Source organism: Streptomyces sp. V4I23, assembly GCF_030817975.1.
Classification (GTDB): domain Bacteria; phylum Actinomycetota; class Actinomycetes; order Streptomycetales; family Streptomycetaceae; genus Streptomyces.
The window spans coordinates 1-453,165 of record NZ_JAUSZW010000004.1; the positions used below are offsets into that span (position 1 = coordinate 1).

397 protein-coding genes, 26 pseudogenes and 1 riboswitch (1 of these 424 only partly in view) are annotated in these 453,165 nt (G+C 71.1%); of the genes and pseudogenes, 204 read left to right on the forward strand and 219 right to left on the reverse strand.

What is annotated here, in order from left to right; all coding sequences use genetic code 11:
- Positions 1–362: 362 nt before the first annotated feature.
- From QFZ82_RS02220 to QFZ82_RS02265, 7 genes are all read left to right on the forward strand, one after another.
- Positions 363–1,199, forward strand: a complete 837-nt coding sequence (locus QFZ82_RS02220) for an EamA family transporter (protein ID WP_307717594.1) — start codon at positions 363–365, stop codon at positions 1,197–1,199.
- A 1,221-nt stretch (positions 1,200–2,420) separates the two neighbouring features.
- Positions 2,421–3,074, forward strand: coding sequence for an ATP-binding protein (locus tag QFZ82_RS02230; RefSeq protein WP_307711482.1), 654 nt, complete (start codon positions 2,421–2,423; stop codon positions 3,072–3,074).
- 31 nt (positions 3,075–3,105) lie between these two features.
- Positions 3,106–4,377: an MFS transporter gene (locus QFZ82_RS02235; RefSeq protein ID WP_307711483.1), complete on the forward strand. Its 1,272-nt coding sequence runs from the start codon at positions 3,106–3,108 to the stop codon at positions 4,375–4,377.
- A gap of 404 nt (positions 4,378–4,781) precedes the next feature.
- Positions 4,782–7,013: a nitrate- and nitrite sensing domain-containing protein gene (locus tag QFZ82_RS02240; protein ID WP_307711484.1), complete on the forward strand. Its 2,232-nt coding sequence runs from the start codon at positions 4,782–4,784 to the stop codon at positions 7,011–7,013.
- The gene (locus QFZ82_RS02245) at positions 7,013–8,281 is read left to right on the forward strand and encodes an ABC transporter substrate-binding protein (protein ID WP_307711485.1); all 1,269 of its coding nucleotides are present in this window, start codon (positions 7,013–7,015) and stop codon (positions 8,279–8,281) included. Before QFZ82_RS02240 ends, QFZ82_RS02245 begins: the two co-directional genes overlap by 1 nt.
- A 1,034-nt stretch (positions 8,282–9,315) precedes the next feature.
- Entirely contained in the window at positions 9,316–9,636 is a 321-nt protein-coding gene (locus QFZ82_RS02260) for a transposase (protein ID WP_307711246.1), read from the forward strand.
- Positions 9,633–10,376: a hypothetical protein gene (locus tag QFZ82_RS02265; protein ID WP_307711486.1), complete on the forward strand. Its 744-nt coding sequence runs from the start codon at positions 9,633–9,635 to the stop codon at positions 10,374–10,376. The genes QFZ82_RS02260 and QFZ82_RS02265 overlap by 4 nt, the downstream gene beginning before the upstream one ends.
- A gap of 76 nt (positions 10,377–10,452) precedes the next feature.
- Here QFZ82_RS02265 and QFZ82_RS02270 read toward each other — a convergent pair whose 3' ends face one another.
- The gene (locus QFZ82_RS02270) at positions 10,453–11,181 is read right to left on the reverse strand and encodes a heparin lyase I family protein (protein ID WP_307711487.1); all 729 of its coding nucleotides are present in this window, start codon (positions 11,179–11,181) and stop codon (positions 10,453–10,455) included.
- A gap of 197 nt (positions 11,182–11,378) precedes the next feature.
- Positions 11,379–13,703: a Tat pathway signal sequence domain protein gene (locus QFZ82_RS02275; protein ID WP_307711488.1), complete on the reverse strand. Its 2,325-nt coding sequence runs from the start codon at positions 13,701–13,703 to the stop codon at positions 11,379–11,381.
- A 497-nt stretch (positions 13,704–14,200) separates the two neighbouring features.
- On the opposite strand from QFZ82_RS02275, the gene QFZ82_RS02280 reads away from it, so the two are divergent.
- Complete coding sequence (locus QFZ82_RS02280; protein WP_307711489.1) at positions 14,201–14,545, forward strand: transposase; 345 nt, start codon at positions 14,201–14,203, stop codon at positions 14,543–14,545.
- Complete coding sequence (locus tag QFZ82_RS02285; RefSeq protein ID WP_307711490.1) at positions 14,467–15,117, forward strand: IS5 family transposase; 651 nt, start codon at positions 14,467–14,469, stop codon at positions 15,115–15,117. Before QFZ82_RS02280 ends, QFZ82_RS02285 begins: the two co-directional genes overlap by 79 nt.
- On the opposite strand, the gene QFZ82_RS02290 is transcribed toward QFZ82_RS02285, so the two are convergent.
- Both QFZ82_RS02290 and QFZ82_RS02295 read right to left on the reverse strand, forming a co-directional pair.
- A complete protein-coding gene (locus QFZ82_RS02290) occupies positions 15,074–15,607 on the reverse strand; it encodes a hypothetical protein (protein ID WP_307711491.1) in 534 nt (177 codons plus the stop codon). The two genes, QFZ82_RS02285 and QFZ82_RS02290, sit on opposite strands and share 44 nt — an antisense overlap.
- Positions 15,608–16,146: 539 nt before the next feature.
- The gene (locus QFZ82_RS02295; RefSeq protein WP_307711492.1) at positions 16,147–16,278 is read right to left on the reverse strand and encodes a hypothetical protein; all 132 of its coding nucleotides are present in this window, start codon (positions 16,276–16,278) and stop codon (positions 16,147–16,149) included.
- Between the two features lie 687 nt (positions 16,279–16,965).
- On the opposite strand from QFZ82_RS02295, the gene QFZ82_RS02300 reads away from it, so the two are divergent.
- The 5 genes and pseudogenes from QFZ82_RS02300 (at position 16,966) to istB (ending at position 19,693) form a co-directional block, all read left to right on the forward strand.
- Complete coding sequence (locus QFZ82_RS02300) at positions 16,966–17,142, forward strand: hypothetical protein (RefSeq protein ID WP_307711493.1); 177 nt, start codon at positions 16,966–16,968, stop codon at positions 17,140–17,142.
- 18 nt (positions 17,143–17,160) lie between these two features.
- Entirely contained in the window at positions 17,161–17,352 is a 192-nt protein-coding gene (locus QFZ82_RS02305; protein WP_307711494.1) for a DUF4236 domain-containing protein, read from the forward strand.
- A gap of 16 nt (positions 17,353–17,368) precedes the next feature.
- On the forward strand, positions 17,369–18,394 hold the full coding sequence (gene istA / locus QFZ82_RS02310; protein ID WP_307711495.1) for an IS21 family transposase: 1,026 nt from the start codon (positions 17,369–17,371) through the stop codon (positions 18,392–18,394).
- Between the two features lie 179 nt (positions 18,395–18,573).
- Complete coding sequence (locus QFZ82_RS02315; RefSeq protein ID WP_307711496.1) at positions 18,574–18,903, forward strand: hypothetical protein; 330 nt, start codon at positions 18,574–18,576, stop codon at positions 18,901–18,903.
- A pseudogene (gene istB / locus QFZ82_RS02320) lies at positions 18,900–19,693 on the forward strand (IS21-like element helper ATPase IstB). Before QFZ82_RS02315 ends, istB begins: the two are co-directional and overlap by 4 nt.
- A 358-nt stretch (positions 19,694–20,051) precedes the next feature.
- On the opposite strand, the pseudogene QFZ82_RS02325 reads toward istB, so the two are convergent.
- The 5 genes and pseudogenes from QFZ82_RS02325 to QFZ82_RS02345 all read right to left on the reverse strand — a co-directional run bounded on the left by QFZ82_RS02325 (position 20,052) and on the right by QFZ82_RS02345 (position 23,019).
- Positions 20,052–20,788 (reverse strand): annotated as a pseudogene (locus QFZ82_RS02325) (dienelactone hydrolase family protein).
- 170 nt (positions 20,789–20,958) lie between these two features.
- Positions 20,959–21,342, reverse strand: coding sequence for a GNAT family N-acetyltransferase (locus QFZ82_RS02330; protein WP_307711498.1), 384 nt, complete (start codon positions 21,340–21,342; stop codon positions 20,959–20,961).
- Between the two features lie 275 nt (positions 21,343–21,617).
- Positions 21,618–22,028: a RidA family protein gene (locus QFZ82_RS02335; RefSeq protein ID WP_307711499.1), complete on the reverse strand. Its 411-nt coding sequence runs from the start codon at positions 22,026–22,028 to the stop codon at positions 21,618–21,620.
- Positions 22,029–22,117: 89 nt separating this feature from the next.
- On the reverse strand, positions 22,118–22,795 hold the full coding sequence (locus tag QFZ82_RS02340) for a restriction endonuclease (protein ID WP_307711500.1): 678 nt from the start codon (positions 22,793–22,795) through the stop codon (positions 22,118–22,120).
- Between the two features lie 26 nt (positions 22,796–22,821).
- A complete protein-coding gene (locus tag QFZ82_RS02345; RefSeq protein ID WP_307711501.1) occupies positions 22,822–23,019 on the reverse strand; it encodes a hypothetical protein in 198 nt (65 codons plus the stop codon).
- 350 nt (positions 23,020–23,369) lie between these two features.
- On the opposite strand from QFZ82_RS02345, the gene QFZ82_RS02350 reads away from it, so the two are divergent.
- From QFZ82_RS02350 to QFZ82_RS02365, 4 genes are all read left to right on the forward strand, one after another.
- Positions 23,370–23,633 (forward strand): hypothetical protein, encoded by a 264-nt coding sequence (locus tag QFZ82_RS02350; protein ID WP_307711502.1) that lies wholly within the window; start codon positions 23,370–23,372, stop codon positions 23,631–23,633.
- 379 nt (positions 23,634–24,012) lie between these two features.
- Positions 24,013–24,165: a hypothetical protein gene (locus QFZ82_RS02355; protein WP_307711503.1), complete on the forward strand. Its 153-nt coding sequence runs from the start codon at positions 24,013–24,015 to the stop codon at positions 24,163–24,165.
- Between the two features lie 198 nt (positions 24,166–24,363).
- Positions 24,364–25,071 (forward strand): response regulator transcription factor, encoded by a 708-nt coding sequence (locus tag QFZ82_RS02360; RefSeq protein WP_307711504.1) that lies wholly within the window; start codon positions 24,364–24,366, stop codon positions 25,069–25,071.
- A 202-nt stretch (positions 25,072–25,273) separates the two neighbouring features.
- Positions 25,274–25,624: a DoxX family protein gene (locus QFZ82_RS02365; protein WP_307711505.1), complete on the forward strand. Its 351-nt coding sequence runs from the start codon at positions 25,274–25,276 to the stop codon at positions 25,622–25,624.
- Here QFZ82_RS02365 and QFZ82_RS02370 read toward each other — a convergent pair whose 3' ends face one another.
- Both QFZ82_RS02370 and QFZ82_RS02375 read right to left on the reverse strand, forming a co-directional pair.
- A complete protein-coding gene (locus QFZ82_RS02370; protein WP_307711506.1) occupies positions 25,625–27,802 on the reverse strand; it encodes an MMPL family transporter in 2,178 nt (725 codons plus the stop codon).
- Positions 27,803–27,851: 49 nt separating this feature from the next.
- Positions 27,852–29,489, reverse strand: coding sequence for an acyl-CoA dehydrogenase family protein (locus QFZ82_RS02375; RefSeq protein ID WP_307711507.1), 1,638 nt, complete (start codon positions 29,487–29,489; stop codon positions 27,852–27,854).
- A 373-nt stretch (positions 29,490–29,862) separates the two neighbouring features.
- On the opposite strand from QFZ82_RS02375, the pseudogene QFZ82_RS02380 reads away from it, so the two are divergent.
- Positions 29,863–30,661, forward strand: a pseudogene (locus tag QFZ82_RS02380) (IS5 family transposase).
- 175 nt (positions 30,662–30,836) lie between these two features.
- Here the strand turns inward: QFZ82_RS02380 and QFZ82_RS02385 are convergent.
- Entirely contained in the window at positions 30,837–32,243 is a 1,407-nt protein-coding gene (locus QFZ82_RS02385) for an IS1380 family transposase (protein WP_307711508.1), read from the reverse strand.
- 1,510 nt (positions 32,244–33,753) lie between these two features.
- On the opposite strand from QFZ82_RS02385, the gene QFZ82_RS02390 reads away from it, so the two are divergent.
- Positions 33,754–34,986 carry a cytochrome P450 gene (locus QFZ82_RS02390; protein WP_307711509.1) on the forward strand — a complete coding sequence of 411 codons (1,233 nt, stop codon included), beginning with the start codon at positions 33,754–33,756 and terminating at the stop codon, positions 34,984–34,986.
- Between the two features lie 401 nt (positions 34,987–35,387).
- Here QFZ82_RS02390 and QFZ82_RS02395 read toward each other — a convergent pair.
- The 3 genes and pseudogenes from QFZ82_RS02395 to QFZ82_RS02405 all read right to left on the reverse strand — a co-directional run bounded on the left by QFZ82_RS02395 (position 35,388) and on the right by QFZ82_RS02405 (position 37,791).
- Positions 35,388–36,634: pseudogene (locus tag QFZ82_RS02395) on the reverse strand (IS256 family transposase).
- 45 nt (positions 36,635–36,679) lie between these two features.
- Positions 36,680–37,135, reverse strand: a complete 456-nt coding sequence (locus QFZ82_RS02400) for a DUF6196 family protein (RefSeq protein WP_307711510.1) — start codon at positions 37,133–37,135, stop codon at positions 36,680–36,682.
- Positions 37,136–37,248: 113 nt separating this feature from the next.
- The gene (locus QFZ82_RS02405; protein WP_307711511.1) at positions 37,249–37,791 is read right to left on the reverse strand and encodes a TetR/AcrR family transcriptional regulator; all 543 of its coding nucleotides are present in this window, start codon (positions 37,789–37,791) and stop codon (positions 37,249–37,251) included.
- Positions 37,792–37,881: 90 nt separating this feature from the next.
- On the opposite strand from QFZ82_RS02405, the gene QFZ82_RS02410 reads away from it, so the two are divergent.
- A complete protein-coding gene (locus QFZ82_RS02410) occupies positions 37,882–38,403 on the forward strand; it encodes a carboxymuconolactone decarboxylase family protein (RefSeq protein ID WP_307711512.1) in 522 nt (173 codons plus the stop codon).
- Positions 38,400–38,600, forward strand: coding sequence for a hypothetical protein (locus QFZ82_RS02415; RefSeq protein ID WP_307711513.1), 201 nt, complete (start codon positions 38,400–38,402; stop codon positions 38,598–38,600). The genes QFZ82_RS02410 and QFZ82_RS02415 overlap by 4 nt, the downstream gene beginning before the upstream one ends.
- Before the next feature lie 401 nt (positions 38,601–39,001).
- On the opposite strand, the gene QFZ82_RS02420 is transcribed toward QFZ82_RS02415, so the two are convergent.
- Positions 39,002–39,175, reverse strand: coding sequence for a hypothetical protein (locus tag QFZ82_RS02420; protein ID WP_307711514.1), 174 nt, complete (start codon positions 39,173–39,175; stop codon positions 39,002–39,004).
- A 477-nt stretch (positions 39,176–39,652) separates the two neighbouring features.
- Between QFZ82_RS02420 and QFZ82_RS02425 the strand changes: the two genes are divergently transcribed.
- The 3 genes from QFZ82_RS02425 (at position 39,653) to QFZ82_RS02435 (ending at position 42,106) form a co-directional block, all read left to right on the forward strand.
- Positions 39,653–40,087 carry a subtilase-type protease inhibitor gene (locus QFZ82_RS02425; RefSeq protein ID WP_307711515.1) on the forward strand — a complete coding sequence of 145 codons (435 nt, stop codon included), beginning with the start codon at positions 39,653–39,655 and terminating at the stop codon, positions 40,085–40,087.
- 378 nt (positions 40,088–40,465) lie between these two features.
- A complete protein-coding gene (locus QFZ82_RS02430; protein WP_307711516.1) occupies positions 40,466–41,464 on the forward strand; it encodes an inorganic phosphate transporter in 999 nt (332 codons plus the stop codon).
- Between the two features lie 18 nt (positions 41,465–41,482).
- The gene (locus QFZ82_RS02435) at positions 41,483–42,106 is read left to right on the forward strand and encodes a hypothetical protein (RefSeq protein ID WP_307711517.1); all 624 of its coding nucleotides are present in this window, start codon (positions 41,483–41,485) and stop codon (positions 42,104–42,106) included.
- An 875-nt stretch (positions 42,107–42,981) separates the two neighbouring features.
- On the opposite strand, the gene QFZ82_RS02440 is transcribed toward QFZ82_RS02435, so the two are convergent.
- Positions 42,982–43,146 (reverse strand): hypothetical protein, encoded by a 165-nt coding sequence (locus QFZ82_RS02440; protein ID WP_307717982.1) that lies wholly within the window; start codon positions 43,144–43,146, stop codon positions 42,982–42,984.
- Between QFZ82_RS02440 and QFZ82_RS02445 the strand changes: the two are divergent.
- Positions 43,129–43,237, forward strand: a pseudogene (locus QFZ82_RS02445) (transposase); the annotation flags it as partial. The gene QFZ82_RS02440 and the pseudogene QFZ82_RS02445 sit on opposite strands and share 18 nt — an antisense overlap.
- On the opposite strand, the gene QFZ82_RS02450 reads toward QFZ82_RS02445, so the two are convergent.
- The gene (locus QFZ82_RS02450) at positions 43,235–43,561 is read right to left on the reverse strand and encodes a hypothetical protein (RefSeq protein ID WP_307711518.1); all 327 of its coding nucleotides are present in this window, start codon (positions 43,559–43,561) and stop codon (positions 43,235–43,237) included. The pseudogene QFZ82_RS02445 and the gene QFZ82_RS02450 sit on opposite strands and share 3 nt — an antisense overlap.
- Positions 43,562–43,891: 330 nt before the next feature.
- Between QFZ82_RS02450 and QFZ82_RS02455 the strand changes: the two genes are divergently transcribed.
- The 4 genes from QFZ82_RS02455 (at position 43,892) to QFZ82_RS02470 (ending at position 48,657) form a co-directional block, all read left to right on the forward strand.
- Positions 43,892–44,611, forward strand: a complete 720-nt coding sequence (locus QFZ82_RS02455) for a hypothetical protein (RefSeq protein ID WP_307717595.1) — start codon at positions 43,892–43,894, stop codon at positions 44,609–44,611.
- On the forward strand, positions 44,608–45,345 hold the full coding sequence (gene cseB, locus QFZ82_RS02460) for a two-component system response regulator CseB (protein WP_307711519.1): 738 nt from the start codon (positions 44,608–44,610) through the stop codon (positions 45,343–45,345). The genes QFZ82_RS02455 and cseB overlap by 4 nt, the downstream gene beginning before the upstream one ends.
- A 1-nt stretch (position 45,346) precedes the next feature.
- Positions 45,347–46,648 (forward strand): HAMP domain-containing sensor histidine kinase, encoded by a 1,302-nt coding sequence (locus tag QFZ82_RS02465; RefSeq protein ID WP_307711520.1) that lies wholly within the window; start codon positions 45,347–45,349, stop codon positions 46,646–46,648.
- Between the two features lie 92 nt (positions 46,649–46,740).
- Complete coding sequence (locus QFZ82_RS02470; RefSeq protein ID WP_307711521.1) at positions 46,741–48,657, forward strand: transglycosylase domain-containing protein; 1,917 nt, start codon at positions 46,741–46,743, stop codon at positions 48,655–48,657.
- Positions 48,658–49,052: 395 nt separating this feature from the next.
- On the opposite strand, the gene QFZ82_RS02475 is transcribed toward QFZ82_RS02470, so the two are convergent.
- The 4 genes from QFZ82_RS02475 to QFZ82_RS02490 form a co-directional block, all read right to left on the reverse strand.
- A complete protein-coding gene (locus QFZ82_RS02475) occupies positions 49,053–49,982 on the reverse strand; it encodes a TauD/TfdA family dioxygenase (protein ID WP_307711522.1) in 930 nt (309 codons plus the stop codon).
- Between the two features lie 37 nt (positions 49,983–50,019).
- Positions 50,020–50,847: an ABC transporter ATP-binding protein gene (locus QFZ82_RS02480; protein ID WP_307711523.1), complete on the reverse strand. Its 828-nt coding sequence runs from the start codon at positions 50,845–50,847 to the stop codon at positions 50,020–50,022.
- Complete coding sequence (locus tag QFZ82_RS02485) at positions 50,831–51,880, reverse strand: ABC transporter substrate-binding protein (RefSeq protein ID WP_307711524.1); 1,050 nt, start codon at positions 51,878–51,880, stop codon at positions 50,831–50,833. Before QFZ82_RS02485 ends, QFZ82_RS02480 begins: the two co-directional genes overlap by 17 nt.
- Positions 51,881–51,947: 67 nt before the next feature.
- Positions 51,948–52,772, reverse strand: coding sequence for an ABC transporter permease (locus QFZ82_RS02490; RefSeq protein ID WP_373429224.1), 825 nt, complete (start codon positions 52,770–52,772; stop codon positions 51,948–51,950).
- A 779-nt stretch (positions 52,773–53,551) separates the two neighbouring features.
- Here QFZ82_RS02490 and QFZ82_RS39645 point away from each other — a divergent pair.
- Positions 53,552–53,722: a DUF6233 domain-containing protein gene (locus QFZ82_RS39645; RefSeq protein WP_373429390.1), complete on the forward strand. Its 171-nt coding sequence runs from the start codon at positions 53,552–53,554 to the stop codon at positions 53,720–53,722.
- Between the two features lie 74 nt (positions 53,723–53,796).
- Here QFZ82_RS39645 and QFZ82_RS02495 read toward each other — a convergent pair whose 3' ends face one another.
- From QFZ82_RS02495 to QFZ82_RS02515, 5 genes and pseudogenes are all read right to left on the reverse strand, one after another.
- On the reverse strand, positions 53,797–56,955 hold the full coding sequence (locus QFZ82_RS02495) for an amidohydrolase family protein (RefSeq protein ID WP_307711525.1): 3,159 nt from the start codon (positions 56,953–56,955) through the stop codon (positions 53,797–53,799).
- A gap of 516 nt (positions 56,956–57,471) precedes the next feature.
- Positions 57,472–57,684, reverse strand: a pseudogene (locus QFZ82_RS02500) (adenylate kinase family protein); the annotation flags it as partial.
- A 219-nt stretch (positions 57,685–57,903) separates the two neighbouring features.
- Positions 57,904–58,767 (reverse strand): 3-hydroxybutyryl-CoA dehydrogenase, encoded by an 864-nt coding sequence (locus tag QFZ82_RS02505; protein WP_307711526.1) that lies wholly within the window; start codon positions 58,765–58,767, stop codon positions 57,904–57,906.
- Positions 58,768–58,823: 56 nt separating this feature from the next.
- A complete protein-coding gene (locus tag QFZ82_RS02510; RefSeq protein ID WP_307711527.1) occupies positions 58,824–59,279 on the reverse strand; it encodes a Zn-ribbon domain-containing OB-fold protein in 456 nt (151 codons plus the stop codon).
- A 185-nt stretch (positions 59,280–59,464) separates the two neighbouring features.
- Positions 59,465–60,196: a TetR family transcriptional regulator gene (locus tag QFZ82_RS02515; protein ID WP_307711528.1), complete on the reverse strand. Its 732-nt coding sequence runs from the start codon at positions 60,194–60,196 to the stop codon at positions 59,465–59,467.
- Between the two features lie 195 nt (positions 60,197–60,391).
- On the opposite strand from QFZ82_RS02515, the gene QFZ82_RS02520 reads away from it, so the two are divergent.
- The 5 genes from QFZ82_RS02520 to QFZ82_RS02540 all read left to right on the forward strand — a co-directional run bounded on the left by QFZ82_RS02520 (position 60,392) and on the right by QFZ82_RS02540 (position 66,421).
- Positions 60,392–61,543, forward strand: a complete 1,152-nt coding sequence (locus tag QFZ82_RS02520) for an acyl-CoA dehydrogenase family protein (RefSeq protein WP_307711529.1) — start codon at positions 60,392–60,394, stop codon at positions 61,541–61,543.
- 76 nt (positions 61,544–61,619) lie between these two features.
- On the forward strand, positions 61,620–62,405 hold the full coding sequence (locus QFZ82_RS02525; RefSeq protein ID WP_307711530.1) for an electron transfer flavoprotein subunit beta/FixA family protein: 786 nt from the start codon (positions 61,620–61,622) through the stop codon (positions 62,403–62,405).
- Positions 62,406–62,489: 84 nt separating this feature from the next.
- A complete protein-coding gene (locus QFZ82_RS02530; RefSeq protein WP_307711531.1) occupies positions 62,490–63,452 on the forward strand; it encodes an electron transfer flavoprotein subunit alpha/FixB family protein in 963 nt (320 codons plus the stop codon).
- A 13-nt stretch (positions 63,453–63,465) separates the two neighbouring features.
- Positions 63,466–64,746, forward strand: a complete 1,281-nt coding sequence (locus tag QFZ82_RS02535; RefSeq protein ID WP_307711532.1) for a CdaR family transcriptional regulator — start codon at positions 63,466–63,468, stop codon at positions 64,744–64,746.
- 97 nt (positions 64,747–64,843) lie between these two features.
- A complete protein-coding gene (locus QFZ82_RS02540) occupies positions 64,844–66,421 on the forward strand; it encodes a long-chain fatty acid--CoA ligase (RefSeq protein WP_307711533.1) in 1,578 nt (525 codons plus the stop codon).
- A 28-nt stretch (positions 66,422–66,449) separates the two neighbouring features.
- Here QFZ82_RS02540 and QFZ82_RS02545 read toward each other — a convergent pair.
- Positions 66,450–66,704: pseudogene (locus QFZ82_RS02545) on the reverse strand (transposase); the annotation flags it as partial.
- 266 nt (positions 66,705–66,970) lie between these two features.
- Between QFZ82_RS02545 and QFZ82_RS02550 the strand changes: the two are divergent.
- Positions 66,971–67,066 (forward strand): annotated as a pseudogene (locus QFZ82_RS02550) (alpha/beta hydrolase); the annotation flags it as partial.
- A gap of 264 nt (positions 67,067–67,330) precedes the next feature.
- On the opposite strand, the gene QFZ82_RS02555 reads toward QFZ82_RS02550, so the two are convergent.
- The 4 genes from QFZ82_RS02555 to QFZ82_RS02570 all read right to left on the reverse strand — a co-directional run bounded on the left by QFZ82_RS02555 (position 67,331) and on the right by QFZ82_RS02570 (position 69,440).
- The gene (locus tag QFZ82_RS02555; protein ID WP_307711534.1) at positions 67,331–67,735 is read right to left on the reverse strand and encodes a four-helix bundle copper-binding protein; all 405 of its coding nucleotides are present in this window, start codon (positions 67,733–67,735) and stop codon (positions 67,331–67,333) included.
- 255 nt (positions 67,736–67,990) lie between these two features.
- A complete protein-coding gene (locus QFZ82_RS02560; RefSeq protein WP_307711535.1) occupies positions 67,991–68,575 on the reverse strand; it encodes a DUF488 family protein in 585 nt (194 codons plus the stop codon).
- 63 nt (positions 68,576–68,638) lie between these two features.
- Positions 68,639–69,298, reverse strand: a complete 660-nt coding sequence (gene folE, locus QFZ82_RS02565; RefSeq protein WP_307711536.1) for a GTP cyclohydrolase I FolE — start codon at positions 69,296–69,298, stop codon at positions 68,639–68,641.
- 1 nt (position 69,299) lies between these two features.
- On the reverse strand, positions 69,300–69,440 hold the full coding sequence (locus tag QFZ82_RS02570; protein ID WP_307711537.1) for a hypothetical protein: 141 nt from the start codon (positions 69,438–69,440) through the stop codon (positions 69,300–69,302).
- Between the two features lie 123 nt (positions 69,441–69,563).
- On the opposite strand from QFZ82_RS02570, the gene QFZ82_RS02575 reads away from it, so the two are divergent.
- The 3 genes from QFZ82_RS02575 (at position 69,564) to QFZ82_RS02585 (ending at position 72,979) form a co-directional block, all read left to right on the forward strand.
- A complete protein-coding gene (locus QFZ82_RS02575; RefSeq protein ID WP_307711538.1) occupies positions 69,564–70,373 on the forward strand; it encodes a metalloregulator ArsR/SmtB family transcription factor in 810 nt (269 codons plus the stop codon).
- Positions 70,374–70,408: 35 nt separating this feature from the next.
- The gene (gene tal, locus QFZ82_RS02580; RefSeq protein WP_307711539.1) at positions 70,409–71,536 is read left to right on the forward strand and encodes a transaldolase; all 1,128 of its coding nucleotides are present in this window, start codon (positions 70,409–70,411) and stop codon (positions 71,534–71,536) included.
- Positions 71,537–71,728: 192 nt separating this feature from the next.
- The gene (locus tag QFZ82_RS02585; protein WP_307711540.1) at positions 71,729–72,979 is read left to right on the forward strand and encodes an NAD(P)/FAD-dependent oxidoreductase; all 1,251 of its coding nucleotides are present in this window, start codon (positions 71,729–71,731) and stop codon (positions 72,977–72,979) included.
- A gap of 643 nt (positions 72,980–73,622) precedes the next feature.
- Here the strand turns inward: QFZ82_RS02585 and QFZ82_RS02590 are convergent.
- Positions 73,623–74,216: a DUF4291 domain-containing protein gene (locus QFZ82_RS02590; protein ID WP_307711541.1), complete on the reverse strand. Its 594-nt coding sequence runs from the start codon at positions 74,214–74,216 to the stop codon at positions 73,623–73,625.
- 186 nt (positions 74,217–74,402) lie between these two features.
- Here QFZ82_RS02590 and QFZ82_RS02595 point away from each other — a divergent pair, with 186 nt between their 5' ends.
- Entirely contained in the window at positions 74,403–74,843 is a 441-nt protein-coding gene (locus tag QFZ82_RS02595) for a DUF6086 family protein (RefSeq protein WP_307711542.1), read from the forward strand.
- 295 nt (positions 74,844–75,138) lie between these two features.
- On the opposite strand, the gene QFZ82_RS02600 is transcribed toward QFZ82_RS02595, so the two are convergent.
- Positions 75,139–76,134: a hypothetical protein gene (locus tag QFZ82_RS02600; protein WP_307711543.1), complete on the reverse strand. Its 996-nt coding sequence runs from the start codon at positions 76,132–76,134 to the stop codon at positions 75,139–75,141.
- A gap of 619 nt (positions 76,135–76,753) precedes the next feature.
- Between QFZ82_RS02600 and QFZ82_RS02605 the strand changes: the two genes are divergently transcribed.
- Complete coding sequence (locus QFZ82_RS02605) at positions 76,754–77,524, forward strand: hypothetical protein (protein ID WP_307711544.1); 771 nt, start codon at positions 76,754–76,756, stop codon at positions 77,522–77,524.
- 329 nt (positions 77,525–77,853) lie between these two features.
- Here the strand turns inward: QFZ82_RS02605 and QFZ82_RS02610 are convergent, their stop codons facing one another.
- The gene (locus tag QFZ82_RS02610) at positions 77,854–78,354 is read right to left on the reverse strand and encodes a hypothetical protein (protein WP_307711545.1); all 501 of its coding nucleotides are present in this window, start codon (positions 78,352–78,354) and stop codon (positions 77,854–77,856) included.
- A gap of 378 nt (positions 78,355–78,732) precedes the next feature.
- Complete coding sequence (locus QFZ82_RS02615) at positions 78,733–79,158, reverse strand: DUF4259 domain-containing protein (protein ID WP_307717597.1); 426 nt, start codon at positions 79,156–79,158, stop codon at positions 78,733–78,735.
- A 212-nt stretch (positions 79,159–79,370) separates the two neighbouring features.
- Here QFZ82_RS02615 and QFZ82_RS02620 point away from each other — a divergent pair.
- From QFZ82_RS02620 to QFZ82_RS02635, 4 genes and pseudogenes are all read left to right on the forward strand, one after another.
- Positions 79,371–80,557, forward strand: a pseudogene (locus QFZ82_RS02620) (NAD(P)/FAD-dependent oxidoreductase).
- Between the two features lie 107 nt (positions 80,558–80,664).
- Positions 80,665–81,024 (forward strand): hypothetical protein, encoded by a 360-nt coding sequence (locus tag QFZ82_RS02625; protein WP_307717598.1) that lies wholly within the window; start codon positions 80,665–80,667, stop codon positions 81,022–81,024.
- Between the two features lie 85 nt (positions 81,025–81,109).
- Positions 81,110–81,250 (forward strand): hypothetical protein, encoded by a 141-nt coding sequence (locus tag QFZ82_RS02630; RefSeq protein ID WP_307711546.1) that lies wholly within the window; start codon positions 81,110–81,112, stop codon positions 81,248–81,250.
- Positions 81,251–81,606: 356 nt separating this feature from the next.
- On the forward strand, positions 81,607–81,858 hold the full coding sequence (locus tag QFZ82_RS02635; protein ID WP_307711547.1) for a DUF6223 family protein: 252 nt from the start codon (positions 81,607–81,609) through the stop codon (positions 81,856–81,858).
- Between the two features lie 106 nt (positions 81,859–81,964).
- On the opposite strand, the gene QFZ82_RS02640 is transcribed toward QFZ82_RS02635, so the two are convergent.
- Both QFZ82_RS02640 and QFZ82_RS02645 read right to left on the reverse strand, forming a co-directional pair.
- Positions 81,965–82,315, reverse strand: a complete 351-nt coding sequence (locus QFZ82_RS02640) for a PRC-barrel domain containing protein (RefSeq protein WP_307711548.1) — start codon at positions 82,313–82,315, stop codon at positions 81,965–81,967.
- Between the two features lie 80 nt (positions 82,316–82,395).
- Positions 82,396–82,566 (reverse strand): hydrophobic protein, encoded by a 171-nt coding sequence (locus QFZ82_RS02645; RefSeq protein ID WP_307711549.1) that lies wholly within the window; start codon positions 82,564–82,566, stop codon positions 82,396–82,398.
- 1,270 nt (positions 82,567–83,836) lie between these two features.
- Here QFZ82_RS02645 and QFZ82_RS02655 point away from each other — a divergent pair.
- The 4 genes and pseudogenes from QFZ82_RS02655 to QFZ82_RS02670 all read left to right on the forward strand — a co-directional run bounded on the left by QFZ82_RS02655 (position 83,837) and on the right by QFZ82_RS02670 (position 85,794).
- Positions 83,837–84,292 carry a potassium channel family protein gene (locus tag QFZ82_RS02655; protein WP_307711550.1) on the forward strand — a complete coding sequence of 152 codons (456 nt, stop codon included), beginning with the start codon at positions 83,837–83,839 and terminating at the stop codon, positions 84,290–84,292.
- 192 nt (positions 84,293–84,484) lie between these two features.
- Entirely contained in the window at positions 84,485–84,925 is a 441-nt protein-coding gene (locus tag QFZ82_RS02660) for an Rrf2 family transcriptional regulator (protein WP_307711551.1), read from the forward strand.
- 85 nt (positions 84,926–85,010) lie between these two features.
- Positions 85,011–85,247, forward strand: a pseudogene (locus QFZ82_RS02665) (hemin transporter); the annotation flags it as partial.
- A 118-nt stretch (positions 85,248–85,365) separates the two neighbouring features.
- The gene (locus tag QFZ82_RS02670) at positions 85,366–85,794 is read left to right on the forward strand and encodes a hypothetical protein (RefSeq protein WP_307711552.1); all 429 of its coding nucleotides are present in this window, start codon (positions 85,366–85,368) and stop codon (positions 85,792–85,794) included.
- A gap of 48 nt (positions 85,795–85,842) precedes the next feature.
- Here the strand turns inward: QFZ82_RS02670 and QFZ82_RS02675 are convergent.
- The 6 genes and pseudogenes from QFZ82_RS02675 to QFZ82_RS02700 form a co-directional block, all read right to left on the reverse strand.
- Positions 85,843–85,968 (reverse strand): annotated as a pseudogene (locus QFZ82_RS02675) (protein phosphatase); the annotation flags it as partial.
- A 23-nt stretch (positions 85,969–85,991) separates the two neighbouring features.
- Positions 85,992–86,639 (reverse strand): TMEM175 family protein, encoded by a 648-nt coding sequence (locus QFZ82_RS02680; protein ID WP_307711553.1) that lies wholly within the window; start codon positions 86,637–86,639, stop codon positions 85,992–85,994.
- 201 nt (positions 86,640–86,840) lie between these two features.
- Positions 86,841–87,044 carry a cold-shock protein gene (locus tag QFZ82_RS02685; RefSeq protein ID WP_100105551.1) on the reverse strand — a complete coding sequence of 68 codons (204 nt, stop codon included), beginning with the start codon at positions 87,042–87,044 and terminating at the stop codon, positions 86,841–86,843.
- A 475-nt stretch (positions 87,045–87,519) separates the two neighbouring features.
- Positions 87,520–89,547: a CocE/NonD family hydrolase gene (locus tag QFZ82_RS02690; protein ID WP_307711554.1), complete on the reverse strand. Its 2,028-nt coding sequence runs from the start codon at positions 89,545–89,547 to the stop codon at positions 87,520–87,522.
- A gap of 87 nt (positions 89,548–89,634) precedes the next feature.
- Complete coding sequence (locus tag QFZ82_RS02695) at positions 89,635–90,942, reverse strand: ATP-grasp domain-containing protein (RefSeq protein ID WP_307711555.1); 1,308 nt, start codon at positions 90,940–90,942, stop codon at positions 89,635–89,637.
- Between the two features lie 87 nt (positions 90,943–91,029).
- A complete protein-coding gene (locus tag QFZ82_RS02700) occupies positions 91,030–91,257 on the reverse strand; it encodes a DUF5133 domain-containing protein (RefSeq protein WP_307711556.1) in 228 nt (75 codons plus the stop codon).
- Between the two features lie 211 nt (positions 91,258–91,468).
- On the opposite strand from QFZ82_RS02700, the gene QFZ82_RS02705 reads away from it, so the two are divergent.
- Positions 91,469–91,849, forward strand: a complete 381-nt coding sequence (locus QFZ82_RS02705) for a hypothetical protein (protein WP_307717599.1) — start codon at positions 91,469–91,471, stop codon at positions 91,847–91,849.
- An 81-nt stretch (positions 91,850–91,930) separates the two neighbouring features.
- Here the strand turns inward: QFZ82_RS02705 and QFZ82_RS02710 are convergent.
- From QFZ82_RS02710 to QFZ82_RS02720, 3 genes and pseudogenes are all read right to left on the reverse strand, one after another.
- Positions 91,931–92,103 (reverse strand): annotated as a pseudogene (locus tag QFZ82_RS02710) (IS5/IS1182 family transposase); the annotation flags it as partial.
- Between the two features lie 7 nt (positions 92,104–92,110).
- Entirely contained in the window at positions 92,111–92,797 is a 687-nt protein-coding gene (locus QFZ82_RS02715) for an HAD-IA family hydrolase (RefSeq protein ID WP_307711557.1), read from the reverse strand.
- A gap of 49 nt (positions 92,798–92,846) precedes the next feature.
- Positions 92,847–94,631, reverse strand: a complete 1,785-nt coding sequence (locus QFZ82_RS02720) for a sigma-54-dependent Fis family transcriptional regulator (protein ID WP_307711558.1) — start codon at positions 94,629–94,631, stop codon at positions 92,847–92,849.
- A gap of 178 nt (positions 94,632–94,809) precedes the next feature.
- Here QFZ82_RS02720 and QFZ82_RS02725 point away from each other — a divergent pair, with 178 nt between their 5' ends.
- From QFZ82_RS02725 to QFZ82_RS02750, 6 genes are all read left to right on the forward strand, one after another.
- On the forward strand, positions 94,810–95,835 hold the full coding sequence (locus tag QFZ82_RS02725) for an NAD(P)-dependent alcohol dehydrogenase (RefSeq protein ID WP_307711559.1): 1,026 nt from the start codon (positions 94,810–94,812) through the stop codon (positions 95,833–95,835).
- Between the two features lie 18 nt (positions 95,836–95,853).
- Positions 95,854–97,449 (forward strand): extracellular solute-binding protein, encoded by a 1,596-nt coding sequence (locus QFZ82_RS02730; protein WP_307711560.1) that lies wholly within the window; start codon positions 95,854–95,856, stop codon positions 97,447–97,449.
- Between the two features lie 80 nt (positions 97,450–97,529).
- On the forward strand, positions 97,530–98,408 hold the full coding sequence (locus tag QFZ82_RS02735; protein ID WP_307711561.1) for a carbohydrate ABC transporter permease: 879 nt from the start codon (positions 97,530–97,532) through the stop codon (positions 98,406–98,408).
- A complete protein-coding gene (locus QFZ82_RS02740) occupies positions 98,405–99,250 on the forward strand; it encodes a carbohydrate ABC transporter permease (protein WP_307711562.1) in 846 nt (281 codons plus the stop codon). Before QFZ82_RS02735 ends, QFZ82_RS02740 begins: the two co-directional genes overlap by 4 nt.
- Complete coding sequence (locus QFZ82_RS02745) at positions 99,247–100,350, forward strand: ABC transporter ATP-binding protein (protein ID WP_307711563.1); 1,104 nt, start codon at positions 99,247–99,249, stop codon at positions 100,348–100,350. Before QFZ82_RS02740 ends, QFZ82_RS02745 begins: the two co-directional genes overlap by 4 nt.
- Before the next feature lies 1 nt (position 100,351).
- A complete protein-coding gene (locus QFZ82_RS02750) occupies positions 100,352–101,431 on the forward strand; it encodes an ABC transporter ATP-binding protein (protein ID WP_307711564.1) in 1,080 nt (359 codons plus the stop codon).
- 163 nt (positions 101,432–101,594) lie between these two features.
- Here the strand turns inward: QFZ82_RS02750 and QFZ82_RS02755 are convergent, their stop codons facing one another.
- On the reverse strand, positions 101,595–102,158 hold the full coding sequence (locus QFZ82_RS02755; protein ID WP_307711565.1) for a hemerythrin domain-containing protein: 564 nt from the start codon (positions 102,156–102,158) through the stop codon (positions 101,595–101,597).
- A gap of 330 nt (positions 102,159–102,488) precedes the next feature.
- On the opposite strand from QFZ82_RS02755, the gene QFZ82_RS02760 reads away from it, so the two are divergent.
- The gene (locus QFZ82_RS02760; protein ID WP_307717600.1) at positions 102,489–102,695 is read left to right on the forward strand and encodes a DUF2180 family protein; all 207 of its coding nucleotides are present in this window, start codon (positions 102,489–102,491) and stop codon (positions 102,693–102,695) included.
- A 304-nt stretch (positions 102,696–102,999) separates the two neighbouring features.
- Here the strand turns inward: QFZ82_RS02760 and QFZ82_RS02765 are convergent, their stop codons facing one another.
- On the reverse strand, positions 103,000–103,473 hold the full coding sequence (locus tag QFZ82_RS02765; RefSeq protein ID WP_307711566.1) for a DUF4142 domain-containing protein: 474 nt from the start codon (positions 103,471–103,473) through the stop codon (positions 103,000–103,002).
- A 525-nt stretch (positions 103,474–103,998) separates the two neighbouring features.
- Between QFZ82_RS02765 and QFZ82_RS02770 the strand changes: the two genes are divergently transcribed.
- The 5 genes from QFZ82_RS02770 (at position 103,999) to QFZ82_RS02790 (ending at position 108,309) form a co-directional block, all read left to right on the forward strand.
- A complete protein-coding gene (locus QFZ82_RS02770; protein ID WP_307711567.1) occupies positions 103,999–104,637 on the forward strand; it encodes a hypothetical protein in 639 nt (212 codons plus the stop codon).
- A 102-nt stretch (positions 104,638–104,739) separates the two neighbouring features.
- Complete coding sequence (locus QFZ82_RS02775; protein WP_307711568.1) at positions 104,740–104,967, forward strand: ferredoxin; 228 nt, start codon at positions 104,740–104,742, stop codon at positions 104,965–104,967.
- Positions 104,957–106,348 (forward strand): NAD(P)/FAD-dependent oxidoreductase, encoded by a 1,392-nt coding sequence (locus QFZ82_RS02780; protein ID WP_307711569.1) that lies wholly within the window; start codon positions 104,957–104,959, stop codon positions 106,346–106,348. The genes QFZ82_RS02775 and QFZ82_RS02780 overlap by 11 nt, the downstream gene beginning before the upstream one ends.
- Before the next feature lie 24 nt (positions 106,349–106,372).
- The gene (locus QFZ82_RS02785) at positions 106,373–107,611 is read left to right on the forward strand and encodes a cytochrome P450 (protein ID WP_307711570.1); all 1,239 of its coding nucleotides are present in this window, start codon (positions 106,373–106,375) and stop codon (positions 107,609–107,611) included.
- A gap of 137 nt (positions 107,612–107,748) precedes the next feature.
- Positions 107,749–108,309 carry a hypothetical protein gene (locus QFZ82_RS02790; RefSeq protein ID WP_307711571.1) on the forward strand — a complete coding sequence of 187 codons (561 nt, stop codon included), beginning with the start codon at positions 107,749–107,751 and terminating at the stop codon, positions 108,307–108,309.
- Positions 108,310–108,401: 92 nt separating this feature from the next.
- Here the strand turns inward: QFZ82_RS02790 and QFZ82_RS02795 are convergent, their stop codons facing one another.
- Positions 108,402–109,142: an SDR family oxidoreductase gene (locus QFZ82_RS02795; protein WP_307711572.1), complete on the reverse strand. Its 741-nt coding sequence runs from the start codon at positions 109,140–109,142 to the stop codon at positions 108,402–108,404.
- A 106-nt stretch (positions 109,143–109,248) separates the two neighbouring features.
- Between QFZ82_RS02795 and QFZ82_RS02800 the strand changes: the two genes are divergently transcribed.
- The 8 genes from QFZ82_RS02800 to QFZ82_RS02835 all read left to right on the forward strand — a co-directional run bounded on the left by QFZ82_RS02800 (position 109,249) and on the right by QFZ82_RS02835 (position 120,415).
- Positions 109,249–109,752 carry an Rrf2 family transcriptional regulator gene (locus tag QFZ82_RS02800; protein ID WP_307711573.1) on the forward strand — a complete coding sequence of 168 codons (504 nt, stop codon included), beginning with the start codon at positions 109,249–109,251 and terminating at the stop codon, positions 109,750–109,752.
- A 114-nt stretch (positions 109,753–109,866) separates the two neighbouring features.
- Entirely contained in the window at positions 109,867–113,430 is a 3,564-nt protein-coding gene (gene putP / locus QFZ82_RS02805) for a sodium/proline symporter PutP (RefSeq protein WP_307711574.1), read from the forward strand.
- A 406-nt stretch (positions 113,431–113,836) separates the two neighbouring features.
- A complete protein-coding gene (locus QFZ82_RS02810; RefSeq protein ID WP_307711575.1) occupies positions 113,837–114,907 on the forward strand; it encodes an ABC transporter substrate-binding protein in 1,071 nt (356 codons plus the stop codon).
- Positions 114,904–115,797, forward strand: coding sequence for an ABC transporter permease (locus QFZ82_RS02815; RefSeq protein WP_307711576.1), 894 nt, complete (start codon positions 114,904–114,906; stop codon positions 115,795–115,797). Before QFZ82_RS02810 ends, QFZ82_RS02815 begins: the two co-directional genes overlap by 4 nt.
- Positions 115,773–116,555, forward strand: a complete 783-nt coding sequence (locus tag QFZ82_RS02820; RefSeq protein ID WP_307711577.1) for an ABC transporter ATP-binding protein — start codon at positions 115,773–115,775, stop codon at positions 116,553–116,555. The genes QFZ82_RS02815 and QFZ82_RS02820 overlap by 25 nt, the downstream gene beginning before the upstream one ends.
- Positions 116,552–117,928: an LLM class flavin-dependent oxidoreductase gene (locus tag QFZ82_RS02825; RefSeq protein ID WP_307711578.1), complete on the forward strand. Its 1,377-nt coding sequence runs from the start codon at positions 116,552–116,554 to the stop codon at positions 117,926–117,928. The genes QFZ82_RS02820 and QFZ82_RS02825 overlap by 4 nt, the downstream gene beginning before the upstream one ends.
- The gene (locus QFZ82_RS02830) at positions 117,925–119,184 is read left to right on the forward strand and encodes a vanadium-dependent haloperoxidase (RefSeq protein WP_307711579.1); all 1,260 of its coding nucleotides are present in this window, start codon (positions 117,925–117,927) and stop codon (positions 119,182–119,184) included. The genes QFZ82_RS02825 and QFZ82_RS02830 overlap by 4 nt, the downstream gene beginning before the upstream one ends.
- Before the next feature lie 85 nt (positions 119,185–119,269).
- Entirely contained in the window at positions 119,270–120,415 is a 1,146-nt protein-coding gene (locus QFZ82_RS02835; protein WP_307711580.1) for an LLM class flavin-dependent oxidoreductase, read from the forward strand.
- An 86-nt stretch (positions 120,416–120,501) separates the two neighbouring features.
- Here the strand turns inward: QFZ82_RS02835 and QFZ82_RS02840 are convergent, their stop codons facing one another.
- On the reverse strand, positions 120,502–121,311 hold the full coding sequence (locus tag QFZ82_RS02840) for a CAP domain-containing protein (protein WP_307711581.1): 810 nt from the start codon (positions 121,309–121,311) through the stop codon (positions 120,502–120,504).
- 506 nt (positions 121,312–121,817) lie between these two features.
- Between QFZ82_RS02840 and QFZ82_RS02845 the strand changes: the two are divergent.
- Both QFZ82_RS02845 and QFZ82_RS02850 read left to right on the forward strand, forming a co-directional pair.
- Positions 121,818–122,035, forward strand: a pseudogene (locus QFZ82_RS02845) (SDR family NAD(P)-dependent oxidoreductase); the annotation flags it as partial.
- A 315-nt stretch (positions 122,036–122,350) separates the two neighbouring features.
- A complete protein-coding gene (locus QFZ82_RS02850; RefSeq protein WP_307711582.1) occupies positions 122,351–123,118 on the forward strand; it encodes a cyclopropane-fatty-acyl-phospholipid synthase family protein in 768 nt (255 codons plus the stop codon).
- Between the two features lie 350 nt (positions 123,119–123,468).
- On the opposite strand, the gene QFZ82_RS02855 is transcribed toward QFZ82_RS02850, so the two are convergent.
- Positions 123,469–123,846: a DUF6463 family protein gene (locus tag QFZ82_RS02855; RefSeq protein ID WP_307711583.1), complete on the reverse strand. Its 378-nt coding sequence runs from the start codon at positions 123,844–123,846 to the stop codon at positions 123,469–123,471.
- A 55-nt stretch (positions 123,847–123,901) separates the two neighbouring features.
- Here QFZ82_RS02855 and QFZ82_RS02860 point away from each other — a divergent pair, with 55 nt between their 5' ends.
- From QFZ82_RS02860 to QFZ82_RS02880, 5 genes are all read left to right on the forward strand, one after another.
- Complete coding sequence (locus QFZ82_RS02860; RefSeq protein WP_307711584.1) at positions 123,902–124,483, forward strand: TetR/AcrR family transcriptional regulator; 582 nt, start codon at positions 123,902–123,904, stop codon at positions 124,481–124,483.
- A gap of 220 nt (positions 124,484–124,703) precedes the next feature.
- On the forward strand, positions 124,704–125,423 hold the full coding sequence (locus QFZ82_RS02865) for a maleylpyruvate isomerase family mycothiol-dependent enzyme (protein WP_307711585.1): 720 nt from the start codon (positions 124,704–124,706) through the stop codon (positions 125,421–125,423).
- Positions 125,424–125,532: 109 nt separating this feature from the next.
- Complete coding sequence (locus QFZ82_RS02870; protein ID WP_307711586.1) at positions 125,533–125,676, forward strand: hypothetical protein; 144 nt, start codon at positions 125,533–125,535, stop codon at positions 125,674–125,676.
- Between the two features lie 278 nt (positions 125,677–125,954).
- Complete coding sequence (locus QFZ82_RS02875) at positions 125,955–126,551, forward strand: hypothetical protein (RefSeq protein WP_307711587.1); 597 nt, start codon at positions 125,955–125,957, stop codon at positions 126,549–126,551.
- A 345-nt stretch (positions 126,552–126,896) separates the two neighbouring features.
- Positions 126,897–127,787, forward strand: coding sequence for a Ku protein (locus tag QFZ82_RS02880; RefSeq protein WP_307711588.1), 891 nt, complete (start codon positions 126,897–126,899; stop codon positions 127,785–127,787).
- Positions 127,788–127,993: 206 nt separating this feature from the next.
- Here the strand turns inward: QFZ82_RS02880 and QFZ82_RS02885 are convergent, their stop codons facing one another.
- Positions 127,994–128,593, reverse strand: coding sequence for a TetR/AcrR family transcriptional regulator (locus tag QFZ82_RS02885; RefSeq protein ID WP_307711589.1), 600 nt, complete (start codon positions 128,591–128,593; stop codon positions 127,994–127,996).
- 73 nt (positions 128,594–128,666) lie between these two features.
- Between QFZ82_RS02885 and QFZ82_RS02890 the strand changes: the two genes are divergently transcribed.
- Together QFZ82_RS02890 and QFZ82_RS02895 are read left to right on the forward strand one after the other, a co-directional pair.
- The gene (locus QFZ82_RS02890) at positions 128,667–129,497 is read left to right on the forward strand and encodes a bifunctional 2-polyprenyl-6-hydroxyphenol methylase/3-demethylubiquinol 3-O-methyltransferase UbiG (RefSeq protein WP_307711590.1); all 831 of its coding nucleotides are present in this window, start codon (positions 128,667–128,669) and stop codon (positions 129,495–129,497) included.
- A gap of 212 nt (positions 129,498–129,709) precedes the next feature.
- Positions 129,710–130,801: an ABC transporter substrate-binding protein gene (locus tag QFZ82_RS02895; RefSeq protein WP_307711591.1), complete on the forward strand. Its 1,092-nt coding sequence runs from the start codon at positions 129,710–129,712 to the stop codon at positions 130,799–130,801.
- Between the two features lie 233 nt (positions 130,802–131,034).
- Here QFZ82_RS02895 and QFZ82_RS02900 read toward each other — a convergent pair.
- Positions 131,035–131,937 (reverse strand): annotated as a pseudogene (locus QFZ82_RS02900) (IS982 family transposase).
- A gap of 85 nt (positions 131,938–132,022) precedes the next feature.
- On the opposite strand from QFZ82_RS02900, the gene QFZ82_RS02905 reads away from it, so the two are divergent.
- Complete coding sequence (locus QFZ82_RS02905; RefSeq protein WP_307711592.1) at positions 132,023–132,826, forward strand: HEAT repeat domain-containing protein; 804 nt, start codon at positions 132,023–132,025, stop codon at positions 132,824–132,826.
- On the opposite strand, the gene QFZ82_RS02910 is transcribed toward QFZ82_RS02905, so the two are convergent.
- Entirely contained in the window at positions 132,744–133,682 is a 939-nt protein-coding gene (locus QFZ82_RS02910) for a TetR/AcrR family transcriptional regulator (protein WP_307711593.1), read from the reverse strand. The genes QFZ82_RS02905 and QFZ82_RS02910 overlap by 83 nt on opposite strands.
- Before the next feature lie 811 nt (positions 133,683–134,493).
- Here QFZ82_RS02910 and QFZ82_RS02915 point away from each other — a divergent pair.
- The 3 genes and pseudogenes from QFZ82_RS02915 to QFZ82_RS02925 all read left to right on the forward strand — a co-directional run bounded on the left by QFZ82_RS02915 (position 134,494) and on the right by QFZ82_RS02925 (position 138,656).
- Positions 134,494–136,785 (forward strand): FdhF/YdeP family oxidoreductase, encoded by a 2,292-nt coding sequence (locus tag QFZ82_RS02915; RefSeq protein WP_307711594.1) that lies wholly within the window; start codon positions 134,494–134,496, stop codon positions 136,783–136,785.
- 51 nt (positions 136,786–136,836) lie between these two features.
- Positions 136,837–137,674, forward strand: a pseudogene (fdhD, locus tag QFZ82_RS02920) (formate dehydrogenase accessory sulfurtransferase FdhD).
- 52 nt (positions 137,675–137,726) lie between these two features.
- Positions 137,727–138,656 carry a LysR family transcriptional regulator gene (locus QFZ82_RS02925; RefSeq protein ID WP_307711595.1) on the forward strand — a complete coding sequence of 310 codons (930 nt, stop codon included), beginning with the start codon at positions 137,727–137,729 and terminating at the stop codon, positions 138,654–138,656.
- 93 nt (positions 138,657–138,749) lie between these two features.
- Here QFZ82_RS02925 and QFZ82_RS02930 read toward each other — a convergent pair whose 3' ends face one another.
- Both QFZ82_RS02930 and QFZ82_RS02935 read right to left on the reverse strand, forming a co-directional pair.
- Entirely contained in the window at positions 138,750–139,148 is a 399-nt protein-coding gene (locus QFZ82_RS02930; protein WP_307711596.1) for an STAS domain-containing protein, read from the reverse strand.
- Positions 139,088–139,936, reverse strand: a complete 849-nt coding sequence (locus QFZ82_RS02935) for an FAD/NAD(P)-binding oxidoreductase (protein WP_307711597.1) — start codon at positions 139,934–139,936, stop codon at positions 139,088–139,090. Before QFZ82_RS02935 ends, QFZ82_RS02930 begins: the two co-directional genes overlap by 61 nt.
- A gap of 10 nt (positions 139,937–139,946) precedes the next feature.
- Between QFZ82_RS02935 and QFZ82_RS02940 the strand changes: the two genes are divergently transcribed.
- Entirely contained in the window at positions 139,947–140,141 is a 195-nt protein-coding gene (locus QFZ82_RS02940; protein ID WP_307711598.1) for a hypothetical protein, read from the forward strand.
- Between the two features lie 318 nt (positions 140,142–140,459).
- Here QFZ82_RS02940 and QFZ82_RS02945 read toward each other — a convergent pair whose 3' ends face one another.
- A complete protein-coding gene (locus tag QFZ82_RS02945; RefSeq protein WP_307711599.1) occupies positions 140,460–141,332 on the reverse strand; it encodes a TetR family transcriptional regulator C-terminal domain-containing protein in 873 nt (290 codons plus the stop codon).
- Positions 141,333–141,375: 43 nt separating this feature from the next.
- The gene (locus QFZ82_RS02950; RefSeq protein WP_307711600.1) at positions 141,376–142,755 is read right to left on the reverse strand and encodes an NAD(P)/FAD-dependent oxidoreductase; all 1,380 of its coding nucleotides are present in this window, start codon (positions 142,753–142,755) and stop codon (positions 141,376–141,378) included.
- A gap of 278 nt (positions 142,756–143,033) precedes the next feature.
- On the opposite strand from QFZ82_RS02950, the gene QFZ82_RS02955 reads away from it, so the two are divergent.
- Positions 143,034–144,593: an APC family permease gene (locus QFZ82_RS02955; protein ID WP_307711601.1), complete on the forward strand. Its 1,560-nt coding sequence runs from the start codon at positions 143,034–143,036 to the stop codon at positions 144,591–144,593.
- Between the two features lie 61 nt (positions 144,594–144,654).
- On the opposite strand, the gene QFZ82_RS02960 is transcribed toward QFZ82_RS02955, so the two are convergent.
- From QFZ82_RS02960 to QFZ82_RS03010, 11 genes and pseudogenes are all read right to left on the reverse strand, one after another.
- Positions 144,655–145,233 (reverse strand): O-methyltransferase, encoded by a 579-nt coding sequence (locus QFZ82_RS02960; RefSeq protein WP_373429225.1) that lies wholly within the window; start codon positions 145,231–145,233, stop codon positions 144,655–144,657.
- Positions 145,234–145,337: 104 nt separating this feature from the next.
- Positions 145,338–146,135 carry a glucose 1-dehydrogenase gene (locus tag QFZ82_RS02965; RefSeq protein WP_307711603.1) on the reverse strand — a complete coding sequence of 266 codons (798 nt, stop codon included), beginning with the start codon at positions 146,133–146,135 and terminating at the stop codon, positions 145,338–145,340.
- Positions 146,132–148,261 carry an acetate--CoA ligase family protein gene (locus QFZ82_RS02970; protein ID WP_307711604.1) on the reverse strand — a complete coding sequence of 710 codons (2,130 nt, stop codon included), beginning with the start codon at positions 148,259–148,261 and terminating at the stop codon, positions 146,132–146,134. Before QFZ82_RS02970 ends, QFZ82_RS02965 begins: the two co-directional genes overlap by 4 nt.
- Positions 148,258–149,439 carry a glutamate dehydrogenase gene (locus tag QFZ82_RS02975; protein ID WP_307711605.1) on the reverse strand — a complete coding sequence of 394 codons (1,182 nt, stop codon included), beginning with the start codon at positions 149,437–149,439 and terminating at the stop codon, positions 148,258–148,260. The genes QFZ82_RS02970 and QFZ82_RS02975 overlap by 4 nt, the downstream gene beginning before the upstream one ends.
- Positions 149,436–151,037, reverse strand: coding sequence for a thiamine pyrophosphate-binding protein (locus tag QFZ82_RS02980; RefSeq protein ID WP_307711606.1), 1,602 nt, complete (start codon positions 151,035–151,037; stop codon positions 149,436–149,438). The genes QFZ82_RS02975 and QFZ82_RS02980 overlap by 4 nt, the downstream gene beginning before the upstream one ends.
- The gene (locus QFZ82_RS02985) at positions 151,037–152,194 is read right to left on the reverse strand and encodes an acyl-CoA dehydrogenase family protein (RefSeq protein WP_307711607.1); all 1,158 of its coding nucleotides are present in this window, start codon (positions 152,192–152,194) and stop codon (positions 151,037–151,039) included. Before QFZ82_RS02985 ends, QFZ82_RS02980 begins: the two co-directional genes overlap by 1 nt.
- A 222-nt stretch (positions 152,195–152,416) precedes the next feature.
- Positions 152,417–153,607, reverse strand: coding sequence for an MFS transporter (locus tag QFZ82_RS02990; RefSeq protein ID WP_307711608.1), 1,191 nt, complete (start codon positions 153,605–153,607; stop codon positions 152,417–152,419).
- 88 nt (positions 153,608–153,695) lie between these two features.
- On the reverse strand, positions 153,696–155,393 hold the full coding sequence (locus QFZ82_RS02995) for a multicopper oxidase family protein (protein ID WP_307711609.1): 1,698 nt from the start codon (positions 155,391–155,393) through the stop codon (positions 153,696–153,698).
- Between the two features lie 280 nt (positions 155,394–155,673).
- Positions 155,674–156,315, reverse strand: coding sequence for a hypothetical protein (locus QFZ82_RS03000; RefSeq protein ID WP_307711610.1), 642 nt, complete (start codon positions 156,313–156,315; stop codon positions 155,674–155,676).
- Positions 156,312–156,662 (reverse strand): hypothetical protein, encoded by a 351-nt coding sequence (locus QFZ82_RS03005; protein ID WP_307711611.1) that lies wholly within the window; start codon positions 156,660–156,662, stop codon positions 156,312–156,314. Before QFZ82_RS03005 ends, QFZ82_RS03000 begins: the two co-directional genes overlap by 4 nt.
- A gap of 66 nt (positions 156,663–156,728) precedes the next feature.
- A pseudogene (locus tag QFZ82_RS03010) lies at positions 156,729–157,932 on the reverse strand (RNA-guided endonuclease InsQ/TnpB family protein).
- Positions 157,933–158,157: 225 nt separating this feature from the next.
- Between QFZ82_RS03010 and QFZ82_RS03015 the strand changes: the two are divergent.
- The 3 genes from QFZ82_RS03015 (at position 158,158) to QFZ82_RS03025 (ending at position 163,659) form a co-directional block, all read left to right on the forward strand.
- Positions 158,158–161,541 carry a CHAT domain-containing protein gene (locus QFZ82_RS03015; protein ID WP_307711612.1) on the forward strand — a complete coding sequence of 1,128 codons (3,384 nt, stop codon included), beginning with the start codon at positions 158,158–158,160 and terminating at the stop codon, positions 161,539–161,541.
- Between the two features lie 126 nt (positions 161,542–161,667).
- Positions 161,668–162,474 carry an alpha/beta fold hydrolase gene (locus tag QFZ82_RS03020; RefSeq protein ID WP_307711613.1) on the forward strand — a complete coding sequence of 269 codons (807 nt, stop codon included), beginning with the start codon at positions 161,668–161,670 and terminating at the stop codon, positions 162,472–162,474.
- Positions 162,475–162,768: 294 nt separating this feature from the next.
- Positions 162,769–163,659, forward strand: a complete 891-nt coding sequence (locus QFZ82_RS03025) for a DMT family transporter (protein WP_307717601.1) — start codon at positions 162,769–162,771, stop codon at positions 163,657–163,659.
- Between the two features lie 7 nt (positions 163,660–163,666).
- Here QFZ82_RS03025 and QFZ82_RS03030 read toward each other — a convergent pair whose 3' ends face one another.
- From QFZ82_RS03030 to QFZ82_RS03040, 3 genes are all read right to left on the reverse strand, one after another.
- A complete protein-coding gene (locus tag QFZ82_RS03030; RefSeq protein ID WP_307711614.1) occupies positions 163,667–164,785 on the reverse strand; it encodes an AI-2E family transporter in 1,119 nt (372 codons plus the stop codon).
- A 197-nt stretch (positions 164,786–164,982) separates the two neighbouring features.
- Complete coding sequence (locus tag QFZ82_RS03035; RefSeq protein ID WP_307711615.1) at positions 164,983–166,392, reverse strand: FAD-dependent oxidoreductase; 1,410 nt, start codon at positions 166,390–166,392, stop codon at positions 164,983–164,985.
- A gap of 36 nt (positions 166,393–166,428) precedes the next feature.
- Positions 166,429–167,601, reverse strand: coding sequence for a polysaccharide pyruvyl transferase family protein (locus QFZ82_RS03040; RefSeq protein ID WP_307717602.1), 1,173 nt, complete (start codon positions 167,599–167,601; stop codon positions 166,429–166,431).
- Positions 167,602–167,890: 289 nt separating this feature from the next.
- Between QFZ82_RS03040 and QFZ82_RS03045 the strand changes: the two genes are divergently transcribed.
- A complete protein-coding gene (locus tag QFZ82_RS03045) occupies positions 167,891–168,490 on the forward strand; it encodes an Hsp20/alpha crystallin family protein (protein WP_307711616.1) in 600 nt (199 codons plus the stop codon).
- A gap of 97 nt (positions 168,491–168,587) precedes the next feature.
- On the opposite strand, the gene QFZ82_RS03050 is transcribed toward QFZ82_RS03045, so the two are convergent.
- The 5 genes and pseudogenes from QFZ82_RS03050 to QFZ82_RS03065 form a co-directional block, all read right to left on the reverse strand.
- Positions 168,588–168,920: a hypothetical protein gene (locus QFZ82_RS03050; RefSeq protein ID WP_307711617.1), complete on the reverse strand. Its 333-nt coding sequence runs from the start codon at positions 168,918–168,920 to the stop codon at positions 168,588–168,590.
- A gap of 170 nt (positions 168,921–169,090) precedes the next feature.
- Positions 169,091–170,206 (reverse strand): AI-2E family transporter, encoded by a 1,116-nt coding sequence (locus QFZ82_RS03055; protein WP_307711618.1) that lies wholly within the window; start codon positions 170,204–170,206, stop codon positions 169,091–169,093.
- 106 nt (positions 170,207–170,312) lie between these two features.
- On the reverse strand, positions 170,313–172,082 hold the full coding sequence (locus QFZ82_RS03060; RefSeq protein WP_373429391.1) for a hypothetical protein: 1,770 nt from the start codon (positions 172,080–172,082) through the stop codon (positions 170,313–170,315).
- Between the two features lie 85 nt (positions 172,083–172,167).
- Positions 172,168–172,422 (reverse strand): annotated as a pseudogene (locus QFZ82_RS39650) (hypothetical protein); the annotation flags it as partial.
- Between the two features lie 319 nt (positions 172,423–172,741).
- Positions 172,742–173,116, reverse strand: a complete 375-nt coding sequence (locus QFZ82_RS03065; RefSeq protein ID WP_307711620.1) for a CU044_2847 family protein — start codon at positions 173,114–173,116, stop codon at positions 172,742–172,744.
- A gap of 417 nt (positions 173,117–173,533) precedes the next feature.
- Between QFZ82_RS03065 and QFZ82_RS03070 the strand changes: the two genes are divergently transcribed.
- Positions 173,534–174,715, forward strand: coding sequence for a hypothetical protein (locus QFZ82_RS03070; RefSeq protein ID WP_307711621.1), 1,182 nt, complete (start codon positions 173,534–173,536; stop codon positions 174,713–174,715).
- Positions 174,716–174,850: 135 nt separating this feature from the next.
- Here the strand turns inward: QFZ82_RS03070 and QFZ82_RS03075 are convergent, their stop codons facing one another.
- From QFZ82_RS03075 to QFZ82_RS03085, 3 genes are all read right to left on the reverse strand, one after another.
- On the reverse strand, positions 174,851–175,051 hold the full coding sequence (locus QFZ82_RS03075) for a hypothetical protein (protein WP_307711622.1): 201 nt from the start codon (positions 175,049–175,051) through the stop codon (positions 174,851–174,853).
- Positions 175,052–175,233: 182 nt separating this feature from the next.
- Complete coding sequence (locus QFZ82_RS03080) at positions 175,234–175,545, reverse strand: DUF4873 domain-containing protein (RefSeq protein ID WP_307711623.1); 312 nt, start codon at positions 175,543–175,545, stop codon at positions 175,234–175,236.
- A 193-nt stretch (positions 175,546–175,738) separates the two neighbouring features.
- Complete coding sequence (locus tag QFZ82_RS03085; RefSeq protein ID WP_307711624.1) at positions 175,739–180,313, reverse strand: HAD-IC family P-type ATPase; 4,575 nt, start codon at positions 180,311–180,313, stop codon at positions 175,739–175,741.
- A gap of 142 nt (positions 180,314–180,455) precedes the next feature.
- Here QFZ82_RS03085 and QFZ82_RS03090 point away from each other — a divergent pair, with 142 nt between their 5' ends.
- Both QFZ82_RS03090 and QFZ82_RS03095 read left to right on the forward strand, forming a co-directional pair.
- Positions 180,456–180,851 carry a hypothetical protein gene (locus QFZ82_RS03090; protein WP_307711625.1) on the forward strand — a complete coding sequence of 132 codons (396 nt, stop codon included), beginning with the start codon at positions 180,456–180,458 and terminating at the stop codon, positions 180,849–180,851.
- A 169-nt stretch (positions 180,852–181,020) separates the two neighbouring features.
- The gene (locus tag QFZ82_RS03095; RefSeq protein ID WP_307711626.1) at positions 181,021–181,254 is read left to right on the forward strand and encodes a hypothetical protein; all 234 of its coding nucleotides are present in this window, start codon (positions 181,021–181,023) and stop codon (positions 181,252–181,254) included.
- 142 nt (positions 181,255–181,396) lie between these two features.
- Here the strand turns inward: QFZ82_RS03095 and QFZ82_RS03100 are convergent, their stop codons facing one another.
- The 10 genes from QFZ82_RS03100 to mftA all read right to left on the reverse strand — a co-directional run bounded on the left by QFZ82_RS03100 (position 181,397) and on the right by mftA (position 190,812).
- Positions 181,397–181,948 (reverse strand): adenylate kinase, encoded by a 552-nt coding sequence (locus QFZ82_RS03100; RefSeq protein ID WP_307711627.1) that lies wholly within the window; start codon positions 181,946–181,948, stop codon positions 181,397–181,399.
- A 125-nt stretch (positions 181,949–182,073) separates the two neighbouring features.
- A complete protein-coding gene (locus QFZ82_RS03105; RefSeq protein WP_307711628.1) occupies positions 182,074–182,748 on the reverse strand; it encodes an SDR family oxidoreductase in 675 nt (224 codons plus the stop codon).
- A gap of 27 nt (positions 182,749–182,775) precedes the next feature.
- The gene (acs, locus tag QFZ82_RS03110) at positions 182,776–184,737 is read right to left on the reverse strand and encodes an acetate--CoA ligase (protein WP_307711629.1); all 1,962 of its coding nucleotides are present in this window, start codon (positions 184,735–184,737) and stop codon (positions 182,776–182,778) included.
- A 123-nt stretch (positions 184,738–184,860) separates the two neighbouring features.
- On the reverse strand, positions 184,861–186,348 hold the full coding sequence (gene mftF, locus QFZ82_RS03115; RefSeq protein WP_307711630.1) for a mycofactocin biosynthesis glycosyltransferase MftF: 1,488 nt from the start codon (positions 186,346–186,348) through the stop codon (positions 184,861–184,863).
- Positions 186,345–187,130 carry a mycofactocin-coupled SDR family oxidoreductase gene (locus QFZ82_RS03120; RefSeq protein ID WP_307711631.1) on the reverse strand — a complete coding sequence of 262 codons (786 nt, stop codon included), beginning with the start codon at positions 187,128–187,130 and terminating at the stop codon, positions 186,345–186,347. The genes mftF and QFZ82_RS03120 overlap by 4 nt, the downstream gene beginning before the upstream one ends.
- The gene (gene mftE, locus QFZ82_RS03125; RefSeq protein ID WP_307711632.1) at positions 187,127–187,882 is read right to left on the reverse strand and encodes a mycofactocin biosynthesis peptidyl-dipeptidase MftE; all 756 of its coding nucleotides are present in this window, start codon (positions 187,880–187,882) and stop codon (positions 187,127–187,129) included. Before mftE ends, QFZ82_RS03120 begins: the two co-directional genes overlap by 4 nt.
- 36 nt (positions 187,883–187,918) lie before the next feature.
- Positions 187,919–189,091: a pre-mycofactocin synthase MftD gene (gene mftD, locus QFZ82_RS03130; RefSeq protein WP_307711633.1), complete on the reverse strand. Its 1,173-nt coding sequence runs from the start codon at positions 189,089–189,091 to the stop codon at positions 187,919–187,921.
- 70 nt (positions 189,092–189,161) lie between these two features.
- Positions 189,162–190,376 carry a mycofactocin radical SAM maturase gene (gene mftC / locus QFZ82_RS03135; RefSeq protein ID WP_307711634.1) on the reverse strand — a complete coding sequence of 405 codons (1,215 nt, stop codon included), beginning with the start codon at positions 190,374–190,376 and terminating at the stop codon, positions 189,162–189,164.
- Positions 190,376–190,687, reverse strand: a complete 312-nt coding sequence (gene mftB / locus QFZ82_RS03140; protein ID WP_307711635.1) for a mycofactocin biosynthesis chaperone MftB — start codon at positions 190,685–190,687, stop codon at positions 190,376–190,378. Before mftB ends, mftC begins: the two co-directional genes overlap by 1 nt.
- Before the next feature lie 11 nt (positions 190,688–190,698).
- Complete coding sequence (gene mftA / locus QFZ82_RS03145; protein ID WP_307711636.1) at positions 190,699–190,812, reverse strand: mycofactocin precursor MftA; 114 nt, start codon at positions 190,810–190,812, stop codon at positions 190,699–190,701.
- Positions 190,813–191,195: 383 nt separating this feature from the next.
- On the opposite strand from mftA, the gene mdo reads away from it, so the two are divergent.
- From mdo to mftM, 4 genes are all read left to right on the forward strand, one after another.
- Positions 191,196–192,488, forward strand: coding sequence for an NDMA-dependent methanol dehydrogenase (gene mdo, locus QFZ82_RS03150; RefSeq protein ID WP_307711637.1), 1,293 nt, complete (start codon positions 191,196–191,198; stop codon positions 192,486–192,488).
- A 77-nt stretch (positions 192,489–192,565) separates the two neighbouring features.
- Positions 192,566–193,753, forward strand: coding sequence for a MoxR family ATPase (locus tag QFZ82_RS03155; protein ID WP_307711638.1), 1,188 nt, complete (start codon positions 192,566–192,568; stop codon positions 193,751–193,753).
- 14 nt (positions 193,754–193,767) lie between these two features.
- Positions 193,768–195,297, forward strand: a complete 1,530-nt coding sequence (locus tag QFZ82_RS03160; RefSeq protein WP_307711639.1) for a VWA domain-containing protein — start codon at positions 193,768–193,770, stop codon at positions 195,295–195,297.
- Between the two features lie 34 nt (positions 195,298–195,331).
- On the forward strand, positions 195,332–196,258 hold the full coding sequence (mftM, locus tag QFZ82_RS03165) for a mycofactocin oligosaccharide methyltransferase MftM (RefSeq protein ID WP_307711640.1): 927 nt from the start codon (positions 195,332–195,334) through the stop codon (positions 196,256–196,258).
- Between the two features lie 224 nt (positions 196,259–196,482).
- Here mftM and QFZ82_RS03170 read toward each other — a convergent pair whose 3' ends face one another.
- From QFZ82_RS03170 to QFZ82_RS03180, 3 genes are read right to left on the reverse strand one after another with little or no spacing between them, the layout of a single operon-like run.
- Positions 196,483–197,148: a response regulator transcription factor gene (locus QFZ82_RS03170; RefSeq protein WP_307711641.1), complete on the reverse strand. Its 666-nt coding sequence runs from the start codon at positions 197,146–197,148 to the stop codon at positions 196,483–196,485.
- Entirely contained in the window at positions 197,138–198,514 is a 1,377-nt protein-coding gene (locus tag QFZ82_RS03175) for a sensor histidine kinase (protein WP_307711642.1), read from the reverse strand. Before QFZ82_RS03175 ends, QFZ82_RS03170 begins: the two co-directional genes overlap by 11 nt.
- A 9-nt stretch (positions 198,515–198,523) precedes the next feature.
- Positions 198,524–199,795 (reverse strand): iron-containing alcohol dehydrogenase, encoded by a 1,272-nt coding sequence (locus QFZ82_RS03180; protein WP_307711643.1) that lies wholly within the window; start codon positions 199,793–199,795, stop codon positions 198,524–198,526.
- A 222-nt stretch (positions 199,796–200,017) separates the two neighbouring features.
- Between QFZ82_RS03180 and QFZ82_RS03185 the strand changes: the two genes are divergently transcribed.
- Entirely contained in the window at positions 200,018–201,256 is a 1,239-nt protein-coding gene (locus QFZ82_RS03185; protein ID WP_307711644.1) for a helix-turn-helix domain-containing protein, read from the forward strand.
- A gap of 124 nt (positions 201,257–201,380) precedes the next feature.
- Complete coding sequence (gene adh / locus QFZ82_RS03190) at positions 201,381–202,898, forward strand: aldehyde dehydrogenase (protein ID WP_307711645.1); 1,518 nt, start codon at positions 201,381–201,383, stop codon at positions 202,896–202,898.
- Between the two features lie 104 nt (positions 202,899–203,002).
- Here adh and QFZ82_RS03195 read toward each other — a convergent pair whose 3' ends face one another.
- Positions 203,003–203,356, reverse strand: coding sequence for an MmcQ/YjbR family DNA-binding protein (locus QFZ82_RS03195; protein ID WP_307711646.1), 354 nt, complete (start codon positions 203,354–203,356; stop codon positions 203,003–203,005).
- Between the two features lie 109 nt (positions 203,357–203,465).
- Here QFZ82_RS03195 and QFZ82_RS03200 point away from each other — a divergent pair, with 109 nt between their 5' ends.
- Together QFZ82_RS03200 and QFZ82_RS03205 are read left to right on the forward strand one after the other, a co-directional pair.
- The gene (locus QFZ82_RS03200; protein ID WP_307711647.1) at positions 203,466–205,553 is read left to right on the forward strand and encodes a DUF4139 domain-containing protein; all 2,088 of its coding nucleotides are present in this window, start codon (positions 203,466–203,468) and stop codon (positions 205,551–205,553) included.
- Positions 205,554–205,561: 8 nt separating this feature from the next.
- Entirely contained in the window at positions 205,562–207,124 is a 1,563-nt protein-coding gene (locus QFZ82_RS03205) for a mucoidy inhibitor MuiA family protein (protein ID WP_307711648.1), read from the forward strand.
- 188 nt (positions 207,125–207,312) lie between these two features.
- Here the strand turns inward: QFZ82_RS03205 and QFZ82_RS03210 are convergent, their stop codons facing one another.
- The 4 genes from QFZ82_RS03210 to QFZ82_RS03225 all read right to left on the reverse strand — a co-directional run bounded on the left by QFZ82_RS03210 (position 207,313) and on the right by QFZ82_RS03225 (position 211,754).
- On the reverse strand, positions 207,313–208,911 hold the full coding sequence (locus QFZ82_RS03210) for a cation acetate symporter (protein WP_307711649.1): 1,599 nt from the start codon (positions 208,909–208,911) through the stop codon (positions 207,313–207,315).
- Positions 208,908–209,327, reverse strand: coding sequence for a DUF485 domain-containing protein (locus QFZ82_RS03215; protein ID WP_307711650.1), 420 nt, complete (start codon positions 209,325–209,327; stop codon positions 208,908–208,910). The genes QFZ82_RS03210 and QFZ82_RS03215 overlap by 4 nt, the downstream gene beginning before the upstream one ends.
- Positions 209,328–209,690: 363 nt before the next feature.
- Complete coding sequence (locus QFZ82_RS03220; RefSeq protein ID WP_307711651.1) at positions 209,691–210,341, reverse strand: TetR/AcrR family transcriptional regulator; 651 nt, start codon at positions 210,339–210,341, stop codon at positions 209,691–209,693.
- 114 nt (positions 210,342–210,455) lie between these two features.
- Positions 210,456–211,754 carry a CdaR family transcriptional regulator gene (locus QFZ82_RS03225; RefSeq protein WP_307711652.1) on the reverse strand — a complete coding sequence of 433 codons (1,299 nt, stop codon included), beginning with the start codon at positions 211,752–211,754 and terminating at the stop codon, positions 210,456–210,458.
- Positions 211,755–212,090: 336 nt separating this feature from the next.
- On the opposite strand from QFZ82_RS03225, the gene QFZ82_RS03230 reads away from it, so the two are divergent.
- From QFZ82_RS03230 to QFZ82_RS03245, 4 genes are all read left to right on the forward strand, one after another.
- Positions 212,091–213,371 carry an ABC transporter substrate-binding protein gene (locus QFZ82_RS03230; RefSeq protein WP_307711653.1) on the forward strand — a complete coding sequence of 427 codons (1,281 nt, stop codon included), beginning with the start codon at positions 212,091–212,093 and terminating at the stop codon, positions 213,369–213,371.
- A 160-nt stretch (positions 213,372–213,531) separates the two neighbouring features.
- Positions 213,532–214,140, forward strand: a complete 609-nt coding sequence (locus tag QFZ82_RS03235) for a carboxymuconolactone decarboxylase family protein (protein WP_307711654.1) — start codon at positions 213,532–213,534, stop codon at positions 214,138–214,140.
- Entirely contained in the window at positions 214,133–214,936 is an 804-nt protein-coding gene (locus QFZ82_RS03240) for an SDR family NAD(P)-dependent oxidoreductase (protein ID WP_307711655.1), read from the forward strand. The genes QFZ82_RS03235 and QFZ82_RS03240 overlap by 8 nt, the downstream gene beginning before the upstream one ends.
- Before the next feature lie 364 nt (positions 214,937–215,300).
- The gene (locus tag QFZ82_RS03245; protein ID WP_307717603.1) at positions 215,301–215,807 is read left to right on the forward strand and encodes an ATP-binding protein; all 507 of its coding nucleotides are present in this window, start codon (positions 215,301–215,303) and stop codon (positions 215,805–215,807) included.
- 72 nt (positions 215,808–215,879) lie between these two features.
- Here QFZ82_RS03245 and QFZ82_RS03250 read toward each other — a convergent pair whose 3' ends face one another.
- Positions 215,880–216,215: a hypothetical protein gene (locus tag QFZ82_RS03250; protein WP_307711656.1), complete on the reverse strand. Its 336-nt coding sequence runs from the start codon at positions 216,213–216,215 to the stop codon at positions 215,880–215,882.
- Between the two features lie 264 nt (positions 216,216–216,479).
- A complete protein-coding gene (locus tag QFZ82_RS03255) occupies positions 216,480–217,283 on the reverse strand; it encodes a DMT family transporter (RefSeq protein ID WP_373429392.1) in 804 nt (267 codons plus the stop codon).
- Positions 217,284–217,465: 182 nt separating this feature from the next.
- On the opposite strand from QFZ82_RS03255, the gene QFZ82_RS03260 reads away from it, so the two are divergent.
- Positions 217,466–218,320, forward strand: a complete 855-nt coding sequence (locus tag QFZ82_RS03260; protein ID WP_307711658.1) for a LysR family transcriptional regulator — start codon at positions 217,466–217,468, stop codon at positions 218,318–218,320.
- A gap of 195 nt (positions 218,321–218,515) precedes the next feature.
- Here the strand turns inward: QFZ82_RS03260 and QFZ82_RS03265 are convergent, their stop codons facing one another.
- The 5 genes from QFZ82_RS03265 to QFZ82_RS03285 all read right to left on the reverse strand — a co-directional run bounded on the left by QFZ82_RS03265 (position 218,516) and on the right by QFZ82_RS03285 (position 223,790).
- Positions 218,516–219,508, reverse strand: coding sequence for a nitronate monooxygenase family protein (locus QFZ82_RS03265; RefSeq protein WP_307711659.1), 993 nt, complete (start codon positions 219,506–219,508; stop codon positions 218,516–218,518).
- Positions 219,509–219,521: 13 nt separating this feature from the next.
- Positions 219,522–219,986: a MaoC family dehydratase gene (locus QFZ82_RS03270; protein WP_307711660.1), complete on the reverse strand. Its 465-nt coding sequence runs from the start codon at positions 219,984–219,986 to the stop codon at positions 219,522–219,524.
- A 60-nt stretch (positions 219,987–220,046) separates the two neighbouring features.
- Positions 220,047–221,357: an MFS transporter gene (locus QFZ82_RS03275; protein WP_307711661.1), complete on the reverse strand. Its 1,311-nt coding sequence runs from the start codon at positions 221,355–221,357 to the stop codon at positions 220,047–220,049.
- Between the two features lie 201 nt (positions 221,358–221,558).
- The gene (locus QFZ82_RS03280; protein ID WP_307711662.1) at positions 221,559–222,782 is read right to left on the reverse strand and encodes an acetyl-CoA C-acetyltransferase; all 1,224 of its coding nucleotides are present in this window, start codon (positions 222,780–222,782) and stop codon (positions 221,559–221,561) included.
- A 102-nt stretch (positions 222,783–222,884) separates the two neighbouring features.
- The gene (locus tag QFZ82_RS03285; protein ID WP_307711663.1) at positions 222,885–223,790 is read right to left on the reverse strand and encodes a LysR substrate-binding domain-containing protein; all 906 of its coding nucleotides are present in this window, start codon (positions 223,788–223,790) and stop codon (positions 222,885–222,887) included.
- A gap of 152 nt (positions 223,791–223,942) precedes the next feature.
- Between QFZ82_RS03285 and QFZ82_RS03290 the strand changes: the two genes are divergently transcribed.
- Genes QFZ82_RS03290 through QFZ82_RS03305 form a run of 4 tightly spaced genes read left to right on the forward strand, consistent with a single transcriptional unit; the run spans position 223,943 to position 228,551 of the window.
- The gene (locus tag QFZ82_RS03290; RefSeq protein ID WP_307717604.1) at positions 223,943–224,860 is read left to right on the forward strand and encodes a CoA transferase subunit A; all 918 of its coding nucleotides are present in this window, start codon (positions 223,943–223,945) and stop codon (positions 224,858–224,860) included.
- A gap of 56 nt (positions 224,861–224,916) precedes the next feature.
- Entirely contained in the window at positions 224,917–225,810 is an 894-nt protein-coding gene (locus tag QFZ82_RS03295; protein WP_307711664.1) for a CoA-transferase subunit beta, read from the forward strand.
- A 40-nt stretch (positions 225,811–225,850) separates the two neighbouring features.
- A complete protein-coding gene (locus QFZ82_RS03300; protein WP_307711665.1) occupies positions 225,851–227,350 on the forward strand; it encodes a 3-hydroxyacyl-CoA dehydrogenase in 1,500 nt (499 codons plus the stop codon).
- Between the two features lie 13 nt (positions 227,351–227,363).
- A complete protein-coding gene (locus QFZ82_RS03305) occupies positions 227,364–228,551 on the forward strand; it encodes an acyl-CoA dehydrogenase family protein (RefSeq protein ID WP_307711666.1) in 1,188 nt (395 codons plus the stop codon).
- Positions 228,552–228,656: 105 nt separating this feature from the next.
- Here QFZ82_RS03305 and QFZ82_RS03310 read toward each other — a convergent pair whose 3' ends face one another.
- On the reverse strand, positions 228,657–230,288 hold the full coding sequence (locus QFZ82_RS03310) for an FAD-dependent monooxygenase (RefSeq protein WP_307711667.1): 1,632 nt from the start codon (positions 230,286–230,288) through the stop codon (positions 228,657–228,659).
- Positions 230,289–230,625: 337 nt separating this feature from the next.
- Between QFZ82_RS03310 and QFZ82_RS03315 the strand changes: the two genes are divergently transcribed.
- Positions 230,626–231,849, forward strand: a complete 1,224-nt coding sequence (locus QFZ82_RS03315; protein WP_307717605.1) for a serine hydrolase — start codon at positions 230,626–230,628, stop codon at positions 231,847–231,849.
- A gap of 161 nt (positions 231,850–232,010) precedes the next feature.
- Complete coding sequence (locus QFZ82_RS03320; protein ID WP_307711668.1) at positions 232,011–232,274, forward strand: hypothetical protein; 264 nt, start codon at positions 232,011–232,013, stop codon at positions 232,272–232,274.
- Positions 232,275–232,335: 61 nt separating this feature from the next.
- On the opposite strand, the gene QFZ82_RS03325 is transcribed toward QFZ82_RS03320, so the two are convergent.
- Positions 232,336–232,935: a dihydrofolate reductase family protein gene (locus QFZ82_RS03325; RefSeq protein WP_307711669.1), complete on the reverse strand. Its 600-nt coding sequence runs from the start codon at positions 232,933–232,935 to the stop codon at positions 232,336–232,338.
- Between the two features lie 359 nt (positions 232,936–233,294).
- Between QFZ82_RS03325 and QFZ82_RS03330 the strand changes: the two genes are divergently transcribed.
- Positions 233,295–233,462 carry a hypothetical protein gene (locus QFZ82_RS03330; RefSeq protein WP_307711670.1) on the forward strand — a complete coding sequence of 56 codons (168 nt, stop codon included), beginning with the start codon at positions 233,295–233,297 and terminating at the stop codon, positions 233,460–233,462.
- A 189-nt stretch (positions 233,463–233,651) separates the two neighbouring features.
- On the opposite strand, the gene QFZ82_RS03335 is transcribed toward QFZ82_RS03330, so the two are convergent.
- Positions 233,652–234,143: a lamin tail domain-containing protein gene (locus QFZ82_RS03335; protein ID WP_307711671.1), complete on the reverse strand. Its 492-nt coding sequence runs from the start codon at positions 234,141–234,143 to the stop codon at positions 233,652–233,654.
- 369 nt (positions 234,144–234,512) lie between these two features.
- Between QFZ82_RS03335 and QFZ82_RS03340 the strand changes: the two genes are divergently transcribed.
- Positions 234,513–235,076 carry a hemerythrin domain-containing protein gene (locus QFZ82_RS03340; RefSeq protein ID WP_307711672.1) on the forward strand — a complete coding sequence of 188 codons (564 nt, stop codon included), beginning with the start codon at positions 234,513–234,515 and terminating at the stop codon, positions 235,074–235,076.
- 35 nt (positions 235,077–235,111) lie between these two features.
- Here QFZ82_RS03340 and QFZ82_RS03345 read toward each other — a convergent pair whose 3' ends face one another.
- From QFZ82_RS03345 to QFZ82_RS03355, 4 genes and pseudogenes are all read right to left on the reverse strand, one after another.
- On the reverse strand, positions 235,112–236,233 hold the full coding sequence (locus QFZ82_RS03345) for a M20 family metallopeptidase (protein ID WP_373429393.1): 1,122 nt from the start codon (positions 236,231–236,233) through the stop codon (positions 235,112–235,114).
- 67 nt (positions 236,234–236,300) lie between these two features.
- Positions 236,301–236,486, reverse strand: a pseudogene (locus QFZ82_RS39655) (RICIN domain-containing protein); the annotation flags it as partial.
- Positions 236,487–236,536: 50 nt separating this feature from the next.
- Positions 236,537–237,076: a MarR family winged helix-turn-helix transcriptional regulator gene (locus tag QFZ82_RS03350; RefSeq protein WP_307711674.1), complete on the reverse strand. Its 540-nt coding sequence runs from the start codon at positions 237,074–237,076 to the stop codon at positions 236,537–236,539.
- Positions 237,077–237,247: 171 nt separating this feature from the next.
- Positions 237,248–238,612, reverse strand: a complete 1,365-nt coding sequence (locus QFZ82_RS03355) for an MFS transporter (protein ID WP_307711675.1) — start codon at positions 238,610–238,612, stop codon at positions 237,248–237,250.
- Between the two features lie 303 nt (positions 238,613–238,915).
- Between QFZ82_RS03355 and QFZ82_RS03360 the strand changes: the two genes are divergently transcribed.
- Genes QFZ82_RS03360 through QFZ82_RS03410 form a run of 11 tightly spaced genes read left to right on the forward strand, consistent with a single transcriptional unit; the run spans position 238,916 to position 248,962 of the window.
- Positions 238,916–240,400, forward strand: a complete 1,485-nt coding sequence (locus QFZ82_RS03360) for an aldehyde dehydrogenase family protein (protein ID WP_307711676.1) — start codon at positions 238,916–238,918, stop codon at positions 240,398–240,400.
- A gap of 29 nt (positions 240,401–240,429) precedes the next feature.
- Positions 240,430–241,392, forward strand: a complete 963-nt coding sequence (locus QFZ82_RS03365; RefSeq protein ID WP_307711677.1) for a VOC family protein — start codon at positions 240,430–240,432, stop codon at positions 241,390–241,392.
- Entirely contained in the window at positions 241,389–242,186 is a 798-nt protein-coding gene (locus QFZ82_RS03370; protein WP_307711678.1) for an aspartate dehydrogenase domain-containing protein, read from the forward strand. Before QFZ82_RS03365 ends, QFZ82_RS03370 begins: the two co-directional genes overlap by 4 nt.
- Entirely contained in the window at positions 242,183–242,971 is a 789-nt protein-coding gene (locus QFZ82_RS03375; protein ID WP_307711679.1) for an alpha/beta fold hydrolase, read from the forward strand. Before QFZ82_RS03370 ends, QFZ82_RS03375 begins: the two co-directional genes overlap by 4 nt.
- Before the next feature lie 15 nt (positions 242,972–242,986).
- Positions 242,987–243,508, forward strand: coding sequence for a cupin domain-containing protein (locus tag QFZ82_RS03380; RefSeq protein WP_307711680.1), 522 nt, complete (start codon positions 242,987–242,989; stop codon positions 243,506–243,508).
- Entirely contained in the window at positions 243,501–244,256 is a 756-nt protein-coding gene (locus tag QFZ82_RS03385; RefSeq protein ID WP_307711681.1) for an SDR family oxidoreductase, read from the forward strand. Before QFZ82_RS03380 ends, QFZ82_RS03385 begins: the two co-directional genes overlap by 8 nt.
- 18 nt (positions 244,257–244,274) lie before the next feature.
- A complete protein-coding gene (locus QFZ82_RS03390) occupies positions 244,275–245,063 on the forward strand; it encodes an SDR family oxidoreductase (protein WP_307711682.1) in 789 nt (262 codons plus the stop codon).
- Between the two features lie 9 nt (positions 245,064–245,072).
- Positions 245,073–246,698 carry a thiamine pyrophosphate-binding protein gene (locus tag QFZ82_RS03395; protein WP_307711683.1) on the forward strand — a complete coding sequence of 542 codons (1,626 nt, stop codon included), beginning with the start codon at positions 245,073–245,075 and terminating at the stop codon, positions 246,696–246,698.
- Between the two features lie 35 nt (positions 246,699–246,733).
- Positions 246,734–247,669, forward strand: coding sequence for a PDR/VanB family oxidoreductase (locus QFZ82_RS03400; protein WP_307711684.1), 936 nt, complete (start codon positions 246,734–246,736; stop codon positions 247,667–247,669).
- Positions 247,670–247,718: 49 nt separating this feature from the next.
- Positions 247,719–247,943 (forward strand): recombinase-like helix-turn-helix domain-containing protein, encoded by a 225-nt coding sequence (locus QFZ82_RS03405; RefSeq protein WP_307711685.1) that lies wholly within the window; start codon positions 247,719–247,721, stop codon positions 247,941–247,943.
- A gap of 2 nt (positions 247,944–247,945) precedes the next feature.
- Entirely contained in the window at positions 247,946–248,962 is a 1,017-nt protein-coding gene (locus tag QFZ82_RS03410) for an aromatic ring-hydroxylating dioxygenase subunit alpha (RefSeq protein ID WP_307711686.1), read from the forward strand.
- A gap of 238 nt (positions 248,963–249,200) precedes the next feature.
- On the opposite strand, the gene QFZ82_RS03415 is transcribed toward QFZ82_RS03410, so the two are convergent.
- Positions 249,201–250,226: a zinc-binding dehydrogenase gene (locus tag QFZ82_RS03415; protein WP_307711687.1), complete on the reverse strand. Its 1,026-nt coding sequence runs from the start codon at positions 250,224–250,226 to the stop codon at positions 249,201–249,203.
- A gap of 136 nt (positions 250,227–250,362) precedes the next feature.
- On the opposite strand from QFZ82_RS03415, the gene QFZ82_RS03420 reads away from it, so the two are divergent.
- Complete coding sequence (locus QFZ82_RS03420; protein ID WP_307711688.1) at positions 250,363–250,845, forward strand: MarR family winged helix-turn-helix transcriptional regulator; 483 nt, start codon at positions 250,363–250,365, stop codon at positions 250,843–250,845.
- A gap of 275 nt (positions 250,846–251,120) precedes the next feature.
- Here the strand turns inward: QFZ82_RS03420 and QFZ82_RS03425 are convergent.
- Positions 251,121–251,677 (reverse strand): annotated as a pseudogene (locus QFZ82_RS03425) (DUF3291 domain-containing protein).
- A 380-nt stretch (positions 251,678–252,057) separates the two neighbouring features.
- Between QFZ82_RS03425 and QFZ82_RS03430 the strand changes: the two are divergent.
- Complete coding sequence (locus QFZ82_RS03430; protein ID WP_307717983.1) at positions 252,058–252,228, forward strand: hypothetical protein; 171 nt, start codon at positions 252,058–252,060, stop codon at positions 252,226–252,228.
- On the opposite strand, the pseudogene QFZ82_RS03435 reads toward QFZ82_RS03430, so the two are convergent.
- The 5 genes and pseudogenes from QFZ82_RS03435 to QFZ82_RS03460 all read right to left on the reverse strand — a co-directional run bounded on the left by QFZ82_RS03435 (position 252,179) and on the right by QFZ82_RS03460 (position 256,194).
- Positions 252,179–252,594, reverse strand: a pseudogene (locus tag QFZ82_RS03435) (gas vesicle protein K). The gene QFZ82_RS03430 and the pseudogene QFZ82_RS03435 sit on opposite strands and share 50 nt — an antisense overlap.
- Positions 252,584–252,823 carry a gas vesicle protein gene (locus QFZ82_RS03440; RefSeq protein ID WP_307711690.1) on the reverse strand — a complete coding sequence of 80 codons (240 nt, stop codon included), beginning with the start codon at positions 252,821–252,823 and terminating at the stop codon, positions 252,584–252,586. Before QFZ82_RS03440 ends, QFZ82_RS03435 begins: the two are co-directional and overlap by 11 nt.
- Before the next feature lie 411 nt (positions 252,824–253,234).
- Positions 253,235–254,239 (reverse strand): ABC transporter substrate-binding protein, encoded by a 1,005-nt coding sequence (locus tag QFZ82_RS03450; protein WP_307711691.1) that lies wholly within the window; start codon positions 254,237–254,239, stop codon positions 253,235–253,237.
- A gap of 51 nt (positions 254,240–254,290) precedes the next feature.
- Complete coding sequence (locus QFZ82_RS03455; RefSeq protein ID WP_307711692.1) at positions 254,291–255,118, reverse strand: ABC transporter ATP-binding protein; 828 nt, start codon at positions 255,116–255,118, stop codon at positions 254,291–254,293.
- Positions 255,118–256,194 carry a FecCD family ABC transporter permease gene (locus QFZ82_RS03460; RefSeq protein ID WP_373429394.1) on the reverse strand — a complete coding sequence of 359 codons (1,077 nt, stop codon included), beginning with the start codon at positions 256,192–256,194 and terminating at the stop codon, positions 255,118–255,120. The genes QFZ82_RS03455 and QFZ82_RS03460 overlap by 1 nt, the downstream gene beginning before the upstream one ends.
- A 132-nt stretch (positions 256,195–256,326) precedes the next feature.
- Positions 256,327–256,411: riboswitch (cobalamin riboswitch) on the reverse strand.
- Positions 256,412–256,707: 296 nt separating this feature from the next.
- On the opposite strand from QFZ82_RS03460, the gene QFZ82_RS03465 reads away from it, so the two are divergent.
- Positions 256,708–257,079: a hypothetical protein gene (locus QFZ82_RS03465; protein WP_307711693.1), complete on the forward strand. Its 372-nt coding sequence runs from the start codon at positions 256,708–256,710 to the stop codon at positions 257,077–257,079.
- 50 nt (positions 257,080–257,129) lie between these two features.
- On the opposite strand, the gene QFZ82_RS03470 is transcribed toward QFZ82_RS03465, so the two are convergent.
- Entirely contained in the window at positions 257,130–257,468 is a 339-nt protein-coding gene (locus tag QFZ82_RS03470; protein ID WP_307711694.1) for a hypothetical protein, read from the reverse strand.
- A gap of 285 nt (positions 257,469–257,753) precedes the next feature.
- Here QFZ82_RS03470 and QFZ82_RS03475 point away from each other — a divergent pair, with 285 nt between their 5' ends.
- On the forward strand, positions 257,754–258,647 hold the full coding sequence (locus QFZ82_RS03475) for an oxygenase MpaB family protein (protein WP_307711695.1): 894 nt from the start codon (positions 257,754–257,756) through the stop codon (positions 258,645–258,647).
- 22 nt (positions 258,648–258,669) lie between these two features.
- Here QFZ82_RS03475 and QFZ82_RS03480 read toward each other — a convergent pair whose 3' ends face one another.
- The gene (locus QFZ82_RS03480; protein ID WP_307711696.1) at positions 258,670–259,299 is read right to left on the reverse strand and encodes a hypothetical protein; all 630 of its coding nucleotides are present in this window, start codon (positions 259,297–259,299) and stop codon (positions 258,670–258,672) included.
- A 113-nt stretch (positions 259,300–259,412) separates the two neighbouring features.
- Between QFZ82_RS03480 and QFZ82_RS03485 the strand changes: the two genes are divergently transcribed.
- The 3 genes from QFZ82_RS03485 to QFZ82_RS03495 all read left to right on the forward strand — a co-directional run bounded on the left by QFZ82_RS03485 (position 259,413) and on the right by QFZ82_RS03495 (position 262,654).
- On the forward strand, positions 259,413–260,690 hold the full coding sequence (locus QFZ82_RS03485; protein WP_307711697.1) for a cytochrome P450: 1,278 nt from the start codon (positions 259,413–259,415) through the stop codon (positions 260,688–260,690).
- A 257-nt stretch (positions 260,691–260,947) separates the two neighbouring features.
- Entirely contained in the window at positions 260,948–261,877 is a 930-nt protein-coding gene (gene bla, locus QFZ82_RS03490; protein ID WP_307711698.1) for a class A beta-lactamase, read from the forward strand.
- Positions 261,878–262,087: 210 nt separating this feature from the next.
- Positions 262,088–262,654 (forward strand): hypothetical protein, encoded by a 567-nt coding sequence (locus QFZ82_RS03495; RefSeq protein WP_307711699.1) that lies wholly within the window; start codon positions 262,088–262,090, stop codon positions 262,652–262,654.
- Between the two features lie 32 nt (positions 262,655–262,686).
- Here QFZ82_RS03495 and QFZ82_RS03500 read toward each other — a convergent pair whose 3' ends face one another.
- Positions 262,687–263,172, reverse strand: coding sequence for a hypothetical protein (locus QFZ82_RS03500; RefSeq protein WP_307711700.1), 486 nt, complete (start codon positions 263,170–263,172; stop codon positions 262,687–262,689).
- A 445-nt stretch (positions 263,173–263,617) separates the two neighbouring features.
- On the opposite strand from QFZ82_RS03500, the gene QFZ82_RS03505 reads away from it, so the two are divergent.
- A complete protein-coding gene (locus QFZ82_RS03505; protein WP_307711701.1) occupies positions 263,618–263,818 on the forward strand; it encodes a hypothetical protein in 201 nt (66 codons plus the stop codon).
- Between the two features lie 15 nt (positions 263,819–263,833).
- On the opposite strand, the gene QFZ82_RS03510 is transcribed toward QFZ82_RS03505, so the two are convergent.
- The 6 genes and pseudogenes from QFZ82_RS03510 to QFZ82_RS03535 form a co-directional block, all read right to left on the reverse strand.
- Positions 263,834–264,475: an alpha/beta hydrolase gene (locus QFZ82_RS03510; protein ID WP_307711702.1), complete on the reverse strand. Its 642-nt coding sequence runs from the start codon at positions 264,473–264,475 to the stop codon at positions 263,834–263,836.
- Between the two features lie 214 nt (positions 264,476–264,689).
- Positions 264,690–264,773, reverse strand: a pseudogene (locus QFZ82_RS03515) (SGNH/GDSL hydrolase family protein); the annotation flags it as partial.
- A gap of 30 nt (positions 264,774–264,803) precedes the next feature.
- Positions 264,804–265,466, reverse strand: a complete 663-nt coding sequence (locus QFZ82_RS03520; protein ID WP_307711703.1) for a bifunctional 2-polyprenyl-6-hydroxyphenol methylase/3-demethylubiquinol 3-O-methyltransferase UbiG — start codon at positions 265,464–265,466, stop codon at positions 264,804–264,806.
- A 20-nt stretch (positions 265,467–265,486) separates the two neighbouring features.
- Entirely contained in the window at positions 265,487–266,557 is a 1,071-nt protein-coding gene (locus tag QFZ82_RS03525) for an NAD(P)/FAD-dependent oxidoreductase (RefSeq protein WP_307711704.1), read from the reverse strand.
- A 133-nt stretch (positions 266,558–266,690) separates the two neighbouring features.
- Positions 266,691–267,581, reverse strand: coding sequence for an SDR family oxidoreductase (locus QFZ82_RS03530; protein WP_307711705.1), 891 nt, complete (start codon positions 267,579–267,581; stop codon positions 266,691–266,693).
- Between the two features lie 113 nt (positions 267,582–267,694).
- Positions 267,695–267,910 (reverse strand): hypothetical protein, encoded by a 216-nt coding sequence (locus tag QFZ82_RS03535; protein WP_307711706.1) that lies wholly within the window; start codon positions 267,908–267,910, stop codon positions 267,695–267,697.
- A gap of 131 nt (positions 267,911–268,041) precedes the next feature.
- Between QFZ82_RS03535 and QFZ82_RS03540 the strand changes: the two genes are divergently transcribed.
- Positions 268,042–268,509: a PPOX class F420-dependent oxidoreductase gene (locus QFZ82_RS03540; protein WP_307711707.1), complete on the forward strand. Its 468-nt coding sequence runs from the start codon at positions 268,042–268,044 to the stop codon at positions 268,507–268,509.
- Positions 268,510–268,747: 238 nt separating this feature from the next.
- Here the strand turns inward: QFZ82_RS03540 and QFZ82_RS03545 are convergent, their stop codons facing one another.
- A complete protein-coding gene (locus tag QFZ82_RS03545; RefSeq protein ID WP_307711708.1) occupies positions 268,748–269,368 on the reverse strand; it encodes an L-threonylcarbamoyladenylate synthase in 621 nt (206 codons plus the stop codon).
- 322 nt (positions 269,369–269,690) lie between these two features.
- On the opposite strand from QFZ82_RS03545, the gene QFZ82_RS03550 reads away from it, so the two are divergent.
- On the forward strand, positions 269,691–270,074 hold the full coding sequence (locus tag QFZ82_RS03550) for a VOC family protein (RefSeq protein WP_307711709.1): 384 nt from the start codon (positions 269,691–269,693) through the stop codon (positions 270,072–270,074).
- 48 nt (positions 270,075–270,122) lie between these two features.
- Here QFZ82_RS03550 and fusA read toward each other — a convergent pair whose 3' ends face one another.
- On the reverse strand, positions 270,123–272,216 hold the full coding sequence (gene fusA, locus QFZ82_RS03555) for an elongation factor G (RefSeq protein ID WP_307711710.1): 2,094 nt from the start codon (positions 272,214–272,216) through the stop codon (positions 270,123–270,125).
- A gap of 468 nt (positions 272,217–272,684) precedes the next feature.
- Entirely contained in the window at positions 272,685–274,388 is a 1,704-nt protein-coding gene (locus tag QFZ82_RS03560) for a lysyl oxidase family protein (RefSeq protein ID WP_307711711.1), read from the reverse strand.
- A 225-nt stretch (positions 274,389–274,613) separates the two neighbouring features.
- Here QFZ82_RS03560 and QFZ82_RS03565 point away from each other — a divergent pair, with 225 nt between their 5' ends.
- The 3 genes from QFZ82_RS03565 (at position 274,614) to QFZ82_RS03575 (ending at position 276,922) form a co-directional block, all read left to right on the forward strand.
- A complete protein-coding gene (locus QFZ82_RS03565) occupies positions 274,614–275,342 on the forward strand; it encodes a class I SAM-dependent methyltransferase (protein WP_307711712.1) in 729 nt (242 codons plus the stop codon).
- A 180-nt stretch (positions 275,343–275,522) separates the two neighbouring features.
- On the forward strand, positions 275,523–276,116 hold the full coding sequence (locus QFZ82_RS03570; RefSeq protein ID WP_307711713.1) for an NAD(P)H-dependent oxidoreductase: 594 nt from the start codon (positions 275,523–275,525) through the stop codon (positions 276,114–276,116).
- Between the two features lie 251 nt (positions 276,117–276,367).
- A complete protein-coding gene (locus QFZ82_RS03575) occupies positions 276,368–276,922 on the forward strand; it encodes an MMPL family transporter (protein ID WP_307711714.1) in 555 nt (184 codons plus the stop codon).
- Here QFZ82_RS03575 and QFZ82_RS03580 read toward each other — a convergent pair.
- A complete protein-coding gene (locus QFZ82_RS03580; protein WP_307711715.1) occupies positions 276,870–279,098 on the reverse strand; it encodes a catalase in 2,229 nt (742 codons plus the stop codon). The two genes, QFZ82_RS03575 and QFZ82_RS03580, sit on opposite strands and share 53 nt — an antisense overlap.
- A 268-nt stretch (positions 279,099–279,366) precedes the next feature.
- On the opposite strand from QFZ82_RS03580, the gene QFZ82_RS03585 reads away from it, so the two are divergent.
- The gene (locus QFZ82_RS03585; protein ID WP_307711716.1) at positions 279,367–279,723 is read left to right on the forward strand and encodes a hypothetical protein; all 357 of its coding nucleotides are present in this window, start codon (positions 279,367–279,369) and stop codon (positions 279,721–279,723) included.
- Between the two features lie 31 nt (positions 279,724–279,754).
- Here the strand turns inward: QFZ82_RS03585 and QFZ82_RS03590 are convergent, their stop codons facing one another.
- From QFZ82_RS03590 to QFZ82_RS03620, 7 genes are all read right to left on the reverse strand, one after another.
- Positions 279,755–280,351 (reverse strand): ATP/GTP-binding protein, encoded by a 597-nt coding sequence (locus QFZ82_RS03590; protein ID WP_307711717.1) that lies wholly within the window; start codon positions 280,349–280,351, stop codon positions 279,755–279,757.
- Positions 280,332–280,706 carry a DUF742 domain-containing protein gene (locus QFZ82_RS03595; RefSeq protein WP_307711718.1) on the reverse strand — a complete coding sequence of 125 codons (375 nt, stop codon included), beginning with the start codon at positions 280,704–280,706 and terminating at the stop codon, positions 280,332–280,334. The genes QFZ82_RS03590 and QFZ82_RS03595 overlap by 20 nt, the downstream gene beginning before the upstream one ends.
- A complete protein-coding gene (locus QFZ82_RS03600; protein ID WP_177153562.1) occupies positions 280,699–281,130 on the reverse strand; it encodes a roadblock/LC7 domain-containing protein in 432 nt (143 codons plus the stop codon). The genes QFZ82_RS03595 and QFZ82_RS03600 overlap by 8 nt, the downstream gene beginning before the upstream one ends.
- Before the next feature lie 20 nt (positions 281,131–281,150).
- Entirely contained in the window at positions 281,151–283,769 is a 2,619-nt protein-coding gene (locus tag QFZ82_RS03605; protein ID WP_307711719.1) for a nitrate- and nitrite sensing domain-containing protein, read from the reverse strand.
- Positions 283,770–283,959: 190 nt separating this feature from the next.
- Entirely contained in the window at positions 283,960–285,144 is a 1,185-nt protein-coding gene (locus QFZ82_RS03610) for an NAD(P)/FAD-dependent oxidoreductase (RefSeq protein WP_307711720.1), read from the reverse strand.
- A 136-nt stretch (positions 285,145–285,280) separates the two neighbouring features.
- A complete protein-coding gene (locus tag QFZ82_RS03615; protein ID WP_307711721.1) occupies positions 285,281–286,855 on the reverse strand; it encodes an amino acid adenylation domain-containing protein in 1,575 nt (524 codons plus the stop codon).
- Entirely contained in the window at positions 286,852–288,810 is a 1,959-nt protein-coding gene (locus tag QFZ82_RS03620) for a beta-ketoacyl synthase N-terminal-like domain-containing protein (protein ID WP_307711722.1), read from the reverse strand. The genes QFZ82_RS03615 and QFZ82_RS03620 overlap by 4 nt, the downstream gene beginning before the upstream one ends.
- Before the next feature lie 659 nt (positions 288,811–289,469).
- On the opposite strand from QFZ82_RS03620, the gene QFZ82_RS03625 reads away from it, so the two are divergent.
- Positions 289,470–290,516: a GAF domain-containing protein gene (locus QFZ82_RS03625; RefSeq protein ID WP_307711723.1), complete on the forward strand. Its 1,047-nt coding sequence runs from the start codon at positions 289,470–289,472 to the stop codon at positions 290,514–290,516.
- A gap of 79 nt (positions 290,517–290,595) precedes the next feature.
- On the opposite strand, the gene QFZ82_RS03630 is transcribed toward QFZ82_RS03625, so the two are convergent.
- Positions 290,596–291,342, reverse strand: coding sequence for a helix-turn-helix transcriptional regulator (locus QFZ82_RS03630; protein ID WP_307711724.1), 747 nt, complete (start codon positions 291,340–291,342; stop codon positions 290,596–290,598).
- Between the two features lie 53 nt (positions 291,343–291,395).
- Here QFZ82_RS03630 and QFZ82_RS03635 point away from each other — a divergent pair, with 53 nt between their 5' ends.
- Positions 291,396–292,592 (forward strand): MFS transporter, encoded by a 1,197-nt coding sequence (locus QFZ82_RS03635; protein WP_307711725.1) that lies wholly within the window; start codon positions 291,396–291,398, stop codon positions 292,590–292,592.
- Between the two features lie 476 nt (positions 292,593–293,068).
- On the opposite strand, the gene QFZ82_RS03640 is transcribed toward QFZ82_RS03635, so the two are convergent.
- Positions 293,069–293,521, reverse strand: coding sequence for a YbhB/YbcL family Raf kinase inhibitor-like protein (locus tag QFZ82_RS03640; protein WP_307711726.1), 453 nt, complete (start codon positions 293,519–293,521; stop codon positions 293,069–293,071).
- A 292-nt stretch (positions 293,522–293,813) separates the two neighbouring features.
- On the opposite strand from QFZ82_RS03640, the gene QFZ82_RS03645 reads away from it, so the two are divergent.
- Both QFZ82_RS03645 and QFZ82_RS03650 read left to right on the forward strand, forming a co-directional pair.
- Positions 293,814–294,104, forward strand: a complete 291-nt coding sequence (locus tag QFZ82_RS03645; protein ID WP_307711727.1) for a hypothetical protein — start codon at positions 293,814–293,816, stop codon at positions 294,102–294,104.
- A 206-nt stretch (positions 294,105–294,310) separates the two neighbouring features.
- Positions 294,311–294,874 (forward strand): hemerythrin domain-containing protein, encoded by a 564-nt coding sequence (locus tag QFZ82_RS03650; RefSeq protein WP_307711728.1) that lies wholly within the window; start codon positions 294,311–294,313, stop codon positions 294,872–294,874.
- Between the two features lie 52 nt (positions 294,875–294,926).
- On the opposite strand, the gene QFZ82_RS03655 is transcribed toward QFZ82_RS03650, so the two are convergent.
- The 3 genes from QFZ82_RS03655 to QFZ82_RS03665 form a co-directional block, all read right to left on the reverse strand.
- Complete coding sequence (locus QFZ82_RS03655) at positions 294,927–295,076, reverse strand: hypothetical protein (protein ID WP_307711729.1); 150 nt, start codon at positions 295,074–295,076, stop codon at positions 294,927–294,929.
- A gap of 49 nt (positions 295,077–295,125) precedes the next feature.
- Positions 295,126–295,464, reverse strand: coding sequence for a DUF3140 domain-containing protein (locus tag QFZ82_RS03660; RefSeq protein WP_307711730.1), 339 nt, complete (start codon positions 295,462–295,464; stop codon positions 295,126–295,128).
- Between the two features lie 93 nt (positions 295,465–295,557).
- The gene (locus tag QFZ82_RS03665) at positions 295,558–296,535 is read right to left on the reverse strand and encodes a glycosyltransferase family 2 protein (RefSeq protein ID WP_307711731.1); all 978 of its coding nucleotides are present in this window, start codon (positions 296,533–296,535) and stop codon (positions 295,558–295,560) included.
- A gap of 92 nt (positions 296,536–296,627) precedes the next feature.
- On the opposite strand from QFZ82_RS03665, the gene QFZ82_RS03670 reads away from it, so the two are divergent.
- Both QFZ82_RS03670 and QFZ82_RS03675 read left to right on the forward strand, forming a co-directional pair.
- Positions 296,628–297,077, forward strand: coding sequence for a DUF6098 family protein (locus QFZ82_RS03670; RefSeq protein WP_307711732.1), 450 nt, complete (start codon positions 296,628–296,630; stop codon positions 297,075–297,077).
- 64 nt (positions 297,078–297,141) lie between these two features.
- Positions 297,142–297,333, forward strand: coding sequence for a DUF2795 domain-containing protein (locus tag QFZ82_RS03675; RefSeq protein WP_307711733.1), 192 nt, complete (start codon positions 297,142–297,144; stop codon positions 297,331–297,333).
- A 35-nt stretch (positions 297,334–297,368) separates the two neighbouring features.
- Here QFZ82_RS03675 and QFZ82_RS03680 read toward each other — a convergent pair whose 3' ends face one another.
- Positions 297,369–297,911 (reverse strand): hypothetical protein, encoded by a 543-nt coding sequence (locus QFZ82_RS03680; protein ID WP_307711734.1) that lies wholly within the window; start codon positions 297,909–297,911, stop codon positions 297,369–297,371.
- Between the two features lie 144 nt (positions 297,912–298,055).
- On the opposite strand from QFZ82_RS03680, the gene QFZ82_RS03685 reads away from it, so the two are divergent.
- Positions 298,056–298,619 carry a hemerythrin domain-containing protein gene (locus QFZ82_RS03685; RefSeq protein ID WP_307711735.1) on the forward strand — a complete coding sequence of 188 codons (564 nt, stop codon included), beginning with the start codon at positions 298,056–298,058 and terminating at the stop codon, positions 298,617–298,619.
- A gap of 211 nt (positions 298,620–298,830) precedes the next feature.
- On the opposite strand, the gene QFZ82_RS03690 is transcribed toward QFZ82_RS03685, so the two are convergent.
- Positions 298,831–299,724, reverse strand: coding sequence for an SDR family oxidoreductase (locus QFZ82_RS03690; RefSeq protein WP_307711736.1), 894 nt, complete (start codon positions 299,722–299,724; stop codon positions 298,831–298,833).
- 194 nt (positions 299,725–299,918) lie between these two features.
- Here QFZ82_RS03690 and QFZ82_RS03695 point away from each other — a divergent pair, with 194 nt between their 5' ends.
- From QFZ82_RS03695 to QFZ82_RS03705, 3 genes are all read left to right on the forward strand, one after another.
- Positions 299,919–300,368 (forward strand): SRPBCC family protein, encoded by a 450-nt coding sequence (locus QFZ82_RS03695; RefSeq protein WP_307711737.1) that lies wholly within the window; start codon positions 299,919–299,921, stop codon positions 300,366–300,368.
- Positions 300,369–300,434: 66 nt separating this feature from the next.
- The gene (locus tag QFZ82_RS03700) at positions 300,435–302,051 is read left to right on the forward strand and encodes an NAD(P)/FAD-dependent oxidoreductase (protein WP_307711738.1); all 1,617 of its coding nucleotides are present in this window, start codon (positions 300,435–300,437) and stop codon (positions 302,049–302,051) included.
- Between the two features lie 136 nt (positions 302,052–302,187).
- Positions 302,188–304,017 carry a thiamine pyrophosphate-requiring protein gene (locus QFZ82_RS03705; protein WP_307711739.1) on the forward strand — a complete coding sequence of 610 codons (1,830 nt, stop codon included), beginning with the start codon at positions 302,188–302,190 and terminating at the stop codon, positions 304,015–304,017.
- 129 nt (positions 304,018–304,146) lie between these two features.
- Here QFZ82_RS03705 and QFZ82_RS03710 read toward each other — a convergent pair whose 3' ends face one another.
- From QFZ82_RS03710 to dnaK, 3 genes are all read right to left on the reverse strand, one after another.
- On the reverse strand, positions 304,147–304,347 hold the full coding sequence (locus QFZ82_RS03710) for a hypothetical protein (protein WP_177153541.1): 201 nt from the start codon (positions 304,345–304,347) through the stop codon (positions 304,147–304,149).
- An 80-nt stretch (positions 304,348–304,427) separates the two neighbouring features.
- Entirely contained in the window at positions 304,428–304,934 is a 507-nt protein-coding gene (grpE, locus tag QFZ82_RS03715) for a nucleotide exchange factor GrpE (RefSeq protein WP_307711740.1), read from the reverse strand.
- On the reverse strand, positions 304,931–306,805 hold the full coding sequence (dnaK, locus tag QFZ82_RS03720; RefSeq protein WP_307711741.1) for a molecular chaperone DnaK: 1,875 nt from the start codon (positions 306,803–306,805) through the stop codon (positions 304,931–304,933). The genes grpE and dnaK overlap by 4 nt, the downstream gene beginning before the upstream one ends.
- 196 nt (positions 306,806–307,001) lie before the next feature.
- On the opposite strand from dnaK, the gene QFZ82_RS03725 reads away from it, so the two are divergent.
- Positions 307,002–307,436, forward strand: coding sequence for a CBS domain-containing protein (locus tag QFZ82_RS03725; RefSeq protein ID WP_307711742.1), 435 nt, complete (start codon positions 307,002–307,004; stop codon positions 307,434–307,436).
- On the opposite strand, the gene QFZ82_RS03730 is transcribed toward QFZ82_RS03725, so the two are convergent.
- Positions 307,421–308,686, reverse strand: a complete 1,266-nt coding sequence (locus QFZ82_RS03730) for a hypothetical protein (protein WP_307711743.1) — start codon at positions 308,684–308,686, stop codon at positions 307,421–307,423. The genes QFZ82_RS03725 and QFZ82_RS03730 overlap by 16 nt on opposite strands.
- Before the next feature lie 516 nt (positions 308,687–309,202).
- On the opposite strand from QFZ82_RS03730, the gene QFZ82_RS03735 reads away from it, so the two are divergent.
- Positions 309,203–310,045 (forward strand): hypothetical protein, encoded by an 843-nt coding sequence (locus QFZ82_RS03735; protein WP_307711744.1) that lies wholly within the window; start codon positions 309,203–309,205, stop codon positions 310,043–310,045.
- A gap of 63 nt (positions 310,046–310,108) precedes the next feature.
- On the opposite strand, the gene QFZ82_RS03740 is transcribed toward QFZ82_RS03735, so the two are convergent.
- Both QFZ82_RS03740 and QFZ82_RS03745 read right to left on the reverse strand, forming a co-directional pair.
- The gene (locus tag QFZ82_RS03740; protein WP_307711745.1) at positions 310,109–310,951 is read right to left on the reverse strand and encodes an SMP-30/gluconolactonase/LRE family protein; all 843 of its coding nucleotides are present in this window, start codon (positions 310,949–310,951) and stop codon (positions 310,109–310,111) included.
- Complete coding sequence (locus QFZ82_RS03745) at positions 310,948–311,718, reverse strand: IclR family transcriptional regulator (RefSeq protein ID WP_307711746.1); 771 nt, start codon at positions 311,716–311,718, stop codon at positions 310,948–310,950. The genes QFZ82_RS03740 and QFZ82_RS03745 overlap by 4 nt, the downstream gene beginning before the upstream one ends.
- A gap of 202 nt (positions 311,719–311,920) precedes the next feature.
- Here QFZ82_RS03745 and QFZ82_RS03750 point away from each other — a divergent pair, with 202 nt between their 5' ends.
- The 9 genes and pseudogenes from QFZ82_RS03750 to QFZ82_RS03790 all read left to right on the forward strand — a co-directional run.
- Complete coding sequence (locus QFZ82_RS03750; RefSeq protein ID WP_307711747.1) at positions 311,921–313,075, forward strand: mandelate racemase/muconate lactonizing enzyme family protein; 1,155 nt, start codon at positions 311,921–311,923, stop codon at positions 313,073–313,075.
- Complete coding sequence (locus QFZ82_RS03755; RefSeq protein WP_307711748.1) at positions 313,072–314,082, forward strand: zinc-binding dehydrogenase; 1,011 nt, start codon at positions 313,072–313,074, stop codon at positions 314,080–314,082. The genes QFZ82_RS03750 and QFZ82_RS03755 overlap by 4 nt, the downstream gene beginning before the upstream one ends.
- Positions 314,083–314,302: 220 nt before the next feature.
- Positions 314,303–315,271 carry a hypothetical protein gene (locus QFZ82_RS03760; protein WP_307711749.1) on the forward strand — a complete coding sequence of 323 codons (969 nt, stop codon included), beginning with the start codon at positions 314,303–314,305 and terminating at the stop codon, positions 315,269–315,271.
- A gap of 4 nt (positions 315,272–315,275) precedes the next feature.
- Positions 315,276–316,418 (forward strand): multiple monosaccharide ABC transporter substrate-binding protein, encoded by a 1,143-nt coding sequence (gene chvE, locus QFZ82_RS03765; protein ID WP_307711750.1) that lies wholly within the window; start codon positions 315,276–315,278, stop codon positions 316,416–316,418.
- A 17-nt stretch (positions 316,419–316,435) separates the two neighbouring features.
- Positions 316,436–317,971, forward strand: coding sequence for a multiple monosaccharide ABC transporter ATP-binding protein (gene mmsA / locus QFZ82_RS03770; protein WP_307717607.1), 1,536 nt, complete (start codon positions 316,436–316,438; stop codon positions 317,969–317,971).
- A 9-nt stretch (positions 317,972–317,980) separates the two neighbouring features.
- Positions 317,981–319,210: a multiple monosaccharide ABC transporter permease gene (gene mmsB, locus QFZ82_RS03775; RefSeq protein WP_307711751.1), complete on the forward strand. Its 1,230-nt coding sequence runs from the start codon at positions 317,981–317,983 to the stop codon at positions 319,208–319,210.
- Positions 319,211–319,242: 32 nt separating this feature from the next.
- On the forward strand, positions 319,243–320,514 hold the full coding sequence (locus QFZ82_RS03780) for an MFS transporter (protein ID WP_307711752.1): 1,272 nt from the start codon (positions 319,243–319,245) through the stop codon (positions 320,512–320,514).
- A 58-nt stretch (positions 320,515–320,572) separates the two neighbouring features.
- The gene (locus tag QFZ82_RS03785) at positions 320,573–321,169 is read left to right on the forward strand and encodes a family 16 glycosylhydrolase (protein ID WP_307711753.1); all 597 of its coding nucleotides are present in this window, start codon (positions 320,573–320,575) and stop codon (positions 321,167–321,169) included.
- 342 nt (positions 321,170–321,511) lie between these two features.
- Positions 321,512–321,889, forward strand: a pseudogene (locus QFZ82_RS03790) (RNA polymerase sigma factor); the annotation flags it as partial.
- Positions 321,890–322,101: 212 nt separating this feature from the next.
- Here QFZ82_RS03790 and QFZ82_RS03795 read toward each other — a convergent pair.
- The 13 genes and pseudogenes from QFZ82_RS03795 to QFZ82_RS03855 form a co-directional block, all read right to left on the reverse strand.
- Positions 322,102–322,244 (reverse strand): annotated as a pseudogene (locus QFZ82_RS03795) (GntR family transcriptional regulator); the annotation flags it as partial.
- A gap of 72 nt (positions 322,245–322,316) precedes the next feature.
- Positions 322,317–322,991: a dipeptide/oligopeptide/nickel ABC transporter ATP-binding protein gene (locus QFZ82_RS03800; protein ID WP_307717608.1), complete on the reverse strand. Its 675-nt coding sequence runs from the start codon at positions 322,989–322,991 to the stop codon at positions 322,317–322,319.
- A gap of 2 nt (positions 322,992–322,993) precedes the next feature.
- On the reverse strand, positions 322,994–323,932 hold the full coding sequence (locus QFZ82_RS03805) for an ABC transporter ATP-binding protein (RefSeq protein ID WP_307711754.1): 939 nt from the start codon (positions 323,930–323,932) through the stop codon (positions 322,994–322,996).
- Positions 323,922–325,652, reverse strand: a complete 1,731-nt coding sequence (locus QFZ82_RS03810; protein ID WP_307711755.1) for an ABC transporter permease subunit — start codon at positions 325,650–325,652, stop codon at positions 323,922–323,924. The genes QFZ82_RS03805 and QFZ82_RS03810 overlap by 11 nt, the downstream gene beginning before the upstream one ends.
- The gene (locus QFZ82_RS03815; RefSeq protein ID WP_307711756.1) at positions 325,649–327,127 is read right to left on the reverse strand and encodes an ABC transporter substrate-binding protein; all 1,479 of its coding nucleotides are present in this window, start codon (positions 327,125–327,127) and stop codon (positions 325,649–325,651) included. The genes QFZ82_RS03810 and QFZ82_RS03815 overlap by 4 nt, the downstream gene beginning before the upstream one ends.
- 184 nt (positions 327,128–327,311) lie before the next feature.
- A complete protein-coding gene (locus QFZ82_RS03820) occupies positions 327,312–328,646 on the reverse strand; it encodes an MFS transporter (RefSeq protein ID WP_307711757.1) in 1,335 nt (444 codons plus the stop codon).
- 3 nt (positions 328,647–328,649) lie between these two features.
- The gene (locus tag QFZ82_RS03825; protein WP_307711758.1) at positions 328,650–330,347 is read right to left on the reverse strand and encodes an amidohydrolase; all 1,698 of its coding nucleotides are present in this window, start codon (positions 330,345–330,347) and stop codon (positions 328,650–328,652) included.
- A 19-nt stretch (positions 330,348–330,366) separates the two neighbouring features.
- Positions 330,367–332,055: an urease subunit alpha gene (locus tag QFZ82_RS03830; RefSeq protein WP_307711759.1), complete on the reverse strand. Its 1,689-nt coding sequence runs from the start codon at positions 332,053–332,055 to the stop codon at positions 330,367–330,369.
- Positions 332,052–332,630 (reverse strand): urease subunit gamma, encoded by a 579-nt coding sequence (ureA, locus tag QFZ82_RS03835; RefSeq protein WP_307711760.1) that lies wholly within the window; start codon positions 332,628–332,630, stop codon positions 332,052–332,054. Before ureA ends, QFZ82_RS03830 begins: the two co-directional genes overlap by 4 nt.
- Positions 332,631–333,094: 464 nt before the next feature.
- Entirely contained in the window at positions 333,095–333,391 is a 297-nt protein-coding gene (locus QFZ82_RS03840) for a hypothetical protein (RefSeq protein WP_307711761.1), read from the reverse strand.
- A 358-nt stretch (positions 333,392–333,749) separates the two neighbouring features.
- On the reverse strand, positions 333,750–334,964 hold the full coding sequence (locus tag QFZ82_RS03845; RefSeq protein ID WP_307711762.1) for a CdaR family transcriptional regulator: 1,215 nt from the start codon (positions 334,962–334,964) through the stop codon (positions 333,750–333,752).
- Between the two features lie 38 nt (positions 334,965–335,002).
- Positions 335,003–336,808, reverse strand: coding sequence for a gamma-glutamyltransferase family protein (locus tag QFZ82_RS03850; RefSeq protein ID WP_307711763.1), 1,806 nt, complete (start codon positions 336,806–336,808; stop codon positions 335,003–335,005).
- A gap of 126 nt (positions 336,809–336,934) precedes the next feature.
- Positions 336,935–337,660, reverse strand: coding sequence for a GntR family transcriptional regulator (locus tag QFZ82_RS03855; protein WP_307711764.1), 726 nt, complete (start codon positions 337,658–337,660; stop codon positions 336,935–336,937).
- A gap of 65 nt (positions 337,661–337,725) precedes the next feature.
- Between QFZ82_RS03855 and QFZ82_RS03860 the strand changes: the two genes are divergently transcribed.
- On the forward strand, positions 337,726–338,148 hold the full coding sequence (locus tag QFZ82_RS03860) for a VOC family protein (RefSeq protein WP_307711765.1): 423 nt from the start codon (positions 337,726–337,728) through the stop codon (positions 338,146–338,148).
- Positions 338,145–338,897 carry an SDR family NAD(P)-dependent oxidoreductase gene (locus tag QFZ82_RS03865; RefSeq protein ID WP_373429226.1) on the forward strand — a complete coding sequence of 251 codons (753 nt, stop codon included), beginning with the start codon at positions 338,145–338,147 and terminating at the stop codon, positions 338,895–338,897. Before QFZ82_RS03860 ends, QFZ82_RS03865 begins: the two co-directional genes overlap by 4 nt.
- Before the next feature lie 158 nt (positions 338,898–339,055).
- Here QFZ82_RS03865 and QFZ82_RS03870 read toward each other — a convergent pair whose 3' ends face one another.
- Entirely contained in the window at positions 339,056–339,418 is a 363-nt protein-coding gene (locus QFZ82_RS03870; RefSeq protein WP_307711766.1) for a hypothetical protein, read from the reverse strand.
- A 262-nt stretch (positions 339,419–339,680) separates the two neighbouring features.
- Between QFZ82_RS03870 and QFZ82_RS03875 the strand changes: the two genes are divergently transcribed.
- The 3 genes from QFZ82_RS03875 to QFZ82_RS03885 all read left to right on the forward strand — a co-directional run bounded on the left by QFZ82_RS03875 (position 339,681) and on the right by QFZ82_RS03885 (position 341,456).
- Positions 339,681–339,839: a hypothetical protein gene (locus QFZ82_RS03875; RefSeq protein ID WP_307711767.1), complete on the forward strand. Its 159-nt coding sequence runs from the start codon at positions 339,681–339,683 to the stop codon at positions 339,837–339,839.
- Between the two features lie 269 nt (positions 339,840–340,108).
- Positions 340,109–340,897, forward strand: a complete 789-nt coding sequence (locus tag QFZ82_RS03880) for a hypothetical protein (RefSeq protein ID WP_307711768.1) — start codon at positions 340,109–340,111, stop codon at positions 340,895–340,897.
- Positions 340,898–341,051: 154 nt separating this feature from the next.
- Positions 341,052–341,456, forward strand: a complete 405-nt coding sequence (locus tag QFZ82_RS03885; RefSeq protein WP_307711769.1) for a ChaB family protein — start codon at positions 341,052–341,054, stop codon at positions 341,454–341,456.
- A gap of 39 nt (positions 341,457–341,495) precedes the next feature.
- On the opposite strand, the gene QFZ82_RS03890 is transcribed toward QFZ82_RS03885, so the two are convergent.
- Genes QFZ82_RS03890 through QFZ82_RS03900 form a run of 3 tightly spaced genes read right to left on the reverse strand, consistent with a single transcriptional unit; the run spans position 341,496 to position 343,908 of the window.
- A complete protein-coding gene (locus tag QFZ82_RS03890; protein WP_373429227.1) occupies positions 341,496–342,251 on the reverse strand; it encodes a polysaccharide deacetylase family protein in 756 nt (251 codons plus the stop codon).
- On the reverse strand, positions 342,245–343,123 hold the full coding sequence (locus QFZ82_RS03895) for a DMT family transporter (protein WP_307711770.1): 879 nt from the start codon (positions 343,121–343,123) through the stop codon (positions 342,245–342,247). The genes QFZ82_RS03890 and QFZ82_RS03895 overlap by 7 nt, the downstream gene beginning before the upstream one ends.
- The gene (locus tag QFZ82_RS03900; RefSeq protein WP_307711771.1) at positions 343,120–343,908 is read right to left on the reverse strand and encodes an SDR family oxidoreductase; all 789 of its coding nucleotides are present in this window, start codon (positions 343,906–343,908) and stop codon (positions 343,120–343,122) included. Before QFZ82_RS03900 ends, QFZ82_RS03895 begins: the two co-directional genes overlap by 4 nt.
- A gap of 242 nt (positions 343,909–344,150) precedes the next feature.
- Here QFZ82_RS03900 and QFZ82_RS03905 point away from each other — a divergent pair, with 242 nt between their 5' ends.
- Positions 344,151–345,263 (forward strand): galactosyldiacylglycerol synthase, encoded by a 1,113-nt coding sequence (locus tag QFZ82_RS03905; protein ID WP_307711772.1) that lies wholly within the window; start codon positions 344,151–344,153, stop codon positions 345,261–345,263.
- A 98-nt stretch (positions 345,264–345,361) separates the two neighbouring features.
- On the opposite strand, the gene QFZ82_RS03910 is transcribed toward QFZ82_RS03905, so the two are convergent.
- Both QFZ82_RS03910 and QFZ82_RS03915 read right to left on the reverse strand, forming a co-directional pair.
- A complete protein-coding gene (locus QFZ82_RS03910; RefSeq protein ID WP_307711773.1) occupies positions 345,362–345,778 on the reverse strand; it encodes a DUF2795 domain-containing protein in 417 nt (138 codons plus the stop codon).
- Positions 345,779–345,898: 120 nt separating this feature from the next.
- Entirely contained in the window at positions 345,899–346,645 is a 747-nt protein-coding gene (locus tag QFZ82_RS03915) for an SDR family oxidoreductase (RefSeq protein ID WP_307711774.1), read from the reverse strand.
- 518 nt (positions 346,646–347,163) lie between these two features.
- Here QFZ82_RS03915 and QFZ82_RS03920 point away from each other — a divergent pair.
- Positions 347,164–348,444 (forward strand): MFS transporter, encoded by a 1,281-nt coding sequence (locus tag QFZ82_RS03920; protein WP_373429395.1) that lies wholly within the window; start codon positions 347,164–347,166, stop codon positions 348,442–348,444.
- Between the two features lie 56 nt (positions 348,445–348,500).
- Here the strand turns inward: QFZ82_RS03920 and QFZ82_RS03925 are convergent, their stop codons facing one another.
- The 11 genes from QFZ82_RS03925 to QFZ82_RS03975 all read right to left on the reverse strand — a co-directional run bounded on the left by QFZ82_RS03925 (position 348,501) and on the right by QFZ82_RS03975 (position 361,535).
- Complete coding sequence (locus QFZ82_RS03925; RefSeq protein WP_307711776.1) at positions 348,501–349,580, reverse strand: glycosyltransferase family 9 protein; 1,080 nt, start codon at positions 349,578–349,580, stop codon at positions 348,501–348,503.
- A gap of 54 nt (positions 349,581–349,634) precedes the next feature.
- On the reverse strand, positions 349,635–351,038 hold the full coding sequence (gene rfaE2 / locus QFZ82_RS03930; protein WP_307711777.1) for a D-glycero-beta-D-manno-heptose 1-phosphate adenylyltransferase: 1,404 nt from the start codon (positions 351,036–351,038) through the stop codon (positions 349,635–349,637).
- Positions 351,035–351,667 (reverse strand): SIS domain-containing protein, encoded by a 633-nt coding sequence (locus tag QFZ82_RS03935; protein WP_307711778.1) that lies wholly within the window; start codon positions 351,665–351,667, stop codon positions 351,035–351,037. Before QFZ82_RS03935 ends, rfaE2 begins: the two co-directional genes overlap by 4 nt.
- Before the next feature lie 115 nt (positions 351,668–351,782).
- Entirely contained in the window at positions 351,783–353,027 is a 1,245-nt protein-coding gene (locus QFZ82_RS03940; RefSeq protein WP_307711779.1) for a glycosyltransferase, read from the reverse strand.
- Entirely contained in the window at positions 353,024–353,989 is a 966-nt protein-coding gene (locus tag QFZ82_RS03945) for a glycosyltransferase (RefSeq protein ID WP_307711780.1), read from the reverse strand. Before QFZ82_RS03945 ends, QFZ82_RS03940 begins: the two co-directional genes overlap by 4 nt.
- Complete coding sequence (locus QFZ82_RS03950; RefSeq protein ID WP_307711781.1) at positions 353,986–355,071, reverse strand: glycosyltransferase family 9 protein; 1,086 nt, start codon at positions 355,069–355,071, stop codon at positions 353,986–353,988. Before QFZ82_RS03950 ends, QFZ82_RS03945 begins: the two co-directional genes overlap by 4 nt.
- Complete coding sequence (locus QFZ82_RS03955) at positions 355,068–355,721, reverse strand: HAD family hydrolase (protein WP_307711782.1); 654 nt, start codon at positions 355,719–355,721, stop codon at positions 355,068–355,070. The genes QFZ82_RS03950 and QFZ82_RS03955 overlap by 4 nt, the downstream gene beginning before the upstream one ends.
- The gene (locus QFZ82_RS03960) at positions 355,718–356,791 is read right to left on the reverse strand and encodes a glycosyltransferase family 2 protein (RefSeq protein ID WP_307711783.1); all 1,074 of its coding nucleotides are present in this window, start codon (positions 356,789–356,791) and stop codon (positions 355,718–355,720) included. Before QFZ82_RS03960 ends, QFZ82_RS03955 begins: the two co-directional genes overlap by 4 nt.
- Positions 356,788–358,452, reverse strand: a complete 1,665-nt coding sequence (locus QFZ82_RS03965; protein ID WP_307711784.1) for a carbamoyltransferase C-terminal domain-containing protein — start codon at positions 358,450–358,452, stop codon at positions 356,788–356,790. The genes QFZ82_RS03960 and QFZ82_RS03965 overlap by 4 nt, the downstream gene beginning before the upstream one ends.
- Before the next feature lie 72 nt (positions 358,453–358,524).
- Positions 358,525–359,487: a UDP-glucuronic acid decarboxylase family protein gene (locus tag QFZ82_RS03970; RefSeq protein ID WP_307711785.1), complete on the reverse strand. Its 963-nt coding sequence runs from the start codon at positions 359,485–359,487 to the stop codon at positions 358,525–358,527.
- Positions 359,488–360,062: 575 nt separating this feature from the next.
- The gene (locus QFZ82_RS03975) at positions 360,063–361,535 is read right to left on the reverse strand and encodes an NAD-binding protein (protein WP_307711786.1); all 1,473 of its coding nucleotides are present in this window, start codon (positions 361,533–361,535) and stop codon (positions 360,063–360,065) included.
- A gap of 506 nt (positions 361,536–362,041) precedes the next feature.
- Here QFZ82_RS03975 and QFZ82_RS03980 point away from each other — a divergent pair.
- Positions 362,042–363,472 carry an amino acid permease gene (locus QFZ82_RS03980; RefSeq protein ID WP_307711787.1) on the forward strand — a complete coding sequence of 477 codons (1,431 nt, stop codon included), beginning with the start codon at positions 362,042–362,044 and terminating at the stop codon, positions 363,470–363,472.
- A gap of 61 nt (positions 363,473–363,533) precedes the next feature.
- Here the strand turns inward: QFZ82_RS03980 and QFZ82_RS03985 are convergent, their stop codons facing one another.
- Both QFZ82_RS03985 and QFZ82_RS03990 read right to left on the reverse strand, forming a co-directional pair.
- On the reverse strand, positions 363,534–365,279 hold the full coding sequence (locus QFZ82_RS03985; RefSeq protein ID WP_307711788.1) for a hypothetical protein: 1,746 nt from the start codon (positions 365,277–365,279) through the stop codon (positions 363,534–363,536).
- A 254-nt stretch (positions 365,280–365,533) separates the two neighbouring features.
- Positions 365,534–366,457 carry a DMT family transporter gene (locus QFZ82_RS03990; protein ID WP_307711789.1) on the reverse strand — a complete coding sequence of 308 codons (924 nt, stop codon included), beginning with the start codon at positions 366,455–366,457 and terminating at the stop codon, positions 365,534–365,536.
- 83 nt (positions 366,458–366,540) lie between these two features.
- Here QFZ82_RS03990 and QFZ82_RS03995 point away from each other — a divergent pair, with 83 nt between their 5' ends.
- On the forward strand, positions 366,541–367,464 hold the full coding sequence (locus tag QFZ82_RS03995; protein WP_307711790.1) for a LysR family transcriptional regulator: 924 nt from the start codon (positions 366,541–366,543) through the stop codon (positions 367,462–367,464).
- Positions 367,465–367,546: 82 nt separating this feature from the next.
- Positions 367,547–368,557: an NAD-dependent epimerase/dehydratase family protein gene (locus tag QFZ82_RS04000; protein WP_307711791.1), complete on the forward strand. Its 1,011-nt coding sequence runs from the start codon at positions 367,547–367,549 to the stop codon at positions 368,555–368,557.
- Between the two features lie 56 nt (positions 368,558–368,613).
- On the opposite strand, the pseudogene QFZ82_RS04005 reads toward QFZ82_RS04000, so the two are convergent.
- Positions 368,614–369,249, reverse strand: a pseudogene (locus tag QFZ82_RS04005) (phosphoribosyltransferase); the annotation flags it as partial.
- 127 nt (positions 369,250–369,376) lie between these two features.
- On the opposite strand from QFZ82_RS04005, the gene QFZ82_RS04010 reads away from it, so the two are divergent.
- Together QFZ82_RS04010 and QFZ82_RS04015 are read left to right on the forward strand one after the other, a co-directional pair.
- Positions 369,377–370,489 (forward strand): CapA family protein, encoded by a 1,113-nt coding sequence (locus QFZ82_RS04010; protein WP_307711792.1) that lies wholly within the window; start codon positions 369,377–369,379, stop codon positions 370,487–370,489.
- Between the two features lie 148 nt (positions 370,490–370,637).
- The gene (locus QFZ82_RS04015; RefSeq protein WP_307711793.1) at positions 370,638–371,501 is read left to right on the forward strand and encodes a class II glutamine amidotransferase; all 864 of its coding nucleotides are present in this window, start codon (positions 370,638–370,640) and stop codon (positions 371,499–371,501) included.
- A gap of 12 nt (positions 371,502–371,513) precedes the next feature.
- On the opposite strand, the gene QFZ82_RS04020 is transcribed toward QFZ82_RS04015, so the two are convergent.
- Positions 371,514–372,605 carry a glutamate--cysteine ligase gene (locus QFZ82_RS04020; protein WP_307711794.1) on the reverse strand — a complete coding sequence of 364 codons (1,092 nt, stop codon included), beginning with the start codon at positions 372,603–372,605 and terminating at the stop codon, positions 371,514–371,516.
- Between the two features lie 470 nt (positions 372,606–373,075).
- The gene (locus QFZ82_RS04025) at positions 373,076–373,441 is read right to left on the reverse strand and encodes a hypothetical protein (protein WP_307711795.1); all 366 of its coding nucleotides are present in this window, start codon (positions 373,439–373,441) and stop codon (positions 373,076–373,078) included.
- Between the two features lie 184 nt (positions 373,442–373,625).
- Here QFZ82_RS04025 and QFZ82_RS04030 point away from each other — a divergent pair, with 184 nt between their 5' ends.
- Positions 373,626–373,928 carry a DUF3040 domain-containing protein gene (locus QFZ82_RS04030; RefSeq protein ID WP_307711796.1) on the forward strand — a complete coding sequence of 101 codons (303 nt, stop codon included), beginning with the start codon at positions 373,626–373,628 and terminating at the stop codon, positions 373,926–373,928.
- A 67-nt stretch (positions 373,929–373,995) separates the two neighbouring features.
- On the opposite strand, the gene QFZ82_RS04035 is transcribed toward QFZ82_RS04030, so the two are convergent.
- A complete protein-coding gene (locus QFZ82_RS04035; protein WP_307711797.1) occupies positions 373,996–374,595 on the reverse strand; it encodes a TetR/AcrR family transcriptional regulator in 600 nt (199 codons plus the stop codon).
- A 120-nt stretch (positions 374,596–374,715) separates the two neighbouring features.
- Between QFZ82_RS04035 and QFZ82_RS04040 the strand changes: the two genes are divergently transcribed.
- From QFZ82_RS04040 to QFZ82_RS04050, 3 genes are all read left to right on the forward strand, one after another.
- Positions 374,716–375,363, forward strand: coding sequence for a peroxiredoxin-like family protein (locus tag QFZ82_RS04040; protein ID WP_307711798.1), 648 nt, complete (start codon positions 374,716–374,718; stop codon positions 375,361–375,363).
- A 180-nt stretch (positions 375,364–375,543) separates the two neighbouring features.
- Positions 375,544–376,917 carry a TrkH family potassium uptake protein gene (locus tag QFZ82_RS04045; RefSeq protein WP_307711799.1) on the forward strand — a complete coding sequence of 458 codons (1,374 nt, stop codon included), beginning with the start codon at positions 375,544–375,546 and terminating at the stop codon, positions 376,915–376,917.
- A complete protein-coding gene (locus QFZ82_RS04050) occupies positions 376,910–377,629 on the forward strand; it encodes a TrkA family potassium uptake protein (RefSeq protein ID WP_307711800.1) in 720 nt (239 codons plus the stop codon). Before QFZ82_RS04045 ends, QFZ82_RS04050 begins: the two co-directional genes overlap by 8 nt.
- A gap of 108 nt (positions 377,630–377,737) precedes the next feature.
- Here the strand turns inward: QFZ82_RS04050 and QFZ82_RS04055 are convergent, their stop codons facing one another.
- Together QFZ82_RS04055 and QFZ82_RS04060 are read right to left on the reverse strand one after the other, a co-directional pair.
- Positions 377,738–378,127 carry a DUF2267 domain-containing protein gene (locus tag QFZ82_RS04055; RefSeq protein WP_307717611.1) on the reverse strand — a complete coding sequence of 130 codons (390 nt, stop codon included), beginning with the start codon at positions 378,125–378,127 and terminating at the stop codon, positions 377,738–377,740.
- A 112-nt stretch (positions 378,128–378,239) separates the two neighbouring features.
- Positions 378,240–378,674, reverse strand: coding sequence for an Hsp20/alpha crystallin family protein (locus QFZ82_RS04060; RefSeq protein ID WP_307711801.1), 435 nt, complete (start codon positions 378,672–378,674; stop codon positions 378,240–378,242).
- Between the two features lie 127 nt (positions 378,675–378,801).
- On the opposite strand from QFZ82_RS04060, the gene QFZ82_RS04065 reads away from it, so the two are divergent.
- Complete coding sequence (locus tag QFZ82_RS04065; RefSeq protein WP_307711802.1) at positions 378,802–379,470, forward strand: type III effector protein; 669 nt, start codon at positions 378,802–378,804, stop codon at positions 379,468–379,470.
- A gap of 188 nt (positions 379,471–379,658) precedes the next feature.
- Here QFZ82_RS04065 and QFZ82_RS04070 read toward each other — a convergent pair whose 3' ends face one another.
- Positions 379,659–380,327, reverse strand: coding sequence for a dienelactone hydrolase family protein (locus QFZ82_RS04070; RefSeq protein WP_307711803.1), 669 nt, complete (start codon positions 380,325–380,327; stop codon positions 379,659–379,661).
- Positions 380,328–380,508: 181 nt separating this feature from the next.
- Between QFZ82_RS04070 and QFZ82_RS04075 the strand changes: the two genes are divergently transcribed.
- Positions 380,509–380,793, forward strand: a complete 285-nt coding sequence (locus QFZ82_RS04075) for a hypothetical protein (protein ID WP_307711804.1) — start codon at positions 380,509–380,511, stop codon at positions 380,791–380,793.
- A gap of 6 nt (positions 380,794–380,799) precedes the next feature.
- On the opposite strand, the gene QFZ82_RS04080 is transcribed toward QFZ82_RS04075, so the two are convergent.
- The 5 genes from QFZ82_RS04080 to QFZ82_RS04100 all read right to left on the reverse strand — a co-directional run bounded on the left by QFZ82_RS04080 (position 380,800) and on the right by QFZ82_RS04100 (position 388,887).
- Entirely contained in the window at positions 380,800–382,719 is a 1,920-nt protein-coding gene (locus tag QFZ82_RS04080; RefSeq protein ID WP_307711805.1) for a DUF2264 domain-containing protein, read from the reverse strand.
- A gap of 29 nt (positions 382,720–382,748) precedes the next feature.
- A complete protein-coding gene (locus QFZ82_RS04085) occupies positions 382,749–385,175 on the reverse strand; it encodes a polysaccharide lyase 8 family protein (RefSeq protein WP_307711806.1) in 2,427 nt (808 codons plus the stop codon).
- Between the two features lie 38 nt (positions 385,176–385,213).
- Positions 385,214–386,554, reverse strand: coding sequence for a M60 family metallopeptidase (locus QFZ82_RS04090; protein WP_307711807.1), 1,341 nt, complete (start codon positions 386,552–386,554; stop codon positions 385,214–385,216).
- 189 nt (positions 386,555–386,743) lie between these two features.
- Positions 386,744–387,838 carry a LacI family DNA-binding transcriptional regulator gene (locus QFZ82_RS04095; protein ID WP_307717612.1) on the reverse strand — a complete coding sequence of 365 codons (1,095 nt, stop codon included), beginning with the start codon at positions 387,836–387,838 and terminating at the stop codon, positions 386,744–386,746.
- Positions 387,839–387,900: 62 nt separating this feature from the next.
- Positions 387,901–388,887: a hydroxyacid dehydrogenase gene (locus QFZ82_RS04100; RefSeq protein WP_307711808.1), complete on the reverse strand. Its 987-nt coding sequence runs from the start codon at positions 388,885–388,887 to the stop codon at positions 387,901–387,903.
- Between the two features lie 340 nt (positions 388,888–389,227).
- Between QFZ82_RS04100 and QFZ82_RS04105 the strand changes: the two genes are divergently transcribed.
- From QFZ82_RS04105 to QFZ82_RS04115, 3 genes are all read left to right on the forward strand, one after another.
- Complete coding sequence (locus QFZ82_RS04105) at positions 389,228–390,226, forward strand: sugar ABC transporter permease (protein ID WP_307711809.1); 999 nt, start codon at positions 389,228–389,230, stop codon at positions 390,224–390,226.
- Between the two features lie 145 nt (positions 390,227–390,371).
- Positions 390,372–391,232, forward strand: a complete 861-nt coding sequence (locus tag QFZ82_RS04110) for a carbohydrate ABC transporter permease (RefSeq protein ID WP_307711810.1) — start codon at positions 390,372–390,374, stop codon at positions 391,230–391,232.
- 69 nt (positions 391,233–391,301) lie between these two features.
- Complete coding sequence (locus QFZ82_RS04115) at positions 391,302–392,990, forward strand: extracellular solute-binding protein (protein WP_307711811.1); 1,689 nt, start codon at positions 391,302–391,304, stop codon at positions 392,988–392,990.
- Between the two features lie 98 nt (positions 392,991–393,088).
- On the opposite strand, the gene QFZ82_RS04120 is transcribed toward QFZ82_RS04115, so the two are convergent.
- The gene (locus QFZ82_RS04120; protein ID WP_307711812.1) at positions 393,089–394,249 is read right to left on the reverse strand and encodes a transposase; all 1,161 of its coding nucleotides are present in this window, start codon (positions 394,247–394,249) and stop codon (positions 393,089–393,091) included.
- A 143-nt stretch (positions 394,250–394,392) separates the two neighbouring features.
- Between QFZ82_RS04120 and QFZ82_RS04125 the strand changes: the two genes are divergently transcribed.
- The 5 genes from QFZ82_RS04125 to QFZ82_RS04145 are packed head-to-tail and all read left to right on the forward strand — an operon-like array spanning position 394,393 to position 401,358.
- Positions 394,393–395,868, forward strand: coding sequence for a M1 family metallopeptidase (locus tag QFZ82_RS04125; protein ID WP_307711813.1), 1,476 nt, complete (start codon positions 394,393–394,395; stop codon positions 395,866–395,868).
- A complete protein-coding gene (locus QFZ82_RS04130; RefSeq protein ID WP_307711814.1) occupies positions 395,865–398,075 on the forward strand; it encodes a right-handed parallel beta-helix repeat-containing protein in 2,211 nt (736 codons plus the stop codon). Before QFZ82_RS04125 ends, QFZ82_RS04130 begins: the two co-directional genes overlap by 4 nt.
- A gap of 18 nt (positions 398,076–398,093) precedes the next feature.
- Complete coding sequence (locus QFZ82_RS04135) at positions 398,094–399,281, forward strand: Gfo/Idh/MocA family protein (protein WP_307711815.1); 1,188 nt, start codon at positions 398,094–398,096, stop codon at positions 399,279–399,281.
- Positions 399,278–399,601, forward strand: a complete 324-nt coding sequence (locus tag QFZ82_RS39660) for a cupin domain-containing protein (RefSeq protein WP_373429396.1) — start codon at positions 399,278–399,280, stop codon at positions 399,599–399,601. The genes QFZ82_RS04135 and QFZ82_RS39660 overlap by 4 nt, the downstream gene beginning before the upstream one ends.
- A gap of 11 nt (positions 399,602–399,612) precedes the next feature.
- The gene (locus QFZ82_RS04145) at positions 399,613–401,358 is read left to right on the forward strand and encodes a S8 family serine peptidase (protein WP_307711816.1); all 1,746 of its coding nucleotides are present in this window, start codon (positions 399,613–399,615) and stop codon (positions 401,356–401,358) included.
- A 58-nt stretch (positions 401,359–401,416) separates the two neighbouring features.
- On the opposite strand, the gene QFZ82_RS04150 is transcribed toward QFZ82_RS04145, so the two are convergent.
- On the reverse strand, positions 401,417–402,292 hold the full coding sequence (locus QFZ82_RS04150) for a S1 family peptidase (protein WP_307711817.1): 876 nt from the start codon (positions 402,290–402,292) through the stop codon (positions 401,417–401,419).
- Between the two features lie 223 nt (positions 402,293–402,515).
- Between QFZ82_RS04150 and QFZ82_RS04155 the strand changes: the two genes are divergently transcribed.
- Positions 402,516–403,439, forward strand: coding sequence for an NADP-dependent oxidoreductase (locus QFZ82_RS04155; protein WP_307711818.1), 924 nt, complete (start codon positions 402,516–402,518; stop codon positions 403,437–403,439).
- An 89-nt stretch (positions 403,440–403,528) separates the two neighbouring features.
- On the opposite strand, the gene QFZ82_RS04160 is transcribed toward QFZ82_RS04155, so the two are convergent.
- On the reverse strand, positions 403,529–403,732 hold the full coding sequence (locus QFZ82_RS04160; protein WP_307711819.1) for a cold-shock protein: 204 nt from the start codon (positions 403,730–403,732) through the stop codon (positions 403,529–403,531).
- A 488-nt stretch (positions 403,733–404,220) separates the two neighbouring features.
- Between QFZ82_RS04160 and QFZ82_RS04165 the strand changes: the two genes are divergently transcribed.
- The 4 genes from QFZ82_RS04165 to QFZ82_RS04180 are packed head-to-tail and all read left to right on the forward strand — an operon-like array spanning position 404,221 to position 409,968.
- On the forward strand, positions 404,221–405,369 hold the full coding sequence (locus QFZ82_RS04165; RefSeq protein WP_307717613.1) for an aromatic ring-hydroxylating dioxygenase subunit alpha: 1,149 nt from the start codon (positions 404,221–404,223) through the stop codon (positions 405,367–405,369).
- Positions 405,362–406,834 carry an aldehyde dehydrogenase family protein gene (locus QFZ82_RS04170; RefSeq protein ID WP_307711820.1) on the forward strand — a complete coding sequence of 491 codons (1,473 nt, stop codon included), beginning with the start codon at positions 405,362–405,364 and terminating at the stop codon, positions 406,832–406,834. Before QFZ82_RS04165 ends, QFZ82_RS04170 begins: the two co-directional genes overlap by 8 nt.
- 30 nt (positions 406,835–406,864) lie before the next feature.
- The gene (locus QFZ82_RS04175; protein ID WP_307711821.1) at positions 406,865–408,424 is read left to right on the forward strand and encodes an APC family permease; all 1,560 of its coding nucleotides are present in this window, start codon (positions 406,865–406,867) and stop codon (positions 408,422–408,424) included.
- Positions 408,421–409,968 carry a GMC family oxidoreductase gene (locus QFZ82_RS04180; RefSeq protein WP_307711822.1) on the forward strand — a complete coding sequence of 516 codons (1,548 nt, stop codon included), beginning with the start codon at positions 408,421–408,423 and terminating at the stop codon, positions 409,966–409,968. Before QFZ82_RS04175 ends, QFZ82_RS04180 begins: the two co-directional genes overlap by 4 nt.
- A gap of 71 nt (positions 409,969–410,039) precedes the next feature.
- Here the strand turns inward: QFZ82_RS04180 and QFZ82_RS04185 are convergent, their stop codons facing one another.
- The 7 genes and pseudogenes from QFZ82_RS04185 to QFZ82_RS04215 all read right to left on the reverse strand — a co-directional run bounded on the left by QFZ82_RS04185 (position 410,040) and on the right by QFZ82_RS04215 (position 416,057).
- On the reverse strand, positions 410,040–410,948 hold the full coding sequence (locus QFZ82_RS04185; protein WP_307717614.1) for an aldo/keto reductase family oxidoreductase: 909 nt from the start codon (positions 410,946–410,948) through the stop codon (positions 410,040–410,042).
- A gap of 78 nt (positions 410,949–411,026) precedes the next feature.
- Positions 411,027–411,128: a hypothetical protein gene (locus tag QFZ82_RS04190; RefSeq protein WP_307711823.1), complete on the reverse strand. Its 102-nt coding sequence runs from the start codon at positions 411,126–411,128 to the stop codon at positions 411,027–411,029.
- A 23-nt stretch (positions 411,129–411,151) separates the two neighbouring features.
- Positions 411,152–411,694, reverse strand: a pseudogene (locus QFZ82_RS04195) (amidohydrolase family protein); the annotation flags it as partial.
- A gap of 49 nt (positions 411,695–411,743) precedes the next feature.
- Positions 411,744–412,089 (reverse strand): annotated as a pseudogene (locus QFZ82_RS04200) (amino acid permease); the annotation flags it as partial.
- Positions 412,090–412,282: 193 nt separating this feature from the next.
- Positions 412,283–412,795 (reverse strand): GNAT family N-acetyltransferase, encoded by a 513-nt coding sequence (locus QFZ82_RS04205; RefSeq protein WP_307711824.1) that lies wholly within the window; start codon positions 412,793–412,795, stop codon positions 412,283–412,285.
- A 219-nt stretch (positions 412,796–413,014) separates the two neighbouring features.
- Positions 413,015–414,598, reverse strand: a complete 1,584-nt coding sequence (locus QFZ82_RS04210; RefSeq protein WP_307711825.1) for an amidohydrolase — start codon at positions 414,596–414,598, stop codon at positions 413,015–413,017.
- 13 nt (positions 414,599–414,611) lie between these two features.
- Complete coding sequence (locus QFZ82_RS04215) at positions 414,612–416,057, reverse strand: APC family permease (RefSeq protein ID WP_307711826.1); 1,446 nt, start codon at positions 416,055–416,057, stop codon at positions 414,612–414,614.
- A gap of 124 nt (positions 416,058–416,181) precedes the next feature.
- Between QFZ82_RS04215 and QFZ82_RS04220 the strand changes: the two genes are divergently transcribed.
- Both QFZ82_RS04220 and QFZ82_RS04225 read left to right on the forward strand, forming a co-directional pair.
- Positions 416,182–416,814: a TetR/AcrR family transcriptional regulator gene (locus QFZ82_RS04220; RefSeq protein ID WP_307711827.1), complete on the forward strand. Its 633-nt coding sequence runs from the start codon at positions 416,182–416,184 to the stop codon at positions 416,812–416,814.
- Between the two features lie 95 nt (positions 416,815–416,909).
- Positions 416,910–417,065, forward strand: a complete 156-nt coding sequence (locus QFZ82_RS04225; protein WP_177151518.1) for a DUF6131 family protein — start codon at positions 416,910–416,912, stop codon at positions 417,063–417,065.
- 160 nt (positions 417,066–417,225) lie between these two features.
- Here QFZ82_RS04225 and QFZ82_RS04230 read toward each other — a convergent pair whose 3' ends face one another.
- On the reverse strand, positions 417,226–417,876 hold the full coding sequence (locus QFZ82_RS04230; protein ID WP_307711828.1) for a TetR/AcrR family transcriptional regulator: 651 nt from the start codon (positions 417,874–417,876) through the stop codon (positions 417,226–417,228).
- Positions 417,877–418,007: 131 nt separating this feature from the next.
- Between QFZ82_RS04230 and QFZ82_RS04235 the strand changes: the two genes are divergently transcribed.
- The 4 genes from QFZ82_RS04235 (at position 418,008) to QFZ82_RS04250 (ending at position 422,807) form a co-directional block, all read left to right on the forward strand.
- The gene (locus QFZ82_RS04235; protein ID WP_307711829.1) at positions 418,008–418,886 is read left to right on the forward strand and encodes a metal-dependent hydrolase; all 879 of its coding nucleotides are present in this window, start codon (positions 418,008–418,010) and stop codon (positions 418,884–418,886) included.
- Between the two features lie 128 nt (positions 418,887–419,014).
- Complete coding sequence (locus QFZ82_RS04240; protein ID WP_307711830.1) at positions 419,015–420,109, forward strand: PDR/VanB family oxidoreductase; 1,095 nt, start codon at positions 419,015–419,017, stop codon at positions 420,107–420,109.
- 56 nt (positions 420,110–420,165) lie between these two features.
- Positions 420,166–421,035, forward strand: coding sequence for a M24 family metallopeptidase (locus QFZ82_RS04245; RefSeq protein WP_307711831.1), 870 nt, complete (start codon positions 420,166–420,168; stop codon positions 421,033–421,035).
- The gene (locus QFZ82_RS04250) at positions 421,035–422,807 is read left to right on the forward strand and encodes an SDR family oxidoreductase (protein WP_307711832.1); all 1,773 of its coding nucleotides are present in this window, start codon (positions 421,035–421,037) and stop codon (positions 422,805–422,807) included. The genes QFZ82_RS04245 and QFZ82_RS04250 overlap by 1 nt, the downstream gene beginning before the upstream one ends.
- A gap of 18 nt (positions 422,808–422,825) precedes the next feature.
- On the opposite strand, the gene QFZ82_RS04255 is transcribed toward QFZ82_RS04250, so the two are convergent.
- The 5 genes from QFZ82_RS04255 to QFZ82_RS04275 form a co-directional block, all read right to left on the reverse strand.
- Positions 422,826–424,841 (reverse strand): glycoside hydrolase family 5 protein, encoded by a 2,016-nt coding sequence (locus QFZ82_RS04255; RefSeq protein ID WP_373429228.1) that lies wholly within the window; start codon positions 424,839–424,841, stop codon positions 422,826–422,828.
- Positions 424,842–425,117: 276 nt separating this feature from the next.
- Complete coding sequence (locus tag QFZ82_RS04260; RefSeq protein ID WP_307711833.1) at positions 425,118–427,457, reverse strand: glycoside hydrolase family 95-like protein; 2,340 nt, start codon at positions 427,455–427,457, stop codon at positions 425,118–425,120.
- 407 nt (positions 427,458–427,864) lie between these two features.
- The gene (locus tag QFZ82_RS04265; RefSeq protein ID WP_307711834.1) at positions 427,865–428,875 is read right to left on the reverse strand and encodes an MASE1 domain-containing protein; all 1,011 of its coding nucleotides are present in this window, start codon (positions 428,873–428,875) and stop codon (positions 427,865–427,867) included.
- Positions 428,876–428,957: 82 nt separating this feature from the next.
- On the reverse strand, positions 428,958–429,803 hold the full coding sequence (locus QFZ82_RS04270; RefSeq protein ID WP_307711835.1) for a PP2C family protein-serine/threonine phosphatase: 846 nt from the start codon (positions 429,801–429,803) through the stop codon (positions 428,958–428,960).
- Positions 429,804–430,162: 359 nt separating this feature from the next.
- A complete protein-coding gene (locus QFZ82_RS04275; RefSeq protein ID WP_307711836.1) occupies positions 430,163–430,681 on the reverse strand; it encodes a GNAT family N-acetyltransferase in 519 nt (172 codons plus the stop codon).
- Between the two features lie 92 nt (positions 430,682–430,773).
- Here QFZ82_RS04275 and QFZ82_RS04280 point away from each other — a divergent pair, with 92 nt between their 5' ends.
- From QFZ82_RS04280 to QFZ82_RS04295, 4 genes are all read left to right on the forward strand, one after another.
- A complete protein-coding gene (locus QFZ82_RS04280; protein WP_307711837.1) occupies positions 430,774–431,409 on the forward strand; it encodes a cupin domain-containing protein in 636 nt (211 codons plus the stop codon).
- 638 nt (positions 431,410–432,047) lie between these two features.
- Positions 432,048–433,478 (forward strand): NAD(P)/FAD-dependent oxidoreductase, encoded by a 1,431-nt coding sequence (locus tag QFZ82_RS04285; RefSeq protein WP_307711838.1) that lies wholly within the window; start codon positions 432,048–432,050, stop codon positions 433,476–433,478.
- A gap of 213 nt (positions 433,479–433,691) precedes the next feature.
- Entirely contained in the window at positions 433,692–434,537 is an 846-nt protein-coding gene (locus QFZ82_RS04290; RefSeq protein WP_307711839.1) for a class I SAM-dependent methyltransferase, read from the forward strand.
- Positions 434,538–434,686: 149 nt separating this feature from the next.
- The gene (locus QFZ82_RS04295; RefSeq protein WP_307711840.1) at positions 434,687–435,316 is read left to right on the forward strand and encodes a DNA polymerase ligase N-terminal domain-containing protein; all 630 of its coding nucleotides are present in this window, start codon (positions 434,687–434,689) and stop codon (positions 435,314–435,316) included.
- 81 nt (positions 435,317–435,397) lie between these two features.
- On the opposite strand, the gene QFZ82_RS04300 is transcribed toward QFZ82_RS04295, so the two are convergent.
- Positions 435,398–435,574, reverse strand: a complete 177-nt coding sequence (locus tag QFZ82_RS04300) for a hypothetical protein (protein ID WP_307711841.1) — start codon at positions 435,572–435,574, stop codon at positions 435,398–435,400.
- Positions 435,575–435,791: 217 nt separating this feature from the next.
- Positions 435,792–437,153, reverse strand: coding sequence for an NAD(P)/FAD-dependent oxidoreductase (locus QFZ82_RS04305; protein ID WP_307711842.1), 1,362 nt, complete (start codon positions 437,151–437,153; stop codon positions 435,792–435,794).
- 262 nt (positions 437,154–437,415) lie between these two features.
- On the opposite strand from QFZ82_RS04305, the gene QFZ82_RS04310 reads away from it, so the two are divergent.
- On the forward strand, positions 437,416–438,678 hold the full coding sequence (locus QFZ82_RS04310; RefSeq protein ID WP_307711843.1) for a sodium:proton antiporter: 1,263 nt from the start codon (positions 437,416–437,418) through the stop codon (positions 438,676–438,678).
- Positions 438,679–438,749: 71 nt separating this feature from the next.
- Complete coding sequence (locus QFZ82_RS04315; RefSeq protein ID WP_307711844.1) at positions 438,750–439,892, forward strand: YbdK family carboxylate-amine ligase; 1,143 nt, start codon at positions 438,750–438,752, stop codon at positions 439,890–439,892.
- Here the strand turns inward: QFZ82_RS04315 and QFZ82_RS04320 are convergent.
- Entirely contained in the window at positions 439,879–440,658 is a 780-nt protein-coding gene (locus QFZ82_RS04320; RefSeq protein ID WP_307711845.1) for a 2OG-Fe dioxygenase family protein, read from the reverse strand. The two genes, QFZ82_RS04315 and QFZ82_RS04320, sit on opposite strands and share 14 nt — an antisense overlap.
- 317 nt (positions 440,659–440,975) lie before the next feature.
- Here QFZ82_RS04320 and QFZ82_RS04325 point away from each other — a divergent pair, with 317 nt between their 5' ends.
- Entirely contained in the window at positions 440,976–442,250 is a 1,275-nt protein-coding gene (locus tag QFZ82_RS04325; protein ID WP_307711846.1) for an MFS transporter, read from the forward strand.
- Positions 442,251–442,431: 181 nt separating this feature from the next.
- Here the strand turns inward: QFZ82_RS04325 and QFZ82_RS04330 are convergent, their stop codons facing one another.
- The 3 genes from QFZ82_RS04330 to QFZ82_RS04340 all read right to left on the reverse strand — a co-directional run.
- Positions 442,432–443,691, reverse strand: a complete 1,260-nt coding sequence (locus QFZ82_RS04330) for a PP2C family protein-serine/threonine phosphatase (RefSeq protein ID WP_307711847.1) — start codon at positions 443,689–443,691, stop codon at positions 442,432–442,434.
- Positions 443,692–443,900: 209 nt separating this feature from the next.
- Entirely contained in the window at positions 443,901–444,167 is a 267-nt protein-coding gene (locus QFZ82_RS04335; RefSeq protein WP_307711848.1) for a hypothetical protein, read from the reverse strand.
- Positions 444,168–453,165, reverse strand: partial view of a DNRLRE domain-containing protein gene (locus tag QFZ82_RS04340; protein WP_307711849.1) — the 3' portion only. The gene runs 77 nt beyond the window's last position; only the last 8,998 of its 9,075 coding nucleotides appear in the window; its start codon lies beyond the right edge, outside the window; its stop codon occupies positions 444,168–444,170.

Consider the following 453,165-nt stretch of genomic DNA (forward strand, 5'->3'; position numbering starts at 1 on the left):
GATACTTCAATGGGTTTCGCGATTGTCGTGTGCGCCGGATCAGCGAGACCCCGCACATTCGGATGACTCGGCCCCGCGGCCGAGGCCTGTCCCTTCTCACGCAATCGGGCCAGGGCGGCATCGAGGGTGAAAGCCGCACCTACCGAAAGATCTGGCCACCGCTGCGGGATTCGGGCACGGTTCGCAGGGCCCTGGGCCGGCCGGTTGTCCAGGTATGCCGATGAGCGTTCAGGGGCTGGGCTGCGGGTACGGCGTGACTTCACGCCGAGTAAAGTATCGTTTAACGATCCCTCAATCGTTCTCGGGAGGTCCTCGTCAGCACCGACCAGACACGTCGCGCAGGCATCGCAGCGCTCACCGCGCTGGCCCCAGCGGCTTGGGGCACCACCTACATCGTGACCACTGAGCTTCTTCCGCCAGGACGCCCCATGCTCGCAGCTACCTTGCGCGCGCTGCCTGCCGGTGTGCTGGTTGTCCTGATCGCCCGAAGCTGGCTCCATGGAGCATGGTGGTGGCGCAGCGCCCTGCTTGGCATGCTCAACTTCACCGCGTACTTCCCGCTGCTGTTCTTCAGCGCCTATCGGCTTCCCGGCGGGGTCGCCGCCACCGTCAACTCCCTTCAGCCGCTGCTCGTGGCGGGGTGGTCGGCGGCTCTGCTGGACATCCACCCGAGCGCTCGGCGCCTGGCTGCGGGCCTGCTGGGAGTAGTGGGCGTGGCGCTGCTGGTATTGACCTCACAGGCGCGGCTGGATGCACTCGGGTTGAGCGCCATGCTCGTCGCCACTGTTGCGATGGCGCTCGCTGTCGTCCTCGCCAAGCGATGGGGGCGCCCGCCGGGCACCTCTTGGGTGGCCTTCACCGGGTGGCAGCTGGCGATGGGAGGGCTGGCACTGGTGCCGGTGACGCTGTTCCTCGAGGGTCTGCCGCCCCGGCTGACCCTCTCACACATGGCAGGATTCACGTATCTCGGGACGATCGGCACAGCGGTCGCCTACGCACTATGGTTCCGCGGCATCGAGCGCCTCAGCGCCGCCTCGGTCTCCTTCCTAGGGCTGACGAGCCCCGTCGTGGCCACGCTTGCAGGGCTTACGCTGCTCGACCAGACACTCAGCGAGTGGCAAACAGCGGGGCTGCTGCTGGTGACTGTCAGCATCGCCTGGGGACAGGACCGCCGCCGAGCCCTCCGCTCAGGCGGCTGAGGCCGGCCGCAGGTGCGGGGTGGTCGGAAGCAACCGTCATCGGGGCTGCCTCGCGAGTCGTTTCGGCAAGTGGCGGATCGCATCTGGAACTACAGATCAAGCGGGGTTGCGATATATCACCCGGCGCCCGACCCCGATCTGTCCGGCGCCAGGATGGGCGGACCGAGCGGCGACTGTACGTGGACATCGTGGCCAGGCCGCATGCCCGGGTCGGCATGCTCATGGCCGCCGACGACGAACTGGATGTAACACCAGAACCTTCACTTCTCTGTCAGGCCCGTCGGGCGCATTCGGCCGGGCCTACGCCGAAACGTTCGATGTACGCCCGTGGCGTGATCACGAACTTGGGGCGGAATCAGCACGAGACGCGGTCCCTCGGCGGTTCACCGGTTTCCTCCCATGCCTGAAGCGGCACCCGACCGTCAGCCCCTGCTCGGCTACCACCACCTGCGCCACTACGTCGGCAACGCCAAGCAGGCGGCCCACTACTACCGCACCGCCTTCGGCTTCACCCCGATCGCCTACTCCGGCCCGGAGACCGGTAACCGCGAGAGCGCCTCCTGGGTACTGGCCCAGGGGACGTACGCCTCGTGCTCACCGCCGGGCTGCTGCCGGGGCACAGGTCACCGACGAGGAGCACCAGCACGGCGACGGGGTGAGCAACATATCGCCACCAGGGGCATGGGTGCCGGTGGTGAATCGAGGCACAGCACACCCGACTGCCGTGATGGGCATCTCCAGGTGTTCCAGTTATCCGAACCGGCAGGTCCGATTCAAAGGGAGCCATCGGTCTCGGCGATCGCCAAGATTCCCATCAGCAGATGGCTCCTCCTCGCGCCCAAACCACCGATCAGGATCAGCGGGGATCAGCGCGACGCCGGCGGCGGCCGTTACGGGTGGCCCGGCTGGTCGGCTCGCCGCCTACGACCGCCGCCCTGCGCGTCTGCCGCGCGTCCTCAAGGCCACCGCCCTACGGGTGCATGCCGTGGAGCTGCAGGTCATTTGCACGAAAGAGGTTGACAGTCAGAGCATTGAGTGGATTAATCCAGGAAAGGATTGTAGGACAATCCTCGATGGGCGAACCGCGAGCGATTTCGCGGCTGGACCGATGCCGCAGTGACCAGCCATCATCCAGCCGCTCCGAGCACTCCTGCATGGCAGGCAGCTGCCTGCGGCGGGTCGTGCCACCACAGACCGCGCACACCCCCTAGTGAGCACGCAATGCCTCCTTTCATCTCCGCCCACCAGCAGCCGGACTCCACAGATGGCGAAAATGCGGACGAGGCGACCTGGGTCCTTGCCTCAACAACCGCCTCGCCCTGCTCGGCCCGCCAGCAGGTCGCTGCCCGACTGCGGACATGGGGACTTGCGCATCTCGTCGTCGATGCCCAGCTGATCGTCTCCGAGCTGCTGACCAACGCGGTCTGCCACGGCTCGGAGCGCGATCCGGTATGGCACACCGTTCGGCGCATTCACACGGAGGCCGGGCATGCAATCCGCCTTGAGGTCGGCGACTACGGCCAGGGATGGAGCGGTGCTGCCAGCTCGCTCGACCGCGGCGACGACAACAGCTGCGGCGGCCGGGGCCTGCACCTGGTCGAGGCACTTTCCTCGAGCTGGGGCGCTTGGCGCCTGCCCCACGGAAATGTGGTGTGGGCGGTGCTACCGGTCGACGCCTGCTCGGTCGGACCGGCTGAGCCCTCCGGTTCGACCGAGATGAAACCGAGTCGTAGAAGAAACTTACCCGACCTTGAAGGATCGTTCAACGATCCCTATGTTATCTCCACCCGTAACGTCGAGCCGCCTGGTTCGGCCTTGTCGGCTCTCGTCAAGGCAGGAAGCCCGGACGACCGGCAAACACGAAGAACGACTTGACGCAATCCCTTCCTTCACCCGTGAGGTCACCGTGACATCCACACCCACTAGCCCACCGACGACAGTGGCGGGCGAGGTAACCGGTCCGTTCGCTTGGTTCCGGTCGATGTCCCCGCAGGGCCGTCGCGCCTTCAAGGGGGCGTTCGGCGGCTACGCCCTCGACTCCTACGACTTCCTCGTGCTCCCGATGGGCATGGTGGCCATCGCGGCCTACTTCAGCCTCAGCACGGCACAGACCGGCCTTCTGACCACGGTCACCCTGCTGGCGTCCGCGGTCGGCGGCGTCCTCGCTGGTGTCCTGATCGACAGGGTCGGCCGGGTCAAGACCCTCATGATCACCGTGGGCACCTACGCTCTGTTCACCGTGCTCTGCGGCTTCGCCACCAACTACCCGATGCTGCTGGCGTTCCGAACCCTGCAGGGAGTCGGCTTCGGCGGTGAGTGGGCAGCCGGAGCGATCCTGGTCGCCGAGTACGCAAAGCCGCGCTACCGTGGCCGCGTCCTGGCCTGGGTGCAGAGCTCCTGGGCGGTGGGCTGGGCGCTGGCGGTCATCGTCGGCACCACGCTGACCAGCCATCTCGACCAGGACCTGGTCTGGCGGGTGCTGTTCTGGACCGGAGCCCTGCCGGCGCTGCTGCTGGTGTACGTGCGCCGCAACGTCGAGGACGCCCCCGAGGTGACCGAGCGGCTCGCGAAGAAGGAGGCGCGCGTTCCGCTGTCGTCGATCTTCCGGGGCGGTCTGGCCCGCAGGACGCTGTTCGCGACGCTGCTGTCCACCGGCGTGATGGGCGGCTACTACACCTTCGCCACCTGGCTGCCCGCCTATCTCAAGACCGAGCGCGGACTGACGGTCGTCGGCACCGGCGGCTACCTGTTCGTCCTGATCACCGGCGCCTTCTGCGGTTACATCACCGCCGGCCACCTCATCGACCGCCTCGGACGCAAGAAGTCCTTCGCGCTCTTCGCGTTGCTCAGCGCAGGCCTGCTCATGACCTACGTCAACATCCCCGCAGGCTCGAACAGCCTGCTGCTGTACCTCGGATTCCCCCTGGGCTTCTGTGCCTCCGCCATCTTCTCCGGATTCGGCTCCTACCTCGCCGAGCTCTACCCCCACGCAGTTCGCGGCACAGGCCAGAGCTTCACCTACAACGTCGGACGCGCGCTCGGGGCGGTCTTCCCCACTGCCGTCGGCTTCTCCTCCGCCGGCGTCGGCGGAGCCCTGATCTACGGTGCCATCGGCTACGCACTCGCCCTGATCGCCCTGCTCGGCCTCCCGGAGACCCGCGGCTCTGAGCTCAACTGAGTTTACAAGCAGCAGCGAACTCACTGCCTGGCAGTTCCGGTCGGTGGTGGCTGTCTAGCCACCACCGACCGGACGTACAGCGCTGCAGCCGGTTTGTTGCCGAGGACAACCGACGAAGCGGCCTGATGTGCCGGGTGGCCCTCGGCACGTGGCCCGAAGGACGCCCATGCAACACAGCACGGCCATATCCCTGCCTCTCGCTCGAGCGAGAGGCAGGGCGCACCTCAGGGCACCCCTCGTCGGAATGCCGGGACAGGCAACGATCGACGACCCCGCAGCTCCTCGGTGCGTCTCCTGGCAGACGGGCCGGCGGCATCACATGAGAGGTTCGATCCCCTTTGCGCGCGAGAGTCAGCCGACCCGCCAGAGCACGGCCCCGGCACCGTTACCGGCCCGACTTCACCGTGGTGCGTCACCTCACCCGGCCCAAGAACTGGCCCGTACGGGACAAGCTGATGGCCGCGGTGCTGATTCCCGGGCTGTTGGCCGGTGCCCTGGCGGCTGTCAGCCTCTCCCGCACCGTCAGCGACGTGGGCGACTACGGGCAGTTCTCCGCCCTCGCTCGTCTCCAGCAACCGGCCCTCCGTCTGGTCAGCGCCCTACAGGACGAGCGCGACGCCACAGCCGGGTTCATCGCCGGCCCCCGAAAGGGCGCCGAGAGCACTCCCCTCAAGGAACGGACGGAAGTTGACACCGCAGCCGCGCTCTACCGACAGGCAGTCGCCGGCATCGACACCTCCGACGATGCCCGGCTCGATGCGGTGCTTGACGCCACGGCGAAGGAACTGCGCAGTCTTCCGGCGCTGCGGGCGTCCGCGGATGAAGCGGTCTTGACGCAGGGCTCTATCCTCGCGAACTACACCACGGTTATCGGCAGGTTCATGGACCTGGAATCGGTGCTGGCCGCACACAAGGGCGACAGCAACGCCGCGCGCCAAGCGCGGGCTCTGCATGCGCTTTCTCGCGCGGTGGAGAACACCAGCCGGGTGCGAGCCCACCTCACCGGTGTTCTGACCACGGGCACGTTCCTCGTCGGCCAGTTCCCGGACTTCGCGGGCGCGGTCGCACGCCAGCAGGAGTCCGTCGACGACTTCCTGGCCACGGCCGACACGGCACAGCAGACCTTGTACGCGGACACCGTCAAGGGCGCACCCGTCAGCGCCTCCCAAGCCTTCCAGGAACGTGTCGCCGAGCAGGCGCAGGCACCCCGCCTCGACGTCGACCCGGCGACATGGAAGAAGGTGTCCACCGAGAAGATCACGCTCATGCGCACGGTGGAGGCACAGATCCTCGACGACCTCATCGCCCTCAGCGACCAGGCACACGCCTCACGGCAGAGCGCAGCGCTGTGGGGAGCAGCAGGCCTGCTCGCCGTATTCCTGGCGACGGGCGGGGTGGTCACCGTCGTCGTACGGTCCATGACCCGCCCACTGAAAACCCTGCGCATCTCGGCGCTTCAGGTCGCCAATGAACACCTGCCCGAGGCGCTCACGCGGCTGCGGCAGGCCGACATCGACGACTTGGCCGACTACCGGGCCACACCCACCGCCGTGGCGTCCCATGACGAGATCGGTGAGGTCGCCGAGGCATTCGACGCCGTGCAGAATGCCGCCGTCGCTCTGGTGAGGGACCAGGCCGCGCTCCGTGCCCACATCAACGGCATGTTCATCCACCTCTCCCGCCGCAATCAGCAGCTGGTGACCAAACTGCTCTCGGAGATCGGTGACATGGAGCAAAACGAGCACGACCCGGATCACTTGGCGCGGCTCTTCCGGCTGGATCACCTGGCCACGCAGATGCTGCGCACGGACGAAAGCCTCCTGGTGCTCGCCGGCTCCGACACCGGGCGCGGATGGGATCAGCCGATGCCCCTGTCGGAGATCCTGCTGGCCGCGAGCGCTGAGGTGGAGCAGTACACCCGCATCGACTGTCTCCCGGTGGGCGAGGTCTCCGTCGTGGCGGACGCCGTCACCGACCTGGTGCACCTGCTGGCCGAGCTGATGGAGAACGCCACGGTCTTCTCCAGTGCCCGCTCCCGCGTGATCGTGACCTGCCGGCTGGCTCCCGGCCGCCGCACCGACCTGGTGATCGCCATCGAGGACCAGGGCAGTGGCATGACGCGCGAGCACCTGGCGGCTGTGAACCACCGCCTGGGCTCGACCGTGTCCCTCGACCCCGCAGCGGGGCAGTCCATGGGGCTGTTCGTCGTCGGCCGCCTCGCGGCCAAGCACGGCATCGGCGTAAGCCTTATCCCCTCTCCGCAGCAGGGGATCACGGCCCTGGTACGCATCCCCCCGGTGCTGCTGGCGGGCGCACACGCCGTCCCGCCGGCCGTGCCCGAAGCCTCCGCGGCAGACGAGGCCACAGCCCACCCCCGTCTGCCACGGGCAGCGATTTCGCTGCCCGGGGCCGCATCCCTCCTCCATGGGGAGGCTGTGGTCACCCACGACGAGGCAGCCAGCGGCGGCGAGCCGGCCTTCCAGTCCTCACAGGAATGGCTGGCCCATCGCCGCTTCGCCGAGGGCCTGCACGCCGGTGGCCGGTCATCGCCCGCCCCGCTCCCCAGCCACCGCACCGGCGACGTATCCGGCAGCGACACTCCCGGCACCCCGCCGAGCGCAGAAGGGGAATCGTGATGGGAAGACCGGCCACCACCACCGCCATACTGCTGTGTACCGCCCTGCTCGGCTCTGCCTGCACCAGCGAGCCGTCCGTACCGGCGTCCCACGACCCGGTGCACATCGGCTTCCTCGCTCCACTGTCCGGCCCCGCCGCCTCAGTGGGCACCGACATCAAGCGGGGCGCAGAACTCGCTGTGGACATCGTCAACGGCCATCACCCGTCGATCCCCTTGCCGCTGGGGCCCGGATCGGGTCTTACCCGCCTGCACCACGCCAAGATCAAACTGATGGCAGCCGACACCAGCGGCCCGCTCGCGCGTGGCGCCGACCACATCACGCGGCTGGTGAGCACCAAGAATGTGGTCGCCGTGGCCGGCGGATATGAATCAGTCGTCACCAAGGCCGCCAGCGCACGTGCCGAGGAGCTGGAGATTCCCTACGTGAACGGGAACTCCTCGGCATCATCGCTGACCGAGCGCGGACTGGACTGGTTCTTCCGCACCGGTCCCTCCGACCTGAGCTACGGCCGCGTGGTGTTCTCCCTGCTCAAAGAACGCCAGAGCAAGGGAACCGCCGTCAAACGCATCGCGGTCCTGCACACCGACGACCAGTACGGCAATGACGGCTCGGCCATGATCAAACGCCTTGCCAGCCACATCGACGGCCAAGTCGTCGCCGACATCAAGGTCAGAGCCCAATCCACCGACCTGTCCTCCCACGCCCAGGCCGTGATCGCCTCCGAACCCGATGTCGTCCTCACCCTGCTCTACACTGCCCCCGCCCTCGCACTGGATGCCTCTTTCGACCGTCTCACCTACCGGCCCCCCGCACTCATCGCCTTCGGAGCGGGCTATACGGATCCGGTTTTCCTCAAGAAGAGCGAGCGTGCAGAGGGAGTCTGCAGCCGCTTCGCCTGGTCTTCCGACCTGGCCCAGCGCAACCCCACGGCCAAAGCCGTCGCAGACCTCTACCAGCAGACCTACAAAGCTCCCATGAACGACGACGCCGCCCGCGCGTTCACCGCCGTCATGACCGTCGCCCAGGCGATCAACGAGGCCCGCTCCCCCACACCGACTGACATCCGCTCAGCACTGGTGAACATCGACATTCCGGGCCGGGACACGATCATGCCGTGGGACGGCGTGAAGTTCGACGACAACCACCAGAACACCGGAGCCCGGGGCGTCATTGAGCAGATCCAGGATGGGCGGTACCGCCTCGTCTATCCCTTCGATGTCGCCCGCGCACAGCTGCAATGGCCCATGAGCGACAGCGGTGGATGACAGGAAAGAACCCGCCGCCTCCTGCAAGAGCGCGTCAATGGCGGAGCCTCTGGCGCCGGAGCGGGCTATGGGAGTTGTTCAAGCGGGTGGAAGCAGCAGCTCCGGTGTACGGCTCGTGTTCGCGGCCACGACAGGCTCTACGCGGCGGCGGCTGCCGCCGGCCTTCGGTCCGTCCGGGCCGACCGCACACCGGCGTTTCACCGAGTGGAGCCGGATCTGGGCCAGGCTGCACCGCCTCATCCCTTGTCGAACTCGGCTTGCGTAGAGAGTGGGAGTGGTCGTGTGCAATCGACTCCGTAAGCGTGCGGGCAGCGAAAGGAGGGACCGACGGCGCCAGATCCCGTAGAGCGCAGACAAGAAGGGCTCGAAGAGGGCACGATCCCCCCGTCGGCAGCACGCGGGGCCAACTCTGGGCATGCCGCGTCGAACGTCACTGGGCCGGCGTGTCGTCCCACTGATCCAGCAAGCTGGACTCGAATGCCTCATTGGCGATGTCGACCTCGCCGCCGTGACGTGCCTGCTCGTCCAGATCACCTTGCCGTGCGGGGGATAGCGGGTTTCCCAGCGCTGTGCGAACTGGGCAACGAGGAACAGGCCGCGGCCGCCCTCGTCGGTGGCCTTGGCGCGGTGCAGATGGGGGGAGGTGCTGGAGCCGTCGGCGACGGCTGCGGTCGCTGAGGAGGCGCAGGGTGATGGGCTCGCTGCCGTAGCGGATGGCGTTGGTGACCAGCTCGCTGAGGATCAGCTTGGGTGAAGGCGATACGTCCAGCCCCAGTCCGCCAGCTGCCGGGACACCTCGGTACGGATGGGCGTCAGCGGGCACGTCCCATGTGGCGACTCGTGCGAGGGGTTGTGGCACACATTCCGTGAGGGCGATCAACGGCTCCGGAATTCGTCACCAGTCGTGGGGGCGACGGCGTTCAACCAGCCCGGCCCTCGGTGTCCGAGTACGCGTCTTCATTCATGCTGGTGTCGCGCGTCAGACTTTCTGGCACAGGGGTTTGTTGAGCCCTGACGAGCTGAAGGAGAGCCTGATGAGCCGTCCGCCGCAGTTCCCGGTGGAGGACAAGATACGGATCGTGCTGTCGGTCCTGGCTGGTGAGATGACCGTCGCTGAGGCGGCCCGCCGGAACAAGACGTCGCAGACGTCGGTGGCCAAGTGGCGGGACCAGTTCCTGGAGTCCGGGAAGGCCGGCCTCACGGCCGGAACATCGAAGCAGGCCTCCAGCCGGGAGGCGATGCTCGAGGAGCAGATCGAGGACCTCAAGGCCGCGCTTGGTGAGGCCCATGTCGAGCTGCGGGTGTGGAAGAAGTCCGCTGAGGGCCGCCTGGCCCCTTCGAGGACCTCGAGGTGATCCGCACCCAAGCGGCGATGCCGACCTCGAGGTTCTGCGAGCTTGCCGGCATCCCGCGCCGCACCCACACCCGCTGGCAGGCCCGCGCCCGCCGTGGCCAGAGTGTGGTCAAGGGTCCGTGGCCGGCGCCGGTGGTCGACCAGCTCGAGCCGATCGCCGCGAAGTACGCCGCGGACTGGCCGGCCTGGAGCCACCGCAAGATCCACTGGATGATGCGAGCCGACGGCCACGACGTGTCTGCATCCTCCATCGAACCGGCTCTGCGCAGAAGGGATTTACTCCAGCCGGTCGACTACCAGGGCATACGCCGCGAGCCGGCCAAGGCCCGCAAGGCCGCCTTCGCCCAGCCGCCGACGAGCCCGAACGAAGTACGGCAACTGGACTTCTCCGAATACGAGACGTCCGGAGGCGGGATCTGGCGGCTGGCCGGGGTGACGGACTACTTCACCAAGTACGAGCACGGCTGGCACATCAGCCCCTCGTGCACCGGCGCCGACGCGATCGAGGCGGTGAAGCTCGCGATCGCGGAGGCCGAACGTCTGGGCGGACGTCCGCTGGCCGAGCTGCTGCCCGCCGATCCCGACACCGGCAAAAACCGGCGCATCAAGCTGGTCACCGACAACGGCGGAGCCTTCAAGGGCGCCGCGTTCGCCCGCTTCATCGCTACCCGCCCCGAGTTGCTGCACATCCGCACCCAGGCCAAGAGCCCCGGCCAGCTAAATCACCGGTATTGTGCCTAGGTCGCACGCTGCGACAACCGGCTGCGCGTCGCCTGACGGGACCAAACCTCAGCCTGTCCCGGTTCGCCGCCGCGCGTCAGTCCACGTCACTATAGGCTGTGCCGACCTTCAAGCTGTCGATGCGGTTGATGATCTCGTCGGTCGTATTGTCACGGTCGTATACGCCCCACTTGGGTTCGTTGGCGCTGTCCCAGGTACGACCGACGTACCGCTGCGAGCCGTTGCTGAACTTCTGCTTGACGCCGTCGAACCACAGCTCTACCCAGCCTCCGGTCGTCGAGGTGGAGGTGTGGATCCCCAATACGAAGCGGTTCCAGTTGAAGGCCGCGACGGGGGCGGACCAGATCCCTGTCCACACCCCGCCCGGGGCGACGTAGGTGAGCCGGATCCGCCCGTCTGAGATCGTCATGAGCAGCGGGTAGTTCTGGTCGGCGCTGGGATACGACTTCCACTGGAAGACCACGAAGTCACCGCCTCCGGGGAGGCTGACCTTGTCTAGCTTGCTTTCCCAGCCCAGGTAATACGTGGAGTTGTTCTGGAACGTGTAGCGTGCCCCGCCGACCTTGATGCCGCGCGACTCGCACCGCCACTCGGTCGTGCCCTTGGTGTAGCGGAACACCGTGCCGTGACCATCGGTCTGAGCGGCGGTCGCGAGGTGCCCGGGCGAAGGGCACTCGACCGTAGGGAAGACACCGGTCCCCTGCGAGGCGTCGCCATCCCAGATCACCGCAGCACTGGCGGGCGAGGCAACGACGCAGGACCAGGCAAGCGCGATCGAAGGAAGAGCCAGAAATCGTCTGCGCATGGCTATTGCCTTTCATGTGAGGGAGGGCGGCGCAAAACAGAAGGTGACCGACGCACGGTCATCATCCCCATGCCCACGACGGTCGAGGTCACCAGGATGATGACCCACTACATGACGTTCATGGTGGGGAAGGCTGACCGCCCGAGACTTCGCCGGACGGTCAACCAGGCCCTATCCCGCCTACCGTTCCGGGACGGTCATTTGGCGGGCATACCCCACCTGGGCGCGGGGGCGTTCGGCCCGACCGGGCGGATACTCAGGTCCGGCCGGTCGCCCTGCGCCGTGATCAGCACCGAGCCGCCCTTCGGGATGGCCACCCGGATCGCCCCGTCAGTGGCCTCCTCGTATGCCAGTGACGTGCCCGATGCGTCCCGGACGTCGATGGGTCCGGTGATGCCGTGGCGTACAACGCAGGGCGCGCCGGCCTCGCTGACCAGCCGCACCCACCGGGTCCGGCCAGCCTCGCGGACCGCGCTCAGCAGGAACGCCCCCTGGGTGCGGAAGTCGTGGACGACGAGATCGCGCCATGCGCCGGGCAGCGCAGGGAAGACGCGGATGACGTCGCCCCAGGACTGGCACACCATGTCGTGCAGGGACTGGGCTGCGGACAGCGGGGTCTCGATGACCGGGCCGGCCTCCTTGTACATGGTGTTGGCCTGGATGTAACGGCCCATCAGCTGTCCGAGGTATCGCAGTGCGTCCTCGCCCTTGCCCAGGAGCGCCGATATCGAGGCGGCACCAGTGAACGTGTAGCCCTGGAGGGCGCCTGTGAAGCTCACCCAGTGTGCGAGGGACTTCTCTATTAGGGCCCGCTCGTCCGGGGTGTGGCCGGTGAGTTCGTACAGCGGGTAGACGGCGAGCAGGTGCGAGTAGTGGCGGTGGGACTTGGCGTAGGGGATGTCCGCGCCGATCATGAAACCGTTGGTGTCGGTCGGATACGGTGCGCGCCGGGCGAGCACCTCGCGCCAGCGCGGCGCCAGTTCATCGTTGATGCCGAGGAGTTCGGCGGACTCCAGGAGCGTGCGGCAGCCCCAGGTCAGCAGCATGAGGTCGTAGTTGCAGTCGCGGCTGTTGCCGCCGTACTCGGGTGAATACGTGGCGGGGAGATGGAGTTTGCCGTCGGAGCCCGGCTGCAGGAAGTGCAGGTAGTAGTTGATCGCCTTGCGCAACAGGGGGAACAGGACGTCACGCAGGATCGACTCGTCCATGGTGTGGCGATAGCTGAGCCAGACATTGTGCAGGGCCCAGGTCAGGTTGCCGACCTCGGGCGTCGGCCGGGACTGGCCCGGGACGCCCACGCCGTAGTCGAAGCCGGACACGATGTCGACGAGCTTCATGTCGGTCGCGCGCGGGATACCGAGCGAGTCGCCCCGGTACTGCGGTGCCACGGCCTTGGCGAGGTTGTCCCGGAACTCGCTCAACGCCCGGGTCACCGCATCGAGTTCAAGATGGTTGGAGCCGTGGATCAGCCAGTACTCCAGCTGGGCGTTGAGGTTCCACCAGGTGTTTGGCCAGGGGGTGGGCTCCAGCCAGGGGCCGCTCGTCGCCATCACCGGCGCGTCGCGGCGGGCCGCCGAAGCGGTCTTGTACAGCTGGATCCAGTAGAAGCGCTGGAACCGTGCGTCCGGCAGTGAAAGGAAGCTCTTGCGGTAGAAGCGATGCCACCAGGCGCGATGCGGGGCGGCCAGGGCGTTGTAGGGGATTTCCGAGTCGACGCGGACCTCCTTCAGCGCGCGGTCCAGGGCCGTCGTTTCCGGGTGGGAGTGCGCCACACTGACGTACAGGGTGCGGCCGGCGCCGCGCGTGCGGTCCCGCCATGCGGTGACGTGCTGCCCGCCTGCGAGCAGCGGTTGCACGGCTGCCATCACGCCGTCGTGGTCGGCCACCTCCGCGGGAGGGTTGCCGCGGTAGCCTGCCGGCGGCGTCACGTACGCGGTCCGCGGACTGATCGCGTCTGCGGGGTGGAACACCCAGCGGAAGTCGCGCTCGCCTGCGCTCGGCATCACCTCCACGGCCAACACGGACCGTGTGGCGTGCACGAAGGCACGGATCGTGAGCGTGCCCCGGTCGGTAGTGATCGTGCCTGTCAGCTCCGCGTCCTGCAGCCCGAGGCGCCAGTCCAGGCCAGTGATCGTGCCGACCGGCTCCAGCGTGAAGTGGCCGATGAGTAGTCGCGCCAGGCCGAACAGCGAACCGAACTCGGGACGGTGGTCCTGCACCTCGGAATGCTGCACGTTGAAACGCACGGCCCGAGTCTCGGCGCCCGGTTCGGCGTAGATGCCGGATCCGAGAAAGCCGTTGCCCAGGTACGGGCCCTCGTACCAGGTGCGTGGCATCCGCTGCCAGACCATGTCGGCGTCGTCGAGTACGTCCTTCCAGGCGTCGGGCGACGCCGTGACCTCGACCGGCTCCTCGTCCGCGGCCCTTGCCACAGCTGAAGCGGGCAGTCCTCCGATCATCAAGGCGCCCCCGAGGGCGGAGCCGGTCGCAAGGAGGGTTCTTCTGGACGGGCTGGTGGACATCAAGGCCTCCCGGCGACGTAAAACGGTAGACAGATCGGAGCTATCCTGCCGAGCAAGGTAGGGATGGCGGGTCCGCGCCGTCAATAGAGCGAGAAAGATCCTATGTATCAACAGATAACTGGCTGCGCGTCAGCAAACCAAACTGGACCGAGGCGCGAAGACTCAGCCGCTCAGCCCCTGAGAACCCTCGTTGATGTGGAGATGAGGTCGTTGCCTAGCCGGCGCGCTGTCCTCAAATGGGTTGGGGGCAGGACTGGTTCATGCGGATCCGGGCCTCCAGCAGCTGATCTGCAAGCAGGCCAAGGAGAGCCGTGCAAGTGGTCACCTCGGCGGCCTGTTTTGCTTCGCCTCTTGACTAAGTAGCTGTTGTCTTTCCGATCTTGAGAGATGCGTCGAACGGGAGTCTCGATTGAGTGGTCGCGGGGCGCTGGACGCATATGGACAGGGCCTCCTGAACAGCTCGTTGGTGTCGAATCACCGAGCAGCAGGAGGCCCTGGTGCAGCAGTCTTCCGTGCCGATGGCCGGGCAGTCCAGCTCGGTCACCGGGGAGTGTGACTGCCTGGCTCACCGGTTCGGAAACGCCGCCGACAATGGGACGCGGCGGCCGCGTTACCCGACGGACATGACGGACGCGGAGTGGGCGGCCGTCCGGCCGCTGCTGCCGGTTCCGGGCTGGCTGCGCGGCCGGGGCGGGCAGCCAGAGGCGTACTGCCACCGGGCGATACTCGATGCGATCCGCTACCTGGTCGACAACGGCATCAAGTGGCGGGCGATGCCGGCCGGCTTCCCCCGTGGGACCGCGTTTACGCCTTCTTCCGCCGGTGGCGCGACCACGGCCTGATCAAGGAGTTCCACGACCGGCTACGCGGTCAGGTCCGCGAAAGGCTGGGGCGGGACACGGAGCCGACGGCTGGGGTGATCGACTCGCAGTCGGTCAAGGCGGACGCCGTCGTCGGCTCCGACAGCCGCGGCTTTGACGGCGGCAAGCTGATCAACGGGCGCAAGCGGCACGTCGTGGTCGACACCCTCGGCCTGCTGCTCGCGGTGATAGTCACAGCCGCGGACACCGGCGACCGCGCGGCCGCCCAGGTCTTGCTGCGACAAGTCGCTGACACGCATCACCTGCTGGCCCTGGTCTGGGCTGACGGCGGCTGCACCGGCAGCCTCGTCGAGTACTGCCTCGCCGCGCTCGTCCTCGTCCTGGCGATCGTCAAACGCAGCGACGACCAGAAGGGGTTCGTGGTGCTGCCCAAGCGGTGGATCGTCGAGCGGTTCTTCGCCCACCTGATGCGCACCCGCCGCCTGGCACGCGACTACGAGCGCCGCACTACCAGCGCCGAAGCGATGATCTACTGGTCGATGACCCTGCTCATGACCCGCCGCCTGGCCCGGCCACGCCCGCCGCAAGAGTGAAGCGGCCCGGCTGCTGCTCGGCCAGCCAGCCGCGGGCCACCAGTCGTTTCGCCTTCGACCGCAGCGCCTCCACCCGCGCCGGCACGACGTCCATACCGAACGCGGCGGCCATCTCCTGGCAGGTCAGCGGCCCTTGACCGAGCCGGGACCGGTCCGCGAGCACCGTGAGGATGCGCTGGTAGTCCACCGACAGCACCGACCAGGCCAGCCGCTCACGCCACATGGGCACCTGCGACTTCGGCTTCGCCGCATCCCGGGGCGCCGACTGCGCGTCCGCATCCCGGTCCGGGGCGGTCTCCGTGTCGGCGGTGTTTCCGCCGTCCGGAGCCAGCACCACATCGACCCGCCCGCGGGCGATAACCCACTCCTGCCATTCGTGCTCGGCCGCGGCCAGCTCGGCCTGAATACGGTCGGCCTCCTCCCGCAGCCCGTCAACTCGACGGCGAGCGGCGAGCTCGTGCTGTTCCAGCAGTCCGACAACCGACGGCATCCACAACCTCCCAAGGAGCAACGACACGACAGGCCACAACTCCCAAGAAATCACCGATCCTATGCCTGACCTGCGAAAACACCGTCCTCAGGTTCGGTACGACAACAGCTACTCACCCACAACAGGTAGCTGGTCTGTTCCCATACGTTACGCAACGATCCCCCAAGGGCCCAGTCTGTTTGGGCAGTTCAGAAACAGAAGGCGGGTGAGAAACCACCACACCACACGTCGGCTGGGCCGAGTTCGACGGCGGTCTTCTGTGTGATCAGCAGGTGGGGGTTGGTACCACCTGCGCCGACGCCGCACCGAGGAGCCTGGGTGCTGGTCAAGCGCCTCTTCGAGGAGATCCGGGCGCTCGGCTACCCCAGCAGCCTCAATCTCCTGCACGTAACCTCAACCAGGGACGCCACGAGAGCGACCGGATCATGCCCTGCCCGCGGCGCCTCACATCCTGGATCATGACTCGGCCCGGGAATTTGTCCGACGAGCGGCGCGAGCATCTGGGTGAGCTTCTCGCAGCCTGCCCCGAGATGACCGACTTAGCCCGACTCGTACACGACTTCGCCCAGCTCATGTGCGAGCGCCGCGGGGGCGACCTCGACGCTTGGATCGCCGACGTCCGCAAGGCCCAGCAACCCGAGCTGGTCCCTTTCCTCACCAGCCTTGAACACCGACGTCCTCGTCGGCACCATCGCCGACCGCTACGACGCCGGTGTCAGCCTCGCCGACCCGCTCCGACTCGGATGGGACGAGCACGGCCAGCCCGTCGATCCGCATCCTCGGTCGGCACACACTGATCGCCGGATCGTCCGACTGGGGCAAGTGCGGCATCGTCAAGGGCTAACCCGACGCCCCGACGTCGACATCTACGGCATCGACATGAAGCCCGGCTCCGTGGAGCTCGGCCCGTGGGAGCCGCTGATGAAGCGCGTAGTCAAGGGGGCTGCAGAGGCACTCGACCTCCTCGACTTCATCCGTGCCGATTGCGACCGCCGCGGCAAGATTCTCGCCGACCTGCCCGCGGAAACTACGCCAACCTGTTTTCCACCCGCACCGGTGAAGCAGGCCACGCCCCGTTCATCTTGGGGCAGGGATGCCAGAACCGCGGATGGCGACCCGAAGAGCTCGACATCCCTGGCAGTTCCTCATCGCAAACCCGCCCGATTTCGCCGAACGCAAGGAGTGCCGGGCCGGGTACGTCACCGACGCCGACATTGCCGCCGGCGTCGGCCACCTCCACGCCCTCCACCAGGCCGCCCCGCCAGCCCGACTCTGTTCCAGCCGCCCGCCACCAAACCCCCCGCCCCCGAGCCCCCTCTACCACCCCGACGGGACCCGCGTTGGCCGAGACGAATGGCTTGACCTTCCGCGAATTCCAGCCCCTGGGATCCGCGACCAAGAACGAACTCACCGAGGGCAGCCCCCTCGCCTCCCGCGACACCGTCCGCCGAGCCCTCGCCATATGGGAGAAGCGCGGCGTCCAGTCCCGCCGCGAAGGCCGCGCCAGCGGCTACTACCTACCCGACCACACCTGACCAGAAGGAGAACCGCCCGTGCCCCTGACCTTCCGCAAGAGTTTCCGGATCTTCCCCGGCGTCCGCCTCAACATCAACCGCCGTTCCTGGTCCGTCACCCTGGGCGCCAGCCGTGGCCCCCAGCACACCATCAGCAGCAACGGGCAGCGCACCACCTCGATGGACCTGCCCGGCCCCTTCGGCTACCGCAGCCGGTCCCGACGCCGCTGATACGCACCCCACGACGGTGGCCGCCCGCCCGGCTGGGGTCGGTCTGGCCGGAGCCCGGAAACAGCTGCCGCCGCGGCCAACTGCGCTGGATCCGTACAAGCCGGTGATCGACGAGATGCTGCGGACGGACCTCGACGCACCGCGCAAACAGCGGCATACGATCACAAGGATCTTCCACCGGCTCATCGAGGAGCACGGCGCCGATGTGTCCTACCAGATGGTCCGCCGCTATGTCTCCGACCGGAAGCCGGAGATCCTCGCGTCCTCGGGCAAGGCCCCGGTGGAAGCGTTCGTGCCGCAGACCCACCTTCCGGGCCACGAGGCGGAGGTCGACTTCGGCGACGTGACCGTGCGCCTGGCCGGCGAGCTGGTGACCTGCTATCTGTTCTCGCTCCGCATGTCCTACTCGGGCAAAGCTGTCCACCGGGTCTTCGCCTCCTGCGGCCAGGAAGCCTTCTTCGAAGGACACGTGCACGCACTTCGCACGCTGGGCGGTGTCCCGAGAAGCAAGATCCGCTACGACAACCTGAAGTCGGCCGTCGCCCAGGTGCTGGGACTGAACCGGGCCCGGGTGGAAACCGACCGGTGGATCGTCTTCCGCTCGCACTTCAACATCGAGAGCTTCTACTGCCGCCCGGGCATCGAAGGCGCCCACGAGAAGGGCGGCGTCGAAGGGATGATCGGCTACTTCCGCCGCAACCACTTCACACCAGTCCCGGAAGTCGACTCCCTCGCCGAACTGAACGAGATGGTCGACCAGTGGGACCTGCACGACGGGCATCGCCGGATCGGCTCACGGCCGCGGACCGTCGACGAGTACTTTGCCGTCGAGCAGCCTCTATTGATGCCGCTGCCGCGAGAGCCGTTCGAGACCGGCCGGCTGTTCACGCCACGGGTCGACCGCTACAGCCAGATCGCCGTCCGGACCAACCGCTACTCGGTCCCCACCCGTCTGATCGGCAAGCGGGTGCGAGTCGTCCTGCACGCCTCTCACCTGGTGGTTTACGACAGAAACGTCGAGGTGGCCGCCACGAGAGGCTGATCGCGAAGGGCAGCTGCCGCCTGGACCACTACCTCGAAGCCCTGATCCGCAAGCCCGGTGCCTTCCCCGGTGCCACGGCACTGGAACAGGCCCGGTCAGCGGGCAAGTTCACCCCGGTCCACGACGCCTGGTGGGCACAGGCCCGCAAGGTTCACGGCGAGCGGGACGGCACCCGGGCGTTGATCGAGGTCCTGCTGCTGAACCGGCACCTCGCCCACGAGCACGTGGTCGCTGGCCTGGCCACCGCGCTGCGGGCCGGAGCCCTGACCGCCGACGCGGTCGCCCTGGAGGCCCGCAAAGCCGCCCAGACGGAGGACGAGCCAACTATCGGCGCATCCATCCCGGCGCTTCCTGGGCAGACGCCGGCCACCGTCACGTCACTGCACGAGTGGCGCCTCGCGCACCTCCCACCGGACACCAGACCACTGCCGTCGGTGACCCCCTATGACCAACTGCTCCGACGCCGCCGCACCAGCGGCAGCGAACACCGTGAGGGAGAAGCTCAGTGACCCTGCCCCGCCAGCGAGGCTTGACCGAGCAGGCCGCCGACGCCGCGATCGACACCGCCTGCCGCCTGCTGCGGCTGCCCTCGATCCGCAACGAGTTCAACGACATCGCCGACCGGGCGGTCAAGGACCAGATGACCTACCGCGGCTTCCTCGCGGAACTGCTGATGACCGAGTGCGACGACCGGGCACGCCGCCGTTCGGAACGACGGATCAAAGCAGCGGGCTTCCCACGGGAGAAGTCACTTCGGGCCTTCGACTTCGACGCCAACCCGAACATCGACGCGGCCACCGTCCACACCCTCGCCAGCTGCGAATGGATCAAGAAGAGCCAGCCGCTCTGCCTGATCGGCGACTCCGGAACCGGCAAGTCCCACATGCTTATCGCCCTGGGCACCGAGGCCGCCATGAAGGGCTACCGCGTCCGCTACACGCTGGCCACGAAGCTGGTCAACGAGCTGGTCGAGGCCGCCGACGAGAAGCAGCTCAACAAGACCATCGCCAGCTACGGCCGTGTCGATCTCCTCTGCATCGACGAACTCGGCTACATGGAACTCGACCGCCACGGCGCCGAGCTGCTGTTCCAGGTGCTGACCGAGCGGGCGGAGAAGAACAGCGTCGCCATGGCCTCCAACGAGTCCTTCGGCGGCTGACCAAGAACTTCACCGATCCCCGCCTCTGCGCGGCCATCGTCGACCGTCTCACCTTCAACGGCACGATCATCGAGACCGGCACCGACTCCTACCGCCTCGCCAGCACCCGGGCCCGAGCCGCAGAGCACACCGCCAGCTGAATATCTTCCCTCCCGGCCTCCGGACACATCCCCAGGGCCGGGAGGCCCAAGGTGGGGTTCAGCCGAGGTACGCGTCAAGGGGCATGAGTAGATCTTGATGCGGCTTTACGCGTGGTCAGCACAGTGACGCCGCAGTAAATGCGTACATCTCGCCGTGGAAGCCGGAACGGTCCGCCGCAGGTCGCGACGATCACGGCCAGGGCTCCGTCGCAGTAAATCCGGCATTTACTGCGGCAGTTGTGAATACGTCTCCGCGATCGCACAACCGTCCGAATGCGGTTCTGCTGTGAGGGCTTGAGGGGAGGAGACTGTCAGTGCGCGACGCTGACCAGTCCTGGCGCCAGCATGTTTGCCTGGGTCATGCCCCCAGGTCCTCCGTCACGACAGGCACTCGGCGAGCAGGTCGACGACGTCGCGCCAGGCTCGCTGCGCGTGCTGTGGGTGGTAGCCGACACCGGGGACCACGGGGTGGTCGACCGGCGGGTGGTGGAAGGCGTGCAAGGCGCCGCCATAGACCGCGAGGCGCCAGTCGACGCCCGCGGCCTGCATCTCAGCGGTGAACGCGTTTCGTTGCGCGGGCGGCATGATCGGGTCTTCCGATCCGACCCCGGCCCACACCGGGCAGCGGATGCGCGCTGCCTCGCCCGGTCGGCCCGTGGTAGTTGCGTTGACTGTCCCGATCGCGCGCAGGTTGACGCCGCCTCGCCCGAGTTCCAGCGCGATGGCGCCCCCGGTGCCGTAGCCGATGGCGGCGATCCGGTCGGGGTCGGTCCGGGGCTCGGTGCGCAACTCGTCGAGTGCCGCGTGGCCGATGCGCCGCATCCGGTCGGGATCAGCGAGCAGTGGCATGCAACGGGCCAGCATCTCCTCGGGGTCACCCAAATAGCGCCCGCCGTGAAGGTCGAAGGCCAGCGCTACATATCCCAGCTCGGCGAGAGCATCGGCCCGGCGGCGCTCGACGTCGCTGAGCCCCATGCCCTCTGGTCCGAGCAGCACTGCGGGCCGGCGGTCGACACCGGCCGGGAGCGCGAGGTGCCCGATCATCGTCAAACCGTCGGCCGGGTACTCGACCGTACGCGTCGTAATCGTCGTCATGAGACTGGACTGTAGTGATCGTCGAGCCCGGTCCGGCCGCTGTTCTGCCGCTGGCAGAACAGCGTAGGTGTCCCGCTGAAATACGGGACGGGCCCGGCGCTCAGGGCTTCAAGATCATCCCGTTGTCCCTTTGGCGCGTATCTCGGTCACACCCCAAGGTCACAAGGCGATCAGCCCTGCGCCGTCTCTCTAAAGCCGCAGGCATCGAAGTAGAACGATCGCAAGTGCCCTTCGAAGTCGACATGCATCCACTCACACCCTGCAGCACGGCATCCCTCAGCAGCCGCCTTGACCAGCGCGGCTCCCACCCCGTTCGAACGATTGCGCTGAGCTACGACCGTGTCCAGGACGAACGCATGGACGCCGCCGTCCCAGGCGACGTCAACGAAGCCGACCAAACGATCATCCTCCCAGGCGCAGACCCAGCCGAGGCTGTGACGTTGAAGCCTTTCACGCCAGTCCGTCTGCCCGACCGGATGATCGAACCCTTCGGCATGCAGCTTATTGAGAGCTGAGTTGTCGACGTCGCCTCGCCACTCATACGTGATCGTCATGATCCGAACCTAGCGACCACACGGAGTCGGACTGCAGGGCGGGCCGACTCACCTACTCTCGGCTGCCGTCAAAACTGCTGAACAACGAACGCGCCGAAGATCGGTAAGTGCTGCTCAAACTCATCGACAACTGCTGTCGCAACTAACGAACGAAGCCAGCCGGCGGTGGGGCGGCCAGGTCCGCTCAGTCTTGCGGGTTCGCGCGAGCGCGGCTGGGGCGAGCGGTGGTGGCTGTAGTGCCAGTGACGCTGTTCGACGCCTCGGGATGAGAAAACTCAGTCAGGCAGCGCCACAGTGAGATCCACCTCGATGAGCTGTCCTGAGAAGCCCAACTGCGCGACGCCCAAGAGCGTGCTTGCGGTGGTGAACGCCGGAGCGAGAGCAGAGCCGGTGAGCCGGCCCCATGCGGCTCCCAGAACATCTCTGTCGTCGCTCCGCACGTAGATCACCGACCGCACCACGTGCTGCGGCTGGGCGCTCACCGCTGTGAGAGCAGCAAGCGCGTTCACGACAACCTGGTCGACTTGCGCCTCAAGGGAACCGGAACCGACGAGGGCACCGCTCCGATCAAGCGGGCACTGACCTGCCAGATAGGCCGTACGGCCGGCCTCCACCACGGTGATGTGGTGGTAGCCAGGCGTCCCATGCAACTGTTCGGGATTGATCCGGGTGATCTTCACAGTCATGTCCGTGAGTCTGACCAGCGCACAGTGCGCACGCACCGCAATTTGTCCCGCCGAACAGCACTCGGGAGACCTGAGGTTGGAGAACAATCTCAGGAGATGCGGGAGCGCAGGCGGGGTGGGCGGCGGGGAACGGCACTCCTCTGCGGGCGGCGGGGCAGCCGCAGCAGGTCGTGGAGCGGCGTGCCTGCTGCGGCCCAGGCCTGGAGCCGGTCGCGGTCGATCCAGTACACGTGATGGCGGTCGCCCCATGTCCTGGCATCCCGGGTGAAGGTGCCGTTGGTCACGACAACGGCGGCATCGGCGCGGTGGACGGGGCCGGCCGTGCCGTTGACCTCGTACATGACGTGTGAGCCGACCTTGCCTGCGACTTTGGTGTGCTTGGCCTGGATGACGATCTTTCCGTGCCGGTGGTGCCGGCCGATGACGTCCGCAGCCTGGTCTCCTTGCCGTCCGACCCGGTCGGCGGTCCAGCCGTCGCGGACCAGGAGGTCGGCGAGAACGAACTCGAATTCCTGGTCGTTCATGGCGTCGATACTGCTGAGTGTGATCTGCAGGCGGGAGAGGCTTGCGGTGCGGACACGGGCGGCCCGCGATGCACGCACGAGGCGCCAGACGGAGTAGAGCATCGCGGCCGCTGCGAGCGCGGCCGGCACCGGCCAGACGCGCATCGCGGCGTGCCCTGCGACCACTACTGCTCTGACCAGGGCAGTCGCCACAGCGAGGGCGACGATTCCGGCTGCTGCCCACTCCCCCGCGCCGCGGGGCATACGCGGCCGTATCCGTCTGCGGGCCATCAGCGCTGCGCCGGTGCAGAGACGGCGGGAGCGGGCTCGGGCACCTTCTGGGAGGTGTCGCCGAAGCCGATGACCTGTCCCCATAACCAGACGCCGGCGACGAGGGCAGCAATCGTCCAGCCGCTCATCTTCTTCCGGCCCGGGCGCGGGTTGCGCCTGCGGTGGGCGCGGACGGTGTGGAAGCCTTCCGGTGGCATAGGTGTCTCCCTCCCCAGGCACGGCTGCCGGTCGCGGCCGTGCTCTCTTCCATGGGTGTAGCAGCGGGCACCGACAGAACCGGGGGAACGATCACCGCCCCTGAGCTGTCCAGAGCGCGAAGTGGACACCAGGCTCACCGGCGTTCGATTCCCGCCCTCGATACCACCCTGACCTGGAGGGAAGTAGAAAGCGATGCGGCACTGCCGCCGCCGGGACACGGTGGGTGTAGGCGGTGAAGGCCGTAGCCGCCTGGTCGCCCCGCGTTCGTCTGCCCGCCCCAAATGGCGAGAAGACGCAGCCGTGTTCGACTCCCGCTGACGGAAACACCGGCCCTCGCCTGATCGAGACCATGCACGAGGTGACCGAGCAGCTGGCGCGGGAGTCCGGCGGGCGGCTTGGGCGGGCGCTCGATCTGGTCGAGGAACTGGTCCACCGACGGTATGAGAAGGAGCTCGCCGATCCGGCAGAGCAGAAGCGTCTGCTGCTGCCTCTGTCCACGTTCTACAAGCGGATGGACGAGCTGCGCCTGTCCGACATCCTGCGCGGGACGACGAGGCAGCGGGCGTCGCAGGCGAGCAAGCCCCGTAGCCGTACAAGAACTCGTCGGCGCTGAAGCCGGGTGAGCTGATGCAGATGGACACCGCTCCCCTGCGGACTGCAGCCCTGGGCGAGGACGGCGAGGTCATGTCGGCGGAGCTGACCACTCTGATCGATGTCGCGTGCCGCAGCGTCCCCGCGCTGATGATCGTTTCCGCTGCCACGGGCAACGGTCTGGTCGGGCAGCGGATCGGCGGCCGCGCAACACGGACCTTCGACCTGGTCCTGACCTGCGCAGTGCTATGCGCCGCTGCCGACCGTGTCCGGCTGGGACGCGCTGACCGCAGCGTCGGCGTCCGCGCTGCCGTTCGGGAAGCTACGCGAGTCCGATCCCAGGCCTGGGAACACGCTCTCCTGGCTCGACCTTCGTCTTGCCGGCTCCGGGGCAGGCACGGATGAACAGCGACGCAGGGGCATGGATGGCTTCCGGGCTCGGCGGTCAGCTGATCACCGAGTTCGTTGATTTCGTTTACCACATTCGGGTCTCCGGCGAACGGCGTCTTCTGGCCGTTCTGAAGGTCAAATCCCCAGCTCAGCGGCCGTACTGAGATTTCCATCACCACACACGCGTGAGTTAACACCGTGCACACACCGCCTGATTATCATGCGCTCATACGCAGAGGCTGTGCTTCGTTTCCTCACGGCCGAGGGCCGGGGAGCGAGGCCGGGCCTGTGATCCGGAACTGACGGGCGACACACCGCGTCGGCATCGACCGAGGAATTCTTCATCCTCGGTCGATGCGAGGATGAAAGGAACGGGGGGGATTTTGTTGGGGGAGGACCGCACGCGCCCGGTCTCGGCCACCGTTGAAGCAATCGTCTACGACCCGAACCAGCTCAGCCTCATGGGGCTGACCGGAATTCTTCAGGGTGCCGCGATTCGTGTACTGGGCCGTTTCTCCGACACGGAGAGCTTCACGGAGGCGGCCGCCAGTTCTTCGGCGGACGTGCTCCTTGTATGTATCGACAACCTGCCGGCTCCGGAGATCAGGAAGATCATCGGTGGCCTGGTCGCGGAGTACGGCAGTCGGCCGCCCTACATGGCGGCGATGTCCATGTCGGCAACGGGAGCGGCACACTTCGAGGCGCTCAAGGCCGGAGCCCGCGGGGTGATTCTCAAGAGTCACCCGACGAGCCGGCTGCTGAACGCGATCACGACGGTGGCGGATGGCGGAATCGTGTTACCGGCCGCCATGGCGCACGTACTGATAGAGCACTACATCCCGGACAGGGCGAACTCGTTCGGCGATGCGGAGAGCGGGGACATCAGCCTCACGTCACGGCAGCGGGACGTGCTGGCGCTGGTGGCCCGGGGGTTGTCGAACTCCGAGATCGCCGATTCGCTGAGCGTGAGCCGGTCGACGGTGAAGAGCCACATCTCCGCCATGCTCCGCAGCCTTGAGCTGCGCGACCGGACACAACTCGTCGTCTACGCCCACCGCAGCATCGCGTAGTCGCGCAGTCGGAGCGGTTCCAAGACGAAGCAAAGGCGAAGACGAAGGCGAGAAAGGCTGCCCCCGGTACCGCATGCGCGGTACCGGGGGCCGTCCGTCGGGCGAGAGGCCGTCAGGCGCGGGATACGCCGCGGCATATGATGCTCCGGACGACGCGCCCGAAGGACAAAGGTCGAAGGACGCCGACGCCTGGGGGGCGCCGATGAACACCGTTCTGACCGTGCTCTCGTTACTCCTTGGCCTCTTGTTCCTCGTGACCGGCGGCATCAAGGTGCTGAAGGTGCCGCAGTCACTGCGGATCCGCGACCATCTCGGCGTCCCGCCCGCGCTGTGGCTGGTGATCGGCGCCCTGGAGGCGGTGGGCGGTGCCGGGCTCCTGGTCGGTATCGCGGTTCCCGTGCTCGGCCTCGCCGCCTCCGTCGGCCTGACGGGACTGATGACCGGCGCCATCGCCTCCCGGTTGCGGGTCCGCGACCCGTTGTCGATGGTCCTTCTCGACGTCGTGGTCCTCGCGCTCGTCGCGGTGGCCGTGGGCCTGCACGCGACAGTCTGACTACACGAGAGCCTGAGTCCGCTCCTCCTTCTCCCCCACCGGGGCCTCCCCCGCGCTCTCCCTGATGCCGTACTTGGCGTAGAACCGGCGGAGCGGCCCCGGCGCCCACCAGTTGGCGCTGCCGAGGATCTTCATGGTGGCCGGTACCAGCACCATCCGGACCAGTGTGGCGTCCACGAAGATGGCGACGGTCATGCCGATGCCGATCAGCTTCAGGAAGCTGACTCCCCCTGTGGTGAACGTCGCCACCACGACGATCAGCAGGAGCGCGGCCGCGGTGATGATCCCGCCGGTGCGCTGCAGCCCGACGACGACGGATCTGGTGTTGTCCCCGCTCAGGTCCCACTCCTCGCGGACCCGGGAGAGCAGGAACACCTCGTAGTCGGTGGCCAGTCCGAAGAGCAGAACCAGGATGAGGACGAGGTTGCTGGCCTCCACCGGTCGTTGGGTGAAGTCCAGGATTCCCGCCAGATGGCCGTCCTGGAAGGCCCACACCACCGCGCCGAAGGCCGCCCCGATCGACACCAGGTTCATCAGCACCGCCTTGATCGGCATCAGCAGCGAACCGAAGGCGAAGAACAGCATCACCAGGGTCACGCCGACCACGACCAGCGCCAGCCAGGGCAGTCCGTCGGCGATGGCGTCCATCTGGTCGTTGACCTGGGCCGCCAGGCCCGTCACGTGCAGGGTGCTGCCGTCGGGCGGGGTCAGCCGGCTCAGGTCCTCGGCCAGTTCCCGGGTGCCGGGGCCCTGTTCTCCACTCGAGGACTTCACCTGGAGCAGGGTCGCGTCGGCGTTCGCGGCGACCGGTGTCACCGACACCACGTGGTCCATGCCCTCGACGGTGGTGCTGACGGTCTGCGCCGCGGCCTTGCCGCCCCCGTCGACCATCAGGAGGAGCGTTCCGTCGGCACCGCCGGGGAACTCCTCCTTCAGGCGCTCGGAGACGACGCGGCTCTGCGTTCCCTCCGGCAGCACCCGCTCGTCCACGGTCTCGAACGTGGCGTGGGCGAACGGGACAGCCGCCACGATCAGCACCGCCAGGACGCCGACCAGGTACACGACCGGCCTGCGCATCACGGCGGATCCGATACGGGCCCAGAATCCGAGCTCGTCGCCGCCCGCGACGTCCTGGTTCCGCCGTCGGCCGAGCCGGCCGGGCAACTTCAGGGCGTCGACCCGCTTCCCGAGAACGGCCAGGACGGCGGGCAGCACGATCAGCGCACTGATGATCGCGACGCCGATCGCCGCGCCCCCGCCCAGGGCGATGCCGTGCAGGAAGGGCAACGGGATGATCAGCAGGCCGGCCAGTGCCAGCAGGACCGTCGAGCCGGAGACGACGACGGTCCGCCCCGCGGTGGACATGGTGCGGACTATCGCGGTCCGCTCGTCCGCTCCCGCCCGCATCTCCTCGCGGAACCTGCTGACGATGAACAGCGAGTAGTCGATCGCGAGGCCGAGCCCGATAATGGTGATCACGTTGATGGCGAACACCGACACGTCGAGCACGTAGGTCAGCAGCCTGGTGATGACGAAGCCGCCGAGGACCGCCAGCACGCCGACCACCATCGGCATGCAGGCGGCGACGACACCACCGAAGATGATCAGCATGAGCACCGTGAGGATCGGTGTGGCGATGATCTCGGCGGTGAGGATGCCCTCTTCGGTCTTCTTGTTGAACTCGGCGAGCGCCGCCTCCCGGCCGCCCACGAGCGTTGTCGTCTCCGGGACGGCGAGGATTTCCCTGAGTTCTTCGTACTGTTCGTTGCGGGTCTTCTCGTCGGTACCGGTCAGGCTGATCGTGGCGAAGGTGGACCGGCTGTCCTCCGACACGAAATCCGGTGCCTTGGTGGTGAAGAAGGAGCGCACATCGGCGACTTCGGGCCGCTCGTCCAACGCGGACAGCGCGTCGGAGACCGGTTCGGTGAATTCGGGGTCGTCCATGGTGTGCCGGTCGGACGAGTAGAGCACCACCACGTCGGCGTTCTGCCGGCCGAATTCCTGCTCGATACGGTGATCGGCCTTGGCGCTCGGGCCGTTGTCGGGGTAGAAGCCGCCGTCACTCAGCGAATCGGTGACGCGGGTGCCCCATATCGCACCGAAGGCGACGACCCCGATGGCCAGGGCGATCACCACCCAGCGCATGCGGACGACAAGGCCGCCCAGCCGTGCGAACATCAAACGGTCCCTTTCGAATGGGGAACTGGCACGTTTTTCCTGCGGTGGTTCAGGACCGGGTGAGGAGTTCGTCGAGTTTCCGGTCCTCGCCGGCCAGGCTCTGCTGGACGTCCCCGATGGACGTCTCGTATTCGGCGATGCGCTCGGAGAGGAAGTCCGCGTCGAAGACCCCGTACTGCCGCTTCTTGTCGTTGGCCGTGTGCATCCGGTCGGCGAGCTGCCGCTCCGCCCAGAACGCGGTGTACTGGTCGAGCTGCGTACCGGTGCGCTTCGCCGTGTACTCCGTCATCGCGGCGAGAATTCCCCAGCAGGCGAGTTCGCCCGTGATGTTGGCCAGGATGTGCTTGTTCCGGTACGCGGTCTGCGTTCCCCTGTCGGATTCCGGGAGACTGGCCATCAGGTCGCCGTAGGTCTTGCCGAGCAGTTCCAGGGTCGACCGGGCGCCGTACCGGTTGCCGATCAGTTCGGCCAGCTGCTGCGGGTCCTTGGCGATCACCGATCCCATGTACACGGTGAGGGTCTCGGTGGCGCCCTCGAAAATGCGCAGCAGCCGGATGTCCCGGAAGAGCTTCCCGACGATGTTCGTGTCCAGGTAACCGCGGGCGCCGAGGAGCTGGACGGCCCAGTCAGCGACGCGGAACGCCAGCTCGGTGGAGAGGATCTTGCAGGCCGAGTAGAGCTCCGCCGACACCTCGCGCCCGGCGTCCAGGTCGTCCGCGACCTGCTGGACGAGGATCTCCACCGCGCGGGTGGCCGCCATGCACTCGCTCAGGATCTGCTGGGCCCGCCCGTTGTCGAGCAGCTTGCCCGTGGCCACGCTCCTGCGCGCCGCGAACCGGGCGGTGAGCTGGAGGCACCGCTTCATCACGCCGATGCACGCGCCGCCCAGCATGCCGCGCCCGCCGTAGAACGCGCTCTGCGCGACCGCCATCCCCTCGCCCTCGGCGCCCAGCAGCGCGTCGGAGGAAACCCGGAGATTGTTGATGTCGATCCGGTTCTGCGGAAAGCCCCGCATTCCGAGGGTCACGGCCTCAAGTCCGGGAACGAAACCGGCGCTGCGGCCTTCCACGAGAAAGGCCGAAAGTCCCTTGGGGCGGCCTTTCTCGTCCGTCGTCTTCGTGAGGAGATTCACGTAACCGGCCCACGCGCCGAGGCTGATCCAGCACTTGGTGCCGTTCACCACATAACCGCCGGGCACCGAGGTCGCGGTCGTGGCGATTCCCTGCACATTCGACCCGATGTCGGGTTCGCTGACCGCGAGCGTGGCGAGGCTGGTGCCCCGCGCTATCTGCGGCAGGACTTCGGCCTTCACCCGCTCGTCGGCGAACGTGCGGATCGGCGTCACACCGATCGCGTTGTGCACGCCGACGATCAGCGCCAGATTGGTGTCCATGACCGCCGCCTGGGCGATCACCCGGTAGGTGTCGGCGTGGGAGAGTTCCTGGCCACCGTACTTCTGCTGGACCTGAAGCCCGAACAGGCCGGCCTTGCCCAGATCCAGAATCGCCCCCGGCGTCACGCTGCGCCGGTCATCCATGATCGACGAGTTGACGCGCTCGTCGGTGTACTGCCGGAGGAACGAGATCAGCTCGTCCGCTCGGGCCGCACTGCCGGAATAAGAACTTCCGGTGGCGGAGTCGGACACGTCCTGGGAAAAGGACGCGGGCAGCACCTGGTCAATGGTCATTCTTTCCCCCGTGTTCACGCTGTGCTCGGATTCGATGAGTGTCCGCCGTTGTTCGGCGCGTCGAACCTAACAAGCCGGCGGGAAAGAACTCTTCCACCACCGGATCGAATTCCGCCTCATCCCTCCGCCGAGGACGTCGTCCCCGGGACTACCGGACCTCATCCGCAAGAACAGGACCTGCTTTCGAAAGTGCGCATCCCGATCGGAAGCGGTTCCACAGCGCCGCGCGTGAGCGGTTCAGTGCCTGACGAGTTGCAGGCCGGGGGTGGAGTCCCAGCCGGTGAGCTGCAGGATTCCGATGGTACGACTTGGCCATGACTGCTAAGACGTCATCTCATTTGGCTGGTTCGGTAGTCTGCCGGTCGTGGTGGGGATCGTTGAGCGGCTGGTACCGGACGAGTTGTGGGAGTTGTTCCAGCGGGTGGTCCCGGAGGCTCCTTCGCGACCTCAGGGTGGTGGCCGACGTCGGCATGGTGACCGGGAGGTGCTGGCTGCGATCGTGTTCGTGGCCACGTCAGGCTGCACCTGGCAGCAGTTGCCCACGGCTTCGTTCGGGCCGTCAGGGGCGACAGTTCACCGGCGATTTGCCGAGTGGACGAAAGCCAGGGTGTGGGCCAAGCTCCACCGGCTGGTCCTCGATGAGCTCGGCTCCCGCGGCGAGCTGGACTGGTCCCGCTGCGCGATCGACTCGGTGAACATGCGGGCCATGAAAAGGGGGGCCTGACAGGTCCGAATCTGTCGACCGGGGCAAGTACGGGTCGAAGATCCACTTGATCACCGAGCGGACCGGTCTGCCTCTATCCGTCGGAATCTCGGGGGCGAACCTGCACGACAGCCAGGCATTGATCCCTCTGGTGAAGGGCATACCGCCGATCCGCTCCCGCCGAGGAAGCCGACGACGCAGGCCGGGAAAGCTCCACGCCGACAAGGGATACGACTACTCCCACCTGCGGCGATGGTTACGCGGGCGCGGTATCAGGCACCGCATCGCCCGCAAGGGGGTCGAGACGTCGCAGCGGCTGGGCCGCCACCGCTGGACCATCAAGCGCACCATGGCCTGGCTCGCCGGCTGTCGCCGCCTCCACCGACGCTACGAGCGCAAGGCCGAGCACTTCCTCGCCTTCACCAGCATCGCCTGCACACTCATCTGCTACCGCAGACTCGCCAAATGAGATGACGTCTGAGAAACACGCGCTAACCTCGCCGTTTCGGTTGGGGCGATGAGGCGTCGTTGAGGGGTAACTGGCGGGTGGCCGACGCGATTTCGGTGTTCGGACATGGCGGAGTCCCGGCGCGGTGGTCGGGTTCTCCGGGGTCCTTGGGGTCGTGGGCGGGCAGGGTTGCCGGTCAGTCGGCGGGACGGGGCAGTGCTGCGAGGCGATGGAAGGCCGTGGCCAGTTCGTGTCTCCAGGGCCAGGTCGCTGATATCCGCAAGCGCAGGCGTCGGCCGCCGCGGGTGAGACGGGCGGCGACGTGCAACAGCCGGTAGCGGAGCTTCTTCGGTTCGGCAGTGGCCAGCTCCCCGTCCAGCAGCAGGACACGGGTCCAGGCCAGCAGATCGATCGCCGCGAGGCTGAGTTCGAGCCAGACGGCATTGACACCAAAGTCGCGGGAGGGGAAGCGGCCGAAGCCGGTGGTCTTGCCGCACCGGATGTGGTCCTCGACGCATGCATGCCCGCGGTGACGGACCTCCAGGAACTGGGCCGAGCCGCCACCGGGGTAAGGGGTGTCGGTGAGGAACACCTGATGTCGCAGGCCCTCGTCCTGGTCGAACAGGGACAGCTGGGCGCCGGGGTGCGGCCGCTCCCGGCGCACGATGATGCGGGTGCCGCCCGGGTAGCCGTCCAGGTCGACCATCCCGGTCAGCTCGGCGACCTCGGCGCCATCACGCAGCGTCCCGTCCTGGTCCAGGGCGGGATGCCAGAGTCGGTCGGGCACGGCCCGGATGGCGCGGCGGACCGGCTCGGTGATGGCGTATCCGACCGAGAAGAAGGTACGGATTCCTCGTTTCCGCACGTCGCGGACGTGGGCGAGGAAGGCTTTCGCGGATCCGGCGCTGTCGGCGCGGACGAGGAGGTCGGTGCCGTGCCGGTGGGCGTCGGGGATCTGGGCGAGTGCCTGGTCGAGCACCGCGATGTGGTCGCTCGCGGTGTTGGCGCCGGAGTTCCCGGGCCGCAGCCGCCCCGACACCGCCTCGCCGGTGTTCGCCAGGAAACACAGCAGCGGATGGAAGCCGAAGCCGCCCTTATAGGTCGGGGCGGCCTGCTCCTTTTCCGAGTGGGAGGCGACCAGCGTGGCGTCGAGGTCCAGGACCAGGCCGGGGAGTTCTCGTCCGCCGGCCCGGGCAGCGGGTATGCCCTCGCCGGTCTCGGCGGCCTGCATCCAGGCGACTTCCCGGGCTGACGCGCGGGCCGCTCGCAGCGAAGCGAGTGCCGCCTCGTCGGTGTCGGCGAGCAACCGCCAAGCCGTGGGCGTGGAGGCGACCGGGCCGAAGACCTGGCCCTGGTCCCGCAGCACCGCCAGATCCGCGATCGACTCACCGCCGTCCGCGAGCATCACCGCGAGATCGGTGGCGACCCGGCCCGGATCATGCCCGGTCCCGCGCGGCCGAAGCGGCCGGAGAGCGGCGGAGTACGCGGCCGTCAGCCCGGTGGCATCAGCGAGATCCGCCAGCAACCGTGCCCCGGCATGCCCGACCACCCCCGAACCATCGGCACTGACCTGAACCTTGGGACGCAACCCGATAGCCTGCACGTAGAAAGTGCCCTCCGCCTGGACTGACAGAACCCCTCAGCAAGGTTCATCGTCCCAGGTCAGGAAGGCACTTTCGCGTTTCTGCCCCAAAGCCAGCCGTACCCAAGCGAAACGGCAAGGTTAACCTCGCAGGGATCCGTTGGAACAACGACACGCTGTGGCCCACCCCTGAATGGGCAGCTCACATGCGAAGAGCATCGGTGGAGATCCCCTCTGGATCCTGGGTCTTCGTCGTCCTTCCTGAAGAAGGCCACGACTTCGCCCATCGCGGCTCCTTGGCACCAACCTCATGAGACGGAACACTTAGCGCGCTCCCGTGGCCACGGGCGCGCGTGCCATGGAAGACACCCAGATGCCCGAGCCGCTGCGGCAGGCGGTTCACCAGCTCACCTCCGATGTGGTCACGAATTGCCAGGAGGCTGTGCGGTCCCGCTTCCCGACATCCGAGGCCCCGGCTGAGCGCCAAGAGTACGAAGAGGGACCGACAGTCGAGTGTTCGTCTACTCCGGGCCAGGATCGCCCAGCGGGCTACGGTGCCCGCAGTCCCAGCACCTCACAGTCTCCGGAAGGTTCTCGAATCGCGTGCCGGAGACGCCGAAGGAGCCGTCGATGCGGAAGCCTCCGCAGCCCTGGCACGGCGTGGCCTGGAAAGGCTTGTCGCAGCGGAAGCAGTCACCTTCCGCGCTGTCCTGGTCGGGGCGGGTAACTCGAGTGTCTGCGCTGCCACATCGCACGCAGAACGCTTCTTGGGTCTTCATGGTCTTGGTGTACATCAAATCGGCAGCAACGTTCCCCCTGCTCCGATCCGGCGACGTCGCCACCAGTCACCGTCGCGCGTGACGCGGAGACCGCAGGGTCGGGTGACTCCATAGAGCCGGGGGCCCCTGGGTGTCATTGCTGATCCCCCGCGGCTCGTGGCGTTTATGGGAAGGGCTACTGCACCAGCGCGGCGAGGGCCTGGTCGGCCATCTGTACTCCCCTCGTGGCCGCGATGGTGGTGCCGGCCTCGAGGAGCTTGTCCTTGAGCTGGGTGGCGAACTGGCGCAGGCGGGGGGAAGCTCACCGCAGACGGTTTCAGCCAGCCTGCACGCAGGCCGGACCACGGTGCGTGACGCTCTCGGCACCCTCCTCTAGACTGACCCGCCGCTGGCGAACCACTGCATCACCTGTCCCCTACCCCGCGGACATCGATGCCGTCCTGTTCCCGACGCAACAGCCCGTCGTCATTTCCGTGGCAGCCTGCAACAACGACCCCCAAGTGACCGAAGGCCGGGGCGGGATCGCGGGGCACCCGCGCCCCCTGGCCTGGAGCATCGGCCCCACACCTGCCCGGCCCGCTCCGACACCTGCCTCGTCGCCGAGACCGCGATCAGCTACCTGCTCGATGCCATGTCCGGAACAGTCCTCGCCGCCCCCGCCGCTGAGCCGCGGCTGGCAGCCCGGTCCCTTCCACCGCGACTTGGAAGCCCTCCCCGTCCAATTGCCGACTGACCCGCTGAAGGAGAACGCAGTGTCTCAGCAGTCGATACTCGTCCTGGACCCCACCGGCTCCGACCACCATGCGGAGCACCAGGCCCTGCGCACCCGCGGTCCGGCCACCCGCGTGGACATCCTCGGTGTGACCGCGTGGTCCGTCACCGATCCCTCTCTCCTCAAGGAACTCCTCACCAGCCCGCAGGTCTCCAAGGACGCCCGCGCCCACTGGCCGGCTTTCGCCGAGACCGTCTCCACCTGGCCCCTCGCCCTTTGGATAGCCGTGAACAACATGTTCACCGCCTACGGCGGCGACCACCGAAGGCTCCGCCGTATGGTTGCGCCGGCGTTCAGCGCCCGCCGCATCCAGGCCATGCGGTCCGCAGTCGAGAAGGTCATCACCGCACTCCTCGACGACCTCGACTCCAAGCCGGCCGGTGAAGCGGTCGACCTGCGCAAACACCTCGCCTACCCGTTGCCGATCGAGGTGATCGGCCAGCTCATGGGCGTCCCCGATGAACAGCGCGACGGCTTCCGCGCCGAAGTCGACGGCGTCTTCGACACCACCCTCACCACCGAACAGGCCACCGCGAACACAGCTGCCCTGTACGAGGCCCTCAACCAGTTGATCGCGGTCAAACGGGCCGAGCCCGGCGACGACATGACCTCCCTCCTCATCGCCTCCCGCGACAGCGAAGGCGACGGCAGCGCACTCACGGACAACGAGTTGCGCGACACGCTCCTGCTCATGATCTCCGCCGGATACGAGACCACCGTCAACGTGATCGACCAGGCCGTCACCGCCCTGCTGACCAACCCCGAGCAGCTCGCCCACCTCCAGTCCGGTCGCGCCGACTGGAGCAGCGTCGTCGAGGAGACTTTGCGCCACGAGCCCGCGGTTAAGCACCTGCCCCTGCGCTACGCCCTCACGGACATCCCCTTGCCGGACGGGCAGACGATCGCACAGGGCGAGGCGATCCTCGCCTCCTATGCCGCCGCCAACCGCCACCCCGACTGGCACGGGGATTCCGCCGACTGCTTCGACCTCACCCGACCGACGAAGGAGCACCTGGCCTTCGGACACGGCGTGCACTTCTGCCTCGGCGCCCCGCTCGCCCGCCTCGAAGTCGCTACCGCCCTTCAGCAGCTCTTCGAGCGCTTTCCCGAGATCGAACTCGCCGTGCCCGCCGAGGAGCTGAAGCCGCTGCCGTCCCTGATCAGCAACGGGCACCAGGCCCTGCCCGTACGCCTGCGAGCGGCTGCCCGCTGATCCCCGAACCCATCAGGAAAGCCGTCATGACCACCACTGCCTCCCCTTTCACACCACTCAGCCCGGCCGAGCGGCGCTGCCCCGGGCCTGGAAGTGGAGGCGGGTGGCATCGCCGGAGCGAGCCGCCGCCCGCTCCGGCTCGGCCTCGGGGTGATGTCCGGGAACAGGATGAGATCCTGTACGACGTACGACGCCCAGGGACCCGGTCAACGGCGCTTCAGCTGTCGTGCAGGTCCTCCACTGACAGCTGCGCAAGCCAGTCGGCACGGACCCGCTGCGCACCTGGCTTCAACCGCCGGGACCAACACAGCTCCCGTCCCCGGGCTGTGCCCGGGGCCATTGTCTGAATGCTCGTCAGTAGGCTCTGTAAAGTTACCGGTGGTTCTGGAGTTGTCAGGGGTTCAGCGTCGGGCGGCGGAGAGCCGGCCGTCGAAGGTGATCTCGAAGGCGTTGAGTGCGGCCTTCCATCGCTGTGACCAGCGTTTGCGTCCCTGCCCGGTCGGGTCCAGGCTCATGACGGCCATGTAGACACACTTGATCGCTGCCTGCTCGTTCGGGAAGTGTCCGCGGGAGCGGACGGCCTTGCGGATGCGCGCGTTGACCGACTCGATGGAGTTCGTGGTGCACACAACTCGCCTTATTTCGGTGTCGAATTGGAGGAAGGGCACGAACTCGGCCCAGGCGTTCTCCCACAACCTCACGATCGCGGGGTACTTCTTGCCCCACGTCTCGCAGAACTCCAGGAACCGTTCCTCCGCGACGTCCTGGGTGGGCGCCGTGCAGACGGGCTTGAGCGCCTTGGAGATCTTGTCCCAGTCCTGGCGGGCCGCGTAGCGAAACGATGCCCGCAGCAGGTGGACCACACAGGTTTGAGTGATCGCCTGGGGCCAGACCGTCCCGATCGCGTCGGGAAGTCCCTTGAGTCCGTCGCAGACGACCATGCAGACGTCGTCGACGCCCCTGTTCTTGATCTCGGTGAGGACCTGGAGCCAGTACTTCGCGCCCTCGCCGCCGTCGCCGGCCCACAGTCCGAGAATCTCGCGGGTGCCCTCGACGGTGACCGCGAGCACGACGTAGATCGGCCTGTTGGCGACCTGACCGTCCCTCAGCTTCACGTGCACACAGTCGATGAACAAGACCGGGTAAACCGAGTCGAGAGGCCTGTTCTGCCATTCGTTCATGCCGTCGATCACTTTGCCGGTGATCGTGGAGATGGTGGTCTTGGAGACCTCGGCGCCGTAGACCTCCGCGAGGTGGGCGGAGATCTCCCCGTGGGTCAGCCCGCGGGCGGACAGCGAGAGCACCATCTCGTCGACGCCGGTCAGCCGACGCTGCCGCTTCTTGACGATCTACGGCTCGAAGGAGCCCTCACGGTCCCGGGAACCTCGAGTACGACCGGTCCGACCTCGGTCACCACGGTCTTGGACCGGGTGCCGTTACGGGTGTTGCCGCAGGCGGTCTTCTCGTGCTTCTCGTGCCCGAGGTGGTCGGTGATCTCGCCTTCGAGAGCGGACTCGAGGATCCTCTTCGTCAGTTGCTGCAGCAGCCCGCCCTCGCCCGTCAGCTTGATCCCGTCGGCCTTCGCCTGGTCCACCAGCTGGCCGATCAGCCGGTCGTCCAAAGCGTCCGGCACCCCGGCGGGCTCCACTTCCTCGATGGCCTCAGCCGAGACGATCACGCCTGTCATCAGGTGTTACTTCCTGTTCGAAGATCCACCGTTGACCGTACAGACCAGACTCCGCACGTGCGCCACGGCCTCGTCCAGAAGTCGTGCGGGGACGAGCCAGTAGTCGTAGATGCCGCCCTGCGCGGAGTTGTAGCCGCAGAGCACGGCCACGCCTGTGCCGAGGTGGTCCTTGAGCTCGCTGGCCAGCCAGCCCACGAAGCCGCTGTTGTCCGCTGCGGCCGGGAAGTGAAAGGAGAAGACGCCGAAGATCTCCGCCTCGTCACCCCACGCCGGCTCGAGGACCGACCAGCTCTCCTCGTCGCGTACCAGAGCAAGCGCGTCGGCGGACGGCTGCGGCATTGGCCTTGCGGGATGCTCGTGGTAGGCCCAATGCCCGGGCAGTACTGTGAAAACGGCCCCTGCAAGCACGCGGCGCAGCCGCGTGCGGGTTTCCTGTGGTGTTTCGTGACTGATGCTGACCATGTGCCGTTCCTCTTTCGGTTCGGGGCGTTCGTTCGTCCATTCCGCAGGATTCCCCCCTTGGGCGTGCGGCGGTCGACGGCGCCGTTGATCCCTGGGGGCGCCTTGCCGGGACGTCAGGTGCCGAGCATGGCTGCCGCCATGGCGCGTGCTTCATGGGCGGGGGCGGTCGTGCGTTCCCGCAGCGCGGTGACGATCGCCCCGTCCATCAGCAGAACGAACTGCCGTGCCAGTTCTTCGGCTTCGACGTGGCCGCTGTCCGCGAGCAGGCCGGCGACATAGGCCGTGACGCTCTCCTTGTGCTCGGCCGCGACCCGGTATGCAGGACTGCCGGTGTCGGCGGTCTCCGCCATGGTGTTGATGAAGGCGCAGCCGCGGAAGTCGGCGCGGGAGAATCGCTCGGCCAGAGCGTGGAACACGTCCAGCGGCTCGCCGCCCAGCGCTGCCACCCGTTCGGCCAGCCAGGCGCGCCAGGCCTGGTCCCGCCGCCGCAGGACCGCCACGACAAGGTCGTCCTTGCTCGCGAAGTGGCGGTAGAAGGAGGCCCGGCCCACGCCGGACTCGGCCAGGATGCGCTCCACTCCGACCGCCCGGATGCCTTCGGCGTAGAAGAGTTCCTCGGCGGTGTCAAGAAGGCGTTCGCGCGCTCTGGTGGCCATGAACTCACCTTATCCCGGCCTTGACGGGAAATGGAACCGATCGGTACCGTCACTGCAAGACGGAACCGATCAGTACCATCTGGAGCCATCGTGCCACGCATCCCCCAGCTCGCCGAGGACGCCTCGGAGCTGCTCGACAAGACCCGCCGCCAGTTGGGTCGCGTGCCCAACCTCTACGCGGCGCTCGCCAACGGCCCGGCCGCCCTCGCCGGCTATCTGGCCATGCGCGAGCACCTCACCCGAGGCGTCCTGTCGGCCCGACTCCGAGAGCAGCTCGCACTGCTGGTCGCACAGGAGAACCACTGCACCTACTGCGTCAGCGCCCACACCCTGCGGGGCAGCAGACTCGGCCTGACCGACGAGGAGCTGGCCCGCACCCGGCAGGCGTCCGACGACTCCGACCCGCACGCCGATGCCGTACTGCGTCTGGCCCGCGACATCATGGACACCCAGGGCCGGGTCGACGACGGGGTGCTGGCCGACGCCCGCCAAGCCGGGGTGACCGACGCCGAACTGGCCGAAATCGTCGCCCATGTCGCGCTCAACACGCTGTCGAACTACTTCAACCACCTGGCTCAGCCCGACCTCGACTTCCCGGAGGTCGCCGCATGACACGCGACTGGCGTACCGGCTCCATCGAACTCATGGACGGCTACACGCTCAGCGGCGCCGACGGCCGTCGCATCAACCGCGCCGACGACGTCCGTTTCGCGATCGAGGGCGGCTTCGTCAACATCCGGCTCCCACAAGTCCCGCACATCCAGGTCGTCTCCGCACCAGCCGTGCGCCTGATCAGCTGCACCCCGTAGAGATCAGGCAGGACGACGTCGGAGGCCGGTTCCGCAGAGCAACGGGCCTCTACGGCCGGGCCCGGACGGTGAAGCAGCGGGCGCCGGCCGGGCGCGACGCAGGCATCGCCCCGTCGATCCACACCCACATCGCCAACCGCGACCGCCACCGAACGCAGGAGCACCGACCGGCCGAGCCGGTACGCACCATCAGCGAAATCGACGCCTGAACGATCTCTTCCCGCAGCTACGCCCCCACCCCGCCGGTTACGGTGCCGGACGGGTGCCTGATGATCCGGGCCAGGGGCTGTGAGCACCGGGAAACCCTTCCTCATGCGAAAGGTGAGCCACGACCCGTCGCCTAGTGACCACCGAAGGGCCGCCAGGGACGGCCGGCCAGGTGGGGACCCTCTGCCGCTTGCTCAGCAGCGGTTCACTTCGGGGACGACCGGCGGCAGTGCCCAGGGTTCCACCGTCCCGTCGCAGTACTCGGCGAGGCACTGAACTGCGCCGCCGCTGTAGTGCCACCACACTCCGCCACGGGAAGCGACGGTAACGATCCAGTCCTGCGGGGTGTCTCCGGTGGTGCTCCACATGAACTTGTCGCTCTCGTCCGACTCTGCCCAGGGCAGCAGACCGCCAAGTGCGGGATGGGCTCGCAGCTGATGTGGGGTTCCAGCCAGGCGCCGGCAAGTACGTCGAGACTGTGGCGGATGCCGCTAACTGATCGTTTCAGAATGAGGGGCGTAGGGCATGACGTCACTCTTGGCCGTCGGGCAGCGGCCGGCAGGGGCGAAGGGGGACTTTTCGGCCGAGGTGAGGCAGCCGGTGCGCGAGCATGTGCCCCTTGCGCTGCTGGTGAGAAGAACGGGGCGGCAACGCGTCAGGCGGGTGGTGCAGTTGTGGCCCCGTGGATCGAGGGAGCTGCTGTGCTGGTGAGCTGCAACGATGCGCGAATCAGACAGGGCTTACCCACAGCGCGCGTCCGAAATAGTGGTCTACCGTGTGCTTTTGACTCATGCGTGCGCAACGCTGCTCGTATCGGCAGACGCCTTCGAGCAAAGGAGTGCTCCATGCGACACCGCGCAGGAAAGGCCATGGCAGCCGCAGGGCTGGTGGCGTGCTCGACCGTCCTTCTTGCGGGCCCGGCCCACGCCGAGTCGGCACGACCGAGCAGCTTGTACGCTCCCTCGGCGATGGTGCTGGCCGTCGGGCAGGGAGAGAACGCGGCGGCAGCGACGATGCAGCGGGCGGTGACGCTGCAGTGCAGTCCGGCACCCGGCGGGGACCACCCCGACGCACGTGGCGCCTGTGCCGAGCTGCGCAGCGTCGACGGCCGGCCGGCTCTGCTCATCGAGGACAGCAACCAGCGCCTGTGTCCGCAGATCTACGACCCGGTGACCGTCACGGTCGACGGCGTGTGGGAGGGCCGCCGCCTCTCCTACGAGGAGACCTTCGCCAACCGCTGTCTGATGGAAGGAAAGGTGCCGCAGCTCTTGCAGTTCTGAGGCGGTCACCTGCCCAGGCCCGGTCTCCACGAACGTGGAGACCGGGCCGCTGTTGTCCAACCGTCGTGGTCCCGGTGGTGCTCACGCACCGAGCCGCCGCCGTGGCGTTCCTGGGGCAGCCGCTCCATCATGTGGAGGAAAGCCTGGTCGACCTCGCCGATCTCATGGGTGTTCGGCACCCTCACGGCGTTGAAGCACAGCTCCGCGGTGTCGGTCGGTCCGGCGCACGTGGTGTCCGGGTCGTCGAAGCCGCTGATGTGCGTGTCGCGTGTCCGTGCCCGGCTCCCGGGGGTTTTTCACGGCAGGATGGAGACAGGGCGAGGGCGCCTGCGGCCGTCCGGTGCTGTGACCGTTTGCGTGGCGAAAGGTGATCCGGCCATGGAGCTCACTCTGGTCGTGCTGATCATCATTGTGGGACTGACGTTCGACTTCACCAACGGCTTCCACGACGCCGCGAACGCGATCGCCACCTCCATCTCCACCCGGGCCCTCACGCCCCGCATCGCCCTGGCCATGGCAGCCGTGATGAACTTCCTCGGCGCTTTCCTGGGCACCGAGGTCGCCAAGACCGTCGGCAGCGGCATCATCGGTGCGCCTAAGGAACTGTCGGGCCTGCTGCTGGTGATGTGCGCGCTCATCGGCGCGATCGGCTGGAACATCTTCACCTGGTGGCGGGGCCTGCCGACCTCGTCCTCCCACGCCCTGATCGGCGGACTGGTCGGTGCCGCCCTCGCCGCCTCCGCCACCGTGCACTGGACCGGCATTGTGGACAAGGTCCTGCTGCCCATGCTGCTGTCCCCGCTGGTCGGCGTGGCCCTCGGCTACACACTGCACACGATTATTCTGTGGGCGTTCCGCCGCTCCGCCCCGCGCCCCGTCACCCGCCGCTTCCGTATGGCGCAGACCATCTCAGCCGCCGCCATGGGCCTCGGACACGGGTTGCAGGACGCGCAGAAGACCATGGGCGTCATCGTCCTCGCGATGGTCACGGCGGGATGGCAGGACGACTACTCCGTACCCCTTTGGGTGATCGCGGCCGTGGCCGCGGCGATGGCCGCCGGCACCTACAGCGGCGGACGTCGCATCATCACCACCCTCGGCCGGCGCATCGTCCACCTCGACCCGCCGCGCGGCTTCGCCGCCGAGACCGCCGCCACGGCCGTCCTCTACACCACCGCGTTCGTCTTCAAGGCCCCGATCTCCACCACCCAGACGATCACCGCGGCCATCCTGGGCGCCGGCGCGACCCGGCGCATCAAGGCCGTGCGCTGGCAGGTGGCCCGTTCCATCGGCACCGCGTGGGTCCTCACCTTCCCCGGAGCCGGGCTGCCCGCCGCCGCCCTCTACCTGATCCTGGATGCCATCACTGGCCTGTAACCTCAGCGGAGGCCCACGATGCCCACCCCACCCACACCCAAGTCGGGCAGGCCACCACGCGCGGGACTCCCCGACGGCCTCCCCGTGCCAGGCCGCTTCACCCATCTGCACCCCGACGACGGCGCCTGCCTGATGGAGGCGGCCTCCCTGCTGGCCACCGGCCGCTTCACCGACCGCCCGCCCGGCACCCATCCGGTACTCGCCGCGCTCGCCCGTGCGGTCAACGACGCCGTCGACGACACCACCCGCCACACCCTGTGGCCGCTGGCCGCCGATCTCGCCGACGCGGACCCCGCCGACCGCTCCTACGGTCCCCTGCTGGTGGGCACGGTCGTGGACGCCGCCCGCCGCGTGCGGCCCGGCTCTCGGCACCTTGAACGCCGCAGCGCGGCCTGCCACGCCCGGGCCCACCGGCTCGCCCGAGCCCGTACCACGACGACTCTCGCCCGCATCGCCGACATGCTGTGGTGGCACGGCCCCGGCCACCACCACCTCGAACACGCCCTCCGAGTCCTGCTCACCGCCCCCGACGCCGAACAGCGCCTGTCCCGGCTCCTCCATCGGGCCGTGACCGAGGCCCGGGTCCGGAGCACCAGGGAACAGGCACCGACCCGCGCGGAGACCTCCTCGCGGCGCGGATGAATCCCGGCCTGCGAAGCCGGGCCGGCTGACCAGAATCGGGACTGCAAACCGTGCGGTGTAACTCCTGATCAAGGAAGATGCATCGATGCCGAGCGGAACGTGACTGAGCGCAGTTCAAGCCCGTGCTGGAGAAGATCCGCGTCTCGCGGATCGGGCCGGACAGGCACCGCAGGAAACCGGACGGCCCGGCAGCGGATGAGGCCTACAGCAACGGGCCTTGCGGCGAGTACCTGCGGCGCCGGGGCGCCCGGCACACGATCCCGGAGGAGACCGACAGCCAGGCCGCCCGCCTACGCAAGGGCTCGTGCGGCGGACGGCAGCTCTCGCGGCGACGAGCCGGTCGGGCGCGCCCGGCGACGAGGCGAGTCGCGGCTTGCCGTACCAGACGGGGTTGTCGTCGAGGCTGACGGTCGGGGTCGCCTCGGCGATGGCGACCGACCCTTGCCAGCGTCGAAGACGGTGGCCTGGTAGCCGAAGAACAGCCGGCCGCCGACGACGGCGAGGCTCTCCGGTTCGGTGTCGGCCCGGTTGGGATGCGCCGCGTCTCGTCAAGGTCGCGGTGTCGATGACGGAGATCGCGTCAGCGTCCGGGAGCGCCACGTACAGGGTGGACGCGTCGGCCGACTCGGCCATGCCCCGCGCCCCGTCGAGACCCTCCCACCTTCTTCACGACCTGCCCGTCGTGGTCGGTGGGCCAGCACTGCGTCGTCGCCAGGGGGCTGAGGGCCAGCGGTGTCGCCGGGGAGCGGCTCACCGACGTCCGGGTCGACGGAGACGACGACCAGAGCGCGGTCCAGGGCGTGAATCCCGGACTGTTTCTCCAGCTGCTTCGCGGCGGAGTCGGAGAAGGTGATACGGGCGCGCCGCGGGGCTCATCAGGCAACGGCCGGGCGCTGAGCGGCGAGACGGGTGAGGTGGGCCTCGCGCAGTTCCTCCCACGGCGTGCACTGCTCGGAGTCGGGCAGGCCGTTGGTGGCGATGTCCTCAAGGACGGCGGCGAACCGGTCGGCGACGGCAGCACCTTCCCGACCGCCGACCACCTCGCCGCCTACGCGGGTCTCGCCCCGGCGGCCCGGAGCTCGGGCTCACCGATCCGTGGCGAATACCCCCCGGAGAGGGAACAAGCAGCTAGCGGCTCAGGCCAGGTCGGGGCGGATCCGCCCGGGGGTGGCGCGCAGGCCGGTCAGGGGCCGGGGCGCTGCCCTCGTCGATCTCGCGGTGCCGGCCGTCCCGCCGGACGGGCAGCAGCACCACGGCGAGCGCCGTCGCCGAGCGACGCAGCAGCGCGGCAGCGAGCAGGGCGGAGACGGCAAGACCGCGCCACGGCAGGAACGATTCCAGCAGACTGCCCAGCCGCCGACCCGAGTTGGGGAGGGCTGAGGGGAATGCGAGCAGGAACGCGACGGCTGCGGCGCATGCCGCGATGACGCGGCCGCGCTGCCGTCGGGAGCGCACCGCGCGGTCCTCGTGGCAGCCCTGCTGCGACTCCGGTTCGCAGACGCGGCAGGAGACCGGTCCCGCGGGCCACGTCGTCCATCCGCAACAGCCTGCGCGGGGACTTCGCCCGCGGTTCGTCCCGCCCGTTCACGCCGCCCCCGTCGTCGTACTCCCCCCTCCCGGATATGGCCGGCCCGCTGTGACAGCGGTTCGGCCGGCGAGGGCCGGTGCACGCGCGCACCGTCGACTTGGACGTCGGTGAAGCCGCCGGTCCGGCACGAGGGTTGCCGGGGTCACTCCCGAACCACCGTTCGGGAGCGGGGAACGCACGGTTAGGCTGTGGCGCCTATGCTCCGCTTCCACCGCACCGGTCTCCCCCGCACCGGCCACGCCGCAGCCGTCGTTCTGGCCGCCGTCACGGCCGCGGCGGCGCTGGTGTCCTGCACATCGCACGCGGGAGTGCGGGACGGCGGCCCCGCGCCGACGCTGTCGCCGCCGGTGCGCGCTTCGCCGCTGTGGCCGCAGTACGAGCCGCCCGTGCCGCCGTCGGCGGGTGAGCCCAGTCCCACGTACCGGCAGTACGAGGCCGTGCCCTCGGTCGCCGTGCCCGCTGACGGTCTCCGCGCGGTGTCGGTGCCAGATCTGCTGGACAAGGACCCCAACGTTCCGAATCTGGTCAGGGCCGCGCTGACGGACTGCCCCGGAGCACAGTGCGGGCTGCGCAAGCCGGTGTTCCGCGAGCTGACCGGTGACGGACAGGACGAGCTGGTGGTCGCTTTCGACGAGCCCAATGCCTCGTTGACACTCGTTCAGGTCTACCGGGCGTCGGGCGGCACGGTGCGCCCGATATTGATCGCCTGGGGCCAGCTCGGGATCACCGGCGAGACGTTCGGCCACGATCTGGTGATCACCTCCACCGGCCGGGACGGCCGGTTCACCACGCGCTACCGCTGGAACGGCACGGTGATGGCGGCCGTCGCACCGAACGACGATCCGGCCGGTCCCACGGCAGGGCCCGGTGCGGATTCCGGGCACAGCACAGCTCCAAAGACAAGGACGCCCCGATGACACACCACCGGCTCTCCGCGCCCGGCGCGCCGGCCGAGGCCAGACTGCTGCTCGTCGAGGACGACGAGGTGATCCGCAACACCGTCCGCATGCTGCTCGAACGTTACGGGTTCACCGTGGCGACCGCCGCCGACGGACTGACCGGGCTGGAGATCTTCCGCGAGACCGATCCGGATCTGCTGCTCCTCGATGTCATGCTGCCCGATCTGGACGGCATCGGACTGTGCCGCCGGGTCCGGGAGTTCAGCCTCGCCCCGATCTTGATGATGTCCGCGCGCGGCGACACTCTCGACGTGGTGTCCGGCCTCGAGGCGGGTGCCGACGACTACGTGGTCAAACCGTGCGAGAGCGCTGTCCTCGTCGCCCGGATCCGTTCGCTGCTGCGTCGTGCCTCCTTCTCGCCGGACACGTTCGCCGGGCGGGACGGCACGGCCGGGGACACCGACGGCACCACGGTGACCTTCGGCGATCTGACGATCGACACCCGGGGCATGGAGGTACGGCGTGACGGGCGGACGCTGGCACTGACGCCGACCGAGCTGCGGATGCTGCTCGAGTTCGCCGCCAGTCCCGGTGTGGTACTGGAGCGCCGTACGCTGCTCAGCCGGGTGTGGGACCACGCCTGGCACGGCGACACCCGCGTCGTCGACCTCCATGTGCAGCGGCTGCGGGCCAAGATAGGCGCCGAACGGATCGAGACGGTCCGCGGCTTCGGCTACAAGCTCCGGCGCTGATATGGCTCTGCGCTGGCGGATCGCCGCCCTGGTCGCCGTGGCGATCTGCGCCGTGGCGACCGCCGTCGGTGTGCTGGTGCACCATGCGTCGCGCGACCGGGAGCTGTCGCAGGCGCGGGACGCGGCTCGCACCACGCTCGACCGGGCCGCCGTCATCTACGCCCGCACCGGTTCGGTGCAGGGTTCGGGCGCGGAACTGGACGCGCGAGGGCTGCCCCGCTCCCTGGGCGCGCTGGTCGCACGGGGACACCAGGGCACCGAGTTCACCACGGGCGCGCGCGGTCCGGCGATGTGGGCGGCCCGGCCTGCGGGTGGTCAGGTCCTGTCCGTACGCGTCGACCTGGGCGTGACGATGCGGGATCTCGCCGCACTGGACACGAACATCGTCGTGGCGGGCGTGCTCACCACCGCTGTCGTTCTGCCGCTGGGTGTGCTCAGCGCGGGGCGGATGAGTCGCCGGCTCCGTACGGCGGCGGGTACGGCGCGCCGCATCGCCGACGGCGACCTCGACGCCAGGATCTCCGCGGCGCCGCGCCCGCAGGACGAGATCGCCGAGATCTCAGCGGCCGTGGACACGATGGCCGCGGCGCTCCAGCAGCGGCTGCGGGGAGAACAGCGTTTCACCGCGGACGTGGCGCATGAACTGCGCACGCCGCTCATGGGGTTGGTGACCGCGGCCGAGCTGCTGCCCGAAGGGGAGGCTGCCGGGTATGTGCGCGACCGGGTTCGCGTGCTGGGCTCGTTGGTGGAGGACCTGCTGGAGATATCCCGGCTGGACGCGGGCGCCGAGCGGGCGGATCCGTCCCGCTGCCCGGTCGGTCCGGCGGTGGCGCAGGCGGTGGCCCGGACGGGGCTGGCGGCGACGACCGTCGTCGAGGAGGCGGGGTCCGGTGACGGATCGCAGAGCCATGAGGAGTCCGCGGGCGGGGCGGACGACGACGCTGCTGTCGTGTGGACGGATCCGCGCCGGCTGGAGCGCATCGTCGCCAATCTCGTCGTCAATGCACACCGTCACGGGCGTGCGCCGGTCACCGTCACCGTGGCACGGAATCCGCGGGACGCCTCGGTGACCGTCTGCGTACGCGACCGGGGCGACGGCTTCCCGCAGTCCCTGCTCACGGACGGTCCGCAGCGGTTCCGCACAGGTGCGCGGGAGCGAGGGACCGGGCACGGCCTCGGTCTGACGATCTCCCAGGGCCAGGCCCAGGTGATCGGCGCCGTGCTGTCGTTCGCCAACTGCCCCGGCGGCGGGGCGGTCGCCACACTGCGGCTGCCCGACCGCCCGGCGCCGATACACGACTGATACGGACGGGATGCACGCCCGACGCACAGCCGAGGCCCGGCCGATGCAGGCCTTCCGCCCGACGAAGATCTTGGGCACAGAGGATGGCGCCCATGCGTATCAGGCGGAACCCGTACCGAACCGTGGAGCAGCAATTCCTGGTCCTCGGCAACGACGTTGCGGAGACCGGCGCGCCGCCGGACGGCCCGAGAACGGCTCCGGCGGCCCGGCGGGGCACCTTCCGCCGCGGCGGTACGCGCCCCCGGCCGAGGGCGGGGGCGCGTACGGGGATACGCCGGCTGTTCACCTGGCGACGCCTGCTCGCGGGGGTGGTGACCGTGGGCGCTCTGCTCGTCGGCGGGTTCACGGTGCTGTACTTCGCTATCGACATCCCGAGGGCCAACGATCTGGCGAAGGCCCAGAGCAACGTCTATCTCTACAGCGACGGCACGCGGCTCACGCGTACCGGCGACATCAACCGCGAGTCCGTGCCGATCGACCGGGTGCCGAAGGATGTGCAGCGTGCGTTCGTCGCCGCCGAGAACAGGGACTTCTACAGCGACTCCGGCGTCTCGCTCAGCGGCACCGCACGCGGCATCCTCAACACCGTGGCGGGGCGCGGCAAACAGGGCGGTTCGACGATCACCCAGCAGTATGTGAAGAACTACTACCTGAGCCAGGACCAGACCATCACGCGCAAGGTGAAGGAACTGGTCATCTCCCTGAAGGTCGACCGGCAGACCTCCAAGGACGACATACTCGCCGGCTATCTCAACACCAGTTACTACGGGCGGCTGGCGTACGGAGTGCAGGCCGCGTCACGGGCCTACTACGGCAAGGAGTCCGACGACCTCACCGTCGAGCAGGGGGCGTATCTGGCGGCGCTGCTGCAGGCCCCGAGCCAGTACGACTGGGCCGTAGCCACGCCCGGCGGCAGGCGGCTGGTGGTGGCGCGCTGGAACTACGTCCTGGACAACATGGTGGAGGAAGGCTGGCTGGACCCGGCCCGCCGGCAGAGCATGCGCTTTCCCGTGCCCCTGGACCCGAAGCCGGTACAGGGGCTCGCGGGCCAGAACGGCTATCTGGTCGACGCGGCACGGCGGGAGCTGATGGCCTCGGGCATCAGCGAGCAGGATCTGGCGGGCGGAGGCTGGCGGATCACCCTCAACATCGACCCGGCCCGGCAGCGGGCTCTGGAGAACGCCGTCGCCGCCGGGCTGGACGGCGGCCCGGGTGCCGACGGCTCGGCGTCCGGAGCGGCAGACGGCTCCGACCGGCAGGCGGGGGCGGTGTCGGTGGACCCCAGGAGCGGGCACATCGTGGCCCTATACGGGGGCAGGGACTATCTGAAGCACTACCTCAACAATTCGCTCCGCTCCGACTACCAGGCCGGACCGACGTTCGCCCCGGTCGCCCTGGCGGCCGCCGCCGAGGCCAAGTGGGAGAACAGAGGTCTCGCGGACCCGGCGCAGATCCGCCGGACCGCGACGGACCTGGGCATAAGTCCGCAGGCGAGCGGTTTCGCCGCACCCGGCGCTACGACACTCGGGCTGATGGGCGTCAGCCCACTGGAGATGGCGGGTGTTTACGCCACGCTCTCCCACGACGGGAAGAAGGTCACGCCCTCGATCGTGAAGGCGGCGGAGCGGGCGGGTGAAGCGACACAGCTGCCGCCCTCGGTCGGCGGGCAGGTGGTGCGCCCCGAGACCGCGGGCACAGTCACCGCGTCGTACGGAGAGAAGTCGTCGCTCGGCAACGGCCGGTTCTCCGTCGTGAGCCCCGCACCGGGCGCCCGGCCGGCGCAGACCGTGACCGTCGGCGGTCCCTCGGACGACAGGAAGGCCGACTGGTTCGTGGGCGGCTCCCCCGAACTCGTCACCTCGCTCGCGCTGTTCGGTGAAGACGCGACGTCGCAGAAGCAGGTGACGCTGGACGGCGCCGGTGACGGTGCCGCGGCAAGGATCTGGTCGATGTACACGGCGGGCTCTGCCGACGGCCTGCCCCGTCCCCTGCCGGACACGCTCCCGTAGGGGGCTGTCCGGTGACCGCCGGGCTCTTCCAGGCCGGGCAGACGAGAAACGCCGCCACCAGGATCACCGCTGTCCGTCGCATGACTCCTCCTCTGTCCTCCCGTCCGGCAGGGTAGAGCCACGCACGGACACGGTGGGGGTCGTTGTCGGGGCCGAACGCAAGGGTGACGTGCATACGCCGGTCCTCATCGGTGCAGAGGCCGCAGTCGGCGATGTGAGGCCAACGGCCTCCAGCGCGGCGACGACGGCCAGGAGGTAGGGGGCCGTGCGTGTCCTGTACGTCCGGGTGACTGGCGCCGGCAGGGCGGCAGCCTGTGCCGGTCCAGATGGCGTCGGCCCGGTCCTCGAGCTGTCCGATTCCCGGCAGGAAATTGTGGTGGCCGATCAGCCGATCGTCAGGCGGGCGCGGAGCCGGCCGCGTTGTGGTCCAGCACGGTCTCGCGTGAACGGGCGGGCCCCCATGGCTCGTCGCCGCGCAGGGTGACGCGGTGCATGATCCGCCGGAAGTCGCCGTAGTCGCGGTTGGCGTAGTGGGCCGTGGACCGGTTGTCCCACAGAGCGACATCGCCCTCGCGCCAGCGGTGCCGCACCAGGTGCTCGGGCTTGGTGATGTGTGCGTAGAACACGTCGAGGATGTGTCTGCTCTCGGCGGCGGAGACGCCGACGATGTGGGAGGTGAAGCCCGGGTTCACGAACAGGGACCTGCGTCCGGTCTCGGGGTGCACCCGAACGACGGGGTGTTCCACCGGTTCGAGGGCGTTGTAGCGTTCGCCGTCCCACTCGTTGCCGACCCCACCGCGCTGCTGGGCGAGGTAGTAGCCGAACTCGCGGGTCCCGTCGTGCACCGCGATCAACTGGTCGGCGAGCTGCTTGAACGGCTCGGACAGCGACTCGTAGGCCAGCTCCAGGTCCGCCCAGTTCGTGTCGCCCCCGGCCGCCGGGACCTGTACGGCCCGCAGGATCGAGCCCAGCGGCGGCCGCCTGACGAAGGTCACGTCGGTGTGCCAGACATCGGCGAATCCGTTGTCGGCGGCGTCGAGTGCGTAGATTTCCGGGTGCGCTTCGTCGACACCCGGTACGACCGGATGGGAGGCGGTCAGCTCGCCGAGGCGCCGGCCGAGCGCGACCTGGATGTCGGGATCGAGCCGCTGGTCGGCCAGGAAGAGCACCTTGTGCTCGACCAGTGCCGCGCGCAGCGCGCGCAGTTGCTCGTCGGTGGCCGATGCCAGATCGAGGCCGTGGACGTCGGCGCCGATGCGCGGGCCGAGCGGTTCGATGCCCGGCAGCGCCTTCTTGGAGGCGACCGATGTGTCGAGGACTGTCATCGCCGTATGCCTTTCGAGGGATGTTGTGTGGGGTGCGTCAGGTCGTGGGCTGCGCGGCGGCCGCTCGGACGGCGTGGCCGATCCGCTTGCGGCAGGCGGCGTACTCGGGCAGGCCCCTGAGCTCATCGGGGTCGCGACCGGCGCGCGGCAGGTCGATGGGCAGGTCGAGGACGATGCGGCCCGGCCGGGCACTGAGAACGACCGTGCGGCTGGCGAGGAAGACCGCCTCGTCCACACTGTGCGTGACGAGGACGACGGTGGTGCCGGTACCTGCGGTCACCTGCCGCAGATCTTCCTGCAGTCGCTCGCGGGTCAGCGAGTCGAGGGCGGCAAAGGGCTCGTCGAGCAGCAGCAGCGGGGTGTCGACGGCGAGCGCCCGGGCGATGGCCACCCGCTGTTGCTGCCCGCCGGAGATCTCCCAGGTGCGCCGGTCGCCGGTCTGTGCCAAGCCGACGCGCTGGAGCAGCGCCTCCGCCCGGTCCCGGTGCTCGGCCCGCGGGACGCCCGCGTAGCGCAGGGCCGACTCGACGTTGCCTCGCACCGTGCGCCACGGGAACAGCCGCGGCTGCTGGAAGACAACTCCAGCCTGCCGCCCCGGCCTCGGGGGCTGCCCGGCGACCGTGATCGTGCCGTCCGTCGGCTGCTCGAAGCCGGCGATCAGGCGCAGCAGCGTGCTCTTCCCGCAGCCCGACGGTCCGACCAGGACGAGGAACCCCCCGTCCGGGATCCGCAGGGTCAGCGGCCCGAGGGCCGGCACACCGGCCGCGCCACCGTAGGTGTGGATGACGTTGTGGACCGCCACGTGCGCCGGTTCGGACGGAGCCGGCGGCCGGGCGCCGGGCGCGGTGTCAGGAACCGACGGCATCGCTCAACCCCTCCGCGTACACGGCCTTCTCCAGCGTGGCCGGCTCCGGGACAGCGCCGATCTGCTTCTGGGAGTGCAGGAACTCCGCGGCGTCGTGGAGGTTTCCGGCCAGTTCTCCGACATTGCCGGGGGTGCCGATCCACCGAGGACCGGCGAGCTCTGCGGGGCGCAGGAACTCGCCCTGCGCGAGCTGCTCGGCGGCCTGCGCCTTCGGTATGCCCAGCTGGCGGCCCACCGCGGCGGCGGCTTCGTCGGGCCGCTCGGTGATGAGGTCCAGGGCACGCGCCTGCGCCTTGCGCCAGGCGGCGAGGACGTCGGGATGCTTGTCGATGAAGGCGTTGGACGCCACCCCGAGGTCGAGGGTGGGCTTGCCCGCCTTGGCCAGCTCGCGGCTGGTGGTCAGGGTGGTCCCGCTCTTTTGAAGGTCCTTGAGGGTGGGCAGCCAGATGTACGCCCCGTCGATGTCGCCCCGCGTCCAGGCGGCGAGGATGTCCTGCGGCTCGAGATCGACGATGTCGACCTCCCCCGGGTTCAGGCCGGCCCGCTTCAGGGCGGCGAGCAGGCTGTAGTGGGACGTGGAGCCGAAGGGAGTGGCGATCTTCTTGCCGGCGAGGTCCTTCACCGAGGTGATCCTGGTGTCCTTGCGGACGACCAGGGCTTCGTTGTCGCCGGCGACGTCGAGCACCCAGGTCACCTTGTAGGGGATGTTCAGCGGGGCGGACAGACCCCGGGCCACCGGGCTGGAGCCGATCGCGGCGATGTCCACGCTCTCGGCGAGGAAGGCGGTGTTGATGCTCGCGCCGGAGTCGAACTTGGTCCAGTCGATGCGGTACCCCGGCAGCGCCTTCTCCAGCCAGCGCTGGTCCTTGACGATCAGATCGCCGCTGGGGAACGCCTGGTAGGCGATGCGGACGGTGTCCTTGCCGCCGCCCGAGGCGTCGTCACCGGCGGTCGAGCCACCGCCGCACGCGGTGGTCAGCCAGGTCAGTGAGAGAAGGGCGGCAAGCGCGACGGTCTGTCGTGCACGTGACATCCGGGACATGGATCTTCCTTGTCTTCACAGGGGTATCGGGGATGGAGGGAAATTCAGTGACGGTGCGTCAGGCGCGTCCGCGCCAGGGGACGAGGCGGCGCTCCGCCGTGCGCAGCAGGCCGTCGATGAGCAGCCCGGACAGGCCGATGGCGAACAGGCCCAGGATCACCACGTCGCTCTGGTTGTAGCGCTGCGCGTCGCGGACCATGCCGCCGATGCCGGGGAGGCCGTTGATGGTCTCGGCGGCGACGACCGAGGAGTACGCGATACCGACCGCGAGCCGCACACCGGTCAGGACCTCGGGCAACGCCGCCGGCAAGGTCACGGCCCACGTCACCTGCGCCCGCCGCGCGCCGAGCGCCTGCGCGGCCTCCACCAGCGCGGCCGGAGCCCCTGCCACGGCGGTGGCGGTGGCCACCGCCACCGGAGGCAGGGCGGCGAGCGCGAGCAGCCAGATCTTCGGCTGCTCCTCGAAGCCGAACCAGATGACGAGCAGGCTGTAGTAGGCGAGCGGGGGCAGCGTCCGCACGAAGGTCACCCAGGGCTCGACCACCACGCGCAGCCAGGTCACGGTACCCAGCAGCAGGCCGAGCCCGAGCCCCGCCGAGACGCCGATGAGCGAACCGACCAGGATGCGCCGCAGGCTGACGCCCAGATGCTCGATCAGGTAATGGCCCTGGTAACCGCGTACGCCGTCGTGGGTCGTGGAGGTCTCCACCAGCGCGCGCGCCACGTCCGCGGGTGGCGGCACGAGCGCACGCGGCCAGTTCCCCACCGCGACCGCCAGTTGCCACAGCGCGAAAAGCACCAGCAGGGCGATCAGCCGGACGCCTGCGCGCCGCAGTCGCGCCCGCAGCGTCCGGGTGCGTCCGCGGGCCGGGGGGCGGCCCACGGGGGCATCGGACCGGGCGGGGGCGTCAGGGTGGTCGGGCTCCGGCGCTGCGTCTTCGGTGCCCGCGGGCGCGGAGTCCGCGGTCGGGCCGGGCGGGGTGGCGGAGGGTGGGGAGGATGACGTGGCGGGCATGCGAAATCTCCGGGAGGATCACGTAGCGGGCGCACGAACGGCGCCTGGCCTGCGGCGGAGGGACGGCTGTGAACGCGGCCGACGGCGGCACAGGCCGTGCGGGGGCGCGCGGAAAGGGGTGCGGGGCGGCCGGGTGAGCACGGCGCGAAACCTGTCGTGAATCGACAAGGGGCCACGTTCGCCGTGGCCGGATTCACCTGTCAGGCCCTGGTGGGGCGTGGATCAGCGTTTGGGGCGATCGAGCGGTGACCAGGGGGCGGCGGCGCCGGCAGCCCTATCGACAGAACCCGTCGAACGCGTGCATGCGGCGTCCTGGCCAGAAGGCCTCGAGGAGGGTTGCCGCGATCATCATGGGAGAGATCATGACCGTCACCCCGGCGTGGCGCAAACCATGTTCACCATGTGGATGTCCCGATGGCCGCAAGGACACGAGGACGTGTCCGGCCGGTCGCGCGACTGTTCTGGCCCGGCTCCTCCGTCGCGGCGTGCCGAGTGCCCTTGCCGCGCGACGATGCACAAGACCGTCGATCTGAGTGTTGACGGTCTGATGATCCCCCACCGGGTACGGGAGCGGATCACCGCTGTCGAGCAGCGGAAGGTCGAACAGCAGCGCGCCGCCGCTCACTCCCCCGGACTGAGTCCTCGAGATCGGCATCGGCCGCGATCACCTGCCCGTGTACGTGCACGTCGGCGGCTGCCACATGACAGGCGGGCGCAGCAAATGCGTGCCGCGGCAGACAACGGGGCGGGCCCTTGCCGAGGGTGGGGAGGAGGCCTGCCCGCCCTGCCGTTGCCGCAGGAGCGGCGGCGGGCGGTGACCGCCCGGCCGGACCGTGGTCCGGCCGGGCGGCGCGGCCGGCACCGAGTTTGGCGCCGGCCGGTGGCCGAGATCTCACCCGCTGCAGCAGGCGTGCCGTGCCTCCTCGACGTACTCGTGCCCGTGCCACCAGAAGGGGCGGTTGGCCGGGTGGTCGGGGACGGGAGCCAGCACGGCGTTGGCCCTCCGCTTCCCTGAGGCGGCATCAGACGTGCGGTCGAACGGCCGCATCAGCGAGTCGACGGTGTGCGCGACCCCCGACACCAGCACCTGTTCGACGTTGGCGGCGTCCTTGATGTCGGCGAAGGGATCCCCGTTGATCACGGCGAGGTCGGCGTACATCCCGGGTTCGATCCTGCCCAGGTCCTCGCCCAGGGTTCTCCCCGCCAGGCTGGTCGCGGTCACCAGCGCTTCGTACGAGGTGAAACCGTAGGCGACCATTGCCCGCAGGTTCATGTGCAGGCTGACCGCTGCGTGGTCGATCGGCGCGTCGGTGCCGAGGACGATCCGGCCGCCTCTCCGGAAGATCTGCAGCGCCTGCCGGACCTGTGCCCGGAGGTTCTCGCGGCGCGCCGTCTGGTCGGTCCCGACGGCGGCATCCGCGGCGGCCCGCAGCGCAGACATCCGCCACGGCGGATTGAGTGTCTGCACGCGGTGGTCCTCGACCAGGGACCTGTCCTCCCGGTACAGGGTCGTCGAGCCGAAGAGGGTCGGTGTCCGGGCCATGTCCGAGGCCACGAACAGGTCCGTGACGTCGCCGTACGCCGTGCCGAGCGGCGTCACGGTGCGCGAGTAGCCGAATCGGTTCGTGGCGCCCGTGTGTTCCATCGCGTCGCCGCCGAAAGCGGCGGCGGGATAGTGGTAGTGCGAGGTGACCGGGATCCCGATGCCGTGCGCGAAGGCGGCGACCTGTTTGTGCCACACCACCGGCAGGCGGACGTAGCACTTCACGAGGTCGTACTCGAGGCTCTTCGCGCGTTCCAGCTCGAGCTTCAGCTGTGCGTCGGTGAAGGTGGGGCGCATGAAGTTGTAGTAGATCCGGGGGCCGTCGACGGCCTCGCCCGTCGCGAAGTACCTCGGTGCGATCCGGGCGCCGGACCGGGTGGACTCGCGCTCCTCGACCATGTGGTAGGCGGGGCTTCCCGGAGACCTCGTGGTCGTCACCCCGAGCGAGAGCCAGAGCCGGCCCTGCCGGTCGCCGTAGGCGTAGCCCTGCATCTCCCGGTGGTGGTGCATGTCGATGAGCCCGGGCATCACCAGCCGCTCACGCGCGTCGACGAGTCGGCCCGCCCGGCCCGCGGCGTGCGGTTCGACCGCCGTGATCCTGTGCCCTTCGACGACGATGTCCACGTCGCGCCGGATCTCCTCGCGGACGCCGTCCCACATCCGGCCCGCGTGGATCACGGTGCGCGCGGGCGGTACGACGTTGGTCCAGGTGAGCGGTACGGCCACGGTGCGCGGAGGTCCGCCGTTCGCCGGCACGAGGCGCAGCCGGCCGTTGTTGAGGTAGAGGAGCTGCTTCGAGTCTGCGCTCCATGACGGGGCGTCGCTCACCTCGTCGGTGATCTGCCGGGGTTCGCCGGTGGGCGTTCCGTCCTCGGTGACGTCCACGGTGTACAGGACGCTCGCGACGGCGAAGGCCATCCGGGTCCCGTCGGGTGACCAGACCGGTCCGTCGTCCCCCCGTGTCTGGATCGAGCGGCCGGGCACGGCCTCGACGTATCTGCCCTGCCCCGTGGTCCGGTTGACCAGGAGGATCTGGCTGAGTCCTTCGCGGAATCTCGCCGAGTACGGCTTCACCGCGGCGAGGGCGATCGTTTCGCCGTCGGGCGACCAGGTCGGCCTGCCCGGCTCGAAGGTCGCGGTGAAGATCTGCCGTACGTCGCCGCTCGCCACGTCGACGGTCCACAGGGCGCCGTCCTGGTCCAGGAAGGCGATCTCCTTCCCGCTGGGCGACCAGGCCGGTGACAGCGCTGCCCTGGTTCCGAGGTCGGTCAGTTGCCGGTCCTGCCCCGATTCCAAGTCCCTGATCCAGATGTCGAGCGTCCCGCCCCGGTCGGTCGAGTAGGCCAGGCGCCTGCCGTCGGGCGACCATGCGGGATCGCACTTCCACCAGTGGTCCTTGGTGAGGGCCTGCGGCGCACGGCCGATCCTCATGACGTAGATGTCGTTGAGCGCGCGGAACGCGACGCGCTCACCGTCGGGCGAGAGCACCGGGCTTCCGATCCCGCGCACCGGCTGAGGCCGCGTGCTTTCGAAGTCCGTCCGGCGTCTGGCGTACTGCGCCGCTCTGGTGGTGACGGCGGCCGAGAAGCCGACGGTCTTCGTGCCCGGGGCGGTGAGCGACCGCACGTGGATCTCGCCGTTCGCGGTGTAGAGGAAACGCTCGTGGTCGAGCCACGAGACGCGGAAGGGGAATGTCTCCTCGTCGTCCACGAGCGGGCCCTTCGACATCATGAGGTCGCACCGGCCGTCGTGCGTCAGATGGTGGACCACGTCGGCCCCGTCGGGGGTCCACTCCGGCTGGTGGATCACCTGGCCGGCGGGCACGGTGAGGCGGGTGCTGCGCGCTCCGGTCGCGCGGTCCACGACGTCGATGCGCGTGTTGCCCACCACGAAGGCCACCTGGCCGCCGTCCGGGGACCACGCCGGCTCGTACTCCTCGCCCGGGCCGTCGACGAGCACGTCGACGCGTCCGCTGCCGACCTCGTACTCATGGATCGCGTAGCTGCCCGTCGCGTCGCCCGAGAACAGGATCGTGCGCCCGTCCGGCGACCAGCGCGGCTCCCGGTGGTCGAAGGGGCCCGTGGTCAGCTGCCGCAGCCTGCTGCCGTCGCGCCGTACCGTCCAGAGGTTGAAGACGCCGTCGCGGTAGGACTGGAAGACCAACTGGCTGCTGTCCGGGGACCAGTCGGGCTGAGCGATGTCGAACAGGTCACTGGTCAGCCGCCGCGCCTGTCCGCCCGAGGCCGGCAGCACCCACAGCACGCCCAGCAGGTCCATGGCGATCCACCGGCCGTCCGGAGAGAGCCGCGCCCCGAACGTGGTACCCGCACCCAGCCGCAGCTCGCCGCCGCTGCCGGTCCGGGGAACAGCCGCGCCGGCGCTCCGGCCGGCGAACGACGTCATCACCGCGGCGGCCCCGGCGCCTGCCAGGAATCTGCGGCGGGTGACCGGGGCCGGCCGCCGGCCGGCCTCGGCATCAACCGGTGATTTCGCGGAATTCGCTTCCACAGCACATCCCTTCAGCTCACACGGCAGGACGCCCGGCAGTGCGACGCCCGTTGCATGAGTTGCCTGCCGCGCCCCGATGGTTTACCCGGGCAGCGGCTGCCGCTGCCGAGCGCCACGTGGCACTGCCGGCGGTCGACGAGGCGACCGAGTGCGCCGACGGTGTCGGCTCGCGCGACAGGCCGGATCAGGCAGAGTGGCGGCCAACTCCGGGGCCCGGCTCGTGCGACGAGGTCAAGAGGCCGCCCGTCGGGCGTTCGCCACGTCCAGCGCCGTCCAGGCCATCGCCGTGGCACCGTCCAGAAGTGTGCCCGGTGCCGATGCGTGGGCCCGGCCCCGGTGGCTCACACCGGAAGCCGGGCGGTCGCACACGTCCTGCCTGCCCGATTACCGGGTCGCTGTGTGCCGTACGCGTCGATGACGGTCTGGGTGGGCTGCGCGTCGCGGCGCACGGCGGCGTTGCCGATCCGGTTCGACCGGGCTCGACGAGGCGGTCGGCCGTCATGCCGTCGTGACCTCGCGGTCGGCCGTCACGGCCGTCGTGACCTCATCGGGTACCAGGTCGCCGGAGTCCATGTACTGCTCGGCCTGGCGGCCCAGGGCGGTGTCCGCGCCGACGTGGGCACGGAACAGATCACCGGTGGAGATCGCCGGAACGGACAGGCGCTCGGCGAGGAAGCGGGCCTGCGTGCCCTTGCCCGCTCCGGGCGGGCCTATGAGGACGATGCGCACAGGGCCGGTCTCCCAGTTGTGTCCGGGCCGGGGTGCGGCGGCTCGGGGACCGCGCCCACGTCAGCCGGACACGCTCAGTCATCACCGCAGGCAGCGGGCAGCTGCCGGACGATCAGAGGCCGTATGAAATCCAATGCCCACCCCCGGAGTTCCACCTCATCGCACTCGCTCGCTCCCCGAAGCTGCAGTGACCGCACAGCCTCTCCCGGGCAGAGGGTGTCAGCCGTCGTAGATGTAGAAACCCCGGCCGGTCTTGCGGCCGAGCGTGCCCGCGGCGACCATGCGGCGCAGCAGCGGAGGCGGTGCGTACAGCGGCTCCTTGAATTCCTCGTACATCGACTCCGCAACGGACTGGGCGGTGTCCAGGCCGATGAGATCGAGCAGACGCAGGGGGCCCATGGGGTGGGCGCAGCCGAGGACCATGCCGCTGTCGATGTCCTCGGCGGAGGCAGTGCCGGACTCGAGCATCCGGACGGCGGAGATCAGATAGGGAACCAGGAGCGCGTTGACGACGAAGCCGGAGCGGTCGCGGGCACGGATCGCGGTCTTGCCCAGCCGGGTGGTGACGAAGGCGGTGGCGCGTTCGACGACGTCGTCGGAGGTGAGCTGGGTGGGAATGATCTCGACGAGCTTCTGCACCGGGACCGGGTTGAAGAAGTGGACGCCGACGACGTGGTCCGGGCGCTCGGTGAGCGCCGCGAGTTCCATGATGGGGATGGACGAGGTGTTGGAGGCGATGATCGCCTCCGGGGACTCGAGGACCTTGTCGAGGGTGGTGAGGGTGGCGGTCTTCACCTCGAGCTGTTCGGCCACGGCCTCGATGACCAGGCGGCGGTCGGTGAAGTCGCCGAGGTCACTGGTGAAGGTGAGCCGGGACAGTGCGGTGTCCCGGTCGTCCTCGGAGAGCTTGCCGCTGCGGACGCCACGGTCGAGCGAGGCGGTGACGCGGGCCTTGCCGGCTGCTGCCGCCTCGGCGTTGATCTCGCCGACGAGGACGTCGAGACCCGCACGGGCGCAGACCTCGGCGATTCCCGAGCCCATCAGGCCACAGCCGACGACCCCTACTTTGCTGATCTCACCCATCGCGTGGGCAGTCCTCTCTCGGAAGCTCGGCGGCCGAAAGCCGTAGGCCACGGTGCCTATCGGCCATTGGCGCGCGAGAAGTCACAAGGCTGGAAGGCGAGTTCCTGCGGGTGGGAGGCGTCCACCGTCAGGCGCACCAGCGTTCCGACGCGTACGTTCTCCGGTGGTACACCGATGATCCTCGAGCGCAGCCGGAATCCCTCGCTCATCTCGATGATGGCGAGCGCGCGCGGGGCGCCGGTGCTTCGGCCGACGACGGTGATGTGCCGGACGACGCCCATGCCGCCACTGGGCTCCCAGGGCATATCGGTGGAGGCGCAGATGGGGCACAGCAGGCGTCGGAAGACTGCGGTACGGCACCAGCTGCAACGCTGGAAGTACAGCTCTCCGTCCCGCAGCCCGTCCGGGTGCTCCTGGACGGGGTGGTCCGAGTCCGTGGGCGGGACGGCGCTCGCAACGCCATCCCGTTCGACGGGGTCGCTGTCGGTGGTCTCGATCGCTGCATGGAACACGATGTCATCTCCCTGCACGCAGCCGGAGGAGTGCGAAGCGTTCCGTGGGAGGTGAGGGTTCACCTCTTCACGGCTGTGGCGCGCCGGCATCGCCATGGCGGCCGTGCGCTACCGAAAGAGTATGACACTGAGTGCCACCTGTAAAGGCACTGAGTTCCCTGATGGGGGATGGATGGGCTCCGGGGTCAGCTCCCGTCGAGGGTGGCCTCGATCTCGCGGACCACGCGCCACATCGGCGTCCGGCGCTTGGCGATCAGGACCACGACATCGTCCGGCTCTCGCGTGCCCACGCCGGGGGCTTCCCCTTCCAGGCCCCAGGAGTTCTGTACGTACTCGAGGGCGTGGTCCATGCGGGCCGCGACGTCCCCCTGGCCACCGGAGCGGAGCCAGGACCGGAGCGCGTTGTTGTGAGCCGCCACCACCGAGGCCGCGATCACATCGGCGCGCAGGGTTCCGTCGGACCAGCCGACGTAGCGTCGGCGCAGGTAGTCGGCGAGCGTGCGCTCGTAGCGCCAGACCACGGACAGCTCGTGGTTGCGCAGTCCCGGAACGCTCTTGGTCAGACGGTATCGCTGCACCGAGAAGGAGGGGTTGGCGGCGTACATCCGCAGCACCAGGCGAGCGGCGTCGCAGACCCGTGCCACGGGCTCCTCCTCGCCGTTGTCCTGCTGCAGGAACGCCGTCATCTCGGCGAGACAGCGCTCGTGGTCGGGGAAGACCACGTCCTCCTTGGAGGGGAAGTAACGGAAGAAGGACCGCCTTCCCACCCCGGCGAGCCGGACGATGTCATCGATCGTGGTCTGCTCGAACCCGCGCTCCAGGAACAGCTCGAAGGCCGCCGCGATCAGGGCGTCCCGCATCGAAGGCTTGGCAGAGCCGTTGCCGGCGTCGCCGCCGCGTCCCCGTCCCTCACTCATGCGAGGAACATAACACCGGCCCGAGTCGTGTCCGGCGGGGGCGAGCCCCGCTGTGCGCGGGCGGCAAGGACGAGGACTGGATTCATGGCACTGAGTGTGCATACTGGAGGGTACTGAGTGCCATCATCGCCATCTCGTACGTCACTTCGCGCTCCGGGCCGGGGACCGGCCGGAGCAGACTGGGGTATCCCTGCCATGAGCCAGGACTTCGATCTGTACCGCCCGTCCGAAGAGCACGACATGCTCCGCGAAACGGTCCGCTCCCTCGCCGAGGCGAAGATCGAGCCGTTCGCCGCCGCGGTCGACGAGGAGGCGCGCTTCCCGCAGGAGGCGCTCGACGCGCTCGTCGCCTCCGACCTGCACGCCGTGCACGTGCCGGAGACGTACGGCGGCGCGGGTGCCGACGCGCTCGCCACGGTCATCGTGATCGAGGAGGTCGCCCGGGCCTGCGCGTCCTCGTCCCTGATTCCCGCGGTGAACAAGCTGGGCTCGCTGCCGGTGATCCTCTCCGGCTCCGAGGAGCTGAAGAAGAAGTACCTGGGCCCGCTCGCCAAGGGCGACGCGATGTTCTCCTACTGCCTCTCCGAGCCGGACGCGGGCTCGGACGCGGCCGGCATGAAGACCAAGGCGGTGCGCGACGGCGACTTCTACGTCCTGAGCGGCGTGAAGCGCTGGATCACCAACGCCGGTGTCTCCGAGTACTACACGGTCATGGCCGTCACGGACCCTTCGATGCGTTCCAAGGGCATCTCCGCCTTCGTCGTCGAGAAGTCCGACCCGGGCGTCTCCTTCGGCGCGCCGGAGAAGAAGCTCGGCATCAAGGGCTCGCCGACGCGCGAGGTCTACCTCGACAACGTCCGCATTCCCGCGGACCGCATGATCGGCGCGGAGGGCACGGGCTTCGCGACGGCGATGAAGACCCTGGACCACACCCGCATCACGATCGCGGCGCAGGCTCTCGGCATCGCGCAGGGCGCGCTCGACTACGCCAAGGGCTACGTCAAGGAGCGCAAGCAGTTCAGCAAGCCGATCGCGGACTTCCAGGGCATCCAGTTCATGCTCGCGGACATGGCGATGAAGATCGAGGCCGCCCGTCAGCTGACCTACGCGGCCGCCGCCAAGTCCGAGCGCGGCGACGCCGATCTGACCTTCCAGGGCGCGGCGGCGAAGTGCTTCGCCTCCGACGTGGCGATGGAGGTCACCACGGACGCGGTCCAGCTGCTCGGCGGCTACGGCTACACCCGTGACTACCCCGTCGAGCGCATGATGCGCGACGCCAAGATCACGCAGATCTACGAGGGCACGAACCAGGTCCAGCGCATCGTCATGGCCAGGAACCTCCCGTAGGACTCCAGAACCGGCTGCGCGGTGCGGCCTCCTGCACCGGCGTGGAGAAGAACCGATCACTGCGAAGGGACACCCAGTGAGCTTGAGGATCGTTGTCTGTGTGAAGTACGTGCCCGACGCCACCGGCGACCGGCACTTCGCCGATGACCTGACCGTCGACCGCGACGACGTCGACGGCCTGCTGTCGGAGCTGGATGAGTACGCGGTGGAGCAGGCGCTGCAGATCGCGGAAGAGGCCGACGACGCCGAGGTCACCGTGCTGACCGTCGGTCCGGAGGACGCCAAGGACGCGCTGCGCAAGGCGCTGTCCATGGGCGCCGACAAGGCGATCCACGTCGAGGACGACGATCTGCACGGCACCGACGTGATGGGCACCTCGCTGGTGCTGGCCAAGGCGATCGAGAAGGCCGGCTACGACCTGGTCATCGCCGGTATGGCCTCCACCGACGGCACGATGGGTGTCGTTCCGGCGCTGCTGGCCGAGCGTCTGGGCGTCCCGCAGGTGACTCTGCTCTCCGAGGTCTCGGTGGAGGACGGCACTGTGAAGGGCCGTCGTGACGGCGACACCGCCTCCGAGCAGCTGGAGGCGTCGCTGCCGGCCGTCGTGTCGGTGACGGACCAGTCGGGCGAGGCGCGTTACCCGTCCTTCAAGGGCATCATGGCCGCGAAGAAGAAGCCGGTGGAGTCCTGGGACCTGGAGGACCTGGAGATCGACGCCGACGAGGTCGGTCTCGAGGGTGCCTGGACCAAGGTCGACTCGGCCGCGGAGCGTCCGGCCCGTACCGCGGGCACGATCGTCAAGGACGAGGGCGAGGGCGGCAAGCAGCTCGCGGCCTTCCTCGCGGAGCGCAAATTCGTATGAACAGCCTCGCGAGCCAGAAGTTCATCTAAGGCTTCGGCCACCACCCCCCCCTTCATACTTCGCAAGCAGGAGAGAAGAAGTCCCATGGCTGAAGTTCTCGTCTACGTCGACCACGTGGACGGTGCCGTCCGCAAGCCCACCCTGGAGCTGCTGACCCTGGCCCGCCGTATCGGTGAGCCCGTCGCCGTCGCGCTCGGCTCCGGTGCCGAGAACACCGCCGCCGCGCTCGCCGAGCACGGCGCGGTGAAGGTGCTGACCGCCGACGCTCCCGAGTTCACCGAGTACCTCGTGGTGCCGAAGGTGGACGCGCTGCAGGCCGCGTACGAGGCCGTTTCCCCGGCCGCCGTGCTGGTCCCCTCCTCCGCCGAGGGCAAGGAGATCGCGGCCCGTCTCGCGGTCCGGATCGGGTCGGGCATCATCACCGACGCCGTCGACCTGGAGGCCGGCGCCGAGGGCCCGGTCGCGACCCAGTCGGCGTTCGCCGCCTCCTTCACCACCAAGTCCCGTGTCTCGAAGGGCACGCCGGTCATCACGGTCAAGCCCAACAGCGCGGCCGTGGAGGCCGCCCCGGCCGCCGGCACCGTCGAGGCTCTGTCGGTGTCGTTCTCCGAGAAGGCGACCGGCACCCAGGTCACCGCGCGCACCCCGCGTGAGTCGACCGGCCGCCCGGAGCTGACCGAGGCCGCGATCGTGGTCTCCGGTGGCCGTGGTGTCAACGGCGCGGAGAACTTCGCGATCATCGAGGCGCTGGCCGACTCGCTCGGCGCGGCCGTCGGCGCCTCGCGTGCCGCGGTCGACGCCGGCTGGTACCCGCACACCAACCAGGTCGGCCAGACCGGCAAGTCGGTGTCCCCGCAGCTGTACATCGCCTCCGGCATCTCCGGCGCGATCCAGCACCGCGCCGGCATGCAGACCTCGAAGACCATCGTGGCCATCAACAAGGACGCCGAGGCCCCGATCTTCGACCTGGTCGACTACGGCGTGGTCGGCGACCTGTTCGACGTCGTCCCGCAGCTCACCGACGAGGTCAAGTCCCGCAAGGGCTGAGTCGATCACCGCCATGGGAACACAGCACACAAGCGCCGGGAAGGACGGCGTCGATCCTGGCGTGCTGCAGGTCGTCGACGCGGTCGAGGCATCGTTCGACCGCGTCGTCACCACCGCCGTGGACGCGATCCGGGCGCAGGTGCCCGCGTACGGAGCGAGTCCGGACGAGCGGCTCCAGGGCGATCTGACCGCGCACGTGCGGGTCGTCTTCCGAGTGCTGCTGACCAGCTTCCGGGAGGGCCGGCCCGCGCGGCGCGGAGATTTCCCGATCACCGCGGTCCAGGCGATGCGCCGCGTCGACCAGGGCGTTTCGCTGTCGGACTTCCTTCAGGCCTTCCGTATCGGGCAGCTCACGCTGTGGGAGAGTGTGCTCGAGGTGGCTCAGGGCGAGCCGCGGACCCGCCGGGCCGCGCTGTCGCTCGTGGGGCACCTCATGCATGTGATCGAGGTGGGCAGCTCGGCTGCCGCGGAGGCGTATCTGGACGCCCAGCAGCATCGGCTCGCCGAGAGCGACCGGGTCCGCCGCGATCTGCTCGAGGACCTCCTCGCCCGCCGCGACCTCTCCCAGGGGCCGAAGCAGGCGATGCTGCGCGCGGCAGGGCTCGAGCCGGGGGCGCGGCTGGTCGTGGCGTCGGCCACGTCGGTCGTGCCGCTGGCCGACGACCGTACGCTGCGCGACGCGGTAGCCGCCATGCGCAGACATGTGTCCGCCGGTGCGCAGGGCCTCCTGGTCGTGCGGCAGGACGAGATCGTCGGCCTCGCGCCGGTGCCGCCCGGCGGGGCGCGGGCGATCGTACACAACCTCGAGCGCGTCATCGCGGAGCTCGACCGCGATGGAGTCCGGCTGGCGCTGGGGATCAGCACGGTTCACACCGGGCCTGTCGAGGTGCCCGAGGCCTATGCCGAGGCCTGCGTCGCCCGGGACGGGCTCGGCGGGGAACCGGGGGTACTCGCGCTGGCCCTGCTGTCGAGCTTCGACTATCTGGTGCTGCGCGACGACGAGACCGTGCGACGGCTGATCCGTCCGGAGGTGCGGCGGTTCGTCGAGGACGACCTCGCGCGGGGCGGCGTACTGATCTCGACGCTGCTCGAGTACACCGCCAGCGATCTCAACGCCAAGACCGCGGCTCATCGACTCCACATGCACGTGAACACCGCGTATTACCGGCTGGAGCGGATCGCCGAACGCACCGGGTGCGACCTTCGGCGTTTCTCCGATGTCCTGGAGCTGGTGATCGCCGTGCGGCTGCTGGGCGTTCACGGCTCCGCAACACCGCTGTCGCAAACTTTGTGAGCCGTCCACGACCCACCTTGTGGTCCAGCCACTAACGGTGATCGCGACCGAGCCGTCACGGTAGGGGCGTTCCCCGAACGCTCACCCGGAGGTCCGGATGCTCAACCTCGCCGTTCTGCTCGAAGACACAGCGCGAGAGGTCCCCGACCGGGTCGCGGTGGTACAGGCCGAGGCACGTCTGTCCTACGCCGAGATCGACGCGGCCGCGAACCAGGTGGCGGGCGGTCTCGTGGCCCGCGGTATCGGGCCGGGAGACCGGGTCGCGCTGAGCTGCCCGAACCTGCCGTACTTCCCGATCGTCTACTACGGGATCCTCAAGGCGGGCGCCACGGTCGTACCCCTGAACATCCTGCTGACCGAACGCGAGATCGCCTGCCATCTCGAGGACTCCGGGGCGAAGGCGTACTTCTGCTTCGAGGGCAGCGACGAACTGCCGATGGGCGGAGCCGGTTTCGCGGCGTTCGAGTCGACTCCGGGATGCGAGCACTTCATCATGATCACCGCGGATCCGACCAGCCGGTCGCCCATCTCCTCGGTGGATTCTCTCGCCGAGTTCCAGCACGGCCGGCCCACGCAATTCGACACGGTGCCGACCAGCGAGACCGACACCGCCGTCGTGCTCTACACGAGCGGCACCACCGGCAGGCCCAAGGGCGCGGAGCTGACCCACAGCAACATGGCGCACAACGCGCTTCTGGCGAACCGGCTGTGCGGCATGAACGAGCGGGACGTCCATCTGATCACCCTGCCGCTCTTCCACTCCTTCGGTCAGACCATGCAGATGAACGCCGGCTTCGCGAGCGGGGCCACGGCGGTGCTGCTGCCGCGGTTCGACGCCGGGCGGGCACTGGAGCTCATGGAGCGCGAGGAGGTCACCTTCTTCGCGGGTGTGCCCACGATGTACTGGGGGCTGTTGAACTGCGAGTCGGCGGACCGGTTCGACGTGAAGCGGATCACGAGCAGTCTGCGGGTGTGCGTCTCCGCCGGTTCGGCACTGCCTCTCGAAGTGCTGAGGGCGTTCGAGGAACGGTTCGGCGTGCCGATCCTCGAGGGATACGGCCTGTCCGAGACGAGTCCGATTGCCACGTTCAACCGCGTCGACCGTGCACGCCGCCCCGGCTCCATCGGGCTGCCGGTGTGGGGCGTCGAGGTGAAGGTCGTCCGTCCGGACGGGTCGGAAGCCGATGCTGAGGAGCCGGGAGAGATCTGCGTCCGCGGCCACAACGTGATGAAGGGATATCTGGGCCGCCCGCAGGCGACCGCCGAGGCGATCGACAAGCAGGGCTGGTTCCGCACCGGCGACATCGGCAAGCGGGACCGGGACGGCTACCTGTTCATCGTGGACCGCAAGAAGGACCTCATCATCCGCGGTGGGTTCAACGTCTACCCGCGCGAGCTCGAAGAGGTCCTGATGACCCACCCCGATGTGAGCCTCGTCGCCGTCGCGGGTGTCCCGCACGAGAGCCACGGCGAGGAGGTCAAGGCCTTCGTCATCCGGCGCCCCGGCGCGACCACCGACGAGGACGAGCTGATCGCGTGGTGCAAGAGGAACATGGCGGGATACAAGTACCCGCGCATCGTGGAGTTCCGCGACTCCATGCCCATGACCAGCACCGGGAAGATCCTCAAGCGTGAGCTGGTCGGGCAGACGGGAGGCGTCGGCACGTCTGACTGAAGACCGCTCCCTTGCCGAACCCGAAGGCGATGTAGACGACCTGCTGGCCGTGCGCGATCAACAGGGCCAGCAGCAGAGCGGAAGCGCGTCCGGAGATGTCCACCGCCCACCGCACTTCTTCCGCACGCTCCCGGGCCGTCTCGATGAGCGTGAGGATCTGCGCTTCGTCGTTGATCACCTTCGTCGAGAACAGCGACTCGCCGTCGGCGCCGGCCGCCACCGCCCAGTGATGCCCTTTGCCGGCGTCGACGCCGACCCATATCCGTGCGTGAGGCGCGCTCAAGCCCGTCCGCTCCGTTCGCTCGCCACCAGTGCCGTCCTGGCCCGAGGAACACTCCGCAGCGGGTCCTTAACCAGCGATGCTTCGCAGCTCTCAATCAGCAGTCGGAGCGTCCCGAAGGACCGGGCGTCCAGTCTCCTGGAGCCATCGCGGGCAACCACAGCATCAGCCACACCCGGTCCTGCCGGACCGCCTCACATTCTTAAGGACCCAGCATGTGGACGCCTACGTCGACTACTACGGGCTCAGCCGGCAGGACGCCGATGACGGTGGAGGACTTCAAGGCCGCCGTCTCCTGCCTCACCACCCGGCCCGAGGTCGACGCCGACCGGGTCGGCCTGCTGGGCGTGTGCGCCTCCGGCGGCTAAATGACGGACACCTCACGGCCGCCGGGATCACGCGGCGGCCGAGAGCGCGGACGATTTCCCGTGGCAGGGGCCTGGCTCGGGGTGGTTCCCTCTGCCCAAGAGCCGTGCCCCCACTCGTGGCTCTGGTCGCGTGCCTCGCGCTCGTGATGGCCCTCTTCCTGTGCGCTGCGGGGGCCTACCTCGTCTGGCAGCGCCAGGCCGCGCACTGCCCCCCGAAGAGCGGGCCGCCGGATCCCACGCCAGCGGCCCATGGATCCCTGCTCAGCCCAGTGCTCGGAGCAGTTCGTTGCATGCCTGTTCACAGGAGCGGCACGCTTCGGCGCACATGCGGCAGTGCTCCATGTCGGAATGGCGGCCGCATTCGTCGGCGCACGCCTTGCAGGCGGTGGCGCACGCCTGCAGGATCGCGCGGGTGATGTTGGCGTCGTAGCCGGTGTGGCGGGACAGGACGGACGCGGTGGTGTTGCAGATGTCGGCGCAGTCCATGTCGGTGCGGATGCACTTGGTGAGGTCGCCCACCATGCCCTCCGACAGGCAGGCGTCCGCACACGCGGTACACGCCTGCGCACAGGCGATGCATTCCTCGATGCAGCGGGTCAGCTTCCCGCGGTCGACGTCGCCGAGGTCGGCCGGGTAGGTGGCGAGCATGTCCTTGACCGTGGTCATTACTGGTTGCCTCCCTTCGCTGACGGAGGCCAGGCGGGCCGGGGCGGCCGCACGTTCGACCCCCGACGCCTGGCGTGTAGCCATCTGCCGGGCATCGCAAACGCACCCGGGGCGCCCCCGTCGGTACGGGGCGCCCCGGGCGCTTGTGGTTCGGGTCAGGGTAGGCGTGGACGCCCGCGTGGCCCTTGCCGCGGCCGGTGATCCACTTGTTGACCGGCGTGGTGATCGCACGGGGGCGCGGGCCATCAATTGCTGTCACGGCGGCCGGGAGCAGGCGTCGTCGTACACAAGAAGGCCGTCGCCACGCAGGCGCACGCCTGGCGTCGGATTGTGCACGGTGAGGCGTCCATCGTGCATCAGGTGGTGGACGAGCACCCCGCGGGCCAGGGCGGCGAAGTCGGCGATCAGGCGCCGGTGGCATCGCCACCACACCGCCTCGCTGCACATCACCGTGGTGCGCTCCTCACCCGCTTGGCGCACGAGGGCGTCCATGGCGGAGATGAACTCCGGGCTGCGTGTATGAGCGGCGTAACCACGGAAGGACTCGTTGCGCCATACCGTGTCCGGAGAGTCCGGCGGCGGTTTGCGGAAACCGCCCAGGCGCGGCTCCCACCGGTAGGCGATGTGCACTTCGGGCATCCACCGGGCCAGCCGTTGCCGTGACAGGTCCGGGTCACGGCGACTGCCGGGAGCGGTCCTGACGTCCACGACGGCGGTGACGCCGGCTTCTCGGAGGAGCTCTGCCAGCGAGGCCCGGTCCGCGGTGCTGTGGCCGAAGGTGATCAGCTCGAGCCGGGGCATCGTGAACCCGTCTGCAGGGTCGGTCCGATCGAGATCCATACAGCGAGTTCAGCAGCTTCCGGCCGGCACGGCGCCGTCCCATGCCGTCCCGCTTGGCTGTGGTCAGTGGGGCAAGCCGGTCAAGGCCAGGAACTCGCTGCGGGATCGTGCATCGCTGCGCAGTACGCCGAGGAGCGCGGAGGTCATCGTCGTCGTCCCGGTGGCCTGGACGCCGCGCAGCGTCATACAGGTGTGTTCGGCCTGGATGACGACGCCGACGCCTTTCGGCTCCAGGTGAGCCTGGAGCCAGTCGGCGACCTGCTTGGTGAGCCGCTCCTGCACCTGAGGACGGCAGGCAAAGTGCTCCAGGACGCGGGCGAGTTTGGACAGGCCCAGGATCCGGTGCCCGGGCAGGTAGCCGATGTGGGCCGTCCCGACGAACGGCAGAAGATGATGCTCACAGACGCTCCGGAGCGGGATGCTCCGGACGAGGACCAGTTCGTCGTAGCCCTCGTCGTTGGGGAAGGTGGTCAGGTCGAACGGGCGAGGGCTGAACAGTTCGGCGTAGGCGCGGGCCATGCGTCCCGGGGTGCCGCGCAGGCTCTCCGAATCGGTGTCGATACCCAGCGCCTGGAGGAACTGCCCCGCTGCGAGTTCGGCGGCCGTCAGATCCACTCCGTCCACGTCGTGGACCACACGCAGCGCAGCAGGCGCCGAAATCGGTTCAGGGGCGGGGCTGCGGCCGGGGGCTATGTGCACGGCGGAGCGGAGGTCCTGGGTCATGTCACTCACCCATCCCGAGAGCACTGCCCGCCCGCCCACCGACGGGCGCGGCGACCGGGTTCGGATCGAACGGCTGCCCGTAGGGGTCCGCGAGGGTGGCGCTGACCGGCTGTTTCCCTTGCTTGTGCAGTTCATCGGGCATGGCGTCCTCCTTCATAGTTTCACCAATCAGTATTGGACTTATTCACGAGGGTGGTCAAGGTTCCAGCGAAGAAACCGAGATCGGTTTAGTTCCGCCCGCACAGATTGGAGTTATCGTGAAGGTATGACCTCAGGCCTGACTCCCGCTTCGCCCCGTCCCCGCACCGCGGCGGGCGTGGAAGCGGTCTCGGTGCTCGCGGATGATGTGCGCCGCACCTTGTACAACTTCACCCGGCTCGCGCACCGGCCCGTGACGCGGGAGGAGGCAGCCTCGAATGCCGGCATCTCCGCCAAGCTGGCCGCCTTCCACCTGGACAAGCTCGTCGCGGCCGGGCTGCTGAACTCCCGCTACGACAATCCGGGAGGCGCCCGCAGGGTCGGCCGCAAGCCCAAGGTGTACGAGCCGGCCGAGACCGACATCCGTATCAGCATCCCCGAGCGTCGGCCCGACGTCCTGGCCGAGATCCTCGTCGACGCGGTCCTCGAACAGGAGCAGGGCGAGGATGCACTGTCATCCGCGCTGCGCACGGCCCGCCGCCGGGGCGAGGAACTGGGAGCGGCGACACGCGCCAGCAGCCGTCCCGGCCGTCTGGGGCCCGAGCGTTCTCTCACGCTTTCCGAGTCCGTCCTGGAGGAGTACGGCTTCGAGCCCGACCGGCAGGCCCCGACCGAGGTGCGGTTGCTGAACTGCCCCTTCCACCCACTGGCCGCCCGGTCGCCTGAGCTGGTGTGCGGGATCAACCACGCCTTCCTCGGCGGCTTCCTCACCGGCCTGAAGGCAGCTGGGATCGACGCGGTCCTCGCCCCTCACCCGGGACGGTGTTGTGTGGAACTGCGCGCTGCGGCCGGCGGTGCGAGCATGCCCGGCCCTGCCACTGGACGGTGTGTGAAGGAGGTCTGCGCCCGGCCCACGGAGGATCCGGGCGCACCGTAGACGGCATCCCGCGAGACGACGCATGGGAGAAGATCATGAGTGAGAACCTGGACCGGCTGGCCGCCGAAGGCGTAGCGGTCTGGCTCGATGATCTGAGCCGGGAGCGGCTTGCCGGTGGCGGGCTGGCCGACCTGGTGCGTGTCCAGCGGCGTGTCCAGCGGGTGGTGGGTATCACCAGCAATCCGACGATCTTCGCCAAGGCGATCCGCTCGGGTGCCCGCTACGACGCACAGGTCGGTGATCTTGCCCGGCGCGGGGTGCGGGTGGAGGAGGCGGTCAGGCTGCTGACGGCGTTCGACGTGCGCTGGGCCTGCGACGTACTGCGACCGGTGTACGAGGCCAGTGACGGGGTGGACGGACGGGTGTCGCTCGAGGTGGACCCGCGCGTCGCTCATGACACGGCGGCGACGATCGCCGAGGCACGGGCCCTGTGGTGGCTGGTGGACCGGCCGAACCTGTTCGTGAAGATCCCCGCCACCGAGCCCAGCCTGGCAGCGATCAGTACCGCGCTCGGCGAGGGCGTCAGCATCAACGTGACGCTGATCTTCTCCCTTGACCGCTACGACCAGGTGCTTCGCGCTTTCCTTGACGGCATGGGCAAGGCCCATGCAGCGGGGCATGATCTGGCATCCATCGCGTCGGTGGCCTCCTTCTTCGTCAGCCGGGTGGACACCGAGGTCGACAGCCGGCTGGACAAGATCGGCACGCCGGAGGCGCTGGCTTTGCGCGGACGGGCCGCGATCGCCAACGCGCGCCTGGCCTACCAGCGCTTCGAGCAGGCCACCGCATCCCAGGAGTGGCAAGCGCTGGCCACGGCCGGGATGCGCCCCCAGCGCCCGCTGTGGGCCTCCACCGGGGTGAAGGATCCCGCCTATGAGGACACCCGCTACGTCGATGAACTGGTGGCGCCCGGGGTGGTCAACACCATGCCGGAGCAGACCCTGCGCGCCGTCGCGGACCACGGCCGCATCCGGGGCGACACCATTCACGGCACCTATGCGGCATCCCAGCAGGTACTCGACGACTTGGAGGCTGTCGGAGTGTCCTACGACGACGTGGTGCGTGTGCTGGAGGACGAGGGCATCGCCGAGTTCACCGCCTCCGGCAACGAGCTGTTCGAGCAACTGGAGGCCGAACTGCACCCCAGGCGCACCGCCGCCTGATGCAGCCGCCCGCCGACGAACCGTCCCAGCGCCACGGTCTCCGGCCACGACCGAGCGGCGGACACACCGGGGAACAAATGAACCGCTGACAGCGCAGGGCTGTCGACGACGATGGCCTGGCCACGTACGACGTCAGCAGGGAGCGGATCGCCATCCGCCTGCGGGCCGAGCCGACGCAGCAGAGGAGAGAGCATGGCCGCGAACACAGCATTCGTCATCGTCGGAGCCAGCCTGGCCGGTGCGAAGGCAGCACAGACCCTCCGGGAAGAGAGCTTCGACGGCCCCGTAGTGCTGCTCGGAGAGGAAAGCGAGCACCCCTACGAACGCCCGCCGCTGTCGAAAGGCTATCTGCTGGGCAAGGACGAGCGTGACACCGTCTATGTCCATCCTCCCCAGTGGTATGCCGAGCACGACGTCGACCTGCGCCTGGGCGCCACGGTCACGGCGATCGCCCCGGACCGGCACGAGGTGACGCTCGCTGACGGCAGTCGCATCGGTTACGAGAAGCTGCTCCTGACCACCGGCTCCTCGCCGCGTCGCCTGACCGTGCCCGGAGCCGACCTCGACGGAGTGCTCTATCTGCGCCGGCTCGCCGACAGCGACCGCATCAAGGAATCCTTTGAGTCCGCATCCCGCATCGCGGTGATCGGTGCCGGCTGGATCGGTCTGGAGACAGCGGCTGCCGCCCGCGCGGCCGGCGTGGAGGTCACCGTGCTGCAGAGGTCGGAGCTGCCGCTGCTGCGCGTGCTGGGCCGCGAGGTATCCCAGATCTTCGCCGACCTGCACAACGATCATGGGGTGGACCTGCGCTTCGGTGTCCAGGTCGCCGAGATCACCGGTGCCGGCGGCCGGGCGAACGGCGTGCTGCTGGCCGACGGCAGCCGCATCACTGCCGACGCGGTCATCGTCGGGGTCGGCATCACCCCCAACACCCAGCTCGCCGACGCTGCCGGCCTGGAGGTCGACAACGGCATCCGCGTTGACGCCCGCCTGCGCACCTCGCACCCCGACATCTACGCCGCCGGGGACGTCGCCAACGCCTTCCACCCACTGCTCGGCCAGCACATCCGTGTCGAGCACTGGGCCAACGCCGTCAACCAGCCGCAAGCCGCGGCCAAGGCGATGCTCGGCCAGGACGTGGCATACGACCGCGTTCCGTACTTCTTCACCGACCAGTACGACCTGGGCATGGAGTACACCGGCTACGTCGAACCCGGCGGCTACGACCAGGTGGTCTTCCGCGGCCGGAGGGACACCCGCGAGTTCATCGCCTTCTGGCTCGCCGAGGGCCGTGTCCTGGCCGGAATGAACGTCAACGTCTGGGACGTCACTGACCCGATCCGGGCCCTTGTGACCTCCGGGCGCCCGGTCGACGCGACGAGGCTCGCCGACTCCGATGTCCCGCTGAGCGACCTTCTCGACCGCCCCGACTCGGCTGGGTGACCGCCGGGAGAAGGCATGCAGGCGACAGCCACGCCTCCCGCCTGCGGCCACACCTGTTCGCCGCCGTGATCGATCCCGTCCGCGGCGGCCCCTTCTCCAGCCCGACGCGCCGTACACCGCAAGCCGCCGCTATCTGCCCGGCACCAATTGCTGGAGACGCCTCTTCAACCGCATTTTCGGTGAGCTCTACCACCGCCTACAGAAACGCGAACTTTTCGAAGAACACACCACGTTCCCAGCACCGCCTGAGCTCGCAGTCCGCGCGGCTTGACCGGCAGCAACTCGCCCATCCAGCCTGGCAGTTGGGGGTCCTCGCGCCCGGCCTCGGCGATCGACACCAGAGCCGCCCACGACGCATCCGCGATGGCCCGGGGCGACCCGTTGCAAACTCGGCATACAGACGACGGCCCAGGTGGAGCGTGACTTGGCACAGGGCTCCGTTGCCCTCCGCCACGCGCGCCACAGCGGACCCCGGGACGTGAGGCGGCTCTCCGCTGAGGCGGATGGTCGCAGCCGCGGCTCCGCATGTCCGTCCGTGGATGACGAGAAGCCGACTGCGGCAGCTCCCGCAGGTCGGGGATGTGATTGTAGAGGGTGCCCGGGCCCGCCCCGAGAAGCTTGGATCTCAAATTGGCACCCCTGCTCATCGGTGAAGGTGCGCCAGGAGTCCGTCGCGCACGGGATAGGGGTGTTCTGGGGGGAGGAGTCGCCGGGCAGCATCCAGATCACCCCCCTGCATGTGAGCGTGGATCTTCTGCGCGAGGGCGGTGATGTCGGTGATGGAGGCCGTCCACTCATCCGCGTAGCGATGTGCGGCTTCACCTGCGAGGCCGAGCTGCAGCGAGCGGTAGGGAAGCGGCTGCAAGTGCAGATCGCGCTCGGGGTCCCATTGAACGCGGGCCGGGGCCCGCTTCAACTGACGCTTCCAGGTCGCCCGGTCTGGGTGCAGCCCAGGCTCGTAGTGGGCCAGACAGGCATGCTCCAGCGCCCATTCGAAGCCTTCGCGCGTCATCTCGACGGCAAGGACGGTTTCCTGGCCTTCCTTGGCGCCCCAGCCGCAGCGATACATCATCCAGAGGAACGACGGCTTGATCCACGTCATCCGGTCCCGCTTCCAGGCCGCTGGAAAGCGGCCCTCTCGGGCCGCGGGTAGGCCGACCTCGGGTGTGTACGCCTGGTAGACGGTGATGGTGGAGGCCGTATGGATCGCGCGGATCTGGTACTTGAGTTCTGCCACGGTGACCAGCGTGGGGGTGCGGCTTGCTGCGTGCCATCGAATTACCGGGGCACTCGACCGGCCGGTCCTTCGCTAGCAGATGAGTGTGGCGTCGGCACTGCTTAGCCGCAGCCCTCATCTGTCATCGGCGTCTGGCCAGGACGTAACACCGACGACAGCGACGATCCGCCTGGATAAGGTGCCACGATGAGCCAGTACTTCGACCTCGGCGACGAGACCCTGTGGAACCCCTCCAATGGAGCTTCCCGTATGTTCCAGCGCCAAGTAGCGGTCTTCGAGTCGGAGCTGGAACTTCCCTCGGGCATCGGGCCGATGGAGAACGACGAGTGCCAGATCCACCCGGCAACCTTCAAGACCTTCGTCAACGCCCTGCTGGCACAGCACCGAAGAACGAGCCACGCCATCATCCTCGCGCTCTCCGAAGACTTCGTCGCCATAGTTCTTGTTCTTGCAGAGCGCGCCGGGATCGGAGTGGACTGGGCGGAGCTCGGAGCCACCCCGGAAGCCCAGCTCGAAGACGTGCAGGTTTCCGCCGTCACAGGTATGTCGACCCCGGCGGAAGGCGGAGCCTGGGGTGCGGGCCTGCGCGACAAAGCACGGGAGCTGGGGCAGCGTATGCCCCGCTGACCGGAGCAACCGCGTAAACGACGAACCGAGCACACCCCTCGCCCCTGCAGCCCGCCACAAGGAGCGGCTTCTGACCTTGAGTTCAACCTTCAGATGGCTCGGCGTTCCAGCGAAACCACGCCCGGCCCTGGTGTATGTCCAGGAGAAACCCGTCAACGGGCCCTGAGGGTGACAGCAGGGTCAGCGCGTCCTCGATACGGTCGTACGCGTCGTCGAACTCCTCCGCCCTCCACGATCTCGTGTACCTCGTCGATCCACGGCATGCCCTGTCGAGAGTCCGGATGGTGTGGGACGGTCAGGACGACGAGTGGTTCGGTGACTGCGACGAGTCGCGGATACCCGCCCCGTCGCCAAGGCCCTGCTCCGCGCAGCGCCGCACGTACAACGTGGTCAGCGCGGTGTGGGTGAACGGCAGCGTCAGCAGCGCGCACAGCGGCAACGCGACGGCTGAGGGCGCCAGTTGGGCCGCCGTAAATGCGAGGTAGGTGTTGCCCGAGCTGACCGACATCGCAAGGGCGTGCGCCGCACCGTCCGCCGGCTCCATCGTGTACCGCAAAGCCACGTACGCGCCGACCGTCAACGCCGCGAGCGCGGTGACGCAGACGGTGGTGCGCCACCACGCGCCGCGTACCAGCGTCCAGGAGCGGTGCAACGCGGCAGTTGTGCCCAGGCCATCGAGGGCCGCGGCGGCCGGGGCGAGGGCGAAGCCGACGCGCAGCGCCACTACGGCGGGCACCAGCAGCGCGAGCAGGACGTACCCCAGTACCGGCTCAGCCGCGGGCAGCGCCACGTCGGCCAGCGACCACAACAGCACCCCCGTGAGGGCCGGCCCGCCCAGCAGCACCCCGCGGCAGGCCTGAACCGCCGCGGCCCGTCCCGCCTGCCGCCGCGCTCGCCGCCACAGCTCACCCACCTCGACGGGCTGGACATGAGTGACAGCCAGGGAGTGCGCCGTGTGCAGCACGCCGAACGCGAACGCGGCAAGGCCCAGCAGTACGAGCAGGGCGCCGGCCGCGACCAGCAGCAGCACCTCGGTGTCCGGCACGTACGAGTCCTCCTGCCGCCTGGCCAGCTCGGCGCCCCGCTGCATCTCGACGAACGCGGGCCAGGCAGCGGCGAAGGCCAGCAGCAGCACGCCGGTACCGGCCAGCGTGGCCCAGGCGGTGCCGCGGAGCGTCAACCTGTAGGCCGGGCCGCAACGTTGGGCGAAGGTGCGCAGTACCCCAGGGGCTCCGGGGTCGGGTGGTGGGGCTTCCCCGCTGTCAGCCGGTTCCCCCGTGGTCGCCGTCATCTGGGTGCCTCCCTGGCGTCTCTGGTGCGGGCGGCCACTATCCCGCAAACGGCCGCTCACCTCAAAGGCTCGGTCGGCACAGGGAGGCCCCACGCTCCCTCGTGAGGACGGCGGGGGCAGCGGCGTCACCCCACCTGCCGCCGAGCCTGTGGGTCCGGCGCGCCGGAGTTCCGGTGGTGACAGCCGGGCGGTCTCCCCTCGGCCGAGTGGCCTTTCGGGCATGGGATGCCTGAGTCCGCCGATCTCCCGCACCCAGGAATCGGCACGCTCGGTGGTGTCGCCGGTGTGGAGAGAGACGTCGAAGGCTGGAGCGCGTCACGTAGCTCACGTTTCAGTCGCCGTTTGAGCAACCGGCGCGCGGTGATCCGTTGAACCCGGTAACCGGCGACCCACCGTTGAGCCGGCGAGTGAGCGAGGTTCGCACATGCCCAGGCCCCTTCCGCACAGCGCCCTGCGCCGCCACGTGACCGCCGGCCGCCTCCCAGCAGGCCGACCCGGCCGAGCTCCCTCTCAGCAACTCGCGCACTGATCGGTCGATCCCATGGACTACTGCGTTCCTTGCCGCCGCCCTCTCAACGACACCGTGACGTGCCCGGAGTGCGGGGCGTACGACTATGGCATGACACTGCCGGGTGCGTCGGGCGACGGCGCTCCGGCGGTCGACACCGCGGCGATGGAGGCCCTCTTCAGCGCCGGACCGGACCCCGTCGAAACACCCTCGCCTTCCCCGTCGATCCCCACCCCCCGAAAACGGCCCGCCGAGGACGCGACCGCCTCGGCCCCGACTCCCTCGGCCGAGGGGCCCGAGGCCCGGCGTCGTCACGGCGCGCCGCGCTGGAAGAAGTACGGCGTCCGGACCCTCGCCGCGGCCGCGTTCACCGTGCTGGGCGGCTTCGCCGCCGGCGCGGTGCTTCCCGAGCCGACGGCCGGGCCCCAATCCGCGGACCTCCCCGACGCACCCCCGGGCCCGGAACAGGCATCCGAGGCGCCCCAGGGGCGCGCCGCCGCACCGCCGCGGGCCTCGCGCCCACCGGAACGTGCGGCCACGCGCCCTGCCAGAGGAGCCGGCCGGGACCGCGACAGCGAGGTGATCCGACCCCCGCGTGCGACGGCCACGCAGCCGGAATCACCAACTCCCCCGGCTGCTCCCACCGTCACCGCTTCGCCGTCCGCGAAGCCCACTCCGGCCCCCCGCCCGCCCAGCGGCCGCCCCAGCCCCTCGCCCACCCCGACGGCACCGTCCCCCCCGGCCCCGGCTCCCACACCGAGTCCGAGCCCGAGCGGCAGTACCGGCACCCCGCCCACGGCCGGCCCCACGCCGAGCCCCACGGTCAGGCCGCTGGCCGATGCACTGCGTGGTGGTACGGGGCTGCTGCTGCCGGGGCGCTAACGGAGGACGGGCCGTGACCAGGGTGATCGAGTGCATTCGCGTCATGGGTGCTCACCCACCATCACGCTGTCAAGCGTCTTGCAAGTTACCAGGGGCCGCGCACTACCAGTTCGAGGGGGATCCGTACCGCGACGACTTCTCCGTCCGCTACTTCGACTCGGGCGAGAATCGAGAATCAAGAAGCCGGGCGGCGTCTCGGCGCCTGGTACGACAATGACCGGATCCTGAGCCATGACCCGTTCATAGTCGTCATCGGCGACTGACCGGCACACCTGGTCCGAGATGACCGTCGTGCGGGGCCGGTCCACCAGACCGGCCCCGCGTTTCTTTCACTCAGTCTCTTCACTGACGGCTGTGCGCCAGATCTGGACCAGGCAGTATTGATCTGCGCCATTCAGTTTCTCCTCATGACCCGACGGCATGGGCAAGGGTTCCCGGCGTCCCGCCAACGGAGAGGTGAAAGACCCACCTGCACGATTGAATATCCACTGCCATCGCATCCGGTACAAGCCGGCCGAGGGCAGGATCAGAGGGACTTCGTTCTGCCCTCCATCGATGGTTTCCAGCGCGAGGTCGCCTCCGGGAAGCTCCACCTCCACGTCCTCCGCACCGGACCACTGAGCATCGCTTGCCGGAGGGACGGTTGACCAACTCTCCAACCGTACAGACGCCCGGATCACTTGGGGCGGCACCTGTAGATAGACCATGCCAGGGGCGGAAAGGAGCCAATTCGTGCGATCTGCATGTGGTGCATACGTATCGACACTCGTGTCAACCAGCCCAAAGGTGCGATAACTTGGAGAGACCACGGTCTCGAAAACATCCAGCATCCTACTCAAGGGCACCTCGCACTTCCTCAGTTGAGTCGCAGCAGCATAATGCCCTCGGATTGGTCGACGGCCTTGTTGCTTGGTGGCGAGCGGGATGAGAGGCGGTCGCCGACCGCGTCGAGAACGATGCCGTCGACGCCGCCCAGCGGCGGTAGAGGGTGCCGAGGTGGACGCCGGAGCGAGGCGGCGTTGTCGGGCCGGTGGTCGCCCCCGACAACCCGGCCCCGACCGTCACCCGAAGCCGCCTCGGGCGCCTCACGCGCCAGGGCTTCCTCATCCAACCCGGACTCGGCATCCACCCCGCGCGAGCCCGAGCTGCGAGCCGCAGGACGAAGGCAGCGTTGGTGCCCGAATCCGCGCGGGGAGGAGGAGAACGCCTCAGCTCAGGCGGAGTTGTTCGCCCGGCACCTGTGGCGCGAGTGTGGTGCGGAGCCGGGTGATGGTTGCCTGCCAAGGGCCGCCGTCCGATTCGGCCCAGAGCTCCGGCAGTTCGGACGGCTCGGCCATGACGCGGTCGAGGGCCTGGAGGGCGAGGGCGCGCAAACCGGTGAGATCAGGGAGGGGTTCGTCCGGTCCGTAGTGGGGACCGGCGGGCTCGCCGCCGGGGCATTGCGAGGCGACCAAGGCGGCCGCGGCGACGGCTTCCTCGGACACATGCGCGTCAAGGTATTCGGTGGTGTCGGCCGCGCGGATGAGCGTGGCGCGGACCATGCCCTCGCGTGCGTCCGCAGCGGCCTCGTCGAGGTCGCCGCACCAGTCTGCCGCAGTGTCGTTGTCGAAGGGGCCGACGTCCCAGGTGCCCATGTGTCTCTCCCCATGGTGGTGGTGTCCGGGGATCATGGCAGGTGCCACTGACATGGCCCCGGACTCCTCTCTCTGCCCCCATCCGCAAAGTGGCGGTCATGGCGAGGACTTCGCGTACCGAGCCCGCCTTGTGGAGTGATCTGCGTCACATGCTGTCACGGCGATCAATCGCGCGGTGTCTTGAGGCCGAACCCCTTGAGACGGAGGAGACCATGGCTGGGAACACCGATGTGGTGGTGATCGGCGGCGGCTACGCCGGCGTCATGGCGGCCAATCGCCTGATGAAGCGAGGCGACGTGACCGTGACACTCGTCAACCCGCGCCCGACCTTCGTCCCGCGACTCCGCCTGCATCAGCTGGTGGGCGGGTCCCACGACGCGGTCGTCGACTACCGCGAGATCCTGGCCGCGAGCGTCCGGCTGGTCGTCGACACCGTGACCCGGATCGACGGCGCCCAGCGCAGTGTGACGCTGGCGAGCGGCGGCACGGTCGGCTATGACTACCTGATCTACGCGGCGGGCAGTGGCAGCGCCGACCCGCGCGTTCCCGGGGCGGCCGAATTCGCCCACCCGGTCGCCACCCTGGAGGCCGCGCAGCGGCTGCGGTCGGTCCTCGACGCCGCGCCCGCGTCGGCTGCGGTGACGGTCGTCGGAGCCGGTCCGACCGGCATCGAGACCGCCGCCGAACTGGCCGAGCAGGGCCGCGGGGTGACTGCGGAGACGTACTCGGCCCGTACCTGCACCCTCAGGCCCGACGCACGGCTGCCAGGCGACTCGCCCGGCTCGGGGTGACCGTGCTCGACGGCCCCGACGCGTTGGTCACGGCGGTGACGCGCCACGCCGTGCGCCTCGGTGACGGCCGCGAGCTGCCGAGCGAAGTCACCGTCTGGACCGCCGGGTTCGGCGTGCCGGATCTGGCCACGCGTAGTGGGCTGAGCACCGACGCGGTGGGGCGCCTGCTCACGGACGAGACGCTGACCAGCGTCGACGACGAGCGCATCGTTGCGGCCGGGGACTCGGCGGCACCGTCGGACCTACCGTTCCGGATGAGCGCCTACGCCGCCGGCTGCCTGGGCGCACACGCGGCCGACACGGTGCTCGGCCGCATCGCGGGTGAGCAACCCGCGCCCATCAGCCTGTCGTTCCCCGCTATGTGCGTCAGCCTGGGGCGCCGCGCCGCCGTCCAGCTCGCGCGCAAGGACGACACCGCGATGCGGCTCTACGTCGGCGGCCGTGCGGGCGCGAAGCTGAAGGAGCTCTCCTGCCGGTTCAGCGTCAAGCATCTGGTGGAGGAGGCACGCAAGCCCGGTTCGCACACCTGGCCCCAGGGCGACCACCGCCGGCAACTGCTGCAGGCCAAGCGCGCCCGGGCATCGGCCACCGCTGGGCGGGAAGCCTGACCAGGCATTCGAGGGAGAGAGACCGAGAGATGACCGACCACACCACCGACCTGGCGACCGAAGCGTTCGTCGCCCACCGCAACCTGTTCTTCACCGTCGCCTACGAGATGCTCGGATCGGCGGCCGACGCCTTGACCCTCTTCTTCCAAGCGGTCACCGCCGGCATGCTGCTGACCTCGTCCCGCGGCCATCTGATGCACGACGTCGGATCGAAGGTGATGTACGCAGCCGCCATGCTGTACGTGCTCGCCGCGGTCCTGGCCTGGCGTCCGGGCGGCGGATCACCCCGCCCCATCCTGTACGCCACCGGCTTCCTCGGCCTCGCGTCGGTCCAGGTCGTTCTGGGCATCGCGCACATGCCCTCCCTCCATGTCCCCGTGGGCGTCCTGATGTTCGGCCTCAGCCTCCTGACACTTGGCCAGATGCTGTCCGCCCACCCGCAGGTGCCCTCCAGCGCCCGGTCATAGCCGCCACCGACCCCGGGTCGTGCCGCGCACCGGCCCGGTCCCCCGCACGACGTCAAGCACGCAAAGGCTCCAACCGAGGACGGGCATGGATACTCAGACCCCGCCACAGCACGTTCCGGGATATGTCCAGAACGCCGCCGAGAAGCGTCAGCAGCCCGGAATCGTCGCTCTGGACGCGGCGGGCAGCAGCCTCTCGCACTGGCCGTTGATCACCACCGCGCGGTGATCTGTCTTGCCGATGTCCGCCCCGGCCCGGATCTCGGGCACGCGGTCGAGTCGTCGCGGGGCCCTGGGCGACCAATCCCCTTGAGCCGTCTCGCGGTCTCACGCATGTCAGTCATACCCGCACCCCGGGTCCGCCGATCCCACAAATAACCAGTTCGGACCCACAGTTGAAAGGTAGGGCACCGCATGTCTGTCCGATCTGTGCTTGCCGTGGCCGGAGCCGCCCTGATCGGAGGTGTCGGCTTGCCACACCGGCGGCCGCGCACGCCTCGGCCCAGTCGGCCGCCGCCGGCATTTACACCCTGAGCGCCGGGCGGCTGGGGGCCATCGTGGCCGCGCTGCTGGCGCTGACCCGGCGTGGTCATCGGTGGGCTGGCTCTGGCCCGCTCCTCCGGTCGTATCGATACCGGTCCCGGGCGACGCGGAGCGATCGTGGCTCTGATGGCGGGACTGATCGGCACGGCCCTCGGTGGGCTGGTGGTGGCGACCGCCTCCGGTGGTCTCGGCACCGGCAATGGGCTGGGTGGGGGGATCGTGGCCCTGGTGGTGGGGCTGATCGGCACGGCCCTAGGTTGGCTGACTCTGACCCGTTCCCGCCGCACCGACTGACCGGCTCACCGCAGCGGATGGGCTCGCGCTTCGGACAAAAGCCGGACACAAGGCGGGGGCGGGCCGGGAACGATTACCGGTCCGCCCCCGCCTCGGGGATCGGATGTCAGCCCATGAAGCCGCCGTAGTAGCCGCCGAGCTGGTCCCGGTATCCCGGGTCGTCGGCGTGCGAATCGTTCTCGAACTCGGGCGCGTTCTTGATCTCGTCCTTCGTGCGGGAGACATGAACGGTCTCCGCGGCGATGTCGATGCTCGAAACGACTCCGGCGGGCAGCAGGACATGCTTGCCGAAGATCCACGGGCCGGTGTCGACGACGATGTGCGCGGAGCCCACCTCGTCGGAGTGCTTGTCGACCCTCCCGATGCTGCCGTCGGTGGCCTCGACCTTGAAGCCGACCAGGCCGGCGCCGGTCGTGCGGCCGGAAGCGGGGGTGTAGGCCCAGAGGTTGGGGTCCATGAGAGTCCTCTCAACTTGGATCGTGCGGCATCGGTTGCTCGGCAACGGCCAAGGGCCGCCTGCATACGAGGGCCGGATTCCTACCAGCGGTACCAGCGGCCCCGTCGGCCGCCTGAAGCCGCGGGCCGGACCACGAATCCCAGCAACCACACCACCAGCACGATGACGGCGATCCACCAGAGTGCCTTGAGGGCGAAACCGGCACCGAAGAGAATGAGGGCAAGCAATAGGACGAGAAGCAGGGGAACCATTTCTCATCACCTCCGAAATCCCGTATGCCCCGCACCTGAACCGGCATGCGCGCAATGCGGCTCGTTTCTCGGAGCCCTTCCCGGGTATACGCGCCGCCGCAAAAACAGTGCCGCCGACCACTTCGCAGTGGTCGGCGGCACATGGCACGCGTCATCGCTTGAAGGCGTCCTCCACCTTTTACGCGCTCCGCCCTTCGTCTTTTCCTTGGCCTCGCGCATATCACCCTGCGCCTGATCCGTTCGCCCCTCTGCAGTCAGAAGCTCATTGCCCACGGCGCGACCTGCGCCTTCTCCGCATTGCCCCGCTCCTTTCGCTTCCGCTTATGAGATTCACCTTTCGCAGAGGTCTTGTGTCGCCGTTGCCCATAACGTCGCGACACAACCGGAAATGCGGCGAGTAAGACGTCAGTACGGTGCATACGAAAGGGATCAGTCCGTCCTGCGGATCCATGCCGGCAGAACCACCCAGCAGCCACGAACCAGCTCAGGATGCCGAACGCCTCGTCCTTTCCCCGGCCCGCCCTGCGGAGCCGCGACTCGTCGTGTTCGCACGCGCCTGCGTCACCGCCGACTCGAGCCCGCTCGGGTGCGGAGGGTGTGTACGAGCCGACGGACGACGGCCACGGTGGAGACGCCGTGAGGGCCTCTGCCGAGGCGGGAGTCCACGGGCGGCCGGCGACGGGCGTTCCTGTGCCGCCGCAGTTCACGGACGATGGTGTTCAGCTTGGAAGACATCCAGGATCTCCCTCTGCGTTTCGGTGTTTCGGGGCAGACACCCCGCTCTCCGATTGCCCCGTGGGGACCGCGACATGCCCGACGCCTGCCCTCGCCGGGTTCCGCGACGACGGACCGCCATGGCCCGGCGCGTCGGGCCGAGCGCGCCCGAACAGCGCATCGCCCCGCCGGAGCCGTCGGCGCGTGTCCTACGCCGAGGAGGAGCTGCGCGTCTCGGCGCAGCCCGCGTAGCCCCGTTGCGCAGCCCCGCTGCGGGCATCCCGGGTCAGGCCGCCGCCACCTTGGCGCGGTCCCGCTGCCGCAACTCAACATGTCGCCGTAGAAGCAGTTGGCACAACTCGTAGAAGACCTGATGCCCCGTCGACCTCCGCCCTCAGCCGCCGCGGGGTGAGGACCCGGGCCACCGATCAAGGGAAAGGAACACATCATGCACCGGGCCGTCGCAGCGGGTTCTCGACGGCGACCCGAACGACCCGCTCCGCATGCCGGGGGCACCTGCCCGCGTGGACACTGGGCTCGGGCGAAAGGAGTGATCATGCTTCCCGGATTCCTCACCAGGGCGGTCGGCGTGCTGCTCGGCCGGGAAGGACGGTCACTGCACCTGAAGGCGGCGGGCGGCGCGACAGTCGCCCTCGTGCTGGTGATGCTCGGCGGTTCCTGGGCCGTCGTGGCCGCCGAGGAGGGGGCGCGTGGCGCGAACCTGACGTCGTATCCGAGGGCGCTGTGGTGGTCGATCGAGACGGCGACCACCGTGGGCTACGGGGACTTCTACCCGATCACGCCATGGGGCAGGGTCGTCGGCTCGGTCGTCATGGTCGTCGGAATCACGACGTACGGCATGGTCACGGCCGCACTGGCGACGTGGTTCGTCGGGCGGGAGGAACGACGGCTCAGTCGCGCGCACCATCTGCGCGACGACGCCCTCCAAGCCCTGCACGAACGCTTCGACCGGCTCGAACGCCTGCTGACCGGCGAACGGGACGGCGACTGAGGACCGGCGAAACTCGTTTGCCTGCCGGCCCCGAGGAGTCGCCGTCTGCCCCTCATCATTCGCTGTACCCGATCTGCCGGCCGGCCGGCGGGGCGGCCCTCTGCCGCAAGCCGCCGGGCCGTGACGCACTCCACACGGTCACGGACGCCACTCAAACAGGAACCTCGTATTCGTATTACTAGCGTCCTGGCTGTGCGACTGACCAAGTTCACCGACCTGGCGCTGCGATCCGTCATGCGTCTGGCGGTCTGCGCCGATGACGAGGTGCTCACCACCCGCGAGGTGGCCGAAGCCATGGACGTGCGGTACACCCACGCGGCGAAGACGGTCACGCGCCTGCAGCACCTCGGTGTGGTGGAGGCCCGGCGCGGCCGCGGCGGAGGGCTCGCTCTGACCGGCCTCGGCCGGCGCGCCTCGGTGGGCTGGCTGGTACGGCAGCTCGAGGGCGAGGTCGAGGTCGTCTCCTGCGACGACCCTCCGTGTCCCCTGCGCGGAGCCTGCCGGCTGCGGAGTGCACTGCGCGAAGCCCAGGAGGCGTTCTACGCCACCCTCGACCCGCTGACCGTGGCCGACCTCGTCGCCTCGCCCACGGGGCCGGTGCTGATAGGCCTGGTCGGCCCGCCACCGCGGTAGCCCGGTCCCTCGCATGCACCTGCGCATCACGGCACGGGCTCGCGCGCATCAAAATACGAAGATCATCTACCTATTAGGAGTCGCAGTGCTCTCCGAGCAGTCCGCCCTGGTCGTCCGGGCTACTCTTCCGGCGGTCGGAGCCGCCATCGGGAACATCACCGAGTTGTTCTACCGGAAGCTGTTCGATGCCCATCCCGAGCTGCTGCGCGACGTGTTCAACCGCGGCAACCAGGCCAACGGGGAGCAGCAGAGGGCGCTGGCCGGCTCCATCGCGGCGTTCGCGGGCCTGTTGCTGGAGAAGCCGGACGCCCGCCCCGACGCGTGGCCAGTAGGAGCGGGGCCCGCACGAGCGGACGCGACGGGCGCGGGCTCCTGACGAGGACCGTCCCTGGGAGACCGGCTCGCACGCTCAAGGGACGTCACAGAGAGAGGTGCACCGTATGCATGCCACTTCCGCGGCCGTGGCCGCCGCGGTTGTCTTCGTCTGGCTCGGGATGGTGCTGGCCATCTCCTTCCTGGAGGCACCACTGAAGTTCCGGGCCCCAGGCGTGGACGTACGGATCGGCCTCGGCATCGGCCGTCTTGTCTTCCGCGCGCTCAACCGCGTCGAGGCCGTACTGGCCGTTGTCGTGATCGCTGCGGTCGCCGTCGGCGATCCGCCGGCGGCCGTAGGGGTCCTGACGGCCGTCGCCACCGCACTGCTGGTGATCCAGCTTGTCGGCGTCCGGCCCGTCCTCAACCGCCGGTCCGACCGGGTGCTGTCCGGGGAGGACGTTCCCCGCTCGCGAGCACACCTGCTCTACGTGGTCTATGAGGTGGCCAAGGCCCTCACCCTGCTCGCGCTGGGCACTACCACGCTGATGGCCTGAACATCACCACTGCTCCGCCCCGCTGGGCCCTACCAGCGAGGGCACGCCTGGTCCGAGGACAGGGGTGTTGACCGCAGACCACCACCGCTCCTCGAAGCTGCCCGGCCGGCCCATGAGGGGCATGTCGTACTTCTGCAGCGCCATCGCGTCGGGCTCCCCAGTGGCCAGGACCCGGTGCGGACGTTCGCCGAGAGTTCCTAGGCGGGAGAGGGACCGGTGTCGGATCGCCGGGAGAGCCGGATACGCAACGGGACAGCGACCAGCCACGAGAGCTGCGCCAGCACGGGTGAGGCAAGGGTGAGCGGCATCGAGGCCGCGAAGACGACCACCACGACCAGGCCCTGCTGGACGGACCGGGTCAGACTCTCGCGCGGGATGCCCGGTTTCACCAGGGCCGGCCGGTGGACGAGCCGTAGCGACATCGCGGTCATCAGGCTCGAGGCGGCAGCGATCGCTCCCGCGTAGATCATCGTCGCCGGAGCTGTGTCCCCGTACTCGCTGATCAGACGCGTCGGGAACGGCAGCCCTGCGATCACGGCCAGGAGCGCCAGATAGAGATACAACAGCCACGCGTCGAGCCAGGCGATCGCTGTGAACAGGGCATGCTGAGCCAGCCACAGCATCCCGATGACGGCAAAGCTGAGGACATACGCGCCCACGTCGGGCAGTGCGTCGCGGAGCGCGTCGCCGATGTCCGAGGCGGCCAGCCCGTCCGGCACACCGACGTCGAGGATGAGCAGCGTGATCGCGATGGCGAAGACCGCGTCCCCGAACGCCAGAAGCTGCTCGGGCCCCATGGCCGGCCTGCCGCGTTCGGCTCCCGGCCCACGTCTCACTGCGCTCACACCCGGACGCTACCCCGGGGGTGCCTGCGGCGACACGCGGTGTTGGGCCGGGTGCCGGACAACCTCGTTCTCCGGAGCCTGCCGACCCGGCCGTCTCCCTGCCGCGCACGGCGGCCGCTGGTGCCATCCGCCGCTCCCCTCGAGAGGCGAGACGCCGACGCCCGCCCCGGCAGACCGGGACGGGCGTCACACCGAGGTGGCTCAGGCGGGGGTGATGTTCTCCGCCTGCGGGCCCTTCTGGCCCTGGACGACGTCGAAGTTCACCTTCTGGCCTTCCTGGAGCTCACGGAAGCCCGAGCTGGCGATGTTCGAGTAGTGGGCGAAGACGTCCGGGCCCCCGCCGTCCTGCTCGATGAAGCCGAAGCCCTTTTCTGAGTTGAACCACTTGACTGTTCCGCTGGCCATTTGCCCTCCAAGGGGACTGGAAATCGGTTCCCGCACCGCGCGGGAGCCGGAGGTGATCGCCCTGGTCCTCAGAGGCTTTGAACAGCAAATCGCCCGTGAACTCGCGCTCACGGGCGACCGGTACTTCGGAACCATGACAGCTGGCACTGACGCTACACGGTCCGTCACCTCTTCACCACAAAAACCACCGCGCAAGGGGTAGGACGGGTGATGCGCCCAGCTCCGTCCCCCGGTGGTGGGGCACTGTGGAGGCCGCCTGTCCGGTGCCTCGGATCCACAACGCTGCGCGGACCAACGCCGTTGACGCGGTACCGCCGTTGGTCGTGCCGGGCTCCGGATCGTCCAAGGCGGAGCTGCCGGCAGGTGCTGCTGCGGACCGCACTCGCGGCGACTGCCTGTGATGAACCGGCCGGCCTCCCAGCGCAGCGGGTCCGGGACCGCACGGCGAGCGCCGGCTGGTACCACCCCGCAGCCCTTACAAGTGGTCGCGGGGCAGTGTCTCGTTCCATGTACGGGAGAAGACCCGGCGGTCGTTCTCGAAGCCGTCCAAAGTGGCGTCGACGAAGAACTCGGTCTCGCTGGACCTCAGCATGGTGCGCGTCTCCACCCGCACGTCCCAGTCGTCCCGACGGAATCGCATGGTCCAGGTCGCTTCTCCGCTGACCGAGGTGAAGTCGTCGGCGACCGCGCTGTACTTCTCGTAGGCCCGCAGGCCGACGTCGAGGCCGATGTCGTCGTAGCGCACCATGCCGCGATCCTTGACGATCTCGAGCTCGGAGTTGTAGCCGACCAGGTCTCGTTTGACCTCCCAGCGTTGTTCCGGAGGGGTCAGCTGGGTGGTGGCGAGGGGTGCTGTGCCCTCGGGCTCGCCGAACGGACGCTGGGGAAGGTGGTCGGGCTCACCCGCTGGGCGCAGCGGCAGCGTCAGGCTGCTCATGCCCTCATACACGCTCAACAGCACTGGTCGGGGCGGGGGCCAGGCGAGCGGCCAGTAGGAGGTGGACAGCGACAGCCGGATGCGGTGCCTGGGCGGGAAGGCCTGGGCCACGCCGTTGAGGTGGACGGTCGCCCGGTAGCGCGTGCCGGGTTTCAGCGGCTCCGGCGTTCCCGTCTCATTTCGGTGGGTGAGATTGAGCAGGCCGTACGTGACGCGGGTGGCGCTGCCGTCGGGAGCCACGTCGGACAGCCGGGCGGCGACCATGGCGACCGGTTCGCTCACCGAGAGGTCCAGTTCGACGCTGGGAGAGCCGAGGATCTCGACAGGCTCGACGAGTTGGTCCGTCTCGAAGACCAATGAGCCGCCGTCCTCCTCCCGCTGGTCGTAGGGCAGGTCGGGTGGCGCGTTGTACGAGGCCCATTTGCCGGCGAACTGTCCGACGGACAGGGGCGACTGCACGGTCAGGACATCCTTGCTCGACGTCGTCTCACCGGGGGTGCCGATGCGATGCCGGCTGAGGGGGTGGGCGGTCGGCACGACATGCGGTGAAGGCCAGTCCGGTTCGCCCACCCAGCGACCGGGCCGTTCCTCGTAGCGGGTGGAGGGCGGCACGCTGTCCTGCATCCACGTCTGCAGCATGGGCCCTTCCATGATCCCGTTGTCGACGCCCTTGAGCCAGTGGTCCCACCATGCGACGACCTCTTGCAGATAACCGATGGCGGGGCCCGGTTCGCCGAGGTGGGGGTACTTGTGCGACCACGGGCCGATCAGGCCCTTGCGCGGTACGTCCAGGTTCCCCAGCAGACGGGTCACCGCGTTGGAGTAGCCGTCCGCCCAGCCGCTGGAGGCGAGGACGGGGCAGCGCACGTCCTGGTAGTTCTCGCAGACCGAGGCATGCTGCCAGTAAGCGTCGCGGCGCTGGTGACGCAGCCACTGCAGCACCCACGGTCGGGTGTTCTCCAGGCGTTCGTGCCACATCTCCCGCCAGCGCGCGCCCACGACGGAGGGGTCCGGCGGGCAGGTGGCGTAGGCGAACATGGTGCCGGCTTCGGCCAGGTTGTCCGACAGCAGGGCACCGCCCATGTAGTGCATGTCGTCGGCGTACCGGTCGTCGGTGAAGGAGGCGATGACGATGGCTCGCAGGCTCGGCGGTTGCCGTGCGGCGACCTGAAGGGCGGCGAACGCGCCCCAGGAGATGCCCATCATGCCGGTGTTGCCGTCGCACCAGGGCTGTTCGGCCAGCCAGGCCAAGGTGTCCTCTGCGTCGCTCTGTTCCTGCTCCAGGTACTCGTCCGCCAGCACACCCTCCGACTCGCCGGTGCCACGCAGATCAACGCGGACGCAGGCGTAGCCGTGACCGGCGATGTAGGGATGATGGATGGAGTCGCGTACCGAGGAGAGGTCGCGTTTGCGGTACGGGATGTACTCCAGCACGGCCGGTACGGGTTCCGCGTCCGAGGAGACGGGACGCCAGATCCGGGCCGACAGGCAGACGCCGTCGGACATGGGGACGGCGATGTGTTCCTCTTCCGTTGTCGCGTAGGGCAGGTTGCTCACACAGCGCATACGGCCGGCTCTCTCCTTGTCTTTGCTCGGGCTGGGCGGCTGCCCCGGATCCTGTTCGGCACACCGGCCGGACGGGGCCGTCCTGCCTCAGGTGCTCCTCTCGTCCCGGCCTCCCAAGGTGGGCCGGTTGAAGGTGAGGTCCAAGGCGGCCACGCAGCGGTCGTACTTCTCGCGCAGATCCTCTTCGCTGTCCCCTCCGGTGAAGACGTGGGCCAGCTCAAAGCTGTAGCTGTCCTGCTCCGGCATCTGCGACAGCCGCTGGCCCTCCTCGGGCACCATGTCGACCCGCACACCGGGGATCTCCCGCTCGATGCGCCTCAGGTCCTCATCGGAAGGCACATCGTGCACCACACCGTCGGCGAACCAGCGGTAGTACCACTTGGCGGCAGTCTTGTAGCGACCGGCGCCCTTGGGCAGGCTCGGGTCCTTGCCGAGAGCGAGGCTGATCATGCAGTGGTGGTTGGGCACGCCATCGACGAACTCGAACAGTTCGGCGTGCGACTGGGAGTGCCGGGGGTTGATCTCCAGCAGGTTGATCGCGTCGGTCCGGGGATCGTAGAAGTACTCGATGCTGAACGTCGCCGAGTCCATCCCTATCCGGCGTATCACGCGCTCGGAGACGTCGTGCAGGCGCCGCACCACGGGCTCGGGGAGCGTGGAGGGGTACTGGTGGCGCAGAAAGGACGAGCTGTCGGGATAGTTGATGGAGTCCAGTGCACCGTAGACGGTGACCTCGCCGTGGTGGACGTACCCCTCGACGGCGACCTGGATGCCGGACAGCGCTTCCTCCGCCAGACACACCTGGCCTCCGATGCCCTCCATCTCCGGCGGCAGGTCCAGCTGGTCGAGGATGTACTGGAACGGGCGGCCGACGCGGCCGACCCCCTCGCGGATCTCCTCCACCGCCGCGCGGAACTCCTCCTCGTTCTTCACGCCGAAGGCCAGCTCCGACGAGTACGACAGCGCGGGCTTGAGCCACATCGGGAAACGGACGCCCTCGGGCGGGCGCGGGTCCCTGGCCTCCAGATCGACCCGGCCGAAGCGTGGGTGCTCCTCCACGACCTTCTGCTGCTCCAGGCGGCTCCAGTACTTGTGCTCGCACTTGACGACCGATTCCAGAGAGGTGCTGCGCGTGCCGTATCGCTCACTCAGGATGGGCACGAGTGTGCTCACCGGGAAGTCCCAGTAACCGACGATCGCGTCGATGCTTCCGTCGAACGCGTTCAATATGCCCTCGGCCTTCTCCAGAAGCCCGGGCACGGACACCTCGCCGACCTGCAGCTCCTGCGTGGTCAAGAGCGGATGGAAGCGGTACTCGCGAGCATTCGGCACGTTCAGAAGGGTGTGCAGGTTGGCGTCGTCCAGACCGATCACGAAGATGTTCTTCTTGTTCACCGGATCTCCTCGGGCATGTGGTGTCTCTTGTCCGGGACCTTTCGATCCTCGCCACGCGAGTGGCCGGCCCGGCTCAACAGGGCACGGTCAGGAGCCGAGCACGGAGTCGTCCTCGGGGCGGGCCCCGGGGAGCCGGTGGCGGGCTGCGACGAGAGCGGAGGCCACGTCGCTCGTGCCGGTCGAGACGCACAGCGTGTAGGCCAGATCGTCCATGCGCTGTCGCGCCTGCGACGACCCCTTCTCAGCGCGCAGCACACGCAGCGCGTCGTACTGTTCGAGCAGATTGCGCAGGACGACAGGGTGAGCCATCAGCATGGGGAGAGCCTCCTTCAGGCAAGGCCGCTGCGGATCGGGGGTTGGCTCGCGCCTACCCCCCGCCTCGCACGACATGCCGTCCCGATCAGCCGTTGGACGGCTCTGGACCACCTCTTCTCCTACAACCGCCACCCGCACCGCTCGGCCGGTCTCCGGCTCCGCAGTAGCAGCCAGGGACTGTCTCTCAGCCGTCCATGAGATCGTCGTGCACATGACCGAGTGCTGGGTGATCGATGACGGCAGCAGCACCGTGCCTGTGTCGTCCGAGGCGGTGCTGGAGACCCTCAGGGTGAGGATCGACAGTGGGCGGCTCGAGACGTGGCTGACCAGTTCGTCCGGACGATCGTTGGCCTTCGTGACGAATACCGAGCGCGCGATGGTGGTGCTGCTCGAAGAGGAGGGCGATCCCGGCGAGCATGCCGTGGACCCGGGAACCGACGGATCGAGCGAGGGGTTCGTCCTCTCCAACGGTCAGCACGACGAATACCCGGACGAAGACACCGTGCCCATCGGTGAGGCGTTCAGGATCGTGGAGCACATCGTCAGCACGGGATCATGGCCCGCGAACGCCCGCTGGGTGGTCGATCGTTGAGACAGCGGCCTATCGCCGGGCCCAGATGAGGATGGCGCGAGGTGCAGTGCGGCCTGGTAGGCGATGGCTAGCTTGTGCTTACGCCGTGACCAGCAGTGTCCTGTCTGTCAGCGGCAGGCTCCACGGCCTGCCACGGCGGGCGGCGTCTACCTCCTCGCGACGCAGCGCCGTCACCAGTTTCATGAACTGGCGCGGGCTCAGACCGGAGAACGGGACATCCGAGACGGCTCCGACGCCGTGATCACACCAGCCACATCAAGATCATTCCACTGCGGCTGATCCCTCCAGCCCGTGAGGGCGGTGTCCGGACACGAAGGCAAGGACGTCGCCGACCGCTTCGTTCAGGCTGCCGAAGTGACGATGCACGCCGTCCACCGCCGCAGGGGCGTTGACACCCCACACCGTCATCCCGGCACGCAGCCCGGACTCCACCCCTGAAGGGGCGTCCTCGATGACCAGACAGTCCTCCGGTTCGGCACCAAGTCGCGCGGCTGCCTGCAGATACGGCACAGGCGACGGTTTGCCTTCCTCCACGGCGGCCGCATCCACGAGGACCTCCGGGACCGGCAGGCCCGTCCGTGCGAAACGTCCACGCACCCGGTGCTCATAGTTCGAAGTCACCAGTGCCCAGGACCCGGGCTCCAGTGCACTCAGCAACTCCGAGGCGCCGCCGAAGGCCGTATAGGCGCCGGAGCGGACGTCCTCGTCCTCCAGCTCGTGCAGTGCGGCAAGGCACTCCCCGGGGTCCTGGTCCGGAGCAACCTGCGCGAAGGTCTCCATCGGCCTCGTCCGCAGCGCCACTCGATACACCTCATCGGGGTCCAGTCCGTATCGCTCTGCCCACGCCCGCCAAACCAGGCGCTGATTGTCCACGGCGTCGATCAACGTGCCATCGACATCGAACAGGACATATCTCATCGCACCGGACTGGCCGGGTTCACTGATCACGCTTCGATCATGCCATCAGGTCCTGAGCAGGCAGTTTGCGGGACGAGCCTTAGGTGAGGCTCGACGGGACGATCCCGTAACGGCGCATCTTGCGGTACATGGTGGCGCGGGAGATGCCGAGGTCCTGTGCGGTGCGTTGGACGTTGGAGTTGCGCTCCATCAGGCCCCGCAGAATGGCATCACGTTCCAGCGCTTCGATGGTGGTCAGGACCTTGTGGGACGACACCCGGCATTCCGGCGGGAGATCGTCCACGTGGATCGTCCCGGCCAGCGGGCGCCGTGCGAGGCCGCGGATCACCGACTCCAGTTGCCGAACATTTTCCGGCCAGGCGCAGCGCTCCAGCATCGCCAATGCATCCGGGGAGCAGCTGCTCTCTCCGCCTGGCCGATATTTGAGCAGGAAGAACCGAACCAGGTGCTCGATGTCGCCATAGCGATGACGCAGCGGCGGCACCTCCACCAAGGCGCCGCACAGACGGTCGAGCTCGTCGTCGGGTGTGACCATGGACGGTTGGCTGGTCATGATCAGCTGCCCGTGGGCGGTCCCGTCGGGGTGAGCCAGCAGGCTTGTCAGCTGTCGGCGCAGCTGGTCGCCCAGCAGGTGGACGTCGCGCAGTACGACCACCGTCGACGGCCTGGCCCGCAGCTCGCGGACATCGCGCAGCCAGTGCTCGGTGGCGTGCGGCGACTCCGACAGCGGCGCTTCCACCATCTCGAGCCGGCGCCCGGCACTGTGGGTTCGGTGGACGGCATGGACCAGCGTCCGCTTGCCGGCACCGGCCTCGCCCACGAGATGAAGCCAGGATCCGGCGACGAACGCCGCCTCGGTTTCGGCGACCGCGCGCAGCCACTGCGGGGAGGAGCCCACCAATCCCAGGCCCGATCGTCCGGGGCCGGTGGAAAGTACCGGTCCGTGCTGGGGGCGCCCGATGACCCGGACCCGGAAGATGGCGCCCGCGTCGCTGTCCTCGCGCCGGCTTCGGCTGACCCGCAGCTCGGCGACTCGTCCGGAGGGGAGGGCGATACTCCGTGTCCCTTCGAACCGGGCATCGGCGGCGATCTCCTGTGCGTGGTCGAGCAGCGCGTAGTGATCCGGCCCTGTCACGGCGGATCTCAACTGCTCGTTCATCATGACGACTTCAGGGTTGAGGGCCAGGACAGGTCCCGGGCGCACCGAGGAGCAGGCGTCCATGTAGTCCTGGAACAGGGCCCGTTCCCGTCGCGAGCTGATTGCGGCGATCTCACCTTCGATCTGGCCCGCGACGGAGCGGGCCAGGGCCATGAGCATCCCGGCGGAGCCCTGACGGAGCGTGGTCAGGTTGAAGGCTCCCAGCAGCGTGCGCCGGACAGGATGCAGGATCGGCACGGCCGCGCAGTGGAAGTCGCGCAGCTCCTCGACGTAGTGCTGGCTTCCGGCGATCATGACCGGACGGCCGCTGGCCAACGCGGTCCCGATGCCGTTGGTGCCCACATAGCGCTCGGCGAACACGTGGCCCGGGGCCAGCTGCACTCGGTTGAGCCGCGTCGTCAGACCCTCGTGGGAGAGTTTTCGGGACAGCACCACGCCGTCGCGGTCCGTGATCATCGTGGACACCGGGTCGTCGGCGAGCTGCTCGTGCAGCCTGTTCACGATCGGCAGCGCCGCCCTGGCGAGCGGGCTGTCCAGATTGGGATTCTCGAGGTACGGAGCGTTGATGCGGCTCGACTTCACCTCGTACTCGATCGAGCGCTGCCACGAAGCGACCACGAGCGGGCGGGCGCTCGGGTCCTTGGTGACTTCCAGATACAGCTCTCTGGCCGCTGTCAGCGAGCTGCCGGGCTGCCGTCGGGGCATTTAACACTTCCGTATCACGCGCGTCATCCCTCGATGGACTGATTGGAACAGCTCGATGACGCCGCGCCTATGGCGTGTATCACATTGAGACATCCGCAGGCCCTTTCTGAGACATCGGCCTGCGAGCAGCGGCCTGTGTAATCGGCGCACCGTCCACCGCCGATTCGCAGGGAGCGCCATGAAAGCCGTGCAGGTCATCGAGTACGACGAGCCGCCAGTCCTCGTGGATGTGCCGGACCCGCAGATCACCGGTCCGCTGGATGTGATCGTGAAGGTGGGAGGTGCGGGAGTCTGCCGCACCGATCTCCACATTCTCGAAGGACAGTGGGCCGCCAAGAGCGGAGTCGCCCTCCCCTACACCATCGGCCATGAGAACGCCGGCTGGGTGCAGGAGGTGGGGCAGGCCGTCACCAACGTCAGGGTCGGCGACCCGGTCATCCTGCACCCGCTCGTGACCTGCGGTCTGTGCCGGGCCTGCCGGGCCGGCGACGACGTGCACTGCATGAGCTCGGCGTTCCCGGGGATCGACGCCGACGGGGGCTACGCCGAGTACCTGAAGACCACCGCCCGCTCGGTCGTGGCGCTCGACCCGTCCCTCGAGCCGGCCTCGGTGGCCGCTCTGGCCGATGCCGGGCTCACGGCCTACCACGCTGTCGCCAAGGCGGCCCGGACCCTGCGACCGGGTGACCGGGCCGTGGTGATCGGCGCCGGGGGTCTCGGACACATCGGTATTCAAGTGCTCCGGGCTCTCTCTCCGGTCGAGATCATCGTGATCGACCGGAGCGCGGAGGCCCTCGCCCTCGCCAAGGAGCTCGGGGCCGAACACACGCTGGTCGCCGACGGCAGTGAGACCGAGCGCGTGCGGGAACTCACCGGAGGGCACGGGGCCGAGGCGGTTCTGGACTTCGTCGGCGAGGGGGGTGCCGTCGAGACGGGCGTGGCCTGCCTGCGCCGTAACGGCAACTACTACGTGATCGGCTATGGCGGCCGGCTCGACGTTCCGACGATCGACGTGATCTCCACCGAGATCAACTTCATCGGCAACCTCGTGGGCTCCTACAACGACCTGTCCGAGCTGATGGTGCTGGCAGCCCAGGGCAGGGTCGGCCTGCACACCCAGCGGTACCCCCTGGCGTCCTTCCAGGACGCCCTCGACGACCTGTCCGCCGGTGCCGTACGCGGCAGAGCGATCTTGATTCCCTGACGTCGAAGGAGCACTCCCATGCGCAAGAGTTCGTACAAGGGCGTGGTCGCCGCCGCGATCGCCGTGGCCCTCTCCGCGACTGCCTGCACCGGCCAGGGCCCGGTGGAGAACAAGCCCGACAAGCCCGCGATGTTCGAGCCGGGCTCGGAGATCAGCTACAAGGCGTACAGCAAGGCGTACCCGGCGACGAAGGTCAAGGACGTCCCGGGACCGTGCAGCTATGAGTCCATCAGCCGTAAGGACTACTCCGGACAGACGCTGAAGATCATCAGCCACGCCGTCCCCGTCATCGGCGAGCCGACCCAGCTGCACGCCCGGCAGTTCGAGGAGATCACCGGGGCGAAGGTGCAGGTGGTCAACGTCCCCTTCGGGGAACTGCACCAGAAGATCCTCACGCCCCTGCAAGCGGGCCAGCCGGCGTACGACGTCATGTTCTACCCCTCCTTGTGGATCGGTGACATGGCCCCCTATCTGGCCCCGGTGCCGAAGAAGTATCTGGACACTCCCGGCATGAAGGACGTCACCAAGGCCTACATGGACGTGGCGACCTGGGACGGGAAGGTCGTGCAGTACCCGGTCGACGGTGACAGGCACTATCTCAAGGTCCGGACGGACGTCCTCGAGGACCCGAAGCGGCAGGCGGCGTACAAGGCGGCCACGGGCAAGGACCTCCGGACTCCCAGGACGTGGGCCGAATACCAGGAGGTCGCCGAGTTCTTCAGCGGCAAGGACGTCGACGGTGACGGCAAGCCGAACTTCGGCAGTGCCGAGGTGACCAAGCGTGACGACCTGACATTCTCGGCGTTCATCAGCCGCGCGGCGCCGTACGTGAAGCACCCGGACGTCGAAGGCGGCCTCTTCTTCGACCTCGAGACCATGAAGCCGCTGATCAACACGCCCGGTTTCGTACGCGCCCTCGAGGACATGGTGAAGGCCAAGTCGACCTGGGCACCGGGCGGCGCCAACTTCGGTCTGGGGGACGAGATCCTGTCCTTCGGCGGTGGCCAGAGCGTGATGTCCTATTCGTGGGACGACGCCTTCATCCAGGGCCAGCAGCCGGATGGCAAGATCCGCAACAAGATCAAGGCGGCGGAGTTGCCGGGCTCCGAGGAGGTCTACAACCGCACCACGAAGAGGTGGGACAAGAAGCCCAACCAGGCTCCCTACTTCACCTGGGGCTGGACCTCGGCGGTGGCCAAGGGCGCGCGCAACCAGGACATGGCCTTCGACTATCTGTGCTTCTTCAGCAACGAGGCCAACACCGCTCTCGACCTGACCATCGGTCGTTTCGGTGTCAACCCCTACCGCAACGCGCACTTCAGCGCGGAATTCTGGGAGCAGCAGGGCTGGGACAAGGACGTCGCCGCGTCGTACGTCGAGACCCTCTCCGGCATGGAGTCGAGCGTCAACCGCGTCTTCGACCTGCGCGTACCGGGTGTCAACGGGTACATGTCCGCACTGGCCGACGGCGTCGCCGCGGCTCTCGCGGGACAGAAGTCCCCGCAGCGCGCGCTGGACGACGTGGCCGCGGAGTGGGACACCATCACCGGCCAGATCGGCAAGGACAAGGTCCAGAGCGCCTATCGACACGTGGTCGCACTCGAGGACAACTGACCTGATCGCAGGACGCCCCGGGTGGCCGGCCGAGCCGGTCGGCCACCCGGGGGCGCCCGCCCACTTCCGCAAGGACAACCATGGAAGCTCTGCGCCGGCACAAGAGCATGTTCCTCCTCCCAGGACTGCTCACGCTCGCACTCATCATCATCTTTCCGCTTCTGTTCACCATTCGTGTCAGCTTTTCCGGCTGGAACGTGAGCAACCCCCAGTTGGACTTCATCGGAGGTGCCAACTACGCCACGATGCTGCAGGACAGCCGATTCTGGGCCTCGATCATGCGCCTGGGCCTGCTGGCGGGCGGCACAGTCCTGATCCAGTACGTGATCGGATTCGGGATGGCCCTGCTCGTCTGGCGTGAGACACGCGGCCGTCGTCTGTGGCGGGTGCTGTTCCTCGTCCCCATGATGACCACTCCCGTGGTGATGGCCGCCATCTGGCAAATGATCTTCCACGAGTCGCTGGGGCCGGTGAACGATCTGCTCGGGATGCTCGGCCTGACCGAGGTTCCCTGGCTCACCGAGTCCGGTCCGGCGCTGGTCGCGCTGATGACCGTCGAGGTCTGGCAGTGGACGCCGTTCATGTTCCTGCTGCTGCTGGCCGGCCTGTTGAGCCTTCCCAAGGAACCGTTCATGGCCGCGGCCATCGACGGGGCGGACGCTTGGCGCACCTTCCGGAAGGTGACCTTCCCGCTCATGGCGCCGGTGTCGGTCGCGGCAATCATCATCCGGCTGATCGAGGCGTCCAAGCTCTCCGACAGCGTCTACGTGCTGACCTCCGGGGGACCGGGCTCCGCCACGGAGACGCCGGGCTACTACCTCTACATCCAGGGGCTCAGGGATCAGCAGACCGGGTACAGCGGGGCGATGTCCCTGACCTATCTGGTCCTGATGATCGTCACGCTCACGGTTGTCGCCGCCCTGCTCGCCAGGGCCTTCAAGCTGAAGGGGGACTCATGAGGTCGCGCCTTTATCCCGTATTCAAATACACCGTGATCGCCCTGTGGGCATGCTTCGTCGCAGGACCGTTCTTCTGGGCCATGACGACCAGTTTCAAGGACGTCAACGGCGTCCAGAGGGGCGCCACCTACCTGCCATGGCTGCAGTACGAACCCACCGTCACCGGGTGGCGCAACATCTTCGGCGGAGCCGGAGGTGTCGATGTGATGCAGCCCTTCGTCAACAGCGCCATCGTCACCGTCGCCGCCTCGGCCATCAGCCTCGTCCTCGGGTCCCTGGCCGCCTACGCGTTGTCCCGGTACCGCTTCAAGTTCGGCTTCATCAAGAACAGCGACATCGTCTTCTTCTTCGTGTCGCAGCGGATCATGCCGCCGGTCGTCCTGGTGATCCCGTTCTTCTACCTGCTCCAGTGGACGGGCCTGCTGGACACCATCCTCGGACTGGTCATCGTGACGGTCGCCCTGCTGCTGCCGATCGCGGTCTGGGTGATGGTCGACTTCTTCAACGGCATTCCGCGTGAGATCGACGAGATGGCCATGCTCGACGGCTGCGGCCCGTTCCAGACCTTCGTGCGTGCGATCCTGCCGAATTCCCTGCCCGGGCTGACCGTGGCCGCGATGTTCTGTGTCGTGTTCGGCTGGAACGACTTCTTCTTCGCCTTCCGGCTGACCTTCACCGAGGTCCAGACCCTGCCCCAGGCGGTCGTCGCCCTCAATTCGTCCATCCCGCCCTGGTGGACCCTGTCCGCCGCCGCCCTCTTCGGTGTGACGCCACTGGTTCTTCTCGCGCTCCGGGTCGAGCGCTATCTGTCAAAAGGCAACCTCTCGGGAGCGGTCCGATGAAGCTGAGTGCCACTGATCTGAGCGCCACCGATCTGTGCCTGACCGTCGACGGCGTCGATCATCTCAAGGAGGTGACCGCGGTCTTTCTGCCGGGACGGCTCCACACCGTCATCGGCCGGACGATGGCGGGAAAGACCACACTGCTGCGGGCACTGGCCGGTCTGCAGACGGTCGACTCCGGCTCCCTGACCAGGGAGGGAGCCGACTTCCTGAAGACGCCGGTCTGGCAGCGCGACACCGCCATGGTCTACCAGCAGTTCATCAACTACCCGCATCTCAACGTGTTCGACAACGTCGCCTTCCCGCTCAAACGGGCGGGACTGTCACGAGACGAGATCCGGCGGCGTGTCGGGGAGAGCCTGGCACGTGTCGGCCTTGCCGACTTCGAGCGGCGCAAGCCGTCTCAGCTCTCCGGCGGCCAGCAGCAGCGAGTTGCGCTGGCCCGGGCCCTCGCTCGATCCACGGGCATCCTCCTGCTCGACGAGCCGCTGGCCAATCTGGACTACAAGTTGCGTGAACAGTTGCGAGACGAGTTCAAGACCCTCTTCTCCGACCAGGGCGACACCATAGTGATCTACACGACCACCGAGCCCGCCGAGGCGATGATGCTCGGAGACGTGGTGCTGGTCATGCACGAGGGACGGATCCTCCAGATCGGTCCTCCGCAGGAGGTCTTCGAGCGCCCGGCGACGACCACGGTGGCGTCCATCATCAACGACCCGCCCATGAACATCTTCACAGGCCGCATCGAGAGCGGTCAGGTCACGGTGGCCGGCTTCCAGGCCACGCACGCGTCCGCACATCTCGCCGATCTTCCCGACGGCGCCTACCAGTTCGGCCTGCGCGCGACGGACGTCGGCCTGGCGTCCGCCGGCGTCGAGGGCGAGGTCACCTTCGTCGAGATCTCCGGGTCGGAGACGTTTGTCCATGCGGCCGTCGGCGAGACCCCGTTCGTCATACAGATCGAGGGCATCCATGACGTCGCTCTCGGTGACCTGGTGAAACTGCGACTCCGTCCCGAGCGTTTGTTCGCCTTCGACGAGGAAGGGACGCTCGTGCGGACGCCTTCATACGATCTCGCTTCAGTGGAAGGGCGCTGATATGACGCAGCTGGACATCATCGACGTCGGGCACAGCTACGCGCACGGAGTCGAAGAGGAGCAGTGGGCTCTCAAGCCACTCGCGCTGACCTTCGAGGCCGGCAAGACCTACGCACTGGTCGGGCCGTCGGGCTGCGGCAAGACCACGTTGCTGAACATCCTGTCCGGGCTGGTCAGGCCGACACAGGGCCAAGTCCTCTTCGACGGCGCGGACGTCACTGCTCTGCCGACCAAGGCGCGCAACATCGCCCAGGTGTTCCAGTTTCCCGTCATCTACCAGTCGATGACGGTGTACGAGAACCTCGCCTTCCCCCTGCAGTGCCGCCGGTGGGACAAGGCGCGGATCGATGCCAAGGTCCATCAGGTCGCCGAGGCACTGGACCTTGATGACCGGCTCAGGCAGCCCGCCCGCCGGCTCACCGCCGACGACAAGCAGCTCATCTCGCTCGGCCGTGGTCTTGTCCGCGATGACGTGGCCGCCGTCCTGATGGACGAACCGCTGACCGTCATCGATCCACAGCTGAAGCACTCGCTGCGGCGCAAGATCCGTGAGATCACGGAGCAGTTCCGGCCCACCGTCATCTACGTCACCCACGACCAGTACGAAGCGATGAGCATTGCGCAGGAAGTGCTGGTCATGAAGGACGGCCGGGCCATGCAGCAGGGCACTCCAGAGCAGCTTTTCGAGGCCCCTTCGTCAACGTACGTCGGGTACTTCATCGGATCACCGGCAATGAACTTCTTGGCCGTGGACCGGGCACACGGGAACGTCACCCTTGCGGGCCGGGCCCTGGCCATGGCGTGGGACATTCCGGAGGGCACCACCGAGGGCCAGGTGGGAATCCGGCCCGAGTACGTCAAAGTCGTCACGGAACCGGGGCCCAATACGTTTCCCGCCCGGCTTCGGGGCGTCCGGGACCACGGGCCGCAGCGCGTGCTCGAGATGGAGGTGGCCGGCCAGCTCATCCGGGCGAAGGTGCCGCGGGAGGAAGGCATTCCAGCGATGGAGGAGGTCCTGGTGCATCTGCCCCGCGCCAAGGTCCTCCCCTACGCGGACGGTCGCCTGGTACTCCAGTCGTAGATCCTGCCGTTCCCGACGGCAGGTCAGTCGCTGCCGGGGAGGAAGAGCGCCCGCGCCCTCGACGGCTCCCACACCAGCGTGTACACGCGTAAGCGCAGGCGCGCCCCTGGCGCCGCCGCCGGCCCTGTCCGCGACCAGCGGCTCCAGGGCGTGCGCGCACTCGTCATTCCTCCCTACGGTGTCCGCTGAGTGCATCCCGAATCCGGTCAACCATCCCCACGCCGGGCGCCAGTAGTTTGGCGACCGGCGGTTTCGTGGGCATGGAGGGATGGGGTCGAGTGGGCGCTGTCTCCTTGGACCGGCGAACGAACTCTCCCAGCTCATCCAACTTCTGCGGTGCACAGGAGGCTGCCAGCTTCGGGAAAAGGCGACTCTCCTCATCACGTACGTGCGAGGCCACCTCCAGCCTGAGCTTCGCGACCAGATCGTTGAACCGCGGATCATCCGCGTCGAGATCCTCGAGGTCCTTGAGCAGCCGCTCGACGTTGGCGTGATCGGCCAATTCCTTGTCCGCCAGCATCGCACCCTCCTCGACGTACTCGCGCACCGCCGGGTACAGGTGCATCTCCTCGGCGACCGAGTGCCGCACGAGCTCCCTCGTCAGCTCGTCCGCCAGCTCCCGCCTCCGCCGGTCCCCCATCGGCTGCGCTTCGATCTGCTGGAAGATCTGCTCCACCTCGCGATGGTCGGCCTCCAGCTCAGCAATCACATTCCCGCCGCGATCCATGACAGCCCCTTCACCATTCCTCGCCCCGCAGTACGGCAGAGCGCTGGACCACGGGAGCTAGCCGGCAACCAGGCATACACCAGAGCCGGGACCCGTCAGCTGCCGACAGACCAAGCGCTCACCTCTCTGGCTCAGCGCCGGCTGATCCGTCACCCGGCCGGAGGGCGGCACCGCCGTGGAGATCGACATTGCGGGAGGGCGGGGGCCAGGGCGACCGGGAGCTGTCTTAAATGAGTCCACCCGGAATGGGTAAAAACAGGACAGGGTCAACGAATGGCCGCCGAAGTCCGGGAAGGGCGAACCAATGGCGGCAAAGGGATGTGGTCAGCAATGGACTGCTACGAGTGCCACTCTCTCGACCGTTCCACCACAGCAGTGGCGGTGTGCCGCGAATGCGGAGTGGCCCTGTGTTCCAGCCACCTGCACGTGGAGACGCATGGGATGTACCGAGAGGCGGGAATGGGGAAATCCACCAGCGACATTCCCGCCCGACGCGTCGTATGCCCCGCTTGCCGTCGGGCGGAACGCAGCATCTGAGAACCGCGGACCGCTGCCTGGAACCGGCGAAACCTGCCCAGCCCGGCCCCGTCGCCAGGCTCGGGACACCTTCCGGCCGCGTGGCGTGCGGTGGCTTCGGCAGGCCGGCGCGGTTCTGGCGAGGAGGGCTCCGGACAATGGGCCGGGGTGCCGTGTCGAGCTGCGTCACCGTGCCAGTGCCGGGCTCCCGGGCAAGGGCCGGCCGTATGCCGGGCCCTCCTCGCCGGTCAGAATTGCACAGTGCAAAGGTGTGCGCCAGGGGTGTGGAGGCCCCTCTGTGCGTCCGTCGGCCCTTCCCCGTCGCCTATGCGGGCGTGACGGCGGCTTCCACTTCCTGGAAGGTGGCGCTGTCGACGAGCCCCGTGTCCTCCAGCACCTCCATGTGGTCCAGTACGGTCTGGTTGGCCTGGCGCGCATGACGGCGGATGAGGTCGTTCTGGGTGGCGGCCCTTACTTCCCCGATGGTGGCGAAGATCTTGCCGTGCGAAGCGCGCAGCAAGTTGGCGAAGAGGCGGTCGAACTCGGCTCCGCGGGCGTTCTCCAGGCGCCGGACGAAGTCCTGCTGTTCCTCTGTGGCCTGGTTCGGCAGCGAGACGCCGAGGATCCTGGCGTCCTCGCGCACGAGCTGGTCGAGCTTGCTGTGGCCGTCGATCAGGTGCAGCCCGGCACGCTTCACCGCTTCGCTGTCGGCGTGGGTCTGCGCCAGTCGGCCGGCGGGGATCTCCCACAGGCCCGCTTGGCGGACCTTGACGAGGAAGGTCTTGTCCACTTCGGTCACGGGCTGGGGACCTGCGTGCGCCGGCGCCTGTGAGCGGGTGGTGGCCGAGTGGCCGCCGTGTTGCGCGGTCCCGTCCGCCGAGCCGGCGGACGCTTCGCCGCCGGCACCCTGTACGAGAATCAGCAAGGTGGCAGCGACGGCGCAGACCGCGACGGCGACCGCGACCATTCGTAGCGAAGCCCTGGTGTGTGCTGCCCGTCGGTTCGGACGCATGGTGCCTCCTGGATCGGCATGGAGAATTCTTCGTTTCCTGTCGTCCGGGAGCTGTTCGGCGGCTGGCACGGCGCGCAGCAGGAGATACGGCTGTGACCGCTGAGGTGTTCAACCGGCTTGCTGCTCGATGCCGCCGTCCAGCCGTACGAACGGACTGATTCCGTACCACTCGGCCATAGGGCCGAAGCCGGAAGCCACGGCCCACACCGGCGACCGGGGGTCGTAGCTCGGCCTTCCGGGCGGCCCCGGTGGCACGAATCCGCGGATCGCTGCTCTCTGGACGAAGGAAGTGCGGACAGAAAGCGAGGGACCATGGTCCACAAGCACGAGCGCCTCGGGACACCACGGGCCGCCGGGATCGCCGGGGTCGTGTTCGCGATCCTGATGGCCGCGGCGATCGTCCTGGTACGCATCGCCCTGCCCGGGGGAGCAGACGGGGACGACATCACCGTCGATGCCGGGCAGCGCAGTGCTGTGCAGACAGCGCTGGCGCTGCTCCCGTTCGCCGGCATCGCTTTCCTGTGGTTCATGGGAGCCCTGCGCGAGCAGGCGGGTGACGAAGAGGACCGGTTCGTGTCCACCGTGTTCCTGGGCAGCGGCCTCGTCTTCGTCGCCACTCTGTTCGCCAGTGCCGCGGCGGCTGGGACCGTGCTGGACGAGAGTCAGCAGCACTCGCCGTTCGGCCGCCACTTCGCCTACACCCTGCTGACCACGTACGCCATGCGGATGGCGGCCGTGTTCATCTTCACGACCTCGGCCATCGGCCGCCGCCTCGGCGTCTTCCCCCGCCCGCTCGTCGTCATCGGCTACCTCGCGGGCCTGACGCTGCTCGTGTTGGGAGCGGACCTGCCCTGGACCGAACTGGTCTTCCCGGCCTGGGCGCTGATCGTCGGCCTGTACATCCTGTCGGGCCGGCGCCCCGCCGGCCCCCGGCCCGCCGCCCCGGCCTGACCGGCCACAGCACTCACCCGAACGGTCCGCCCTCGTCGCTGTATCCCCTCCGGCCGCAGAGGGTGGTCGCAGGGGGCCGGACGATCGGAGAGGACCGTTCCCTTGGTAAGGCTTGTCGTCGACCTGAATCACTGTCAGGGGTACGCGCAGTGCGCGTTTCTCGCCCCCGACGTCTTCGCGATGCACGGCGAGGAGGGGTTGCTGTACACCCCGGAAACCGACGAGGCACAGCGCGGGAAACTGGCGCAGGCCGCCGCGGCATGCCCCGTCCAGGCCATCCTCGTCGACGCGGTGGACGCACCGGCCGAGGCGGTGTCCGGTGAACGCTGACGGATGGCTCGAAAGGCTCAAACGCGAGGGCCGTATCGTCGTCGTCGGCGCCTCGCTGGCGGGCCTGCGCGCAGCGGAGACCCTCCGCGACAAGGGCTTCGCCGGTTCCCTGACGATGATCGGCGACGAGCCGTACGAGCCGTACGACCGGCCCCCGCTGTCCAAGCAGGTGCTGCTGGGCATGTCCACCGCGGACCGCACCGCACTGCCCAGGCGCCGTGCACTCGACGCGACCTGGCGGCTCGGCGTCCCCGCCACCGGCCTGGACATGGCCGCCAAGCGGGTGCGGCTTGCCGACGGCGACGAGGTGCCGTACGACCGGCTGCTGATCGCCACCGGCGTGCGGGCACGACCGTGGCCGCGCGAGGCCGAGGCGGAACTCGACGGCGTCTTCGTGCTGCGGACCCGCGTCGACGCCGCCGCGCTCGCACGGCGGCTCGCCGAGGGCCCCAAGCGGGTCTTCGTCATCGGCGCCGGGTTCACCGGCTCGGAGATCGCCTCCGCCTGCCGCGAACGCGGCGTCGCCGTCACCGTCGCCGAACGTGGCGCGGCGCCCCTGGTCGGCGCGCTCGGCGGGGTGGTCGGCGCGGTTGCCGCCGACCTCCAGCGCGAGCACGGCGTCGACCTGCGCTGCGGGGTCATGGTGACCGCGTTGGAGGGCGACGCCTCGGGACGCGTGCGCGCCGCGCACCTGTCCGACGGAACCACCGTCGAGACCGACGTGGTGGTCGTCTCGCTCGGCGCCACCCGCAACACCGAGTGGCTCGCCGGGTCCGGACTCGGCGCCGGGCCCCGCGGCATCGCCTGCGACGCCGGCTGCCGCGCTTTCGACATCCGCGGCATCGTGACCGACGACATCTTCGTCGCCGGCGACGTCGCCCGCTCCCCGCACGCCCTGTTCGGCTACCAGTTCCTGTCGCTGGAGCACTGGGGCAACGCCGTCTCGCAGGCAAGGACCGCGGCACACAACATGCTCAGCGAGAGCGCCGACCGCATCCCCCACATGTGGGTACCGGCCTTCTGGTCCTCACAGTTCGGCGTGAACATCAAGTCCGTCGGTGTGCCGTCGCTCGGAACCGAGATCGTCATCTCCCAGGGCACGCTCGACGATCACCGGTTCATCGGCGTCTACGGATACCAGGGACGCGTCATCGGCGCGGTCGCCTTCGACCATGCCCGGTGGCTGCCGTTCTACCAGGAACAGATCGAGAAAACCGCACCGTTCCCGCCGCCGTTCCCCACGGTCGACCGGCGCGCGGACGGACAGCGGCCGATGGACGCCGACTTCCCCGACCCGTCGATCCCCACCCACGGCCCCACTGTGACCCTCAGCGGATACTCACCGGCCGACCGCTGGATGACGTTCACCCCCGCACACTGACCCGCACGGCCACGAGGACCCGCCATGACGCCATCCCTGCTGCACCAGATCCTGGACTACGCCAACCGCGCCGATCCGTACCCGATCTACGAGGAGCTGCGCAAGACGCCGGTCCACCAGGAAGCGGACGGGCCGTACGTCGTCAGCACCTACTACGAGATCCGCAGCCTCCTGCACGACCCTCGCATCAGCTCCGACGCCCGCAATCTGGCCTCGACCGCCCACGACCCGCTGGCCGAGTCTGCCCAGGAGGAGGAGAGCGCCCTGCCCCCGGGCTTCCTGCGGCTCGACCCGCCGGAGCACGACCGGCTGCGTCGCATGACCAACCGGCCCTTCGGCCCTCCGCATTCCCCCCGCCGGGTCGACGGGATGCGCCAAGAACTCCACGACATCGTCTCCGGCCTCATCGACGGCATCGGCGACACCGGCCGGATCGACCTGGTCGACCAGTTCTCCTACCCCTTCCCCGTGACGGTGATCTGCCGGCTGCTCGGGGTGCCGCGCGAGGACGAGGCACGCTTCCACACCTGGGCGGACACCATCGCCGCCAGCCTGGATCCCGATCCTGACGCGGACCCCACGGAGCGGGGCAAAGTCTCGCACGACGCCCGTATGCAACTGGGCATGTACCTGGCCGGGCTGATCGAGGAGCGCCGCAAGAACCCCAAGGACGACATGCTCTCCGAGCTGGCCACGGCCAAAGGCCAGGACGGCCCGATGACCACGATGGAGCTGCTCAGCACGGCCGCGCTGTTGCTGATCGCGGGACACGAGACCACGGTCAACCTCATCACCAACGGAATGCTGACCCTGCTGCGCAACCCCGACGTCCTGCAACGGCTGCGGACCGAACCCCGACTCGCCGTGCCCATCGTCGAGGAACTGCTCCGCTTCGAACCGCCGGTACAACTGGTGCCGCAGCGCACGACCGTCGCGGACATCGAGATCCACGGCACCACCATCCCCAAAGGCGCCTCCCTCTGGCTGGTCCTGGCAGCCGGCAACCGCGACCCCCGGCGCTTCGAGAACCCCGACCGCTTCGACCCGGACCGCCAGGACATCCAGCACCTCGGCCTGGGCAGCGGCATCCACAGCTGCTTCGGCGCACCACTCGCCCGGCTCGAAGCCCAACTAGCCCTGTCAGAACTGGCCCGCAGACTCGAGAACCCACGCCTGCTGGAGGACCCACCCTCCTACCGGCAGAACGCCGTACTCCGCGGGCCACGACACCTGCCCATCGCCTGCGACGGAATCCGTCCCTGACTGCACGACAGCGAGAGGCAGCCCCGGCAACCTGACCTGGTTGCCGGGGCTTCTTGCCGTCGTCGGCGGTGCTGTCGGCTCGTTGGCTGGGGTCGGGCGAGGCAATCCGTCCTCCGGCCGTCTGAGAGGCTGTGGCCATGGCAGAAGAGATCCCCCTCTGGCGTCGGCCCACGCACGGTGGTTGGCGCATCGATGTCGACGAGGCGCGCACCCGCGCCGACGTGATCGACCCCTCTGGACAGGTCCGGGCGTCCGTCGCCATCGAGCCTGTGCCGCACTTCACCGGCTGGTTCGCCAAGCGGCAGAACGCGGTCACCAGCCGCGCGTTCGAGGCCAAAGGTCCGTCCCTGCCTGCCCGGACATCCACCCCGATCACACTGCGTCCGCACGACGAGCGGGCGTTCGTCAGCGACGGCACCGCCAGCGGTCGCCGTCGGGAGAAAGCCGGCCGTGCCCTTGTCCACGGCCGGAGTTACGCGTTCCTTCACACCGGCGGGCAGAGTGCCGACGCATTGCGGGACGGCACCCGAATCGCCTCGTTCGTCAAGCACGGCTTCCGCCCCCAGGACGGCCACGTCAGCCGCGACGACCACCATGTCCTGGACGAGACCGACGAACTGGTCATGACGCTCTTCGAGAAGCTCCTGAGGCCCGGACGCCCCGGTGCCGTCTCCGACATCCTCACCGACCTCACCTGAGCCTGCCGGCGTCGTCCGCGAACTCAGGCGCTCGGCAGCCGTCCCGACTACCCCCGCCCTGTGCCCTGTCCGACGACGGCAGGTCGCGCAGGTCAGCGAGGGATGCTGAGCCAGTCCTTGTAGTGGGTGGGGGTCAAGCGCGCGTCGGGACCCGCGATGAGAACGTCACCGTCGACGGCAGCGAACATGCCCGCTTGTTCGTCGGTGACGACGGTGCGGTTGTCCTGCCGGGTCGACAGTGTGAGGCGGCCGAGCTCGTCCAGGGGGAAGACATCGGGGCCGGCGACGTCCAGCGTGCCCTGGAGCGGCGAGGCGGTGGCGACGTCGGCGAGGGCGTCGACGACGTCGGCTGCCGCGATGGGCTGGACGCGTGTGGAGGGCAGCCGGACGGTGCGCTCGTCGGCGGTCCAGGACAGGACCGCGTCCATGAACTCGAAGAACTGTGTGGCGCGCACGATCGAGTACGCGGTGGGCCCGTGCCGCAGCAGGTCCTCCTGGAGCGTCTTCGCCCGGTAATAGTCCAGCTGCGGCACCTCGTCGACGCCCACGATGGAAAGGATGACCTGATGGCGAACGCCCGCGCGTTCGCCCGCGGCCAGCAGGTGCCCCATGGTGGTGCGGAAGAAGCCCGGGGAGGCTTCGTCGAACGTGGGTGAGTTCGTCACATTGACGACCGTGTCCGCACCTTCGAGCGCCTGGTCGAGCCCCGCGCCGGTGAGCAGGTCGACTCCGGTCGACAGGGACGAGGCGACCACCTCGTGTCCGGCCTCGCGGAGTCCGGAGACGAGCTGGGAACCGATCAGTCCGGTGCCACCGATGACCGTGATCTTCATGATCGTGTCCTTCCGTGAACCGAGAGCGACTGCCGTCGCAAACTCGGATATCTAATGTCCGAGATAATACTCGGATAGCCTGTGTCCGAGTCAACCGGGAGGGTGCATGAAACTGTCCGGCGGCGTGGAGTGGGCGCTGCACTGCTGCGTGGTGCTGACGGCGGCAACCGAGCCGGTCCCGGCTGCCCGGCTGGCGCAGCTGCACGACGTCTCGCCCAGCTACCTCGCCAAGCAGATGCAGGCCCTGTCGCGGGCGGGCCTCGTGAAGTCCGTCCAGGGCAAGACCGGTGGATACGTACTGACCAGGGCTGCCACAGAGATCACGGTCCTGGACGTGGTGCAGGCGGTCGACGGGGCGAACCCGGCGTTCGTGTGCACCGAGATTCGCCAGCGGGGTCCACTCGGGACGCCGCCCCAGGACTGCACGAGGCCGTGCCCCATCGCCCGCGCGATGGCTGCCGCCGATGCCGCCTGGCGAGCGTCGCTGCAGGGTGTCTCGATCGCCGATCTTGTCGGCTCGGTGGAGCAGGACAGCGGGCCGCAGGCTCTGCCGACCATCGGCGCGTGGCTCGACTCGGCGAACGGCTCCGACGGCCGTGAGAACTCCTGACAGATCATTTCGTCGGGAGTTCTCAGACCCGTAGTCGGTACATTTGTGCCAGGGCGAGCTGCAGCTGAGCCGACGTTGTTGCCTGTGCTCATCCGCCTCCCGAGCGAGGAAGACATGTCCGACCTGAGCGCGCCGGTTCTGGCCACGTTCATCGTCTACGTGGTGGCCGTGATCGCGGTGGGAATCTGGGCTTACACCCGGACTCGTACCTTCGCCGACTTCGCCCTGGGCGGACGCAGGCTCAGCGCGCCGGTCGCGGCGCTGTCCGCCGGCGCGAGCGACATGTCCGGCTGGCTGTTCCTGGCCCTTCCCGGGGCCGTCTACGCCGCAGGCATCGGCGCGAGCTGGATCGCCGTAGGTCTGGCCGCCGGCACCTATCTGAACTGGCTGCTCGTCGCGCCGAGGCTGCGTACCTACACCGAGCGGGCCGGTAACGCCGTCAGCCTGTCGGCCTACCTGGAGGAGCGTTTCGAGGACCGCACCCGGATGCTCCGGATGGTCTCGGCCGCCGTCACCGTCGTGTTCTTCACCGTCTACGTCGCCAGCGGTCTGGTGGCCGGGGGGCTGCTGTTCGAGCAGGTATTCGGCGTCGCCTTCGAACTCGGGGCGGTGTTGACCGCTCTGGTGATCGTGACCTATGCGTGTCTCGGCGGCTTCCTCGCCGTCAGTCTGACGCACGTCATGCAGGGCACTCTGATGTTCCTCGCCCTGCTGGTACTCCCCCTGGTCGGTATCGCGGCGCTCGGGGGCTTCGGCTCCCTGGCGGACTCCCTCGACAGCAAGACACCTACCCTGCTGGACGTCGGGGCCGAGGCCAAGTTCGTCGACGGCCGGTGGACGGCGGGCGGGTCGCTCGGCGCCGTGGCGATCGTCTCGCTCCTCGCCTGGGGCCTCGGCTACTTCGGTCAGCCGCACATCCTGGCCCGCTTCATGGGCATCCGCAGCCCGCGCGCTGTCCCGGCGGCCCGGCGCATCGGAACGGTCTGGGTGCTGGTCGTGCTCACCGGCGCCACTCTCGTCGGCCTCGTGGGAATCGCGCAGCCCGACACCCCCCTGGACAACCCGGAAACCGTCTTCATCGTCCTGAGCGAGACCCTGTTCAATCCCTGGATCGCCGGGCTGATGCTGGTCGCGGTACTGGCCGCGATCATGTCGACCGCGGACAGCCAGCTCCTGGTGTCCTCCGTCGCCCTCACGGAGGACTTCTACCGGGCGTTCCTCCGACGGCGCGCCTCGGACAGGACGCTGGTGTGGGTCGGTCGCGGTGCCGTGGTGGTGGTGATCACGGTCGCCTGCCTGGTCGCGCTGGGGGGCGGCGGCGTACTGAACATCGTCGCCTACGCCTGGGCGGGCTTCGGCGCGGCCTTCGGACCGGTCGTCCTCCTGTCGCTGTACTGGCCGCGTATGACCTGGGCGGGGGCCATGGCCGGAATCGTGTCGGGCGCGGCCACGGTGCTCCTGTGGGACAGGATCAATCCGCTGCTCGGGCCGCTCGAGTCGGGCATCTACGAGATGGTTCCGGGCGTGCTGGTCGCCACGGCCGCCGCGCTGGTCTTCGGCAGGTTCGTCGGCCGGCCACCGCAACGTGCTTTCTGGCGGATGCCAGGAGGCGGGGTCAGCCAGCTGCTGCTCGTGCCGTTCCTGTCCGACGCGCCGGTCGGTGTGGCCGTCCTGGACACCGATCTGCGCTACGTCTGGGTGAACAAGGTGCTGGGGCGGCTGATGCCATCGGAACGACGACTGGGGCGCCAGGTGAAGGAGGTACTGCCGAGGCCCACGGCGGAGGCGTTCGAGGAGAGAATGCGGACCGTCCTGCGGACCGGGGCTCCGGTGATGGACCACGAGTTCAGCGGCTTCGGCTATGGCGAGCCCTACCGGGAGCGGGCGTACTCGGCCTCGTTCTTCGGCATGAAGGACCGCCGCGGCCGGCAGGTGGGCGTCTGGTACATGATCATCGACGTCACCGAGCGCCGACGGGCACAGGAGCGCCTCGCCCTCCTGAACGACGCCAGTGCTCGTATCGGCAGCACGCTGGATGTGCAGCTGACCGCGCAGGAACTGGCCGACAACGCCGTGCCCTCCGTCGCCGACTTCGTCGCCGTCGACCTGCTGGAGTCGGTCATCAGGGGCGAGGAGCCCGCTCCCGGGCCGGTCGACCTCGGACCCGTCATCCGCCGCGCGGGGCAGAGGTCGGTCCGCGAGGGGAGCCCGGAGGCGCGACTGGCCGTGGGGGATGTGGTCCAGCGCGCGCCGTCCTCGCCCGTCGCCCGCTGCCTGCTGGAGAGCAGGACCCTGGTGGAGGACCTGGAACACTCCCCCGAGGCGTGGGTGGCCATGGACCCGTCGCTGGGCCCCGCCATCCGGCGGTTCGACCTCCGCTCGGTGATGGTGGTGCCGGTGCGGGCCCGCGGCGTCACCCTGGGCACGGCGACGTTCGTCCGGTCCGGGCGCCCGTGGCCCTTCGAGGAGGACGACGTACGTCTCGCCGAGGAACTCGTCTCCCGTGCCGCTGTGTCCATCGACAACGCGCGCCGCTTCACCCGCGAGCGGACCGCGGCCCGGTCGATGCAGCAATACCTGCTGCCGCAGGAGCTGACCGGAGGATCCGCCCTGGAGGTGGCATCGTGGTACTGCCCGGCGGATGCTCCGACCGGCGTGGGCGGTGACTGGTTCGACGTGATTCCCCTCTCGGGGGCCCGGGTCGCGTTGGTCGTCGGGGACGTGGTCGGGCACGGCATCCATTCCGCGGCGACCATGGGGCGGCTCCGCACGGCGGTGCGCACGCTGGCCAATCTGGACCTTCCCCCCGACGAACTGCTGGCCCACCTGGACGACCTGGTCATCGGCCTCATCGAGTCGCGCGGCGGCGGTGAGCGGACATCGGCCGAGAACGAGAGCGTGGGCACCGCGATGATGGGGGCCACCTGCCTGTACGCCGTGTACGACCCGGTCACCGGGCTGTGCACACTGGCCCGGGCCGGTCACCTCCCGCCTGTGATCGTCGGACCCGACGGCGCCGTCGACTTCCTGGATCTGCCCGCCGGACCGCCGCTCGGCCTCGGCTCCCTGCCCTTCGAGTCGGGGGAGCTGGAACTGGCCGAGGGCAGCCTCATCGGGCTGTACACCGACGGCCTCATCCGGGCTCCGGACCGGGACATCGACGTCGGGCTCTCCAAGCTGAGCGGCACACTCGCGGTGCCCGGCCCGTCTCTGCAGGAGACAGGCAACAATGTGGTCGACGCGCTGCTGGCCGTTCCGCCGCGCGACGATGCCGCCCTGCTCCTTGCCCGGACCCGCCTGCTGGGCTCGGACCGGGTCGCGTCCTGGGACCTGCCCTCGGACCCCGCCGCCGTCGCCCACGCCCGCAGTATCGCCGGACGGCAACTGTCGGCATGGGGCCTGGACGATCTGACGTTCACCACGGAGCTGATCGTCAGCGAGCTGGTCACCAACGCCATCCGTCATGCGAGGGGCCCGATCGTTCTGCGGCTGATCCGGGACCGTGCCCTGATCTGCGAAGTGTCCGACACGAGCAGCACCTCGCCTCGCCTGCGCCACGCCCGGACCACGGACGAGGGAGGACGGGGCCTGTTGATCGTCGCGCAGCTCGCCCGCCGGTGGGGCACGCGCTACACCAAGACGGGAAAGATCATCTGGACGGAACAGGTGATCCCCTGATCCGCCACCCGCCGTCGGCGCCGTCTCCTGCAGAGCGACGATGCGGGGACGGCCAAGAAGAGCTCCCCCTGGCCCGGACCGCGTTGTAACGCGCACATGGCCCGCCTACGACAGTGTCATTGCAGCGGGGACCGAACGAACCGATGCTTCTTGACCGGGTTTCGGCCCGTGGCTAGGTTCGCCGGTATGCGGATTTCCCAGCGGTTTCGGAAGAGGCGGGCCATCGATCTGATGCGCGTCGCCACCGCGGTGTGTAGCTGATCCCACCGCGGTGTGCGGCTGACCCCACCGACGCTGTCCGACTGCTTCGGCTTCCCCCTTTCCCCTTTCGCCACGTTCCGGGCTCATCCCCCGCCCTGGTGGCTTCTCACGCTCTGTGAAGGCATGAATGTCCCCTCGCTTGCGCATGCCCAAATCCCTACCGGCCGCCCTCACGGCCACGCTCTCGGCTGCCCTTCTGCTGACCTCCTGCGCGGGCACCACACAGTCCACGGCAGTCGGTAAAGACGTCTCCGAGGAGAAGATCCCGGCCGCGGTCTCCCCCGACACCACCCTGACCGTCGGCGCACCGCAGCTCAGGGTCGCGCTGGAGCTGTCGGGTCAGATCGACAAGCTTCCCTTCAAGGTCGAGTGGGCCAACATCAGCGGCGGACCGAAGTGCTCCGAGGCCTTCCGTGCCGGCGCTCTCGACCTCTGCGCGGCCGCGGAGATCCCGTCGATCAACGCTCACTGGACGGGCCTCGACACCAAGCTCGTGGCGGCGAGGTTCCGCAAGGAGCCGCTCCAGCACCCGGTCTACGAGCTGGGCATCGCTCCCGGGGCGGGCATCAGGACGCTTGCGGACCTGCGCGGCAAGAAGATCGCCTACAGCCCGGGCCAGGCGCAGGGCGCGCTCGTGCTGAGGATCCTGGAACGGGCCGGTCTCACGCAGAAGGACGTCCAGCTCGTCGAGCTGGCCAGTACCGATGACGTCTATCCCACGGCACTCGGCAATCGCCAGGTGGATGCCGCTCCCATCGGAGACGTCAACGTCAAGCGCTATCTGACCAAATACGGCAGCGCCGGCGGAACGACCGTCAAGCACGGCCTGCGGGACGACCCCGAGCACCTGTGGGCGCTCACCGACACCGTCAGCGACGCGCAGAAGTCCTCCGCCGTCAGGGAACTCGTCGCGTTCTGGGCGCGGGCCCAGATCTGGATCGACAAGCACCCGAAGGAATGGGTCGAAGGCTATTACGTCAAGGACCAGGGACTGAGCCGCGAGGACGGCGAGTATCTCGTCGAGCGGATCGGCCACCCCGACATTCCGGCGGACTGGACCGGCGCCATCCGGCGTCAGCAGCAGACCATCGATCTGCTGGCGAAGAAACAGCACCGTGAGGCCTTCAAGGCGGACATCCTCTTCGACCGGCGATACGAATCCGTGGCCGCCGCCGCCATCGCCGATGACAGGAACGGCGAAGGGACGACACCATGAGTGCCACGGTCTTCGACAAGCAGCCGGCCCCGGCGACGAACGACGAGCAGCCGCCCCCGGCTGCGCAGCCCGCAACGTCCGCCACCCTCCAGCGCCCTTCGCGCCACCGCAGCCGGGGGCGGCTCGGCCCGGGCCGCCCCGTGCCGTACGGCTGGGCCGCCGGCCCGCTGCTGCTGCTCGCAACCTGGGCGGCAGGCTCCGCCGCAGGCCTCATCGACGCCCGCAGCCTGCCCGCACCGTGGACCATCGCGGCCTCGGCAGGTGACCTCATCGCCGACGGCAGGCTGCAGTCCCACCTCACGACCTCCGCCCGACGCGCCCTGCTGGGCCTGGTGTTCGGCGTGGCCGGTGGGCTGCTGCTCGCGGTCGTCTCCGGGCTCAGCAGGCTGGGCGAGGCGTTGATCGACGGACCGGTGCAGATCAAGCGGGCGGTCCCGTCACTCGCGTTGATCCCCCTGCTGATCCTGTGGTTCGGCATCGGCGAGACGATGAAGGTCGTCACGATCGCGCTCGGCGTCTTCGTGCCGGTCTACATCCACACCCACAACGGACTGCGCACCATCGACAACCGCTATGCCGAGCTGGCCGAGACCGTGCGGCTCGGCAGGCTGCGGTTCGTCCGCCACGTCGTACTGCCCGGCGCCCTTCCCGGCTTCCTGCTGGGGATGCGCTTCGCGGTGACCGCCGCGTGGCTCGCGCTGGTCGTCGTCGAACAGGTCAACGCGACGAGCGGCATCGGCTACATGATGGAGCTCGCGCGGACGTACGGACAGACCGACGTCATCATCGTCGGCCTCGTCGTGTACGGACTCCTCGGGCTCGTCTCCGATGCCCTGGTACGGCTCGTGGAGAGGAGGACGCTGTCATGGCGGCGCACACTGGCGGACTGACCGCCGTCGAGGGACAGGCGACCGGCCGCGCGACTGACCGCACGGCGGTCCGGATCGGCGATCTCGTACGCTCCTTCGGTGAACGCAGGGTCCTGGACGGGCTCGAACTGAGCATCGCCCCAGGTGAGTTCGTCGCCCTGCTCGGGCGCAGCGGCTCCGGCAAGAGCACGCTGCTGCGAGCGCTGGCCCGGCTCGACCACGAGGTGGAGGGGAGCGGCGAACTCGTCGCGCCCGACCAGGTCTCCGTCGTCTTCCAGGATGCCCGGCTGCTGCCCTGGAAACGCGTGCTCGACAATGTCGTCCTGGGGCTGACCGGACCGGACGCCCAAGAGCGCGGCAGGGCCGCCCTCGCCGAAGTCGGTCTCAAGGGGCGCGAACGGGCCTGGCCCGTCGAACTGTCCGGAGGGGAGCAGCAGCGCGTCTCGCTCGCGCGCTCCCTCGTACGCGAACCGCACCTGCTGCTCGCCGACGAACCGTTCGGCGCACTGGACGCCCTCACCCGGATCAGGATGCACGTACTGCTGCGCCGGCTGTGCGCACTGCACCGGCCCGCCGTGCTCCTGGTCACCCATGACGTCGACGAGGCGATCGTCCTCGCGGACCGGGTGGTGGTGCTGGACCGGGGCCGGATCGCGGCGGACCTTCCCGTGGAGCTCCCGGCACCGCGCCGCCACGGCAGCCCCGAGTACGCGGCCCTGCGGGACCGCCTGCTCGCTCGGCTGGGAGTGGACCTCGTGGAGGAGGGCAGCCCGGCATGACCGCGCGACGGCAACTGCACCTGAATCTGTTCGTCTATCCGGGCGGCCACCACGAGGCCGCCTGGCGCTACCACGGCACCGACCCGAGCCGTATCCTGGACATCAGCTTCTACCAGGATCTCGCCCGCACGGCCGAACAGGCCGCCTTCGACGCCGTCTTCTTCGCGGACGGCCCTTCCCTCGCCGACAACGTCCGCTACGCCAGCCGCTTCCGGCTGGAGCCGTTCACCTGGCTGTCCGCCATCGCCGCGGCCACCGAACGGATCGGGCTGATCGCCACGGCGTCCACCACCTACACCGAGCCGTACAACCTGGCGCGCCTCTTCGCGTCACTGGATCATCTCAGCCGGGGCCGGGCCGGCTGGAACATCGTCACGACGGGCGCACCGCAGGCAGCGCAGAACTTCGGCCTCGACGAGCACCCGGTGCACGCCGAACGCTACGACCGGGCGCGCGAGTTCGTCGACGTCGTGACAGAGCTGTGGGACAGCTGGGAGGACGAGGCACTGGTCGCCGACCAGAAGACGGGCGTCTTCGCCGACACCGACCGGATCCACGCCATCGACCACGAGGGCCGTCATCTCAAGGTGCGCGGGCCGCTCAACACACCTCGCACGCCCCAGGGCCGCCCGGTCTACGTCCAGGCCGGTTCCTCACGGGACGGCCGCGCGTTCGCGGCCCGCTACGCCGAGGCCGTGTTCACCGCGCACCAGACGCTCCACAGCGGCCAGGAGTTCTACGCCGACATCAAGGCGCGGGCCGCGGCGCTCGGCCGAGACCCGGGCCAAGTCCTCGTCCTGCCGGGCATCAGTCCGTTCATCGGCTCGACCGAGGCGGAAGCACGCGCGCTGCAGGAGGAGTTCGACGAACTCACTCAGCCCGAGTACTCCCTCCAGCTCCTGCACCGCCTCCTGGGCATCGAGCTCGGTGCCGACCAGCTCGACGGCCCGGTACCGCGCGAGCTGATCGAGACCCGGGGCGAGCGCGGCAACGGCAGCCGCTTCCAGCTGGTTCTCGACATCATCGACCGCGAACAGCCCACCGTACGCCAGCTGTTGCACCGCCTTGCCGGCGCCCGCGGCCACCGCGTGGTCGCGGGTACACCGGAGCGGATCGCCGACGAGATCCAGGAGTGGTTCGAACACGGGGCGGCTGACGGGTTCAACATCATGCCGCCCTGGCTGCCGGGCGGATTCGACCTCTTCGCCGAGCACGTGGTGCCGATCCTGCGCGAGCGCGGCCTGTTCCGCACCGGGTACCAGGGCGCCACGCTGCGCGATCACTACGGACTGCCGCGGCCGACCGGCAGCCACACCTCACCGACGCCACCGAGCACCGCGGCCACACCGGTCAGACCTAAGGAGAACGCGTGAATTCGTCCGGATTCCGTCCCGCCCTCGTCGCCCTGGGCGCGGTGGCCCTGCTGACCGCGTCCGTTGCCGTTCCGCAGGCCGCCGCGGTCCCGCAGTCCGCCGCGGCCGGCCGTACCTCCACGGCGCTCACCTGGTACGACGCCACGGCCGAGACCATCGCGTCAGCCGGGGCGCCCACCCAGATCACCAACAGCCGTACCTGGGCCATCGGCTGGCTCGCGGCCGCCCGAGCCACCCGCGGCGTGCCCGCGGACGCCGAGCGCGGCGCGTACCAGGAGGCCGCCCTCGCCGGTGCCGTGCACCGTGCGCTGGTGACGCTGGTCCCGAGCCGTACGGAGCAGCTGGACGCGACGTTCAGAAAGACCCTCGACGCGATTCCCGACGGCCCGGCGCAGGAGCGCGGGGTCGCGGCCGGAGTGCGGCAGGCGGACCTCGTCCTCCGGTGGAGGGAGAGCGACGGACTCGACCCGGCATCGGTCAACACGCCCTATGCCGTACCCCCTGCGGCGCCCGGCGTGTGGCAGCCGACGCCACCCGCGTACGCACCGGCGACACAGTACGGCAACCGGCTCGCCAAGCCGTTCCTGCTCACGGCACAGAACCAGTTCCGGCTCGGCCCGCCGCCGGCCCTGGAATCCCGGCGCTACGCCGCCGATCTCGCGGAGGTGCGGGCGTACGGCGCGGCGGACAGCACGGTGCGCGGCGCCCACCGGACCGAGACGGCCGCCTTCTGGCTCGGCTCCTCGCTCACCCTCTACACCGAGCCGCTGCGCGTCGCTCTCTCCCGATCGAACGAGGGAGCCGCTGGGCAGGCGCGGCTGGTCGCGCTCTTCCACGTCGCGCTGGTCGACACGCAGATCGCCACCTCCGACAGCAAGTACGCCTACGAGCGGTGGCGTCCCGTCACCGCGATCCGTACCGGCGCCATCGCTCCCGACCCAGGATGGACGCCGCTGCACACCACCCCCGCACACCCGGACTACCCGAGCGGCCACACCACGTACTCGGGCGCCTCGGAGACCGTGCTGTCGGCGCTCGTCGGGCCGCGTACCGCCCCGTTCCCCCTGACCAGCCCCACCGCACCCGGTGTGACCCGGACGTACACCGCCTGGAAGCAGCTCTCGGACGAGAACGTCGACGCCCGGGTCTTCTCCGGCATCCACACGCGGTCGGCCGACGAGGCCGGGATCACGCTCGGCTCGAACGTGGCCCGGTACGTCCTGGCGAACGCGGGACGACTCCTCGCCTCACCCTGACAGGCCATTCGGCCGCTACGTCCCGGCAGCACCCGAACGCCCCGGCCCGGCGTGCTCTGACGAACCCCCTGATCGGAGACCCTGCGTGTCCCTCACCTTCCACTGGTTCCTCCCCACCAGCGGTGACAGCCGCCACGTCGTCGGCGGCGGCCACGGCACCCCTGCCTCGGAGTCAGGACGCGACCGGCCGCCGACGGTCGCCTACCTGAGCCAGATCGCCCGCGCCGCCGAGGACCTCGGCTTCGTCGGAGCGCTCACCCCCACCGGCGCCTGGTGCGAGGACGCCTGGCTGACCACGGCGATGGTCAGCCAGTACACGGAACGGCTCAGATTCCTGGTCGCCTTCCGCCCCGGCTTCGTCTCGCCGACGCTCGCCGCGCAGATGGCGTCGACCTTCCAGCGGCACACCGGCGGCCGGCTCCTGCTCAACGTCGTCACCGGCGGGGAGAGCCACGAGCAGCGCGCCTACGGCGACTTCCTCGACAAGGACGCACGCTATCGCCGGACCGGCGAATTCCTGGAGATCGTACGGGAGTTGTGGGAGGGCAAGGCCGTCGATCTGCACGGCGAGCACCTCCGGGTCGAGGACGCCAGGCTGGCCCGGCTGCCCGACCCGGTACCGGAGGTCTACTTCGGCGGCTCCTCGCCTGCCGCCGGCGAGGTCGCAGCGCGCCACGCGGACGTCTACCTGACCTGGGGCGAGCCGCCCGCCCAGGTCGCTGAGAAGATCTCCTGGATCCGGGGGCTGGCCGCGAAGCACGGCCGCACCCTTCGCTTCGGGATCCGGCTCCACGTCATCACCCGTGACACGGCCGAGCAGGCCTGGGCGGAGGCGGGCCGGCTCCTCGACGGCTTCGGCCACGAGGCCGTCGAGGCCGTCCAGGCGGGCCTCGCCCGCAGCGAGTCCGAGGGCCAGCAGCGCATGCTCGCTCTGCACGGTGGCAACCGTGACCGCCTGGAGATCCACCCCAATCTGTGGGCCGGCATCGGTCTGGTGCGCGGCGGCGCAGGCACCGCGCTGGTCGGCAGCCACGACGAGGTCGCAGAGCGGATCAAGGAGTATCACGCCCTCGGCATCGAGGAGTTCGTCCTCTCCGGATACCCGCACCTGGAGGAGGCGTACTGGTTCGGCGAGGGCGTGCTGCCGATACTTCGGGCGCAGGGCCTGTGGACCCATCCGTTGTGGACCCCGGCATCCACCACGCCGTGTGACACGAAGGCGGGCGGCTGACCGCCGGCCGTAGAGGCGACGAGGCCCCCGCCGTGTGATCACGGCAGGGGCCTCCTGCTTGTCGCTCCAGCCTTTCGCAGCGCCGCCTATCGGGCCGTGCCGAAGTCCTGCGTCCAGTAATCGCCGGGCTGTGCGAGGCCGACGCCGATCTCCTTGAACGCGCAGTTGAGGATGTTCTCCCTGTGGCCGGGGCTGGACATCCAGCCCGCCATGACGCTCTCGGGGGTCTCGTAACCGTAGGCGACGTTCTCGCCGTACGTGCTCCAGCTGTAACCGGCGCGCGTGATCCGGTCACCCGCGTTCGAGCCGTCGGAGCCCGTGTGGGACATGTTCCGGTGAGCCGCCATGTCCTCGCTGTGATCCTGCGCGGCCTTGCTCAGCTTCGCGTTCAACGTCACCGGGGAGCATCCGGCCTTGCTGCGCTCGCTGTTGACGAGTTCCACGACGCGGGCGACATCGCCGGACGCCGGTGCCGCGGTGGACGGCGCGGCCGGCTTGGGCTCGGCCGGCTGCGTCGTGGTCGGCTTGGCCGCAGCCGGCTTCGACGCGACGGGCTTGGGTGCGGCCGGCTTGGGCGCCGCCGCCTTTGTCGCGGTGGGCTTGGGCGCCGCCGCCTTCGACGCTGCCGACTTCGGGGGGCCGGGCGTCGCGGTGGGGATCTGCGACTCGTGCGGGCTCGGCTTCCTGTCCCACTTGTTCCCGTCCCACCACAGCTCGGACTCGTTCCCGTGCCACGCCTGCTCGGAACGTGCATTCTCCCACTGGTAGGACCGTCTGTTCTCGGTCCCCTCCGGGTCCATGCAGGCCATGGCGACAGAGGGCACACCCACGGCCGCCATGGCGACGGCAGCGATGGCTATCTTCCGGTGGTGCGTCGTTCTGCGGTGCTTGCTCATGTGTGACCTCACTCGTCATCGCGGAGCGCCACCGACAGGGGTTTGCCGGCCCGTTCTGTGTGTGACCTGCGGGGACGCCTTTGCGGGCAGCCATTGTTAGAACCACTGCGCGCTGAGGGCAACGCGCGCCTTCTACTACCGCGGCTAGTAGGAACGGGGGGCCCTTGCCATGTGCACAGGGGCGTGCTGGCCCCCATACGGAGCCTTCCGATCCTTTTGACACCCCATCAAAAGACCCTCTCTGGTCGAGAGGCGGGCGGATGCGCCGAGACGACCGAAGGCGGCCGAGCACCGCCGGGGGCATGTCCGTACCGAGATGGACAAATAACCTTATGTCGACAAGGGGCGATCTACTATCGGCCCTCCTGTCGCCCGAAACGGCTGTGACGGATGTCACGGAACCATCGCTTCCGTTTCATTGCCGGGCCTCGCCGCCGAGATCGATCCCCGCCGCGCCCGGTCAGATGGCTCGGTCACCCGGACGGCACTGATCACCGGAGCGAACAGCGGACAAGGGTCTCGGCTTCCAGACCGCCCACCGCCTCATCGCCGCGGGGCACACCGCCTGCATCGGAAGCCGAGACGCCGCACGCGGAGGCCGGGCCGCCGAGCAGCTGGTCGCACGGCTGGTCCGGCCCACACCAGGGACGACGCGTCCGTCGCCGCCGCGATCAAGGTCATCGAGGCCGACGGCGGCCTGGACGTAGTGATCAACAACGCGGGACGCCGATGAGGCTTTCGTCCCCGCCCGAAGGACGCGACAGCCGACCCGCCGACGCAGCCGACAGCCGACCTGCGGGCGGGCCGCAGGCCGGCTGACCGGAGCTGCTCCGGGGACGGCCTTTCCAGAGGAACGCCCAGTCGGTCGACTCTCGGATCTCCTCCGGGAGGCCGTCGAGGGCGGCGAGGGCGGCCAGGCGTTCGAGAGCGGCGCGGCTCTCCGGCAGTTCCCGCGTGCTGCGCTACGAAGGGCTCGGTCCTCGCAGCCCCAACGCAAACTCGATGTTCATGACAGGCTCGCCGACACTAGCGTCGCCTCATGGATGAAACCGGTCTTCCGCCGCGCCTGACACGGCTCGCTTTCCACGGTCCCCTGTCCGAGGCCCGAGCCGCACGGATCGTCGGCAGACTTGCCCGAGCCGCCCCCGCGACGGTTCTGGACATCGGTTGTGGATGGGGGGAGCTGATGCTCCGCATCCTCGAAGCGGTGCCGGCTGCAACCGGACTCGGGATCGACCTCAACGAAGAGGACACCGCTCGGGGGCGCGAGAACGCCGAGGCCCGCGCGCTGGCCGAACGCGTGGAGTTCGTCCGGGAGTCTGCTGCCGAGGGAAGGGCACGTGGGCCCGCCGATCTCGTCCTGTGTCTGGGAGCCAGTCACGCGCTCAGCGACGCACGCCCACCGCAGCACACTGTCGACGCACTTCAGGCACTGCGACGGATGGTCGCGCCCGGAGGGCGTGTACTCCTCGGCGAGACCTTCTGGCAGCGCCCCCCAACCTCCGCCGAGCTGGCAGCGATGTGGCCGGGCGCCCGCGCCGGCGAACTCCATGACCTGGCCGGGCTCGTCGATCTCGCCGTGTCCGCCGGGTTCCGGCCTGCCTGGGTCGAGACGGCCGGCAGCGAGGAGTGGGAGGAGTTCGAATCGGGCTACCACGCCGACGTGGAGGAGTGGCTGGCCGCCCACCGGGACCACCCACTGGCGAAGGAGACGCGCGAGCGTGTCGACCGGCACCGGACGAGCTGGCTGAGAGGCTACCGAGAAGCGCTCGGGCTGGCCTACCTCACACTGATTCCCGTGGACTGAACGACGCCTCGGTGAGTTGCGGGGCCGTTCGGCCGCGTGTCGCGGTCAGGACACGTCGCCTCGGACCATGTCGCCGAGGAGACCGTCCGTGTACGTGACGTACTTGGGCGTGAAGCCGCCCTTGCCGGTGATGACGCCGGTCATGTTCTCGCCGGGCGCGAGGTCGGCGGCGATGCTCCAGGTTAAAGGTGCTGGTCATGCCGCGGACGTCGAAGGTCGAGCTGTAGGCGGCGATCCGGCGTGAGCATCGCAACGGCATGCCGATGCGGGAGCTGAGCGCAAGCACGGGCCAGGAGCGACGGGCCCGTCCTGATCGCCTCGACATGCCCAGCCGACTTTGCCATTGACTCTCACTCAGCAGTGCGCCGGGCCGCTCGGATCAGCAGCACCGCGGGGACAAGGCCGAGCAGCAGCGGAGTCGGTTCCAGAATCGCCGCCCCCACCAGGCACCACGTGGCAAGACCCCAGCCAATGGACTGCGGCACCACGACGCCCCGGCGGGCGAGTTGGCTGATGAGCAGACCGAGCAGCAGCAGGGGAACGGCGAAGCTCGCGACCACGATCCAGAACGCCCCGTTGGCCCCGCTCGGATGCACGAACTCGTCGCGAGGCAGCCCCCAGAGCGCACCGCTGAACCATTCGTCGAGGTACTCCCCGTTCTGCGCGCCTAGTGCGATCAGGTGTCCGACGCCCATCACGACCAGGATGCGACCTGCCCAGAGACTCATGGCTCCCCTTACGGTACTCATAGTTTCGGAACTATGAGTACCGTATCATCTCGGCATGGGACGACCAAGAGACAGCCGGGTGGACGAGGCGATCCTCACCGCCACCCGCGAACTGCTTGCACACAGCGGATACGCCGGCCTGACGATGGACGCCGTGGCGGAGCGCGCGGGCATCGGGAAATCGGCCATCTACCGGCGCTACGCGACCAAGCAGGACATGGTGTTCGCGGCCGCGATTCACGTCCCGGACCTGCCCGCGTCGCCGGACACAGGCACCCTGGAGGGCGACCTGGCCGTCCTCGTCCAGGAGATCGTCGACCACCTGACCGCACCGGCTGCCACCAGTGCGGTCCTGGGGCTGCTCGCCGACATCGGCACCTCGCCCGACCTCGCAGTCCACTTCCACCAGACGTTCGTCGTCCGCGAGCAGGCCGGCATCCGCGGACTCCTGGAACGGGCAGTCGCCCGCGGCGAGCTCCGCACGCTTCCTGACGTCTCCCTCGTCCACGCCCTGGTGACCGGCCCGGTCTTCACCACGCTGTACCTCCAGCACCGCACCCCGGACGGCCTGGCCGCACAGCTGGGCCGGCTCATCGCCGCCGCGCTGACCACCGAGCCGGCTCCCCCACGCCCGTAACCGGCCACCGACGAAGGCGCCGTCTCTGCCTCGTGTGCAGAACGGGGAGCAGGAGGGGTCGCGGTTGATGGCGCGGGCGGAACCGTGCCGTACACCGCGGCGGAGTGCGGCCCTGAGCGCCGAGATGGCGGGGCAGATACGGGTCTGAGGGATCATGAAGTTGCGACGCCCGTGACCCTCTGGGGTCTCACGTGGGAGGGGTGGCCGGTCCACAGTGAAGATGTCCATGAACCCTGTTTCACCGTGGACCGATGAGTTCGGCACAGGTGGTTCGTCTTACCTGGCGACGATCGTCGACCGTACGAGCGACATGGAGTTGACCTTGACGAACGACGCCGACCTGCAACCTGCTGTAGCCGCCGAGTTCGTGGCCCTCGCCGACCTGCTCGGCTCCGCCTCTGATGCGCAGTGGGATACGCCGTCCCTGTGTGAGGGCTGGCGGGTTCGCGAAGTGATCGCGCACCTGACCATGGCGGCCCGGTACTCCGAAGAGGAGTTCATGGCCGAGTTGCGCCACTGCGACTTCGACTTCAGCCGCTTGTCGAACCAGATCGCCGGCCGGGACGCCGAACTGCCGACGGACCAGCTCGTTGCCAACCTACGCGCCGACGTGATGCACCACTGGACGCCGCCGGGGGGTGGGTACCACGGCGCGCTCAATCATGTGGTGATCCACGGCCTCGACGTGACCGTGCCGCTCGGGGTGCCACGCCGCTCACCCGACGAGACCATCCGGGTCGTCCTCGACGACCTTGCCGAGGGCGCCGGGCACACACACTTCGGCATCAACATCGAGGGACGCAGTTTCCAGGCCACCGACCTCGACTGGTCGTATGGATCGGGCCCGGCACTGCACGGCACCGCTGAAGATCTGGCACTCATGCTCTGCGGTCGGACCATCCCGGATGGACGGCTGGAGGGCACACCGCTTTACAGATAGGCGCGGTGGAGAGCCTCGGCAACAGAACGGGCACAGGTCCGGTGATCATGGAGTTGCGACGCTCTGTGATCAGGCGGCCGTGAGCGCGTGTGGCGGCCGGCCCGCCGCAGTGGCAGTCGCGGAACTGACCGACGGCCAGGGTGCCGATCTGGCGCTCGACCCCGTAGGCGGACCACGTCTGGGCGAGCTGCTGCACGCACTGCGCCGTCACGGCACCCTCGTCTCGCTCGGCTTCATCGGGGCCGACGCCTGACCTCGCCTTGCGGACGTATCACTCCCGTCCGTGGCACCACCCTCCGGAACGACAACCACAACTCGTCCGGCACCATCCTGGCCCTGGCTTCCTGAGGCTCCACCGCCGCTTCGAACGCAAGCCGAACGCTTCCTCGCCTTCGTCGGCATAGCCGCAGCACTGATCGGCTGCCGCCGACTCGGCGGATGGGCCAGTCGGTTGGGGAGCAGGAGTCCACCAATCCCTGGTTGTGTCGGTGGCAGCACGTAGTGTGCGCAGCGTCTTCAAGGAGGGGTCCTGTGGGATTTTCGGGTCAGTTGGTCTTTGCTCGTAGCGAGCGTCCGCTGCTGGAAGCGCCCGTGTTCGGCAGCATCGATCAAGAGCTGAAGAGCACCGTGCATGCGTGGTGGCCGCGGCCGGACGGCTGGCAAACCCTTCAGCTGGATCAAGGCCTCTGGGAGGACGACTACCTGTCCGCTCTGGTCGAATGGACCGGTGCACCAGCCTGCGTCGCCGACGTCTCCGACAGCGACATTGCCCTCGTGACCGGGCTGGGCACCAACGGGCAGCGTTGGCAGGCATGGCTCAACCTGGACAACGCTGCGGCCCTCCTCGTCGAGGAGCCCGAGGACCTGGACGACGTGAGCCTGTGGGTATCCACCCCTGAGTTCGAGGATGCCGTGAGACGCAAGCGCGCGGAGCTCGATGCGGAGGTGCCGGCCGACGCTGAAGGCGCTCTCATCTGGGTCTCAGCGGCTGGCGTCCAAGCCGCAGCGCAGCAGCCCCGAATCGAGGAGCTGCTGCGCTCGCGGGAGACCTTCGCGGAGGACCTGTTCAGCACCCTGCTGGACGAATTGGGTTTCCCCAAAGCCACCCAGCCCTCTTGGCAGCCATAAAAGACGACGTCCGAAGGCCATCGTCAACGAGATGCGGGCTCGCGAAACGCGGACCCGGCGCCACACGCCGTCCGGCTGACTGCACGCCCTGTGGAGCCGGGCGGGCGTGATGCCATCCGGGGCGGGCCCGGGGAGCTGGACGTGGTGCAGTGCGCGGGCGGGGAGCAGCGGGGATCATTCGGTCGGCGCAGCGAACCCGGCAGTCATCACTCGAACGGCCGAGGGGCATGACCGGCGATTCTCGCTCTTGTGTCGGATCGGCCGTTGTCAGGACAGCGTGATGGAGAAAATGACGCGAGAATTGAGAACCTACACGTGCTCGGGGATGTCACGGAGGTTCTCGTCATGCCCCGCCCCATCTGGTCCGGTGCTGTGAGCTTCGGGCTCGTGACCATCCCGATCAAGGTGGTGCCCGCCACCGAGAGCCACAACATCTCCCTCCGGCAGATCCATCTCGAGGACGGCGGCCGGATCCGGTACCGCAAGATCTGCGAGCTCGAGGACAAGCAGGTCAGCGACGCCGAGATCATCAAGGGCTACGAGGTCGACAAGGACACCGTCGTCGCCGTCACCGACGAGGACCTGGCGGACATGCCGCTGCCCACCGCGAAGTCGATCGAGATCGCCGCGTTCGTCCCCGCGCAGTCCATCGATCCTGTCCGTATCGGCGACAGCTACTACCTCGAGCCGGCCGGGCAGGTCGCCGCCAAGCCCTACAAGCTGCTCCGCCAGGCCCTGGAACGCTCCAGCAAGGTCGCGGTCGCGCACTTCGCGCTGCGCGGCCGCGAGCGGCTCGGGCTCCTGCGCGTGAAGGGCGAGGCGATCGTTCTCCACTCGATGCACTGGCCCGATGAGATCCGTTCCCCCGAGTCCCTCGCGCCGCCGCCCGTGGAGCTGGGTGACTCGGAGATCGACGGAGCCGTGGAGCTCATGGACGCCTTGACCGAGGACCACATGCCCGACCTCACCGACCACTACCGCGAGGCACTCGAAGAGGTCATCGCCGCGAAGGCGGAAGGCAAGGCACCGCCGGCCCCGGAGGAGCCGCAGCCGGCCGGGCAGGTCGTCGACCTCATGGCCGCGCTCAACGCCTCCGTGAAAGCGGCCAAGGAGTCCCGCGGAGAGGAGCACGCGACGGTGCACGAGATGCCGAAGAAGAAGGCGGCGGCGAAGAAAGCGCCCGCCAAGAAGACGGCCGCGAAGAAGACCTCCGGGCGCAAGCCCAGAGCGTCCTAAGGCCGTTTCTGACAAGATCATTGCGGCGGCGGCCTCCGACTGGACGCGCTGGGGATCCCACCAACCGTGCCTTCCGTCCGGCCACGTGGCCGCTGAGGCGCACTCATGACGCGGGCCCGTCGCGATCAGTACCTCCAGCAGGTCCAACGCTTCGTCCACGGCCCGGGTCGTCAGGTGGACGGTGGTGGCAGCAGCGTCGCGGGACGTCATCGCGGCGGTTCTTGCACAACGCCGGCGATGACCGCAGTCACGACCTTGCGGATGGCTCCAGCCTCCGGCGGGGTGCCTTTCCGGTCGGCGAAGAGCATGTGTCCGGTCCCGACCAGCGTGGGTGCGAGGGTGTCGATGTCGGCATCCGTCGCGATGCGGCCCAGTTCGCGCTCGGCAGTGAGGTAAGAGGCGATCATGGCCGCAGCTTCCGTCAGTACCGGGATGCCGGTCGGCGTTGTCCGGCGGAGCCGGGCGCGCAGGCCATCCCGGGAGGTGACAAGGCCGACGATCGCCACGGCGACCGCCCCGAACAGGTCCGTCAGGGCGCCGGTGAGGTTGTCGGCGACGGTGGCGGTCCCGGCGGCGTTGCGCAGGGCGGCGGCTTGGTTGTCGATCCGGGCGATGCGGTCCAGCACGAGTTCGGCGAGGAAGGCGTCGAAGTCGGCGAAGTGCCGGTGCAGGACGCCCTTGGCGCAGCCTGCCTCAGTCGTGACCGCCCGGCTGGTCAGCGCGCTCGGCCCGTCCCGGAGCAGGACACGCTCGGCGGCAGCGAACAGTTGCTCGCGCACCTCACGGATGGCTACCCCCGTCGGCACTGTGCGTCTCCTCCTTCTTTCGCTCGGCCCGTCCCGATTGACGAGTGGGCGCACGCCCACTCATAGTGGGCACATGCCCACTATACCTCCGGAGCGAGCGCCTTCTTCCGAATACGGGCCCCATCAACGCCGACAGGTAGCGGAGTCGTTCGGCTCAGACGCCACACGCTACGACCGCGCCCGGCCCCGCTATCCACAAGGCCTGGTGGACCGGATCGTCGCCGCCAGCCCCGGCCCCGGGGTCCTCGACGTCGGCTGTGGCACCGGCATCGCCGCCAGACAGTTCCAGGCGGCCGGCTGCAGGGTGCTCGGGGTGGAGCCAGACGCGCGGATGGCTGACGTGGCGCGGCAACTCGGGGGCGAGGTCGACGTAGCGACGTTCGAGGACTGGGACCCGGCCGGCCGGGAATTCGATGCGGTCGTCGCCGCCCAGGCCTGGCACTGGATCGACCCGGTCACGGGAATGGCCAAGGCCGCGCAGGTGCTGCGCCCTGGCGGTCGGCTGGCGGCGTTCTGGAACGTTTTCCGGTTTCCGCCCGACGTGGCGGAAGTCGTCGTTGCGGTCTGCCAGCGGGTGTTGCCTGACGCGCCGTTCGACTTCCAGGCGATGACGAAGGGGTCCCTGGACGGGTACCAGGTGCTGCTCGCCAAGACCGCCGACGGGATCCGAGAGGTGGGCGGGTTCGGCGAACCGGAGCAGTTGCGGTTCGACTGGGAGTGGACTTACACCCGGCACGCATGGCTGGACCAGATGCCCACCTTGGGCGCCTTCACCCGGCTCGCGCCGGACAAGTTGGCGGAGGTGTTGGAGGGCGTCGGCGCCGCCATCGACGCGATAGGCGGCAGCTTCACGATGCGTTACGCCACGGTGGCCGTCACCGCGGCGCGAACCGGTGCCGCCTGACCCGGCTCCACGGCCTGTCACTGCTCGCCACATGGTGTCCATCAGCACCTGTCCTGCCGAAGTCGAGGACCGCAACGTGCACGGCCGCTGGGAGGGCTTTGTGAAGCCTGGCAGCTCAGCGAACAGATAATCGGTTGCCTGTTGGCGATGGTGGTGGATGCAATGTCCGGCATGGTCACCCAGATGCGCCTGCCACGGCGAGATGAGATGAGATGAACGCGTACCACGCAGACGGATCATCCGTCCAGATCGGCGCTCTCGTTCCGCTGACTCGGCCTGGCTGGGTCGAGGCAGGCCAACACTTGCTTGCCGGACTCGAGTTGGCCGTTCGCGAAGTCAACGACGCCGGGGGGATCGCCGGAAGACCACTCGAACTGGTGGTCCGCGACACCGCGGCTGATCCGCAGAGGGCCGCGGCAGCCGTAGACGAATTGGCTCGCCTGGGCGTGGCTGCCTTGGCGGGGGAGTATCACAGCGTCGTCGCTCGCGCCGCTGCCGCCAGGGCCGATGTCCTCGGCCTGCCGTTCCTCTGCTCGTCAGCGGTGATCGACGCGCTCACCGAAAAGCCGACGGAATGGGTCGCGCGCCTCGCCCCGGCGCAGTCCCAGGGATGGCAGATCTACGCAGACTTCCTCCTCAGCGCGGGCCACAGTCGAATCGCCGTAGCAGTCGAGCCGAGTGTCTACTGGGCATCTGGGATCCGCATTCTGCGGGGCTATCTCGCTCCACGCGGCGGCACCGTCATCGAACTCGACATGCGGGCGCTCGCCCCCACGGCGGTGTGCGACGAACTCGTCGACAATCGCGCAACAGCCCTCCTTCTTCTGGTCGGCCACCCGGAGCCGGCAGTGTCGATCGTCAAGTCCGTCCGCCGCGACGAGCGCCTCGCCGAGATCATGACGGGTGCTCCGGCCGGGCAGCCGGAGTTCGCCGAATGGGCGACGTTGCTGGGCGACGACTGCGCCGCGATCCCGTTCTTGCGCTACCTGCCCGAGCGCCTCAGCCCACTCGGTGCACGCGTCGAGTCGGCCCTCCGCGAGCGGCTGGGCGAAGCGCCCTCCTTCGTCGCCTTCGAGGGCTACGACACGGTCGCCGTTCTCGCCGATGTGCTGCGCTCTCACGGCGCGGACCGGGCGCGTACCGCCGAATCCTGGCCGCGCGTTGCAGTCGAAGGCACCCGCGGGCAGATCCAGTTCTCCCGCACGCCAGGCATCGGCGTTTGGCAATGGGATCGGGCGCCAATCCAAGTCGTTGATCGAGATCCGGCAGAACCCGATCGCTTTCGGATCCTTCACGCCGGCTGAGAGAGCACGGAGGTCCGACTGCCCAGATCTGTCCGAACTCGAGGCTGTCGCGGGCCCGGGGCAGCCCAGAGAACGCTGGCAGTCGGACTGGCATCGAGATCAATCTCAGCGCCGACCACGGTTCCATCTCGGATGATGTGCTGTGCGGGGATCGACCCGTGAGTTCGTGCCGACTCACGGCGAGTCATCCTCAACTCGGGGGCGTCGTCGCCTCGATGATCGATTCCAAGGGGTCAGTGGTCATAAGCGGTCAGTGAGCGCAGGACGGGCTGTCCTGTGTGGTCGTTGTGCCAGATCGCGGCGGTTATCGCGAGGATTCGTTGCATGACGCGGGCGACGACACCGCCGGGCGTGCGTCCTCGGTGCTGTTCGAGATCGAGCTGTCCCTTGAAGGTCTCGTTGACCGACTCGATGATCTGTCGCAAGGGCTTGAACAGGGGCGCTCCAGGCCGTTCCGGCTCGCCTTGCGGGCTGGCCGCAGGAGCCGGATGTCCTGCTCGGCCAGTTCGTGTTCGAAGCCCCGGCGAAGTAGTTCTTGTCGCCGATCAGCGTCTGGGCAGGACGTGCGGCGACCAGGCCGGGTTCGGCCGCGAGGAGGTGCAGCAGGGTCTCGCGTTCGTCGGCCCCTTGGCCCCGGTCAGGGCGAAGGCGACGGGCAGGCCCTGGAGGGTGCACACCAGGTGCAGGCGCAGGCCCCAGAAGAAGCGGCTGTGGCTGGCGCAGTACCCGTACTCGGCCCGTCCGGCCAGGTCGGACCGTTTGACGGTCTCGCGGGAGCGGCCGCATTCCACTGGCGTGGAGTCCACGATCCACACGTCGTCGCCCCATACGGAGGTGTCGGTGGCGAGCAGCCGGGTGACTCGCCGGAGCAGGTTGGCGGCCTTGCGCAGCCGCTTGTTGTCACCGGGCTGCTTGGGCAGGTACGGAAAGAGATGCCTCAGGTGGGAACGGGCGTGGCGAAGCCACCTGGCCTCGGAGGCGAAGCCGAGCATGGCCTGCATCATCGCCAGTGTGACCAGCTCGGCGTCGGTGAGCTGCGGGGCGATCCCCACGGCCGGCCGCCATGGCGCCAGATGCGGAGAGGCCTTCAGCAGGTCGTCGGTCTTCACGTAGAGTGCGATCGCGAGGGTGTCCAACTCCGTCTTCGTACACCGACGTTGGACGCCCTCGTCCCATACGCACAGCCGATGTCTTGGAATCGGTCACCTAATATCCCATGTCATGGCGATGTTCGTGCACTTGACCTCAGCGGCGAACGCGCCGCGCATCCGGCGGTCTGGGATCCGGGCAGCCAGCCACGGACAGGGCAGCGCGCGCGGGGTCTGCTGCTTCCCGGTGCTGCCGTCGTACACCCTCACCCACCAATGGCTGCGCGAGTTGGCCCGTTTCGGCAGTCGGGGCGGGCTTGTGGCAGTCCACGTGCGGCTCGACGACGCCCAGGACGTGCTCGTCGGACGCTATACCGACCGGGCGCGGGACGCTCAGGCCACCGTTTCTGCGTCAGAGGCAGTGCGGCGGATCGCGGCACTGGAGGACCCGCGCGGGTGGGAGGTGTTCATACCCCGGGCGATCCGGCCGCGTGAAGTGCACCGGCTCCGCACCGCGCCGCAGGTGGCGGGCTGGCGGTACCTGCCGGACGCACACGGTGTGCGCCCCTGCACCTGTTTCGGGTGCCGCGTGCGCGGCGGGTACGGGGCACGACGCCTGCGCGAGCGGTTGCCGCATCCGCTGGATGGTCCGCCGCCACCCGCCAGGGTGCTGCTCGCCCGGGTCGCAGCAGCCGGTGACCCCGGGGACCCAGCCGCGCTGCGGGAGGCACTGCACTGGTTCGGAATGCGTCGGCGGGGCCCGCTCGCCCAGTTGAGCCGCCTCGCCACCCACCCCGACCCCGGGGTGCGGGAGGAGCTGGTGTGGGCGGTCGCCCGTTGGTCCACCCCTGGGGTCACCGAACTGCTGGACGGCCTCGCCGATGACCCGCACTCGGACGTCCGGGAGGCAGTGGAGGCAGCCCGCGACCCGCAATGACCACCGACCCCTTGGAATCGATCATCTCGTGGAGATGCTCCTCAACCGGACCCAGGTAGCACCTGCCTGCCGACCACGAGGGCAGCCGGAATACGCCGGAAACGTGCCGTAGCCCCAGCAGAACGGTGAGGCGGCCCTGGTCAGTTCGAACGCTGGGCGACGAGTAGGCCCAAGCCGTCCAGGATGCGCTGCAGGCCGAACTCCAGTGCCTGGTCCTGCCCGCCGTGCTGGGTCGCCGAGGCCGGCGCGGCGGTGAGGGCGGGTAGTCCTCGCCGTGCGCCTGCATCAGCTCCCCGAGCGTGACGCTGAACTGCGCTTCGGGGCTGCCCGCCGGACCCGCCGCGCGGGCCTGTTGGGCGATCCCCCGCACATGGCCGGCCAGCAGGACGACCGCGTCCATCCGCTCGGCATCCGTGAGGCCAGTGCCGTCCAGTGCGGCGAGGGCCTGCTCCATCCAGGCAAGCTCCCTGGGCCCCATGACCCTCGGGCCGACGGTTGCGTCCAGCAGCCATGGGTGCCGGTGGAAGACGGTGACCAGCCGGCGGGCCCAGTCGCTGAGTTGCTCCCGCCAGTCGGGGCGCGGCCCGTTCGGCAGTGGGGCCTCGCCGATTGCGGTCTCCACCATCAACGCGACCAGCTCGGCCTTTCCGGGCACGTACCGGTAGAGCGCCATCTTGGTGACGTCGAGCAGCCCGGCAACCCGTTGCATGGACACGGCGGGCAGCCCCTCCGCGTCGGCAATCCCGCTACCGGCCCGCGCGATGCGGTCCAGGCTGAGCGCCGGCTTGGGTCCCCGCGAGGGTTTCGGGTGCGGACCCCAGAGCAGCCGTGCTGTCTGGCTCCGCTGGTCGCTCATCTCTCCGCTCCCGTCTCCGGTCTTGCAAGCCATTTTCGGACGCTGAGGCGCAGGCTCTGATCGACGCCTTCAACAGCAACGCCAAATCCGGCTGCAAGGAGATCTACGAGGTCATCCAGTGGCGCTACGCGCTCACCTTCACCCTGACCGTCGAACGGTCGCACAGGGGTGGCGGGGAGATGCCGCTGTTACCGCGAACGCCGCCCCGCGAGGCGACTCCGCAGGTGCGGTCGCGCCGTTCCGAAATACCAGAAGCCGGATTCGGCACCGTTTCGCCGGACTACTGGACTGCTCCTTCCGAATTTCTCGCCCGTCGATCACCATCTCCGAATTTCCCGCGAAATCCGGAGAGGCACTCCCGATTGCATGATCGGCCGCTGTTATCCGGCCGCGCGGAGGCCGGCGGGGACTTCGCGGACGGTGCGCTCCGGTGCGGACACGCAGTCTGCCGATCCCTGTGCCGCCCTGGTCGCGTGGCGCTGTGCCGAGCGTGCCGCGTCCCTGCTTCGTCGCCTTCGCCGCCGCCGGGGCGGATGAGGAGCCGTGAAGTGATAAGCGATGCCTATCGGATCATCGAAAGGCCCTCTTTGACTTTTCACCGGGATCGGCGGAAGCTGCTCCGGCAGCGGGAATCGGCTATTCGCGGACGACACAAGAAAATATTCGGCGCACGTCGCCGGCTCGTAAAAAGGGGAATCGGGCCGCCGCTTTCCGTCCAGACCCCGAGTGACGCGCGGCGGAGAGTCACGGCAGTCACTCGCCGGCCGGACCCGCCCGCATCGGCGCACGGCAGAAAGAGGCAGACCAGATCATGAGCAGCATCGAGGACCCGAGCGACCACCTGTCGGTCACCGCGCCCAAGACCTGGGCGACGGGTCTGCCCGCGGTGACGCACGCGCTGGAGTACTCCCTGAGCCAGACGTCCCCGCGGCGCACCGCGCTGACGCTGCTGAACATCAACCAGGCCAGGGGCATCGACTGCCCGGGCTGCGCATGGCCCGAGCCCGCGCCGGGCAAGCGGCACATGAACGAGTACTGCGAGAACGGCGCCAAGCACATCAACGACGAGGCCACCTCACGGCGCGTCACCCGGGACTTCTTCCGCGAGCACTCCGTCGCCGAGCTGGACGGCAGGTCCGACTACTGGCTCAACCAGCAGGGCCGGCTCACCGAGCCGATGGTCAAGTGGCCCGGCGCGACCCACTACGCGCCGATCGGCTGGGACGAGGCGCTCGGCCTGCTCGCCCAGGAGCTCAAGGGGCTGGACTCCCCCGACGAGGCCCTCTTCTACGTGTCCGGCCGGCTGAGCAACGAGGCCGCCTTCCTTCTCCAGCTCTTCGCCCGCGCGTTCGGCACCAACAACCTGCCGGACTGCTCCAACATGTGCCACGAGTCCAGTGGCTCCGCCCTGCACGAGACCCTGGGCATCGGCAAGGGCAGCGTCTCGCTGGACGACATCCACAACGCCGACCTGATCTTCGTCGTCGGGCAGAACCCCGGCACCAACCACCCTCGGATGCTGTCGGCGCTGGAAGAGACCAAGCGCAACGGCGGGCACGTCATCGCGGTCAACACCCTGCCCGAGGCCGGACTGATGCGCTTCAAGCATCCGCAGAAGGCCCGCGGGATCCTCGGCCGCGGCACGCCGCTGGCCGACCAGTTCCTCCACATACGCGCGGGCGGCGACCTCGCCCTGTTCCAGGCCCTGAACCGGCTGCTGCTGGAGGCCGAGGACGCCGCGCCGGGTACCGTGCTCGACCACGTTTTCATCGACGGTTGCACCACTGGCTTCGAGGCGTTCGCCGCCCAGACCGGCAAGACGTCCTGGGACGACGTGCTGGCCGCCACCGGGCTGTCCCGCGAGGAGATCGAGCGCGTTCACGCTCAGGTCCTGAAGAGCGAGAAGATCATCGTGTGCTGGGCCATGGGGCTGACCCAGCACAAGCACGGGGTGCCCACCATCCGTGAGGTCGTCAACTTCCTGATGCTGCGCGGCAACATCGGAAAGCCCGGCGCAGGCGTGTGTCCGGTGCGCGGCCACAGCAACGTGCAGGGCGACCGCACCATGGGGGTGTGGGAGCGGATGCCGCAGGAGTTCCTCGACTCCCTGGAGCGCGAGTTCGGCTTCACCCCGCCCACGCCTCACGGCCTGGACGTGGTGAACGGAATCCGGGCCATGCACCAAGGCCGCGCCAAGGTCTTCCTCGGCGTCGCCGGCAACTTCGTACGGGCCACTCCCGACAGCGCGGTCACCGAGGAGGCGATGCGCACGTGCCGGCTCACCGCGCACATCTCCACCAAGCTCAACCGCTCCCACACGGTCTGCGGTGACACCGCGCTGATCCTGCCCACGCTGGGACGCAGCGACAAGGACTTCCGAAACGGCGTCGAGCAGTTCGTCACCGTCGAGGACTCCATGAGCGAAGTCCACGCCTCCCGGGGGAAGTTGCCGCCCGCATCCCCCGACCTGCTGAGCGAGGTCGCCATCATCAGCAGGCTGGCCCGCAGGACTCTCGGGAACACTCCGCCCCTCCCCTGGGAGGACTTCGAGGCGGACTACGGCACCATCCGTGACCGGATCTCCCGTGTCGTACCGGGCTTCGAGGACTTCAACGCCCGGGTGGCCCGGCCCGGCGGCTTCAGGCTGCCCAATCCGGTGAACGAAAGGGTCTTCCCCACCCCGAGCGGCAAGGCCGTCTTCTCCTGCAACGAGTTCACGATGCCGCATGTCCCCGAGGGACATCTGCTGCTGCAGACCCTTCGCTCGCACGACCAGTGGAACACCGTCTGGTACGCCCCGAACGACCGCTACCGCGGCATCCACAACGCCCGCCGGGTCGTACTCGTCAACCCCGACGACCTGGAGGCCCTCGGCATCGCCGACCGCGACATGGTCGATCTGGTGAGCGTCTGGCACGACGGGAGGGAACGCCGCGCGGAGAACTTCCGGGTCGTCGCCTTCCCCGCCAGTCGCGGCTCCGCCGCGGCCTACTACCCCGAGACCAACGTCCTGGTCCCGCTGGACAGCGTCGCCGACATCAGCAACTGCCCCACCTCCAAGGGCGTCCTGGTCCGCCTGGATACCGCCCGCAGCGCCGAATGAGCCGAGCGGCACAACACCGTCGGAGCACGGCTCCGGGAAGAGGAGTGAACGATGGGGCGAGTGACCGTACGACGGCGGGTCCTGCGTATCCGGGAGGGGGCGGCCACGCATCGCCCTGACACGCTGGCCGCCGAGGAGCCGATGGAGATCCGTGTCGGCGGGCGCCCGCTCACCGTGACCATGCGCACCCCGGGCGACGACTTCGACCTCGCGGCCGGGTTCCTGGTGAGCGAAGGTGTGGTGCACGCCGGCGGCGACGTGGCCGGGATCCGCTACTGCGCGGGCGCCACGGCCGACGGCGGCAACACCTACAACGTGGTGGACGTGGCCCTGGCCCGTGGCGTGTGCCCCGCCCGACGCGTCGCTGGAGCGGCATTTCTACACCACGTCCTCGTGCGGGCTGTGCGGCAAGGCCGGCCTGGACGCGGTGCGCACCCAGGCTGCGTGGTCCGTTGCCGGAGACCCGCTGCGCATCGGACCGGAGGTGCTGACGGCCCTCCCCGACCGCCTGCGGGCCGCCCAGCGGGTGTTCGACAGCACTGGTGGTCTGCACGCCGCCGGTCTCTTCTCCGCCGACGGGGAGCTGCTGTGCCTGCGGGAGGACGTCGGCCGGCACAACGCCGTGGACAAGGTCGTCGGCCACGCCTTGCGGTCGGGACTGCTGCCCCTGCGCGAGACGGTGCTGATGGTGAGCGGCCGGGCCTCGTTCGAGCTGGTGCAGAAGGCGGTGATGGCCGGAATCCCCGTCCTGGCGGCCGTCTCCGCGCCGTCCTCGCTCGCAGTGGACCTGGCCGAGGAGAGCGGGCTGACCCTGGTCGGTTTCCTGCGCGGCGCCTCGATGAACGTCTACACCGGCGAGGAGCGCCTGCAACCACTGCCCGTGGGCTGACAACCGCCCAGCCCGACTGGCGTTCCGTCGAGCGGTCCGGTACACCCGTGGAGTGCTGTTCCGTCAACTCGAGTATCTGGTGGCTCTCTCCCGGGAGCGCCACTTCGCCCGTGCCGCCCAGGCCTGCTACGTCTCGCAGCCGGCTCTCTCCGAGGCGATCCGGAAGCTGGAGGAGGAGCTGGACGTACCGCTGGTCCGGCGCGGCCGCAAGTACGAGGGCCTCACGCCCGAGGGCGAACGCATCGTGGTGTGGGCGCAGCGGATCCTGGCCGACCGCGACGCCCTGAAGAACGAGGTCGGCGCCCTGCGCACGGGACTGAGCGGCAGGATGCGGATCGGCTCGGTCCCGACCGCGTCCGGCGCCGTGTCCCTGCTGACGGCCCCGTTCTGCGCGGCGCACCCCCTGGTCACCGTGGAGCTCATGGCGGACCTCCAGTCGGAGGACGTTCTGCGGCAACTGCAGAATTTCGAGATCGACGCCGGAATCACCTATCTGCACAAGGGCCTTTCGGAGGGTTTCCAGGCGGTTCCGCTGTACGAGGAGCGGTATGTGCTGCTGACCGACGCCGCCGACAGCCTCGCCCATCGGACGACGGCGACCTGGGCGGAGGCGTCGCGGCTGCCGCTGTGTCTGCTGACCGGGGCCATGCAGGGGCGCCGGGTGCTGGACGAGGTGTTCGCCGAGGCGGGGCTGCGCCCGTCCCCCCGGGTCGAGACCGATTCCGTGGCAACCCTCTTCGCCCATGTCAGAACGGGCCGGTGGGCGAGCATCGTGCCGCACGCCTGGCTGCATGTCTTCGGCGTGCCGCACGGCATGCGGGCGGTGCCGATGGTCGAGCCCGCCCGGTCGGTGCCGGTCGGGCTGGTGATCACTGCCAGGGAGCCGGGATCGGTCATGGCCCGCGCGCTGACGGACATCGCCCGGCACACCGATGTCGCCGCCGCGCTGGAACGCCTTCCCGGGGATCCCGGACCCCAGTGAGACCGACGGGCCTGGCGGCGCTGGGTGATGCTGCCCATGCCGTACCCGTTGCCGCCGAGATGCCCCGTGCGGCCGGAGCATCTGTCGCCGCCGTCACGGCCCTTGATCAGTACCGTCGCCCGGCCCCCGGCGCTCGCCACCCGGGTCGGAAGCGGGCCTTCGGACCGGCTGCACGGGTTCGATGGTGAACGCCCCGCCGCTGCCGGACAGCCGCAGGATGCGGGCCAGGGAGCACGGCACGGCCCGCAGGCACAGATCCACGTCGTGGGCGCGGGCGGCGCGGGCGCCCGCCAGGAGCGCGCTCACTCCCGTGCAGTCGCAGAAATGCACCTTCCCCAGATCCACGACGATGTGCTGGTACTCGGCGACGGCGGCGCGGAGCGCTTGCCGGACGCCCGGGGCGGTGACCACGTCGAGCTCCCCGGCCATGGTCATCCGGCAGCTGTCAGGTCCCGTGGCCGTGAGTTCGACCTGCATCGTGACGTCGTACACCAGCGCCTCCTCACCGGCCGGCGCCCATTCGCAAGAATCGTGTGTCCTACCAGGAAACTCCCGAACCACCGGGCTTGTCTACGCCCTGCCCGGCCGGACGCTCTCCAGAGGCAACGGGGGTGCCCCCTGCGGGCGGGGTGCCGGGGTGACACGATCGCCGACTGCGAAGACGCGGTCGGCCGGACCCCGAGGACGACCGGGTCGAGCTCGTCGACCGGGATGTGGCCCTGAGCGAGGACGGCACCGGCGGTCCCCTCGATCAGTACCGGTTCCTCGGTCGGAGTGTGCTGGAGGTAGACGGTGTCGCTGTCCGCTCCGTAGAGCCCCACGTTGGGAACGATCTCGATCCGGGCCCGGACGGCCTGGGCCGGCATCGCGGCGCGCACGTACTGCTGGAGGTGCTCGCCGGCCGCGAAGCCCGTCACGCAGAGCGTCACCTTCCGGCGCATGGCGGCGAGTTGGAGGGCGACGCCCAGGCCGATCCAGCCACCGCGCCAGTCCGCCACCACGATGCGTCCACGCGGTACGTCGCCGCCGCGGATCACCGACCAGGCGTCCAGCACGACCGGGTCGTCCATCAGCTCCAGCCGAGGACGGCGAGGCCGGGCTCCGGTCGCGAGGACCACGGCGTCCGGTGCCGAGGCGGCGAGTGCCGGGCCGTCGACCCGGGAGCCCGTCAGGATGCGGGCTCCCGCGCGTCGCGCCTCGCCCTTTCTGGAATCCGAGGACGGCAGCGCACCGGTGGCCTGGGCGCCCTCGGCCACACCGAGCGAGCGCTTCCACGTCATGCCGCGCGCCATGACCGAGTCGGAGATCCGTGAGGTCGTGGACGGCTACGGCCGGGCGGCCCGCCGACTGCGCGAGGCCGGACTCGACGGAGTGGAGGTCGTCGCCAGCCACGGCTACCTGCCGGCGCAGTTCCTCAGCCCGCATGTCAACGTCCGCACCGACGGCTGGGGCGGCGACCGGAAACGCCGGCTGAGGTTCCTGTAGCCGGGCGTAGCCGGGGACGCACTCGTCCTCCGTGGCCATCAGCACATGGGTGGCGTAGCGGGCGGACTCGTGCACGCCGGAGACCTGGCGCCCAGCTCGACGCCGAAGGACTGCTCGACTACGTCTCGGTGTGCGCGGGCAGCTCGTCCAGCCTGTCCGGGGCCCAGCACATCGCCCCGCCCATGGCCCGGCCCCACCGATGAGCTGATCGCTTACCACGAGGCCCGCGCCGCGGGCGGCGCCGGCCTGACGTCCTCTCTGCGTCCGGGGCGCGTACGGCGAGGGCGGCGTACGCGGAGGGGGTGAGCGGCGGCGCGGTCAGCGAAGGGTGATGTGCGGTTCGAACGCGTCCAGCAGCAGCTCGCGCATCCGTGTCACGGACATCTCCCCGGTCCCTGCCAGCACTTGGATGGCCAGGCCGTCGACCAGGCCGGTGAACCGGCTCGTCAGCGCCTCCGCGTCGGCGTCCGTGCCCATGCCCTCGTCCCGGCAGGCGATCACCAGGTCGAGCACCGTCTGCTGCCAGCGTGCGTAGATGTCGCGCTGTCCTTGGCGCAGGGCGGGGTCGACGATCGCCTCGTTCCACGACTGCACCCACACCGACCATTCGTCGCGGTCCTCGTCACCCGTGATCAGCTGGACCTCGATCAGCCGGCGCAGCTTCTCGGTCGCGCTGTCCGCGTCCCGGAACTCGGCTTCGAGGCGCCGGTGGAAACGTTCGGCGCAGTGGAGCAGAGCGGCTCGCAGCGCGTCGCCCTTCGCCGGGAAGTGATAGTGCACCGTGCCGGTACTGGTCCCGCACGCGCGGGCGATGTCGGCGACCCGCACCCGGTGAAATCCGCGACGGGCGATGAGTCGTGCGGTCGCCTCGAGGATCTGGGTCCTGCGGACCTCCGCGTCCACGGCGTCCGCACGGCGGCGCGTGTCCGGTGCCGCGGTGTTCTCCGGCGGGGCGGGCGGCCGTCCCTGCCCGGTCCGCAGATACCGCAGTGACACCTTCCCCTCCCGGGCGATGGCGGCGAGTTCGCGGTCCCCGAGACGGCGGTTGCCGTGCAGGGCCTTGGACAGCGCGGTGGGGTCCATGCCGATGCGGTCGGCGAACTCGCGCTGGCTGACCGGTGCCGACCGCACCACCAGGCGCGCCCGCTCGGCCACTGTCCGGGCGTCGTCCGCCTGCCGCAACGATGTCATCGTGTCCGTCCGTCCGTCCTGTCCGTCGTCCGTGGGAGCGCCGTCACCGCAGGGAGGCGAGGACGTCGGCGGCGGCCCGGTACCCCGACGACACGGCGCCGTCGATGTACCCGTTCCACTCCGTCGCGGTCTCCGTTCCCGCCCAGTGCAGGGTCCCGGTGGGCTCCCGCCAGCCGCGTTCGCCGTATCGGCTCCAGCCGCCGGGGGTCGTGTACGCCTCGTATCCGCCCCGGGCGAAGGGATCTTGTGTCCAGATCTTCTCGGTGCAGTCGCGCGGGCGCCCCGCCCTCGTTCCGGCCACGGCGGCGAAGCTCTCCAGTACGGCGGCCCGGCGGCGGCCCTCGTCCAGGGCGCTGTATCGGTCCAGGCGGTCGCCGTACACGAATCCGACGAGGATTCCGCACGAGCGGTCTTCGGGGGAGTTGTCGAAAACGACGCCGACGGGCCCGTTGTCGTACAGGGTCGCCACGCCGGACAGCCCGGACTTCCGCCAGAACGGAGTGTCGTAGACGGCATGGATCTTGGCGACGCGCCCCATCGGGCTGTGCGACAGCCAGCCGTCCCGGCTGTCGGGGAGCGGTGGGGTGAAGCGTATGGCGCGTACGGCGTGCGGGGGCAGTGCCACGATCGCCCGGCGTGCCCGGAGCAGGACGGACCGCGTGCGGACGCGGACGCCTGCCGTGTCGTACTCGATCGCATGCACCTGCTCGCCGAGGCGGACGCGTTCCCCGAGCAGGGCCGCGACGGCGCGGGCCGGGCCGGCCGCGCCCGTGGTGAAGCGGCTGTCCTGGGCACAGCCGCGGGTCTCCATCAGCTGTTCGAAGCCGCCGGCCGCGGCGATGCAGAACAGCACGTGGAAGAGGGAGATCTCGTGCGGTTCCGCGCACCACAGACCTTCAACGGCGAGGGCCAGCCGGCGCCGGGCATCGGTGTCGTCGGTCTGTGAGCGGAAGAAGGAGTGTGCCGTCCGGGCGTCCCACTCCGCGAAGCGGGCGGTGCGCCACGGCCGCTCGGTGTCCACCGTGCGGGCGAGTTCGTCCAGGATCTGCGTGACACGGACGTACTCGAGGATGCCGGGCCCGTCGGTGGGGGCCGCACCGGTGTAGGGGATCCTGCTGCCGTCGTGCCACACCTCGATGTGACTGCCCGTCTCCCAGGTGGGAAACGTCCGGCACCCGAAGCGTGAGGCGAGTTCGAGGAGGCGCGTCTGCGTGGGGCCGACCCACTGGCCGCCGTGATCGAGCGTCACGCCGTCCGTGCGGGTCTCGGTCAGTACCCGCCCGCCGACATGATCGGCCGCCTCGACCAGGGTGAAGTCGGCGTCGCTGTCCTGGAGTCGGAGCCCCGCGGCGAGGCCGGCGTACCCTCCGCCCACCACGACGACCTCGGATTCGATCAGATGCTGTGCGCTCTGTCTCTCCATGCCCCGAGAGGATGCGGCAACGCTGACGGGTCCGTCAATGGTTGCGGTCGAGCGCGCGGACTGCACGTGCCGACGCACGGTTCACGCAGCGCGGTCGGCGGCCCTTGCCTGTCCGGCCGGCCCCCACCGGCGTCGGGAATCCGGCGACGGCTTAACCCTGCACGGCTCTTGACAGTCCCGTGTGGCCGGGCTCACAGTGCAGGCTACTGACTGGCTGTTCAGTCAGTAGATGTGCCGCGCCTGTACGAGACCCCCGTGCCGCCGTAGGAGTCCGCCCAGTGACCCAAGCACCCGCCACCTCCAGCAGGGCCGAAGGGCCCGCCCCCGAAACCCCCGACCTCTCCGAGGGCTGGGGCGAACAACGCAGCCGCCTGCGCAAGGAACTTCGCCGTTTCGACGTCCTGCTGTTCCTCATATGCACCCTCGTCGGACTCGACACGATCGGGTCGGTCGCAGCGCAGGGTCCGCAGGGACTGACCTGGATGGCCATCCTCGCGTTGTTCTTCTTCCTCCCCTACGGGCTCCTCGTCGCCGAGCTCGGCTCCGCCTTCCCCGTCCAGGGCGGACCGTACGTCTGGACCCGGCTCGCCTTCGGACGGCTCACCGCGGGCCTCAACCAGATCCTCTACTGGATCTCCAACCCGGTGTGGGTGGGCGGCAGTCTGTGCATCATCGCCCTCACCACCTGGGAGGAGTTCTTCACCCCGCTCCCCGGGCTGTGGAAGTACGCCGCCGGGCTGGTCTTCATCTGGGGTGGCGCGCTCGCCGTCGTCCAGTCCGTCCGGGTCGGCAAGTGGGTCCCGATCGCCGGAGCTTTCGCACGCATCGTGCTGCTCGGCTTCTTCCTCGTCTCGGTCGTCGTCTTCGCCGTCCAGAACGGTGTGCACGCCCTGCCCGCAAGCGAGTTCACACCGACCTACGTCGGCTTCGTGGCGCTCGTCCCCGTCCTGATCTTCAACTACGTCGGCTTCGAACTGCCCAGCTCCGCCGCCGAGGAGATGCGCAACCCGCGGCGCGACATCCCGCTCGCCATCCTCCGCTCCGGCTTCGCCGCGCTGCTGCTCTACGGCGGCCCGATCCTCGGCATCCTCTTCGTCCTGCCCAGCGACAGGATCGGCAGCCTCGGCGGCTTCATCGACGCCTGCAAGGCCGTCTTCACCGTCTACGGCGGCTCCATCGCCGCCGACGGCACGGTCACCCTCACCGGTGCCGGCGCGGTCTTCGGCGGCATCGCCGCCGCGGGCCTCATCATCGGCCTGCTCACCTCCGGCGTCACCTGGGCGATGGGTGCGCACCGCGCCCAGGCCGTCGCCTGCGCGGACGGCGCCGGACCCGCCTGGCTCGGCACGATCTCCGAGAAGCACGGCACCCCGGTACGGGTGAACCTGCTGTCCGCGGTCCTGGCGTCCGTGCTTCTCGTGGTCGCCCTCAACCTCACCGAAGGCGACGGCGAGAAGTACTTCGCCGCGGGGCTCGGCCTGACGATCTGCACGACCTTCATCTCGTACGTCATCACCTTCCCCAGCCTGGTGGTGCTCCGCCGCAAGTACCCCGACACGCCGCGCCCGTACTCCGTGCCGGGCGGACGCGTCGGAGCCTGGACGGTCACCGCCCTCGCGACCGGCCTGGTCGCCTTCACGGTGGTGGTGCTGATCTGGCCGGGCTTCGGGGTGGGCTGGTTCGGCACGGAGGGCTCCGCCGCCGACTCGCTGCCCGAGGCCTTCGCCGGCCAGCGCCTCGCGTACACACTGAGCCAGGTCGTGCCCCTTCTTGTCATCGCGGTCATCGGCCTCGTCTTCTACTCGCTGGGGGCGAAGACGCGGCGTACCAAGAGCTGAGCATCCGGCGGGAGTTCTCCCGCACGACGACGGAGGGGGCGGCCCGAGGCCGCCCCCTCCGTCACCTTCCCGGCTGGAGGCGGCGTGCCGCAACAACCACTGAACTGGCTGGTGTCGTGAGTACTTCCGTGGCGTCCAGGGCTGGGTGAGTGAGGTAGAACAGGCGGAGCTCATCAACTTCGCCGCCGAAACGAGGCGGCCAGTCGGGCGATGGGGTGAAGTCGTCCAGGATGAGCAGGCCACCGGGAGCAAGCAGCTCGACCACCCGCTCGGGGTCGTCACGCTTGCCTCCACCGTCGCAGAAGAAGACATCGAAAGGGGCGTGCTGCTCAAGCAGCCGCCAGTCCCCGGTGAGGACGCTGACGCGGTCGTCGTCCGCGAAGACACCAGCCGCTCGACGGGCCAGCTCCTCGTCACGCTCAACGGTGACCAGGCGGGCACCGGCGCCGAGCCCACTGTGCAGCCAGGCGGTACCCACGCCCGAGCCGGTGCCGCTCTCCGCGATGACTCCGTGGGGTTTCGCAGCAGCGGCCAGGCTGAGGACTCTGCCCACCTCAGGGATGCAGCTCTTCTTGAAACCCGACTCGGAGGCGACACGCTCCGCGGCCACCACACGAGGCGGAACCTTACGCTCTGCCATGATCACGAACCCCCTTCATCGTGGACATGACGCTATCCGCCGGCAGAGGTCTCCGCACGGAGCTTCGCCTGTCCGGACCCGGCAGAACCTTTCCGGTCGAAGCATCAGGCGCCCGTGCGTCCGTACACCTGCTTGCCCAGCCACTGGCCGCCGTCCACCGTCAGGCACTCGCCCGTCAGGTACGACGCCCCCTCGCCCAGCAGGAACAGCGACGCGTCCGCGATCTCCGCGGGGTCGGCGAACCGGCCCGCCGGAACCGTGGCCAGGACCTCCTCGCGCGCCTCGGGGGTGGCCCACAGGGCCGCGCCGGCGCCTGCCGTCTCCGTCGGACCCGGGGCTATGCAGTTCAGCCGGATGCCCAGCGGGGCGAGTTCCACCGCGAGGGTCCGGGTCATGGCCAGGACACCGGCCTTCGCGGCGGCCGAGTGGACGGTCCCCGGGTGTCCGTGCCAGGCGTAGGCGGCGATCACCGACAGGACGGATCCGCCCGTGGCCTGCTCGCGCAGCCTGCGGGCGACCGCCCGGGTGCAGTAGTACGAGCCGTTGAGGACGATGTCCACGACCGCCCGCCAGCCGCCCGGGGAGAGGTCGATGCCCGGCACGACGAAGTTGCCGGCCGCATTGTTGACCAGGCCGTCCAGCCGGCCGAAGCGTTCCGCCGCCGCGGTCACCAGCGCGTCCACGGCCTCGGGGTCCCGTACGTCCGTCGGCACCGCGAGGGCCTCGCCTCCGGCCTTCTCCACCAGGGCGACCGTCTCCTCCAGCCGCTCCGGGGTACGGCCCGCGACGGCGACCCGCGCGCCCTCAGCGCTCAGAGCGAGCGCGATCGCGCGGCCGATGCCGCTGCCGCCGCCGGTCACGATGTAGGTACGGTCCGCGAAGCGGCCGGATTCCGAGGTCATGTCAACACTCCATGGGCGTCGAGGGCGACCGCGCCGCCCGGGTGGACGAGCAGCGGATTGACCTCGAGTTCGGTGAGCTCGGGGTGCTCGGCCGCGGCCAGCGCCAGTGCGCACAGCGCGTCCGCGGCGGCGTCGAGATCGACAGCGGGGGCTCCGCGCCAGCCGGTGAGCAGGGGTGTGTGGCGCAGCGAGAGCAGCAGGTCGCGGGCCCGTCGGGGAGTGAGGGGGGCGAGGGCGAGCGCGGTGTCGGCGAGCAGTTCGGCGGTGAGCCCGCCGAGACCGACCATGGCGACGGGCCCGAACGCCGGGTCGCGCCGGACCCCCGCGATGAGTTCGACGGAGTGCTCGTGGACGACCATCTCCTCGATCGCGTACCGAGTGGCGCCCGTGGAGCCAATCATCCGGGCGAAGGCGGTGCGCAGCGCGGTCTCGTCGGCGATGCCCAGGGCCACCCCGCCCGCCTCGGTCTTGTGGGCCAGGCCCATCGCCTTGAGGGCGAGCGGGTATCCGGTGCGGCGGGCGGCGGTGGCCGCCTCGTCGGCGGTGGTGACGAACTGCGCGGCGGGGAAGGCGAGTCCGCGGGATCGAAGGAGCGTGCGGACGGTCTCGTAGTCCCCGTCGGGGAGGGGGTCCGGGGCGGGGGCCGGCAGCCGGGGTGGCGGCGCCTGCTGTGTCGTCCGGTCCTGCCGTGCCGCTTGGGCCAGGGCGGTCGCGGCCTGCTCGATGCGCTCGTAGACCGGTACGCCGTGCTCCCGGAGCACCGTCAGGGCCGGGGTGTCGCTGGCCATGGTGTGGACGACGAGCAGCCGGCCGGACTGTCGTGCGGCCTCCCCCAGCTCCCGGGCGACCTCGCACTCCTGCGCGGCCTGGTCCGGGTTGGCGGTGGCGTAGTCGCCGAAGTAGCCGGTGAGGACGGTGGCGTCGGTGTCCCCCCCGTCGAGCAGCGCCCGTGTGATGCGGGCGTAGTTGCGGAGGTCGGCCTCCCCGGCGCCCGCGAGGTCGACGGGGTTGGCGCATCCGCTCCGGCCGGGGAGGTGCCGGGCGACGGCGGCGCGGGTGGCTTCGCCCAGTACGGGGACGTGGAGCCCGCGGGCGGCCAGCGCGTCGGCGGCGAGCGCGCCCTGGCCCCCGCTGTCGCCGACGACGGCGACGCGCAGGGCTCGTCGTCCGCGGGCCTGCGAAGGGGCTCCGTCGGCCGGGGCCGGTGACGACGGCCCGCCGGCCCCTGTGTCACGGACGGCGCGCGTCCGGGCGCGCCCGATGCGACGGCCCGCCGCGGTCAGGAGCACCGCCGTGTCCGCGAGTTCGCCCGCCGACTCCAGCAGCAGCGCTCCCGTGTCGCGGCACACCGCCTCCACCACCGCCCGGGAGCTCACCAGCGCTCCCGTGTGGGAGGCCGCCGCGCGTCCGGATGCCTCGCTGCGGCCGAGCGACAGCAGCAGGACGGGTTTCCCTGCCGTGTGGGCGGTGGCCAGGGTGCGGGCCAGGCGGCGCCCGTCGCGGAAGTCCTCCACGTATGCGGCGACGACCCGTGTCGCGTCGTGCGCGATCAGTGCGTCCAGCGCGTCCGCCGCGTCGATGTCGCGCTGGTTGCCGAGCGAGACGAAACGGGAGAAGCCCTGTCCGGCGCGTGCGAGGAGTCGGCCGATCTCGAGTGCGAGGTTGCCGCTCTGGGACACGAGCCCCACCGCGCCCGCCGGGAACTCGCCCCAGCTGAGCCTGAGTTGGGTGGTGGTGTCGACGACGCCCATGCAGTTCGGGCCGAGCAGCCGCCCGCCGTGGGCGGTGACGAGGGCGGCGAGTCGTTCCTCGTCGGGGCCTGCCCCGCCGGACGTGATCACGGTGAAGCACCGCGCGCCCGCCATGAGTCCCTCGACGACCACGGGCCGCACCTGCTGCGGCGGCACGGCCACCACGACCTGCTCGGGGACGGTCGGCAGGCAGTCGAGGTCGGGCAGGAAGGGCACGCCGTCGAGCACGCCGCCCCGCTGGTTGACCAGGTAGACGGTGCGCCGGGAACGTCCGGCGAGGGCGCCGGACGCCAGCCAGTAGCCCCATTTGGCAGGGTTGGCGGAGGCTCCGACGACGGCGACGGAGCGCGGGTCGAAGAGGGCGTCCAGGCTCATGCGTACCAGCCGAGGCGTTCGGCGATGACGGGCAGCCGGTCCGCCACGACCTCGTGTGCCGCGGCGCGCGGGCTGGTCCCGTCCCGCTCGGCCCGCGTCAGCACCTGCTCGACCAGGGCGCGCATGGAGCGCCGGATGTGGGCGAACGCCTCGTCCGCGTCGGCGCCGATGTCACCGAAGAGCGTCCACCACCACCAGGCGTTGGTGGCGGAGTTGACGACCACGTCGGGCAGGACGGTGATCCCGCGCGCCGACAGCAGGTCCTCGGCGTCCGGCAGCACCGGCATGTTGGCGGCCTCGACGATCCAGCGGGCTGTGATCCGCGCCTGGTTGGCCGTGTCGACCGCGTACGAGACGGCTGCCGGGACCAGCACCTCGGCGTCCGCGGACAGCCAGGCGTCGCCGGGCAGTTCGGCGTCGCCCGGTCTCAGGGCGGTGCGGTCCACGGTCCCGTACGGGTCGCGCGCGGCCAGCAGCGCCTCCACGTCCAGGCCCTCGGGGTTGGCGATCGTTCCCTTGACGTCCGCCACGGCGACCACCTTCAGTCCGGCCCGTGCCAGGAAGCGGGCGGTCGCCCCGCCCATCGTCCCGAAGCCCTGGACGGAGACGCGGGTGCCCTCGTGGGAGACACCGGCCCGGTCCAGCGCCGTCAGCACCGACTCGGCGACCCCGCAGCCGCCCGCCAGCTCGTCGAGCCCGATGCCGTCCACCTCCACGGCGAAGGCGTCCGCGAGCCGGCGCCGTGCCGCGGCCTCGTCGTCGAGCAGCGGGTAGACGGCCTGGACGGAGGAGACCAGTCCGGCCTCGGCCGCCGCCCTGTCGACGGTGTCCTGGGTGAGGCCGAGGTCCTCGCCGGTGGTCCAGAAGCGCTCGATGTACGGGCGCATCGCCCGCAGATAGCGCACCAGCACCCCGTACGCCTCGGGGTCGCGCGGGTCGCAGTCGATGCCGCCCTTGGCCCCGCCGAGCGGGATGTACCGGTTCCGGGGGTCGTAGTGGAGGGCCTCCTTCATCGTCATGCCCCGGGCCAGCCCGGTGACCTCGTCGAGGGTGCAGCCCTCGCGCATGCGCAGTCCGCCGCTGGACACGCCGCGTACGAGCCGGTCGATCACCAGATGGCCCTGGCGGCCGGTGACATGGTCCGTCCAGGTGAGGGAGATGAGAGGGCTGGTCGTCATCGGGGGGTCTCCTCGGGAACGGTGACGATGGTGGGTCCAGGGGTGTCCAGCGCGTCGGCCAGGGCGCCGGCGAGCTCCTCCGGCGAGCGGACCGCCGTGCCGTGTCCGCCGTAGGCGCGGGCGAGCGCGGGGAGGTCGACGGGCGGCAGGTCGACTGCCGTGGGGCTGTCCCCGCGGGCCGCCATCTCCTCGCGGATCTCGCCGTAGCCGCCGTTGTCGAAGACCACGACGGGGAGCGGCCGTCCGAGCTGGGCGGCGGTGGCGAGCTCCTGCACGGAGAACTGCAGACCGCCGTCGCCGCTCAGCGCGACGACCTGCCGCTCGGGGCATGCGGTCTTCGCGCCGATCGCGGCGGGCAGGGCGTAGCCGAGGGCGCCGAAACCGGTGGGGTGCAGATAGCGGCCTTGGGGGCCGATGGGGAGATGGGGCAGGGCGCCGTAGTAGCAGCACTGGGCGCTGTCGGAGGTGATGACGGCGTCCTCGGCGAGGACGCGGCGCATGGCCCGGAGGTACGGCGTCCAGCGTGCGTCCCGGGTGCGGGTCTCGTCGTCGCGCGCGGCGCGCAGCGCGGTGAGGCCGACGGGTTCGGCGCCCTGTCGCGGTTCTCGCTCGCGGTATGCGGCGAGCAGTGCGTTCAGCAGGGGGCGCGCATCGCCCACGAGGGCCACGTCCGCCGGGAGCCCCGCGTACATCTGGGCGGGGTCCACGTCGACGCGGATCAGGGTGCCCGTCAGGGCCGGCAGCGGGCCCCAGACGTCGGACTCGGCCAGTTCCGTGCCGACGGCGAGGACCACGTCACGGTCCGCGAGCCACTTCTGCACGGCCGGACTGTGCAGCGACACGCCCAGCGACAGCGGGTGGCGTTCGTCCACCACGCCCTTGCCGTTGGCGGTGGTCACCACCGGCGCCCCCAGTTCCTCGGCGATGGCCAGGCAGGTGGCGGCCGCCGCCCTTGCTCCTCCGCCGAGGACCAGCACCGGGCGGCGCGCCCCGCGCAGGGCTTCCGCCGCCTCCCCCACCGCCGTCTCGACCGGCGCCGGTGGCGCGACGGGCGGCGCGAGCCGTGTCACGCCCACCGGCTGCGCGGTCTCCAGCAGGTCCAGCGGCACCTCGATGTGCGCCGGGCGTGGCCGCTCCCCGCGGAACAGCGTGAAGGCACGGGCCACCGCCGCACCGATCTCGTCGGCGGACGCCACCCGGTGGCTGAAGGCCGCGACGCCCCGCAATGCCTGCGTCTGGCTGCGCATTTCGTGCAGGAGGCCGGTGGACTGCCGAGGGTGCCGCAGCGGCATGCCGGGCGAGACGACGAGCAGCGGCACGCTGTCGGAGTAGGCCTGGCCCACCGCCGCCGCGATGTTCAGGAGTGCGGGCCCGGTGGTGGTGATCGCGGTACCGGGCCGGCCGCTCACCCGGGCGTACGCGTCGGCCGCGTACCCCGCGCCCTGCTCGTGGCGGGTGTTCACATGCCCGATGCCGTACGGCTGGAGGTGCCGGTAGAGCTCCAGGTTGTGGGTGCCGGGGATGCCGAAGGTCTGGGTGACGCCGTGTGCGGCCAGGGCGCGGGCGAGGGCCTCGCCGCCGGTGAGGGCCGGGGTCATCACAGGCCCCTCGAGATCACGAGCCGCATGATGTCCGAGGTGCCCTCCTCGATCTCCTCCAGCTTGGCGTCCCGCATCCACTGCTCCACCGGGTACTCGCGCGAGTAGCCCCAGCCTCCCAGCGTCTGCACCGCCGCCCAGGTGCAGTACGCGGCCGTCTCCGAGGCCGTCAGCTTGGCCATGGCGGCCTCGGTCGTCGCGGTCAGACCGGCGTCGAGGCGCTTGGCCGCGCGCCAGGTCATCAGCCGGGCCTGCTCGATGCGTGTCCGCATGTCGGCGAGCCGGAACGCCACCGCCTGGTGCTCGACGATCGGCTTGCCGAACTGCTGCCGGGTACGGGCGTAGTCGCGGGCGTACTCGTACGCGGCCCTGGCCACGCCGGTCGCCGCCGCGCCCAGCACGGCGCGCGAGATGTCGAAGGTGCGCATGAGCCCGTGGAAGCCCTGCCCCTCCCTGCCGAGGCGGTTCTCCTCGGGCACGAAGGCGTCGGCGAAGAAGATCTCCCGGCAGACGATGGCGCGCTGGCCCATCTTCCGCATCGGCTCGCCGAAGGTGACCCCGGTCGTGTCCTTGCCGAGGAGGAATGCGGTGACGCCCCGGGAGCGCTGTGCCGGGTCCGTCTTGGCGAAGACGACGTACTGCTCGGCCTCCCCTGCGTTGGAGATCCACGCCTTCTGGCCGTTGAGCCGGTAACCCCCGTCCGTGCGGGTCGCTGTTGTCACGATCGACGCGGCGTCGGAGCCCGCGCCGGGCTCGGTGGTGGCCAGGGCGGTCATCGGGGTGTCGGGGCCGGCCAGCGGGGTGAGCCAGGTGCGCTTCTGCTCCTCGGTGCCGAGTGCGAGCAGCGGGTCGGCGAAGAAACCGTTGGAGCAGAGCAGATTGCCGATGCCGAGGTCGCCGACGCACAGCTCCTCCTGCACCAGGCACTGGGTGAAGACGTCCGTGAATCCGCCGCCTCCGTACTCCTCGGGAAGCATGAAGCCGGTGATGCCGACCTTCGCGGCCTTGTGCCACAGGTCCCAGGGCGTCTCGACATCGGCCTCGTCCACGGAGCGGGCCCGCGGGCGGATCTCCTCGCGGGCGAAGGCACGGGTGAGCTCGACGATGCCACGCTGCTCGGGGGTGAACGGAACCAGCTCGGTGGGGAGGTCGGACATGGTGCCTCCAGGTGCGCAGCGACAGATACTGACTGAACCATCAGTCAGTATCTGGATGCCTGTACGGCGCTGTCAACGCACGGGTGCCATGCCCTTCGGGGACTTCGCCGGCACCGCGCCGAACGGCGAGACCGCCGTGGACGCCGACCCCGGCGTGTCCACACCGAGGTCAGGGCGACGCCGTTCGCGCCCGGACCAGGACGGGCGCCTCGTCCGGCGTGCTCACGTTCGCGCCCGTACCGGACGCCGCAGCAGGTAGGCGGCCGCGGCCGTCACCAGGGCGGCCATGCAGGCGATGAAGACGAGTCCCGCACCTTCCAGGCCGATCGGACCCACCAGTACCCCGACACCGATCACCGGCACCGAGATACCCGCGTAAGCCACCACGAACAGTGTCGAGACCACAGACGCGCGACGGTCCGGGGGTGACGCCTCGGCCACCGCGGACAGCGCCCCACGAAAGGCCAGCCCCTGCCCGACGCCACCGACGAGCGCGCTCAGCACCACCAACAGCAGCAGGTCCCAGCGCAACGCTCCCGCCAGCAGCGCCAGCCCGGCGAAGAGCCCTGCGCAGCCCAGCGGCAGCGATCGCGCCACGCCGACCCGGCCGACCGCCAGTTGCCCCGCGGTCGATGCGAAGAAGGCGAGCGCGACGACCAGCCCGCTCACGGCGTGGTCGTGCACGTCCAGGGACTGCGCGAGGAACGCCGGGCTCACCGACGTGAACACCCCGAACAGCGCGAAGCCCACGAACGAGGTGGTCGCCGCCGGCCCGAACACCGCCCGCACCTGCGGGGGCAGGCCGGGCCGCTGCGGCCGTACGGTGGCCGGCGGCCGCCGTACGGCCACGGTCTCCGGCAGCCTGAGCAGGACGGCGGCCGCCCCGGCCACCAGTGCGAGGTGTACGGCGAACGGCAGGTACAGGGGCCACGAGGCGTGCTGCCCGAGCACTCCGGCGAGCAGTGGGCCGCATCCCAGCCCGCCCATGTTGGCGGCGGTCGCCACGAACGTGGCCCGGGAAGCGCCGCCCGCGGGCGCCAGCTCCAGCACGTACACCGTGGCGGCACCGGTGAACAGACCGGCGGACAGACCCGACAACAACCGCCCCGCATACAGCCAGCCCAGCCCGGTGGCACACAGGAAGCAGACGGCGCTCGCCGCCGCGCATCCCAGGCCGGCCAGCAGGACCGGCCGCCTGCCCACGGCGTCCGAGGCGTTGCCCGCCAGCAGCAGCGCACCGATGACCCCGAAGGCGTACACGGCGTACACGACGGTCACGGTCAGCTCGTCGAACCCGAACTTCGCCTGGTAGAGGGAGTAGAGCGGGGTCGGCAGCGTGGTGCCGGCCATGCACACCGCGAACACCGCGCCGCCGAGCAGGCATTGACGCCACCCACCGCGATCACCTTGCATGCCGCCGACGGTAACCCGTGAACCGCCCGGGCAGGGGCGCGGCGTGCCCGACGCGCCCCTGCCGCGTTCCAGGCCGTCGGCGCAGGGATCAGGGGTCGTAGGAGATGGTGGTCATCATCCCGGACTCCGAGTGGTAGAGGTTGTGGCAGTGGAGCATCCACTGGCCGGGGTTGTCGGCGTCGAAGTCGAGGACGAGCTTGTTGTGGGGCAGGACGGTGGCGGTGTCCTTGCGGGCGCCGTGGGAGTCGATGCCGGCGAGGGCGTAGGTGTGGCCGTGGAGATGGACCGGGTGCCACATGTCGGTCGCGTTGATGACCACGAGCCGTACGCGTTCGCCGTGTTCGACACGGTGGACGCTGTCGGGTGTGTAGGGGCGGTGGTCGGTCCCCCAGTCGTAGTCCTTCACGTCGCCGGTGAAGGTGACTCTGACGATGCGGTCGGGCCTGCGCCGGTCGAGTGCAACGGATTCGTGGGGCTTGAGCCGGCGCGCCGAGGGAAGGACGGCTCGCCTCAGCTCGGCGGGGCGGGCGTCGGGGCCGGGCAGCGCGCCGCCGCCTGTGCGCAGGACGGCCATGGCGGCGCCGTTCTTGCCCTCGGCCAGTGCGGTGAGCGGGAAGACGCCGTCCTTCGCGGTGATCAGCACGTCGTACCGTTCGCCCATGCCGACGAGCAGGGCGTCGGTCCGGTGGTGGCGTACGGGGAAGCCGTCGCTGTGGGTGATCGTCATCCGGTGGCCGCCGAGTGCTACGCGAAACGGTGTCTCGGCACCCGCGTTGATCAGGCGCAGCCGGATCCGGTCGCCGGGCCTGGCCCTGAACTGGGTCGGGTCGTCGGGCGTGCGTCCGTTGATCAGATAGTGCGGGTAGGCGACATCGCCCGCGTGGCCGCCGAGCAGGGGGCTGTGGGCGCCCGTCATCAGCCGGTTGGGGCGTCTCGTCGCCCTCGGTGAGGGCGACGCGTCGTGCTGCTCCGGCCCGTGGGCCCCGGGCGGCCCGTACCCGGCCGCGACTCCTCCGGAGGGTTTCGGCCGCACGGGCCGGTCACCGCGGTCGTGCCCGCGGTGTGCGGAGCCGTGGCCCATGGCGGGCTTGCCCTTGCGGAGCTGGTCGAAGACGTCCTCGGAGGTGGAGCCGTCGACCCCGTCCAGCCAGTCGTCCAACAGGACGATCCATTCCGCGTCGTACTCGAGGGGCTCGTTGGGATCGTCCACGATCAGCGGCGCGTACATGCCGCGGTCGACCTGGAGGCCCAGGTGCGGATGGAACCAGTACGTCCCGGGGTGCGGTGTCCGGAAGCGGTAGGTGAACTCTCCGCCCGCTCTGATGGGCGGCTGTGTCACGTCGGGCACGCCGTCCATGTCGTTGCGCAGGGCGATGCCGTGCCAGTGCACCGTGGTGGGTTCGGGCAGATGGTTGGCGAGCGTCAGCTCGAGCATGTCGCCGGCGGTGATCCGCACCTCCTCTCCGGGCAGTTCGCCATTGTAGACGGAGGTCCTGACGGTGCGTCCGCCGCCGATCTCGACCGTGTCCGGCGTGGCCGTGAACGTGCGATGGCGGAGTTTCCCTTCGGGACTGGGTGTCCAGGTGGGCGGGACCTTCTTGCCGTCCCCCGGAACGGAACCTCCGGCGCCTGGACCGGGGGCTTCCTTTCCGGCACCGCCTGCGGGGCCGGCCTGGCCGCCCGAGCAGGCGGCGAGCAGTGCGGATCCGGCTGCCGCGATCCCGGCGCCGAGAACGGCACGCCGCGTGCGAGGGGTTGGACGGGTGTGATCCTGCTGCCTGTACATGGTCCTCCGGTCGGTCTGCACCTTGCACATACCGCCCCGACGAGGGGCGCGCCGCAGGGCGGGGCCTGACGCGGCACGAACCAGCATGGAGCACGACGACCGGAAAATTGCTTATGTAGCTGCCTGTCGCGTATGTCGACACCGAGGCGCCTCACCCGCTGTCCGTCCGGCGATGTGCGGGACAGACCCACAGCGGTGACGCCGGCGAGAGTCCTCCGGCAGCCCTCCCCCGTGCGAACGAGTGGGGTGGCGGAGGAGCGCGTCTGCAAGGTTCCCCGCCTCATGGGCAGGTGAGGGTCACCGACATGTTCCGGACCGCCGTGAGCGCGACGACGGTGGGACGGGCCTGGCCCTTGACCGCGATGCGCAGCCGGCCACCGTCCGCCGACAGCAGGGTGCCGCACGTGGTCTCCTGGCCGTGGGTCACCTTCACCGAACCACGCTGTGCGGTGGGCGCCCACCATGTGAGTGCCATGCCGGTGAACAGCAGCGCCAGGGCCACGGCGACGGTCCTCCGCGCAAGGGTGAGCCTGCGGGCGGACCGCTTCGCGGTGGCGACCTCGAAGCCGTCGAGGGATCCGTGGTCGCGGTGGATGTCGGCCAGGGTGACCGCCAGCGGCCGGGTCCCGGCCTGAGCGGCCAGAGCATGCCACAGGCCGACCACGGCCAGCGCCAGCCCGCCGCCGACGAGCAGGGTGACCGCCGCCCGCCAGCCCGTCGTCATGTCGGCGGTGGTGGCCGGGCCCTTGACCACGATGGCCGCGCCGAGAAGCGTGATGAAGGCCGCCAGCCCGTTGCGCCAGGCCTCGGCCGCCGCGCGTACGCCGGGCAGCGACGAACGCACCAGCTCCCGGAAGCGGTCGCGTTCGGCGAGGTCCGTGGCCGAAGGAGGGCGCTGCGGCAGGCGGGGCCTGAGCGTCATTCGGTGACCAGCTCGATCCGGAAGCTGGCGCCGCAGCCCGCGGTCCCCTCCGGCGCGTCGTCGTGCGCCGAGCCGCAGCCGCAGGTGACGTCGAGGACGACCGCCGCCGGGACGACGCCCCCGCGCTCCTGCCGGTCGGGCCCGCAGAGCCCGGCCAGCGCGACCAGGACCTGACGGTCGGTGAAGTGGTGCCCGCACCGCGGACAGGGTCCGCTCACCACGTATCCGGGGACGCCGCCCGCACTGTGCCGGGACACCGTCAGCTGCTGCGACTCCAGGAGCCGGAAGGCGCGCTCGGTCCACTCGAAGTCTGCCGTGGCGAGATAGGGGGACGCTGCGTCGGACATGACCACACTCTATTGAAACCTCCCCTCCCTGAAGGAAGGGGATTCCTGGCTCACTTCGCCTGGCACCTAGCAGGTGGGAGGGCTTACAAGATCAGCACTAGCCGGGTTGAGACCAGCCCGGACGAGCATCACGCGGGCGGAGTTCTTGTCTCGTGGCGAGACGGCTCCGCACGCGGTGCACGTATACGTTCTTTCGGAGAGGGGGAGTGCGTGCTTGGCTCTCGCTCCGCACTGCGCGCAGTCCATCGTGGTGTGCGCGGGGTGTACGAGGTGCACGGTCCGGCCGTGCTTACGGGCCATCTCGGCCAACGCCGTTTTCGTGGCGCCGATCGCGGCATCGGCCGCCTTGCGCGCCATGGTGGTCTTCGCGAGGAACTTCGGCCGGAAGTCCTCCACCGCGATCACGGCGAAGTCGCGGACGACGGTCTTGGCCCATCTGCGGCCGGTGTCCTGCCGCTGCCGGGCGATCTTCCGGTGGGCCTTTGCAGCCGCCTGCCGGGCCTTGCGGTAGCCGTTCGTGTCGGGCCGGTTCCTCGGCGTTGCGCGCCGGGCCATCATCCGCTGGTACCGCGCCAGCTTCGCGGCGGCCGTCTTGCCGTGCTGGGCGTGCGGCAGGTCGTGGGTGTCGGAGGTGGTAGTGGCGGTCTCCTTCACACCCCAGTCGATGCCTATCGCCCGGCCCGTGGGGGGCAGCGGCTCGGCCTCGGTGGCGACGACGAACGAGGCGTACCAGTGTCCGAGGCTGTCCCGGTAGACGCGCACACTGGTGGGCGGGGACGGCAAGTCGCGAGACCACACCACGGTCAGGACGATCCCGCCCGCCAGGTGCAGACGGCCGTCCTTGATGCGGAATCCGCGCTGCGTGTAGTTCAGCGACGGCGCGGCCTCGCGCTTCCGCTTGATCCGGGGCATCCGAGCCCGCTGCCGCATCGGCAGCTGCGCCTTGATGTCCTTGAGCGCCTTCGCGCGGGACTTGGCGAAATCCCGGATGATCTGCTGCTGCGGCACCGAAGCACCTTCCCGCAGCCAGGGCATGCCCTGCCGGGACTCGGTCAGCATCTTGTCGAGCTGTGCCGGACCGCACGTCGTGCTGCCCGGTGGCCTTGTTGTAGGCGTGTACGCGGCGGGACACGGCCACGCACTCGTTCCACACCCAGCGACAGCGCGCCCACTCGGCTTCAAGTCCGGCCTTCGCGGTCTGCGACACGCGCAACCGGTAGGTGTACCGGGCGTGCCCGGCCCCCGTCTCGGCTGTCGCTGCGGTCGGCATGATCCGAACCTAACAGCCCCTACTGACAACGGAAGAAAGTGCACGTCAGAACAGATGCTCAGAGAACTCCGCCGCTTCGCGGCTCCGGTCCAAGAACCCATTCCTCCCCGCCCGAAGGGCTGAGCCTTTTGGGAGAAACCCGGTGGGAGGGGGCCCGCCCTGGAATGCTGATCGCGTTGTCTCCCGGGGGAGTTGGGCCCGTATGGGGGCCGGGGGGAGGGCCTGATGGATGTGGACGACGGGGCGGCCGGACGGCGGTCGGCAGTGCGGGGAGCGGAGCTGGACCGCCAGGGCCGTACGGCGGAGGCCCGGCAGGCGTTCCTCGAGGCGACGGCATACGGCGACGCCAACGGCCCGTACAGCCTGGGGCTGTTGGCGGAACGGGCCGGTCGCATCGACGAGGCACGCGACTGGTACGCCCGCGCGCACGACGCCGGGCATCCGGAGGCGGCCAACAATCTCGGCGTCCTGCTGTACAACGCGGGCGACCCGGCGGCCGAGCGCTGGTTCGCGACCGCCGCGGCGGCGGGACACGAGCAGGCGGCCGCCAACCTGAAACGGCTCCGCTTCCGGCCGGGCGCGGACGGCCCCGTCGAGAACCCCGTGGTGCTGCGAGCGCTCGCCGTCGCGGCGTTCCGGGCGTTCGAGCTGACCGGTGACGACGCCGCTCTCGTACGGACGGTGAACGTCCACCGGGACGCCGTCCGGGCGGCGCCTCCAGGGCATCCGCTGCGTGGAACGCTCCAGGGCGAGCTACGGGACCTGCTCGCACACCGGTACGACCTGCGGGGGCACATGGCCGACCTCGAGGAGGCGGCGGCGGTCGCGGTGACCGTGTGGTCGGACCTCGAGCCCGACCACCCCGGCCGCTGCGGCGCGGCCCGCCCGGCTGTCGCCCTGCTGCGCCGCCGCTTCGAGGTCACCGGCGAGGCGGCGTGGGCGAAGGAGGCCGTCGGCATCGGACGGGAGACGCTGGAGCGCCCCGGCGCCGGGGCCGGGGCACGCGAACGGGCGGAGCTCGAATCGGCACTGTGCGCCGTTCTGTCGACCCTGGCCCACTTCCGCGCGGTCACGGAGACCGGAGCGGACTCGGAGACGGAGAACGGGGCGGAGTGGGGCGCGGGCCGGATCCTGGACGAGGCGGTCGCTTGGGGACGCGCGGCGGTCGAGCGGTTCCCTGACGTCGTCGGGCGGATCAACTGCGGAATGGCCCTTCTGGTGCGCGGCGGACGCCGCGGGAGCGTGGAGGACCTGGACGCCGCCGTCGTCCTGCTGCGCACCGCGTACGCCGAGGCCGACGAGCCGCGGCACCGGATCGCCGCGGCCACGAACCTCGCCACCGCACTGCACAGCCGCGCCGACCTGACCGGTCGCGGCGCCGACGCGCGGGCGGCCCGGGAAGCGGCACGAGCAGCGCGGCAGGCACAGGAGGAGCAGCAGACGCAAGCGCCCCGCGTCGCAGGCCGGGCGGAGGCGCTGGTGCAGTCCGCGTACACGGTGGAGGGGGACGGCACGTCGGCCGCCGTCCGGCGTGCGCTCTCCGCCCTGCCCGAGGGCCACACCGCGCAGTCGGTGCTTCTGCTGCGCCTGGCCGCCGCCCTGCTGGAGGACGAGGACCGGGACGGCGCCGTGCAGGCGGCTCGGCAGGCGGTGGCCGCCGCCGAGGGCACCGGTCCGGTGGTGGAGGCGCAGCGCATGCTCGGCCGGCTGCTCCTCGGTACGGAGGAGGACGACGACCGCCGGGACGCGGCCGTGGCGGAGGCGGTGGAGGCGTTCACCGCGGCGGCCGCCCTCTGCGACGAGTCGGCCATGGTCTACGCCGAGGTCATGACGGGACTGGCGGGCGCGCTGATCGCCCGGTGTCTCTTGGCGGAGGCCGCGCGGGACGGCGCGCAGGACAGCGCACAAGGGGAGGCGAAAGGAGGCCAAAAGGGTGCCGCGCCCGACCGCGTGGCCGCGCTCGCGGCGGTCCGGGCCGCTGCGGGAGCGCCGGGGTCGCCGGTCCGGGACCGTCTCGTCGCCGCCCGCATCTGGGCGGGCGTCGCGTGGGAGGGCGGGGACGTCGCCGACGCGCTGGCAGGGGCGCGGGCCGGTGTGGCGCTGCTCCAGGAGTTCGGCTGGGCGGGCCTCGACCGCGAGGACCAGCAGCAGGGTCTGCGCGACGGGGCAGCCCTGCCCCGGGACGCGGCCGCCATCGCGATCGCGGCCGGCCGGCCCGAGGTGGCGGTGGAACTGCTGGAGCAGGGACGTTCGGTCATATGGCGGGGCACCTTGCACCTGCGCGCGGATCTCGACCGGCTCGCCGCTCGGGACACGGCTCTGGCGGCCGGGCTGGCAGAGGTCCGTGACGCCCTGATGGACGGCGGCCACCGGGACGCCGAGGAACGCATGCGGCTGGTGCTGCGCTGGCGGCGGCTGGTGGACCGCGTGCGTGGCCTGCCGGGGTTCGAGCGCTTCCTCGCCCCGCCGCGGTTCGCCGAACTCGCCGCCGCGGCCGCGGGTGGTCCGGTGGTCGTCGTCAACATCAGCGCGATCCGCTGCGACGCGATCGTCGTGCTCCCCGGCGGCAGGGTGGAGGTGGTGCCGCTCACCGGGATCGACCTGGCGGAGACGGACCGTGTCGCCAACACCTACCTCGCCCACCTCTCCAAGGCGGCCTCCTCGGGCGGACTGGCCCGGGAACGCGCGCGGCACACGGTGCACAACACCCTGGAGTGGCTGTGGGAACGGATCGCCCGTCCGGTGCTCGACCGGTTGGGCCTGCCGTACAAGACGACGTCGCCGCCGCGCCTGTGGTGGTGCCCGACGGCCTCTTTGGTGGTCCTGCCACTGCACGCGGCCGGAAAGTACCCCCGTTCGCTCCACGACCGGAACGAACCGGCCGGCCTGCCGTACGCCGTCGTGTCGTCGTACACGAGCACACTGTCCGCCCTCGCCGAAGCCGCCGGCAGCCGCCCCGCCCCCGACGCGGGCAGCAGACCCTGGAAGGGCCGGTGGCGGGCGGGCGCACGACGTTCCCGCGCCGCTGGGCTGCTCGCCGTCGGCCTGTCCGACACCCGCCGGGGTCACACCGTCCTGCCCGCCGTGGCCGAGGAGTTGCGGGCGGTGCGGGAGGCGGCCGACCGGCGGGTGAAGGTGCTGAGCGGCGACGCCGCCACGGTACGGGCCGTGCGCGCACAGCTGCCCCGCCACGCGTGGGCCCACTTCGCCTGTCACGGGACACTGGACATGACGGCCCCCACCACCTCCGGGCTCTGCCTGCGCGACGGGGACATGAACGTGACCGACTTCTCCGAGCTGCGCCTGGACGGCGCCGAGTTGGCGTTTGTGTCCGCCTGCCACACGCGCCTGGGCAGCAGCCTGCTGCCGGACGAGGCGATCCACACCGCCGCCGCGCTGCGCACCTCGGGGTTCCGGCACGTGGTGGCCGCGCTCTGGTCGGTCCCGGACCGCGTGGCACCGGTCGTCGCGGCGGCGTTCTACCGGCACCTGGCCGACACGGACGCCGCGGGTGCGGCGGTGGCCCTGCACCGGGCGGTCGCCGTCCTGCGCGAAGCCCACCCGACCGACCCGGCCCTCTGGGCACCGTTCGTCCACGACGGCCCCTGACGCGGGTACGCCCGGCGCCTCCGCGTGACAGCAGGCGGGCCGGGGTGAGGCACGCGCGCCCCGTACGCCTGTGGTCCGCACGTCGACTCGGTGGCGTGCGCACGGGGGTCAGGTCAGGCTGGTGGCATGGGCGGGCACACGACGAGGGAGGGCCGCTTCGGGCATCGCCGGGCCGAGCTGGTCTACGACGATGCCGGTGAGGGCCCTCTCGCCGTGTACGCGCACGGCGGTTTCGTGAGTCAGGCGGCCGAGGACCGGATGGGCCTCTTCGACTGGGCGCCGGTCGTGAAGGCGGGGCATCGTCTGGTCCGCTACGACGCCCGGGGGCACGGTCGGTCGACCGGCGATCCCGTGGACTCCGACTACACCTATCGGTCGCTCGCCGACGATCTGCTGGCCCTGCTCGACCACCTGGACGCCTCGGAGCCTGCCGTCGCCATGGGGGCGTCGATGGGATGCGGCACCGTGCTGCACGCCGCCGTGCGTGCGCCCGGCCGGTTCTCCCGGCTGGTTCTGCTCATCCCGCCGACTGCCTGGACGACGCGCACGGCGCACGCGCGGGCGAATCGGAGATCCGCGGACGCTGTCGAACGGGAGGGACGGGACGCATGGCTCGCCGCCAGGGCACAGCAACCTCGCCCGGCCGTCGTGGCCGATGTTCCGGAGCTCCCTCCGACGCCCGCCGACCGGCTGCTGCCCGCCATCCTGCGCGGCCTGGCAGCGTCCGATCTGCCCTCCCCCACGGAAGTCGCCACGCTGCGTCAGCCGGTCCTGGTCCTCGGCTGGGCGGATGACCCGGGGCACCCCCTGCCCACCGCGGAAATCCTGGCGCATGTCCTGCCGCGCGCCGAACTCCACGTTTCCCGGACACGCGCCGACATCCGCACGTGGGGAAGCCGCATCGCCGAGTACCTGAGCCGGCCTCTGCCGTAGCCGACCGGAGGGTGCAGCAGCCGCCTGCTCTGTTCGGGCCGAGGAACCCATGGCATCAGACGCGCAACGCGGCCTCGCCGAGGGGCAGCCGAACGGGATCACACTGGGCTCCCCGGAGATTCCCGGACGGCTGGATCAGGGGCGGCGGCCACGGGGGTGCCGCGGCCCGGCTCGGATCGCGGGCGCGGCCCGACGGTGCGCACCATGGCAGGAAGCGGGCCGGGTCCGCGAGGCCGACGGCGTACCGCGGTCACCGCAGCCCCGCCCTCCCGTCGTCTGCCGGAGGCCGACCACGTGCACACCCTGCTGCCGGTGCTCTTCGCGCTCGCCGCGGCGCTCAGCAACGCGTTCGCCACCGTGCTGCAGCGCAAGGCGGCTCTCGACGTCCCGCGTTCGCAGGGCTTCCGGGCCGGTCTCCTGCTGGATCTGCTGCACCGGCCCGTCTGGCTGGCCGGCATGGCCGCCGTCGTCGTCGCGGGCGTCTGCCAGGCGGTGGCGCTGGGGACCGGGCCGCTGACGATCGTTCAGCCGCTCTTCGTCCTCGAACTGCCGCTCGCCCTGATCCTGGCGACCCGGCTGCTGCACGGAAGCCTGCCGCGCGCCGGCTGGGTGGCGCTGGCCGCTGTCGTCGTGGGTCTCGGCATCGCTCTCGGTGCCGCGTCGCCGTCGGGCAACCGCACCGATGTGCCGGCGGAGCGCTGGGTCGTCGCACTGCCGGTGTGCGCCGCGGTGGTCCTCGCGCTCGCCGCAGCGGCCCTGCGCCGGCCGGAGGGCCGGGCCCGCGCGGCCTGTCTCGGCACGGCCACCGCCATCAGTTACGCCGTCACCGCGGCCCTGATGAAGGAGGCGGTGCACATCCTGGACGACCACGGCCTCGGCGCCTTCCTCACGGCCTGGCAGACCTACGCCTTCGCGGCCACCGGCGCGGCCGCGATCTTCCTGCTGGAGCACGCGATGCAGGCGGGCCCGCTGGTCGCCTCCCAGCCCGCGCTCACCCTCGGCGACGCTGCCGTGAGCCTGTGTCTCGGCATCCTCCTCTTCGAGGAACACGTCCGCACCGGCTGGTGGATGCTGCCGGAGGCGGCGGGGGTCGCGCTGGTGGTGGCCGGTGTCCTGGCCCTGGCCAGGATGCCGCTGGCCAGGGCCTTGGCCGCCTCCGACGAGCGGGGTGCGGCGGTGCCCTGAGCGCCGGTCAGCCGTTCCCGCCGGACAGGCGCGCGGTCCGGAGCGCCTGACGGACCGACCAGACCACGGCCACCAGGGGCACCGCGGCGACCGCGCCCACCACACCAGCGGCGACAGCTCCGCCGACGACCGACAGCGCGACGACCAGGGGATGCAGCCGGACGGCCCAGCTCATCACGATCGGGTGCAGCAGATGCCCCTCGATCTGGGCGATGACGACGATCAGGGCGACGACCACGGCCGCGACCAGCGGGCCCTTGGCCGCGAGCGCGACCACCGCGGCGACGGCGAGGGCGATGGGCGAACCGACGAGGGGGATGAACGCGGCGAAGAACTCCAGCAGGGCCAGCGGCAGCGCGAGCGGCACCCCGAGCGCGAAGAGGGCGATCCCCACCAGGATCGCGTTGGTGGCCGCCACCAGCAGGATGCCGTGGGTGTATCCGGTGAACGTCCGCCAGGCGGCCCGGCCCGCCACCATCGCGTGATCCCGGGCGGCGGCCGGCAACTGGTCGCAGAACCACCCCCACTGGCGGTCGCCGGAGTGGATGAAGAAGACGGAGCAGAACAGCGCGAGGGCCAGCACGGTCAGCACCTCGACCAGCCGTCCGGCGCCGCTCAGCGCTTCGCTGACGACGGTGGACCGGTGGCTGGACAGCAGCTGGCCGATGCGGGACTGGATGTCGCCGAGGGCCTCAGGGGCGACGCGGAACGGGGGCCGCTCCAGCCAGTTCTCGATCCTCTCGATGCCGTCGCGGAACTCCCGTACGAGCGTGGTCCGCTCCCCCGAGACCACCTCGCCGACCAGCGCCAGCACACCCAGCACGAGCAGGATGCTGCCCAGCACCGAGCCGGCGACGGCGAGCGGACGCGGCAGGAGGCGTGCGGCCAGATCGGCCACCGGCCGGAGCACAGCGGTGAGGACGAGCCCCAGGAACACGGCCGCGGCGATCTCGTGGAACCGCCCCAGCAGCGCGAAGACACCGTAGACGGCGGCGGCCACCACGAGGATCCGCCAGGCGTACGCGGCGGCCGTCCGCAGCGCGTCCGGCACGCGTGACGTCTGTGCGGCGGGCGGCGCACCGGAAGGGCGCTCCTGGGGGTCCGACGACCTGGGGGCCATGCACATGCGCGTACCACCGGACGCGTCGCGCCCCACGTGTTCGGTGCGTGGTTCGCCCGAAGGCACCCGGCAAACGGGGCCTGCGCCGGGCCGGCCGGGCCGGGCATCAGCAGCAGGCCGTCCGCTCGGCCTGCGCCGGGGCATGCTCCGAAGAAGAAGGTCCGCGTGACGTGGACCGGATCACGGGCTGTGCCCGTCGGGCATCACGACAGGCTGGCGCCTTGGGAGCGGAGCTCTGCCTGGACCGCGTCCGCCGGGACGTCCCGGGGGCGCTTTCCCTGGGCTGCCGCGAGGGCCGCGCAGACACCCGCGGCCTGCCCGGTGGCCATGGAGATCGGCATGACCCTGTAGGAGGAGTGGGCCACGTGGTCGCCGGAGATGCAGCGGCCCGCGACCAGGACCCGGTCCACATCCGTGGGGAAGAGACAGCGCAGGGGGATGTCGTAGGACTGACCGCGCGGGAGTCGTTTGAGCGTGGTACCGCGACCGCTCGGGTTGTGGATGTCCACCGGATAGGCCCCGCGAGCGATGACGTCGTCGAACTTGCGGGCGTTCAGAACGTCTTCGCCCGTCAGCTGGTACGCGCCCTGGATCCGGCGCGTCTCGCGGACACCGACCTGGACGCCGCTCTGCACGACGTACGAGTCGGCGAAGCCCGGCACGCGACTGCGCAGGAAGCGGGCGATCTGCGCCATCTGCCGGTGGGCGGCGAACTCGGCACGGGTCAGGTCCCAGACACTGGTGCCGAGCACCTCGGTGACGCGGGTCGAGTTGACCGCCACCTCGCCGGTGTTGGGTGTGGCGAAGAACAGCATGTCCTCGCGCGGCAGGTCGAGTTCCCCGGCATCGGTGGCTTCGCGGACCAGGTCCCACAGCCCGTGCACGCCCTTCCACTGATCCGGGTGGGTCCGGGCGTAAGCGGCGAATTCCTCGTGGTCGAAGCGGACCATGCGGAACATCAGCGTCATCGGCTGCGTCCAGCCGTCCTCGGGCCGGCCGATCTCGTACGCGGCCCCGGCCGAAGCGGCGATGTCGCCGTCGCCGGTGCAATCGACGATCACGTCCGCGTCGATGACGATCGGCCCCGACTTGGTCTCGAACACCGCCCGCGCGCGGTCCGGCATGGCCACGACACCGGAGGCGAACGCGTGGAGCAGCGTGCGGACCTCGTGTTGCTCCAGAAGGTCGTACACCACGAGTTTGAACAGTTCCGCGTCGAAGGGCACGGTGTAACCGGTCTCCAGGGAGGGGCGGATCGCCGCCTGCGCGCGCACCAACTGCTCGAGCAGCACCCAGAGCACGCCGCCGACGACCGGCTCGCCCTCCCCGTGGTCGGGCGGCAGCAGACGTGCCGAGTCGCCGCTGACCGCCTGCTTGACCTCGTTGTGGAAACTCATCAGCGGCATCACCAGCGCCGCGGTGGCGTTCCCGCCGAGGAATCCGTACCGCTCGACAAGGGTGACCTGGGCGCCCGCGTTGGAGGCGCCGAGAGCTGCGCCGATACCGGCGGGGCCGCCGCCGATCACCAGTACCTGGGTGGAGCCGGCGTGCAGCGCCTGACGCGGGGGCAGCTCCACGTGCCGGGGCACGCGGGGCGGCATCAGGTAGGACACGGTTCCTCCGTGGGGATCAGGGGATCGTGGTGCGGGTCAGCCGGTCCGGAAGGCGGCTGCCGGTTCGGCCTGGTAGGCGAGCGGCCGGGGAGCGGCCTGGTCGAGATAGGCGAGGAGCCGGTCGGCGGTCTCGGCCGCCCGCGACTTCATCTCTTTCGTCCGGGTGGCGGTGTGTGCCACGCGGGCGGGCCGCTCGTCCCACAGACGGTCCACTTCCGCGAGGAGGGGGCCCGCGGCCTCTCTGACCACTCCCCGCAGGGCGGGGGCGCCGATCTGCTGGGCGAAGTCGAACACCTTCCCTGCGTAGGGCAGGGGAAGCAGCGGGATCCCGGCGAGCGCGGCGAAGATCAGGAAGTGCAGTCTCATGCCGATGGCGAGGTCCAGCTGCTTCACGATGTCGAGAACCTGCTGCGGCCGGTAGGTCCCGTGCAGCACCTGACAGCGTTCGGCATGGGTCATGTGGGAGATCACGCCGTGCGCGTGCCGGATGTCGTCACGTTCCATCGGAACGAAGACGACGTGGCCGTCCAGCCGGTGGACGAGGAAGTCGGCCACGTTCCCGAGGAGCTGGTGATAGCCCTCTTCGTCGAGGTGCTCGGCCGCGCGGCCGGGCTCACGCACACTCATCCCCACGAGATGCCCACGGCGCGGCACCGCCTCCGCCCGGAGCAGCTCCTCGCCGCTGTCACCGGGTTCCAGCAGGAGTGCCGGGTCGGCGGTGACGGAGATGGGCCGGGTCAGCCCGGCCTCCTCCAGCACCAGCTTGGACTCCTCGTCGCGGACCGTCACCTCGGCCGCGTCGGCGAGTGTCGCGCGGACCCACGCGCAGTCGGACTCGTCGGTGAGGGGACCGGCTCCGATGGCATAGGTGAAGACGGGAACGCCGAGATCCTGCGCGGTGCGGACCAGCCGCAGATAGCGGCGCGCCTCGGTGTTGTACAGGATCCCGCCGCCGCCGAGCACGAGCACATCGAGCCGGCGCAGGTGCTCGGAGATGCGCTCCCGGCACACGCCTTCCCAGCCCACGACCTCGACGTCCGGGTAGGTGCTGCGGCTCTGGTCCGGATTGCGGGAGAACACGACGAGGTGTGCGTCCGGACGGCCCGCCCGGATGCGATCCAGCATGGCGGTGAGGATCGCCTCGTCGCCCACGTTTCGCCCCCCGTAGGATCCCAGCACTCCTACGGTCACGCTGCTCAGGTCTCCCATGATCGGCCCCTCGCGAGTCTCACCGGAGATGTTCTTCGCGGCCCAGGCGGTGGACGCCCGGCTTCCTGCCCGCAGTGCCGGGGTGCTCACCTGGCACCGAGCCGGTGCCCCTTCCCGGGCCTTTGCCATCCTGTACCCATTTGCGCACTCCCGCACCAGTTCACGCGACGCCTTGGAGGACCGAGCCGCCAGGCCGGCCGTGGTGCGCAGCACCCGGGCGGTCGTTTAGCCCCCTGGCTGCCGGTTACCCGCTTGGCGCACGAGATCGCATCGCACGTGGGAGGCGGCCATGACCCTTCCGATACGACACGGAGGCGGCTCCCCGGAGCTGCACCGGGCATGGGACCCGTTCAGCGAGTTCGAGGACATGTGGAGCCGGATGGGGCGGCTCCTGGAACAGGCCGCAGCACCGGCCGCGACGAGCAGCGTGTGGATGCCGACGGCCGAGGAGGAGGAAGAGGAGAACGCGTACGTCGTGCGGGCGGAGCTGCCCGGCGTTCCCGCGGAGAGTATCGACATCGAGGTCGAGGGCGACGAGCTCTCGATCACCGGAGAGCTGAGCGAGGAACGGCGCGGCAGGGTGCTGAGCCGGCGGACCGGTAGGTTCTCCTACCGCACGAGCGTGCCGGCGGGGACGGACAGTGACAGGATCGCGGCCGACCTGACCGACGGCGTCCTCACCGTCCGGATCCCGAAAGCGCAGACGGAACACGAGAGGCGCCGGAAGATCGAGATCGGCGGCCGGCACGGCACCGGCGACACCGCCCGGGCCGGCGGGCCCGCGCAGCCGAGCCAGACCCCGGAGCAGCCCGGCCGGACCCCGCCGCCGACGAGCCTGCCGAGCCGGGAGGGCTTCGGAACCGACGAGATGGGAGGAATCCCGGAGTAAGGAGATCCGGTCGACCTCCACCCGCGGCGAACGCCGGGCGCCCACGCGTGTAACGGGCACCGCGTTCTCCGCTGCGACGTGGGTTGCTGCCCGCGGTTCACGGGCTTCGGGTGATCCATCGCTGGAGTGCGGTGTGGGTGGTGTCGTCCAGTGTGCTCAGCGCCTCGATGGCGGCGAGATCACCCGGCCGCGGCGCGATGCCCGCCGTGGTGAGCGCGGCGTGCAGGTCCAGACGCCGCCGGTCGGCCGGCTTGAGCGGCATGGCCCGCTCCCGACCGCGGTCGGGAGCGGGCCACAGGAGGTCACCGGGCTCCAGAAGACCGAGGGTGGTCGCCTCCGGACCTTCGTCGGCGACCGCGCCGGGAAACCGGTAGGGGTCGAAGACGGGCCCTGCGCCCGGGGTCGTGGTGAAAGCATGCCAACCGGTCATGAGTGCCTCCTCAGTTGTCGAGCGACTGGATACGAGGAGCGCAGACAGGACCGGGGCAGTTGCAGTGGGCGCCGTCGAACCACCCGGATGACCCCTATGACATCTCGTCACACAACCGATGAACACCTTGAAACAACGGGCCCTGCCTCACCAGGTCTCGATCGGGGCGGCTACGACAGGACGGCGGCCCCTGCGGCCGGCTCGTCCGTCTCCGGCTCCTGCAACGGGTCGCCGAGCTGCTCGCGCAGGTAGTTCCAGACCACCGCGATCAGCGCGGCGACCGGTACCGCGAGCAGGCTGCCCACGACTCCGGCCAGGCTGCCTCCCAACGTCACCGCCAGCAGGATCACCGCCGCGTGCAGACCGAGCCCGCGACTTTGGATCATGGGCTGGAACACGTTGCCCTCCAGCTGCTGCACCACGACGATGACGGCCAGCACGATCAACGCGTCTGTCAGGCCGTTCGAGACCAACGCGATGAGCACCGCGACCAGGCCGGCGAACAGGGCGCCCACGATCGGCACGAACGCCGATACGAACGTCAGCACCGCCAGCGGGAGCACCAGGGGTACTCCCAGAATCCACAGGCCGATGCCGATGAGGACGGCGTCGAGCAGGCCGACGAACGCCTGGGAACGCACGAACGCGCCCAGGGTCTCCCAGCCGCGCGCGGCCACGGTCGGGACGTCGGTGGCGAGCCGGCCGGGGAGCTGACGGGTGAGCCACGGCAGGAACCGCGGTCCGTCCTTGAGGAAGAAGAACATCAGGAAGAGCGCGAGGACGGCGGTGACCACACCGTTGAACACGGTGCTCACTCCTGTGGCGACAGCGGTGACCATGCTGCCGACGCTGTCCTGGACGCGGGCGATCGCGCTGTCGAGGGCACGGGTGATCTGGTCGTCGCCGACGTTCAGCGGCGGTCCGGCGGCCCACTCGCGCAGCTTCTGGATGCCTTCGACCACGCCGTCGGTCAGCTCCCCGGACTGGGACGCCACCGGCACCGCGATCAGCGCCACGATGCCCGCGGCGAACAGAAGGAACAGCACCGTCACCACCGACGCGGCCAGGGCGGGGTGCCATCCGCACCGGCGCAGGAACCGAGCCAGGGGCCACGTCAGTGTGGTGAGGAACAGGCCCACGATGAGCGGCCAGACGACCGGCCACATCTGGCCCAGCAGCCAGAGGACCGCCGCGGCCATCACGAGGATCATCAGCAACTCACCGGAGACACGCGCCGAAGTACGGAGCGCGGCGCGGGTTCTCGTCGAACTCAGCGGGGCAGACATGAAGGTCACCTTATGGGTACTCCCGTCGCACCCCATGCACCGGTGACCTCAGCGAGCAGTGAGCCCGCGCCCGAGGCGGCAAGGCCTCGGGTCGAGGTACGCGCCGTCAGGCCGGGCAGATCCGGTCCGGCAGCCCGGTGGGCATGCCGCGGCGCTCGTCCTCGCCGAGGTCACGGCCGACGGTGCGGCACAGGTGGCGTTTCCAGAGTTCGGGGTCCAGGCGGATCAGGTCCAGGCGTCCGCTGCCGCCGTTTCCCCTGAAGCCGCTCGCGGACAGGGCCCGCAGCAGGGTCCTCCCGTCCTTGGCGGCCGCCATGAAGTACTGGTTCGTCTCGAAGTCGTAGGACTCGAAGTGGCCGGGGTCCGATGCCTGTTGGAAGCGCACGGAGCTGCCGTTGGCCAGGTAGAACTCGCCGTCCCTCCCGGTGAAGTCGAAGGTGAACCCGTCGCCGGTGAACAGATCGTTCGCTCCCAGCGGCCCCAGGGGGCCGATCATTCTCCTCGGCCGTTGCCCGGCCTTCGCCGACCACAGCTCCAGCATGCCGCCCGGAGTCTTCGCCGCGGCGTACCGTCCGCTGCTGTCGAGAAGGGCCCGCTCGACGTCCGGGCCGAGAGACGCGCAGGGCCTCCGCCGTCCGTCCCGGCTGACCAGCGGATGGAAGGCCATCTCGGCGAGGCCCAGGTGGTGTCGCAGCACCCCTCCCCCGGCTCGGCGCACGAACAGTGTGGCGCGCCCGTTGCCCGAGGTCACCAGCGTCACCGTGCCGTCCACGCTGGTCACCGCGTCCTCGATCTGTCCCTCGGTCCCGCTCAGCACCCGCGCGGCGTCCTTGAACTGGTCGTACCTGCGCAGCATCGCGTTGCGGGCCTCGTCCGTCGGCGCGATCCGATAGGCGGCCATGGCGATCAGCGCCGCCTGCCCCGGATCCTGCTTCGCCACCTCGGCCGAGAAGCCGGCCAGCAGGCGTGACCTCCCCTCCGCCTCCCGCTGTGCGCTGATGCGCGACTGGTGGACGAGGAACGTACCGAGCGCGGCGATCAGCGCGAGCACCACAGCCACCGCGGTCCACGCGGCGCGCATCCGGATCCGTCGTGCCCGGCGGCGCTGTCGCGCGAGGCGGAGAAAGTCCCTGTCCTCGTCGTCGAGTTCCTCTTCCCGGCCGGCCAGTCGCCCTTCGACAGCGGCGAGTTGGAGGGGGCCGGGTAGCAGGCCCGGTGCCCTGTTCCCCTTCGTCCACCGCTCGCGCTCATGGGACAGCTCCGCCCGCCCCGCCAGAAATTCGCTGTCGGCCCGTACCTGTTCCTGGAGGGCGGGCCAGACCGAGACCAGCGCCTCGTGGGCGAGCTCGACGGTCTCCGGCTCCCCTAGCCCGCCGTGCGTCACGAGCAGCCGCCGCTCGGACTCGGCCAGCCATTGCGCGACTCGCCACCCCTCCTCGCCGGCCTCCTGCCGGGTGAGCCTGCGGCGCAGCGGGGCGGGGCTGCCGGGCAGTACCCGGACGAGCCCTGTGAGCAGCCGCCGCGCCCCGGCTTCATGGTGCTGCTCGACGCCGGGCTCCTGCGGCCGCCCGATGACGAAGGCCTCGTACATCCCGGTGGCGAGCGCGACCAGCGGCGAGCCGACGGCCGCGGCGTTGACCACCAGGACGTCGTACGTGTCCGCGCGCATCCGCGGCACCACACCGGCGAGGGCGAGCGACGACTTTCCCGACCCCGAGGGCCCGCACACGGCGACGGCCGCGTGACGGGCCAGAGAGCCGGCCGCCTTCTCGACGTCGTCGTCGCGGCCGAAGTAGACGTGCGTCTGGCTTTCCTGGAAGGTTTCCAGACCGGGGAAGGGCGAGGCGGGCGTCAGGACGGAGTCCAGCCCGGGTATGTCCCGGAACCACGGAGTCCGTGCGGATCGCGAACGCCTGCTGGGCCCGGCGCCCGGACTGGGCCACCGAGACGATGCCGACCACCGCGCGGTGCCGGGGGTCCCAGACCGGACTGCCGCTGAAGCCCTCCTCCACGTACGCGGTCAGGTCGTCCGTCCGGGAGAACTGCCGTCTGCCTTCGCCTGTGGGGCCGCTGAGCTTCGCCTTGACCCAGATTCCGCCCGGCGCGGTGCCGGTGAACCCCACGACGCCGACCTCGTCGTCCCAGGCGGTCCCGGGCTCGACCATCGGCAGCGGACGGGCGCCGTGGGTGGCGGCCGGCAGGCGCAGAAGCGCCACGTCCCCCGTCCCGTTCCGCCACGCAGTGCTCCACCCCGAGCGGTCCGGTTCGGCCCCGCCACGCGCGGGTCCAGCGGCAGGTCCAGCGTGACCGGGGTCCCGGCCTCCACCTCTTGCGCATCGGACGCGCCCAAGGCGTACGCCACCACATGGGCGCAGGTCAGGACCACATCGGGTGCGACGAGGAAGCCGGCGCCGATGGGCTCGGCGTCCTCCCCTTTGATCCGGACGACCGATAAGACCAGTGCCTCATCGGGCCTCTGCGGCTCAGCCCCGGTCACCTGGCCTCCGCTTCACCACAAGCCCCCGACGGCCCCGTTCAGCCGGGCTGGACACTGTCGCCCGTTGAGTCGGGCCGGTCACTCCTGTTCCATGTGAGCCTCACGGAGAAGTTGGCCGCGGTCGCCGTCGAGGCGATGACGACGCCCGCCTCTGCCGACAGGGAGACCCCGAACTCCAGGGCGATCTCGTCCGGCGCGTGCGCAAGGCCGCGGAACCGCCCCACGAAGCTGTCCGCCACGGGACGTACCGCGTCCAGCATCTGCCCAAGGGTCTGCTCGGCCCGTGCAACGGCCCGGCCGCCACGCCCGACGCGCACGAGCGATTCGTCCACCTCGCGGATCTGGACCCGTACGACGTCCTCGCTGCCGTCACCCAAGGGGACCTCGACGGTGCGTACGTTCCTTTCGCTCATCGGAGCGCCGTGCCGGTGGCGGTGACCTGAACGTGGGTCCCGCCGGCGTCAACGCCGCGGTTCGACCGGCGCCACGGAAGGCGGGCCGGAACAACAGTGGTGCTCACCTTGGAGCTCCTCCCTCATCCGGGTGACGAGCTCCGCGGGCTGGTGGGAACGAGGCGGACGCTCGCGGGAGATCATAGCGATGCGAACGCACCCTGGACGCAGGCGAGTTGGCGAAAACCGGTCTAGCCGTACGCGCCGGCCCGGACACCGGCCCCGCCTCCCGGACCCTGTCCGCGCGGTGATCCACGTGCCCGCCCGTCCCCACATTCACCCAGGACATTTCCGGCCCGGTCCCCCCTCGCCGTATCCTCCGCCGGGCATGCGGGACCATACTGGAGCCCGTCCTCGACCGCCCCACAGATCGCCTCCATGCCAAAGACCAGTAACTCCGTGACCGCCGCCCCCGACACGACGTGGCTGGGACACGGACGCCACCTCGGGCCCTCGCCCGAGCAGGACGTCCGGCGCAACCTCATCGCGCTCAAGGCCGCTGGGGTCATCGACGATTTCCTCGACCTCGCTCCCGTCGACGCCTTCGCAGGCGGTCCGAGCGGCCTCCCTCCCGCGCTCGACACCGCCGACAGCGCCGCCGCGCCCGATTCCTCCGTACGCCGCCTCTTCGAGGCCCGCTGGCGCGTGGACGGTGAGGTCACCGTGCGTGCCCAGCTGACGACCTTCGACTCCCCGGGGCGTCCGCGTGACGGTCAGGCCGTCGCCTGGGCGCTGGCCGCGGAGGCGGAGCGGACCTGGGACCAGCGGTGGCCGTCCCCCGCCGCCATGTTCTGGCCCGACGACGACCGCATCGCCTGGGACCACGACGCCGTACCCGGCCCCCGCCTGCGAACCACCAATCCGCTGCCGAACGACGACAAGGAGATGCGCCGTCTCCTCAAGGACTGCGCCCGCAACAGCTGGAACATCCATGTCGTCGTCCACGAGGCGATGACCCCCGACGCGCGCGGCCGTCTGCCCCTCACGCCCTGCCTGCCGCCGAGCCTGCGCCATCGGGTCGTGGAGCACCGGGCCGCGCCGGACCAGTTCCAGATCGTCAACTGGGCGGTGAAGGACCTGGGGGTACGGGTACCTCGGGGCGGTGCGGCGGTCCTGCCCACGGCATCGACGAGCCCGGAGTTCGACGCCGAACGCTTCGCCGTCCGCAGTGTCTTCCTGGACGGCTCGGAGCCGACGGAACTCCTCGAGAGGATCACGGCCTTCGCCGGTCTGCCGCGGATCCTGACCGCCGGTGCGGAGCAGGCTCTCGACAGTCTTCGCCGCCGCTGGCATCTGCTCACCGTGGAGGAGGAGCTGGCCTACACCCGCGAACTCGTCACCAAGTACGCCGAGGCACTCGACGCCATGACCGCGTCCCGCGACCTGTACCGGGAGGCAGCCGAACTGGCCCGGGCGGCGCTGGTGGAGGCGACCGGATCGGAAAGCCTGCCGCTTCCGCGCTCCCCCGCGACCCGCAAGCCCGAGAATTCCCCGCGGAGCGTACTGACCAAGGCTCTGGGACGCTTCAAGGACGCATCAAGGCAGCACCCTCAGAAGTGACGGCCCCGTCGCGGCCGGGCGTTCGGCGCCGGGGGTGCCAGACGCGCCGCCGGCGTGTCGTGGCCGGGCTCCGCCGACGTTCTGAGCCGTCGCTCTCCGGGGTGCGCGCCTGGAGGCCGGCCCCATGGGTGCGGGTCAGTCCTCCTCGTCCTTCTCCCGTCCCTTCAGGGGTTCGCCCGCGCCGGTGCCATGGGGGTCGTATCCCTCGGTGGCGCTTGCCGTGCCGGGCACGGTGCGTTGTCCGGCCTGCTGTTCGCGCCCCGAATGGGCGCCGGGACCGCGGTCGGCCCGATCGCCGTGGCGGGCCTTTCGCGGGTTCTCGTGCTTCTTCGTCATGGTCGTTCGTCCTTGTCGTGAAGACCGGCTCCGTGGGAGACCGGTCCGGCTCGATGAACGCCCCGCCGGTCGTGCGCGGCCGCTGACGCCGGCGAGCACGCCGAGGCCGGCACCCACCGCCCGCCGGTGCGCCGGCCGGGCGGACGGTGATCCGACAGGCGTTCCGGGGCGGTGCCGCCCCATCAGAACGGCGGATCGCCGCTGCCCTCGATCACCAGGAGGCCGGCGTCGAAGCTGCGGCGGCTCACGACGAAATCACCGACACGGCCGTCGGGCATCCGCAGGTGGCGCTCTGCCGCGTGCATCACCATGTCGGCAACCTCTTCGTCCCTGACCTCGAGCTTGCCGTTCCAATCGGCCGCGCCCTCGACCCACGCCTCGGTCGGGCCGAACGCCGCCACGTGCCGCTGCTCGACCCACGAACGCAGGTCGGCTTTCGCCGGAATCTCGGTGCCGTCCGCGATCACCGTGGCGTCGCCTCGGTAGACGTCCATACGCCCAGTGTGCGCCGCCTCGCGCCGCCACGCCTCACGCAGCCCTGGGAACCCACGCCGGAGCAGGGGGCTGCACCCCGGGATCGCCCCGACCACGATCCGTTGCCCTGCACGACCGTACGCACCAACCGGCATGGTGCGTAGCCGACTTGACCCGCCGAAGACGTCGTCGTGGCCGGACCCCCCGCAACGTTCAGCGGGCGCCCGGTCGCGGTGCCGGCCTCGGGGGCCGGACACGAGGCCGCCCGTCGGCTGTCCGCCGCGGGTCCCGTCCCGCCTCCTCGCCCGGCGGCTGCGTGGCCGGGGAGGCGGGCCGGTCGGTCTCCGTCCCCTGCTCGGCTGCCGCCTGCTCGGTCATCGACGAGATGAGCGGGGACAGGACCATGCCGAGGAGGGAGGCCGCGGTGATCGCGCCGAGGGCGATACCCCAGGCGACGGGGCCGAGAGGTGTGCAGCCGAAGAAATGGCTGACGCCGGGAGTCTGGATGATGGCGACGAGCACGGCCGCGGAACCGAGCCCCGCCGCCAGGACGTTGCGGTCGGTGCCGCCGGTGACGAGGGTCTGGGCGAGCTGGGTGCCGACGACAGCGGCGAGAGCGACGGTGCCGGCTCGCCGTGCGCGGCCGGTCAGGCGCGCGGCACCCCAGGCCAGGGCCGCACCGGTCGCGGTGACGGCGCCGCGCAGCAGCATTTCGTGGGTGAGCGCGGTGCCGAGGGAGCGGTGCGGGCCCTCTTTGAGGAGCCGTTCGCCGGCTTGGCCGGCTGGTTCGCGTACGGCGATGGCGAGGGAGGGGGCCAGATCGGTGAGGAGGTTGACCAGCATGATCTGGCGGGCGTTGAGGGGGGTGGTGCCGGTGAGGGCGGAGATGAGGACGCTGAACGTGACTTCTCCGAGGTTCCCTCCGATGAGGATGCCGAGCGCGGCGCGGACGGAGGCCCACATGGCCCGGCCCTCCATGAGGGCCGCGACGATGGTCTCCAGGCGGTCGTCGCTGACCACGAGGTCGGCGGCGGCGGTCGCGGCAGGTGTGCCGCGGCGGCCGAGTGCGATGCCGACGTCGGCGAGCCGGATGGCGGGCGCGTCGTTGGCTCCGTCGCCGGTCATGGCGACGACGCGGCCGAGGCGCTGGTACGCCTGGACGATGCGGACCTTGTGGTGGGGGCTGCAGCGGGCGATGACGTTCACGTGGGGCAGGAGTTCGTCCAGGGCGTCGTCGTCGAGTGCGTCGATGTCCGGGCCGGTGCAGACCTTGGGTTCCGTGACGTCGCTGATGGCGGAGGCGATGGCGTCGGCGGTGGCGGGGTGGTCGCCGGTCAGCATGACGGTCTGGACGCCGGCCTCGTGCAGCCGGGCCGTGGCGGGGGCCGCGCTGGTGCGTACGGGGTCGGCGAGGGTGACGAAACCGAGAAAGACGAGGTCGCGCACGGTCTCGTCGGTGAGGTCCTCGCCGGGGTCCATGCGGCGTTCCGCCACCGCGAGGACGCGGCGGCCGGCGCCGGCGAGCCTCTCGGCCACGGCCGTCAGCTCCCGGCCGGCCGCGTCGTCGAGGGGGGCGACGTCGCCGTGCGGCGGCCGGCGGCGGGCGCAGCGGGTCAGGACGTTCTCCGGTGCGCCCTTCACGCTGAGCAGGGTGCCGTGGGCTGTGTGCCCGGTTGTCGCGTGGTAGGCGCGTGCGGGCTCGAAGGGGAGGGTGTCGCTGCGCCGCCAGCGGGGCGCCCCGAGGGATGCGGAGACTCTCGCCCGGCCGGCTCCGGCGGTCACGGCCCGGTCGGTCTGGTGGGCCATCGGTTCGGCCTGACGGGCGGGCGGGGTGGCGCGCAGTGCGGCGGCGAGGACTTCCTTGCACCGGGTGTCCAGCGCGTCGACGGGCAGCGAGCGGTCGCCGTCGCTGACGTCGGCGAGCTGAAGCTTTCCCTCGGTGAGGGTGCCCGTCTTGTCGAAGCAGAGCACCTGGGCGCGGCCGAGCGCCTCGATGGTGCGGGGGTTGCGGACCAGGGCGCCGGCGTCGGCCAGGCGCCGGGCGGCCGCCAGTTGGGCGGCGTTGACGAGGAAGGGCAGACCTTCGGGAACGGAGGCGACGGCGAGGTTGACCGCCGATGCGAGGTTCTCGGTCAGAGGGCGTCCGTGCAGAACGCCGGACAGGGCCACCGCCGCCGCGGAGCCGAGGGCGATGGGCAGGCTGGAACGTGTGAGGGAGGTCAGCCTGGCCTCCACGCCCGTTTCGGGTGCGGCCTGCCGGGCCGTGGCCAGGCTGCGGCCGACTTCGGTGGCGGCTCCGACGGCGACCACGACGGCGACCGCCCGGCCGGCCGAGACCGTGGTGCCCTCGTACAGCATGGAGCGGCGGCCGGTGATGTGGGCCGAGACCACGGGTGCGGGGTCCTTCCCCACGGCGAGGGACTCGCCGGTGAGTGAGGACTCGTCGACTTCGAGGCCTTCGGCTTCCAGAAGCCGGCAGTCCGCGGGCACGACGTCCTCGGGCAGCAGCACGACGATGTCGCCGGGTACCAGGTCTCCGGCGGTGACCAGCCGTTCGCGGCCGCCTCGGCGTACCCGGGCGCCGATGGCGGAACGGGCGAAGAGTTCCGCGAGGGCGCGCTCGGTGCGTACCCGCTGGACGCCGCCCACCAGCGCGGACGTTCCGGTGATCGCGGCGACCAGCGCGGCGTCGGTGCGCGAACCCACCGCCATGGCCAGCGCGGCGCCGGCGGCGAGGACGGGGGTCAGTGGGTTGGCCAGCTCCTCGACGAATGCGTGCGGCAGGCTAAGTTTCGGCGGCTCGCCCGTCGGGGAGTCGCCGCGCCGCGCGTCGGCCTCGTCCGCGGACAGTCCCTCACGTCGGGTGCGCAGACGTTCCAGTGCACGGTCCACCGGCATCAGGTGCCAGGGGGTGGTGGCCACGGGCGGAGTCATGGGGCGGGCCAGCAGTTGCCGGGCGCGCCAGACGCCGAGGCAGAATGCCACGCTGCCGGCGGTGTTGCTCACGGCCATGGCCCGTGCGGTCGCCCGGGGGCCCGCGGACTGCAGCGCGGCCACCGCGCCGATGCCGCCGGCGCCGGTGGCCAGATGGTGGCTGTCGCGGTCCACCAGGGCGGCCGTGCCGACCGCGTCCACGATCATGCCTGCCGCTTCGAGGTCCGCCCCGACCAGGAAGTGGGCTCCCCAGGGGGTGTGCTCGTCGCCGGTGTGGACGCCGACCGCGCAGTCGGCCGTGCCCAGCGCCCGTCTGTGGCCGGAGATGAGCAGAACCACGGCCCCCTCGGCCTGAAGGGTGCGCACGGATGCGGGCAGGCGGTTGCCCGCCGGCACGACGGTGTCGGCGAACGAGTACCCCGGGCGGTCACGGTCGGAGGCCACCACCACGCGGGCGCCCGCGCGGCGGGCAGCCGCCGCGACGGCCTCGGCCCCCGGTGCGGACCGGGTGGCCAGGCCCGCGACCGCGAGCAGTCGCCTGCCCTTGGCCAGGCCGAGCACCTTCTCGCTGCCGCGGCGCCGCAGCCGGTCCTCGGCCCGCCGACCGCTGGGGCCTGCCAGGTCCAGTTCGGACAGTGGGCCCAGCACCCATCCTTCCGCTCTGTTCACATGCAGGGGCCGGTCCGGGTCGAACAGCGCGAACAGCCGCTCCGACACCTGTGGCGGGTCGGCGCCGCCCAGCAGCTCGAGGTCGACCGGTTCGTACTGGTTGCCTCGCAGCGCGTCCTCGTCGAGGACGATGGTGTTGACCTGTCCCAGCCGCCGCAGCGCGCTGCGGTCCATCGTGACGACGCCGCGCAGCGCCAGATGTCTGCCGAGTGTGGTGGCGAAGCCCTCTCTGCCGGCGTCGGGCGCCTTGGGCAGAGAGGCCAGGGCGACGGCGAGGGCGCGCCGGGGGCCGGCGAAGGGCAGCAATGCGAGGCCGGACAGGGCACCGGCGGCCATGGAGCTCTCCGCGTAGCGGTCTGCCCCGTCCTGCGGCAGCGGGCCGGGCCGCTCGCGCATCACCGCTTCGGCCGACGCCTCCTCCGGACTGCGCACCAGTCGCGCTTGCGCCTCCTGCCAGGCCGTGCGTTCGGCATTGGCCTCCCGCCATCCCGCGAGGCGCTGGAGGACGTCGAGCGCGATGCCGCCGCCACGCGTCGCCACACCCTGCACCAGAGCGGTGACCACGGGAAGGACCGAATCGGCCCGCTCCGTCGCGCCGTCCAGCCCGTCGATCAGGTGGCGCAGCCGCGGGTGGCGCTGCACGGCGCCGGTCACGGCCGCCACCTCGGGCGGCAGCGAGAACCACGGAGCGATCCGGCGAGCCGTCGCGATGCCCAGTCCCACCGCATCGGCGGCCAGGGCCGACATCGACGCGGAAGGCGTGCCCTCGGCCGGATGATGCGGCTCCGGCCGCCACTCGTCGAACGCCTCCGCGTCCGCCGCGTGGGCGCCCTCCGCGCGCTCCACGCGTTCGACCAGCTCGCGCTCGGCCGGTGGCGGCGACGCGACGGCGACCACCACCCGCTCGGACGGAGCGTTCACCCGCGCCCACAGCACACCGGGGTGTTCCTCCAGTGACCGCTCCACCCGTCGCGTGACCTTCGCGCCCTCGGCCCCGTGGACACCGTGGACCTGGATGTAACAGCGTCCGGGGCACCATGACACCTCACGGCTCGCCGGACCCAGCAGATACCCGACCAGGCCCGCCGCCCCCCGCACACCTGCCGCGACCCCGGACGCCACTCCGGACGCGAGCGGCCCCAGCAAGGACGTTCCCCACAGCGGTGAAGCCGGCTGGGGCGACATGGGCCGTACCTCCCTCCACCGGAGCGCTTCCCTGCGATGAACCCGACGAATCCCAGTCTGATCCAGACTATGAGACGCGGCATTCGGGGAATACGTGCCTATATGTCTCCGGCGGACCGAAAACTCTAGCGAGGTGAGAGTCGTGACCGCCATGACGAACCCCAGCGAACACTCCTCCGCTCCGGGTGAGGACACGGCCCCCGGAGGGCAGGGAATCTCCCTCGACCAGCAGGAGTCCGGCCGGTCCCAGCGCTCGATCACCCTCACCGTTCCCTCGCTCGACCGCGTGGCGAGCGGGGCCCTCAACGCGGCCCTGCTGCCCGTGGCCGTCGCGCGCCAGGTGCTGCCCGCCAAGCGTGGGCTTCCCCTCTACGTGGGTCTCGGCGTCCTGGGGGCCGCCGATGTCATCGAATGGCCCGTGGCCATCGGCATCGGCCTCGGGTACGCCGTCCTGCGCCGTGGCGGGAGCGTCCTCGCCGGGCCGCCGCGTCCGCAGGATCACACGCCGCCCAGGTTCGGAACTGAAGCGGCGGCATGAGGGCGAGGTGCTCCAGCGGCGCGCGGTCCCGGTCGGTGCCTGTCCCCGGCGGACGGCCGGTCGATGACAGCACGCAGGGCGCATACCGAACGCCGGGACGGTTACCCGGAGGTCGAGCACCGACGGACGTGCTCCTTATCCATCCACGAAACCGAAGGGCTGGTCCACCATGGCGAGCAACACCGAAGCCGGCGGGGTCACCGGTACCAAGGACAAGGACTACAACCTGGTCTGGTACGTCGAGAACTGCCTGAGCAACGCCCTGCGACTGGAGACGTACATCCAGGACGCGGAACGCGAGAGCGACTCCGAAGTCGCGGAGCTCTTCCGCAAGGCCCAGGCCGACAGCCGTAAGGGAGCCGAGCTGGGCAAGCAGTTGCTCCGCAGCCGTATGGGCAGCTGACTCCCCGGCCTGGACCGGTCGCGCCGCAGGCCGCCCGGCCTCGCCGGCGGCGGGCCGGCCGTCATCCGGGCCGGTCGACTGGTTCTGGCCCACCGACGCCCGGGCTCCCGTGCAGCCGGAGGACGGCAGCGCGACTGTTCGCTCATATCGGCCGTGCCAGACCCTTGAGTGCCCGTTGCGCTATCTCGTCGACAGGCCCGACGGCCTGAACCGACAGCAGGATGTCCGAGTAGTGGTCGAGCAGAGGGGTGGTCTGGCGTTCGTAGACCCGCTGCCTGTGCCGGATGACGTCCTCGGTGTCGTCCGGCCGGCCGCGCTCCAGCAAGCGCGTCACCACGACCTCCTCGGGAGCCGTGAACTCCAGCACCGCGTCCAGTTCGCACTCGGCGGCGTCCAGAATCGCCGCGAGCTGCCTTGCCTGCGGCACGGTGCGCGGGAAGCCGTCGAGCAGGAAGCCGTGCCGGGTGTCCGGTTGTGTGAGCCGCTCGCGGACCATGCCGCCGGTGACGTGGTCCGGTACGAGTTCGCCGGTGTCGAGGTACCGCTGGGCGTCCCGCCCGAGCGGCGTCCGACGGGTCACGTGCTCGCGGAACAGGTCTCCGGTCGAGATGTGAGGGACGCCGAGCGTCTGGCTGAGGATGGCCGCTTGGGTGCCCTTGCCCGCTCCGGGAGGGCCGATGAGGACGAGTCGCATCAGGGAGGTGTGCCTTCCGGTTGTGTGCGCCGCTGAGGCGTCGATGAGGCGTCATGCGCGTGCGGATGACGATCTGGGGTGTCTGGGTGATGTCCTCGCTGACAGGGGGCTCGCCCCGCGTCCGGTCAGGCGGCCCGTGGTGCTCGGAGGACGTGTTCGGTCAGTACGAGGACCGGACCGTGCGCCCGGTTCACCGGACGCGCCAACAGCTCGCACAGCACCTCGGCAATTCCCGACCGGTACGCGTCGGGGCCGAGGGACGGGCTGGGTACGACGGTGTGGACGTCGACGCGGGGGGCCAGTTCGGCCGACAGCCACTCGGTGAGTTCGGTCAGGCCGGCCAGCGCCGCGTTGCGCGGGGCGTCCCGGACCACGTCCGCGACCACATTGACGACCGATCCGCCGTGCGCGGCCATCCAGCGCCAATAGGCACGCTGCACACACGCCATCGGCATCACGAGATCCCTCTGCAGCACCTCGCGCAGGGCCAGCGGGTCGAGTTCCATCAGAGGACTCGCCTGGGGGCCGGCCCCGACGAGGTTCACGAGGTGGTCGAGACGGCCGAAGCGGTCGACGACCGTGTCGACGGCCCGGCCGAGCCCGGCGGGGTCGTCGGCGCGGCACGGCAGGGCGAGCACCGGGGATCCCGGCGTCGTCAGCGCGGCGGCGCCATGGGCGATCGCCCCGGCCAGCGCCACCCGGGCCCCGTGCGCCGAGAGGCGTTCCGTCACGGCCGCCACGGGACCGCCGGCTCCGGTGAGGAGCACGACCGGGCCGGCCGCCGGGTCGCTGTGTCCCATCTCCGTTCTCCGTTCCTCGGGGCCGAGTCAGTCGGCGGACCGGGTTGCGCCGGTGGGACCGGCGTTGATGCGGTCCATCACGGAGGCGTCCGCGAGCGTGGTGACGTCACCGACCTCGCGGTTCTCCGCGATGTCGCGCAGCAGTCGGCGCATGATCTTCCCGGACCGGGTCTTCGGCAGCTCGGGGACCACCATGATCTGCCGCGGCTTGGCGATGGGGCCGATCTCCTGTGCCACGTGCTCGCGCAGCGCCGCAACGACCTCCTCCTCCGCCACGCCGCGCCACCGCTCACCGCCGCGCAGGATGACGAAGGCGACGATGGCCTGCCCTGTGGTCGCGTCCGATGCGCCGACCACCGCCGCCTCGGCCACCGCGGCGTGCGAGACGAGCGCCGACTCGACCTCGGCGGTGGAGATCCGGTGCCCGGAGACGTTCATGACGTCGTCGACCCGGCCGAGGAGCCAGATGTCCCCGTCGTCGTCGTACCGCGCGCCGTCGCCGGCGAAGTAGTAGCCGTGCTCGGCGAAACGGGACCAGTACGTCTCCCGGTACCGCTCCTCGTCGCCCCACACACCGCGCAGCATGGACGGCCAGGGCTGGTCGAGCACCAGGTAGCCGCTGCTGCCCTTGGCGACCTCCTTGCCCTGGTCGTCGACGACCTTGGCGGAGATGCCCGGCACAGGGGCCTGCGCCGATCCCGGCTTCGGGGTGGGCCCGTAGGGCAGCGGCGAGATCATGACGGCGCCGGTCTCGGTCTGCCACCAGGTGTCCACGACCGGCGCCCGGCCACCGCCGATGTGCTTGCGGTACCACCGCCACGCCTCGGGGTTGATGGGTTCGCCCACGCTGCCGAGCAGGCGGATCGACGACAGGTCGTAGCGCGCGGGGATGTGCTCGCCCCACTTCATGAAGGTGCGGATGAGGGTGGGAGCGGTGTAGTAGACGGAGACGCCGTACTTCTCGATGATCTCGAAGTGCCGTCCCTCGTGCGGTGTGTTGGGTGTGCCCTCGTACATGACGGATGTCGTGCGGTTGGCGAGCGGCCCGTAGACGATGTACGAGTGGCCGGTGATCCAGCCGATGTCCGCCGTGCACCAGTAGACGTCGGTCTCCGGTGCGAGGCCGAAGACGGCGCTGTGGGTGTACGCGACCTGGGTGAGGTAGCCGCCGCTGGTGTGCAGGATGCCTTTGGGCTTCCCCGTCGTGCCCGAGGTGTAGAGGATGAACAAGGGGTGCTCGGCGTCGAAGGGCTCCGGCCGGTGCTCGTGGGGCATGGCGTCCACCAGGTCGTGCCACCACAGGTCGCGGCCCTGCGTCCACGGGACTTCACCTCCGGTGCGCCGTACGACGAGGACGTGTTCGACACCAGGAGTGTTCTTCGTCGCCTCGTCGGTGTGCGCTTTCATCGGTTCCGCCCTGCCCCGGCGGTACTGCCCGTCCGACGTGATGAGGAGCCGGGCCTCGGCGTCCTCGATCCGTGACTGCAGGGCGGCCGGGGAGAACCCCCCGAACACCACACTGTGCGGCAGGCCGAGCCGGGCGCAGGCCAGCATGGCGAAGACCGCCTCGGGAATCATCGGAAGCTGTATCGCGACCCGGTCCCCGGCGGTCAGGCCGAGGGAGGTCAGGGCATTGGCCGTCTTGCAGACCTCGCTCCGGAGCTCCCTGTACGTGATCGTCCTGGTGTCGCCCGGCTCGCCCTCCCAGTGAAAGGCGACCTGATCGCCGTACCCGGCCTCGACGTGCCGGTCGACGCAGTTGTACGCCACGTTCAGCCTGCCGCCGACGAACCAGCGGGCGAAGGGCGCGTCCGACCAGTCCAGGACCTGGCTCCACGGGGTATCCCAGTGCAGCCGCCCGGCCTTCTCCGCCCAGAACGCCAGACGGCCGGCCGCGTCCCCTTCCTGCGGTCCTGGCGCCGCGTCGTCTCGTGAGCCGGCGGCGAGCGGGTTTCCGGGACGGACGTGGTGATCAGAGCGCGGAGACATCCGAGGCCTTCCAGTAGTGCGGTGAGTGCGGACCATGTGCGGCCCAAAGAGAGCAGCGAGGTCGCCACGGGGTTTCACAGTGACGGGAACGGGTTGGCGGGAGGTTGGCGAGTGCGGGCACGGCTAGGGTCTGCGCGACCGGGAGTTCGACGCGCGCAGGGCCAGACGAGGTCTCAGCGGTGCGGACGTCCTGCGGCGCAGGGCCCCTTGCCATACGCCCCAGCCGTAGGCGAGGTCGTCGAGGCGATGAATCGCCACGTGCTCGAGGGGCCCGAGCGACGTACCCGATCGACGGTGATCCACCAGCCCCTCGGCGAGGGCCGCGGCGACCAGCACGTACCGCGCACGCCGGCTGACGGCGGCCCCGGCCAGTGCGACGGGCCAGTGGTGCCGGGTGGCACAGCGCAAGAGTTGCTCGGCGGTTCCACGGAGCGCGGCGAGCGACAGCAGAACGCCCGCACGACGCGGATCGTCGGCGTCGGGCATACGTCGCGCCAGCCGTACGGCGGTCACCCCGGCCAGGGCTGCCGCCAGGGCGGCCGGACCGGCTCTGCCGCGCAGCAGCAGCGCACAGGCGACCAGCGACCAGGGTGCGGCGTACAGCGGCGCCACCTGTCCCGGGTGCCGTAGTGCGAGATCGGCCGCGCCGGTGCCGTACGCGGCCCGCTGGGTGAGCCAGTCGCGCAGCCCGGTGCGGTGGTGATGGGCCACGCGCGCGTCGGGGACGTATCTCAGCCGCCAGCCCGCACGGTGCAGCCGCATGCACAAGTCGACGTCCTCTCCCACCCGCATGCGTTCGTCGAAGCCGCCCCCGACGGCGCCGCGGCGGACCACGACGGTCGCGCTCGGAACGTAGGACAGCCCGGAGACCGGTACGACCGGACCTTCCTTCACCCCCATGTCCAACGGCGAGCGGACTTCCTCGTACCGGTCCAGGAGACCGGGCTCCGGCACCGGCAGCGCGACCACGCGTGGTGCGGCGAGAGCGACCGCCGGATCGGCGAACTGCGCCAGCAGCGGCGCGAGCCACCCCGGTTCGGGGACCACGTCGGAGTCGCAGAACGCCACATACGCGGTCCCCGCGTTGCGCAAGCCGGTGTTGCGGGCCGCCGCCGGGCCGAGGTTGTGCCGGTGGACCAGCAGCCGGACGCCCGGCCGGCGCGCCGCACGGGCCAGGGCCGCCGCGTCCTCGGAGCCGTCGTCCACGACCAGCACGGGCAGCGCCGAGGTCGGCGGGTCCGCACGCAGAGCGGTCAGCAGCCGGTCCAGTTGGTCGGCGCGGTCGCGTACGGGGATCACGATCGTGGTGTCACGCACCGGGGACGGCAGGGGGCGTGGGTGGGCCAACCCGGCATCCAGCAGCCGCCGGGCGAGCGCCGCGATCTTGGGGTCCGTGACGGTGAGCCGTCCGCCGGCCAGCAGGCGGGCCGCCGTGGCGGTCAGCCGGATCAGTCGCGGTGGCGAGCCGCCGAGCATCAGCCGCCCGTTGTGCGACCGGTGGATGCCGGCGGCGAGTTCGACCGCGAACCCGTCGGGCAGCGGGGTGTCCGGCGGGGACGGCAACGGGATGCCCGGCTCTGTGTGCGGCCGCGGCCGCGCGGGCGATGTCATGCCGTGAACCCTCCGTCCGCGTGGAGTACCGACCCGGTGACGGCAAAGGAGTCGGCCGAGCAGGCCCAGCCGACCACGGCCGCCACCTCGTCGGGATGCAGCGGCCGTCCGACGAGCTGCTGCTCCGCGAGCCGCTCGGCATCCGGCAGCCCGTACAGGTCAGCGGTGGCGTACAGCATGTCCGTCCGGGTGGAACCCGGTGACACGGCGACCGCGTTCACGCCTGTGCCACGCAGGTCGCAGGCGAGGGCACGGACCATGCCGACAACGGCGTGCTTGGCCGCGCAGTAGGCCCCGAGCCCCCACAGCCCGCGGTGCGCGGCGGCCGAGGCCAGGGCCACGAACCGGCCGTGGCGGGGCTGCGGCCTGCGCAACAGGGCGGGCACGGCGGCGCGGGCGAGGCCGGCCACTCCCATGACGTCCACGTCGAGCAGAGTCCGCCACTGCGCGTCCGTCTGCTCCCACACCGGAGTCCCTCCGAGCATCACCGCCGCCGCGGCCACCGCGGCGTCGAGGCCGCCGTACTCCGTCTCGGCCGTCTCCACCGCAGCCTGCAGCGCGGCCGCGTCGCGTACGTCGGCACGGATCGCACGGACCGAGGGGAACTCCCCCGCCAGCGCTTCCAGTTGTCCGGGCCGGGCCAGCGGGTAGGGCACGTCCGGATCGTCGGCGCAGCGGTCCACCGCCACCACGGCCCAGCCGCCACGTGCCAGCGTCCGCACGGTCGCCGCCCCGATCCCCCGGGCGGCACCGGTGACGACGGCGACCCGTCGGCCGGTCATCGCCAGGCTCCGGCGCGGGCGGTGACCGGATTGCGCTCGGCCACCCCGAGCCGGCCCTGCCCGGAGACCCGCCACACACGCACGTCGTCCGCCAGACCGTCCGCCATCCTCTCCAGGAACTGTTCGCCTTCGCGGGCGCAGGCCCCGGCCGGGTCGCCCAGGACTCCGGACGGGCTCACGCCCTGCACGGACTCGGCGACCAGGCGGTCCCACAACAGGTGGACGGGATCGGTCGCCCCGGCGACGGCGTGCTCGCCGCGTACGGCCGCTCGCCGCAGCCGCAGCATCATGGAGGTCTCGGCACGGCCTGCGTGGGCGTCGGAGCCCGGCGGGACGCACGGCCACCAGGCGACGTTCCTGCTCTCGCCCCGCAGCCCGGCAACCGCCTCGGCCAGGCTGGTCAGGTTGCCTCCGTGCCCGTTCACCACGACCAGACGGTCCGCCCAGCGCAGCATCGAACGGCCGGTCTCCGTGACCAGCAGGCGCAGCGCGGAGTGACCGATGGACACCGTGCCCGGGAAGCCCTCGTGTTCACCGCTGGCCGCGTACGACTGCGCGGGCGCGACCAGCACGTCCAGTTCGCCGCGCAGGCGGGCGGCTGCCCGCTCGGCAACGGCGGAGGCCACCGCGGTGTCCGTGTCCAGTGGCAGGTGCGGGCCGTGCTGCTCGCAGGAGCCGAGCGGCAGCAGCACCACGGGGCGGCGGTCCTTCAGTTCCGGCCAGCTCAGGTCCGCGAGGGCCAGCGACGTCATGGCGCCCTCTTCCCGGGGCCGCGGTCGGGTCGCATCTCAGAGCGCTCCCAGCGTGCGGGTGAACCCGGGCGGGATCACCACGTCGTCGCGGGTCAGCTCGTGGACCGACGAACGACCGAGCCCCAGCAGGGCCGAGTCGATGCCTCCGCGCAGGATGTCGAGCACGTTCTCCACTCCGGTCTGTCCACCCGCCGCCAGGCCCCACAGATAGGCGCGGCCGATCATCACGGCCTTCGCTCCGAGCGCCAGCGCCTTGACCACGTCGCTGCCGCGTCGGACGCCGCTGTCCAGCAGGACCTCGATCTGGCCGCCGACCGCGTCCGCGACGGCCGGCAGGGCGCGTATCGGTGCCGGAGTGCCGTCGAGGTTGTTCCCTCCGTGGTTGGACACCGAGATCGCGCTGACTCCGGCGTCCACCGCCCGCCTGGCGTCGTCCACCCGGCACACGCCCTTGAGCAGGAACGGGCCGTCCCACTGCTCGCGCAGCCAGCGCACGTCGTCCCAGGACGGGGGCGGCGTCTGCATCCACTCGCCGTAGGCGCCGAAGAACGTCGGCGCGTCCGTCCCGGACTCGGCGAGATTCGGCGCGGTCAGGTCCGGGAGCCGGCGCGACGCGAGGAAGTCCAGCAGCCACCGCGGGCGTGACAGCGCCTCCGGCGCGAACCGTGCCATCGCCTTCAGGTCGAGCCGTTCCGGAATCTTCGGACTGCCCCAGTCACGGCCGTGCGAGAACGACCAGTCGAGGGTGACGATCAGCCCCTTGGCCCCGGCGGTGCGCGCGTGGTCGATGCGTCGCAGCATCGCGTCCTTGGACCCCATCCAGTACATCTGGAAGAACGTCTGCGGATTGGCCGCCACCACGTCCTCCAGCGGCTTGCTCGCGAACGAGCTGAGCCCCATCGCCGTTCCCCGCGCGGCCGCCGCGCGGGCCACGGCCACTTCGCCGTCGGGGTGCACCGCCTGGACGCCCGTCGGGGAGATGATCACCGGCAGCGAGATCTGCTCGCCCATGACCGTCGTCGACTGGTCCCGCTTCGCCGACAGACCGGCCACGTGCGGCGCGAACCCCAGTTCTCCGAAGGCCGTGGTGTTGTCGTCGTAGGAAGTGCCCTTCTCGGAACCGGCGAGCAACGCGCTGTAGACCGATTTCGGCAGCCGCTTACCCGCCCTGCGCTGGGCCTCGGCAACCGTTTCGAACCATCCGCTCATGACCGTCCTCTTCTGTCGTCGTCACTGGTCCCCCTGGTCCGTTCACCGACCTGACCGCCCGGCCGGGCACTCACCGCAGCCCCGTCCCGCTCAGCGGACTCTCGTCGCAGAGGCGGTCCGGGCGGCTCGTCCTCACCGCGGGCATGCCCAGCGGCACGGTGCGGTGCGAGTGGTCCTTGCCCTGGCTCGGGAGTGCGGCCCGGTCCACGCCCGAGAGTGCGGCGGCGCCGTGCCCCTTGACGCACTCCGGGTCCGGGCCGTCCAGCGGGAGGCCCGTGAAGAACTTCGCGGCCATGCAGCCGCCCTGGCAGGTGTCGTACGCCGGGCAGCCGGAGCAGGCGCCTTGGGAGGAGGGTCTGCGCAGTTCGGCGAAGAGCTCCGAGTCCCGCCAGACCCGGTCGAAGCCTCCGGGTGAGCGGACGTTCCCTGCCTTGAACGCGTCGTGGATGGCGAACGGGCAGGCGTAGACGTCCCCCACCGGGTCGATCAGGCAGACGACCCGGCCGGCTCCGCACAGGTTCAGTCCGGGTATCGGGGCCGAACCCAGCGCGTTGAGGTGGAAGAAGGAGTCTCCGGTGAGCACGCGGTCGCCGTGTCCCACGAGCCAGGAGTAGATCTGGTACTGCTGGTCGGCGGTGGGATGCAGTTCGTCCCACACGTCCGCGCCGCGGCCGGACGGCCGCAGCCGGGTGATCCGCAGCTGGGCCCCGTACCCGTCGGCGAGCGCGGCGAAGTCGTCGAGCTGCGGGACGTTGTGACGGGTCATCACCACGGAGATCTTGAAGTCCTCGAAGCCCGCGTCGGCGAGGTTCTCCATGGCGCGCACGGCCATGTCGTACGAGCCGCGGCCGCGGACCGCGTCGTTGATCTCCCGGGTCGCTCCGTCGAGGGAGATCTGCACGTCGACGTAGTCGGTGGAGGCCAGCCGCCGGGCCCGCTCGGGCGTCAGTCGCAGGCCGTTGGTGGAGAACTTCACGCCCACCTGGTGGGCGATCGCGTAGTCCAGCAGTTCCCAGAAGTCGGGGCGGACCGTCGGCTCACCCCCGCCGACGTTGACGTAGAAGACCTGCATGCGCTGGAGTTCGTCGATCACGGACTTGATCTCGTCCGTGGACAGCTCCAGGGGGTCGCGCCGCCCGGACGAGGACAGGCAGTGCGCGCAGGACAGGTTGCAGGCGTACGTCCACTCCCAGGTCAGGCAGATCGGGGCGTGCAAGCCTCCCTTGAACTGCTCGACGAGGGCGGGCACGCGCTCGGCGTGCCGGGTGTCCTGGAAGGTGGTCATCACGGGGCTCCGGTTCCACTGCTCCGAGGAATGATCATGTCGGCGGCGGCCAGCGAGGCCAGCGCGCTCAGGAAGGCGCCACGCCGGACGTCGGGGACGCCCGCGAGGGCGTCCCCGACGCTGTGGTGCCGGTCGAGCCCTCGTACCAGTTCGACGAGTTCCGGTGCCTTCAGGAACGACAGCCGGCGGTTGCCGAAGTGGTAGGCGAGCGCTCCGAACGGCTCCGGGCGCAGCGCGACGGAGGGGTTCAGCCGGTAGGGGCGCGTCGTGTCGAACGTCGCGCCCGCCCGGGCCGCTGGGGTGGAGGGCATGACCGCCGGCCTCAGTAGACGCCGCACATGCCGTCGATGGAGACCTCTTCGACGAGGAGTTCCTCCCTGACGTCGTCGACGGCGGCAGCGGTGTCCTCGTCGGCGGAACGGATCTGCTCCTGCATGGCAAACCTCCTGGGTGGAAGGGGAGTTGAAGGGGTGGGCCGGCCGCAGCAATGCGGTGACCGGCCACAACGACGCTACGGCGGGGCGCGCAGCGTCTCGCCCTGCTTTCGGCCGCCCTCCTCCTGTCCGGTCGGACAGGTGCACGTGCGCCGCCTCCGGTGTCCCCCGCACGCCCCGTCCGATCGGACAGGGTGCTTCCCGTCCGTTCGCGCCCAGCCGCCATCCGGGCGATCGGTATCGCCCCGCGACGCGTTCCCGGAAGGTGAGTCACGCCACGAACTTCCGGCACGTCCGTGCTCCACCCCGGACATCTGCGCCCCCGGTCACGGAGCAGTCGACGCAGTACGCGCGGCCCACCCGCGCGGAGAGGACAGTCGCGATCATGCAGGTCGAAGAACTTCTCAAGCCGTTCCCGATCAAGGAATTCCACCCTTTCCCGCGGGCCCTGATGGGCCCGGGCGCCCATGAGCTGATCGGCCCGGAGGCCAAGAAGCTGGGGTTCCGGCGGGTGCTGGTGATGACCACGGGTCTGCGCGGCAGCGACACCGTGCACAAGATCGTCGAGTCGCTGAGGTACCACGGCCTGGAGGTCGTGCTGTACGACAAGGTCGAGTCGAACCCCAAGGACTACAACGTCATGGACGCCGTGGCGCTGTACCAGGAGAACACGTGCGACTCCTTCGTCTCCATCGGCGGCGGCTCGGCGCACGACGCCTGTAAGGGCGCCCGCATCTCGGTGGCGCACGACGGCCGCAACGTCAACGACTTCGAGGGCTTCAACAAGTCCGAGAACCCCAAGAACCCGCCGCACATCGCGGTCTCCACCACGGCCGGCACCGGCTCGGAGACCTCGTGGGCGTACGTCATCACCGACACGACCACCGACCCCGACAACCCGCACAAGTACGTCGCCTTCGACGACGCCTCGGTGGCCTCGCTCGCCATCGACGACCCGACGCTGTACTACGACTGCCCGCTGGACTACACCGCGCAGTGCGGCTTCGACGTCCTCGCGCACGCCTCCGAGCCGTACGTCTCCCGGCTCAACTTCCAGCCGTCGCTGGGCAACGCGCTGCACGCGATCCGGCTGACGGCCCGTCACCTGCGGCAGGCGGTGTGGAACGGCCAGGACCTGGCCGGGCGTGAGGGCATGATGTACGCCCAGTACATCGCGGCGCAGGCGTTCAACTCCGGTGGTCTGGGCATCATCCACTCCATCTCGCACGCGGTCAGCGCGTTCTACGACACCCACCACGGGCTCAACAACGCGATCGCGCTCCCTCGGGTGTGGGCGTTCAACATGCCCTCCCACTACGAGCGGTTCGCGGACATCGCCGAGGCGATGGGTGTGGACACGCACGGCATGACGAAGGTGCAGGCCGCCGAGGCGGCCCTCGCCGCCGGCATCCGGCTGCTGCGCGACGTCGGCATCCCGGAGAAGTTCACCGACGTTAAGCAGGACAGCTACTCCAAGAACCGGCTCGGCCAGGGGCCGACGAAGTTCTACGAGCAGGCGAAGGTGATCAAGGGCGACGCCGAGGACGTCGACCGCATCACCCACCACGTCCTCGGAGACGCCTGCACACCGGGCAACGCCAAGGAGTGCACGTTCGACACCGTCCGGCCCGTCGTCGAGCACTGCATGACGGGTGACCTGGACGACCTGCTCAGCTGAGCCCTGCCCGCCCGGGGGCCGGGGGGACGGACGCGGATCGCCGTTCCCCCGCCCCCGTCTCCCCGGACGGAGGAACCGTGTCCGCCACACCTCAGAATCCCGCGTTCGCTTCGGTCGACGACGTCGCCGAGCGGTTCGCCGCACACGGCTACATCGCCGACCGACGACTGGCCACCACCGTCTTCCTGCTGACCCGGCTGGACAAGCCGGTGCTCCTGGAAGGCCCGGCAGGCGTCGGCAAGACCGAGCTGGCCAAGGCCCTGGCCGCCGCCACAGGGCGCCGGCTGCTGCGCCTGCAGTGCTACGAGGGCCAGGACGAGAGCAGGGCGCTGTACGAGTGGGACTACGGCAAGCAGCTGCTGTACACACAGATGCTGCGGGACAAGATCGGCGATCTCACGGCCGACGCCCCCGACCTGGCCTCGGCCGTACGGCGGATCGAGGAGCAGGACAGCGTGTTCTTCTCCGACCGGTTCCTCGCGCCGCGCCCCCTGCTCGACGCGATCCGCGGTGAGCAGCCCGCCGTCCTCCTGATCGACGAGGTCGACCGGGCCGACGAGGCGCTGGAGGCCGTCCTGCTGGAGTGCCTGGCCGAGTACCAGGTGTCCGTGCCCGAGATCGGAACGTACACCGCGAAGGTCCCGCCGTACGTGGTGCTGACCTCCAACAACACCCGCGACCTGTCGGCCGCGCTCAAACGTCGCTGCCTGCATCTCTTCCTCGACTACCCCGACTCGGCACGGGAGTTGGAGATCGTGCGCTCCAAGGACACCGGACTGCCCGAGGCCACCGCCCGCCAGTTGGTGGACGTGGTGCGCGGGCTGCGCGAGCTGCAGCTGCGGAAGAACCCCAGCATCTCCGAAACCGTCGACTGGGCCCGGACGCTCGCCGTCCTGGGCGTCGACGAACTCGATCCGGCGGTCCTCGCCGACACGGCCAACGTGGTCCTCAAGTACGAGCGCGATCTGCACCGCGCCCTGGATGTCCTGCCGCGTCTCGTCGACCCCAACCGGGTGCTGCCCGAACCGGACCGGCACCACGACGGCCACCACCATCACCACGGCCACCACCACGGGCATCACCACGACCCCGGAGAGCCCGGCGAGGTGGACGGCCGCGCCGTCCGGGCCGCCATGAATCAGCGGGGCCGGCACGACGAGGGCTACTACGGCGCCCCCGGCCCCGGTCCGACACAGCGCCCCGCCGCCGGCGGCGGCCAGGGCGCCCGCTCCTTCGCCGCGGTCGCGCGGCGCCGCACCGACTGACACGGGAGGCCTGCATGGAATCCGGTGTGCACCGATTCGTGCGCCTGCTGCGGCTGTTCGGGCTGCGGGTCTCCGTGTCGGAGGCCGTGGACGCCATGCGCGGGGCGGCTCAGTCCGGGGTGCTCGGCCGGCGGGAGACGCTTCGCGAAGCACTGCGCATGACGCTCGTGAAGGACCGGCGCGACCACGCGCTGTTCGACGAGCTGTTCACCGCCTTCTTCTCGCTGCGGCCGGTGGACGGGGAGCCCGGTGGCCATGGCCACAGCCACGAGCACGACGACCTGGCGGACACCGGCGAACTGGAGTCGTTCACCGTCTCCGACGAGCCGTCCGACACCCCCGAGCAGGGACACAGCCACGGCAAGCCGTCCGACATCCGGGACTTCTTCGACCAGCAGGACCTGGCGCAGCAGTACAACCTGCACCAGGAGGCCAACAAGATCGACCTGGCCTCGATGACCGACGAGATCGTCCTCTCCAAGGAGGGCGGCACCGACGGCCGGGGCAACGGCCCGTCCGTCCAACTGGAGACGGAGCGGCTGCACGGCGCCGGGATTCCCGGACAGCTCGCGGCGGCGGCCGGGAAGCCGATCGACTCGGCGCTCACGATCGCCCAGAAGGACGCCCTGCTGGACCGGCTCGCCGACGAGTCCGACGACGCACCGGAACTCGACGCCCTGCGACGCCAGTTGGCCGGCCTCATCGAGGAACTGCCCGAACTGCTGAAGCGGCACCTGGACCGGCTGGCCGAACTGCGCTCAGTGGCCGTGGAATCCGCGCGGATCGAGGAAAACGCCCGCGTCGAGACGGTCGACGAGGACGAACGCAACCAGCTGGAGGAGGCGCTGCGCCGGGTGGGACGCTCCCTGCACGGTGCGCTGACGAGCCGGAAGCGCAGCACGCCGCGCGGCCGTGTCCATCCGGCCCGCACCATGCGCCAGAACATGCGCTACGAGGGAATTCCGTTCCGGCCGGTCACCGTGACCCGTGCCGAGGACAAGCCGCGCCTGGTGATCCTCACCGACGTCTCGCTGTCGGTGAGGGCCACGGCGCGGTTCAGCCTGCACCTGGTGCACGGTCTGCAGTCGCTGTTCGGGCAGGTCCGCTCGTACGCCTTCGTCGACGAGCCCACCGAGATCACCGAGCTGTTCGCCGAGCACCCTCTGGAGCGGGCGCTCGGCCTGGTCTTCGACGGTCTGCCGGCCGGCGGACTCCTCGACGTGGACGCCAACTCCGACTACGGCAGGACGTTCGAGCTGTTGCTGTCCGAGCACTCCCCCGCACTGGGCAGGCGCACGACCCTTCTGGTGCTGGGCGACGGGCGGGGGAACGGCAACGACCCGAGGACCGAGGCGTTCGAGGAGATCACGCGCAGAGTGCGGGAGACCGTCTGGCTGACGCCGGAACCCCGCTACTCATGGGGGCTGGGCGCCTGCGACCTGCCTCGCTACGCGGAGTACTGCGACCGAGTCCAGGTGGTCGCCGACCTCGCCGGTCTGCAGCGCACGGCCCACCGGATGGCGGCGGAGGCGACGGGACGATGAACGCAGGGGTGCACCGTCTTCGGGAGGCGTCGTCATGAGCGTTCCCAGTCTCCGTATCGCCGTCGCCGCGCGCCGTATCGACCCCTTGGCGCCGCACACGCCCGGTCTGTACGCGGACCACCTGGTCCGCGTGATCCACGACAGGCGTGTCGACGCCCACGCGACGGCGAGGCCGATCGTCAGGACCGAGCACTTCACCCTGCGCCGCCGGGGCCGCCGCGTCGAACTGGGCCACTCGCTGCGCCCCGAGCAGTTGGACAACGACCTGGCGGGACTGCTCGCCGAGGAACTGTTCGCCCCCGGCTGGCTGTCCGGCAGCGACATCTTCGAGCGCGTCTTCACCGGGGTGGTGCGCTCCTGCGTGGACGGACCGCTGCCCGCCTGGACCACGTTCTACGACAACACACTGCTCCGCATCCGTGAGCACTGGCAGACCCCCGAACCGGCCGAGCACTCCTCCATCGCCGGCTTCGCCCCGGTGTACCGCCGCACCCTGGACCTGGTCCCCGACGGCACGGTGCTGGACATGGGCTCCTGCTTCGGCTTCCTGCCCCTGCTGCTCGCCGAGAGCCGGCGGCACACCGTGATCGCCTCGGACCTCTCGCAGGGCACCATGCGGCTGCTGGACGCCGTGGCCCGCGCGGGGGGACGGCGTCTGGACACGCTGGCCTGCGATGCCGCGCGCGTGCCGCTGCCCGACCGCTCGGTGGACACCGTCACGGTCATCCACGTCCTGGAGCACCTGGAGCCCGGGCACGGCGACGCCGTCGTGCGGGAGGCGCTGCGGCTGGCCCGGAAGCAGGTGGTGGTGGCCGTGCCGTACGAGGAGGAGCCGACCGCGGCGTACGGGCACGTCCGCTGCTTCGACCAGGACGAGCTTGCCGATCTGGGCCGCCGCACGGGCCACCGGTTCTCCGTCGCCTCGTATCACGGCGGCTGGCTGGTGCTCGATCCGGTCTGACAACGGGCCCGGCCCGTGCCCTCAAGAGCTGCGCCGCCCCGAAGGAGACGCCCCGCAACGCGAAGGAGCGTTCCATGTCCCCATCGGCCCCTGTGGCGTCGCCTGCCACCGGAGGACGCGGACTGCCCCTCGGCCGTCCGTCGGTGGGTGGCTGACGTGACGCGGGGAGGGCCGGGACCGGGCGTCACCGGTCCCGGCCCTCCTGCGCCGCCGGCTCGCCGCCGTCAGATCACGCCCATCTTGCTGGCCTCGTACACGACTTCCGCACGACTGCCCGCGTCCATCTTGCGCATGATGTTGCGGACGTGGAACTTCACCGTCGTCTCCGAGATGTAGAGTTCCGCCCCGATCTCCCGGTTGCTCAGCCCGTGCGCGAGCAGCTGAAGGACCTTCAGCTCCCTTTCGGTGAACTTCGGCTGCGCCGGCTCCACGCGCATCGACCGCACCATCGCGGCGGCCGCGTGCGAGTCGAAGGCGCTCTCGTTGCGGGCCACCGCACGGATCGAGCGCAGCAGCTCGGTGGTGTCCACGTCCTTGACCACATAGCCGCGCGCGCCGTGGTGGATCGCCTCCACCACCAACGCGTCGTCCAGGAACGTCGTGAGCACCAGCACCGCCAGCCCCGGGTGCCGCTCGGTCAGCCGGGCGCACAGCCCAAGGCCCTCGGTGTCCGCGCCTGTCGACAGTTTCAGGTCCAGCAGCACGATCGCCGGATCCGTCCGTTCGACGACGGCGGCCGCCTCGGCGGCGGTGCTCGCCTCACCCACCACCTCCAGGTCACCCTCACGCTCAAGGATCGACCGCAGACCGTGCCGCACGATCGCGTGGTCGTCGACGAGCACGATCCGTACGGCTTCCGTGGGGGCCGCCGCCCGTTGTTCAGTGGTCATCCGCTGCCTCCTGAGCGCTCTTCACCGGCAGCGGGACATCGACCCGCAGCAGGACGCCTCCCATCCCCGACCGGCGGATGGACAGTCTGCCGCCCAACTCCTCGGCCCGGGCGACCATGTTCGCGAGCCCGCGGTGGCGTCCCGACATGTCGGCGACACGGGACATCCGCAGCGCGCGCCGCAGTTGGGCCGGATCGCCGCCTCCGTCGTCGGACACCGTCAGCACGACGGCGTCGGGCAGGTACCTCAGCCGGACCAGCGCCCGGCCGGCCTTGCCGTGCGTGGCGGAATTGAACAGCGCCTCACCCGTCAACCGCAGGACCGACTGCTCGGCCTCGGGCGGCAGCGGCTGGGGGCTGCCTTCCACGCGTACCCGCACGTCGAGGTCCGTGGTCAGGTGCACCGTGGACAGCCGTTCCAGCATCACCGGGAGCGGCCCCGCGGGCTCCTGCGACGTGCGGTGCAAGGCGTAGATCGCGGCGCGCAACCGCTCCACGGCCTGCCGGTTGAGGTCCTTGGCCGTGGCCAGCCGCCCGGCGATGTCACCGGCCTGCCCGCCCAGTGCCTCCAGTTCGGCCCGGCACACCTCGACGGTCATTCCCGCGCTCAGCACGTACTGCGTGACGCTGTCGTGCAGTTCACGTGCGATGCGGCGCCGCTCGTCGTCGAGTGCCTGCCGCTGCATCGCGTCGAGCAGCCGGGCCTGTGTCGCCGCCAGCTCGGCGTTGCGCGCGGCCAGGTCGCGGGCCTGCCGCTCGGCCGCCTCGGACAGCTCTTCCGTCCGCCCGCGCAGGGCGGTCGCCGCGTGGAACAGAAACGTGTTGTGCAGTGCCACGGCCGCCTGGTTCGCCAGGACCCGCAGTACCGCCAGATCGGTGTCCGCCACCTCGACGCCGACTCCGGGCTGCGCGGCGATCCCGCCGACGGGCTCGTCGTCCAGTGTCATCGGCGCGCGCACCCAACCGCGGCTGCTGTCCGGCGTGCCCGCCTCCCAGGGCCGGGTGCGCAGGACTTCCAGATGTTCCCGCACCTCGGCGGGCACCAGGGTCTCGTCGTCTATCAGTACGTCGTCCGCGTACAACAGGAACCGCGGCCGGGCCGCGCGCAAGGCGCCGTCCGCCACGGCCAGCAGCAGCCGGCGCGCCTGCAGATGCTCGGCCGCCGTCCGCACCACCGCCTCGACCAGGGCCCGCGGGCCCTCCGCGGTACGCACCAGCGCGCGGGAGATCCCGTCCAGCGCCTCCACCGTCCGCTCCAACCGCTCGGTGGACCGCACGTACGCCGGATAGAACGACCGCTTGCCCGACCGCAGTCCGGTGAGCACCCCCAGGTCGGCGGTCTGAGGGGGCCGGTCAGGGACACTCACTGGATCGCCTCACAGAGCTTCGCGGAAGAGCTTCTCGACATCCTGTACGGCGACGTCCCTGGGGTTGGTGGCCATGCACGCGTCCTTCATGGTCGTGCGTGCCAGCACGGGCACGTCCCACTCCGCGACGCCGAGGCTGGCCAGCCCCTTGGGAACGCCGACGTCGTCCGCCAGCCCTCGCACCAGGTCCGCGAGCTGCGCGGCCACCTCGTGCGGCGGTACGCCGGCCGTCGCGATGCCGGCCGCTGCGCCGAGCGCGACGAACCGCTCCGGCCACTCCTCGGCGTTGAAGCGGATGACGTGCGGCAGGAGCACGCCGTTGACCACGCCGTGCGGGGCGTCGAGCAGCCCGCCGACCTGGTGGCTCATCGCGTGCGTCGCTCCGAGGATCGCGTTCGTGAAAGCCATGCCGGCTTCCAGCGACGCCTGGGCCATGGCGAGCCGGGCGCCGAAGTTCTTCGGCTGCACCTGCGTACGCACCAGGTTCGCGGTGATCAGGCCGACCGCGTGCAGGGCGTGGTTGTCCGTGAGGGGATTGTGCGCCCGGGACACGAACGCCTCGATGGCGTGCGTCAGGGCGTCCAGGCCGGTCGCCGCGTTGAGCCAGTCCGGCATGGTCGTGAGCAGACGCGGGTCGATCACCGAGATCTCCGGCACCAGGGTGCGGCTCACGATGGTGATCTTGATGTGCTCGGTCGTGTCGGTGATCACGGCGAACTGCGACACATCCGCGCCGGTGCCCGATGTCGAGGGCACCATCACGGTGGGCGGGATGGGTTGCACCACCTGGTCCACACCCTCGTAGTCGAGGATCCGCCCGCCGTTGCTGGTCAGGATCGCCACGCCCTTGGCCGCGTCGATGACGGAGCCGCCGCCCACGCCCACGATCACGTCGCAGCCACTCTCCGCGTACCGCTGGAAACCGGCTTGGATCTCGTGGTCCTTGGGATTGGGAGTCACGTCGTGCCACACGACGGGGCGCAGGCCCACACGCCGCAGGTGTGCGACCGCCTCGTCCACCCAGCCCGCCTCGATCAGCCCGGGGTCGGTGACGAGAAACGGCCGACGGCCTCCCAGCCGCAGTGCGCAGTGGCCGAGCTCGGTGAGCGAGCCGGGCCCGAACACGATCTCGGGCACATGGAACTTGGCCAGCCGGGCGGACTGGCGGACGGCGGTGCTCGCTTCCTGCGGCCCCAGCAGCTCGCACTGGCACTCGTCACGACTCCAGTCGGCACTCGGATCATTACCGCTGGTCACCACGGCGCCAGACCTGAGCGACATGCGACCTCCCAGGGGCGCGAACCCCGTAACGCTTGTGCAACCTTGATTTTACGGCTTCATTGGCCGCAAACACTGTCCTCAAACCACACACCAAGGTAGGCCTGCGCACGCGGGACCTGCACCTGCCCGTTCGGAGGGGGATATCCGCCCGACCGGTCAGCTGCGCCCGCGGGGTCATTGCGGACAATAATCGGTTGTCCCCGTTCGACGGCAGGGGAAGTCATGTCACAGCGCAGTGAACTCCGGCGGCTCAGGGCCACGCTGGAGGACGAGTGGTCCCGTTGGGTCCCGCGTCTGAAGACCACGGGTTCGACGCCCGGCGACGCCGAGGCGTTGCGCCACGAGGTGACCGAGTCCTGGGTCCGTTCCCTGATCAGTGTGGACCCCGGCCGGGACAGCGCACCGGTCACCGACGAGGGCGCCGTCCACCACCGCTGGGCAGGCTCTCCGCTGCGCCGGCCGGTCGACGACCTCGCCGGGGAGCTGCACAGCATCGCCGAAGACGCCGGATTCGTCACCGCGGTCACCGACGAGTCCGGAACGATCCTTTGGACATGCGGCGGCCCGACGATGCGCCGACGGGCCGAGCAGGTCAACTTCGCGCCCGGCGGGCGGTGGGACGAGCAGGCCATGGGCACCAACGCCCTGTCCCTCGCGCTGAGCACCGGCCGCCCCAGCACCGTCTTCTCGGCCGAACACCTGGTGACGGCACTGCACGGCTGGGTCTGCTACTGCGCACCGATCCACGGCCCGGACGGGCGTGTCCTCGGCGTCCTGGACCTGTCCACCACCTGGGACCGCTCGCACCCCCTCGCCATGTCCACCGTGCGCACCCTGGTGTCCGCCATCGAGGCGCGGATCCGTACCGAGCTGCCCGAACAGTCCCGGGCCAACCCTCACGGGGTACGGCTGAACTGCCTGGGCGCCGAGAAGGCCCTTCGGGACGGCCTGCCCCTCCCCCTGCGGCCGCGGCAGCTGGAGATCCTCGCCCTGCTCACGCTGGAACCCGACGGCTTCACACCGGAAAGGCTCCGCGAGGCCCTGTACGGCGACCGTCCCGTCACCGCATCCACCGTCAAGGCGGAGATCTCCCATCTGCGCCGGGCCCTCGGGGGCGGCCTCGCCACCCGGCGCTACACCCTGACCACGCCCGTGTCCTGCGACGCCGCCGACGTGCTGCGCGCACTGGACAACGGTGACGCGGAGACCGCACTGCGTCTCTACCGAGGTCCGCTGCTCCCCCGGTCCGAGGCACCGGGGATCGAGGAGTGGCGCACGCGTCTGGAGGTGGCCGTACGCGAGGCGGTCCTGGCCAGTACCCGCCCGGAGCACGCCATGCGCTACGGGGAGCGGGCCCCGTACGACGCGGAGGTGCACGAGCACGCGCTGCGCCTGCTGGGTCCGGGCGACACCCGCCGGGCGATCGCGGCCGGCCGGCTGACCACCGCACTGCGCGACTGACGTCCGGCGGAGGGTCCGGCGGAACGCCAACCTCCCGCCAACCTCACGGGGTGAGAGTGAACCGCGTCACGACGGCACGGGGCCGTCGGACCACCACACCCGCCACTCACCGAGGAGAGCCGCCATGGTGTACGCGCAGCCGGGAACCGACGGCAGCATCGTCAGCTTCGCACGGCAATACGACAACTTCATCGGAGGCGACTGGGTCGCCCCCGTGGAAGGCCGGTACTTCGAGAACTTCTCGCCGGTCGACGGCAAGACCTTCTGCGAGGTCGCCCGCTCGTCCGCGGCGGACATCGAGCTGGCACTGGACGCCGCCCACGCCGCCGCCGGCCCCTGGGGGCGTACGTCCACCACGGAGCGCGCCAACATCCTGAACAGGATCGCGGACCGGATCGAGCAGAACCTCGAGAAGATCGCCGTCGCGGAGACCTGGGAGAACGGCAAGCCCGTCCGCGAGACGCTGGCAGCCGACATCCCGCTGGCCGTCGACCACTTCCGCTACTTCGCCGGCGTGGTCCGCGGCCAGGAAGGCAGCATCGCCGAGATCGACGCCGACACGGTCGCGTACCACTACCACGAGCCGCTGGGCGTCGTCGGGCAGATCATCCCGTGGAACTTCCCGATCCTGATGGCTGCTTGGAAGCTCGCGCCCGCGCTGGCCGCCGGCAACTGCGTGGTCATCAAGCCGGCCGAGCAGACCCCGGTCAGCCTGCTGCTGGTGGTCGAGCTGATCGCCGACCTGCTTCCGCCCGGCGTGCTCAACGTCGTGAACGGCTTCGGCGTGGAGGCGGGCAAGCCGCTCGCCTCCAGCTCGCGCGTGGCCAAGGTGGCGTTCACCGGTGAGACGACCACCGGGCGACTGATCATGCAGTACGCCAGCGAGAACATCATCCCCGTCACGCTGGAACTGGGCGGCAAGAGCCCGAACATCTTCCTGCCCGACGTCATGGCCGACGACGACGACTTCCTGGACAAGGCCGTCGAGGGCTTCGTGATGTTCGCGCTCAACCAGGGCGAGGTGTGCACCTGCCCCTCCCGGGCCCTGGTCCACTCGTCGATCTACGACGAGTTCATGGCCCGCTGCGTCGAGCGCACCCAGGCCATCGTCAGCGGAGACCCGCTGGACCCGGCCACCATGATCGGCGCCCAGGCCAGCAACGACCAGTACGAGAAGATCCTTTCCTACATCGACATCGGCAGGAAGGAAGGCGCCGAACTCCTCACCGGCGGCAATCCGCGTTCGGTCGCCGGCCTGGAGGGCGGGTACTACATCGAGCCGACGATCTTCCGCGGCACCAACGACATGCGGATCTTCCAGGAGGAGATCTTCGGCCCCGTCGTCTCCGTCACCACGTACGACTCGGTCGACGAGGCACTGAAGATCGCCAACGACACGCTGTACGGCCTCGGCGCCGGTGTGTGGACGCGGGACGGCAACACCGCCTACCGCCTCGGCCGCGAGATCCAGGCCGGTCGGGTGTGGACCAACTGCTACCACGCCTACCCGGCACACGCGGCCTTCGGCGGCTACAAGAAGTCGGGCATCGGCCGAGAGAACCACAAGATGATGCTCGACCACTACCAGCAGACGAAGAACCTCCTGGTGTCGTACGCGCCGAAGAAGCTGGGCTTCTTCTAGAGGCATGCGAAACGGCGTCTGACGTGGGCTTTTACCCGTCAGGCGCCGCCCCGGCCGACGCAGCGGGATCCCGCAGGGAACTGCTCGACGAGACGGTTGGCCCGCTATGCCGGGGGCGCGAGGTCGGCGTGGGCTTTGAGCAAACCGGGCGGAGCCGCCTGGCGCCAGGAGTCGACGACGATCGCACGGAGCTCATCAGCGTCGTCGAGGGCGGCCAGGCGCACCCGCACCCAGGCGAAGGACGCCTCGTGGTCCGCGACCCAGAACTTCTCGGGCTCAGCGAGGACCAGCTCGTCGCGCTCCTCCTTCGGGCATCGGACGGCCATCGACGTCTCGTCGTCGGGCAGGGTCAGGAACATCTTCCCGGCGACACGGAAGGTGGGCATGGACCAAGCCTCCTTCTCGGTCGTCTCCGGCAAGGCGAGGGCGAGCTCACGGACTTCGTCGGACGTGCTCATGCCCCGACCGTACGACGAGCCGCTGACATCGGGCGCCGACGCGGACGCGGACGCCGGACCGCTCGGGCGTAGGCTTCGCTCCGCATGGACACGGCGGGGGGCGGAGCACATGACGGCGGAGACAGCACAACAGAGGTGGGGGTCGACCCTCGAGTCGGTCGTGGTGTACGCGCAGGGCGCGGTCTGCCGCCGCCTGGCCCGTGGCAGCGTGCCGCCGGACGGCCGGGTGAGGGTGACGGGACTGCCCCGTTCGCTGGACCCCGGCTCACTGCGGGCCCGTGTCCTTCGCACCGCCGGGGTGCGCGTCACCGAGGTCCGGGTGGAGGTCGAAGCCGAGCCCCTCGGCTCCGGCACGCCCGACGACTTGCGACGCGAGGTCTCGCGGCTGCGCGACGCGTACGCGGCGGCGCAGGGACGCCGGGACCGGCAGCTGAGCCTGATCGAGGAGGTCGGGGCTCTGTGCCCGGTCCCGCCGGCCCGCAAGCGCGAGGACCCGCACCGCCGCACCCCGGTCGACGCGTGGCTGACGCTCGCCGACTTCGTCGACGAGCGGCTGACAGGACTGCACGGGCGCCTCGTCGAGCTGGAGGAGGCACTGCACCGCGTCGAGCAGGAGCTCACCGTCGCCACGGACAGGCTCGCCCGCGCCTCCACCGACGCACCGTCAGCGCACGTGGAGACCACGGTCTCCGCGGTCCTGACCCTCGACGGCACCGGTGACGCGGAAGTGGAGCTGGAGCTGGAGTACGGGGTGCCGGGCGCCGTCTGGGTACCGGCCTATCGCCTGACCCACCGTCAGGGCGACGGCAGCGGCCGTCTGGTGCTGCGCGCTTCGGTCGCCCAGCGCACCGGCGAGGACTGGACCGGCGTGCGCATCGCCTTGGCCACCGCCGACCTGCGGCGCCGCACCGACCTGCCGAGGCTCCGCTCGATCCGGATCGGACGCCGTCAGCCTGCCCCCACGCCTTCTGGCTGGCGCGAGCCTCCGGCGGGGCTCGCCGACCTGTTCGCCGGGTACGACTCGGCGGGCCCTCGCCCTGTCACGACCGCCGCACCCGCGGTTGTCGGGGCCGGCTCCGCGCCCATGGCTGCCGCGGGCGGCTCCGCGTCCGGCCCTGTTCCGCCACCGCCGCCACCGCAGGGCTACGGCGGGCCGCCCGCCGCGCTCCCGATGCCCGGCCGCGCGGACGGCGCCTCCCCGGAGGTCTTCGGCGGCGGGATGCCCGACCTCGCGCAGCCGGTCCGGTCCCGACCGGACGGCAGGCCGCGTGGCGGCAGGTCCTTCGCCGCCCCCGCCGCCATGGCACCTGCGGCTCCCGGCCGTGCTGTGCCGTCACCGCCTCCGGCACCTGCGGCCGGTCCGCCGCAGCCGAGCGGCGCCGAACTCGACTACGCCGCCCTCGTCCTGTGCGGCCCCGACGAGCAGGGCGGTCGCAGAGGCCGGCTGTTTCCCGACTCTCCCTTCGACGCGGTGGCGGCCGAGTACCGCCGCCGCGCCGAGGCGGTGGCCGCGCTGCCGCTGCCCGGGCACGCCGTGCGGCCCCGAGAGTCGGCGGATTCCTTCGACCACCGCTTCGATGCCGCCGCGCGCGCCGACATTCCGTCGGACGGCACCTGGCACACCGTCACCGTCGGCGAGATCCCGGTCGGCCTGCGCACCGAGTACGTGTGCGTGCCGTCCGTGGAGCAGACCGTGTACGCGACGTTGGTACTCTCCAACGCCACCGACCAGGCTCTGCTGGGCGGCCCGGTGGAGGTCACCGTCGACGACGACTTCCTGCTGACCGCCGCACTGCCCACGCTCGCCCCCGGCGGTGTCCGCCGGGTGGGGCTCGGGCCTGCCGAGGGCATCCGGGTCACCCGCCGTACGAACCTCCACGAGTCGACCTCGGGCCTGCGCAACAACACCACCGTGCTCGACCACCGGGTCGGTGTGGAGCTGGCCAACCGGCTCGCGAGGCCCGTCACCGTCGAGGTCCGCGAGCGGGTGCCGGTCACCTCCGAACCGGACGTCCGGATCGAGGAACGGTCCGACTGGACGGCACCCGAGGAGGGCGCGGGGCCCGAGCACCATGCCCCGGGCACCCGCGTCTGGCGGGTGGACCTGCCCGCCGGCGGCACCGCCGTCCTCGACGGCGGCTACGAGATCCGCATCCCGGCCGGCAAGACCCTGGTCGGCGGCAACCGCAGGAGCTGACACACGCCATGTCCAAGGCCCCGAAGCCGATCGCCCTCCCCGTCACCGCCGTCACCTGTCTGGAGGACCGCGCCCACATCGAGCGCGCCATCGTGCTCGACCTGGAGGCCGGGGTCCAGCGGCTGCGTCTCGGGCCGGTCAGTGCGCTGGCCGTCGACCGCACCCTCCATGCCGAGCTGAGCGCCGATCACCCGGCGACCGTGCTCGACGCGCGGATCGTCCGCAACTGGACGCCGCGCGGGCCGGTGCCGTCCACCGACGACGACTCGGCCCTGCGCCGCCACGTGCACACGCTCGAAGAGGAACGGCTCGCCCTGGGGCAGCGACGCGATCGGCTGCATGCCCGCCTCGACCTGCTCGGCCGTCTCGCCGCCGATCTGCTGCGGGAGATCGGCGAAGGCGCCGGCTCCGGGGAGACCGAAGTGGCCCGCTGGTCCCGCGAACTGGACCGGGTGGACCACGAACGCGACTCGTACGGCGAGCAACTCCGCACCGTGGAGGCCCGGCTGGCCGACCTCGCTGTCGAACTCGGGGAGGCGCAGCGGGTCTTGGACCTCTCCGAGGAGGAGCCGGCCGAGCTGGTCGGCCATATCGAACTGACCGTGGAGGCGGCGGTCGCCGGACCGGTCGGGCTGCGCCTGAGCCACCTCACCCCGTGTGCGCTGTGGCGGCCCGCCTACCGGGCCGTGCTCGACGGGGGCTCGCTCACGCTGGAGACCGACGCGATGGTCTGGCAGCGCACGGGCGAGGACTGGTCGGACGTACGGCTGACGTTGTCGACGGCACGTTCGGCGCTGGCCACCGATCCCCCGCGGCTGGGCGAGGACCGGCTGATGCTCAAGGACCGCTCTGCCGCGGAGCGCCGCACGGTCGACGTCGAGCTGCGCGAGGAGGAGATCGGGGACCTCGGCCCCGCCCCGGTGCTCGGGCTTCCGGGGGTGGACGACGGCGGCGAGGCGCGCGTGCTGCACTCCCCCGCACCGGTCTCCGTGCCCGCGGACGGCCGCGCCCACCGTGTGCCGCTCTCCGTCTTCACCACGGCCGCGCGCAGCGAGTACGCCTGCTCACCCGAGCTGTCCCCGCTGGTCACCCAGGTGGTGCGGTTCGACAACGCGTCCGGCCATGCGCTGCTCGCCGGGCCCGTGGACCTGGTCCGCGGCAGCGGATTCAGCGGCCGCGGCACGCTGGACTTCGCTGCCCCGGGTGCCCCCGTCGAGCTCGCCTTCGGCAGCTCCGACGACTACCGGGTGGTCCGGCACGCCGAGGAGTCCCGCGACTCCGCCGGAATCACCCAGCGGACCGTGGTCACGCGCACGGTCCGGCTGCACCTGTCCCGTTTCTCCGCTCCCGGGGAGAACGGCGAACGGATGGTCGTCCTCCGGGAGCGCATCCCGGTCTCCGAGGTCTCGGCGGTGGAGGTACGCCTGCGCAAGGAATCCTGCTCCCCGGCGCCCGACGTGGTCGACGCCGAGGGCATCGCCCGCTGGGACGTCACCCTCCCGGCCGCCAGCCGCCGCACGGTCACCCTGGTCTACGAGCTGTCGGCGAGCGCCAAAGTCGCCGGGCTCTGAGTTCGGAAGGGGGCGCTGGACCGGGCCGTGCGCCACTTCGCGCCGCCGCCCCCTGCGGCCTTCGTCGCGTGGGACCTCCTCACCGGCTGGGCCGCCCGTCTCTCCGGCCCATTCCCCGTCACCACAAGAAGGAGTCCGGCCCGGCCGTTCACGCGGCGGGGCCGGAACCCAAGACCTTCACGAGCCTTCTAGGCGGAGGTGTCGTCCGCGCCCGTCAGCGTGTGCAACTCGAGCGCGGAGTACGTGGCCTGCTCCGGCCTGTCCCTCCCCAGCACCGAGCCCAGCCACCCCAGGAGGAAGCCCAGGGGGGCCGAGACGATGGTGGGGTACTGCAACGGGAACAGGCTGAAGTCCATGTCCGGGAACAGCGCGGTGGGGGCTCCCGACACCGCCGGGGACAGCACGGCCAGGCCCACCGAGGAGACCAGTCCGCCGTAAATGCTCCACAGCGCGCCGGTGGTGGTGAAGCCGCGCCAGTACAGGCCGTACAACAGCGCGGGAAGAACGGCGGAAGCCGCGACGGAGAACGCCAGCCCGGCGGCGAAGGAGACGTTGAGACGCTCGGCGAGCAGGGCCAGGCCCACCGCCGAGCAACCGATCAGCACGACCGCGCAGCGGGCCACCAGCAGTTCCTTCTCCTCGGTCGCGCGTCCTCGCTTGAGCACCACACCGTAGATGTCGTGCGCCACGGACGTCGCGGCGGCGAGGGCGATGCCCGCAACCACGGCCAGGATCGTGGCGAATGCCACGCAGGCCATGACGGTGAGCATCCACGACCCGCCGAGGGAGTGGGCGAGCAGCAGGGTGGCCGTGTTCCCCGAGGGGCTCCCGGCAAGGATGGTCTCCGGGCCGAGCACCGCCGCGGCGCCGAATCCCAATACCCCCGCGGTCACGCAGAACACGCACGTCAAAGCCGCCGTCCACTGCACTGAGCGCCGGGCAGCGCGCGCCGAGGGCACCACACACATGCGCATCAGGAGGTGCGGGAGTCCAGCGGCTCCGATCAGGGCTCCGAGCTGCAGACTCAGTCTGTCCAGCGTTTCCAGAGCGGTCCCCTGGGTGCGGGCGCCGGGCGCGAGGAAGTTCTCGCCGACGCCGCTGCGGCCGGCCGCGGTTCCCAGCAGGTCACTGGGGTTCCAGCCGAACTTCGCCAGCACCAGCAGCGCCAGGAAGATGCTGGCGACCAGCAGGAGGGCCGCCTTGAGCAACTGCACGAGCGTCGCGCCGTGCATACCGCTGAGGGCCACGTAGATGATCATCAGCACGCCGAGGAAGACCATCAGGAAGTTCTGGGCCGCCTCACCGGACAGGCCGAGCAGGGGTGCCGCGAGCGCGCCGGCTCCCACGAGTTGGGCGGTGAGGTAGAACAGCGAGATCACCAACGTGGCGAGGCCCATGGCCAGATGGACGGGCCGCGGCCGCAGCCGGCGCGCCAGCGCGTCGCCCACCGTGTAGTGGCCGGTGTTGTGGAACGGCTCGGCGACCACCAGCAGAATGACGGCCCAGACCACCACGGGCCCCACCAGGTACGGGATGCCGTCGAACCCGGCCAGTGCGATGAGCCCCGGAGTGCCGAGCAGCGTCGCCGCGGAGATGAAGTCGCCGAACAGGGCGATTCCATTGCGCGCGGAGGGCAGTTCGCGGCCGCTGATGAAGAAGCGGCGGGGAGTGTCGCTGTCCGCCGCACCCCACAAGGCGATGAGGATGACGCAGACGACGAAGACCGCGAAGACGATCAAAGTTGCTCCGTTGTGCGCGATCTGGGAAGAAAGCTGAGAGGCGCTCACCGACGCCTCCCTCTTGGTCGGAGGCCGCCCCGGACCCTCTCGGCCAGCGGATCCAGGGTGGTGTGGGCGTAACGCCCGTACCAACGGCACACCAGGAGCGTGGTGGCGCACTGCAGGAGCGCCAGGGCGAGCCCGATGTTCAGGTGGCCGACCAGCCTCACGGCCATCAGCCCGCCGGCCACGTTGGCCAGAAGGGCGTTGAGCAGATAGAAGCCGACGACGGCGGCGGCAACCGGAAGGACCCTGGAGCGGCGCTCGGCGCGCAACCGCTCGACGTCCGCCGGAAGGTCCGGCTCCGCGTAGGACGGGTGTGCGTAAGGGGTGTGCGGGTAAGGGGCAGGCGAGTAAGGGGTTTGCGCGTGGGAACCGGGGGCGTATGAGCGCGGTCGCTCGTACGGCTCAAAGGGACTGGTCAAGACGACATCAACTCCTCTTGGCTGTATGCCGCGGCGAGGGCGAGGCGTCACCGCAGGGGCAGTCGACCGGGTCGGTGTCAGCCAGAGCACGGACTCGGTGTCCGAGCCGTGCCGCAGTGATGTGCTCAGCCCTTGTGGATCCTGATCTACTCGGTCAGCGAGGGATGTCGACCACGATCCTCAGGCTCACGGGCGGCCGCCGTGAACCAGGGCGAACAAGTGAAAGACGACCGGACGGCATCGACACTGCCGAACGGCGTTCGGTTCGGGAGCCTAGAGGTCCCCAGCGCTCAGGACAAGACGTCGCCGTCGCGTCACGCTCCGCGTCCGCCCGAGGTCCGCTGCCGCGGCCTTGCGGCGCGATCAGTCCTCGGCCGGTTTCGGGAGTGCGGCAACGCGGGCGTGCAGTGCGGTGAGGCCGTCGAGGAACATCTCCAGGGCGAGTTCGAAGCTGTCCCGGTCGATCACGCCTGCGCGGTCGCGCAGGCGATGGGCCCCTGCCAGGTGCGGATAGCGCTCGACGTAGACCTGGACGTCGTCGTCGAACCCTCCGGCGAACGAACTCATCGCGGACCCGAGCACCAGGTACTTGGTCGAGGCACCGATCAATGTGGCATAGCGCGGCGGCCAGCCGGCGCCCACGAGGCCGCCGTGAACGGCGTCGGCACGCCGCAGGGAGGCTTCACGGCGAGCGGGGCCATAGGCCAGGAACGGGACGATATGGGGATGGGCGGCCAGCGCGGCGCGGTAGGACCGGGCCCAGGAGGCCACGCCGTGCCGCCAGTCGCCGGTCTCGAAGCCGGAGACGTCCACGTCCTCCATGATGGTGTTGGCGACTTCGTGGAGGATATCGTCCTTGGTCTTGACGTGCTCGTAGAGCGAGGAGACCTGAACGCCGAGGTCCCGCGCGAGCCTTCGCATCGACAGCTCGGCAAGCCCGTCCTGGTCCACGATCGCCAGCGCCGTGGCGCAGATGCGCCCGCGACTGAGAATCGGCTTGGTCGGTCGGCCCACCGATGCACCCCCACACCGTGAGGCGCCGCAGCCAGCGGCGCCCAGCTTCCGGGTTCACCTTACACCTACCACCAGTAACCGAACTTCGCTCGGAAGGCTCCGGATGGATCCGGCTCACTGCACGTCCTCCGATTCCCCGGCCGCGTCGCGTATGGCGAGAGCGACCAGCAGTTCCAGCAGATCGGCGATCCGGCGCACGTTACGCCCGGTGCGTTCCTCGATGCGGCGCAACCGGTAGTGCGCCGTGTTGTGGTGCACCTGCAGCCGGTCCGCCGCCAGCCGCAGGTTCAGATCCGCCTCGGCGAACGCCCGTATCGTGGCCGCGAGCGCACTCCCGCGCCGGACGTCGTCATCAAGCATGGCGCTGATCCGCGGGTCGACCAGCTGACGGGCAATGTCGTCCGCGCGCAGGGCAAGGTACCGGAACGGAGACAGTCGCGGCAGCGCCGCCACCCCTCCCCCGCTGGGTACGAACTCCAGGGCGGCCCTGGCCTCCTGATAGGCCCTCGGCAGCGCCGCCGCGCCCCCGGCCACCGTGCTGATCCCCATGGCCAGGACCGTCCCGTCCCTGGCCAGGTGCCGCTGCGCCTCTTCGAAGCGCGCGCACATCTCGTCCGGCTCGGTGCCTGTAGGCAGCACCGGCACGGCCACGACCTCGCCGTGCCGCACGACCACCAGGACTCTGGCGGCCCGCACGCCGGCGGCGGAGATCGCCGCGCTGGTGATGTACCCGCGCTCGGCCGCCGTATCCGCTCCCCCGTGCGGGGCGCCGTCGGCGCCGACCGCCACGACCACCATCATCGGCACGTGCGCGCCGATGCCGTAGGCCTGTGCCGCGGCCAGGAGAGGCCCCCGGGTCGGCATGTGGCCCGCGAGGAGTTGCTCGAGCAGGTCCCTGCGCTCGCGGTCCGCGTCGGCCACGACGTGCTGCCGGAACTCCATGTAGGCCTGTGCTGCCTGGGTGGCGGCGAAGTCCATGTACCGCATCAACGGGGCGACCAGGGTGAGCACGGCATCCTGCCCTGCGGCCGACGGGCCCGCGCAGTCGCGCAGGGCCTCCCAGAAGACCTGCCGGCCGACCCGGAACGCGCTGATGTAGTCCTCCAGCGCGAACCCCTCGCGGGCCCTGCGCATCGCCGCCGCGCGACTGAAGGCGAGTTCCTCGGAGGCGAAGCTCCGCTCGCCCGCCAGCAGCGCCAGCTGGACGCGGTAGTGCGAGAGCACCTGGTGACGCACGTCCTCGAAGAAGTGCTCGTCCTGCGCCGCGTAGGCGGGGATCTCGGCGCGCATCACTGCAAGCGCGGACTCCGTCACCTGCTCCACGCGCGCCTTCACGGCGCACAGGATCCGCAGCCGCTCGCGGCGCAGTTGCTCGGTCAGGGGAGGCACACTCGGAACGATCGCGGGATGCATGGCGGGATCGTCGACGCCGAATCGTGACCCGTCAACAGGGCGGGGACTGGTTCTTCACGCCGGACTGTGCGCGGCGCACAGGGCGGCGACCGCGAAGTTGAGTGCTCACACCCAATGCCCGCGCGGTCGGGGCCCTCCTACTGTGGCGCTCGCCCACCCCCGGGGCCCTGCTGAAAGGCGGTGCCCGTGCTCGAGGTTGACGGCGCGCCCGACAGGGGGCCCTGCGGCGTATGGGAGCGCCTCCGCCACACCCGCCGCCGGCCGGACCCCGCTTCCCCACAGCCCGACCCCCCAGCCCCTCACCGCACCGCCCACCACCGGAAAGGGATGATCCGGATGCGCCACACCACCGCCGTGCGGGCAGCCGCCGCGGGCATCGCCGCCCTGCTCACCGCCACCGCCTGCTCAGGTCAACGGGGACAGGACGATGCCGCCGCCTCGGCCGACGGCGCCTGCAAGGGCCAGCAGACCACGGGTATCACCGACAAGAGCATCAAGCTCGGCGGCATCTACCCGATGTCCGGACCGGCCTCCGCCTACGGCACCATCAGCAAGGGTGTCAGCGCCTACTTCCAGTACGTCAATGCCGAGAAGGGCGGAATCGGCGGCCGCAAGGTCGAGTTCGTCGTCCGTGATGACGGATACCAGCCGCCGAAGGCAGTGGAGGAAGCCCGACGACTGGTGGAGCGGGAGAAGGTCTTCGCAGTGTTCCAGACACTGGGAACGCCCTCCACCTCGGCCGTGAGGGACTACCTCAACCAGCAGAAGGTGCCGCAGCCGTTCGTGGCCACCGGCGCCTCCCTGTGGGGTACGGACACCGAGCACCCGTGGACCATGGGGTGGCAGCCCAACTACGTGGCCGAGGCACGGATGTACGCCGACTACCTCAAGAAGGAAAGGCCGAAGGCAAAGGTGGCCGTCCTCTTCCAGAACGACGACTTCGGCAAGGACCTGCTCGGCGGCTTCAAGCAGGCCGTCAGGGGCAGCGGCGTCAAGGTCGTCGCCGAAGAGAGTTACGAGGTCACCGACCCGTCCGTTTCGGCCCAGATGACCAGCCTCGCCCGCTCCGAGGCGGATGTGCTGCTGAACGTCACCACGCCCAAGTTCGGCAGCCAGGCTCTGGCCGCGGATGCGAAGAACCCCAAGTGGAACCCGCTGCACATCGTCAACAGCGTCTCGGCGTCGACGAGCGTGCTCAAGCCCGTCGGCTTCAGGAACGTGCAAGGCGTGGTATCCGCCACCTACTTCAAGGATCCCGCCGATCCCCAGTGGGCCGACGACGCGGAGATGCGGACCTACCGGGCAGCGATGAAGAAGTACGCCCCGGACACCGATCCCTCGATCCAGTTCAACGCCTACGGCTGGGCCGTGGCCTCGAGCCTGCACAAGGCACTCGACGCCATGGAGTGCCCGACGAGAGAAGGACTGCGGGACTCCGTCCAGAAGCTCAAGGCCGTCGAGGTGGGCATGCTGCTCCCCGGTGTCACTCTGATCACCGGCCCCCGGGACCGGTTCCCCATCGAGACGATGCAACTCGTGCGCTTTCAAGGGGAACGATGGGTCCTGTTCGGGGAACCCCTCGACACCCGGAAGAAGTTCGGCCCCGTCACCGGCTGACGTCCGGCCGGCCGGGAGGGACGGCTTCACCGCACACCGGCCGGCCCTCCCGGTCCCCCGCGGACCTGCCACGCCCGTCCGCACCCGCACACCCACACCACCGCGACATACGCACCCGTCCCCCTGGTGTTCCGTGTAGGCACCTCACCCTGGAGACTCCATGCCGGAGCAACACCCTGTACGGCACGGCCACGCCTTCCCGCGGGTCATGCCCCTGCCCGAGGACGACTGGGACACGCGGACCCGTCACCTGCTGGCCGCGGTGCCGCGGGACCCGGGGGGCCGGGTTCCGAACATCTTCACCACTCTCGTGCGTCATCCCGAGCTCTACGAGCAGTTCATGCCCTTCGGAGGTCAGCTGCTCCGCCGGGGCCGACTCTCCGGAAGGTTCCGTGAACTGCTGATCCTGCGCACCTCGTACAACACCGGCGCCCTGTACGAGTGGGGACGCCATGTCCCCCTGGCCAAGGCGTCGGGCTTCACCGACACGGACATCGACCGCATCGTCCAGGGCCCGGAGGCCGACGGGTGGACCGCCCTCGAAAGGAGCCTCATCCGGGCCGCAGACGAGCTGAACCGCGATGCGCGGCTCTGCGACGCCACGTGGGAAGTCCTGACCGAGCACTTCGACGACGCGGAAATGATCGAGATCACCGTGCTCGTGGGTCAATACCACATGGTGGCGTTCTTCCTGAACTCCGTCGGTGTGAAGCTGGACCCGGGCTTTGACAGCACAGGCCCTGTGGAAGGGAAGGCTGACGATGAGTGAGGCGGAACCGGACCGCGCCGCCCGTCGGCTGGCAGGCCGCAGGGTACTGGTGGTCGGCGCGGGCACCCGTCCCGACGACGCCCCGCAGGCGCCCGTAGGCAACGGCCGGGCGATCGCCGTTCTCGCCGCCCGCGAAGGTGCGGACGTGGCCTGTGCCGACCTCGTCGGCCCGGCCGCCGCCGTGACCGCCGACCTGGTCACCGCCGAAGGTGCCCTGGGTGTTCCCGTGGTCGCCGATGCAACGGACGCGGAGCAGTCGGCCGCCATGGTCGCCGAGACGGTCCGCAGGCTGGGCGGGCTGGACGCACTGGTGGTCAACGTGGGCATCGGCCTCGGCACCGGACTGGCGGGCTCGTCACCCGAGGAATGGGACGACGTTCTCAGCCTGAATCTGCGTGCGCCCTTTCTGGCCGCCAAACACGGCCTTCCGTCCATGGCTGATGAAGGTGCCGTCGTCTTCATCGGGTCGGTCGCCGGACTGCGAGCCGCGACCGGCTCTCCCGCCTACGACACCTCCAAGGCCGGCCTCTACGGGCTGACCCGCCATGTGGCGAGGGAGGGAGCGGCACGAGGCATCCGCGCCAACCTGGTCGTCCCCGGCCTCATCGACACGCCCATGGGCCGCCACGCATCGGCGAACCGGACCTCCCGGGCCTCCTCCTTCGCCCGCATTCCGCTCGGCCGTCAGGGCACCGCCCGGGAGGTGGCAGAGGCCGTCACCTTCCTGCTCTCCGATCGGGCCTCCTACATCACCGGCCAGAGCCTGGTGGTGGACGGCGGTCTCACCGCGGCGTGAATGGAGGCGGAGCCGCCCCGACAGGGGCGGAGACGACCGGCTGACCTGGTGCGGGCGCGCACCGGATCTCCGACAGCGACCGCGTCGGCGCAGGCGGTCGTGACGGCGGGACCGGACACCGATGTGTCCGGCCCCGTGTCGTGTCACCACGGCAGAGTGAGGTCCCCGTCCGGTCGGAGAGGTGCGGTCCGCCCCACCGCACAGTTACGGAACGTAAAGGTGCCGCCGTAGCGTCGACCGTGACGCACCCGAGGAGGACACCTCTCGGGAAGCACCCGTCGTTCGGGAGGCCGCCGAGCGCGGCGCTCCACTTCCACCTAGTTCTTGGGGCCCGATCATGAGCACCGCAGCCCTACGTGACGGAATGCGACCGAGTGCGGCAGCCGACAGGGTCGCCCCTCCTCGAGCGGAACGCAGCCCTCGTCCGGGCGGTCCCCTCGACCGAGCGCAGTCCACCGCTCTGCCCGGCTCCCGGCCGGCTTCCGCCCGCCAGGCCGTCCTGGCGCTGCCTGCCGAGGTCCGCTGGGTTCCGGTCGCACGCCGCAGCACCGCAGCCGTACTGACTCACTGGCGCTTTCCGTCCGTGGACCTGGAATCCGCGGTGCTCGTCGTCGACGAGCTCGCCGCCAACGCCGCCCAGCACGGCCGCCGCGACATGATCATTCGTCTCTCGCTCGACGCCGGAGCCCTGCGGATCTCGGTGACGGACTCCGGTGGCCCGGCCCGGTCGCGGCGTCCCCATGCCGGCGACCCCGACGAGCACGGCCGAGGGCTCGCCATCGTCGAACTCCTGACCTCTCAGATCCGGGTTCATCAGCGTGCCTTCGGCCGCCGGGTCAGCGTGCTCCTGCGCTCCGGTGCTCCCCACTGACCCGCTGGTAAGACGCCCGAGCCCCTGCCCCGCATGGTCGACGCGTGCCTCCTGCCGACGGCCGCAACGCCTTCAGCGCAGCTCGGCGAGCGGGTGTACGTTCCACTCCCATCCGCCGGTCCGGCTGAGTTCGGCGATGACGACCTGGTCCTCGTCGCCGTTCCGCGCTGCCCGTCGCGCCCGGGTGACGGCGGCGACGAGCTCGATGTGGAAGTCGAGCGGGAGCGCGTCGTTCCCGTCCACGGAGTCGGCGAGCACCACGGTCGTCGCGCCGTGTTGCCCGGCCTTGACGCTGTACTCGTTCGCACGCAGCAGGCTGATCGTGTCGGCCCGCACGAGAACGGAGGAGGCCGCGGACGTGTCAGTGGCCGGGGCCGGGGTGCGGTGAAGCACCCATACGTCTGCCACAAGTTCCTCCCATGGGCTCGAGGATCCCTTGCCCGCCATCAGGTACCGAACGCCGCCCATGGGGCCGGCCTCGGCAAGGGCGGCGAGCATTCTCCGCCCTGGGACAGCCTCGACCGCAGAGGCTCTCGCCCACCATTCCATGGGGAGCGCTTGGAGTGTCCCACCTGCCTCCGCGCAATGGCCGGACCGCCACGGCACTGACCGCCGATCTCGGCTGCGAGGTGCTGCCTACGGGCTCGCGGAACCGCTCACCGCGCGCAGCGGTCAGGTGCGCGACGTGCAGATGCTGAGTGAGTTGGCGGTGACGATGGTTCCGACGGCGGCCCACTCGGTCCACCCCAGGCTCTGTCCCAGCCCGATCCATCCGGTCAGCGCGGCCAGGACAGGATTGACGCTCATGAAGAGCCCGAAAGCCTGGGCGGGTACGCGGCGCAGCGTGAAGAGGTCGGCGAGATACGGCACCGCCGAGGCCAGGACGCCTGCGGCGACGGCGCAGCCGACGGCCTCCGCCGTCGGTGGGTTCCTGAGGACGAGGACGAGACCGACCGGCAGGAACATCAGCGCGGACAGGCCGGCGGCGGCCGCGGTGCCCTGCGCTCCGGGGACGCGGCGGCCGACGGTGCGGTTCAGCAGGATGTACGACGCCCAGCAGACGGCGGCCAGCAGGCCCAGGCCCATTCCGAGGTAGTCGGTGGAGGGCTGCGGGCGCATGAGGGTCACGACGCCCGCTGCGGCGATCACCGCGCAGCACAGGTCCACGCGGCGGCGAGTGGCGGCCAGGGCGATGGCCAGCGGGCCGAGGAACTCCAGGGTCACCGCCAGACCGAGCCCGATGCGCTCGATGGCGCTGTACAGGGACAGGTTCATCGTGCCGAACACGAGAGCCAGCAGTATCACCGGCCTCCACTGCTGCCATGTGAAGTCGCGCAACCGGGGCCGGCCGATGGCGAGCAGGACGATCGCGGCGACGTACTGGCGTACCGCGACGACGCCCATGGGGCCGAGGACCGGAAAGGCGAGGGAGCCGGTCGCGGCGCCGATCTGGTTGGACAGGCCACTGCCGAGCATGGTGGCCACACCGGCCAGGGAACCGCGGCCGGATCCGGGCGCGGAAGGCACCGGCGCGGTCCGGGGGTGCGGAGACGCGACTGCTGCGGGTGCTGTGGCGGGCGCTGCATCCATGCCTCGATCCTGCGATGCCGTGACCGTTGCGCAAAATGCACAGGCTGAGGCATCTATACGCTTGAGTCATGAATGTGGAACTGCGGCAGCTGCGCTGTCTCGTCGCGATCGTCGACGAGGGCACCTTCACCGATGCCGCCATCGCGCTCGGTGTCTCCCAGGCGGCCGTCTCGCGCACTCTGGCCTCACTCGAACGGTCCCTGGGTGTACGGCTGTTGCGGCGGACCTCTCGCGAGGTGGCCCCGACGGCGACCGGGCTGCGCGTGGTGGCACACGCCCGACGGGTGCTCGGCGAGGTGGAGGACCTGGTCCGGGAGGCCACGTCCGGTCACACTCTGCTGCGGATCGGATATGCGTGGTCGGCTGTCGGCCGCCACACGCTGGCGTTTCAGCGCCGTTGGGCTGCCGCGCACCCAGGGACCGAGCTGCACCTCGTCCGTGTCCCTTCCGCCACGGCCGGGCTGGCGGAGGGAGCCTGCGACCTGGCCGTGGTGCGCAGATCGCTGGACGACCGCCGGTTCGACTCGGCCATCGTGGGGCTGGAGCGGCGCATGTGCGCCATGGCCTCCGACGACCCGCTGGCCCGCCGCCGCTCGGTCCGACTCGCCGACTTCACCGGACGCACCCTCCTGATCGACCGGCGGACCGGCACCACGACGACCGAGCTGTGGCCGCCGGAGGCCCGCCCGGCGACCGAGGAGACGCACGACGTCGACGACTGGCTCACCCTGATCTCCACCGGCCGCTGTGTCGGAATGACCGCGGAGTCGACCGCCAACCAGTATCCGAGACCCGGCGTCGTCTACCGTCCCGTCCGCGACGTCGAACCCATCGCCGTACGGCTCGCCTGGTGGCGGCAGGATCCGCATCCCGCCACACAGGCCGCGATCGAACTGCTCACCGCCCTCTACCGCAGGGCCTGATCGCTGACGCGAGCACGGCCGAACGGTTCTTCGCCCAGCGGTGTGGCGGGGCGCGGGCGGACAGGCTCTGCCACGCTTGGGCCACGCGGCTTCGCCGCTCCGGCGGGCGCCCGGCCGGAGGTTGCGACGACGCTTGTTGTGGTCAGCAGGCCTGACGCCTGCTGACCACAGCGCGCTCACCGCTCACCGGCGACATCAGGCTCCTTGTGCCGCGACCAGGCCCGGCAGGCGCCGCCGGATCAGGTCACCGGCTCCCGTCACCGTTCGGCCGACGAGCTCGGCGACGGTGGGGATGTCGTCGATGAGGCCCATCGCGAGCCCGGCGCTCCAGATGCCGGATTCGGGGTCGCCCAGTTCGTACACCTGCCGGCCGCGTGATCCCGCCACCAGATGCCGTACGTCCTCGAACCGGCCGCCGGCGGCGAGCTTCCCCACGGCCTCGCGGCTGACGGCGTTGCTCGCCACCCGGGAGGTGTTGCCCAGCTGACGCAGGATCAGCTCGGTGTCGAGTTCGCTCGACGCGACGATGTGTTCCTTGACGTTGCGGTGGACGGGCGCCTCCTCGGTGCACAGGAAGCGGGTGCCCATGGTGACGCCCTCGGCTCCGAGGGCCAGTGCGGCGACGAGGCCGCGGGCGTCGGCGATGCCGCCCGCCGCGAGGACCGGGACGGTGAGCGCCTCCGCGGCGCGCGGGATCAGGACGAGGCCGGGGATGTCGTCCTCGCCGGGGTGCCCCGCGCATTCGAAGCCGTCGATGCTGACGGCGTCGGCGCCGAGTGCCTGCGCCTTGAGGGCGTGGCGCACGCTGGTGCACTTGTGCAGGACCTTCACCCCGGCGGGCTTGAAGTCGGCGATCTGCTCGGCCGGGTTCGCTCCGGCGGTCTCGACGACGGTGATGCCGGACTCGATGACGGCCCGCCGGTACTCGGCGTAGGGAGGCGGGGAGATGGCCGGCAGGACCGTGAGGTTCACCCCGAACGGCTTGTCCGTCAGGTCCCGGCACCGGGCTATCTCCTTGACCAGCGCCTCGGGGGTGGGCTGGGTGAGCGCGGACAGCATGCCCAGCGCCCCGGACTCGGCGACGGCGGCGACGAGTCCGGCCCGGGCGACCCACTGCATGCCGCCCTGGACGACGGGGTGGTCGACGCCGAAGAGATCGGTGAAGCGCGTGCGCAGCACGGCGGTCATGGACGGCTCCTGATCAGGGGTAGAAGTGCGTGAGCGATTCGGCGACGCAGGCCGGCTTGGCGGAGCCTTCGAGCTCGAAGGTGAAGGAGCGGGTCATCCGCATTCCGCCGTGGGCCACGGGTTCGACCGAGGTGACGGCCGCGTGCAGGCGCACTCGGCTGCCGACGGGGACAGGCGCGGGGAAGCGCACCTTGTTGACCCCGTAGTTGAGGGCCCTGCCGACGCCGGTCACCTGGAGGAGTTCGGCGAACATCGGGATGCCCCAGCTGAGGACCATGTAGCCGTGCGCGATGGTCCGCCCGTACGGGCCGGCCGCCGCGCGTGCGGTGTCGGTGTGGATCCACTGGTGGTCGCCCGACACGCCCGCGTAGGTGTCGATGAGTTCCTGGGTCACCTCCCACCAGCTGGAGTGCCCGAGGTCCTTGCCGTCGAGCGCGGCGATCTGGTCCATGCCGTGGACGGTCAGTGTGCTGCTCATGTCTGTTCCGGTTCGGTGTCGTTGTTCCGGTTCGTTGTCGTCGGCCGGCCGGCGCGGCGGTCAGGCCGGGACCGCGTCCGCTGCGGCGGAACGGGGAGCGGCGGACTGCTCCTCGTGGTTGGGCCGTCGCAGCAGCAAAAGCATGCAGCCGAGCGTGAGGGCGACCTGGAAGACGGCGTACGCGATGACGGCGGTGATCGAGCCGGTCCGGTTGAGCAGGAACTGACCGACGATGGGGGTCGTGCCGCCGAGCAGGGTGCCGCACAGCTGGTAGCAGAGGGAGATGCCGGTGTAGCGCAGGTGCGCCGGGAAACGGCTGGCGAGCATGCCGGCCAGGGCGGCGTAGTACAGGCAGTGCGGGACGGTGGCGACGGCGACGCCCGCCATGGCGAGACCGTAGTTCTCGGTGGCGATCAGCAGGAACATCACCGGCATCAGCACCAGCTCCGGGAGCAGCATCAGGCTCACGGCCCGTGACCAGCTCTTCATCCGGGTGGCGAGGACGGCGCCGAACGGCTGGACGACGATCTGGGTGATGTTGGCGACCAGGAGGATCGTCAGGAAGGAGCTGCGGTCGAAGTCGAGGCTGGTCGTGGCCCAGGAGAGGGCGAAGGTCGACTTGAAGTAGGTGGCCGAGAGCCCGATGGTGCAGGCGCCGATGCCGAGGGCGATCAGCGCGGGCTGGGTGCGCAGGACCTCAGTGAGCGGGACCTTGGCGACCTCGCGCTTCTCGATGAGGTGCGCCATGGCCGGCGACTCGGCGACCTTCATGCGGACGAAGAGGCCGACGACGACGAGCGCGGCCGACGCGAGGAACGGCACCCGCCAGCCCCACGACACGAAGGCCTCGTCCGGCAGTTGGCTGATGGCGAGGAAGCTGAGGGTGCTGAGCGTGTTGCCGACCGGGGAGCCCTGCTGGGCGAACGCCCCGTACAGCACCGACTTCCCCTTGGGTGCGTGCTCGGAGGCGATCAGTACGGAGCCGCCCCATTCACCGCCGAGGCCGATGCCCTGGATCATCCGGATGAGGACCAGCAGGATGGGCGCGGCGACGCCGATCGAGGCGTAGCCGGGGAGCAGACCGATGGCCGTGGTGGAGATGCCCATCATCAAGAGCGTGATGACGAGGGTCTTCTTGCGGCCGAGGCGGTCGCCGTAGTGGCCGAAGATGATGCCTCCGATGGGCCGGGCGAGGAAGCCGACCCAGAAGGTGGCGAAGGCGACGAGAGTCCCGATGGCGCCTTCGAGTTCGGGGAAGAAGACCTTGTCGAACACCAGGGCGGAGGCGGTGCCGTAGATGTAGAAGTCGAACCATTCGATCGTCGAGCCGACGAAGGCTCCGATTCCGGCTCGTCGTGCGGTTGCGCTCATGTCGGCTCCCATGGGCAGCTGGGGGACGGGGAGAAGGGGTGGGGGGCGTGACGGCGGTAACAGTGGCAGCCGTCACCGAGAGCGGTCCAATACCGAATAACGGATGCAGCAAGACGGTTTGCGTATCGATTCGGGCGGGCCGAGACAGCGGCTCGGGTTCGGGCGTGCGCATGCGGACGCCCGAAGGACCGGCATCGGGGTTCAGGCGGCGACGCGTTCGAAGACGGCGGCGAGTCCCTGACCGCCGCCGATGCACATGGTCTCCAGGCCGTAGCGGGCCTGTCGGCGGTGCATCTCGCGCGTCAGCGTGGCGAGGATGCGCGCACCGGTCGCGCCCACGGGGTGCCCCAGTGAGATGCCCGAGCCGTTGACGTTGATCCGCTCGTGGTCGGCGGCTGTCAGACCGAGGGCTCGGGTGCAGGCGAGGACCTGGGCGGCGAAGGCCTCGTTGAGTTCGACGAGGTCCAGGTCGGCGAGGGTCAGCCCGACTCGCTCCAGGGCCGTGCGGGTGGCGGTGACGGGCCCGATGCCCATGGTCGCGGCGGGCACTCCGACGGCGGCGCAGGACACGAGCCGGACGAGCGGGGTGAGCCCGAGGCGTTCGGCGGTGGCCCGGCTGGTCACCAGACAGGCCGCGGCCGCGTCGTTCTGGCCGCTGGCGTTGCCCGCCGTGACCGTGGCCTCGGGGTCGGTCGCGCTCATCACCGGTCGGAGCCCGGCCAGTTGCTCCGCTGTGGTGTCGGGGCGGGGGTGCTCGTCGGCGGCGACGACGGTCTCGCCCTTACGGGTGCGCACGGTGACGGGGACGATCTCCTCGTCGAAGAGTCCGGTGTTCATGGCGTGGGCGGCGCGCCGCTGCGAGCGCAGGGCGAGAGCGTCCTGGTCCTCGCGGCTGATCGCGTACTCGCGCCGCAGGTTCTCGGCGGTCTCGATCATCCCGCCGGGCACCGGGTGGTTCCGCCCGCCGGCGGTGACCCGGCCGCGGGCCAGGGAGTCGTGCAGCTGGAGGCCGGGTGAGCCGATGCCCCACCGGCCCTCGTGGGTGTAGTACGGGGCGGCGCTCATGACGTCGACACCTCCCGCCACGACGATGTCGCTGAAGCCCGCACGGACCCGGAAGGCCGCGTCGAGGACGGCCTGGAGCCCGGAACCGCAGCGCCGGTCGACCTGGACGCCGCCCACCGAGTCCGGCAGCCCCGCGTCGAGGGCGGCGACCCGGCCGATGGCGGGGGCCTCGGCGGTGGGGTACGCGTGGCCGAGGATCACCTCGTCGACGCGATGCGGCTCGACGCCGCTGCGGCGTACGACCTCGGCGATGACGTGTGCGGCGAGGGCGGCGGGCTCCTGGGCGGCGAGGGCTCCGCCGAACCGGCCTATCGGGGTGCGCAGGGGTTCGCAGATGACGACATCGGTGTCCGATGGCATGCGTCGGCCTTTCGTGGGCGGCGGGATGTTGCGTCGACCTTCGCATCCCCCGACCGTGAACTTCCAATACTCAGTTGATAGCCCACTGAGACGTGAATGCTCTCAATCCTCGTCGCCCGGCGGCGTGGGCAGCGCCTGCTCCGCCACGGCGAGGACGGCCCGCAGGGCGGCGGAGGGGTTGTCGGTCCGCCAGGCGAGCGCCGCCCGCATCCGCACCGGCTCCCCTTCGAGCGGCCGGTAGGCGAGGCCGGTCTGCTGGATGTGCTGGACGGACGTGAGGGTGAGGGTCACCCCCACCCCGGCGGCGACCAGCGCGAGGATGGTGTGCGAGTCGGGTGCCTCCTGGACGACCCGCGGGGTGAAGCCCGCCGCCTCGCAGGCGGCGACCGTCGCCGCGCGCACACTCGATCCCGCGTTGGCGGGGAAGCTCACGAACGGATCGTCGGCCAGCGCCGCCAGGGGGATGCGGTCGCGGCGGGCCAGCTCGTGGTCGGCGGGCAGGGCACAGACCAGCTCTTCCTCGCCGATCGCCCTGGCCCGTACACCGGGCTGGGTGACCGGCAGCCGTACGAACCCGAGGTCGAGGGAGCCCTCCGCGACACGGGTGAGCGCGACGTTGGCGTACGTCTGGCCGGTCAGGACCAGCTCGATCCCTGGGTGCGCGGCCCGGACGGCGCGGGTGAGCAGCGGCAGCGCCTCGTGGCTGGAGGCGCCGGCGAACCCGACGGTGACCCGGCCGTACTCACCGCGGCCCGCGGCCTTGACCGCCCGGACGGCCAGGTCGAGGTCGGCGAGCACGGTACGCACGGGCTCGAGGAACGACTGCCCGGCGCTCGTGAGCCGTACCGAGCGGGTGTTGCGCTCGAAGAGCTGTACGCCGAGTTCCTTCTCCAGCTGGCGGATCTGCTGGCTCAGCGGCGGCTGCGCCATGTGGAGCCGGCGGGCGGCGCGGCCGAAGTGCAGTTCCTCGGCAACGGCGACGAAGGCGGTCAGATAGCGCAGCTCCACAGCGACTCCCGGGCCATTGATCAATCCAACGTCTCGATCTGACCTTAATTCGGTATTGGACGGCAATCAATGCTCCCTGCCACGGTGTGAACGACCGCCACCCGCACCGGACCGCCGAGGAGCTGTCAGCCGTGGACCCCGTGGACAAGACGATGACGATGAGGGACGCGATCGCGTCCTTCGTCCAGGACGGCGGCACTGTCGCGCTGGAGGGATTCACCCACCTCATCCCCACCGCCGCCGGCCACGAGATCATCCGCCAGGGACGCCGGGACCTCACCGTCGTACGGATGACCGCCGACATCGTGGTGGACCAGATGCTGGCGGGGGGCTGCGTGAGCAGGCTCGTCTCGTCGTTCGTCGGCAACTCGGCGGCCGGGTCGCTCGGTGAGCTGCGCCGCCGCATCGAGCGCGCCGACCCGGAGCCGCTGGTGTACGAGGAGTACAGCCACTACGGCATGGTCTGCCGCTATCTCGCCGGAGCCCAGCGGCTGCCGTTCTACCCCTTGCGCTCGTACGGCGGCAGCGACCTCACCGGGGTCAACCAGGGCCTGCGCAAGGTGACGTCCCCCTACCCGGGTCCGGACGGCGAGCCCGAGCAGGTCTATGTCGTGCCGCCGCTCAACCCGGACGTGACGATCGTGCACGCCCAGCGCGCCGACCGGTCGGGCAATACCCAGCTGTGGGGCCTGACCGGCATCCAGGCCGAAGCGGTCTACGCCGCCCGCAAGGCGATCGTCGTGGTCGAGGAGGTCGTCGACGACGAGGTGGTGCGCTCCGACCCGAACCGCACCCTGATCCCGGCGCACGCCGTGGACGCCGTCGTCGAGTGCCCGCGCGGCGCCCATCCGTCCTTCGCGCAGGGCTACTACGACCGTGACAACGCCTTCTACCGGGCCTGGTCCCACATCAGCAAGGACCCCGAGCGGCTGCGGAACTGGCTCGCGGAGTGGGTGTACGGCACCCGCGACCACGCCGAGTACACCGCGAAGTTCGGCGAGGAGTTCTGGGCGTCGCTCGCCGTGGGCGAGGCGCTCAGCCGGCCCGTGAACTACGGGCGCCGGCTGTGACCGGACACGACTCACCAGAAGGAACCGGCCGCCCGCACTCCGAAGGAGCCCACGCCATGACGACCACCGCGACCGACGCCACGCCTCCGCGACTGCCCGCGGCCACGCCCCCCGAGCGGGCAGACGCCACGGCTCCGGAGCCCGCCGGCGACACCTCCGCCGAGCCGTCCGTGGCCACCTCCGCCGAGCCTGTCGGTGTCACGTCGTCGGAGCTGCTCGCCGTGGTCGCCTCGCGTGCGCTGGCGGGCCGGCGCACCGTGTTCGCCGGCATCGGCCTGCCCACGCTGGCCACCTCGCTGGCACAGCTCACGGTCGCACCCCGGCTGGAGGTCGTCTACGAGTCCGGAGTGTGCGGAGCCCACCCGTCCCACCTCCCGGAGACGATCGCGGACGCGGTGCTCATCACCGGTGCCGAGGCCGTGCTGACGATTCCCGCACTGTTCGGGTACGTCCTGCAGGGCGGCCACATCGACGTCGGGTTCCTCGGCGCCGCGCAGATCGACAAGTGGGGCAACCTCAACTCCTCCGTCATCGGCGACTGGCACTCCCCCGGCGTACGACTGCCCGGCCCCGGCGGGGCCATGGAAGTCATGGCCAACGCCCGCGAGGTCTTCGTGGTGATGCGCCGCCACACCCCCCGCTCCTTCACCGCGGAACTGGACTTCTGCACCTCCCCCGGCCCGGACCGGGCGCTCGCGGACGGCATCCGGCCGCTCGGCGCGGGCGTCACCAAGGTCATCACCGATCTGGGCGTCCTGGAGCGCGCGGGCGCCGGCGAGGAACTGCGCCTCGTCGCCGTGCACCCCGGTGTCACGGTCGAGCACGTGCGGGAGGCGACGGGCTGGGATCTGAAGGTGGCCGACACCCTCGCCACCGTCGAGCCACCGACGGAGGAGGAACTACGGCTGCTCCGCGAGGACGTCGACCCCAAGCGCGTCTACCTGCGCTGACCGCCAAAGACCACCCTCACCGAAAGTGACGAGTCATCAGATGCGCATCAGAATCGCGGGCGCCGGAGTCATGGGCCGGGGCATCGCCCAGTGGGCCGTGACCGCCGGCCACACCGTGGAACTCTGCGACGCCCGCCGCGAGTCCGTGACCGAGGCGGTCGCCTTCGTCCGCGCGATGCTGGAACGGGCCGCGGAGAAGGGGCGGACGACGGCCGAAGCCGTCGAGTCCGCCCTGGATCGCCTGCTGGAGCTGGACGATCCCGCCGCGCCGGGCCCGGACGTCGACCTGGTCGTCGAGGCCGTGCGCGAGGACCTGGCCGTCAAGACGGAGCTGCTGCGGAAACTGGAGGCGGTCCTGCCCGCCCGCACGCTGTTCGCGACCAACACCTCCTCGCTGTCGGTCACGCGCATCGCCTCCGGACTCGACGACCCGTCGCGGCTCGCGGGCCTGCACTTCTTCAACCCCGTGCCCCTGATGAAGATCGTGGAGGTCGTCCCCGGGATGCTCACCCGGCCGGACGTCCCCTCCGTGCTGGCCGATCTGGTGCGGTCGACCGGGCACAGCGCGGTCGTGGTGGCGGACACGCCCGGCTTCCTGGTCAACCACGCCGGGCGGGGCCTGATCACCGAAGCTCTGGCACTGCTCGAGGAGTCCGTGAGCGACGCGGAGGGCATCGACCGCATCGCGCGCGACGTACTCGGCCTGCGCATGGGCCCGTTCGAGCTGATGGACCTGACCGGTCTCGACGTCACCGCCACGGTCGTCGACACCATCTGGGAGGGCTTCCGGCACTCCGACCGGCTCCGCCCGTCGTACCTCACCCCGAACCGGGTCGCGGCCGGCCTGCACGGCCGCAAGACGGGACGCGGTTTCTACACCTACGGGGCCGATGCCCCCGCTCCGGCCGCCGAACCGCCGGTGACCGGCCATGCGCACCGCCCGGTGCTCGTCGCCGGTGAGGGGCCGGACGCGGACGCCCTGCGCGACGCCCTCACCGCGTCAGGCGCCCGGCTCGACGCCGCGCCGGACGCCCTGGTCCTCGTCCCCACCTGGGGCACGACCGTGGCCTCGGCGGTCGCCCGCGACGGGCTGCCCGCCGCCCGCACGCTCGGCGTCGACCCGCTGTCCCTCGGCACGCCCCGCCGGGTGCTCGCCCTGACCCCGGCCACGGACCCGCAGGCGGTACGCGACGCCCGCGCCGTCCTGGCGGCGGACGGCCACGCCGTCAGCGTCGTACGCGACACGGCCGGCGGTGTCGCCCAGCGGCTGCTGGCGTCGATCGTCTCCGTCGCCACCTCGATCGCCGAGCGCGGCATCGCCTCGCCGGCCGACATCGACACGGCGGTCACCGCCGGCCTCGGCTACCCCGCAGGGCCCCTGGCCTGGGGCGACCGCATCGGCGCCGCGCGCCTGCACACGCTCCTGGAGGCCCTGCACCGCACCACGGGCGACCCCCGCTACCGCCCCACCCGCTGGCTCACCGAGCGCGCCCAGCTGGGGCTCCCGCTGACCGAGCCGGGCGCCTCCCCCGGCTGCTGAAGGAGAACACACCATGCTGAACAGGGACTTCGGTCTCACCGAGACCCAACGGGACTTCCGCGCGATGGCCGCGGAGTTCGTCGACACCGAGATCCTTCCCCACGCCCGTGACTGGGACCGCGCCGAGCAGGTCGACCCCGGCATCCCCAAGCGCCTCGGCGAGCTGGGCTTCCTGGGACTGATGCTGCCGGAGCAGTACGGCGGCATCGACGTCGACATGCTGTCGTACGTCCTCGTCACCGAGGAACTGGGCCGCGGCGACTCCTCGGTGCGCGGCATCGTCTCGGTGTCGCTCGGCCTGGTCGCCAAGACGATCGCCACGCACGGCACGGAGCAGCAGAAGGAGACCTGGCTGCCCGCCCTGGCGAGCGGCGACGCGGTCGGCTGCTTCGCGCTCACCGAACCCGGCACCGGCTCCGACGCGGCCTCCCTCACCACCCGCGCCACCCGCGACGGTGGGGGCACCTCCCGGACGAAGTCTGGGGGAGACTGGATCATCGAGGGCAGCAAGATCTTCATCACCAACGGCACGATCGCCGACGTCGCTCTGACGTTCGCGCGCACCGGCGAGAACGAGATCACCGCCTTCCTGGTGCCCACGGACTCCCCCGGCTTCACCGCCACGGAGATCCACGGCAAGCTCGGCCTGCGCGGCCAGGCGACCGCGGAACTGTCCTACGACCGGGTCCGGGTCCCCGACTGGGCACGGCTCGGCCCGGTGGGCAAGGGCCTGGGCATCGCCCTCGGCGCGCTGTCCCGGGGCCGCATCTCGGTGTCGGCGGGCGCGGTCGGTGTGGCCCAGGGCGCACTGGACGCGGCCGTCCGCTACTCCACCGAGCGCACCCAGTTCGGCAAGCCGATCGCCTCGTTCCAACTGGTGCAGGAGCTCCTCGCCGACTCGGCCGTCGACGTGCAGACCGCCCGGCTGCTCACCCACCACGTCGCACGGCTGGTGGACGCGGGCGCCGGTCCCAAGGAGTACGCGACGGACGCCTCGGCCGCGAAGTACCACGCCAGTGAGACGGCCGTGCGGGTGAGCAACAACTGCCTCCAGGTCTTCGGCGGTTACGGCTTCATCGACGAGTACCCCGTCGGCAAATACCTGCGCGACGCCCGCGTCCTCACCCTCTACGAGGGCACCAGCCAGGTCCAGAAGCTGATCATCGGCCGTGCCCTCACGGGGATCGACGCGATGAGCTGACGGAGGGACGGTCCGCCGGACCGCCGGTACAGGCGGCCCGGCCGTCCGGCGGTCCGTCCTCCCCTCACCGCACCGACAGAAGCGGGCGTTGGCGACGGTCACCGCCTAGCGCGGTGCCCCGAACACGCCGGACAGGTACGCGGCCAGCCTCTGTGCGTCCGCCGCGGTCAGGCGCAGGCCCAGATAGCCGTCCGGCCGGATCAGGAACGCGGTGGAGCCCCGTGCCGCGTAAAGGCGGCGGAACTCCCCACGGCTGTCGTGGCGGGAGGGAAGGCCCAAGAGGCCGTCCGGCCGGGCGTCGGCCCCCAGAACGGCACAGCACCGCACCTGGCCGTGCGTGAGGCGTTGTGTCTCCACCACCAGTTGGGCAAGCGGCCCGAAGGACCCCGTGTCCTCGGCGTACAGCAGCAGTGTGTGGCCCTCGTGGCCGCGCAGGACGTCGAACAGCCGCTCCGGAAACTTCGCGACGGTGCCGACGAGGCCACCGCAGTCCGGTGCCCGGTCACCGGAGCCGGGTCCGTGGAGGCCGGCTGCTCTCGGGCCCACGATCGGACTGCCCCGGTAGGCCACCAGCAGTTGGGCCTCGCGCAATATCAGCGTCGCCGGGTCCTCGGGATCGGCCTGCACGCCGCCCGCTGTCGCATGACGCACCGTGCGACCCACCACCTCCTCGCCCACGGGCCTGCGTTCGGCGTCGTAGCTGTCGAGCAACCGGGGATGCGCGGTGCCCGCCACGGCGAGTGCCAGCTTCCAGGCCAGATTGACGGCGTCCTGGATGCCGGTGTTCATGCCCTGCGCGCCGGTCGGCGGATGGATGTGCGCGGCGTCGCCGGCCACGAAGACCCGGCCGGCGCCGTAGCGGTTCACCAGTCGGTGACTGATGCGGAAGACGGACGACCAGCGCAGCGCCGCTGCGGTCGTCGGCTCGGGTGCGAGCCGGTCGAGAACGGCCTGGACGTGTTCGAGCCCCGGGGGCCGGTCGCCCTCCAGACCGTGCGCGACACCGTCGTCGGCGGTCCGTCCGGCCGTGGACAGCTCGGGAGGTACAAGCATGGACATGCGGTAGCGCGAGCGGCCCGGCAGCGGGATGCACACGAGGACGTCGTCCGGCGCGTCCTGCCTCCGATGCGTCGAACGCACCCCGTAACCGGGCGGCAGACTCCAGTCGACCTCCACGTCGGCCAGCATGAAATCCTCGGGGAACGCACCGCCTTCGAACGAGAGCCCGAGCGCCTTGCGCACGATGCTGTGCGCGCCGTCGCATCCGATAAGGAAGCGGGACCTGACCTCCTCCTCGCCGCCGGACGGTGTGACGATCCGGTTCCACACCCCGTCCGCGTCCTGCTCGAACGAGACCAGCTCCACACCGCGCTCGATGCGCGTGTCCCAGCGGGCGAGGTGCTCCTCGAGGAGCCGCTCGGTCTCGTACTGAGGGAGCGCGGCGAAACCGTACGGCACCTCCGGCGGCAGCTTCATGTCGAAGCGCAGGTGTTCCGCGCCGTCGACGTACGTCAACTGGCCTCGCATCGGCACGGCGGCGTCCGCGGCGGCGCGCGCCAGACCCATCCGGTCCCAGATCTCCAGGGTCCTCGGCTGGATCCCTACGGCCTTCGCGTACGGCAGCCTCGCCGGCAGTTTGTCGATGATGCGGCAGGAGACGCCGCGCCGCCGCAACTCCACAGCGGCGGTGAGCCCGACCGGCCCGGCGCCGACCACCAACACGTCGGTGTGCCCCACTGGTCTCTCCCGTCGAAGACGCCCTGCACCGCTTGACGTCACGGCTGCGCCCCGTCCATGGTCACCCGGCCGGCGGGGTCCGGCCACTTGTGCTCGCGCGCCCGGCCCACCGGCCGGGCCCGGGCTGCGAGAGCGCCCTGCGCGGCAACGGCCGGAAGCGGCGACAGTCCGCAAGGCGCGTACCGCGTGCACGGTTTGGCGAGGCCCGCAACCCGGGTGCCACCATGCGGGGCCGACCCGGCGGGCCTAGCGTGGAGGAGGAGTGATGTCCTCGATCAGGACGTCCTCGTCCGGACGTCCTCGCCTGGCAGGAGGTCTGCCCGTGAGGTATTCGCAGATGCGCTGGCGCAGGGCATGCGTGACCGTGGCCGCGGCCGCGATGCTGACGGTGCCGCTGTCCACGGGAAGCGCGTACGGCGTCGCACCGGCGCTGGGGCCGTCGGTCTCCGCGTCGGTCTCCGGCGACAACGACTTCCCCGAGCTCAGCCCGGCCGTCGCCGCGCGTCTGGACACCGCCGTCCGGCAGGTCATGCGCGAGGCGAACGTGCCCGGCGTGATGGTCAGTCTGTCGGCGCCCGGCAAGGGGAGCTACGTGAGGACCTTCGGCGTCGCCGACAAGGCCACCGGCGCCCCCATGGAGCCGAATCTGTACATGCGCATCGGCAGCGAGACCAAGACCTTCACGGTGACCGCACTGCTCGAACTGGTCGACGAGGGCAAGGTGGGTCTGGACGATCCGATCGACAAGTACATCAAGGGAGTTCCCAACGGAGACAAGATCACCCTGCGCAACCTGGCGAACATGCGCAGCGGTCTGTTCAACTACTCCATGGACGAGGACTTCGTCAAAGCACTGGAGTCGGATCCGAAGAAGCCCTTCACCCCCCAGCAGTTGCTGGACTACGCCTTCGAACACCCGGTGCAGTTCCAGCCCGGTGAGAGGTTCGAGTACAGCAACACCAACCTGATCCTGGTCGGCCTGGTGGTGGAGAAGGCCGGTGGCATGCCGCTGAACGAGTTCATCGACCAGCGGGTCGTGAAGCCGGCCGGGCTGCGCCACACCGTTTTCCCCGCCGGCGCCGAGTTCCCCAGCCCGCACGCCCACGGCTACACCAATCAGACGGCCTCGGGGAAGGTCGAGGACACCGTGGACTGGAATCCCTCCTGGGCCTGGGCGGCCGGAGCGATGGTCTCCGACCTGCGGGACCTGCGCAGGTGGGCGCGTACCGTCGCCACTGGCACCCTGCTGTCCCGCGAGACGCAGGAGCAGCGCCTCAAGACGGAGCCCACGAGTATTCCGGGTGCCGGCTACGGGCTGGGCATCTTCGACATCCAGGGCTGGATCGGCCACAACGGCTCCCTGCCCGGCTACGAGTCCCTCACCATCTACCTTCCCGAGTCGCAGGCCACGCTGGTCGTGCTCCTCAACACGGACGTCCTGCACGACAACACGGAGCCCAGCACCCTCTTCGGCGAGGCGATCACCCGCATCGTCACCCCCGACAACGTGTTCAACATCCCGGTCGTGACGCCCCGTCCGTCGCCGTCGCCGACGTCCTAGGGACGGCAGGCCGCCTCGTCCGCGTGGCGGCGACGCGACGGCACGAGGCACAGTGAGCCCATGAGCGGACGAGGGCTGGAGAGCGACGGGACCATCGCACGGGAAGGAGCGCTGAGCGGTGTGCCGCCGCCACGGAGGCCGGCCGCAAGGCGCTCAGCCGGATGGTCGGCCGCAAGATCGTGCGCAGCGGCTTCACCCTGGTCATGCCCCGCTGGGGCGGCTGGACCAGCGACCTCGGGGAGTCGGCCGAACTCTTCGGCCGTTACTACCCGCAGCGCCGCGAGCAGATGCGCCTGGCCTCGGCCATCGGCCGCACGCCCTCGTCGGCCGACCCGATGGTGTTGAGCCTGCTCATCGACGACCTGGGGCCTTGGCTCGCGGCCGAGTACACCGCCGTGCACGGCGAGAGAGCACCACGGCCCTGAGCCGCCGGCGCATGCCGACGTTCAGGGCCAACGGGACGTCTCCCCCACTTGGTCAGGGGTCTTACGCCGAGGACTTCCGGGCGTAGGTGAGGAAGACCGCCCCGCTCTTCAGGGCGGTGTGGCCCGTGAGTTCCCAACCACGCGGATCGAAACCGGCCTTGTGGGAGAAGAGCGGTATCCCGGTACCGATGGTCAGCGGGCCCAGCTTGACGATCAGCCCGTCGATCTCGGAGTAGAGCGCGCCGGCCAGTTCGCCACCGCCGAGCAGCCAGATGTCCTTGCCGTCCTGCTGCTTCAGCTCCCGTACCTTCGCGACCGGATCCCCGGCGACGAGTTCCACGGCGGGGTCGGGGCTCTCCGTCAGGGTGCGGGAGAACACCAGGTGCCGCAGGTGCGGGTAGGCGTCGGTGACGCCGGCGTGGAGACCGATCTCGTAGGAGCGGCGCCCTTCGAGAACGGTGTCGAAATGTGTGCCGCCCGCCGTGACGGACAGCGCGGCCCGGGCCGGGCCGGGGAGGGTCTCCGGGTACTCGGCGACGAGGTGCTGCACGTAGTCCTCGGGGATCGGCCAGAAGCCGTCCGGTCCGGTGGGGTCGGCACCGTCCGGTCCCGCGATGAAACCGTCGATGGTGGAGGCGATGTAATAGACGAGTCTGCGCACAAGAACCCTTACGTTGTCCGTTGGTCGTGTGGAACCTCATGAGGCCGACGTGCCGTCAGGCGCTGCCTCGCATCGGCTTCCCGGCCGAAGCGAAGTGACGTCAACGAGGGTACGCACACCCGCTGTTGACGTCCGGCGGCGGAGAAGCCGTCGACCATGTCCCCCGCCGGGACGGTGGAATGGCTCGCGCCTTCAAGGGCGGACCGCGGAGCGGGACCGGATCGACCGTATGCTCGCCGACGCCCGTCGGGGAGCCGGCAGCGATCCACTGCGCCGGCGGCGTGTTCTGGTTCGACGGCGCGCAGTGACGGGCCGCCCAAGGGTTCCTGGACCACTGCGCGCAGGAGGATCTGGACCCCATGAGCGAGTCCGGGTTCGACTACTGCCTCGACGACTACCTGTTCGGCCGGGAGTTCACACCCGAGGCACTCGTCGAGCACCGCGATACCGCCGAGGGGTACGACGACGCGGCAGAGCGGGACAACGCGCTGTCCGCCATGCGGGAGATCGTCAGCCGCCACGGATGACATGACGCGGCGGGCCCGGGGCCGGCCGGGGGCCCCGCCCGCAGTCGCGTGGCGCCCTGATCGGGCGCCACGCGGACCTCCCCGTGCCTCCCCGCCGCGACGATCGGCGCGGCCCCGGCTGCCGGTCCGTGGGCCCTGCTCGGCGCAGTGGGAGCCCGCGAGCGGACGGCTCGCGGCAGCGGTCACGGTTCAGTGGAACGTGATGTAGCCGTTGCCGTCGCGGTCGTTCACGCTCTTGGTGTAGGAGTGCACGTCGGCGCCGCTGCCCGAAGGCTTGTAGAAGTAGATCGTGTCCCGGTCGTTGTTCCATATGAAGTTGCAGTTGTCGCGGTAGACGACGTTGCCGGCGTCGGAGTCCGTGCCGTTGCCGCCGCGGAGCTTCACGTAGTCACCGGGCTGCAGGTAGTGGTTGGCGGTGAAGGTGAAGCGGTTGCCGGCGGCGTCCTTGACGTAGTAGCCCCGGAGGTTGACCGTCGCCGACGACGAGTAGTTCTTGATGGTCAGGTACTCCTCGCGGGTGTTGCCGGTCGAGCAGCTGTTGGAGTCCGTGCCCGGTGCGTCGTACTGGACGCCGCGGAGCTTGAGCGCGGAGGAGTATTCGGCGGCCTGGGCGGGGCTCGCGGTCAGAGCGGCGAGCGTTCCGGCCGTGACGGCAGCGGCGATGACGGCATGGATGCGCACGTGAGGTCCCCCCTCAATAGTGTGATGAGCGGCAGAAGCCTACAGACACGACGAGTCGCTTGTTAGCGTTTCAAGTTCTTATCTAAGTTCTTATCCCGGACGATTCCGGATGCGCCCCAACCGATCGGCCGCAGCGCGAGCGGCGGCCGGGACGCGTGGACCGACGCCGCGCAGCCCGACGTCAGGTGATGAGGTCACCCGCCCACCGCTGCACCGGCACGGAATGTGACCCGATTGGGCTCTCCGCCGACCGTGGGCGGCGGGGTAACGGTTGTGTGGGCTCGGCTCGCCGCGCGTCGCCGCGGACAACGTCACCGCTTCGTCCGGAACCGGTGCGGCCGGTGCCCGTCACAAGGACAGGGAGGCGTCATGGGACACGGCGGAAACGTCATCGAGGAACTGACCGCGGACCACCGCGAGGTCGATGCGCTGTTCGAGAAGATCGATGGGCTGCCGACAGCCGATCCGAGGCGACGGGAGCTGGCCGACCGGCTCACCTTGAAGCTGGTGCGGCACTCGGTCGCCGAGGAGGAGCACCTCTACCCGGCGGTGCGCCGGTACGTCGACGGCGGCGACGACCTGGCCGACAAGGAGCTCGCCGACCACGCCGAGGTCGAGCGCATGCTCAAGGAACTGGAGAGCTGCCGGCCCGTCGACGACCGGTTCGACACGCTCCTCGCCCACCTCAGGACGTCGGTCACCTCCCACGTCCAGGACGAGGAGAACCGCCTCTTTCCCCTGCTGGCCGACGCCTGCCCCGCCACCGCGCTCGACGAACTCGGCGAGAAGATCCGCTCCGCGAAGAAGGCTGCCCCGTCCCGGCCGCACCCGTCCGCTCCCGACAGCCCGCCGGCGAACAAGATCCTCGCGCCCGGCGCCAGCATGGTCGACCACCTGCGCGAGCTGCTCACCGGCCGCGGCCACCCCAGCTGACCCGGAGGCCGCGGATCACGGCCTCATGCGATCGCTCACAGGTCGCGCGTGCTCTCGTTCTCCTCTGTGTTCCGCAGCGCGTGCACCAGTTTGGCGACCAGGTTCGCCCGCTCGGCCATGGCCTCGATCACCAGGTACTCGTGGTCGGCGTGGGCGCCGCCTCCGACTGCTCCGAGGCCGTCGAGTGTCGGCACGCCCAGCGCGGCCGTGAAGTTTCCGTCGCTTCCGCCGCCGACGGCCGTGCCTTCGAGGCCGGGAAGCAGCTTCTTCGCCACCGCGAAGAGCTCGGCCGACGCCGACTCGGGCATCGGTGGCCGGCCGACAGCTCCCCGCACCGTGATCTCCGCCCCGTCGAGATGAGGAGTCAGTGCCGCGAACGCGGATTCGATGCGTTCCTTCTCGTCGGCCGACTCGACCCGGACGTCGACGACGACGGTCGCCTGTGCGGGAACGACGTTGTCCAGGGTTCCCGCGGACGCGACGGTCGGGGTGACCGTCGTGCCGATGTCGGGTCGGGAGAGCGCCGCGATGTCCAGTACCTGGTGCGATGCCTCGATCAGGGCGTTGATCCCGGCCGCGGGCTCAAGGCCCGCGTGCGACGCCCGGCCCGTGACGGAGACCTCGAACGTGCCGCACCCCTTGCGGCCGGTCTTCAGGGCGCCGCCGTCAGCGGCGCCTTCGAGCACGAGGACGGCGTCGCAGGCGAGGGCTCGTTCTTCGACGAGCGCACGAGAGGAGCGTGAACCGACCTCTTCGTCGGCCGTCACCAGGATCTCGACGCCCGACCGGTCGGCCAGCGTGGCCAACCCGTGAACGGCCTGGACCACACCGCCCAGCATGTCGAAGACCCCGGGGCCGGTGGCGTGCCCGTTCTCCACCGTGAACGGGCGGCGTTCAAGGGTTCCGAGCGGAAACACCGTGTCGTGGTGACCGAGGATCAGCACTTTGGGGTCGCCACCGGCTGACCAGTGGACATGCGGCCCGGCCTCGCTCTCGACAAGGACGGCCTGCCCGCCGAGCCGGCTCTCGATGAGAGCGGCGACGGCTTTCGCCGACGCCCTCAAGGCGTCGAGATCGCGCGAGGGAGACTCGGTCTCGACGAGTGCCCTCAGGTCCTCGATCATCGCGTCGACGCTCACATCGGCGCTCTGGTGCATCGTCACGGCGCAAGAGTACTTCGTGCGCCGGGACGGAACGCGGCCCACCTGCCCCGGGAGTCGGCTGTCAGCCCCCGTCGGCCGAAGTCACGTCGGTGAGCCTCCAGCGCTGTCCGGAACCCGAGTTGGGCTGCCAGGTCGTGATCGCGGCTGCTTCGTGCGTGGCTGGCCGCCGACTTCGAGGAGTCCGCCGGTGGGCGGCGTTGACGACGCTCCAGGTGCCGTCGCCGCCTGTTGACGGGACCCGTTCCGACCGGCGCGCTACGGGCCCGGACAGCCCGCGACGCCGTCGGCTGTCCGGCTTCACACCGCCGAGCCGGCCTCTTCCTCGTCGGAGGCGAGAATGGAGCTCTCCAGCTTGCGCAGCAACCGCGCGAGCTGGCGGCGCTCGCTCGGTGAGAGTCCGGCGAGCATCCGGCTCTCGTTGTCGAGGTGCTCCGAGAACACGGTGTCCACCGTCGCGAGCCCCTTGTCGGTGAGACGCGAGTAGACGACCCGGCGGTCGTCCGCGTCCCTTTCACGGATGATGAGGCCGTCCTTCTCCAGGCGGTCGATCCGCAGCGTCACTCCCGCCGACGAGACGAGCCCGGTGTCGGCGAGCTGCCCCGCCGTCAGGCGGTACGGCTTCCCCGACCGCCGCAGCGCGGTCAGCACGTCGAAGCCCGCGACGGACAGGCCGTGGCGCTCGATGGACGCGGTGAGCCTGGTGCTGTAGCGCAGGAAGGAGCGGTGGAGCCGGGCGAGAACCTCGAGCGGGCTCGTATCCAGCTCCGGCCGTTCACGCGCCCAGTCCTCGATCACCTGCGCCACGGCGTCCCGGTCCGCCGGCCTCGATGCAGCCATCCTCATCCCCTCGTACGCCCCCCGCCGGCACGCCCGTCCCGACTTCTCACGGCCCTGAGAATCTTACCGCTGAGGTGACGGTCCGGGCCGCGGAGGCCGAGGGGACCAGCCGGTGGCCGGGAGCGGTGATCACGCTCCCGGCCACCCGACCCTCGCCGGAACCGCCGGCTGTCAGGAGTTGAGCTCCTCCAGCGTCCTGCCCTTGGTCTCGACCGCGAACCAGGCGATCACCGCACCCAGCGCGGCCACGGCCGCGAGCTGCGCGAAGACGAGGGAGAGGCTGCCTCCCGCGCCGATGACCGCGCCGACGGCGACAGGTCCGACGATGACGCCGAGCCGGTTCCACAGTCCGCCGAACGCCGCTCCCTTGGCCCGGTTGTCCGTCGGGTAGAGCTCGGGCGAGTAGAGGTAGAGCCCCGCGTTGACCGCGTACAGGAAGAAGGTCGTGCAGGAGGCGAAGACGGCGACCTGGCCGCCCGAGGCCGCGCCGGCCAGCGCGAGCACGCCCAGCGAGAGCATGGTGCCCGTCAGTGCGGCCACCAGCGCGGGGCGGCGGCCGATCCGGTCGATCAGCAGGGCGACGACGAACGTGCCGAGCAGACCGGTGACGTTGCTGAGCAGGGTGTAGACGAGGGCCGTGGTCAGATCCAGGCCGAACTGCCTGGTGTAGAGCGACGGCAGCCAGGTGGAGATGCCGTGGTTGACGTAGTAGGCGACGAACCACAGTCCCGACAGCACCGCGGTGCGCCGCAGGTACCGGCCTCGGAACAGGTCGCGCAGCCGGCCGCGGGAGGTGGCCTCGGGGACGGTGGCCGCGGGCTGGGGCAGCGGTTCGGCGGTGGCGCGGGCGACCGCGGCCTCGATGCGGGCGATGGCCGCCTCCGCCTCCTCGGTGCGGCCGCGGGCCAGCAGCCAGCGCGGGGACTCCTCGACCTGGCGGGGCAGCACGGCGGCGATCAGCACCGGGAGCGTGCCGATCACGAACATGGCGCGCCAGCCGAGGTTGGGGACGACCCATACGGCGACCAGGGTGGCCGCCGCGAGGCCGGCCGGGAAGATCATCTCGTACAGCAGGACGAACCGGCCGCGCTTGTCGGACCGGGCGATCTCGTTGATGTAGGTCGCGGCGACGGGGACGACACCGCCGATGCCGAGTCCCTGGACGAACCGGAACAGCGAGAAGGTCTCGATGCCTCCGGAGAAGGCGACCGCGAGGCTCGCGAGGCCCGTGACGGCGACACCGAGGGCGACCGTGCGGACGCGGCCGATCCGGTCACCCATCCAGCCGGCGGCCAGGGCGCCGAGCAGCATGCCGATGGAGGCGGAGGTGACGGCGAAGGTGGCCTGCCCGGTGGTCAGGTTCCATTCCTTCATCAGAACGGGCAGTGCGGAGGCGGCGAGCAACTGGTCGAACGCCTCGAAGAAGGTGACGGCGCCGATCAGGAATCGGACCTTGACGTGCCAGCGCGAGTGCGGCAGTCGTTCGAGTCTCGCGGCTATGGAGCAGGCGGCTTGTTTGCCGGCCACAGTCGTCATGGAGGGGTCCTTCCGCCAACAGAGGAGTTGCGGAGACAGTAGGTGGCCGTATCTAAGCGGTCAATGGTTAAGAGCTTAGTAATCTGACAGCCACCCGGCCGACTGCCGGTTCACGGAACGACAACCCCGTGCTCGAGATGCCCCTTGCAACGAATCCACCTCGGGGGTCTTGCGCCAAAGAATTTAAGCCCTTAGATTTCTAGCACTTCGACAGCTGCGGACACCGAAGCAACAGGCCCCCGTTCGGGTCCTGTCCGCCGTCGCAGTCCCGCCCTTCCCACCGCCGCGCCCGGAGGTCCATCCGTGTCCCGCTTCCCCACCGACATCCTGATCGCGGGCCAGTGGCGGCGCGGCGCCGGCGAGCCGGTCGACACCGTCGACCCGGCGACCGGCCGCCCCCTCGCCACCGTCCACTCCGCGTCCGCGGACGAGGTCGCCGAAGCGGCCGAGGCCGCGGCGAAGGCCATGGCGGACCCGTCCTGGCGAGACCTGCTCCCCCACGAGCGCGCCCGGCTCCTGCACCGGATCGCCGAGCTGACCGAAGAGGCCGCCGACGAGCTCTCGGCGCTGCAGACCGCCGACACCGGCAAGACACTCGCCGAGACCAGGGCCCTCGCACTCAGCGCGGCAGGCACCTTCCGCTACACGGCGGCCGCTCTGGAGACCGCCGAGGACACGGTGACGCCGTCCCGCGGCGCGTACCTCACGATGGGCGTGCACGAACCGATCGGTGTCGTCGGCGCGATCAACCCCTGGAACTCCCCCGTCGCCAGCGACGCACAGAAGATCGCCCCCGCCCTCGCCGCCGGCAACGCGGTCCTCCTGAAGCCGGCTGCCTGGACACCGCTCGTCTCCCTCGCCCTCGGCCGGCTGATCACCCAGGCACTCGACGAGTTCCGCCTGCCCCGCGCGCTGCTCTCCGTGCTGCCGGGCAGCGGCCGCGTGGTCGGTGACGCCCTCGTACGCCACCCCCTCGTCGCCCGCATCGGCTTCACCGGCGGCACCGAGACGGGCCGGTCGATCGCCGCCGTCGCGGCACACAAGCTCATCCCCGCCTCGCTGGAACTGGGCGGCAAGTCGCCGACCATCGTGCGCGCCGACGCCGACACCGAACAGGCCCTGGCGGGAGTGATGTTCGGGATCTTCTCGTCCAGCGGACAGTCCTGCATCGCCGGTTCGCGCCTCTTCGTTGCCCGTGAGATCTACGACTCCTTCGTCGGCGAACTCGTCGAGCGGGTGCGGAGACTGCGCGTCGGGCCCGGCACCGAGCCCGGCACCCAGGTCGGCCCGCTCGTGCACCACCACCACCGCGACGCCGTCGCCGCGTACGTCGACCTCGCCCGTGCCGAGGGCGCGCGCGTGCTGTGCGGCGGCAGTGCACCCGAGGGCGAGCGCTACCGGGACGGGGCGTACTACCTGCCGACCGTCCTCGACGGCCTGCCCAACACCTCCCGTACCTGCCAGGAGGAGATCTTCGGCCCGGTCCTCGTGGCCCTCCCCTACGAGGACGAGGACGACCTCGTCCGCCAGGCCAACGACTCCGTGTACGGGCTGGCCTGCGGCATCTGGACCCGTGACGCGCGGGCCGCGTGGCGGCTCGCGCGCCGGATCGATGCGGGCACCGTCTGGATCAACACGTACAAGCAGTTCAGCGCCTCCACCCCGTTCAGCGGCTGGAAGGACAGCGGCCTCGGCACGGAGAAGGGCCGCGACGCCATCCGCGCCTACCAGCGCCAGAAGTCCCTGTACTGGAGCACCTCCGACACGCCCCTCCCCTGGGCCAACTGACCTGGTACGCCTGCCTCCTGGAGAGACTCATGCATCACCCACCGCCCGGACCGATCGCCCGGCTCCGCTCCCTGCGCTACGTCGAGCTGCACACGCCCGCCTTCACCGAGGCCGCCGGCTTCTACGAGGAGGTCTGGGGCCTGACGACCGTCGAGTCCGACTCCGGCGCCCGGTGGCTGCGCGGCACGGGCGACGAGCACCACGTCCTGCACCTGACCGCGCGGGAGCGGGTCGGTCTCGGCCGGATCGCGTTCGCCGTCGCCACCCCCGCCGAGGTCGACGAGGCCGCCCGCCGCCTCGAGGCCCGCGGCATCGTCCCCGTCCACGGGCCCGGTCCGCTGGAGCAGGCCGGCGGCGGCTACGGGCTCCGGTTCACCGACCCCGAACAGCGTCTGATCGAGATCAGCGCGCACGTCGAGGCGGTCGTCCCGCGCGGCCGGGATGCCGCGGTGCCCGTCGGCGTCACGCACGCCGTGCTCAACACCACCGACATCGACGCCGCCGTCGCCTTCTACTGCGACGTGCTCGGACTGCGCGTGTCCGACTGGTCCGAGCACCAGATGGCGTTCCTGCGCTGCAACGCCGACCACCACTGCATCGCCTTCAACCAGGCCGAGTGGACCTCGCTCAACCACGTGGCGTACGAGATGCCCTCGGTCGACCACTTCATGCGGGGCCTCGGCCGGCTGCGCCATCACGGCATCACCCCCCAGTGGGGCCCCGGCCGGCACGGCCCCGGCAACAACACCTTCTCCTACTTCACCGACCCGTCCGGCCTCGTCTGCGAGTACACCTCCGAGGTCGCCCAGATCGTCGAGGACGCCTGGATCGCCCGGGTGTGGCGGCGGGTCCCGGAACTGTCGGACCTGTGGGGGACCGCCGGTCCGCCGTCGAAGGAGATCCGCTGCCACATGGCGGGCGCGCCGGACCCCGGCCCCCTCGCCCCCGTCGACGCACACGCACCCGAGCACACCGAGGAGAACGCCGCATGAGCACCGTACGCAAGGTGGGCGTCGTCGGCTGGGGAGCGATCGGCCGGGTCGTCGGAACCGCGCTCACCGAAGGGCAGCTGGGCGGCGCAGAGCTGGTGTGCGTCGTCGACAACCGTCCCCTGGGCGGGGCCTGCCCCGTGCGGCAGGCGTCCTTCGAGGAGGCGCTGGAACTCTGCGACCTGATCGTGGAGGCCGCCGGCCAGGGCGTCGTCCGCGAGTGGGGCGAGCGGGTGCTCGCATCCGGCACCGACCTGCTCGTCGCCTCCACCGGGGCGCTCACGGACGACGAGCTCGCCAAGCGGCTGCTCGCGGCCGGGCCCGGCCGGGTGTACTTCACCGGCGGCGCGGTCGGCGGACTCGATCTGCTCCAGGCGGCACGCTGCCTCGGCCCGCTGGACGAGGTCCGCCTCACCACCACGAAGCTTCCCGCGACGCTCGAACAGCCCTGGATGAGCGAGGAGTTGCTGCACCGGATGCGGACGGCGACCGGGCCCGTCGACGTCATGTCGGGCACCGCCCGCGAGGTGCCCGCGAAGTTCCCCAAGTCGACGAACGTGGCCGCGTCGGTCGCGCTGGCCGTCGGGGACCTGGACGCCGTGCGGGTCCGGGTCGTCGCCGACCCCTCGGCGCACCTGACCCGGCACGTGGTCGAGGCGTCGGGACCGCACGGCGCCTACCGCTTCGAGGTCGCGCACCGTCCCGACCCCGGCAATCCGGCGACCAGCCAGGTCGTGCCCCACGCGGTGCTGCGCAGCCTCGCGGCGCTCGCCGGACGGACGGGACAGATCCTGTGAGCGCGCTCGCCGACGTCCACGTCGAGGAGGCCGGCGACCGGGGACCGCTGCTGCTGTGCCTGCACGGCATCGGATCGTCCTCGGCGGCCTTCGCCCCTCAGCTCGCCGAACTCTCGGCCCGTCTCCGGGTCGTGGCCTGGGACGCTCCCGGCTACGGCAAGTCCCCCGACCCCGCCACCGCCCTCACCCTCGACGACTTCGCGGACGCCGCCGCCGCCGTCATCCGCGAACGCGGCACCGGCGCCCACGTCCTCGGCGTCTCCTGGGGAGGCGTGATCGCGCTGCGGCTGGCCACCCGCCACCCCGGCCTGGTCACCTCCCTGATCGTCGCCGACTCCAGCCCCGGTTCCGGCACGGACCGGGCCAAGGCCGAGGGCATGAGGGCGCGGGCCGTCGAACTGGCCGAGCTCGGCCCCCGTGCCTTCGCCGAGGCACGCGGCCCGCGGCTGGTGTCGCCCGGCGCACCGGACGATCTGGTACGGCGGGTCGTCGACACCATGGCGGACTCGGTGCGGCTGCCGGGCTACGCGTACGCGGCCGAATCCATGGCCTCGGCCGACCTGCGCGTCGAACTGCCCACCGTCGCCGTACCCACGCTCGTGCTCTGCGGCGACCAGGACACGGTCACCGGCCCCGAGGCCAGTCAGGCCATCGCCGGATCCGTCCCCAGGACCGCCTACGTGATCGTCAAGGACGCCGGTCACCTGGCCAATCAGGAACAGCCGGGACGCTTCAACGCCTGGCTGCTCTCCCACCTCCGTATCACCGCACGCATCCCCGAGTAATCAGGAGTAGTCACCATGCCTCTGACCACCACCGCGTACGACAACGGCGGCGACCTCGCCGCGTACACCGACTCGCTCATCGCCACCAGGGACTCCCGCGTGGCGGACTTCGACACGCTCTCCTTCCAGGAGAAGGCCGGCCCGCAGTACCGCCGCGGCCAGATCCGCTACGTCGGCTCCGGCGCCACCGGCAACCACGAGAACGACAGCCGCATCCTCCCGTCCGGCGGCTTCACCTTCTCCAACATGCTGCTGCCGCCCGGCGCCGAGGGCCCGGCCCACACGCACCACGACGTCGAGGAGGCCTTCTTCGTCCTGGAGGGCGAGGTCCGGGTCGGCATCCACCGCGGTCCGGACGAGGTCGAGTACCGCACGCTCGGCTACCGGGACATGATCGTCGTCCCGGCCGGTGTGACCCGCTCGCTGAAGAACGAGGGCGACACCGACGCCCTGTTCTGCGTCGTCATCGGCACGCAGAAGCCGCAGGTGCCGACGTACCCCGCGTACTCGCCGATGCACGGTGTCACCCGTGGCTGAGGAGCCGTCGGCCGGTGTGCGCACCGTCGTCGTCACCGGGGCGGGCCGTGGCCTGGGACTGGCCATGGCCCGCCGGGCCGGCGCCGACGGCTTCCGGGTCGTCGTCGCCGAGCTGGAGCGGGAGCGGGGCGAGCGCGCCGTCGCCGAGCTGTGCGCGGAGGGCGTCGACGCCCACTTCGTGGGCTGCGACGTCGCCGACCCCGCCTCCGTCGACGCGCTGGCCGCCGCCGTGCGCGGGCTGGGCCCGCTGTACGGGCTGGTCAACAACGCGGCACTGGCCAACGGCGTGGGCGGCAAGGAGTTCCAGGACATCGACATCGAGGTGTGGGACCGGCTGATGACGGTCAACGCACGCAGCCCCTGGCTGGTGTCGAAGGCGCTGTACCCGCTGTTCACCGGCCCGGGCCGGATCGTCAACATCGCCTCGGACGCCGCCCTGTACGGGTCCGTACGCCTCGCCCACTACATCGCGTCGAAGGGCGCGGTCATCGCGCTCACCCGGGCGATGGCCCGCGAACTCGGCGACCGGAGCATCACCGTGAACGCCGTCGCCCCCGGGCTCACCGAGTGCGAGGCCACCGAGACGGTGCCCGCCGAGCGGCACGACCTCTACCGCGTGAACCGGGCCGTCTCCCGGCCGCAGCAGCCCGACGACGTCACCGGGATCGTCTCCTTCCTGCTCGGCGAGGAGTCCCGCTATCTGACCGGACAGGTGATCGCCGTCAACGGCGGCTTCACCATGAACTGAAGTGCAGGAGAACCACTGATGGATCTGGGCCTCGCCGATCGCACGATCGTGGTCACCGGCGGCAGCTCGGGCGTCGGCCTGGCCACGGTCCGCGCCCTGCTCGACGAAGGCGCCCGCGTCGCCACGTGCGGACGTGACGCCGACCGGCTGGCCAGGGCCGCCGACCGGACCGGCGCCGGACGCGACCGCCTGCTGACCGGGGTGTGCGACGTACGGGACGCCGCTGCCGTGAGCCGTTTCGTCCGGCGCACCGCCGAGGAGTTCGGCGGCGTCGACGGACTGGTCAACAACGCCGGGCAGTCCCGTATGAAGGGACTCGACGACTCGACGGCCGACGACTGGCGCGACGAGCTGGAGCTGAAGTTCGCCGGGGTGCTGAACCCGCTGCACGCCGCCCGCCCGTATCTCGCCGCATCCGGCGCGGCGAGCGTCGTCAACATCAACGCGGTCCTCGCCAAGCAGCCGGAGACCCGGTTGATCACCACCAGCGCCGCCCGCGCCGGCATCCTCAACCTCTCCAAGTCCCTGTCGGCCGCACTGGCCGGTGACGGCATCCGGGTCAACTCCGTGTGCCTCGGCCTCATCGACACCGGCCAGTGGACCCGCCGCCATGCCGCCGCCGGCTCCGGCACGGCCTACGGGGACTGGCAGGCGGAACTGGCCGCCGACCGGGGCGTCGCGCTCGGACGCCTCGGCCGGGCCGATGAGGTCGCGTACGCGGTCGTCGCCCTGCTCTCGCCCCGCGCCTCGTACATCACCGGCACGAGCATCGACGTCTGCGGCGGCATCGGCCGCTCCATCCTCTGAGGAGACACCATGCGTTACGACAACGGAGGCGATCTCCTCGTCGCCGTCCTGCGCGAACTCGGCATCGACACCGTGTTCGGCATCGTCAGCGTGCACAATCTGCCGCTCGTCGAGGCCGTCGACCGCGATCTGCGGTTCGTCCCCGTGCGGCACGAGGCGTCCGCCGTGAACGCCGCCGACGCCTACGGGCGGGCCCGCGGCACCCTCGGCTGCGCGCTGACCTCGACCGGCACCGGCGCGGGCAACGCGGCCGGCTCGCTGATCGAGTCCCTGAGCGCGGGCAGCTCCGTGCTGCACGTCACCGGACAGGTGGAGAGCGCGTTCCTCGGCAGCGGCCGCGGCTTCATCCACGAGACCAAGGACCAGCTCGGCATGCTGACCGCCGTGTCGGCCTTCGCGGCGAGTGTGCCGGACACGGAACGCGCCGGCCGGATCCTGCGCGAGGCGGCGCACGCGGCACTCGCCGCGCCGGGCGGCCCGGCGAGTGTGGAGTGGCCGATCGACCTCCAGTACGCGGCGCAGTCCGACACCCCTGCCGCCATCGCCGCGCGACCCGTTCCGGCGCCCACGGAGAGTGAACTGGCGGCCGCCGGCGCCCTCCTGACCCGTGCCCGCCGCCCCCTGATCTGGGCCGGCGGCGGCGCGACGGGCGCCCGCGACGCACTGTCCCCACTCCTGGAGGTCACCGGAGCGGGACTCGTCACGTCCAACTCGGGACGCGGCACGGTGCCCGAGGACCACGGACGGGTCATCGGCAACTTCGCCACCGCTCCGGCCGTGCGCGCGCTGCTCGCGGACGCCGACCTGCTGCTCACGGTCGGCACGCACTTCCGCTCCAACGAGACCGCCGACTACACGCTGGAGCTGCCTGCGGCGCACATCCAGATCGACGTCGACGAGGCCGCGCTCGGCCGTGTGTACCCCGTGGCCCACGCCCTGCACGGCGACGCCGCCGCCACACTGGCCCGCCTGCTGCCGCACGCCCGTCCCTCCGAGCCGGGCTGGGGCGACCGCGTCACCGCCGTGCGCGCCGAGGTGCGGGCGAACCTGCACGACGGCATCGGTCCGCAGGCCGCGATCTGCGACGCGATACGGGCCGCGCTGCCCCGTGAGGCGGTCGTCGCCCGCGACGTCACCATCCCCTCCAGCAGCTGGGGCAACCGCTTGCTGGAGCTGTACGACCCCCGGGACAACGTCTTCCCGCGCGGCGGCGGCATCGGCCAGGGGCTCGGCATGGGCATCGGCGCGGCGCTCGCCCGGCCCGGCGCGCCGACCGTGGTGTTCGCCGGTGACGGCGGACTCGCCGTCCACCTCGGCGAGTTGCTCACCCTCGCGCAGGAACGGCCCCGGCTCACGCTGATCGTCTTCAACGACGGCGGCTACGGCGTGCTGCGCAACATGCAGGACCGGTACAGCGAGCGCCGCTCCGGCGTCGACCTCGCCACGCCCGACTTCGCACTCCTCGCCCGCGCCTGCGCCCTGCCGTATCTGCGGATCTCCGCTGCGGAGCAGGCGAAGGCAGTCATCGGCCGGGCGGTCGCGTCCGACGGGCCGACGCTCGTCGAGGTCGACCTCGCGGCGCTCGGTCCGATGAAGAACCCCTTCACCCCACCCGTGCGGATCCCCGGCCAGTAGGCCCTTCCCGTAAGACACTCAGGAGGCAGCAGGTCATGAGCGACAACTCGCTGCGGCTGGTCGTCCACCGCATGACGTGGGAGGCGGACGGCGTCCTCTCCGTGGAGCTGGTCCACCCGGAGGGCAAGCCGCTGCCGGCGTGGACGCCCGGCGCCCACATCGACGTCCATGTGGGCGGTCACGTCAGGCAGTACAGCCTGTGCGGCGACCCGGAGTCCGCCGACCGCTACCGGATCGGTGTGCTGAACGAGCCTGCCTCACGCGGCGGTTCGCGCCATGTACACACCGCGCTCCGCCCCGGCCAGCAGGTCGCCGTCTCCAAGCCGCGCAACCATTTCGCCCTGGAGGACGCCGAACGCTACGTGTTCGTCGCGGGCGGCATCGGCATCACGCCGCTGCTGGCGATGGCCAGGGAGGCGGCCCGCCGCGGCGCCGCATGGCGGCTGGTGTACGGCGGCCGCACCCGTGGCTCGATGGCCTTCACCGCGGAACTCGCCGCGCTGGGCGGGGACATCACGCTCGTACCGCAGGACGAGCAGGGACACATCGACCTGGACGCCGCGCTGTCCGGGCTGCCCGAGGGCACGCTGGTCTACGCCTGCGGCCCCGAGCCGCTGCTGAGCGCCGTCGAGCAGCGCTGCCCGGAGGGGATACTGCGGCTCGAACGCTTCGCCGCGCCGGCCGTGCAGCGCACACAGGACGACCAGGGCTTCGAGGTCGAGTGCCATGCGTCGGGCCTGACGCTCACCGTCGGCGCGGACACCTCGATCCTCGACGCCGCCGAGGCCGCCGGGCTCAGCGTGAACAGCTCGTGCCGGGACGGCATCTGCGGGTCCTGCGAGACACGGGTCCTCGACGGCACGCCGGAGCACCGCGACTTCCTGCTGAGCGAGGCCGAGCACGCGGCGGGCGCCACGATGATGATCTGCGTCTCCCGGTGCGCCTCCGGCCGTCTCGTGCTCGACCTCTGACCGCTGTGCTCTCGCCCCTTTCCCCCTTCCTTCCCGCACTGGAGACACCGTGACCGACACCTGGCCGTATCTGGAGATCCACCAGAGCCGTACGCACGAACCGAGCCCCTACGAGTACAAGCTGGCCGCCACGCTCGAGGAGGTCTACACGACGGAGGGCCATGAACTGGCCGATGTCGTCCAGGGGCTGAACGCCCGGAAGGTCCACGCCCCCGACGGGGAGCAGTGGACCGAGCAGTCCTTCGTCGCCGAGATGCACCGACTGGGAGCCTGACCATGACGCTGTCGACGACCGCCTCCGCGGACCACATCTACGCCAACGGTCTGCGCAACCAATGGCACGCCGTCGTCCCCTCGCACTTCGTCGCCCCCGGAGCCATGCGCAGGGTCACGGCTCTCGGCGAGCAGTGGCTCCTGTTCCGCCGCTCCGACGGCACGCTGTCGATGCTGGCCGACCGCTGCCCGCACCGCGGTGCGCCGCTGTCCCTCGGCAAGCACCTCGGCGACCGGGTCGCGTGCTGGTACCACGGCGTCGAGGTGGAGACGGACGGCACGGTCTCCTCCGTGCCGGGGCTGCCCGGGTGCAACCTGGAGGGCAAGAAGCTGGTCACCTCGCTGCCGGTGCGCGAGGTCGCGGGCGCGGTGCTCGCGTACTTCGGCGACGAGGAGCACCCCGAGCCCGTGCCGCTGACCCTCCCCGATCCGCTCACCGACCCGGCGACGGACGCGTTCCTGTGCTACGCCGAGTGGAACGTGCCGTGGCGGTACGCGGTGGAGAACCTGCTCGACCCGATGCACGGGGCCTTCCTGCACCACGAGTCGCACACGATGTTCGACGGTGACACCACGGCCAGGTTCCGCATCCGCGAGACCGACCGCGGCTACTTCTTCGAGAAGACCGACCAGCGGGGCGTCAACTTCGACTGGGTCGAGCTGTGCCGCACGGGTGTGGACTGGGTGGACCTGTCCATCCCGTACCCGCCCTCGGCCGGCCCCGGCGGCCCGTTCGGCATCGTCGGCATGGTGTGCCCGGTGGACGCGGAGCGCAGCGGCGTCTTCTTCTGGCGCTACCGCAGAGTCCAGGACTGGCAGCGCGACTCCTGGCGCTTCCTCTACAGGACGCTGATCGAGAAGCGGCACTGGGAGGTCCTCGAACAGGACCGCGTCATGCTGGAGTCCATGCCGGCGGACGCCGACCAGCAGGAGAACCTGTACCAGCACGACCTCGGTGTGGTCCGGCTGCGCCGGCTGTACCGGGCCGCGGCCGAGGCCCAGTCGTCCGCCGGGACCTGAGCGGCCGGTCCCCCGCGCCGAGCGCACCGAGCACGCCGCTGCTGCGGTTGCCGGTCGCGCCGAGGCTCATGTCGACGCCGTCCACACCGTCGGGGCCGCCCGGTCGAGGGCGGCCCCGACGGGCCCGGCGCCCTGACGCTCGCCGGCACCCGACAGCCTGGGCGACCGAGCACCCCGGCCTCTACGGAAGGGTGCGCGCGCAGGAAGATGGAATGGCGTCCTCGGGGCCGGGAGCGGATCAGTCCACCGTCAGGATCACCTTGCCGGTGATCTCTCGCCGCTCCAGGGCCGCGTGGACGTCGGCGGCCTTCATCAGCGGGTGGACCGTGCCGATCTCCGGATCGATGACACCTCGGTCCGCCATGTCCAGCAGACGCTCCAGGCTGCCGCGGTACCAGGCGTGGTCCGACCTGATCTCGTGCGGCACCATGCTGAGCGCGGTGCGGCGTCCGGGCCGCAGGTTCATGAGCTTCACGCGCATCGCGCCGCGCACGGTGTCGGCGGCCATGCGACCGGGGCGCCCGGAGAACGCATAGCTCACCAGCACCCCGCCCGGTGCCAGCAGGCGGTGGCCCTTCGTGAGGTTGACGCCGCCGATGTGGTCGAACACGGCTTGCACACCGCCCGGTTCGCGGTCGCGGACGACGGCCTCGAAGTCCTGGCGGCGGTAGTCGATGAACGTCACGCCGTGCCGGGCGAGCCGCTCCTCGCTGCCGGCGGCGGACGCGGTGCCGTACATCCGCAGGCCTCGCAGCTCGCCCAGCCGGCTCAGCGCCCGCCCCACTCCCCCGCTCGCCCCATGGATCAGGACGGCGCCCCCGGCCGGGACCCGGCCGTGGGTCTCCAGCACGCTCAGCGCAGTGAGCCAGTCCAGCGGCACGGCTGCCGCGGTGAGCGGGTCCAGCCCCTCCGGGAGTGGCACCAGCTGCCACATCGGCAGGCTGACGTACTCGGTGTACGCGGCCATCCTGGTCAGTGCGACCGCCACGCGCGCGCCCTCCCGCAGCCACTGCGGCCGGGGTCCGTCGAGCACGAAGTCGGTGACCTCGCCGACGAGTTCGTAGCCGGGTGTAAACGGTGCCTTGCGCTGGAGCAGATAGTCGCCGCTGCGGGCCATGAGGTCGGTGAAGCCGACTCCGACGGCCAGCACCTTCAGCCGCGCGTACCCCGGGGGCGGTGCGGGGAGGGTCGCTTCCACGGGTTCGAGCACCTCGGGTCCGCCGAACCGCGTCGCGACGATCCTCCGGTACGGGATCTCGTTCATTTGCCCACCTTCCATGTCGTGTCACTAGGTTACACGACACATAATTGCCTCGCCGACCTCCTCCGCGCATCGATCAGACAGATGAATGCCGTGTAATCTTTTGCTTCCGTCCACCGACACCGGGAGCCTTGCACCAATGGAGCCGGCCGAAGAACTGCGCTTCCTCGTCCTGGCCGCACAGCGCGAGGGCAACCGCCAACTCGCCCACGGACTGCGGCCGCTCGGGGTCACCCCCGCCCAGGCGGAAGTCCTGCGTCTGCTCGCCGAGCGGCAGCCGCTCAGTCTGTCGGGCCTCGGCGCGCTGCTGGTGTGCGAGAGCGGAAGCAACCCGAGCCGCCTGCTCGACCGGCTCGTCACGGCGGGACTCGTGCGCCGCGAGGAAGGCAGCCGCGACCGCCGCCAGGTCCAGCTCACGCTCACCCCGGCCGGCCACGAGACGGCCCGGGCCGTCGCCGCGGTCGAGTCGGACCTGCACGCACACATCGCCTCGGCCACGGAGGGCCACGACGTCGATGCTGTACTCGGCTTCCTGCGCGCCCTCGTCGCCGGCCAGAAGTCGGGTGACGCGGTGGCCCGCCGCACCGGGCGGCCGGTGGTGGCTCAGTGGTCGGCTCCGTAAATCCTTCGAGGGTTGACTGTGGAGCATGTGTTGCGTGTGGTGCGGGGTCCTGCTGGGGTCGGTGAGGTAGAGGCCGCAGTCGCAGTCGAGGGCGTCTTCGGGGGTGCCGGCGAAGCCGCTGGTGGGCAGGATGGCGTCTTGGTACTCATGGGTGCTCGCGGGGTAGAGGGCGAAGCCCCAGGTTCTGGCCGGATCCGCCGTAGCGCAGACGCATCTGTTCGCCGTCATTCAATCGAGGCGTTTTGACAGCGAACCCAGGCGTTCAGGCTTCCTTGTCAGCGAACCTGGTCGCCCTTCGGCCCGATGCCTTTGATCCTGGTCGGAGTCCCTCCGGGGCGAACGAGTGGTGGAAGGTGAAGGCGTGCGGCGCGGAGCCGTGGTCGTTGAGGTGTTCCAGCCTGGAGACCCCGTCCTGCCAGGTCGGTATCACGCCGTCGGAGACCCACCAGCACACGTAATTCGGGTGCCCTGTCCTCTCGAACCAGTCGTAACGCCTGTTCAGCGCCTCACGGTGCAGACCGGTGTAGACGGCGTCGAAGGCGGGGCGCAGGTCGGTCCAGAGTGAGAGTGTCGCGGCCAGGGCGGTGGTTTCCACCGTACGGCCCTTGCCGTACCAGGTCGGTACGGCGAACTCTCCCCATGCACCCCAGTCCGCCTCGAAGAGCATGCCCCGGTCACCGCCTGCCGCTTCAGCACGCGCGAGGTACCCGGGGTGCTGACTGATCTTCCGATAGACGGCCTCACCCATGTCGTAGAACTCGCGCGTGAGAGGTGCGGGATCGGCGAGAGGTGACTTCAGGACGCCGAATGTGTACAGCGCAAGATGGGGCATGCGTCTCTCCCTGGTTGGGGGGTGCCTGGTGTGGACCCGGTTCGGTGGCTTGGGCATGGGGGCGAGGATTCCTGGGGCGTGACCAGCTCATCCCGTCGCGGGTGGCTCAGCCTGAAGGAACTCCTGTGCGACCGTGGGCGATCGCCGAAGACCAGGTGACGGTAGCTGCCTCTGCGGGCCATGTCGAAGTTGCGTTTTCCCTGTCCAAGTGGCCTCTTGCACAGGTCATTGCGGGGGCGTCACAGCGCGCGGAGCCGGGCAGGGCGTCCTTCACAACGTGCGCGCATCATCACACGATCCTCACAGCGCACCGTGCTCGACCCGCTCCAGCGGGGCTACCCGGAAAGAAGGACGCTTTCTTCGCCTCCGGGGAGGCCGCCGTGATAGCCGTCGCTCTGTTCCTGCCCCTGCTGCTGCTGGGTCTGCTCCTCGTGCTCGATCGCTACGAGGACTACATGACCGCCACCACCCGCACGCCCCGCCACGCGGACCGCACCGGCGTCAGTCGGAGGGCGGGAGCAGCGGGCCGAGCGGCCCGAGATCCAGGTTGAGATCGTCCATGGTCAGCCCGTACTGGGCGCGCACAGACCCGTCATGCGGTCGTGCAGGATCATGAGGGTGGCCCCGAGCCGCTCCTCCTGTTCTTCGCTGAGGTCCCCCTGGTCCACCCGGTGCATCGCCTGGCGCTCCATGAGCTGACGCAGCAGTTCGACCAGGGTGAGGACCAGTCTGACCAGGCCCCGTTCCACGGTGTCGGGGTCGGCGGTGATCCGGCGTGACGGGGTCCGCGCCGGTGGTTCCTCTCCGGCCGGCGGCAGGTCGCGTGGTGTCGCGGGGAGCAGGTGGAAGGCGCGGGCCGCGGCGTCCGCCACCTCGTCGAGGCGATTCCTGGCCGGGTCCCGGTCCTCAGACGTCATGACTGTCCCGCGAAGCGGCGGGTATCGCCCAGGGAGACGGGTTCTCGGGGCCGATGGAAACGATCAGGGCACGCAGCGAGACGCGTACGAGATCGACGTATGCGACGGACAGGACCACGTCACCGGTGATGACTGCCCCGCCGCTGAGCAGCCGGTCGAGCAGGTCGATGAGCGCGACCTGCCGCCCGTGCAGAGGTTCCGGTTCTGGGAGGTCCCGGGGCTCGGTCATGGCGCCGCACCGCCCGTGGAGTCGTCGGAACCGGCGGCGGGCCTGGCGAACGAGTACGGCGCCCACGGTCCCGTCACCTCGACACGCACGCCCACGAGGAGTGAGCCACCGGCGACCGGTCCGCGGGACCGCTTCGGGGCCCGCGGACGCGTTGGCGCGTCAGCGCCCCCGCCCGTCGCCGTGGTACCGCTGGGCGAGCCTTGCCAGCGCGACCGCGCCGAGCAGCAGGCCGAAGTCGCGCAGCGCGATGTCGGCATGAACCTGCACCTCCTGCGCGGCATGCTGCACGGGCTCGGCGAGGAAACCCTCACGGCCGGCCTCGCCCCCGCCCCGGACCGGTGCTGCGTACGGCTCGACCCGGCCGCCTGACGCCGGGACAGGGCCGGCCCGGCCGGGGGCACACAGCCGGTCTCAGCGAGGCGTCACCGACCGCAGGTAGGCGCCGAATGCCGTGACGGCCGCCGGATTACGGGGGCTTTCCACCAGGTCGACGTAGTCCAGCACAAAGATGCGCCGGTTCTTGACCGCCGACACCTGGGCGAGCGGCGGGTAGGAGAGCAGGAAGTTCTTCTTCTGCTCCGCGGTGGTGTCGCCGTAGTCGTTGACGACGATGACGTCGGGGTCGCGCTGGACGACGGTTTCCCAACCCACTGTCGTCCACGAGTCCTTCAGGTCCTTCATGATGTGGTCGCCGCCGGCCTTGGTGATGATGTCGTCCGGCGCGGCGAAGCGGCCGGAGGTGAAGGGCTTGTCCTCGCCGCTGTCGTAGAGGAAGACCGTCGGCCGGTCCGCCCCCTTGGGCGCCTTCGCCTCGGTGGCGCCGATCTGCCGGCGGAAGTCCGCGATGAGCTTCCGCGCCCGCTCCTCCACGCCGAAGAGCTTTCCGAGGTTGCCGAGATCGGTGTAGAGCGCCTCCAGGGGCGGCATGATGCCCCGTGCCTTGTCGCGGCCGTTGCGGCAGGACTCGGTGAGGACGTACGAGCTGATGCCGACCTTGCGCAGCGCGTCCGGTGTCAGGCCGTTGTCCTCGCCGAAGCCGTAGTTCCAGCCCGCGAAGACCAGGTCGGCACGGGCGTCCAGGACGACCTCCTTGGTGATCCGGTCCTTGGAGAGCCACGTCACCTTGTCGTAGCCGGTTTTCCAGGGAACGCCGGTCAGGTCGCCCTTGTCGTCCGGCATGACGAAGCCGGCCATCCGGTCCTCCAGACCGAGGGCGAGCATGATCTCGGTGATGCCCACGTCGTTGGTGACCACCCGTTCGGGGACCTTGTCGTACGTCACCTGGCGACCGCAGTTGGTCAGCGTGACCGGGCCGTTGCCCTTCGCCTGGGGCGTCGGTGCGACATGCGCGCCGCACGCCGTCAGGCTCAGGGTGAGCGCGGTGGCGAGGGCCGCGCGTCGCAGGGCGTGGATCATGGTGCTCCTCATCGGCATGGGTACGGGGAAGCCGAGGACGTTCGTCCCGGCTCAGGAAGCGGGCAGGTCGTCGGGACGGGCGATGCGGTCGAACAGCAGTTGCACGGCCCCCGTCACCGGATGCCGTACCCGGTGTGCGCGCACCCCGAAGACGTCGGCCAGCAGCTCGGGAGCCAGGACGTCGTCGGGCGGGCCGGAGGCGACGATGCGGCCGTGCGCGATCACGTACAGCACGTCGCAGTGGCCCGCCGCCAGGTTCAGGTCGTGCAGGGCGGTCAGTACGGTCGGTCCGCACCCCGACGCGGTCCGGGGGGACCCGCAGGCCCGCACCAGCGACAGGACGTCCAGCTGCTGGGCGATGTCGAGGTGGTTGGTCGGCTCGTCGAGCACGAGCACACGGGGCTGCTGAGCCAGCGCGCGGGCGATCAGGACACGCTGCCTCTCACCGCCGGACAGGGACAGGAAGGACCGTTCCGCGAGATGAGCCGCGCCGACCCTGGTGAGCGCGTCGCGGCAGATCCGGGCGTCGTCCGGGGATGTGCGACCGCCCGGGACCGGGCCGCGCCGGTGCGGCAGGCGCCCCATCTCCACCACCTGGGCCACCGTGAAATCGAACTCGGCCGACGACTCCTGCGGCAGTGCGGCGAGCCGGCGGGCACCGGCGCGCGCGTCCATGGCGTGCAGGTCCTCACCGTCCAGGCGCACGGTGCCGGCGGTGGGACGCAGAGCCCGGTACACGCAGCGCAGCAGGGTCGACTTGCCGCTGCCGTTCGGCCCGACGAGGCCGACGACCTGGCCGGGAGCGGCGTGCAGGGTGATGTCCCGGACGAGGCGGGTGCCCGCGACGTCGACCGACAGGTCCTCGATGTCGACACGCATCAGCGGCCCCCGAACGCGTAGCCGCGGCGGCGCATCAGCACCAGGAAGCAGGGCACGCCCACGACGGCCGTGACGACGCCCACCGGCACCTCCGCCGGGGCGAGCACCGTCCGGGAGACGACGTCCACCCAGACCAGCAGCACCGCTCCCGCGAGGGGCGTCACGGCGAGCACCTGCCGGTGGCCGGCGCCCACCACCATCCGTACGAGGTGCGGCACCATCAGGCCGACGAATCCGATCGCCCCGCTCACCGCCACCACGGTCCCGGTGACGGCGGCCGTCACGACGAACAGTTCCCTGCGCAGCCGTCGGGCGTCCACGCCCAGTGCGGCGGCCGTCTCGTCCCCCATGGCAAGGGCGTTGAGCCGCCCCGCCGACAGGGCGAGATGGACCGTTCCGGCGAGCACGGTGGCGGCCGCGACCGGCACCGAGCCCCAGGTCGCCCCGCCGAGGCTGCCGAGCAGCCACATCATCGCCGAACGGGCGGCTTCGCCACGGTCGGCGCTGAACACCATGAGGGTGGTGACGGCCGAGAAGCCGTAACTCATCGCCGTACCGGTCAGCACCAGCCGCAGCGGCGTCAGGCCGTGCGCACTGCGCGCCGCCGCGTACACCAGGACCATGGCCGCCAGCGCCGAGCAGAAGGCGGAGACCGGCAGCGCCCACATGCCCAGGACGGAAAACGCCCCCAGGAGGATCACCGCGTTGGCCCCGACCGCCGCCCCGGAGGAGATGCCGAGCACGAACGGGTCGGCGAGCGCGTTGCGCACCATGGCCTGTACGGCCACACCGACGGTGGCCAGGCCGGCGCCCACGACCGCCGCCAGGACGGTTCGGGGCAACCGGATGTGCCACACGATGGCGTAGGCGGACTGTTCGTCGGCCCGTATGGTGCCGCCGGTCAGACCGGCCCGCAGCAGGTGCAGCACCTGGCCCCACGTCAGGTCCGAGGCTCCGAGGCCGACCGCGCACACGAGGGAGAGGAGAAGCAGGGCGGCGAGTGCGCCGGCGAGCGGCGGGGCCGGTATGCGCCCAGGGACAGGCGGAGCCGCCGCGGTGGCCGCGGACGGGGACAAGCTGACGGACACGCGTGCGGTCCTTCGCCTCGGGCCGCGTCCGTACACATCAAGGGGTGGCCCTCATGACGAGGACGTGCGCCATCCCTCTCGCAGTCCGCGGCGAGCAGTCGGGAACTCCAGCCGTCCCACGGGTGATCGGGCTTGCGCGGCCGGCCCTGACGGGCGATCGCGCTTACCGTTGCGGGTCAGCGCCGGATTCCCACCGGACTTCCCCCACGGGACGCAGTGCGCAGCGTAGCAAGCACGGTGGGCCTCCCGTTCACCGCGTGGAGCCTCCACGGCCGCGGCGAGGTCGTCGAGGTCCTGCGCCACCGCTGCGGCGACCGCTGTGGCTCCGAGGCCGCGGAGGAACTCGTCCGTCAACCCGCGACCCGCCGGGGGATGCCTGGCGAAGGTCATGCGGATGGGCGGCCGCTTCGCCGGTTCCGACGGCGCCGTGCGCAAGACCGGTGGAGGAACGGCTCCGGAAAGGCGGCACATGTCCGCGCCCGCCCCGTAGAATCGGCGCTCATGTCGAACCCTGATGACCTGCTCGTCGACATCGCCGCCATGGTGGAGTCCGAGCACTCCAATCAGATGTCCCTCACCGTCGTGATCCCCGGTGCCGTCATCACCGGACGGCTGGCTCCGGAGGCCGTCTGGCGGGAGCGAGTGGCCGAAGTGCTGAAGGACTCAAACCAACTGGGCGCCTTCTCCCCCGTTTTCACGAGGCCCGGAGGCTGGCGCGACCGGCACGGTGAGGCCCCCTCGTACCTGCACTTCCATGTCGCGAGAATCCTCCAGGGCAATGTGGGGATTCCCGAGACCGGCGGCATGTACCGCATCGCCATCAAGGACGTGAGCGCCTGGACAGTGGGGGACTTCAGCTACTCCGACCGCTGAGCGGACGGGCCTTCGTGGCGGCGGGCCGGGGCCTCGGCGGACGGTCCGGCTCACGCCACGTGGTCGCTGTATCCGCAGACCCAGGCGAGTGCGTCGTGCACGCCGCGGACGTAATCGCGCTTCCCGGCCCGCAGGGTGGGATCGTCCAGCTGGACCACTGCCGCGTCCACCTCGGCGGTCAGCAGCCGCAGGCCGGGAATGCCGTCGGCGCCCGCGCCGGTGACGGGTGACCGCTCCGCATGTCCCATCGCCCACTCGTAGGCCGCTGCGGCGCCGGAGGAGAACTCGGGCGCCGTTCTGCGTGCCGCCAGGCCCTTGAACACGAAGGCGACGTCCTCGTGCACCCTGACACCGATTCGCTGCTCGCCCTGCCGCTCGTTCATGGTCACGTCGACCGACTTCCCTTCACCGGCAGCTCCTGACGTCCGCCGTCCAGGTCCTTCTCTGACCCGGCCCCGAGAGGTGAGTGGCCAGGTTCCCATATGTCCCTCCTGTTCCTCGGACGCGTTTTCGGTCGGTACCACGGACGGGTTCCCCCTCACCCTGCGCCTACGCGCACGACGACGCCCGACCGCATCCGCATCGCGCCGGCGGGTGCCCGGTGCGGGGCCCCGGCGGCCCGGCATCGCCACGCGTTGGTGACACCCCCGGCCGCCCGGGTCGATACTTGGGCCATGAACGGGTCCGCGCCTGTCGTCGGGGACCTGCGCAAGCGGGTCGGAGCCGGGATCTTCCGCCGCGTCGCAGGGCCGGCCGGTCCTGCCAACAGGGAGCGCATCCACCACACACCGGGACCACGGTGGTTCGGGCCCGAGCGGCCCATCCGTACCGTGCAGGGCGACGCGTCCATGTTCATCGGCGGGCTGCGCGCCCTCCTCCTGCAGTCCCTGCACCCCCTCGCGATGGCGGCCGTGGCCGCGCATTCCGGGTACCGCGGCGACCCGTGGGGCCGCTTGCAGCGCACGAGCACCTTCCTCGCCGTGACCACGTTCGGCACCGCGGACGACGCGCAGGCGGCCGTGGACCGCGTCCGCGCGGTCCACGAGCGCGCACGGGGCACGACGGCCGACGGCCGGCCCTACCACGCGGCCGACCCGCACCTTCTGGGCTGGGTCCACGTGGCCGAGGTCGACAGCTTCCTCGGGGCCCACCAGCGCTTCGGCGCCCACCCACTCGACGGCGCGGGCTGCGACGCTTACATCGCCGACATGGCACGCGTGGCATCGGCCCTCGGCGTACTCGATCCACCGCGCGACCGGCGTGAACTGGCAGACCGGATCGACGCCTACCGCCCCGAACTGTGCGGCACCACGGAAGCCCGCGAGGCGGCACGGTTCATCCTGCTCCATCCGCCCCTGCCGCTCGTGGCCAAGGGCCCCTACGCCGTGCTGGCCGCGAACGCGGTCGCCGCGCTGCCGCCGTGGGCCCGCAGCTCCCTGGGCCTGCCGAACCCGGGCCCCGCCACGGAGACCGCCGTCCGTCTCACCGGCCACGCCCTCACCCGGGCCATCCGCTGGGCCCTGGCTCCCTCCCGCACCGCACCGACCGCGCGACGACCGCCTCGGTGAGGACGCGGAAACGGCCGTGCGGTCAGTTCCGGGGGATGCGCCCCTTGCTGTGCATCGCGGTGCGGACGCGCTGTTCGGCGAGGCCCCGCCCGGCCGCGTGCGGGGTCACGTCCTGCCGCTCGGCTTCGTCGAGGACGGTGACCGTGTTGGCCCGCAGCCTGTCCGAGATCGTCTCGAAGATCGCGGCGGGGTCCGGCCGGAAGCCGGAGCAACGGGCGTCCATGGCGAACGCGGCGGCGACCACACCCCCGGCATTGGCGACGAAATCGGGGATCACCGTGATGCCCCGCTGGGCGAGGACGCCCTGGGCGGCCGGGGAGGTGGGCAGATTCGCGCCCTCCACGACGAGCCTGGCCTTGATCTCGTGCGCCGTGGTGTGGTCGATCACGTCCTGGAGGGCGGCGGGCACCAGGACGTCGCAGTCCACACCGAGTTCCGCGCCGGGAGCGAACGTGGTGCCCCGGCCGTGGCGGGTGACGAAGTGGTCACCGTGCTCCGCGCGGGCGGCCAGGAGGTCGTCGACATCGAGGCCGCTCGGGTCGTACAGCGCTCCACGGGCCGTGGACACCGCCACGACCGAGGCGCCCAGCTCGGCGAAACGGCGGGCGGCCCCGCCGCCCCCGCCCAGGGCCCGCCCCGGGCGGGGGCGCACGAGGCCCTGTTCACCCGGTCGGTTATCGTGTGGCCTCGGCCCCGAGCGGGCAGCTTGGTCAACTGTCCCCCACGTCGGGTGATGGTCCGTACGCCTTGACGGAGAACACGCGCGTGGCAAGCACGGAGACACGTCCGGCACCCCTGCCGACCGGCCTTCCCGGCATTCCCGGCCTCTTCGACCCGCCGTTCGTCGCCGACCCGTTCCCCACGCTGGCGGCGCTGCGGAGCACCTCGCCCGTCCACTTCGATCCCGGCACCGGCCTGTGGCTGGTCAGCCGCTATGCGGACGTGCGGAGCGTGCTGCTGGATCCCGGGACGTATCTGCCGGACAACGCCCAGCACTCCGTGACACCCCTGCCCGTGCGCGTACTGCGCATCCTCGCCAGGGCGGGTTTCTCCCTGCCGCCCGCACTGGCCAACAACCGCGGCGCCGACCACGCGGGCCTCCGGCGCCTGGTCATGCGCTTCTTCAACGCCGAGCGCGTCGCGGCGGCAGTGCCGATGGTCGAGCAGACCGCTGCGGAGATGCTGTCCGGTCCGCGGTCCCGCTACGCCGCCGGCGACCGCTGCGATCTGGCCGCCGAGTACGCGCGACTCCTGCCGTGCCGCGTGATGATGCGGCTCCTCGGCATCGACGGCGTCTCCGCCTCCACGCTCGCGACGTGGAGCGACGCCGCACTGGAACTCTTCTACGGTCACCCTCCCGCCGGACGGCAGCTCCACCTGGCGGAGCAGGTGGGTGCGTTCCACCAGTGGCTGACCGCGCAGGTGTCCTCGGCCGCGGCGGCGGACGGGCTCATCGGCGGACTGCGCCGGCACCGGAAGCCGGACGGCACGCCGCTGGACGCCGCGACCGCCGTGGCCGTGTGCTTCTTCGTGTTCATCGCCGGGCAGTCCACCACCGGGCAACTGATCTCCACGGCGCTCCTGCGGGCCGTGTCCGATCCGCGGGTCTGGTCACGCGTCGCAGTGGAGGACGGCTTCGCCGAGGCGTGGGTGGAGGAGATCCTGCGGCGGGAGCCGCCGGTCACCACGTGGCGCCGGGTGACCGCGCGCGAGACGGAGCTGTCCGGTGTGCGCCTGCCGGCCGGAGCGCAGCTGCTGCTGATGCTGATGGGCACCGGGTCGGACCCCGAGATGTTCGGCGACCCGGAACAGCTGTGCCCGCACCGAGAGAACATCCGGCACCACCTGGCGTTCGGTGCGGGACGGCACCGCTGCCTGGGCGCCTCCCTGGCCCGCACCGAAGCCGCGGTCGCTCTGCGGGCGGCAGCCCGTGCTCTGCCGGACGCGGCACTCGTGGAACCGGGGACGCAGCCGCCGATGCTCGGCCTGCTCTCCTTCCGCGCACCGCTTCAGGTCGTGGTGCACCGCCACTCCGGCCGGTGAGGGCTGCCCTCTCAGGCAGGCGGCGACGGCACCACCGAGGATCTGGTCCCTGTCCCCTCCTCTCCTCGCGCGACACGCTCCCACCAGATCCACATCCCGGACTCTGTGCCGGATCAGCATGGACTGCGCACCGGCGCATGGGACCGCATGGCAGCGGTGAGGGTGGTCCCGGCGCTCACGACCACGCACCGGGATGGGGCTGTGCCGTTCCATCCCCTCATCCGCCCTGCGTGCGGGGCTCTTCGGAGGTTCGGTCCATGCAGCGCACCCGTGTCCGGCGCACCGTTGTCGGCGCCCTTGCCGTGCTCGCGCTCGTCCCGCTGGCCGCGTGCGGCCAGGGCGGCGGCCCGTCGGCCTCGTCGTCTCCGTCCGCGCAGACGACGAGGGCGACTACGGCCGCGAAGCCGTTCGTCGGCGCCTTCCAGGAGCTCGAGCGCCGGTACGACGCGCGGCTCGGCGTGTACGCCGTCGACACCGGCACCGGGCGCGAGGTGGCCTACAAGGACGGCCAACGGTTCGCCTACGCCTCCACGTTCAAGGCGCTGGCCGCCGGTGCGGTGCTGCGGCAGCACTCCCCGGGCGGCATGGACGAGCTGATCACGTACTCCAGGGACGACCTGATCACCCACTCCCCCGTGACCGAGAAGCACGTCGGGACCGGAATGACCCTGCGGGCACTGTGCGAGGCCGCTGTCCGCTACAGCGACAACGCGGCGGCCAACCTGCTCTTCGACCGGCTCGGCGGGCCGAAGGGCCTCGACGCCGTACTGGAGGAGCTCGGCGACGACGTCACGCGGATGGAGCGCCGCGAGCCCGAGCTGAGCCGATGGACTCCGGGCGACACGCGGGACACGAGTACACCGCGGGCGATGGCCAAGAACCTGCGCGCGTTCGTCCTCGGAGACGTCCTGGGCCAAGCGGAACGCGCGCAGCTCACCACGTGGCTGCGGACCAACAAGACCGGGGACGAGCTGATCAGGGCAGGAGTGCCCAAGGGGTGGGTGGTCGGCGACAAGACCGGAACGGGCAGCGGTTACGGCGCGCGCAACGACATCGCCGTCGTGTGGCCGCCCGACGCCTCCCCCATCGTCGTGGCGATCATGTCGAACCGTAGCGAGAAGGACGCCGCCTTCGACAACAGGCTGATCGCGGAAGCGGCGTCGGTGGTCACCGACACGCTGTCGTAGCAGGAGGTGCGTCCCGCCGTGCGGCGGCGCTCGGCAGGACGATCCTGTGGGGCGGTGTCCTCGCCGACAACACCCGTGCCGTCCGTTTCTGCGAGAAGAACGGCTTCCGGCCCGTCGGCGCGTTCCCAGACCGTCAAGGGGCCTCCTGCAGAGGGTCAGTTCTGCGTCAAGCCCTGCGCCTTGGCCCGCGAGGGGTCTACGGTCGCCGTCATGAGGCGCATCAGCGGATCGCTTCGGGGGCGAGGCGGGAGAGGCGCCGCCTTCCGTGCGCCACGGCACGGCGGCTGGGCGCTGCACGTGCGGTTCGCGGCCGTCTGCGCCACCGTGCTCCTCACGATGCTGCTGGCCGTCGACGTGGTCGCGGCCGGACTGACGCCGGCGCGTACCGCGCTGTGGACCGTGCTGGCCGTCCTGCTGTTCGTCGTGCTCGTGCCGCCGAAGGTGACCGCGGGGGAAACGTCCCCGGGTTCGCGCTTCCTGGTGTCACGCGGTCTGCTGCGCGAGCGGCGCGTACGCATGGACCGGCTGATGTCGGTCCGCTGGGCGGACGGCGTGGCACAGCGCATCGTGCTGCGGGACACGGACGGGGGCCGGGTCGAGCTCGACCCGCGGGTCCTGGTCGCCGACCCGCCGCTGTGGCTGCTCCTCGACGAGGGCAGCCGGACCAGCCGTGCCGACGGGCTGCTGCTGTACGGCGCGGACGTCATGCGCGAGCTGGCCGAACGGCTCGAACGGGAGATGGCGCGGAACGTCTTCGAGGTGTCCGGTCTCCAGTAGCGGTTCCGGCATCCGCTGCGGCCGACGCCGGTTCACGGAGCGAACTGTGTCTCCACGGCGCGACCCGCGTTCTCGTGCAGTACCTCGGCGTGCCGCCCCTCGACGGTGACCTCGGCGAGCAGGTCACCGAGCGGGTCCCATTGGCCGACCGCGGCGCCGAAACCGATGTCCTCGGCGGCCAGTTCGCGCCCGAAGGGACCGAGATGTTCCTTGGCCGGGCCGCGGGCGTCGTCCGGGCGGAGCGCTGCCGCGAGAGGGGCCAGGTCCTCGGCCCGGTGCAGGTGCGTGGCGGCACGCATGGAGTGGACCAGGGCGAGGCGTTCGGCATCGGGGGTCTCGCCGCGTGCCCGCAGGGCCGCGGTGCGGCCGGGCGGGGAGTCCTGCACCCCGGCCACCAGCACGCCGTCGTGCAGCGGGTCGTCGGCCGGGTGCTCGATACGGTGCACTGCCGCCCGGTAGTTCAGTACCTGCGCGCGGGTCACGGTGACCGGCTTGCGAACGGGGTCGACGTGGGCCATCACACCTCCAGGACCATGCACGCAGGCTGGGCCCGCCACCGGCCCGCTCGCGGAACCCGCGGGCGGGCTGCCGTCCGTGTCCGCCTCCGGCCGGGCGACATGGACGGCACACGGAACACGGACCGGCGGCTGGCGCACATCGAACGCGTCGCCGGGGCGGCGGAGCGGGAGGAGACCTGAGGCAGAGGCCTCCGGCGCCCGCAGGGCGCGTCGGCTGCACCCGGCGGTGTCCGGCAGGGCGTGACACCGTGGAGGTGGGTCCCGGGCCGTCCGGTCCGCGAAACCGCACGTCTCCCAGGGGACGCCGGCGCCACCGGCGCTCCCCGCCCGGTAAACCACTCCCGCTCCTTTTCCCCCGTTCGGCCCTCCCCGTTGGTCCGTTCGGCCGAGACGGGCTCCCATGGGGACGGGCCGCTTGTCGGGCCCGCGAGAGAAAGGCACGCCGATGTACGAGATGCGCGCCGAGGCCACAGCCGACCAAGGCGAACTGATCTGGCATGTGATCAGCAAGGGAACGTCTGCCAGTCCCCTGTGCGGAGTCCCCCTGGAGTTGTCCCCCGCCACGGCACCCCAGCTCGAAGCAGCCGTCGAACGCTACTGCTCCTCCTGCATGGACGCCTTCAGCACGGCGCTGAAGAGCTCGTGATCGACGCCCGTGCGCTCAGTCGGCGACGACGTGTCCCGCTCCGGGCGAGGAGGCCGCCGGTACGACGCGCACGGCCGGGTCCAGGCACCAGTCGAGCACGGCCGGCCAGGGACCGTACCCGGCGTCGAGATCCAGATGCGCGCTCCCGGGCAGGAGGTCGCTGTCCAGTCCCAACGGCGTCGCGAAGACGGCCAGAGCGCCCTCGGGGCAGTAAGGATCGTTGTCCGACGCCACCAGCCGGGTGCCCCCGGGCGCCGCGGCCGCGACGTCGCGGGCCGTCACCCCGGAGTGGGCGAACGCGGCGATCTCCGGATGGCCGGCCGCCGTCTGTGGCGCCGGAGGCGCCACCAGCAGGACCCGGCCGGCCAGGACCCGGCCGGGCCGGCGGGCCACCGCGTGCAGCCACAGCAGGCATCCGAGGCTGTGGCAGACGACGACGATCTCCCGCCCCCGCAGAGCCGTGAGCCTCTCGTCCAGCGCGTCGAGCCAGGCCGGCAGGTCCGGCCGGTCCGGGTCCGGCAGCTGGGGGTACGACGAGTCGTGACCGGCGTCGCTCAGCCGCCCGTCCAGCCGGCGCAGCCAGTGGCCGTCCGGGCGGTGGTGCTGCCAGCCGTGCAGCAGCAGGAAGGCGGGGCGGTCGGGGGCGTCGAGGGGCATCGGGTCTCGCGATCGTGCACGGCCCGGCGGCGCGCGGCGCACACGGGCTGAAGGTCCACGAACGCCGTTGTCCTGTGGTGCGGATGCCGCTTTCTACCAGCGCCGGCCGACGACGAGCAAGGTCCGGGCGGTTCGCCGTGCTCCCGCCCGGCGCCGTACGCCTCGCGCGCGAACCCGCGCCCCGGCGGCGTGGCTCGGCCGGCCGCCCCCGCGCCTATCCGGACGTGGTGCCCAGGGGCAGCAGTTCGGGACGCTTCGCGGTGCGGCCGTCGCCGGAGGAGCGGCCGCGCAGACGGCGGATGAAGGAAGGCCGGGAGTCCGATGGCCGCTAGACGTGTCCGTCAAGCCGCCTGCGGGTTCGCAGCACGGCGTCGCGCAGGACGATCTCGCGACCGTCGCGTGTGGTGACCGAACGCGTCCTGGCCTCGGCGACGGCGATGTCCCACCGCTCGGGGTCCAGGCCCGCCGCGATCTCCTCGGCGGTGAAGTGCACCTCGCGGGCCGCGGCATGCGAGACATGCGCCTGCGGCGCCGATGGATGGTGGCCGACGACGAGCAGCGTGCCGCCCGGCGCGACCGATGCGGCCAGTCGGCGGAACAGCGCGTCGCGCGCCGCCGCCGGGTGCACGTAGTGCGTGGACACCAGGTCGAAGTGTCCGGCGGCGGGCGCCCAGGTGGTGAGATCGGCCTCGATCCACTCGATCCGGCTCGCGACGGCGTCGCCGAGGGCCTGGGCGTGCTCGCGCGCCCGGCGCAGCGCGGTGGCCGCGATGTCCACCGCCGTGACGCGCCAGCCGCGCGAGGCGAGCCAGACGGCGTCGGCCCCTTCGCCGCAGCCCGCGTCCAGTGCCGTACCGGGTGGGAGACCGCCGGCCTCCGTGATGAGCTGCGGATTGGGCCGCCTGGCGCCGGCGGCCGCGTGACCGCGGTAGCGCTCCTCCCAGAACTCCTTGCCGAATTCCTCGGACACACCCGTTCCCTCCTCGGACACGGCCCCTTCCTTTCCGTGGTTCACAGGCCGTGGCGACGGTTGCCCGCCACGACTTCGCAGACGCGTGCCTCGGACTCGGGTGAGAACGGGTCCCGGTGGGCGGCGACCGCCTGCCGGGTCTCCTCGGCGACGAGGTCGGCGTTGATCTGGGCCGCCGCGGCGGCACCTGCCGCGGCGGCGCCGCCGACCTGGGCGACGAGATCGGTGACGTTGCCGGCGGCCCACACCCCGGGCACCTCGGTACGGCCCGCCGCGTCGGAGGGGATGTGCTCACCGGCCCCCGAGGGGTGCGCTGCCGGACGCAGTCCGAGCGACGTCAGGAAGCCGGCGCGCGCCACCATCCGCGGCGAGACCGCCAGCGCCTCGCGGCCGACCACGGTGCCGTCGCCCAGCCGCACTCCCACGAGGCGGTCGTCGGCGATCTCCAGGGACGCCACCTCGCCCTCGACCACGCGGATGCCACGGGCGGCCAACTGCTCCGCCTCCTCTCCGGCCGGCGGCGGCATGGTGTGGGAGAAGAACGTGACGTCGTCGCTCCACTGCCGGAAGAGCAGGGCCTGGTGCACCGACAGCGGCCCGGTGGCCAGTACGCCGACGGCCTGGTCACGGATCTCCCAGCCGTGGCAGTAGGGGCAGTGCAGCACGTCCCGGCCCCACCGGGCGTGCAGGCCCGGCACGTCCGGCAGCTCGTCGACCAGCCCGGTGGCCACGAGCAGCCGACGCGCCCGGACGGAACGGCCGTCGGTCAGCGTCACCTCGAAGTCCCCTCCGTGCTCCGACCGGAGGGACATCCCGTCGCCACGAGCCACGTCACCGACCTCGCCGGTCACCACGTGACCGCCGTAGGCGCGCACCTCGGTCCGACCGCGCTCCAGCAGCTCGGCCGGCGGCACACCGTCCCGTGCCAGCAGTCCGTGCACGCCTTCGGCCGGGGCATTGCGCGGGGCGCCCGAGTCGATCACCACCACCGACCGCCGCGCGCGGGCCAGCGTCAGCGCCCCGCTCAAGCCGGCGGCGCCACCGCCGAACACCACCACGTCATAGCCGTTCCTCAGCTCATCGGTCACCGTGACCACCTCCGCGACCACCATGCGAGGAGATGAGCCATTGCCGCAATGTTGGTTGCCGGAACGGCAAAAACAGAGGCCTGGCCCCGGGACCGGCGCTCCGCCGGCCCGGCTGTCCCCCGTCACGGCTCACGGCTCACGGCTCACGGCTCACGGCTCACGGCAGCGGCGTACCGCCCGTGGCGTTGACGATCTCCGCCGTGATGTACGTCGCCCGGGGCGAGGCGAGGAAGACGTACGCGGGCGCCATCTCGGCCGGCTGCGCCGGCCTGCCCAGCGGAGACTGCTTCCCGAACTCGACGGTGTCCGGCATCGTCGCCGGGATCAGCGGTGTCCACACCGGCCCTGGCGCCACGGCGTTGACCCGGATGCCGTCCGACGCGACCATCTGCGCCAGCCCCTGAGTGAATGTGACGATCGCGCCCTTGGTCATGGCGTAGTCCAGCAGATGGGGGCTGGGCTTGTACGCCTGCACGGACGTGGAGTTGATGATGCAGCCGCCCCTCGGCATATGAGGAAGAGACATCTTCGACAACCAGAACATGCCGTAGAGGTTGGTCCGCATCACCCGGTCGAACTGCTCCGTGGTGATGGCGCCGATGCCGTCGGGCTGCGACATCTGATACGCGGCGTTGTTCACCAGGATGTCGATGCGGCCGAACTCCTCCACGGCCCGCTCGACCAGGCGGCGGCACTGCTCCTCCTCGCGGATGTCGCACGCCACCGGCACCGCCTTGCGCCCGGCGTCCTCGACGAGGGCCCGCGTCTGCCGGGCCTCGTCCTCCTCTTCGGGCAGATGGGTGAACAGCACGTCCGCGCCCTCGCGCGCGAACGCGAGGGCGACGGCGCGGCCGATGCCCGAATCGCCTCCGGTGAGGACCGCCTTCAGGTCCCGGAGCAGGCCGCTGCCCCGGTAGCTCTCCTCGCCGTGATCGGGCGGCGGATCCATCGGTCCCGTCCACCCGGGGTGCTCCTGGTCCTGCTGGGGGAAGTCGGGCCGGGGGCGCTCGGTTCCGGGGTCACGGCCGGCGCCGTTGTCGTCGCGCACGGAAGCCTCCTTCTGTTCGGCTGCGGCGGTGGCATCACCCGCCTACCCTCCGGCCCTCCAGGAATGCGCGCAAATGGGACTTTCAACTCTCTCCGGCCCACCGTCCCCGCCGCTCAGCGGCGCCTGTCGTCGGGCCTCTGCACGGATTTCTGGGGCCGCTCCCCCGGCCGCAGCGCATCCGCCGCCTCGCGGTCGCGGCTGTCGTCGTCGCGCACCTTCGTCCCGGCGTCCTCGACCTCCTGCCGGATCTCCTCGGCGGCCGTCCGCGGTGCGTGCTGCCGGTGCGTCTGGTCGTGGCCCATCGCCGTCTCCCGTTCCGTCTCGGGCACCGGGCCCTCCGCCCGGCGCTGTCACCGGGCGGGTGCCCGCGTTCCGCCGCCCGAAGCGTTCGAGACCGCGCGAGGGCGTCCCCGGCCGGGGAAGGGCCATCCGGACGGCGAGCTCCCGTAGGGTGCCGACCATGGCACGCCACATCGCCACCAACACCAGGGTGGACATCGAAGAGTTGCTGTCGTTCGTACGGCCCCGTCACCGGGCGATCCTGCTGACCCGCCGGGCCGACGGCTCGCCCCAGGGATCACCGCTGACCTGCGGCGTGGACGACTCGGGCCGGATCGTCGTCTCCACCTATCCGGAGCGTGCCAAGACACGCAACGCCAAGCGGGACGAGCGGGTCAGCGTCATCGTCCTGTCGGACGACTGGAACGGACCGTGGGTGCAGATCGACGGCACGGCGGAGGTCATCGACTCCCCCGAGTCGGTGGAGCCGCTGGTCGAGTACTTCCGCAACATCTCCGGAGAGCATCCCGACTGGGACGAGTACCGGGAGGCGATGATGAAGCAGGGCAAGTCGATCATCCGCGTCACGCCGGAGCGATGGGGTCCGATCGCCACGGGCGGATTCCCGGCCCGGCTCGCCGAGGACTGAGGCTCCCCGGCCGCCGGAATCCGCCCCGACGGGCTTCCCTCCCGCGCCGGGGTCAGCCGTCCTGCTTCCTGCCCTGGACCGCATCGCCGAACTCCTGGACCGTGCCGGTCTCGTCGTCACCGCGCGGCTGGAACAGCAACCCGAGCCACCGTGAAGCGGCCGTACGTCTGTGTCCTGGCCCGCAGACCCGCATCGTCGTAGCACCCGAATCGTCCTGGCAGGCGCACCTGCCCCCCGGCTACTCGAAGCGAGCCGTGTCGCCCGCTCCCCTGCGGACGATCTCGGCCTCCCCGCCGGAGAAGTCGATGACCGTGGTCGGCTCGGTGCCGCAGTCGCCCGAGTCGACCACGGCGTCCACGACGTGGTCGAGCCGCTCCTTGATCTCCCAGCCCTGCGTCAGCGGCTCCTCCTCGTCGGGCAGGAGCAGAGTGCTGGAGAGCAGCGGCTCGCCGAGTTCGGCGAGGAGGGCCTGGGTCACTGCATGGTCGGGGATCCGGACGCCGACCGTCTTCTTCTTCGGGTGCAGCAACTGGCGCGGCACCTCCTTCGTCGCCGGCAGGATGAAGGTGTAACTGCCGGGCGTCGCCGCCTTGATCGCGCGGAACACGTCGTTGTCGATGTGCACGAACTGGCCCAGCTGCGCAAAGTTCTGGCACACCAGGGTGAAGTGGTGACGGTCGTCCAGATTCCGGATCGACCGGATCCTGGTGATGCCGTCGCGGCTGCCCAGCTGGCAGCCCAGGGCGTAGCAGGAGTCCGTCGGGTACGCGACGAGCGCGCCGGAACGGATACTTTCGGCCAGACCGGTGATGACGCGTCGCTGAGGATTCTCGGGATGCACGTCGAAGTACTTCGCCATCCGCCGAGTCTAAGGCCCGTCCGCCGATCGGTCCCCGACCGGAGCCGCAGTGGGTCGGTGAGGCGGTCCGCGGCCGGTGCGGGCGTGCGCGTCCCGATCGCTGGACGTCAACCGGGCGCAAGTGGAGGGCGGTTGACGGACGGACGGGCGGCCGGCGCGTTCGTCGGCCGCGCCCCACGACACGCCCGGCGCGCGGGATCCCGTGAGGGTGATCCCCGGCGACCATCCGGGCGCTTCCGCGTGGCGTTCCGGCGCGCGCGCCGCGCACCTGGTGTGGCCTGGCCCGGGACAGGTACCAGACACGGCGGAAGGGAACGGGGCGATGTTCAGGAACACCAGGGCGTTCAGCGGTTTCTCGGTGAACGACCTCGGCAGGGCAAGGCAGTTCTACGGCGACACCCTCGGTCTGGAGGTCGAGGAGTCCGGTGGCGGGGACATGCGTATGCTGTTCATCACCCTCGGCAGCGGGGCGCGCGTGCTCGTCTACCCCAAGGACGACCACCGGCCGGCCGACTTCACGATCCTCAACTTCGAGGTCGACGACGTCGACGCCGCCGTCGACGAGCTGGGGCGGCGCGGGGTCACGTTCGAGAAGTACCCCCAGTTCGAGGCGGACGAGAAGGGCATCGTGCGGCAGGCCGGCCCGACCATCGCCTGGTTCAAGGACCCTGCGGGAAACGTCCTCTCCGTGCTGCAGGAGCACTGAGCCCGGTGGGCCCGCCCCTCCGGTCACGGACGGACGGGCCCACCAGGTCTAGGCCGACAGCACCCCCTCGGTCACCGCCGCCGGCACGACGGCGTACCCGACGGCTCGGGTCGTGAAGGTCCCGCGGCCCTGGGTACGGCTGCGCAGCCGGGACGCGTAGCCGAACAGTTCGGCCAGCGGCACGGTCGCGGTGATCACCGCTGTGCCGGCCCTGGCCGTCTGGCCCGACACCCGGCCGCGCCGTGCCGCCAGGTCACCGAGCACGCCGCCCACGGCGTCGTCGGGCACGGTGGCCGTGACCTCGACCACCGGTTCCAGAAGCGCCATCACACTCGCGCGCAGCGCCTCGCGGAGCGCGAGCCTGCCGGCCGTGCGGAACGCCATCTCCGAGGAGTCCTTGGGATGGGTGGCTCCGTCCGTGAGCGTGACCTGCACTCCGGTCACCGGGTGTCCCCCGAGGGGGCCTTCGGCCAGGGCGTCCCGGCAGCCGGCCTCCACCGCGCGGATGTACTCCTGCGGCACCCGTCCGCCGGTGACCGCCGAGCGGAACACCAGGTGCCCGGCGCCGCCGGACGGGTCGTCCGGCGTCGCCGCCTCCACATCGAGGACGACATGGGCGAACTGGCCCGCCCCTCCGTCCTGTTTGACGTGCCGGTACACCAGGCCCGACACACCGCGGGCGACCGTCTCGCGGTAGGCCACCTGCGGCCGCCCCACGCCGACCTCCAGCCCGTGGGCGCGGCGGATCTTCTCCACCGCCACCTCCAGGTGCAGCTCGCCCATGCCCGACAGCACGGTCTGGCCGGTCTCGGGATCGGCCCGCACCGCCAGCGAGGGATCCTCTTCGACCAGACGCGCCAGTGCCGAGGCCAACCGGTCGGTGTCGAGGCTGCTGCGGGCCTCGACCGCCACCGAGACGACGGGATCGGCCACGGTCGGCGGCTCGAGGACCAGCGGCGCCGCCGGTGCGCACAGAGTGGCCCCGGCACGGGCGGACTTCATCCCGATCACCGCGACGATGTCCCCGGCCACCGCGTGGTCCACCTCGGCGTGCCGGTCGGCCTGCACCCTCAGGATGCGGCCGATCCGCTCGCTGCGGCGCGCGCCCGCGTCGAGCACCGTGTCCCCCTTCCGGATCGTTCCCGCGTACACGCGCAGGTAGGTCAGGCGTCCCGTCGCGGTCGAGTTCACCTTGAAGACCAGGGCCGCGAACGGTGCGTCGGGATCGGCCGCGCGCTCCTCGTCCGCTCCGCCGTGGGTGCCGCGCACCGCCGGAACGTCCACGGGCGACGGCAGGTAGGCGACGACGGCCTCGAGCAGCGGCTCGATCCCCCGGTTCCGATAGGCCGAACCGCACAGCACCACCACGGCCTCACCGGCCAGCGTCAGATCGCGCAGAGCCGACCGGAGTGTCACCGCGGACAGAGTCCCCTCGCCGCAGAACTCCTCCAGCGCACCCGGGTGCATTTCCGCCACCGCCTCCTCCAGGAGGGCGCGGCGCCGCAGCGCCTCGTCCCGCAGGGAGTCGGGCACGGGACCTTCCTCGACGGTGTCGCGTCCTGTGCCCCACACGAGTGCGCGCATGTGCACCAGGTCCACCACGCCGGTGAAGTCGTCCTCCCGTCCGATCGGCAGCTGGACGACGAGCGGGACCGTGTGCAGTCGCTCCCGGATGGACGCGACCGCGGTGTCCAGGTCGGCGCCCGCGCGGTCCAGCTTGTTGACGAAGGCGATCCGCGGCACCGCGTGCCGGTCGGCCTGCCGCCACACCGACTCGCTCTGCGGCTCGACACCTGCAACCGCGTCGAACACCGCGATCGCACCGTCGAGCACCCGCAGCGAGCGCTCCACCTCGTCGGAGAAGTCGACGTGGCCCGGCGTGTCGATCACATTGACGCGGTGCCCCTGCCAGACGCAGCTGACGGCAGCGGCGAAGATGGTGATGCCACGGTCGCGCTCCTGGGGGTCGAAGTCGGTGACGGTGGTCCCGTCGTGGACCTCGCCGCGCTTGTGGGTGGTGCCGGTCAGGTAGAGGATCCGTTCGGTGACGGTGGTCTTGCCGGCATCGACATGGGCGAGGATGCCCAGGTTCCGGACGGCGGTCGGCTGGTTGCTCGCATGACGTTGCGGGGTGGTACGCACGGCCCGAGGCCTTTCGTGGTGATCTGGAGTTCACAGGGCAGCGCGATTTCCGGACGAAGCGGGGCCCGTGCTCGGGCCCGGCGGAATCTCCTGGCACTCGACGGCACGGCGCAGGCCGTGCTGCCGCGCACCGGGCAGCGGTGGGTCAGGAGTTCGTCACGGACGTCCAGTGGCGGCCGCGCAGCCGGCACCGGGCGCACGAAGACACCAGGATCACGTCGAACCGGGACCGGGGAACGGCGACAGCGGTGCGGTGACACATTGCCGGGCTCCCCTCGTTCGTCTCACTCGTCGACCAGGCATGCGCTGCGGTGATCGGCAGCGTGCGAAAGCGAGTGTAGGAAGCCTGCAGGGGCCCGGGCATCCGATTATTCGCCTGAGCCCGATGCGCCGCACCCGCCGGCGCCGCACCTGCTCCGGGCACGCGAAGGCCCCGACCGGCGGGCGGTCGGGGCCTGGTGACGAGGGTCAGTTGGCGTCGACGAGGTCGTGCGCGGGCACCTTGACCGTACGGGCGCCGGGCACGCCGCCCAGAACGATCTTGCGGAGAGCGCTGTTGTTGTTCAGGTTGGTCTCCTTCAGCCTCTTCTCCGGGTTGGCCAGCACCTGGATGTAGTACGTGCCGTTCGGCAGGCCGGTGATGTCGAAGGACTGGCCGGGCAGGTCCTGGGTGTAGGTGTCACCGGAGCCGACGTCGAGGACCTCACGGACGGAGATCGAGTTCTCCTGTCCGCAGGCGGTGGAGAGGTCGGTGTTCTCCGGGTGCCAGTTGGCGTTCTTCACCGTGTAGTCAACGGCGTCCGTGTTGGCCAGGCAGAACGCCTCCTTGCCGCTGCGCACCGCCTCCTTCTTGTCCGCCTTGAGGAGCCGGTAGCTGGCGAAGTCGGTGAAGTGCCAGTGCTCGTGACCGGGTCGGGGGTCCCACTCCATGGTGCCGGTCGGCGTGTAGCCGACCTGCTTGCCCTTGGCGTCGTAGAAGTACTGGTAGGCGTCCATCAGCTTCTTGCCGGGAGAGCGGAAGCCGTCCACGACCAGCTGGGCGGGGCCGGCGTTCCACACGTTGGCGCTGAAGGCGAGGTAGTCCTTGCCGGGAACGTCGTCGCCCCCGTCGCTGATGGTGATGCCGTAGGCAGGCAGCGACCGCAGGTCGGGCTTGGGGACGTCGGGGACGGCGGCGCGGCCCGTGGGCCGCTGCGCGTTCGGCTTCAGGGCGGGCGCGCGGCGCGAACCGTCGGTCTGCCCCGTGCCGTCGCCCACCCTCGCGGCTGCGATCCCGACCTTCTTCAGCGCCCACGGAAGGGCGGGAGGTGCGGGCGGGTAGGGGCCGTGGCCCACGTTGTACGACGGACCGGCACCGCTCGTCGGGGCCGCCGGCGGGGCGGTGCGCTGCCCCTGGTGGTGGGCGTGCCCGGCCGCGTGGGACCCGTGCTGCGCGGCCCGCGCCGCGCCCCCGCCCTCGTCCCAGCTGCGTTCGCGCACCGTGAGCTTGATCGTCTGGGGCTTGTCGGCGATGCCGAAGTGGTCGCGGTAGCGCTTGGCGACGGACACCTTGGCGGTGTACTTCCCAGCGGGCAGGTCGGCCTTCTCGGAGTAGTGGCCCGCATACGTGTTGGAGGCCCAGCCCTTCTCTATCCCCCACACCGAACCGAGAGTGAACGGGTTGACCGGACAGCTCTGGGGATAGTGCGACGTGGACGGCGCGTCGGGGCGTACCCGGCCGGAGGCGTTGTTCGGGCAGAAGGGCTCCGTCTTCTTGAGCACCGTCCTGCCGGCCGCGTCGGCGACGGTGATCTCGGCGAATCCCGGCAGTCCCGAGAAGTCCTTCACCAGGCCCGCGGGAAGCGTCTTCGTCCGGGTCGCCTTCCCGTCGCGGATGATCTGCGTGGCGACCACGGGGTCCTTGTAGGACTTGCGGGTCACCTTGAGCTCGAGAGGGCCGTTCTCGGCGGTGAGGTAGGTCCCGAGGTCGAGGTAGACGCCCGGCTCCTCCTTCCACGAGTCGAGCGTCACGGACGTGGACGCGGCGATGAGGCTGAGCTTCGGTGCGGGCTGGGCGGCCTGCGCCTGCTTCCCGTCGGGCGCGGCGGCGACGACGCCGGCGACGACGGCGATCGCCGCGGCACCGGCGATCGCCGGACGCCTGAGGCGGGACTGGCGGGTTCGGGTCATCATTCCTCGTTCTCGGTCTCGGACGTGCGTGCGGGACGGTGGACGATCCATCGCGCTGGGCCCGGCCGGGCGGCCGGGGCTGCATGGGCCGGTCCCGGGCCTGGCGATGAGGTCGCACAGTTGTGTGTGCGCTGTGAGAGGGAGGTGAGGGGCCGGAGGTTGTCCGCCGATGCGCCTCCAGCAGATCGTTGGCCGAAATCGGCTCCTCGGGCGCGCGATCCGGTCGCCGTGGCCTCGTTCTCCTTCACCGTCCTCGCGACTGTGGTAGCTCACCGCAGGTTCGGCCTCGGGGCGGTGCCGTGCGATCCCGAGCGCATGGTCAGCGCGAGCAATCACGAGCGGGTGCGCCGGAGTTACGACACGGTGGCCGAGGAGTACCGGGCGCGGATCGCGGGCGAGCTCGCCCACAAGCCCTTGGACCGGGCGCTCCTGGCGGCCGTCGCCGAGGAGGCGGGACCCGGTGCGCCGGTCGCGGACCTGGGCTGCGGGCCCGGGCACGTGGCGGCATGGCTCGCGGACCACGGGGTCCGGCCGGTCGGCATCGACCTCTCCCCCGCGATGGTCTCGGTCGCCCGCCGCGAGCACCCGGGGACGGAGTTCCGCGAGGGCGACCTTCTGCGTCTTCCCGCCGCGGACGGCGAATTCGGCGCGGCCGTCGCGCTGTACTCCGTCATCCACCTGCAGCCCGCCGAACTGCGCCCGGCCTTCGAGGAGATGCGCCGCGTACTGAAACCCTCCGGCCTGCTGCTGGTCGCCTTCCATCGCGGCGCGGAGGTCCGGCACTTCGCCGAGTGGTGGGGCCATGAAGTGGACGTGGATTTCCACTTCTTCGCCGGCGAGACGGTCACGGCGGCGCTTCGAGAGGCCGGCTTCGCCGTCGAGGCGACGCTGGAGCGGGCCGGCTACCCCGAGGAGGCGGCGACCGACCGCACGTACGTGATGGCCCGTCCGTCCTGAGGCGCGGCGTGGACGGCGGCGTGTGGCGGATCGAGATCGCCTGCAACGCCGGGAGTCCGGCGGGCGGTTGACGTATCGTCGGTTCCAGGGTCGGCCGGTGCGGGTGGAGTACGACGTCCCTCCGGACCTCCGCACCCGAACCCCTCGACCGGTTACGACGATGTCCACGACAGGGGAACCATGCGCGCAGGGGTCTATCTCGCTCACCCACGGCCCGGCAGTTTCAACCACGCCGTGTTCGATGCCGTGGTGGAGGAACTGCGCGGCCGCGGATGCGAGGTGCTCGCGCACGACCTGTGCGCCAAGGGGTTTCCGCCCGTACTCGCCCCGGACGAGACCGGGACGGTCGCTTCGGCCTCCTCGCACGTCGACGCACAGGTGGCCCTCCACCGGGCTGAGGTGGCCACGCTCGATGCCCTGGTCTTCGTGCACCCGAACTGGTGGGGCATGCCACCCGCTGTTCTCACGGGATGGGTGCAGCGCGTCCTCGCTCCGGGCGTGGCGTACAAGCTCGCGTCCGCGGAGGGCGTGCCGGCGGGGCTGCTGACGGCGGGCCGTGCCCTCGTACTGAACACCTCCGACACCCCCGCCCACCGTGAACAGGACGAGTTCGGCGACCCGTTGGAACGGATCTGGTCCGCCTGCGTCCTGCCCTACGTCGGAGTCGACGACGTGCGACGCGTCGTCTTCCGCACGGTGACCGATTCCACCGCCACGTCCCGCGCCACGTGGCTGCGGGAGGCGCGCCGGCAGGCCGCCGCACTCCTGGACTGACCGAGTCCCTGCATCCCCCGACGCACGAGGCCGGCGCCAGCGGACGAGGAGCTGGCGGACCAGGGCATCGGTGGCCCACTCCTGCCAGGCGTCCGAGGACCATCCCCGCTCGTGGACGAGAAGGTGACAGGTCTCGGGTGCCGTCACGGCCAGGGCTGTCGGCGGCCCTGGCCGCGTCGGTCCCCGGCCGCAGCGCGCCCTCGGCGTCGAGCGCATCGGCGAACCGGAGCTGCACGATGTGGCGCTGACCGATGTTGGTACGCCACAGGTCGGCGATCTGCGTCCCGGTTCTGATGTTCTGCATCACCTTCGGCCTGGCCATGGACTACAGCGTCCTCCTGCTCGCCCGGATCAAGGAGGAGTACACGGCGACGGGTGACAACACCCGTGCGGTGGCGTTCGGCATGGAGCGCAGCGGCCGCCTGATCACGGCGGCCGCGCTGATCGTGACCACGGTGCTCGGCGCCATGGCGACCTCGGAGCCGGCCGTCCTCAAGCTCCTCGGAGTGGGACTTGCCCTTGCCGTCCTGGTGGACGCGACGATCGTGCGCGGCCTGCTGGTCCCGGCGGCCATGCGGCTCCTCGGTCACAGGAACTGGTGGGCGTCCCGGCCGCTGCGCCGGCTGCACGCCCGTATCGGTCTGAGGGACGACCGACACCGGAGGGCACCCGCAGGCGGAGCCCCGGGCCGGCCGCGGGAAAAGCGTCGGCCGCGCCCTCCTGGTGCGCGGCCGACGTCACGCGATGACCGTGTCAGGCGGTCTCGAAGCGTTCCCAGACCCGGTGGCCGCCGAGGAGCCGGGTGATCTCGGTGAGCGTGGCGTCCCCGCTGTCCCCGCTCACCACGCCGGGTGCGCCGGCGGGAACACCGGCGGCCTCCAGGACACCGGCCGCTCCGTTCCAGCCGCCGATGGCCTTTCCGTGGCGATATGCCTCGGAGACCATCAGAAGCACGCGCGGATCGGATGCGACGTTCTGCCGGGTGACGGCGTCGCCCGCCTTGGCGTCGCGGGCGCCGAAGGCATCGTCCGCCGGGCCGGGGGCTCCGGCCAGGACCAGGGCGTCGAATTCGATGGAACGGGCAGTCGCGAAGGTGCGCTGGACCGCGACCGGGTCGCCGTCCGCGCCCAGCTCGCCGCCGCTCGGCGCGATGACGAGCGGGACCATGCCCGCGTCGAGCACGGACCGGCGCACCGCCCGGACGCCGTCGAGGTCGCAGTCGGCGTCGGCGACGATGCCGATGACGCGGCCGTCCACCGGCCAGGTGCGGCCGATCTGGGACAGGGCCGGACTGGGCTCGACGGACGTCAGGGGTTCGGTCGGCTTGGGAGCGGGCAGCCCGAGCGCGGCGGCGACGCCTTCGCACAGCTCGGGGTCGATGTTGGCGAGCACCTGCAGGCCCCGCTCCTTGATGGCCTGCTCGTAGCACTTGCCCAGTTCGAACGAGTAGGCGGCGATGATGTGCTCGCGCTCCGGCGGGGACATGCTCAGCCAGAACCGCCGGGGCTGGCTGAAGTGGTCGGCGAACGAAGCGGGCGCCTCGCGGACCTTCTTCGCCGCCGGCACGTCGAGCGGCACCTCGACGTAGGCCGCCGTGTCGGCGGCCGCCTGGAACGGGCAGCCGCCGTCGAGGGAGTTGGGCCGATAGGGGGCGACGCCCCGGTGCACGGCCGTCTGGTGCATGCCGTCGCGCGACATGTCGTTGACCGGTGCGTGGGTCCGGTTGACCGGAATCTGGGCGAAGTTGGGTCCGCCGAGTCGGCTGATCTGGGTGTCGAGGTAGGAGAAGAGCCTGCCGGACAGCAACGGGTCGTCGGTGATGTCGATACCGGGGACGAGGTGGCCCGGGTGGAACGCCACCTGCTCGGTCTCGGCGATGAAGTTCGACGGGTTGGCGTTCAGGGTCAGCAGGCCGATGGGCTGCACCGGCGCCAGTTCCTCGGGGACGATGTTGGTGGGGTCGAGGAGGTCGATGCCCTCGAAGGTCTGCTCCGGGTTGTCGGGGAAGGTCTGGATGCCGAGCTCCCACTGGGGGTGGGCGCCCGCCTCGATGGCGTCGGCCAGGTCGCGGCGGTGGAAGTCGGGGTCCATGCCACCGGTGATCTGGGCCTCCTCCCAGACCATGGAGTGCACGCCCAGCTTCGGCTTCCAGTGGAACTTGACGAGCGTCGTCGCCCCTTCGGCGTTGACCAGCCGGAAGGTGTGGACGCCGAAGCCCTCCATCATCCGGAAGGAGCGGGGGATGCCGCGGTCGGACATGTTCCACAGCGTGTGGTGGGTGGCCTCGGTGTGCAGGGTGACGAAGTCCCAGAACGTGTCGTGCGCGCTCTGCGCCTGCGGGATCTCCCGGTCCGGGTGCGGCTTGCCCGCGTGGATGATGTCGGGGAACTTGATCGCGTCCTGGATGAAGAAGACGGGGATGTTGTTGCCGACCAGGTCGAAGGTGCCCTCGGTCGTGTAGAACTTGGTCGCGAAACCGCGGGTGTCGCGCACGGTGTCGGCCGAGCCGCGCGAGCCGAGCACGGTCGAGAAGCGGACGAAGACCGGTGTCTCGACGTCCTTGGCGAGGAACGCCGCCTTGGTGACCTTCGCGGCGGTGCCGTATCCCGTGAACACCCCGTGCGCGCCGGCGCCGCGCGCGTGCACGACGCGCTCGGGGATGCGCTCGTGGTCGAAGTGTGTGATCTTCTCGCGCAGGTGGTGGTCCTGAAGGAGCACCGGCCCGCGGCTTCCCGCCTTGAGCGAGTGGTCGGTGTCGTACAGCCGAGTGCCCTGAGCCGTGGTCAGGAACGCGCCGCCCTGGGCGAGGGCCGCCGGGTCGGCTCCGGTCTCCTGGCCGGTGGGACCGACCGTCGCCGGTCCGCGCTGGTCCGGCTTGGGCGGGAGGGGGTCGCGGGGTTCGGTCGGTTCCTCGAAGGGCGGGGGCTGCGGGGCGGGCTTGCCCGGGATCTCGTCGGCGGGGCCGGACGTGTTCCGGTTCAATGTGTCCTCCAGGGGTACGGTGACCGGACGCCGGAACCTTCACCGCCGCCACAGGCGATACCGGCGGCCCGGTACCTGACCCAGCCGATTCTTCTGCGGCGGGCGCCCGGAAGCAGCCTGAGTACCCCCATTCCGGGGGGCGAACCGGGGCGGGAGGACTGCGGCTATCCTGCGGCGGTGCCGGTCCGGGGGACCGGCTCGCCCAGAACGACGCGTTCACCCTTGATGCCGTGCCACGGTGACCGGCACGGCAGGAGACGGAGCCTTGATGGACCCTCAGCACTTCCGGCGGATCACGGCGTTCGTGGAGGCGCGGCTCACGCCGCTCTTCGACGCCGCGACGGGCAGCACGCACGGCTTCGGGATGGACGACACCGCCCGTGCCCTGCGCGCCCTGCGTGCCACCGTGCTCGCCGCCTCGGCGGTGGAGGGGGTCTTCGAGCAGCGCGACCGGGCCGACGGGGAGGTCCGGCACATCGCCGACCAGGCGCTGGCTCACAATTGGGACGTGCTGCGGCGCATCGCGAGGAACTGGGAGGACCACCCGGACTTCCTCCGCGAGTTCAAGCGCGAGTCCTGGGAGTTCGACGACGAGCTCGCGCCCGCGGCCGCCGCGGAGGGCTGAGCGGGCGGGCCGGCCGCCGACCGTTCGGCGGTCAGCGGCCGGCCATCGGCACCAGGCGGGCGGCGGCCTGTGCCCTTGCCGCTTCCAGCAGGGCGAGGAGCACCGACTTGCTGGACTCGCGATCGCGCACGTCGCACAGGATGACCGGCGTGGTGGGTTCGAGGGCGAGGGCCTCACGCACCTGCCGGCTCGTGCAGTCCCGCCTGCCGTCGAAGCAGTTGACGCCGACCGCGAAGGGGATGTTGCGCTCCTCGAAGAAGTCCACCGAGGCGAAGGAGGCGTCGAGCCGCCGGGTGTCGGCGAGCACCACGGCGCCCAGGGCACCGAGCGCCAGGTCGTCCCACATGAACCAGAAGCGGTCCTGTCCGGGCGTGCCGAACAGGTAGAGCACCAGTTCCGGGGAGACGGTGATCCGGCCGAAGTCCATGGCCACCGTGGTGGCGTACTTGCCCTCCACGCCCGCCAGGTCGTCGATGCCCCGGCTGACCTCGGTGATGCGTTCCTCGGTCTCCAGCGGGGGAACCTCGCTCACGGAGCCCACCATCGTGGTCTTGCCCACGCCGAAGCCGCCCGCGATCAGGATCTTCAGTGCCGTCGGCATGATCGGCTCAGAGCTGGCGGATAGCATCCATCACCCTTTCGATGAGTTCCACGCTCGGTTTGTCCGTCTCCGACGGCGGGGCCTGGACCAGGATCAGCGAGGCGTTGAGCAGGTCCCCGCACAGGACCTTCACCACGCTGACCGGCAGGTCGAGGTGGGCAGCGATCTCGGCGACGGCCACGGCGCGGTCCCGGCAGAGTGCCAGGATCTCGGCCGCCTCCGGCTCCAGCGGCTCATGCCCGGCGTCGTCCGGGGACCGTGTGACGACGAGCGTGATCAGCGCGAAGCTGTGCTGGCTGTGACGGGTGCGCCCGCCGGTGATGGCGTACGGCCGGACGTGACGTCCGGCCTGCCCTTCTTCGAACCACGGCGCTTCAGGCATCCTGGATGTGACCGTGGAAGGAGTTCTGCACGCGCGGCGCGGCACTGAGGTACTTGCCGACCTTCTTGACGAGCGTGCCCATCTCGAACGCCATCATGCCGACGTCCACTTCCTCGGAGGCGATGGCCGCCAGTCGCGCTCCGCGGCCCGCGGCGGTGACGAAGAGGAATGCCCTGTCCATCTGGATGACCGTCTGCTGGACCTCACCCCCGTGGAAATGCCGGGCAGCGCCGCGGGCGAGGCTGTGCATCCCCGATCCGACGGCGGACAGGTGCTCGGCGTCGTCTCTGCCGAGATCCTTCGACTTGCCGATAAGGAGGCCGTCCCCGGACAGCACGATGGCACAGCGGATCTCCGGGATCTGGTCCACGAGGCTGTCCAGTAGCCAGTCCAGCTGGGGAGCGGCTTGTACCTGCTCAGTCATTGCTGAATGTTCCCTCACAGTTAGTTGGCGCCCTGGTCAGGCGAGTCCGCCTGACCGTCGGCACCAGCCGACTTGTCCGTCTCGGTGATCCGCGCCCGCTTCATCCCTTGCTGGATGGCCATCATGGCGCGGGCCGAGTCACCTGGCGAGAGACCACCGGTCTCCTCCTCGTCGCCCCGTGCCTGGGCCTCGGCCTCCGCCTGCGCCGCTTCCTTGCGCAACTGCTGCGCGAGGCTCGCTCCCTTGGTCCGCTGGGGAAGGATGCGAGGGGTCGCCAGGGGCTGGGACGGTTCCTGCGCGCGCTCGTAGGCGGCCGGCTCGTAGGCCGCCGGCTCGTAGGCCGCCGGCTCGTACCCCCTGGGCTCGTACCCCGCCGGGTCGTAGGCAGCCGGCTCCCGATGCCGCGCTTCGGGGTCCGGATGCTCCTGGGGAGGCGTCCAGTCCGCCGGCATCGGGGGCTGTGCGGCGGCCGAATGAGCTGACGTGGGCGGCAACAGACCTGCACCTCCGTACTCGGGATACCCGTGCTGATCCACGCGCTGCTGCGGGAGCGCGGCGCCCGCACCGCCACCCGGGGCGACGCCGTTCGTGACCGCGTTGAGCACCATCGTGTCGCCGCCCGGCGCGTCGGCCGCGGCCGGCCGGGGCGGCTCCAGCCGCCCCGGCCCGTTCGCCGAGGCCGCTGTCTTGAGCTGCTCCAGGAGCGGGGAGTCGTGCTCCTCCAGCAGGGCCGTCGGTACGAGCACGATGGCGAGGGTGCCGCCGTAGACGGACTCCCGCAGCTCCACCTTGATCTTGTGGCGCTCGGCGAGCCGGGCCACCACGAAGTGTCCGAGGCGGGGGTCCTCGCCCAGCGACATCATGTCGAGCTTGGGCGGGTGCGCCAGAAGGTGGTTGGCGCGGGCGCGGTGCTCCTCCGGCATCCCGAGGCCGTGGTCCTCGATGTGCAGGGCCAGGCCCCGGGCGACCTTCGTGGCGCTGACGTACACCTGGGTGTCCGGCGGGGAGAAGCTCGTGCCGTTCTCGATGAGTTCGGCGAGCAGGTGGGTGACGTCGGCGACGGCCCGCCCGGCGAGGGACACCTGCCGGCCCGGGGGCAGGTTCTTCACCTTGACCCGGGTGTACTGCTCCGTCTCCGCCACGGCACTGCGCATCACGTCGGTGATGGAGACGGGGGCGGTCATACGGCGGGTGGGCGGGGATCCGCCGAGGATGACGAGGTTCTCCGAATGCCGCCGCACACGGGTGGCGAGGTGGTCGACCTTGAAGATGTCCTTCAGCAGGTCCGAGTCCTCGTGCTTGCGCTCGAGGTCGTCCAGCAGGGAGATGAGCCGGTGGATCAGGATCTGCGTGCGGCGGATGAGCTGGGCGAACACCCTTTCCGTGCCCTCGCGGCCGCGGGACTGGTGCGCGACGGTCTCCACGGAGGCGAGTGCCAGGCGGTCGATCGCCGCTTCGAGCCGTCCCAGGTCGTCGTCGGGCTGGTCCGCCAGAGGCATGAGTTCGGCGGGGTCGACCCGCTCTCCGCGCTCGAGCCGGGCGAGGAGTTGGGGCAGCCGGGTGCCCGCCAGGTCCTCGGTCTTCCGGTGGAGCCGGGAGAGCCGGTCGGCCAGCGCGCGCCGTACACGCAGAGCCGGGACCCCGACGGCGGCCAGGCCGGCCAGCGTCGCCAGGGAACCGAGGATCAGGCCCAGCACGAGGTCGTCGGCCTTGTCCTCAGCGGTCCCGGCCACGTGCGCGAGGGAGTCGGAGTCCAGCGTCTGCAGTCCCTCGACGACGGTGTCGGAGGCCTCCGGCCATCCGGTGGCCGACTTCGGCAGGCCGGTGTCCCGGCCGCCCGCCACGGCGTCCTCGATCGACACCAGCTGCGTCCAGAGCGGCCCTTCGGTGAGCCGTGCGTAGGCGTCGGCCTGACTCGGGGGCAGGTCACCGGCGTTCAGGTCGGCGAGCGCCTCGCGCTGGATCGCGAGGTACTGGCCGAACCGGGCGCGGGTCGCGGCGTCCAGGCGGCCCGAGGGCAGAGCGCCGGCGAGCAGCGCGTCCTCGCGGGAGAGCATCTCCGTGAGCCGCACCAGGGACGACGTGGCCGCGGCTGCGTGGGCGACGCTCCCGTCGTCGGTCCGGGTGGCCGCCGTGACCAGGGCCGTGGCTTCGCCGATGGTGTCCGTGAAGTAGGTGAAGGCGTCGTCGTCGCCGAGGGTGCGGTCGTCGATCGCCGCACGGCGATCGGACAGCGCGTCCAGCGATTCCTTCAGGCGGCCGGCCCGGGCCTTCAACGACGTGGTGTCCAGCCCCGAGGGCGAGGACCGGCGGTACTCCTGTACGGCGACGTCGGTTCGCCCGCGGGCGCTGTCCAGGGCGGTACGAGCGGCGCTGCTCCGGGCGGCCTGCCATGCGGCAGTGAGGCGGCGCTCGTCCTGGAGCCGGGACAGCACGTCGTGCGCGGGCTGCCCCGCGGAGGTGACGCGCTCCGACTCGTCACGCAGCTGAATCTGCTCGTCCACGAGCCCGGTCGCCGTGTAACCCCACACACCGGTGAGGAGCACCGCCGGAACGGCAAGGGACAGGGCGAACGGCAGTCGAATGGACTTGCGCGGGGCGGACCTGTGACTGGTCCGCCGGTCGCGGGTGCCTGGCATCTGAATCCTCGTACGACAGCGAAACACTGATGGTAGTTAGGGACCGTCCCAAAAAAATGCTCAAGTACCCCTTGCGCGTGTCACCTTGACAAATGATCAGCCGGAGTCGGCGGGCCGTTGAACCGTACCAGGATCATGGCGCACCGTCACACGTGAGCTCCGGTTGTGAAACACACCTTGCTCAGGCCGGTCACAACAGGGCGAGCAGCTTGGGGGTGTAAAGGGCGCTGACGGTCTCAATTCCGGCGACCATGTCGAAATAGATGGCGGTCAGGTCCTCGTCCCTCTCCACCGCCCGCAGAAGGGAGAGCCGCTGCTCGTGCGGGGCCAGTTGCGCCACCGCGAGCGTGGACTCGTAGCCCGGTACGAGGGCGGCGTCCCGGTCGTCGGCGTAGTCCCGGAGCGCTCGGTCGAGCCGGAGCGGGTCGCCGCCGAGCAGGTCGCCCACGCGCCGCACCAGGGTTTCCGCCTGGAGGAACGCGTCGCTGATCCCGCGGGCGGTGATGGAGTCCTTGTGGTGTCCGGCGTCGCCCACCAGCGCCCAGCCGGGGCCGGTGGCCTGGCGGAAGAAGTTCCGCTGGTCGCCTGTGCCGCGCAGTCTCTCGATGCGGCGCTTGCCGTCGAGCCTGTCGTAGAGCGCGGGAGCGGTGGCGCGTATCTGTCCCAGGTAGGCGCTGCGGGCGTCGGTGCGGACTTCCTCGAACCGGGACTGCGGGAAGTAGGTCAGGACGAGCGTGGCACCGTCGTTGGTGGGGACGGCGGCGACCCAGCTCTGCGGATTCTCGTACAGCTCGAGGGTGGCCGGAACGTCCTGCCAGTATCCGTAGTAGGCGCAGGTCAGCCGGGGGTCCTGCACGGTGTAGCGCGCACGGCTGAGCCGGGCGACCGTGGAGCGCATTCCGTCGGCGCCGATCACGAGGCGGGCCCGCTCCGTGAAGGTGCGGCCGCCGTGCCTGCCCTCCACACCGACGACGCGCCCGGTGTCGTCGTGCAGCAGGCGGGTCACGGAGCACCGGTCGCGCAATTCGGCACCGGCGGCGACGGCCGCGTCCACCAGGATCGCGTCGAGGACATGGCGGCGCGGGGCGTAGCCGGCGCGCTGCCCCTCCACGCCCCGGGCGCAGCCCTCCAGGCGGATGTCCGCCACCTCGTAGACCGCGTGGTCCAGGGGCGGGCAGCCGGAGGCCCGGACGGTCTCCAGCAGGCCCCAGCGGGCGAGTGCCGCGACGCCCGGCTGGTGGATGAGGTGGGTCGAGAGGGTGTCGGAGGGGAATGACGCCCGGTCGAGCACGAGGACCCGGTAGCCCGCGCGCGCGAGCAGCATGGCAGTGGGAGCTCCGGCGCAGCGCGCGCCTACCACGATGGCGTCGAACATGTGCATGCCTCACAGACATCGGTGCCGGGTGGGAGCCGCGAGGCCGCCTCGGGGGCGGACTCGGGCGACAGCTCCGGACGGGGGACGGAAGGCGCCCTCTCGTGAGCGGACGGGGGCGGACGGGGCGGCCGTGGGGTCAGTGACCGCGCCCGAGTTCGGCGAGCAGGGCGTTCCGGTCGATCTTGCCGTTGGCGTTGAGCGGCAGTTGCCCGAGGACGGTGATCCGGCTCGGCACCATGTACGGCGGCAGCCGGTCGCCCAGTCCTGCGTACAGCCGCTGGGCTACGCAGTCGTCGCCGCTGACCGCGGCCTTGAGTTCCGGCTCGCCGTCGGGGGCCGGGACGGCGAGCACGACCGCGTCGCGCACACCGGGCTGCTCCCTCAGCATCGCCTCGATCTCGCCGAGTTCGATCCGGTGGCCGCGGATCTTGACCTGGTGGTCCGTCCGGCCCAGGTGGACGAGGTGTCCGTCCTGCACGGTGGCGCGGTCCCCGGTGCGGTACCAGTGGCGGTCGGGCGGCGGCGCGGCGCTGTCGTGCGGGACGGCTTCACCGCCGTCCCGCACGGCTCCGCTCTTCTCGAAGGGCACGAACCGGCCGGTGTTGTTCGCCGGTTCCAGGTAGCCGGGGAACCGCTGCGGACCGCGGACGCACAGCTCGCCGGTGTCGGCGGGCCGGCCGTTCTCGTCCAGCAGCAGGAGGTCGAGCGACGGGTGGCAGGTCCCGATCGGCACGGTCCCGTTGGGCGTGCCGGGCCAGTCCGCCGGGTCGCGGGGCAGCCGGAAAGCGGTGCAGGAGACGGTGAGTTCGGTCGGCCCGTAGAGCACCTCCAGCGTGCTCCCGGGCGCCGCCGCCTGCCACTCCTCTGCCGCGGCGCGGTGCAGCGGCTCTCCGCCGAACACACTCCAGCGCAGGGTCGGCATGCTGCCGGGCCCGAGTGTGCCCAGCCGTGAGGCGAAGGTGATCAGTGACGGCACGGAGAACCAGTGCGTGAGCCGCTGGGCGTTGACCGTCTTCACCGGTGACATGAGCTGGCTGCGCTGCTGCACCACGAGCGTGCCGCCGGATGCCCAGGCGACGAACAGGTCGTGCACGGAGCCGTCGAAGGTGAGGTCGAACGTCTGCGAGAGCCGGCTGCCCGGCCCCACGTCGTAGCGGGTGGTCACGTGGCCGAGGTAGGCGGAGAGGTTGCGGTGCAGGATCGGCACTCCCTTGGGCGTGCCCGTCGATCCGGAGGTGAAGATGAGGTAGGCGACGTCGTCCGGGTCGGGTTCCCGGTGTGAGCGCTCGGGCGGCGGCCCCGCCCTCAGAACGTCCAGTTCCTCGGCGCCCACGACGAGCAGGGGGATCCCGGGGTCGGCGGACTCGGCGCCGGAGGCGTCGGCCACGGCCAGATCGAGGCCCGCGGCCTTGACGATGTCGGCGGTGCGTGCCCGGGGGTGCTCGGGGTTGAGGGGCACGACGGCCGCGCCGGTCCGCAGGATGGCGAGATAGCCGGCGTACGCCGTCACGGAGCGGCCGGCCAGCAGCCCCACGCGCCGGGGCGCCTCGCCGCCGTTGGCCGCGACCAGCCGGGCCGCGAGCCGTTCCGCGAGATCGCGCAGGTCGGCGTAGGTCAGTCGCTCGTCTCCCACCTCCAGGGCGACGCAGTCATGGCCGAAGGCGACGGCCGAGCGGGCGAACCACTCGTACGCGGTCTGGGGAGTGCTCATGAGGCGGCCGCCTCCAGGGCGTGGATCCACGAGCGCAGCGCGCCCACCGTGCGCAGCCGGGCGAAGTCCTCCGGATCGACGTCGCGGCCCGTCCTCTTCGACAGCTCGACGATGAGCCGCAGCTTCGCCAGCGAGTCGATGCCGATGTCGGCGAGCGCCGAGTCGTCGTCGAAGGGAACGCGGGCGTGCTCGCGCAGCACCCAGGCGGCGAGGTCCTCGTCGCTCTCCTCCCGCTCCTCGCCGAACCAGTACCGCTTGGTCTGCCACGGGTAACGGGGCAGCGGGACGAAGCGCCCCTCCTTCCCGAACACGTCGTCCCAGTCGACCGGCAGGCCGTCGCGGTAGCGGTCAGCGGCCGCGGCCAGGCTCTCGGGAGCTCCGTCCGGCCGGGTTTCCCCTTCAGGCCGGCCGAGCGCGGCCGCCATCTCCTCGTGGGACGCCCCGATGACGGCCCGGCGGTGTTCGTGATGCCGGCGGCGGGTGGCCGCGCTGTAGCAGATGTCGCGAAGGGGGTGGGCGGCGCCCTGGCCGCCGGGGCCGAGGTAGGCGGCGTAGGCGCGGGTCAGGGCGTCGAGTGCGGCGGGTGTACGGGCGGACAGCGCCAGCACGTACGGCGTGCCGTCGGCGGCCGCGGCGGGGTCGGCCGGGCGGGGGTCGGCCTGCCGGATCACCACGTGGGCGTTGAGGGCGGAGGAGCCCTGACCGGAGATCCCCGCGATGGCCGGGCGGCCGAGGTCGGGCAGGTCGTGGAGCTTCTGCGGTATCAGCAGCGGCAGTTCGTCCCAGGCCACCGCGGGGTTCGCGGTGGTGAGGTGCAGGCTGGGCGGGACCTGGCCGTGCTCCAGGCAGAGCACGGCCTTGATCAGTCCGGCCATGCCGCCGGCGGCTTCCGCGTGGCCAATGTTGGTCTTGACGGAGCCGACGAGCAGGGGCCGATCGGCGGGCCGGCCCTCTCCCAGCACCTCGCCGAGCGCGCTGATCTCCAGCGGGTCCAGTGCGGGTGAGCCCGCCCCGTGCGCCTCGACGTAGTCGACGTCGGCCGGGTTCACCCCGGCGTCCTCGTACGCCCACCGGAGCGTCTCGACCTGGCCTGTCAGGGACGGGGTCAGCAGCGAGTCGCCGGTGCGGCCGTCGTTGCCGATGGCGCTGCCCTGGATGACGGCGCGGATACGGTCGCCGTCGGCCAGCGCGTCGGCCAGGGGCTTGAGCACGACGACGGCCACCGCGTCGCTCGGGGCATGGCCGTCGGCGCTCGCGTCGCCGAACTTGCTGCGGCCGTCGGCCGCGAGGGCGCCGGCCTGCGTCATCATCACGCTCTCGTCCGGGCGCAGTGCCAGGTTCACCCCGGCGGCGATCGCCAGAGGGCTCTCTCGCGCGCGCAGGCTCTGTACGGCGCTGTGCACGGCGGCCAGGGAGGAGGAGCACGCCGTGTCCACCACGACGCTGGGGCCGCGCAGGTCGAGGACGTAGGACAGGCGTGCCGGCAGGAGCGAGCGGTAGTTGTTGAACTGCGAAGGCGTCGCCGCCTCAAGACCCTGACGGAACCGCATCTCCAGGTAGTCGGAACGGGCGTTGCCCACGAACACGCCGGTGCGGCTGCCGGCCAGATCGTCGGGCCGCCGGCCGGCGTCCTCCAGGGCGTCCCAGGCCGTCATCAGCAGCAGCCGTTGCTGCGGGTCGAGTTCCACCGCCTCGGTGGCGGACATGTCGAAGAATTCCGCGTCGAAATCGGCTACCTGGTCGACGTAACCGGCCCGGCGGCTTCCGATCCTGCCCGGTTCCGGGCGTGTGGAGTAGAGGGCGTCGGCGTCGTAACGTTCAGGTGGGGTCTCGCTCGTGACGTCCACCCCGTCACGCAGCAGTTCCCACAGCTCGTCGGTCCCCGACGCGCCGGGGAGCCGGCAGGCCATGCCTATCACCGCCACCGACCGTGCGTCCACGTCCGACCTGTTCATCAGAACACTCCTTCGATGCTTCCCGATGTCGTTGCGGGAGGGGGCTGTTCACGTCGTTCCGGAGGCTCCCGGAGGCGGCGGACGCTTCCGGGCGGGCCGCGCGGAAGGTCCCGGGATCCGGGCGCTGCGGCCGGGTCGCACGGGGAAGCGACCCTGACATCGTGATGTCGGGCCTGCGGGCACCGGTGTCAGCCTGTCGTGGTGGCTCACGGTCAGGCGCAACTGCCGCCCGGGGGCGGCGAGGACCGCGCCGAGCACGCGGCCGTGGAGTGTTCCTTGGCATCGTGCAGAGCATGACCGACCGGGCGCGCACGCCCGTGCCTGGGGCAGCAGTGAGCCCGCAGCTCGAACCGCACTTGACCCACCGCGCTGTTCCCTTCCCTGCGATCACCCGATACGCCGACCGCATGCCTACCCACCGCATGATTGTCATATGTCAAACCGCTTCGGCTCGTTCCGGTTCGCGGATTGGCGTGAAGTGATCGTCCGGGTGTGGAACCTTACCCGGTTTGGACGGAAATCGCGGTTGGGCCTGGCCATGGAGACCGCGGCGACCGGCGGCATCGGACGAGCGTGGCGGCCGTCCCGGTGTCTCGAGCGAGACAGAAATGATTCCGGTGCGTCGATGCGGAGGGCCGGAATCTGGTTACATCTGGCGCATGGATCCCCTGACATCTGATCAGAACGGTCGCGCGGCGGAACAGCGCAAGCTCCGGCTGCAGGTTCTCGGCCTCAACAGCGTTGAGGCGGAAGCGACGTTCGACCGTGTGGCCCGACTTGCCGCCACCTTCACCCAGGCCCCCCTCGCCATGGTCAACTTCATCAACGACGAGCGGCAGATGTTCCGTGGCATGTACGTCCCGCCGTCCTCTGCCGAGGACCACACGGCCGGCGAGGGCCGCGGCATCGTCTTCGACCTCAGCGACATAGCCCGCGAAGCACCCAGTGACTACGGCTTCTGCCCCCACGTGGTGGCCCAGGGGTCCCAACTGGCCCTGGACGACGTGTTCGACTACCCGCGGTTCCGCGGCAATGCCCTGGTCAACGACATGGGAGTGCGCTCCTATCTCGGCACCCCGCTGCGCGACCACACCGGCATGATCCTCGGCACCGTGTGCGTGGCCGACGTGGTGGCCCGCACCTGGGACCGGAACCTCAAGGAGGGCATGCAGGAACTCACCGAGACCCTGCTGTCCGAGTTCAGGCTGCGCGACAGTCTGCTGGCCCAACAGCAGGAACTGTTCGCGGTGTTCGACGGCGCGCCCTTCCCGATCATGCTCACCGAGGGCCCGGAACACCTGCTGCGCTACGCCAACGGCAAGCAGGGCGCGGCCTTCGGCATGGTTCCCCAGTTCAGCCCGGGACGGCACGTGCTGACCGGTCTGGACGCCGTCGGCGTCTTCAACGCGATGGACGAGGCCTTCCACACCGGCCGGACCACTACGCTCCCCCACGCGTCCATCACCACCTACGACTCCCGCGCGGCCCAGGACTTCAGCTTCCTGTGCACTCCGGTGCGCACGTCGCCCCAGGCGCCGGTCAGTGGTGTCCTGACGGTGGCCATGAACGCCCAGCAGCCGTATCCCGGCGCCGAGCAGCAGGTGTTCGCCGCCAACGTCCAGGAGCGGTTCGAGCAGCTCGGCGCGGCCGGCTTCGGTGGTCCGATCCCCGGGCAGCAGGGCGGAGGCGGCCACTACCCCCGGTGAACCCCGGACCTCGCGCACAGGTTCCCGGTCTCGTTCACACGGCCGGGAACGGGCGCCCGCGTCCGCGTACGCACGGGGGTCAGGGCCGCCGGGCGCGGGCGCCGGGCGTGCAGCCGAAGGCGCGACGGAAGACGTCGATGAACGCGCTGGTGGAGGACCATCCGCAGCGGTGGGCGACCGTGGTCACCGGCACGTCGTCGGCCAGCATGCGCAGGGCGTGGTAGAGGCGCAGCTGGGTGCGCCATTGCGGGAAGGTCATGCCGAGTTCGCGGCGGAAGAGCCGGCTGAGGGTGCGCTCGCCGGCTCCCACCGCGACTCCCAGGGCGGACAGGGTGCGCGGGTCCGCCGGGTCGTCGTGCAGGAGGTCGCAGACGGCCGCGAGGCGGGGGTCGGCGGGAGAGGGCAGCTGGACGGGCTGCTGGGGCGATGAGCGCAGCTGGTCGAGGACGACCGCGCGCAAACGCCGGCGCTCGGGGCTGTCGACCTGGGGGCCGCGGGTCCACACGAGGATCAGTTCCCGCAGCAGCGGGCTGACGCTCAGCACACCGGGCGTGTGCAGGCCGAGCGGATTGGTACGGGCGGGCAGTCCCAGCAGATGCAACTCCAGGCGCCCGTACGCGCGGTGGGCGTGGACGCAGCCGGCGGGGACCCAGATGGCGCGAGTGCCGGGGGCGAACCACGTTCCGGCATCGGTGGTGACCGCCACGACTCCGGTGCCCGCGTAGACGATCTGGTGGTCGTCGTGGCGGTGGGCGTCGATGCTCTCGCCCGGAGCCAGCTTCTGCGCGCGGGTGGGTGCTCGCGGAGTGTGGCGGATGTCCGGCATAGCTTGGCATTTTATCGGAAGCACGCCAGCCGGGCGGTGGAGACGATCGAGGGGTGTCCAAGAATCGCATCTCCCGCATCCGGCCGATCACGCTGCTGTCGGTGGGGCACGCCTGTGTGGACGTCCACCAGGGCGCGGTGGCCGCGCTGGTGCCGTATTTCGTCTCGGAGCGGGCCTACAGCTACGCCGCCGCCTCTGGCCTCGTGCTGGCCGCCTCCCTGCTGTCCTCGGTGGTGCAGCCGTTGTTCGGGGTGCTCACCGACAGGCGGAACCTGCCGTGGCTGCTGCCCGTGAGCACGGTGGTGGGCGGCGCGGGCGTGGCGCTCGCCGGGGTCGGCGGCTCGTACGCCCTCACCCTGGCGGCGGTCGCGCTGTCCGGGACGGGTGTCGCCGCCTACCATCCGCAGGCCGCCCGTACCGCACGCGACGCGAGCCGCGGCAGCCACACCGCGATGGGCTGGTTCTCGCTCGGCGGCAACCTCGGCTTCGCCGCCGCGCCCTTCACGGTCGCCGCCGTCGTCGCGACCGGGGGGCTGCACGCCACGCCCCTGCTCGTCCTCCCGGCCCTGGCCGGGGCCGTGCTCTGCCTGGCCGCCCTGCGGCCGGTCGCGGAGCCCGGTCCGCCGGCCGCCGGATCCGCCGACAGGCCGCAGGGCGCGGACGACTGGCGGTCCTTCATCCGGCTGTCCGGTGCCGTCGTGTGCCGCTCGGTCGTCTTCGTCGGGCTGAGCACGTTCATCGCCGTGTACGTGCGCGAGCGCACCTCGGGCGGTGAACTCGCCGGTACCCCAGCGCTGTTCCTGCTGTACCTCGGCGGTGCGGCGGGCACCGTGGCCGGCGGGAAGCTCGCCACCCGATTCAGCCGCGTCACGGTCGTGCGCTGGTCGTACGCCCTGACGGCGCCGGCCGTCGCCGGCGTCGTCCTCGTCCCCGGACCGCTCCTGTACGTGTGCGTCGCCCTCACATCGGCCGGTCTGTACGTGCCGTTCTCCCTGCACATCACCCTGGGCCAGGACTACTTGCCCGGGCGGGCCGGCATGGCCGCCGGCGTCACCCTGGGCCTGGCCGTGGGCATCGGCGGCATGGCGAGCCCCGTGATCGGCGCGCTCGCCGACGCGTCCTCCCTGCGGACCGCCCTCGTACCGCTGATCGCCCTCCCCGCCCTCGGCGCTCTCCTCCTGCACCCTCTGCGCGAGCCCAAGATCCCCGAGGCCGCCACTGCGTCCCGCCTTCGGCTTCCGCGCCCATGACCTGCGCGTATGGCGGTCCGTGACCGTTCGAGGTGCGCGGCCGACGGTCCGCTGTTTCGCTGGTCCGGCCCGCTCTTCCCGTTCACAAAGGAGTGATCATGAGCGCAGCAGACAAGTCCCGTGGCAATGAGCAGCAACTGCGTCGGCAGGCCCGCGAGATCGAGCAGGCCGGCGGGCGCGAGGAACGGCCTCCGAGGGACCTCGATCCCCTGGTGTGAGCCTGTCACGGGTCTGCCTGCGGCGGCCTGCGCGTGTCCCCGGATGCGTGTGAGAAGGCCGCCGCGGCAACAACAGGGGCCGGGTGCCGCTTCGGCGGCGTCCGGCCCCTGTCGCCGTCGAGGCGGCGCGTCCTGCCGACGGGCACCGGAGCATCGCGCAGTCCGGACGACAGCCGCCGCCGAGCGGACGCCCATGACGGTCCCGGTGGCCCTGTTCCCCGCGGACCCGTACGAACGCAGGGGAGGGATCGGCCGCGTTCAGCGCTGATAGAGGCCGACGAGGGTGCCGCTCGCCAGCGCCTGCTGGTCCACCGCCGCGTGTACGTCGCCGGCGGTCGCGTCGCCGGGCAGGGACACCGGACCGGGGAGCGCGTAGATCCGGAAGAAGTACCGGTGGGCCTTGTCACCGGCGGGCGGCCGAGGCCCGCCCCAGCCGGGCTCGCCCCAGCCGGTCGGCCGCTCCTGCCCGCCGGGTGGCGTCTGTCCGGCCTCGACGCCCTCGCTCGTGGGGTCGATACCCGTCACCAGCCAGTGCACGAAAGTCCCGGAGGGCGCGTCGGGGTCCTCGCACAACAGCAGCAGTTCGGTGGTGCCGTCCGGGACCCCGGACCATGACAGGGCGGGCGAGACGTCGTCACCGTCCTTCGCGCAGCGGCGCGGGATGTACGCCCCGTCGTCGAAGGCGGCACTCCTGAGTTCGATTCCAGCCATGGAAGCGTCGTACCCGGTCGCCGCGCGGCTCTGCGGGACGGGCACCGATATGCACGCGACTGGCGCAGCGACGGCCTGGGGCACGTGCGTGGCCGTTCGCCCCGGGACCGCGATCCCGGACAACGCCGTCGTCCTGACCTGCGGATGGTTGCGCGCGGGCGCAGTGGACATTCGCGCGCTGTGCCGTTGGCTCCTGTCGTGAGGGACGTGGCTCACCCCAACTACCCGTCGGTACAGGCGTGTCGGTACGCTCGACCCACGATTTGAACCTGTTCAAAGGGGGAGCAAGGTCATGCCCGAATCAACAGTGCCCGACCGAACCGACACGCCCGCCGTCGCCTTGGGCCCCACCTCACTGGTGCTCGGCGCCTTCTCCGCCGTCGGCATATGGGGGCTCGCGTTCGCCACGTTTCCCTTCGCGGTCATCGCCGGAGGCCTCGCCGTCACCCTCGGCGCGGCAGGCATCCACTACGCCGCCCGCCACGGCATCGGCCGCCTGTGGACCGCTGTCGCCGGAACAGCCCTCGGCGCCGTCGGTCTCGTCGGCGCCCTCGGCCTCGTGTGGTCACTCGGCGTCGCCTAGGGCGATCTCCTGCCCGTGCCCGGCCCGAGTGGGCGTGATCGCGGTCCCCTTTCGGGTGGCACGGCGCGCACCTCGTGATGGCCCCGAAGGGCCGTGGAAGGGATTCCCGCTGGGCGTCGGCCCAGGCCTCCGTGCCTGGTCCGCATCGCAGGACGGCACGGCCGGCCCAGGTCACCGGGCGCAGACGATTGGAAGGAGAGCCCCAAGTGGGACACGGCGGCAACGTGATCAACGAACTGACGCAGGATCACCGCGAAGTGGATTCGCTGTTCGCTCAGATCCAGGCCCACACAGCAGCCGATCAGCACCGACGTGATCTGGTGGACCAGTTGACCATCGAACTCGTCCGCCATGCGATCGCCGAGGAGCAGCACCTGTACCCGACGGTGCGCCGCTACGTCGACGACGGGGACGACATGGCGGACAAGGAGATCGCCGATCATGCCGAGGTCGAGCGTCTGCTGAAGGAGCTGGAAGGGTGCGAGCCGGGTGACGAACGGTTCGACATGCTGCTCGCTCGCGTGCGGTCGGCGGTCACCGAGCACGTCAAGGACGAGGAGGAGCGGCTCTTCCCCTTGCTGGAGGAGGTCTGCTCGGCTCAGGCCCTCGACGAGCTGGGCCAGCGGGTGCGCTCGGCGAAGGAGAAGGCACCGACCCGCCCGCACCCCTCCGCCCCGGACACCCCGCCGGCCGACAAGATCCTCGCTCCGGGTGTCGGGATGGTCGACCGGGTGCGCGACATGCTGGCCGGCCGCGGCACCGGGCGCTGAACCGAACCCAGGGGTGGCCGGCGCACGTCGCCCGGCCACCCCTGCCCTGCCGTCAGGCCGCGTCACCGCCCTCCTGCTCCTCGTCGTCGCGCTCGCCCTCCGCCTGGGAGGGCGTCGTCCGGGGGACGTCCTTCCCGCGCTCCTGCTGGATCTCGCCGCTCTCGTCGGTTCCCTCTGCCTGAGAGGGGGTCTGCTCGGTCATGGTTCTCTCCCTGGCCCGCCCGCGAACCGGCGCGGGCGCCCGTACGACGTCACGACGGCTTCAGCGGATCGTGTCCGATGCTCATCAGGCTCCGGCGCCAGTCGGCACCGCCCGCCTTCGGATCCAGGTCCGGCGGCCGCTGGGACCTGACGATGTCGCAGACCCGCTGCATGACCTGCACGTCGTCCTCGGTGAGGTCGGTGCGGCGCTTGCCCAGGACGTCGAGGACCTGTCGCCCCGTCGGGCGGCCGCTCTTGTCGGGCAGCTCCTCGGTCCGCTCGCCTGCGGCATCGACGCTCAACCACTCCCGCAGCTCTCGGGATGTCATGTTGACGACCTTGTGGAACTCGTCCCACAGTTCCGCGCTCACCTGTGGTGATACCGCCACAGCACGCCTCCTCGCTGCGCAGGTGCGTACGAACGCGTGCCGGGTTCCCGGCGGCCCCACCGAGAAACCACCCGCGGTCGTTACGGTGCCCGTTCACGACGACGTCTCCAGGAGCCGGATCCGTTTCTCCACGCGGGCGGGGACCCTGTGCCGGCGGGCCAGCGCCACGGGCAGCCGTCGCGCGGCGTCGGCCAGCGCCCTGCGGGCCCGCGGGTCGTTCCGGGCGTCGAGCGCCAGCTCCGCGGACTGGACGACGGCCTGTCGCAGCGGCCGGCGCAGCCACGCCGTGAGCAGTGCGTTGCACCGCATCCGGGCCACCCGGCCCGGGCGGGGCAGCCCGTCGGGATCGTGCCGGGCGACGACGTCGGGGCAGTGCGCGACTCCCCAGCCGCGCGCTTCGAGATCGATCGCGAGCAGTTGCTCCTCGCCGCCGACCCCCAGCAGCGGATGGAACCCACCCACCTCCAGGAACGCCGCCCGCCGCACCACGGCCGCACACGCGAGGAAGCCGAGCACCGAGCGCCCCGGCAGGTCCGGTTCCCGGCCCAGCGGCGAGTTGCTCATCGCGGCGTTCAGCGGGTCGGGGCGGCGCTCGGGCCCCACGAGGGTCGCGGCGGACAGCAGCCCCAGCCGGGGATGCGCGTCGAAGAGATCCGCGGCCCGGTCGAGGGCGCCGGGCTCCCACCACGAGTCGTCGTCGCTGAACGCGACGTACGGGGTGCCGAGGGACGCGGCCCCGTACGTACGCCCGGCGGCGGCCAGATTGCGGCCGGGCGTCAGGACGCGCACGCCGGGGTGCCGGGCGCGTACGGCGTCCGCGGTGCCGTCCGTGGAACCGTTGTCCACCACGGCGACCGGCGGCCGCTCGGGAAGCCCGGCCAGCCGGTCCAGGGTGCCGAGCAGGCTCGTGCACCGGTTGCGGGTGATCACGACGATGCCGACCCGTGGGCGGTCCGCCCGGTCCGCCCGGTCCGCCGGCGACGGCCCGCTCCCTCGCTCCTCGGCCCCCACCACCATCACCCCTTCGTCGGCCCGGTCGATTCCGTTTCGCCGCCATGGGTACCTCCTCATAGGCCGCGCCAATCAGTGGACGCGCAGGGAATGCCCGTTTCCGGGACGCCACGAGACGGTGAAACGGAGAGCAGCAAGGAGTGACCACCGGTATGAGCTCCCCCGACGAATTGCCCGTCCTGCGTACGCTCGAGGAACTGACCGGCCTCGTCGAGCGGCGCGGGAGCATGTACGTGCGCTGGTCGCGCGGCCCCGCGGCCGATCTGAAATCGCTGTCCAGTACCGACGATCTCACGGGAGTACCGCTGCCGGGGCTGTCCGCGAATTCCCTCGACGTCGAGCCGTGGTGGGACAACCGTCCGGTGAGGGTGTGGGTGGCCCGACGCCTGTACGACTATGCGCATCTGCCGCGCGACAAGGGGCCCGGAGTCCATCCGTGGGCGCTGCGGGGCCAGGAGGCCGGCCGTGGTCCCGACAACGAGCCGCTGGTCCAGGACATCGAGCCGGTCGGCTGGATCGACGCACGCGTGATCGAGGAGGCGGTCGAGGAAGTCGCCCGGCAGGAAGGCGGCTGGGGCCCTTTGCGGCGCGAAGGCCGCTAGGGAGTGTCTGTCACGGAAATCAGGGGGATGTTCGGTCCCGGAAAGCGGGGGTACCCGTCGCCGTATGAACGTGAACCCCATCGAAATGCAGAAAGCCCTCGGCGGAGTGAACTATCCCGCCAGCAAGAGGGACATCGTCGAAACGGCGAAGAGTCACGGCGCCAGCAAGGAAATCAAGCAGGCGTTGTCGTCCCTTCCGGAAAAGGAGTACGACTCTCCAGCAGCCGTCACCAAGGAAGTCAGCAAGGGATCGTGACCCGGCCGCTCGGCGCCTGACCGTGCAACGCCGTCTCAGGCGGCCGGCGCGGAATGCTGCTCCAGCCGGTCCAGGAGCTGGAGCCGATGGAGTGCGGCTATGGGCGCGAGCAGGTCCGGGTGACGCAAGAGTGCGGCGGCTCGGCGGTCTCGTTCATCGGGCGTGACCAGACGACGGAACTCGACCGGCGAGCCGTTGGCGTGTTCGCATCCGGCGAGTGCGGCGACGGCCGCCGCGGCCAGTCCGGGTGTGCTGAGCAGGCAGGCCGCCCAGCTCGCCACCACTTCGTCCACCCAGGTACGCCACGCGTGCTCGCCCGCGGCATCGTCCGACGGATCGGCGTCCTGCGCGCCGTCGGCACCCGTGATCCAGTCCAGCCGCCCCGAGCCGCCGGGCCCGGACACCGTGACGAGCGCGGCGTCCATCGGCGTCGGATAGCGCAGCCAGGCGGCGACCGTGACGGCCTGGCGTGCCTGTGTCTCCGCGAGAGCGGTGTCCAGCGCGCCGCCGTCCGACGGGTAGGCGCGGGTCAGCCACTGGGCGGTCGCCGCGATGAGCGGGGAGAGAGCTGCGAGCACTGGCCGGGCCGTCCGAATCCATGGAGACATGGGGAGAGTGCGGCCAAACGCTACCTTTCGCGGCTCTGTCCGCACATGGCCCACGTCACGGCCGGAACGTGGCGTCCGACACATCGAAGGTCACAGTAGAGGAGCGACGACGACATGGCGCACGGCCAGGACGTGATCGCAGAACTGATCACCGACCACAGGGAGGTCGAGGAGCTGTTCACCAACATCGAGGAGCTGCCGTCCGGTGACAGCGGGCGGAAGCGGTACGCGGACCAGGTGACCACGGAGCTGGTCCGGCATTCGGTCGCGGAGGAGGCGTATCTGTACCCCGCGGTCCGCAAGCACGTTCCCGGCGGTGCGGAGCTCGCCGATCGCGAGCTGGCGGACCATGCCGCAGTCGAGCGGGTCATGAAGGACCTGGAGAGCTGCGAGGCGGACGACTCGCGGTTCGACCTGCTGATGGCGACGCTGATGTCGGAGGTCAGGACGCATGTCACGGACGAGGAGACCAAGCTCTTCCCCCGGCTGCGGGAAGCGTGCCCCGCGGAGATGCTGAGCGATCTGGGCGACAAGGTCCGGCAGGCCAAGAAGTCGGCGCCGACCCGCCCTCACCCCCACGCACCCGACAAGCCGCCGGCCAACAAGCTGCTCGCTCCCGGCGTCGGACTCGTGGACCGGATGCGCGACGCGCTCTCCGGCCGGGGCGAGCAAACCTAGACACACCGGCGCCTGCCCCCGGTTCGGTGCGCCGGGCGTCGCGACGGCCCCGGGCACGTGTTACGGGCACGCCGCCACGGGCGTTCTGGGCGGTGGGCGAGCGGTACGAGGAATTCGCCCAGGTCTCCGACGACGAGGCCGTCTCCACGCTGCGCTGCCCCGGCATCCTCTCGGGGCAGCGCGACGGCTGACACGGACGGGGTACGGGGGTTCAGGCGAGGTCCGATCCGTTCGCGCGCGTCTCGGCCGCCCGGCCCCCCGCGCCCAGCAGGCCTTTCCCCGTCGGCAGCCCCTCCGCCGCGACGCGGCGCACCGGGACGCCCGAGAACCTGCCGATGCCCGCGGGAAGCACCGGCCGGGCGAACCGCACGCCCCTGAGCCACGGCTGCACGTACACGGCCGCTCTCCGGCGCTCGACGCCCCGTACGAGACGTTCGGCGGACGGCCCGGCGTCGTACGTCCTGGAGGCCGGCCAGGGCAGCCATGCGCGCAGTTCCCGCAGCGGGGTGGGAGGCGGTGCATCCTCGCGGATCATCTCCGTGTCCGTCCAGCTGAGGTACGCGACCCCCACGCCCACACCGCGGTGGGCGACCTCGGCCCGCAGGGTGTGCGCGAACGCCTCGGCTCCGGCCTTGGAGGCGCAGTAGGCCGACATCATCGGAGCCGGCCCGAGGGCCGCGAGAGACGTGATCTGAAGGTAGTAACCCTTGGTGGCGAACAGGTCCGGCAGGAAGGCCCGTGCCGTGTTGGCGCTGCCGACCAGGTTGACCTCGACGACGCGCCGCCAGGCCGCCGGCGACGTGTCCTCGAAGGGTCCGGCCGCGGCGACACCGGCGTTGGCGATCACCACCGAGGGCGGCCCGAGCCGCTCCCGTACGAGTTCGGCGGTGAGCGACATCGCCGCGTCGTCCCCGACGTCGGCCGGCCAGTGGTGTGCCCGGTCTCCCAGCTTGGCCGAGAGACGGGCCAGCCGGTCCGGTTCGAGGCCGATGAGGGCCAGGCGGGCGCCCCGCCGGGCCAGTGCGCGCGCCATGGCCTCCCCCAGGCCCCGCGCCGCGCCGGTGACGACGACGGTCCGGCCTTCGAGGGGTGAGTACCGGTGCATCGCCTGCCTCCTCGCATGGGTGCGGGTGCACGGGCGCGCCGGAGCTGCCGTCCGGCCTCCACCGTAACGGCCGCATGCCGCCGCGGCGCGGGCGGCGAGTGCGGCGGGCGGCCGTGAACAGGCCGCGGCGGCGGCACCGGCCTAGGCTGAAACAGGTGTGGCCGTGACGGACGCGACGAGTTCCTGGAGGGCTCATGGCGGTACGACACCAGCTGATCCACCGGACTGCCGACCAGGTCTGGGCCGTGCTGTCCGACGGCGACCGCTACGGGGACTGGGTGATCGGACCGTCCCAGTCGTCGGAGCGGGACGGCAACTGGCCGGACAAGGGCGCCTGCATCGCGTACACCGTGAAGCTGGGGCCGTGGCAGGCGGAGGGCCGTACCGTCGTGCGGTACTGCGAACCGCCCGAGCGCCTCGAACTGGAGGCGTACAGCGGACCTCTCGGCACCGCGAGAATCGCGATCGAGGTCAAGCCCTGGGGCGAGGACACCCTCGTGATCCTCGACGAGCACCCGTTGCGCGGGACGGGCGGACGGCTTCACAACGCGGCGTTCGACGCGCTCCAGCAGTTGCGGCACCGCAGCATGCTCCGGCGGTTCGCCGAGGCGGTCGAGCAGTCCGTGCCCGCGGGCGCGCACTGATCCGGGCCCTGCCCGGCGCAGGCGGCCGTTGCCCGAGGCGGACACCCTGACCAGGGAGGCGCAGTCATGCCGGACGCCGTGGTGATCGGCGCGGGACCCAACGGGCTGGTCGCGGCGAACGTGCTCGCCGACGCAGGCTGGAGCGTGGAGGTGCTGGAGGCCCAGCCGCAGCCGGGCGGTGCCGTCCGCAGCGACCGAGGCGTCATGCCCGGTTACGTCCACGACATGTTCAGTGCCTTCTACCCGCTGGCGGCCGCCTCCCCCGTACTCGCGGCCCTCGATCTCGGGCGGGAGGGTCTTCGCTGGTCGCACGCGCCGAGCGTGCTCGCCCATCCCCTGCCCGACGGCCGCTGTGCCGTTCTGGAACGCGCTCCCGCGGACACCGCGCGGTCTCTCGACGCCTTCGCCGCCGGCGACGGGGAGGCGTGGACGCGGCTGTGCGGCGTGTGGCAGCGGCTCGGCGCCGACATCGTCGACGCACTGTTCACACCGTTCCCGCCGGTACGGGCGGCAGCCCGGCTCGGTCTGCGCGTACGGGCGGCGGGCGGGCTGCGGCTGGCCCGGATGATGACGCTGCCCGTGCGGCGGCTCGGTGAGGAGGAGTTCGCCGGGGAAGGCGGCCGGCTGCTCCTCGCCGGCAACGCACTGCACGCGGATCTCGCCCCGGAAGCGGCGGGCAGCGGCGGCTTCGGCTGGTTCTTGTCCATGCTCGGCCAGCACGTCGGCTTCCCGGTGCCCGTGGGCGGCGCCTCGGCTCTGCCCGAGGCGCTGGTGGACCGGCTCCGTCGGCGCGGCGGCACGGTGCGCTGCGGGGAGGAGGTCGTCGAGGTGGTCGTACGCGAGGGGCGGGCCGTCGCCGTACGGACGGCCGGCGCTGAGACCGTACCGGCGAGGCATGCGGTGCTCGCGGACGTCTCGGCTCCCGCGCTGTACGGCCGGCTGGTCGACGACCGGCATCTGCCGTCGCAACTGCTGGCGGGGCTGCACCGGTTCCAGTGGGACTTCGCCACGTTCAAGGTGGACTGGGCCCTCGACCGGCCGGTGCCGTGGACCGCCCGCGAAGCCGCGTCGGCGGGGACGGTGCATCTTGCCGACGGCGTCGACGGCTTGACGCGGTTCGCCGCCCAGCTGGCCGTGGGACACGTGCCCGACCAGCCCTTCGTCCTCTTCGGCCAGATGACCACGGCGGACGCCAGACGCTCCCCGCCGGGTACGGAGTCGGCCTGGGCGTACACGCACGTCCCGCACGGCGTCCGCGGTGACGCGGGCGACGCGGGCATCACGGGTGCGTGGGACCGCCGGGAGCGGGAGGCCATGGCCGACCGCGTGGAGGCGCGGGTGGAGCGCTACGCGCCGGGCTTCCGCGCCACGATCCGGGCGCGCCGCGTCCTTGCGCCGCCGACGCTGGAGGCGCTGGACGCCAATCTGCACGGCGGTGCCATCAACGGCGGGACGGCCGCCATGCACCAGCAGCTCGTGTTCCGGCCCGTCCCGGGCACCGGGCGCCCCGAGACACCGGTGAGGAACCTGTTTCTCGCCTCCGCCTCGGCCCACCCCGGCGGCGGCGTGCACGGCGCACCGGGCGCCAACGCCGCCCGTGCCGCACTGCGCACGTGGCCGCCGCACGGGCTGCTCAGCCGTGCGCAGCGTTCGCTCAACCGCCGCGGCGACGGGGGTACCTGACGCGCCGCATGCCGGGGGTTCCGTTTCACGGGCGGGCGCGGTGGTACCCGCAGCGCGTCAGGCGCGGACGCCGCGCGCAGGGCCGGGAAGACACCGGGGAAAAACGCCCACCCGCAGCCGTGAGAGAGGAGCCGACGTGGCCACCAAGGTCTCCGACTACATCCTGGAGCGCCTGCGCGCTTGGGACGTGACCCACGTCTTCGCGTATGCCGGTGACGGCATCAACGGACTGCTCGCCGCCTGGGGACGCGCGGAGGACCGTCCCAGGTTCATCCAGTCGCGCCACGAGGAGATGTCCGCCCTCCAGGCCGTCGGGTACGCGAAGTTCTCCGGCAACGTGGGCGTGTGCGTGGCCACTTCAGGGCCCGGCGCCATCCATCTGCTCAACGGGCTCTATGACGCAAAGCTCGACCACGTGCCGCTCGTCGCGATCGTCGGGCAGACCAACCGCAGCGCCATGGGCGGCTCCTACCAGCAGGAGGTGGACCTCGCCGCGCTGTACAAGGACGTCGCGTCCGACTACTGCGAGACGGTCACCGTTCCCGAGCAGTTGCCCCAGGTGCTCGACCGGGCCGTGCGCACCGCGTACGCCCGGCGCACCGTGACCGCGGTCATCGTCCCGGCGGACGTCCAGGACCTCGAGTACACCCCGCCGCAGCACGCCTTCAAGATGGTCCCCTCCAGCCTGGGCATCGGCCGCTACGCGCCCGTGCCGGCGGACGAGGACCTCGAACGGGCCGCCGATGTGCTCAACTCCGGTGAGAGGGTGGCCGTTCTGATCGGTCAGGGCGCACGCGGGGCACGCGCCGAGGTGGAGCGGCTGGCGGACGTGCTCGGGGCGGGGGTCGCCAAGGCGCTGCTCGGCAAGGACGCGCTGTCCGACGACCTGCCGTACGTCACCGGTGCGATCGGGCTGCTCGGCACCCGCCCGTCGTACGAGCTGATGCGGGACTGCGACACCCTGCTGATGATCGGCTCCAGCTTCCCCTACACGCAGTTCCTGCCGGAGCTGGACCAGGCACGCGGGGTGCAGATCGACATCGACCCGCACATGATCGGGCTGCGCTACCCGTTCGAGGTGAACCTCGTCGGTGACGCGCGGGAGACGCTGCTGCGGCTGCTGCCCCGCCTGCACCGCAAGGAGAACCGCGCCTGGCGGGACGAGATCGAGATGAACGTCGCCCGCTGGTGGGAGGTCATGCAGCGCAGGGCGGCCGTCGACGCGGACCCGATCAACCCCGAGTACGTGGTGCACGCCCTGGACGGGCTGCTGCCCGACGATGTGGTCGTCACCGCGGACTCCGGTTCGGCCGCCACCTGGTACGCGCGCCATCTGCGCCTGCGCGGCCGGATGCGCGGCTCCCTGTCCGGAACGCTGGCCACCATGGGCCCGGGTGTGCCGTACGCGATCGGCGCGAAGTTCGCCCACCCGGACCGCCCGGCGATCGCGCTGGTAGGCGACGGGGCGATGCAGATGAACGGCATGATGGAGATGGTCACGGCCGCCAAGTACCGGCACGAGTGGTCCGACCCCCGGCTCGTCGTGGCCGTCCTCAACAACCAGGATCTCAACCAGGTCACCTGGGAGATGCGGGCGATGTCCGGGGCGCCGCAGTTCGAGGAGTCCCAGCACATCCCCGATCTGCCCTATGCCGAGATCGCGCGGCGCATCGGCCTCGACGGCGTGCGGGTCGAGAAGCCGGAGGAGGTCGAAGCGGCGTGGCAGCAGGCCCTCGCCGCCGACCGGCCCTTCGTCATCGACTTCCTGACGGACCCGGCCGTTCCGCCCCTGCCGCCGCACGCCTCGCTCGACCAGATCCAGGCCACGGCCGCGGCGATCCGGCACGGCGACAGCGACCGGGCGTCCGTGGTCCGGCAGGGTTTCAAGGCGAAGGTGCAGGAACTTCTGCCGGGCACCCGGCACCGCGGCGACCGGCCCGGCGCCGAGGGCGACCAGGGCCGGTGAGGCCGAGTCACGGCAGGAGCCGGTGAGCACACCGGACTCCGGCCGTCTTCCGTACGCGGGGCTCCGGCCGTCCGTGCGCGGGCCGGCGGTCCGTCGGCCGGCTCCGTCGGGCCGGCTCCGTCGGCCGGTTCAGTCGGCGTTGGGCTCGCGGTCGCCCTTGGGGCCGCGGCCGCGCTCGGTCCGCGGACCACGGCTGCGCCACTGCGGGTCGTCCTGGAGTGAGGCGTTGGCTTCCTCGCCGGCCCGCTTGTCGGGGACGCCCTCGCTCTCGGCGTCCTTGCGCTTCCTGGCACGCCGTGTGTCGTACTTCTTGCTTCCGGGCTCGGGCATGCTGATCACCTCCAGGGCACACGGGTGCCCCCGCGCGGCACGGTGGACACACGGGGCCGGCCGAACGGCCCCGGGCGTGGTCACACGGCGGCCCCTGTCGCCTCGTGGCCTGCCGGCGGGCCGGTGACGGACACCTGGGCGGGGCGCAGGAGCCGGTCGCCGACGCGATAGCCGTGGCGCAGCACCGACGTGCAGACGGGCCGGGTGACGGCGTCGGAGGGTGTGTACGTGAGCGCTTCGTGTGCCGTGGGGTCGAAGGGCTCCCCCGGTTCGCCGACCGACTGGAGGCCCAGCGCGGCCAGCCGGTTCCCGAGGACGCGCGCGACGGCTTCCGTCCCCGGGTCGCCGTCCCCCCGTGCTTGTGCCTCGTCGGCGGCGTCGAGCACCGGCAGCAGGCCCGTGAGGACGTTGACCACGGCGATCTCCCGTACCGCCAGCCGGTCGCGCCGCACCCGCTTGCGGTAGTTGTCGTACTCCGCCTTCACCCGCTGGAGATCGGCGGTCAGTTCCGCGAGCCGGGCCCGCAGCTGCTCGGCCTCCGTCCGGGGGCCGCCGCTCCCGGTGTTCCGCGGAGGCTCCCGGTTCATCCGGCGTCTCCCTTCGCCTCGTCGTCGACGATCTCCGCGTCGACGACGTCCTCCTCGTCGGGACCGGCCTTGGTTCCCGACGCGCCGCCGCCGGCGGTGCCGCCACCGCCGCCGTCGGCCTGGGCCTGTGCGTAGAGCGCGCTGCCGATCCTCTGGGCGGCAGCGGTGGCCTTCTCGGTGGCCGAACGGATCGCCGCGGTGTCCTCGCCCTTGAGCGCTTCCTTGACCTCGCCCAGGGCCGCCTCCGTCTCGGACCGCACGTCCTCGGGGATCTTGTCGCGGTTGTCCGTCAGGAGCTTCTCGGTCTGGTAGACGAGACTTTCGGCCTGGTTGCGGGTCTCGGCGGCCTCCTTGCGGCGGCGGTCCTCGTCCGCGTGCTGCTCGGCGTCGCGCATCATGCGGTCGATGTCCTGCTTGGGCAGGGCGGAGCCGCCGGTGACGGTCATCTTCTGCTGCTTGCCCGTGCCCAGGTCCTTCGCGGTCACGTGCATGATGCCGTTGGCGTCGATGTCGAAGGAGACCTCGATCTGCGGGACGCCGCGCGGGGCCGGCGGCAGACCAGTCAGCTCGAACATCCCGAGCTTCTTGTTGTACGCCGCGATCTCGCGCTCGCCCTGATAGACCTGGATCTGCACCGACGGCTGGTTGTCCTCGGCCGTCGTGAAGACCTCCGAGCGCTTGGTCGGGATCGTGGTGTTGCGCTCGATGAGCTTGGTCATGATGCCGCCCTTGGTCTCGATACCGAGGGACAGCGGCGTCACGTCGAGGAGCAGGACGTCCTTGACCTCACCCTTGAGGACACCGGCCTGGAGCGAGGCGCCGATCGCGACGACCTCGTCCGGGTTCACACCCTTGTTGGCCTCCTTGCCGCCGGTCAGCTCCTTCACCAGCTCCGTCACCGCCGGCATACGGGTCGAACCGCCGACCAGGATCACATGGTCGATGTCCGAGACCTTGATCCCGGCGTCCTTGACGGCATTGTGGAACGGGGTCTTGCAGCGCTCCAGCAGATCCGCCGTCAGCTGCTCGAACTGGGCGCGGGTGAGCTTCTCGTCCAGATGCAGCGGGCCCTCGGCGGAGGCCGTGATGTACGGCAGGTTGATCGTCGTCTCGGTCGAGGACGACAGCTCGATCTTGGCCCGCTCGGCCGCCTCGCGCAGACGCTGCAACGCCATCTTGTCCTTGGACAGGTCGACGCCGTAGCCGTTCTTGAACTGCTTCACCAGGTGGTCGACGATCCGCTCGTCCCAGTCGTCACCGCCCAGGTGCGTGTCCCCGTTGGTCGCCTTCACCTCCACCAGGCCCTCGCCGATCTCCAGCAGCGACACGTCGAACGTGCCGCCCCCGAGGTCGAAGACGAGGATCGTCTGGTCGTTGCCCTTGTCCAGACCGTAGGCGAGAGCGGCGGACGTCGGTTCGTTGATGATCCGCAGGACGTTCAGACCCGCGATCTGCCCTGCCTCCTTCGTGGAGGTGCGCTGCGCGTCGTTGAAGTACGCCGGGACGGTGATCACCGCGTCCGTGACGTCCTCGCCGAGATACGCCTCGGCGTCCCTCTTCAGCTTCTGCAGCACGCGGGCCGAGATCTCCTGGGCGGTGTACCGCTTGCCGTCGATGTCTCCGGACGCCGGGAAGTGCCAGGCGCCCTCGCCCATGTGCCGCTTGACGGACCGGGCGGTGCGCTCCACGTTCGTCACGGCCTGCCGCTTGGCGAGCTCCCCGACGAGCACCTCGCCGTTCTTGGCGAACGCCACGACCGATGGCGTGGTCCTCGCGCCCTCGGTGTTCGTGACGACCGTCGGCTCGCCGCCTTCCAGGACACAGACCACGGAATTCGTCGTTCCCAAATCGATGCCCACTGCTCGTGTCATCGCAGCCTCCTCGGAGACAGGAACTGCCGGTATGTCCTGCGTAAATCCTGTCTCCGATCAAGTCAAGACGGACGGCGATCCGGCTGCGACGGCCGCTCCGTCGCCCGGACCGTGCGTTGCGCCCGGGAGCACCCGGGCGCGGGGCGTGGTCTCATCGAAGTGTGGGCGGAACACGCTGACGACACCGGGAGGAAACATGGCCGGACAGCTGAGAGCCCGAGACATCATGACGAGCGGAGTGCACTGCGTGGGGGCGCACGATTCGCTGCACAACGCGGCGAGGATGATGCGGGATCTGAACGTCGGATGCCTGCCCATCTGCGGTGACAACAACAGGCTCATCGGCCTGGTGACCGACCGCGACATCATCGTCACATGCTGCGCGGAGGGGATCGACCCGGCGACCGTTCAGGCCGGTTCGCTGGGCGGGACCCTGCACTGGATCGACGCCGAGGCGGAAGCCTCCGAGGTCCTGGAGGTCATGGAGAGCAATCACATCAAGCGCCTGCCGGTGATCGACGTCGCGGGCGGCCACCGCCTGGTTGGGATGATCACCGAGGCCGACGTCGCGAAGAACCTCAGCGACGAACAGATCGCGGAGTTCGCGACCCACGTCTACGCGACCACGTAGAGAACCGCCGGCAGTCCGTCACTGTGCGGCCGGTCCCTCGGGGCCGGCCCAAGGTGTCGATCGCGGGGGGTGAACGCCGGACAGGCGGTGAAATCGGCATCGGCGTGTCTCCAGCGGCTGCGGAGCATGTCCGCGACGCGCCGGGCCCAGCCTGCCAGGCCGGGCAACGCGCGGTGTGTTTCGGCCGCACGCGCGGCCGCCTCCAGTGTGGAGATCATCTGCCGATGACTGGCGTCGCCCGGGGCGCGGCGGAGCAGCACCGGCAGGCGGCCGAGCCGCTGGAGGGCGTGCGCCAGACTGGCTGCCGCCATGCCGAAGCCGAACCGGCGGTCGTCGAGCGCCTGCGGGACCGTGGACCCGAGCGCGGTGCGGTAGGCGTCCTCGAGGCCCAGTGCGACGGGGTCCGCCACCGTGATCCACGGCGGGCCGGGCACATGGAGGTTCGACGCGCTGGTGAGGGCGTGCCGGAAGCCGGCGGCCTCGAAGTCGATGAGGCGACCGCCGGTGTCACCGAGCAGGAAGTTGTTCATACCGGAGTCGCCGTTGGTGAGAGCGAGGAAGGGACCCGGATCGGCCAACTCCTCCAGTGCCGCCGCGAGGTCCGCCTCGGCGGCGCCGGTGACGCCGGCGCCCATCGACGCGGCGAACGCGACGGCTGCGCGGACGGTCCGCTCGGAAGGCGCCTCGCCTTCCGAGCCGCGTTCGACGCCACCGGCCTCCCGCATGCGCTCGCGGAACCGGGCCGCTTCCCCCGCCGTCGCGGCATTCAGCCTTCCCAACGCCTCCGCGAATGCGATCAGGTGCGGGATCGTCGCGTCCCCGGCTCCTCGCTCGCGCAGCACCGTCTCCAGCGAATGGCGCGGCCCCAGGTCCTCCAGCGCGATCATCGGGCCGGCGGGGTCGAGGGCCAGGGGACGCGATGCCAGGGACAGACGCAGGTCCCGGGCGAGGAAGCACAGGGCCGCGAACTCGGTGCGGATCCGGTCGGGCTCGGTGCGACGTCCCGCGGCGTTGTCACGCGCCCACTTCACGATCACCGTCGAGGGCCGGCCGGGCCCCGGGTCGGCCAGCCGTGCGCGCAGAACGGCCCAGGGCGCCAGCTGTTCACAGGACTCCACGACGACGGGCCCCTCGAACGCCCGGGAGAGCAGGCGCGTCACGGCGGCACGGGAACGCCCGGGTGACAGCGCTGACAGCGGCGGCGCCGGGTCGCTGTCCGGGTCCTCGGGGCCCGTGTCCGCCGGGCTCACGCGTCCGCCTCCGGGCGCCGGGCGCACCGCATCAGGCTCGTGTGCGGCGACAGGGGTGTTGACGACATGGGCGGAAAGCGTACCGCGCGGACCCGTGACCCGTAGGGCCGGGCAAGGCCGGTGGCGGGGCCCTCTTGCTGTGAAGGTCGGCCGCCGGTGCACCGTTGCGCAGCCGGGGAAGGAGGCGCCCGGCCCGCGCAACGGCTGTCGGCGCCCGGAGCCGCTCGTGGCCCTCACATGGTGCCGGGGCTCTGCCCGCGCTGGGTCACACCCCCGGAGGGCTCGGAGTCCGACGCGTGGTGCAAAAGAATGATCGCAGGCGCCGGTCTTCGCCCAGGCCCGGGAACCGTCGGCGAACTGCCGTGGAATCTGGCGTCGTTGGGATCGTGACTTCCTGCTCCGTCGTGCGTTGTGCGAAAGGGGATGTTCAGGAAAGGTGACCGCGGCGCAACATCGGCCGTACCCTGCATCACAACAACCCGAACGCCACACCCCCCAACTCACCAGGAGGGCGTCATGCCGACGACACCCAGCACCGACACCATCGAAACAACAACCGCACTGCTGCAGGCGGAACTTCCCCGCCTCGAGGAGCATCAGGTGGCGCTCCAGAAGGAACTCGCCGTCGTCTCCGAGCGGCTCGAATCCGTGCGCAGCGCCCTGTCGGCGCTCAGCGCGCTGGCTGCCACGACCGTGCCGCGGCCCCGTGCTTCGGAGCAGCAGGCCGAAGCCGCGGCGACCGTGACCGACGAACCGCCGGCCCCCACCGCAACGGAGGAGCCCGCGCCGGAGCCCGCCCAGGAATCCGCACCGCTGACGGAACCGGTCCAGGAGCCCGCTCCGGCTGCCGAGTCCGCCGACGTCAGCCGTGACAGCGACACCACCGACACCACAACACCCGCGGACGGAGCCGAAAGCGCTTCTCCCACGCCCCGCAAGGCCACGAGCCGGGCCAAGAGGAAGGCCGCGCCCAAGGCCGCTGCTCCGCAGGCGGCCACGCGCCGGCCGGCGAAGAAGCGCACCACCGCGAAGGCCACCAAAACGGCAAAGCCCGCAGCGAAGCCCGCGAAGACCACGAAAGCCGCGCTGGACAAGCAGGCCACGAAGGGCAAGCAGGCCGCACCGCCCAAGGCGGCTGCCACGGTCGCGCAGGACACCGGCGGGCTCACCGAGCAGGTCATCGCCATCCTGTCCGGGAAGGCCGGCACCCCGCTGCGGGCGCGGGACGTCGCTCAGGCTCTCGGCCGTGACGAGAGCGCGGGCGCCATCAACACCGTGCGCAGCACCCTGGACCGCCTCGTCGCCACCTCACGCGCCCACCGCGCCGGCCGCGGCCTCTACCAGGCGCCCACCGGCTGAGACCGGCCTGCGCAACGTCCGGGCGATGGCCCGGCCGTTGCGGGCGGGCGCGTATCACCGTGGTCAGCCGCCGAACGCGGCGGCGGCCGCGCCCTCCCCCGCGTCCGGCACGACGAGCAGGGAACCACTGAGCGGGTGCGGTCGGGCAAGACCGCGGCGCGCGGTGGTGATGTACAGGTCGCGCAGGCCCGGGCCGCCGAAGGCGCAGGCGGTGGGACGGCGTACGGGCAGGTGAAGAGTGCGGTCCAGGAGCCCGTTCGGGTTGTACCTGCGCACCTGGGCGCCGTCCCAGAGCGCGACCCAGACGCACCCGGAGGCATCGACGGTGAGGCCGTCGGGGTAACCGGCGTCCGGCTCGACGGTGACGAACGGCGTGCGGTCCACAACGCGTTCGCCCGACATGCGGCAGACGTCGATGCGGCGGGTGGGGCTGTCGATGTAGTACATGAGCGCGCCGTCGGGGCTCCACCCGGTGCCGTTGCTCACGGCCACGTCGCCGAAGATTTCGGTGACGGTCCCGTCGGGCGCGACGCGCGAGAGGCTGCCGCCGCCGGCCGCCTCGTCGTAGCGCATGGTGCCCGCCCACAGTGCCCCGTCCGGTGCGACGGCCGCGTCGTTGCCGCGCCGGCCCGGCGCCGGATCGCGCACCAGCCAGGAGAAGGCCCCGTCGGCCCCGTACAGGCCGATGCCGTCCCGGAGGTTGACCACCAGCCCTCCGCCCGCCCGCGGCTTGGCCGCCCCGACGTGCTGTTCGGTGGCCATGACGGTGCGGCGGCCGCTCGCCGGATCGTAGGTGTGGACGCGGGAGTTCAGGATGTCCACCCAGATCAGCCGGGCACCGGCCGCGTCCCAGGTGGGCCCCTCGCCGAGTGCGGCCCCCTCCCGCACCGCGACCTCGATGCTCACCGCGCGCCCCGGTGGCCGAGGCGGACGGAGAGGTCACGGGCTCCCTTGGCGGCCAGCTCGGCGAGTTCGGCCTCGCGGTCCTCGTTCCAGCGGATCATGGGCACGGAGATGGACAGGGCCGCGACGACGCGGCCCGCGCTGTCGCGCACGGGGGCGGCGACACAGCTGACGTCCGGATTGGACTCGCGGTGCTCGACGGCGATGCCCCGTTCCCGGATGCCGGCGAGCGCCGCGCGCAGCTCCTCGGGGTCGGTGAGGCTGGCGGGCGTCATGGCGGCCAGTTCGCGACCGGCGATGCGGGCGTCGAGTTCGTCCGCCGGGAGAGAGGCGAGCAGCATCTTGCCGACGGACGTGCAGTGTGCGGGGAGCCGGCGGCCGGCGGCCGAGACCATGCGGACGGCGTGCGTGGAGTCCACCTTGGCGATGTAGATGACGTCCATGTCCTCGAGGATCGCGACGTGGACGGTCTCGTCGCAGGTCTCGGCGACCTCGCGGGCGACCCGTCCGCCTTCCGCCGCGAGATCGAGCTGCTCCGCGTAACGGCTGCCCAGCTGGTAGGCGCGGACGCCGAGCCGGTAGCGGCCGGGCTGCTCGGGCTCGGTGACCAGGTAGGAGCGGGCGGCCAGTGTGGTGAGCAGCTCGTGGACGGTGGTGCGCGGCAGTTGGAGCTTGCGGGTGACATCCGGCGCCGAGAGGGTTGCGTCACCCTCCAGGAACAGCTCGAGTATGTCCAAAGCCCTCGTCACCGCGGGGACAAGGCGTCCCATGGCGCCACCCACTCCCTGTTCGATACTCCGACCATTGGCCGGTATGACGAACACAGGCTAGTCACAGGGTGGTTCGCGGGCAATGGCCCTGCGCGAAACACCGGCCGCGCGACCCATTGACACCCCATGGACATGCTGATTACGGTCACGCCAACATTTCGAACGCATGACGAAATCTCGAACAGACCGAGGGGCAACTACCGTGCGCATCACGGGAATCAGCACTCACGTCGTCGGGACTCCCTGGCGCAATCTCACCTATGTACTGGTCCACACCGACGAGGGCCTCACCGGAGTCGGCGAGACCCGCATGCTCGGCCACACCGACGCGCTGGTCGGGTACCTCCGCGAGGCGGAGGCGAACCACATCGCCGGCTCGGACCCGTTCGCGGTGGAGGACCTCGTGCGGCGGATGAAGTACGGCGACTACGGGCGGGCCGGGGAGATCGTCATGTCCGGCATCGCCGTCGTCGAGACGGCCTGTTGGGACATCAAGGGCAAGGCACTCGGCGTGCCGGTCTGGCAGCTGCTCGGCGGCAAGGTGACCGACCGCGTCAAGGCGTACGCCAACGGCTGGTACACCACGGAGCGGACCCCGGAGGCGTACCACAAGGCCGCGGCCGAGGTCGTCGCCCGCGGCTACCGCGCACTGAAGATCGACCCGTTCGGGACCGGACACCTCGAGCTCGACCACGAGCAGACGCTGTACGCCGTGTCGCTGATCGAGGCGGTGCGCGACGCGATCGGGCCCGGCACCGAACTGATGCTGGAGATGCACGGGCGGTTCAGTCCCGCCACGGCGGTCCGGCTGGCCCGCGAGATGGCGCCCTTCCGGCCGGCCTGGCTGGAGGAGCCGGTGCCGCCTGAGAACCTGAAGGCACTCGCCAAGGTCGCCGAGAAGGTGGACCTGCCGGTGGCGACGGGTGAGCGCATCCACGACCGGATCGAGTTCCGGGAGCTGTTCGAGTCGCAGGCGGCCGACATCATCCAGCCGGATCTGGGCCACATCGGCGGCATCCTGGAGACGCGGAAGCTGGCGGCCACCGCCGAGACGCACTACATGCTCGTCGCCCCGCACAACGTCGGCGGGTCGGTGCTCACCGCGGCCTCGCTCCAACTGGCCGCCTGCACCCCGAACTTCAAGATCCTCGAGCACTTCAACGACTTCGCCGACGCGGAGATCAAGAAGGTGGTCAAGGGCGCACCCCAGGTCGACCCGGAGACCGGATGCTTCGAGGTGTCGCACGCCCCGGGCCTGGGGGTCGAGCTCGACGTGGCCGCCGCGGCCGAGTTCCCGCAGCAACGGGCCCGGTTCGACCTGTGGGCCGAGGGTTGGGAACAGAGGGCGCCGAAGTGAGCCGCAGTCTGGTCGTCGAACGGCCCGGGACGCACCGCCTGGTGCGCCGTGAGGTGCCGGTGCCTGGCCCGGGCGAGGTCCTGGTGCGGGTCGCCGCGGCCGGGATCTGCATGAGCGACCGCGAGCTGTACGACGGTCACCGCGACGCGGGCTTCGTCCGCTACCCGGTCGTCCCCGGGCACGAGTGGGCCGGGACCGTGGAGGCGGTGGGCGAGGCAGTGGATCCCGCGCTCGCCGGGCGCAGGACCGTCGCCGAGGGGTTCCGGGCGTGCGGCGTCTGCGAACGCTGCCGTTGCGGTGAGACGAGCCTGTGCGAGGGCGGGTACGCCGAGACCGGATTCACCGAGCCGGGTGCGTTCGCCGACCATGTCGTGCTTCCGGCCCGGCTGTTGCATCCTCTGCGTGACGACGCCGATCTGCGGGCCGCCGCCCTGCTGGAGCCGGCCGCGGTCGTCGCGGCCGCGGTCCGGGCCGGGCGGCCGCGCCCCGGCGAGCGGATCGCGGTGGTCGGCGCGGGCACCCTCGGTCTGCTCGCCGTGCAGTATCTCGCCGCGTCGTCACCCGCCGAACTGGTCGTGATCGACCCCCGCGCCGCGCGCGGCGAGCAGGCGCTGCGGTTCGGCGCGGGCGGTGCGCTGCATCCCGACGAGACGACGTCCGCGCACGGCCGCTTCGACCTCGTGGTGGAGACCGCCGGCGCGCCGTCCACGGCCGCCTCGTCGTGTCTGCTGGCCCGCAGGGGCGGCCGGGTGGTGCTCACCGGGATGTTCACGCCCGGCGCGGCCGGCATCGACCCGGTGCACCTGTCGCTGAGTCAGCTGGAGGTCCGCAGCGTCTTCGGCGCGCCGCCGTCTGCCTGGTCGGACGCGGTGCGGGCCTTCGGCCTCGGGCTGATCACCCCGGCCGCGCTGATCACGCACGAGTACCCGCTGGAGCGGTTCGACGAGGCCATCGCCCTGGTCGGGGGCGGCGACCCGAAGACCGGAAAGGTGCTCCTGCGTCCCTAGGTCCGGCCCGGCGGCTTCGCCGCCCCGCACCGGACCGGACCGGAGTGGACCGGCCGCATACCTGCCGGGACGTGCCCGCCGCACGGCCTGCCCGGCCTCCCCCCCGGCCACCCCTGCTCCGTGCGGCGTCGAGGCTCGCGCTCCACCGCCCGTGTCAGCCGTCGTCCGCGGCGCGGGCGCCGCCCCCCTTGCCCGTCTGCGAACACCGAATGGGAGTCCTGTGACCGCCCCCTCAGCACCCCGCCGCCCCGGCGGCGAAGCCCTCGCCCGCATAGGGCATCCCGTCCCCGCCGTCGACCGGGCCGACACCTCACCCCACGCGTTCCCCGACGGCGGGACCTGGCGTACCGAGATCCCGTCGGTGGAGGGCCCGGAGGCCCTGGCCGTCGTCCTCAAGGAGAGCGCCCGGCTCGACGTGCCCGTCCACCGGATCAGCCAGGGCAGCGGCGTGTGGATGCTCACGGACGACGAGATCACCGAGATGGTGGAGTCCTGCGCCGAGCGCGACATCGAGCTGTGCCTGTTCACCGGGCCGCGCGGCACGTGGGACATCGGCGCGGGCACCCGTACCGAGTCCGGGGGCGCGGGGCTGCGCGCCCGTGGGCACGACGCGCTCGCCGGATGCGTCGAAGACGCCTTGCGCGCGGCCGGATTGGGCGTGCGCTGTCTGCTCGTCGCCGACGAGGGCGTGCTGTGGACGCTGCACCGGCTGCGCGCGGCGGGCGAGCTCCCCGCCGACACCACGTTCAAGCTGTCCGCGCTGACCGGGCCGGTCAACCCGGCCTCCTACGCGGTCTACGAGCAGCTCGGCGCCGACTCGGTCAATGTGCCGTCGGACCTGACCCTGGACCATCTGACCGAGATCCGCCGGGGCAGCCGTGCCCCGATGGACATGTACGTCGAGGCGCCCGACGACCTCGGCGGCTACATCCGCATGTACGAGTCCGCCGAGCTGATCCGGCGCGGCGCCCCGATCTACCTCAAGTTCGGCCTGAGCCGGTCCCCCGGCATCTACCCGTACGGCGCCCAGCTGCGCGAGCACACGCTGGCCACGGCCCGTGAGCGGGTCCGGCGCGGGCGTCTGGTGCTCGACCTGCTGGCCCGGCTCGGTTCGGACGGCGGGATGTCACCGCTGGGATCCCGGCTGCCGGGCGACCTCCGCCGCTTCCCCGTCCCGGAAGGGGACTGACTCCATGACCGACCGCACCCGTACCCGTACCCCGCTGCGCGGCCCTCGTGTCGCCGCCGCTGCCGCGCTGGCCGCGCTGCTCACCGTCTCGCTCACCGCCTGCGGCCAGGAGGCCAGGGGCGGCAGCCGTTACCGGCCCGACGACGGCAAGGGCGGCACGATCGGCCTCGCGATGCCGACCAAGTCCTCGGAGCGCTGGATCGCCGACGGGCAGAACATGGCCGAGCAGTTCCGCAAGGCCGGCTACAAGACCGATCTGCAGTACGGCGACGACAAGGTCGAGAACCAGATCGCCCAGATCGAGAACATGATCACCAAGGGGCGACGGCTCCTCGTGGTCGCCGCCATCGACGGGTCCGCGCTCACCGAGGTCCTCCAGCGCGCCCACGACGCGGGCATCCCCGTCATCTCGTACGACCGCCTGATCATGGGCACCGGGAACGTCGACTACTACGCGTCGTTCGACAACGAGCGGGTCGGCGAGCTCCAGGCCCGCTACATCGTCGACCGCCTGAAGCTGGGCGAGCCCGACAAGGACGCCGGTGACGAGCACACGATCGAGCTGTTCGCCGGCTCGCCCGACGACAACAACACGAAGTACTTCTGGAACGGCGCCATGAAGGTGCTCCAGCCGTACTTCGACAGCGGTCAGCTCGTCGTCCGCAGCAGGCAGACCAGGATGAGCCAGGCGACCACGCTCCGCTGGGACGGCGGCACCGCGCAGAAGCGGATGGACGACCTGATCAGCAAGAGCTACGCCGAGGAGCGCGTCGACGCCGTCCTGTCGCCCTACGACGGCATCTCCATCGGCATCATCTCCGCGCTCAAGAGTGCGGGTTACGGCACGAAGAGCCAGCCGCTGCCGGTGGTCACCGGGCAGGACGCCGAGCTGGCCTCGGTCAAGTCCATCATGCGCGGTGAGCAGACACAGACCGTCTTCAAGGACACCCGCAAGCTGGCCGCGCAGACCGTGCGGATGGGCGATGCGGTCCTGAACGGCAGGAAGCCGCAGGTCAACAACACGACCGACTACAACAACGGCAAGAAGACCGTGCCGTCCTATCTGCTGAAGCCCGTCAGCATCGACCGGACCAACACACAGCTCCTCGTCGACGAGGGCTACTTCACGGCGGGACAGCTCAGGTGACCGGGCCCGTGCTGGAGATGCGGAACATCACCAAGACGTTCCCCGGCGTCAAGGCGCTCTCCGACGTGAACCTGTCCGTGCGCGCCGGAGAGATCCACGCGGTCTGCGGCGAGAACGGCGCGGGCAAGTCGACGCTGATGAAGGTCCTCAGCGGCGTCCACGAGCACGGCAGTTACGAAGGCGAGATCCGCTTCGAGGGCGAGCCGGTGGCCTTCAAGGACATCCGCGCCGGCGAGCGGCGCGGCATCGTGATCATCCACCAGGAACTCGCACTCGTCCCCTACCTGTCCATCGCCGAGAACATCTTTCTCGGCAACGAGCAGGCCACGCACGGCCTCATCGACTGGAACGCCACCCTGCACCGGGCGAGCAAGCTGCTGAAGAGGGTCGGGCTGCGCGAGAGGCCGCAGACGCCGGTCGCCGACATCGGTGTGGGCAAGCAGCAGTTGGTGGAGATCGCCAAGGCGCTGTCGAAGGAGGTGAAGCTGCTCATCCTGGACGAGCCGACGGCCGCGCTCAACGACGAGGACAGCGCGAAGCTGCTCGATCTCATCCTGGAACTGCGCGACCAGGGCATCGCCAGCATCATCATCTCCCACAAGCTGGGCGAGATCCGCACGATCGCCGACTCGGTGACGATCCTGCGCGACGGCCGGACCATCGAGACCCTCACCGTCCGTGAGACGCCCGGGTCCGAGCCGCAGCTGTCCGAGGACCGGATCATCCGCGGCATGGTCGGCCGTGACCTCGACCACCGCTTCCCCGAGCGCACGCCCTGCACACGGGACGACGCGGGCGAGGTCGCGCTCGCCGTCGACGGCTGGACGGTCCGGCATCCCGTCGACCACCAGCGCACGGTCGTGGACGACGTGTCGCTGACCGTGCGCCGCGGCGAGATCGTCGGCATCGCGGGTTTGATGGGCGCGGGCCGCACCGAGCTCGCGATGTCCGTCTTCGGCCGCTCGTACGGTCGCTACGCGGCCGGAACGGTCCTCGTGGGCGGGCGGGAGGTGTCCACCAGGACCGTGCCCGACGCGGTCGCGGCCGGCATCGCGTACGTCACCGAGGACCGCAAGCAGTACGGGCTGAACCTCATCGACAGCATCAACCGCAACATCTCCCTGGCCTCGCTGCCGGGCATGCGGCGCCGGGGCGTCGTCGACGAGCACCACGAGCGGTCCGTCGCCGAACGCTACCGGACGTCGATGAACATCAAGGCGCCCACGGTCTTCGAGCAGGTGGGGCGGCTTTCCGGCGGCAACCAGCAGAAGGTCGTCCTGAGCAAGTGGATCCACGCCGATCCCGACGTGCTGATCCTCGACGAACCGACCCGCGGGATCGACGTCGGCGCCAAGTACGAGATCTACACGGTCATCGACAGGCTCGCGGCGCAGGGCAAGGCGGTCCTGTTCATCTCCTCCGAACTGCCGGAGCTGCTCGGGATGTGCGACCGGATCTACACGATGGCCGAGGGCCGGCTGACCGGTGAGGTCGCCCGCGCGGAGGCCACCCAGGAAGTCCTGATGCGTCACATGACCATGAACAGAAGCTGAGGCCCCGCCATGACCACCACGACCACTCCCACCGAGGACGCGCCCGCCGCACCGTCGGGCCGCCCGACGGCCGGTGCGATCCTCCTGCACTCGGTGCGCGCCAACATGCGCCAGTACGGCATGCTCGTCGCGCTCGCCTTCATCGTCGTCCTGTTCCAGATCTGGACCGACGGCACCCTGCTGCTGCCGAACAACGTCTCCAACCTGATCCAGCAGAACGGCTACATCCTCATCCTGGCCATCGGCATGATGATCGTCATCATCTCGGGCCACATCGACCTGTCCGTCGGCTCCCTGGTCGCCTTCGTCGGCGCCATGTCGGCGGTGATGATGGTCAAGCACGACATGCCCTGGGTCCTGGCGCTGGTGCTGTCGCTGCTGATCGGCGCGGTCGCCGGCGCGTGGCAGGGGTTCTTCATCGCGTACATCGGCATCCCGTCCTTCATCGTGACGCTGGCCGGCATGCTGCTGTTCCGCGGTCTGACGCAGATCGTCCTGGAGGGCCAGTCCCTCGCCCCCTTCCCGGACGGCTTCCAGAACATCGCCAAGGGGTTCATCCCCGAGATGGGTCCGTACACGCAGTACCACAACCCGACCCTCGTCCTCGGACTCGTCGCCATCGCGTTCCTGCTGCTGCGCGAGTGGCGGGACCGCAAGCGGCAGCTCGCCTACGAACTCGACGTGCTGCCGACGGGACTGTGGGCGGCCAAGTGCGTGGCGATGACGGCCGCGGTGGTGGCCTTCACACTCACGCTCGCGAGCTTCCACGGCGTGCCCGTCGTCATGCTCATCATGTGCGCGCTGCTCATCGGCCTCGGTTACGTCATGCGCAACGCGGTCGTCGGCCGGCACGTCTACGCGCTCGGCGGCAACAAGGCGGCCGCGAAGCTGTCGGGCGTCAAGGACAAGCGCGTCACGTTCCTCGTCTTCGTCAACATGGGTGTCCTCGCGGCACTCGCGGGCTGTGTGTACGCCGCGCGCCTGAACGCCGGCACCCCGCAGGCGGGCCTCAACTTCGAACTGGAGGCGATCGCCGCCTCGTTCATCGGCGGCGCCTCGATGAGCGGCGGCGTCGGCACCGTCATGGGCGCGGTCATCGGCGGCCTGGTCCTCGGCGTGCTCAACAACGGCATGTCGCTCGTCGGCATCGGCACGGACTACCAGCAGGTGATCAAGGGACTCGTGCTGCTCGCCGCGGTCGGGTTCGACGTGTGGAACAAGCGCAAGGTCGGCCGCTAGCCGACACGAACACCACCGGCGAAGTGCCCCCGGTGCCGGAACGCACCCTGCGCCGGGTGCTCATAGCGTCGGGGCTCGGCCACTTCGTCGAATGGTTCGACTTCGGGATCTACGGCACCCTCGCCGTGATCCTCGCCCAGAACTTCTTCCCCTCGGACAACCAGCAGGCGGCCCTGCTGGCCTCGTTCGCGGTCTTCGGCGCGGGATGTGTGATGCGCCCGCTGGGCGCCCTGTTCTTCGGCTCCCTCGGCGACCGCATCGGCCGCCAGCGCACGCTGGCCATCGTGGTGCTCACCACCTCGGCAGCGACGCTGGCGATGGGCCTGCTGCCCACGCACTCCTCCATCGGCCTGCTCGCCCCCGCGCTGCTTGTCCTGGCCCGGCTCGTCCAGGGCTTCGCCGCGGGCGGGGAGACGGCGGGCGCGACCGCTCTGATCTCCGAGTACGCGCCGGCCCACCGCCGCGGGTTCTTCTGCTCCTGGCTCGACGCCACCGGGTTCGCCGCGTTCGTCGCGGGCTCGGGCACCGTACTGCTGCTGACCGCCGCCCTGCCGGGCACGGCCCTGGACGACTGGGGATGGCGGCTGCCGTTCCTCCTGGCAGCGCCCCTCGGGCTGGCCGGTGTCTATCTGCGCAGCCGACTGGAGGACAGCCCGGACTTCCGCAGACTGAAAGAGACGGGCCGCACCGCCCAGTCCCCGGTCCGTGAGAGCTTCACCCTCGCCTGGAAGGCCATGCTCTTCTGCGTCGGCTTCATGCTCATCAAGGCCGTGGGCCACTGGGCGCTGCAGACGTTCATGCCCGGCTACCTCCAGACGACGCTCGGCTTCGACCGGGTCCCCGCCTTCGCCGTCACCACCCTCGGGCTCTTCGTGGTGGCCGTGCTCGTCCCCCTGATGGGCGCGCTGTCGGACCGCGTCGGACGCAAGCCGTTGATGCTCGGCGCCTGTGCGGGCTTCGTCCTGCTGTCGTGGCCCGCCTTCTGGCTGATGTCCCAGGGGAACGCGGTCACCGCCTGTCTGGCCATGGCCGTGCTCGGCCTGTGCATGGCCGCGTTCGACGGGGCGAGCTGCGCCGCGATCGCCGAGCTGTTCCCCACGCGGGTCAGGTACGGGGCGATGGCCATCGCGTACAACGCCGCCACCGCCCTGTTCGGAGGCATGACCCCCTACTTCGCGACCTGGCTGGTCGGCTCGACGGGGTACGCCCTCTCTCCGGCCTTCTACCTCGTCGTCATCGCCCTGGTGTCGGGCGCGACGATCCTCCGGGCCCGGGAGACCGCCCGTACACGCCTCACCGTCTGACACCGCGCACGCACACCGGCAAGGAAGGCACGTCCCTACCAGAAAGGCGCCGACACCCATGACGTCCACAACATCCGCAGCACCCGGACGACACGCACTTCGCCTCGGCATGGCCGCTGCCACGGCCCTGCTCGCACTCGTCGGGGCAGCCGGCACCGCCCCGGCGGCTCCCGCCGCCCCCGAAGCCGGCACCGGGGAGGCGGCACAGACGGCGGGGCCGTCCGGCACCGGCTGGACCCAGGTCTTCGCCGACGAGTTCAGCGGTACGGAGGTCGATACCGGCACCTGGAACTTCCGTACCGATGTGAAGGCGTTCAGTGCCCAGCGGCCGGAGAACGTCTCCGTCTCCGGCGGTCTGCTGAACATCGCCCTCAAGAAGGAGGGTTACGCGGGGAAGGAGTACACCGGCGGCGGCGTGGTCTCCAGGAAGAAGCTCCGCTACGGCTACTACGAAACCCGCGCCAAGATCAACAACGGGGCGGGCTGGCACAGTTCGTTCTGGCTGATGGCCGGCGACGGAACCACCACCTTCCCGGCCGAGCAGCGCACGGAGATCGACGGGTGTCACTGGGCACCCAGTCGTACGCGACCGGTACCGGTGCGTCGGTGTCCCTCACCGCCAGCGGTACGGGCTGCGCCCACGCGGACGCGGTGAAGTTCGTACGGCGCTGACCGGCAGAACGGATCGGGACAGGGGCCCGGTCGGCGCCGTGGTCGAACCGGGCGCCGACCGGGCAGCTTCGGTGAACATGGAGAGGATCGAGCGGCATCGGGCCGCAGCGGTGAATCCTTTTCGGCCTCCGCCGCCTCTTGTCCTGGACCGGCCGTGCGGGCCGGCGGATACCAGGAGGAGCGAAGCATGATGATCGCGATCATTGCCGTGGTCGGTGTACTGATGGTCTGTATCTGCAGCGTGATGCTGCTCAAGCGCAGGAGCCGGAGCCGTGGTTGATCGCAACCGTTCACCGCGTCAGATCACCGGATACGAGTAGGGCACATGAGCCGAAGCCACACCTGGCCGGACGAGCGGCTGGTCAAGGCTGCTCAGGACGGCGATATCACCTCGCTGACCGCCGTGGTCATGGAATCGCAGCCCCACGTGCGCAGGTTCGCACTGTCGCTGTGCGCCACACCTCAGGACGCCGAGGACGCGGCTCAGGAGGCACTGATCATCCTCTACCGGAAGATCGGCACGCTCCGTGCCTCCGGTGCCCTGGCCTCCTGGATGTTCCGCATCGTTCGCAACGAATGCCTGCGGTACCTGCGACTTTTCACCTCCGTCTCGGCCGCCGAGGCGGCCGGCAGCGAGCCGGCGCCCTCCGCGGAGAAGTCGGTCCTGCGGCGACTGGATGCTGAGCGCGTCGCCGTCGCGGTCAGCTGAGGCCTGGTCGCCTTCCGAGGCTGCCCGGCCTGCTGGATGATCGGCCTGGTGCAGACCATCCCGCGGCCGTCTTCAACGCACCTGCACGGACGGCGTCTGCACCCTGACAACGACGGGCGGCAACTGACGGTGTGGGGTCCCGAATCTTCTGGTGGCGTGGCGCCAGAGGATTCGGGACGTCACCGGGAGGCGCATCCGAGGGTTGCGCACGGCAGGTGGAGGGCTCGGTGGAACTCCCGGTAGGCGGCGGAGCGTTCGGCGGGATCGGTGGCCGCAGTGCCTCGGGGTGGAGAAGGAGCCGTACGTCGCAGACCGCGCGCGCCATGTCGGCGTCGACCATGCGCACCGTGGCTCAGTACGGTGAAGAAGCCCACGTCGAAGGCGAACTGACTGGCGACGAGCAGGCGCGCGAGCGGGGACATCAGGTGAGCTTCCCGTCCCGCATGGTCAGGACACGGTCGCAGAAGTGCCGTACGACCGGCATGTCGTGGCAGATGAACAGGTAGCCGAGGCCCAGCTCCTCCTGGAGGTCGAGAAGGAGGTTGACGATCCCGGCGCGCAGGGAGGGGTCGAGAGCGGAGACGGGCTCGTCGAGCACGAGCAGGTCCGGCTCGCTCGCCAGCGCGCGGGCGATCCCGGCGCGCTGGCACTGGCCGCCGGAGAGCTCGTGCGGAAGCCGGTCGCCGTGGGGCGTGTCGAGGCCGACCATGCCGAGGAGCTCCTCGACCCGGCCGGGTCCGGTCGCCCGGGACCAGCGGCCCTGGACGCGCAGGGGTTCGGCGATCTGGTCGCGGACGCGCCTGCGGGGGCTGAGTGTGCCGTAGGGGTCCTGGAACACGGGCTGGATGCGGGGCCGGATCCGTCGCAGCTCCTTCTCGCCGAGCGCGGTCAGGTCGGTGCCGGCGAACCGGACCCGGCCGCCGTCCGGACGGCGCAGTTGGAGGACGGCCGCGGCGGTCGACGACTTGCCGCAGCCGGAGGGGCCGATCAGCCCGACGGTCTCGCCCGCGTCGACCGAGAACGACACGCCGTCGACGGCGGTCGTCGCTCCGTACCGGACGACCAGGTCGCTGACGTCCAGCAGGGGCGGCCGGATGCTCATACGGACTCCAGGACGTCGAGATGGCATGCGACCTCGCTCCCGTCCAGAGGCCGCGGCGCGGGGAGTTCGGTGCGGCAGCGGGCCGTTGGGTGCGCGCAGCGCGGCGCGAAGGCGCAGCCGGGCGGGATGCCACCCGGCGCCGGCGGGCGGCCGGGCAGGGCGGGCAGCCGGGACTTGCGCGGAGTGTCGCCCGCCGGGACGGAGGCGAGGAGCGCGGCGGTGTACGGGGACCGCGGCCGGGCCAGGATCCGGTCGGTGGGGCCGTACTCGACGAGCCGCCCCGCGTACATGACGGCCGTCCGGTCGGCGTGCTCGCGCACGGCGTCGAGGTCATGGGTGACCAGGACGAGCGAGGCGCCCGTCGCGTCGCGCCGCTCGGCCAGCGCCGTCAGGACCTGGGCGCGCATCCCGGGGTCGAGCGCGGTGGTCGGCTCGTCGGCGACGATCAGGTCCGGCTCGTTGACCGTGGCCATGGCGATGACGGCGCGCTGCCGCATCCCGCCGGAGAACTCGTGCGGGAACGCGTCGAGGCGGTCGCCCGGGATGCCGACCTGCTCCAGGGCCTCCTCGGCCCTGGCGCGCGCCTCACGCTTCGGCACTCCCTGCACGGAGCGTACGGCCAGGGCGAGTTGGGCGCCGACGCGGTGCACGGGAGACAGGGCCGACAGGGCGTCCTGCGGTACGAACGCGACGCTCCGGCCCCAGTCGGCAGGGGTGACGGGCGCACCCCGGAGCAGCACGCTGCCGGTGACGGACGCGTCGTGGGGAGCCATGTTGAGCACGGACCGCGCGGTCAGCGACTTGCCGGCCCCGGACTCGCCGACGAGGGCGAGGACTTCACCGGGCCGTACGGCGAAGGAGACACCGCGGACGGCTTCGACGCCGCCGAAGGCGACGCGCAGATCGCGTACCGAGAGGAGGGGGTCAGACGGCAACGGAAGTCGTCCTCTTTCGCAGGTACGGCCGTGCGGCGTGCCGGGGTCCGGTGTACGCGGACAGGGTGACGGCGAGCGCGGCGAGGAGGGCCAGGGCGGCGGCCGGGGCCAGCGCCGCGACCGGTGCGCGCTCCACGTAGTCGGCGGACTCGTCGAGGAGCAGCCCCCACTCGGGGGACGGCGGCTGGGCGCCGAGCCCGAGGAAGCCGAGCGACGCCAGGGCGAGCGCGATGCCGGGCAGGCGCAGCACGGCGTGCCGGGCGACCGGGGCGGCCACCGAGGGCAGGACGTGCCGGGTCAGGATCCAGGCGGGGCTCGCGCCGATCGCCTTCTGGGCGTGGAGGAACTGCGAGGCGCGTACCTCCTGGACCAGTGCCGCCGCGTGGGCCGTCAGCGCCGGCCAGGACACGAGGGCGACGGCGAGTGCGGCGCCGTCGGCGCGGGGGCCGACGACTGCGGCGACCAGCACGCCGACGATGACGGGAGGCAGGGCGCCCGCGATGTCGGCCGCTCCGGTGGCGAGGTGCGGCAGGAAGCCGAGGGCGAGAGCGGTGACGAGGCCGAGGAGACAGACGGCGGCCGCCATGCCGGCCGTGGCCGCCGCGCCGTGCCCGAGCCGGGCCAGGACGTCACGGCCGAGCGCGTCCGCGCCGAGCGGGTGCGCGCCGGACGGCGCGGCGAGCCGCGCGGCCGTGTCGACGGCGTACGGATCGCGCAGCAGGCCCCAGCCGGTCACGCCGACCAGTACGGCGCCGAGGACCACGGGGACCGGTGCGGGCACCCGCACGGGGCGCGGCGCCGGCAGGCTCAGGGCCGCTTCCCGGAGAGCCGGGCCGAGCAGCCTCCTGCGCAGCGCGGCCGCGCCGGCACCCGCCAGCAGCCCGAGGACCAGCAGGGCGAGCAGCGAGCCCTGGAGCAGGGGAACGTCCTGGGACTTGACGGCGCCGAGGGTGGTGCGGCCGAGGCCGGGTATCGCGAAGACGGTCTCCACGGCGACCGCCCCGCCGGTCAGACCGACCGCGACCATCCCGAACTGCCCGGCCAGCGGCGGAAGGACGCGCCGCAGGGCGGCCGCGGCGACCCGGGCGCGGCCGACGCCCGCGCCGCGCCACAGGTGGGCCCAGCGCTCGTCGAGGATGCCGGGCAGCGCTTCGGCGACCAGGCGGCCGAGCAGCCCGCCCGCGGGAAGGCCGAGGGCGAGCGCGGGGAGGACGAGGTGCGCCGGACCGGCCCACCCGGAGGTCGGCAGCCAGCCGAGGCCCACGCCCACGACGATCAACAGCACGGTGGACAGCAGGAATTCGGGCACGGCCGTGAGCGCGGCGGCGCATGCGCCGGACGTCCCCCGCCCCCGTGTCAGGACCGGTGCGACGAGGGCGGCGGCCACCAGGAGCGCGACCGCCAGGGCCGCGCCCATCAGCGTCAGGGACACCTGGAGGCCGGCGACCACCGAGGGGAGCACATCGGCACCCGAGACCCAGGAGACGCCCAGGTCGCCCCGGAGCAGCCCGGCCGCCCACTGGCCGAGCAGGCCCAGCGGCCCCGCGTCGAGGCCGAGGTCGGCGCGGATGGCGGCCAGCGCCTCGGGGGTCGGCTCCTGCTCGGCGGACCTCGCGCGCAGCAAACTCAGCGCCGGGTCCTTGCCGGAGAGCCAGGGCAGCAGTCCGACGACGACGAGCACGCCGGCCAGGCACACCGCCCGGGAGAGTTGGGCCCTCACCTGACGTACGTGTCGATCGTGACGAGCTCGCGCTCGCGGGGGTCGTGCGCGGCGCCGGTCACCCCGGCCGCGTCACCCTGGACGACCCGTTCGTGCAGCATCGGTACGGCCGCGTCGGTGGCGAGCACGGCCGCCTCGGCGCCCATGATGGCCTTGCGGCGGGCGTCGCCGACGGCGGTCCCGGACGCCTCGGTCAGGGCCTTGTCGACGGCCGGGTCGGCGAGTTGCGGGATGTTGAAGGAACCCTCGCTCGCGAAGTCGCTGTAGAGGTACGCCGCCGCGTCGCCGGAGTCGAGGACGGTGGCCCGGGACAGGATGAACGCGTCGAACTCGCCCGCGAGCGCGTCCGCTTCGATGTTGGCGTACTCGCGCACGTCGAGCCTGACCTTGAAACCGGCGGACTGGAGCTGCTGTTGCAGGATCTGGGCGACCTCGGGCAGTTCGGCGCGGTCCGTGAAGGTGCCGATCGTGATCTCGGTGCCGTCCGGCTCGCCCGCCGCGCCGTGCCGGACGTCCTGGCGCAGCTTCGCGGCCCAGGGCAGGGCCGGCCCCAGCAGGCCCTTTGCGACGTCGGCCCTGCCCTCGTAGACACTGCGCACGATCTCCTCCGCGTCGATCGCCTCGCGCGCTGCCGCCCGCAGCCCGGGATCCTCGAAGGGGCCCGAACGGGTGTTGAGGTAGAGGGTGTTGGTGCGCGGCATCGGCACTTCGGTGATCAGCTTCTCGTCGAGCAGGCGGGCCTGGGAGACCGGCACCGCCTCGACGATGTCGGCCTCGCCGCTGCGCAGGGCCGCCGCGCGCGCCGTGCCGTCGGGGACGAACGTCACGTCGATGCCGGCGGCTTTCGCCTTGCCGCCCCAGTAGCCGTCGTAGCGGTCGAGCGTCGCCGACGCGGAGCCGTTCACCTTCACGAGTTCGAACGGGCCGGTGCCGGCGCCCACGGGATCGACCGTCCTGCCCCGGTACGCCTTGGCGGCCAGGACCGACAACTGCGGTGAGCTGAGCCGCTGCGGGAGGAGCGGGTCGGCCGCGGCGGTGGTGACGGCGACGGTACGGGGGCCGAGCGCCTTCACGGAGAGGTCGACGCCGTCGAGGATGCGCGGCTTGGGCGAGGCGCTCGCGGCGGCCCGCAGCGACGTGACGACGGACTGGGCGGTCAGGCCGGTCCCGTCGTGGAAGGTCACCCCCTCGCGCACGGTGAACGTCCAGGTCTTCCCGGACTGTTTCCAGCCGGTCGCCAGCACGGGCTCGGCGTTGCCGTCACGGTCCAGCTCGACGAGCGTCTCGGCGGTGGACCAGCGCGACAGCTTGAAGGCGTCGTCGGACAGCGGCGAGAGCCCGGAGCGCGGCGGTTGCATCATCGCGACCCGTACGCGGCCGTGCCCGCCGTCGCCGGGGCCCGCGCCCGGGGACCCGGTGCCGGCGAAGCAGCCGGTGAGCAGGACCGAGCAGGCTCCCAGGGCGGTCGGGAGCACAAGTCCCCTTCGGCGTATGCGTGAACGTTCGAACGAAGGCAAGGAAGACCCCTGGAAGGCGCGTTGCGGAGGGAGGGCCCGACCCTAGCACGATGACAATCGTTTTCGTTAACGGCTCGCTCCCTTCCACAGCACGGCTGTGTCCCGCCCCCGGGAGGGCGGGACACAGGTGTGCGCAGGCCCGTCAGGCGCCCACGACGTTGTCCTTCACACGCAGCCGCTCGCCCAGGAACCCGCCGAGCGCCGTGATCAGCGAGATGCCCACCAGCAGCAGGGCCACCGGCCACGAGGCGCCGCCGCTGGTCTTCAGCAGCGCCGTCGCGAGGAACGGCAGGAAGCCGGTCAGCGCGCCCGCCAGGTTGTACGCCAGAGCCACACCGCTGTAGCGCAGGTGCGCGGGGAACAGCTCGGTGAGCAGCGCGCCCGAGACGGCGTACGCGACGGACAGCACGGCGATCCCGGCCGCCACGGCCAGTACGATCGCCGCGGGGTTCCGCGTGTCGATCAGCCAGAAGACGGGGAAGGCGCAGACCGCGCTGATCAGACCGCCCCACAGGGTGAGCCGGCCGGGTCCGACGCGTTCGGCGAGCCGCCCCATGACGAGGATCACCGCGATCTCGACGACGGCCGCGATCAGGGTCGCGTTCACCATGAGGCCGCGCGACATGCCGAGCGTGGTGGTGCCGTAGCTGATCACGAAGGTGGTCAGGACGTAGAAGCCGCCGACGCCCAGCATCGCGGATGCCATCGCCACGAGCAGGCGCCCCCACGCGGTGCGGAAGACCTCGAGGGCCGGGATCTTCGCCCGCTCGTCCTGCTTGAGCAGTTCGTCGAAGAGGGGCGACTCCTCGACCTTGCGACGGATGTAGACGGCGATGACCAGCAGCGGGAAGGCCAGCAGGAACGGCAGGCGCCAGCCCCAGGAGTCGAACTGCTCGTCGGGCAGCAGCAGGACGAGGGCGAAGGCGCCGGAGGAGAGCAGGGTGCCGACCGGGGAGCCGACCTGCGGCAGGGCGGCGTAACGGCCTCGCTTGCCGGGCGGAGCGTGTTCCACCGCCAGCGTCACGGCGCCGCCCCACTCGCCGCCCACCGCGATGCCCTGGAGCAGTCGCAGCAGCACGAGCAGCAGGGGCGCGGCCACGCCGATCGTGCCGAAGGAGGGCAGAAGTCCGATGAGACCGGTGGCCACGCCGATCATGACCACGGTGATCAGCAGCGCGGGGCGCCGTCCTATGCGGTCGCCCAGCCACCCGAAGATCAGCGCCCCGACCGGCCGGGCCACGAAGCCCACGCCGAACGTCGCGAAGGCGGCCATCGTGGCCGCGGCCGGGTCGAGCGTGGTGAAGTACAGCCGGTTGAAGACGATGGCGGCCGCCGTGCCGAACAGGAAGTAGTCGTACCACTCGAGTGCCGTGCCGACGAAGGCGGCGAAGGCCACGCGTCCGGCGTCCTTGCCGGTCACGACGACGGAGGCGCCCGGCGGGGACTCCGGGGTGGTCTGCGCGTCGAGCTTGTTCATGTCTCAAGACTCCTTGTTTGCGGCCGTGAGCGGTACGGCCGTGGGGAGGGGACCTTGTGCTGCCGTGCCGTCGGCGACGGCTCCGGCGCCGTGGACGCACACGCCGTCCACGAAGGTGGCCAGGACCTCGATGGCGCCGATCCGGTCGCTCGCCACGTCGACGGGGTCGTCGGAGAGGAGTACGAGATCCGCGTACTTGCCTGGGGTGATGCTGCCGCGCCTGTCCTCGTCGTGGCTGGCCCACGCGGCGTCGAGGGTGTAGGCGCGCAACGCCTGCTCCGCGCTCACCCGTTCGTCGGGGGCGAGCACGGCGCCGGCGGAACTGAGGCGCTCGACCATCGACTGCATGCCGAGCAGGGGCGCTCCCGGCGCGACCGGCCGGTCGGAGCTGCCCGGCACCCGTACGCCCCGGTCGAGGAAGGACCGGTGCCGGTACATCCACGGGGTGCGATCGGGTCCGAGCGCCTGGGCCATGGTGTCTCCGACGGCGTACAGGAAGTGCGCCTGCGGCACGGGGACGACACCGAGTTCGGCGTAGCGGTCGAGCTGGTCGGGGCGGACGACGCCGGAGTGCTCGATGCGGTGCCGTGCGTCGGGCCGCGGCGCGGACGACTGGGCCTCGGCGAACGCGTCGAGGGCGAGGTCCACGGCGCTGTCGCCGATCGCGTGGGCGGCGACCCGCCAGCCGGCCCGGTGGGCGTCGACGACCAGGCGGCGCATCGCGTCGGGGCTGTTCTGGTAGACGCCGCTCGCGTGGTCGTGGCCGCAGAAGGGCTCCGACACGGCGGCGGTGCGGCCGATGAGCGATCCGTCGAGCCAGATCTTCATCGGGCCGAGCCGCAGCCGGTCGTCGCCGAACCCGCTGCGCAGTCCCAGGTCGATCCCGGTGGTGATGGCGTCCTCGGCATGCGCGCGCAGGGGGTGCAGGTTGTCGGCGGCCACCATGAGTTCCACGCGTGTGCGCAGGGTGCCGCGGTCGCGGGCGAGTTGGTAGGCGGCGGCCTCGACGGGGCTGCGGCCGATGAGACCGAGGCCGATCCCCGCCTCGACCACGTGGGTGAGTCCCTCGGCCGCGTAGACGGCGCTGGCACGGGAGACCGCGTCGGCGAGAGCGGTCACCGGATACGGCAGGACGAGGGCCGACACGAGGCTCTGGGCACGTTCCTGCAGCAGCCCGGTCGGCGAACCGTCGTCGTCCCGCACGACGACACCGCCCTCGGGCTCGGCGGCTGTGCCGTCGAGGACGCCGGCCAGCCGCAGGACCTCGCTGCTGACGGCGCACATGTGGCCGGAGCGGTGCTTCAGCCACACCGGCCGCCCGCCTGCGGCCCGGTCCAGTCCGGCGCGGTGCGGGTGGCGGCCCATGACCGTGTCGTCGTAACCCGATCCGACGATCCACGCGCCGGCGGGCAGGCCCGCCGCACGCCGGGCCACGGCCTCGTACACCTGGTCCACCGTCGCGGCGGCGCCGAGGTCGAGCTCGTCGAGGGACTGCCCGAACCAGGCCATGTGGTTGTGGGCGTCGCCGAATCCGGGCACGACGACGGCCCCGTGGCAGTCGAGCGTGGTGCGGGCGGGCAGGTCCTCCACGGTGTCGTCGAGACCGACGATACGGCCGCCGAGGACACCGAGGGTCCGCGCGCGGGGGTGGCGTTCGTCCACCGTGCGGATGCGGGCGTCGCGGAGCTTGAGATCGAGCATGGCGTGAATTCGCAACCGTTCAGGCGAGGTTCTGGAGCCGGGTCAGCGGCAGGTCAGCGGCGTGGTGGATGTCGACGGGGCGCCCGTCCACCAGCACCGCGTCGGGGGTCGTCGGGACCCGGACGTCGGGTACGGCGGTGTTGGCGACCATGTCGCCTCGGGTGAGCCCCCGGCTGCCCCGCAGGGGCGTGTAGCGGATACCGGCGGGCAGCGCCTCGCGGGCGGCCCGGTCGTCGAGGCAGGCCGGGGAGACGAAGACGGTCGACAGCCGGCGGGGCGCGCCGCCGAGGCCGCCGAAGTAGGGCTTCATCACGCGGGGCTGGGTGAGCCGGGTGGAGCCGGAGCCCGATCCCGACACGCCCCAGGCGACGAAGCCGGACTTGAGGACGAGTTCCGGCTGGGCGCCGAAGGTCACGGGCCGCCACAGGACGATGTCGGCGATGCTGCCGGACCGGAGCGATCCGACATCGGCGGCCATGCCGTGGGCGATGGCCGGGTTCAGCGTGATCTTTGCCAGGTAGCGCAGCACCCGCGCGTTGTTCACGACACCGGGTCCGCTCTCGCCTGCCAACTGCGCTTGGACATGGGCCAGTTGCCAGGTACGTCGGGCGGTTTCGGCGATCCTGCCCATGCCCATGGAGTCGGAGTTGACGATGCTGATCGCCCCGAGGTCGTGCAGGGCGTTCTCGGCGGCGATGGCGTGTTCGCGCACGCGGCTCGCCGCGATCGACAGATCGCTGTCCACGTCGTGGTGGCCGCGGTGCACGGTCAGCGTCATCGGCAGCAGCTCGGCGACGGTCGCCGGGGTCAGCGGCAGCGTGGGGGTGGTGGAGGAGGTCAGGACGTGCGGCTGCGAGACGATCTCCAGCAGGTCGGGGTGCCCGCCGCCGCCCTCGACGTGGTACGCGTGCACGGTGCGCCCGCGCGTGGCGTCCAGCGTGTCGGCGAGGTATCCGGACTCGTTGAGCGTGTCGGTGTGCAGGGCGACGGGCAGGTCGCTGTGTTCCGCGACGCCGAGACAGGTGTCGACGATCCGGGGCGTCGCGCCCCAGTCCTCGTGGATCTTGAACCCGCCGGCTCCGGCCAGGACGGCGCGCTCCAGCAGTTCCTGCGAGGACGACGAGCCACGGGCGAGGAAAGCCACGTTGACCGGCGTGTCACGCCACGCCTCGAGCAGGCTGTGCAGGTTGTACGCGGGGTTGGCGCCCACGTCCCACACGCCGCCGATGCCCATGCCCACCAGGGACGTGACACCCGCGGAGAGCGCCGCGGGGACGACCTCGGGGCTGGAGAGGTGGACGTGCGAGTCCACCACGCCGGGCGTGGCGATCAGCCCCTCCCCCGTGATCATCGCGGTGTGGGAGTCGACGACGAGCTCCACACCGTCGGTGGTCTCGGGGTTCCCGGCGCGCCCGACGCCGACGACGCGGCCGTCCTTGATGCCGATGTTGGTCTTCCGGATGCCGATCAGCGGATCCATGACGACGACGCCGAGGATCACCATGTCGAGCGCGCTGTCGCGCGGCGCCCGGCCGGCGACGAGCAGCCCGTCCCGGGCGGTCTTGCCGCAGCCGCCGAGCATCTCCTCGCCGGCCTCGGTGTCGTCGGCCTCGACCTCGACCCACAGGCCGGTGTCGGCGAGCCGGATCCGGTCGCCGGTGGTCGGGCCGTACAGGGACGCGTAGGCGCGCCGGGACATCCGGCTCATCGGTCTCCTCCTCGCGTCACCACGGTGACGGTGCGGGTCTCGGCGGGTTCGAAGCGCTCGGACGTTCCCGCGGGAATGTCCAGCCGGCGGCCGCGGGCGGCGTCGCGGTCGAGGTCGAGCGCGTCGTTCGCCTCCTCCAGCGGGAAGTGGGACGAGATCCACACCGGCCTGGGCCCGCGGTTGGTGATCTCCAGCGCTGTGCGGGGGCGTCCGGGCGCGAGCTCCGCGTCCCCCGCGCCGGCCAGCACCGCGCCGGGCCCGGTGGGGTCACCGGCGCCGAACGGCTCGGGGACGTGCACCAGACTGGAGCCGTGCGGGAAGAGGGCTTCCACCTGCAGGCTGGGGACGGCCTCGGCGACTCCGGGGAGCAGCAGGTCGCGCGGGACGACGTGCGCGGCGCGCTCGACGACGCTCTCCAGCGGCGTTCCGTCCCAGGCCATCTCGAGGATCTCGTCGCAGACCAGGGCGACGGCCTCGGTCGCGCCGAGGCGGGCTCCCCGGGCCAGCCGCCGTCGGGCGAGCTCGGCCGCAGTGAAGAGCGTCAGCCTCTCCTGCTCGCGCGGAGTCAGATGCATGGGATGCGTCCCCCTCGGAATCGTGTGCGGCCGAGCGGCCTGCTGGGGTGATGCACAACACCATGCGCGTCGGCGCGGGCGTGAACAATGACGAAACGCTCCGTGCTGGGACGCCGTCGTTGGGCACATGCACAGTCCGCCCGGTGCGGCCTGCGGTTCCGGGGGCGCGGCGGTCCGGCGGCGCGAGCCCGGCGGGCGTGTTCTCGCAAGGTCGCGGCGATCACGGCTCCGCAGGAGGCTCGGCCACGGCACGGTCGCGGTCGTCCCGGTGCGGCGTCCGGGCCACGGGGACGCGACGGCGATGTGCCGGCCGGCGCGATGATCTCGCATGATGATCAGCAGCGACTTCGGCCGGGCGGTCTGTGTCCAGTACGGCACGGCGCACACGCCCGCCCAGTCGGGCGGGGTTCACCGAACCCGGCCCGACTGGGCGTCACCGTTGATGCGCCGTCAACTCCTAGGCGTCAGTGGCGGTCACCGCCCCTGTCGCCGTTGTCGTGGCCGTTGTCGTCGTTGTCGTGGTGGTTCCCGTTGCCTCCGCGGCCGTCGTCGTTGTCGTGGTGGTTCCCGTTGCCTCCGCGGCCGTCGTCGTCATCGCAGTTGTCGTCGTGACGGTCCCAGTAGTCGTATTCGCAGTCCTCGTACGAAGTCGAGTGCGACGAATCGGCGGCACTCGCAACGCCGGCTCCGCCGAAGGCGAGAGCCACAGCTGCGAACAGGCCGGCGAAGAGCTGGAGGATCCTGGTCGTCTTTGCCCGCATTGGTCTTCCTTCCGGGGCGTAGACGGGGCCGATGGCCCGCAGAGGCGAAGCAGCGCAAGAAGCAGCACAAGAGGTGCAGCAGCATGATGCGTTCGCGACAGGGGCCCGGTACGACGGCGCCGGGTGACTGGAAGCGCCACCACCGGCTCACGCACTGAACGCGCGGCATCGGGCAACCCCTGCGGCGGGGAATCCGCCCCTCGGAATCGTTCAATCTGCCCCTAAACTAGGCATACCGCCAGATGAAAGTCAAACGGTGCAAATTGCTTTGCGCACAGGGGGGATGGGACCGCACCGGTACTGCTCGGAGCCGCAGTGGGCCCGGGTGGCGCGTTCGGGCAGCGGAGCGTACGGTCCGTCAGGCGGGCCCGCCGCGCGCACAGCGCAGAGCGAACAGCACGGTCGCCGCGTCGACGGGGTTGGTCGGCTGGTAGCCCGTGAGTTCCGAGAACCGGCTCAGCCGGTTGAGCACCGTGTTCCGGTGGCAGTACAGCTCGCGTGTGGTCGCCGAGACGGACCCCGTCCGGCAGTAGGTGACCACTGTCTCCAGGAGGCGGTCGCGTTCCTGCGGCGGCAGCGGGCCCAGTCCCGCGAGCACGGAGTCGGCGAGCATCCCGGCCATGGCGCCCAGACGTGCCGCAGCGACGGGCATCCACGCGTCGCTGAGTGTCACGGGACCGGCCGCCGAACTGTCCAGCGTGGCGGCGATCGCCTCGGCCACCCGCACCATGTCCGGCACCTGCCCCAGCCCGTGGGCGACCGGGGCGAGGGCGCAGGGCACGTCGTGCAGCCACCGGTCCGGCACCGTGCCTGCGGGGCGGGGCAGCTGGGCGACCAGCACCAGTGTGCCGTTGTGGTCCTGGAGGTGGGTTCCCTGTGCGGTGAGCCGCGCCGTGACGGCCCGGCGCAGGTCCTGCTGGAACTCCTGCGGGACCACCGCCACGGCGAAGTCCGACTGGGCGCCGACCTGCAGCATGGTCGCGACCTGCGCGACGAGCTGCTGGTCGCGGCCGTCGGACGACAGGAGTCTGCCCATGAGGGCGGTGCGCTCGCGCTCCCGCTGGCGGGCGAGGACGGCGACCTGGTCGAGGTAGGCGGCGTGGACGTTCACGGTGTGGAACTCCACCGCGTCCCACACGCGTACCGCGCTGCGGGTCAGTTCCGGCAGGTCCGCGGGCGCGATGCGCTCCAGGAAGGCGGTCCACAACACCTGGAAGTCCATACGCACCGCTTGCAGCAGCCGCTCGAGCGGCACGCCCTGACGGGCGCGACGGCGTCCGAGGCGCTCGGGCACCCCGCGCAGTTCGTCGGACACCGGCAGGCCGCCGACGAGCCGCAGCAGCAGCTCGAAGCAGGCGCGAGCGGTCTCGCGCAGGTCCTCGGCCGACACGGTGCCCTGGTAGTCGTCGAAGGACGAGACCCGGGCGACGTAGCGGCCCACGAGGTCGTCGACGTCGTCCAGGCAGTCCCGGACGAGGGCGCGCAGTTCCTCCGAAGGCGGGGCACCGGCCTCGTCGGCCCTGCGCCCGCCGAAGGCCGGCCCTCCGTCGCCGGTAGGGGGTGCATTGTGCATGTGCCCATTATCGGCGACGCCGGAACGTCGCGCCCGGATCAGCGGCCCACCGCGTACCCCTGCATCCCCCTCGGGTTGGCTCCCGCCGACAGGATGCCGGTCTCCGGGTCACGGGACACCGCGCACAGACGGCCCTCCGACCACGCATCACCGGTCGAGACGTCGTGTCCGCGGCGCCGCAGCTCCTCGGTCACCTCCGGTCCGATGCGGGACTCGACCGTGACGCCGCCCGGTCGCATCTGCCGCGGGTAGAACGAGCCGGGGAAGCTGTCGGTGTGCCAGTTGGGCGCGTCGATCGCTCCCTGGAGGTCGAGTCCGCCGCGTACCGGGTCCCGCAGCGCGACCGCGAGGAAGAAGTGCAGTTGCCACTGGTCCTGCTGGTCGCCGCCGGGGGTGCCGAAGGCCATGACGGGTACGCCGCCCCGCAGGGCGAGCGAGGGGGTGAGGGTGGTGCGCGGGCGGCGGCCGGGGGTCAGGGAGTTGGGCAGGCCGGGGTCGAGCCAGGTCATCTGCAGCCGCGTGCCGAGCGGGAAGCCGAGGGACGGCACCATCGGGTTGGACTGGAGCCAGCCGCCGCTGGGGGTGGCGGCGACCATATTGCCCCACCGATCCACGATGTCGAGGTGGCAGGTGTCGCCGCTCGTGGCGCCGTTCCCTGCGACGGTCGGCTCGCCCGCGCCCGGGGCGCCCCCGGCGTCGCGGCCGGGCCCGCCCGCCGCGACGGCGAGCGCGTGCCGGCTCAGCCGGGGCGTGCGCCCGTCGGGGCTGCCGGGGCGCAGCTCGTACGACGCCGTGTCGCCGATCAGCGCACGGCGCTCGGCGTTGTACACGTCGGACAGCAGGGTCTTGACGGGCACGGTTCCGGGGCCGTCGGCGTCGCCGTACCAGGCCTCGCGGTCGGCCATGGCGAGTTTGGCGCCCTCGACGAGGGTGTGGACGTACGCGGCGCTGCCGTACGCGGGGAGCCGGCCGGGGAGCAGGGCCAGTTGTTGCAGGAGGGCCGGGCCCTGGGACCAGCCGCCGGCCTTGCAGACCGTCCAGCCGTTCCAGTCGTAGGTGACCGGGTCCTCGTAGGTGGCGCGGTGGGCGGCGAGGTCGTCGCCGGTGAGGGTGCCGGCGTGACGGGTGCCGGAGGTGTCGAGGGTGGGGCGGGCGGCTGCTTCGGCCAGCGCCTCGGCGACGAACCCTTCCCGCCAGACCCGCCTGGCGGCGTCGATCTGCGTCTCGCGGCCGCTCCCGGCGGCCTGTGCCTCGGCGAGCAGCCGGCGCCATGTGGCGGCGAGTGCCGGGTTCTTGAGGAGCCGTCCGGGCGCCGGGGCCCGCCCGCCGGGCAGATAGACCTCGGCGGAGGACGTCCACTCCGTCGTGAACAGCTCGCGCACGGTCTCGACCGTCTGCCCGACGCGCTCGACGGGCGGGTGGCCCGCCTCGGCGTACCCGATGGCGTACGTCAGCACCGAGGCGAGGGACTTCGTGCCATGGTCGCGCAGCAGCAGCATCCACGCGTCGAACGCGCCGGGAACGGCGGCGGCGAGGGGCCCGGTCCCCGGCACGAGGTCCAGGCCGAGTGCGGTGCAGTGGGCGATGGTGGCCCTGGCGGGCGCCGGGCCCTGGCCGCACAGGACCCGTACCGGCCCGCCCGCGGGCGCGAGGATGATCGGGACCTCGCCGGCGGGGCCGTTGAGGTGGGGTTCGACGACGTGCAGCACGAAGCCGGCGGCGACGGCCGCGTCGTAGGCGTTGCCGCCGTCCTCCAGGACGGCCATGGCGGACTGCGAGGCCAGCCAGTGGGTGGACGACACCATGCCGAAGGTGCCCTGGAGGGTGGGTCGGGTGGTGAACACGTTCGGCGGCTCCCTCTGATCGCGGTGCGGGCTGATCGCGGTGCGGGGCGGTGGCGTGTGGTGGGCCAGGAGCCGGCGGGCCGGCGAGCGCCGCCCCGGCACGACCGTGCCCGGCACCCGCTCCGGTCAGACGACGGCTCCCCCGCCGAGCTGCCCGCACAGTACCCGGCAGGCCGACAACACATGCTCCTCGGCGGCCTGTTGCAACGTCACGACGTCCCGGTCCCTGATCAGACGCACCAGCTCGCGGTGCTCGTCGACGACCACCGCGCGGTAGTTCTCGTACCCGAGCCGGACGCGGGTCAGCTGGAACAGGTGCACCTGCGAACGCACCGCCGCCCAGCCGTCGTACAGCCGGCGGTTACGGGCCAGGCGGTAGATCCGGTCGTGGAAGTCGAGGTCGAGGGCGAGCAGACGGGGTCCGCCGGCGCCACGGCCGAGTTCCGCCGCCATCGTGTCGACGATGCTGTCCAGCTCGGCGACCTCCTCCTCGGTGGCGCGTTCGGCGGCGAGGCGCGCGGCCAGCCGTTCGAGAGCGGCGCGGACGGCGTAGACCTCCTCCGCCTCGTCCGGTGTCACGTCGATGATCTTCGTGCCGCGGTGCCACTCGCTCCGGATGAGCCCTTCCCGGGCGAGCACGGACAGGCCCTCGCGGACCGAGCCCCTGCTGATGTCCAGCGAGGCAGCGAGCTCGACCTCGCGCAGCGGCGCTCCGGGCGGGAACCGCCCGCCGAGAATCGCCTCGCGGATGCTGTCCGCCGCCTCCTCGGCGAGACCCCGGCGCCGCGCTCGGCCGACGGCAGGGTCCTGCGCCGAGGCCCGCGGCGCTGTCGGGGTCCCGGGGATGTCCACGAGTCAATGTTGACATTCGGACATGGGGCGGTCAAAGTCGGGTGACGCCACGGAAGGAGCCCCGCATGTCCCGCCCCGGCTTCCATCTCGCCGTACCCGTCGACGATCTGGCCGCGGCACGCCGGTTCTACGGCGAGGTGCTCGCACTTCCCGAGGGCCGCTCCGCGGACACCTGGATCGACTGGAACTTCCACGGACATCAGGTGGTCACGCATCTCGACGGCAATCGGGCCGCAGGGCGCCCGGTGCGGGGCGCCGTGGACGGCCACCATGTGCCGGTACCGCACTTCGGCCTCATCCTGTCCGTCCCGGACTTCCACGAGCTGGCGGAACGCCTGCGCGCGGCAGACACCGCGTTCGTCATCGAGCCCTACGTGCGCTTCGCGGGCGAACCCGGGGAACAGTGGACGATGTTCCTGCTCGACCCGGCGGGCAACGCCCTGGAGTTCAAGGCGTTCCAGGACGAGTCGCAGGTCTTCGCCAAGTGAACCGGGGTGTGTTGGTGACCGGCGCGTCACGGGGCATCGGACGCGCTGTCGCCGCGGCGTTCGCCCGGCAGGGCGACCGGGTCGCGGTGCACTGCTCCACCCGGCAGTCCGACGCGGAGGAGACGCTCGCCGGTCTGGACGGTGGCGGCCACACACTGGTCCAGGGCGACCTCACCGATGCGGCGCGCGTCGAATCCCTGGTAGCCGAGGCCGACGAGGCGCTCGGCGGCGTGGACGTCCTGGTGAACAACGCCGCGGTGATGATCCGTCACCCGCTGCCCAGCACGTCGTACACGGACTGGCAGGAGGCGTGGCAGCGCACCGCCGCCGTGAACCTGTTCGGCGCCGTCAACGTCAGCTACTGCGCCGCCCGCCGCATGATCGACGGCGGCCGGGCCGGGCGCATCGTGAACATCGGCTCACGCGGCGCGTTCCGGGGCGAGCCCGACCATCCGGCGTACGGCGCCACCAAGGCGGCGCTGCACGCGTTCGGCCAGTCGCTGGCCGTCTCGCTCGCGCCGCACGGCATCGCGGTCGCCTCGGTGGCGCCCGGTTTCGTCGCCACCGAGCGGGTCGCCGACCGGCTCAGCGGCGCGGAGGGCGAGCAGATCCGGTCGCAGAGCCCCTTCGGCCGCGTCGCGGCCCCGGAGGAGATCGCCTCCGCCGTGCTCCATCTCGCCTCGCCCGAAGCCACGTGGTGCTCGGGCGCGGTCCTGGACGTCAACGGAGCCTCGTACCTGCGCACCTGAGCGGCCGACGCGAAGGGGCCGGCGTCCATGCGGACGCCGGCCCCTTTTCGGCCCCGGTGTACGAGCCGGCCTGCAGCGAAATGAGTTGCACGTCCTTCGCGCGGCGTTTTCCTTTTCTCCACAAACCCGAACGGGCCGTGAATGCATCGGGAATTCGGTCAGAGGCGGCGGACTCGCGAGGAGATACCGTGACCGACCAGCAGATAGATCACTGCGGGCAGTCCGTAATTGAGGAGAACGCGAAGACCGTCCGTGTCCATCGTGAAAATGTCCTGTGACCACCACGCCAGCCAGTCGGCCATCCCCTCGACGAACTCGACGAAGATGTTCGAACGGTTGGCCTCGAGCAGGTAGAGCAGGATCCACAGCCCCAGGAACACCGCGGCGACGTCGGCGATCGTGTGGATGACCAGGGCGGCCCGGCGTGCGGCGGACCCGTCCCCGTCACGGGAGCGGCGTGGTTCGCCGCTCTGGTTGAAGTCGTACTGCCGCTGGTCCGGCAGGGGTTCGGTGTTACTCACTGGAGTCCCAATCTGACGCGTACACCGCCTCGACGGCACGGAAGCGCGGTCACTGCGCAAAGAGAATTCCCGCAGCGGGAGAAATCCCGGCCGTGACCGCCCACAGGGCGCTCGTCGCGCCCCTGCCCGAAACTGCGCCGCACGCGGACGAAGCGTTACACGCAGGCCGGACAGGCCCGATATCGACGACTACGAGAATTTCCGTCGCCCAAGACCGACCGGCCCGCAACGCCGCCCGGAACAGGGCGTCCGCGGAGGCGATGTGCATCCGGACGCGGACGTGGAAGCGGTCGCGGCGTACTGCACCGCCGTCCGCCAGGGCATGTCCGTACGGGCGCGCGACGGCGCCTCGCAGGCAGAGCTGGACCGTACCGCCGACCTCGCGACGGCGTCGTGGGACGTGGTGACCGGGACCGGCTGACGTCTCAGCAGCCGGCTCCCCGGCCGGGCCGCCGGTGCCTGCGCCCGCGTACCCCGGCACCACCGCGAGGTCACGGCCGGCGGCCGATCTTTGCAGAAGCATCACAAGTAATGCGCAGCGCCTGCCGAGATCGCGGCTAGCGTTGCTGGCCGACCGAACCCATGCGCGACAGCGCACAAGGCGCCGATGTCTCTGGCAGCTCCGGCAGCACAGAAAGTTTGCAGATGGACTACTGCTCGTCATGTCGTCGGCACCTCAACGGAGCTCTGGTGTGCCCGGGTTGCGGCGCGTACGCACCGGACATCGCCCCGCCCTCTCACAGCGGTGACCAGGCGACGACGGCCACGGCGGAGTGGGACTCGTTCCGCGCGGAGCGGTCGCCCGCCCCCAAGCCGCCGTCCGGACCCGGTTCCCGGGACGTCGCCGGCGCACGAGCGGGGACGGCCGTGCCGGACGGCTCCGCGGGCGACGGACCGGTCACGGCCTCCGGATCCACCGCTTCCGGCGCGCCGGGCCGTGCGGCCCGGCGGCGGCAGCTCGCCCGCTGGAAGAAGAACCGGCGCCGCGCCGTGGCCGGAACGGCCATCGCCCTCGTCGGCGGCGGCCTCACCATCGCGGCGCTGCCCTCCGGGTCCTCCAAGGGCAAGATGAACGCGGTCTCGGCGCCCGACACCGTCACCCCCAACGCGGCCCGGATGAGCGAGCCCATCTCGCCGTCCGCGGAGCCGGCCAAGAAGGCGACGCGGAAGCCGGACAGCGGTCCCTCCCCGACCGCCGTCCCGCGGCAGCGGACTGCGACGATCACCGTGGCCCGCCCCGCGGCCACGCCTCCGCCGCAGCGCCCTGCCACGGAGGCGGCCGCACGGCCGGAGGCGCAGCGCTCCGAGGCCCCGGCCCCGCGGCCCACGGCCGACGACTCCGCCGCGCAGAAGCCGAGCGCCTCGGGCAGCACGGGCGATTCGGGCACATCGGGCGAGGACCGTGCGGAGGCGACGCCGTCGCAAACGGCGACCACGTCGCCGAGCGAGGTGTGCCTGCTCGTCCTCTGCCTCGGCTGACGGCAGGACGGGCGTCACTCCGACTCGTGACGCCGGAACCGGCGTCCCCTCGACGACCGCGCAGTCTCTGCGCGGTCGTCGGCGTTTCCCCGCGCGGCACCGTTTCGTGCGGAGCGCAGAGGGCACACGGCCTGCATCGCACCGGAGGTGAACCATGCCAGGACGCGAAGAGCTCCCTTCGACGCTGGAGCGCTCGTCCAAGGACGCACAGCGCACATGGATCAAGGCCCACGATTCCGCCGTGGAGCAGTACGGCGAAGGCGAGCGGGCCCATCGGGTCGCCTTCAGCGCGCTCAAGCACACGCATGAGAAGGTCGCCGACCACTGGGAGCGGAAGGAACACGGCCGCAAGGGACCGTCGGACCCGCGGGCGCAGACGCCGCGGCAGCGGCCCGCCCGCAGCGGTGAGGGTGTCGACGAGAACGCCACCAAGCAGCACCTGTACGACCTGGCCCAGCGCCTGGACATCGCGGGCCGGTCCCGGATGAGCAGGTCCGAGCTGCTGGAGGCCATTCGCAAGGAGAACCGTGCGAAGACCCGCCAGGCCCGTTCACAGTGAGACGTGTGGGACGGGGCTGTCCCCGGCCGGCCCCGCCGGTCAGCCGATGCCGTGGTCGGCGAGCCGTCCCACCGTCAGTCCGCGGGACCGGCACTCCTCCACCACCAAGGGCAGCGCGGCCAGCGTGACCCGCCACGAACCGGCCGCGCTGTACGCGTCGGTGTCGTGGAGCAGCACCGTGGCGCCCCCACGCAAAGTGCTCGTGACCTCCGCGAGGACCCTGCCGGGAGTGGCGGATGCGGTCCAGTCGCGACCCCAGGCCGACCAGAGCACCGGCGTCAGCCCGGCGCGGCGTGCCGCTGCCCAGCGTCCGCCGGTGAGGACGCCGTAGGCGGGCCGGTACCAGCGCGGGTACACGCCCGACACTCCGTGGACGGCGTCCGCGGCACGGGCCACGTCATGCGCGTCACGGACCGGGCGGGGCGCCCAGCCGCGTTCGTGGCGCCAGCCGTGCACGGCCAGTTCATGGCCCTCGGCGGCGATGCGGCGCCCCAGCTCGGGATGCCGCGCGAGCCTGCTGCCGAGCACGAAGAACGTGGCGCGCACGCAGAGCCGGTCGAGGGCGCGGAGGAAGTCGGGGGTACTGCCGGGGTCGGGACCGTCGTCGAAGGTGAGGGCCACCCGGCGGGGGTCCCCACGGCCGTCGAGGGTCGCTCCGAGCGCCCCCCGGACGGACGGGATCCAGGTGGCCGCCGGTCCGATGTGCCATGCCGTCACCGCCAGCGCCGCCGCGGCGGCGGCCGGGACGGCGGTCCTGCGCCCGCCGGGCGCGGCCGCGTGTGGGGTGGTCACCACGCTGCCTCCTTGTCTTCCTGGCCCGCGAGCAGGGGCGACCTGGCCAGTTGCGCCGTGCCGGCGACGAGCACGGCCAGTGCGGCCGCCTCGGGCAGGATCCGCAGTCCCAGTTCGACGTGTTCGCCGAACAGCACCGAGCCGAGGACCACGCTGAGCAGGGCGTCGCCCAGGGTCAGCGCGGGCTGCGAGGCGACGAGCGTGCCCGCCCGCAGGGTCACCTGGAGCAGCAGGAAGCTGCCGAGTCCGACGGCGAACGCGGTGTACAACTGCCACGCGGCGAACAGGGCGGCGATGCCTTCGTCCAGCCGTCCCGTCGCGTCCTTGATCAGCGCGGCGGTGCAGGCGAAGCCGAGGGCTGTCGCCGTGCCGAGGACGGCCGCCCGTGGCGCGGACGGGAGGCGCGGTGACACGGCGACGAGCGCGACGACCGCCGTCGCGACGGCTACGGCCGTCCACAGCCACCGGACTCCCGGTACGGTCGCCCGCTCGCCGGACGGTTCGAGGAGTGCGAGGAAGACGGCGAGGCCCGTGGCCATGGCGAGGAAGGCCCACCAGGTGCGGCCGTCCGGGCGGCGGCGGAACACGATGCCGCCGATGGCCAGGGTGAAGAGCAGCTCCGTGGTCATGACGGGCTGCACGACCGACAGCGGGCCGGTGGCGAGGGCGGCCGCCTGGCACAGCCCCGAGACGGCGAGCAGGGCCGCGCCCCAGATCCAGATCGGCCGCCGGACCAGCCGGACCACCCACGACCACGGGCGGGCGGGCTCGCAGGACGGGTCCGCCTCCTCGGCGGCCGCGCGCCGCTGCAGCACGGACGCCGCCGCGTTGCCGAGGGCGGCGAGCAGGGCCAGGACGATCGAGACCGCGATCATCGCGCCGCCGGTTCGGCCCGTCCGGCCAGGTAGCGGAAGAGGCCCGGCGCGACACCGTGCAGCCGCGCCGGCACGGCCAGCCACCCGGGCACGAACAGGTCGCTGCGACCCCGTACGAGTGCCTCCCTGACCGCGTCGGCCACCCGCTCGGCGGGCACCGGACGCGGCCGGCCGCGGTGGTACGGGGCCCCGCGACGGGCGAAGAACTGTGTGTCCACGGCACCGGGCGAGATCACCGACACCCGCACGCGGGTGCCCGCGAGTTCCTGGCGCAGGCTCTCGGCGAAGGCCAGCAGGCCTCCTTTGCCGGCGGCGTAGACGGCCTCGTTGGGCACGCCGACGCAGCCGGCCATCGAGCCGATGAGGACTACCCGCCCCGTCCTGCGCGCCACCATCTGCGGCAGCAGCAGCCGCACCATGTGGATCACCGCGGCGAGATTGACGGTCAGCAGCCGGTCGACGGCCTCGGCGGGCATCGCGGTGAAGGGGCCGTACCAGCCGATGCCCGCCGAGGCGACCAGCGCGTCGACGTGGCCCGCGTGGTCCAGCGCCTGTCGGGCCAGCCGGTCGCGTTCGGCAGGGACCACCAGGTCGGCAGGCAGCGCGTGGCCGCCGGTGCGGCCCGCGACCGCCGCGAGACGGTCGCGGTCACGGCCGCTGAGCAGCAGCCGCCAGCCGCCCTCGGCCGCGAGGGCGGCCGCGACGGCCTCGCCGATGCCCGAGGACGCCCCGGTGACGAGAACGACCGGCGGCACCCCGCCCGAGCGGGCGACGCGCCGCGACATGCCCTGCCCCGCGCCGTGCCGAGCCCGGCGACTGGTCCTGCGCCTCGTCCCACGCACCGGCAGTCCTCCGGATCTCTCGACGGCCTGGCCCCCTGCCAGCTTCGGCGCTGCGGCGGGCAACCGCCCGTCCACGAACGGTCCTCCCGGCGCCGAGTCACCCGAACGGCTCGATTCGGTGTCCGTCCGCCACGGCATGGAGCCCCTGACGAAGCCCGGACGCTCCCTCGGAGGACCAGAGGATCATGCGGCGGCGATTCCTGCTCCTCAGCGCCGGCATGGGCGCGGGCCACGACGCGGTGTCCGCCGAACTGGCCCGCAGGCTGCGCGAGCGCGGCGACCACGCCGTCGTGCGGGACGTGCTGACGCTCCTTCCCCCGGGCGCGGGCCCGGCCGTGCGCTCCTTCTACGAGGCGGCCGTCCGGCACGTTCCCCGGCTGTACGCGGGGATCTACGCCCTGTTCCTGTCCCCCGCCGAGGGACCGCGGCCCAGCAGCACGCCGCTGGCCGCGGCGGCGGAGCGCAGACTCATGGAACTGGTGGAGCTGTGGCGGCCGGACGCGGTCGTCTCCACGTTCCACCTGGCCGCCGAGATCACCGGACGGCTGCGCTCCCAAGGGAGGCTGTCGGTACCCGCGGCCGTCTTCCTCACGGACTTCGCGGTGCACCGAGGGTGGCTGCATCCGGGCAACGACCTGTACGTGTGTGTCACCGAGCAGGCCGCTGCGGCGGTCCGCGCGGAGACCGGGCGGCCCGCGCTGGTGTCGGGACCGGTCGTCGCGCCCCGGTTCCGTACAAAGGCCCGCGCGCGCTCCCACTGGGAGGGCGACTTCGCGCGGCTGGCGCCCGGCCGGGCGCCCGTGCTGCTGTCCACGGGCTCGTGGGGTGTGGGCTCGGCGGTCCCGGACACCGCGCGATCGCTCGCCGGCCACGGATGGCTGCCCGTCGTCCTGTGCGGGCGGGACCGTGCCCTGATGCGACGCACGGCCCGGCTGCCGGGCGTGCTGGGGCATGGATGGGTCCCCGACATGCCCGAGCTCTTCGCGTCGGTGCGGGTCCTGATCGACAATGCGGCCGGGCAGACCGCGGCGCAGGCGCTCGCCTCGGGCGTTCCCGTCATCGGCTACCGGCCCGTCCCGGGCCACGGCGCCGAGGGCGTACGGAGCATGGCGGCGGCCGGCCTCTCCGTCCACGCCCGGGATCTGCCGGAACTGCTGCGGGCCGTGGACCGGCTGGCGTCCGCCGGAGCCGCCCGGGACCGGCAGCGCGCCCGCGGCGCGGCGGCGTTCACCGCCGACGCCGTCGCACTGATCAGTGACTTCTGCCTCCCCGGGCCCGCGGGCCACGGCCCTTCGTGACCCGGTCCGCCGAGTGGGGGCGACGGGGGCCGACGGCGTGTGCGGGCGGCCGGCGGGGCCCTCTGCACTCCTTCGGTCGTGGTCCTTCTCGTGGTTCCTCAGGTGGTGGGCCGGTGACCGAGCGCCCTGACGATCTCGTCCGCGTTGTGGAAGGTGCCGTCCTCCGGGAGCCGGCGCGCCTCTTCCAGCACCGGTTCGGGCGCGTGGCTCTCCTCCAAGGCGCGCAGCACTGCACGGCGGTCCGCCGGGAACACCGTCCGGTCGAGGTGCCGGGCGAGCTCCAGGCGCAGGGCGTCGGCACCGGCCTGCGCCTCGGCCTGCTCGCGGGCCTCTCCGGGGGGCGGGACCGGACCGCCCGGGTGCACCGCGACGTCGTCGTCGGCGGTGGGCTCCGGGTCGTAGGCCTCTTCCGCGTGCGTGTGCCGGCCGGACCGGAGGTAGCCCTCCAGTTCGTGCTTCCGCTCGTCGTCCTCGCGCGGGCTCACCGGGTTGCTGCCTCGCTCCATCCTGTTCATGTCCTGGGCGCCTCCTTCGTTCCTGCGCGTGCTTGGGGTGCCCTGCCGCAGGGCCGGGTACCCGAGTACGGCAGACCCATACGAACCGGCCGCCCGGCGCCGGAGCGCGCTGTGCGGTAGTCAGGGCCAGGACGGTTCCTTGCGCGGGACGACGACCAGTTCGGCGACCGCGCTGCCGGGCGGCACCGAGAGCGCGTACAGCAGTGTGTCGGCCACGATGTCGGGGCTCTGCAGCATCGAGACGTCCGCGTCCGGGAACCGCTCCAGGATGAACGGCGTCTCCATGCCGCCGGCGATGATGCCCGTGACGCCGATCCCCGGACAGTCCCGCTGCGCCTCCTTGAAGAGGGTGTGCGTGAACGCGCGCAGGCCCGACTTGCCCGCCGAGTACGGTCCGGCCTCGGTCCAGGTGCGGTTCGCCGCCGTCGAGAGGATGTTGACGATGTGTCCGCCGCCGCGCGCGATCATGCGGCGATACGTCTCCAGGCACAGGTACATGGGGCCCAGGAGATTGGTGGTGACGACGCGGGTCACCTCGTCCGCCGTCAGGTGCTCGATCGGCTTGGAGACGTCGACGGCGGCGTTGTTGACCAGGATGTCCACCGCCTGCCCTTCGGCGTCCAGATCGCGGAAGACGTCCGCGACCATCGCGGAGTCGCAGACGTCCAGCTCCACGAAGCGGGCGTCGTGACCGGATCGGGTCAGGTCCTCGCACAGCTCCCGTGCGATCTCCTTCCGTACATCCGCCACGAGGACCGACGCCCCTGCCCCGGCCAGCCTGCGCGAGATGGCGGCTCCCAGGCCCCGGGCACCTCCGGTCACCAGTGCCTGCTTGCCCCGAAGATCGACCTGCGCTGCGCTGCCCATGTCCCTGCCTCTCCTTGACTGCACCGTCCGGGTGCCACCGTGTGCGCCGGGAAACCGCTCCGTCTCTCACTGTGACTCCGCCGGGTGCCCGCGGCACGCCGTACTAGGCCACCTCCCGCGGCCCGCGGGAGTGGCCGCCGTCACCTTCACCGGCCCCGCGCTCACAGGGCCGGCCGTCCGGTGGGCCCTGTGAGCAAGCACACGAGGAGTACACGTTCCCAGGCGGCACAAGGGCTGTGCGGACCGGCCGCCGTCACCGCGCCGCCCAGTGGCGGCTCTTGTCCGTTCCGGTCTGCCACGATGGTCGACGCCGTCTCCCGGGGTGAACCGCCCCCGGGCGCCACGGCACCCGACAGATCCGGTGGATCAGCCGCGCAGAGCCGCCGGCCGTCCGACGTCCGCCGTATGCCGCACCTGCCTCCCGGTACTTCACTGTGTCTTCTTCCTCCGCCGTCCGCTCCGGCACGTCCGCGTCCGCCACCGACCGCTCGCCCTGGCGTTCCCTCAGGTACCGCAGCATGCGCTGGTGGTCCGTCGCCAACTTCGTCTCCAACGCCGGTACATGGATGCAGCTGACCGTGCAGAACCTGCTGGTCCTGCAGATCACGGGCTCCGCTGCGGCGACGGGTCTGTCGATGTCCGTGCAGGCGGCGCCCGGCCTGCTGATGAGCGTCGCGGGCGGCGCCGCCGTCGACCGCTGGCCCCGCAAACTGACCGCGGCCGCCAGCCAGGCGCTGCTCGGTGCCGTGGCGTTCCTGACGGCGTTCCTGGTGGCCTTCGACCAGCTCAACCTCGGCATCCTGATGGCGCTCGCCGCCGTCACCGGTGTGATCGCCACGGTCGACGGGCCGGCGTGTGCGCTGCTGGGCAACGACCTGGTCCGCACCGAGGACGTGCCCTCCGCCATCGGCGTGGGTTCTTTGGTGCACAACGCCGGGCGGCTCGCGGGCGCGGCGCTCGCGGGTGCGACGGTCGGCTTCCTCGGCACCGGCGCCGCCTATGCCGCCAACGGGCTCTCGTTCGTGTTCGTCGCCTGTGTCATCCCCTTCCTGCGTCCTGTGCACAAGACGGTCCCGCGGCCGCGCGCGGAACGCGGAGCAGTGCCCGCGCCGCGGCGCGCGGACGGGGGTGCGGCACACCAGGACGACATGACGGTGCGTCAGGGCCTGGCGTTCTTCATGCGCCGCCCGCGCCTGGTAGCGCTCGCCGGCATCACCGGCATCAGTGCCATGTTCGGACGCAACTACGGCCTCACCCTGGCGGTCCTCGTCACGGGCCCGCTCGCCGGAGGCGCCGGGGCGTTCGGCACGGTGTCCACCGTTCTCGCGGTGGGCGGCATCGTCGGCGCCGTGCTCGGCGCCCGGCTGCGCAAGCCCTCCGTACGCCTGGTCGGCACGCTGGCCGCCGTGGGCGCCCTGCTCCAGGTGGTGGCGGGCCTGTCGCCGTCGCTGGCCGTGCTGCTGGTCCTCGTTCTGCCCATGGCCGTGGTCGAATCCGTGTCGGACACCGCCGGGACGACCGTCCTCCAGACGGACCCGCCCGCACATCTGCGCGGCCGTGTCCTCGGCGTCTGGGGCAGCATCCGCACCCTGTGGGGTCTGGCCGGACCGCCGGCGCTCGGCCTGCTCATGGAGCTCGCCGGGGCGCGGGGCGCTCTCGTCACCGGTGGACTGCTCATCGCGGGCGCGATCGGCGCGGGCGGCCTCCTGCACCGTCGCCGTACGGCTCCGACCGTGGTCCTGCGCGCGGAGGAGACCGACGCGGCCGAACAGCGTCCGGTCCTGACCACCGCCGCCTGACCACCACGGCCTGATCACCGCCGCCGGCCGCCCGTGCCGCCGCCTCGGCCGCGGGCTCACGCCTGCGCCACCTTGGTCCTTCCGGGCTCCGCCGCCGGCCCGCGTGAGCGAGCCGGGTCCGGCTCCGGCAGGGCGCGGACCGCGTCGACGACCTCGTCGACACCGATCCTCAGCAGCCGTTCGTCCGGGAGCCGCCCGTGGGCGTCCCCCGGGCGGGGCGAGTCGTCCCCGCCGGGGTGCCACAGCACGCGGTGCCGTGCGGCGGCGGGCGGCCCCCACAGCCGCGGCGCCACCGGGCCGAACAGGACGACGGACGGCGTGCCCAGCGCCGTCGCGAGATGGGCGAGCCCGGTGTCCCCCACCACCACGCAGCGCGCCTGCCCGACCAGCGCGGCGAGCCGCTCGAAGGGGACGTCGTCCCCGCCTCCCAGCACCGCCCCGGGCGGCAGACCCGCCGCGCACGCCACCTGGTGTGCGAGCGGCCCCTCGCCCGCACCGGCGGTCACCACGACGTCGTGGCCCGAGCGGTGCAGCTCTCCCGCCACGGCCGCGAACCGCTCGGGCGGCCAGCGGCGGGCGCCCGCGTCGGCGCCGGGGTGGACCACGACGGCGCCGGGGGCCGGGGAGGGGACGGGCGCGGGCGGGATCCACACCTCGCCGGGGTCCGCGGCGATGCCGTACCAGGCGAGCAGCCGGCACCAGCGGTCCCGCTCGTGCTCGTCCTCCCGCCACACCGGTCCCTCGATCCCGGGCGTGCCGGGGTGCGCGTAGGCGAACAGGCGTCGGGGGCCGAGCCGCTGGAGGAGCAGGTGGCTGGGCGGGCCGTTGCCGTGCAGGTCCACGGCGACGTCGGGTTCCGGTCCGCTCCAGGCCAGCTCGGCGGGCACGTCCCGTCCGGTCGCCGTGGTGGGCAGCAGCCGGTCCACCAGGCCGGTGGCAGCGGCCGCCGCCGACAGCCTGCGGGGTCCGGCGAGCACGAGGTCGTGGCCGGGCAGGTGCCGGCGCAGCGCACGCAGCGCGGGCACCGCCGTCAGCAGGTCGCCCAGGCCGAGTGCGCGCAGCACCAGCAGGCGCGGGCGCGCTGCCGCCGCCCGGTCACCGTCGTCCCGGGGAGCCGCATTGCGGGGCGTGCTCACGTCACGTACACCTCTCTCGCGTGAGGGCGGCCCGGACCGGCACTGCCGGGGCCGTCAGGCCGGGGACGGGCCGGACCGTACGGCGGCCTGCGCCGCGCGGTGGGCCAGCAGGGTCGTCGAGCGGCCGTCGAGGTAGGGCAGGACCACCGCCTGGCCGCCCCACGTCCGCAGGACCTCCGCCTCGGGGAGGTCCTCGACCGCGTAGTCGCCGCCCTTCACCCACACGTCCGGGCGCAGTCTGCTCAGCAGCGCCTCCGGGGTGTCCTCGTCGAACACCGCGACCGCGTCCACGCTGCCGAGCGCCGCCAGGACGCGTACGCGGTCCGCCAGGTGGTTGAGCGGCCGGCCCGGCCCCTTGCGGCGGGCGAGGGACGCGTCGGAGTTGACGCACACGATGAGGCAGTCGCCGATCCGCCGCGCGCTCTCCAGCAGCCCCACATGGCCCGCGTGCAGCAGGTCGAAGCAGCCGCCGGTGGCGACGACCGTGCCGCCGCGGGCGCGGACCTCGCGGGCCAGGGCGAACGGGTCGGTCTCGCGGGTCCGCGGTGGCGCGGCCGGAGCCGCCGTACGCCACAGGGCCGGGTTCCCGGCGCCGCCCGCCGCGACGAACGCGGCCGCTACGGCCACGGCCCGCTGCACGGCCTCCTCGGGGAGCGCGCCGTCGGCCAGTGCCGCGGCGGTTGTGACGGCGAAGCAGTCGCCGGCGCCGCAGGGGTCGCCCTCGGCCCGGTAGGGGACGGGCACCAGCATCGGCGTCCCGCCGCCCGGCAGTGTCAGCATCACGCCCCGCTCGCCGAGCGTCACGGCGACGGCGGCGGCCCGCCAGCGGTCCGCCAGCTCCGAGCCCCGACAAGCGTGCGCGCGCAGCGAGTCGCCCGTGTCGGCGTCGCACAGGGCGCGGGTCTCCGCCGCGTTGGGCGTGACGATCCGGGCCCCGGGCACCGGCGCGTCCCCCCGGGGATGCGGGTCCCACACCAGCGGTACGCGACGGGCCGCGGCGGCGAGCTCGTCGCGTACGGCTCGCGCCGTGTGCCGCCCGTAGTCGGCGACGAGGACGGCACGGGCCCGCTCCAGCGCGTCGCGGACGGCACCGTCCGGCGCGCCGGGGGTGCCGCCGCCGCGGTCGATCCGTACGAGGGGCCGGCCGCCCGCCAGAACACGCGTCTTCACGGGCAGCGAGCCTTCGAGCGGCAGTTCCACGAGCCGTACGCGGTCCCGCAGAGCGGCCCGTACGACCTCGCTGGCCGGATCGTCGCCGAGCGCGGTCACCAGGGTCACGTCCCGGCCGGCGCGGGCTGCCAGCGCGGCGGCCAGACCGGCTCCGCCGGGCCGTCGCCGGTCGCCGGTGACGTCGACGACCGGGGCCGGCGCATCGGGCGACAGGCGGGTGGCGACGCCGTCGACGTCCTCGTCCAGCAGCACGTCGCCGACGACCACGAGCGGCCCGGGCCCCGTCACGGGGTCCTCCGGTGGACGGCCACGGGCCGTTTCACGACCGTCCCGGCGACGGGCGACGCCGCGTCGAAGCATTCGCAGAGCAGGTGCACGGCGACCAGATGGGCCTCCTGCACGGTCGCCGTGGAGGAGGCGTCGATGCACAGCGCGTCGTCGGCCGCCTCGGCCAGCGGGTTGGGGCCCGGCCCGGTCATCGCCCAGACGCGCAGTCCGGCCGCCCGGCCGGTCACGGCGGCGGAGATCAGGTTGGCACTGCGCCCCGACGTCGACAGCAGGACGAGGACGTCGCCGCGGCGGCCGTGCGCGGACACCTGCCGGGAGTACACCTGGTCGAACCCGTAGTCGTTGCCGATGGCGGTGACGCTGGACGTCTCCGCGTGCAGGGAGATGGCCGAGAAGGCGGGACGTTCCTGCCGGTACCGTCCCACGAGTTCCGCGGTCAGGTGCTGGGCCTGGGCGGCGCTTCCGCCGTTGCCCGCGGCCAGCAGGCGGCCGCCCGCGGGGAGGACCACGGCGAGGTGTGCGGCCCAGTCCGCGATCCGGCCGATGCCGTGCCGGCGGAACCGGCCGAGCGCGTCCTGCAGCGACTGGCAGTGCTGGTGCGCGTCCTGGAGTGCAAGGTGTTCGCTCATCGTCGTCGGGGGCGGCGCGTCGTACGGGACGACGGCCTGACCCGCACCTCCTTCGGGCGTCGGTGCTGCGCGAGGCTTCGCATGGCGTGCGTCTCAGGTCGCTCCTGTCCGCCTCTCAGGTCGCTCGTGTCACGGCGTAGCGGGCGGCGAGCACCGTTGTGTACACCGTCTCGGTGGCTGCCGCGATCCTGGGCCAGCCGTAGCGGCTGAGGACACGGCGGCGGCCTGCCGCCCCGCACGTCTCCCGCAGGGCGGTGTCCGCGAGGAGTTCGGCCGTGGCGTGGGCGAGGGCGTCGGGCGAGCCGGGCGGCACGAGGCGGCCGGCGGCCGGGTCGGCGACGGTGTCGAGGTGGCCGCCCACCGCGCTGGCGACGACCGGCTTGCCGCAGGCCATCGCCTCCAGGGGCACGATGCCGAACGGTTCGTAGTCCGCGGGGCACAGCACCACGTCGGCGCTCCGCAGCAGCGGTGCGACCTCCTCCGGGGGGACTCCGCCCGTGAACGTGACCCGGTCGTCGACTCCCTCCGACTGCGCGACGTGCCGCAGCCGGCGGACCTCCGGGTCGTCGTCGAGCCGGTCCGCCGGAGGGCCGCCGACCACGACGAGTTCGGCCTCGGGCAGCCGGCTGAGGGCGGCGATGGAGACCGCCGCGCCCTTGCGGGGCACGAGGCGGCCGAGATGCAGCAGCCGGTGGCGGTACGGACCACGGTCGGCGACCGGCCCGTGCGGCGTGAACTGATCGGTGTCGACGCCGCACGGAACGATGCTGATCCGGTGGGCCGGGATGCCCATCCTGCCGAGTTCGACGACCTCGTCGCGGCAGGTGGCCACCACCCGGTCGCACGCCAGGCCCACTTCCTTCTCGCAGGCGATGCGCGCCGGCGGGCTGGTGTCGAACTGCCTCTGGTGGCGCAGCTTCACCGTGCCGAGCGCGTGGTACGTCTGCAGCAGCGGGATCCGGAGATCCGCGACCGCCTCCAGGCAGGCGAGGCCGGACATCCAGAAGTGCGAGTGCACGACGTCGGGCGGGCACGCCTGCCACTCGCGGACGAGGTGGCGGCTGAACGCCAGCATGTGCGGCAGTAGTTCGTCCTTGGGGATCTTCTCCTGAGGTCCCGCGTGCACATGGTGCACCTCGACGCCGTCGCGCAGCCGGACGCGCTGCGGGAGGTCGGGGGCGTCCCGGCGGGTGTAGACGGTGACGCTGTGGCCCCGGTCGGCGAGTGCGCAGGCCAGGCGCGCGACATGCACGTTCTGTCCGCCCGCGTCGACGCCGCCCAGGGTGGCGAGCGGGCTCGCGTGCTCGGAGACCAGCGCGATGGACAGTGTGCCGACGGGGAGAGGGCCGAGGGATGTCATGAGCGCACCTCCGTGATCAGACGCTCCCAGTCGGTCAGGAAGCGTTTGAGCCCGTACCGTTCGAGGGCTGCCTGGCGGGCGCGCGCGCCGTCCTCGGCAGCGGCTTCCGGTTCGGCCAGGTAGCGGCGGGCGGCCCGCGCCAGGACCTCGGGCCGGGTGGACAGCGTGCCCGCCCCGGGCGGTATCGCCTCCACCGCTTCGGTGGTGGCGAGGGCCACGACGGGCATGCCCAGGTGCATGGCCTCCAGCAGGGACAGTCCCAGGGAGGTCCAGCGCACCGGGTGCAGATACAGCCGGCGCTGCGCGAGGGCGGTGTGCAGTTCCTGCTGCGGCAGATCGGCCGTGCGGCACCGGTCGGCGGAGAGGCCGAGGTGTGCGGCGAGGCCCTCGGTACGCATGCCGAAGACGTCGAGGGGGGCCGCCTCCGACAGGGCCGGCAGCAGGTCCGTACCGGTGTACCGGCCGCGCCGGACCGGCTCGTTGACGACGACGGCCGCGCGGGCCAGGTTCCCGGTGTACTGGTGCCCCGGGTCGACGATGCCGTGTTCGACGACGTGGGTGCGGGTGGAGCCGTTGTCCCAGAACAGCCGGTTGAAGTGAGTGACGTGGACGAGCGTCAGGTCGTCGCGGTCGGCGAAGGGGTGCCGCGTGTCGGGGACGTTTCCGTCGGGCGCGTTGTGCTCCAGGTAGACGGCGGGCACATCGCGGCCGGGGCGGCGTCCGCCGAGCCAGCGTTCGGCGAGGTCCATCTCGTGCGGGCGCTGGAGGAGGACGAGGTCGACCTGTGTCCGGCCCAGCTCCTCCGGCGTCACCTCCCGGACCGAGTCGGGCCAGGAGAAGGTGCGTGCGCGGCCGAGACCGTCCGGGTCGCGGCGTGGTGTGACGGGAACGAGGTACGTGTGGGGGCCCTGGACGAAGGCGGTCGTCCAGGATCCGTGAACGTGCCACAGCAGGATGTTCATACGCTCGCTCCTCGTTCGGTTCCGGATGCCCGGCCCGGGACGGCCGCTCCGGCCGGAGCGGTTGCGGTGACCGGGCCGCCGCCGAGCGCGGTGACGGCGTCGAGCACCGCGCTGTCGGTGACGGCGTCGAGGCAGGGGTGGCCGGGGACCGGGCAGCGACGGGCTCTGCTGCCCGCGCAGGGCGCGTGCTGGTCGCCGAGCAGCACGTGCGGAACGCCGTAGGGACGCCAGCGCTCGGCCGGGACCACCGGCGCGAACAGGCAGGCGACCGGCGTCCCCACGGCGGCGGCGAGGTGCGCGGGCCCGGTGTTGCCGACCACGGCGACGCTCGCCCGCGCGAGGACGCCCGCGAGGTGAGGGAGATCGGTGGCACCGCCGAGGTCGAGGGCGTGGTCGCCGGCGACGCGGGCGGTGAGGTCCTTCTCCCCGGTGCCGCCGGTGACGACGACGCGGTGTCCTGCGGCGGTGAGCGCGGCCACGGCCCGGGCCGCCCGTCCGGCACTCCACGACCGGGCCGGCACCGCCGCCCCGGGGTGGAGCACGACGTACGGCTCCGGTCCCGTGAGGTGGGTGGTGTCCGGCGGGTCGCAGACGCGCAGCGCCCCGGAGTCGGAAGGGGGCAGGGGGAACCCGGCGTCCCGGGCCAGGTCGAGGGCGGCCTCGGCCTCGTGACGGCGGGGCAGCCGGTGGTGGCGCAGGTCCAGCAGGGCGCCGGGGTAGTCCTCGCTGTCGGCCGCGGTCCAGCGGACACCGCCGAGCTTCAGCAGGAGGGCGACGGGCAGCGGACTCTGGTGGTAGGAGACGAGTACGAGGGCGCGGTCGTAGCGGCCGTCGGACAGGGCCGTCAGCAGGGCGCGTGTCTCCTCGCGCGAGACGGGCGCCGGTTGCAGCCCGACCCAGGGCGCGTCGTACACGAGGACCTCGTCCACGCCGGGCAGGAGCCGCGCGGCCCGCTCGCCGTGCGGCCCGCACAGCAGGGCGGTGTGCGAGGAGCCCGCCGCCACCGCGCGCACGGCGGGTCCGGCGAGGAGGACGTCGCCGGCGCTGTCCAGGCGGACGACGAGGGTCCGGGGGGCCGTCATCGGCGGCCACCCCGTGAACGGGCCAGCACCAGGCGGACGGCGTCGATCAGGTCGGTGGCCGTCTCCTCGGCGGCGGTGATCTCCTCGGGCCGCGTCGCCGGGGTCGGCACCAGCACACCGCGCGCGCCTGCCGCGCGGGCGGCCGCGATGTCCGAGCCGATGTCCCCGATGACGACGGTGCGTTCGGGGGTCGCTCCGAGCCGTTCGCAGGCGGCGAGCACGAGGCCGGGCGCCGGCTTGCGGCAGCCGCAGCCGTCGTCCGGTCCGTGGGGGCAGACGGCCCAGACCGCGAAGGGCCCGAAGAGCGCGTCGACCCGCTGCCGCACCGACTCGACCTGACGCCGTGTCAGCACGCCCCGGGCGACGCCCGACTGGTTGCTGACGACGCCCACCGGGATTCCCAGCGAGCGCAGGGCGGCGACGGCTTCCGGCGCGGACGGCATGGGTGTGACCCGGGCGGGATCGCCGTTGTAGGGGACGTCGGCGACGAGCGTGCCGTCCCGGTCGAACAGGACGGCCTGCGGAAGAGCGCCGTGTACCCCCGCGCCCCGCCGGAACGCGGCGGCGTGCGGGCGCGCACCCCTGGGTCCGTAGAAGAGCCAGGGACCGGTCGCGGGCCGCCGGGGGCGCACCGTGGAGGGGGAGGTCATGGCAGCACCCGCTGCCGGGACGCCTCGCGCGGAGCGCGCGGCGGCCTTGTCGTGGCCACCGGGTCGAACGGCGGGGTGCCGCGGTGCCGCACCTGGCCGCGCAGCCAGTGCCAGGTCGCCACGGGGGGAATGAGGACGCTGGTCAGCGCCATGGTGACGATCTCGTGCCGGGTCCGCGGGCCGGGCGCGACGCGTGCCGCGGCCAGTTCGGCGGTGCCGGCCAGCCAGGCTGCGGCGCAGCCCGCGGCCGCCGCCGGCCGCCGCAGTGCCGCGCACGACAGGGCGGCCACGGCGGCGGCCGTGACGGCGAGGTGGCGGGGCAGGCGTCCGCGCGGGGCGTCCGCGCGGCTCCACCAGTCGGGACCGTGCAGCCGGTTCATCAGCACGTCGTCCGCGTTGCCCGCCTGGAGGCGTACGGACACCCACCGGTCGGCCGGGCGGACGGGGTGCGTGGTGCCGCGGGTGCCGGTGTTCAGCGTCCAGCCCGCGGCGAGGACCCGCAGGGCCAGATCCGCGTCCTCGCGGAAGGCGCGGCGGAACCGTTCGTCGAACCCGCCGACGGCGTCCAGGGCTTCCCTGCGGTACGCCATGTCGGCGGTGATCCACCGGGCGGTGGCCAGACCCGCGGTGTTGCGCTCCCAGTCCGTGGGCCGGCGGTCCGCGGGGAGCGGCACGGTGATGCGGGCCGCGACCCCCGCGGTCCGGTACGTCGTGGCCGCGAGGTCGCGCGTGAGGTCCTCGCCCCAGGTGGGGCCGGGCACCACGTCGTCGTCGAGGAAGACGATCCAGGGCACGGGACCGGCCGCCTGGCGCCCCGTGTTGCGGGCAGCGGCGGGCCCGCGCGCGCGGCCGGGGACGACGGTGGTCACGGGCTGCAGGGCGGCGGGTATCTCGACCGGGAGAGGCGTGGCGTCGGCGGCCGGCCGGTCGTCGACGAGGACCACCCGTGCCGGTTTCGGTCCTGAGGCGTCCGCCAGCGCGCGCAGGCAGACGTTCAGGCTGGGGCGTCCGATGGTCGGGACGACCACGGCGTAGGCGGTCTCGGGCGACCACGGTCCGAAGGCGGTCATCGCATGGCCCCCTCGTCGGTGCTCTGGAAGAGACCGGCGCGCCGGATCGCGTACGGCCCGATGGCCAGCAGGTCGACCGGTGCGGAACCGAAGCACTCCAGGGCGTCGCGCGGGTCGTCCACCATGGGCCTGCCGGCCGTGTTCAGGCTGGTGTTGACCACCACGGGAAGGCCGGTGAGCCGCTCGAACTCGCCGAGCATGCGGGCGACCAGCGGTTCGCTCGCGGGGTCGACGGTCTGGATGCGGGCGGTGCCGTCGACGTGCACGACGGCCGGGATCCGTTCCCTCCAGGCGTCCGCCACGTCGTGGACGAACAGCATGTAGGGGCTGGGCAGCGGGCCGTCGAAGATGTCGGCTGCGCGGTCGGCGAGCACCATGGGCGCGACCGGCCGGAACTGCTCCCTGCCCTTGACGTCGTTGAGCCGTTCCAGGTTCCCCGCGTGGCCGGGGTGGGCCAGCAGCGAGCGGTGGCCCAGAGCCCTGGGGCCGTACTCCGAACGCCCTTGGAACCAGGCCACGATCGCGTTGTCGGCGAGGGCCCGGGCGACGGTCGCGGCGATGTCCGCGGGCCGCTCGAAGGGCACGGCCGCCGTCTTGAGCCAGGCGCCCAGTTCCGCGTCCGACCAGTCCCTGCCGAGGTCCGCGCCGGTCATGGGCTGCGGATCGTCGCCCTGTCCGGCCGCGAGGAGCAGGGCGCCACCGAGCGCGGTGCCCGCGTCGCCGGCGGCCGGCTGCACCCATACGCGGGAGAAGGGGCCCTCGCGGGCGATCCGGGAGTTCGCCACGCAGTTGAGCGCGACGCCGCCGGCGAGGGTGAGGACGCTGTCGTGCGTGCGTCCGTGGAGCCAGCGCACGAGGTCGAGGAGGGTCTCCTCCAGGACGGCCTGGGCGCTGGCCGCGACGTCGGCGTGGTCCTGGGTCCAGGGCTCGTCCGGGCCTCTCGGCGCGCACAGTTCGGACCAGGGGACGGCCGTGGCGCGAAAGCCTCCGTCACCGGTGGGGTGCACGTACCGGCGCAGTTCGGGCAGCATGCGGGGGGTGCCGTGCGAGGCGAGTGCCATCACCTTGAACTCGTCGGAGGAACGCAGGAATCCGAGGTGTTCGGTGAGTTCCTCGTAGACCAGGCCCAGGGAGTGCGGCAGCTCCTGTGCGTGCAGGGCCTCGAGGCGGTCGCCCACGCGGTGCGCTGCCAGGTGCGAGGCCCGCTCGCCGCGGCCGTCGAGGACCAGCACGGAGGACGCCTCGGCACCGGGCGCGGCGAAGGCGCTCGACGCGGCGTGCGCCATGTGGTGCGGGACGAATCGCACTGCCTGCGGATCGAGTCCGGGCAGCGCCTCCGCGAGGAATCCCGGTGCCTGGCGGGCGTAGGTCAGCCTGAGGTGGTCCCAGGGGTCGTCCAGGCCCATGGCGTCCGCGGGCCGGGCGAGGGCGGGATCGAAGGAGTACGCCACGGCGTCGAGGTCCTGGGGGCGCAGTCCGGCCCTCTTGAGGCACCAGGCGGCGGCCTTCTCCGGGAGTTCCCAGGCCGAGAACGGCACCGGTCGCTTGCCGTGCTTACGCCGGGAGAAACGTTCCTCCTCCGCGGCTGCCACGCATCGGCCGTCGATGACGAGGGCGGCGGCGGGGTCGTGGAAGAGAGCGTTGATTCCAAGAATGCGCATGGAGTGCCAGGCCTTTCGGCGGATCGGGGCGGAGCCGGCCGCGCGGTGGGAAGGCGGCCGGGCTCGGCCGGATCAACTGTCCGTGTGGGCGCGGAACCAGGCGATGGTGCGCCGCAGACCCTCCTCGGCGGCGACGCGCGGCTCCCACTGGAGCTTGTCGCGGGCGAGGGTGATGTCCGGGCAGCGCACGGCGGGATCGTCCGTCGGCCGTTCGATGAAGCGGATCTCCGAGGTCGAGTCCGCCAGCTCGATGACCAGACGGGCCAGTTCGAGCATGGTGATCTCGGCGGGGTTGCCGACGTTGACCGGGCCGCGCATCCCGTGGGCGGCCGCCGCCAGGATGCCGCGCACGGTGTCGTCGATGTAGCACAGCGAGCGGGTCTGGAGCCCGTCGCCGGTCACGGTCAGGGGCTGACCCGCGAGCGCCTGCCGGACGAAGGTCGGCACCGCGCGCCCGTCGTAGCCGCGCATGCGGGGGCCGTAGGTGTTGAAGAGCCGCACGATCGCGGTGTCGACGCCGTGGGTGTCGTACTCGGCGGTGGTGAGCGCCTCGCCGAAGCGTTTGGCCTCGTCGTACACGCTGCGCGGGCCGACGGGGTTGACGTTGCCCCAGTACCGCTCGTTCTGCGGGTGCTGCTGGGGGTCGCCGTAGACCTCGGAGGTGGATGCGAGGACGAACCGTGCGCCGCTGCCGCGGGCGAGAGCGAGGGCGTTGCGGGTACCGAGGCTGCCGGCCTCCAGCGTGTGCAGGGGCAGACGCAGGTAGTCCGCTGGGGACGCCGGCGACGCGAAGTGCAGTACGAGGTCGGGCGGCCGGTCGACGGTGAGCGGCTCCGAGACGTTGGCCTCCACCAGTGTGAATCCGGGGTGGTCGCGGAGCTCGGATATGTTCTCGGGCCGTCCGGTGCTGAAGTCGTCCACGCACGTGACGGCAGTGCCTGCCTCCAGCAGCGCCGCGCACAGGTGCGAACCGACGAACCCCGCGCCGCCGGTGACGACGGCGTGCTCCCAGCTGGGCGAGAAAGCGTTGGTCATGTCCGTCTCCTCTGGCATGGGCGGCGATCGCCCGGGCCGTTGTCGGCGCCGACCGGCGCGGGGCCCCGACCGGCCGGTGGCCGGTCGCGAGACCTGCGATCACCCTGCCGGGCGACGCCGCGGACGGCACGGCGGCGAGGCATTCGGATGAATTACGGTGCGTGAAGGCATGTGGGACGAAGAGTTGGTTTCCGCAGGTCCGTCCCCGTGTTGTGGCCGGTCACAGGCTTGGTCACGGCCTGCAGATCGTGCGCTACCGCCGCCGGCTGTCCACGAAACGTGGACCCAGTCCGCCCGCCTGGCATGACTCCGGCCGGGGTGGGCCAAACGGGCCGGACCTGGGCGGGGCCATTCACCCGTCGCCCGCCGATCCCGCACCCGGGCCCGCAGCGAGCGCACCCCGGCCCTCAGCGCCAAGAGCGGCGTCGTCGCAACGATGCGGGACCCGCGCGGGGCGACTCACCCGTCGACCCACGATCCCGCGCCCGGAGCCCGGAGCCCGCAACGAGCACACCCCCGGCCCTCAGCGCCAAGAGCGGCCTCGCCGCAACGAGGCGGAACCCGCGCGGGGCGACTCAGCCGTCGGCGTCGGGCCCGCGATCCGGCGGCGGGGAAGCGCCGGGCCACCTGGCACGGTGGTCCTGGGGGTGGTCACAGCGGCCCGGGTGCGGCCAGGGTGTGAAGCGGCCGTCCCCGCGTTCCACCAGGAGCCGCCCGTCGTGGGCCAGCACTCCTCGGAGGCGGAGCCCGGTCAGGCTCGCGGTCGTGTACGCGGCGCTCAGGCTGCCGAGGTCGTGGACGATGCCGATCTTGAACAGCGAACGGGTCTCCGCGATCGCCTCGTGGTCGCCCGCGCGCATCACGACCCGCAACTCGGGCGCGACCGCCAACGCCGCCACGCTCACTGCGATGTTGTCCAGGTCGTCCGACGCCACCGCCGCCATCGCCTGCGCCTTGTGCAGGCCGAGCCTGCGCAGGACGAACCTGTCCTTCGCGTCGGCGACGACGACGGGCAGGCCCATCGCCCTGGCCAGACGCAGGTTGGGGGCCGCCGGGTCCCGCTCGACCGCGATCACACCGATGCCGAGGGCCTGCAGCCGGGTGCACAGCCGCAGCCCCACCTGCCCGAGGCCCACGACGACGACGTGGCCCGCACGCGGCAGCGCGCGCGGCCCCACAATGCCGACGGAGCGCGGGGCGAGCAGGCGGTCGATCATGCCCGCGGTGAAGACGGCGGTGAACACCATGGTGACGAGCATCGCGACGATCGCGAACACCGGGTACGCGACGTCCTCGCCGTGCACCGACGCGGGCCCGACGGTGGACACCGTGCGCGTCGCCTCGAAGAGCGCCTCGACGGGCGGGCGGTGGTGCAGGGCCACCAACCAGGCCCAGTCCGACAGCAGGACGGCGAGCAGGCCGGCGAGGCCGGTCAGCATGATGCGTGAACTGCCGTCGTGGGGCCGCAGTTGGCCCCGGATCTTGCCCAGCCGCGCCCGGTACCTCAGCGACCGCGGCGGCCGGTACGGCTCGAGCCGTACGCCCTCCCCCGCCCAGCGTGCACCGGCATGGCCGGAGGGCGTGCGGTTGAGGGCGAGGAGGTCGGGCTGGAGGCAGGCGGCCAGCAGGACCGGCGCCGCGACATCGGCCGGTGAGGTCACCTCGCAGTTGGGGACCACGCGCACGAGTTGCTCGGCGACGGTCCGGTCGAAGACGGTGACCACCAGCGTGACGTGGGGACGGATGTGTTCGACGGCGAGTGCGTAGCGCAGGGACTCGACATCGTCGTCGAGCAGGATCGCCACACCCGCCACTTCCTCCTTCAGGGCTCGGCGGAGATCCTCGTCCGTGGGCTGGGTGAGATGGTGCACGTCGTGTCCGGCCGCTTGCAGGGAGCCGCATACCTTGCGCGCCACGTCGCTGCCGATCACGACGAAACGCCGACCCGGTCCACCGCTCTCGGGAAGCGGGGATCCGGCCGTGTGGTGTGTGCGCCGCTCCGTGAAGTCACCGGTGCGGGAGGGTTCGGAGGCGGTGGTTGCAGTCATCGATCCGGTCGAGGTCGCAGGGGCAGCCGCACGGACCAGCGGATCGCGTTGCGGCAGTACGCCGAGGGGCGGCCCCGGTACAGGGCGGGGAGCGACCTCCGATAGAGGCGCCGCAAGGCGGAGGACGAGCGCGGGGGTCGCCCTGACGCGTCGTTCGGTGTGTTTCCCGACGGTAGGAGGGGCCCGCAGGCGGCACCACAGACAAATGTCACACGCTCATCCGCCCTGGTCAGACAGATGCACAAAGGCCGGGGCCGTTTCGCGTCCCGGAACGGAAAATCCCTCCCGTGCCCTGGCCGTCCGGCCGGACCTGTGCCTACGATCCGGACCGCCGAACCGGCAGTTCCGGCTGTGAGCGCAGAAGCGCCGTGACAGCCCGCCGCAGAGCCTCGGGAGCCTGCGGCCCCTCCGTGTGGTGTGCGTGTGCCGTCCTCTTTCCCTGTGACGGCCCGCGAATCCGCCTGCTTCACGCACCTCCTTCAGTCCTGCGAAAGTCGAGGAACCTCATGAGCGCGCAACCGACGACCACCACCGCCACCGCGGCAGGCGGCGATCCCGGGGACGGACGGCACGATGCGTCCCCCGACGGTCTGAAGGCCGGTCTCAAGAACCGCCACCTGTCCATGATCGCCATCGGCGGGGTGATCGGAGCGGGCCTGTTCGCCGGCTCGGGCCAGGGCATCGCCGCCGCCGGACCGGCCATCCTCGTGTCGTACGCCCTCGTGGGCCTGATGGTCGTCCTCGTGATGCGGATGCTGGGCGAGATGGCCGCGGCCGACCCCAGCTCGGGATCCTTCTCCGCCTACGCGGACCGGGCACTCGGCCGCTGGGCGGGCTTCTCGATCGGCTGGCTGTACTGGTTCTTCTGGGTCGTGGTCCTCGCCGTCGAGGCCACCATCGCCGCCGAGATCCTCGAAGGCTGGGTGCCCGCCGTCCCGCAATGGGGCTGGGCGCTGATCGTCATGGTCGTCCTGACGGCCACCAACCTCGTCTCCGTCGGCTCCTACGGCGAGTTCGAGTTCTGGTTCGCGGGCATCAAGGTCGTCGCGATCGGGGCGTTCGTGGTCGTCGGCGGTCTTGCCGTGTTCGGACTGCTGCCCGGTTCGGACAACCCGGGCGCCGGTCTGGCCCACCTCACCGACGCCGGGGGCTTCTTCCCCAACGGCTACGGCGCGATCCTCACCGGCATCCTGATGGTCGTCTTCTCGTTCATGGGCAGCGAGATCGTGACTCTGGCCGCGGGCGAGTCCGCCGACCCCCAGCGCGCTGTCTCCAAGGCCACCAACAGCGTGATCTGGCGTGTCGCCGTCTTCTACCTCGGCTCGATCTTCGTCGTGGTCACACTGCTGCCGTGGAACGACAAGTCGATCGTGGAGGACGGCTCGTACGTCGCGGCCCTCGACTCCATCGGCATCCCGCACGCCGGCCAGATCATGAACGTGATCATCCTGACCGCCGTGCTGTCCTGTCTCAACTCCGGCCTCTACACCGCCTCCCGCATGGCCTTCTCCCTCGGGCAGCGCGGTGACGCCCCCGCGGCGTTCGCCCGCACCAACGCGCGCGGCGTGCCGATGGCCGCCATCCTCTCCTCGGTCGCCTTCGGCTTCCTCGCCGTGTTCTTCAACTACAAGTGGCCGGACACCGTCTTCGAGTTCCTGCTCAACGCCTCCGGTGCCGTCGCCCTGTTCGTCTGGCTGGTCATCTGTTTCACCCAGCTGCGGATGCGCGGCATCATCCTGCGCGAGGCCCCGGACAGGCTCGTCGTCCGGATGTGGCTCTTCCCCTACCTGACCTGGGCCACCATCGCCATGATCTCGTTCGTGCTCGTCTACATGCTGTTCGACGACTCCGGCCGCCAGCAGGTCGTGCTGTCCCTCCTGGCCGCCGCGTTCGTCGTGAGCATCGGCGTGGTCCGGAACAGGACCCGGCTGCGGTAGCGGGCGCTCAGGGGTCGCGGGCCGGCGCGCGGACCCGCGACCCCGCGTCCGGTGCGGGACCTCAGGTCCAGCGGACGCTCGCGGTCGCCGGCGCGCTGCGGGAGCCGTCCGGGGCGACCGCCACCAGCTGGAGTGTCGAGGCGCCCTCGTCCCCCGCCCGCGCGAGCGACTTCACGTAGTACACCTCGTCACGGATCCGGCCGACGGCCTCGCGCCGCCCGTCCGGCAGCTCGCGGTACAGGTCGTAGTACCAGACGCCCTCGTCCTGGAAGAGCCACGACAGGAACACCTCGGCGGTGTCGCCGCGGACGTGGGCCGCGTCCACCGTGAACGCCGCGGGCGTCTGCGGCCGGGTAGGCCGCTCGCCGCCGAGGAGGGCCAGTTCGCCGATGTTGAGCGCGTACGGCCCGCGCCGCTCGGCCGAGACCCGGACACCGATCGCCGCTATCGTCCGGCCCTCGAACGCGTCGAGGCGCCGGGTGGCGGTGTTCCAGGAGCGGCTCGTGCTGCGGCCGGCCGGCAGCCATACGAAGCGTCCGGGCGCGTCCGCGAAGACCAGACCGATCTCCAGGCCACTCGCGGCTCCCGCCTGTCCGGTCGTGTAGGTGACGGACAGCCGCTCGCCGCCCGTCACGTCGAGCGCGGTCTTGAACAGCCGTACGGTGGTGGGGTTGTCCGGCCCGAGGTCGCCCGCGATCCGCAGGGAGCATCCGCCGTCGTACGCCCGCGTGTAGTCGTAGTCGACCGTGAGCGGAGCACCCGGCCCGCCGCTGCGTGCCCAGAACTGCCAGGTGGGCAGGATGTCCTGGACACTCGCGTTGTTCCACTCACGCTCGCTCGCGTGCCTGCCGTCGAGGAAGAAGGCCCGGCCGTGACCGGTGTTGAAGCGGGTGACGAACGGGAAGGAGCCGATGACGGACCGCTCGGTGATGTACCGCGCCACGCCGTCCCACTTCTTGTGGTTGTCGGCGTCGCGCGGCTTGCCGTCGTCCTCGTACGGCCAGGGCACGTACTCGGCGCGCCCGGTGCGTGTCGGGTCCTCGTTCGGCCCCGACCAGTACCGCCGCTCCCGCTGGAAGACGGCGTCCTGCGCGTCGGGGTCGTTCCTGCCCGGGTAGCGGTCCCAGGCGAAGTGGGAGCCGAACAGCGCCCAGCTGGTCAGCGCCGGCTTGCCCTCCGGGAAGACCAGCCGCGTGTCGTACGGCGGGTTGTAGCCGTACTTCTCGTTCTCCGTTCCGTGGAAGACGACCTCGTAGGGATCCAGGCCCAGCTTCTCGGCCGTGGCGCGGGAGGTCTCGACCTGCTCCCGCGTCGGCATCCAGTAGTTGGCGAACAGGCTGTTGGCGACGGGGGTCCCCCGGTCCTGGATCCACGGGGCGTTCTTGTCGTTCAACTGGTTCTGGTAGTCCAGCTTCCCGTTGACCATGATCGTGTCGTACCACTGGAGGTGGAAGCCCTCGGGCGCCTTGGCCCGCAGGTACTTCAGCATCTCCATCAGCCGCGCCGCGTCAGCGGGCGCGGTCTCGGCCTCCTGGTTGATGAAGTAGCCGTCGAAGCCGAAGTGGTCCGCCATCTCGATCAGCTTGTCCGCCACCGGGAAGCTCCCGTCGGCGCGCTGCTCCAGGTAGGCCGAGAACGCGCCGGACCGGGGCCAGAACCAACAGCCCAGGCTCTTCACGCCGTTGCGGTGCGCGGCGTCGGTGTACGCGGGGTTCGGGAGGTTGATCAGCCCGTGGTCGGGGATGTCGGTCGGTGAGCCGTCGACCGGCAGGCCGTGCCACGAGCCGCCAAGTTCTCCGGAAAGCACAGGCGTCGGCCCCGCACCGCACAAGTCGTCCAGGACCGGTGGGATTTCGACGTCCGCACCGAAGCGTTGCCGTGGACTCGGTCTTCTCTGCGGGCCCGACGTCCGGGCAGCCCGGTCTCCGGCACGGGGCGCGCTCCCGGACCTCCAGCCGCTGCACCCGTGGACGCAAAGGCTCCTCGACACGGCCGGTGTCGACGGCTACACCGTCGACACCATGGCGGACGGCCTCGGGGGCCGGGCGTGCGCCCGGTGGCTCACCGTCGTGACTCGGCCCGCGTGGCGCCGATGCCCGCGGCGACCACCAGGACCGTGCCGGCGATCTGCAGCACGGCGGGGGTCTGGGAGATCAGGACCATGGCGGCCAGCAGGCTGACGGCCGGTTCCAGACCGGCCAGCGTGCCGTACGTGGTCTTGCCGATGCGCTGCAGTGCCTTCATCTCCAGCAGGAAGGGCAGGAGGGGCATCAGGACGGCGATGCCCGCCGCGGCGGCAGCCGTCTGCCAGGTCAGCGCGCCGAGGGCGCCCGGCGCTCCGAAGGGTGCGGCGGCGACGGCCGCGACGGCGAGGGAGACGGCCAGCGCGTGGGGTGCGGACAGGCGGCTGCCGACGTGCGCGGTGCCGACGACGTACAGCGCCCAGCAGGCGGCCGACCCCAGGCCGAACAGAACGCCGATCAGGCTGGTGGAGCCGGTCCAGGGCGAGGTGAGCAGGAGGACGCCGCCCGCCGCGAGCCCCAGCCACGCCAGCTCCCTGACCCGGTGGGACGCGAACACGGCCACGGTCAGCGGGCCGAGGAACTCCAGCGCCGTGGCGGTGCCGAGCGGCAGGCGGGCGGCGGCTTCGGAGAACAGCAGCATCATTCCGGCGCTCACGACGCCGAGAAACCCGGTGGCCAGCAGATCGCGCCGCGGAACCGTGCGCAGTGTCCGCCACAGGGACCCGCCGGTGACCAGGAGCAGGAGCACGGCCGCGAAGGTCAGGCGCAGCCACGTGGTGCCCGCCGGGCCGAGGGAGTGGAACAGCTCGGTCGCCAGCGCACTGCCGGTGTGGAGCAGGAGCATGGCGACGAGGACGAGGACTGGTCCGGGCATCATGCGGCGGCCGGGAGCCGGGGCCGTGACCGCCGGGGATGAGGCGGTCGGCAGGGCGGCGGAGGACATGTCGGAACTGGCGGTCACCGGCCCATTGCAGCGGCAACCGTCCGTTTCTGTCCACTGGCCGAAAGTGGACCGACCGGCCACCTTTCGTGGACAATCGGCGGATGGCCACGGACGACACGGAACGACTCCCCGACCTGGGCCGGCTGAAGCTGCTGGTCGAGCTGCACCGCCTCGGCACCATGGCCGCCGTCGCCACCAGTACCGGCTACGGGACCTCGGCCGTCTCCAAGCACCTGGCGGTGCTGGAGCAGGAGGTCGGCGTGCGACTGCTCACACCGGACGGCCGCCGCGTCCAGCTCACGCCCGCCGGTGAGCGCCTGGTCGAGCACGCGGTGGGCATTCTCGCGGCGGTGGAGGCGGCGCAGTCCGAACTGCGCGGCACGGCGGATCCGGTGGGCCGGGTGCGCCTGGCGAGCTTCTTCACGGCGGTCGAACCGGTGGTCCTGCCCGCGCTGGCCCGGCTGCGGGAGCGGTATCCGAGGGTCGCGGTGGAGGTGCACGAGCACGAGCCGGAACACACGGCGCGGCTGCTGCGCTCGGGCGGCGCCGACCTGGGTGTGGTGTACGACTACAGCCTGGTGCCGCGGACGGTGCCGCCGGAGCTGAGCGCCCGGCAGTTCGAGGAGCAGCCGCTGTACCTCGCCGTCCCGGTCGGCCACCCCGACGCGGGCCGGCCGGTCGCCGTGTCGGACCTGGCGGAGTTCGCGGACACCGGCTGGATCGCCAACTCGCGCGGCACGGACGACGACGAGCTGGTGCAGCGCGTCTGCGCGATCGCCGGCTTCGTCCCCCGCATCGCGCACCGGGTGGACAGTCTGAGCCTGGTCAACAGTCTTGTGGGAGCCGGTCTCGGTGTGGCGCTCCTCGCGAGCTCGGGCATCGAGCGGCACCGTACGGACGTGGCCTTCCGGCCGCTGGACCCGGTCGCCGGCCTGCGCCGCAGTTTCCTGCTCGCGCGCGCAGGCCAGTGGTCCTGGCCGCCCATCGCGGCCCTCGCGTCGACGATCACCGACGGCCGTACGTGACCGCCCGGGCGGCCCGGCAGCCGCCCTCTGCCGACGGCGGATTTCCGGGACCCGCTGCCGCCGCACGTGCTTGGGTGGCGGAATGGAGATCTTGATTCTGGGCGGTACGGCGTGGCTGGGGCGGGAGGTCTCGCGGCAGGCCGTGACGCGGGGCCACCGGGTGACGTGCCTGGCCCGCGGGGAGAGCGGCTCCGTGACCGAGGGGGCGGAGCTGGTGACGGCCGACCGGGAGGACCCCGGCGCGTACGCATCGCTGCGCGACCGTACGTGGGACGCGGTCGTCGAGGTGTCGTGGCAGCCGGGGTTCGTACGCGAGGCGCTGTCGGCGCTGGCGGACCGGGCGGGTCACTGGACGTACGTCTCGTCCGTCAGCGCCTACGCGTCCCATGCCGTGCGCGACGCCGACGAGTCCACGGAGCTGCTGGACGCGGCGGAAGGGGGCCGGGCCGGCCGTGAGCAGTACGGGCAGGCGAAGGTCGCCTGCGAGCAGGCTTCCCTGGCCGCGGTGGGAGACCGGCTGCTGATCGCGCGAGCCGGCCTGATCGGCGGGCCCGGTGATCCCAGCGGCCGCTCCGGCTACTGGGTGGCCCGCGCCGCACGCGACCCGTTCGGGGCCATGCTCGTTCCCGACGACCCGGCGTCGCCGACCCAGGTGATCGACGTCAGGGACCTGGCCTCGTGGCTGCTGGACGCCGCGGAGGCGCGGACGACGGGGACGTACGACGCGGTGGGTCCGGTGGTGCCGTTCGCGCGGTGGCTGGAGCTGTCCCGTGCCGTCGGCGGGCACACCGGGCCCGTGGTCGCCGCCGCGCCGGCGTGGCTGCGGGAGCGGGAGGTTGGGCAGTTCATGGGCCCCGAGTCGCTGGCGATGTGGCTGGACGAACCGGGCTGGGAGGGCTTCTCGGCGCGCAGCGGCTCCGCCGCGCGCGCCGCGGGGCTGCGGCACCGCGACCGCGAGGACCTGATCACCGACACCCTCGTCTGGGAGCGGGCGCAGGGCCTGGACCGGACCAGGCGCGCCGGTCTGAGCGCCGCGCGCGAACGCGAACTGCTGGACGCCCTGGAGCGGGTGGGAGCCCCGGGCCAGGACTGAGCCGTCGGTGAACGGGGGCCGCGGGTGCGCGGGCCGGCCGCGGCCTAGCCGGCCGTGCGCGCGGCGGCCTCCTCCAGGCAGCGCACGACCTCGCTGTCGTCGGTCTGCGTGAAGTCGGCGTAGAACTGGCCGATCGCGAAGAACTCGCGCGGTGTGCCCAGGCAGATCAGGTCGTCCGCCTCGTCGCCGAGCCGCATCGTCCAGTCCTCGGGTGCCACCGGGACCGCCAGCACGATCCGGGCGGCTCCCCTGGCGCGGGCGATCCGGCAGGCGGCCCGGGCGGTGGATCCCGTGGCGACCCCGTCGTCGACCAGCACGACGGTGCGGCCCTCGACCGGCAGCGGCGGCCGATGCCCGCGGTAGCGCCGGGCGCGTTCCTCGAGCACCGCCCGCTCGCGCGCCTCGACCTGCTCCAGTTCCTCCGGGGTGACGCGGGCGCCCCGCACGATGTCGTCGTTGACGACGCGGACGCCGCCCTCACCGAGCGCGCCCATGCCGAGCTCCGGCTGGTAGGGCACTCCCAGCTTGCGCACGAGGCACACGTCCAGCGGCGCGTCCAGGGTCCGGGCGACCTCCGCCGCGACCGGTATCCCTCCCCTGGGCAGCCCCAGCACCACCGGCTTGTCCTGCTCGAAGCCCCTCATCCGGGCGGCCAGTCGGCGTCCCGCGTCGAGGCGATCCACGAAGAACACGATCGGCCTCCTCTGTCGCTGGCAGCGGCCGGCCCCCTTGCCATTCTCGTCCCCGTCGAGGCTCCCCGCCGCCGGAGGTCCGCCCGGCCCCGGACGACGCCGTGGCGAGCGGGCTACCGTGGAGGTCATGGACGGTGACCTCGTCACCCTGTTCCTCAGCGGCGACGTCATGCTCGGCCGCGGCGTCGACCAGATCCTTCCGCACCCCGGTGATCCGGCTCTGTCCGAGCCGTACGTGCGGGACGCCCGCGGCTACGTCGAGCTGGCCGAGGCGGTGAACGGTGCGATTCCCCGCCCGGTCCCGTTCTCCTGGCCCTGGGGCGAGGCGCTGCCACTGCTCGACGCCGCCGCGCCCGACGTGCGGCTGGTGAACCTCGAGACCTCCGTCACCCGCAGCGGCGACGCCGCGTCCGGCAAGGAGGTCCTCTACCGGATGCATCCGGCCAATCTGCCCTGCCTGTCGGCCGCCCGCCCCGATGTGTGCGCCCTCGCCAACAACCACGTCCTGGACTACGGCCGCCTCGGGCTGGAGGAGACGCTGGCGAGCCTGGCGGCCGCGGGCCTGCGCACGGCCGGCGCCGGCCGGGACCTCGACGCCGCCCGGCGGTGCGCATCCGTCCCCGTGCCGGGCGGCGGTCGGGTGGTCGTCGTCTCCCTCGGCCTGGAGTGCAGCGGTGTCCCGCCGAGCTGGGCCGCCACCGCGCGGCGCAGCGGGGTCCACTTCGCGGCCGGTCCTTCGCCTGCCGTCGCGGAGGACGTGACGGCCCTGCTGCGCCGGGCGAAACGGCCGGGCGACGTGACGGTCGTCTCCGTCCACATGGGCTCCAACTGGGGCTACCGCGTGCCCGGCGAGCAGGTCCGCTTCGCCCACGCGCTCGTCGACGGCGGCGCGGACGTCGTGCACGGGCACTCCTCGCACCATCCCCGGCCCGTCGAGGTCTACCGCGGCAGGCTGGTCCTCTACGGCTGCGGCGATCTGATCAACGACTACGAGGGCATCACCGGCTACGAGCGGTACCGGGACGACCTGCGGCTGCTCCTCGTCGCCTCCGTCGAGTCCGGCACCGGCCGCTTCCACGAGCTGCGCATCACGCCACTGCAGGCGCGGCGCATGCGGCTGACGCACGCCTCGGACTCCGACTGCCGCGGTGTGCACGAGGTCCTGAGCCGGATCGGCGACGGCCTCGGCACCGGTATGCGGGCCGAGCCGGACGGCTCGATCACGGTCCGGCCGTCGTGAGCACGGTGCGTCGCGCCGCGGTCCCGCATGGCGATCACGCAGTGCGACGCGTGATGATGGAGCTGCCTGCCCACGGGCTCCGGTCGCGCCAGGACGCCCGAAGCGACGCGAGTCCCGCGTTCCGGGGACGGAGAGGGGAAGGGCCCAGATGTGCCGATGGCTTGCCTACTCGGGAACCCCGGTGCTCCTCGACTCCCTTCTGTACCGCCCCGCCCACTCCCTGATCGACCAGAGCCTGCACTCCAAGATGGGCGTCGAGACGACGAACGGCGACGGCTTCGGCATCGGCTGGTACACCCCGGGCATCGACACCCCGGCCGTGGTCCGCGACACCGGCCCCGCGTGGAACAACCGCAATCTGCGCGAGATCTCCGCCCACGTCCGCTCGCACCTGTTCTTCGCGCACATCCGGGCGTCCACCGGTTCGGCCATCCAGCAGACGAACTGCCACCCCTTCCGGCACGGGCGCTGGCTGTGGATGCACAACGGCGCGATCACCGACTTCCACCGGCTGCGCCGGGACCTGTGCCTGCTCATCGACCCGTCGTTGTTCGCCGACATCGAAGGGTCGACCGACTCCGAGGTCATGTTCTTCCTGGCGCTCACCTTCGGCCTGGACCAGGATCCGCCGACCGCCGTCGCGCGGATGGCGGGGCACGTGGAGAGCCTCGGCCACCGGCACGGCGTGGACTTCCCGCTCCAGATGACGGTGGCCGTCACCGACGGGGAGAACCTGTGGGCCTTCCGCTACTCCAGCGAGCGCCGCTCGCGTTCCCTGTACTACAGCGCCGAGGTGGGGACGCTGCGGGCCCTGCACCCGGATCTGGAGTTCCTGGAGGGGCTGTCCGACGAGACCCGTCTCGTCGTGTCCGAGCCGCTCAGCGGTCTGCCCGGCGCCTGGAACAAGGTCCCCGAGTCGAGTTACGGCCTCGTGCGCGGCGGCCCGGACTTCATGCAGCCGTTCGTGCCGATGCCGAACGGGGGCACACCCGCGGCACGCGCCCTGCGCTGACCGCACGGCGCGTCACGCACAGGTCCGGCGTACGCATGCGGCGACCGTCTTCCGCAGGCTCCCGGTGCGGGCCAGCATCTCCCGCTGGGCCTGTGCTCCGGTGCCGTTCTTGAGCACGGCCGCCAGGCTGTCCTGCGCGTGCAGCAGGTCGCCGGTGTCCTCCAGGGCGTCCCGCACATGGTCGAACAGGGCGTGGACCACCGTTTCGGCGGGCGCCGGGCGCATGGTGGCCGGGTGGACCAGCTGCTCCTCCAGGCCGGAGCGGCCTGCGCGCCACGCGGCCAGCCGGAGCAGACCCACGCTGTGGCGGGAGGGCGGCACACCGGCCTGCCACTCGCGTGCGGCGGTCTCCACCAGGCCACGTACGAGCGTGGCCACCAGCACCGTCGCGGCGGGGTCGAGGCACACGTCCGCGACGCGAACCTCGACGGTGGGGTAGTTGCGCGAGAGCCGCGCGTCGAAATAGATCATCCCCAGGTCGCGCAGCACCCCGGTGCCGACCATGGCCCCCACATGCTCGTGGTACCGGTCGGCGGATCCGAAGATCTCCACGGGCCCGGCCGACGGCCACCGTCCCCACACCCGGCTGCGGTAACTGCTGTACCCGCTGTCCCGCCCCTGCCAGAACGGGGAGTTGGCGCTCAGCGCGAGCAGGACGGACAGCCATGGCCGGATCCGGTCCAGGACGGCGACGCCCTCCTCGTCGGAGGCCACCGACACGTGCACGTGGCAGCCGCAGGTGAGCTGTTCCTGGGCGGTCAGCCCGTACTGCTCCTGCATCCACCGGTACCGCTCCCCCGCCGCGATGACGGGATCGACGGGGAGCGGGGAGGTCGCCAGGGCGGCGACGCCCGCCCCCAGCTTCTCCGCCCGGCGCATGGCCTCGGCGCGCCATCGGATGATCTCGTACGCCAGAGCGCCCATGTCCGTCTGGGGTCTGGTGGCGAATTCGAGCTGCTGGCACTGCAGCTCCGCCTCGAAGGCGTCCTCCTCGCCGGCCGCCGAGCAGGCGCCGGCCGCCAGCACGGCCTGCGAAAGCGCCCGTGGTTCACCGGAGGCGGCGTCCACGAGAAGGAGTTCCTCCTCGACTCCGACACTGCGCACGATCACTGCCCTTCTGGCAGGCGGCACTCGACCCGCCGCTCGGAGCGGCGCGGGGCCACACCGCCCTCACCGCGGCGTGTCCGGTGTAATCCCTTTGCCCTCAAAATCGCGCCTGATGCCCCTGGCGGGGGTGCCGGTACGGACGCGTGGCGGTCCGCCGCCAGGATTCCGGTCCGCCCCCCCGTGATGCCGGTCGAGCGCCGTGGACGGCCCGTCACCATGCCCGGCGACGGGCCATCGCGGGGACGCCGGTCCGCACGGACGCGACAGAGACGTCCGCCGAGCCGATGGCGCCGGGCCGAGGACGTCCGGCAGGGACGCATGGCGGACGACGCCCGACGGCGCATGTCCGCAGGACGTTGCTGTGGCCGGGCCCCGCGGTCGGCTGAGCGACAGGCCTGGCGGTCGACGCCCGTGTCCGCAGGACGTCGTCGTGGCCGGGCCCGCGGTCGGCTGAGCGGGACGGCCGCTCACTCCTCGTCCATGTCGTCGAACCCCTCCGCCCGCAGCGCGAGCTCCCGCAGGACGTCGGCTGAGCTGATCTCCTGCCGGCCCGAGTCGTGCACCTCGGCCAGCGTCACGAAGGCGACGGTGAATGCTCCGGCGAGCTGCTGGACCGCCTCCCCGAGCTCCCGGCCGACGATGGCGGCGATCTCCTCGACGGTCGCGTCGGCGGGCACCTGGACGCTCGGCAGCGTCTCGTTCAGGAGGGCGGTGACGACATCCGCCTCGTCGTTGATGTCGTCACGTTCCACGTCCTCCTCCAGGAGGCGCTGCCACTCGGAGGCCTGGGTGAGGATGCCGATCACATGCCGGAGTACGTCGCTCTGCCGCATGGCCGGAGCATAGGCGCCTCTCCCGGCCGCTGCCTCGGCTCAGCGGGGCCCGGCCGCAGGCAGGCGGGCCGCGGCGCGGGTAATCTCGGGAACTGGAGCACCATCCGCGGTCGCGGCCCGCACATCGGGCCGACGACCCCCTGCCGGTCTTCCCGCTACCGCTCCGAAGAACCAGGTGGTCGGAATGAATCCTCCGATGGACGACCGCCGCGCCCTCGCGGAGATCGAACGCTTCCTCGTCCGGGACGACCCCGAGCTCGCCTCCCGCATGGACGCGCTGAACGGGCAGTTCGCCGAGGTGCGGAGCGAGCCGCGCGAGAGACCCCACCGGCACGACTGGCGGTGGGTGGTGGCGGTCGTCGTCGCTGTGGTGGCCCTGTTGGGCATGATCCTCACCGCGGTTCTCATGGCGCCGCCGGCATCCCGGAACAGCGAGACCCCACCACCGATCGGTCGCGCGCCGGCTGTCTCCGTGCCCGCGCGGTAAGGGGCCGCCGGAAGCGGCCCGGCGCACGGCCCCGTGCGGCTGCCCGGTCATCGCGCCGAGGCGCCGGTCAGTGGTCCGGCTGCCGGGCCATCGCGCCGAGCGCGGCGGACACGGTGCGCTTCAGGGCGGCGGGGTCGGCGCCTGCCCGGGAGCGCACGTTCACCCCGTAGGCGAGCAGGGCGAGAGCGTCGGCCGCGGCGGCGGTGTCCGTGTGGGGAGAGAGTTCGCCGCGCGCCTCCGCCCTGGTGAGCGCCGCCTCCAGAGCGTCCCGGAGCAGCTGGTGCTGCCGGTCGAGGAGCGCGCGGACCTCGGGGTCTTCGGGCCCTGCCCCGGCATGCGCATTGACCATCATGCAGCCCCATCGTGCGTACTCCCCGGAGCAGCGGACCTCGATCAGGTCGGCGAAGAAGTCGCAGACGGCGGGCAGGCCGCGGCCGTCCTCCGCGACGCGCCGGAATGCCGACTCGGACCACTGCTGCATGTAGCGGCGCAGCGCAGCGAGATACAGGTCCTGCTTGCCTCCGAAGGTGGCGTACAGGCTGGAACGGTTGAGCCCGGTGGCGTTCACGACGTCCTGGACTCCGGTCGCGGCGACGCCCTGGCGCCAGAAGAGCCGCATCGCGGCCTCGAGTGCCGCCTCCGGATCGAAGTGCTTGATGTCCGGCATGCTCCGCCCGCCAATCAACTTGGACCGTCGATTCCAAGATAGCGGGCCGAACCGCTGACAGGAGTCATGTACCCGGCTATCTTGGAACGACCGTTTCAAGTTCCAGGAGGACAAGGCCAGATGAGTCTCCACGCCGAGCTGCGCACCTTCTTCGAGACCCGCTACCCCGAACTCCCCGCCGCGGCCAGGGAGGTCATGGAGCGGGCGGGCGACCACCTCGCCCGGTCCGGACAGGCCGACCGCGCCCTGGCCGTCGGAGCGCGGGCGCCCCGCTTCGACCTGCCCGCGGTGGCGGGCGGGACCGTGGCCCTGGACGACCTGGTCGCACAGGGCCCGGTCGTCCTCACCTTCTACCGCGGTGCCTGGTGCCCGTACTGCAACATCGCCCTGCGGGCCCTGCAGCGGCACAACGACGACATCGCCGCGCGCGGAGCCCGGCTGGTGGCCGTGTCGCCACAGGTTCCGGACGAGTCGCTCTCGCTGAGCGAGAAGCACGCGCTCACCTTCGACGTGCTCAGCGATGTCGGGTCCGGCACGGCGAAGGAATACGGTCTCGCGTTCGACCTGTCCGACGAACTCGGCGCCCTCTACGATTCGTTCGGATTCGAACTGCAGCGCGTGAACGGCGGGCACCCGCGCACGCTGCCGCTCCCGGCGACGTACGTGATCGACCGCGCCGGCGTCGTCCGCTGGGCCTTCGTCAGCACGGACTACACCACACGCGCCGAACCGGCCGACATCCTCGCCGCCCTGGACTCGCTGGGCTGAGACGGCCATGTGGGCCCGTGCGGTCCCCGGCACGGGACCGCACGGGGCGACAGCGCGTGACACCCCGCATACACGGACGTTCCGGACAGGGCACCGGCGCTAGGGTGAGCAGCCGGTGCCCGGCGTCGTGCTGCCGGCGTGAGGGCCGTCCGGTGACATATGCGGCGGAAGGGCCGGGAGATGTCGGTACGCGCGCCCCACCTGATGCGCTCCCTGTTCGTGGTCCACCCGGCCCGCGTGGTGGTGCTGGGGTTCGCCGTCGTCGTGGTGCTGGGCACGCTGCTGCTGATGCTGCCCGCCGCCGCCGAGGACGGTCGCGCGACCAGCGTGCTGACCGCCCTGTTCATGTCGACCTCCGCCGTCTGCGTGACCGGACTCGCCGTGGTCGACACGGGGACCTACTGGAGCGGGTTCGGCGAGGGGGTGATCCTCGCGCTGATCCAAGTCGGCGGTTTCGGCATCATGACCATGGCCTCCCTCCTCGCCCTGCTGGTCTCGGGGCGGCTGCGGCTGCGCATGCAGCTGACGGCACAGGCCGAGACGAAGAGCCTGGGCATCGGTGACGTGCGCCGCGTCCTCGTCGGCGTCGCGTGCACCACCCTCATCGTCGAAGTCGCGGTGAGCGTGATCCTCACACTGCGCTTCCGCTACGGATACGGCTCCGGTTTCGGCGAGGCGGCGTACCTCGGCTACTTCCACGCGGTGTCCGCCTTCAACAACGCCGGGTTCGCGCTGCACGCCGACAGCCTGACGCGCTACGCGCAGGACCCCTGGGTGACCCTGCCGATCGCGGCCGCCGTGATCCTCGGCGGCATCGGGTTCCCCGTCCTGCTGGAAACGCTGCGACACCGGAACCGGGCGCGCACGACCGGCCGCCGGAACTGGACGCTGCACACCAAGCTCACCGTCATCACCACCGTGCTCCTGCTGATCGCCGGGACGGTGCTGACCTGCCTGCTGGAATGGACCAACAGCCGGACGCTGGGCCCGCACGACACCGCGGGCAAGCTCCTGAACGCCTTCTTCCACTCGGCGATGAGCCGGACCGCCGGGTTCAACTCCCTCGACATGGGGAGCCTGCACTCCTCGACGCTGCTGACGACGTGTGTGCTGATGTTCATCGGCGGCGGCAGCGCGGGCACCGCGGGAGGCATCAAGGTGACCACGTTCGCGGTTCTGGCCGCCGCGATCCTCGCCGAGGTGCGCGGCGAGCCGCACTCGGTGATCCTGGGGCGCCGCCTGGGCCCGCATGTGCTGCGCCAGGCCCTGACGGTGGCCCTGCTGGGCGTGGGACTGGTGATGGCGGCGACCCTCGCGCTGCTCTCGGTCAGCCCGGCCTCCCTCGACGCGGTGCTCTTCGAGGCCGTATCCGCCTTCGCCACGGTCGGGCTCACCACGGGCATCACCGCGGACCTGCCCGCCCTGGGCCAACTGATCCTGATCGGGCTGATGTTCGTGGGCAGGATCGGCCCCATCACCCTCGTCTCGGCGCTCGCCCTGCGCGAGCGGACACGTCGGTACCAACTGCCGGAGGAGCGACCCGTCATTGGCTGACCACCTGCACCCCCTGAGGAAGCGCCGCCGCAGGCGCCCGGCCGTCCAGCAAGGTCAGGCGGGCGATCAACGGGTCGCCGTCATCGGCCTCGGCCGCTTCGGCAGCTCGCTGGCCAACGAACTCATGCGGCGGGGCTGGGACGTCCTGGGCATCGACAACGACGCCCGCCTCGTCCAGAGGTACAGCGACACCCTCACCCACGCCGCGGTCGCCGACTCGACCGACCCGGAGGCGCTGCGTCAGCTCGGAGTGGACGAGTTCACCAGCGCCGTCGTCGCCATCGGCAACGACATCGAGGCGAGCATCCTGGTGAGCTCCAACCTCCTGGAGGCCGGCGTGCCCAACATCTGGGCCAAGGCCGTCAGCCGCCAGCACGGCCAGATTCTGGAACGCCTCGGCGTCCCCCATGTGGTGCTGCCCGAGCACGACATGGGCGAGCGGGTCGCGCACCTGGTCACCGGCCGGATGCTCGACTTCATCCAGTTCGACGACGACTACGCGCTCGTCAAGACCGTCGCTCCCGGCGTCGCCACCGGCATGCCGCTCGGCAGGTCGCGGGTGCGCAGCCAGTACGGCGTCACGGTCGTCGGCATCAAGCGTGCGGGGCAGGACTTCACGTACGCCACCGCGGAGACGGTCGTCGAGCCGGGCGACATCCTCGTCGTCACCGGCAGAACCCATGCGGTGGAGTCCTTCACGGAACTCGCCTGACGCGAGGCGTCCCGGACGCGACGCGCGGACGGCTGCGGTGGTGCCCGCGCCGTCCGCGGCTCAACTCCGTGGTCCGGTCCGGTCGCCGCGCCTGCCTCCGGCGGGCCCTCAGGTGGTCTGGGGCCGGCCGAAGAGCAGGTCGTAGCCGGGTGGGAGCTGGAGCAGCACCCGGCGCATGAGCTCGTCACCGGCCGCGTCGGCCACCACACTGAGGACAGCGCTCGTGTCCCACGTGGCCGTCTCCTCGGTGGCCCCGTCGATCCACGCCGCCGTGGCCCGGACGAACCGCTCGGGGCCCAGCGGTTCGGCGGCACGCAGGGGATTGAGGAGGATCAGGGCGTACGTCTCCGGCAGGCGGGCGGCCAGTTCGTTCCTCTCCTCGCCCACCAGGTGCGCGCCCAGCAGCGCGAGGACCACACGGGCCGCCCGTTCCGCCTCGGACCTCGTGGGGTACTCGCCGCGCTCCTGGACCGCTTCCAGAAACGCTTCCCATCGCATGTGCACCACCGCTGTCCCCTTTCCGGCGCGGCACGGCGCGGAGCGGAGGGCGGGGCCGGGGAGGGGGAGATCACGACGCCCCGTCCTCCGCCGCTCTGCCGACGAGGTGGCCTCAGTCGCCGATCTGCTTGCGTGTGTCCGCGCCGCCGATCGCGATCTTCCGGGGCTTGGCCCGCTCGGCGATCGGGATGCGCAGCGTCAGCACACCGGCGTCGTAGTCGGCCCTGATGTTCTCGGTGTCCAGGGTATCCGCGAGCATGACCTGCCGGGAGAAGACGCCCAGCGGACGCTCCGAGAGCTCCATCTGCACGTCGTCCGCCTTCTGGACCGGCCGCCGCTCCGCCTTGACCGTCAGCATGTGCCGCTCGACGTCGATGTCGATCGCGTCGGAGGAGACACCGGGCAGGTCGAAGGCGATGACGTATTCGTCGCCCTCCCGGTAGGCGTCCATCGGCATGGCCGACGGCCTGGACCAGGTGCCGGACGTTCCCAGAAGCTGCTGGGTGAGCCGGTCCAGCTCACGGAAGGGGTCAGTGCGCATCAACATCGTGAAACACCTCCAGTCGTACCAGGGGATGGGCCAATGCGCTTCACCTATGCCCTGTTGTAACATGTCATCCAAAGGATGACAAGAAAGACGTCATCGAAAGGGTGACACCCCGGAGGAGAGCACCGTGTCCGAAGCCGACCGGCCGAACAGGCCCGCCCCCGCTTCCTTCCTCGCCGCCGCCTCCGCGCTCGGCGTCATCGACCAGGCCGTCCGTACCGCCCACGACTCACCGGACGGCGACAGCGGCGACGCCGACGCGACGAGCGCGGAGCAGGCCCTCGCCGCGCTCCTGCTCCTTCGCGAGGTGCGCAGCCGGCTCGCAGGCTGGGAGCCGTCGCTCATCGAGGCGGCCCGGGACGCGGGAGCCAGCTGGGCCGACCTCGCCCAGCCGCTGGGCGTCACGAGCCGCCAGGCGGCGGAGCGGCGCTATCTGCGTCTGCGGCCCGGCGCCGACGGGAGCACCGGCGAGCAGCGCGTGAAGGCCACCCGCGACCGCCGCGCCGCGAACCGCTCGGTGACCGCCTGGGCCCGGGACAACGCGGCGGACCTGCGTCAGCTCGCGGGGCAGATCACGGCCCTCACCGACCTTCCCGGCAAGGCACGGACTCCGGTCGCCCTGCTCGCCCGCGCGCTCGCGGACAACGACGCCGCGAATCTGGTCGGCCCTCTGGCCGACACCCGCCCGCATCTGGGCCAGGGCCACCGCGACCTCGCCGCCCGGATCGACGGCATCACCCGCCAGACCGACCGGCTCCGCCGGGACAGCGACGAGCAGCGCCGCACCACCTCCTGACGGACCGGCGCGTCCGCGGGCGCGAGCCCGGCAGGGACTCCTCGGACAACCGCCGGCCCATGAGCACGCACCCTTGCCCGGCGACGCACGACGGGACGTACGCGCGCCACGAGTCGCAGTGGATGGACTGAGTCCCGCGTGAGCACCGGGGACCGGGCGCGCCGGCCGTCACACCGGCGCCCCCGGTGTCACTGCCACGCGTCCTCCGACCCGTAGCCGCCGGGCCTGAGGAACCAGTCGCACGAGACCTCGGCCACCTCCTCCAGCGCGCCGGGCTCCTCGAAGAGGTGCGTGGCGCCCGGCACCACATGCACCCGGTGCGGCGTGCGCAGTTGCCCGGCCGCGTCCCGGTTCATGCGCAGCACCTCCCTGTCGTCACCGCCGACGATCAGCAGCACCGGCGCCTGCACCCGGCCCAGGGCGTCGCCGGCCAGGTCGGGGCGGCCGCCGCGGGAGACCACCGACTGCACGCGGCCGGGCCGCTCCGCCGCCGCGACGAGGGCCGCCGCCGCACCCGTGCTCGCACCGAACAGGCCCACGGGCAGGTCGGCGGCGTCGGGGTGCGCCCCCAGCCAGTCGACCGCGGCGACCAGACGCCGGGCCAGCAGACCGATGTCGAAGCGGTGCTCGGCGGTCACCGCGTCCACCCGCTCCTCCTCCTCGGTGAGCAGGTCCATCAGCAGGGTCCCCAGGCCTGCGTTCCGCAGGGCCGCCGCCACCGCTTTGTTGCGCGGGCTGTGCCGGGAGCTTCCGCTGCCGTGCGCGAAGAGCACCATGCCCCGGGCCTGCGGAGGAATCGCCAGGTCACCGGCGATCGCCGAACCGTCGGCAGGAACAGTAACCGCTTTGGAGATCACCGCCACCGTCTCCCTCCAGCTGTCCTTCCGGGTACGGGTAGCCCTCGGGCCGCACGGTATGCGGCCCGCTTGGACGGAGCGTGCGGGCCCATGGACTTGTGCGGGAGCACCTTGACGCAGCGCGCTGCCCGCGGCCCGTGACCGGGCCGGGCCGCTGCGCCCGTGGCTGCACGGCGAGCATGTGCTCCTCGGACAGTCCCTCCAGTGGCTCACCGACGGGCGCGAGAAGTACGCGTGGATGTCGCGGGACTGGCACGAGCAGCTGTTCGACCTGACGGAGGATCCGCGCGAGGTGCACGACCTGTCGGCGGATCCGGCGGCGGCCGGCCGCCTCGCCGTGTGGCGGGAGCGGCTGGCGGCCGCTCCCGCCGGCAGGCCGGAGGGGTTCGTGTCGTCCGGGAAGCTGGTGGCGGGGCGCCGGGTGGACCCGGTCCTGCCGGGGCTGCGCGACGCGGTCACCGCATAGGAGCCGTCACTCCGCCGCCTCCCAGCGCAGCACCGTGCCGTCGACCAGCCGGATGACGACGGTGCCGTCAGCGGCCTCGACCGAGGCGGACGCGCGCAGGGCCTCGGGGTGGACGGTGTCCCCGGACAGGGCGATGAGCGAGACGTAGCAGCCCGGAGCGTGAAAGGACGTGGTCAGGCAGGGTGTCGCCGAGTGGGGGCCGTACGCGTTCGCCTCGACCTGGCGCGAGACGCCGCTGTCGCCCTCCTCCCAGCCGTGCAGGCCGATCACTGCGCTGGTCAGTCCGTCCGCCGTACGGGCCAGGGCCCAGCCGGGCCCGGTGCGGGCCTGCGGGGGCAACTCGTGGGCGACCGCGTAGCCGCCCTCGCGCACGCTCACGCCCTGCGGGAGCGGACCGGACGGGGCCTGGACGTGATGGACGCGGAACTCCCACGGGCCGTGCGGCAGTGAGGCGGTGGTGACCCTGAACGGCGCCTCGTACCCGGGGACGTCGGCCTCGTGCCAGGACGACGCCCGGCGGGTCTCGCACACGAGCGGGTGAATGCGGCGACGGCGTGACGGCGTACCGTCCGGTGCCGCGAGGAGGGCGAGGTGGCCGTCGGTGTTCCGGGTCCAGGCCTGGGGTGCGCTGTCGGGGGCCGTGGCGGTCGAGTAGGCGAACTTGGCGTAGTGCGGGTCGTCCTCGCCGCGTCCGTCCGGGCCGTTGTGGTCGCTGCCGTGGTTGACGAGCCGGATGATGCCGTCGTGGCGGGTGCCGTGCAGCAGCCAGCCCGGTGCCGGAAGCGCGGTGTACTGGTCCGACTCCTCGACGGGCAGGGGCAGTTCGCGTGCGGTCCACACGGGATGCTCGGCGGGCAGCAGCAGGCCGAGAAAGCCCTTGCTCGCCCAGTATGGCGACGCGGGACCGGAGTACGGCTGCGTCGCGGGCAGGAACGTGTCGTACCAGCCGAGCGGCAGCAGTCCCCGCTCGTCCGGCACACCGCGCTCGGCGAAGTGCCGGACAGCGCCCGAGGCGAGACGGCGGGTCAGGCCCGGTGCCAGCGGCGTGCAGTCGGCCAGGGCGCCCGTCCACAGCGGGGCGACGGCCGCGAACCGGTAGGTCAGGGAGCGCCCCTGGTGCACCGGAGCCCCGTCGGCGCCGAAGAAGTGCGGGTAGGAGGCGAGGAAGGCGGCGAGCCGCTCCCGGTAGACCTCGGCGCGTCCCCCGTCCGCGCCGTCGGTGGCGGCGGCGATCCGGGCCCACAGCAGCGGGTACAGGTGCATCGCCCAGCCCGCGTAGTAGTCGAAGTTGCGGCCGTCGCCGTCCGTGTACCAGCCGTCGCCGACGTACCAGTCCTCGATCCGGTCGAGGCCGCCATCGATGTCCTCCTTGCGGTACGGCGCGCCCACCGACGCGAGGAACTGCTCGGACACCACCTGGAACAGGCGCCAGTTGTTGTCCCAGGTGCGGGCCCCGGCGAAACCGGAGAACCAGTCCACGACCCGCTCCCGGACCGCGGTGTCCAGCCGGTCCCAGATCCAGGGGCGGGTCTCGTGCAGGGCGACCGCGATCGAGGCCGCCTCCACCATCTGCTGGGAGCAGTCCGTCAGTTCCGGCCAGGACTCCCCGCTCGCGCGGTCCGTTCCGGACGCGAGACCGGTCGCGTACCGCTCGATCAGGGCCTCAACCCCCACCCCGCCGGCGCCGGCGATCCGGCACGCGGCGAGGAGGAAGGTCCGGGCGTACCCCTCCAGCCCGTCCGACACCACACCCGACCAGCTGGCCCGGCCGGGCAGCCGGTACTGGGCCAGACCGGGTGTGGCGTACGGGGCGACCCCGTCGAGCAGCCGGTCGGCGACCGCCTCCCAGTGGGCGCGCGTCCACCCCGTGCGCGGGGACAGGACGCGGTCGGTCGGGGGCAGCTGCACATGCGGGGCGACGGGCATGAAGGGGATCTCCTGGGTGTCCGGGCGTGTCAGATCAGTTCGGCGTGGTGGGTGTGGCCGCGCGAGCCGCCGACGGCGACGGTGATGCGGGGGCTGCGCCCCGGAACGACCGTCACCGTGTCGTCGGCCCGGACCACGGAGGTCACCGGGAACGGCAGTCCGATCGTGACACGGGCCGCGGAGCGGCCGGGGTCGGCGACCGCGACCGAGATGCCCTCGTCCCTGCGCCGCACGAGCACGGACGCCGGCCCGTCGCTGGTGATCCCGGCGGCCGACCCGGCCTCCCAGAAGTGCGCCGCCGTCAGCCCGTCCCGCCGGACCTCGACGGCCTGGACCGCGGCGGAGTTGGCCGCGATCCGGACCGGACGGGACGCCGACCACGCGGCGGTCGCGGCGGGCGAGGCACCGGGCAGCAGGACGTACGCGTATCCGGCTCCGGCAGGCGAGGTCCCGTGGTCGAGCCAGAGAGTCAGGTAGCGACGGGTGACGGGCGTGGTGCTGCCGCCGGTGTCGGCACCGGTGTTGATGTCCCGCCAGGTTCCGGTGCGCTCCTCCCGCAGGGCGTTCAGGGCGGTGCCGCCGGGGAAGACATAGCCGCCGACGCCGTCGAGGTGGGCCCAGTCCGCCCGGTCGAAGCGCCGGTGCCAGTCCTGCGCGCGCGGCTGCTCGACGCCGTCGACCAGCAGCCCGTTGACGCCGCCCGCGTGCAGGTTGCGGTTCTCGACGACGGTCTCGACCGTGCGGCCGTCGCTCGCGGTGATTGCGGAGCCGAGCGCGATCACCGCGTTGTCGAGGAAGACCCACGCCTTCCTGGCGCGCAGGGTGCTTCCCGGCGCCGAGATCAGCTCCATGGCCGAGACGCCGAAGCGGTCCTCCAGCGCGGCTCCGCCTGCGACCAGGTTGGTGGGCCGGTACAGGCTCGTGCCCGCTCCGGTGCCGGCGTCGGTGCGCGGCCGGGTGTCCACCGTGATGCCGGGCAGCCGGTACGGGTCCACGGTCGGCCAGTAGGCGTCGCCGAACTGGCCGAGGTCGTCCTCGCTGTACAGGTACGTCATGCCGTCGCCGGTGTACCAGCCGTGCAGGTTCTCGCCGTTGCCCGCCTCGTAGCCCGCGATGCGCCGGGACGAGAGCGAGAGCGTGTACGCCCAGCGGGGGCGGCGGTGCACCACGCGGTCCATGTCGGCGAAGACCAGGTGGCCGGTGGCCCGGTCGGCGGGGCGTACGCCGCCGTCGGCGAGCAGGGCCTTGGCGCGGGCGAGCTGCGCGACACCGGCGGTGGCCGTGTAGGGGGTGGTGCGGTTGCGTCCGAGCCATCCCTTCACCGTGGCACGCCAGCTGCTCGCGTAGGCGGCGGGCGCTCCCTCCGCCAGCAGCAGGACGGCGGAGACGACGGCCGCGCCGTCGTGGTGGTCGGCGGCCCGCTCGCGCGAAATCGCGCGCCCGCGCAGGGCGTCCATCATCAGTCCGTCGAACATCACGGGGGTGAAGGTCCGGTGCACCGCCTCGTACATCACCGAGACCTTCGGGTCGGTGACGGCCCACGGGGAGCCGGCGAGCAGGGCGATCATGCCGGCGGCGCCGCTGAGCAGGACTCCCCCGTACGTGCCCGTGTAGGCGACCGCGCCGTGCTGGACGAACGAGCCGTCCTCGTAGAACCCGTCGCCCGACGTCACATAGGTGAAGAGGCTGTTGCGGCCGGAGTCCCTGGTGTCGGAGAGGCCGTCGCGGGCGAGGGCCACCTTGGCGGAGTCCCTGCCGAGCAGCCCGCGCAGGGCGACGATGACACACTTGTCGGCGCGGTTGGCGCCGGTCTCCGAGAGGGAGGGGCTGTTGGTGCGGCGGTCCGGGTTCGGGACGAAGCGGTCGACCGTCCCCAGATAGAGCGCCAGGTCTGCGGCCGGCAGCACCGACCGCAGCAGTACGCAGCAGTCCATGAGGGCGCGCGGTGAGCCGATCTCCCAGAACCACCAGTTCCCGGTCTCCCTCGCCGCCGCGTTGTAGGCGCGGTCGTGCAGGAGGCGCAGGGCGGCGACGAGTGCGGCGGAGACCTCGGCCGAACCGGCGAGCGAGGTGCCGGGCGTGGCCCACGCGGTGGCGAGGGTGCGAAGGCGGGTGTAGCTCTGGCCGAAGTTGCCGGGCGCGGTGACGGGGGAAAGGTCCGCCCACAGCGCGGTCCGGTCCGCTGAGCGGTCCAGCCGTGTCCACAGGTCCGTGGCCATGGTGTCCAGGCGGGCGATCGCGGCGGCGAAGTCGGCGTCCGCGGCATCGACCTGACCGCCGGTCAGGAACTCGGCGGCGCGGCCGGTGAGCGTGTCGTAGGGGTCGCCGGCGGCAGCGGTGGCGGCGGTGCCCGCGGCGTGGGCGGCCCCGGCTCCGCTGACGACGGGGACGAGGGCGGCGGCCGCGCCGGCCGCGAGGAGGGAGCGTCTGCCCAGGTGCGTGTGTGTCGGGTTCACTGTGGTGGTCGTCCTTCGAACGGTAGCGGCCGGTGCTGTCAGTCGGTGAGGGTGCCGGGGTCCACGGGCGGCTGCGGCAGGCCGAGGGCCGCCAGTTCCGCCTGTCCCGTCGCGTCGATCGGGAAGGCCCAGGTGCGGACGAAGAAGTCCGTCAGGTCGTATCCGGCGACGCGGCTGGAGTACGTCGCGAGCGCCCGGTAGCGCTTGGCGGTCTCGGTCCAGTGGGACTGCGGGTTCTCCTCGCGCACCAGCTTGTGCAGTCTGGGCCAGAAGTCGTCGCCGAAGGCGAGTTCGAGCTGGCGCAGCGGCACGAGCTTCTCGTAGGCGCCGAAGGACTTCTCGTACGCGAGACCGGCGGTGCCGAACTTCCGCTGCGCCGACTGGAAGTGGTTCAGCCCGGTCGCGGGGTCGACGGTCAGGAGGTTCGACGGCCGGCCGAGGGTCCGCTGCGCGGCCAGGGAGTAGATGTTGACGGTGACCTCGGTCAGGCCGCCCGGCTTGTACGCCATCTGCTGGTGGAGGTGGCCGAGCTCGTGGTAGAAGCCCCAGCCGCGGGTACGCAGGCCCTCCACGGTGGTCGCGCGGTCGAGGTAGGCGCGCGGGAAGCCGTTGTAGCCGTGGGTGGCGTACGCACCCACGCCCGAGGGCACCTTGCTGACCTCGGTGAAGTGGTACGGGCCCGCTTTGCGGCGGTGGACCGGCTTCGATCCGTCCAGGCCGCTGATGCGGGCGTGCGAGTCGACGATGGTCTCGACGAGTTCGAGGAGGGCGGCGTGGTCCTCGTTCCGGTACTGGAGGGCGCCTTCCCGGGTCAGCGTCATGATGGTGTGGGGCGCGTGGAGTTCGACCCAGGGGACGTCGGTGCGGGTGTCGAGCTGCTGCTGGTACTCGGCCTCGGTCGTACGGCCCAGGGAGAAGACGGGCATCGGGAGGGCGCCGCCGCGGAACTGCACCGCCGCCTGCTCGCCCCGGCCGGCGAGGGTGAGGTAGACGGGTCCGCCGTGGGGGTCGGTCACGGTGTTGGCGCCGGGCCGCAGGAGATGGCCGCGCGGCTCGGTGACGGTGCCGTAGTAGTCCCACGCGCCGATCCACAGGGTCGGCACCAGATCGTCGTACGGGAGCACGTTGAGGGTGAGCGGGGTGCCGGGCGGCGCGTAGAGCCCGGTCGCCTGGAACTCGCTGCCGCGCAGGGCCTGTCCGAGCCGGAGCCGTTCGTCCTCGGCCGAGGGGCGGGCGGTCACGGTGACGGTGCGCGCAGAGTGCGGACGGGCCGCGGCCAGGCCGGCACCGGCGCCGAGCAGGGTGGCGGCACCGGCGCCGGCGAGGGCGGCGAGCGCGGTGCGGCGGCCGATCCCGTGCGGGGTTTCGGGACTTCGCATCGTGGGACTCCCTTGGGGCGGGCGAGGGACAGGGGAAGCGGCGCTGGGGATCCCTCCCACGGCCGCCAGGCCGCAGGGGGACTCGCGCATCATGTAAGCGCTTGCTATCGAGCGCAAGAGGCTGGGCCGGGTTTCTGCCCGTTACTTGTCGTTTCCTGGGCTGCGACCCCTACGAGCCGCAGTAAGCGCTCACGCTCCGGCGGTCGGCCGCGGCCTGGGAGCGACGGAGTCGCGGACCACGATGTGCGTGCCGAGGCGCACGGTTCCCGTCGCCGGCTCACGCCAGTCGTCGTCACCACCGTCGCCGAGGGCGAGCCGCACGGCCTGCCGGCCCATCTCCTCCAGCGGCACGTGCACGGTCGTCAGGCGGGGCCGCAGTTCCTGGGCCACGGGGACGTCGTCGTACCCGACGAGCGAGATGTCCTGCGGCACCCTCAGCCCGGCCTCTTCCAGCGCCTGGGCCGCGCCGGCCGCGACGATGTCGTTGGCCGCGAAGATCGCCGTGAACTCGAGTCCGTCCCGCAGCAGTTCGGCGGTCCGGCGCATCCCGAAGGCCCGGCTGAACGCCCCCGGCTGCTCCAGCTCCGGATCGGGGGTGACGCCGCGAAGGGCGAGCGCCCGCCGGTGCCCAGCGAGCCGGTCGAGCGTCGTGGAGAGCCCCGGCGGGCCGCCCAGGTACAGGATGCGCTCGTGCCCCTGCGTCAGCAGGTGGTCGGTGATCGCGAAGGCGCCGCCCTCGTTGTCGTACTCCACGGAGACCGTCGGCACGTCGTCGCCCAGCGGAGGCCTGCCGCACAGCACCAATTTGGAGTCGTCGCTGTCCAGCTCCCGGGCCCGCCGGGCGAGTTCCGCCGTGTACGCGCGGTCGGCGACGCTGCCGCCCACCACGATGACCGCGTCGGCCCGCCGCTCGTGCATCAGCTCGACGAAGGCGAGCTCGCGCTGCGGGTCGCCCTGGGTGCAGCAGACCAGGCAGAGCCGGTCCCCCCGGGTCGCCTCACGCTCCACGCCGCGCGCGATGTACGCGTAGAACGGGTCGACGACATCGTTGACGATGATGCCGACCGTACGGCCGGACACCCCCGCCAGCGCTCGGGCGTGGGCATTGACCACGTAGCCGAGTTCGCGCATGGCGGCCTCGACGCGCTCGCGCGTGGCGGCGGCGACCGGGTAGTTGCGGTTCAGCACCCGCGAGACCGTCGCCGTGGACACGCCCGCGCGCCGTGCCACGTCCATGACGGTGGCGCGGCGCTGCGCGTCGGTGCCCGTGCTGTGCCGGCGCATCCGGCCCACCCCCTTCGAGACGTCCTGTGCCGCAGAGCCTATGGCGGCCGGTGGGGGGCCGGTCATGCGAGACGCTCCAAGTCGGCGGCCAGGACCGGGTGGTTGAAGGGCAGCCCCCGGGCGAAGCGGGCCAGTTCGTCGACCGCCAGGGTGCCGAGGCGGCCCATCTCGTTGCCCTGGGCGCCGGCGAGATGGGGGGTGAGGAAGACGTTGGGCAGGTCCCACAGCGGATGCCCGGCGTCGAGCGGCTCCGGATCGGTCACGTCGAGCACCGCGTCGAGGCGGCCGCTGACGAGATGGGCGGTGAGGGCCTCGGTGTCGACCAGCGGCCCGCGCGCGGTGTTGACGAGCAGGGTGCCGGGCCGCATCAGTGCGATGCGCCGCGCGTCGAGCAGGTGCCGGGTCGCGGGAGTGTCCGGTGCGTGCACGGTCACCACGTCGCTGGTGGCCGCGAGGGCGTCCAGTTCGACCAGGGTCACGCCCAGCTCCTCGGCCTCCGCCGTGTCGACGTACGGATCGTGGAGAAGGACCTCGGCGTCGAGCAGGCGCAGCAGTTCGATGACCCGGCGCCCGGTCCGGGAGGCGCCGACGACCCCGATCGTCAGGCCGCGGGTGCCCAGCCAGTGCTGGCCGTCCAGGTCGGCCGCGGTGCGGTGGGTGCGGCGGGTACGGAAGGCGTGGGCGAGGGAGAAGGCCCGTTTGGCTCCGAGGACGATCGCCGCCAGGGTGAACTCCGCGACCGGAAGGGCGTTCGCGGCCGCGGCCGACGAGACCGTGATCCCGCGCTCGTAGGCCAGCGGCGACAGAAACGTCTTCACGGTGCCCGCCGCGTGGATGACCGCGCGCAGCGAAGACGCCCGCTCCAGCACGGACGCGTCGATGGGCGGGCAGCCCCAGCCGGTGAGCATCACCTCGCTGCGGGCGAGCGCATCCGAGGCGCCCGGGGAGGCGAACTCGCTGATGGCGCAGGGCGTCTGCAGGTCGGCTGTCTCCTCGAGCCGCGCCCGGGCGTCCGGCGGGAAGACGTCGTCGACCAGTCCGGGGCTCATGACCAGTACGGTGCGCGGCCGCCGGGTCGGCGGGGCGGCCGTGTCCGTACCGGAAAGAGCCAGTGCCTCGTCAGTGGTGTGCACCCTGCCTCCGGACAGTAAACGCGTTCTATGGTGGGACTGAAAGCTAGGGAGTCGTCGGACCGGCCGTCAAGCGATGAGGGACGCCAACCGCCGGTGACGGCCCCAAGTTGTCTGCATTTGGCACTGATTGAGCCGCGTGACGGCCCGCGCCCGTACCCACCGGTTTCCCTCTCATCTATTGACGCTTTGGGTAACCGCTTACTAGCTTGCGGGCGCAGAAGGCCCGCCAGGCGCCACCGGCCGAACAGGACGCACCATGGCTGACACCGCACCACCCGTGCCGCTGGAGAGGCGGCGAGACACGGCCGCAGTTGCCGCGCGCCCCTCCCCCGGGCGCCGGCCGACCCTCTGGCAGCGGATCAAACGGGACAAGGTGATGCTGCTGCTCACCCTGCCCGGCCTGCTGTACTTCGTCGTCTTCCACTACGTGCCGCTGCTCGGCTACATGGTGGCTTTCCAGGACTACCAGCCGTATCTCGGCTACATGCACAGCGTCTGGGTCGGCTTCGACAACTTCGCCACCGCTTTCGCCGAGCCGGCCTTCTGGTCGGCGGTCGCCAACACCCTGCAGATCGCCGTCGTCCAGCTGGTCTTCTTCTTCCCCGTGCCGATCGCCCTGGCACTGCTGCTCAACAGCATCGTGAGCGACCGCATCCGCCGCTTCGTGCAGAGCGTGGTGTACCTGCCGCACTTCATCGGCTGGGTCATCATCGTCTCGATCTTCCAGCAGGTCCTCGGCGGCGCAGGCCTGCTCCCCGACGTGCTCGGCGGCCTGGGGCTCCCCCGCTACGACATGATGAGCGACCCCGACGCGTTCCCGTGGCTGCTCACTCTCCAGATGATCTGGAAGGACGCCGGCTGGGGGACCATCATCATCCTCGCGGCGCTGCTCACCATCGACCGGCAGCAGTACGAGGCGGCCGCCATCGACGGGGCGGGACCCGCTCGCCGCCTGTGGCACGTCACGCTGCCCGGCCTCGCCCCCGTCGTCATCCTGCTGCTGATCCTCAACCTGGGCCAGATCCTGTCCGTCGGCTTCGAACAGATCCTGCTCCAGCGTGACGCGGTCGGCCCGGCCGCCGGCGAGGTCCTCGACACCTACGTCTACTACCACGGCATCAAGGACAACGACTGGGGAGTCTCCGCGGCCGTCGGCCTGGTCAAGGCCGTGATCGGCACCGCACTCGTCCTGGGCGCCAACAAGTTCGCCCACCGCCTCGGCCACGAAGGGGTGTACCGCGGTGCTGACCGCTGACAACGCGTCCGAGAACGCGTCCGCCACGACTCGCTCGGCCACGGCCCGACCCGCCGGCGCGCGGCGCGCGGCGCCTCCGCAGCCGACAACCCCGCTGGCCGCGGCGGCCGGCAGGCCGAGGAGATCCGGCGCCCGCCCCCCGTGGATGGAACCGCCGAGGAAGGTCACCCAGGCGGCCAAGGGCCTGGCGCTGGTCCTCGTCGTGTCCGCCGTCGTCTATCCCCTGCTGGGGGTCATCGGCACAAGTTTCGCCTCGCAGACCGACATCATCAGGAGCACGGGGCTCGTCCTGTGGCCGGACCACCCGACGCTGGAGGCGTACCGCACGATCTTCACCGGAGGCGTCGTCCTGCGGGCCCTGCTGGTGAGCATCGGCATCACGGTGGCCGGCACGTTCGCCAGTCTGCTCGTGACCATCGGCATGGCGTACGGACTGTCCCGCCGCGAGGTCACCGGCTCGCGGTTCATCCTGATGACGGCCCTGTTCACCATGCTCTTCAACCCGGGCATCATCCCGAACTTCCTGCTGGTCAACGAGCTCGGGCTGTACAACACCTACGCGGCGCTGGTCCTGCCCACCCTGGTCAGCGCGTTCAACCTGGTGGTGCTGCGCTCCTTCTTCATGAACCTGCCGCAGGAGCTGTTCGACGCGGCACGCGTCGACGGCGCCGGCGACCTGCGCTTCCTGGTGCAGATCGTCCTGCCGCTCTCCAAGGCGGTCCTCGCCGTGATCAGCCTGTTCTACGCGGTCACTTACTGGAACGCGTTCTTCAACGCGCTGCTGTACCTCGACGACTCCGACAAGTGGCCGATCCCCATGGTGCTGCGCACCTTCGTGCTCCAGGGCCAGTCGCTGAGCGGCTCGGCCATCGGCGAGAGCGTCGCGCCCCAGCAGGCCGTGCAGATGGCGGTCCTCGTGGTCGCCGTCGTACCGATCCTGCTCGTCTACCCCTTCCTCCAGCGCTACTTCACCAAGGGCGTGCTCACCGGAGCGGTCAAGGGCTGACCCGCCCGGTACCGCTCAGTCCCCCAACCCCCCGCGCTTCCTGTCCCGTTCGTCCGCTAGGAGATCCAGGTGCCGAGTTCCGCAGCCATCAATCGCAGAGCACTCTTCCGCATGGGAGCCGGTGCGGGCCTGGGGCTGGCCGCCGCCCCGCTGCTCGCCGCATGCGGCGACGGCGGCACGACGGCGAAGGCCGAGGCGAAGAGCGCCAAGCTGCTCCCGACGACCACCGTGCGCAACATCGGTATCCGGCCCGACCTCCCCGGCAACGCCGCGGGCGTGCCGCAGGCGTTCTTCCGGTACCCGGCGAAGCCGCTGCCGTCCGTGACGGGGAGGCCGCTCGCGGGCGCGGCCCCGGTGAAGGCGACGATGGAGACCTTCTCCCCGCCGCCGCCGGCCCGCGGGAGGAACGCCGCATGGCGGGCCATCGAGAAGAAGCTCGGCGGCACCGTCGACATCACCGCCGTGCCCGCCGACGACTACCCGACCAAGTTCTCCACCATGGTCGCCAGCGACAACCTGCCCGACATCTTCATGTACCCGGAGACCGGAGGCGTCGACAACAAGGCCGCCTTCTTCGCGGCCAAGTGCGCCGACCTCACGCCGTTCCTCGCCGGCGACAAGGTCGAGGACTACCCCAACCTGGCGGCGATCCCGCAGAGCGCGTGGCAGTCCGCGATCTACGGCGGCAAGCTCTACGGCATCCCCATCTCCCGCATGGGCACCGGAGGCGCGGGGTTCTACCGCCACGACCTCTTCGCGCAGGCCGGCGTCACGAGCCTCGACGAGATCACGGATCTCGACCGGTTCGTCGAGGTCTGCAAGGAGCTGACCCGGCCCAGGAAGGACCAGTACGCCATCATGGCGGGCGTCACCAACCTGCTCGCCATGTCCGCCGGTGCGCCCTACGCCTGGCGGATGGACGCGAAGACCGGCCGGTTCACCGCCGACCTGGAGACCGAGGAGTACCGCCTCGCGGTGGAGACCGCGCGGGGGCTCTTCGCGGCGGGCTGCTTCTACCCCGGCACGATCGGCATGTCCGGCGCCCAGAAGGCCCAGTACACGGACATGTTCAAGAACGGCAAGGCCGCCTACGTCTACGACGGCATGCCGTCGTACCTGACCCCGAGCACCGGCTATCTCGCCGCGATGGCCGCCGTGGACAAGACGTTCGACGTCCGCCCGGTGATCCCGTTCGGCGACAGGGCGGTCGCCTGGATGGACAACGTCGCCCTGTCCGTCACCTTCGTCAGGAAGGCGCCGGACGCGCGCGTCGAACAGCTCCTCGCGCTCGCCGACTTCGCCGCCGCGCCGTTCGGCAGCGAGGAGTACACCCTCATCCAGTACGGCGTCGAGGGCACCGACTTCACGCGGGACGCCAAGGGCAACCCGGTCCTCACGGAGCAGGGCGCCCAGGACGTCACCGTGCCGTGGAAGATGCTCGCCTCCGCCGTGCCGTCCGTGTTCAGCGCGGACAGCGAGGACGGCGTCCGCTACGTGCACGCGGCGTACGCGAAGCTCGTCCCGATGATGGAGAAGAACCCGGTTCTCGAGGTCTCCTCCCCGACCTGGGACTCCAAGGGCTACGGCAGCCTCTACACGCTCAAGCAGGACGGGCTGAAGGACATCATCGCCGGCCGCAGGCCGATGTCCGCCTACGACGCCCTGGTCAAGGACTACCTCGCCAAGGGAGCGGAGCAGGCCCGCGGCGAGCTCGCGGAAGCCGTCCAGAAGGGGAAGAAGTCAACTTCTCGGCGGTAAACGACCGAGCTTGTTGACTCGGTCATCTGCACCTTGTCGCACTCCCGACTGCCCCCTACGACAGGGCGGTCACGGGTCGCATCTACCAGCCAGGGAGGTTAAACCCTTTGTGGTACGGGTCCGTTGACGAGAACCCACGCCGAGCGTGCGCGGTTGCGCACGTTGACCCCGGCGACGTGATCGGCGGGGCCAGCGAGCCCGCACCGACGACAGGAGAAGGTGTCCCGGGCGGGACGGTCGTGCCTCGCCGTGTGCCCGCACCGCGGGCACATCTGCGAGGTGTAGTGGGCATCCACCGCGATCACCGGTACTCCGGCCCGCCGGGCCTTGTACCGAAGGTGTTCTTCGAGTTGGTGGAACGGCCAGGAGGAGAGCGTGGCCCGCTGGTCGCAGGAAGGCCGTACCCGGCCACGGATGCCGCTCAGTTCTTCGAGGGCGATCCCGCGTCCGGTGCGTTGTGCGACGGCCACAATCTCCTTGCTGATCTCGTGGTTGACGTGCGCGGCGTGCCGGGCCTCGCGCTTGACCCGCCGCTTGGCGCGCCGGGTGGCGGAGCGGGTCTGCTTCGCCTGGAGCTCGGCGCGCTTGCGGGCGTGCCAGCGCCGGTAACGGCCGAGACGGCGGCCCTGGTAGTTGTCCCCATCGGACGTAGTGGCAAGGTTGGCAATGCCCCGGTCCACGCCGATCCAGTCCACCGGGTCGGTATTGAGCGGCGCTTCGGGGACCTCGCACGTGGCGATCAGGAACCACATACCGTCACGGTGGACGAGATCCGACTCACCTCGCCGGTACTTCGCCAGCATCGCCAACTGGCCGGAGTGCCCGGTGTACCGGATGCCCTTGATCCGCCCGGCCACGGTCCAGATGCTGACGGTCTGCGCGTCGTGCTGCCACGACAGAATCCGGTCGTCATACGGCTGGGCCGCATCGGCGCGGAAGACAATCGGCTTCGACTCCGCACGCCTGCGCCGCTTCGATCCCTCGGGGCCGAGGTTCCCGGCCCGGATGTTCGCACGCAACGCCGTGTAGGCGTCAACGACCTTCTTCACCGTACGGACGGCCGGTTGGGCAGCGAGCCCGAACTCCGCCTTCAGACGGGCGTAGACGAGCTTCTGCAACTCGTTCCGGGACGTGGTGCCCGTCTCGTACGCCACCACCGATGCGGCATCGGCCGCCCGGTTGCACACGGGCAGGGTCGCAGCCAAAACCGTCGCCGCCTTGGGCGACGGCAGCAGCTTCACCTGCACCACGATCTTCACCCCTCCAACCTAGCCCCGATCACTGACAACAGCCGAAAGCACAGGTCACGACAGATGTGCAGCGAATTCCGCCGCTTCGCGGCTCCGCTCCAAGGGCCCATTCCTCCCCGGCCTGAAGGCCGAGGAATCCAGGGAGAAATCAGGTGAACAGCGACCAGCCCAACAGCAGACGCACCGTCCTGCGCCTCGGCGGCGCCTTCGTGGCCGCCGCCGTCGCCGTGCCCGTCCTCGGACCGCCCGCCACGGCCGGGGGGTTCACGCCCCGGCCCGGCTCCGACGGCCTCGGCGACCCGCTGTTCCCGACCCTGGGGAACGGCGGCTACCAGGTCACCCACTACGACCTGACCTTCGACTTCACCCCGGTGACGTACGACTTCACCGGTGTCGTGGTCATGCACGCCAGGGCGGAACAGGATCTGTCCGCCTTCAACCTGGACACCGACGGGCACACGATCGACACGGTCACCGTCGACGGCCGCGCCGCCGCGTGGGAGCTGTCCCTCGGCAGGAGCGGCCAGGAGCTCACCGTCACCCCCGACCGACCATTGCGCCACGGCACGGCCTTCACCGTAGAGGTCCGCTACCACGGCAACGGAAAGGCGCCGCGCGCCGGACTGACCGGGTGGAACTTCGGCAGCGACGGCGGTTTCGCCTCGGCCACCCAGTCCTCCCGCGCCGACACCTTCCTGCCCTGCAACGACCATCCGTCCGACAAGGCGACCTGGACCTTCCACATCGGCGCGCCGAAGGGCTTCGTCGCCACCGCCAACGGCGAACTGCTGGAGCGGACTCCGCGCGCCGACGGCGGGGCCGTCTGGCACTTCGCCCTGCGCGAGCGGATGGCCACCGAACTGCTCGGTATCGCGGTCGTCAAGGGCACGTACCTGTACGGCACGGGTCACCGCGGTCTGCCGCTGCGGCACGTCGTGCCCGAGGACCAGGAGGAGAAGTACGGCCCGGTCGTGGCGCGGACGGCGGATCATCTGGCCTGGTGCGAGGCGAAGTTCGGGCGCTACCCCTACTCCGTCTACGGCTGTCACATCTACGACGGCTACAAGGCGGCCCTGGAGAACCAGACGCTGTCCCTGTTCTCCACCAACTGGTTCCGACTCAACGCCGACGGCCACCCGTCCTACGAGACCACCATGATCCACGAGCTGGTCCACCAGTGGTACGGCGACTCGGTCACGCCCACCGACTGGCAGCAGGCGTGGCTGAACGAGGGCCCGGCCGTCTACTACGCCGCCCTCTACGGCGAGGAGCGGGGCTGGTCGGTCCTGGAGGACAAGATGCGGGCCACGTACGCCAAGCTCGACGGCGTACGGCAGAAGGACGGGCCGCCCGGCAGGCCCAAGGCCCTCGGCGGCACCAACATCTACGACGGCGGCGCCCTGGTCCTGTACGCGCTGCGCCGGCGGACCGGGGACCGCGCGTTCGACCGGGTCATGCGGCTGTGGCCCGAGCGTTTCAAGGACCGCAACATCACCAGCGAGGACTTCGTCCGGCACACCGTCCAGGTCACGGGTGATCGCGGTCTGGACGGCTTTCTGCGCGACTGGCTCTTCGCCGACGTCAACCCGCCCATGCCCGGCCACCCCGACTGGAAGGCAGACACGTGAACCGTCCCCTCAGAGCGGCCCGCGGCCTCGCGGCCGCGTTCGCCGCCGCGGCCCTCGTCCCGCTGCTCGCGGCACCCGCCGGGGCAGCGTCCCCGGCCCTCACGCTCCACGCCGCACCGGATGGCAGCGGCACCTCGTGCGCCTCCGACGCGCCCTGTTCGCTGGAGGGGGCCCGGGACAGGGCCCGCACGGAGAGCGGCCGCGACATCCGGATCGAGCTCTCTGGCGGTACGTACGCCCTCGCCGCGCCGTTGCGTCTCGACTCGCGCGACTCCGGCCGCGACGGCTCCACCGTCACGTGGACGGCGGCGCCCGGAGCCCGCCCGGTGCTGTCCGGCGGGAGGGCCGTGACCGGCTGGTCCCCGGGCGACAACGGCGCCTGGACCGCCAGGGTCCCGGACGGCGTCACTCCGCGTCAGCTGTTCGTCGACGGCGACCGGGCGGTCCGCTCCCGCGGTGAGGCGTGCGAGGCGGCCGTCTGCGACGCGACGAAGACGGGGATGACCGGGGCGAGGGCCACCGGGATCGCCGAGTGGCGGCGGCCCACCGACGCCGAGGCCGTCATCAGGGTCCGCTGGCGCAACTACCACTGCCGCATCGCCGGCGTCAGCGGGGACACTCTCACCTTCGCGCAGCCCTGCTGGACGAACTCCGCGAGCGGCACCAACCGCACGGGCCCCGCCTGGGACACCACCACCGTCGACTCGACCCGCTACGACGGCGTCTCCTTCTTCGAGAACGCACCCGAACTGCTCGACGAACCGGGCGAGTTCGTGTGGGACTCGCAGGCGCGCACGGTGACCTACCTGCCGCGCAAGGGCGAGGACATGCGCCGCGCCCGGGTCGTCACCCCGCACACGGAGCAGCTGCTCGTCCTCGACGGAGTGCACGACGTGACGGTCAGCGGCATCGGCTTCGTTTACGCGGCCTACCGCCGGCCTGACACCGACGAGGGTTATGCGGGAATGCAGGCGGGCCTCACCCTGACCGGCGCGACCGGGCCGGTCGACCACGCGGGCCGCTTCTACACCAAGCCCGCTGCCGCCCTGACCGTGCGCGGCGGCCGCGATGTCGTCGTCGACCGGGCCGAGTTCACCCGCCTCGGCGGCGCGGGCGCGATCCTGGAGGCCGGCACGAAGGACTCCTCGGTCGTCCGCTCCTCCTTCGAGGACCTCTCTTCCGGGGCGCTCTACGTCGGGGACACGGAGCCGATACCCCCGGCCGAGCTCACGGGCGAGCGCAACACGGTCGCGTACAACACCATCCGCCGCACGGGCGTGGAGTACACCGACGCCGTCGGCATCTGGGCAGGCTACGAAGCCGAGCTGACGGTGGACCACAACACGCTCGACCGGCTGCCGTACTCCGGCATCTCGGTCGGCTGGGGCTGGAACCAGCCGGAGGCGCAGAAGTCGGTCCTGCGCGACAACAGGATCACGAACAACCGCATCACCCGCGTCATGGAGGTCGAACACGACCAGCACGACGGCGGCGCGATCTACACGCAGGGCGACCAGCCCGGCACGGTGATCTCCGGGAACTACATCAACCGCTCCGCGTACGGGAACACCGAGCGCGACGGCAACGGCGTCTACCTCGACGAGCAGTCGTCGCACATCCTGGTCGAGCGGAACGTCATCACGCGCGTCGGCTACAAGTGGGTGTCCAACTGGGCCGGTTATGGTGTCGAAAACACCGCGCGCGGCAACTGGACCGACACGGCGGCACCGGCCCTCAGCGGCCGCGGGTCCGTCATGACGGACAACCTCACCGGTCTGGACGAGTTGCCGGGCGAGGCGGTACGGGTCGCTGTCTCCGCGGGTGCGAGGCCCGGACCGGTCGAGCAGTTGCGTGACGACCTGGCCCGCACGGGCACGGTGACGCAGTCGTCCACCGACGGCACGGCGACGGCGGCGCGCGCCGTCGACGGCGACACCACCACCGACACCCGTACGCTGTCCGAGCCGGGCGCCTGGTGGCAGGTGGACCTCGGCAGCACCCGGCAGGTGGGACAGGTCGAGGTCTGGAACAACTCCTCGATGACGACCGCCGGTTTCGACGTCGTGACGGACACCGGCACGGTGCACGTCCCGGGCAAGGCCCTGCGGCCGACGCTGATCGACCTCGACACCGAGACGCGGTTCGTGAGGATCCGGCTCACCGGTACCGGCCGGGTGGCGCTCTCCCACGTCCTCGTCCACCCGTAGCTCCTCGGAAGGAAGACCATGACCGACCTCCGCATCGGTGTTCTCGGCTACGGCCTGCGCGGCAGCCTCGCCCGCACCGCCCACCGCCCGGGAGCCGGCTCCCGTGTCACCGCGATCGCGGACCCGGACGCGCGGGCCCGTGCGGAGGCGGCCATGGTCTTCCCCGACGCCGCCACCACCGAGGATCACCGCAAGGTGATCGCCGACCGCGACATCGACGCCGTGCTGGTCCTCACCCCCGACCACACCCACGCCGACGTCGCGTGCGAGGCCCTGCGCGCGGGCAAGCCCGTCTTCGTCGAGAAGCCGCTCGACATCACCGTCGAGCGCTGCGACGAGATCCTGCGCACCGCGTACGCGACGGGCACCCGCCTCTACGTCGGCCACAACATGCGCCACATGCCCGTGGTCCGGCTGATGCGCGACCTGATCGGCCGGGGCGCGATCGGTCGCGTGAAGACCGTATGGATCCGCCACTTCGTGGGCTACGGCGGTGACTGGTACTTCAAGGACTGGCACGCCCAACGCCGTTTCACGACCGGCCTGCTGCTCCAGAAGGCCGCGCACGACATCGACGTGCTGCACTGGCTCGCCGGAGGCTGGGCGAGGGACGTCCAGGCCCTCGGCGACCTGATGGTCTACGGGGACAACCCCCACCGCCGCGCCCCGGGGGAACCCAAGGCGGACGACTGGTACACGAAGGACGGCCACTGGCCGCCGCACACCCAGCGCGCCCTCAACCCGGTCATCGACGTCGAGGACGTCTCGCTGCTCAACATGCGCCTGGACAACGGTGTGCTCGCCGCGTACCAGCAGTGCCACTTCACCCCCGACTACTGGCGCAACTACACCGTCATCGGGGACGCCGGCCGGCTGGAGAACTTCGGCGACGGCCCAGGCGGCTGCGTCAAGGTGTGGAACACGCGCCGCTCCGGCCACCGCCCCGAGGCCGACGAGACGCATGACCTCCCCGCCGCCGAGGACAACGCCGGGCACGGTGGCGCCGACCCGCTGCTCGTCGAGGAGTTCGTCCGCTTCGTGCGCGAGGGCGGCCGGACCGACACCTCACCGGTCGCCGCCCGGATGGCCGTCGCCGCCGGCGTCCAGGCGACGGCCTCGCTCCGGGACGGCGGAACGCCGCGCCGGGTCGACGCCGTGGATCCGGAGCTGGCCGCCTACTTCGAGCGGGGCCAGACCGCGGGCTGAGCCCCGGGGCCTCTGAGCTCCGGGGCTCGGCCCAGCTGCTGCCCGACGGCGCCTCGCCCGTCCGCCTCGGCCCCGGCGACGTGGTGTTCCTCGCACACGGCTACGGGCACGGTCTGGCCGACGATCCCTCGACGCCGATGGCCGGTCACAGGTCAACAGCGGGTAAACGCACACTCGTTCATCGAACGGAAGTCTTCCCTCCACAACAAGAGTCTGAGATCTTGCGTCCACCCCACACAACACTCGGCCCGGGGCAGGCGCCACCAGCGCCTCCGGGCCTTCGGAGGACGCATTGTTTTCCCACATATCCACCCGGCTGAGACTCTCGGCCATGGCCGCCGCTGCCGCCGTCGGAACGGCCGTGGCGCTCGCGGGACCCCTCCAGCCGGCCCACGCCGCACCGGCGGCGTCCGAGGCGGCCCCGGCTCAGGCGGCCGCCTGGGCCGCGGGCACCCGCGCCTACCTGGTGATCACCGCGCCCGGTGACACCACGGCCGCACGCAGCGCGGTGACGGCCAACGGCGGCACGGTCTTCGCGTCCTACGACGCGATCGGCGTGATCGTGGCGCACTCGGCATCCGCCTCCTTCGCCCCGGCGATGCGCGCCGTGAGCGGCGTCGAGCAGGTCGGCGCGACGCGCACGTCGGACGTGCCGGCGGACGCGTACAACCCCAAGCTGCCCGCGAATCCGGCACAGTCGCCGACGACGCTGACGGAGTCCAACCGCTGGGACATGACGCAGATCAAGGCCGACCAGGCGTGGACGGTGACCACCGGCTCTGCCTCGGTCAAGGTCGGTGTCCTCGACACCGGCGTGGACGACCAGCACCAGGACATCGCGCCCAACTTCAACGCTGCCGACTCGGTCTCCTGTGCCTACGGCAAGGCGGACACCCGGGCGGGTGCGTGGCGGGACATCGACACCCACGGCACGCACGTCGCGGGAACGATCGCGGCGGCCAGGAACGGCAAGGGCGTCATCGGCGTCGCGCCCGGCGTGAAGATCTCGTCCGTCCGCATCGCGGAGCAGCCGAGCGGCCTGTTCTTCGCGGAGAACACGATCTGCGGCTTCGTCTGGGCCGGTGACCACGGCTTCAAGGTCACCAACAACAGCTTCTACACCGACCCGTGGCAGTTCAACTGCCCGGACGATGCCGACCAGGCCGCCATCATCGAGGGTGTGCGGCGCGCCCAGGCGTACGCCGAGAACAAGGGCTCCCTCCAGGTCGCCGCCGCGGGCAACTCGAACTACGACCTGGCGAACAAGACGACCGACAGCGAGAGCCCCAACGACTCGACTCCGGTCACCCGCACGATCACGAACGACTGCGTCGACATCCCGACCGAACTGCCGGGCGTCGTCACCGTCGCGGCCATGGGCAGGGGCAACGTCAAGGCGTCGTACTCCAACTTCGGCAACGGCGTCATCGACGTCGCCGCCCCCGGCGGCGACGGAGCCTACGGGGTCTACTCGACGCTGCCGGGCGGCAAGTACGGCAACAAGAACGGCACGTCGATGGCCTCCCCGCATGTCGCGGGCGTCGCCGCGCTGCTCGCGAGCGTCAACCCCGCCTACACGCCGGCGGACATCCGGGCCCGGCTGGACTCGCAGGCCACCGACACCGCCTGTCCGTCCGACAGCCGGTGCACAGGTACGACGGCCGACAACGGGTTCTTCGGCGAGGGTCAGGTCGACGCGCTGAAGGCCGTCGGCGGCAGCACGCCGCCGACCGGGACGTTCTTCGAGAACACGGCCGATGTCGCGATCGCCGACAACGCCACGGCCGAGAGTCCGATCACCGTCTCCGGCGTCACCGGCAACGCGCCCGCCACGCTCAAGGTCGGTGTGGACATCCAGCACACCTACCGCGGCGACCTCGTCGTCTCGCTCGTCGCACCGGACGGCACGGTGTACCTGCTGGAGGACTTCGCCGACAACGACGGCACGGACAACGTGAGCAAGACGTACAGCGTCAACGCCTCGAGCGAGGTCGCGAACGGTACGTGGAAGCTGCGGGTGCGTGACACCGCCACCCAGGACACGGGCAGGATCAACGCCTGGAACCTGACCTTCTAGGCAGTGCACGCGCACGGCGGCCGGACCGGGTCGGCAGCCCGGCCCGGCCGCCTGTCGTTCAGTAGACGCTCACGTTGTACTTGGCGAGTGCCTCGGGGACCGGCTGGTAGAAGGTGGTGCCGCCGGTGCGGCAGTTGCCGCTGCCGCCCGAGGTGATGCCGAGTGCCTTGCCGCCGTCGTAGAGCGGGCCGCCGGAGTCGCCCGGTTCGGCGCAGACGTTGGTCTGGATCATGCCCCTGACCGTGCCGCCGCCGCTGTAGTGGACGGTGACGTCGAGCGCGGTGACGGTGCCGCTGTGCGTGCCGGTGGTGGATCCGGTGCGCTTGACGGGCTCGCCGACGTACGCGTCGGCCGCGGAGAAGCCGCCGGGGTGGCTGAGCGAGGCGTTGTCGTAGCGGACCAGGGCGTAGTCGTTGCCCGGGAAGCTGGATCCGACCGTCGGGCCGATGAGCGTGGTCTGCGAGGAGTTGGTGTACCAGTTCCTGGACACGTCCCCGCAGTGCCCTGCGGTCAGGAAGTAGTGGGTGCTGCCGCTGACGACGTTGAAACCGAGCGAGCAGCGGTAGCCACTGCCGTAGATGGCGTCGCCGGCCGAGCCGAGCGGTGTGAAGACGCCGCTGTCGCGCTCGATCCTGAGGGCGCCCGCGTCGGCGCCCGCCGCCTTCTGCAGCTTGGCGATCCCGGCGCGGGAGACGGTGCTGTCCGCGGTCACGACGACCCGGCCGGACGCCTCGTCGACGTGCCACGCGGTGCCGCCGACGCCGGCCTTCAGCACGGCGTCGCTCACCCGGGACAACTGGGTGGCGCTGTGGACCTCCGGGGACGCCGCGCCCGCGGTGGGCAGGCCGGCCGAGGTGACGGCCACGATGCCGGCGGCGACGGCGAGCAGGCGGACGCGTCTCGAAGTACCGGGGTTGGTGCGCTTGTTCCTCACTCGATCTCCTCCTGTGGAGTTCAGGGGCCCGATGGGTGGCGGACCGTGAGGTGCAGCCAGGCGGGACACCGGCAGGGATTCCCTGCCTGATGTGCCCCTGTCAATCACCGGTGTGAGTATGGGACAGCATCGGCAGGGCGACAAGGGAGTCCGCAGCGGGTCAGTCCTTGCGGGCACGTGTTATTGCGCTCGAGCATATTTGCGCAGAGCTATATTGCCGGGCATGAAAGCTGTGACGATGAGCCGGTACGGCCAGGCCGGCGACCTGGAGCTCTCGGACCACCCCGATCCCAAGGTGGCCCCCGGCGAAGTGCTCGTACGGGTGAAGGCAGCGGGCGTGAATCCGGTCGACTGGAAGCTCGCACAGGGCGCGCTCGACGCCCTCATGGAGGTGCGCTTCCCGCTGATCCCCGGCTGGGACGTGGCCGGAGTCGTCGAGCGCGTCGGCCTCGACGCGGACGAGTTCCAGGTCGGCGACGAGGTGTACGGATACGTCCGCAAGGACACCGCCCAGCTCGGCGCCTACGCCGAGTTCGTCTCCGCCCATGTGCGGATGCTCGCCCGCAAGCCCGCCGCCATGAGCTGGGAGGAGGCGGCGGGAACGCCACTGGCCGGGCTGTCGGCCCATCAGGCGATCCAGCGCGTCGGCGTCCGCGCGGGCGACACGGTCCTCGTCCACGCCGCCGCCGGCGGCGTGGGGTCGATCGGCACGCAGATCGCCGTGGCGCTCGGCGCCCGGGTGATCGGCACGGCGAGCGAGCACAACCACGCCTTCCTCCGTGAGCTGGGCGCCGAACCCGTCACCTACGGGCCGGGGCTCGAGGACCGGATCAGGGCGCTGGCCCCGCAAGGCGTCGACGCGGCCCTGGACTTCGTTGGCGGCGAGGCGGTCGACGTCTCGCTCGCGCTCGTCGGCCGGCCGGACCGGGTGGCGTCCATCGCCGACCCGCAGGCACCCGCGAAGGGCGCCCGGTACGTGTGGGTCCGGCCCGACACCGCGGGACTGACCTCGCTCGCCGCCCTGGCCGACGCGGGCAGACTCACGGTGCACGTCGACCGGGTGCTCCCGCTCGCCGAGGCGGCCGCGGCATGGCGCATCAGCCAGAGCGGCCACACCCGCGGAAAGCTCGTCCTGCGGGTGGACTGACGCTGCCGAGGCCGCCACGTCCCGCCCGCAACGCGCGCCGGACCGCCACCGAGAAGGCGGCGGTCCGGCGCACATGCCGTCGAGGCGGATCAGTTGCGGACGATGTTCTCCGCCTGCGGGCCCTTCTGCCCCTGCGTGACGTCGAAGGTCACGACTTCGCCCTCATGGAGCTCCCGGTAACCGGTTCCCGAGATGTTCGAGTAGTGGGCGAAGACATCGGGGCCTCCGCCGTCCTGTGAGATGAAGCCGAAGCCCTTTTCCGCGTTGAACCACTTCACCGTACCGCTGGCCATACCCGTCCTTCTGTCCATCTGAGGAACAGCCCGCATAACGAGCGGCTCCGGGCGCCGTGCCTCAGCACCCGGCACCGTTCTACCCCGTCATCCCCGCGCGTATCCGCAGGCGCGCGTGTGGTGTCTCGCGGACGGGTGCCTGCGTGCCCATTCGGGTCGGTCGCGGTCACGCGCCTCGAAGGAGGTCGGGGCGGCTCGAAGGCGGTCAGGCGGCCGGCGCGGCTGGGCCGCGCGGCGAGGTCACGACGGGCGCACGGAACACCACTAACTGTTCGACGCGGGGCCATCCGGCCCCGCGTCGTCGTGTGTCCGGAGCGTTCCGTCGCCTCACCGGGTTTTGCCTCTCGTTAACTCACGACTCTTGACGGCGCCTCCCCCACCTCCCCACGATGTTCCCCATCACGCAACTCGTCATGCGTTGCGCAACAAAGGAATCGAGCTTTTCAACCCTCGCCGGCTGTCCGCCGCGCCCGCCTGAGGAGCACGCCCTGACGACAACCCCCGTCTCCCCCGAGTCCTCCCTCTCCCCGAGCCTGATCGCCACACTGCCCGGTCACTTCTACACCGACCCGGAGATCTTCCGGCAGGAGCAGGAGCGGCTGTTCGAATCGATGTGGTTCTGCGCCGCGCGCAGCGCCGACCTCGACAAGCCCGGCGCCTTCCGCACCGTCCAGGTGGGCCGCGAGAGCGTCATCGTCAGCCGCAACCGCAAGGGCGAGCTGCGCGCCTTCCTCAACATCTGCCGCCACCGCGGCGCCCGGCTCTGCACGGAGGAGTCCGGCGAGGTCAAGCGCTCGCTCCAGTGCCCGTACCACGCCTGGACCTACGACCTCGACGGCAAGCTGATCGCCGCGCCGAACCTGGTGAAGATGCCCGACATCGACCGCACGGCATACGGCCTGGTGACCGTGGCGCTGCGGGAATGGCTGGGCTATGCCTGGGTGTGCCTGGCCGACGAGCCGCCGTCCTTCGAGGAGACCGTCATCGGCGCGGCCGTGGAGCGCCTCGGCGACACCGCGTCCATCGAGCGCTACCGGACCGAGGACCTGGCGCTCGGCCGGCGCATCACCTACGACGTGAAGGCCAACTGGAAGCTGATCGTCGAGAACTTCATGGAGTGCTACCACTGCGCGACGATCCACCCCGAACTCACCGAGGTTCTGCCGGAGTTCGCGGACGGCTACGCGGCGCAGTACTACGTGGGCCACGGCGCCGAGTTCGGTGACGAGATCAAGGGCTTCACCGTCGACGGCAGCGAGGGCTTCGCCAAGCTGCCCGAGGTGGCGGACGACCAGGACCGCCGCTACTACGCGATCACCGTCAAGCCCACCGTCTTCATCAACCTCGTGCCCGACCACGTGATCCTGCACCGGATGTTCCCGCTCGCCGAGGACCGCACGGTCGTCGAGTGCGACTGGCTGTACGCGCCGGAGGTGGTGGAGTCCGGGGCGGACGTGTCGAAGTCCGTGGAGCTGTTCCACCGGGTCAACGCCCAGGACTTCGAGGCGTGCGAGCGCACCCAGCCGGCGATGGCGTCCCGCGCCTACCGGCACGGTGGTGTCCTGGTGCCCACCGAGCACCACATCGCCATCTTCCACTCCTGGCTGACCGAGCACCTTGGAGGCATCGGTGCCTGATCTGTTCATCGGCGGCGCGTGGACCGCCGCCCGCGACAAGCACACCCGGGAGATCCGCTGTCCCGCCGACGGCTCCCTCGTCGGCGTGGTCGACGAGGCGGGCGGCAAGGACACGGTGGACGCGATCGCCGCGGCCCGCCGGGCGTTCGACGAGGGTCCGTGGCCGCACACGCCGGCGGCCGAGCGCGGTGATCTGCTGCTGCGCGTGGCCGATCTGCTGGTCCGCGACAAGGACGCGCTGGCCCGCGCCGAGTCCCTCGACACCGGCAAGCGCCTGGTGGAGAGCGCGTACGACATCGACGACATCGTCGCGTGCTTCCGGTACTTCGGGCGGCTCGCCGCCACCGAGACGGGCCGGGTGATCGACACGGGCACGGCCGGGGCCGACAGCCGGATCGTGTACGAGCCGGTCGGTGTGTGCGGGCTGATCACGCCGTGGAACTACCCGCTGCTCCAGACGGCGTGGAAAGTCGCCCCCGCGCTCGCCGCCGGGAACACCTTCGTCCTCAAGCCGAGCGAGCTCACCCCGCACACCGCGATCCATCTGATGCGGCTGCTGGCGGAGGCCGGACTGCCGGACGGCGTCGCCAACCTGGTGCTGGGCGCGGGCCCGGAGGCGGGCGCGCCGCTCGCCGACCACCCCGATGTGGACCTGCTGTCCTTCACCGGCGGCGTGCAGACGGGCCGCCGGCTGATGGCGGCCGCGGCGGGAACGGTGAAGAAGGTCGCGCTCGAACTGGGCGGCAAGAATCCCAACGTCGTGTTCGCGGACGCCGACTTCGAGACGGCCGTGGACATGGCCCTGACCGCGGTGTTCCTGCACTCCGGCCAGGTGTGTTCGGCAGGCGCGCGGCTGCTGGTGGAGGACTCGCTGCACGACCGGTTCGTCGACGAGGTCGTGCGCAGGGCGCAGCTGATCCGGCTCGGCGGTCCCTTCGACGAAGAGGCGCGGACGGGTCCGCTGATCTCGGCGGCCCATCGCGCGAAGGTCGAGGCGTATGTCGCGGCCGGTCTCGCGGAGGGCGCGGTGCTGCGCTGCGGGGGTACCCGGCCCGAGGGCCCCGCGTACGACGGCGGTTTCTACTATCTGCCGACCGTTCTCGACGCGTGCCACGCCGGCATGTCGGTCGTGCGGGAGGAGTCCTTCGGACCGGTCCTGACGGTGGAGCGGTTCCGCGACGGGGACGAGGACGAGGCCGTGCGGCTCGCCAACGACACCGTCTACGGCCTCGCGGGCGCCGTGTGGACCGGCGACGAGGGCAGGGCGCAGCGGATCGCGTCCCGGCTGCGGCTCGGCACCGTGTGGATCAACGACTACCACCCCTATGTGCCGCAGGCCGAGTGGGGCGGGTTCAAGCAGTCCGGCACGGGACGTGAGCTGGGTCCGGCCGGCCTCGCCGAGTACCGCGAGGCGAAGCACATCTGGCGCAACACCTCTCCCGAGCCGCAGGGCTGGTTCGACTGACACTCTCCTCTACTCGTCCAGGAGTTGCTCATGACCTCTGCCCCACCCGGCCCCGTCCCGGCCGGTGACGACGCCGAACTCGCCGAATTCGGCTACCGCCCCGAGCTCAAGCGCACCCTCGGCAATTTCCACACCTTCGCCGCGGGCATCTCGTACATCTCCATCCTCACCGGCACCTTCCAGCTGTTCTACTTCGGCTACGCCACCGGCGGCGCCGCCTACTGGTGGTCCTGGCCGATGGTCTTCGCCGGCCAGTTCATGGTGGCGCTCTGCTTCGCCGAGCTGGCCGCCCGCTATCCGGTCGCCGGGAGCATCTACAACTGGTCGAAGAAGCTGGGCAATCCGCACGTCGGCTGGCTCGCCGGCTGGATGATGCTCCTCGCCTCCGTCGTCTCCATCGCGGCCGTCGCCCTGGCCTACCAGCTGACGCTGCCGCAGATCTCGTCGTTCTTCCAGTTCGTCGGGGACGGCACCGGGAAGTACGACGTGGCCACGAACGCGGTCCTGCTGGCGGCCGTGCTGATCCTGTTCACCACCGTCGTCAACGCCTTCGGCGTGAAGCTGATGGCGAGGATCAACACCGCCGGTGTCTTCATCGAACTGATCGCCACCGTCGTGCTGATCGTGCTGCTCGCCGTCAACGTCGTGCGCGGACCGCAGGTCGTCACGGACACGGCGGGCACCGGCTCCGGCCAGTCCTTCGGCTACCTCGGCGCGTTCCTGATCGCCTCGCTCGCCTCCGCCTACGTCATGTACGGCTTCGACACGGCCGCCTCGCTCGGCGAGGAGTCGCTGGACCCGTCGCGCAACGCGCCGCGCGCCATCATCCGGGCCATCGTCGCCTCCTTCGTGCTCGGCGGACTCATCCTGCTGCTGGCGCTGATGAGCGTGTCGAGTCTGCGCGGCGAGAGGCTGTCGACGGACGGGCTGCAGTACGTCGTGCTGGACGTGCTCGGGCCGACGGCCGGCAAGGCGATGCTGTGGTGCGTGCTGATCGCGGTGACGGTGTGCGCGCTCGCGGTGCACACGGCCGCGGTCCGGCTCGCGTTCGCCATGGCCCGCGACAACAACCTGCCGGCCTCGTCCCGGCTGGCGAAGGTCAGTCCACGGTTCAGCACGCCGGTCCTGCCGACCGTCATCATCGGGGTGCTGGCGCTGGCGATCCTCGTGGTCAACATCCGCCAGCCGCAGATCTTCACGGTGGTCACCAGCATCGGCATCATCATGATCTACCTGGCGTACCTGCTGGTCACCGGACCGATGCTGGTGGCGCGGCTGCGCGGCAGGTGGCAGCCGGCCGAGGGCAGGTTCTCGCTGGGCCGGTGGGGACTGCCCGTCAACATCCTCGCCGTCCTGTGGGGCGGGGCCATGACCCTCAACCTCATCTGGCCGCGGTCCGCCGTCTACAACGCCGCCGCCCCCTACCACTGGTACCTGCGCTGGGGCGCGGTCCTGTTCGTCGGCGCGATCGCGGCGGGCGGCTTCGCCTACTACTGGTTCGTCCAGCGGCACCGTACGGGCGTACTCGCCGAACACGCGGCCGTCGCGTCCCCGGAGCCCGCCCAACTGAAGGAGGTCACCACCTCATGACCGAAGAGTTCGACTACGTCGTCGTCGGCGGCGGAACCGCGGGGAACGTCGTCGCCGCGCGGCTCAGCGAGGACCCGTCCGTCACGGTGTGCGTCCTGGAGGCGGGGCCGAGCGACGTCGGGGACGACAACGTCCTGAGGCTGGAGCGCTGGATGGGCCTGCTGGAGTCCGGCTACGACTGGGACTACCCGGTCGAGCCGCAGGCGAGCGGCAACAGCTTCATGCGGCACGCCCGCGCCAAGGTGCTCGGCGGCTGCTCGTCGCACAACTCGTGCATCGCGTTCTGGGCGCCGGCGGAGGACCTGGACGACTGGGCCGCGGCCGGGTGTACGGGCTGGAGCGCGGCGGACCTGTTCCCGCTGTACCGCCGGCTGGAGAACAACGACGCGCCGGGCGACCACCACGGCCGCACCGGCCCGGTGAAGCTGCGCACGCTCAAGGGCGGCGATCCGTGCGGGGCGGCGGTGCTGGAGGCGTGCGCGCAGGAGGGCATACCGACGACGGCGTTCAACACCGGGACGACGGTGGTGCGGGGCGCCAACTGGTTCCAGATCAACTCGGACGAGAACAACATCCGCCAGTCGTCGTCGGTCGCCTATCTCCACCCGGTGATGGGCAAGCGGCCGAACCTGGAGATACGCACCGGGGTACGCGCCAGGAAGCTGGTGTTCGACGGCCGCCGCTGTACCGGCGCCGAGTACCTGGACCCCGATCTGGTCCACACCCGCACGGTCCGCGCCCGCCGTGAGGTGGTCGTCTCCTGCGGCTCGATCGACACCCCGAAGCTGCTGATGCTCTCCGGGATCGGCCCGGCGGCGCATCTGCGGGACGTGGGCGTGGACGTGCTCGTCGACTCGGCCGGGGTCGGCGAGAACCTCCAGGACCACCCCGAGGGCGTGATCATGTGGGAGGCGAAGCAGCCGATGACCACGACCTCCAGCCAGTGGTGGGAGGCGGGCATCTTCTACGACACCGAGCCGGGCCTGGACCGGCCGGACCTGATGTTCCACTACGGCTCGGTTCCCTTCGACATGAACACGGCCCGCCACGGCTATCCGACGTCCGAGAACGCCTTCTGCCTGACGCCCAACGTGACGCGCGCGAAGTCGCGGGGCACGGTGCGGCTGCGGACACGCGACTACCGCGACAAGCCGATGGTCGACCCGCGGTACTTCACCCACGAACACGACGTTCGGGTGATGACCTACGGCCTGAAGCTCGCGCGCCGCATCGCCGCGCAGCCCGCGCTCGCCGGCTGGGCCGGAGCGGAGCTCGCGCCGGGGCCCGATGTCCGCACGGACGACGAACTGCTCGACTACATCCACAAGACGCACAACACCGTGTACCACCCGGCCTGCACGGTGAAGATGGGCGCGGACGACGATCCGGCGGCGCCCCTCGACGCCCGGCTGCGCGTGAAGGGCGTGGAGGGGCTGCGGGTGGCGGACGGGTCGGTCATGCCGGACCTCGTCACGGTCAATCCGTGCATCACCACGATGATGATCGGCGAGAAGTGCGCCGACCTGCTCCGCGAGGACCGCTGAGCTGTCCGCGACACGCGGGCGGGGCCGTGCCGGGACGCCCGGCGCGGCCCCGCCCGCGCAGCGGTGTCCGGTCAGGGCAGCGGTTCGCCGCGCGCGGTGAGCCAGAGCTCGTACCACTCCTCGTGGCTCAGCTCCGGGTCCTGCTGCACGGCGTCGCGGCAGGCGCGGATCCGTTCGGGGCGCGCGCTGCCGACGACCGGTGCGATCCGCGCGGGGTGACGCCGCAGCCACCACAACAGGATGGTCTCCGGCGTCGTGCCCTTCGCCTTCGCCATGGCGGCGACCAGTTGCGCGGTCGCCTCCTCGTCGGCCGTCTCCTGCAGGCCCGTGTAGCGCCCCTGTGCGAGGGCGCCCCACGCCTGAAGCCGCACCCCGTTGTCCCGGCAGAACTCGACGGTCCCGAACGGGAAGCCGTTGGCCGCGGCCGCCGGGGTGTTCACCAGCACGCCGGCTTCGAGCCAGTCGCGCCGGTGGAGGCTCATCTCCAACTGGTTGGCGACCAGCGGGACGTCGAGCCTGGCCTGCAGCTGCGCGATCTGGGCCGCCCCCATGTTCGACACGCCGAAACGGCGCACCAGACCCTGCCGGTGCAGTGCGGTCAGCGCCTCGGCGAGGTCGTCCGGGTCCGCCAGCGGGTCCGGGCGGTGCAGCAGCAGGACGTCGATGACGTCGGTCCGCAGCCGCGTCAGGCTCTCCTCGACCCGGCGGCGTACCGTCCGGCCCCGCAGGTCGTAGATGCCGGGCCGGTCGCCGTCCGCGAGCCGGATGCCGCACTTGGTCTGCACGACGATGCGCTCGCGCAGCCCGGGCGCCCTCGCGAGCACCTCGCCGAAGACCGCCTCGGCCTTGCCGTGCCGGTAGATGTCGGCATGGTCGAAGGTGGTCATGCCGCACTCCAGCGCCGCCTCGACCACCGCCTCGGCCTGGGCGATCTCCTGCGCGCCATAGGGCTCGGTGTCCCAGCCCCCGCCGAGCCCCATGCACCCGTAGAGCACCGTTTCCTGGTGTGCGTCGTCCTGTGTCGTCACGCCCGTCACCCTACGACGGCCTGTCTTCGGTCAGCCGCCGTATTCCACCCGGCCGCCGACCACGACGGTCTCCGCGACGGTGCCGGGGATGTCCTCCGGGGCCGAGCGCAGGATGTCGCGGGAGAGAACCACGAAGTCGGCGGCCTTGCCGATCGTCAGCGAACCGCGGTCGAGTCCAGGAAGTTGGCGTACGCGGAGCCCATGGTGTACCCGTGGACCGCGGCCGCCACGCTGATCGTCTCCTGCGGCATCCAGGGCTCGCCGCCGTCCAGAGGGCGCCGGGTGACGGCGGTGTAGACGCCGATCATCGGGTCCATCTCTGCCACGTTCCAGTCACTGGAGAGGGCGAGTACGGCTCCTGCCTCGTGCAGACTGCGCAGGGGCCACGCCTTGTGCCAGCGGCCGGCGCCGACGTTCTCCGCCCAGTCCTTGCCGGGCCCCGCGACCTCGGGTGCGCAGTGACGGGGCTGCATGCACGCGACCACGCCCAGGCCGGCGAAGCGCGGAGTGTCGTCGGGGTCGAGGCATTCGACGTGGACGATCTGATGGCGGGCGTCTCGCGGGCCGTTGACCGTGCGGGCGTGCTCGACAGCGTCCAGCACGGTGCAAACGCCCCGGTCGCCGGTGGCGTGGACGAAGCACTGGAAGCCGCGGGCGTCCAGCTTCGCCAGCAGGCCCGCGAACTCCTCGGGCGGGTAGAAGGTGTCGCCGCGGTGGTGGCGGCAGCCCGCGTACGGTTCGAGAAGGGCCGCCGATCGAGGCCTCGAAGACGATGTACGCGAGGACGGCGAGCATGCCCGAGGCCATGCCCGTGATCCGGCCCAGGCCGTGGGAGATGTAGCCGTAGAAGGCGCCGGCCGCGGTGATCCGTTTCGCCATGGCGACATAGCCGACGGAGAAGACGGTCAGGACGAGTGTCGCGAAGAGATACCGGCGGGCGCGCCGGTGCCGTTGCCGAATCCGACAGCGATGGGGAGGTTGCCGGTCATCGCCGTCATGGGTGCGGCCGTGGCGACCGCCATGAAGACGAGTCGACGAGACCGACCGAGTTCGCCTTGAGCCGTTGCACCTCAGGGGTGCCGTTGTCTGCCATGGCGTGAGAGCTTCCTCCGGAGTGACCCACGCCACAATCGACAGGTGGTCGAACAATTGCCCGGCGCGGCGGACGAGTTGTCGTCCCGTGCAGCGGCCGGGAGGGCCGTTCCGTCGTGGGGGTGCGCAGGCGGCGCCTCGCCGCTGCACCGGGGCCCGGCGGCGGGACGCACCCGCCACCGGCCCCGGGCGGTTCACCGCGGGGTCGGGTCCGCTGCCGTCATGCGGAAGCGGGCCGTGTCCGCGTCGCTGCTCCAGCGCCGCAGCCCGGCCTTCTCCAGCACACGGACCGAGGCCGGATTCGAGAGCTCCACCCGGGCATGCACGGTGTGGACTCCCGGTGCCGTCAGGGCGAACTCCGCGAGGGCGCGGGTGGCTTCGGAGGCGTAGCCCCGGCCCCGCCGGGAGGGCACGATGCCGTACCCGATCTCGATGGCCCCGTCGGTGGGCGGCCAGAACAGGCCGATGGAGCCGACCACCAGCCCGGTGTCCCGCTCGATGACCAGCCGGTGCCCGTACGCGTGCAGGGCGTCGGGGCTGCCGGTGACGAAGCCCGCGATGACGCGGTCGCCGTCGGCGGGGAAGTCCTCCGCCCAGTGGGCGCGGTGAGTGTCACCGAGGACGGCGGCGAGTTCACCCGCGGACCAGGTCCGCAGGACGAGGCGGTCGGTGGTCAGATCCGTACCGGCCGATGAGAAAGAAGACACGCGACTCTCCTGGTCGTGTTGACGACCGGGCCGCTCACACTGCGCGCGCGGCCCGGACAAGGGCATGCTGACGGCGGGCCTCGCAGGCCATATTCATCAACCTCCCTCGTCGCAGGGGCAGTCGCGGCTCTCGCACGCCGGGGAATCGTAACAGCGGGCATCGCCTCGCCGACCGGAATCCCTTGCGGGCCCGGCGTATTCGCCGGGCCCGCCGCCGGGCTATGCCGCCGACCGGTGGGTGATGCGGCCTCCCGTCATGGTCAGCAGGACCGGCGCCTCGGCGACCTCGTCCGCCGGGGCGTCCACGGGATCGAGGGCGAAGGCGGTGAGATCCGCCCGGCGGCCGGGGGTGATCCGGCCGGACACGTCCTGTTCACCGCCGGCCACGGCCGCGTGGGTGGTGCAGCCCTCCAGGGCCATCAGGCCGGTCAGTCCGGCGCGGGAGGACGCCGCGCCCTTCGGGGCGCGGGCGGTCGCCAGCACCTCGCGGGCGTCGTAGTGCGCGATCGGCCAGTCGGAGCCGAGCGCGAGCCAGGCGCCGGCGTCCCGAAGGTCCCGGCAGCGCCAGGCCCGGCCGGACCGTTCGTCCCCGAGCCGCCGGGACCACTCATCGGTGCGGTCGGCCCGGGTGTACGCGGTGTGCGGGGGCTGCATGGAGGCGATGACGCCCAGCTGGGCGAAGCGGGGGATCTGCTCCTCGGGCACGGTCTCGATGTGTTCGATGCGGTGCCTGAGCCGCGCGCCGGCGCCGAGCGCTTCCACGGTGTCCAGCACGTGCCGCACGGCGGCGTCACCGATGGCGTGGGTGGCGGTGCGCACACCGGCGGCGTGCAGTCGGTGGACGGCCGCGGCGTACGCCTGCGGATCGGGCCAGAAGGCGTCCGTTCCCTGGCCGTGGCAGTCGGCGTGCTCCAGCCACGCGGTGCCGCCCTCGACCGTGCCGTCCATGAAGAACTTGACCCCGTCGACGCGCCAGCGGCGTCCCGCGCGGGACTGCAGTGCGATCAGCTCGTCCAGGTCCGCGGCGCTCGCACCGGGCATGCACCAGGGAGCGAGGCGCAGGCGCAGCGGCAGGTCGCCCTCCTCCTCGACGGCGGTGAGGAGTTCGGGGACGTCGCCGTCGCCGAGGTCCATGACATGGGCGCCGGTCAGCCCGGTCGCCGCCATCGCGGAGAGCAGTTCGACGAGCCGGGACCGGCGCTCGGCGACCGACGGCTTGGGCACGAGTCCGCTCACCAGGTCCATGGCGGCGTGCTCGATCAAGTGCCCGGTGGGACGGCCCGTGCTGTCGCACACCACGGTGGCCCGCTGCTCGAACGACCGGGGGCCTTCGATGCCCGCGGCCCGCAGTGCGGCGCCGCTGACGAGGGCGGAGTGGCCGTCGTAGAGCCGGATGAAGGCGGGCGCGCCGGCGAGGACGTCCTCGATCAGGTCGCGGTCGACGGGCTTGCCGCCGAAAACGTTGTGGTCGAGACCGTACGCGGTGATCCATCCGTCGGTGGGAACCGCGGCGCGCAGGGCGGTGCGCAGTTGGCCGAGGTCGCGTACGCAGGAGAGGTCGGTGCCGGTGGCCATCTGCAGTCCCCACACGGGGTGGCTGTGGCTGTCGGTGAGGCCGGGGACGACGGTGGCACCGGGCAGGTCGATGCTCACGCTGTCCGGTCCGCGCCACGGGCGTACGTCGTGCTCGTCCCCGACGGCGGCGATCGTGCCGTCCTTGACGGCCACGGCGGTCGCGTGCGGACGGCCGGGGTCGAGGGTGCGGACGCCTGCTGCGGTGAGGACGATGTCTGCGGTGGGCACGGGCTGTTGTTCCCTACTCGTTCGGTTCGGTGGCGAATCCGGCGTACACCTCGGGCCGGCTGCGACGCAGCCACAGGGCCAGCGCGACGCCGAGGAGGAAGACGGCGGGGACGAGCGTGACGAGGACGGTGTTGACCACCGGCGAGGCGCCGGTGAAGAGGGCGACCTTCGAGACGACGAGCCAGATGGCGACGACGAGCAGGACGGCGGCGGTCACCGGTGCGACGACGGTGCGCATCCGGCCCTCGCGGTGACTGATGCGGCGGAAGTAGCACGGGACGGCGACGGCGGCGAGCAGCATCAGCGCCATGAGCCCGATCATGCCGGGGGTGTTCACCCACAGCAGCAGTTGCGTGTAGGGCTCGGCTCCGGCGGCCGCGAAGCCGAGGACGACCAGGGCTCCGAGGACCGTCTGGGCGATGCCCGCGACATAGGGGGAACGGTGGCGCGGGTGCACCTTCGCGAGCGCCTTGGGCAGGACGCCTTCCTCGGACAGCGCGAGTCCGTAGCGGTTGATGGCGTTGTGGAAGGCGAGGAGCGACGCCAGGATGCTGGTCACGATGAACACGTGCATCAGGTCCGCCGCCCAGCTGCCGACGTAGGTGGTGATGGCGGCGAAGAACAGTCCGCCGGGGTCGTCGGCGGCCGCGGCGACGACGGCTTCGTCGCCGAATGCCTGGATCACGGTCCAGACGACGAACGCGTAGAAGATCCCGAGGAATGCGACGGCGATGTAGGTGGCACGGGCAATGGTGCGGGCGGGGTCGCGGGCCTCGCGGCGGTAGATGACGGTGGACTCGAAACCGGTGAAGGCCGAGAAGGCGAAGGCGAGGACGGCGGCGGTGCCGGGGACCAGGACGTGGCCGGGTGCGAAGGAGTCCAGCCCGATGCCGCCCTCGCCGCCCTTGATCAGGACGCCTGCGGCGAGCAGCAGGAGGATTCCGGTTTCTGCGAGGAGCAGGACGCCGAGGACCTTGGCGCCGAAGTCGATCGAGCGGAAGCCGCCCCACCAGATGAGCAGCAGGCCCGCGAGCGAGACGGGCAGCCAGGGGATGTCGATGCCCCACAGGGCGTGCGCGGTGTCGGCGGTGGCCGTTCCCAGGAGCCCGTAGACGCCGATCTCCATCCCGTTGTAGCCGATCATCGCGAGCAGGGCGGCGCCCATGCCGACGGGTTTGCCCAGGCCCCGGGTGATGTAGGCGTAGAAGGCGCCTCCGCTGCGGACGTTGCGGCTCATCGTGGTGAAGCCGACGGCGAAGATCGCCAGGGTGACTCCGGCGAGCAGGTAGCCGGCCGGGGCGCCGATGCCACCGAGCACGATGGCGATGGGGGCGACGCCGGCCATCACCGTGAGCGGGGCGGCGGCGGAGACGACGAAGAAGGCGATGTCGGCGGTGCCGAGCGTGCCCGGGCGAAGGTCGGGAGCGGAGCCGGCTCTCGCCTCGGTGGTTGCGGACATGCGGGGGAAGCCCTTCTGCAAAACGGCGGGAGGGGGGCGCGATCCGTAAACCTAAAGGCTTTCGGTTGTGGCAATGTAGCTTCCGCTTGGGCATCCGGGAAGACTTCGACGGGGAGCAGCACACATGGGAAGGCCGCGGACACCGCTGCTGGACAGGACGCGTATCGCCGCGACCGCTCTGCAACTCGTCGACGAGCAGGGCGAGTTCAGCGTCCCGCAGGTCGCCCGGCGGCTGGGCGCGCAGACCGCGTCGGTGTACCACCATGTGGACGGGCGGGACGGGATCGTCGAGCTGATGCGGGAGCGGGTGTGCGCGGCGATCGACTCGGGGACCCTGGATCTGCGCCCCTGGGACACCGCCATGGCGATGTGGGCCCGCTCCTACCGCGCGGCCTTCGCCGTCCATCCACGGGTGATCCCGCTGCTGATGACCTCGCCCGTCCGCGCCCCGAAGGTCCTCGAGCAGTACGAGCGGGCCGTCGGCCTGCTGCTCGGCGCGGGATTCCCGCGCGACGAGGTGATGAACGTGATCATCGCCCTGGAGAACCTGGTCCTGGGCTCGGCCCTCGACATGGCGGCGCCGCAGGCGATGTGGGAGCTCGCCGACGAGGCGGCCGCACCTCAGCTCGCGAGCGCGCTGACCGCGCTGTCGCCCCGGCGCGCGGACGCCGCGTTCGAACTCGCCCTCCAGGGATGCATCGCACACTTCCGTACGCTCCTGCCGGCCCCGGCGTCCGACCCCGCCCCGCAGCCGTAGGGCGGTGCGGCGACCCGGGCCCCGGGTCGCCCGTTTGCTCCCGCGGAGAGTGGAAAGCCGTACAGCATAGGGCCGCTCCGACAACGGAGGAAAAAATGATCATCCTCGGGCTGATACTTCTGATCGTCGGCGCTGTGGCGAACATCGGCATTCTGTGGACCATCGGCATCATTCTGGTCGCGGTCGGAGCGATCCTCTGGCTGCTCGGCGCGGTCGGTCACGCAGTCGGCGGCCGTCGCCACTACTGGTGACCGTCCCGGTCGCAACGCCGCCCCGCAGGCAGCACCACCTGGTACGCAGCACCGTCCCGAACAGCCCACCGCCTCGTCGGCCGCCGGCCGGCGGGGCGGTGGTGCGCGAGGGAGGACCCGTCACGAAGACGGCCGCACACCGATCCCGGGCGAGGGTCCGTCACGGGGACGGCCGCACACCGATCCCGGCGAGGATGCGCTCCCACCGGGCGTCGTCGTCGACCGCTGTCCCGACCAGGGCGTAGAAGCTGCGTTCACACAGCCCGATGAGGGCCGTCCGGTCCGTCGACGGCTCCTCCAGCCACGCCAGGACGACCTCCTCCATGTACGCGAGCCACCCCGCCACGGCGAGCGCGACGGCGGGGGTGTGCGGCGCGCCCGCGGCCCTCAGGGCGTCCGAGAGCCATCCCGCGAGCGTGGACCGGGCCGAGCGGTGCAGGGCACGCGTCCCGCTGCCCGTGTTCAGCCGGGTGACAGCCTGATAGACGGTCGGGTGCCGGGACACGTAGTCGACGAAGGTCTCCATGCCGGAGCGCAGTTGCTCGGCGGGGCTCAGGGCCGGATCGGGCCGGACATGCGTCAGCAGCTCCTCGGCAGCGGCCTGCAGGATCGCCTGCCGGAAGGTGCGCTGCGACCCGAAGTAGTGGAACAGCAGCCCCGGCGAGACGCCGGCCTCCATGGCGACGGCCTCGACGGAGATCTCGTCGATGGTGCGGAATTCAAGCACGCGGCGGGCCGCGGCCAGGATCTGGGTCCGCCGGTCGGTCGGAGGCATCCGGGACGCGCGGGCGGAAGAGCTGTGCCGAGTCATGCGCCCATCCTATTGACAAGAAGTCAATAACTCCTACTGTTGAGTAACCCTCAATAAGGGGCCGGCCGGGACGCCGCCCCTTTCCCGGGTCCTGCCCATCCCCTCTCCACGCGTCGGAGGAGTGTGCCCGTATGAGCACCACGGAAGAGCACGACGACCTTGTCCTTCAGCCACGGGACGTCAGCTTCGACTGGGCGAGCCTGCCGCTGCACTGGATCCCCGGCCGGCCGATGGCCACCCACGTGATCAACGTCCTCCACCTGCTCCTGCCGGAGGGGGAGCGCTGGTTCGTACGCACCTTCCAGGAGGCGCTGCCCCTGATCACCGACGAGAAGCTGCGCGAGGAGGTCCTCGGCTTCGTCGGACAGGAGGCGGTCCACGCCGAAGCTCATCAGGGCGTCCTCGACCACTTCCTGGCCCGGGGCCTGGACCCCCGTCCCTACGTCGAGCAGGTCGAGTTCGTCTTCGGCCGGGTCCTCGGCACACGACCGGGCCTCCCCGAGGCGCGGCGGCGGGAGCAGGTGATCGAGCGCGTCGCGATCATCGCGGCCGTCGAGCACTTCACCGCCTTCCTCGGCGACTGGGTGCTCAACGCGGAGGGGCTGGACCGGGCCGGCGCCGACCCGACGATGCTCGATCTGCTCCGCTGGCACGGCGCCGAGGAGGTCGAGCACCGCAGCGTGGCCTACGACCTGCTGCGCCATCTGGACCCCGGATACCTGCGGCGCATCCGCACCATGGCCATCGGCGGCCCGGTGCTCCTCCACCTGTGGATCCGCGGGGCCCGGTTCCTGATGGCGGCCGATCCGACGCTCCCGCCGGGCGCGCGGCCCACCTGGCGCGCGTACGGGGAGGCGGCCCGGCGCGGGCTGCTGCCACGGCTCGGCAGGCTGACGCGCTCCGCCTCCCGCTACCTCAGCCCCCGCTATCACCCCTCACAGGAGGGTTCGACCCGGCAGGCGGTCGCCTACCTCGGCTCCTCTCCGGCTGCCCGCGCCGCCGCGCACTGAGCGGGCGCGCACCCAGACCTGCCGGCGTCGCACGCGGCGGGCAACCGATCCACTGCCCGCCGTGCGCACCCGCCCGAGCCCCACGCCGTACGCACCCGCTCCGCCACACGCCAGACAAGGACCATCCGATGAGCCGCCACCGCGTCCCCGCGCCACCCGACCTGTACGGAAGAGGCCGCAGCGACCGCCTCATGCGTTTCCTCGCCGCGTTCTCCGACGTCTACCTCCCCGTCGTCAGCAAGGCCGACCGCTACGGACGGCGTCCGCCCCGGCCCGCCGCCACCTCCCTCGAACTCGTCGTCGCCGCCCGCGCGACCGAGGCCGAGGACGTCGTCTCGCTGCGGCTGACCGCACCTGACTGCTCCCCGCTGCCCCGCTGGCAGGCCGGTGCCCACATCGATCTGTGCCTGCCGTCCGGCCGCGTACGGCAGTACTCCCTGTGCGGCACGGCGGACGACCGGTACGCGTACCGGATCGCGGTCCGCCGCATCGCCGGCGGAGGCGGCGGATCCGTAGAGGTGCACGACGCCCTGCCAGTGGGCTCGCGCGTCACCGTCAAGGGGCCGCGCAACGCGTTCCCCTTCGCCGCCGAGCCGGCCGTGCTGTTCCTCGCGGGAGGCATCGGCATCACGCCGGTCCTGCCGATGGCCCGCGAGGCAGCCCGGCTCGGCCTCGACTGGCGCCTGATCCACACCGGCCGCTCACGCGCCTCGCTGCCGTTCGCCGCGGAACTCGGCGAACTCGCGGCGCTCGGCGGCGACCGGGTGGAGATCCTGCCCGACGACGAGCACGGCGTGCCCGACGGCGCGAACCTCCTCGGCCGCGCGCCCGCCGGAGCCGCCGTCTACTGCTGCGGCCCGGGCCCCCTGCTGGACTCCGTACGCGGCGCCTTCGACGGCAGCGGCGCGTCCGCCCTGCACTTCGAACGGTTCACCGCCGCTCCGGTCCTCGACGGCCGGCCGTTCGAGCTGAGGCTGCGGCGCAGCGGTGAGGTACTTCCCGTGCCCGCTGACCGGTCCGTGCTCGACGTGCTGCTGGAGCGGGACCCGGCGACCCCGTACTCCTGCCGCCAGGGGTTCTGCGGCGTGTGCACCCAGCGGGTCACCTCCGGCACCGCCGAACACCGGGACGGCAGACTCACCGAGCGGCAGCGGGCCGACGGCCGGATCCGCGTGTGCGTCTCCCGGGCGCCCGAGGGCTCCCGCCTCGAACTGGACATGTAGACCCTGCCCTCCTGGGACGCGCAGACCCTCTCCCCCGACACCACGAAGGCGAGACCATGAGCACCCCCGCGACACACCGCACGACACGCTCCTCCCGCATGCCCTCGTTCCCGTTCGACGACCACGACCTCGACCGATTCCGCGAACTCCAGCAGCTCGCCTACGGCTGTGCGCAGCGGGTCGGCGACTGGCTGGAACCGGGCGTCACCGAACGCCAGGCCGCCGCGCGGCTGCGCCGCGAACTGGTCGCCGAGGGCGTCCAGGACTTCTTCCACGTGCCCTTCGCCTGGTTCGGCGACCGCACCGCGTTCCGGCACTTCCGCACACCGCTGCAGTTCTTCGCCAGCGGCCGCCGCCTCGAAGAGGGCATGTCCTACGTCCTGGACTGCGCCCCGGTCGTCGACGGCTACACGGCCGACATCGGCTACGCCGGCAGGATCGGTGACAATCCGGTCTGGGACCGGATGGCCCAGGACCTGCGCGAGTACCGCGAACTGATCGTGCGGGAGGTGCGACTGCGCAAGCCGCTCGCCGAGGTGTACGCGGCCGTGGACGCACTGATCGCCAAGCACGGTTACGACAACCGCCACAAGGTCTACCCGGGCCGGGTCATCGGCCACCAGGTCACCCGGACGAAGGCCCTCGGGCCCGCCGGGGTCACCGTGTTCGGCTTCGGCGTGCGCACCCTGCAGACCCTGGGCCGCGAACTCATCGGCGAGCGACTGCACGGCCGGTCCCCGCTGTGGGCCGACGGCCGCTCCTCGCGCCACGCCCCGACGCCGGGGCTGTGGGCCGTCGAGCCGCACATCGGATTCCGGGACGTGGGACTGAAGTTCGAGGAACTGCTCGTGGTCACCGAGGACGACGCCTACTGGCTCGACGACGACCTGCCCCACGTCCGCCGCTGGCAGCAGGCCGCAGCCTGATGGCCGCCGCAGACGCGCTCGGCGCCCCGGAAGAACCGCGCCGCCGCACGGTGCACTCCGGCGGCGTCCCGCTCGCCGTGTACGAACAGGGCGACCCCGCCCGCCCCACCGTGCTGCTGGTGCACGGCTACCCCGACACCCACCGCGTGTGGGACGACGTCGCCGCCGCGCTCGCCGCCGAACACCACGTCGTGCGCTACGACGTGCGCGGCGCCGGCGACTCGGGCCGCCCCGCCCGCCGGCGCGACTACCGCCTGGAACTGCTGGCGGGCGACCTGTTCGCCGTGGCCGGGGCCGTCAGCCCGGACCGCCCGGTCCACGTGGTCGCCCACGACTGGGGCTCCATCCAGTCCTGGGAGGCCGTCACCCACCCCGACGCGACCGGCCGCATCGCCTCGTACACCTCGATCTCCGGCCCGTGCCTCGACCACGTCGGACACTGGATCCGCCACCGCCTGGCGAGGCCCACGCCGCGGCATGTCGCACAGCTCCTGGGGCAGTTGGCGCACTCCTGGTACATCGCCGCGTTCCATCTGCCCGTCCTCGCGCCCGCCGCCTGGCGGCACGGGCTGGCCGACCGCTGGGGAACGGTCCTGCGCCTCGCCGAGGCCGTGACCCCCCGGCCGGGCCACCCGCAGCCCACGCTCGCCGGTGACGCGGTACGCGGCATCAACCTCTACCGCGCCAACATGCTCCCCCGGCTGCTGCGCCCGAGGGCACGGCCGACCACCGTTCCGGTGCAGCTCATCGGCCTCACCCGGGACCACTACGTCAGTCCGGCACTCGCCGAGGGCCTCGAACGCTGGGTCCCGCACCTGTGGCGGCGCACCGTGCCCGCCACCCACTGGTCCGCACTGCTGGAGAAGGGAACCACCGTGGCCCGTATGGTCGAGGAGTTCGTCGCCCGTCCCGAGGGGCGTACCGCACCCGCGGCCCGCCGGACACCGAAGGACCGCAAGCCGTTCACCGGCCGGCTGGCCGTCGTCACCGGCGCCGGCAGCGGCATCGGCCGGGCCACCGCCCTGGCCTTCGCCGAGCAGGGCGCCGACGTCGCGCTGTGCGACCTCGACCTGGAGGCCGCCGAGCGCACCGCCGAACTGGCCCGCCTGCTCGGAGCCTCGGCCCGCGCCTGGCGGGTCGACGTCTCGGACGGCACGGCGGTCGACACGTTCGCCGCCGGCGTCACCGAGGAGTTCCGCGTGCCGGACATCGTCGTGAACAACGCGGGCATCGGCCACTCCGGCACCTTCCTGGAGACGACGGAGCAGGAGTGGCGGCGCGTCCTGGACGTCAACCTGTGGGGTGTCATCCACGGCTGCCGCGCCTTCGGCAGCCTCATGGCCGAACGCGGTGAGGGCGGACACATCGTCAACCTCGCGTCGGCCGCCGCCTACCTGCCGTCCAAGTTGCTGGCCGCCTACGCCACCAGCAAGGCCGCCGTCTTCATGCTCTCCGACTGCCTGCGCGCCGAGATGGCCGGTTTCGGCGTGGGCGTGTCCGCGATCTGCCCCGGCATCGTCAACACCAACATCACGAGGACGACGACCTTCTCCGGTCTCGACGCCGCGCAGGAGGCCGCACGGCAGAAGCGGGTCTCCGGCATGTACGCCAGGCGGAACTTCCCGCCGGAGAAGGTGGCCGACGAGATCCTGCGCGCAGTCACCGGCGACCGTGCGGTCGTGCCCGTCACCTTCGAGGCCAAGGCGGCCCGCCTGATCGGCAGGCTCTCCCCCGGCCTGCTGCGCACCGCTGCCCGCCTCGACATCGGCTGAGGCGAGCGGAGACCCGCGTCAGCGCAAGGGCCGGCAGAGCAAGGCGTAGGGCCTGCCCGCGGCCCCTGCGCGGCGGGTGGAGGCGATGCCCGCGGCGTACTCGCCGTCGGTGCACTGGCCCTTGTAGTGGCCGTGGGCGAAGTCGCCGCCCCGGGCCGCCGGCGGCCGGTTGTCGTGGCGGTCGAACCAGACCGTCCGGTGCGCCGTGCCCAGCGGCGTCCGGGCCGGGGCGCACAGGGCGGCGGAGACGGCGGCGCCGCGGACGCTGTACCCGATCAGGAAGTGGCCGGGCGCGCACTGGAGTTTGGTGTAGCCGCTCGCCCAGTCACGGCCGGGGGTCACATGCCGCTCGTCGCGCACCACCTCGTGGACGCGGTCCGGCGCCCAGAGGTCGCGGGCCGCGGTGTCGGTGCACAGGCCCCGGTTCCCGGTGTGGCTCAGCCCGGCGAGACGCTGCCCGTCGGGGCAGGCCGCCTTGCGCGCGCCGGCGTCCCAGTCCCCCGCGGCCCGCATCCGCGCGGACTGGACGAAGTCGCCGTGGTCGGGGCTGAGCATCGACCACCGGTCCGTGGCGGGGACCTGGCCGGTCCTGCCGTCGGCTGCCGTCAGACGGGACCACGCGCCCGCCCGCCAGTCGTCGCCGTCGTACACCCCGATCCGCCGGCCGGCGCTGTCCCAGTGGAGCAGCGCCCAGCCGTTGCCCTTCCTGTCCTCGTGCCAGCCGACCAGCGGCCAGTACGCGAAGTCGGCGTCGGTCCTGATCAGCTGGTCGACGAAGTTCTCGAACCAGGCACGCTGCTTCTCGCCGTGCTCGTCCCTCCCGCCGATCCCGAACTCGCTGATCCACACGGGTGCGGTGAAGTGCTGGTCCTTCCGGGCCGTGACGTAGAAGGCCTGCTGGTGCAGGACCTCCTCGAGAGCGACGGGTGCGAGGTCCCGGTAGCGGGGGTCGGAGGTCTCGCCCGTTCCGGTCGCGCCGGTGTGGTGGGGCCCGGTGTAGTCGTAGAAGTGGGCGGAGTACACGAGTTTGCCCGAGGTGACGAGCGTGTGCGACAGCCGCTGTACGGGCTGCAGGGTGGGCCGCCCGTGCGGGAGGCCGTCGACGGGGACGCCGGTCCAGTTGATGCCCTCGACGATCACGAGGAGGTCCGGATCGGCCTCCTGGAGGATGCGGTCGCCGAGCCTCTGGGAGGCCGCGAACCAGTCGTGCCCGTCGCCGAGGCCCCAGTTGGGGTCGTCCCACAGAGAGCGGCGCACCTCGTTGTAGAGGTCGGCGCCGACGACGCGCGGGTTGTGCCGGTAGCGCTTCGCCATGAAGAGCCAGTCGTCCTCCCAGGCACGGTCGCTCTGGCTCGCGTTCCACCGCTCGTTCCCGTCCAGGCCGCAGCACCAGCGGGTGGTGTTGGTGTGGTTGTTGAGGATCACCGCGAGCCCGGCTCCGGTGAGAGCGGCGACGGCGGCGTCGTAGACCTCCAGGGGTGTCCTGCCCCGCAGTCGGGGGTTGGCCGCCACGGCGGCGTCGGTCACGGGGTGCGTGGCGTGCACCATCTCGTTGGAGAAGGGCAGGCGAACACTGTTGAGCCCGAGTTCGCGGAAGCCGGCGACGATCTCGGCCAGGGGCGCGCGGTCCAGGCCGAGCGGCACACGCCCGGACATCTCGCCCGCGTGGTGGTTCGCGGGGTCGTCGGGGCTGCCGGAACCGGTCCAGGTGCCGGAGGCGCCGTGCCAGTTGCCGGACTTGAGCTTGAACCGGTTGCCGTGGGCGTCGACGATGTACCGGCCGCGGGTGCTGAGCGGGGGCGTCCAGTCGGTGGCGGAGCCGGTGGCAGAGGCGGGCGCCGCGCTCGGTCCGCCCACGGGCGCGGTGGTCCCCGCCACGCTCGCTCCCCCGCCGGGCGGCGATGCCGTCACCGCGCTCGGCGGCCCGGCCGGGAAAAGGCCCAGCACGAGCACGGCCACGGCAGGCCGGAAGAAGGTTCTGTTCACGGCTCTCCGTTCCGGCGTGCGCCGTGACCGCGCCCCGGTTTTTGACATGGCACCGCCATGATGACGGCCCGGCGCACCGGTGAACAGAGGTGTGGAGCAAGGCCGGGATGACGCCCCGTCGGCCCGGATGCGGGTGTACGCGGCCGCGTTGTTCACGAGGCCCGCCGGAGGACGGTCACCAGATGGACGTGCTCACGAGGCGCAGGACCCGGACCGAGGTGATCAGCGCGTTGGGCTCCTGTGCCCGCGCGGCCACCGGGCACCTGCCGCAGGGCCAGGTCCGCCGCGCCCTGCCCCCGCATCCCCGCGATGTTCCTCGCGGCGTCAGGCGGGCAGACCCCAGAACGGTGCCGGCTCGTTCGCGGCCACCGGGCGGATCCGCAGGTCCGGACGGTCGCCGCGGGCCGTGATCAGTGCCGTGTCGCCCTTGCCCAGCGGGATGCGGACCGTTTCGTCGGCGACGTGCTCGTACGGCAGCGTCCGGCCCTGCTCGTCGCGTACGTCCACAGGTCCTTCGATCCCGTGCCGCACGACGCAGGGCGCACCGGCCTCGCTGGTCAGCCGCACCCAGCGGGTGCGTCCGTCCTCGCGGACAGCGGTGAGCAGGAAGGCGCCCTGGGTGCGGAAGTCGTGGACGGCGAGCTCACGCCAGGCGGACGGCACCGCGGGGAAGACCCGGATCACGTCGCCCCAGGACTGGCAGATCATGTCGTGCAGCGACTGCGCCGCCGACAGCGGCGTCTCGATGACCGGTCCCGACTCCTTGTACAGCGTGTTGGCCTGGATGAACCGGCTCATCAGCTCGCCCAGATACCGCAGGGCGTCGTCGCCCTTGCCCAGGAGCGCGGACATGGAGGCGGCGCCCGTGAACGTGTAGCCCTGGAGAGCGCCTTCGAAGCTCACCCAGTGCCGCAGGGACTGCTCGACCAGAGCGCGCTCGGCGGCCGTGCGGCCGGTGACCTCGTACAGCGGATAGACGGCCAGCAGGTGGGAGTAGTGGCGGTGGGACTTCGCGAAGGGCACGCCCGAGCCGATCATGTAGCCGTTCGCGTCGACCGGATAGTCGGCCAGCCGGGAGTGCACCTCCTGCCATCGGGCGATCAGCGGGTCCTCGACACCGAGCGTGCGCGCCGAGTCGATGAGCGTACGGCAGCCCCAGCGCAGCAGCATCAGGTCGTAGTTGCAGTCGGGGGCGTCGACGCCGTACTCGGGCGAGAACGTGGGCGGCAGGTGGAGTCTGCCGTCGGGGCCGGGCGCGAGGAAGTGCAGGTAGTAGTTGACGGCCCGGCGCAGCAGCGGGAAGAGCACGTCTCGCAGGATCGACTCGTCCATGGTGTGGCGGTAGGAGAGCCACACGTTGTGCAGGGCCCAGGTGAGGTTTCCGACCTCGGGCGTGGGCGGGTTCTCCCCGGGGATGCCGACGCCGTAGCCGTTTCCGCTGGGTGTGGCGCCGCCGTTGACGAGCCGGGTGTCGGTGGTACGGGGAATGCCCGCCGAGTCGGACCGGTAGGGCGCCGCCACCTCGGCGGTGAGGTGGTCGCGGAACTCGCTCAACGCGCGGGTCACAGCGTCGAGTTCGAGGTGGTTCGATCCGTGGATCAGCCAGTACTCCAGCTGTACGTTGAGGTTCCACCAGGTGTTGGGCCACGGCGTGGGCTCCAGCCAGGGTCCGCAGGTCGCCATCACGGGGGCGTCCCTGCGGGCGGCCGCAGCCGCCTTGTAGAGCTGGATCCAGTAGAAGCGCTGCAGCCGGGCGTCGGGCAGTGAGAGGAAGCTCTTGCGGTAGTACCGCCGCCACCAGGCCCGGTGCGGGAGAGCGAACCGCTCGTACGGGGCGGAGGCAGCGGTCCGCACCGTACGCAGGGCGCGGTCGCGGGCGGTGGTCTTCGGGAACGAGTGGGCCACCGTGACGTACAGCGTGCGCCGCTCCTCCTGGCCGGTGTCGGTCCGTTCCCGCCAGGCGGTGACGTGCTGCCCGCCGGCCAGCAGCGGCTGGACGGCGGCGGTCACCTCGTCGTGCCGCTCGACCACGGCCGGCGGATTGGCCCGGTAGCCGTCGGGCAGGGGGCGGAAGGCGGCACGCGGGCTGATCGCCTCGGCCGGGTGGAAGACCCACCGGAAACCCTTCTCGCCCCCGCTGGGCGTGACTTCGACGGCCAGCACGGAGGCCGAGGTGTGCACGAACGCCCGCAGGCGCAGGGTTCCGGCGGTGGTCGTGAGCGTTCCGGTCAGCTCGGCGTCATGCAGCCGCAGCCGCCAGTCGAGGCCGGTGATCGTGCCGACCGGTTCCAGGGTGAAGTGGCCGATCGGCAGCCGGGCGAGGCCGAAGAGCGAGCCGAACTCGGGCCGGTGGTCCTGCACTTCCGAGTGCTGCACGTTGAAGCGGATCGCATTCCTGCCGCCGGGCTCGGCATAGATGCCGGAGCCGAGGCGGCCGTTGCCGAGGAAGGGCCCTTCGTACCAGGTCCTGGGCATGCGCTGCCAGACGAGGTCGGCGTCGTCGAGGACCGTGCGCCATGCATCCTCGGAGGGTCCCGGTTCCGCGGAGGCCGGCGAGGGGGCGGCCTCGGGCACCGCCCGGGCGACGGCGGGGACGCCTCCCACCACGAGGGCACCGCCGATCGCGGTACCGGTGGCGAGGACGGTTCTCCTGGACGTGACCATGGACGCCTCCCGGCGGCTCGTCAGGGAACTCCCTGAATTCATCCGAGCTTTCACTCGACGGAAGGTAGGGACGGGACGCGATGCCGTCAATAGCCCGGGAGAGATCCGATGACCGCGGTCGCGTCCGGCGAGGGGCCCTGGCCGCCGGACCGCGTCCGGCGGGGGCGCGAGGCCCGTATCCGGGCGGCGGCCGACGGGCCGCATCGACGGAGACCACGTCCGCGCGTGGCGGTGACAGGCGGACAGGTCCGGAGGGTCCAGGGGCCGAACCCGACCGAACCCGGCGGGCCGCACGCGGCGGAAGCGGGAGACGTATCCGGACGGAGAGGCGGGCCGCACCCGGCGGAGGCGGGAGGCATTTCCGGGCGGCGGCCGACGGGCCGCACCCGGCGGGCGCGGGCGCGGCGCTATTCGTCCGCGGCCCTCGGCTCCGCGCCCTTCCGTCCGTCGACCAGCGGCCACAGGTGGGCCGTCTCGCCGGGCGCGAGCTGGTCCACGACCTCCGCCAGGGCCCAGCACGCCTGTTCGATCCTGCGCCGGATGCCGATCTGCTCGGCGACGATGGCGGCAAGCAAGAGGGCCGTCAGCGCGGCGCAGCCGTTGAGCGCCTGGAGGATCACCATGACCTCCAGCAGCGTGCGGCCCGCGAACGGCCCGGCTCCTGCCGTCGCGGCGGCGATCGCCAGCACCGAGATCAGCACGGCACACGGGGCCGATCCGGGCAGCTGGAAGCGCAGCGCCGCCCAGATCAGCACCAGGAAGACCAGGAACAGCAGGTTCAGTTCGATGCGGGTGACGAGCACGGCCACGGCTGCCGAGGTCAGGCACAGCGCCGTTGCCTCGGTCCACCAGTACGGCCGCGTGTCGCGGGGCAGCCGGGCGCGGCGCAGCACCAGCAGGAGCGGCGTGATCACCAGGACGCCCATCGCGTCACCGGCCCACCACGCAGACCACACCGACCAGAACTCGCCGAGCGGCAGCGACCCGCTCCACACCACTGTCATCACGCCGAAGGTCGCGCTGATCAGCATGCCGCCCGCCCCGAGGAACACCAGCGCGAGCCCGTCCCGCAACCGGTCCAGCTCCGTGCGGAAGTCGATGCGCCGGAGCATCAGGTAGGCGACGACCGGCCCGAGGGTGTTCCCCGCCAGCACGCCGCTCGTGGCGAAACTCAGGGTGTCGAGTGTGGCGATGGTGGCGAGCACCCCCACGGCGATGCCCGGCCACACCCCGACGCCCATCCAGAGCAGACAGCTCAGGGCGATCCCGGTGGGCGGCCACAGCGGTGTCACGACCGCGCCCTCGACCACCACCTGCTGGAGGAGACCGATCTGTCCGCCGACCCAGTAGGCGGCGGCGACGGCGAGCATCCGCAGCAGCGCTGCGGCCGGGCGTCGGAGGTGTTCGCTACGGGGCACGTCTGTCATCAGACAACGTTCCCGGCTCCGCGCGCCGCCCTGACACGCCCTGCCCGCAGCGGGATCCTCGGCCGTCCGGAGGTCATGGGCGTGGCGGGCGGCTCTCCTCGGGATCGTGGACGAGCACCAGGACGGCGGCGTCGTCCGTGTGGTCCGTCTGCGCCGCGACCCCCATCACCTGCGACGCCAGCTCGGACGCCTCGACGCCGGCCGGGACCGCGGATCTGACCAGGCGGGCCACGGCGTCGAGGCCCGCCTCGATCGGATACGACGGCCCCTCCACGACGCCGTCGGTGAGCAGGACGAAGGCGCCCCCGCTGGACAGCCGGCGCCGCGCCACGGGATACGCCTCGCCGGGCAGGATGCCCAGCGGCACGCCCGCCTCGTCCTCCACGACCCCGCCCTGCCCGCCGGCCGTCGCCCATATGGCGGGCACGTGGCCGGCCCGGGCGCTCTCCAGCTCGCCGGTGGCGGGGTCGAAGCGGAGGAAGCTGCAGGTCGCGAAGAGGCCGTGGTCCATGGAGAGCAGCAGTTCGTTGGCCCAGCCCAGGACCTCGCCGGGGTCGGTGGTGGCGGTGGCTACGGCGCGCAGCCCCATGCGGACCTGGCCCATGAAGGCGGCGGCCTCCACGTCGTGGCCCTGGACGTCGCCGATCGAGAAGCCGAGCGAGCCGTCGGGCAGGACGAAGCCGTCGTACCAGTCGCCGCCGATGTCGAGGCCGTTGCGCGCCGGCACGTACTCGGCCGCGACCCGCAGTCCGGGCAGGTCGGGAAGCCCGGTGGGCAACATGGAACGCTGGAGGGCCTCGGCGAGTTCGACGCGGGCGCGCTGGCGCTCGGCGCCCTGCCGCACCCGGTCGGTCAGCCGCCCCAGGGTCGTCAGGAGATCGTCGGCCGTCGCCGATCGCGAAGGACGACGCCGGGTCATGGACCTCTCCGAGGAACGTCCGAAGGCCGACCGGCCTGGCCACTTCCTCACGCGGTGGCCCAGGCTCAGCTGGGCTCGTGCAGCCCGGACTCATTATATTTCCGGCGAACGCGCCGCCGCGCGGCGCGGCGGCGGGGGCTGCCGCGGCGAGGAGCGGCCGGCGGCGGGGGCTAGACGGTGTCCGACACGAGTTCCATGAGGTCGGACAGGCGACGCCGCCACAAATGCGTCCGGCGGCAGTAGAGCCGCAGGCGGCCCCGTCTTCCGGCATGCCGGAAGGGCCGGCCGCACCATCGGCACGGACGGAGCGCGCGTGCGTCGGCGCCGAAGCCGGACATCCGTTCCCCCATGACGCGAGGCTAGCGGGCCCGGCCTGCGGTCCGGTCGGCCGGGAGGCCGCTCGGTGTGCCGGTGAGGTCCAGCTCGCCGACGACCTGGTCCCCGCTCATCTCACCGGTCAGCCGGAAACCGAGCCTCAGGTAGAAGTCCTCCGGCCCGTTCTCCCCCTGCTTCCAGGTCACCGTCACCCGTGTGCCGCCACGTCTGCGGATCTCCTCGCACACGGACCGCACGGCGAAGCGGCCGTATCCGCGACCCTGTTCTCCCGCGGCGACCGCAAGCCGCCACAGCCCTGAACGCGGCCGGTCGTCCGGGTCGCCGGAGCTGAACCGTACGTCGAAGAAGGCCATCACGAAGCCGACGGGCCGGTCCCCGTCGACGATCAGCCGCGGCCAGGCGACATCGGGCTGCGCGTACGCCTCGGCGAGGGAGCGCGCGACGGGGGCCACGAAGACCCGCTGGTCGGGTCGGACAGCGAGGTCGCATGCGGCGAGCACGTTGTCGGCGGTGATCTTCTCCAGGCGGAGCGACGCTGTCATGCCGCGCACCCTATCGGCGGCGCCCAGCGGTCCTCGAACGCATTTTCAGGCCCGGCCCCGGCCGTCCTGCGCCGGGGTGCACGGGACCGCGCGTGGGTGGTTCAGGGCTTCCAGGGGCCGATGCGGTCCAGGCGGCGGCGCTGCTGGAGTGCGGTGGGGACATCGAGGCCCTGGCCGCGTTCGGCGAGGTGGTCGGCGACGGCGGTGCGGTGCTCGACGGGCTTGTGGTCGTCGTACTTGAACTTGGCCCGTACGTCGGCGACTTCCAGGCGCAGGCCGCGGATGCCGGGCAGCATCCGGCCGTACGGGGGCTGCTCGCCGACACCCTCGGCGTCTCCGTCTCCGCCCTGATGGAAGGCCCGTCCGAAGGCCGCGTCCGCATCGTGACCGCCGACGCCACGATGCCCCTGTGGACCGGAAGCAGGGGCAGCGAGGCACGGCTCATGCTGACGACCCCGGGACCGGCCCCGGTCGAGGTCTGGCGCTGGAAACTCGAACCCGGCGAGGAGTACCCCAGCCACCCGCACCAGCCCGGAGTCGTCGAAACCGTCTCCGTCACCTCCGGCCGGATGACCCTGGTGGTCGACGGCACCGAGCACCCCGTCGAAGCCGGACAGACCGCCGCCTTCGACGGCGACGCGCCCCACACCTACCGCGGCTCGGGCGACGAGACGTGCCACCTGATCATGACCGTCCACTTGCTGCCCGGACCCGCAGGCACTGCGTGAAGCGCAGACCGACCCCCTGGGCGATCAGCGTGCGCAGGTCCTCATGCGTGAGCGTCCCGAGCGGCTCGCGGCGCAGGGCCCCGGACACCCCACGTCGGCACAGGCGGCCGTCGGGCACGCTCGGGCCGGGGGCCCGGTGCCGGGATGAGCCGGGATGAGTAGGAGAGGCACCGTTGCTGAGTACCTCGCCCGATCACCGCCGCTCGCGCCGCTGATCGAATGGTGTCCATGACTTCTGACGCGTCCCCCCGACCCCGTCTGCGGCACGTCACCGCGACCGGGACCGCCCTGGCCGGTGTTCTGCTGCCGCTGGTGGCCGGAATGCTGCTCGCCAGGTCGGTCGGCTCGGACCCCATGACACCGGTCAACACCCTCATCACGCACGGCGGGCAGCGCGTCGGAGCCGTGCCGGGCCAGTGGCGCGGGTGCCGCCGGTACGCACTGCATCGCGGGACGGGGCGCGTCACCGGGCCGAGGACGCTGCGGGCACCGAGCAGAAGACAACTCGCCGATCGCGTCCGGAACTTCGGGCACCGTTCCCCGGAAGGGTCGTCGTCGAGCCGTCTCGGTGATCTTCGTGCCGTGGGCCGCGATACTGGTCGGACGAGACCGGCTCGCTGACCACGAGAGGCAGCTACATGGTGGACACCACGCAGGGGCAGGGCAGTTGGCGACGCAGCGCGGGCGGGCGGCACGCCGTCGTCGTCGGGGGCAGCCTCGCGGGGCTGCTCGCGGCGCACGTCCTTGCCGAGCACGCCGACAGGGTGACGATCGTCGAGCGGGACCGCTTCCCCGACGGACCGGACGCTCGCCCCGGCGTGCCGCAGGGTCGGCACGCCCATGTGCTCCTCGAAGGCGGACAGCTCGCGCTCGACGCGCTGCTGCCAGGATTCATGGCCGAGTTGAGAGCGTCGGGCGCACCTCGGATCGGCATGCCGTCGGACATGGTGCAGTGGCAGAGCGGCCGCTGGTTCCGGCGCACGCACGCGACCACGTACATCTACACCGGCTCGCGCGGCCAGATCGAGCACCTGGTCCGGGCGCGCGTGCTGGCCAACCCGGTGATCACGACGATCACGTCGACCGAGGCCGTCGGGCTGATCGGTGACGCCTCGCGCGTACGGGGCGTGCTGCTGCGCGAGCGGGGTGAGGGCGCGAAGGACGGCGGACAGGAGCCGCGCACACTGGATGCGGACGTGGTCGTGGACGCCTCGGGCCGTGGTTCACGCGCCTCGCAGTGGCTGTCGGCGATCGACGCCGAGCCGCCCGAGGAGGAGACCATCGACACGGGCCTCGCGTACGCCTCCCGCATCTACCGCAACAAGAGCGACAACCTCGGGTCCGATTCCCTCGGTTACTACGTCTACCCGAGCCCCGCGCAGGTCTGCAGCGGCGGGGTGCTGCCCCTGGAGGACGGGCGCTACCTGGTCGTCCTCGCGGGGCTGCGCGGCGACGAACCGCCCACGGACGAGGAGGGGTTCACCGCCTACGCGGCCCGCTTCCCGCATCCCTTCATCCACGACTGGCTGCGGGAGGCCGAGCCGGACACGCCGCCGTTCGGCTTCCGCCGGACGTCGAATCTGCGCCGCCGCTACGACCGGCCGGGCCGGCGACCGGCCGGTTTCCTCGCGACGGGCGACGCATTGTGCACGTTCAACCCGATCTACGGGCAGGGCATGGCCGTCGCGGCGATGAGCGCGGTGGCGCTGCGCGACGCGCTCGCCGATCCGCGGCGGACGCCGACGACGGCGCGCGTGCAGCAGGCGCTGTTCGAGGCGTCGCGGCAGGCGTGGGACATCTCGGCGGGCGCGGACAAGACGATGCCGGGGGCTGTGGGGAACGCCGTCACCGTCCGGGCCGTGGACCGGCCTGCCGGCTGGTACCTGAGCCGTGTCCAGCAGCGGTATCCGGGCGACCCCGTCGTGGGGCCCGCTTTCCGCTCCGTACTGACGCTCACGTCGCCGCTGACCGCGCTCTTCGCGCCCAAGGTGGCCCGTGCCGTGCTCCTCGGCCCCGTGGCGCGGACGCCGGCCAGACCTCCCATGACCCGCGAGGCGGCGTCAGGCTGAGCCGCGCGTGCGAGCCGTTCGGCGGGCCGCGCGCGGGGTGGGACGGCGGCCGGGCGGCGCGGCCCGGGGCATCGGCGGATGATGGGAAGAAGGTGACCAGGTCCCTCCGGCAGACAGGGCGCGCCGTCGCCCGGAAGGGCCCGCCGGAGGTGCGTCCGCGCGGGACCCGGCCGTCCCGAGCGGACGCGCAGAAGGCTTGCGAGGAGATCTGTCATGAGCGACGCGAGCGGGGCGGCATCAGGCGACCGTGCCCTGAAGACCAAGCACCGGAAGATGTGGGCGCTGGGTGACTATCCGGCTGTGGCGTCCGAGCTCATCCCGGACCTGGGGCCCCTTCTGGTGCGGGCCTGCGGGGTGAGCGGCGGGCAGCGCGTGCTCGACGTCGCGGCCGGTACGGGCAATGCCGCGATCCCCGCGGCGCTCGCCGGCGCGGATGTCGTGGCGTCCGACCTCACCCCGGAGCTGCTGGACGCCGGGCGGCAGGCGGCGGAGAAGCAGGGCGCGGAGCTGGAGTGGCGCGAGGCGGACGCCGAGGCGCTGCCCTTCGGGGACGGCGAGTTCGACGTCGTGATGTCCTGCGTCGGGGTCATGTTCGCCCCGCATCACCAGGCGGCCGCGGACGAGCTGCTGAGGGTGTGCCGGCCGGGCGGCACGATCGGCCTGGTCAACTGGACGCCCGAGGGCTTCGTCGGGCGCATGTTCGCGACGATGAAACCGTACGCGCCACCGCCTCCACCCGGTGCCCGGCCGCCGCCGCTGTGGGGCCAGGAGCAGCACGTCCGGGCGCTGTTCGCCGACCGGGTGACCGATGTCGACGCCCGCCGGCAGACGGTACGGGTGGACCGGTTCGAGTCGCCGGAGGCGTTCCGCGACTACTTCAAGGCGAACTACGGCCCCACCATCGCCACGTACCGCAACATCGCCGAGGACCCCGATCGCGTCGCCGCGCTCGACCGGGAGCTCGCGTCTCTGGCGCGCCGGGCGAGCGACACGGACGAGACCGCGCCGACGGCCATGGACTGGGAGTACCTGCTGCTCACCGCGCGCAAGCTCGACTGAGGCGCCCGGGCCCGGGCAGGCCGGTGCGCCGGTGTCACGGGGATACCGGCCCGCGCCGCCGCGCCGGGGCGCCGGCCGGGCGGACGCTTACGCGGGCGGGCGCCGGGTACCCCGGGGTCGGAGCCGTGGCCGGACACGAAGGAGGCCCCGTGCCCTCGACGGACGCGCTGGCGGAGTACCACCGCAAACGCGACTTCCGCAGAACGGCTGAGCCCAAGGGGAGCACCGGGCCCGGCGGACGGCCCGAGCCCTCGTTCGTGGTGCAGATCCACGACGCCACCGCCATGCACTTCGACTTCCGGCTCGAAGTGGACGGGGTTCTCAAGAGCTGGGCCGTGCCGAAGGGCCCGTCCGCCGACCCGCACGACAAGCGCCTCGCGATGCCGACCGAGGACCATCCGCTCGACTACGCGGACTTCGAGGGGGTGATCGCGGAGGGCGAGTACGGCGGCGGCACCGTGATCATCTGGGACGAGGGCACCTATCACGGCCTCGCCACCGACCGGCGCGGGCGCGAGATCCCGTTCGCGGACGCCCTGCGCGACGGTCACGCCTCGTTCTGCCTGCACGGCGGCAAGCTCCGCGGCGGGTACGCGCTGACCCGGACCCGGCCAGGCGGGGACGGGCAGCGCGAGGCCTGGCTGCTGGTGAAGAAGAACGACCGGCACGCGTCCTCGCACCACGCGACGGAGCCGCGCCGGGCGAGATCCGCCCGCACCGGCCGCACCCTCAAGCGGGTGGCGGCCGACGCCGCGGCGAGCGGACCGTCAAAGCGCTGAGGCGGGCGCAGCGAACACACGACGCCCGGTCTCCTCGAAAGGAGACCGGGCGTCCGACGTGTACGGGTGTCCTGGACGTTGTCAGACCTGGTCGGCCGTGCCGTCCAGGGCCGCCTGGGCGTCCCTGTCGGCGTCGGTGATGAGGGTGTCGGCGCTGCTGAGAGCGTCGGGGGCGGTCAGCGCCCCGTCCAGGGCGTCCGCCTGGGCGGCGGGCGGCGGGCTGACGGCGGCGATCACGGCGCCGGTGGCGAGAGACATGACGGCAAGGATGCTGCGCTTCTTCATGCCCCTTTCAACTGCCGGGGCCCACCGGAGGACACGGCCGATCCCGACTCGCTCGGCCGAGGTCCCGCCACCGGGCCGACGGACCGCGGCCGGACCGGCGCCCCGGGGCCCGACGGGACGGACCGGTCGCACCGCTCGGCCTGGTCGCATTGGTCAGGACAGCAGCGGTATCCGGCGGTCGCGGAGGCGATCAGGTGCGGGCGCGGAGCGAGGCCGTGTGCTCGCGGATCTGTTCCGGCGTCAGGTAGGCGTCGCTGTACTCGAACTCCCGCAGCGTTCCGGCCTTCTGCGCCTGGAAGCCGGTGCGCACGAAGTCGTCGCCCGCGACGGCGTTGAGCATCCAGTTGGTCATGACACGGATCCTGGCCACGTTGGTCCGCAGCGCGGACCAGTGGTAGCCGCGTGCCACGGCCTGTGCGGGCAGGCCGCGCAGTTCGATGCCGAGGGGCTTGGAGACGGCGTCCTTGCCGCCCAGGTCGACCACCAGCCCCAGGTCCTTGTGCGCGTACGGCTGCAACTGCTGCCCGCGCAGCGAGGCGATGACATTGGCCGCGACCTTGCGTCCCTGGCGCAGGGCGTGCTGGGCGGTGGGCGGGCAGACGGCTCCGTCACCCTTGGCCAGGTCCGGCACCGCCGCGGCGTCGCCGAGGGCGAACACGCCGTCGGCGCCCGGGACAGTCATCTCGGGGGTCACGACCAGACGGCCGCGGACCGTCTCCGCGTCCAGCGTGCCGACCAGTGGGCTCGCCGCGACGCCGGCCGTCCAGATGAGCGTGCGGCTCGGCAGGACGCGGCCGTCGGTGAGGGTCACCTTCTCGGGCCCGGCCTCGGCGACCGACACTCCGAGCGACACCTCGATCCCGCGTTTGCGCAGGATGTCCAGGGCGACGAGGCCGAGGCGGTCGCCGAGTTCGGGCATCAGTTTGGGCGCGATGTCGACGAGGTGCCACCTGATCTGCCGGGGGTCGAGGCGCGGGTACCGCCGCACGGCGTGGTGGGTGAGGCGCTGCAGGCACGCGGCCGTCTCGGTGCCGGCGTATCCGCCGCCGACCACCACGAACTGGAGCCGGGACGTCCGTTCCGCCTCGTCCTGGCTCGCGTCGGCCAGGTCCAGCTGCGCGATGACGTGGTCGCGGATGTAGGCGGCCTCGGCCAGCGTCTTCATGCCGCGCGCGTGCTCGAGGAGGCCGGGGATGTCGAAGGTCCGGGTGATGCTGCCGGGTGCCAGGACGAGCCGGTCGTACCTCTGGACCACCGTTTCGCCCGTGATCTTGCGCAGGACGCACACCTTCGCCGCGGTGTCGACGCCGATCGCTCCGCCGGGGATGATCCGGGTCCGGTGCCTGCGGCTGCGCCGCAGGGAGAGGGCGACCGACTGGGGGGTGAGCACGCCGGCCGCCACCTGGGGCAGCAGGGGCAGGTAGAGCTGGTACGAGAACGGTGTGACCAGCAGGATCTCCGCCTCGGCGGCGGACAGTTCACGTTCCAGCCGGCGTACGCACTCCACTCCTGCGAATCCGGCGCCCACCACGAGAATCGTCGGTCGTGCCACGGTGTCCGTCCCTTCCGAGTCGGCGGGTCTCCCGCCCTTCGGGGGCCTGTCCTGCCGCCCAGGCGGTTTGCGCAGTCGCGGGACGAGCCGGCTGCACGACGTTCTCCCGCACCGACGCACCCGCCGCCCGCCAAGCCCGGTTACCCGGAGGCCCGGCCTCCATGCACGGAGCCGGCTCCGTGTCCGCCGGACGCGTGCGAGGGCGTGTGCGGGGTACGCGCCTGACCTGCCGGGCCGACAGCGGTGAGTGAGGATGGCCGGGATGATGCTCTCGGACGCCGTCTACGCGGCCTTGGGAATCGGCGCGCTGGCCGCCGCCGTGGTGCCGCGGATCGTGTTCAGGCGACCGCTGTCGATGCCCATGGTGTTCCTGGCCGCCGGGGTGCTCGCGGCGGTGCTGCCCGTCCCGCTGCCGACCGTGGACCCGGTGCGCGACCGGCTGTGGGTCGAGCACGTGACCGAGGTGTGCGTGATCGTGTCCCTGATGGGTGCGGGGCTCGCGATCAACCGGCCGGTCGGGCTGCGGGCGTGGGCGGGAACATGGCGTCTGCTGGGGATCACCCTGCCGCTCACCGTGGCGGCGACGGCGGCGACCGCGGCGTGGCTGCTGGGCTGGCCGCCGGCCGCCGCCCTGCTGCTGGCGGCCGTGCTGGCGCCCACCGACCCCGTGCTGGCCGCGGAGGTGCGGGTCGGGGAGCCGACCGACGACGAGCAGGACGAGGACGAGGTGCGCTTCACCCTGACCAGCGAGGCGGGGCTCAACGACGGGCTGGCCTTTCCCTTCGTCCTCGCCGCGCTGGCCCTGTCCGCGGCGGCGGGCTCCGGGTGGTCGGCGGACTGGCTGGGCGGCTGGCTGCTGACGGACGTCCTGGGCCGGGGCGCCGTGGGACTGGCGACCGGTCTGGTGACCGGCCGGCTCCTCGGCCGGATGTTCTTCCGCGCCAAGGCGTCGGCGCTGCGGCTGTCGGAGCACATGGAGGGCTTCGTCGCCCTGGGCGCCACGTTCGTGTCCTACGGCATCGCCGAGCTGCTGCACGGCTACGGGTTCTTCGCCGTGTTCGTCACCGCCTGCACGATCCGCGCGGCCGAGCGCAGCCACGGCTACCACAAGGTCCTCCACGAGTTCACCGAGCAGATCGAGCGGCTGCTGACCGCGGTTCTGCTGTTCCTGCTGGGCGGTTTCCTCGCCACCGACGGGCTCACGGCCCTCACCTGGCAGGGGGCGCTCCTGTCGGGTCTGCTCCTCCTGGTCGTCCGCCCCGTCACGGGCTGGGTCGCCCAGATCGGGCACCCGGCCGGTCCCCGGGAGCGGCTGGTCACGTCGCTGTTCGGCATCCGGGGCATCGGCTCGCTGTTCTACCTCGCGTACGCCCTCGGCCACGACGGCTTCGCGGGCCGCGCCGAGCAGTTGTGGGCGGTGGTGGCGTTCACCGTCCTGGCGTCCGTGATGGTCCACGGCGCCGCGGCCACCCCGGTCATCACCCGCCTGGACCGCCTGCGCCGCAGGTCCGGCGAGCCGCCGTGACCGCCGGCCGCAGGCGATCGCGGACATCGAGCCGGTTCGCGGGGGTACCCGGCCGTGCGGAGGTGGTGGTCATGGCCGAGCCGGTGTCCGGCGACGGCCGGATGCCGACCGTCGGGGTCGAGGAGGAGTTCTTCGTCGTACGGGCGGACAGCAGAGCGCTGGAACCGGCCGGGCCCCTCGTCGTGGCACGTGCCCGGGCAACGGCCGGTGACCTGGTGGCGGGCGAGTTCCACGAGAGTCAGATCGAGGTGCGCACCCCGCCGTGCGCCGGCGCCGGGGCGTTGCACCGGGCGCTGGAGTCCGTACGGGCGGCGGCGGCTGTTGCCGCCCGCGCCGAGGGTCTGGGGCTGTGCGCGAGCGGCACGCCCGTCATCGGCGGTCCCGGGGCCCGGCTGGTGGGCGACCATCCGCGCTACCGGGCCGGTGTGCGGCAGTTCGGCGCCATGCTCGACGACTTCACCGTCTGCTCCGCCCATGTGCACGTCCACGTGCCGGAGCGGGAGACCGCGGTCCTGGCGGGCAACCATGTGCGGCCGTGGCTGCCGCTGCTGGTGGCGATGAGCGCCAACTCGCCGTTCTTCCACAGCCGCGACACGGGCTACGCGAGCTGGCGCACCGTCGTGCGGCTCGGCTTCCCCGCGCTGGGCGCGCCGCCGTACGCCGACTCGCTGGCGCGCTACGAGCGGCTGACGGCAGCCCTGGAGGCGTCCGAGGCGATGCTCGACGCGAACAACCCGTTCTGGGACCTGCGGCCCAACCCCCGCGTGCCGACGCTGGAGGTCCGCGTCATGGACGTTCCGGCCGACGCGGCGGACACCGCGGCTCTCGCCGCACTCGTGCGGGCGCTCGTGGTGCGCTCGGTGACTCTGGTCCGGCAGGGCGATCCGGGCCCGCGCACCTGCGGTGAGCTGCTGCGCGCCTCGTACTGGCGGGCGGCGCGGGACGGCTGGGAGGGTGCGGGCCTGGACGGGACCACCGAGGAGGTGGTGCCGTTCGAGGTCCAGGCGGCCCGTCTGGTGGGGCAGGTGCGGGAGGTGCTGGAGGAGTGCGGGGACCTGGACCGGGTGACGGCGTTCGTCGGGCGGCTGGCCGCGCACGGGTGCGGGGCGCGCAGGCAGCGTGCCCTGTGGGAACGGCGCTCCCGCCTGACGGACGTCGTGGACGGCCTCCTCGCCGGGGACGGGTCCGAGGCCGATGCCGTCAGGTGGCGGTGAGGGTGGTGACCAGGACGTCGCGGTGCGCCGGGCGCGCGGGGTCGACCGGACGGACGGCGGACACTCCGTGGAGTGTGGCGCGGTCGTCGTTGAGCAGGAGGCTTCCAGGGTCGCGCAGCGTCGTCGACAGCAGCTGACGTCCCTCCGGGGTGAAGACGGTGCTCTCCCCGCCGGAGACGTTGTTCCGTGCGACGAGCAGCGAGGACACCAGGGTGACGCCGTCGCGGTGGCGTCCCTCGGGGGTCGGTTCCCCCGCGCCGTCGGCCGTCGCGACCACGCGGAACGGATGGACCTTGACGCTCCACTCCCCGGCCTCGTCCAGCGCCCGCGCCATGCGCCCCAGCAGTCCGAGAAGGGACCGCAGGACGGGGTCGTCGGCGAACGCGCGGGTCAGGGGCTCGAAGTGACGGTCGACCGCGTCGAAGAGCGGGTTCGTGTGGCGCGGCTGCACGAACACCTCGTGCGGGAGCATCCGTACGCCCCCGGTGGCGGAATCCCACGCGAAGTGGCCGTAGCGGCGCAGCCTGCGGGTACCGCGCTGTGCCGCGTACGGATCCTCCGCCAGGTCATCCCAGTGGGCGGCGAACGCGGCCCACTCGGGCCAGTGGGGCCCGTCGGCGCCGAGCGACGCGAGCACCGTTTCCGGGGGCATGAAGTACACGCCGGTCGACGCCAGCGCGGCACGCGCCTCGTCGACCGCGGGGGCGCTGCCGCCGGTGCGATCGCTGTGCGCCGTGGGGCCTGGGGTGTCGAGGTGGGGTTCCATGGGTCCGACCGCCTTCCTGAGCCCGCTGGGCTTCCCGTCCCCGGGTCCCCCGGGTTCCCCCGTCCCCGTACTCCAACCGGCCGTCGGTGACGCGAGCCGGACGTCGGGCAGTCGGGCAGTCGGGCGAGCAGCGTGTCGATGCCCGAGTCCGCGATGGCGCGCCCGATGTCCTGGCCCGGGGCAGCGCCCCCTCGCCCCGCCCCGCTTCCCACGCGGCTCCGGCGGCCGCGAGTTCGCGCGGCCCGCGCGCAAGCGCTTGCCCCGGGCCGTGAAAACCCCTGGTGGTCCAGACCTCTCGCCTGATACATGTCACATCCGTGACGGAAAAGATTCCGGCGGGCCGGCAGGTTCCCGCCTCTCCAGCGACGGCCGGCGCCCACGGTCGGGCGGCGGCGACCGAACCGCCCGGCCTGTGGAACCGCAACTTCCGGCTCTTCTTCGTGGCGCGTTCCGTCGCCGTCTTCGGTGACGGGATGGTGCCCGTGGCCCTCGCCGCGGGCCTGCTCGGCGCGGGCCGTCCCGCGTCCTCCGTCGGGTATGCGCTGGGCTCGTGGATGGGGCCGTTCGCGCTCCTCGTGCTCTTCGGCGGGGTGCTGGCGGACCGGTTCACGGCCCGCCACATGATGATCATCGCCGATGTGCTCCGGCTCGCCGGCGCCTCGACACTCGCCGTGCTGTTCGCCGCGGGCAGTCCGCCCCTGTGGTCGGTGTACGCGCTCAGCGCGGTCAGCGGCGTCGGCGCCGCCCTCTTCCAGCCGGGGGTGGCGAGCACGATCCCGCGGATATCGGCGGACGTCCAGCGTGCGAACGCCGTCCTGAGGGTCATTGAGGCGCTGATGACGATGGCCGGGCCCGCGTTCGCCGGGCTGGTCGTCGCGCTGGCGGGCGCGGGGGCCGTCTTCGGGGCGAACGCGGCGACGTTCGGTGTCAGCGCCGTGTGCCTGGCGCTGATGCGGATGGTTCCTCTGCCGGGCGACCAGGTTCGGCGCGGTTCGATGATGGCGGAACTGGCGGACGGATGGCGCGAGTTCAGGGCTCGCAGCTGGCTGTGGCAGGTGATCGCGGTCTGGACGGTGTACGGGCTGACCGTCCTCGGACCGATGCTGCCGCTCACGGCGGCGCTGGTGACGGACCGGCACGGCTCGGCCTCGTACGGGCTGCTGATGGCGGTGAACGGGGCGGGCAGCGCGGTCGGCGGTCTGCTGGCGCTGCGGTCGCGTCCCGCGCGTCCGCTCGCGACGGGTGCGGTGGCCCTGATCGGGGTCCCGGTGAACCTCGCCCTGCTGGCGTCCGACGTGTCCGTGGTCGCGCTGGGCGTCGGCCAGTTCGTGGTCGGAACGGCCTTCGCGTACTGGCTCGTCATGTGGTCGACGGCGGTGCAGACGCATGTGCCCCAACAGGCCCTGAACCGTCTGCACGCCTATGACGTGGCCGGTTCGCTGCTGATGCTGGCGGCGGGCAGGGCGCTCGCCGGTCCCGCCTCCGAGGCCCTCGGCACCCGGCAGGTCCTGCTGGGCGGCGTGGTGCTCGGGACGCTGGCGGTGGGCGTGCTGCTGGCGATCCCGTCGGTACGGCGACTGCCGAGGGCGTAGGGGCCGCGCGTCCTCGCGCCGGCGGTCAGGCAGCACGACGAGTCCGGGATCGGCGGCCACGGCCGTCTCTCCACTCCTCCACCGTGATCTCCGGGCCGCTGTCCTCGAACCAGGGTTCGCGCCGGGTGATGTGGAGGTCGTGTCCCATACTCCGCACGCCGGCGGGTGGCGCGGTCGCGGCTCAGGTCGTGTCCGGCGGCGGTTGCGTCACGGACTCGTGGGCCTCGGGGTGGGGGCGGCGGCGGATGCGGGCGGCGAGGACCGCGACGTCGTCCTCGGCGTGCTGGGCGTCGAAGCGGTCGACGACCGTGTCGAGCAGTTCCTCGACACCGGCGCCGGGCCGCAGCCACCGTCCGGCGAGCCGCGCCAGCGAGACGTCGATGTCCTCTCCCCTGCGCTCGACGAGGCCGTCGGTGAACAGCAGCAGGGTCTGCGACGGAGCCATGGTGCGCGTGATGAGTTCGTATCCGCCCAGACCCGTGCCGAGCGGCGGGCCGACCGGCACGGGCACGACCTCGGCTGCGTTGCCGGCGCCGAACAGGACGGGCGGCAGATGGCCGGCGCTGGCGAACGCGGCCACGCGCCGAGCCGGATCGACGCGAATGAGCAGGCAGGTGGCCGGGCGGCGGCTGGCGTTCGTGGCCACGGTCTCGTCGAGCTGGCGCAGCACCCGGTGCGGTGGCAGGTCCGCGGAGGCGACGTAACGCAGGGCGGAGCGGTAGGCGTTCATGTCGACGGCCGCGTCGAGACCGTGGCCCATCACGTCCCCGACGACGAGCAGGGTGCGCCCGTAGTGGAGGCGCACGGTCTCGAACCAGTCGCCACCCACCAGGGTGCTGCTTCCGGAGGGCAGGTAGCGGGTGGCGACCTCCAGGTTGGGGTGCGGTCTGCCGGGTTCGGCGAGCAGCGCGCGCTGGAGGTTGAGCGCGGTGCTGCGGACGGAGGCGTGGGCGCGCGCGTGGCCGATGAGGACGGCGGCGAGGCGGGCCGCGTAGTGGAGTGTCGCGGTCTCGTCGTCGGTGAAGCCCTCGCCCGGCCGGGCGGCGAGGAGGACGCCGTAGGCGCGGCCGTGGGCGAGGAGCGGTACGTGCAGGTGGGTGACGGGCCGGCCGCCCGTGAGGGTGGTGACCGTGCGGATGGCGTGGCCCTCGTCCAGTGCTGCCACCGACTGCGCGGCGGCGTCGGCCCCGGCGTCCAGGAGGTCGTCGCGGCCGCGTGCGCAGGTGCGGGTCGGCGGGCCGTGCGCGTGCGGCCGGTCCGTGGCGACGTCCTCGGGGAGGAGGTCGACGGCGGCGGCCTCGCACAGGGAGGGGCACAGGAACTGGGCGAGCTCCGCGCAGACGGTCTGCTCGTCGAGTGCGGTGCCGATGACGTCGAGGGCCCGCTCGATCGCCGCCAGCCGTGCCCGCACCCGCCCCTGCCCCTCGTGCCGTGCCGACAAAAGGCCACCTCCGTGCAAGCGCCGCTCGTACGCAGGCCATCACATCAGCGAGAGGGCCGCGGGCCGGGCAGCGACGCAGACGAACGGCGGGATGGCCGCCGCACGGCCCGAGCGGCCGGGGTGGCGCGCCGGCGGACGGCGGCCGCCCCCACAGCAGTGCGCCCGGCCGGGGGTACCCCGGCCGGGCGCACGTGTCCGACGGACAGCCGTCAGGTGGTGCCGGGCTCTTCGGTCATCCCGATGCCGAAGGGAACCGAGCGGATGAACGCGGCGGTGTGCGGATCGTCCGCCGCTGCCGCCATCCTCTCCAGGAGCGCCAGGAACTCGGCTCGGTCGTCACCCGTCAGCTGGAGCAGTTCGTAGCCCATGTTCTCCAGGCCGCGCACAGCCGTGTCGGGGTCGATCTCTTCGGGTCCGCAATGCTCCATCAGCATCATCGCGGTGATGATCGCGTTCACAAGGGGTTCCGGATTCACCTAGGGCGCCATTCGGACGGTGATGGTGGTGATGCCAGCGTAGGTCATGAACCGGTTCGCAGCCGCCACCGCGTCGGCGGTGGGCAACTCCCATACGGCTTGCAGGCCGTTGTAGACGGCGGTGGCCGCCTGGCGGCGCGCCTGGTCCACCGCTTTCTCGGTGAATCGGGGATTCAGCTTCCGGTCGATGATCTCGTTGCCGTTGACACCGTCGAACTTCGCCGTCACCGGGATGCCGTCGGCTCCCGGCATCTCCAGCTGCGGTGCCATGCCCCGTCCCGTCGCCGGGTTGGAGCGGGCCCCGGCCACGCCGGACTGGTAGTTGTAGGCGTTCGGCGGCATGCCGGGCCTCGGGGGCGTCGCGCGCAGATCGCCGCCCTCGTCGACCCAGTTGGCCACGTCCTCGGCGTCGGGTCCGCAGTTGTGGACCAGGACGGACGTGCCACCGGCCACCACGTAGTACGTGTGGACGCCCTCGACGGTGAGGTTGTGGACGCGTTCCGTGCGGTGGGAGGTGTCCACCGCGGTGATCTGCACCCAGGTACCGGACGCGGTCTGCAGCCACATTCCGGACTCGAGGTCGGCCGCCTCGTCCCAGGTGCCGTAGTCCGGCAGCCAGAACAGGTGCGACGCGGTCGACGTGATCTTGCCCGGCTTGGCGGCGCCGTCCTCGCCGTCGGGGTCGACGGTGAGGGTGACGAGGTCCTTTCCGCTCCGGTGGTCACGGGTGTCGGTGACCGTACGGGGCCGGGTGTCCCCGGTCTCGGGGTCGGTGGCCACCACCTGGTCGCCGACGTTCAGCGCCTCGATGTCCTTGAGACTGCCGTCCGCGAGGACGACCTTGGTGCCGGGCACGAAGCTGTTCGGGCAGGTGGTCGGTTCCGGCTCGTCCTTGGGCTTCGCCGGGGCCTCGGGTTCGTCGGCCTTGGGCTTCGGCGGCGTCGCGGCGTCGGCCACGTCGTCGACCTTGTCCTCGGCCTTGCGGACGTCGTTGGCCGTGTCGAGCGCTTCGGCGCCCTTGGCGGCGTACTTGCCGGCCTTGACCGCGCTGGCGCCGTAGCCCACCAGCGGGATCGCCGAGCTCAGGGACAGTGCGGCGTCGACGTAGTTGCCCTCGGCCGCGTACCAGATGCCGTTGGCGACGTCCGCGACCTCGCCCACGACCGGGATCAGGCCGACCACGTCGAGTGCGGCGTGGCCGATGTCCGAGAGCGAGAGCCCGAAGAGGTGTCCGTCGAGTTCGACGAAGCTGATCGGGTTGCCGCCCGCGAAGGCGTACCTGTTGCCGGTGAACGGGTCGGTGGCCAGGGCCATGTCGGCCAGGGCGCCGCCGTACGAGTCGCGGGTCAGGAAGCGGTTCAGCCCCGGGTCGTAGTTGCGGAAGCCCATGTCGTACGTGCCCGACGCCTTGTCCCAGCGGGACGAGTTGAAGCGGAAGGCGTTGTACGCGTCCTTGTCGGGGTCGGCGGTGTCCGGCTTGTCCGCCCCGGTCATCTGCGACGTGTCGTCCGAACCGTACGCGGTGTAGCCGTACGTGGCGCGGGTGTTGCCGTCCTCCTTCGTGATGGCCTCGACGTCCCCGCGGGGGCTCGTGACGTAGTGGGAGTACTCCTTCGTGCCGCCGTCCTTGTGCTTGATCTGGGTGGCACGCTGGCCGCCCGCCAGGTACTGGTAGTCCGTGTCGGGCTTGCCGTTCAGCTCCTCGCGCAGGACCTGGTTGTCCATGCCGAGGTAGGTGAACGCCGTGGTCTTCGACTCCGCGCCGGAGGTCGTCTGGGAGACGGTCCGGTCGAACGGGTCGAAGACGTAAGCGGTCGTCACCGCGGCGGCGCCGGTGCCGGCACGGGTCTTCACCGTGCGGTCGAAGCCGTCGTAGTAGTTCTTCTGTGTGGTCTCGCCGCCGGTGCTGACCGTGTCGAGCCGGCCCAGCGGGTCGTAGTTGTAGGTGGAGGTCACCCCGCCGGCGGACGAGGACAGCAGCCGGTTGCGGTCGTAGCGGTGGGTCGTGGTCAGGTCGCTGACCGTCTGCTCGACGACGTTGCTGTTGCGGTCGTAGGTGTACTTCTCGGTGCCGGGGCTGTCACCGGCCTTGGTGACCTGGGCGATGCGGTCCTGGGGGTCGTAGTCGAAGGTGTAGGTGTTGTTGATGTACGCCGCGTTGTCGTCGGCGTTCATCAGCTTGAGCACGTCCTTGGAGCGGTGCCCGTTGGGCGAGTACTCGAGGTCGTGCTGGGCGACGACCGTGCCGCCGGACTTCTTCTCGACGGACTGCTTGACCGAACCGTCGAGGTAGTAGGTCAGGTCGAGCGTGTTGCCGTTGGGCTTTGTCTGCTTCAGCAGCTGCCCGCGGGCGGTGTAGGTCATCGTGGTGATCTGCTGATTGCCGGCGGTCGGCGAATCGGCGTTGGTGACCTTGGAGACCAGGCCCCTGGTGTCGTAGTCGATCTTCGACCAGGTCAGGTCGTGGGTCGAGGTGAGCGGGTTGCCGTTCTCGTCGTAGGTGAGGGCGGTGGTGTTCTTCACCGTGCCGGTGGCAAGCTCCTCGACCTTGGCGATCCGGTTGAGACCGTCGTACGCGATCTTGTAGGTGTCGATCTTCGCGCCCGGCGAGTTGTCCTTCACCTCCACCATGAAGCCGTTTGCGTCGTAGGCGTAGGTGAAGTCCTTCTTCTCGTTGTCGCTCTCGCCCGCGTTGGACCGGACGAGCTTCACACTGTCGGCGAGGACCGTGCCGTTCGCCTGGTCGGACAGGCTGACCTTCTGCGGGCCGTCCTCGACGAAGGAGTAACTGCCCAGTGAGATCCAGGTGCCGGTGTCACGGGTCTGGTCGACGGTCCTGGTGGTGCTGCCGCCGTTGTGGTCGACCGTGAACCTGGCGTCGCTCGCCGCGCCGGTCACCTTGGGGTGGCGTACGAAGACCTCGTAGGTGCCGTTCTGCGGGATGTTGAGCTGCCAGTTGAACCGGTCGGCGCCGGTGCCGGCCGGGTGGGAGTAGGTGTCGTACCCGTACTGCTGCTCCGCCTGCGTGCGGCTCCAGTTGCCCTGGGTCGCCGTGTTGTTGAAGTCGGAGCTGTCGACGAGCACGACGTGCCTGCCGACGGGGACGCCGTCGTCGGAGCGCGCCTTCTGGTTGCCCGACGGGTAGTAGTCCCAGGTCATCGTGCGCTGCTGGGAACCGCCCGCGGAGGTGAGGGTGTTCCTGGTCTGCTGGCCGAGCTCGTTGTAGTCGTAGGACGTGGTGATGTCCCACGGGTCCTTCGACGTCCTGGTCCAGCCGTTGTCGTAGTAGCTGTACTCGGTGACGTTGCGGACCGTCTGGCCGTCCGACGGCGGTGCCGACACGGAGCTGAGGTTGCCGACGGTGTCGTAGAAGTAGAACGTCGAGTCGGGGGTGTTGTAGCGGGCGTCGTCCTTGTCGAAGGGCGAGCGCTCCTCCTTCACCCGGTTCAGCTCGTCGTAGACGGTCTCGGAGGTGTGGTCCGTCGCGTCGTCGGTGGTGGCGACACCGCGCGGGGTGATCGTCTTGGTCCGGTTGCCGACCTGGTCGTACTCGTACCTGGTCGTGCGGTACGAGACGGTCCCCGATCCGTCCTTGCCGACCGGCAGCCTGGACTCGACCAGGGCGCCGCGCTCGTCGTACACGGCGAGCGTCTCGTTGCCCTCGGCGTCGGTCTGGCCGACGGTGAGGCCGTCCCTGTCGTAGCGGGCGGTGGTGAACTTCCCGATGGCGTCGGTCGTCCTCACCACGCGGTGGTTCAGGTCGTACTCGAACAGGCTGGTGTAGTCGGTCGCGTCCGCGGTCTCGTTCTTCCGCGGGTCGACCAGCCTGGTCAGGTTGCCGACCTTGTCGTACTCCGACGTGACCGTGCCGCCCGCCGCGTCGGTGACCCGGACCGGCTGGTAGATCGCGTCGTACGCGGTCGTGGTGGTGTAGTCGCCCGCGGTCGCGGTCGCGTTGCCCTTCGGGTCGGTGACCGTGAGGACGTTGCCGACCTTGTCGTAGGTCGTCGTGGTCCTGCGGACCGGGTCCGTGGTCAGGTCGCCCGGCGCCGTCGACTCGGTCAGCTGGTCGGCCTCGTCGAAGACGGACGTGGTGGCCGTGCCGTTCGGCCCGGTCGCCCGGGTGATGTTGTCATTGGCGTCGTAGACGGGCGCCGGAGTCGTGATGAACACGCCGGCGGCCTGGTCCTTGGGCTCCTTCTTCTCGAGCGGCCTGCCGAAGGTGTCGTAGCTCTGGGTGACCTGCGCGCCCTTGGCGTTGATCACCTTGAGCACGTTGCCGCGCGCGTCGTAGTCGAACGTCGACGGGTTGGTCAGCGGATCGGTGATCGTCGACGGGTAGCCGGTGGGGCCGAACCCGCTGTAGACGGTGGCGTGCCCGTTGGCGTCGGTCGACCTGGTCACCTGTCCGTACGCGTCGTACTGGGACGTGGAGGTGTAGTCGCCGGCCGTGGGCGTGGCGACGCCCTTGGGGTCGGTCGTCGACGTCAGGTTGCCGAGCGCGTCGTAGCCGAACTGCCAGGTGCGGCCTTCGGGTGACTTCTTCTGGAACAGGTCGGCGATGTGACCGTCGAGGCCGGTCGCGTAGACGAAGGTGCGGCCGGCGGTGCCGTTCTTGTTGGCCTCGGCGTCCTTGTGCTCCAGCGGGTAGCCGGTCTTCGGATCGTAGGACCAGGTGGTGACGGCTCCGTTGGCCTCTTCGAGACGTGTGACGTTGTTGTCGGCGTCCCACGCGAACTTCGTCGTCTCCGCCTTGGCGTTGGTGATGCGGTTGACGCGTCCGTAGCCGTCGATCGACTGGGTCGTGGTGTGGTTCTCGGCGTCCGTCACCTTGGTCTCGATGAACGAGCCCGCCGTGCCGTCCGGATCGGTGTAGACGAATCCGGTGGTGCCGCCGAGGCGGTCGGTGATGGTCTGCGTGTTCCAGTGGAACTTCGGGTCGTCGCCCTCGTTCGGGTAGTAGTAGTCGAGCGAGGTGGCGTTGCCGCGGGGGTCGGTGACCTTGACGAGCTTGACGTTCTTGTTGCCCTGGGTCGCGTCGTACGCGAAGGCGAACACCTTCGGCTGGGCGGAGCCCGCGCCGTCGGTGAGCTTGGTGAGCAGCCCCTTGTCGGAGTAGTCGAAGGTCAGCTTGCGCCCGGAGACGTCGGTCATCGACCTGACGTGGTCGATGATCTTCGGGCTGCTGGTGTCGGCCTTCGTCCAGTAGTCGACGGTGAGCGTCTGCCGGCCGGCCGGGTCGGTGATGTACCGGAGGAACTTCACCGGCTTGTTGTTGGACTTGCGCTCTTCGTAGATGTAGGTCTGCGTGTTGCCGTTCTTGTCCGTGACGGACGTCAGGTAGCCGTCGCAGTCGAAGAAGAACTGGGTGCGGTCCGGGCGCGTGAGGGACCAGGCCTGCGGGTCACCGTCCTTGTTCGGGGTGCAGTCGGCGCCGGCTCCCTGCCGGAGCAGGTAGTGCACACCGGCCGGGGCCTTCCACGTCCCGTCGTCCTGCTTGCGGAAGATGTGCGCGGTGCCGTCGCCGTCGGGCAGCGTCACCTCGCGCGGGTTCGGGTTGGGGTGGAAGTCGAGGGCCGCGCCGAGCCGCAGCGGCATCGCCGCCTGTGCGGACCAGCCGTGGCCGAGGACGGTGTCGGAGGTGTCCTGGCTGTTGTACGCGAAGCGCGCGAAGGTGGCGAGGCCGCGGCCGGGGTTGGTGAAGGCGTTGTACTGCCAGACCGTGTTGCCCGCGTACAGGTTGTTCATCAGCGACGAGCCGGCGCCGGTGTTCTTGCCCGTGTAGGCGTAGAACTTCTCCAGACCCAGCTGGTCGGAGGTCGGGTCCTCCACGCGTACGTTCTGCGTGAGGGCGGGGATGGACTCGGTGGCCGACAGCCACGTGCCCGCCGTCTGGTTCAGCAGGTCCCACTTGAGCACGTACTCCAGGCGCTTGTTTCCTGAGTCCGAGTTGATCGGGGCCTTCAGGGCGGCCTTGACGGTGATCGTCTCGCCGGGGAGGACGTCCTCGGGCAGAGCCGTCCGGAGCTGGTTGCCGCCCGTGGTGGCGTCGGTGCCGTCGGGCAGGGACCAGGTGTAGGAGAGCACCTGGTCGGCGGCCTTCCAGGTGCCGGTGGTGGTGTTGGTGAGGGTGACGTCGACGGTGTACTGGTCGCCGGGGATCATCCGCGCCGGGGTGTCCGGGGCGAAGTACGTCGAGTCGGTCGACTTGTCGATGTAGGTGACCACGAGCTGCGGGCGCAGCTGTGGTTCCTCCGCCTCCGAGGAGAGGAAGATCGTCCGTTCCTGCGGGCCGGCCGTGGACTCGTCCTTGAGCTTGACGGCGACGCCCTTGTTGGCGGCAGGGGTGGTGACCCAGGACTGGGCGAGCGAGGTCACGTACCAGGACTGGCGGGCCGGGTCGTTGGTGACGGTCGAGACGGTGTCGGCGACGGCCGTGTCGATGTCACCGCCCGGCGCGGTCCACGGTGTGGTGGCCGTCGCGTTGTTCCAGGACGCCGTGCTCTCGTCGAAGTCCCGGTTCAGAGCGTGGAGTTCGTACACGGCGCCGGCGCTGCCGGTCGTGGTCGTGGTGCCCCACAGGTCGAGCTGGGCCTCCAGCACGCGCGAGGTGGTGGGCACCTGGCTGAGCGCCGGGAACTTCAGCAGTGCACGCGTCGTGCCGTAGGTGCCGGAGTTGTTGCCGACGGACAGCCACGGGTGGGCGATGCCGCCGTCGGCGACGGTGTCGTGCCCGGTGCCGGCCTGAGCGGAGGACAGGGTGGTGTCGGCCGCGCTGCCCTGGAGGACCACGGTGGTGCGGCCCGCCTTGGGGAGGCGGACGATCTGGGTGGGCGCCGGGATGATCTCGCCGTCCCGGGTCTTCACCGCGACCATGTAGTAGAAGACGTTGCCGAAGGAGTCGGCCGAGTCGGCGGGGGTCGGGGTCGCCGTGGTGTCGGCGAACGTGGTCGTGCCGGCGGGGACCGGTGCGACGAGCGTCTGAGACGACGGCTTGAACGTCTGGAAGACGCTGCGGTGGACCTGGTACTCGACGATGTCGTCGCCGGTGGCGACCGGGTCCTGGTCCTGGTAGGCGGACCACTTCAGCTCGGCGCCGGTGGCCCGGATGACCTCGGGGGCGTCGAGGGTGACGCCCGGGCGGCCCCAGGTGAGCACGAGCTTCGGGTAGTTGGCGACCTCGCCCTTGTAGGCGTACTCCGCCGCCTCGTATCGCGGTCCGCCCCTGGGCCCGTTCGCGCTCTCGTCACCGGCCTTGACGACGAAGCCGTGGTTGGTGTTCGTGCCGTTGATCCAGGACTGGACGGTCTTGGTCACGCTGAAGGAGTGCCAGGTGTTCGAGGTGCCGGGCTTCTTGGTGACCACGCCGCCCTTGGTGAAGCGCAGCGCGTCGGCGAGAACGGCGGTGGACGTGGAGGCGGGGCCGTCACCGAGGACGACCTTGCCGGCGGTGCCCGCCTTGAACAGGTGGGTGCCGAGCGTCGTCCACCTGCCGCCGCTGCCGGCCCGCTGGTCGACCGTGTAGGTCTTGCTGCCGCCGTTGTAGGTGACGGTGTACGGGGCGTTCGCGGCGCGGTCGGACGCGGGCACGTAGTGCGCCTCGACCTGGTAGTCGCCGTCCTCGGGGAGGTTCGGCTGCCAGGTGTAGGTGTCGCCGGCGACCGCGTCCTTGTTGTAGAGGTAGTCCTTGTTCACCGCGTACTGGGTGTACGCGGTGTTCCCGGAGGCGGGCCACGCGCCCTTGGCCGCCGTGGTACCCGAGTCGCCGTCGTCGACCAGGACGGAGGTGCCGGACAGCTCACCGGTGATGCCGGAGGCGTTGTTCCAGGTGGCGGTGGTCTCGTCCCAGGCGGCGGTGGCGCGGTGCGCCTCCAGCTGGACCTCGGTGTCACCCGTGGTGTGGGTCTGGTCGTAGTAGAGCCTCAGGTCCGCGGAGTCCAGCCGGGTACCGGCCGGGACCGCGCCGAGCGGGAACTTCAGCAGGGCCCGCGAGGATCCGGTGCTGGTGTTGCCGACGGACAGCCGCCAGTTCCCGTCGTAGTTCGACGCCGGCCCGTCCGAGGAGATCATGACGTCCTGGGACTGGGTGGAGGTCGGCGCGATGGAGATCGTGGGGTCGACCACCACCGGGTAGCGCCGCTCCGGGGCCTTCAGCCAGGCCGCGTCGGGGCGCAGGGTGAGGGTGTACGAGCCGTCGCCGCCGGTGAGCCTCTGCTCGACGCGGTCGCTGCTCGCGGTTCCGTAGGCGGCCTGCGGGTCCTTCTTCGCGTCCGTCATGAAGGGCGCGGGGATGACCAGTTCGGGCCGCGTGGGGCCGGAGCTCTCGCTGTGGAGGGCGATGGAGCCGTTCCCCCGCCGCTCGGCGGTCAGGCCGTGGGTGGTGAGGGTGAACTCGTAGGCGGGCGCCGCGGAGGGGGCGCCGCCGAGGACGATGTCCTCCTTCACGGTGCCGTTGCCGACGGTGTAGGCGAGGTCGGTGCCGCGGCCCAGGGCGTCCTTGTAGGTGACGGTGGACCCGTCGACCTCGGGGGTGAGCCGGCCGGCGGCCGCTCCCTTGACGCCGATGGCGACCCAGTGCCCCTTGTCGAGCTCGAACCGGACGAGTTCGCCGGGACGTTCACCGAAGTAGGTCCGGGCGACGTTGGTGGTGTTGGCGTGCGTGAAGCCCTCGCGGCCCGCGGCCCTGACGGCCGTGTCGACGGCCTTCCAGTCCTTGCCGGCCCGGTAGTGCGTGGGGACGGCGGAGACCTCGGACTGGACCCGGCCGTCGGAGAGCTGCCAGTAGCGGGCGTTGGGGGTGCGCCTGTCCTCGAGTTCCTTGATCCGCTTCGCGGGCGCCGCGTTCCTGCCCTTGGGCAGGCGATCATTGCGTGGCACACCCGTGTCCGGAAGTGCCGGCGGCTCGGCGGCCTCGGTGTCGTCCTCGTCCAGGCCGAGTAAGTTCCTGAACCCCTCTACGAGCCCCGGCTCGTCGCCCGGGGGTGGTGCGGCAAAAGCC

Bases quoted from the DNA above. Each gene is read 5' to 3' on its own strand.
- QFZ82_RS02230 (WP_307711482.1), top strand. From the start codon at position 2,421: ATGCCTCCTTTCATCTCCGCCCACCAGCAGCCGGACTCCACAGATGGC.
- QFZ82_RS02245 (WP_307711485.1), top strand. From the start codon at position 7,013: ATGGGAAGACCGGCCACCACCACCGCCATACTGCTGTGTACCGCCCTG.
- QFZ82_RS02260 (WP_307711246.1), top strand. From the start codon at position 9,316: ATGAGCCGTCCGCCGCAGTTCCCGGTGGAGGACAAGATACGGATCGTG.
- QFZ82_RS02270 (WP_307711487.1), bottom strand. From the start codon at position 11,181: ATGCGCAGACGATTTCTGGCTCTTCCTTCGATCGCGCTTGCCTGGTCC.
- QFZ82_RS02275 (WP_307711488.1), bottom strand. From the start codon at position 13,703: ATGTCCACCAGCCCGTCCAGAAGAACCCTCCTTGCGACCGGCTCCGCC.
- QFZ82_RS02290 (WP_307711491.1), bottom strand. From the start codon at position 15,607: ATGCCGTCGGTTGTCGGACTGCTGGAACAGCACGAGCTCGCCGCTCGC.
- QFZ82_RS02330 (WP_307711498.1), bottom strand. From the start codon at position 21,342: ATGACGATCACGTATGAGTGGCGAGGCGACGTCGACAACTCAGCTCTC.
- QFZ82_RS02335 (WP_307711499.1), bottom strand. From the start codon at position 22,028: ATGACTGTGAAGATCACCCGGATCAATCCCGAACAGTTGCATGGGACG.
- QFZ82_RS02340 (WP_307711500.1), bottom strand. From the start codon at position 22,795: ATGCCCCGCGGCGCGGGGGAGTGGGCAGCAGCCGGAATCGTCGCCCTC.
- QFZ82_RS02345 (WP_307711501.1), bottom strand. From the start codon at position 23,019: ATGCCACCGGAAGGCTTCCACACCGTCCGCGCCCACCGCAGGCGCAAC.
- QFZ82_RS02350 (WP_307711502.1), top strand. From the start codon at position 23,370: ATGCACGAGGTGACCGAGCAGCTGGCGCGGGAGTCCGGCGGGCGGCTT.
- QFZ82_RS02355 (WP_307711503.1), top strand. From the start codon at position 24,013: ATGAACAGCGACGCAGGGGCATGGATGGCTTCCGGGCTCGGCGGTCAG.
- QFZ82_RS02360 (WP_307711504.1), top strand. From the start codon at position 24,364: ATGAAAGGAACGGGGGGGATTTTGTTGGGGGAGGACCGCACGCGCCCG.
- QFZ82_RS02365 (WP_307711505.1), top strand. From the start codon at position 25,274: ATGAACACCGTTCTGACCGTGCTCTCGTTACTCCTTGGCCTCTTGTTC.
- QFZ82_RS02370 (WP_307711506.1), bottom strand. From the start codon at position 27,802: ATGTTCGCACGGCTGGGCGGCCTTGTCGTCCGCATGCGCTGGGTGGTG.
- QFZ82_RS02375 (WP_307711507.1), bottom strand. From the start codon at position 29,489: ATGACCATTGACCAGGTGCTGCCCGCGTCCTTTTCCCAGGACGTGTCC.
- QFZ82_RS02400 (WP_307711510.1), bottom strand. From the start codon at position 37,135: ATGGTCAGCATCAGTCACGAAACACCACAGGAAACCCGCACGCGGCTG.
- QFZ82_RS02405 (WP_307711511.1), bottom strand. From the start codon at position 37,791: ATGGCCACCAGAGCGCGCGAACGCCTTCTTGACACCGCCGAGGAACTC.
- QFZ82_RS02415 (WP_307711513.1), top strand. From the start codon at position 38,400: ATGACACGCGACTGGCGTACCGGCTCCATCGAACTCATGGACGGCTAC.
- QFZ82_RS02420 (WP_307711514.1), bottom strand. From the start codon at position 39,175: ATGTGGAGCACCACCGGAGACACCCCGCAGGACTGGATCGTTACCGTC.
- QFZ82_RS02425 (WP_307711515.1), top strand. From the start codon at position 39,653: ATGCGACACCGCGCAGGAAAGGCCATGGCAGCCGCAGGGCTGGTGGCG.
- QFZ82_RS02430 (WP_307711516.1), top strand. From the start codon at position 40,466: ATGGAGCTCACTCTGGTCGTGCTGATCATCATTGTGGGACTGACGTTC.
- QFZ82_RS02435 (WP_307711517.1), top strand. From the start codon at position 41,483: ATGCCCACCCCACCCACACCCAAGTCGGGCAGGCCACCACGCGCGGGA.
- QFZ82_RS02455 (WP_307717595.1), top strand. From the start codon at position 43,892: ATGCTCCGCTTCCACCGCACCGGTCTCCCCCGCACCGGCCACGCCGCA.
- cseB (WP_307711519.1), top strand. From the start codon at position 44,608: ATGACACACCACCGGCTCTCCGCGCCCGGCGCGCCGGCCGAGGCCAGA.
- QFZ82_RS02465 (WP_307711520.1), top strand. From the start codon at position 45,347: ATGGCTCTGCGCTGGCGGATCGCCGCCCTGGTCGCCGTGGCGATCTGC.
- QFZ82_RS02470 (WP_307711521.1), top strand. From the start codon at position 46,741: ATGCGTATCAGGCGGAACCCGTACCGAACCGTGGAGCAGCAATTCCTG.
- QFZ82_RS02475 (WP_307711522.1), bottom strand. From the start codon at position 49,982: ATGACAGTCCTCGACACATCGGTCGCCTCCAAGAAGGCGCTGCCGGGC.
- QFZ82_RS02480 (WP_307711523.1), bottom strand. From the start codon at position 50,847: ATGCCGTCGGTTCCTGACACCGCGCCCGGCGCCCGGCCGCCGGCTCCG.
- QFZ82_RS02485 (WP_307711524.1), bottom strand. From the start codon at position 51,880: ATGTCACGTGCACGACAGACCGTCGCGCTTGCCGCCCTTCTCTCACTG.
- QFZ82_RS02505 (WP_307711526.1), bottom strand. From the start codon at position 58,767: ATGGGTGAGATCAGCAAAGTAGGGGTCGTCGGCTGTGGCCTGATGGGC.
- QFZ82_RS02515 (WP_307711528.1), bottom strand. From the start codon at position 60,196: ATGAGTGAGGGACGGGGACGCGGCGGCGACGCCGGCAACGGCTCTGCC.
- QFZ82_RS02520 (WP_307711529.1), top strand. From the start codon at position 60,392: ATGAGCCAGGACTTCGATCTGTACCGCCCGTCCGAAGAGCACGACATG.
- QFZ82_RS02530 (WP_307711531.1), top strand. From the start codon at position 62,490: ATGGCTGAAGTTCTCGTCTACGTCGACCACGTGGACGGTGCCGTCCGC.
- QFZ82_RS02535 (WP_307711532.1), top strand. From the start codon at position 63,466: ATGGGAACACAGCACACAAGCGCCGGGAAGGACGGCGTCGATCCTGGC.
- QFZ82_RS02540 (WP_307711533.1), top strand. From the start codon at position 64,844: ATGCTCAACCTCGCCGTTCTGCTCGAAGACACAGCGCGAGAGGTCCCC.
- QFZ82_RS02555 (WP_307711534.1), bottom strand. From the start codon at position 67,735: ATGACCACGGTCAAGGACATGCTCGCCACCTACCCGGCCGACCTCGGC.
- QFZ82_RS02560 (WP_307711535.1), bottom strand. From the start codon at position 68,575: ATGGATCTCGATCGGACCGACCCTGCAGACGGGTTCACGATGCCCCGG.
- folE (WP_307711536.1), bottom strand. From the start codon at position 69,298: ATGACCCAGGACCTCCGCTCCGCCGTGCACATAGCCCCCGGCCGCAGC.
- QFZ82_RS02570 (WP_307711537.1), bottom strand. From the start codon at position 69,440: ATGCCCGATGAACTGCACAAGCAAGGGAAACAGCCGGTCAGCGCCACC.
- QFZ82_RS02575 (WP_307711538.1), top strand. From the start codon at position 69,564: ATGACCTCAGGCCTGACTCCCGCTTCGCCCCGTCCCCGCACCGCGGCG.
- tal (WP_307711539.1), top strand. From the start codon at position 70,409: ATGAGTGAGAACCTGGACCGGCTGGCCGCCGAAGGCGTAGCGGTCTGG.
- QFZ82_RS02585 (WP_307711540.1), top strand. From the start codon at position 71,729: ATGGCCGCGAACACAGCATTCGTCATCGTCGGAGCCAGCCTGGCCGGT.
- QFZ82_RS02595 (WP_307711542.1), top strand. From the start codon at position 74,403: ATGAGCCAGTACTTCGACCTCGGCGACGAGACCCTGTGGAACCCCTCC.
- QFZ82_RS02600 (WP_307711543.1), bottom strand. From the start codon at position 76,134: ATGACGGCGACCACGGGGGAACCGGCTGACAGCGGGGAAGCCCCACCA.
- QFZ82_RS02605 (WP_307711544.1), top strand. From the start codon at position 76,754: ATGACACTGCCGGGTGCGTCGGGCGACGGCGCTCCGGCGGTCGACACC.
- QFZ82_RS02610 (WP_307711545.1), bottom strand. From the start codon at position 78,354: ATGCTGGATGTTTTCGAGACCGTGGTCTCTCCAAGTTATCGCACCTTT.
- QFZ82_RS02615 (WP_307717597.1), bottom strand. From the start codon at position 79,158: ATGGGCACCTGGGACGTCGGCCCCTTCGACAACGACACTGCGGCAGAC.
- QFZ82_RS02625 (WP_307717598.1), top strand. From the start codon at position 80,665: ATGCTCGGATCGGCGGCCGACGCCTTGACCCTCTTCTTCCAAGCGGTC.
- QFZ82_RS02630 (WP_307711546.1), top strand. From the start codon at position 81,110: ATGGATACTCAGACCCCGCCACAGCACGTTCCGGGATATGTCCAGAAC.
- QFZ82_RS02640 (WP_307711548.1), bottom strand. From the start codon at position 82,315: ATGGACCCCAACCTCTGGGCCTACACCCCCGCTTCCGGCCGCACGACC.
- QFZ82_RS02645 (WP_307711549.1), bottom strand. From the start codon at position 82,566: ATGGTTCCCCTGCTTCTCGTCCTATTGCTTGCCCTCATTCTCTTCGGT.
- QFZ82_RS02655 (WP_307711550.1), top strand. From the start codon at position 83,837: ATGCTTCCCGGATTCCTCACCAGGGCGGTCGGCGTGCTGCTCGGCCGG.
- QFZ82_RS02670 (WP_307711552.1), top strand. From the start codon at position 85,366: ATGCATGCCACTTCCGCGGCCGTGGCCGCCGCGGTTGTCTTCGTCTGG.
- QFZ82_RS02685 (WP_100105551.1), bottom strand. From the start codon at position 87,044: ATGGCCAGCGGAACAGTCAAGTGGTTCAACTCAGAAAAGGGCTTCGGC.
- QFZ82_RS02690 (WP_307711554.1), bottom strand. From the start codon at position 89,547: ATGCGCTGTGTGAGCAACCTGCCCTACGCGACAACGGAAGAGGAACAC.
- QFZ82_RS02700 (WP_307711556.1), bottom strand. From the start codon at position 91,257: ATGCTGATGGCTCACCCTGTCGTCCTGCGCAATCTGCTCGAACAGTAC.
- QFZ82_RS02705 (WP_307717599.1), top strand. From the start codon at position 91,469: ATGACCGAGTGCTGGGTGATCGATGACGGCAGCAGCACCGTGCCTGTG.
- QFZ82_RS02720 (WP_307711558.1), bottom strand. From the start codon at position 94,631: ATGCCCCGACGGCAGCCCGGCAGCTCGCTGACAGCGGCCAGAGAGCTG.
- QFZ82_RS02725 (WP_307711559.1), top strand. From the start codon at position 94,810: ATGAAAGCCGTGCAGGTCATCGAGTACGACGAGCCGCCAGTCCTCGTG.
- QFZ82_RS02730 (WP_307711560.1), top strand. From the start codon at position 95,854: ATGCGCAAGAGTTCGTACAAGGGCGTGGTCGCCGCCGCGATCGCCGTG.
- QFZ82_RS02735 (WP_307711561.1), top strand. From the start codon at position 97,530: ATGGAAGCTCTGCGCCGGCACAAGAGCATGTTCCTCCTCCCAGGACTG.
- QFZ82_RS02740 (WP_307711562.1), top strand. From the start codon at position 98,405: ATGAGGTCGCGCCTTTATCCCGTATTCAAATACACCGTGATCGCCCTG.
- QFZ82_RS02745 (WP_307711563.1), top strand. From the start codon at position 99,247: ATGAAGCTGAGTGCCACTGATCTGAGCGCCACCGATCTGTGCCTGACC.
- QFZ82_RS02750 (WP_307711564.1), top strand. From the start codon at position 100,352: ATGACGCAGCTGGACATCATCGACGTCGGGCACAGCTACGCGCACGGA.
- QFZ82_RS02755 (WP_307711565.1), bottom strand. From the start codon at position 102,158: ATGGATCGCGGCGGGAATGTGATTGCTGAGCTGGAGGCCGACCATCGC.
- QFZ82_RS02760 (WP_307717600.1), top strand. From the start codon at position 102,489: ATGGACTGCTACGAGTGCCACTCTCTCGACCGTTCCACCACAGCAGTG.
- QFZ82_RS02770 (WP_307711567.1), top strand. From the start codon at position 103,999: ATGGTCCACAAGCACGAGCGCCTCGGGACACCACGGGCCGCCGGGATC.
- QFZ82_RS02785 (WP_307711570.1), top strand. From the start codon at position 106,373: ATGACGCCATCCCTGCTGCACCAGATCCTGGACTACGCCAACCGCGCC.
- QFZ82_RS02790 (WP_307711571.1), top strand. From the start codon at position 107,749: ATGGCAGAAGAGATCCCCCTCTGGCGTCGGCCCACGCACGGTGGTTGG.
- QFZ82_RS02795 (WP_307711572.1), bottom strand. From the start codon at position 109,142: ATGAAGATCACGGTCATCGGTGGCACCGGACTGATCGGTTCCCAGCTC.
- QFZ82_RS02800 (WP_307711573.1), top strand. From the start codon at position 109,249: ATGAAACTGTCCGGCGGCGTGGAGTGGGCGCTGCACTGCTGCGTGGTG.
- putP (WP_307711574.1), top strand. From the start codon at position 109,867: ATGTCCGACCTGAGCGCGCCGGTTCTGGCCACGTTCATCGTCTACGTG.
- QFZ82_RS02810 (WP_307711575.1), top strand. From the start codon at position 113,837: ATGCCCAAATCCCTACCGGCCGCCCTCACGGCCACGCTCTCGGCTGCC.
- QFZ82_RS02815 (WP_307711576.1), top strand. From the start codon at position 114,904: ATGAGTGCCACGGTCTTCGACAAGCAGCCGGCCCCGGCGACGAACGAC.
- QFZ82_RS02820 (WP_307711577.1), top strand. From the start codon at position 115,773: ATGGCGGCGCACACTGGCGGACTGACCGCCGTCGAGGGACAGGCGACC.
- QFZ82_RS02825 (WP_307711578.1), top strand. From the start codon at position 116,552: ATGACCGCGCGACGGCAACTGCACCTGAATCTGTTCGTCTATCCGGGC.
- QFZ82_RS02840 (WP_307711581.1), bottom strand. From the start codon at position 121,311: ATGAGCAAGCACCGCAGAACGACGCACCACCGGAAGATAGCCATCGCT.
- QFZ82_RS02850 (WP_307711582.1), top strand. From the start codon at position 122,351: ATGGATGAAACCGGTCTTCCGCCGCGCCTGACACGGCTCGCTTTCCAC.
- QFZ82_RS02855 (WP_307711583.1), bottom strand. From the start codon at position 123,846: ATGAGTCTCTGGGCAGGTCGCATCCTGGTCGTGATGGGCGTCGGACAC.
- QFZ82_RS02860 (WP_307711584.1), top strand. From the start codon at position 123,902: ATGGGACGACCAAGAGACAGCCGGGTGGACGAGGCGATCCTCACCGCC.
- QFZ82_RS02865 (WP_307711585.1), top strand. From the start codon at position 124,704: ATGTCCATGAACCCTGTTTCACCGTGGACCGATGAGTTCGGCACAGGT.
- QFZ82_RS02880 (WP_307711588.1), top strand. From the start codon at position 126,897: ATGCCCCGCCCCATCTGGTCCGGTGCTGTGAGCTTCGGGCTCGTGACC.
- QFZ82_RS02890 (WP_307711590.1), top strand. From the start codon at position 128,667: ATGCCCACTATACCTCCGGAGCGAGCGCCTTCTTCCGAATACGGGCCC.
- QFZ82_RS02895 (WP_307711591.1), top strand. From the start codon at position 129,710: ATGAACGCGTACCACGCAGACGGATCATCCGTCCAGATCGGCGCTCTC.
- QFZ82_RS02905 (WP_307711592.1), top strand. From the start codon at position 132,023: ATGGCGATGTTCGTGCACTTGACCTCAGCGGCGAACGCGCCGCGCATC.
- QFZ82_RS02910 (WP_307711593.1), bottom strand. From the start codon at position 133,682: ATGAGCGACCAGCGGAGCCAGACAGCACGGCTGCTCTGGGGTCCGCAC.
- QFZ82_RS02915 (WP_307711594.1), top strand. From the start codon at position 134,494: ATGAGCAGCATCGAGGACCCGAGCGACCACCTGTCGGTCACCGCGCCC.
- QFZ82_RS02935 (WP_307711597.1), bottom strand. From the start codon at position 139,936: ATGACGTGGAAGCGCTCGCTCGGTGTGGCCGAGGGCGCCCAGGCCACC.
- QFZ82_RS02940 (WP_307711598.1), top strand. From the start codon at position 139,947: ATGACCGAGTCGGAGATCCGTGAGGTCGTGGACGGCTACGGCCGGGCG.
- QFZ82_RS02945 (WP_307711599.1), bottom strand. From the start codon at position 141,332: ATGACATCGTTGCGGCAGGCGGACGACGCCCGGACAGTGGCCGAGCGG.
- QFZ82_RS02950 (WP_307711600.1), bottom strand. From the start codon at position 142,755: ATGGAGAGACAGAGCGCACAGCATCTGATCGAATCCGAGGTCGTCGTG.
- QFZ82_RS02960 (WP_373429225.1), bottom strand. From the start codon at position 145,233: ATGGCAGAGCGTAAGGTTCCGCCTCGTGTGGTGGCCGCGGAGCGTGTC.
- QFZ82_RS02965 (WP_307711603.1), bottom strand. From the start codon at position 146,135: ATGACCTCGGAATCCGGCCGCTTCGCGGACCGTACCTACATCGTGACC.
- QFZ82_RS02970 (WP_307711604.1), bottom strand. From the start codon at position 148,261: ATGAGCCTGGACGCCCTCTTCGACCCGCGCTCCGTCGCCGTCGTCGGA.
- QFZ82_RS02975 (WP_307711605.1), bottom strand. From the start codon at position 149,439: ATGACGACCAGCCCTCTCATCTCCCTCACCTGGACGGACCATGTCACC.
- QFZ82_RS02980 (WP_307711606.1), bottom strand. From the start codon at position 151,037: ATGACCCCGGCCCTCACCGGCGGCGAGGCCCTCGCCCGCGCCCTGGCC.
- QFZ82_RS02985 (WP_307711607.1), bottom strand. From the start codon at position 152,194: ATGTCCGACCTCCCCACCGAGCTGGTTCCGTTCACCCCCGAGCAGCGT.
- QFZ82_RS02990 (WP_307711608.1), bottom strand. From the start codon at position 153,607: ATGCAAGGTGATCGCGGTGGGTGGCGTCAATGCCTGCTCGGCGGCGCG.
- QFZ82_RS02995 (WP_307711609.1), bottom strand. From the start codon at position 155,393: ATGTACAGGCAGCAGGATCACACCCGTCCAACCCCTCGCACGCGGCGT.
- QFZ82_RS03000 (WP_307711610.1), bottom strand. From the start codon at position 156,315: ATGACGCTCAGGCCCCGCCTGCCGCAGCGCCCTCCTTCGGCCACGGAC.
- QFZ82_RS03005 (WP_307711611.1), bottom strand. From the start codon at position 156,662: ATGTCCGACGCAGCGTCCCCCTATCTCGCCACGGCAGACTTCGAGTGG.
- QFZ82_RS03015 (WP_307711612.1), top strand. From the start codon at position 158,158: ATGGATGTGGACGACGGGGCGGCCGGACGGCGGTCGGCAGTGCGGGGA.
- QFZ82_RS03020 (WP_307711613.1), top strand. From the start codon at position 161,668: ATGGGCGGGCACACGACGAGGGAGGGCCGCTTCGGGCATCGCCGGGCC.
- QFZ82_RS03030 (WP_307711614.1), bottom strand. From the start codon at position 164,785: ATGTGCATGGCCCCCAGGTCGTCGGACCCCCAGGAGCGCCCTTCCGGT.
- QFZ82_RS03040 (WP_307717602.1), bottom strand. From the start codon at position 167,601: ATGGGAGACCTGAGCAGCGTGACCGTAGGAGTGCTGGGATCCTACGGG.
- QFZ82_RS03045 (WP_307711616.1), top strand. From the start codon at position 167,891: ATGACCCTTCCGATACGACACGGAGGCGGCTCCCCGGAGCTGCACCGG.
- QFZ82_RS03050 (WP_307711617.1), bottom strand. From the start codon at position 168,920: ATGACCGGTTGGCATGCTTTCACCACGACCCCGGGCGCAGGGCCCGTC.
- QFZ82_RS03055 (WP_307711618.1), bottom strand. From the start codon at position 170,206: ATGTCTGCCCCGCTGAGTTCGACGAGAACCCGCGCCGCGCTCCGTACT.
- QFZ82_RS03065 (WP_307711620.1), bottom strand. From the start codon at position 173,116: ATGAGCGAAAGGAACGTACGCACCGTCGAGGTCCCCTTGGGTGACGGC.
- QFZ82_RS03070 (WP_307711621.1), top strand. From the start codon at position 173,534: ATGCCAAAGACCAGTAACTCCGTGACCGCCGCCCCCGACACGACGTGG.
- QFZ82_RS03075 (WP_307711622.1), bottom strand. From the start codon at position 175,051: ATGACGAAGAAGCACGAGAACCCGCGAAAGGCCCGCCACGGCGATCGG.
- QFZ82_RS03080 (WP_307711623.1), bottom strand. From the start codon at position 175,545: ATGGACGTCTACCGAGGCGACGCCACGGTGATCGCGGACGGCACCGAG.
- QFZ82_RS03085 (WP_307711624.1), bottom strand. From the start codon at position 180,313: ATGTCGCCCCAGCCGGCTTCACCGCTGTGGGGAACGTCCTTGCTGGGG.
- QFZ82_RS03095 (WP_307711626.1), top strand. From the start codon at position 181,021: ATGGCGAGCAACACCGAAGCCGGCGGGGTCACCGGTACCAAGGACAAG.
- QFZ82_RS03100 (WP_307711627.1), bottom strand. From the start codon at position 181,948: ATGCGACTCGTCCTCATCGGCCCTCCCGGAGCGGGCAAGGGCACCCAA.
- QFZ82_RS03105 (WP_307711628.1), bottom strand. From the start codon at position 182,748: ATGGGACACAGCGACCCGGCGGCCGGCCCGGTCGTGCTCCTCACCGGA.
- acs (WP_307711629.1), bottom strand. From the start codon at position 184,737: ATGTCTCCGCGCTCTGATCACCACGTCCGTCCCGGAAACCCGCTCGCC.
- mftF (WP_307711630.1), bottom strand. From the start codon at position 186,348: ATGACATCGCCCGCGCGGCCGCGGCCGCACACAGAGCCGGGCATCCCG.
- QFZ82_RS03120 (WP_307711631.1), bottom strand. From the start codon at position 187,130: ATGACCGGCCGACGGGTCGCCGTCGTCACCGGTGCCGCCCGGGGGATC.
- mftE (WP_307711632.1), bottom strand. From the start codon at position 187,882: ATGACGTCGCTGGCCCTCGCGGACCTGAGCTGGCCGGAACTGAAGGAC.
- mftD (WP_307711633.1), bottom strand. From the start codon at position 189,091: ATGAGCGGATGGTTCGAAACGGTTGCCGAGGCCCAGCGCAGGGCGGGT.
- mftC (WP_307711634.1), bottom strand. From the start codon at position 190,376: ATGACCACCTTCCAGGACACCCGGCACGCCGAGCGCGTGCCCGCCCTC.
- mftB (WP_307711635.1), bottom strand. From the start codon at position 190,687: ATGCCCTCCACCCCAGCGGCCCGGGCGGGCGCGACGTTCGACACGACG.
- mftA (WP_307711636.1), bottom strand. From the start codon at position 190,812: ATGCAGGAGCAGATCCGTTCCGCCGACGAGGACACCGCTGCCGCCGTC.
- mdo (WP_307711637.1), top strand. From the start codon at position 191,196: ATGCAGGTCGAAGAACTTCTCAAGCCGTTCCCGATCAAGGAATTCCAC.
- QFZ82_RS03160 (WP_307711639.1), top strand. From the start codon at position 193,768: ATGGAATCCGGTGTGCACCGATTCGTGCGCCTGCTGCGGCTGTTCGGG.
- mftM (WP_307711640.1), top strand. From the start codon at position 195,332: ATGAGCGTTCCCAGTCTCCGTATCGCCGTCGCCGCGCGCCGTATCGAC.
- QFZ82_RS03170 (WP_307711641.1), bottom strand. From the start codon at position 197,148: ATGACCACTGAACAACGGGCGGCGGCCCCCACGGAAGCCGTACGGATC.
- QFZ82_RS03180 (WP_307711643.1), bottom strand. From the start codon at position 199,795: ATGTCGCTCAGGTCTGGCGCCGTGGTGACCAGCGGTAATGATCCGAGT.
- QFZ82_RS03185 (WP_307711644.1), top strand. From the start codon at position 200,018: ATGTCACAGCGCAGTGAACTCCGGCGGCTCAGGGCCACGCTGGAGGAC.
- adh (WP_307711645.1), top strand. From the start codon at position 201,381: ATGGTGTACGCGCAGCCGGGAACCGACGGCAGCATCGTCAGCTTCGCA.
- QFZ82_RS03195 (WP_307711646.1), bottom strand. From the start codon at position 203,356: ATGAGCACGTCCGACGAAGTCCGTGAGCTCGCCCTCGCCTTGCCGGAG.
- QFZ82_RS03200 (WP_307711647.1), top strand. From the start codon at position 203,466: ATGACGGCGGAGACAGCACAACAGAGGTGGGGGTCGACCCTCGAGTCG.
- QFZ82_RS03205 (WP_307711648.1), top strand. From the start codon at position 205,562: ATGTCCAAGGCCCCGAAGCCGATCGCCCTCCCCGTCACCGCCGTCACC.
- QFZ82_RS03225 (WP_307711652.1), bottom strand. From the start codon at position 211,754: ATGCATCCCGCGATCGTTCCGAGTGTGCCTCCCCTGACCGAGCAACTG.
- QFZ82_RS03230 (WP_307711653.1), top strand. From the start codon at position 212,091: ATGCGCCACACCACCGCCGTGCGGGCAGCCGCCGCGGGCATCGCCGCC.
- QFZ82_RS03235 (WP_307711654.1), top strand. From the start codon at position 213,532: ATGCCGGAGCAACACCCTGTACGGCACGGCCACGCCTTCCCGCGGGTC.
- QFZ82_RS03240 (WP_307711655.1), top strand. From the start codon at position 214,133: ATGAGTGAGGCGGAACCGGACCGCGCCGCCCGTCGGCTGGCAGGCCGC.
- QFZ82_RS03245 (WP_307717603.1), top strand. From the start codon at position 215,301: ATGCGACCGAGTGCGGCAGCCGACAGGGTCGCCCCTCCTCGAGCGGAA.
- QFZ82_RS03255 (WP_373429392.1), bottom strand. From the start codon at position 217,283: ATGCTCGGCAGTGGCCTGTCCAACCAGATCGGCGCCGCGACCGGCTCC.
- QFZ82_RS03260 (WP_307711658.1), top strand. From the start codon at position 217,466: ATGAATGTGGAACTGCGGCAGCTGCGCTGTCTCGTCGCGATCGTCGAC.
- QFZ82_RS03265 (WP_307711659.1), bottom strand. From the start codon at position 219,508: ATGACCGCCGTGCTGCGCACGCGCTTCACCGATCTCTTCGGCGTCGAC.
- QFZ82_RS03270 (WP_307711660.1), bottom strand. From the start codon at position 219,986: ATGAGCAGCACACTGACCGTCCACGGCATGGACCAGATCGCCGCGCTC.
- QFZ82_RS03275 (WP_307711661.1), bottom strand. From the start codon at position 221,357: ATGAGCGCAACCGCACGACGAGCCGGAATCGGAGCCTTCGTCGGCTCG.
- QFZ82_RS03280 (WP_307711662.1), bottom strand. From the start codon at position 222,782: ATGCCATCGGACACCGATGTCGTCATCTGCGAACCCCTGCGCACCCCG.
- QFZ82_RS03290 (WP_307717604.1), top strand. From the start codon at position 223,943: ATGACGATGAGGGACGCGATCGCGTCCTTCGTCCAGGACGGCGGCACT.
- QFZ82_RS03295 (WP_307711664.1), top strand. From the start codon at position 224,917: ATGACGACCACCGCGACCGACGCCACGCCTCCGCGACTGCCCGCGGCC.
- QFZ82_RS03300 (WP_307711665.1), top strand. From the start codon at position 225,851: ATGCGCATCAGAATCGCGGGCGCCGGAGTCATGGGCCGGGGCATCGCC.
- QFZ82_RS03305 (WP_307711666.1), top strand. From the start codon at position 227,364: ATGCTGAACAGGGACTTCGGTCTCACCGAGACCCAACGGGACTTCCGC.
- QFZ82_RS03315 (WP_307717605.1), top strand. From the start codon at position 230,626: ATGCGCTGGCGCAGGGCATGCGTGACCGTGGCCGCGGCCGCGATGCTG.
- QFZ82_RS03320 (WP_307711668.1), top strand. From the start codon at position 232,011: ATGGTCGGCCGCAAGATCGTGCGCAGCGGCTTCACCCTGGTCATGCCC.
- QFZ82_RS03330 (WP_307711670.1), top strand. From the start codon at position 233,295: ATGAGCGAGTCCGGGTTCGACTACTGCCTCGACGACTACCTGTTCGGC.
- QFZ82_RS03340 (WP_307711672.1), top strand. From the start codon at position 234,513: ATGGGACACGGCGGAAACGTCATCGAGGAACTGACCGCGGACCACCGC.
- QFZ82_RS03345 (WP_373429393.1), bottom strand. From the start codon at position 236,233: ATGCACCAGAGCGCCGATGTGAGCGTCGACGCGATGATCGAGGACCTG.
- QFZ82_RS03350 (WP_307711674.1), bottom strand. From the start codon at position 237,076: ATGGCTGCATCGAGGCCGGCGGACCGGGACGCCGTGGCGCAGGTGATC.
- QFZ82_RS03355 (WP_307711675.1), bottom strand. From the start codon at position 238,612: ATGACGACTGTGGCCGGCAAACAAGCCGCCTGCTCCATAGCCGCGAGA.
- QFZ82_RS03365 (WP_307711677.1), top strand. From the start codon at position 240,430: ATGCATCACCCACCGCCCGGACCGATCGCCCGGCTCCGCTCCCTGCGC.
- QFZ82_RS03370 (WP_307711678.1), top strand. From the start codon at position 241,389: ATGAGCACCGTACGCAAGGTGGGCGTCGTCGGCTGGGGAGCGATCGGC.
- QFZ82_RS03380 (WP_307711680.1), top strand. From the start codon at position 242,987: ATGCCTCTGACCACCACCGCGTACGACAACGGCGGCGACCTCGCCGCG.
- QFZ82_RS03390 (WP_307711682.1), top strand. From the start codon at position 244,275: ATGGATCTGGGCCTCGCCGATCGCACGATCGTGGTCACCGGCGGCAGC.
- QFZ82_RS03395 (WP_307711683.1), top strand. From the start codon at position 245,073: ATGCGTTACGACAACGGAGGCGATCTCCTCGTCGCCGTCCTGCGCGAA.
- QFZ82_RS03400 (WP_307711684.1), top strand. From the start codon at position 246,734: ATGAGCGACAACTCGCTGCGGCTGGTCGTCCACCGCATGACGTGGGAG.
- QFZ82_RS03410 (WP_307711686.1), top strand. From the start codon at position 247,946: ATGACGCTGTCGACGACCGCCTCCGCGGACCACATCTACGCCAACGGT.
- QFZ82_RS03415 (WP_307711687.1), bottom strand. From the start codon at position 250,226: ATGAACGAGATCCCGTACCGGAGGATCGTCGCGACGCGGTTCGGCGGA.
- QFZ82_RS03420 (WP_307711688.1), top strand. From the start codon at position 250,363: ATGGAGCCGGCCGAAGAACTGCGCTTCCTCGTCCTGGCCGCACAGCGC.
- QFZ82_RS03440 (WP_307711690.1), bottom strand. From the start codon at position 252,823: ATGACCGAGCCCCGGGACCTCCCAGAACCGGAACCTCTGCACGGGCGG.
- QFZ82_RS03450 (WP_307711691.1), bottom strand. From the start codon at position 254,239: ATGATCCACGCCCTGCGACGCGCGGCCCTCGCCACCGCGCTCACCCTG.
- QFZ82_RS03455 (WP_307711692.1), bottom strand. From the start codon at position 255,118: ATGCGTGTCGACATCGAGGACCTGTCGGTCGACGTCGCGGGCACCCGC.
- QFZ82_RS03465 (WP_307711693.1), top strand. From the start codon at position 256,708: ATGTCGAACCCTGATGACCTGCTCGTCGACATCGCCGCCATGGTGGAG.
- QFZ82_RS03475 (WP_307711695.1), top strand. From the start codon at position 257,754: ATGAACGGGTCCGCGCCTGTCGTCGGGGACCTGCGCAAGCGGGTCGGA.
- bla (WP_307711698.1), top strand. From the start codon at position 260,948: ATGCAGCGCACCCGTGTCCGGCGCACCGTTGTCGGCGCCCTTGCCGTG.
- QFZ82_RS03495 (WP_307711699.1), top strand. From the start codon at position 262,088: ATGAGGCGCATCAGCGGATCGCTTCGGGGGCGAGGCGGGAGAGGCGCC.
- QFZ82_RS03500 (WP_307711700.1), bottom strand. From the start codon at position 263,172: ATGGCCCACGTCGACCCCGTTCGCAAGCCGGTCACCGTGACCCGCGCG.
- QFZ82_RS03505 (WP_307711701.1), top strand. From the start codon at position 263,618: ATGTACGAGATGCGCGCCGAGGCCACAGCCGACCAAGGCGAACTGATC.
- QFZ82_RS03510 (WP_307711702.1), bottom strand. From the start codon at position 264,475: ATGCCCCTCGACGCCCCCGACCGCCCCGCCTTCCTGCTGCTGCACGGC.
- QFZ82_RS03525 (WP_307711704.1), bottom strand. From the start codon at position 266,557: ATGGTGGTCGCGGAGGTGGTCACGGTGACCGATGAGCTGAGGAACGGC.
- QFZ82_RS03540 (WP_307711707.1), top strand. From the start codon at position 268,042: ATGGCACGCCACATCGCCACCAACACCAGGGTGGACATCGAAGAGTTG.
- QFZ82_RS03545 (WP_307711708.1), bottom strand. From the start codon at position 269,368: ATGGCGAAGTACTTCGACGTGCATCCCGAGAATCCTCAGCGACGCGTC.
- QFZ82_RS03550 (WP_307711709.1), top strand. From the start codon at position 269,691: ATGTTCAGGAACACCAGGGCGTTCAGCGGTTTCTCGGTGAACGACCTC.
- QFZ82_RS03560 (WP_307711711.1), bottom strand. From the start codon at position 274,388: ATGATGACCCGAACCCGCCAGTCCCGCCTCAGGCGTCCGGCGATCGCC.
- QFZ82_RS03570 (WP_307711713.1), top strand. From the start codon at position 275,523: ATGCGCGCAGGGGTCTATCTCGCTCACCCACGGCCCGGCAGTTTCAAC.
- QFZ82_RS03575 (WP_307711714.1), top strand. From the start codon at position 276,368: ATGTTGGTACGCCACAGGTCGGCGATCTGCGTCCCGGTTCTGATGTTC.
- QFZ82_RS03585 (WP_307711716.1), top strand. From the start codon at position 279,367: ATGGACCCTCAGCACTTCCGGCGGATCACGGCGTTCGTGGAGGCGCGG.
- QFZ82_RS03590 (WP_307711717.1), bottom strand. From the start codon at position 280,351: ATGCTATCCGCCAGCTCTGAGCCGATCATGCCGACGGCACTGAAGATC.
- QFZ82_RS03595 (WP_307711718.1), bottom strand. From the start codon at position 280,706: ATGCCTGAAGCGCCGTGGTTCGAAGAAGGGCAGGCCGGACGTCACGTC.
- QFZ82_RS03600 (WP_177153562.1), bottom strand. From the start codon at position 281,130: ATGACTGAGCAGGTACAAGCCGCTCCCCAGCTGGACTGGCTACTGGAC.
- QFZ82_RS03605 (WP_307711719.1), bottom strand. From the start codon at position 283,769: ATGCCAGGCACCCGCGACCGGCGGACCAGTCACAGGTCCGCCCCGCGC.
- QFZ82_RS03610 (WP_307711720.1), bottom strand. From the start codon at position 285,144: ATGTTCGACGCCATCGTGGTAGGCGCGCGCTGCGCCGGAGCTCCCACT.
- QFZ82_RS03615 (WP_307711721.1), bottom strand. From the start codon at position 286,855: ATGAGCACTCCCCAGACCGCGTACGAGTGGTTCGCCCGCTCGGCCGTC.
- QFZ82_RS03620 (WP_307711722.1), bottom strand. From the start codon at position 288,810: ATGAACAGGTCGGACGTGGACGCACGGTCGGTGGCGGTGATAGGCATG.
- QFZ82_RS03625 (WP_307711723.1), top strand. From the start codon at position 289,470: ATGGATCCCCTGACATCTGATCAGAACGGTCGCGCGGCGGAACAGCGC.
- QFZ82_RS03630 (WP_307711724.1), bottom strand. From the start codon at position 291,342: ATGCCGGACATCCGCCACACTCCGCGAGCACCCACCCGCGCGCAGAAG.
- QFZ82_RS03640 (WP_307711726.1), bottom strand. From the start codon at position 293,521: ATGGCTGGAATCGAACTCAGGAGTGCCGCCTTCGACGACGGGGCGTAC.
- QFZ82_RS03645 (WP_307711727.1), top strand. From the start codon at position 293,814: ATGCCCGAATCAACAGTGCCCGACCGAACCGACACGCCCGCCGTCGCC.
- QFZ82_RS03655 (WP_307711729.1), bottom strand. From the start codon at position 295,076: ATGACCGAGCAGACCCCCTCTCAGGCAGAGGGAACCGACGAGAGCGGC.
- QFZ82_RS03665 (WP_307711731.1), bottom strand. From the start codon at position 296,535: ATGAGGAGGTACCCATGGCGGCGAAACGGAATCGACCGGGCCGACGAA.
- QFZ82_RS03670 (WP_307711732.1), top strand. From the start codon at position 296,628: ATGAGCTCCCCCGACGAATTGCCCGTCCTGCGTACGCTCGAGGAACTG.
- QFZ82_RS03675 (WP_307711733.1), top strand. From the start codon at position 297,142: ATGAACGTGAACCCCATCGAAATGCAGAAAGCCCTCGGCGGAGTGAAC.
- QFZ82_RS03685 (WP_307711735.1), top strand. From the start codon at position 298,056: ATGGCGCACGGCCAGGACGTGATCGCAGAACTGATCACCGACCACAGG.
- QFZ82_RS03690 (WP_307711736.1), bottom strand. From the start codon at position 299,724: ATGCACCGGTACTCACCCCTCGAAGGCCGGACCGTCGTCGTCACCGGC.
- QFZ82_RS03695 (WP_307711737.1), top strand. From the start codon at position 299,919: ATGGCGGTACGACACCAGCTGATCCACCGGACTGCCGACCAGGTCTGG.
- QFZ82_RS03700 (WP_307711738.1), top strand. From the start codon at position 300,435: ATGCCGGACGCCGTGGTGATCGGCGCGGGACCCAACGGGCTGGTCGCG.
- QFZ82_RS03710 (WP_177153541.1), bottom strand. From the start codon at position 304,347: ATGCCCGAGCCCGGAAGCAAGAAGTACGACACACGGCGTGCCAGGAAG.
- grpE (WP_307711740.1), bottom strand. From the start codon at position 304,934: ATGAACCGGGAGCCTCCGCGGAACACCGGGAGCGGCGGCCCCCGGACG.
- dnaK (WP_307711741.1), bottom strand. From the start codon at position 306,805: ATGACACGAGCAGTGGGCATCGATTTGGGAACGACGAATTCCGTGGTC.
- QFZ82_RS03725 (WP_307711742.1), top strand. From the start codon at position 307,002: ATGGCCGGACAGCTGAGAGCCCGAGACATCATGACGAGCGGAGTGCAC.
- QFZ82_RS03735 (WP_307711744.1), top strand. From the start codon at position 309,203: ATGCCGACGACACCCAGCACCGACACCATCGAAACAACAACCGCACTG.
- QFZ82_RS03745 (WP_307711746.1), bottom strand. From the start codon at position 311,718: ATGGGACGCCTTGTCCCCGCGGTGACGAGGGCTTTGGACATACTCGAG.
- chvE (WP_307711750.1), top strand. From the start codon at position 315,276: ATGACCGACCGCACCCGTACCCGTACCCCGCTGCGCGGCCCTCGTGTC.
- mmsA (WP_307717607.1), top strand. From the start codon at position 316,436: ATGCGGAACATCACCAAGACGTTCCCCGGCGTCAAGGCGCTCTCCGAC.
- mmsB (WP_307711751.1), top strand. From the start codon at position 317,981: ATGACCACCACGACCACTCCCACCGAGGACGCGCCCGCCGCACCGTCG.
- QFZ82_RS03785 (WP_307711753.1), top strand. From the start codon at position 320,573: ATGACGTCCACAACATCCGCAGCACCCGGACGACACGCACTTCGCCTC.
- QFZ82_RS03820 (WP_307711757.1), bottom strand. From the start codon at position 328,646: ATGAACAAGCTCGACGCGCAGACCACCCCGGAGTCCCCGCCGGGCGCC.
- QFZ82_RS03825 (WP_307711758.1), bottom strand. From the start codon at position 330,347: ATGCTCGATCTCAAGCTCCGCGACGCCCGCATCCGCACGGTGGACGAA.
- QFZ82_RS03830 (WP_307711759.1), bottom strand. From the start codon at position 332,055: ATGAGCCGGATGTCCCGGCGCGCCTACGCGTCCCTGTACGGCCCGACC.
- ureA (WP_307711760.1), bottom strand. From the start codon at position 332,630: ATGCATCTGACTCCGCGCGAGCAGGAGAGGCTGACGCTCTTCACTGCG.
- QFZ82_RS03840 (WP_307711761.1), bottom strand. From the start codon at position 333,391: ATGCGGGCAAAGACGACCAGGATCCTCCAGCTCTTCGCCGGCCTGTTC.
- QFZ82_RS03845 (WP_307711762.1), bottom strand. From the start codon at position 334,964: ATGCACAATGCACCCCCTACCGGCGACGGAGGGCCGGCCTTCGGCGGG.
- QFZ82_RS03860 (WP_307711765.1), top strand. From the start codon at position 337,726: ATGTCCCGCCCCGGCTTCCATCTCGCCGTACCCGTCGACGATCTGGCC.
- QFZ82_RS03885 (WP_307711769.1), top strand. From the start codon at position 341,052: ATGCCAGGACGCGAAGAGCTCCCTTCGACGCTGGAGCGCTCGTCCAAG.
- QFZ82_RS03895 (WP_307711770.1), bottom strand. From the start codon at position 343,123: ATGATCGCGGTCTCGATCGTCCTGGCCCTGCTCGCCGCCCTCGGCAAC.
- QFZ82_RS03900 (WP_307711771.1), bottom strand. From the start codon at position 343,908: ATGTCGCGGCGCGTCGCCCGCTCGGGCGGGGTGCCGCCGGTCGTTCTC.
- QFZ82_RS03905 (WP_307711772.1), top strand. From the start codon at position 344,151: ATGCGGCGGCGATTCCTGCTCCTCAGCGCCGGCATGGGCGCGGGCCAC.
- QFZ82_RS03910 (WP_307711773.1), bottom strand. From the start codon at position 345,778: ATGAACAGGATGGAGCGAGGCAGCAACCCGGTGAGCCCGCGCGAGGAC.
- QFZ82_RS03915 (WP_307711774.1), bottom strand. From the start codon at position 346,645: ATGGGCAGCGCAGCGCAGGTCGATCTTCGGGGCAAGCAGGCACTGGTG.
- QFZ82_RS03920 (WP_373429395.1), top strand. From the start codon at position 347,164: ATGCGCTGGTGGTCCGTCGCCAACTTCGTCTCCAACGCCGGTACATGG.
- QFZ82_RS03935 (WP_307711778.1), bottom strand. From the start codon at position 351,667: ATGAGCGAACACCTTGCACTCCAGGACGCGCACCAGCACTGCCAGTCG.
- QFZ82_RS03940 (WP_307711779.1), bottom strand. From the start codon at position 353,027: ATGACATCCCTCGGCCCTCTCCCCGTCGGCACACTGTCCATCGCGCTG.
- QFZ82_RS03945 (WP_307711780.1), bottom strand. From the start codon at position 353,989: ATGAACATCCTGCTGTGGCACGTTCACGGATCCTGGACGACCGCCTTC.
- QFZ82_RS03950 (WP_307711781.1), bottom strand. From the start codon at position 355,071: ATGACGGCCCCCCGGACCCTCGTCGTCCGCCTGGACAGCGCCGGCGAC.
- QFZ82_RS03955 (WP_307711782.1), bottom strand. From the start codon at position 355,721: ATGACCTCCCCCTCCACGGTGCGCCCCCGGCGGCCCGCGACCGGTCCC.
- QFZ82_RS03960 (WP_307711783.1), bottom strand. From the start codon at position 356,791: ATGACCGCCTTCGGACCGTGGTCGCCCGAGACCGCCTACGCCGTGGTC.
- QFZ82_RS03965 (WP_307711784.1), bottom strand. From the start codon at position 358,452: ATGCGCATTCTTGGAATCAACGCTCTCTTCCACGACCCCGCCGCCGCC.
- QFZ82_RS03970 (WP_307711785.1), bottom strand. From the start codon at position 359,487: ATGACCAACGCTTTCTCGCCCAGCTGGGAGCACGCCGTCGTCACCGGC.
- QFZ82_RS03975 (WP_307711786.1), bottom strand. From the start codon at position 361,535: ATGACTGCAACCACCGCCTCCGAACCCTCCCGCACCGGTGACTTCACG.
- QFZ82_RS03980 (WP_307711787.1), top strand. From the start codon at position 362,042: ATGAGCGCGCAACCGACGACCACCACCGCCACCGCGGCAGGCGGCGAT.
- QFZ82_RS03995 (WP_307711790.1), top strand. From the start codon at position 366,541: ATGGCCACGGACGACACGGAACGACTCCCCGACCTGGGCCGGCTGAAG.
- QFZ82_RS04000 (WP_307711791.1), top strand. From the start codon at position 367,547: ATGGAGATCTTGATTCTGGGCGGTACGGCGTGGCTGGGGCGGGAGGTC.
- QFZ82_RS04010 (WP_307711792.1), top strand. From the start codon at position 369,377: ATGGACGGTGACCTCGTCACCCTGTTCCTCAGCGGCGACGTCATGCTC.
- QFZ82_RS04015 (WP_307711793.1), top strand. From the start codon at position 370,638: ATGTGCCGATGGCTTGCCTACTCGGGAACCCCGGTGCTCCTCGACTCC.
- QFZ82_RS04025 (WP_307711795.1), bottom strand. From the start codon at position 373,441: ATGCGGCAGAGCGACGTACTCCGGCATGTGATCGGCATCCTCACCCAG.
- QFZ82_RS04030 (WP_307711796.1), top strand. From the start codon at position 373,626: ATGAATCCTCCGATGGACGACCGCCGCGCCCTCGCGGAGATCGAACGC.
- QFZ82_RS04035 (WP_307711797.1), bottom strand. From the start codon at position 374,595: ATGCCGGACATCAAGCACTTCGATCCGGAGGCGGCACTCGAGGCCGCG.
- QFZ82_RS04040 (WP_307711798.1), top strand. From the start codon at position 374,716: ATGAGTCTCCACGCCGAGCTGCGCACCTTCTTCGAGACCCGCTACCCC.
- QFZ82_RS04045 (WP_307711799.1), top strand. From the start codon at position 375,544: ATGTCGGTACGCGCGCCCCACCTGATGCGCTCCCTGTTCGTGGTCCAC.
- QFZ82_RS04055 (WP_307717611.1), bottom strand. From the start codon at position 378,127: ATGCGATGGGAAGCGTTTCTGGAAGCGGTCCAGGAGCGCGGCGAGTAC.
- QFZ82_RS04060 (WP_307711801.1), bottom strand. From the start codon at position 378,674: ATGTTGATGCGCACTGACCCCTTCCGTGAGCTGGACCGGCTCACCCAG.
- QFZ82_RS04080 (WP_307711805.1), bottom strand. From the start codon at position 382,719: ATGCCCGTCGCCCCGCATGTGCAGCTGCCCCCGACCGACCGCGTCCTG.
- QFZ82_RS04090 (WP_307711807.1), bottom strand. From the start codon at position 386,554: ATGCGAAGTCCCGAAACCCCGCACGGGATCGGCCGCCGCACCGCGCTC.
- QFZ82_RS04095 (WP_307717612.1), bottom strand. From the start codon at position 387,838: ATGCGCCGGCACAGCACGGGCACCGACGCGCAGCGCCGCGCCACCGTC.
- QFZ82_RS04100 (WP_307711808.1), bottom strand. From the start codon at position 388,887: ATGAGCCCCGGACTGGTCGACGACGTCTTCCCGCCGGACGCCCGGGCG.
- QFZ82_RS04105 (WP_307711809.1), top strand. From the start codon at position 389,228: ATGGCTGACACCGCACCACCCGTGCCGCTGGAGAGGCGGCGAGACACG.
- QFZ82_RS04110 (WP_307711810.1), top strand. From the start codon at position 390,372: ATGGAACCGCCGAGGAAGGTCACCCAGGCGGCCAAGGGCCTGGCGCTG.
- QFZ82_RS04135 (WP_307711815.1), top strand. From the start codon at position 398,094: ATGACCGACCTCCGCATCGGTGTTCTCGGCTACGGCCTGCGCGGCAGC.
- QFZ82_RS04145 (WP_307711816.1), top strand. From the start codon at position 399,613: ATGGCCGCCGCTGCCGCCGTCGGAACGGCCGTGGCGCTCGCGGGACCC.
- QFZ82_RS04155 (WP_307711818.1), top strand. From the start codon at position 402,516: ATGAAAGCTGTGACGATGAGCCGGTACGGCCAGGCCGGCGACCTGGAG.
- QFZ82_RS04160 (WP_307711819.1), bottom strand. From the start codon at position 403,732: ATGGCCAGCGGTACGGTGAAGTGGTTCAACGCGGAAAAGGGCTTCGGC.
- QFZ82_RS04175 (WP_307711821.1), top strand. From the start codon at position 406,865: ATGACCTCTGCCCCACCCGGCCCCGTCCCGGCCGGTGACGACGCCGAA.
- QFZ82_RS04180 (WP_307711822.1), top strand. From the start codon at position 408,421: ATGACCGAAGAGTTCGACTACGTCGTCGTCGGCGGCGGAACCGCGGGG.
- QFZ82_RS04185 (WP_307717614.1), bottom strand. From the start codon at position 410,948: ATGGGGCTCGGCGGGGGCTGGGACACCGAGCCCTATGGCGCGCAGGAG.
- QFZ82_RS04215 (WP_307711826.1), bottom strand. From the start codon at position 416,057: ATGTCCGCAACCACCGAGGCGAGAGCCGGCTCCGCTCCCGACCTTCGC.
- QFZ82_RS04220 (WP_307711827.1), top strand. From the start codon at position 416,182: ATGGGAAGGCCGCGGACACCGCTGCTGGACAGGACGCGTATCGCCGCG.
- QFZ82_RS04225 (WP_177151518.1), top strand. From the start codon at position 416,910: ATGATCATCCTCGGGCTGATACTTCTGATCGTCGGCGCTGTGGCGAAC.
- QFZ82_RS04230 (WP_307711828.1), bottom strand. From the start codon at position 417,876: ATGACTCGGCACAGCTCTTCCGCCCGCGCGTCCCGGATGCCTCCGACC.
- QFZ82_RS04235 (WP_307711829.1), top strand. From the start codon at position 418,008: ATGAGCACCACGGAAGAGCACGACGACCTTGTCCTTCAGCCACGGGAC.
- QFZ82_RS04240 (WP_307711830.1), top strand. From the start codon at position 419,015: ATGAGCCGCCACCGCGTCCCCGCGCCACCCGACCTGTACGGAAGAGGC.
- QFZ82_RS04245 (WP_307711831.1), top strand. From the start codon at position 420,166: ATGAGCACCCCCGCGACACACCGCACGACACGCTCCTCCCGCATGCCC.
- QFZ82_RS04250 (WP_307711832.1), top strand. From the start codon at position 421,035: ATGGCCGCCGCAGACGCGCTCGGCGCCCCGGAAGAACCGCGCCGCCGC.
- QFZ82_RS04255 (WP_373429228.1), bottom strand. From the start codon at position 424,841: ATGTCAAAAACCGGGGCGCGGTCACGGCGCACGCCGGAACGGAGAGCC.
- QFZ82_RS04260 (WP_307711833.1), bottom strand. From the start codon at position 427,457: ATGGTCACGTCCAGGAGAACCGTCCTCGCCACCGGTACCGCGATCGGC.
- QFZ82_RS04270 (WP_307711835.1), bottom strand. From the start codon at position 429,803: ATGACCCGGCGTCGTCCTTCGCGATCGGCGACGGCCGACGATCTCCTG.
- QFZ82_RS04275 (WP_307711836.1), bottom strand. From the start codon at position 430,681: ATGACAGCGTCGCTCCGCCTGGAGAAGATCACCGCCGACAACGTGCTC.
- QFZ82_RS04285 (WP_307711838.1), top strand. From the start codon at position 432,048: ATGGTGGACACCACGCAGGGGCAGGGCAGTTGGCGACGCAGCGCGGGC.
- QFZ82_RS04290 (WP_307711839.1), top strand. From the start codon at position 433,692: ATGAGCGACGCGAGCGGGGCGGCATCAGGCGACCGTGCCCTGAAGACC.
- QFZ82_RS04300 (WP_307711841.1), bottom strand. From the start codon at position 435,574: ATGTCTCTCGCCACCGGCGCCGTGATCGCCGCCGTCAGCCCGCCGCCC.
- QFZ82_RS04310 (WP_307711843.1), top strand. From the start codon at position 437,416: ATGATGCTCTCGGACGCCGTCTACGCGGCCTTGGGAATCGGCGCGCTG.
- QFZ82_RS04315 (WP_307711844.1), top strand. From the start codon at position 438,750: ATGGCCGAGCCGGTGTCCGGCGACGGCCGGATGCCGACCGTCGGGGTC.
- QFZ82_RS04320 (WP_307711845.1), bottom strand. From the start codon at position 440,658: ATGGAACCCCACCTCGACACCCCAGGCCCCACGGCGCACAGCGATCGC.